This window comes from Xanthomonas sp. NCPPB 3005 (assembly GCF_041228095.2).
Lineage (GTDB): Bacteria > Pseudomonadota > Gammaproteobacteria > Xanthomonadales > Xanthomonadaceae > Xanthomonas_A > Xanthomonas_A bonasiae.
The window spans coordinates 1,410,934-1,868,487 of record NZ_CP166096.2; the positions used below are offsets into that span (position 1 = coordinate 1,410,934).

A 457,554-nucleotide genomic window follows, 5' to 3' on the forward strand; every position below is an offset into this window, starting at 1 on the left:
GTGCACATCCACGGCCTGCGCGCGGTGGTCGACAAGCCGTTCGAGGTGCCGATGATCCAGACCCGCCATGGCATCGGCTACCGCATCGCCGCGCCCGATGCCTGAAGCTGGAGAGTTGCCGCGGGCGGTGCGGCGGCGCGGACGCTACCGCCGCCGCCTGCGCAGCCGCATCATCCTGTCCTTCGTGCTGTTGGGCTTCGGCCTGACCGCACTGTTCGCGTTCGCCACCAACTGGGCGCGCGCGCGGGTGGAGAATCAGCTCGTCGAAGTGGTGTTGAACCGCAACATCGACGAGTACTCGCACCGGTATTTTTCCGAACCCTCCAAGAATCCCAATCCCGATCTGCCGTTGCAGCAGATGGTCGGCCGGGTAGTCAAGAGCGACCGTTTCGAGGCGCTCAAGCGTGAGCAGCCGGAGTGGTACAACTTCTCCGACGGCATCCACACCGTGTCCGGGCGCGACGAATCGGGCAAGCCGTTCTCCTACAAGATCGCCGTGCGCAAGACGCCGGAGGTGTGGTTCTTCCTCGCCTACGACATGACCCAGACCATCCAGGGCGAGGTGCAGCTCAATCGCACCCTGATCCTGTCGGTGCTGGTGTTCAGTGCGCTGTCGCTGGTGATCGGCTGGTGGTCGGCATCGCGAGTGATGCGCCCGGTGTCCGATCTGGCCGCGCGGCTGCGCGCCTACCGCGGCAGCAGCGATCCCAAGCCGCTGGCACCGCATTTCCCCGACGACGAAGTCGGCCAGCTGGCCGAAGCGCTGGACGACTATTCCGCCCGGCTCACCGAAGTGGTGCAGCGCGACCGCGAGTTCAACGCCGACGTCAGCCACGAGCTGCGCACGCCGCTGGCGGTGATCCGCGGCGCCACCGAACTGCTGCTGACCCGTCCCAATCTCGACGAGAAGGTGTTGCAGCGCCTGCAGCGCATCCAGCGCGCCGAACAGCAATGCAGCGACCTGATCGGTTCGCTGCTGCTGCTGTCGCGCAACGAGCGCGGGCAGGGCAACAGCAACGTGGCTAAGGTCGCCGAGCAACTGATCGAATCGCACCGCGCGCAGCTGGGCGGCAAGCCGCTGCAACTGTTGCTGGAGGGCGAGCGCAACCTGACCATCGACGCGCCGGAGTCGGCGCTGTCGGTGGCGCTGGGCAACCTGATCGGCAACGCGGTCAAGTACACCCAGGAAGGCCAGGTGGTGGTGCGAGTGCTGAGCGATGCGGTGCAGGTGATCGACTCCGGCCCCGGCCTCAGTGCGGAGGACGCCGCCAAGCTGTTCCAGCGCGGCTACCGCGGCACCCATGCCGGCCACTCGCAGGGCGGCGGCATCGGCCTGTCGATCGTCAGCCGCTTGTGCGATCTGTACGGCTGGCAGGTCAACGTGCGCCCGGGCACGTCCAAGGGCGTGGTGGCGACGCTGTGGTTCAGGCCGGCGGCGGGTTGAGATAGCGCCCGGCGAGATTGCCGAACGCCTTCGCATATCGCAGCTGTAGGAGCGGCTTCAGCCGCGACAGAGATTCCAGGGAGCGCGTGTCGCGGCTGAAGCCGCTCCTGCAAAAGCGCGCGGCACGCCTAGCCGATCTTCGCTGCCGCCGCCGCGCGATAGCGCCGATCCAGCGCATCCACCGCGTCCTGCAGCCGTTCGGCGTCGCCATCGTTCACCACCACATCGTCGGCGATCGCCAGCCGCGCCGCGCGCGTGGCCTGCGCCGAGATCATCCGCTGCGCCAGCTCGGCGGTGATGCCGTCGCGCTGCATCAGGCGCGCATGCTGCGTTGCCTCGGGTGCGTCGACGACCAGGATCCGGTCCAGCCAGGGATATGCGGTGCGCGCGCCGACTTCGGTCAACAACGGAATCGCCGCCACGGCGTAGGGGCTGGCGGCCTCGCGGCATGCCTGCTGCATCAGCGTACGAATCGCCGGGTGCGTGATCGCTTCCAGATCGCGGCGCGCCACTGGATCTTCGAAGATGCGCTGGCGCAGTGCAGCCCGATCCAGGCTGCCATCTTCGCGCAGGATCTGCGGACCGAAGCGGGCCACGATCTGCGCCAGCGCCGGATGCTCGGGCGCGACCACTGCGCGGGCGGCCACGTCGGCATCGGCCACGACGATGCCCTTGGCCTCGAAGCGGCGGCTCAGCTCGCTCTTGCCGGAGGCCACGCCGCCGGTGAGGCCGACGATGAAATCGCTCACCGCGCAGCTCCGCTCAGCGCAGCCCGGACCAGCGCATGTAGGTATCGATGATTTCCGTGCCCCAGAAGAACACGATCCAGCCGGCGATGGCCAGATAGGGGCCGAACGGAATGGGCGTGGCCCGGTCGCGGCCCTTGGCCGCCAGCCAGATCGAGCCGAGTACCGCGCCGACCAGCGAGGAGATCAGGATCGTCGGCAGGATGCCCTTCAGCCCGCACCAGGCGCCGATCGCCGCCAGCAGCTTGAAGTCGCCATGGCCCATGCCTTCCTTGCCGGTGATCTGCTTGAACAGCCACCACACCGACCACAGCGACACATAGCCGACCGCCGCGCCGAGCAGCGCCGGCTTGGCCGGCATGTACAGATTGTCCATGCTGCCGACCAGGCCCAGCCACATCAGCGGCAAGGTCAGCTGGTCCGGGAGCAAGCGGGTGCGCAGGTCGATCCCCGACATCGCGACCAGGAAGCAACTGAACACGATCGCGCCGAACCCCTGCCAACCGAAGCCGAAGCGCCAGACGCTGGCGACCACCAGCAGGCTGGTCAGCATCTCGACCAGCGGGTACTGGATCGAGATCGGCGCATGGCAATGCCGGCACTTGCCGCGCAGGGCCAGCCAGCTGAACAGGGGAATGTTCTCGTACCAGGACAGCTTGTGCTTGCAGTGCGGGCAGTGCGAGGGCTCGACCACGATCCCGGGCGGCGGCGGATCGTAGATGTCCGGCAGCTCCAGGATCTCGCGCGAATCGCGCTTCCACTGCCACTCCATGCGCTTGGGCAGGCGCAGGATCACCACGTTGAGGAAACTGCCTACCAGCAAACCCAGCCCGGCCGCGGCCGGAAAGCCGAGGCCGGGATGTTGATCGAGAAATGCCATTAATGCTTATCCAACGACGGAGGCCAGCTTGAAGATGGGCAGGTACATGCCGATCACCATGCCGCCGACGATGGTACCAATGAACACCATGATCAGCGGCTCGATCAGGCTGCTCAGCGCGTCGACCGCATTGTTCACTTCCTGCTCGAAGTATTCGGCCACCTTGAACAGCATCGCATCCAGCGCGCCGGCCTCTTCGCCGATCGCCGTCATCTGGATGACCATATGCGGGAACAGGTTGGCCTGCTTCATCGCCACGTTGACCGGGTAGCCCACCGAGACGTCGTCGCGCATGCGCAGCACGGCTTTCTCGTAGACGCTGTTGCCGGTGGCTCCGGCGACGATGTCCAGGGCTTCCACCAGTGGCACGCCGGCGCGGAAGGTCACGCCCAGCGTCCGCGAGAAGCGCGCCACCGAGCTGTTGTGCATGATCTGGCCGATGATCGGCACCTTCAGGATCAGCCGGTCCATGCCGTGCTGCATCGACGGCGAACGCTTGTAGGCGAAGACGAAGCCGACAATGGTGCCAACCAGGACGATCAGCAGCATCCACCAATAGGCAACCATGAAGCGCGATGCAGCCACGATCATCTGCGTAAACGCGGGTAACTCGGCGCCAAAGCCCTTGAACACGTCCTCGAACTGAGGCACCACCCACACCAGTAGGATCGAGCTCACCAGCAATGCGACCGCCATGACCATGGCCGGGTAGAACAGGGCCTTCTTGATCTTACCCTTTAGCGCTTCGATGTTTTCCTTGTAGGTCGCGACCGTCTCCAGCACGGTTTCGAGCACACCAGCGCCTTCGCCGGCCTTGACCAAGTTGCGGTAGAGCTCGTCGAACTGGACCGGATGCTTGCTTATTGCCTCATAGAGCGACGAGCCGCCCTCGATATCGGTGCGGACCTGGTCCACCATCTTCTTCATGCGCGGGTTCTTGTGCCCGCTGGCAATGATCTCAAGCGATCCCACGATGGGGACGCCTGACTTCATCATGGTCGCCATCTGGCGGCTGAAAAAGGCGATGTCCTTCGGGGTGATCTTGCTGCCGGTAGCGCCAAAGAGGGGCTTGGGTTTCGGCTTGACCACTGACGGCGTGATGCCCTGGCGGCGCAATTCCGCACGCAGCAGGTTGGCGTTCTTGGCGGTCTGCTCGCCCTTCATCTTGACGCCGCGCTTGTCGGTTCCCTCCCAGACAAACGGCACCTGCTGATTGGTAGTACGTGCGACGGGCTGTTTGGGTACTGCGCTACGAGTTGCGGACATCAGGTGTGCTCCCCGTCCAGCCATCCCCAGGCGGACATGTCCGGCATGGTATCGGTTTCCGCGGCGTCTGGCATCCGTGGTCGATGGGGGGCTTGGCCGGGGGCATGGGAAGCCAAAATTCCGTCATGGTGACGCTGAGCGTCACTTTGTGACATTGTCTGGCAGAGGGGGTGTCTCATCGCAAATCGCTTCTTTTCCTGTGTCTGGCCCAAATGCGATGAGGCATCATGCGTCTCGGGGAGCAAGGGGTACGCGTGAGGAAGTTGGCACGCAGCCTGCTTGTGTCACCCGCACGTGGCGCTCTGCCGCGCGGCGCTCGAGGGGTAGCAGGCTCCGCGGGCCGAGTGTCTGCCAACTTACACACCATCTCTAGGGGATTCACCAATGAAGAAGCAGCAGGGCTTTACCCTGATCGAACTGATGATCGTCGTCGCGATCATCGCCATCCTGGCCGCCATCGCGCTGCCGGCCTACCAGAACTACGTGCGCAAGTCGCAGGTCACCGCGGCGCTGTCCGACATCACCCCGGGCAAGACGCAGTTCGAAGTGCTGACCAACGAAGGCAAGAGCATCACCAGTGCGACCGATATCGGTCTTACTGCAGCGACCAGTCGTTGCAGCGCGATCGCGCCTACCGCAGGCGATACCGGCAATATCAACTGCGTCATGATCGGCGGCGAAGGCGTTAGTGGGAAGTCCATTCGTTGGACGCGCAATGCCTCCGGCAACTGGACTTGCTCGACCGACGCTACTGACAAGTACCGTCCGAGCACCTGCACCGCGAATCTGTAATAGTTTCTTGTCTTGCTTAAGGAAAGCCCCACTCGCTGGGGCTTTCTTTTTATGGGGGAGCAAAGGCATGCGCGATCAGAAGGGTTTCAGCCTGATTGAACTGATGATGGTGATCGCCATAGTGGCAATTCTTTCTGCGATCGCCCTTCAGGGCTATACCAATTATGTTTCGCGCTCTCAGGTTGTAGCGGCGTTGAGCGAAATTCGGGGTGGACAGACAGGCCTCGAGGCGGCATTCAACGACGGCAGGGGGAGTGATGTCAGTGCCTCCTACATAGGGCTGTCCTCATCCGCGCGATGCCCGGAAATAACTGCGTCTGTTGATGCTGCAACAGGGGTGGGCGGCATCAGCTGTGTTCTGGCCGGTAATGACGTGGTGGCTGGAACTACCCTGTCTCTACGCCGGAGCACGTCTGGTGTGTGGAGTTGCGATGGCGGCGATGTGCCTGAAAAGTATCGGCCCGAAGGGTGTGGATGATTGATTTTCTGAGTAGAGACTCCTTTCCGGGGATGCTGTGATGGCGAATCCGCCAACCTTGCGGGCGTTGGTTGCTTCCCCGTGGCTTGGAATTGCCGTATTGGCGATCGTTATTCTGGCCGCATATTGGCCTGGGCTGACGGGGCCATTCTTGTTCGACGATTACCCGAATATTGTCGACAACGCGAAGGTCCATCTTGCCGCGCTCGACTTCGAGAGCTTGAAAAATTCGGCCATGGGATATGAGCCTGGCTCAGTGGGGAGGCCATTGGCCACATTGAGTTTTGCCCTGAACTGGTACTTCTCGGGTGAAAACCCTTGGAGCTATAAGTTGACCGGATTGGTGATCCATATCGTCAACGCATGGTTGGTGTTTGCCCTGCTGTTGAAGATGACTCGAAGTGCTGAAATATCCTCTGTTCAGCGTGGAATCGGCTATTGCCTGGTGGTGGCTTTGCTGTGGGCGGTGCATCCCCTTCAGGTGTCTACGGTGCTCTACGTGGTTCAGCGAATGGAGTCGCTGTCGCTGACGTTCGTGTTGCTGGCGCTCATTGTCTATCTGCATGGAAGACAACGGCAGATGGAAGGCGGTGCAGGGTGGGCGTGGCTTTGCTTTTCCGGGGCCCTGGCTTTGGTTGGGCTTTTGTCCAAGGAGTCCGCTGTACTTTTCGGGGCTTATGCCTTCTCGCTGGAAATAAGCCTGTTTCACTTCGCCGCAAATAGTCGGCGGGATAGGCGCTTGCTGATTGCGTTGTATTTGGTGGCTGGCCTGGTCGCGAGCGTCATATTCTTTGGGTGGCTCTTGCCGCGGGCACTTCAGCCCTGGGCGTTTCAGGGAAGAGATTTCACGCTCTATGAGCGCTTGCTTACCCAGGGGAGGGTGCTGGTTTTATACCTTCAGCAGATCGTCCTGCCGGTGCCAAAAAGCTTGCTTTTCTATTACGATGCCTATCCGAAATCCGTGGGTCTGCTTTCGCCGCTGACGACGGTCTTTTCGTGGATTTTTATTGGCGCTCTACTTTGCGCGGGATGGCTCGCCCGGCGATCAATGCCGTTGCTTTCGCTCGGGATTTTCTGGTTTTTTGCCGGGCATTTGTTGACGAGCAACGCCATAGATCTTGAGCTTGTTTTTGAACATAGGAACTATTTCTCCGTGCTTGGAGTGCTCCTCGTGTTCGCCGAGTTGGTGCGCATCATCCCACTGAGGGATGGCCCCGCAATCAAATATGTCGGTGTTGCTGCTGTAGTCGTCTTCATGATCAGTCTTTGCGCTATTCGTTCGGCCACGTGGGGTAATGGTTTCCTTTTCTTCAATGAGTTGGTGGACGTAAACCCGCAGTCCGCACGGGCGAGAACCGGTCTTGCTATTGCGCTCGTTGAGCGCGCCAATGGCGACGGTGATTCGCCCCTGTACAGCTTGGCCGAGCAACAGTTCGAGGCTGCTGCAGCTCTGCCGAGCGCATCGACGCTGCCCGAGCAAGGACTCATTCTCATGGCGCTGGCGTATGGCAGGCCGGTGAAGGATGAGTGGTGGTCAGGGCTGATTTCGAAGTTGAAAACAAAGCCGCTTTCGGCGGATGTTGTGTCATCCGTCCACGATCTGATTCAACGGCGCAAGCGTGGCGTGGCGGTCGATGATGAAAGACTGAAAGAGGCATGCATCGCACTGGCCACTCGGGACGGTGTCCCTGCCTTCATGTATGCCCAGTTCGGCGACTATGGCCTGACTTACCTGCATGACGCCACATTTTCCAACCTGATGTTCACTAGAGCAGTGGAGGCCGGCAGGTCAGATCCTGCCTTTGTCGCCAAGATGCTTTCCACGCTTCTTCAGGAAAGGCACCAAGAGCAGGCGTCTGTCGTGCACGACAAGGCTAAAGAACTCGGCATATTGAAATAGGCACGGAGCGCCGGTTGTAGCGTCACATCTGTGTCGACGCGCCGACGGTTTTAGCCCGGAGTGCCGAATCGAGCGTGATTGCGCAATCGCGCCAAGTCGGTATGTGGATCGCAGGAACTGAGGGGTGTGCCAATTGCGTAGAAATGCGGTCCGCCAGCATCTCCACATCGCCTGGCTCGTAAAGACACGACGCGTGGTTGCGCAGTACCTGTGCAACGTCCCCTATCGCTGTGGCGACCAACGGAATTTGCATCGCCAACATTTCATGCAGTTTTAGCGGGAAACAGTAGCGTCCAAACATCGAACTCCGGTTGCACACAACCCCGACATCCAACGATGCCAGGACCTGGGGTACCTTGACATGCGTAAGTCTCCCCAGGTCGATGATACGGGGATGCCGATAGCGACGAACTGTCCAATCAGTTGGCCCGGCATGCACCAGCCAAAGGTCTTGCGCCCCTTGAGCCAGATGAGTGAAGCCATCAAAAAGATCGCTGATGCCCCGGCTCGAAGTCAGCGCCCCTGCTGTACCGATTATGCGCGCGTCGACGGGTAGTCCCAAAGCGGCTCTGGAGGAGTGCTTGTCGAGCGGCCGAAATATCTTCGTGTCCACGCCATTCACTACGACGTGGACGGGACAGGCTACGTGGTAGTGCTCGCGGACATGCTTCGAAAGGGTGTGGCTGACCGTCGTCAATGCGTGCGCGCGGCGGCAAGCCGACCGAAATGCACCAGCCAGGCCGGGTAGCCGCGAGAGGCCAAAGCTCTCATAGTTGTCATAGAGGTCGATGACGTAGGGAACGTCTCGCTTGATCGCCCATTGAGCGGCAAGCACCGCCTGGAGCATGTCGGAACTGGCCCACACGACATCTGGACGCCAGCGCGAGGTCGCTGTGTCGAGCCATTGGGAATGGCGAAGAAGGCCCTGTGGCAGCGCGTTGACCGAACGCCACTGTACGCCGAGATCGTCGGGTTTAGGGACGTCTTCTTCTCGGCGCCGGCGATAGCTGAGTGCGCAGACGCGCACCGAGTGGCCCTGCCGGGCCAGCTCGCGAGGCAGCTCGTACAGTCGCCCAAAGCGGTCTTCAAGGAGATCCTTGTCCGAGTACTGCCGCTTGCAGACCACCAATATCTTCACTCGGGCGTTTCCTGTCGATCGGCGCTGAAGCGCCGCGCGTGCGACGGTCTGGCAAGCTTATCCTTCAGGCGTTAGATTAACCGCAGCCAGACCCTGCACTCCAGAGCCGTCAATGTCCGCCAGCGAACATCATCTCAAGAGCTTGCAGGCGATTCGGGCATACGAGTTGCGTCAGGCCCTTGCGTTCTTCCCAGTTCCTGCGTCTGGCCGGGAGGTAACCGTCCTGGAGCTGGGGGCTGGGACTGGCCAGCAGGCCTTGATGCTGAGGGAGGCAGGCTATGAAGTGCGTGCGGTGGATTTGCCAAGCAGCCACTACCATGATGCACGGGTCTTCGAAGTCGAGGACTACGATGGACGGACGCTTCCATTTGCCGATGGTGCGTTCGATATCGTTTTTTCCTCGAACGTTCTTGAGCATGTTGCGGACATCGACCGCATCCTGGATGAGACGAGGCGTGTGCTAAAGCGCGATGGCCAGGCAGTGCACGTGCTGCCCAGTAGCTCTTGCCGTCTTTGGAGCATTCCTGGCCACTATCTCTGGCTGGCACGCCGGGTGCTGCAACGGGTTTCCACCTCCACGAAAGCGCCAGCTGAGGGCGAGAATTCCGTTGCAATTCCAAAGACCCCATCGGGACTTGAGGAGTGGCTGAAGACGCTGTTTCCTTCGAGGCATGTAGAAAGAGGCAACGTGTTGACTGAGACGTTCTATTTTTCCCGCTCGTGGTGGTTGCAAGCGTTCCAAAAAGGGGGCTTTGAGGCCGTCACGATACATTCGACCGGGATCTTCTACACGATGTGCAATTCATTTGCGCATAAGTTGTCCATCGCGAGGAGGAAGAATCTCTCGTCGTTGTTGGGTTCGTCGTGCCACATCTATGTCTTGCGCAAGCTGAATCACATGGCGGACAAGGAGGTGCTCGGGTGAAGGTCGGTACCTTGCTCGGCCTCCGTGCCTCTGCCAGAGCATTCTCATTTGGCGGGCGGTTCAATGCTCCTCAATCCATCATGAGGCGACTCTTCCGGCATCACAGGGCCATGGTCAGCATCGGAGATTTTGACGGTGACATGGCGATGGACTTGTCTTTGACGGAACACATGCAGCGGCGCATCTTCTGGATGGGGTACTACAGCCAGGGCATCGTGTCCTTGTTGGACCGCACCCTGGCGCCCGGCATGAGCGTCATCGATGTTGGCGCCAATATCGGGGAGATCACACTGGTGGCGGCGAAGCGCGTGGGTCAGGCAGGGAGGGTCGTTTCGTTCGAACCTGTCGATGGCCTCGCCGACACGTTGTGTAGCCATGTGCTGCGAAACGATCTCCGCAACGTCACGGTGGTACGTCAAGGACTGTCGAATCGACATGACCATGTGCCGATCTTCTCTTCCTGCGGGCAAGGAGAACCTGGAGACGAGCATCACGGGCTGGGCAGCCTGTTTGGAACACCTTCGCACGATCGCGCACTTCAGGACGTCGAAATAACGACGCTGGACGCTTATCTCGATGCAAATCCGCTCCCCAGGGTCGACGTCATCAAGGTCGATATCGAAGGTGCCGAGCTGCCCTGTCTGCAAGGCGCCAGGCTTACGTTGGGGAAGTACAAGCCCTCGTTGATCGTGGAGGTCCAGAAGGAGTCCTCGTTGAAAGCGGGGTACGATCAGCGCGATATACTGGACTATCTGCACGAATTCGGATATCGGTTCCATGCCATTCGGTCCGATGGAGCGCTATGGAACGTAGACCGTTCCTCTCTCGGGCCCTACCAGAACGTGCTTTGTACCGTCGCCGAGTAGAATGACGGATCCTGAGCCAGCCAACATTTGGATTCTCCTGAGCCGATTCGGTCATGGGGGTCTGGAGCGCGTGCAGGTTGCGCTCGCCAATGGGCTTTGCCTTCGAGGTCACCACGTCAAGCTTGTTGTGGGACAGGTGCTTGCGCATCCTGTTGATGGGCTCGTGGCGAATATTCCTGTTCTTGAAATCGCATCAAAGGGGCCTTTTCATTTTTTATCGGGTTTTTGGCGCGAGTGGCGGCGGCAGGCGCCAGATGTAATTTTCACGACGTCCAATGACGTGGCGTGCCTTGTCCTGTTCTTGAAGTGCGTTTCCCGAAAAAAAATACGCGTGGTGACTACCCAGCACCTGTCGATATCGGGTCCGAGGATGGCGAGTCATGGCGCCAAACGGTTGAAGCTTGAATTGCTGAAGCGCGTGATGCGGGCGCTTTTTCCTCGTGCCGATGCTTGCGTCGCTGTGTCCGAATCGGTGGCTGGCGATATGCGCTCTGAATTGGCGCTGCTGCCTGACAAAGTCAGCGTCATCCATAATCCCGTGGTGGCGTCGGACTTTGAACTGCGCTCCTTGCAACAGGTGAACTGGCCGTGGCCGGACCGGAGTGCTCCCACCGTCATCTTCGTTGGCCGACTTTCGCCGGAGAAGCGTGTCGATCTCCTGCTTCACGCATTTTCTCAGGTCGTCACTCAAGGGCCAGCGCGGCTGCTGATGATTGGAACTGGCCCGCTGGAGCGCCGGGTGTCGCAATGGGTGGAGGCGACTGGGTCAGATGCGAGATACAAGTGGCTTGGCTATGTCCCTAATCCCTTGCCCTATATTCGTCAGGCAGACGTCCTGGTCCTGTGCTCAGATTACGAGGGCTTCGGAAATGTTCTCGTGGAAGCAATGGCATGTGGTACACAGGTCGTTTCGACGGATTGTCCCGACGGACCGCGCGAAATTCTGCAGGATGGAAAGTTCGGGCAGCTTGTCCGTTGCGGCGATCGCGATGCGCTGGCCGCAGCGTTGATCCATGTCATCGACGGCAGGTGCCGGGTCGAGCCTGACGCGTTGAGGCGACGGGCGGCCGAGTTCGGCGAGCAAAAATCAATCGATGCTTATGAAAAGCTTATCGCGGGACTCCAGTCACGAGTTCATGTCAGGTCGCGCTCGCCCGATGCGTGATCAGACGGATGGAGAACAGAAGCACCAAGGCGCATTCGCCTGCGATGATGGCCCAGGCGGAGCCTATTGCTCCTTGCGTAGGAGTGAAGGCGAACATTGCCCACGCCAGGACGCAAAGACCTATCGTCTCAAGCAATACCCTGGCCCGGATATCACTTCTCGCCAAGAGCCAGTGCGCCAACAGGATCCGCATGCAACTGATGGGCGCACACCAGGCGAGCAGCTTTACGACGGGTGCGGCGGATGCGAAGTCGCTGCCCAATATCGCGACGATTGCGCCCGATGCAAAGTAAAGAAACAGGGCCGCGACCAGCCCGTAAGCAACGGTGCACGCGAGCAGCGCCCGCATCATGAATGGGTGCTCGTTCATGCCGGCCCCCTGCCGAAACATGCGAGGCAGCGCCGCACCGATGAGCCCTTCGATCGGGAGTGTCGCCAGTCCCGTGAACCGCTGAGCTGCGGTGAAGTTTCCTGCGATCGCTTCGCCTCCCCAGCGCAGCGCGAACGTCTTGTCCACGGAGGTCCATGCCATCGTGCTTGCCCAGATGCCTGAAAGTCCGATGCCGGCCCGCAAGTCGTTCCAGGCAAGTGAATGGTTTGGCGAGTTTGCGAGCAATCGCCTTGTGCATCCGTGCCGCAGCAAGATGGCGCAAGCGGCCAGCGCTGTCAGATGCAGCCAGACGTACAAGGAAAGTCCCTGGCCAGATTCGAGTTGCATGAAGGCGCCAACCGCGGCGACTCTAGCCAAGGACCCTGCAACGGGTACCGCTGCTGCTTGCAGCACCAGTGTATGGGCAGCGTATGCGGAGGCAACCTGGGCGATGATTGGTGCGAACAGAATTTCCGATAGCCCGATGCCGAGCAGTATCCAGCTGCCTGGCTGTTTGAAGATGGCGCTTCCAAGCACCAAGTACACGAGCAGAAGCAGCGGTGTACTCCATGCCAAGGCACGTCCCGCCTGTTGCCATCTCATGGGGAATAAGGTGTGGTCGCGCGCCGTATCCTGATACATACGCAAGCCAAGTCCGAAGCCGGCGAAACCTCCCAGCGCAACGGCCAGGCCTGCAATGCCTGAGTAGTTTCCGTAACCAGATGCCCCTAGTACGCGAGCCAAAAGCAGCACCCAAACGAGTTGGCTAGCTACTCGCAACGCGTGCCAGAGCGTTGTGCCGAGGGTGTTGCGTGCCAGCCAACCCAGTTTTGGCATGCGGAGCTTGGCATTCATCGTGAAGAGCCGGCGAAGCGTCGTCGCATCACGCTATCCAGCAATGCTGCGTATGCCCCCGCGCGCACATGCCAGTCAAAGCCGCGCACGTCGTTTGGATCGACCAGCTGCGGTGAGCGGATTAGGCGCGAAACGGTGTGGGCCAATGCTGCTGCGCTACCCGGCGGAACCGTATGCACCCCGTTGCATGTCTCAGCCAAGCGTCGGACTGCAGGGATGGCGGACACCACAACCGGGCAACCGCATCCTAGTGCTTCTATCGACACGAGTCCGAGCCCGTCCTGGTCGCCACCTTTTGCCTCTACAAAAGGGGCGACGAGCAAGGCGGCGCGGCGGTAGAGTGAGGGAAGCTCCGCCTGGGGAATCGCACCCAGGAAGCAGACAACGTCCTGCAGTCCCAGGTCGCGGACCTGCTTCCTGCGCGTCTCCAGTTCGGGACCAAACCCGGCAACTGTCAACGTAGCACCGGGGACGGCGGCCCGGATCGCGTGCATCGCAGCGATCAGGAACCGAAGGCCCTTTTTTTCCACAAGCCGACCAACGAATAATATTTCCGTACGCGATCGTGGTACTGCGGGGTCGGGAAAAAATCTGGCTGAAAGATCTGTCCCCATCGGCTCTACCACCACCTTGGACATATCTGTCCCCAGGTTGGTCACCTGCTCCAGCATGCCCTCGCTGACGACGGCGAGACACGCCGATCGGCGTATCACCATGCGTTTGATCATGCGGAACGGCCACGACTTCAGCGCGAACAGATCCGCACCATGAGAGGTGACCAGGAACGGTATGGAGGGTGTAGCAATCGTCAGCGCAGTGGCAACCAGCCCCTGCGGCAGCAGCCAGTGCGCATGGATGACGGAGGGTCGATATTTGCGGGCCACCCGATAGGCCGCGACCAGTTGGCCGAGGAAAAATCCGGGGAGCATGAGGGCCTTCCAAGGATGGCGTCTCACGTTCGATACCATTCCGCCATCGTTTACCAAGGTTTCCCATCGCTGCGGAGCATAGCGATAACGATGGATTTCGACGGAATCCATTAGCTCGCGGCCTAGGGCGCCCTTGGCGCCAGGACAGATCACCACGACGCGGAACCGGTCGGTCAAGCGTCGGCACAACTCATGGACGAAGCCAGGTTCCGTGTCGTCGCGCCAACGAGGATAGGTGGAGGCCAGCACCAAGAGCGTCGGCTTGGTCATGTCTCGGCTCTTCCCGCGTACGTTCAGGCGTCGCGCCGATAGGTCAGGTTGGTGATCTGCTCGGAAATCAGCCCAATCAGAAAAATGATCACCGCGGCGCTGAACAATAACGTGCTCATATTGGTGAAGCGGTGCATCGTCGCGAACGTGTAGCCATAGTAGGTGAGTCCGAGCGCAAAGAACGCCATCGAGACCGGAACGAACAGCTTCAGCGGAGAATACAGCGTGGCGATCTTGAAGATGATCAGTAGGAAGCGGATGCCGTCCTTCATCGGGCGGATGTGGCTGCCGTTGCCGACTCGTTTCGCGACCGGGATCGGCACGTAGGCGACCGGATAAGCGCTGCGAAAGAACGCCATCGTGCTGGTGGTGGGGTAGCTGAAGCCGTTCGGGAGCAGGTGCAGGAATTCGCGAAACCTGTCAGCGCGGACTGCACGGAAGCCGGAGGTGAGGTCCTTCACCTCGAAGCCAGTCATGCGGCTTGCTAGCCAGTTGTAGAAACGATTGGCGAGCCCGCGATGCATGCTGGCCTGGCCGCTGCTGTCGCGCGCGCCGACGACCATGTCGTAGCCTTGGCCCAGCGTGGCTAGCAGTTTCTGGATATCACCTGGATCGTGCTGGCCGTCCGCGTCCATGAAGACGAGGATGTCGCCGCTAGCGGCACGCGCGCCGCGTTTGATCGCCGCGCCGTTGCCCATCGAGTAAGGGCTGCCGATGACCCGGGCGCCCTGGTCGCGCGCGACCTGCGCGGTCGCATCGGTAGAGCCGTCGTCCACGACGATGATCTCGGCATCCGGCATTTCTTCACGCAGCCGGGGCAGCGTACGCGACAGGCCGGCCACCTCGTTCTTGGCCGGCAGGATGATGCTGATCTTGTCCAAAGGTCGACCCCTAGTTCCCCGTTCGCTATGTTAATCGCAGTCGCGGCCCGATTCATGGCGTGGGGCGGCAGCGCCGGCTGTATGTGGCTGTGCCAGAGGCGGTTGCGCTGGAATTGCAGTATCTTTGGTCCGCAAGAACGGGGGCTTTTCACATGAACGCAGCTGTCTCGGCCAACCTAGTCGGCATCACCGGCATCGCGCGCCGCCTGGTTCAGGACGGCGCGCTAGAGGAAGCTGCCGCGCGGACCGCCATGGCGCATGCCGCCGAGGCCAAGATTCCGCTGCCGCAGTGGTTCTCGGAGAAGAAGCTGGTCACCGCGGCGCAGCTGGCCGCCGCCAATGCGGTCGAGTTCGGCATGCCGCTGCTGGATGTGTCCGTGTTCGACGCCAGCCAGAGCGCGATCAAGCTGGTCAGCGAGGAGTTGTTGCAGAAGCACCAGGTGCTGCCGCTGTTCAAGCGCGGCAACCGGCTGTTCGTGGGGGTCAGCAATCCGACCCAGACCCGGGCGCTGGACGACATCAAGTTCCATACCAATCTGACCGTGGAACCGATCCTGGTCGACGAGGACCAGATCCGGCGCACGCTGGAGCAGTGGCAGGCGAGCAACGATACGATCGGCAACTCGCTGGGCGGCGACGACGAGGGGATGGACAACCTCGAGGTCGGCGCCGGCGACGAGGACATGGGCGGCGGCGGCGATAGTGGCGTCGATGCCAAGGGCGACGATACGCCCGTGGTCAAGTTCGTGAACAAGGTGCTGGTGGATGCGATTCGCCGCGGCGCTTCGGACATCCACTTCGAGCCGTACGAGGACGACTATCGGGTGCGGCTGCGCATCGATGGCCTGCTCAAGAGCGTGGCCAAGGCGCCGGTCAAGCTCAATCAGCGCATCGCGGCGCGGTTGAAGGTGATGTCGCAGCTGGACATCGCCGAGAAGCGCGTGCCGCAGGATGGGCGCATCAAGCTCAACCTGTCCAAGAGCAAGCAGATCGACTTCCGCGTCAGTACGCTGCCGACGCTGTTCGGCGAGAAGATCGTGCTGCGTATCCTCGATGGCAGCGCGGCCAAGCTGGGCATCGACAAGCTCGGCTACGAGCCGGAGCAGCAGAAGCTGTTCCTGGACGCGATCCACAAGCCCTACGGCATGGTGCTGGTGACCGGCCCGACCGGTTCGGGCAAGACGGTGTCGCTGTACACGGCGCTGGGCATCCTCAACGACGATACCCGCAACATCTCCACTGCCGAGGATCCGGTCGAAATCCGCCTGCCCGGGGTCAACCAGGTACAGCAGAACAACAAGCGCGGCATGACCTTCGCCGCGGCGCTGCGCTCGTTCCTGCGCCAGGATCCGGACATCATCATGGTCGGCGAAATCCGCGACCTGGAAACCGCCGAGATCGCGATCAAGGCGGCGCAGACCGGCCACATGGTGCTGTCCACGCTGCACACCAACGATGCGCCGCAGACCATCGCGCGGCTGATGAACATGGGCATCGCGCCTTACAACATCACCAGCTCGGTGACGCTGGTGATCGCACAGCGCCTGGCGCGGCGGCTGTGCAACAACTGCAAGCGGCTGGCCCCGGCCATGCCGGAGAACGCGCTGTTGAAGGAAGGCTTCACCGAGGCCGAAATCGCCGCCGGCATCCAGCTGTACGAGGCGGTTGGCTGCGACGAATGCACGGAGGGCTACAAGGGCCGCACCGGCATCTACCAGGTGATGCCGATGAATGACGAGATCGGGGCGATCGTGCTGCAGGGCGGCAATGCGATGGACATCGCCGAGGCGGCGCAGAAGATCGGCGTCAAGGACCTGCGCCAGTCGGCACTGCTCAAGGCGCGCAACGGCATCACCAGCCTGGCGGAGATCAATCGCGTGACCAAGGATTGATGGGGCCGGGATTCGGGAGTCGGGATTGGGGATTCGCAAGAGCGGAGCCGCGTCTCCTCCCGATCCCTGATCCGCCTTTTCTACCTAGGCCGAATTAGGAGAGGAATGGGACACCGTTGCTTTTACGAATCCCCAATCCCGACTCCCCAATCCCGGCTCTTCTACTCCATCCCCAACTTCTTGAGCTTGTAGCGCAGCGCGCGGAAGGTGATGCCGAGCTGGGCCGCGGTGCGGGTCTTGTTCCAGCGGTTCTCCTCCAGCGCCTTCTGGATCGCGGCGCGCTCGAGCTGCTCGATGTAGGAGGGCAGGGCGGAGGAGGTCGGGTCGATGTCGACCACGCCGGGCGGCAGCGCGGGGGCGGCTTCGGCCGCGGCGCGGGCGCTGTTGCCGGGCTGCGGCAGGCGCAGGTCGGCGGCGCTGATCTGGTCGTCTTCGGCCATCGCCAGGGCGCGCTCGAGGATGTTCTCCAGTTCGCGCACGTTGCCGGGGAAGGCGTAGCGGTTCAGCGCGTCCAGCGCCGACGGCGACAGCAGCGGGGTGACCCGGCCGTGGCTCTTGGCCAGCCGCGCCAGGATCGCCGCGGCCAGTTGCGGCAGGTCGCCGCCGCGGTCGCGCAGCGGCGGCACGCGCAGTTCGATCACGTTGATGCGGTAGTACAGGTCGTGGCGGAAGCGGCCGTCGGCGACCAGGTCGGCCAGGTCCTTGTGCGTGGCCGACAGGATGCGCACGTCGGTCGGCACTTCGGTCGAGGCGCCGACCGGGCGCACCGACTTCTCCTGGATCGCGCGCAGCAGCTTGACCTGCATCGGCAGCGGCAGCTCGGCGACTTCGTCCAGGAACAGGGTGCCGCCGTGCGCGGCCTGGAACAGGCCGGCCTGGTCGGCATGGGCGCCGGTGAAGCTGCCTTTCTTGTGGCCGAAGAACTCGCTTTCCATCAGTTCGGCCGGGATCGCGCCGCAGTTGACCGGCACGAACGGACCGGCCGCGCGCGCGCCCTGCTCGTGGATGGTGCGCGCGACCAGTTCCTTGCCGACGCCGGACTCGCCGAGGATGTAGACCGGCGCCTGGCTGCGCGCGACCTTGGCGATGGTGGCGCGCAGCACGTCCATCGCCGTCGAGGCGCCGAGCAGGCGGCTGGCCTGCTCCGGCGGCGGCGCCGACGGCGCGGCGCGTTCGCTGTTGTTGAGTTCCAGCGCGTGCTTGACCAGGCCGCGCAGCACGTGGATGTCCACCGGCTTGCTGACGAAGTCGAAGGCGCCGGCCTTCAGCGCTTCCACCGCCAGGTCCATGCTGCCGAAGGCAGTGATCATCGCCACCGGCGTGCGTGGGTAGTGGCGGGCGATCTCGCTGACCAGTTCGATGCCGTTGCCGTCGGGCAGGCGCATGTCGGTGATGCACAGGTCGTAGGGATTGCTCGCCAGCAGTTCGCGGGCTTCGGCGAGGTTGGCGGCGGTGCTGATGCGCAGCCCCATCCTGCCCAGGGTCAGCACCAGCAGTTCGCGGATGTCGCGTTCGTCGTCGACGACCAGGGCGCTTCGGGTTTCGTTCATGTGCGGAAAAGATAGCCCAGGTACGGGGGGAGCGCCAAATTATCGACGCGGCGGGGGATTCGGTGACGCGTGTCTCAACCCGAGAGCATGGTGTGCGGGCCAGGCAGGACCACGCGGAAGCAGGCGCCGCCGGCCGGTACCGGGACGTATTCCAGGCGTGCCTGGTTGGCCCGGCACAGTTCGCGGGCGATATACAGGCCCAGCCCGGTGCCGTGCTCGGAGGTGGTGAAGAACGGGCGGAACAGCTGCGCGGCGACCGCTTCGGGAATGCCGGGACCGCGGTCCATGACATCGACGATGGCATTGCGTTCCTGCATCGCCACGCGCAACCGCACCCGCGCCGGTTCCTCCATCACCCGGCCGTACTTGAGCGCGTTGTGCACCAGGGCGCTGAGGATCTGGTGCAGGTGCTTGGGATCGACCAGCGCGTGCACCGGCTGCGGCGCGAGGATGGCTTCCAGGCTGTCGGTCTCGATCGACAGGGTCTGCCGGTATTCCAGCACGAAGCGGCGCACGAACACGCCCAGGTCCAGGTTCTCCGGATTGGAGCGCTCGCGCCGGGCCAGGCCCAGCACGCTCTCGACGATGCCGTTGGTGCGCTGGCACTGCATGTGGATGATCTGCAGCAGGCGGCGGTCGGCATCGCCGATCGCCGGCGATTCCTCGAGCAGCTGCGAGGCGTAGCTGATCGCGGCCAGCGGGTTGCGGATCTCGTGCGCCAGGCTGGCCGAGAAGCGGCCCAGCGCCGACAGGGTCAGCGATTCGGCGCGCCGCGACACCACCGTCGCATCGTCCAGGAACACCAGGGTCAGGTCGCCTTCCATCAGCAGCCGGGCGAAGCGTGGCTGCACCTCCGGCTGGTCCGGCGACAGCTGCAGCGGGGTCTCTTCCTGGTTCCAGCCGTTGCGCCAGCGTTGCAGCCGCTTGCCCAGCTCCGGCGCGGCGCTGAGCAGGTCCAGGCGGCCGCTGGCGCTGTTGCCGTCGGCGTCGCCGAGCAGTGCCGAGGCGGCCTCGTTGGCCAGGGTGACGCGGTTCTGCGCGTCCACCACCAGCACCCCGGTGCGCATGCGGCGGATGATCAACTCGTTGATTTCGTAGAGATTGGCCACCTCGGCGCCGCGCCGATCGGCCAGCGTCTGGCTGCTGCGCGCGCGCTGCCCGATCTGGTAGCAGATGTAGGACACCGCCAGGTAGCTGGTCGCGAACATGGCCAGTTCGGCCAGGCTGCGGGTGCTTTCGCCGCCGTCCAGCGAGGTCCACACGTATTCCAGCAGGGTCGCCGCGGCGGCGGTCAGGGCGACGCCGAAGCCGTAGCGCAGCGGCAGCAGCATCGCCGCGGCGGCGACATTGAACAGCAGCATCATCGCGATGCCGGCGCTGGCCGCCGGCAGCGCGTGCGCGGCCAGGGTGGCCGCGGCGATGTCCGCGGTCGCGCTGCAGAACACGATCGGGATCAGGTGGCGTTCGTTGCGGCCCCACAGCAGGAGCAGCAGCGCCACCAGCAGGTAGGCGCCGGCCAGCCCGACCGCCAGTTGCGGAAAGCGCGGCGCGCCGACCAGCACGCTCAACGGGCTGAACACCAGCGCGGCGATCAGTCCGGCCACCAGGACCCGGTACAGCGCGAAGAAGTACAGCTCGCGGCGCGGGATGGACTCGATGCGGTCGATGAGCGAGGCGCTTGTGGGCAAGCCGGACTCCAGCCAGGCGACGGACGGCGCGAGTATAGGCGTCGCGCCGGGGAATGCGATGGCAGGGCCGCACCGGTGGCAGCCTCGGCATGGCCGAGGACGGGCTGCGCGGGACCGCCCGGGCCGGGCCTGCAGGGCCGCCCGCGGCGGTGCCGGAAGCCAGCGCTTTTGCGCCGCCGCCCAGGGTCGGCCACAATATGCGGCCCGTCCGTACCATTCCGGCCGCCATTCCAGGCCCGGATCGCTGCGGGACGGTCGTTCCTCTTCCCACGGTGACGCATGAATTTCCACGAATACCAGGCGAAACAACTGTTTGCCGACTACGGCATCCCGGTCCCGGCCGGACGCGTCGCGTCCACGCCCGAAGAAGCTGTCGAAGCGGCCAATGCCTTGGGCAATGGCCCCTGGATGGTCAAGGCCCAGATCCACGCGGGCGGCCGCGGCAAGGCCGGCGGCGTGAAGTTCTGCAAGACCACCGACGACGTCAAGGCCGCTGCGGCCAAGATGCTCGGCACCTCGATGGAAACCTACCAGTCCGCTGGCGTGGCCCTGCCGATCAGCCTGGTGCTGGTCACCGAGGCCGGCGAGATCGCCAAGGAACTGTACCTGTCGGTGCTGGTGGACCGCGGCACCCAGTCGATCACCTACATCGCCTCGTCGGAAGGCGGCGTGGACATCGAGCAGGTCGCAGCCGAGACCCCCGAGAAGATCCAGACCCTCAACGTGAACTTCGTCGAAGGCCTGCAGCCTTACCAGGCGCGCGAGATCGGCTTCAAGCTCGGCCTCACCGCCAAGCAGGCCAACCAGCTGGCCAAGATCATGGGCGGCCTGTACACCCTGTTCAACGAAAAGGACCTGGCGCTGGTCGAACTGAACCCGCTGGCGATCCTGGACAGCGGCGACCTGTACGCGCTCGACGGCAAGGTCAACTCCGACGACAACGCCACCTTCCGCCACAAGGATCTGGCCGCCATGCGCGACAAGACCCAGGAAGACGAGGCCGAAGTGCGCGCCAGCGAGTACGACCTGAACTACGTGACCATGGACGGCAACATCGGCTGCATGGTCAACGGCGCCGGTCTGGCCATGGCCACCATGGACGTGATCGCGCTCAACGGCGGTTCGCCGGCCAACTTCCTGGATGTCGGCGGCGGCGCCACCAAGGAGCGCGTGACCGAGGCGTTCAAGCTGATCCTGTCCTCGGACAAGGTCAAGGCCATCTTCGTCAACATCTTCGGTGGCATCGTCCGCTGCGACATGATCGCCGAGGGCATCATCGCCGCAGTCAAGGAAGTGGACGTCAAGGTGCCGGTGGTGGTGCGTCTGGAAGGCACCAACGTCGAGGCAGGCAAGAAGCTGCTGGCCGAATCCGGCTTGGCCATCACCCCGGCCGACGACATCAACGATGGCGCCAAGAAGGTCGTCGCAGCCGTCGCTGCCTGAACCCACGAGACTAGGAAGAATTCATGTCTGTTTTGATCAACAAGAATACGAAGGTCATCGTGCAGGGCTTTACCGGCCAGCAGGGGACTTTCCACGCGACCCAGATGGTCGAGTACGGCACCCAGGTGGTCGGCGGCGTGACCCCGGGCAAGGGCGGTACCACCCACATCAACCTGCCGGTGTTCAACACCGTGCGTGAAGCGGTCGACGCCACCGGCGCCGATGCGTCGGTGATCTACGTGCCGCCGCCGTTCGCGGCCGATGCGATCCTGGAAGCGGCCTCGGCCGGCATCAAGGTCATCGTCTGCATCACCGAAGGCATCCCGGTGCTGGACATGCTGCGGGTCAAGAACGTGCTGAAGTCGCACCCGGACGTGACCCTGATCGGGCCGAACTGCCCCGGCGTGATCACCCCGGGCGAGTGCAAGATCGGCATCATGCCGGGCCACATCCACATGCCGGGCAAGATCGGCATCGTGTCGCGCTCGGGCACGCTGACCTATGAAGCCGTGAAGCAGACCACCGCTGCCGGCCTGGGCCAGTCCACCGTCATCGGCATCGGCGGCGATCCGATCAACGGCCTGAACTTCGTCGACTGCCTCAAGCTGTTCAACGAAGACCCGCAGACCCAGGGCATCATCATGGTCGGCGAGATCGGCGGCGACGCCGAGGAAGCCGGTGCCGAGTACATCAAGGCCCACGTCAAGAAGCCGGTCGTCGGTTTCATCGCCGGCGCCTCGGCTCCTCCGGGCAAGCGCATGGGCCACGCCGGTGCGATCGCCTCGGGCGGTTCGGGCACCGCGGCCGGCAAGTTCGCGGCGATGGAAGCCGCTGGCGTCAAGACCGTCCGTTCGCCGGGCGACCTGGGCGCGGCGATCGCTTCGCTGGTGAAGTAAGCGACACGGCGGTTGCGGCATGCGGCGCTCAGGTGCCGCATGTCGCGATCGTGCGATGGCGGCAATGCCGGTCAGCGTCGAACGGGGCCTCGCGAAAGCGGGGCCCTTTTTTTGTGTCGGCGTTTTTTCGAAGGTGTAGCGCCGTGCTGTCTCAGGTGACGAGTGCTTCGCCTGTACCTTCACCCCAAACTCCTCTCTCCGACCGGGCTTGTCGCTCTGCCGTTGCGTGCCGCGCGCCGCTGCTGCACCCGGCAACGTCTGTCAGCTCGGCATGTTCGACGCGGGATTTGCGTTCAACAGTGCGTTCGGCGTGACCTTCGCCGCAACATGCGTTACCGGAAGGCCCGTCGCGCCCAACGGCCAGCGCTTCCAGAGCCGTTGCCACGGGATTTGCGCCGTGGCTGCGATTCGAAAATGTCCCGACGTGCGGTTGCCGGCCATCATTGGCCCGCTTGGCGCCCGCCCCATTCGTCCCTGCGCGGCCGCCATTGGTCACTGTCGTGGCCGCCGCCGTCCCTTGGCCGTGGCGGGCGGACGGGCGCTGCACATACTTGCCGCTACTTCACGTAACGACAGGAGCGCACCGGTGGGCAGCAGATGGCGGGCAGCGATATGTGGTGCGGGACTGGCGCTCGGCGCCGGCGGGATCTGCGCGGCGGCGCCGGGCGACTGGTCCAGCTATGCCGGCGCGCCCGGCGGCGGCCAGCATTCGCCGCTGACCCAGATCACTCCGGACAACGTGGGACGGCTGCGCATCGCCTGGTCGTTCCGGACCGGCGAACTCGGCGCGGGCCTGCCGGATCCGGAGCGGCGCCGCTTCGAGGCCAATCCGCTGGTGCTGGACGGGCGCATGTACCTGGTCACCGGCACCGGCATCGCCTTCGCGCTGGATGCGGCCAGCGGCCGCGAACTGTGGTCGTTCGACGCCCAGGTCGCGCGCGGCAAGCACTACAGCGATCCGGCCTCGCGCGGGGTGAGCTTCTGGCGCGACGCGCAGGCCGCGGCGGGCGCGTGCCGCGAGCGCATCGTGTTCGGCACCCTGGACGCACGGCTGATCGCGCTGGACGCCGCCGACGGTCGGCCCTGCGCCGGGTTCGGCACTGCCGGCAGCATCGACCTGCGGGCCGGGATCGACGTGCAGGACAGGCCCGGCGATGCCTGGGCCAACTATGCGGTGACCTCGCCGCCGGTGGTGGCCGGCGACGTGCTGGTGGTGGGCAGCTCGATCGGCGACAACCGCGGGCATGCGCTGGAGCAGGGCGTGGTGCGCGGCTACGATGCGCGCAGCGGGCGCGAATTGTGGCGCTGGGATCCGGTGCCGCGCGCTCCGGCCGCCGCGGCCGCGGCCGGCTGGCAGCCGGAGCAGGCCGCCACGGTCGGCGGCGGCAACGCCTGGGCGCCGCTGGCGGTGGATCCGGCTCTGGGGCTGGTGTACGTGCCGACCGGCTCGGCCAGTCCCGACTACTACGGCGGCGAGCGGCTCGGCGACAACCGCGATGCGAATTCGCTGGTGGCGCTGGACCTGCACAGCGGGCGCCGGGTGTGGGCGCAGCAACTGGTGCATCACGACCTGTGGGACTACGACCTGGCCTCGCAGCCGGTGCTGACGACGGTGCAGACCGCGCAGGGGCCGCGCGAGGCGGTGCTGCAGGCGACCAAGACCGGCTTTCTGTTCGCCTTCGACCGGCGCGACGGCAGCCCGGTGTTCCCGATCAGCGAAGTGCCGGTGCCGGCGACCGACGTACCCGGCGAGCGCATCTCGCCGACCCAGCCGATGCCCGAGCCGGCGCTGCGCCTGGCGCGGCATACGCCGCTGACCGCCGCCGACGCCTGGGGCGCGACGCCGGGCGCGCGCCGCGAGTGCGCCGCGCTGATCGCCGGGCTGCGTTCGGAAGGCCTGTTCACTCCGCCCAGCGTGCGCGGCACGATCGCGCTGCCGGGCTGGGCCGGCGGGGTGAACTGGGGCGGCATCGCGGTGGACCCGCAGCGCCAGCTGGCGATCCTGCCGGTGTCGGACCTGCCGATGCAGGTGGCGCTGATCCCGCGCGCGCAGTTCCTCGACAGCGACCACGCGCGCTATCCCGCCCAGCAGTTCAACGACATGGAGGGCACGCCGTACTACATGCGCCGCGGCATGCTGGCTTCGTCCCGCGGCGTTCCCTGCGTCAAGCCGCCATGGGGGCGGCTGGTGGCGGTCGATCTGCGCACGCGCAAGATCGCCTGGGAACGCCCGCTCGGCACGCTGGAAGAGCGGCTGCCGTGGCTGCCGCTGGACGTGGGCACGCCGCTGCTCGGCGGCGCGGTGACCACCGCCAGCGGGCTGACCTTCATCGCCGCGGCCGCCGATGCGCGCCTGCGCGCGCTCGACAGCGCCAGCGGCAAGACCCTGTGGGACGCCAAGCTGCCGGCGGGCGGCCAGGCCACGCCGTCGATCTATGCGGTGGACGGCAAGCAGTACGTGGTGATCGCCGCCGGCGGCCGCGAGGGCATGGGGGCGCTGGGCGATTACGTGGTCGCCTATACGCTCGATGGCCAGGGCCAGGAGGTGGTGTTCCAGCACGGCGTGGCCGCGCGCATGGCGACCCTGGGCCTCGTCGCGCTGGCGCTGCTCGCGGCCGTGGTGACGCTGTGGCGGCGCTGGCGCCGTCGGCGTCGTGCGCGGGCAGGGAGCCGCGGCAATGGGTGAGGCGATGCGCGGCGTGCCGCTCCCTGTGGGAGCGACTTCAGTCGCGAAGCGAGGTCTGTCAGCGACCGGCTTCGGAGCCAGTCGGGACTGAAGTCCCTCCCACAGTGCACCCAGTGCGCACTCGGAATGCCGCTCCTTGTAGGAGCGGCTTCAGCCGCGACACGGAGTCTGTCAGCGACCGGCTTCGGAGCCAGTCGCGGCTGAAGTCCCTCCTACAGTGCACCCAGCGAGCTGTCGGCATGCCGCTTCTTGTAGGAGCGACTTCAGTCGCGACGCGCGGTCTGTCAGCGACCGGCTTCGGAGCCAGTCGGGACTGAAGTCCCTCCCACAGTGCACCCAGCGGGCACTCGGCATGCCGCTCCTTGTAGGAGCGGCTTCAGCCGCGACACGGAGTCTGTCAGTGACTGACTTCGGAGCCAGTCGGGACTGAAGTCCCTCCTACAGTGCACCCAGCGGGCACTCGGCGTGCCGCTTCTTGTAGGAGCGGCTTCAGCCGCGACACGGAGTCTGTCAGTGACTGACTTCGGAGCCAGTCGGGACTGAAGTCCCTCCCACAGTGCACCCAGCGGGCACTCGGCGTGCCACTCCTTGTGGGAGCGACTTCAGTCGCGACGCGGGGTCTGTCAGCGACCGGCTTCGGCGCCAGTCGGGACTGAAGTCCCTCTCCCACAGTGCATCCATCCGGTGACGGGCGCAGCGTGGGGTAGGCGAGCCGGATCGCCTGCCGCGGTGCGGCGCTACACTGCGCATTGCCGGCGTGCGCATGTCGGCTCCGCCGCTGCTGGCGCTGCGCCGTCGGCGGCTGGCATCGGCGCGGCCGCCGCGCTTTTCCCCTCCCGCTTCTGCAAGGTTGTCCATGTCTTCTTCCCTTCGCATCGCCATGGCCCAGTTCGATTTTCCGGTCGGCGCCGTGGCCCAGAACACCGATCGCATCATCGCGATGATCGACGAGGCGCGCGACGAGTACGGCGCCGACATCGTGCTGTTCCCGGAGCTGGCGGTCAGCGGCTATCCGCCGGAGGACCTGCTGCTGCGGCCCGGCTTCCTCGCCGATTGCGAACTGGCGGTGCAGCGCATCGCGGTGCGCGTGCACGGCATCGTCGCGGTGGTCGGCTGGCCGCAGAGCGCCGGCAGCGTGGTCTACAACGCGGCCAGCGTGCTGCGCGGCGGGCAGATCGAAACCACCTACCGCAAGCGCGAACTGCCCAACTACGCGGTGTTCGACGAGCGCCGCTATTTCGATGTCGATCCGGACGGCGGCAGCTGCGTGTTCGAGGTCAAGGGGACCCAGGTCGGCCTGGTGATCTGCGAGGACCTGTGGTTCCCCGAGCCGCTGGCCGATACCGCGCGCCACGGCGCCGAACTGGTGCTGGTGCCCAACGCCTCGCCGTACGAGCGCGGCAAGCATGCGCAGCGCGATGCGTTGCTGGCCGAGCGCACCCGCGAGACCGGCGTGGCGCTGGCCTATCTCAACGTCGTCGGCGGCCAGGATGCGTTGGTGTTCGACGGCGCCTCGGTGGTCGCCGACGGCGACGGCAGCGTGCATCCGGCCGCGGCGGCGTTCACCGACCAATGGCTGGTGGTGGACTACGCGACGCAGGCGCGCGCGTTCACCCCGTTGCGCTGGATCGACGACGGCGACGAAAGCATGGACGCGCTGGCCTGGCGCGCGGTGGTGCGCGGGCTGCGCGACTACTGCGGCAAGAACCGGTTTTCCAAGGTGTGGCTGGGCCTGTCCGGCGGCATCGATTCGGCGCTGGTGCTGGCGATGGCGGTGGACGCGCTGGGCGCGGACAACGTCACCGCGGTGCGGCTGCCGTCGCGCTACACGGCCGACATGTCCAACGACCTGGCCGACGAGCAGTGCCGCGCGCTGGGGGTGAAGCTGGAGACGGTGGCGATCGAACCGGCGTTCGAGGGCCTGCTGCAGGCGCTCGGTCCGTTGTTCGCAGGCACCCAGCCCGACGTCACCGAAGAGAACCTGCAGTCGCGCAGCCGCGGCGTGATCCTGATGGCGCTGGCCAACAAGTTCGGCGGTCTATTGCTGACCACCGGCAACAAGAGCGAGTACGCGGTCGGCTACGCCACCATCTATGGCGACATGTGCGGCGGCTATGCGCCGCTGAAGGACCTGTACAAGACCGAGGTGTTCGGCCTGGCGAAATGGCGCAACACGGTCGGCGGCGCGCCGGTGATCCCGCCGGCGGTGATCGCGCGGCCGCCGTCGGCGGAACTGCGCGCCAACCAGACCGACCAGGATTCGCTGCCGCCTTACGACGTGCTCGACGGCATTTTGTATCGCTATGTCGACCAGGAGGAATCGCGCGACGAGATCGTCGCCGCCGGTTACGCCGCCGAGGTGGTCGATCACGTGGTGCGGCTGGTGCGGATCACCGAATGGAAGCGGCACCAGGCCGCGCCGGGGCCGAAGGTGTCGCGCCGCGCGTTCGGCCGCGAGCGGCGTTATCCGATCACCAATGGGTATCAGGGCTAGCCAGGGCGGCGCCGCGGCCACGCGGTGTCTCGTGGTGGGGGCGGATCGGCTGCGGTGGGGGTCGGTCGCGGCTGAAGCCGCTCCTACAAGGGGCGGCAGGGAGGCGGCCAGTCAACGTGTCTGCCTCGGTAGTGCGTGCCGGGCGGCGCGCTACCGGTTCGCGCGAATGCGCTTGCCAAGCCCGACTCCGATTCCTCAATCCCGGCTCTTCAAACCGCCTGCAGCAACCGCAACCCGAACGCATCGTCCTGCGCGTTCCAGCCGTGGCTGACGCGCAGGCCGGCGGCCGCGGCCATTTCGCCGAAGCTCTGGTCGCTGTACTTGTGGCTGTATTCGACCTGCATCGCTTCGCCGGCGGCGAAGTCGAAGCGGTGTCCGGCCACGTGCACCTGTTGCGCGCGCTGACTGACCAGGAAGGTTTCGATGCGCTGGCGCTCGCGCGCATACACCGCGCGGTGGCGGAACTGCGCCAAGTCGAAGTCGCTGCCGATCTCGCGGTTGAGGCGGCGCAGCAGGTTCAAGGTGAACTCCGCGGTGACCCCGGCGGCGTCGTTGTAGGCCGCTTCCAGCACCGCAGGATCCTTGTCCAGGTCGATGCCGATCAGCGCGCAGCCGTCGTGGCGCATGGTCTCGCGCATCGAGCGCAGCAGTTGGATGCCGTCTTCGCGGGTGAAGTTGCCCAGCGTGGAGCCGGGGAAGAACACCAGGGTGCGGCGCGCGCTGCGCTGCGGCGCCGGCAGGTCCACCGGCGCGGTGAAGTCGGCGCAGACCGGCAGCATCTGGATGCGCGGGAAGCGTTCGGCCAGGCGTGCGGTGCTGGACATCAGCATGTCGCGCGAGATCTCGATCGGGGTGTAGGCCACCGGCTCGCGCAGGCCTTCCAGCAGCAATTCGGTCTTGCGCCCGCTGCCGCTGCCCAGCTCCACCACGTGCGCACCGAGGCCCACCGCCTGCGCGATCGACGGCATCCGCGCTTCCAGCAGGGCCAGTTCGGTACGCGTCAGGTAGTACTCGGGCTGGCGGGTGATCGCTTCGAACAGGCGCGAGCCTTCGGCGTCGTAGAAATATTTGGACGGCAGTTGCTTGGGGCTGCGCGACAGCCCGGCGATCGCGTCGGCGGCGATGTCGTCCGGTTGCGGATGCAGGTCGGTGAGCGCGGCTTCGGTCAGGGCGCGGGCGGTCGCAGCGTTCATGCGGGATCCTTGGCCAGGCGCACGCCGGCGAATTGCCAGCGCGCATCGGAGGGGAAAAAGTTGCGGTAGCTGGCGCGGATGTGGTCGTGCGGCGTGGCGCAGCTGCCGCCGCGCAACACCCACTGCGCGTTCATGAATTTGCCGTTGTATTCGCCCAGCGCGCCCGACCACGGGCGGAAGCCGGGGTAGGCCAGGTAGGCGCTGCCGGTCCATTCCCAGACATCGCCGAACAACTGCTGCAGGCCGGCCTCGCCCTGCGCGGCGGACTGCGGGTGCAGCGCATCGGCATCGACGAAATTGCCTTCGATGGCCACGCCGGTGGCGGCCTGTTCCCATTCGGCTTCGGTCGGCAGCCGGGCGCCGGCCCAGCGCGCGTAGGCGTCGGCTTCGAAGAGGCTGATGTGGCAGACCGGCGCATGCGGATCGCGCTCGCGCCAGCCGCCCAGGGTGAATTCGCGCACGCCGTCGGCATGCCAGTACAGCGGCCGCTGCCAATCCTCGGCGTTGCGCCGTGCCCAGCCATCGCTGAGCCACAGGGCGACGTTGCGGTAGCCGCCGTCGGCGATGAATTGCGCGTACTCGGCGTTGCTCACCGGACGGCTGGCCAGCGCATGCGCCGGCACCAGCACGCGGTGCCGCGGCGACTCGTTGTCGTAGGCGAAGGCGGCGTGCGCCGGCCAGCCGGGCGCGCCGATCTCGCACAGCTGTTCGTCGCGCTGGATCCAGCGCAGGGTTCGGGCCGGGGCCTGCGCCACGGCCAGATCGTCGCGATAGGCCGGGGCCAGCGGATTGCTCCAGAACGCGTGCTTGATGTCGGTCAGCAGCAGTTCCTGGTGCTGCTGCTCGTGGTGCAGGCCCAGTTCCAGCACCTGCAGCGTCTGCGCCGACAGGTCGCCGGCCTGCAGCCGCGCCAGCACCCGCGCCTCGACCTCGGCGCGGTAGTCGCGCACCTGCGCCATGGACGGGCGCGACAGCACGCCGCGCCGCGGCCGCGCATGCATCGGGCCGACGCTCTGGTAGTAGCTGTTGAACAGGTAATCCCACTGCGGATCGATCGCGCGGTAGCCCGCGTCGGCGGCCAGCACGAAGCGTTCGAAGAACCAGGTGGTATGCGCGAGATGCCATTTCGCCGGACTGGCGTCGTCCATGCTCTGCACCATCGCGTCTTCCTCGCTCAGCGGCGCGGCGAGCAGGCCGGTGCGCTGGCGCACGCTGCGGAAACGCGTCGCCAGCGGGACGCTGGACGCTGCGGGCGAGGGGGATGCCGCCGGGGAGGTCGCTTGCATCGGGCAAGCTTAGGGGAAGACCGTGAATATGCCGTCATGCGTGGTGGAACGTCGCGTTACGCTAGAGCCTGTTCATGCGATGGGGGCCTCCCCTCTCCCGATCGCGCCAACAGGCCCGACCGCACATGTCTACGCCAGACCCTTCCCACGCATTCATGTCCTCATCCGCGGCCGGCGCCGCCGTGCCGCCCGGCTTGCTCGACCTCGCCGAGGCGGCGCACGCCTTCGTCCTCCCCGAGGGAGTGCGCTATCTGGATACCGCCAGCAAGGGCCCGCGGCTGGCCGGCGTGCTTGCCGCCGGGCAGGCGGCGCTGGCCGATTCGATCGCACCGTGGACGCTGTCCTTCGACGCGTGGCGCGCGCAGATCGAGACTCTGCGCGGCCTGGCCGCCGCCACGCTGTTCGAAGGCGACGTCGACGGCGTGGCGATGCTGCCCTCGGCCGCCTACGGCCTGGCTACCGCGGCGCGGCAATTGCCGCTGGCGGCCGGCGAGGCGGTGCTGCTGCTCGACGGCCAGTTCCCGTCCAATCTGTTGCTGTGGCAGCAGCGCTGCGCCGAGACCGGAGCGCACCTGGCGGTGGTGCGGCGCGGGCCGCAACAGGACTGGACCGAAGCGGTGCTGGCGGCCCTGGACGCGGAGCCGCGGGTGCGGATCGCGACCCTGCCCAATGCCTACTGGCGCGATGGCGCGCTGCTGGACCTGGACCGCATCGCCGCGCGCGTGCATGCGGCGGGCGCGGCGCTGGTGCTGGACCTGAGCCAGAGCCTGGGCGTGCTGCCGGCGCGGCTGGCGGCATGGCGGCCGGACTTCGTGGTCGCGGTCGGGCACAAGTGGCTGCTCGGGCCGATGGGATTGGCCTGGTTGTGGGCGGCGCCGCACTGGCGCGCGCACGGTGTGCCGATCGAACACCATTGGCAGGCCCGCGATCCTGGCGCCGACTGGAATTTCCCGGTCGAGGCGCCGCCGCCGTTCCGCGCCGGCGCGCGCCGCTTCGATGCCGGCGGCGTGACCGAACCGCTGCGGCTGGCGATGGCCACCGCGGCGTTGCAGCAGGTGCAGCATTGGCAGCCGGCGCGGATCGCGGCGCGGCTGGGCGCACTCGGCGCGGCGTTCGAGGATGAGCTGCAGGCGCAGGGGGCCGGCGATTGGACCGTGCCCGGGCATGCGCCGCACCTTGGCGCGCTGCGTCCGCCTGCGGCGGCGATGCAGGCTTTGCTGCCGTGGCTGCAGCGCGCGCAGGTGATCTGCACGCATCGGCATGGTGCGTTGCGCATCGCGCCGTACCTGCAGCTGACGCCGGAGGCGATGCGTGGGCTGGCGCGGGAGATGGTTGCTGCGGCGCGCGGGTGAGCGGTGGTTTGATCGTTTCTGGGAGAACTTGCTGCCACCCTGCCGGGTGCACTGTAGGAGGGGTTTCAGCCCAAGCAGCTAGCGGACTCTAGACGTCTTCCGCTTCGTTCGTCGCGACTGAAGTCGCTCCCACAGTGGGCTTGCAGTGAGCTTGCCGGGGTTCAAGTAGAGGAGTGTCAGCCCTGACTTTTACCGAGGCTGGAAAGGTTTCCGCTTCGTCTGTCGCGGCTGAAGCCGCTCCTACATGGGGTTTGCGGGCGAGCCTGCTGAGTGCACTGTCAGGGGGACTTCGGTCCCGAGTGTGGCCGGAGCCCTGAGGCTCGCCGCTTCGTTCGTCGCGGCTGAAGCCGCGGCTACAGGTACCTGCGGCTGCACTGTGGGAGGGGGACGTCAGTCCCGACGGGTACCGAAGCCGATCGCTGGCCGGTGCCACGCTGCGATCGATCGGCCGAGCGCACGATCGCGCGCCCTGTCGCGCCGATGAGCGGCGCCTGGACGCGCAGGCCTCAGCGCCGCGCCGCCAGGCGCAGGCCGCGCGGGGTCAGCCAGCGCTCCAGGCCCTCGAACACCCCCTGCACCAGCAGCGCCAGCACCGCCGCCGGCACCGCGCCTTCCAGGATCAGGCCGATATCGTCGAGCCGGATGCCGGTGAGGATCGGCTGGCCGTAGCCGCCGGCACCGATCAGCGCGCCCAGTGTGGCGGTGCCGACGTTGATCACCGCCGCGGTCTTGATTCCGGCCAGGATGGTGCGCAAGGCCAGCGGCAGTTCGATCCGCCACAGCCGCGTGCCCGGCGGCAGGCCGATCGCCGCAGCGGTCTCGCGCAATTCGCGGGCGATGCCGGTCAGGCCGGCATGGGTGTTGCGCACGATCGGCAGCAGGCTGTACAGGAACAGCGCGGCGATCGCCGGCTTGGCGCCGATGCCGAACAGCGGAATCATGAACACGAACACCGCCAGCGACGGCAGCGTCTGCAGCACCCCGGTCAGCGACAGCACGACCTGGCCGAGCCGCGGCCGATAAGCCGCCACGATGCCCAACGGCAGCGCCGCCAGCAGGGCCAGGCCCAGCGACAGGCCGACCAGCGCCAGGTGTTCGCGCGTGCGTTGCAGCAGGCGCGTCAGCCTGGTGTCCTGTGCCGGCGCGGCGATGCCCAGCCAGTGCGCGGCGATCGCGCTTTCGGCGCGCTTGTCCAGCTTCGCCTCGGCATTGAGCCGCTGCATCGTCGCCGCGTCGATGCGTCCGCCCAGGCCCTGCAGCGCCTGCACGAACCGCGGCGCGCGCTGCGCCAGGTCGCTGCGATACAGGAACACCGCGGCGTAGCGCGGAAAGTAGCGGCGGTCGTCCTGCAGCACCAGCAGGTCGTGCGCCGGGATCTCGGCGTCGGTGCTGTACAGGTCGGTGATGTCGATCGCGCCGCTGTCCAGCGCGCGGTAGGCCAGGTCGTGGTCCAGCCCGGTCGGGGTCTGCGGCAGCCGGTAGGCCGCGCGCACTCCGGGCCAGCCGTCGGCGCGCGACACGAACTCGTTGCTGAGCCCGAGTTTCAGCGACGGATGCGCGGCCAGGTCGGAGATACGGGCGATGCCCAACGCTTGCGCGCGCTGCCGGCGCATGCCGAATGCGTAGGTGTTGTCGAAGCCCAGCGGCGCGCTCATCGCCAGGCCGCGCTGGGCCAGGGCCCGGCGCAACGCGGCATCGTCGGCATCGGGCAACTGCAGCAGTTCCGTGGCCAGGGTACCGGTGTATTCGGCATAGGCGTCGATCGAGCCCTGCTCCAGCGCGCGCCACAGGATGCGGGTGCCGCCGAGCTGGCGCCGGTGTTCGACCTCCACCCCGGCCTGGCGTCCGGCGCCGGCGGCGATCTCGCCGAGCACCACCGCCTCGGTGAAGTTCTTCGAGCCGACCACCACTTTCTCCGGCGCTGCTGGAGCGCTGCCGGCGAGCAGGACGAGCGCCGCCGCGAGCAGGAGCAGCGGCAGCGCGCAGCGCCGCACCGACGCCCTCACCGCGCATCCTCCAGCGTGCGCTGCGCGTGCAGGAACTGGCCGACGAACGGCTCCGCGGGCGTATCCAGCAGGTCGCGCACGCTGCCTTCCTGCACGATGCGGCCATTGCGCATCAGCACCAGGGTGTCGCCCAGGTAGGCGGCCTCGGCGACGTCATGGGTCACCAGCACCACGGTCTTGCCGAGCAGCGCGAACAGCTCGCGCATCTGCGTCTGCAGTTCGTGGCGCACGATCGGGTCGAGCGCGCCCAGCGGTTCGTCCAGCAGCAGCACCGGCGGGTCCAGCAGCAGCGCGCGGATCAGGCCCACGCGCTGGCGCTGGCCGCCGGACAGTTCGGCCGGATAGCGCGCCAGCAAGGCCTCGGGCAGGCGGCACAGCGCGGCCAGCTCGTGCAGGCGCGCGTCGATCCGCGGCCGCGCCCAGCCCAGGGTCTGGGCCAGCAAGGCGGCGTTGTCGCGCGCGCTCAGGTGCGGGAACAGCCCGCCTTCCTGGATCACGTAGCCGATGCGGCGGCGCTGCGCCAACAGGGTGTCCCGGCGCAGCGGCTCGCCCTGGAAGCGCACCTCGCCGCTGTCGGGCCATTCCAGCCCGAGCAGCATGCGCAGCACGCTGGACTTGCCGGCGCCGCTGGGGCCGATCAGCGCGGTGGTGCCGCCGGGGGCGATGCGCAGATCGACCCGGTCCAGCGCGAGAGCGTCGCCGTAGCGGCGGGTGACCCGATGCAGTTCGAACATGCGCCCAAGCATAGCCGGGCCGCGGCGCTGCACCACAGATCGCGACACTGGTGCCGGCCTGCGCCATCGGCCAGGACCACATGTCCAGGGCGCTGCCGCTGGCGGCTGCCCGGACAGCCGCGGTCCTGCGTGGATGCAGGCGGCGCAGCCGGGCGGCGACCATCGCGCACGGCTGCGTCGGCAATGCCTCGGTCGCCAAACGCAAAAAGGGGCCTTGCGGCCCCTTTGCGTTGCATCCGGCAGCGTGGCTCAGCGGGCCATCTGCGAGTTGGACTGCCCGGTGGAAGCGGACTTCTCGCCGGCGAACGGGTTCAGCTTGCGGATCATCCACGGATACTTCGGCCAGTGGCCGGTCAGCCACGGATGCTGGGGATCGTTGAGTTCCAGCACCCGGCGCGCATCGTCGGCCAGCGGCTTGTTGCCCAGGTGGGTGTAGGCGTCGGCCAGCACCGCCACCGCGTCGTACTGGTAGGCGCTCTGCGGGTAGGTTTCCAGCAGGTAGGTGGCGCGGCCGGCGGCCGACACCCAGGCGTTGCGGCGCAGGTAGTACAGCGCGTTGTCCAGCTCGTGCTGGGCGAACACGTTGCGCAGCGCGATCATGCGCTGGCGCGCGTCGGCGGCGTAGCGGCTGTTCGGATAGCGCTCGGCGACGATGTTGAAGTCGGCGTAGGCCTGCTGCGGCGTGGACAGGTCGCGGCGGCTCGGGTCCAGCGACCACACCCGGCGCAGGAACACCGTGTCGCGGTTGGAGTTGGACAACCCGCGCAGGTAGTACATGTAGGAGATGTTGCGGTGGGTCGGGTAGGTACGGATGAAGCGGTCGATGCTGGACACCGCGTCGTCGTGCTTGCCGGCCTTGTACTGGGCGTAGGCGGACTCGATCATCGCCTGCTCGGTGTACTGGCCGTAGGGGTACTGCGCGACCAGGCGCTTGAAGCTGCCCTCGGCGCCGGCCCAGTTGCCGCTCTGCATCTGCGTGTGCGCCTTCTGGTACAGCTGTTCCACCGGCATCCCTTCTTCGGGATTCTTGTTCTTCTGGCGGTGGCAACCCGTTGCCACGACGACCATGACCAGCATCAGGGCGATGAAACGGACGTGCGCGGAGAGCGGGACGGAGCGTCGGATCATGGGTTCGGGCAGGACACGTCAGGAATACGAAGGGGCGATGATAGCCTAGTGGCCTGTCCGGCGACTGACTATGGCCGCCGCGACCCTCCCTTTCCGACGTAGCCGTGCCCTTTTCATGCCCAATACCCTCCCGGACACCCCTGAGGACGCCGTCTCCGACGGCCCGCGCCAGGCGCGCGTGCCCGATCACGCCGCCGGCCGCCGCTTCGACGCGGTCCTGGCCGAGCTGTTTCCCGAATTCTCGCGTTCGCGCCTGGCCGAATGGATCAAGTCCGGCGACGCGCTGCTGGACGGTGCCCCGGCGCGGCCGCGCGACGCCCTGCGCGGCGGCGAGATCGCCAGCCTGCATGCGGTGCTGGAGACCCAGACCCATGCGCTGCCGGAGGACATCCCGCTGGAGGTGCTGTACGAGGACGACCAGGTCATCGTGCTGAACAAGCCGGCCGGGCTGGTCGTGCATCCGGGCGCCGGCAACCCCAGCGGCACCCTGGTCAACGCCCTGCTGTACTTCGATCCGTCGCTGGCCTCGCTGCCGCGCGCGGGCATCGTGCACCGCCTGGACAAGGACACCAGCGGCGCCATGGTGGTGGCGCGGACCCTGCCGGCGCACACCTCGCTGGTGGCGCAGCTGTCGGCGCGCGACGTGCACCGCCAGTACCTGGCGGTGGTGGCCGGGCCGCTGGTCTCCGGCGGCACCGCCAATGCGCCGATCGACCGCCACCCGCGCGACCGCCTGCGCATGGCGGTGCGCGAGGACGGCCGCGACGCGGTCACCCATTACCGGCTGCGCGAGCGCTTCCGCGCGCATACCGCGCTGGAATGCCGCCTGGAAACCGGGCGCACCCACCAGATCCGCGTGCACATGGCGCACCTGAAGCACCCGATCATCGGCGATCCGCTGTACGGCGGCCCGCTGAAGCTGCCCAAGGGCGCCACCGAGGAGCTGATCGCCGAATTGCGCGGCTTCAAGCGCCAGGCGCTGCATGCCGAGACGCTGGAGTTCAAGCACCCCACCCATGGCGAGCCGGTGCGCGCCACCGCCGCGGTGCCGGCCGACCTGTTGCGCCTGCTGGCCGCGCTGCGCGTCGATTCGCGGCTGGCCGCCGAGCAGGCGCGGCGCTGAGCATGGCGCCGGCGGGCGAGGGCAGGCCTGGCGCCTTGCATCCATTCCCGGTCGGACCCGCTCGGGAATGGGCGACACGGCTTGGCGTGCCGGTGCAGGCGGCGCGGCCGCGCGGCCGGTGTGCTGGTTTCCGATACGCCCGCGCGGCGGTCGTCGCCGGGAGCGCGACGCTGTGCCCGGTCGCGCCGTTCGCCGGCGCTGGCCTGTCCAGGGCCGCACGCGCATGACCGACTTCGCCCTTGCCGCCGACTGGCCGGCGCCGCCGCGGGTGCGCGCGCTGACCACGCTGCGCACCGGCGCCGGGGCGTCGCCGCCGCCGTTCGACCGGTTCAACCTGGGCAACCGCAGCGCGGCCGACGGCGACGATCCGGCCACGGTGCAGCGCAACCGCGACGAACTCGCCGCGCGCCTGGCGCTGCCGTCGCCGCCGCACTGGCTGCGGCAGGTGCACGGGGTGCAGGTACTGCGCTTCGAGCGGCCGCCTGCCGCGGCCGGCATCGACGCCGAGCCGACCGCCGATGCCGCGGTCACCGCGGTGCCCGGCGTGGTGCTGGCGATCCTGACCGCCGATTGCCTGCCGGTGACCTTCGCCGCCCGCGACGGCAGCGAGGTCGGGGCCGCGCATGCCGGCTGGCAGGGCCTGGCCGGCGGCGTGCTGGAGGCCACCGTCGCCGCCCTGCGCACGCCGCCGGCGCACCTGCAGGCCTGGCTGGGCCCGGCCGCCGGCCCGCAGGTGTACGAGATCGGCGAGAACGTGCGCGATGCCTTCCTCGGCCACGATCCGGCCGCGGCCAGCGCCTTCGTCGCCACCCGCCCCGGACACTGGCGGGTGGACCTGTATGCGCTGGCGCGGCAGCGCCTGGCCGCCGCGGGGATCGACCCGGCGCAGGTGCACGGCGGCGGCCTGTGCACCATCTCTGACGCGCAGCGCTTCTTTTCCTATCGCCGCGACCGTCGCAGCGGGCGCATGGCGACGCTGGCATGGATCGCGGACTGAGCGCGCCGCTGTTCGCGCAAGTGCTGGGGCCCGCATTCGCGCAGCTGCCGCCGGCGCTGCGCACGCTGCATTCGGTGCCGCAGCGGCAGCGCTACGTCGGCCAGGCCGAGGTACGCCGCGGCCGGCATCCGTTGCTGCCGCTGTGCGCATGGCTGGCGCGCCTGCCGCCGGCCAACGCCACGCTGCCGATCGAGGTGACCTTCAGTGCCGACGCGCAGGGCGAGCGCTGGCAGCGCCGTTTCGGCACGCACGCGATGCCGTCGCGGCTGTGGCTGCAGGACGGTCGGCTGCGCGAGCGCCTGGGCGCGGTCGAATTCGAATTCGCGCTGCGCGTGGACGCCGCCGCGATCGTCTGGAGCGCCGCGCGCGCCTGGGCGTTCGGTGTGTTGCCGCTGCCGCGACGCTGGCTGGCCGGCGTGCATTGCCGCGAATCCGAGCGCGACGGCCGCTATGCGTTTCTGGTCGAGGTGGCGCTGCCGTGGATCGGCCCGTTCATCCGTTACGAGGGCTGGCTTGAGCCGGCCTGAACTCGCGCGCGACGCAGTGTCCGCGGCGGGCGCCGACAGCGCGATCGTGGTGTTCGACGGGGTATGCCTGCTGTGCAGCCGCTGGGTGCGCTTTCTGCTGCGCTTCGATCGCCGCGGCCGCTACCGGTTCGCGTCGATCCAATCGGCCAGCGGCCGCGCCTTGCTCATCCGCAATGGCCTGGATCCCGACGACCCGCTGTCGTTCCTGCTGCTGACGCCGCAACGCGCGTGGACCGATTCGGACGCGGCGATCGGCGTGATCGCCGGCCTCGGCGGCGCATGGCGCGTCGTGGCGGTGTTGCGGCTGTTGCCGCGGCGCTGGCGCGATGCCGGCTATCGGGTGCTGGCGCGCAACCGCTACCGCTGGTTCGGCACTTCCACGCAGTGTTTCCTGCCCGATCCGGAGCAGCGGTCGCGCTTTCTGGAGTGAGCCCGGCGCACGGTGGCCGCGCGCTGCAGTCGCCCGGCGCGCCGCGAACAAGTCGCCGAACGGCGCGCTGACCGCTTGCCTTCGCTTCCAGGGCACGTGGTGCCATGGCTGCGCCGATTCACAGGCCTGCGCTTGCCGCGTTCTTGTGGGAGCGGCGCGCATGCAGTGCGCGGAACCATCACCTCATGGATCTTCTTTTCCTGTCGTTGTTGCTCACGCAGCGGCGCAGGCCGCCTGCGGTGGCCAGCGCCATGGAGACGCCGCCCGGCCCACCACCACTGCAGAGGAGCGCTCCCATGCCCACCGCCACGCCCGTGCCGCTGATCAAGCCGGTCAACCGGCTGTTCGCCAGCATCGATATCGACACCACGAAGTACGTGTTTTCGACGACGCAATTGCCCAGCACCTACTATATGACCGGAAAAGGGCCATTCATCCGCCTGCGGCCGCTACACAGGTCGGGATTCGGCATTTTCGAATACCCCGAGCGGATCGTCGCCCTCTATACCGGCGACTGGGACCGGAACCTGACCTTCACCCAGAACTTGAACAGCAACCAGAGCATCCTGCATTGCAGGCTGGGTGACTCTGCGGACGACATCGCCAAAACTCTCGGGGTGTTGCAAAAAAAAGCCACACGCACCACCCAAGAGATCGAGATCCAGAACACCGCGCAGAATCCTCCCCCGATCACCGATCAGGTGGTCTTTGTCAATGACGGTGCGCTAGCCGGCACGATCTGGGGCGAAAGGGCTGGCAACCGCTACGAGCCGATGAAGATCGTCGATGCGCGGCAGGGCAACGCGAAGGCGCATACCGGCCACCCGTTCGCCACGCGCGCAGCGGCGGAACGGTTCTACGCGGACCAGTATCCGGGCGTGCTCGACCAGCTGATGCTGCTGGGGCAGGCGCAACAGTCGTTCGCCATCGATCTGGCGCCGAAGGGGCGGCAAAAGCAGATTCTGGTGCAGAGCGAGTTGCAGTATTTCGCCGAGGACATGTTCGAAAGCCGCGAGCAACAACTCGGCTTCCTGCGCGATCTGTACATGAGTTTCGTCTGAGCCGGACGGCGCGCTGGCGTGCGCCGCGGCATCGTCTGCGAACGGCGTTCGGCGCGGGCCGGTGACGCGCCGTGCGTCCGTGCAACCGGCGCCGACCGCGCAGCGTGCCGGTTCAGCCGGCGCTGCGCAGTTGCGTGACCTTGCCGCCGCCCGGCTGCGCGCGATTGGTTTCGATCCGGAACACCGCCACCGCGGTGGCCAGGCCGCCGGCCTGTTCTTCCATGCTGCGCGCCGCGGCGGTGGCTTCTTCCACCAGCGCGGCGTTGCGCTGGGTCACTTCGTCCAGCTGCATCACCGTGCGGTTGACCTGCTCGATGCCGCTGGATTGTTCGGCGCTGGCGGCGCTGATTTCGCCGATCAGCCCGGTCACGCGCTGCACCGAGCCGACGATCTCGTGCATGGTGGCGCCGGCGCGGTTCACCAGTCCCGAGCCCAGCGTCACCTTCTGCGTGGAGTCCTCGATCAGCTGCTTGATCTCCTTGGCCGCGTCCGCCGAGCGCTGCGCCAGCGAGCGCACTTCCGAGGCGACCACGGCGAAGCCGCGGCCCTGCTCGCCGGCACGCGCGGCCTCGACCGCGGCGTTGAGCGCGAGGATGTTGGTCTGGAACGCGATCCCGTCGATGACGCTGATGATCTCGCCGATGCGCCGCGACGAGGTGCTGATCGCGCTCATCGTGGCGACCACCTCGTCCATCACCTTGCCGCCGGACTGGGCGATCTCGCCGGTGCCGTGCACCAGGCCGTTGGCCTGCTGCGCGTTGTCGGCGTTCTGCTTCACCGCCGAGGTCAGTTCCTCCATCGAACTGGCGGCTTCCTCCAGGCTGGCCGCCTGCTGCTCGGTGCGGTCGGACAGGTCGGTGTTGCCGGCGGCGATTTCCATCGCCGCGCGGCGGATCGCCTCGACCGCGCCCTGGATGCCGACGATGATCTCGGTCAGCTTGGCCACGGTGCGGTTGGTGTCCTCGCGCAGCCGCGCGAACACGCCCTGCGCGTCGCCGTCGACGCGATGGGTGAGATCGCCTTCGGCCAGCGCGGCCAGCGCGCTGGCCAGCGCCGCCAGGTTGCTCTCCACCGAATCGGAAATGCGGTTGACGCCCTCGGCCAATGACTTGAGCACGCCGTCCATCGACGCCGTATCGAGGCGGCGGCTGAAATCGCCATGCGCGGCGGCGTCGATCACCGCGGTCAGCGCCTGCTCGGCGTTGACCTGCGCGGTCACCTCCTCCCACTGCGCGATGGTGCCCAGGCGCACGCCGTCGGCGCCGGTGATCGGGCTGTAGACGAAGTCGATCTGGCGGCCGAAGAACGGCGCGCGCACGCGCTTGGAACCGGTCAGCGCGCGCATGCGGTCGATCGCCGCCTGGCTGTCCGGATAGATGTCGCCGATGCTGCCGCCGACGAACTGCTCGGCGCTGAATTCGGGGCGGAAGCTCTGCACGTCGGGCTCGATCGCGCGCAGCATCTGCAGCAGCTTGCGGTTGGCGAAGTGCACGCGGCCGTCGTCGTCGGCGATGCGGATCATGGTATCCAGGTCGTCCAGCGCCTGGATCACGAAGCGGCCATGGCGCAGTTCGGCCTCGGTCTCGGCCTGGCGTGCGGCCAGCCGCGCCTGCGCCGTCTGTACCGCGCGCAGCAGCGCGGCGTCGGCGGCGTCGCCGGCGCCATCGAGGCGTTGCTCGAAGCGGCCTTCGCCCAGCGCCTGCACCGCCTGCAGCGCGCGTTGCGACGGCGCCGCGCGCCGCGTGCCGGCCCAGTACAGCGCCGCCACCAGCAGTGCCGCGGCGGCCAGTGCCGGCGCCAGGCGCGCCAGCGCCGGCCCGTTCGGCCCAAGCTGGCGGCCGAGGTGCAACGCGTACAGCGCCATCGCCAACAGGCCCAGCGCATAGGCCAGTGCGAACAGCAAGGGGCGCGGGGGCAGGCGGGAGCCGCCAATCGGGCGAGGGGATGCGGCGTCTGGCAAGGTCATGGCGGCTACCGGCTGGGAAGATCGGCGCAATCCGCTCGCGTCGACAAATCGTTGAATGTGCCTCTCAGTATCGGCCGGCAGGTTGGTGGGCTTGACCGCGGCACAGACCGCTCGTCGGAAATATCGCGCCTGAATAGGCGAGATAGGTCGCTGAAAACGCTGTATTTTTTGCTGCAGCGCAATAGGCCGCCGGCGATGGCTCGGCCCGCAACGGGGACATGCGCGAATGCGCCGCCGTTGGCCGGCAGCGTTCCGGGCACAAAAAAACCGGCCGTCTTGCGACGGCCGGTCGGGTCCGGCGGAAGCGGGCCGGCGTTACTTCGCCGGCGCGGCGTCCGGCAGGGTCCAGGCGATCACGCTGTCGCCGGGCTTGGTTTCCATGCGGTCGTGGCCGCCGATCGCGGCGACGATGTACTGCTTGCCGTTCACCGTGTAGCTCAGCGGCGCGGCCTGCGGGCCGGCCGGCACCCGTACTTCCCACAGCAGCTTGCCGGTCTGGGTGTCGTAGCCGCGCAGGAAGTTGTCCAGCGCCGCGCCGATGAAGGTGACGCCGCCGGCGGTGGCCAGCGAGCCGCTGTTGTTCGGCGTGCCCAGTTCGAACTTCATCTTCGACGGGATGCCCATCGGGCCCTGGTCGTAGCCGGTGCCCAGCGGACGCCGCCAGATCACCTGCTGGGTGCGCAGGTCCACGCCGGAGACGTAGCCCCACGGCGGGGCGATGCACGGCGTGTTCAGCGGCGACATCCACGGTTCCTTGCGCGCGCCGTAGGCCAGGCCTTCCTGCGCCATGTAGCCCGGCGTCTTGCTCTTGCCGTTGAATACCGACACCACGCCGAGCTCGTGCATCTTCTCCCGGGTGTAGACGTTCTCGGTGTACGGCAGGCGATTGCTGTTCATCACCATGATGCCGCGCTGCAGGTCCACCGATACGCCGCCCCAGTTGATGCCGCCGTGGTTGCCGGTGAACGACAGCGAGCCGCCCAGGCTGGGTGGAGTGAACATGCCCTGGTAGCGCAGCTGCTTGAACTGGATGCGGCAGGCCAACTGGTCGAACGGGGTGATGCCCCAGGCGTCGGATTCGACGATGGTCTCGTAACCCTTGCTCGGCGCGCCGACGGTGTTGGGCATGCCCGGCGACACCGGCTGGGTCTTGGCGGTCCAGTCGCCGTGGTCGGTGCCCTGCGGCACGGGGAGTTGCTGCACCGGCATGATCGGCTTGCCGGTCTCGCGATCGAGCACGAACACCTGGCCGGACTTGGTGGCCTGGATCACCGCCGGACGGGTGCCGCCGCCGGGGACCGGGAAATCGACCAGGTTCGGCTGCGGGCCGATGTCGTAATCCCACAGGTCGTGGTTGACGGTGCGGAAGTGCCAGCGCTCCTTGCCGGTGGCCGCATCCACGGCGACCAGCGAGGCGGTGTATTCCTCTTCCTGCGGGGTGCGGCCCTTGCCGAAGAAGTCGCCGGAGGCGTTGCCGGTGGGCAGGTAGACCAGGCCCAGTTCGTCGTCGGCGGCCATCAGCGACCACACGTTCGGGGTCGAACGGGTATAGGTCTGGCCGGCCGGCGGCGCGGCGTCGATCGCCGGGTTGCCCAGATCCCAGGCCCAGCGCAGCTGGCCGCTGATCGCGTCGAAGGCGCGCACCACGCCGGACGGCGCATCGCGTTCCTGGCCGTCGCGGACCTGGCCGGTGGGCTGGATCACCACGCCGCGCATCACCACCGGCGGCGAGGTCGGGCCGACGAAGCCGGGCTTGGTGTTGCCGGTGTCCTTGTTCAGGTCCACGTAGCCGTGGTCGCCGAAGCTCTCGCACAGCTTGCCGGTGGCGGCGTCGAGCGCGCCCAGGCGGCCATCGACCATCGGCCAGAAGATGCGCTTGGCGCATTCGGCGACCGGGGTGGTGGCCTCGAAATAGGACACGCCGCGGCAGGTGGTGGCGGCGACGCCGGCCATCGCCTTGGGGTTGGTCTTGGGATCGAAGCGCCAGCGCTCCTTGCCGGTGGTGGCCTCGACCGCGATCACCTTCTGCGTGGGCGTGCAGATGTAGACCAGGTCGCCGACCTTCAGCGGGGTGTTCTGGAACGCATAACCGAGCTTGGAGCCGGCGGGCTTGAGGTCGCCGGTATGGAATTCCCAGGCGATCTTCAGGTCCTTGACGTTGTCGGGCGTGATCTGCGCGCCGGGACTGTAGTGGTTGGACAGGTTGGAGCCGGCGTAGGCGGTCCAGTTGCTGGCGTCGTGGTTGGCGGCGACGTTGCCGTCGGGGCTGTTCACCGTGGCGCGGCTGAACGCGTCCTGCGGGCGCTGCGCGGCCAGCGCCGGATCGGCCAGCTCGACGGTGCGCGGGAAGAACAGCGGCACGAACACCAGCAGCGCGCCGAGGACCGGCAGCACGCCGGTGACCAGCGCGTAACCCAGCCCGGACACCGGCGCCAGGCGCCAGCGCGCCACCTTCCAGAACGGCAACAGCAGCAGGCCGAGCACCGAGATCATCGCCAGGCGCGGGATCAGCGCCCAGCCGTCCAGGCCGACTTCGGCCAGCGCCCAGGCGATGGTCGCGGCCAGGGTCAGGCCGAACAGCCACAGTCCGGCGCGGCGCCCGAGCGCCAGCAGCACGCCGGACACGGCCAGGGCCAGGCCGGCCAGCAGGTAGTACCAGGAGCCGCCGGCGGCGACGAGTTGGCCGCCCATCGCGGCCAGGGCGGCGCCGATCAGGGCGATGACCACGGCATAGGCGACGAACAGCCAGCTGCCGGGTCCGTGTTGCGGAGAGTGAGGGGTCATGGAGAGGGTCTGCAGAAGATCCGGCGGCGCCGTGCTGGCGCAGGAAGATCGTGGAGGGGATCGAGCGCTGGTTCGGCTGCATCGGCGGCGACCTGGCGCTCAACGAGCACGTCGCGCGCCCCTCCCAGGGTTTCGATACGCGGCGTATGGGCGGCGATTTTAAAGGAATCCGCGTGCGCGGTTCGTGACCGTGCAGAAACCTGCGTTCTGCGTGCGGTGGCGTGCCTGCCGCGCGCGGCGATGGCGCCGCCGCGGCAGGTGCGGATCAGCGCCGCTCCAGCGCCTGCAGGTAGCGCTGCCGCCACACGCCGATGTCGTTCTTGCGCAGGTGCTCCATCATGGTCTGCCAGCGTTCGATGCGCTTGGCCTTGGGCAGCGAGGCGGCGGTGGCGATCGCATCGGCGACGCCGTCCAGGTCGTGCGGATTGACCAGTAGCGCTTCCTTCAGTTCGTCGGCGGCGCCGGCCAGCAGCGACAGCACCAGCACGCCCGGATTCTCCGGATCCTGCGCGGCCACGTATTCCTTGGCCACCAGGTTCATGCCGTCGCGCAGCGGCGTCACCAGGCCGACCTGCGCGGCGCGGTAGAAGCCGGTCAACGTGGCGTGGGTGAAGTTGCGGTTGACGTAGCGCAGCGGCGTCCAGTCCGGCTCGGCGTGGCCGCCGTTGATGTGTCCGGCGATCTGTTCGAGCTGGTTGCGCAGTTGTTTGTACTCGGTGACATCGCCGCGCGAGACCGGCGCGATCTGCAGATAGGTGAGGCTGCCGCGCTGGTCCGGATGCCGCTCCAGGTAGCGCTCGAAACCGAGGAAGCGTTCGGGCAGGCCCTTGGAGTAGTCCAGCCGGTCCACGCCGATCGCCAGCTGGCGGTCGCGCAGGCTGCTGCGCAGGTCGCGCACCGCCGGCTTGGTCACCGCCGCGCGCGCCTGCTGCGCGATCAGTTCGGTGTCGATGCCGATCGGGAATTTCTCGGCGCGGAAGCGGCGCCCGCCGGGCGCTTCCAGCACGCCGTCCTTGATCACCTTGCCACCGCCGAACAGGCGCACGTAGGCCTGGAAGCGGTCCACGTCGCGCTGGGTCTGGAAGCCGACCAGGTCGTAGGCGTAGAAGCCGGAGAACAGCCGCGCATGATCGGGCAGGGCCTGGATCAGGTCGGCCGAGGGGAACGGCACGTGCAGGAAGAAGCCGATGCGGCAGCCGATGCCGCGCTCGCGCAGCAGCGAGGCCAGCGGGATCAGGTGGTAGTCGTGGATCCACACCGTGTCGTCTTCGCGCAGCAGCGGCGCCAGCTTCTCGGCGAACATCGCGTTGACCCGGCGGTAGCCTTCGCGGGTGGCGCGGTCGTAGTCGACCAGGTCCAGGCGGAAGTGCAGCAGCGGCCACAGCGTGCGGTTGGCAAAGCCGTTGTAGTACGCGTCCAGGTCGGCGCGGTTGAGGTCCATGGTGACGAAGCGGATGTCGCCCTGGGTCTGCTCGTGCATCGCGCCGCTGTCGCCGCGCACGGTCTTGCCGCTCCAGCCGAACCACACCCCGCCGCGTTCCTTCAACGCGGCGAGCAAGCCCACCGCCAGGCCGCCGGCGCGGTTCTCGCCGGGCAAGGCCACGCGGTTGGATACCACTACGAGTCTGCTCATGAAGCCTCCTGCCAGCTGCGCGACAAGCGCATCGCTGCGATGATCAACCCGACATGCGAATAGGTCTGCGGGAAATTGCCCCAGGCCTCGCCGTTGTCGAAGGCTAGATCCTCCGACAGCAAGCCCAGGTGATTGCGGCGCGCGAGGATGCGCTCGAACAGCTCGCGCGCTTCGTCATTGCGCCCGATCGCGGCGAGCGCGTCGATGTACCAGAACGTACAGATGGTGAAGCTGGTTTCCGGCGCGCCGAAATCGTCCGGCGCCACGTAGCGGTACAGCGCGTCGCCGTGCTTGAGGTCGCGGCCGATCGCCTCGACCGTGGCGACGAAGCGCGCATCGTCCGGGGCGATGAAGCCGATGTCGGCCAGCAACAGCAGCGAGGCGTCCAGGCGATGGCCGTTGAAGGTGTCGGTGAAGTGGCCGCGCTCGGCGCTCCAGGCGTCGGCCAGCACCCGCGCGTGGATGGTGTCGGCACGTTCGCGCCAGTACGCCACGCGTGCGTCCAGGCCCAGCCGCGCGGCGATCTTGGCCAGGCGGTCGCAGGCGGCCCAGCACATCGCGCTGGTGTAGGTGTGGACCTCGGCGCGGCCGCGGAATTCCCACAGCCCGGCGTCGGGCACGTCGTGCAGCGCGAACGCGTGCTCGCCCAGCGGTTCCAGGCGCAGGAAGGTGTCCTTGTCGCCGGGATCTTTCAGGCGCAGGTCGAAGAACAATTGCGTGGACGCCAGCACCACGCTGCCGTACACGTCGTGCTGTTTCTGGATCCAGGCCAGGTTGCCGCGCCGCACCGGCCCCATGCCGCGGTAGCCGGCCAGCGACGGCACTTCGTGTTCTTCCAGCGCCGCCTCGAAGCCGATGCCGTACAGCGGCTGCAGGCTGCCGTCGGTGGTGGCGATGTTGAAGATGTAGCCGAGGAACTGCTCCATGGTGCGGGTGGCGCCGAGCCGGTTCAGCGCGCGCACCACGAAGGCGGCGTCGCGCAGCCAGCAGTAGCGGTAGTCCCAGTTGCGCGGGGTGTCCGGCGCTTCGGGGATGGAGGTGGTCATCGCCGCGATGATCGCGCCGCTGTCCTCGTACTGGCACAGCTTCAGGGTGATCGCGCTGCGGATCACCGCGTCCTGCCAGTCCAGCGGCACCGACAGGTAGCGCACCCATTCGCGCCAGTATTCCTCGGTGCGCTCCTGCGCTTCCTGGATGTAGCCGGTCAGCGAGCGGGTCAGCGATTCGTCCACGCCGAGCATCAGGTTGACCGGATGGCTGAGCACGAACGGCAGCTCGTCGCGGATGAAGCGCACCGGCACGTCGGTGGTCAGGCGCAGGGTGAACTCCGGCAGCAGCCAGCGCACGTGGTTGCTGCCCCAGGTGCTTTCCGGCTTGCGCGCGCCCCAGTCGGCCAGCGGCCGCGCGAGGACGCGGATGCGCGGATTGCCGGACAGCGGCCGCACCTGGCGGATGATGCTGACCGGCCGGTAGAAGCGGCCGTGGTTGCGCCAGCGCGGCGCGAAGTCGATCACTTCCACCGCGCCGCCGTGCGCGTCGCGCAGCACGGTGCGCAGGATCGCGGTGTTGGCCAGGTAGTGCTGCTCGCTGTCGGCGAAATCCTCCAGTTCGATGCTGAAATCGCCGCCGTCGTGGTCGCGCGGCGACAGCAGCGCGCAGAACGCCGGGTCGCCGTCGAACGCCGGCAGGCAGCTCCACACCACGCGTGCCTGTTTGTCGACCAGCGCGCCGAAACTGCCGTTGCCGATCACGCCGAGGTCGAGAGTGGGGGAGCTCATGGAGGAAGCGGATCCTTGTGCGCGGTCGGGGAGGGGGCGAAGCGGGGCGCTGCCGCTGGGCACGGTACTCATGCGGCGTTGTCACGCAACCAGGCGTGTACGCCGCGCGGATCGGGCAAGGCGAACGTCGCCGCGCTGTGTTCGCGCGCGCCGACCAGCACGCTCCAGCCGCCGGCGGCATTGGCTGCGGCGAAGCCGAACTCGTCGGTGAGGTCGTCGCCGACGAACACCGGGCGGCGGCCCTGGAACGGCGGCTGCTGCAGCAGCGCGGTCAGCGCCAGGCCCTTGTCGCTGCCCTCGGGCACGAACTCGACCACGTGGTCGCCGGGCTGCAGGCGGTAGCCGGGCAGCGCATCGATCTGCGCCTGGGCGAAGGCCAGGACCTGCGGACCGGCCTCCGGCGCGGCGCGCCAGTGCAGCGCCAGGCTGGCGCCCTTGTCTTCGACCAGCACGCCGGGATGCGCCTGGCGCAGGTGCGCGGCGCGTTGGTGCAAGCCGTGCAGCCACTGCGAAGTATCGGCCGGCATCGCGGCGCGGGCATTGATGTCGCTGCGCAGTTCGTGGCCGTGCAGGCCGGCGGCCGGCAGGCGCAGCGGCGCGAACAGCGCGTCCAGCTGCGCCAGCGGGCGGCCGCTGACCAGCGCCAGCGCGCCGTGCAGGCGGTCGCTGATGCGGCCGATCGCCTCGCGCACCTCGGGCAGCAGGTGTACGCCGTCGGGGCGATCGGCGAATTCGATGAGGGTGCCGTCCACGTCCAGGAACAATGCGCAGGCATCGTCCAGGCGCGGCGGCGGCGGTCGGAGGGGGAGCGCGTCTGCCATGCGTTCATGATGAACGAGACAGCGTTAGGGCCAAGTGGAGTGGGGGCTGGGAATCGGGAATGGGGAGTCGGGAATGGGAAAGGCAGGAGCGTTGGCTCCTGATCCATCCCTATTCCCTTCCGTTGTCAGGAATCGGGATGGAGAAACGGGGAATGGGATAGCAAAAGCGGGAGCCGACGCGCGGCTCTTGCTTTTACCCATTCCCTATTCCCGTTTCCCCACTCCCCACCTTCGTCAGAAGGTAAACCGCACACGCCCGTAGTAATAAGCGCCATTGCTGCCGATCGGCGACAGTACGTCGTAGGGCAGGTTGCCGAAGTAGTAGATGTCGGTGTTGGAGCGGTCGGAGTAGTTGTCGGTGAGGTTCTGCCCGCCCAGCGCCACGCTCCACTGCGTGGTGATGCGGTACTCGACCTCGGCGTCGAGCTGCCACTCGGCGCCGTAGGTCTGCCGCGGCACGTAGCCGTCGCCGAAGTCGAACACGCGGGTGGCGCTGCCGTAGCGGCTGACCCGGGTCTGCAGCGCCCAGCGGTCGTTGCTCCAGTTCACCGCGAACTGGGCGCGGGTGCGCGGCGCGGCGTCGGTCAGGGTGTTGCTCTCCTCCACGCCGAACAGCACGTAGTCCGGATTCAGCGCCAGCAGCTGCGGCGGCGTGGCGACCAGGTTCTTCAGTTCGGTCTTGGCGTAGCTCCAGGTGCCGGTCAACTGCAGCTGGCCGTCGCCCAGCGCCTGCCGCCAGTTGCTGACAAGTTCCGCGCCGCGGGTGCGGGTGTCGGCGGCGTTGACGAAGAAGCTGGCGCTCTGCAGGCCGGTGACGCCGAAGTTCTGCGCCACGAACGCGGTCAATGCATCGCCGCTGATGTCTTCGGACAGCGCGATGCGGTCGTCGATGTCGATCTGGAACAGGTCCAGCGACAGGTCGAAGTGCGAACCGATGCGGCTGGTGAAACCGAGGCTGTAGTTGACCGATTTCTCCGGCTTCAGGTCCTTCGCGCCCAGCGCCTGCGCGATCGGGTTGTTGACCGACAGCAGTCGGCCCTGCAGCAGCTGCCCGGCCGCGTCGTAGCCGCTGGAGGTGGCTTCGTAGCCGATCTGGCTCAGCGACGGTGCGTGGAAGTTGTTGGAGATCGCGCCGCGCAGCGCGAACGCCGGCACGAACTCGTAGCGCGCGGCCAGCTTGCCGGTCAGTTCGCCGCCGAAATCCTGGTAGTGCTCGTAGCGCGCGGCCAGGTCGGTGGAGAACTTGTCGCCGAATTGGCTGGACACGCTGGCGTAGGCGCTGGCGACGTTGCGCGACAGGTCGGCCGCGTCCTGCGGAGTCAGCCCGCCGCCGGCCTGGGCGCCGGTGGGACGGTCGGTGTAGGCGCCAGCGGCATAGCTGGCCGGGTCGCCGGGACGGGTACGGTAATGCTCGCGGCGAAATTCCACGCCGCTGCCGACGGTGTGGGTGGCGCCGGCGGCGTCGAAGCTGCGGCTCAGGTCGAGGTTGGCCACGCTCTGCTCGAAGGCGTAGTCGCCGGTCTTGAAGCGGGTCGGGCTGCCCGGGCCGAGCGAGGCGTTGAGCGAGTTCTTCAGCCGGTAGGTGAAGTCGTTGCGGGCGTAGTCGACACTGGCGTCGTAGGCCCACTCGCCCCATTGCCCACGCGCGCCGGCCACGCTCTGGATGTCGCGGTTCTCGCCCAGCGATACCGGGCGGTAGCCGCTCGGGTAGACCTCGGTCCAGTTGGCGTCGCTGTCGGGATAGCGGAAATAGTTGGCGCCCTGCGTGTCGCGCTGGTTGTAGGTGCCGAAGAAATAGAACTCGCTGGTCTGGCCGAACGGCAGCTTGCCGTTGATCCAGGCGTTGAGGTCCTTGCTGGCGCCGTCGCCGAGCACGTAGTTGCGCTTGCCGGCCAGGGCCAGGTTGGCCGGGGTCTGCGCCTCGAACGGCGGGATCTGGTCGTAGCCGGCGCGGTTGGTGCCCTCGCGGTTCTTCAGTTCCAGGCCGACCTTGAAGAAGCCGCCGTCCTCGCCCAGGCGGGTGCCGACCTTGGCGCTGGCGTAGCTGGTCTGGCCGTCGGTGACGGTGCGGTCGATCGGCTTCACGTCGGTGTGGTTGGCGCCGAAGCTGGCTTCCAGCGCGCCGCTGTCCGGATCGTCGTCGAGGATCACGTTGATCACCCCGGCCACCGCGTCCGAGCCGTACTGCGCGCCGGCGCCGTCGCGCAGCACTTCGATGCGCTTGATCGCGCTGATCGGGATCGAGTTGAAGTCCACCGGGGTGGTGCCCTTGCCGATCTTGCTGTCGGTGTTGACCAGCGCCGAGGTGTGGCGGCGCTTGCCGTTGACCAGCACCAGCACCTGGTCGGGCGAGAGCCCGCGCAGCTGCGCGGCGCGGATGTGGTCGGCGCCGCCGGAGTTGGACTGGCGCGGGAAGTTGAACGAGGGCAGCAGCGCCTGCAGCGCGCTGCCGAGTTCGCCGTTGACCACGCCGGCCTTGCGGATGTCCTCGGCGCTGAGCACGTCCACCGGCGCGGTGGACTCGAGCACGGTGCGGCCGCTGGCGCGGGTACCGGTGACGATCACCGTGTCCAGGTTGGTCGCGGTGCCGGGATCGGCCTGCTGGGCCAGGGCGGGGGCTGACAGGGCCAGGGCGATGGCCAGGCTCAGCGGGCGGGCGAACGGATATGACATGGGGGGCTCTCTCCTGCGGTGACGCAAAGACCGCTGCGGCGGTGGTCCGTGCCGCGCAGGCGGAATACAATTCGGGTACATCCATCCGGATGAAGCGATATATTATCTTATCGTTAACGCGGCGGCGAGCCGTCCGTTCCACCGCGTTCGGCATGAGCTGATGCCCGGCGGTTATCGGGCGCGCGCCGCCACGGTCGCCTACCATCGCGTCCTTCCGTTCCGCTTCCGAGACCTGCCAATGCTGTTGCGTGCCCCCTTGCTTGCCGTGTTCCTGGCCCTGACCGCCTGCGCCAGCGTCGCGCCGTCCGCTTCCACCGCGCCGGCCAAGGTCGGCGCCGCCATGCAGGGCGATGCCGCGCGGCCGGCGCAGGCCAGCGGCTGGGTGCGCAGCGAGCTGTACTTCGGGGTCGGCGAGGAAAGCGGTCCGGCCGATCGCCCGCAGGCCGAGCCGATCAGCGAGGCGCAATGGCGCGCGTTCCTGGACAAGCAGGTCACGCCGCGCTTCCCCGACGGCCTGACCGTGTTCGATGCCTACGGGCAGTGGCTGTTCCGCGGCGCCAAGGAGCCGAACCGGCTCAACACCAAGGTGCTGGTGATCCTGCACGAGGACACCCCGCAGCGCCGCGCCGACATCGAGGCGATCCGGCTGGCGTGGAAGCAGGCGACCGGGCACCAGTCGGTGCTGTGGTCGCGGCAACCGGTGGAGGTGTCGTTTTGAAGCCGGGATTCGGGAGTGGGGAGTGGGGATTCGGAAGGGCGGGGCGGTGACGTTTTCGATCCGCCAGGACGATCTGTCCGGTGAGGCGGTGCGTGCGCTGCTCGCGTACCACCTGCAGCAGATGCATGCCCAGTCGCCGCCGGGCAGCGTGTATGCGCTGGACCTGTCAGGACTGCAGCGCGCCGACGTGACCGTGTGGAGTGTCTGGCGCGGCGACGCGCTGGCCGCGGTCGGTGCGCTGCGCGTGCTCGACGATGGTGGCGGCGAACTGAAGTCGATGCGTACCCATCCGGACTTCCTGCGCCAGGGCGCGGCCGCGGCGCTGCTCGAGCACATCGTCGCCGCCGCACGCGCCGCCGGCCTGCAGCGGCTGAGCCTGGAGACCGGTAGCGGCGCGGCCTTCGACGCGGCGCTGGGCCTGTACCGGCGACGCGGTTTCCGCAATGGACCGGCGTTCGCCGATTACGTGCCGAGCGCGTTCAACCAGTTCCTGCATCTGGATCTGTAGCCGCCGCGCAGAGGCGCAAGCCGGGATGCTGCATCCCTGTTCGCGCGCCAATCCGCAGGCGCCGCTTCCATTACCATCCATCGACCCCCAACGCAGCCACCGCCCGCATGCCCAGCACCGCTCCTGTTTCGTCGCGCCCGCGCTGGTTCGTCGCCGGCGATCTCAACGGTTTCTTCGGCCTGGTGGTCGACAACCTGTCGATCCTCGGCTTCATCACCCTGGCCCTGGTCGGGCTGTTCCAGTTCCCGGCCGAAGTGATCTATACGCGGATGATTCCCGGCACCGCGTTCGGCGTGCTGATCGGCAACCTGCTGTACACCTGGATGGCGCGCCGGCTGGCCGCGCGCAGCGGGCGCAGCGACGTCACCGCGATGCCGCTGGGCCTGGACGCGCCGACCAGCATCGGCATGGCGCTGCTGGTGCTCGGCCCCGCGTTCGTGCGCTACAAGCAGCAGGGCCTGGACCCGCAGGCCGCGGCGCTCGCCACCTGGCACCTGGGCATGGCCGCGCTGGTGGTGATGGGCCTGCTGAAGACCGTGCTGTCGTTCTTCGGCGATGCGGTCACCCGCGCGCTGCCGCGGGCCGCGCTGCTCGGCTCGATCGCCGGCATCGCGCTGGTGCTGATGGGCTTCCTGCCGCTGCTGGAAACGCTGCGCGCGCCGCTGGTCGGGCTGGTGGTGCTGGGCCTGCTGCTGTACGTGCTGATCGCCAAGGGCCGGCTGCCGTACGGCCTGCCGGGCGTGCCGCTGGCGCTGGTGCTGGGCACCGGCCTGTACTACTGGTCGAACGCGGCCGGTTTCGGCATTCCCGGCTACCAGGCGCCGCAGTGGGTGGCGCCGCACCTGGTGTTGCCGTGGCCGAGCCTGGGCTTCGTCGCCGGCCTGGCCGACACCGTGCCGCTGCTGCCGCTGCTGCTGCCGTTCGGCCTGCTGATGGTGGTCGGCGGCATCAACGTCAGCGAGAGCGCACGCGCCGCCGGCGACGACTACCGCACCCGCGACATCCTGCTGGTCGAGGCCTGCTCGACCCTGGTCGCCGGCGTCTGCGGCGGCGTCGCCCAGACCACGCCCTACATCGGCCAGCCGGCCTACAAGCACATGGGCGCGCGCAGCGGCTACACGCTGCTGACCGGGCTGTTCATCGGCCTGGGCGGCATGCTCGGGCTGGTCGCCGGGCTGGTGCAGTGGCTGCCGCTGGCGGTGCTGGCGCCGATCATCGTGTACGTGGCCATCGACATCACCACCCAGGCGTTCCAGGCCACGCCCAAGCGCCACGCCGGGGCGATGGTGCTGGGCTTCCTGCCGTCGGTGGCCTATCTGCTGGCGATCAAGGCGCCGGGCTGGATTCCGCCGGACAAGCTGGCCGCGCTGACCACCACGCTGGACGGCCACGGGCTGCCGGAACTGGCGGTGATCTTCACCCTGGGCAACGGCTTCATCATCACCGCGATGCTGTGGACCGCGGCGGTGGCGGCGATGGTCGATGGGCGCCTGCGCCGCGCCGCGGTGTTCCTGCTGGTGGCCGCTGCGCTGACCCTGTTCGGGCTGATCCATTCGGTGGATCCGCGCGGCGGCATCTACCTGCCGTGGACGCTGAGCGGCCTGCCCAGGCTGATCGCCTGGCAGTTCGTCGGCGGCTACGTGGTGCTGGCCGCGTTGCTCGGCCTGCTGTCGCTGCAGAAGCCGCGCGCGGTGCTGGTGGACTGACTGGGCGACAATCGGCGTCGGCATCGCGCCGGCGCGCGAGCGGAGGGTGGAATGGACAGGAAGAATGGCCTGCGCGCGGGCGTGCTGGCACTGGCGCTGGCGTGGATATCCCCGGCCGGGGCGGTGTCGTTCGACTGCGCCAAGGCGTCCAGCGCGGTCGAGCGGCTGTTGTGCACGGACAAGCGACTGGACGCCGCCGACGAATCGCTGGCCCGGCGCTATGCGGCGCTCGTGGCCGTGGTGCCGACCGCGCAGCGGCAAGGCGTGCGCAGCGCGCAGCAGGCCTGGTTGGCGCAGCGCGATGGCTGCCTGACGCAACCCGATCCGGGCGCCTGCCTGAAGCAGCGGATCGAGGCGCGGATACGCACGCTGGACAGCCAGTTCGCGCCGCAGGCGGCGCGCTTCGATCGCATCGTCGCAGGGATTCCCGCTGCGCCGGCCGCGGCAGCCGTGCAATTGCGCGCCTACGACGGCGGGCTGGCCTCGGCCTGGCTGGTGTATCTGCACCGCTTCGTGCCGGCCGCAGGGGTCGGCGCGTCCGAAGCGCGTGCGCGATTCGCCGCTGCCGGCGCCGCCTTGCGCCAGCAGGATCCGGTGGCGGCCGGGATGCTCGACGCTGCCGCGCCGGCCGACCGCCAGGCCGCGCAAGCGCGCGATCTGACCCTGCTGCGGCTGTGGATCGAACGCAGCGGCTACAGCGTGGACGCCACCACGGGTCCCGACCCGCGCCCCTACGTGCATTGTTTCGTGTTCGCGCAGCAGGGCAAGGCCGCCTATGAGGCGATGGGGCCGTTGTACGGGTCCAGTCGCGATCTCGACGCACCGATCTGCGCGCCGCAGCCGGGCCTGTTCGACCAGCCGGCGTGGAAACAACTGTACAAGGCGTTTGCCAGTCTGATCGACAAGGCCTCCGACGATGCCGGCACGATGCGCTACGCGGATTTCGCAGGATGGCGCGTGCTCTCGCTGCAGGCCACGCAGTCGCCACTGCTGCTTCTGCAGCGGCCGCAAGACGCAGCACCCAGGCGCGATCCGGCGGCGGCGATCGCCGGCTGGCGCGATGCGGCGCTGTGGTCTGAAGCGGATCGCAAGGCAGCGTTGAACGCCTTGCCGCTGGCGCGCGCGGCGACGGCGCGCTGGCTGATCGAACACAAGGCGATGCCGGCGGCGCAGGCCGAGCAGGTTGCCGCCGCCATCGTCGCCGACTGGGTCGGTGCGCGCATCGCCTTCGGCGAAGGGGCCACTGGCTAGCGTCGCGCGCCCCGCGTGCGCCGGCGCCGCGCGCCGAGGCTGAACGCTGGCCGTCCCGCGGTGGAACCGGCGGCGAGCGCAGTGGTCACACCTGCCACTGTTCAACGGAGAACCGGACACCATGCAGCCACGTCATTCGCCCTGGCCCTGGATCCTGGTCGCTGTGCTGGTGGCCGCTGCCGCGGCGTGGCTGTTCCGCGACAACCTGAGCGCGCTGTTGCGTGGCGCAACGCCTGCGCCTGCTGCGGTGGCGCCGCCCGCTGCGCCGAGCGCGGCGCCGTCCGCGCCCGTGGCCACACCGCCAGCGCCGCCGCCGATCCAGCATCCGATCGATCCCGCCGCCGCCGCCGATGCGGCGATCCCGGCGCTGGCCGACAGCGACGCGGCGGCGTGGGCCGAACTGGTGACGCTGGCCGGCAGCGACGCGCCGCTGGCGCTGTTGATCCGCGACCATCTGATCCAGCGCGCGGTGACGATGATCGACAACCTGCCGCAGCGCCGCGTCGCCGCGCGCACCCTGGTCTTGAAGCCGGTGCCTGGTCAACTGCAGGTCGCCACCGATGCGGCCGGCGCCAGCGTGATCGACGCGGCCAACGCGCAACGCTATGCCCCGTACGTGCAGGCCTTCACCCAGGCCGATGCCGGCGCGATGGTGGCCGCGTACCGGCGCTTCTATCCCTTGTTCCAGCAGGCGTATGTGGAGCTGGGCTATCCCAAGGGCTATTTCAACGACCGCCTGGTGCAGGTGATCGACCATCTGCTGCAGGCGCCGGTGCCGGCAGCGCCGCCGGCGGTGACCGCCGATGCGCGCACCGGCAAGTACCGCTTCGTCGATCCGGCGCTGGAGTCGCTGTCGGTCGGGCAGAAGGCGCTGCTGCGCCTGGGTCCGACGCAGGCCGAGGCCGTGCGCAAGCAACTGCAGGCGATCCGTGCGGCGTTGGTGCGGACCTGAGGGCTGTTGGCTTGATAGGAGTACGCCTTGCCGGTGGCAACATGGAACCGCAGCGACGACGCGGCTGACATGCGCGCACCAGCGGGCACCCCAGGCCCCATGTAGGAGCGGCTTCAGCCGCGACGAACGAAGACACGGACCGCATGCCTTCGACCAAGTGTCGGTGCCGAAGGCCTGCAGGCATCACGCATCAGCCATCCAGCTCCGGATAGCGCCGGAAAATCCCGTTGTCGTTGAACGGCAGGCGCCGCTCCGACGCCAGATACGCGGCGATGGCGGGACGATCGGACACCCGCTGCTGCAGGGCGCGCAGTTGCGGCAGCTTCGGCGAAAGCTTCTTCATCGCGCCGGGGAACGCGTAGTCCAGTCCGCTCATCAGCTGGAACAGCGACAGGTCCACGTAGGAGTGCTCGCGCAATGCGTGGCGACCGCCGCCCTGGCTCATGACCTGCTCGAAATAGCCGAGGAACTTGGGCAGCCGCTGCGTGCGCAGGTCCTCGGCGCGGCGCCGCGCCTCCGGCTTCTGGTCTTCGTAGTACAGCGCGCTGCCGATGGGGTGGTGGCTGTCGTGGATCTCGGTCACCAGGTCGGCGATGGTCAGCTGCATTTGCAGCGCCTGCATGCGCCGCGACTCGCTGTCCGGCACCAGTCCCAGCGAAGGGCCCAGGTAGTGCAGGATGTTGGCGACCTGCGCGATCACCAGCCGCCCGGCCTTCAGGAACGGCGGCGCGAACGGCCGCGCGCCCGGCTGCTCGCCGTCGAGAAAGGGCTGCAGGACCGCGTCGCCTTCCTCGCGGGCGACGTCGCGGTAGGCCGCGCCGGCATCCTCCAGCGCCAGTCGCACGAACTCGCCGCGGCCCTGGATGCCGGTCCAGTAGTAGAGGTCGTAGTGCATTGCGGCTCCTGTGCGGGAAGGTTCGGAAGCGCGAGGGTAGGGGCTGTAGCGGTAGCGGCGTGTGACCGTGCGGCGACCGGCGCAGGGAACCGTGCGCTGGCGAAGGCGCCCTGCCGGGCCGCGGCCCGGCAGGGCGCACGCGCGCATCGCGGCCGTCACGGCAGCCCCTCGCCAGGCGCTCCGCCAGGCGGCGCGGACGTATACAGACCGCGCCGCGGCCTTGAAACATGCCGCGCCAACCGCATTTGACTAGCATGCCGGCGCGGCCGGCCCCCCCTTTCAGAGGAACTTCCCAATGCGGATGGACAAGCTCACGTCGCGTTTCCAGCAGGCGCTGGCCGACGCCCAGTCGCTGGCCGTGGGCCGCGACCACACCATCGTCGAGCCGGTGCACGTGTTCACCGCGCTGCTCGACCAGTCCGGCGGCAGCACCCGGCCGCTGCTGGCGCAGGCCGGGGTCAACGTGCCGGTGCTGCGCGAGCGGCTGGGCGAGGCGCTGGACAAGCTGCCCAAGGTCAGCGGCCAGCCCGGCAACCTGTCGATCGGCAACGACCTGAGCCGGCTCCTCAACCAGACCGACAAGCTGGCGCAGCAGCACAACGACCAGTTCATCGCCAGCGAGTGGTTCGTGCTGGCCGCGGCCGACGATGCCGGCGCGCTGGGCCTGGCGCTGCGCGCCGCCGGCGCCGACAAGAAGAAGCTCGAAGCGGCCATCGACAAGCTGCGCGGCGGCGAGACGGTGCAGTCGGAAAGCGCCGAGGACCAGCGCCAGGCGCTGGAGAAGTACACCATCGACCTCACCGCGCGCGCCGAGAGCGGCAAGCTGGATCCGGTGATCGGCCGCGACGAGGAAATCCGCCGCACCATCCAGGTGTTGCAGCGGCGCACCAAGAACAACCCGGTACTGATCGGCGAACCCGGCGTCGGCAAGACCGCCATCGTCGAGGGCCTGGCCCAGCGCATCGTCAACGGCGAAGTGCCGGAAGGCCTGCGCGGCCGCCGCGTGCTGTCGCTGGACATGGGCGCGCTGATCGCCGGCGCCAAGTTCCGCGGCGAGTTCGAGGAACGGCTGAAGGGCGTGCTCAACGACCTGTCCAAGACCGAAGGCCAGGTCATCCTGTTCATCGACGAACTGCACACCATGGTCGGCGCCGGCAAGGCCGACGGCGCGATGGATGCGGGCAACATGCTCAAGCCGGCGCTGGCGCGCGGCGAGCTGCACTGCATCGGCGCCACCACGCTGGACGAGTACCGCAAGTACATCGAGAAGGACGCGGCGCTGGAGCGTCGCTTCCAGAAGGTGTTCGTCGGCGAGCCGACGGTGGAGGACACCATCGCGATCCTGCGCGGGCTGAAGGAGCGCTACGCGGTGCACCACGGCGTGGAGATCACCGACCCGGCGATCGTCGCCGCGGCCACGCTGTCCAACCGCTACATTGCCGACCGCCAGCTGCCGGACAAGGCGATCGACCTGATGGACGAGGCCGCCAGCCGCATCCGCATGGAGATCGACTCCAAGCCCGAGGAACTGGACCGCCTGGAGCGGCGGCTGATCCAGCTCAAGATCCAGCGCGAAATGCTGAAGAAGGAAAAGGACGAGGCCTCGCGGCAGCGCCTGGCCGACCTGGAAAGCGACATCGACAAGCTCGAGCGCGAGTTCTCCGACCTCGACGAGGTGTGGCGTTCGGAGAAGGCCACCTTGCAGGGCGCGACCCGGATCAAGGAGCAGATCGAGCAGGCGCGGGTCGAGCTGGAAGCGGCGCAGCGCCGGCAGGACTACGCCAAGATGAGCGAGATCCAGTACGGCCTGCTGCCGAACCTGGAGAAGCAGCTGGCCGCGGCCGGCGATGCCGAGCACCACGATTTCAAGCTGGTGCAGGACCGGGTCACCGCCGAGGAGATCGCCGAGGTGGTATCGCGCTGGACCGGCATTCCGGTCAACCGGATGCTCGAGGGCGAGCGCGACAAGCTGCTGCGCATGGAGGACGAACTGCACCGGCGCGTGGTCGGCCAGGAAGAGGCGATCAAGGTGGTATCCGACGCGGTGCGGCGTTCGCGCGCCGGCCTGTCCGACCCGAACCGGCCCAGCGGCTCGTTCCTGTTCCTGGGTCCGACCGGCGTCGGCAAGACCGAGCTGTGCAAGGCGCTGGCCGAGTTCCTGTTCGACAGCAGCGAGGCGATGATCCGCATCGACATGAGCGAGTTCATGGAGAAGCATTCGGTGGCGCGGCTGATCGGCGCGCCTCCGGGCTACGTCGGCTACGAGGAAGGCGGCTACCTGACCGAGGCGGTGCGGCGCCGGCCGTATTCGCTGATCCTGCTCGACGAGGTGGAGAAGGCGCACAGCGACGTGTTCAACATCCTGCTGCAGGTGCTCGACGACGGCCGCCTCACCGACGGCCAGGGCCGCACCGTGGACTTCCGCAACACCGTCATCGTGATGACCTCGAACCTGGGCTCGCACCAGATCCAGGAACTGAGCGGCGACGGCTCGGCCGAGGCCTACACGCAGATGAAGGCGGCGGTGATGGGCGTGGTGCAGACGCATTTCCGCCCGGAATTCATCAACCGCCTGGACGACATCGTGGTGTTCCATCCGCTGGACAAGGCGCAGATCAAGTCGATCGCGCGCATCCAGCTGAGCGGCCTGGAGAAGCGCCTGGCCGAGCGCGGGCTGAAGATCGAACTCAGCGACCGCGCGCTGGAACTGCTCGGCAACGTCGGCTTCGATCCGGTGTACGGCGCGCGACCGCTGAAGCGCGCGATCCAGTCGCAACTGGAAAACCCGCTGGCGCAGCAGATCCTGTCCGGGCAGTTCCTGAGCGGCGACACCATCAACGTCGGCGCCGAAGGCGGGCACCTCACGTTCCAGAAGGCCTGAGGCGCGGCGAAGCGCCGCTCGCGTTCATTGCCCGATCGGTGGACGGCGCCGTTGCAACGGCGCCGGTTTTTTTCCGCCATGCAGTGGCGCGTGGCGCCTATTTCGCCAGGGAAAGAGAGATTTCCGCCACGCATGCCGCCTCGGGGTGGGCGCGTTGTTCCACGAACAGGCCTTGCAACGTGGCCCCGACGGCAAGCTTGTCGCGCCGGAAGCTGGCGCTGACGCCATAGTCCGATTCCGCGAACGCCTGGCTGGGCGGCTCCAGAGAGTAGTACTGCTTGGAGAATCCGGCGGCGGCGAGCCTGTCCGCCAATTGGCCGAGCCGCAGCGGGCACACCCCGTCCATGTCGCGATAGCGGTAACCCTGCTCGCCATCCGCGGATGCCGCGGTATCCGCGTGCGAACTGATGGAGAGCGAGAGCGACGCCTCTTCCGGCGTGTACGTCGCTTCGATCCGTTGCTGGAATGCGGTGCCCGGTGCGTCGACGTAGGCGACGAAGACGCTGCCGACCGGTTGCGGTGGCGAGGGATTCCACGGCTCGGCGCGTGGGGGCGGCAGCATGCCGGGAAAGAAATCGACGTCGAAGCGGTCGCACAGATGGGCGAACTTCAAGGCCGCCTCGTCGCCGGCGATCACCGCGTCGAGCACGCCGAGATAGCGTTGCGTCAGGATCTTCGCGGAAACGCCGTCGCCGGACGCGCGATCGGCAGCATGCCGCTGCTGCGGCGTAGCGCAATTGCCTGGCTGGCTCCATTGCTCCATGACGTAGGACGGCGACGGCGCAGCTCGCGCGAACACGGGCAGGACCAGGAGCAACAGCGAGAATGGGCGGGCGGCGGCGTGGTTCATCGGGGAGCATCCTGCGTGCAGACCAACCCATGATACGAGGCGACTGCGCACCGCTGCATCGGCGCGGCCGCTCAGCCGCGCAAGCGCCCGCGTCCGCGTCCGCATGCGCTGACAACCCCGCGGCATGGCCTCATAACCGCAGGTTTGCATCCGCCGCCACGCATGGCGCTATCGTCTCGGCTCCTCTTGCCGAGACCCGCCCATGTCCGACCCGAACTGGAAGCTGGAAACCATCGCCGTGCATGGCGGCTACCGCCCCGATCCGACCACGCGCGCGGTGGCGGTGCCGATCTACCAGACCGTGGCCTATGCCTTCGACGACACCCAGCACGGCGCCGACCTGTTCGACCTGAAGGTGCAGGGCAACATCTACAGCCGCATCATGAATCCCACCACCGATGTGCTGGAGCAGCGCATCGCCGCGCTGGAAGGCGGCATCGGCGCGCTGGCGGTGGCCTCCGGGCAGGCCGCGGTGACCTACGCGATCCAGACCATCGCCGAGGCCGGCGACAACATCGTCTCCTCCAGCGCGCTGTACGGCGGCACCTACAACCTGTTCGCGCACACGCTGCCGCTGTCTGGCATCGAAACCCGCTTCGCCGACTACCGCGATCCGAACGCGTTCGCCGGGCTGATCGACGACCGCACCAAGGCGATCTTCGTCGAGTCGATCGGCAATCCCCGCGGCAACGTCACCGACCTGGAAGCGGTCGCCGCGATCGCGCATGCGCACGGCGTGCCGCTGATCGTCGACAACACGGTGCCCACGCCGTACCTGCTGCGGCCGATCGACTTCGGCGCCGACATCGTGGTGCATTCGCTGACCAAGTACCTGGGCGGGCACGGCACCAGCCTGGGCGGGGCGATCGTGGACTCGGGCAAGTTCCCGTGGGCGGCGCACGCGCAGCGTTTCCGCCGCCTCAACGAACCGGACGTGAGCTACCACGGCGTGGTCTACACCGAGGCGCTGGGCGAGGCCGCCTACATCGGCCGCGCGCGGGTGGTGCCGTTGCGCAACACCGGCGCGGCGCTGTCGCCGTTCAACGCCTTCCAACTCCTGCAGGGCATCGAGACGCTGCCGCTGCGCATGGACCGGATCAATCAGAACACGCTGGCGGTGGCCAAGCACTTGCAGACCGAGGCCAAGGTGGAATGGGTCAACTACGCCGGCCTGCCCGGGCATCCGGAGCATGCGCTGGCGCAGAAGTACCTGCGCGGGCACGGCTCGGGCGTGCTCACCTTCGGCCTGCGCGGCGGCCGCGCCGCCGGCGCGCGCTTCCTCGACGCGCTGCAGCTGTTCACCCGGCTGGTGAACATCGGCGACGCGAAATCGCTGGCCACCCATCCGGCCTCGACCACGCACCGGCAGCTGTCGGCGCAGGAACTGGAGCGCAGCGGGGTCAGCGAGGACACGGTGCGCCTGTCGGTCGGCATCGAACACATCGACGACCTGCTCGCCGACCTGCGGCAGGCGCTGGCGCAGGCCTGACTCGCGCCCCGGCCCGAGCCACGCGCGGCCGCGGCGACCTGGGCGCCGCAGCCAGGACGATCGCCCCCGGCGACAGGCACGCGCGAACGACAGCCAGGCGAAAGGATCGGCCGCCACGCTAAGGCGTGTCGTCCATCCTCGTGCAGGTCGCGCCGGGGTTGGCGTGCTGTCGGCGGGCGGTGCGTGGCGTAGCGCCAGACTGGGTGGTCGGGTCGCGCCGCGCGCCGCCCGCTGGCGGCCGGCCAGTTCCACTCCGCAGCTTCGCTGCCGGCGCGTTCCGCGCGGGGATGGACGACACGCCCATCTGCCCGGCGGCCGCGCCGGCGTCGTCGTGTCCGCAGGCCAGGAGCCGTCCTCATGTTGTCCATCGCGCATGCCTGGTCTGTCGTCGTCGCCGCGGTGGCCGAGCATGCGGTGGCGCCGCTGCTGGCCGCCTTGCACCTGACCGGACTCAGCGACGACCCGCGCGAGATCGCCGCTTCGTTGCTGATCGCGGCGCTGCAGCTGTGCATCATCGGCGTGCTGTTCCGCCCGCTGGAAAGCCTGTGGCCGGCCGAGCGCTGGGAGCACCGGCGCCTGGCCAGGATCGATTTCCACTACACCTGGCTGATGCTGGTCGGGGTGTTCCCGCTGTTCTCGTTCCTGATCCTGACCCCGCTGGCCAATGCGCTGGGCGGCGCCGACGCGAGCGCTGCGGCGGCGCCGGCATCCGGCCTGCGTCACGCCTGGCCATGGCTGGACCGGCATCCGCTGGCGCTGTTCGCGCTGTACTACCTGGCCTACGACTTCACCTACTACTGGATGCACCGGATCCAGCACTGGTTGCCGTGGTGGTGGGCGATGCACAGCATGCACCACAGCCAGCGCCAGCTCAGTTGCTGGGCCAACGATCGCAGCAACTACCTGGACGGTGCGCTGCAATCGTTCGTGCTGGCCGCGGTGGGCGTGGCGTTCGGCATCGCCGCCGACGAGTTCGCCTGGCTGATGCTGCTCGGCGAACTGGTGCAGAACCTGTCGCACGCCAACGTGCGCTTCGGCTTCGGGCCGGTGCTGGACAAACTCCTGGTCGATCCGCGCTTCCACCGCCTGCACCACATGCGCGTGGACCCGCAGCGGCCGAACCTGCACAACTGCAATTTCGGCCAGGTGTTCGCGTTCTGGGACGTGCTGTTCGGCACCGCGTTGTACGGCGAGCCAGTGCGTCCCACCGGGGTCGGCGATCCGATGGTGGATCGCGACAACGACCTGGGCCTGGTCGCGCTGCAACTGGAGGGGTTGAAGCGGTTCTGGGGCGCGGTGCGTCGGCGTGCCGGATGGCGGCCGGGCGAGGTCGCCTTCAGCGAAGACTACGTGCCGATCCCGGTCGAGCATGGCGCGGTCGATCCTGCCGCGGCGCAGAGCGGCCGCATGCCGTCAGCGAACCGCGCCGCCGATCCTGCGGCCTAGCCGTTCCCTGCGCTGGACGCGGCCTGCCTGCGGCACGCGTCCATGCCACGTTCGCGGCCCAGGCGGCCGGACCGGTCACTGCTTCTTCAGACAGCCGCTCATGAAGGTCTTGCGCGCATCGCCCTGCAGTTTCTGCGTGGCCGCCTTGGCGTTGCAGTCCTTCATCCGTTGCTGCGAGGCGTTGCCCGATGCCGGCGCAGCACTGCTGCCGCTGAGGCAGGCCTTCTGCGCGGCCTTGTAGTCGTCGCCTTTCTTGCCCTTGTTCTGGGCCGAACACTGGGCCATCAGCGACTGCTGCGCGGTCTGCGGCCTGGCTGCGGCGGCGGCCAGCGGCGGCATGGCGCTCAGGCCCAGCAGCAGGCACACGGCGAGGGAGAGGGAACGGGTCATGGCGGTGCTCCGGTCGGTGGTGCGCGCATCCTGCGCCTGCGGGTCTGACCGGACCGTGACACGGTTCACGGGATAGCGGGAGAGAATCGATTCGGCGGCTGGCCGAACTGGCGCTCGAACCGTCCTAGCCGAGTGCGACCGCCACGCCGATGAGGCGGTCACCCGTTCCGGCCTGCGGCAGATGCGCTGCGGTCATTGGCCGCAGCGCCTCGACAGCGCAGATCAATCAAACCTGCGCGAACCCGCCATCCACGAACATTTCGCTGCCGGTGATGAAGCTGCTCTCGTCCGACGCCAGGAACAACGCCGCCGCCGCGACTTCGTCCGCCCGGCCAATGCGCTCCAACGGGATCTGCGCGGTCATGCCGTCGATGATCGCCTCCTGCTGGCCCGTGCTGGACAGCGCCAGATCCAGGCCCGGCGTCGAGATCGGCCCGGGCGAAAGCACGTTGACGCGAATGCCGGTGCCTTTCAGGTCCAGCGCCCAGCTCCTGGCGAAATTGCGCAGCGCGGCCTTGGTGGCGCTGTACACGCTGAACGCCGGTGTGCCCATGGTGCCGGTGGTCGAGCCGGTCAGGATCACCGAACCGCCGGCGCGCATCAGCGGCAACGCCTTCTGCACGGTGAACAGCGTGCCTTTGACGTTGATGCCGAAGGTGCGGTCGAAGGAGTCTTCGGTGATCGATCCCAGCGGCTGGAAGTCGCCCAGCCCCGCATTGGCGAACAGCACGTCGATGCGGCCCTTGGCGGCTTGGACCTGGGCGAAGACGCGGTCCAGATCGTCCAGCCTCGAAATGTCGCCCTGAATGGCGATGGCGTCGGCACCGATCAGGCGCAGTGCCTTGTCCAGTTCTTCCTGCCGGCGTCCCACGATGACGACCTGGGCGCCTTCGGCCGCAAAGCGCACCGCGCTTGCCAGACCGATGCCGCTGTTGCCGCCGGTAACCACTGCAATCTTGCCGTTGAGCCTGCTCATGATGCGCTCCAGAGAATGTCGAGGCGCAACTGTAGATCCGTACTTTTATTTTGAATAGTATGCACCATCAGGTAAGTACCTTCGGAGCGATCGGATCATGGCCAACACCACTTTCAGTTGCGGTCTCGAGGCCGCCCTGTCCGTGCTCGGCGGCAAGTGGAAGCCGCTGATTCTCTATAACCTGGCGAAGAACGTTCATCGCTATGGCGAATTGCGGCGCGCCATCGGCGGCGTGACCGACAAGGTGCTGATCCAGCAACTCAAGGAGCTGGAGCGCGATCAGGTCGTCGCGCGCATCGACTTCCAGGAGATCCCGCCCAAGGTCGAGTATTCGCTGACCCCTTTCGGGCAATCCCTGGCGACCGCACTGGGAGGGCTGTGCGAGTGGGGCACGGAGCACATGCAGACGGTCGAACGCATCAGCGAACGCCGCGCGTCCGCCGCTTCCAGATCCGAATCCGCTGCCTGATCGTGCGCCCCCAGCCTGCAGGCGGCGGTGGCGGCCGCGCGGCAGCAGATGTGGCACCGCTGCGCTGCCGCCGCCGCGCGCTCGGCGCCGCTAACGGAAGAACTGGCTCGGCGGCTGGCCGAACTGGCGCTTGAACATCGCGGTGAACGCGCTGGGGCTGTCGTAGCCCAGTTCCAGCGCCACGTCGATGATGCGGTCGCCGGCGGCCAGCCGTTCCAGCCCGCGCAGCAGGCGCAGCTGCTGCCGCCATTGGCCGAAGCTCATCTGCAGTTCGCGCCGGCACAGGCGCTGGATGGTCTTGACGTCCACGCCCAGCCGCGCCGCCCAGTCGTGCAGGGTGGTGCCGTCGGCGGGATCGGCATCGAGCGCGGCACCGATGCGCAGCAGGCGCGGATCGTGCGCCTGCGGCAGGTGCAGCGGCAGCGCCGGCAGGGCGTGCAGCTCGTCCAGGATCAGCCGCATCAGGCGTCCGTCGCGCGAGTCGGCGGCGTGGTCCCAGGGCACGCTGGCGGCGCTGCGGATCAGCGCTTCCAGCAGCGGCTCCACCGCCATCACCGTGGGCTGCGCCGGCATGCCGGCGATCGCGCCGGGGCGGATGTACAGGCTGCGCATCCCCAGCGTGCCGACGCAGCGCACGCTGTGCACGGTGCCGGCCGGCATCCATAGCGCGCGGGTGCTCGGCACCACCCAGTGGCCCTGGCCGGAGCGCACCACCATCAGCCCGTGCAGCGCGTAGACCAACTGGTGGCGCGCATGCCGGTGCGGAGCGATGGCGGTTTCGCTGGGATAGTCGGCGGGCTTGCACACCACGTCGGCGGGCGCGTCGTCGATGCTCCACGCGGCCGGCGCGACGCTGGCGGTCTCCCTGTCCTTTTCTCGACGAGTGGTGGGCATGTTGCGCAGGAAGGTCGAAGCGGGTCAGCCTACCATGCGCGACGAGCCCCCACTGACCGGTCCGCCATGTCGAGCCTGCGCCCTGCCGCCGCCACCGTTCCTGCCGCCGCCACACCCCGCCCGGTAGTGGCCGGGGTCCTCGCCGCGATCACTTCCTCGCACCTGATCAACGACATGATGCAGTCGCTGATCCTGGCGCTGTACCCGGTGCTGAAGGGCCAGTTCCAGCTCAGCTTCGCCCAGGTCGGGATGATCACGCTGACCTACCAGCTGACCGCCTCGCTGTTCCAGCCGCTGATCGGCTTGCGCACCGATCGCCGCCCGGCGCCGTACTCGCTGCCGCTGGGCATGACCTCGACCCTGTGCGGCCTGCTGCTGCTCGCGTATGCGCCGAGCTTCGCGATGGTGCTGCTGGCCGCGGCGCTGGTCGGGATCGGCTCGGCGATCTTCCATCCCGAATCCTCGCGCATCGCGCGGCTCGCCTCGGGCGGGCGGCATGGGTTGGCGCAGTCGGTGTTCCAGGTCGGCGGCAACACCGGCACCGCGCTGGGGCCGCTGATCGCCGCGGCGGTGATCGTGCCCAACGGCCGCCACGCCGTGGCCTGGTTCGGCGCCGCGGCGCTGCTCGGCATCGCCCTGCTGTCCTACGTCGGCCGCTGGTACGCGCTGCACCTGCAGGCGGTACGCGCCGCGCCGCGGCCGCTCGCCACGGCGCCGGCATTGCCGCGCAAGACCGTGCTGCGGATCGTGGCGATCCTGCTGCTGCTGATCTTCTCCAAGTATTTCTACATCGCCGGGCTGAGCAGCTACTACACGTTCTATCTGATCCGGCGCTTCGGGGTGTCGGTGCAGAGCGCGCAGTTGCATCTGTTCGCGTTCCTGCTGGCCTCGGCGCTGGGCACGCTGATCGGCGGCCCGGTCGGCGACCGGATCGGGCGCAAGCCGGTGATCTGGGTGTCGATCCTGGGCGTGGCGCCGTTCGCGCTGGCGCTGCCGTACGTGGGGCTGCATGCGGCGACCGCACTGACCGTGCTGATCGGCTTCGTGCTGTCCTCGGCGTTCTCGGCGATCCTGGTGTACGCGCAGGAAATGATGCCCGGCCGCATCGGCACCATCTCCGGGCTGTTCTTCGGCTTCGCCTTCGGCATGGGCGGGTTGGGCGCGGCGGTACTCGGCCTGCTCGCCGACCGCGAGGGCATCGTGTTCGTGTACCAGGCGATGTCCTATCTGCCGCTGCTGGGCATCGTGGCGGCGCTGCTGCCGAGCCGGCGTCCGCTGCCGGCGCAGGCGCACTAGCGCAGCCAGGGGCGGGGCGAGCGGGCTGGGCGATCGGCGCAAGATCGGGAACGCGTGGCGCCGCGCGGCGCGGCACACTGGCTCGACCTTGCGGAGATCGGCTATGCGACAGACGCGGATGTCTTCCCAGCAGCGCGGCATCGAACGCGCGCTCGCACACCTGCAGCAGTGCGTGCAGGCGCGCGCGGCCTTGCCCGGCCTGGCCGAGCTGGCCGCGGTGGCACACCAGTCGCCGTTCCACTTCCATCGCGTCTACCGCGCCATGACCGGCGAAACCGTCGGCCGCACCGTGACTCGGCTGCGCCTGCTGCATGCGTTGCAATTGCTTGCCGGCACCGGCTCGATCACCGAGATCGCGCTGGCCGTGGGCTACGAGACGCCGCAGGCGCTGGCGCGCAGTTTCCGCAATGCGCTCGACGCCAGCCCCAGCCAGCTGCGTGCCGATCCGGCGGCGCTGGCCGCACGAACGCAGGCGCTGGCGCAGCCGCCGCGGCAGGCCGTGGATGCGGCACCGGCACCGTTGCGGATCGCGGTGCGGACCTTGGCGCCGTTCGAGGTGGTGGTGCTGCGCCGGCGCGGCGCCTTCGATGCGCTGGATGCCGGCTTCGGCCGCCTGTTCGCCTGGGCGCAGCGTGCCGGCGTGGCCGAGCGGCTGCAGGCGCTGGTCGGCATTCCGCTCAGCGACCATCGCGACCTGCCAGCGCGCGCGCACGTGTTCGAGTGCGCGATGGGTTTCGATGCCGCGGTGTCGCCGCCGGCGCCGTTCGCGCTGCGCACGCTGGGCGGTGGCGACTACGCGCTGCTGCGCCAGGTCGGCAGCTACGCGCAGCTGGAGGACGCGCTGGATCGGGTGTTGGCCGACTGGCTGCCGGGCAGCGGCCATGCGCTGCGCGATGCGCCGTTGCACTACCTGTATCTGGACGATCCGGAAACGGTGGCCGAAGCCGAACTGCGCGCCGACATCTGCGTGCCGGTACAGCGCGATGCCGGCTAGCCCGTCTCGTCCACGAACAGCATCTGCGGCGACGGGTGCATCAGGAACCGCTGGTGCGAGATGTTCCAGGCATAGGCGCCGGCGAGCGGGAATGCCAGGCAGTCGCCCGGCGCCAGCGCCGCGACCGGTTGCGCGCGCGCCAGCACGTCCTTGGGCGTGCACAGCTGGCCGACCAGGGTCACCCGCGTGTCGCGCAGCAGCGGTGGCTGCGTGCCGCGCAGCACCAGGAACGGATGGTCGTGGGCTTGCGCGGCCGGGGTGCGGAAATGATGGGTGCCGCCGCGGCCGATGGCGAAATACTCGCCATGGCTGCGCTTGATGTCGAGCACCTCCATCAGATACCAGCCGCAGCTCGCGCTGACGTAGCGGCCCGGCTCCAGGCGCAGGCGCAGGCCGTCGCCATGCGTGCGCAGCAGCGCCGGCAGGCCGGCGCAGAACCCGGACCAGTCGAACGAGGCCGTCGCATCGGCGTAGTTCACGCCGAAGCCGCCGCCGGCGTTGACCGTCAGCGGACCCAGCGCGTAGGCCTGGCGCCAGCCCTGCACGGTCTGCAGATAGCCGGCGACCAGGCGCAGCTGCGCCTGCGCGTCGCACTGGTGCGACATCAGGTGGAAGTGGAAGCCGGCCAGCTGCAGCGCCGGCGCGTCGCGCAGCAGCTGCATGGCCGCCTCCAGGTCGAGCGCGTCCAGCCCGAACGGCGAGGGCCGCCCGCCCATCACCAGGCGCGTGTCCTGCATGCCGGGCACGGCGATGTTCATGCGCAGGAACAGCGGCACGCGGCGCCCGGCGTGCGCGGCGATGCGCGCCAGCCGCTGCAGTTCGCCCAGGCTCTCCACGTGCAGCGTGCACTGCGGGAGCGACGTGGCCAGGTGCAGTTCGGCGTCGAGCTTGCCGGGACCGCCGAACAGCAACGGCCGCCCCGGCTGGTGGTCGCCCAGCCATTGCAGCTCGCCTCCGGAAGCCGCCTCGAAACCGTCCACCCACGGCGCCAGCGTGCGCAGCAGCGGCGGCTCGGCATTGGCCTTGGCCGCGTAGTACAGCTCGCACTCGGCGGGTAGCTGCGTGCGCATCGCTTCGGCATGCCGGCGCAGCGCCGCCAGGTCGTAGACGTAGGCGCACACTGGTCCGTCGCCGCGCTCGCGCAACTGCGCCAGCGCGGCCGCCAGCGGCGCCGGATCGATGTGCAGGCTCATGCCGCGGCCTGCCGTTGCACCGGCATGACGATCGGATTGGGCAGCAGGGTGTAGTCGGCATGGCGGTCGGCGCGTTGCAGCAAGCGCAGGCGCAGGTTGTTCTTGGCCGGCAGCGGCGCGCCGTCGAGCAGGGCCTGCAGCGCCGGTTGCGGGCCGTGGCGCTGCTGCCAGGCTTGCGCGATCTCGCCGACGATCCGCCACAGCCGCCGCTCGCGGTGGTCGTGGCCGTCGGCCAGATGGAAGATCGCCTCGGCCAGATTGTTGACCAGCGCGCAGTAGGCGATCCGGTTCCAGCCCTGTTCGGCGCTGTAGTACAGCGACTGCCGCGCGGTTTCGGACATGCCGTGCAGGCGCGCGGCCGGCCAGCGCGCCGGCAGCAGCTTGGTGCCTTCCAGATCGCGGATCCAGACCCGCGCCGGCAGGCCGTCCGCGCAGCCGATCACGGTGTTCTGCAGGTGCGGCTCGAGCACGATGCCGTAGTCGAACCAGGCGCTCCAGACCCCGTCCAGCAGCAGTCGCGCATAGGCCCGGAACCAGGCCGTGGTGGCCGCATCCAGGCTGCCGTGGCGCCGTGCCAGCGCCTGCAGCGGCGCGGCGCAGGCGGCATCGCCGCGCGCGTCGCGGGTGAACAGCGCGCCGGCGACCTGCGGTTGGAAGCGCAGCCGTTGCGGCGCGGGGATGGCCTGCCGGTAGAGCATGCCGAAACTTTCGCCGAGCGCGCGGCAGGCCTGCGCATCGCCGCCCAGCGCCGAGAAATCCAGGTCGGTGGCGGCCGGTTCCAGCAGCACCTGGAAGCCCGGCACGCGCTGCGCCAGTTCGCGCCAGGCCGGCGCCAGCAGGCGGGTCAGCGCGACCGCGCTTTCCAGTTCGTACCAGGCGTTCTTGCGCACGCAGTTGGTCAGGCGCACATGCACCGAAAGCTTGAGGAAGTAGTCCAGGTCGGCGTGGTAGAGCGTGCGCACCGACGAGGTCGGGCGCAGCGCGAGGCCGCGTTCGCCCAGCGGTTCGATCCAGCCGCGCGCCTGCGCCTGGCGCAGCAGCGGGTGCGCAAGCACGCGCTCGGCTTCCCATGGATGGCACGGATACAGATCCGCTGCGCCGCCGGCCTGCGCCAGCGTGGCGCGCATGTCCTGGCCCTGCGCGCGGTACAGGCGCGGGTCGATGCGGAACCAGAACAGCGGGAAGCGGCTGCGCGCCTCCGGCGCGCAGGCCAGCACCTGCGCCAGCGGCACGCCTTCGCGGCTCTTCGGCGTCGGATGCAGCGCGTGTCCCCACAGCATCGATTGCTCGGCATCGATCATCGCCTCGCCGCTGGGCGCGGCGGCGTCGGCGCAGCGCAGCAGCTGCGCGGTCACCGCGATGCTGTTGTCGCTCTGCGCGAGCAATTCGGCGTTGAACGCCTCGCCGTCGGCCAGTTCCTGCAGCAACAGGCGCACCAGCGCCGTCGCGTCCAGGCAATGCCACGGCTGTCCGTTGGCTTTCAGGTACGGCGCCGAGTCGAAACGGCAGCGGCCGAGCGTGTCGGCCTGGGCCAGGCGGAGGCACAACGCGGCGCCGGAAGGCAGCTGCAGGCGCAGCCAGCGCTCGCCGGCGCTGGCGATGCCGGGACGGTCCAGGCCGCGGTAGTCGAAGTCGGCCTGGCCGCGGCCGATCGCCACTTCGCGCAGGTAGCAGTTGAGCCAGCAGGTGATCGCCTGCGCTTGCGCCAGGCTGTCGTACCACGGGTCGTGCAGCGGGTCATGCGTCGCGAGCGGGGACATGCGCGGTTCTCCGTACGGAAGTGAGCGAGAGGGCCGGCGCCAGCGCCAGCAGGGCCGCGGCAGCCGCGGCGAGGAACGGCACGGCCAGGCCGTGGCCTTGCACCAGGGCGCCGGCGAGCGCGCCGCCGGCCACGCCGGCGTACTTGCCGAACGCATCGAAGCGGCCGAACAACTGCCCGGCGGCGTGCGCGCTGGCGATGCCGGCGAGGCTGCGGTTGAGTCCGCGCAGCGCCATCCACATGCCCACGCCGAACAGCAGGCGCGCGGCGATCAGCCACGCTGGCGCCTGCAGCACCGCCTGCAGCAGGCAGGCCAGCGCGAACAGCGCCAGCCCGGCCGGCAGCGGCGAGGCGCGGTGCTCGCTGCCGCGCCAGCACGGCAGCAGCACCAGGTAGACCAGGTGCGGCAGGCTGTACAGCAGGCCCGCGGCCGCGGCGTTGCCGATGCCCTGCGCCTGCGCGTAGGGCAGGAAGTATGGGAAGGTCACCACCATCGCGAAGCAGAACAGGAACTGCGTGCTCCACAGTGCCCAGCGCTGCCGGCGCCGGCTGGCGTCGTCGTGCGCGTCGGCATTCGCCGCAGCGGCGGCGTGGCGTGGCCGCGGCGGGTCGGCGGGCAGTCGCCAACTCAGCGCGAAGGCGAGCAGCGGCAGCAGCGCCAGATAGCGGTACAGCGATTGCGCCGGGCCCAGCGCGCTGGCCAGGCCGAGCAGCGCCGGCGCGGTGACCATCGCCAGCCGCGCCGAGAACTGGGTCCAGTCCAGTGCGCGCGCCAGCGGCCCGGTCCGTGCCTGCGTGGTCAGATAGGCATTGGTCGCGGCCAGCGAACCGCCGCAAGCGCCTTGCACCACCAGCCCGGCCACCAGCCAGCCCAGGTCGGGGGCGAAGCCGGCCATCGCGAACCCCAGCGCCAGGCCCAGTTGCGCGCGCAGCAGCGAGCGCTTGCGTCCGTAGCGGTCGGCCAGCCGGCCCCAGGCGCCGGCGGTGAGCGCGGTGCACAGCGTCGGCAGCACGTACAGCACGCCGCTCCAGCCGATCGCCGCGCCCGGCGCCAGCTGTTGCAGTACCTGCGGCAGGAACAGCGGCATGCCCAGTGCGGTGAACGCGGCCAGGTAGTGCGCGGCCAGCACCGGGCCGAGCACGCGCTTCATCGCGCCACTCCGTGCGCGAATGCCGCCTGTGCCGGCACCGCGACAGCAGGCGCTGCCGCGGCCTCGATCTCCTCGCGCAACAGATTGGGCGCGCTGTCGCCGTAGAACTTGTTGATGTCGGCAGCGCCGGTGATCTGCTTGCCGAGCAGGCTGCCGGCGCTGAGCAGGTACTTCACCGGCAGCCGCGGCGCCGCCAGCAGCGCCCGCGCCGGCGCGGTATCGATGCCTTCGCCATGCAGCTCCTGCAGCGTGCCGTGCAGGCGCGCGCGCAGTTGCGCGTGCAGCGGCGCGCGCAACGCGGGCTGTGCTTCGGCCAGGCCTTCCAGCACCGCCTGCAGGTCCAGTTGCAGGATGATGGTGCAGAACATGCGCGCCAGCGCGGCCTCGTCTTCCACCGCGATGCGCACGTCGCGCGGCGGTCCCCACTGCGCCAGTTGCGGCCGCTGCGCATACAGCCGCGACAGTTTCACCCGCGCCGCGTCGTTGTCCTTCAGCAGCAGACGCGGTGCGCGGCCGGGGGCGTAGATCAGCACGCTGTTCTGCTGGTTGGCCTCCAGCGCGATGCCGTAACGCAGCCACAGCCGCAGGTGCACGTGGCACATCAACCCGAGGTAGGCGTCCCACCATGCGTGCAGGTCGCCGCCGTGGAAGCGCTCGGCCAGGTGCAGCGCCAGCGGGCGGCCGTCCGCCATCGCGGCGCACAGGCCGGCCACCGGCACCAGCGTCGCCTCCGGCAACGGCGGATAGCGGCGCAGCAGATAGGCCAGGTGGCGCGCCTCGCCGACCTGACCGGCGTGGGATTCGTCCACGTGCAGGTAGCGCAAGCCCAAGGCCGGATCGTGCGCGGCGATGGCCCGCAGCACGCGTTCGAACCAGTGCCCGTCGTGCAGCGTGGACGGCTTGATCAGGCGCAGGTTGAGCGCGCCCAGGCTGCGCATCGGCAACGGCAGCTTGAGGTGGTGGTCCGGATGGTCCAGCGGGACGACGGTGCGTACCGACAGCGACGGGCGCACCTGCAGCCATGGCTGCGGCGCGGCGATGGCGCCGTCTGGCAGCGCGAAGTCCGCTTCGCCCAGGCGCGCGAAGGTCAGCGGGTGCAGCGGCCAGGCGATGTGGCTGGCGTCCAGCGCCGGCGCCAGGCCGAGCGTGCTCGGACGCGGCCAGAACGTCGGCGGCGGCGTGGTCTGCGCCACCGCGGCCGCCGGCAGCGCCAGCCAGCGCAGCGCGAAGCACGGCGCGAACTCGGGCGCATAGTGCGGCAGCTGCGCGTCGTCCAGTCCGACCTTGGCGCGCGCGGTCGGATAGAACGGATGGTCGCGATGGCTGGCCAGCTGTTCGCAGCGGTAGGCGCGTTCGTGCGCGTCGGCTGCGTCCAGGGCGGCGGCCAGCGACGGGCGCTGTTGCGCGTAGGCCTGCCGCGCCAGCGCGCGCTGGCGTACCGCGCACTCCGCTTCGTCGGCATAGGCGCGGTGCAGGCGCCGGGTGTCCGCATCCAGCCCGGCGCTGATCCGTGCCAGCCAGGTGGCGGCGCCGGATTCGAAGGCGACGCGGTCGCCGTCGCGCAGCAGCCAGCCGTCGCTGCAGGCGCTGAGGTCCTGCAGATAGCCGCGGCGTTGCAGTGGCAGCCACAGTTCGCCGTCGGGCAGGTGCGCGATACGCCACCACAGCGCGTTCGGCAGTGGTGCCGGCCAGGCCGCGAGCAGGGCCGGCGATGGCGTGGCGGCGGCGCCGCGGCTGACGATGCCGCGCAGGTCTTCGCGCAGGCAGGCGTCGATGATGCGCAGGTCGATGTAGCGGCGGTCGTCCAGGTTCATGGCTGCGCTCCCGTGCCGGCCTCGATCCGCCACTGCAGCGGCGCCTCGGCCGCGGCCAGGGCGAGCGGCAGGTCGGCCGCGGCGTCGGCGAGCACGTCCAGCGCGCCCAGGTAGTCCTTGTTGGAGTGGCTCAGGCGGATGCTGTCGCCGGGTTGCCGCAGGCGCCGGTAGCGCGCTTCCCAGCGCGTGTCGTTGCAGGCCTGGTCGTCGCTGGCCATGGCCAGGGTGCCTTCGGCGTCGGCGACGTAGTAGCGCACCAGCGCGTGTTCGCGCTGCGCGCGCAGGATCGGTAGCGGCTGTCCCAGGTGCAGGCCGAGCACGCTGTCGAACCAGCGTCCGCCGAACATGCGGTCGAGCAGGAATTCGCGGCCGTCGCCGATGCTGCGGTAGTTGATCTCGACCAGTACCGGCCCGTCGGCGGTCAGGATGAATTCGCTGTGGCAGGCGCCGAAGCCGATGCCGAACGCCTGCAGCTGCGCCACTGCCTGGCGCAGCGCCGGCGTGTCGGCATCGCCGCGCCAGCTGGCCTCGCATTCGACGAAGTGCGGCGGCGCCGACAGGCGCACCTCGAAGCCGCCCAGCACCTGCAGGCGCTGTCCGTCGCCGAGCGTTTCCACGGTGAACAACGGCCCTTGCAGCACGCTCTCCAGCAACACGCTGCGCTGCGGATGGCGCTGCCAGAAGTCGTCCAGATAGGCCTGCAGCGCGGCGGCGTCGGCGCAATGGCGCACGTCCAGGCTGGCCACGCCTTCGCGCGGCTTGGCGATCAGCGGCCATGGCGCCTGCGCCGGCAGCGGCGCGCCTGGCGCCAGGCTGCAGAACCACGGCACCGGCAGGCCGCGCGCGCGCAGCCGCTGGCGCATCGCGGCCTTGTTCTTGGCCGCATAGCAGATCTGCCAGTCCTTGCCCGGCAGTGCCAGCGCGGCGGCGACCAGCGCGGCGCTGGTCTGCAGATGATCGCTGTTGCTGAACACCGCGCGCGGCTGCAATTGCAGGGTGCTGAGCAGGTCGAGGACGCCGAGCGGATTGAACACGTCGCACTCCAGGATCTGCAACGGCACCGTGGGCGGATGCCGGCGGAAGTGCGCCAGGTGTTCGTGGCGGCGGTCGGTCAGCAGCAGCACCGGAACGCCCAGGCGTTGTGCCGCGGGAATGAAACCATCGGTCACTGCCGGATGGCAGACGTGGCTCAGGATCAGCAGGGGAGCGTCATGCGGGGTCATGATCGGTTCTCGTTCGGAAGACAGGGGCGGACGCGCGCGCCATCGCGCGCGGCCGCGATCTGCGGACACGGGGAGCACGAGGCCGCGGCTGCGGCGCTTGGGGACTGCCTGGCGCACGCATCGGGCGCGCGCTGGGTGCGTTGCGAACGCGGCCGCGTTCGCCGTAAAGGCTCGCGTCTCCCGCGAGCGGCGGCGCGCCGGGTGGCGCGCGGTACTGCAAAGGCTACCGTCGTCGTTCGACGGCAGCGTCGATCAGAAGCGGTATTCCAGGCCGAGGGTGACGCTGCGGCCCGGCGCCGGTTGCCGGCCCCACGGACTGGTGTCGATGCCGCGGTACCAGTACGTGCGGTCGAACAGGTTGTTCACTGCCAGCGAGGCGCTGAGCTTGCCGCTGTCGCGCTCGCTGAGCACCTGGCTCAGCTGCGCGTTCCACACCCAGTACGCCGGCAATTCGCCGACCGAACCGATCGCGTTTTCCTGCACGCTGTTGGCGGCATCGCTGAAGGCGCGGCTGAAGTAATAGCCGGACACTGCGACGGTGGTGTGACCGGGCTGGTAGGACGCGCCGAGGCTGAGCTGGTTGCGCGAGGTGTAGGGCACCAGCTTGCCGTCGTAGGCACCCGATTCCTGGCGTGCGTCCAGGTAGGCGTAGCCGGCGTTGAGGGTCAACGCGCGCAGCTGCGCCGGACTCCATTGCAGTTCCACCTCGCCGCCCTGGTGGCGGGTCTTGCCGAGGTTGCGATAGGTGCGGGTGGTGTTGTCGAGCTGGATCTGCTGATCGAAATCGATCAGATAGCCGCCGAACTGCACGCGGGTACGGTCGTTGGGCTGGTAACGCGCGCCGGCCTCGTAGTTCCAGGCCAGTTCGGCGTCGAGATTGTCGCCGTAGATGATCTGGGTGACCTGCGGCGCGCGCAGCGAGCGCTGCCCGTCGGCATACAGGTACCACTGCGCGCTGGCCTGGAAACCCAGGGTCAGGCCGGGCAACACGTCGCTGGTCTTGTTGCGCGTGCTGGCGCCGCTGGCGAGGTTGTAATAGCGCGAATCCACCCGCTCGTAGCGCAGCCCCGGGGTGATGGTGACGCGGTCGTCGGCCAGCCCGATCGCATCGCTGACGTAGGCAGCGGCGCCGCGGTCCTTGAAGCGCCAGTCGCGCACCAGGGTGTACAGCCCGTCGCTCAGCCGCGTATTGCCGACCAGGAAGTCGATGTCCTCGCTGATCGCGCGCGCGCCCACGGTCCACTGCTGGCTCACCGCACCGGAGTTCATCTTCCAGCTCAGCCGCGGCTCGCTGCCGTAGACCTTGAAATCGCGCGGCGCGCTCTGCCGCAATTGCGGCGGCAGATCCGCACGCCAGGTCTCGCTGGACGCCGAGCGCATGCCGACGATGAAGTTGCGGCTGCTGCGCGCGCTGAAGTTGCTCCAGTCCAGGCGCAGGTCGTGGAACGGACCCAGATCGCCGAACTCCTGCTGGTAGACCAGCGAGGCGCGCGTGGTGCGGCCGGTGAATGCGTCCAGCGGCCGTGTCGACTGGCGCGTATCGCGCAGATAGTCGGCGGTGGACAAGGCGCCGGCCATGTCCATGTCGGCCACGTAGCGCTGCACGCTGGCCTTGAGCAGCTTGTCCGGGGCCAGCCACCATTCGGCGCGCAGGCGCAGGTTCTTGATGTCGGTGTCGCTGTGCTCGCGCCAGTACTCGCCCTTGGTCCAGTTCGCGTCCAGCTGCAGGCCGAACGTATCGCTGGCGTAGCCGCCGGTGCTGATCGCGGTGTCGCTCAGATAGTGCCCGGCGCCGCCGGCGGTCACCTTCTGCCCGAGCGTGGTGGTCCAGGTCGTGGGGATGTCCGGACTGATCAGGTTGATCACGCCGCCGACGTTGTTGGGGCCGTACTGCACCGCCGCGCCGCCGCGCACGATGTCGATGCGGTCGACCTGGTTGAGGCCGACCGGGAACAGCGACAGGCTGGTCTGCCCGTACGGCGCCAGGGCCAGCGGAATGCCGTCCTCGAGCACCTGCACGCGGCCGCTGCGGCTCTCGTACAGGCCGCGCAGCATGATCTGCGGCAGCGCGCCGGTGCCGGTCTCGTCGAACACCTTGATCCCCGGCACGCGCTGCAGCGCGTCGTCCAGCGAGCGGTTGGCGCCGTTGCGCAGCTGCGCGTTGTCGATCACCTGGCGGCTGCCGGCGTAATGCTGCACGTCCTGCACGGTGGAGCGGCCGAGCAGGCTGCCCTGCACCTGCACGGTATCCAGCTGGCGGATCCGTGCCGCCGCGTCCTGCGGGTCCTGCGCCTGCTGGGCGCTGGCCAGGGGCGGGGCGAGCAGGGCGGCGCCGACGGCCAGGGCCAGCAACGAGGGGGAAAGCGAAACGATCAAGGCGACGACTCCGGAGAACGAAGGATCAATGCGCGCGCAGCTCGGCGGCGTGCTGGCGCAGCGCGGATTGCAGCAGCGCGCGGTCTTCGCCGGCGAACAGCCACTGCAGGTCCGCCTGCGCCAGCCAGTGCCGGCGTTGCGCCGCGTCGCGCGGATTGGGACAGAACGGGATACCGGCGTCGCCGCAGGCCGCGGCGATCGCCAGCAGCTGCGCCCACACCTGCGGATGGGTCGGCTGCGGGCCGACGCCCAGGTCCAGCGCCAGGTCGAGCGCGCCTTCCATCACCAGCGACACCCCCGGCACCTGCAGGATCTGCGGCAGGGCGCGCACGCCGGCGGCGCTTTCGATCATCGGCACCACGCGCAGGGTGTGCCGGGTGCGTTCGATGTAGTCGGCCAGCGCGACGCTGCCGAAGCCGGTGACGCGGCCGCCGCTGATGCCGCGCCGGCCGCGCGGCGGGAAGTGCGCGGCGGCGACCGCGCGCTCGGCCTGCTCGGCGCTGTCCAGCCCGGCCAGCACCACGCCGCGCGCGCCGGCGTCGAGCACCCGGCCGATCAGCTTGGCGTCGACCTCGGGCACCCGCACCCAGGCTTCGCAGCCGCCCAGTTCGCAGGCGCGGATCGCATGTTCCAGCTCGGCCGGCGAGCGCAGCACGTGCTCCAGGTCGAGCACTGCGAAGTCGTAGCCAAGGTGGCCGAACATCTCGCACAGCAACGGGCTGGGCACCGAATTGAGCAACCCGATCTTGCAAGCCATGGGGGAGGGCGAGCGGGGCTGGGGAAGGGGCTGCAATCCTGGCCTAAACGATAATGGTTATCAAGTAGGTTTCGGTGGCCGCCGCTGCATTCGTGTAGACGCTTTTTGTGCGCGCCGGCACCTATGCAGGGATGCAGCGCGCTTGCGCCGGTGACGGGGCTTCTACGAACGGACGCCGCGCAAGCCTCAGCCCGGCACGGCGCGCATGGCGCGGTACGGCGGCGTCGCCATCACCATCTCGGCCAGCGAATAGGCCAGCTCGCGCTCGGCCATTACCGTCCCGTCGGCGCCGTGCTCGAGCAGGTGCTTGACCTCGGCATCGCTGTGCGCGCGGGCCAGCAGGGTCAGTCCGGGATTCAGCGCGCGCAGCTTGGCCAGCGCCTCGCCGGCTTCCAGCGGCTGCGGGATCGCCAGGATCGCGATCTTGGCTTTTTCCGGATGCGCCTCGGCCAGCACCCGGTCGGCAGCGGCGCTGCCGCGGATGCCGGGGATGCCGTCGGCATGCGCGCGTTCCACGTGCTCGCGGTTGTCGTCGATCACCAGCACCGGCACCCCGCGCTCGCGCAGGACCGCCGCCAGCGTGCTGCCGACCCGGCCGTAGCCGATCACGATGGCGTGGTCGACCAGGTCCAGCGACGGCCCCGGCGGCAGTTCCGCTTCCACCGTCACCGGCGCATCCACCGCCTGCCTGGCCTGCCAGCGGTCCAGCCAGGTGAACAGCAGCGGGTTGGCGATGATCGACAGCAGCGCGCCGGCCAGGATCAGGTCGCGCCCGGTCTCAGGCAGGATCGCCAGGCTGACGCCGAGCCCGGCCAGGATGAAGGAGAACTCGCCGATCTGCGCCAGGCTGGTGGAGATGGTCAGGGCGATGCCGGTGGGGTGGCCGAACGCGCGCACGATCACGAACGCGGCCAGCGACTTGCCGACGGTGATGGTCAGGAACGTGGCCAGCACCTGCCACGGATGCTCGAGCAGGATGTGCGGGTCGAACAGCATGCCGACCGAGACGAAGAACAGCACCGCGAACGCATCGCGCAGCGGCAGCGAATCGTTGGCCGCCTTGTGGCTGAGCTCCGATTCCTTCAGCAGCATGCCGGCGAAGAACGCACCGAGCGCGAACGACACCCCGAACAGGGTCGCCGAGCCGAACGCCACGCCCAGCGCGATCGCCAGCACCGACAGCGTGAACAGCTCGCGCGAGCCGGTCGCGGCGACCTTCTCCAGCACCCACGGGATCGCGCGGCGGCCGACCACCAGCATCACCACCACGAACGCGGCCATCTTCAGCAGGGTGATGCCCAGCGCACCGAGGATCGCGCCGGTGCCGGCGCCCTTGCCGCCGAGTGCGTCGGCCAATGCCGGCAGCAGCACCAGCGCCAGCACCATCACCAGATCCTCGACGATCAGCCAGCCCACCGCGATGCGCCCGCGCAGGGTTTCCAGCAGGCGCCGTTCCTCCATCGCGCGCAGCAGCACCACGGTGCTGGCCACCGACAGCGCCAGGCCGAACACCAGCCCGTGCAGGGTCGGCCAGCCCATGCTCCAGGCCAGGCCCCAGCCGAGCAGGGTGGCGACCGCGATCTGCGCCAGCGCGCCGGGGATCGCGATCCATTTCACTTCCATCAGGTCTTCGAGCGAGAAATGCAGGCCGACGCCGAACATCAGCAGCATCACCCCCAGTTCCGACAGCTGGTTGGCCAGCGCCTGGTCGGCGACGAAGCCGGGAGTGAACGGACCGACGCAGATGCCGGCCACCAGATAGCCGACCAGCGGCGAGAGCTTGATGCGGTGGGCGAGGGCGCCGAGGACGAAGGCGAGGGCGAGCCCGACCGCGATGATGTCGATGAGACTGGTGTCGTGATGCATGCAGATTCGCGGAACAAGATTGCAAGGAGTGTGGCCGATGCGGCTTTTATCGGCAAATCAGGGTGCCGGCCTCATGCGCGGCGATGCTTGTCGGGCGCGTCGTGGCCGGGGGCCGGATCCGCGGCGTGCAACGCCTGCTTGCGCACCACCGGGCCGCTTCGGGTTGCCGAGCGACGCTGTCGCCGCCCGGCCGTGCCGGAGGCCGGTAGCCGACACGCTCCGCGCTGCACGAGAGCGATGCGGAGCGTGCCAGGGCAGGGGCGGGTCGGGCGCTTCGGCAAGACATGCGTCGCGTTCCCATTTCCCCGCGTTCCGCCGCCGCTGCCGAGTGCCGGCCGCTCCGTCCGATTCTAGTCAAGCCGCGCCGCTCCGACAAAATGCCGACAATCGCCGCCGCCGCGCCGATGCAGCGCTCGCCGCATACGTCGCAGCCCAATGGCGGCGGCACTCTCACGGACGCGTGATACGCGAAACCGGCAAAATTGCCCCGGTCTGGGACCATGCCGAATGAGATGCCGGTCCCAGCCTCTCCGAAATCCCCGCAAACCCCCGCCGCGCAAGGCGTTGCCGCCGTATTGCGCTGCGCAAACTGTCTACTGTGCGGGCTTGCGCCGTGCTGTATGTTTGCGCCAATTGGGCATCCTGCCAAGGATCAAGGTGGCATGGCTACACTGAAAAAATTCGCTGGCGGCATCCTCCTGAGCGCGGTCTATTGCGCGCTCTACATGTTCGTGTGGCGCTGGTCGGTGGACCAATGGTTCCTGCCGGCCGGCTTGCGCGCGGCGGCGTTGCTGTTCCTGCCTTACCGGCTGTGGCCCTACGTGTTCCTGGGCGATGCCGCCGCCTTGCTGACGATGCGCTTGCCGATGGCCAACCACGACGGGGTCAGTGAGCTGTGGGCGTATCTGAGTCCGTTCCTGGCGGCGCCGCTGTTCGCGTTGCTGCCGTGGGCTTTCCGCAGCCGCTTTCCCGGCGCGTCGGCAGTGCAGCGCTGGTTGCCTTTGCTCACGGTTGGCCTGGCGCTGTGGGGCCTGCTGGTCAACAAGGCGGTCAACGCGATGTTGGACGGGCCGGCCGCCTTCATCACCCTGGAAACCAGCGTCAGGTACTGGATCGGTAGCTACCTCGGCATTCTGATGTTCTTCCTGCCGGCCTTGCTCTGGCTGCGTCGCAAGACCGATAAATTCATGCCCAGCAAGCTGTTGCGCGACTCCGCGATCGCGGTCCTGGCGGTGGCGGGCATCTTCGTGCTGGCCATGCAGACCTCGGGCCTGATGCACCAGGTCGTGCTGCTGGCGCTGTTGGTGCCGGGCGCCTGGCTCACCCTGTCCTACGGCTGGCGCGGCTCGGCGGTCGGCGTGGTGCTGGCCAACCTGGCCGTTGCCATGTCGCTGCCGCGGGTGAATTACCCGGGCGCCTACGATCAGCAGGGCTTCGACGTGCAGATGCTGATCGCGGTCGCGGCGACCCTGCTGTTCGTGCTCGGCTCGAAGATTTCCAGCGCGTTCCGCCAGGCGCGGCACTTCGGCTATGCCGAGCAGCAGGCGCTGCAGGTGGCGCAGGCCAGCTACATGTCGGCCGAGCGCACGCTGCGCAACCGGGTGATCGAGTACACCGATATCCATACCCACCTCAACAAGCTGCGCCGCGACATCGCCTCTTCGCTGAAGGAGCGCGGCCACTACGCTGCGGCCATGGAGATGAACCGTACCGGGGTGATCCAGGCGCAGTTGATGGACGACTACGTCGCCGCGCTGTATCCGCTGGACATCGAGACCCATGGACTCTACGGCGCACTGAGTTCCATCGCCTTCGCCAATGCCTGCGACACCGAGGTGGAGACGCGGCTGCGCGGCGAATCGCGGCAGTTGTCGATCGGCCTGCAACTGGCGGCGTACCGCTGCGTGCTCAATGCGATGGAGGTGCTGCCCAGCGGCAGCCGCCATCGGATCACGGCGCGGGTGTGGAAAGCGCGTGGCCGGCGTGGCCTGGTGGTGACGATCGCCGCCGATCCGGAGCTGCTGGTCGCCAGGAAAACAGCGGACAAGCGCGTGGACGAGATCGAGTGGGAGCTGGCGAGCCGGCTGAAAGCCCATGACGGCACCTGCCGGCGCCGCCATGAGCTGAAGATGAGCTTCCTTGTCTCCGAACCGTCGGAGCGGCGCCCCGTCACTTCTTGATGGTGACGGTCCACGCGTCGCCGCTGGTGGTGCTGGCTCGCTGCACGGTGAAGTAGCGCGCATCGTAGACCACGGTGCCGCGGCTGTAGTCCAGCGCATCGACGATGCTGACCCGATCCACGTCCTTGCCCATCGGCGTCACCCAGGCGGTGTTTTCGATGCGTCCGATCGCGCCACGCACCTGCCCATTCGCGTCGTTGATCTGCAGGTAGGTCACCCCGTTGCGCTCGAACTGGTAGATGCTCACGGTGGCGTTGGCCGACAGATCGGTTGCGGCCGGTGCGCTTTCGCCAAAGCCCTGGCGGGCGATCTGGCTACCGCCGCCGGTGGGGCAGCAGGTCTGCGCATGAGCGGCCGTGGCAAACGCCGAGCACAGCAACACGCCCGACGCCAGCGCCGCGATTTTCGAAATATTCCATTCCATAGCTTTTCCTTCCCCTGCTAAGGGTCTATCGCCTGCCGTTCAGGCGATTCCACCTTACGCGAGTCGCAGAGGCCAGCTGTTGACAAATATGCGGTAGATACACGGCGTGCGGCGATATGCCGTTGATAGTTTGGGGATTGTCTGATTGTCTACAGAAGTAACTTCCTGCAGTTCTTGATTCGTGCTATCCGGTAACGTTAATCGGTAGACGTCGCGCCCCGATTAACCAGCGATCGCCGGCCTGCGCGTGGCCCACCCTAAAAAAGCCCCGGCGAACCGGGGCTTTTCCCGTCTGGCGGCGAGTGCCGCATCGGTCACCGCCGCGCGCGCATCACCATTTGTAGTTGACGTTGGCGTAGGCGAGTGCGCCGTTGAAACCGAACGGCGAGGACGTGCTGTAAGGCAGGTAAGTGCGGGTGCCGGCGCCGGCACGCGACTGGTCGGGATATTCGTTGAGCACGTTGTCGCCGCCGATGGTGAAGTCCCAGTTGCCCAGCTTGTAGCTGGCGGCCAGGTCCAGCGTCCACTTCGCCGCATAGGTCTGGTCGGCCGCGGCGGTGGTGCCGAAGTCGGTGAACTCGCCCCAGCGCGTGGCGGTAGCGGTGAACGCCCAGTTGCCCGGCGCCCAGACGCTGCTCAGGAAGAACTTGTCGCGCGGCGCGCCCTTGGTGATGCGGCCGATCTCGGCGCGGCCGATGCGCACCGCGGTCGGGTCGATCGCCTCCAGCACCGCCGGGTTTTCGGCGATCTTCTCGATCTCGGTCTTGTTGTAGTTGTAGCCGGCGGTCAGGTCCAGATTGCTGTTGCTCAATGCGATCTTGTAGGTGCCGACCGCGTCGATGCCCTGGGTCTTGGTGTCGATCGCGTTGGTGAAGTAGCGGCCACCGCCGATGCCGGCATAGCCGTTGGCCTGCAGGTAGTCGCGCACCGCGGTGGAGGTCAGGTTCTCCGACAGCACGATGCGGTCGTCGATATCGATGCGGTAGGCATCGACGGTGACGTACAGCGCATCGATCGGCTGCAGCACCAGGCCCAGGCCGTAGTTCTTCGACTTCTCCGCCTTCAGCGGTTCGGCGCCGAGCGCGACCGCAGCCGGATTGTCGGTGCGGAAGGTGCCGATCTCGAACGGCGTGGCGGTGATGCTGCCGTCGGGCTGGGTGACGTTGATGAAGTTGGTGGCGATGGACTGGAAATACTGCTGCTGCAGCGACGGCGCGCGAAACCCGGTGGAGGCGGTGGCGCGCAGCGCGATCTTGTCGGTGAACGCGTAGCGCAGCGACAGCTTGCCGGTGCTGGTGTCGCCGAAATCGCTGTAGTTCTCGTAGCGCCCGGCCAGGCCGGCGGAGAACTTGTCGGTGATGTCGCCTTCCAGGTCCACGTAGGCCGAGTAGCTGTTGCGGTCGTAGTGGCCGGAGTCGCTGGGCTTGAAGCCGGCGAACACCTGCGCGCCCGGCAGCAGGCTGCCGTTGGCCGAGGGCACGCCGCCGTTGACGTAGGAGGCGGCATCGCCCGGCGATTCGTTGAACTTCTCGCCGCGCCACTCGCCGCCGAAGGCCAGCGTGACCGGATAGGCCAGGCCGACCTCCAGCGACTTGGTGAAGTCGGCGTTGAGCAGGTTCTGGGTGACTTCCAGGGTGCCGGCATAGAAATCGGTCGGACTGCTCGTGCCCAGGCTGTTGTTGAGGCTGTTCTTGACCTCGAAGCTGAGGTTGTTGCGGCCGTAGTTGTAGCTGATGTCGATGCCCAGCCCGCCTTCGGTGCTGGCCTTGAAGCCGCCGACCCAGGACACGTCCTTGCTGACGTTGTAGATCTGCGGCAGGAAGCCGTCCGGATAGATCTCCGGGCGGTTGCGGTTGTCGCCGGACCAGCGGAAGTAGCCGTTGGACAGCACCTCGCGGCGGCTGAGCATGCCGTAGGAATAGAAGGTCAGGTACTCGGCCGGGCTGTACTGGCCGTTGTAGGAGAACGCGCCCTGGTCGACGTCCGGGTCGCCGTAGCGCTGCTGCACTTCGCCCTGGTACGGCTTGGCGCGGTCGGTCTGGTCCTGGTGGCCGGCCTGCGCGGCGAAATGCACGCTGCCGTTCTCGCCGAACTTGACCCCGGCGTCGCCGGACAGCTGGTATTGCTCGCCGTCGCCGGCGCTGTACTTGCCGTAGCGCGCGGCGATGCTGCCGCCTTCGCCGCTGCCCTTGAGCACGATGTTGATGACGCCGGCGATGGCGTCGGAGCCGTATTGCGCCGAGGCGCCGTCGCGCAGCACTTCGATGCGCTCGACCGCGGCGATCGGAATGGTGTTGAGGTCGGCCGGCGACGAACCGCGGCCCTGCGCGCCGTTGAGGTTGACCAGCGCGGTGGTGTGGTAGCGCTTGCCGTTGACCAGCACCAGCACCTGGTCCGGCGAGAGCCCGCGCAGCTGCGCCGGGCGCACCGCGTCGGAGCCGTCGGTGATCGCCGGGCGCGGGAAGTTCAGCGACGGCACCGCGCGCGACAGCGCGGTGGCCAGTTCGGTGGTGCCGGTGGACTGCAGCATTTCCGGCGAGATGATGTCGATCGGCGAGGCCGATTCGGCGACGGTGCGGTCGGCCACGCGAGTGCCGGTGACGATCACGGTATCCAGCGTCTGTGCGCTGGAAGAGGAGCTTTGCGCGAGCGCAGGCGCGGCGGATGTGGCCAGGGCGAGGGCGACGGCAGTGGCGAGAGGACTGAACGTGCGGGTCATTGGCGGGGCGGCTCCAGGATGGGGGAAGAGTCGGCGCCGCCGCATTCGCCATCACCCCCTCCCGGGTGTTGCGCCTATGGCGAATGTTGCGGCTGCGGCCATGGGTTACCGGCATATGTCGGGTGTGTCAATGTTCTGTTAAACCCGCGCGCGTGGTTGCATTTGCAACGACCGCTGCGGCACTTGCGGCAGAATCGATGCCGCCGTTTGCCGAGGTCGTAGACAAAAACGAAAGGCCCCGCATTGCGGGGCCTTTCGGGTGTGGTCCAGTTCACGGATCGCGCCGCACGCGGCGACGCGACCGTGGCGATCACCAGCGGTAGTTGATCCGCCCATACACGTAGGCGCCGTTGAATCCGTACGGCGAGTAGTTGCTGTAGGGCAGCATGCCGTAGGTGGAGTTGACCAGGTTGGTGGTCTTGTCCGGGTACTGGTCGAGCAGGTTGTCGGCGCCCAGGGTCAGCGTCCAGTTGTCGCTGGGCTTGAAGCTGGCCGAGGCGTCCACCACCCAGCTCGCGTCGTAGGTCTGGTCGCGCGCGGCGCTGGCGGAGTTGCGCACGGTGAAATCGCCGTAGCGGGTGGCGGCCAGGTTGAAGTCCCAGCGCTGCAGCTTCCAGGTGCCGCTGAGGATGATCTTGTCCTTCGGGAAGCTGTCCTCCAGGCGCCCGATCTCGTCGCGGCCCAGGATGGTCTGGGTCGAGCCGATGTCCACCAGCGCCTGCGGCTGTTCGACCGCATGGGTGATCTCGGTCTTGCTGTAGCCGTAGCTGGCGGTGAGGTCGAGCGAGCTGGCCGCGAACGGGATCGTGTAGGTGCCGACCAGGTCGACGCCGCGGGTGCGGGTGTCGGCCGCGTTGGCGAAGTAGCGCACGCTGGTGACGTTGGAATAGCCCAGGCTCTGCAACTGCGCGAGCACGGCGGCGTCGTTGAGGTTGGAGGACAGCAGGATGCGGTCGTCGATCTTGATCTGGTACGCGTCCAGGGTCACGTACAGGCGCTCGACCGGCTGCAGCACCAGGCCCAGGCTGTAGGACAGCGAGGTCTCCGCCTTCAGCGGCGCGGCGCCCAGCGCCTGGGCCACGGCGCTGTCCACCGGGAAGGTGCCCGATTCGAAGAAGCTGCCGTTGATGTAGCTGCTGGTCACCGCCTGGTATTGCTGCTGCGCCAGCGACGGGGCGCGGAAGCCGCTGGCCACGGTGCCGCGCAGCGCCACCTTGTCGGTGAACGCGTAGCGCGCCGACAGCTTGCCCGAGCTCTTGCTGCCGAAATCCGAGTAGTCCTCGTAGCGGCCGGTGAGGCCGGCGGAGAACTTGTCGGTGAAGTCGGCTTCCAGCCCGGCGTAGACGGCGTAGTTGTGGCGGTCCGAATGCACCGCGTTGGCCGGCGAGAAGCCGGCGAAGCCCTGCGCGCCGCCGGTGGTGCCGGTGTAGGAGGCCAGTTCGCCCGGCGACTGGTTCCACTTCTCCTGGCGGTACTCGGCGCCGAAGGACAGCGTCACCGGATAGGCCAGGCCCCATTCCAGCGGCTGGGTGAAGTCGGCATTGACGATGTTCTGGGTGTACTCCAGCGCGCCGTCGTAGAAGCTGCTCGGGCTGTCGGTGCCCAGGCTGTAGTTGATGCTGTTGCGGGTGTTGAAGTCGATCTTGTTGTAGCCGTAGTTGTAGCTCACGTCCCAGCCGAAGCCGCCTTCGGTGCTGCCCTTGAGTCCGGCCACCAGCGAGCGGTCCTTGGAGTACTGCTCGATCTCCGGCACGTAGCCGTCGGGATAGGTCTGCGCCAGCAGCGCGCTCTGCCCGTTATGATTGCGCGAGCGGTAGAACGCGAACGAGGTGATGTCGCGGTTGCTGGCGATGGCGGTGGCGTAGCCGGTGACGCGGTCGCTGAAACGGAACTCGCCGTTGGCCGAGACTGCGGTCGCATCGACCTGCGGGTCGCCGTAGACGAAGGTGGTCTCGCCGATGCCCGGATAGTTGCCGGTGTTCGGCGCAGTGCCCCGGTAGGGACCGGCGCGGTTGGTTTCGTCCTGCTGGCTGATCTGCCCGGCCACATGCAGGCTGCCGCGGCCGTCGCCGAAGCTGACCCCGGTATCGCCGGAGAGCTGCGACTTGGCGCCGTCGCCGGCCGAGTACTGGCCGTGGTCGATCGCCAGGCTGCCGCCGCTGCCCGAGCCCTTCAGCACGATGTTGATGACCCCGGCGATGGCGTCGGAGCCGTACTGCGCCGAGGCGCCGTCGCGCAGCACTTCCACGCGCTCGATCGCCGCGATCGGGATCGCGTTGATGTCCACCGCCGAGGCGCCGCGGCCGATGCTGCCGTTGACGTTGATCTGTGCGGAGGTGTGGCGGCGCTTGCCGTTGACCAGCACCAGCACCTGGTCCGGCGACAGCCCGCGCAGCTGCGCCGGGCGGATGCCGCTGGTGCCGTCGGTCAGCGCCGGGCGCGGGAAGTTCAGCGAGGGCAGCACGCGCGACAGCGCGGTGGCCAGCTCGGAGGTGCCGGTGGACTGCAGCGCTTCGGTGCTGATGATGTCGATCGGCGACTGCGACTCGGCCACGGTGCGGTCGCTGACCCGGGTGCCGGTGACGATGACGGTGTCGAGCGTGCTCGGGGTGTCGGTGGTGGCCTGGGCCAGGACCGGAGGGGCGGCGAGGGCGGCGAGCACGGCGCTCGCCAACAGGGACAACGGACGGTTCATGGAAACTCCAGCGGATGCCGAAACGGCAAAGGGGGCGGTCGCTGTGCGACGCCGGCCATGCGGGCCTGCCCCGGGGATCGTTATTATTATTTAACAATCGCGCGGCAGTGCAGCATGCCGCAGCATGTTCTTATGCCTTTCGGTTCTAAGTGAAATGGCGGCTCGCCCCAATGGCACAGGCCGCCCGCGCCCTGCGGCGGAGCGGCCTGTGCGGGGTGTGGCAGTAGGGCTGGCCTGGAGGTTGCCCTAGAAGCGGTAGCTCACCCGGCCGAACCAGTAGCGGCCGTTGAAGCCGAACGGAGACAGCGACGAGTACTGCAGGCCGCTGGGGCGGTCCTCGTAGATGTTGTTCGGTGCCGACCGGGTCGGGTACTGGTTGGTGAGGTTGTCCGCGCCCACGCTGAAGGTGAGGTCGCGCCAGGTGTAGCTGGCGGACACGTTCAACAGCCAGCGTGCGGCGAAGGTCTGATCCTGGCTGCCGTCGGCGTTGTCGCCGCGGCGGGTGACCGCGCCGTAGCGGGTGGCGTCGCCACGCACGCTCCAGCCGGCGCGGGTCCAGTCGGCGCTGAGCACGTACTTGGTGCGCGGGGTGGCGTCGGTCAGCAGGCCCTGGCTGGCGCGCCGGAAGTTGGGATCGGAGACCTCCAGGATCTCGGTCTTGTTGTAGTTGGCGCTGAGGCTCAGGTTGAGCCTGCCGGCTTGGTCCAGATCGAGCAGATAGTTGTTCACCCAGTCGACGCCGCGGGTGCGGGTGGTCGCGCCGTTGACGAAGAACTGCACCGCGGTGACCTGCCCGATCGGCACATCCAGCGACAGCTGGTCCGAATACAGGATCTGGTCCCAGATGCGGATCTGGTACAGGTCCAGGGTGGAGCTGAAGTCGGTGCCGGCCTGCCACACCGCGCCGACGCTGTAGTTGCTGGATTTTTCCGGGGTCAGCGGTTTGGCGCCGAGCGCGATGGCCACCGGGTCGGAGGTACGGTAGGTGCCGATCTGGGTCAGTTGCCCGTTCTGCAGCAGGGTCACCACCGAGGCGTAGTTCTGCTGCGCCAGCGAGGGCGCGCGGAAGCCATTGGAGACGGTGCCGCGCAGGGCGAAGGCGTCGCTGAGCTGGTAGCGCGCCGACAGCTTGCCGGAGCGGGTGGAGCCGGCATCGCTGTAGTCCTCGTAGCGCGCGGCCAGGCCGCCGGAGAGTTTCTCGGTCAGGTCGGCCTCCAGGTCGGCATAGACCGCCTTGCTGTGCCGCTCGAAGTCGCCGGCCACCGCCGGCGCCAGGCCCGGGAACACCTGCGAGCCGCCCGGATAGGCGCTGCCGGTGTCCGGGTTGATCGTGGTCGGATCGAAGAAATACGAATCCGGCGAGCCGGCGTTGACCGCGTACTTGTCCTGCCGGTATTCGGCACCGAAGGCCAGGTTGACCGGATAGGCCAGGCCCCAGTCGAAGGACTTGCTGAAGTCCGCATTGAGCACGCCCTGCCGGTTGCGGAAGCCGCCGGCATTGAAGCGGGTGGGCGAGGCGCCGGTGGTCCAGTACAGATTGGTGTTGATGGTGTTGAGCAGGTTGAAGGTCACGTCGTTCTCGCCGTAGTCGGCGGAGACGTCCCAGGTCCAGTCGCTGTCGGTGCTGCCCTTGAGGCCCAGCACCGCGGCGCGGTCGTTGGACGGGTTGTAGATCTGCGGCAGGAAGCCGTTGGGGTAGATCGCCTGCACGTTGCGGTCGCTGTTGTCCCAGGCGCGGTAGTAGCCGTTGGACACCACCTCGCGGCGGCTGAAGTTGGCGTAGCCGTACAGGTCGATGCGCGGGGTCAGCGCATAGCCGAAGCTGAGCAGGCCCTGGTAGGTCTTGACCGCGGGGTCGCCGTAGCGCTGGTACGGAATGCCGCTGGGATTGTCGGCGCCGGCCAGGGTGGTGGCCTTGTCGGCGTTCTCGGCGCGGTTGGTGTTCATCGCGTTCTGATAGTTCCAGGACAGCCGCACCCAGCCGGGCGCTTCGCCGTCGTTCGCGCCGCCGAAGGCCAATCCGTACGAGCCGTCCACGCCGTTCTGCGCGCCGTCGCCCTTGTCCATGATGCCGCCGTTGACCGAGACGCTGTTGCTGCCGGGTTTGGCGCCGTGCTTGAGCACGATGTTGATCACCCCGGCGATCGCATCGGAGCCGTACTGCGCGGAGGCGCCGTCGCGCAGCACCTCGATGCGCGCGATCGCCGACATCGGGATCGAATTGAGATCGGCCGGCGCCGAGCCGCGGCCGACCGACGGGTTGTAGTTGACCAGCGAGGTGGTGTGGTAGCGCTTGCCGTCCACCAGCACCAGCACCGCGTCCGGGGACAGGCCGCGCAGGGTCGCCGGGCGCAGCGCATCGTTGCCGTCGTTGATCGCCGGGCGCGGGAAGTTCAGCGACGGCAGCAGCTTGCCCAGGGCGCTGCCCAGGTCGCTGGCGCCGGTCGCCTGCAGCGATTCGGGGCCGATGATGTCGATCGGCGATTGCGACTCGGCCACCGTGCGGTCGGCGATGCGGGTGCCGGTGACGATGATGTTGTCCAGGGTCTTGGGAGCCTGGTCTTGCTGAGCGAAGCTGGTGCCGGAGGCGAGGGCGAGCAGGATGGCGCTGGCCAGGGGGAGCGGGCGGTGCTTCATCGTACGGAGACTCCAGTGGCTGGGGGAATGGCGTGGGTCTGAGTGCCCTGAGGGCAGGCGCGGCATGCTGCAGTGCAGCGATGAATCGCCCCGATTGAAATATTTTTTTCATCTGGCCGCGTATACAAAAACGGTATTGGATCCAGTTGCCGGGTGGCGGACGGGTCCGGTCCGAGGCCCGCGCGGCGGGGGCCGATGGCCGGCCGCGGCCCGGAGCCGGGGTGGGCCATCCGGGACGAAGCGGATACACTGCCGCCTCGAACGTCGAGTGCCCCCCTTCCCGTGATTTCCCTTAGAAACTTCGCCATGCGCCGCGGCGAGCGGCTGCTGTTGTCCAACGTCGATCTGACCCTGCATGCCGGCTACCGCGTCGGTGTGGTCGGGCGCAACGGCACCGGCAAGTCCAGCCTGTTCGCGGCGATCCGCGGCGAGTTGGAGGCGGACAAGGGCGATGTGGAACTGCCCGGCAAGCTGCGCACCGCCAGCGTCGCCCAGGAAACCCCGTCGCTGCCGGATCCGGCGCTGGACTTCGTGCTCGGCGGCGACACCGAGGTGGCCGCGGCGCTGCAGGCCGAGGCCGCCGCGCTGGCCGCGGAGGACTGGGAGGCGGTCGCCGCGGCGCACGTGCGCCTGGAAGAGGTCGGCGGCTACGACGGCACCGCGCGCGCCGGCAAGCTGCTGCACGGCCTGGGCTTCCCGGCGGCGACGCATTCGCGCCCGGTCAAGGATTTCTCCGGCGGCTGGCGGGTGCGGCTGAACCTGGCGCGGGCGCTGATGATGCCCTCGGACCTGCTGCTGCTCGACGAGCCGACCAACCATCTGGATATGGACGCGGTGCTGTGGCTGGAACAGTGGCTGCTGAAGTACCCGGGCACGCTGCTGCTGATCAGCCACGACCGCGAATTCCTCGACAACGTCGCCACCCACACCCTGCATCTGCACGGCGGCGGCGCCAAGCTGTATGTCGGCGGCTACACCGATTTCGAGCGCCAGCGTACCGAGCAGCTGCGCCAGCAGCAGATCGCGCACGAAAAGGAACAGGCCGAGCGCGCCCACCTGCAGAGCTTCATCGACCGCTTCAAGGCGCAGGCCAGCAAGGCCAGCCAGGCGCAGAGCCGGATGAAGCGGCTGGCGAAGATGGCCGGCACCGAGGCGGTGCGCGCCGAGCGCGAGTTCCGCATCGAGTTCGCGCAGCCCAACCGCCTGCCGCATTCGCTGATCCGGCTCAACCATGCCGACTGCGGCTACGGCAGCGAGGTGATCCTGCGCCAGGCCGGGTTCGGCCTGGAAGCGGGCGACCGCATCGGCCTGCTCGGCCCCAACGGCGCCGGCAAGTCGACCCTGGTCAAGAGCCTGGTCGGCGAGATCCCGCTGCTCAGCGGCGAACGCAGCGCGCATCCGGACCTGCGCATCGGCTACTTCGCCCAGCACACGGTGGAGTCGCTGCACGAAGGGCAGTCGCCGATCGACCATTTCCGCGAGATCTCGCCGGACGCGTCGATCCAGGCGTTCCGCGACTTCCTCGGCAAGTGGAATTTCCCGGGCGATCGCGCGTTCGAAGTGGTGGACGGCTTCTCCGGCGGCGAGCGCGCGCGCCTGGCGCTGGCGCTGATCGCCTGGCAGCAGCCGAACGTGCTGCTGCTCGACGAGCCGACCAACCACCTGGACCTGGAGATGCGCGAGGCGCTGGCCGAGGCCTTGAGCGATTTCGAGGGCGCGATCGTGATGGTCTCGCACGACCGCCACCTGATCGGCCTGGTCTGCGACACGTTCTGGCGCGTGGCCGACGGCGTGGTCGAGCCGTTCGACGGCGACCTGGACGAATACGCGGCGTGGCTGCGTAGCCGTCCGGCCGCGCAGGGCACCAAGCAGAAGATGGCCGAGGTCGCGCCGACCCCGCCGCCGCCGGTCAAGCCGCTGCCGGCGAAGAAGCCGCCGAACCCGCACAAGCTGGCCGCCGCCGAAAAGCGCGTCGGCGAGCTGGAAGCGGCGCTGGCCGAGCTCGACCGCCAGCTCGCCGATCCCAGGCACTACGCCGACGCGGAGAAGATGGCGGTGCTGGGCCGCGACCGTGAGGCCACCGCGCAACTGCTGGCGCAGGCCGAGCAGGCGTGGATGGAATTGATCGAAGGCGCATAGCCCGTTGCGCTTGCGGCGCGATCGCTGGCGCAGTCCATTGCGGTGCCGCGTGCGCATGCCCGTTCATGCGCGCGCCGATACGCTTGTGCAAACGACACAAGCGAACGAGGCCAGCCGAGCATGATCAGCGGCGTCATCAGCCTGGACGACTATCTTGCCGCGCAACGCCTGCACCAACGGCGCCCGCTGCGGCGTGCGCTGGTGCTGTCGGCGACGCTGCTGTTGGTTGGAGTGCCGCTCGTGATAGTCGGCACCAGCGATGCTGTCTGCATCGTAGGCGGCCTGCTGGGCGGCATCGGTGGCGGTGGCCTGATCGGCCTGGCCTTGCTGTACGGGTGGAAACTGCCGCGCAAGCTGCGGCGCCTGCATGCGCAACAGGCGGCGCTGCGGCATGCCATCACCTATGCCTGGGACGAGAACGGTCTTGAGGTTACCTGGTCGGGCGGGCACGCGCGCCGTCCCTGGGCCGATTTCATCCGCTATCGCGAGAATCCGCAGGTGCTGCTGCTGTATCACAACGACATGTTGTTCGACCTGGTGCCCACCTCCTGGTTCGTCGATGCCGCCCAGCGCGAGGCGTTCCGGCGGCTGGCATCGCGGGTGGGAACCGGCGCTGCGCGCGCGGGATAGCGACCGCGAGGCATGCGCCTGAGGCGGACGCGAACGGCGATGCCGCATGGCGGCAGATGCATGACGACCGCCGGCGGCATGGTCAGAGCGTCTGGCCCAAAAGCCAAGCGCCCGCTGCGCGCTTGCCGGCACCGTGCCGGCGTGCTGCGGACGCGCTCAGGCGGCGGCGCTGGCCACGACCAGCAGGCCGCCGGCGATGGCGGCCCAGTCCAGCGGCGTACGCGAGCGCAGGCCGCGCAGCGACGGGCGTGCCGTCGGCGTCGGCCGCAAGCCGGCCTTGATCCCCATCAAGGCCAGCCCGGCCGCACTCAGCGCCCAGTGCCATTCACTCGCGCCGCTGCGCAGGAAATAGGCCAGGTGCAATACGCACAGACAGGCCAGCGCGGCGGCCAGGACGATGTCGCGAGAAACCAGAGCCGGACGAGCGGCCATGACGAAACGGTTCATTGCGTGTTCCCCCCAGGAACGTGATCGCCTTCCCCTGGCGCACATTGCAACTGCGACCATGATCATAGTTCGGCGTTCGGGCAGCCGCCAAGCGGCAGTGCACAAATTCTTCACCTGGCCTGTGGTGCCCGGTCGCGCTGCTGTTGGAGTGCGATGGTGGGGCTGTGCCGTGTCCGGCTCGATCAATGCGGGCCGGCGTCGACAGCGACTAGCTGATGCGCCGCGCGCCGCCTGTCATCGCTCGGCCAGCAGCCATTCGCGCAGGCGGCGGCTGGCGTCGTTTTCCGCGCGCGAGCGCAGCCGGGTGAGCCAGTAGCGGCCGGCGTCGATGCGGGTCGGGAACGGCGCGAGCAGGCGCCCGGCGTCCAGGTCCTGGGCGAACAGGCGCAGCGGCAGCAAGGCCACGCCGGCGCCCGCCGCCGCGGCGCTGGCCAGGGTCAGCGACGAATCGCAGATCGGCCCGCTGGCGACCACTTCCGGCGCGCCGGCCGCCTGCAGCCAGCGCGCCCATTCGTCCAGCCGGTAGGAGCGCAGCAGCGGCACGCCGCCCAGGTCGGCCGGCACGCGCAGCGATCGCGCCAGCGCCGGCGCGCACACCGGCGCGAACGGCGCGTCCAGGATCGGCGTGGCGGACTGGCCTTGCCAGTCGCCGTCGCCGAAGCGGATCGCCAGGTCCAGGCCTTCGCCGGCCAGATCGACCCGGTTGTTGTGGGTGTGCACGCGCAGTTCGATGTCCGCATGCGTGGCGTGGAAGGCGTCCAGCCGCGGCAGCAGCCAGCCCACCGCGAAGGTGCCGACCACGCCGATGCTCAGCGTCTCGCGGTAGCGGCCGCCGGCGAAGCGCTGCAGGGTGGCGGCGATGCGATCGAAGGCCTCGGTCAGCACCGGATGCAGGCGCTGGCCTTCGTCGGTCAGGGCTACGCCGCGCGGCAATCGCTGGAATAGGACCACGCCCAGGCGCGCTTCCAGTTGCTTGATCTGGTGGCTGAGCGCGGCCTGGGTCACGCACAGCTCGGCGGCCGCGCGGGTCAGGTTCTGGTGCCGTGCGGCGGCTTCGAAGGCGCGCAGGGCGTTCAATGGCAGCTGCGGGCGGATCATCGTGCGCCATTAGTTATTTTCATGATTGCGATTGAATAACCTCGCTGGTGGGCCGCGGTCAAGCTGCGCATGATCGGGTCTTCCGACGGAGGTGGACGATGCTGGACAGACGACGATTCCTGCAGGGCATGGGGCTGGCGGCGGCCGCGCTGGCGGTGGCGACGGTGGATGCGAAAGTGCCGCCGGGAAAGGCGCAGACGCTGGCGCAGCGGCTCGCCGAGATCGAGCGCCGCACGGCCGGGCGGTTGGGCGTGGCGCTGCTCGACGGTAGCGGCAGGATGTTGGGCGGGCAGCGCCTGGACGAACGCTTCCCGATGTGCAGCACCTTCAAATTTGTATTGGCGGCCGCGGTGCTGCAGCGGGTCGATCGCGGCGAACTGAGCCTGGAGCAGCGGCTGGACATCCGCGCCGCGGACATGGTGTCGCATGCGCCGGTGACCGAGCGCCATGTCGGCGGCACGCTCAGCGTGGCCGAGCTGTGCCGGGCGACGATGATCTACAGCGACAACCCGGCGGCCAATCTGCTGTTCCCGCTGGTCGGCGACCCGCCGGGGCTGACCCGCTTCCTGCGCGGGCTCGGCGATCCGGTGACCCGCAGCGACCGCCACGAGCCGGAGATGAACCAGGTCGCCGTGGGCGATCCACGCGATACCACCACGCCGGCGGCGACGGCCACGACCATGCGCACGCTGTTGCTCGGCGATGCATTGCAACCGGCCTCGCGCAAGCGCCTGACCGATTGGATGCTCGACAACCGCACCGGCGACGATTGCCTGCGCGCCGGCCTGCCGCGCGGCTGGAAGATCGGCGACAAGACCGGCAGCAACGGCACCGACACCCGCAACGACATCGCCATCGTATGGCCGCCGGGCGGGCGGGCGCCGTTGCTGCTGACCGCCTACCTCAACGGTGCCAAGGTCGACAGCGATGCGCGCGACGCGGCGCTGAAGGCGGTGGCGGTCGCGGTCCGCGAGACGCTCGCGGGTTGAGCGCGAGCGCCACGCGCGGCCGCAGCGGTCATCGCCGTGGCGCGCTTGGCGGCAGCACCCATCCCAGGCGTGGCGCGGCCGCCGCACCTGCATTGCGAATCACCAGATCCGGGCGCCGGCGCATGCGCTGCCGCACCTGCGAGTGGACGCCTCGTGTTTCCGCATAGCGCATGCGTTCCTGCCTCTTGCTTGCTTCTTCCTCTTCGCCATCCACTGGAGCACCACGATGCGCAATCCGTTCCTTTCCAGCGTTGCGGCCGCCGCACTGCTGTTCGCCCATGCACAGGCGCAGGCGGAGGCCTGGCAACCAGCGCCTGGCCATGTGCAGGTGCCGATCTGGCCCGGCACGGCTCCCGATGCATTGCCCCATCCGAAACCAGAATCGGTCGGTCCCGGACCAGGCAGGGCCAACGACGTCAGCCGGCCGACGATGACGGTGTATGCGCCGACGGGTCGCAACACCGGTGTGGCGGTGGTGGTGTTTCCCGGCGGCGGCTACCAAATACTGGCGATGGATCTTGAGGGCACCGAGATCTGCGATTGGCTGACATCGCGCGGCATCACCTGCGTACTGCTGAAGTACCGTGTCCCGAATTCGGGGCCGACCTGGGTCAACGGCGCTCGCTACTACCCGAAGGTCCAGACCGCGCTGCAGGATGCGCAGCGCACGCTGGGGCTGGTGCGCCAGCATGCGGCGCAGTGGGGGATCGATCCGCACAAGGTCGGGGTGATGGGTTTTTCCGCCGGCGGGCATCTGGTGGCCGCGACCAGCACGCATTTCGCCAGGCGCACGTATCCGGCGGTGGATGCCGCCGACGCGCAGAGTTGCCGCCCGGACTTCGCCATCGCCGTCTATCCGGGCCACCTGTGGGCGCACGAGGACGAGGACGACGCCACGCGCGATCCGACCCGCCTGGATCTGCGCCCTGACATCACCGTCAGCGCGGATACGCCGCCGACCTTCCTGCTGCAGGCCGAGAACGATGAGGTGGATGGAGTGTCGCAGTCGCTGGCCTACTACGTCGCGCTGAAAGAGGCCGGCGTGCCGACGGAAATGCACCTGTACGCGCAGGGCGGCCATGCCTTCGGCCTGCGCGCGGACAAGCTGCCGGTCGCGCAGTGGCCGCACCTGGTGGAAACCTGGTTGGGGAGCATTGGGGTACTGGATGCGGCCGGCGCGCGCTGAGCGTTTCCGCGCTTGCCGGCGTGCGGCCGCTGCGCGGGTCCGCGTGCGGTCATCGCGCAAAAAAAGCGTGGCGCTCAGCCGATCGGGCCGAGCGCGCCGATCACGACCGGGTCCTCCTGATACAACCGCGCCGGCCCGCCCATCGCCGGATCGCTGACGCCGGGCTTGCCGGTTTCCACGCGCCCGGCCAGGCGCTGACGCGCACCGTCCTGGATCAACCACAGGTCGTACCAGCCGCCACTGGCCGCCGCGCTCCAACTGCGCCGCTGTTCGGTGCCGGGCGCCAGCAGCACGCTGTCGTGGGGTTGCGCCCGCGCATACGCGCCCGGCTGCAGTTCCACGCGCAACGCGTTGCTGCCGGGATTGCGCAGCAGCAGGCATAGCGCCTGCGGATCGCGCGCGTCCTGGGCGATCTCGGCGTGCAGCGGCGCCGCGTCGAGGTCGCCGCGGTAATGGCGGTGGAAGCCGTTGGGGCCGAGCAGCCACAGGTCGTAGCGGCCGTCGTAAGTGGTCCAGGTGGCGTCCAGCGTGGCGCCTGCGCCGAGCGTGTAGCGCCGCGGAATCGCGGCCAGGTCGTAGCGGTCGTAGACCTGCAGCACCGCGGCTGCGCCGGCATTGCCCATCCGCAGCAGCACTTCGCCGCGTGCGCTCACGTGTTGCAACTGCACCGTCGGGCGATACGGCAACGCGCGCGAGCGGCGCACGCCGAACGGCTGCTGCGGCGCCTGCACGGTGTCCGGCAGCGGCGGCAGCGCATGTTCGTGCAAGGCGGCCGCGCGCGCGGCGGCGGCGCTGACGTCGGGCAGCGTGGCGAAGAACGGGCGCGTATCGGCCTGGCGGAAGTCGAAGGCATCCACCAGATCGCCGCAGACCGCGCGGCGCCACGGCGTCAGCCCACTCGCGGCGACGCCAAAGCGGCGTTCCAGCAGGCGCAGCACCGAGGTGTGGTCGTAGACCTGCGAATCGATCCAGCCGCCGCGGCTCCACGGCGAGATCACGTACATCGGCACCCGCGGGCCCAGCCCGTAGGGCCGGCCGCGCAGTTCGGGCAGGTCGGCCTTGTCGTCGCCCGGCGCCGGGTGCAGGTGGTATTCGCCGTCGGTGCTCACCGTGGACGCCCCGGCCCAGCCACCGGCCGCTGCCGGATCGGGCGAGGGCGGCGCCGGCGGCGGCACGTGGTCGAAGAAGCCGTCGTTCTCGTCGAACATCAGCAGCAGCGCGGTGCGCGACCACACCTGCGGATCGGCGGTCAGCGCATCCAGCACGCGCGCGGTGTAGGCCGCGCCCTGCGCGGGGCTGGACGGATCGGGATGCTCGCTGCCGGCGGCGTCGGCGATGATGAAACTCACCGCCGGCAGCCGTGCGCCGAGCACGTCCTCGCGCAGCTGCGCCAGCGTGCGCGTGCCGACTCCGCGTTCGCGCAGCTGCGGATCGTGCCCGGGTGCGCCGCGCCAGGCGGCACGGAACGGGGCGAAGCCGGCCAGCGGGTTGTCGGTGAAGTTGTCGGCCATGTCCTGGTAGATCTGCCAGGACACGCCGGCCTGCTGCAACGCTTCCACGTAGCTGGGCCAGCGGTAGTCGTCGGCATGCCCGCCCAGTTCGGGGAAGTTGTCGTGCGAGTTGGCGATCACCGGCCCGCCGGCGCGCGCCTGCGGATCGTTCTGCCCGGTCCACAGGAACACGCGGTTGGGATTGGTGCCGGCCTGGATCGCGCAGTGGTAGGCGTCGCACAGGGTGAAGGCCTCGGCCAGCGCGAACTGGAACGGCAGGTCGTCGCGTTCGTAGTGGGCCAATGCGTGGTCGTGCTTGGCCGCGGCCCAGCGGCCCATGCGGCCGTGGTCCCAGGCCTGCTGCGCATTGGGCCAGGTGTGCGGTGTGCCCTGCACGCGCATGCCGCGGAAGTCGCGCGCGGTGTGCAGCGGGAACGGCGTCAGCAACCGGCTGCCGTCTTCGCTGGGTTGCAGCCAGACGGTGCGCGGGGCGATGCCGGGCAACGGCGGCGCCGGGATCGGGAAGCGGTCGCCGAAGCCGCGCGCGCCGGCGAAGCTGCCGAAGTAATGGTCGAAGGCGCGGTTCTCCTGCATCAGGATCACCACGTGCTGCAGGTCCTGCAGGGTGCCGCTGCGCACGTCCGGGGCGATCGCGGCGGCGCGGGCGATGCTGGGCGGCAACAGCGCGGCGGCGGCGCCGGCGACGCCGGCCTGGAGCAGGCGGCGGCGGGGAAGATCGGTCATGGCGCGGGCACCGGCAGGACAGGACGAAAAGGGCTCGCCGGCGGCGCCAGGCCGCCGGCGAGGACGCAGCATGCGGGCTGCGCGATTACAGATCCAGCGTCAGGGTCAGGCCGACCGTGCGCGGTGCGGCGATGAACGCGCTGTCGCTGCCGTCCACGCCTTCCAGGTAGCGCTTGTCGGTGAGGTTGCTGACGTTGAGGTCCAGCTTCACGCCCTGCAGCTGCGCCGACAGCTGCGACAGGCTCAGGCCCAGGTGTGCGCCGAAGGTGGTGACGCCGTCCAGGCTGTTGCTGTTGGACGCATCCAGGTAGCGCTTGCCGAGGTAGCGCCCGGAGATGCCGAACGACCACGCCTGGCCCTGCCAGTCGGCCGAGGCCACCAGGGTGTTGCGCGGCTGCCCGATCACCTGCGAGCCTGGGGTGATCTCCAGTGCGGTGTCGCGCGCGGCGTCGCCGCTGCCCAGGTAGGTCGCCTTGTTGAAGGTGTAGGCGCCGTTGACCCGCCAGCCGTTGTCCCAGCCGTAGCCCAGCGCCGCTTCCACGCCGCGCGCATGCACGCCGCCGAAGTTCTCGTAGACGCCGTCGGTCTCGCCGAGATAATCGATGCCGCTGACGAAGTTCGCCGGCACGTAGACGATGCGGTTGTCGAAGCGGATGTCGTACACGGTGACGCTGCCGGTCAGCGGCCAGCGGCTCATGCGCAGGCCCAGCTCGATGTTGTCGGCGGTCTCCGGCTTGACCCGGCTCAGCGCCACCGGGTCGGTTTCGCCGAGCACGCCGGACGGAATCGCGGCGAAGTTCTGCGAATAGCCGGCGAAGGCTTCCAGGCCCTTCACCGGCGTGGTCCAGGTCAGGCCGGCGGAGAACAGCGGATCGGAATGCGAGTCCGACTCGACGTGTTCGCTGTCGCCGATGCGGCGGTCGCGGGTCTGGTCGACGAAGAACTGCTTGACGCCCACGCGCCAGGCGAAGTTGCCGTAGCGCATCACGTCTTCCACGTAGTACATGCGCTCGTCGGTGTCGTAGTGGTCCTTGAACTGCACCCAGTACGGCACGTGGTCGAAGGCGATGTTGGTGCCGACGTCGAGCAAGCGGTGCCAGTCGCGGGTGACGCTGCGCTGGTATTTTTCCAGCCACACGCCGGCGCGCACGGTGTTGTCGATCGCGCCCAGGTCGGCGCGCCATTCGGCATCGGCGGTGAAGCCGGCGCGGTCGTTGTCGTAGTGGCTGTGGCGGTAGGACTGCACCGCCTGCGAGCCGGCCGGGTAGCAGGCCGGATAGGACTCGGCCGGCACCGTGGCGCTGCCGCTGCAGCCGGCCAGCATCGTCGCCGCCGCGCCGGTGGGGGTGACGAAGTAGATCTTGCCCAGGTCGCTGCCGCCGTACACGGTGTGTCCGCCGGTGTATTCGGATTCGGGCTTGCCGCTGCCGTCGTCGGTCACGTCCACCAGGTACGGCGGGATCCAGTCGCCGCGGCCTTCCATGCGATGCACGTAGCCGGCGAGCGTGGCCTTGAAGCCGTTGCCGCCGTCGAACGCGCCGCGCAGGTAGCCGAAGGTGTTCTTGCGCAGCGCGCGCGAGCCGGAACGGTAGTTCTGGTCCAGATAGGGAATGCCGGTGAGGGTGCCGGTCAGCAGGTCGTGCTCGGGATCGCGCGCGAACTGCTCGGGGGTGACGCTGCTGTACTCGGATTCGTCGGCATCGTCGTAAGACAGGTAGCCGCTTAGCTTCCACGCGCCCAGGTCGCTGTCGAACTTGCCGGCGAGATGATCGCGGGTGGTGTGGCCGCTGCCGTCGATCCAGTCGGTGTTGCTGCTGTGCGAGGCGCTGAGCCAGGCCTTGCTGGTGCCGATCAGGCCGGTGTCGTAGCGCGCGTAGTACTTGCGCGCCTCGTTGTCGCCGATGCCCACGGCCATGCGTACGCGCTGCGCGTCGAGCGGTTCGCTGGTCAGGTAGTTGAGCGTGCCGCCCAGCGCTTCGTTGGAGCGCGAGGCGATGTCGGCGGTGCCCTGGCTGACTTCGACCGTCTCCAGGTCGAGCGTGTCGATGAAGCGGTTGGCCTTGGAGCCGCCGCCATAGGCCGAGCCGCCGTTGGGCAGGCCGTCGATGGTGGTGCCGATCTGCTGCGTATCGCGGTTGCTGACGAAGCCGCGCATGCTGATCTGCGTGCCCCAGTCGGAGGAGCCGAACGCATCGGCCTCGGTCACGATCACCCCGGGCAGTTCGTTGAGCACGTCGTTGACGCTGCCCATCGCGAACTGGCGGTCCAGCATCTCCTTGCTGACGCTGGTCTTGGCGTAGGTGGTGGCCTGGCCGACGACCTGTACCTGGTCCAGGGTGGAGACCTGCGCGTCGGCATCGGCGGCAGGAGCGCCGGCGTCGCTGGCCGCCTGGGCGTGGGCGACCATCGCCGACAGCAGCAGGGCGAGTGTCGTGCGCCGCGGCGTACGGAAACTTTTCGGAAAATTCATCAAGGGTGAATGCTTGTGTGGGGGCTGCGATGGTGTCGACACATGGTTGCGTGTGTGTGACTGCCTGTTTGCGTTACATGCCGCCGTGCGCGCGCATCCGCGACACGGCATGCGCAGGGTGCGTGCCAGCGGCGAGGCAGGCCGACACGTCTCGCCACGGCTGCGCTGGAGCCGGTGCCTCGCGTGTCAGGCCGCCCGCCTGCATCCGGATAGGGAACAGGCAACCGCTGCAGGCGCCGGTGCGGCGTGACGACACCCGTGCACGCCACGCGGCATCATTGGCGCCGCCGCCGTCGCCGCCGGTGGCCCCCCACGATGGACACGCTGCCCGATGAGCCACGAACTGATCTACCTGCTGCTGATCTTCGCCCTGCTGGTGATCCCGCGCGCGCTGCAGCGCTTCAAGCTGCCGGCGCCGCTGACCTGCCTGCTGTTCGGCATCGTCGCGATGCTGGCGATGGGCGAGCGGGCGCACGATGCGGTGATCGCGCTGCTGGCCACGCTCGGCATCTCCTCGCTGTTCCTGTTCGCCGGCCTGGAGGTGGACCTGAAGGCGCTGCGCCGCGGGTTGTGGCCGCTGCTGTTGCACCTGCTGGTGCGCGGCGGCACCTTGTTCGGAGTCGGCTGGCTGGCCTGGCGCTACGCCGCACTGCCATGGCAGGCGGCCGGCTTGCTGGCGCTGGCGCTGCTGACCCCGTCCACCGGCTTCATTATCGATTCGCTGGGCCGGCTCGGGCTCAGCGAGGAAGAGCGCTTCTGGGTCACCAGCAAGGCCATCGCCGGCGAATTGCTCGCGCTGGCGGCGTTGTTCGTGATCCTGCAGGCCGGCGATCCCTGGCGGATGGGCCTGTCCAGCCTGGCGTTGCTGGCGATGCTGGTCGGCCTGCCGCTGCTGTTCGTGGCGCTGGGACGCTGGGTGGCGCCGCAGGCGCCCGGGTCGGAGTTCTCGCTGCTGGTGATGGTCGGGCTGATCGCCGCCTACATCACCTATTCGCTGGGCGTGTACTACCTGGTCGGCGCGTTCATCGCCGGGCTGGTCGCGCGCCTGCTGCGCCAGCGCATGCCGCTGCTGGCCTCCGACGAGAACCTGCACGCGGTGCGGCTGTTCGCTTCGTTCTTCGTGCCGTTCTACTTCTTCAACGCCGGCACCAAGGTGCCGAGCGGGGCGCTGAGCCTGCAGGCGCTGGGGCTGGGCCTGGCGCTGACCGCGTGCGTGCTGCCGCTGCGCATCGGCATCGTCTGGCTGCAGCGGCGGCTGCTGTTCGGCGAGGATGCGCGCAGCAGCCTGCGGGTGTCGCTGGCGCTGGCGCCGACCCTGATCTTCACCCTGGTGCTGGCCGCGATCCTGCGCGAGCGCTTCGCCATCGCCGATGCGCTGTTCGGTGCGCTGTTGCTGTACGCGGCGCTGAGCACGTTGCTGCCGTCGCTGCTGTTCCGCATGCCGTTCGACGTGGACCCGGTCGAGGCCGCGCCGTTGCCGGCGGCACCGGCCCAGGGCCTGCTCGAGGCGCCTGCTGCGCAAGATCCGACACCGCTGCCGGTCGACCCGCCGCGGCCGGCGCTGCCGCAGGCGGCCGTTTGAGCGGCCCGCGGTTCCCGGACCTGTGCAGCGACGCTGCGGCCCGCTGGGAAATCCAGGACAGGGCGCCACGCGCCGGTATCGCTTGAAAGCCGGCGCCCGGGCCCCATACTGGCTGCCTCTGTTCCTTTCGCGTTTTTGCCGCCATGCCGATCTATGCCTTCCAATGTGCCGAGTGCGGTCACAGCTTCGACCGCCTGCAGAAACTGTCCGATCCCGATCCGGACGCCTGTCCGTCGTGCGGCGCGCCCGCGGTCAAGCGCCAGCTGACCGCACCGTCGTTCCGCCTGTCCGGTAGCGGCTGGTACGAGACCGACTTCAAGAAGGATGGCGACAAGAAGCGCAACCTGGCCGAGTCCGGCAGCGGCAGCGGCAGTACCGGCGAGGCCAAGCCGGCCGCCGCGTCCACCGACAGCGCGGCCAAACCTGCCGCAACCCCCGCGGCCACGCCGGCGCCTGCCGCCAAGCCCGCCGCGACCTGAGCGCGGCGTCCCGGGGCGGGGCGGGGCGTCCCGAAAATGCGAACGGCCCGGAGTCGCCTCCGGGCCGTTCGCGTTCCTGCCTGGGAGGCTTCAGCGGGCGCCGAAGCGTGCCCGGCAGCCTTCCTTGACCCACACCGCATTGCCCTCGTAGCCCCAGTTGCGGCCTTCGACGCAGGTGGTGCCGGACAGCTGCTGGATCACCGCCGGGCGGCCCTGGCGGCGGTCCCAGGCGCAGCTGCGCAGGCGCTTGTCGTCGCTGCTGCAGGTCACCGAGTAATCGCCGCCGGACGGCGGGCGGCCTGGACCCCAGCCGCCACCGCCGCCACCCCGGCCTTCGGCGAACTCGCCGCGGCAGCCATCGTCCACCCACACCGCGCCGTCGCGTTGACCCCAACTGCGGCCCTCGATGCAGCGGGTGTCGGACAGCTGCCGGACCAGCACCGCATTGCGCCAGCCGGTGGTGCAGACGCGCTGGCGCTGGTCCTGGCTCTCGCAGCGGATGGTGCCGCCCGGGCCGGGACCTGGGCCAGGGCCCGGCCCGGGGCCGCCGCCGTCGCCCCAGCCACCGCGACCTTCGGCGAAGCGGCCGCGGCAGCCGCGGTCCACCCACACCACGCCAGGGCCCGACCCCCAGGTCTGGCCCTCGATGCACGGCGAATCCGACAGCGCGCCCACCAGCCGCGCGCGGCCGCGGAACGGCGTCGCGCACTGGCGGCGCTTGCGGTCGTTGCTGGAGCAGGCGATGGTCTGGGCATTGAAGCCAGGCTGCGGCCGCCACTGGCCGCTGCTGCCGCGCAGCGAGGTGGAGATGTCCTGCTGGATGCGGCCGAAGCCCCAGCCGCGGTCGATCTGGTCCAGGTAGAACTCCAACTGGTCGTCGGGGATCTGCCGGCCGCGGCTCTGGTCGGCGTATTCGCGCTCGATCACCCGCACCCGGCTCGGCACCGACAGCTGCCGCAGGTCCTCCGGCGCATAGGCGCGCGCGCTTTGCGCGGCCACCGGCCCGCTGGCCAGGGCCAGGCCGACCACCAACAACCAACCGCTCAGCTGCTTCAACATGGGTCCCCTCCGATGCCCGTGACTGTGGGCGGACTATAGCCTCACGGAAACTTAAGGCCAGGTGAGTTGCGGCGGGATTTGCCCGGGCCGGCGCCGCGCCGCAGAATATCCGGCTTGCCGGCGCGTTCTGCGCCGGCGGCCCCACCTTGGAGTTTGCGATGCGTACCCACTTCTGCGGCCTGGTCGACGAGACCCTGATCGGCCAAACCGTCACCCTGGCCGGCTGGACCGATGTCGCCCGCAATCTCGGCGGGGTCTGCTTCATCGATCTGCGCGACCACGAGGGCATCGTCCAGGTGACGGTGGAGCCGGAGAACGCGGAGGTGTTCGCGGTCGCCGCCTCGCTGGGCTACGAGGACGTGCTGCAGGTGGAAGGCGTGGTGCGCGCGCGGCATGCGGTCAACGACAAGCTGCGCAGCGGCAAGGTCGAGGTGATCGCCACCCGCATCACCCTCCTCAACAAGGCCGCGCCGCTGCCGTTCCATGCGCACGAGAACCCGGGCGAGGAAACCCGCCTGAAGTACCGCTACCTGGATCTGCGCCGCCCGGAGATGCAGCGCATGCAGCGCACCCGCATCAAGCTGGTGCAGGGGCTGCGCCGCTACCTGGACGAGCGCGGCTTCCAGGACATCGAAACCCCGATCCTGACCAAGGCCACCCCGGAAGGCGCGCGCGACTTCCTGGTGCCGGCGCGCATGCATCCGGGCGAGTTCTACGCGCTGCCGCAGTCGCCGCAGCTGTTCAAGCAGATCCTGATGGTGGCCGGCTTCGACCGCTACTACCAGATCGCGCGCTGCTTCCGCGACGAGGCGCTGCGCGCCGACCGCCAGCTCGAGTTCACCCAGCTGGACATGGAGTTCGCGTTCGTGCGCGAGCGCGACGTGCAGGATGCGGTGGAGCAGATGATCCGCCACATCTTCAAGGAAGTGGTGGACGTGGAACTGGCCGCCGAATTCCCGCGCATGACCTGGGCCGAGGCGATGCGCCGTTTCGGCTCGGACAAGCCGGACCTGCGCATCGGCCTGGAACTGGTCGACGTGGCCGAACTGGTCAAGTCCAGCGAATTCCCGGTGTTCACCGCGGCCGCCGCCGATGCCGACGGTCGCGTCGCCGCGCTGCGCATACCCGGCGGCGCCACGCTGTCGCGCAAGCAGATCGACGACTACGCCGCGCATGCCGCCAAGTACGGCGCCAAGGGCCTGGCCTACATCAAGTTGTCGGAGACCGGCGAAATCAGCTCGCCGATCGCCAAGTTCTTCTCCGAAGAGGCCTTCGCCGCATTGGTCAAGCACGTCGGCGCCGGCAGCGGCGACATCGTGTTCTTCGGCGCCGGCGGCTACAACAAGGTCTCCGACTTCATGGGTGCGCTGCGGCTGAAGGCCGGCAAGGACTTCGGCCTGGTCGCCGAGGGCTGGGCGCCGCTGTGGGTCACCGACTTCCCAATGTTCGAATGGGACGAGGAAGCGCAGCGCTACGTCGCCCTGCATCACCCCTTCACCGCGCCGGCGGTGGACGACATCGCCGAACTGCGCACGCATGCCAGGACCGCGGTGTCGCGCGGCTACGACATGGTGCTCAACGGCAACGAAATCGGCGGCGGCTCGATCCGCATCCATCGCCCGGAGATGCAGAGCGCGGTGTTCGAACTGCTCGGCATCGGCGCCGAGGAAGCGCGCGCCAAGTTCGGTTTCCTGCTCGACGCGTTGAACTACGGCGCGCCGCCGCACGGCGGCATCGCGTTCGGCATCGACCGCATCGCCGCGCTGATGGCCGGCACCGAGTCGATCCGCGACGTGATCCCGTTCCCCAAGACCACCGGCGCGCAGGACCTGATGACCGACGCGCCGTCGCCGATCGCCGACGCGCAGCTGGCCGAAGTGCACGTGCAGGTGCGCGCCAAGCCGGTGCAGGGCTGAGCGATGGCATTGGCGATCCGCCAGGCCACCGAGGACGACGCCGCCACGCTGGCGGCGCTGGCCGCGGCCACCTTCACGGAGACCTTCGGTCACCTGTACTCGCCGGAAGACCTGCACGGGTTTCTCGACGAGCACTACACCGCGGCGCGGCAGCGCACGATCCTGCAGCATCCGGAGTACGCGATCTGGCTGCTGGAGGACGACGGCGTGGCGGTGGGCCATGCCGCGGCCGGCCCTTGCGGCCTGCCGCACGCGGAGGTGCAGACTGGCGACGGCGAACTGAAGCGGCTGTACCTGCTGCGCTCGCACCAGAACAGCGGCTGGGGCAGCCGCCTGTTCGAAACCGCGCTGGCCTGGCTGGAACGCCAAGGCCCGCGCACGCTGTGGATCGGCGTGTGGTCGGAGAACTTCGGCGCGCAGCGCTTCTACGCGCGCTACGGCTTCGAGAAGGTCGGCACCTACGAATTCCCGGTCGGGCAGACCCGCGATTTGGAGTTCATTCTGCGCCGCGTGCCGCACCGATAGTCTGGCCGTCGGCCGCGCATTGCCTAGACGGTTTTGCGCCCTGTTGATCGCCGATCGCTGTTGGCGAAACGGCATCTGCTTTCGGCGCAGTCGTCGTTGTCACTCGAAGTGCTGTGCATGCCGAAGAGGCCTGCAGCGTGGCGCATTCTTCGACTGTGCATGCCGCCATGCCAGCGGAGCGTGTCGTTCATTTCCATCCGTTCGTCGCTGCTCGCGCAGGCGCGCAACAAGAACGATCCGATGGGGAATGAGCGACACGCTCTTCGGGGAAAACCCGCTCGCCTAGTTGGGTTGCACTTCCCAGGTTTGGTTGGGATTGCCTAGGCAGTCCCACATCTGCACGCGTGCGCCATTGGTCCTGCCGCCTTCGGAATCATCAAGGCATTTACTGTTCAGGTCGCTGCGGATCTGCCCGCGAATCCGCCATGTTTGCGCGGCGCTTCCATTGCAGGTGGCCATCAGGATGGGGTTGCCGTTCGCGCCGGACGGGCCATTGGCTTCGAGGCAGTTGCCGCCGTAGCCGATGAGCGAGCCATTCGTGCCCAGCGTCCATTTCTGGTTCTTGTTCCCCGAGCAGTCCCATAGTTGAACTGCGGTGCCACTGGTCACGCCGCCGCTCATCACGTCCAGGCAACGTCCGCTGGCCACCTGGATGGCGCCGGTTGCCGGATCGAACTTCCATGTCTGGTTGGTGCCGCCGAGGTTGTCCCAGGTCTGCAGACGCGCGCCGTTGGCGGATCCCCCGTTGACCACGTCCAGCACCTTGCCGCCGGTGGCGATGATGGCGGACGACCGGAAGCTCCAGCGTTGGTTGGATGAGTTGAATGCTTGGTAGAGCTGCACACCCGCGCCGTTGCTGCTGTTCACCCCTGCGATATCCAGGACCTTGTCGGTACCGTTGTTGCGCAGCGCCCGGCTTTTGCTCTGCCAATACCATTTCTGCTGGCGCAAGCCATTGCATCCCCAGACCTGAATCGGAGCCGTGTTGTCAGTGCTGCCGTCCACCACATCCAGGCACTTGCCGGAGGGGCCGACGATCTGGCCTGGCGAACTCGAATCGTCGAACGGAACGACGGTCGCTCTGAATTGAACAATGCGAGGGACGGTAAGCATGAACGCGGTCGCGTTGTCGGCTTGGGCAATCACCCCGCAGGCCTCTCCATAGCACCCCTGAATCAAGGGAGTCGAGTAGATGTTGACCTCGCGCTGGCCGTTGACGGCGTACGCCATCACCGTGTGGAAGCTGCCCACGTCGCTACGGTGCCCGTAGTTGTATCCGGTTTCTTGTCCGGTTTCGCGTTGGTGATACGAACCTAGCAGGTGCCCGAGTTCATGTCCAAGCGTCGTCGAGGGGCAGTAGTAGCTTCCGTCGATGCCATCGGAAACGATCGCGTACGCATAGCGGGAATCGGTTCCTCCGTTCACCCAGGCGACGCCGCAATTATTCTGGCTGGCGCTGTCGAAGCGGCGGACCAGTCCGACCAGATCGGCGCCGTAGTTTTCGCGCACCTGGCGAATCGGGCGGAATGCGTCGTTGTAGGCCTGGATCCAGGTCAGTTCGTCCAGCGCCTGATTATTGTCGTTGTTGTTGATATAGCCGACTTCTATGGTGCCGACCAAGCGATAGCGCGCCTGCACATTGGCATTGGCGAAGGCCTGGTTGGCGACCTCGACGAGATTGGTCAACACCGTCTCTATGGCCGACTCCCCGCCCCGATATGCCTTGTAGTCCGGCGTATAGCCAAGCACGACGTCGATCGTATTGGTCGAGGTGGTGCCGGCTGCGGCATTGACCTTGTCCAAGTTGCTGTAGTTTGGAATGAGACCGGTGGCCGCCGCGAGCGGCGAAGCGTTGGCGCTGGGCAGCATCTCCCGTGCGTCGCCGCGCCTGCTGGGCGCCGCCGAACGCAATTCCACCTCGGATGCCGCCATGACATAGGGTTGCCCGTCGACGGTGGAAATCCGGTAGACCTTGCCGCCGCTGGCGCCGAGCGAACCAAACACCGCGTTCTTGCCGAAGGTGATGACCGATTCCTCACCCACCAGCGCGCCGGGCAAACGTCCAACCCAGGTCCAGTTGCCGTTCTTGCCTTCTGTGTGGCGGACGTAATCCATCTGCAGCCGGCTGCCGTCCGGCGCGACGATCGTCATCTTGCCCTCCATCGTCGCCCTCAACGCATAGCGCTCGCTGATGCGCGCAGGAAAAAGCTCGAATGGACCTTCCTTGGTCGGCGCGGCGTGGCCGACATAGGTGACCAGCGTGCCGTTGTCCGGTGCGTCGAAATAGGGGGCGGCGCCTGGGGTGAGCCGCGGCGAGGCACCATTGGCGGTGCTGCGGGGAAGCGCAGTTTTGGCAGGGGCCTGGCCCTGTGCCGCGGCTTGACCGGCGTTCGATGCGGCATGAGAGGCCCCGCCCTTCGAGACGCAACCCCCAAGCCAGACGCCTGCCGCCACGGCGACGCAGGATGCCAAAATGATGCCTCTGTTATACATGCAGCGATTCTCCTTGATGACTGCGCATACCTGCTTTCCGATCCTGTTTCCATTGCCCGCTGCTAGCCGATAAGCAGGCTGGCCCTGAATAGCACCCGGGTTGAGAATGCCTTGCCGCGAAAGTTGGTGCGTGGGATTGAATGTTCGATGTGCCTGGTATCTAACTCCCACGGTTACCGCTTGACATGCAGCGATTGCTCCATGCATGTAGAGATAACGCGGGTTCTTTCGCCGTTGCTACGTCGAGTGGACGCACCAATGGATTACTTTGCGTTAACGACCGCCAACGAACTTTCTTGACGCGGATGGGGCGAGAATGTAGCCCTGGCCTTTCGAACTGTGACGCTTTGCCGTGTGGCGTGCGCGGCCGACTGCGCTGGTGCGTGGAGTGGGTGTGTGATGGCGCGACGCATCGTCTGTACCGGCCTGGGACGATGTTGCGTTTTGGGTGAACTTGCGCGCCGTCGCGCAGCAGGCCATGCGATTGACAGGAGAACGCCATGTCGCGACCCCTGAAATGCGCCGTCGCCTTGCTGCCGCTGCTGGCCGCGTGTACGCCCTCGGCCTCGCTGCAAACGGCCGGTAGCGGGCCGGCGGCCCAGGGCGATGGCCGCTGCCAGGCCGAGCCGGTGGCGTGGGCGATCGGCCAGGCCGCAACCGAGGCGACCATGGCGCGGGTCCGCCGGGAGAGCGGCGCTGGCCAGCTGCGGCCGATCGCCCCCGGCCAGGCGACGACCCGCGACCTGCGCCCGGACCGGGTCAACGTGTTCGTGGATGCGTCCAATGCCATCGTCCGCATCACCTGTGGCTGAGGTCGCGCGCACGGTTGCCGCGGGCGGCGTGGTCGACCCCTTGCCGCAGGTCCTGTTGCTGCACGGGATCTGGAACGGCCGTGTCTGGCTCGGGCCGCTGGCCTGGCGGCTGCGCCGCGAGGGCTTCCGCGTCGCCACCTTCGGCTATTCGACCGCGTTCGGCGGCGCCGAGGCGGCGCTGCCGCGGTTGCGGCAGCGGATCCAGCGCCTGGCGCAGCAGGGGCCGGTCGCGCTGGTCGGGCACAGCCTGGGCGGGCTGATCGCGCTGCAGGCCTTGCGCCAGGCGCCGCAGCTGCCGGTGACCCGGGTGGTGTGCCTGGGCGCCCCGCTGGCCGGCAGCGCGGTGGCGCAGACGCTGCTGCGACGCGGCCTCGGCGTCGCCCTCGGGCGCAGCGCAGCCCTGTTGCAGCAGGGTCTTGGGCAGTGGGACGGCTCCGCTGCGGTCGGCATGGTGGCCGGCAGCGTCGCGTTGGGAGTGGGCAATCGCATCGCCGCGTTGGGGCCGGGCTCGGATGGCACCGTGGCCCTGGCCGAGACCCGCGTGCCGGGCCTGCGCGACCATTGCTTGGTGCGTGCCAGCCACAGCGGCCTGCTGTTCTCGCCAGTGGCCGCGCGCCAGGCCGCGGCGTTCCTGCGGCATGGCCGCTTCGCCGCCTGAGCGGTTGTGCCGCGGATGCGGGTGCGGCGGCGCAATCGAGTAAAATCCGCCGCTTGTCCTTACTGATGTCCGGAACGCCCTATGGGTAGAGGCCCCTCGATCGAAGCCCGCAAGAACGCATCCGATGCGAAGCGCGGCAAGATTTTCACCAAGATCATCCGCGAGATCGGCGTCGCCGCGCGCGCCGGCGGCGGCGACCCGTCCAACAACCCGCGCCTGCGCGTGGCGATGGACAAGGGCCTGGCCTCGAACATGTCCAAGGACGTGATCGAGCGCGCGATCAAGAAAGCCACCGGCGAGCTGGAAGGGGTGGAGTACGAGGAGATCCGCTACGAGGGCTACGCGCCGGGCGGGGTCGCGGTGATCGTCGACTGCCTGACCGATAACCGCGTGCGCACCGTGGCCGACGTGCGCCACGCCTTCAGCAAGTGCGGCGGCAACCTGGGCACCGAAGGCTCGGTGGCGTTCATGTTCAAGCGCCTGGGCGTGCTCAGCTTCGCTGCCGGTGCCGACGAGGAAAAGATCACCGAGGCGGCGATCGAGGCCGGCGCCGACGACATCGTGGTCTATCCGGAGGACGGCGCGATCGACGTGCTGACCTCGGCGGACGCGTTCCACGCGGTCAAGGACGCGATGCAGGCGGCCGGCCTGGCCGCCGAGCATGCCGAGATCAGCTTCCGTGCCGACAACGACATCGCGGTGGAAGGCGATACTGCGCTGCAGGTGCGCAAGCTGCTGGACATGCTGGAAGACCTGGACGATGTGCAGGCGGTCTATTCCAATGCCGACCAGTCCGCGCTGAGTGGCGGCTGATATGGCGACGGCCGGGACTGGGGACGGTGCCGGGACTCGGGACTCGGGACTCGGGACTCGGAACAGCGCGTCGACGGGGCCCGATGCATCGCCGTCGCCCGGGGTCGTACCCGTTCGAACCAGTCGCGTAGCCAGCCCTTCGAGTCACGAGTCCCGCGTCCCGAGTCCCGCCAAGGTCCGCATCCTCGGCATCGACCCGGGCTCGCAGCGCACCGGCGTGGGCATCATCGACGTCGACGGCAGCGGCCGCACCATCCATGTCCACCATGCGCCGCTGCTGCTGCTCGGCGAGGGCGACTTCTCGCAGCGGCTGAAGCGCCTGCTGCACGGGCTGGGCGCGCTGATCGAGGAGTACCAGCCGCAGGAAGTGGCGATCGAGCGGGTGTTCATGGGCAAGAGCGCCGACGCGGCGCTGAAGCTCGGCCATGCGCGCGGCGCGGCGATCTGCGCGGTGGTCTTGCGCGACCTGCCGGTGCACGAATACGCGGCCAAGGAGATCAAGCTGGCCATCGTCGGCAAAGGTGCGGCCGAGAAGCAGCAGGTGCAACATATGGTCGGTCTGATGCTGAGTCTGACCGGAAAACTGCAGGCCGACGCCGCCGACGCGCTGGCGGTGGCCATCACCCATGCCCACGTGCGCGCCACCGCGCAGCGCCTGGGCGTCAGTACGCAACAGGCTTGGAGCAGAAAATGAGTGGAGCCGGGATTCGGGATTCGGGATTGGGGATTCGCAAGAGCGAGGTGCCTGCGCCTGCGCGCGGCTGTACCCAATCCCCAATCCCCAATCCCCAATCCCGGCGCCTCGCACGAGGCGCCCAATGATCGGCCGTCTGCGCGGCATCCTCGCTTACAAGCAGCCGCCGTGGCTGGTGATCGACGTGGGCGGGGTCGGCTACGAGCTGGAGGCGCCGATGAGCACCTTCTACGACCTGCCCGACGTCGGTCGCGACGTGATCCTGTTCACCCACTACGCGCAGAAGGAGGACAGCGTGTCGCTGTACGGCTTCCTGCGCGAAGGCGAGCGGCGGCTGTTCCGCGACGTGCAGCGGGTCACCGGGATCGGCGCCAAGATCGCGCTGGCGGTGCTGTCCGGGGTCAGCGTGGACGAGTTCGCGCGCATGGTCACCAGCGCCGACGTCACCGCGCTGACCCGCATCCCCGGCATCGGCAAGAAGACCGCCGAGCGCATGGTGGTGGAGCTGCGCGACCGTGCCGCGGATTTCAGCGGCGGCGCGCCGGTCACCGGTCAGCTCGGTACCGATGCGGTGTCCGAGGCCACGGTGGCGCTGCAGCAGCTCGGCTACAAGCCGGCCGAGGCGGCGAAGATGGCGCGCGACGCCGCCGCCGACGGCGACGAGGTCGCCAGCGTCATCCGCAAGGCCCTGCAGGCCGCGTTGCGCTGACCGCGCGTCGTACCTCCTTCTTCACGCCTCGCGGCGCTAACCTGATCCCTCAATGTCCACCACTCCCGCTCCGTCCCCCGGCTCCGGCCATTCGGCCGACGCCTCGCATGGCAAGGCCGGCTTCGCGCTGATCATCGGCGCCATCGGCGTGGTGTTCGGCGACATCGGCACCAGCCCGCTGTACACGCTCAAGGAAGCGTTCTCGCCGCACTACGGCCTGAGCAGCGACCACGACACCGTGCTCGGCGTGCTGTCGCTGGCGTTCTGGTCGCTGATGATCGTGGTCACGCTGAAGTACGTCACCATCATCATGCGCGCCGACAACGAGGGCGAGGGCGGCATCATGGCGCTGATGGCGCTGACCCAGCGCACCATGCGCAAGGGCTCGCGCTCGGCCTACGTGGTCGGCATCCTCGGCATCTTCGGCGCCTCGCTGTTCTTCGGCGACGGGGTGATCACCCCGGCGATCTCGGTGCTGGGCGCGGTCGAAGGCCTGGAGGTGGCCGCGCCGGGGCTGCACGCGTTCATCGTGCCGATCACCGTGGTGGTGCTGGTGATCCTGTTCCTGGGCCAGCGCTTCGGCACCGAGAAGGTCGGCAAGGTGTTCGGCCCGATCACCTGCCTGTGGTTCCTGTCGCTGGCGGCGATCGGCATCTGGAACATCGTCGACGCGCCGGAAGTGCTGAAGGCGTTCAACCCGTGGTGGGCGATCCGCTTCTTCCTCGACCATGGCTGGCACGGGGTCTGGATCCTCGGCGCGGTGGTGCTGGCGGTGACCGGCGGCGAGGCGCTGTACGCGGACATGGGCCATTTCGGCGCGCGCCCGATCCGTCACGCCTGGTACTTCTTCGTGCTGCCGTGCCTGGTGCTGAACTACCTGGGGCAGGGCGCGCTGGTGCTCAAGCATCCGTCGGCGCTGAAGAACCCGTTCTTCGAGGCGGTGCCCGGCTGGGCGCTGTACCCGATGATCGTGCTGGCCACGCTGGCGGCGGTGATCGCCTCGCAGGCGGTGATCACCGGCGCGTTCTCGATCGCGCGCCAGGCGATGCAGCTGGGCTACATCCCGCGCATGCTGATCAAGCACACCTCGCACGACACCATCGGCCAGATCTACATCCCCGGCATCAACTGGCTGCTGATGGTGATGGTGATCGCGCTGGTGCTGATCTTCCGCAGTTCCACCAATCTGGCGGTGGCCTACGGCATCTCGGTGTCGGCGACGATGCTGATCGACACCCTGCTGCTGGCGCTGGTGGCGCGCGCGCTGTGGCCGCGCTGGCGCAACTGGGTGCTGCCGCTGTGCGTGGTGTTCTTCGTCATCGACGCCGCGTTCCTGATCGCCAACGGCGCCAAGCTGCTGCAGGGCGCCTGGTTCCCGGTGGCGCTGGGCATCGTGATGTTCACCATGATGCGCACCTGGCGCCGCGGCCGCGAGCTGCTGCGCGAGGAAATTCGCAAGGACGGCATCCAGATCGACAGCTTCCTGCCCGGGCTGATGCTGGCGCCGCCGGTGCGCGTGCCCGGCACCGCGGTGTTCCTGACCGCCGACGCGACCGTGGTGCCGCATGCGCTGATGCACAACCTCAAGCACAACAAGGTGCTGCACGAGCGCAACGTGTTCTTGACCGTGGAGACCCTGCCGGTGCCGTATGCCTCGGCCAAGCAGCGGCTGAAGATGGACGCCATCGGCGACGAGTTCTACCGGGTGATCGTGCGCTTCGGCTTCATGGAGACCCCCGACGTGCCGCTGGCGCTGATGCGCTCCTGCGACCAGGGCGGCATCTACTTCGACCCGATGGACACCACCTATTTCGCCAGCCGCGAGACCATCGTCGCCAGCGCCAACCGCGGCATGCCGATCTGGCGCGACAAGCTGTTCGCGGTCATGCACCGCAACGCCGCCCCGGCCACCGGCTTCTTCCGCATCCCCGGCAATCGGCTGGTGGAGCTGGGGGCGCAGGTGGAGATCTGAGGCCGCGACGATGTCGCGGCCTTGGGAATGGAGAGACGGGAATGGGGAATAGGGAAAGGCGACGGCAACGGCGTTCGTCAGCTCCGAAATAGGCGCCAGCCGTGCCGCTAACCGCTACTATTGTCCGCTCCATTCCCCATTCTCGATTCCCCATTCCCGGCTTTCCAATGGACCGCATCATCGCCAGCAGCGCCACCCGCGAAGACGACGCGGTCGAGGCCAGCATCCGCCCCAAGCGCTTGGCCGACTATCTCGGCCAGCAGCCGGTGCGCGAGCAGCTGTCGATCTATATCGAAGCGGCCAAGGCGCGCGGCGAGGCGATGGACCATGTGCTGATCTTCGGGCCGCCGGGCCTGGGCAAGACCACGCTCAGCCATGTCATCGCCAACGAGCTGGGGGTCAACCTGCGTACGACCTCCGGCCCGGTGATTGAGAAGGCCGGCGACCTGGCGGCGCTGCTGACCAACCTGCAGCCGCACGACGTGCTGTTCGTGGACGAGATCCACCGCCTGTCGCCGGTAGTCGAGGAAGTGCTGTATCCGGCGATGGAAGACTTCCAGATCGACATCATGATCGGCGAGGGCCCGGCCGCGCGCTCGATCAAGATCGACCTGCCGCCGTTCACCCTGATCGGCGCCACCACCCGTGCCGGCCTGCTGACCGCGCCGCTGCGCGACCGCTTCGGCATCGTGCAGCGCCTGGCGTTCTATACCCCGGAAGAACTGGGCAAGATCGTGCGCCGTTCCGCCGCCATCCTCGGCATCGCCTGCGACGCCGACGGCTGCGCGGAGATCGCGCGGCGCGCGCGCGGCACCCCGCGCATCGCCAACCGGCTGCTGCGGCGGGTCCGCGATTTCGCCCAGGTCCGCGCCGGCGGGCTGATCGACCTGCAGGTCGCGCAGGCGGCGATGCAGATGCTCGGGGTCGATCCGGAAGGCTTCGACGACCTGGATCGGCGCCTGCTGCGCACCATCATCGACTACTTCGACGGCGGCCCGGTCGGGGTCGAGTCGCTGGCCGCCTCGCTGTCGGAAGAACGCGGCACCCTGGAAGACGTGATCGAGCCCTACCTGATCCAGCAGGGCTACCTGATCCGCACCGCGCGCGGGCGCATGGCGACCAACAAGGCCTATCTGCACTTGGGCCTGAAGCCCAAGATGCGGGAATCGGGAATCGGGAATGGAGAATCGGAGGGGCTGTTCTAGCATGCCGTGCCTACCCAGCTACGGACGGGAGCACCGCTCTTGACGTCCGATTCCCCATTCCCGATTCCCGATTCCCAGCCTCTATTCAGTTGGCCGACACGCATCTACTGGGAAGATACCGACGCCGGTGGCGTGGTCTACCATGCACGCTACGTCGCCTTTCTGGAGCGGGCGCGCACGGAGTGGCTGCGCGCGCTGGGCTACGGACAGGAACGCCTGCGCCTGCAGCACGATCTGGTGTTCGCGGTGCGCGCGATGCAGCTCGACTTCCTGCGCCCGGCCCACCTGGACGATGCGTTGCAGGTCGGCGTCGCGCTGACGCAGTGCAGGCGCGCCAGCCTGCTGTTCGCGCAGTCGATCCATCGCGACGGCGAACTGCTGTTGCGCGCGCAGGTGAAGGTCGCGGCGCTGGGTGCCGGCAGTTTCCGCCCGCGCGGCATGGACGACGCGTTGTACGACATTTTGAAAGCTCTCGAAATCACTGAAGCAGCATTACTGAGGAACGACGGATGATCGCATTGCTCCTGGCCCTGCAGGACACGGTGGCGGAGGCGCTACCGCAGGACGTGACCCAGACCGCCGCGCAGGCCGTCGCCAGCACCGCCGCCCATGGCGGCATCAACTACCTGGATCTGCTGATCAAGGCCAGCCTGCCGGTCAAGGTGATCGTGCTGCTGCTGCTGCTCGGCTCGCTGATCAGCTGGGTGATCATTTTCCGCAAGGCGCGGGTGTTCAAGCAGGCCAACCGCGACGCGGACGACTTCGAGAACCGCTTCTGGTCCGGCACCGACCTGACCAAGCTCTACGCCGGCGCGGCCGACCGCAACCGCGTGGTCGGCGGGCTGGAGGCGATCTTCGAGGCCGGCTTCCGTGAGTTCACCCGCCTGCGCGACAAGCGCAAGCTCGACGCGCGCATCCAACTGGAAGGCGCGCAGCGGGCGATGCGCGCGACCTATGCGCGCGAAGTGGACCGCCTGGAGCGCAACCTGGAGCTGCTAGCCAACATCGGTTCCACCGCGCCCTACGTCGGCCTGGTCGGCACCGTGTTCGGCATCATGGTGACCATGCACGACATGCTCAACAGCGGCCAGCAGGCGGGCATCGCCGCGGTCGCGCCGGGCATTTCCGAGGCCCTGTTCGCGACCGCCATCGGCCTGTTCGTGGCGATCCCGGCGGTGTGGGCGTACAACCGCTTCACCACCCGGGTCGAGCGGATGGCGGTGCGCTTCGAGACCTTCTCCGAAGAGTTCAGCTCCATCCTGCAGCGCCAGGCCAGCGGCGACTGAGCGCCGCCGCGCGCTCCGCCCAAGACCCCAGGATCCCCGCATGACTGCCGCCATTTCCCGCCGCAAGCGTCGCAAGCTCAAGTCCGAGATCAACGTCGTGCCGTACATCGACGTGATGCTGGTGCTGCTGATCATCTTCATGGTCACCGCGCCGCTGCTCAGCCTGAGCGTGGACGTGGACCTGCCCGATTCCACCGCGCGTTCGGTGGAAAGCAAGAAGGACCCGGTGATCGTCAGCGTCGACGCCGAGGGCCGCTACACGCTGACCCTGCAGGACGGCAAGCCGGAGAAGATCGGCGCGCCGGAACTGAAGGCGAAGATGCAGGCCTTCGTCAGCCAGAACAAGGACGTGCCGGTGTTCGTCGCCGCGCCCGGCAATTCCAACTACCAGCTGGTCATGGACACCATGGTCATGCTGCAGCAGGCCGGCGTTCCCAAGGTGGGCCTGATGAGCCAGCCCGGTACCAATGCACGCTGAAGCCGATTCCCGACCGCCCCGCGAACAGGACAGCAACCAGGGCCTGATCGTCGGCGTGCTCCTCGCGCTGGCCGTGCATGTGCTGCTCGGGCTGCTGTTCTTCCTCGCCTGGTGGTGGTCGCCGGTGCGCCAGGTGGAGCCGGCGGCCGGCTCGCCGATGGTCGAGGCCTCGCTGGTCGTGTCGGCCGCCGACGTGCGTTCGGCGCAGAAGGCGGTGCAGGACGCGCCCAAGCCCCTGCCCGAACCGCTGCCCGAACCGGTCAAGGAGGTCGCCGAGGACGACACCGTGCCGCCGCCGCAACCGGTGCCCGTGCCCAAGCCGCAGCAGGCGCCGACCGAGCAGCAGCAAAAGGCGCAGGACTTCATCCCGGTGCCGGACAAGGTCGACCAGGACCGCGCCAGCCGCACCGCGATCTCGCAGGAAAAGGAAAAGCAGGAGCAGGAAGCCAAGCGCCGCCAGGAGCAGATCGACCTGACCGAGCAGAAGCGCCAGCAGGAGGCCGAGCAGAAGCAGCGCCTGGCCGCGCAGCAGGAGGAGGAGCGGCAGAAGAAGATCGCCGAGATCCGCAAGCAGCGCGAGCAGGCCGACCGCGAGGCCAAGCTGGCCGAGCAGAAGCTGCGCCAGCTGGCCGACGTGCGCGCCAAGCAGGCGTCGGCCACCGCCGCGTCCACGCCGCAGGCCGCGCCCGGGCAGAACGGCACCAACACCGATCTGTCGGCCAAATATGCCGCGGCGATCCAGCAGGCGGTGCTGAGCCAGTGGGTGCGCCCGGATTCGGTGCCGCTGGGGCAGAAGTGCAAGATCGCGATCAAGCAGATCGTCGGCGGGCAGGTGATCGAGGCCAAGGTCAGCCCCGACTGTCCCTACGACGAAGCGGGCCGGCGCTCGATCGAGGCCGCGGTACTGCGCGCGCAGCCGCTGCCGTACCGGGGCTTCGAATCGGTGTTCGCGCGCGACCTGACCTTCAACTTCACTGCGCAGGATCGCTGAGAAGCCGGGATTGGGGATTCGGGATTGGGGATGCCACGCTCCACGCCCCAGCCCCAGGGTCCAAAAAGCCCGCTTCCGGGCCTGGCGGGGCCCCGGGAACTCCCCGGCGGCGGTGCGATAGGCGATAATCCGCGCTTCCTGCCATCGGCTTCACATGTCGGTGGTTCATGATTGCGAATACGTTCACCCGCGCATTGCTATCTCTTGCGCCTTCCCGAGTACCGCTGAGCGACCCATGAAGAAACTGCCGCGCTGGCTTGCCGTCCTGACTGCCCTGTTGCTCCCCCTGGCCGCGTCCGCGCAGGACAAGGGCCTGGAAATCGACATCGTCGGCGGCAACGCGTCGGCGACCCCGATCACCGTCGTGCCGATGCCCTACCAGGGTTCGGCGGCCGCACCGTCCACCGACGTGTCCGCGGTGGTCCGCGCCGACCTGGACCGTTCCGGCCAGTTCCGCAACCTGCCCGAGGCGCAGATCGTCGAGCGCCCGACCCGCGGCAGCGAAGTGCAGTACGCCACCTGGCGCGCGCTGAAGCAGGATTATCTGGTCGCCGGCCGGGTGATGGATGCCGGCGAGGGCACCTACCGGGTCGAGTACGAACTGTTCGACGTGGCCAAGGGCGAGCGCATGCTCGGCCTGGCGATGACCGCGCGTGCCAGCGCGATGCGCGACGTGGCGCACCAGATGGCCGATGCGATCTACGAGAAGATCACCGGCGTGCGCGGCGCCTTCTGGACCCGCATCGCCTACGTCACCGCCAGCGGCAAGGGCGGCGCCATGCGCTATGCGCTGATGGTCGCCGACTCCGACGGCTACAACCCGCAGACCATCGTGCGCTCGGCCGAACCGCTGCTGTCGCCGAACTGGAGCCCGGACGGCAAGAAGCTGGCCTATGTGAGCTTCGAGCGCGGCAACTCCTCGATCTACATCCAGGACATCGCCACCGGCGCCCGCCAGCTGGTGTCCAGCTTCCGCGGCATCAACGGCGCGCCCTCGTTCTCGCCGGACGGCAAGAAGCTGGCCCTGGCGCTGTCGCGCAGCGGCAACCCGGAGATCTACGTGATGGACCTGGGCAGCAAGCAGCTGACCCAGCTGACCAACCACTTCGGCATCGACACCGAGCCGACCTGGGCGCCGGACGGCAGCAGCATCTACTTCACCTCCGATCGCGGCGGCCGCCCGCAGATCTACCAGGTGGCGGCGACCGGCGGCAGCGCCAACCGGGTCACCTTCCAGGGCAACTACAACGCCACCGCCAGCGTGTCCTTCGACGGCAACAAGATCGCCGTCGCCCAGGGCAGCGGCAACACCTACAAGATCGCGATGATGGACCGCAGCCTGGGTTCGCCGCGCTGGAGCACATTGTCTACGGGGTCGCTGGACGAGTCGCCGAGCTTCGCTCCGAACGCCAGCATGGTCCTGTACGCCGCCCGCGAAGGCGGGCGAGGGGTGCTTTACGCGGTCTCGGCCGATGCCCGCGTGCGCCAGCGCCTGGTCCTGGCCGATGGCGACGTGCGCGAGCCGTCGTGGTCGCCGTATCGGACTGCGCGTTGACACGTAAGTTTGATGTTAATATTTCGCTGCGTTGAACCCCCTTTCGGCTCAGGAGCCATATAGGTATCCCCATGAACAAGACCACCCGCGTTCTGCTTGTTTCGCTGTTGTCCGTTGCAGCTCTGGCCGGCTGCTCCAAGAAGGTCAAGGAAGTTCCCCAGACCGACACCACCGGCACCACCGGTTCCACCACCCCGACCGGCCCGTCGACCTCCGGCCTGTACGGCCCGGGCGATCTGGATACCGATGCCTGCCTGCGCCAGCGCGTGGTCTACTTCGATCTGGACCAGGACTCGCTGAAGCCGGAGTTCCAGGCGATCATGGCCTGCCACGCCAAGTACCTGCGTGACCGTCCGTCCTCGCGCATCACCCTGCAGGGCAATGCCGACGAGCGCGGTTCGCGCGAGTACAACATGGGCCTGGGCGAGCGTCGTGGCAACGCCGTGTCTTCGGCGCTGCAGGCTGCCGGCGGTTCGGCTGCGCAGCTGACCGTGGTCAGCTACGGTGAAGAGCGTCCGGTCTGCACCGAGTCGAACGAGTCCTGCTGGTCGCAGAACCGTCGCGTCGAGATCGTCTACACGGCGCAGTAATAGATGCGTATCGGTGTCCTTACATCGATGATCGTCGCGGCGGCCCTGGTGGCCGCCGCGCCGGCTCATGCGCAGCGTGCAAGCCTCGCCGATCGCGTGTCCGCGCTCGAGCAGCAGGCAATGAACACCCAGGGCAACACCGACATGCTGAACCAGCTCAACCAGCTGCGGACGCAGGTACAGTCGCTGGAGTCCACGATCGAGCAATTGCAGCACGACAACGAACAACTCAAGCAGCGCGCCAAGGACCAGTACCTGGACCTGGACGGCCGCCTGAACCGGATCGAGGGGGGCGCGACGCCGCCGTTGCCGCCGGCCGGGGCTGCCGCACCCGCCGCTTCCGCACCCGCTGCCAAGCCGGCTGCCGCCGTTTCCGAACGGCCGCCGTCGGTGCATGGCGACGCCGGCACGCTCGCCGCCAGCGGCGATGAGCGCACCAGCTACAACGTCGCGTTCGATGCGCTGAAGGCCGGCAAGTACGCCGACTCGGCGAATCTGTTCCAGAGCTTCCTAGAGCTGTACCCGAACGGCGTTTACGCCCCCAATGCCTTGTATTGGCTGGGCGAGAGCTATTACGCCACCAAGAATTTCCCGCTGGCCGAGGCGCAGTTCCGCGACCTGATCGGCCGCTATCCCACCCACGACAAGGCCTCCGGCGCTCTGCTCAAGCTGGGCCTGTCCCAGTACGGCGAAGGCCGCACCCAGGACGCCGAGCAGACCCTGCAGCAGGTGATCAGCCAGTATCCGGGATCGGATGCCGCGCGCACCGCGCAGGACCGCCTGCAGTCGATCCGCATCGGCCAGCAGCTGCGCTGAGCCCCCGAACGCTGCCGCCATCGTCGCGGGAGCATATTTTCCCGCCATGGCCGCCGTTCCCAGCGATATCGTACAAAGCCCGCTGCCGCGCCTGAAGCTGACGGAGATCTTCCTGTCGCTGCAGGGCGAGGCCGAGAGCGCCGGCTGGCCGACCGTGTTCGTGCGCCTGACCGGCTGCCCGCTGCGCTGCAGCTACTGCGACACGGCCTACGCCTTTCATGGTGGGCAATGGTGGGACATCGACGCGATCCTGGCCGAAGTGGCGCGCCACGGCGTGCGCCATGTCTGCGTGACCGGCGGCGAGCCGCTGGCGCAGAAGCGCTGCCTGCGCCTGCTCGAGCAACTGTGCGACGCCGGCTACGACGTATCGCTGGAAACCTCCGGCGCGCTGGACATCGCCGACGTGGACCCGCGCGTGTCGCGGGTGCTCGACATCAAGACTCCCGCATCGCAGGAAGCGGCGCGCAACCGCTGGGAAAACCTGCCGCTGCTGAGTGCGCGCGACCAGATCAAGTTCGTGCTGTGCGGCCGCGCCGACTACGACTGGGCACGCGCGATCGTCGCCGAACACCGCCTGCACGAGCGCTGCACCGTCTGGTTCTCGCCGAGCAAGAGCGAACTGGCGCCGCGCGACCTGGCCGACTGGATCGTCGCCGACCGCCTGCCGGTGCGCTTCCAGATGCAGTTGCACAAGCTGCTGTGGAACGACGAGCCGGGGCGTTAGCTGCGCGGGAGCGCAGCTGGGAATCGGGAATGGAGAAACGGGAATCGGCGAAGCGCTGCACTGCAGGCGTCTCGTTGGTTGATTCGCTTCTGCTTCTCGAAAACCGGCGATCTTCCATGTCCAGTGCGGCTGTTACGCTCTACCCATTCCCGTTTCTCCATTCCCCATTCCCAGCACCCCAATGAAAAACGCCGTCGTCCTACTCTCAGGTGGCATGGATTCCGCCGTCGTCGTCGCCATCGCCCGCGAGCAGGGCTATGCCGTGCATGCGCTGAGCGTCAGCTACGGGCAGCGGCATACCTCCGAACTGGATGCGGCCACGCGCGTGGCGGCCGCGCTCGGTGCGGTGGCGCACAAGACGGTCAACGTCGACCTGCGCAGCATCGGCGGCTCCGCGCTGACCGACGACATCGAGGTGCCGGACGCGGGCGGCGAGGGCATCCCGGTGACCTACGTGCCGGCGCGCAACACCATCATGCTGTCGGTGGCGCTGGGCTGGGCCGAAGTGCTGGGCGCGGCGGACATCTTCTGCGGCGTCAACGCGGTGGACTATTCCGGCTACCCCGACTGCCGCCCCGAGTTCATCGACGCGTTCCAGACCCTGGCCAACCTGGCGACCAAGGCCGGCGTGGAAGGCGCCGGGCTGCGCGTGCACGCGCCGCTGCAGCGCATGAGCAAGGCCGACATCGTGCGCGAGGGCGAGCGCCTGGGCGTGGATTTCGGCCTCACCGTGTCCTGCTACCGCGCCGATGCCGACGGCCGCGCCTGCGGTCACTGCGACGCGTGCCGCCTGCGCGCCGCCGGCTTCGCCGATGCCGGCGTGGCCGACCCGACCCGCTACGCCTGATTTCGCGTTGACGCGGGGCTGGGGTAGACTACGCACCCCGGCGCAAGGCCGGGGCGTTGTTTTGGGCCGTTAGCTCAGTCGGTAGAGCAGAAGACTTTTAATCTTTTGGTCGATGGTTCGAATCCATCACGGCCCACCATTCAGTCCACTGATGTGCAGCCATCCAATACCATTGGCGCGGCCCTGTACGGTCTGCCGGTGCTGGTTGGTGCCCATGCTGCGTGCGTCGAAGTCGGCCCGACAGTGGGCTCGTGGGCCTGGGGCGGCCCGATCTCAACGCGGGTTCGCCGCTTGGCTGAGCGGAATGGAGATCCGCGCTGGCACACCGAGTTGAGCCTTGCATTTCAGGTTGCCCTGCAAAGGGATCCAGTTCTGCGCTGCGAGCGGGCAGGCCGCGCGCAACTCGGCGACGTCCAGGACATCGCCCTTGAATCCCGGTATCTCCCATGGGTCTCCATGGAACTCGATCACCAACAGCCTGTCGGCTGGCCCCTCTTCGGGGACGGAGAAACCGTGCCGCCATTTGGTGAGGCCCCTCTCCATCTGCGTCCCGATGATGATTGCCGGCATACGTTTCTCCATATGAAAAACAAGGACGGGGGTTCGCGGCCGCGCAAGCGGCGGGCCATGCATCCTTCCACTGGCAGGTCTCACCTGATGAGAATCGTCCGGGCCGGAAAGGGACGCTTGCCCCGCGACGGATCGGAAGGGAGCTGCCGACCTTCACTCCCTGCATGGGCGCCAGCCACCTGTCCCGCGCGCGGCACTTGCAGGCGCTATGAAGCTTGGTGACGTGGGCGGTCGACCAAGTGGGAGCGCATGGCGCCTGCCGCAGTGAACCGGCGCCTGCCGTGCCGCGTCGGGCGCATCTCGATCGGGCGCATGCGGCTCAAGCGCCTTTCCGTCCGCGCTGCATGCTCGACGCCGCGGTACGCAGTGCCTGGCCGATGTGCTGCAGGACGCTCGAACGCACCGCCGCGTGCTGCCAATAGAGCGGGACGTCGAGCCAGCGCTGCGGGTCGATGACGACGATCTGTTTCTCGCGCAATCCGGACGCGAGCATCTGCTCGGGGGCGAGGCACCATCCGAGACCGCGCGCGGCGGCTTCGACGAAGCCGGTCGAGGTCGGCAGGTAGTGGATGGGTGGGCTCAGGCGGGTGCGGGTGATGCGCCGCACGAAGCGCGCCTGCAGCGCGTCCTTGCGGTTGAACACCATCATCGGCGCCTGTGCCAGCGCGGCCGCTGTGAGTCCTGCGGCGAAGTGGCGCGCGACGAATGCCGGCGAGGCGATCGCGTGGTAGCGCATGCTGCCCAGGGCATGCACGTTGCAGCCCTGCAGCGGCTTGCTCGCGGACGTGACCGCGCCGAGCACGGTACCGTTGCGCAGCAGCTCCAGCGTGTGGTCCTGGTCGTCCACGTGCACGTCGAACAGGAAGCCGTGCGCATGGTGCAGCGACGCCAGCGCGGCGAGGAACCAGGTCTGCAGCGAGTCGTCGTTGACCGCGACCGCGATGCTGCGCGCGGGTCCGGCGTCGGCCGCGTTCGGCAGGAAATCGGCCATCGCCTCGGCCTCCAGCGCCTGCATCGGCCGCACCCGGCGCAGCAGCGCTTCGCCTGCAGGCGTCGGCCGGCAGGGGGCCTGGCGCACGACCAGCACCTGTCCGAGGCGGTCCTCGAGCGCCTTGATTCGTTGCGAGATCGCCGACGGCGTCAGCGACAGCCGCCGCGCCGCCGCTTCGAAGCTGCCTTCGTCGAGCACGGCGGCGAAGGCCGACAGTTGCGGATGAAGCAGGTCCATGCGGCCGCCTGATTAGCATTTCTTCATAGCGTACAGAATATTTAGCTTGGCTAATCACGACCTTCGGGCCAGCATGCGCCTCCCTCGGTTCTGGCGATCCTCTCCTCATGGTGCTCGAAGCATCGCTTGCCGGCTTCATCGCCGGCGCCGGCTTGATCGTCGCGATCGGCGCGCAGAACGCGTTCGTGCTGCGCCAGGGTTTGCAGCGGCAGCAGGTGGGCCTGGTGGTGGCGGTCTGCGCAGCCGGGGATATCGCCTTGATCGTGCTCGGGGTCGCCGGCATCGGCGCGCTGGTGCAGCAATGGCCCGCGCTGCTGCAGGTGCTGCGCTACGCCGGCGCGGCCTTCCTCGGCGCCTACGGCCTGATGGCGGCGCAACGCGCCTGGCGCGGTGCCGGCGCATTGAAGGCGCAGGGCGAGACGCCGGCGAGCCGGCGCCGCGTGCTGCTGGCCTGCCTGGGCTTCACGTTTCTCAACCCGCACGTGTATCTCGACACGATGGTCCTGCTCGGCAGCCTGTCCACCCGCTATCCGGGAGCGCTGCGCTGGGCGTTCGCGTGCGGCGCCTGCGTGGCGAGCGTGGCCTGGTTCTGCAGCCTGGGCTATGGCGCACGATTGCTGCAGCCGGTGTTCCGCAAGCCCGGCGCATGGCGGTTGCTGGACGCCTGCATCGCGGTGTTCATGCTGGCACTGTGTCTATTGCTGCTGCTGCGACCGCTCGGCTGATCGCAGCGGTCGGGCAGGTGCCCGCGCAAGGGAAACCCGCCATCGCACGCGCCGAATGGCGACAATGGGGCGATTGCGGCGCCTCGGCGTGCCCGCGGACGGCCTTTTTTCAGGGGTCGACACGATGTGCGGGCTGCGAATCAGCACCGACAAGGCCGAACTGCAGACGCGCGAGATCCATCGCTATCTGTCGCAGCGCACCGGCTGGGCCAAGGACGTCCCGCTGGCGCTGCTAAAAAGGCGATCGCGCATTCCCTATGCTTCGGCGGTTTCGTCGGCCGCCGCCAGGTCGCGTTCGCCAGAGTGGTCTCCGACTACGCGACCTTCGCTTGTCTGGGCGACGTCTTCGGGTTGCCCGAGGACCGCGGCAAGGGCTACGGCAAGGCATTGATGGAGACGATCCTGGCCCATCCCGAGCTGCAGGGCCTGCGCCGTTTCAGCCTCGCCAACAGCGATGCGCATGCGCTGTATGCGCGCTACGGATTCACCGCGCCGCGGTATCCGCACTCGCTGATGGAGCCTATTTCCCGGGCATGTACACCGCTGCCGGCTGACGCGGCTTTCCGCGGCGGGCTCGGCCAGCAGCCAGGCGACCTGCTGGCCTTGCACTGTGTTTCGCGGAGCGTCGGCCGCGCGCAGCGCGCAGCGGTACTTCGCTCGAACACGACGCCGATCTCGCTACGCGGGGGCGACGCGAAGCGAAGCCGGACGCGCACTGCGGCCAAGAAGCTGGCCGGGCGTGTACACGTGCGTATAATAATCATTCTCGTTATCGGGCGGCGCCGGCACATCTGCGATTGGTACCGTCCTTGTCACAAGGATCCGTTGATGCGTCTGCTGTGTTCCCTGTCCGTCGCCATGCTTCCGCTGGCGGCTGACATCACTGTTGCCCGGGCGCAGTCGCCCTCCACGCAAACGCTGGACGCCGTGGTCGTCAGCGCATCGCGTACCGACCAACCCGCGGACACGGCGCCCCAGACCGTGGTGGTGATCGACCAGCAGGAGATCGCCCAGCAGCTCAGCATCAGCAGCAATTCGTCGGACCTGCTGTCCAGCCTGCTGCCGTCGTATACGCCGAGCCGCGGCAAGATGAACGGCAGCGGCGAGACCTTGCGCGGACGCACGCCGCTGATCCTGGTCGACGGCATCCCGCAGTCCAATCCGCTGCGCCCGACCGGGCGCGAAGCGCACACGATCGACTACGCGATGGTCGAGCGCATCGAGGTGATCCAGGGCGCCAACGCGATGAACGGCCTGGGCGCCACCGGTGGCACCATCAACCTGGTCACGCGCCGCCCGCAGCCGGGCGCGCTCAACCAGCATGTCGAGGTGCAGGCGACCGTACCGACCACCGACGTCGATGCCGAGACCACGAGCTACAGGACCAGCTACCGCATCGACGGGCGCCACGACAAGCTCGACTACCTGTTCGCGGTCGGCTACGAGGACCAGGGCCTGTACCTGGACGGCGACGGGCGCGCGATCGGCACCGACGTGACCCAGGGCGATCTGATGGCCACGCGCGCCTACGACGTGCACGCCAAGCTGGGCTACTGGATCGACGACCGGCAGGAGCTGCAGTTCAGTTCCAACCGCTACCGGATCAAGTCCAAGGCCGAGTACCTCGGCGTGGCCGGCGATCGCGAACTCGGCATCCCGACCACCTCGGTGCGCGGCCGGCCCGAAGGCACGCCGCCATGGAACGACGTGTGGACCACCGGCCTGTCCTATGTTCATCACGACCTGGCGGGCATGGAACTGAAGGCGATGGTGTTCAACCAGGAGTTCGAAGGCCTGTTCGGCGCCGACAACTCGGCCACCTTCCAGGATCCGCGCATCGCGCCCAACGGCACGCTGTACGACCAGTCGCGCTCGGTCGCGTCCAAGTGGGGTTCCAAGACCAGCCTGGGCAAGGACGACCTGCTCGATGGCCGGCTCAAGCTCACCGGCGGCTTCGACACCCTGTGGGACAGCGGCAAGCAGGACCTGTACGGCACCGGCCGCACCTATGTGCCCGAGTCGGAATACCGCGACCTGGCCGCGTTCCTGCAGGGCGAATACCGGCTGCTGCCGCAGCTGACCGTGCATGGCGGCGTGCGCCACGAGGACGCGAAGCTGCGCATCGACAGCTACCAGACCCTGGCCCGCTACAACCGGGTGCAGGTACAGGGCGGCACCCTGTCCTTCGCCGAGACGCTGTACAACGTCGGCGCGGTGCTGGCGCCGAGCGAGCGCTTCAACGTCTTCGCCAGCTATTCCGAAGGCTTCGGCATGCCCGACGTGGGCCGCGTGCTGCGCTCGATCAACACGCCCGGCACCAGCGTCGCCAGCCTGAGCGCGCTGCAGCCGGTGCTGACCCGCAATGTCGAATTGGGCACGCGCCTGCGCGGCGCGGCGTGGGATGTCGATGTCGGCGTGTTCCAGTCGCGCTCGGACTACGGCACCCGGGTGATCGCGGTGGACGGTGCGTTCCAGATGGCGCGGGAGAAGACCCGCATCGAGGGCGTGGATGCCAGCGCCAAGTATCGGCTCAACGAGCGGCAGCGCCTCGGCCTGGCCTATGCGTATACACGCGGGCGCTACGACAGCGACGGCAACGGCACGCTGGATGCGCACCTGGACGGATTGAACATCGCGCCCAACCGCGTCGTCGGCAGCTGGTCTTCGCAATGGACGCCGCGGCTGTCCAGCTTCGTGCAGGCGCAGTACGCGTTCGGCCGCAGCTTCGACGATCCGCAAAAGCGGTTCAGCGGCTATGCGCTGGTCGATGCGGCGCTGAACTACCGGCTGCGCCAGGGCGAACTGCGCCTGGCGGTCGCCAACCTGCTCGATCGCCAGTACATCACCTACTACTCGCAGAGCGCGCTGGTCGAACCGGACCGCTATTTCGCCGGGCGCGGCCGCACGCTGACGGTGGGTTACAGCCTGGATTTCTGAGCCGCGGCCGCTGCGTGACGCAGGCCTGGGCGCCTTCGCAGGCGCGCGTTGCGGCGTGGCGTCCGCGTAGTGGCGGGCCGGGAGATGGGCGCGACGGATGACGCTGGTGTGTGCAGCCATCCGTGGCTGTCTGGTTTTGACCACTTGCCCGGGCCGGCGCGTTCGCCGGCGGCGGAGGCGTTGCCGAGCAGTGCCGCACCAGGCGTCGGATCGCGCTCCGGCCGCGCGCGGGAATCGATGCATGGCGGGCGCCTGCCCGATGCCGGCGCGGGCAGGCCGCCGCTGCGCCGGCCGTCTGGGGGCTACCTACCAGCCGCCGTAGGGATAGCCGTAGCCGCCGCGGCCGTAATAGCCGCCGTGGCCTTCGCTCTGGCCGACGCTGATGCTGATGCCGACTTCGCGCGGCTTGCCGTCGTCGTTGTAGTAGGTCTTGCACAGGTTGAGGTTGGCGGCCTGGTAGTTGCTGTTGCCGCCGCGTGAGGAATAGCCGAAACCGGTAGAGACGCTGCCGTGCACGTCGCCCTTGCAGCGGTCGGCGCGCGCCTGTTCGGCCTCGGCCAGGGCCTGGGTGGCCGCGGCCTTCTGTGCCGAGGCCGAGGTGCCGCTGGTGTCGCCGTAGTAGGCGCCGGGCGGGTCGGCCTTGTACACCGGGTCGGTGCCGTAGGTGATCGGCTGCTGCGGCACGCTCAGGTCCAGCGCGCGCTTGGCCGCTTCGCTGTCGCTGCTGCCGCCGTCGGCGGAGGTTTGCGCCATGGCCGGGCCGGCGAGCAGGGCGCAGGCTAGCAGGAAGGATCGTTTCATCGGACGTACGCCAAGGAAAGAAGGGCTGGGTGGCTGCAACCGCAGCTGCGCGCCACCATGAGGCGACGCTATCAATACCACGTTGAACCCGGCCTGTCGGCGGCCGGGGATTTTCTTGCCGGTGCCGGGCACGGGCCGCGACGTGGCGGCAAACGGCCGTCGCCGGGCCGGTTCCGCTAGCCCTGCTGCAGCACGATATCGATCAGCTGCTGGCCGTAGCGGGCCAGTTTGGTGCCGCCGATGCCGCCGACATGGGCCAGTTCGTCCAGGCTGGTCGGGCGCTGTTCGGCGATATTGCGCAGGGTGCTGTCGTGGAAGATCACGAACGCCGGCACGTTCTGCTCCTTGGCCAGGCCGGCGCGCAGGTCGCGCAGCGCGTTGAACAGGGTCAGGTCCTGCGGCTGCACCGGCACGCCGGTGCGCGGGCTGCCGCTGCGGTCGCCGCGTTCGCGGCCGCGGCTCGGCGCCTCGCGGCGCATCATGATCTGGCGTTCGCCCTTGAGCACCTGGCGGCTGGCGTCGGTCAGGCGCAGCCCGCCGTAGGCGTCGCTGTCCACTTCCAGCAGCCCGGTGGCGACCAGTTGCCGGAACACCCCGCGCCAGGCGCGCGCGTCCAGGTCCTTGCCGATGCCGTAGGTGCTGAGCTGGTCGTGGCCGAACTGCTTGATCTTCTCGCCGTCGCTGCCGCGCAGGATGTCGATCAGGTGGCCGACGCCGAAGCGCTGGCCGCTGCGGTAGACGCAGCTCAGCGCCTTCTGCACGGCCACGGTGGCGTCCCAGGCCGCGGCCGGGGTCAGGCAGTTGTCGCAGTTGCCGCAGGGCTGCGGATAGGTCTCGCCGAAGCCGGCCAGCAGCACCTGGCGCCGGCACTGCATCGATTCGCAATAGCCCAGCAGCTGGTCGAGCTTGCGCCGCTCCACCCGCTTGCGGTCTTCGCCGGCTTCGCCCTTTTCGATCATCTGCTTGAGCAGCACCACGTCGCCCAGGCCGTAGCACAGCCAGGCCTCGGCGGCTTCGCCGTCGCGCCCGGCGCGGCCGGTTTCCTGGTAGTAGCCTTCCAGCGACTTGGGCAGGTCGGTATGCGCGACGAAGCGCACGTCCGGCTTGTCGATGCCCATGCCGAAGGCGATGGTGGCGCACATCACGATGCCGTCCTCGCGCAGGAAGCGGCGCTGGTTGGCGGCACGCACTTCGGCCGGCAGGCCGGCGTGATAGGGCAGGGCGTTGAGCCCTTCCTTGGCCAGGAACTCGGCGGTCTCCTCGACCTTGCGCCGCGACAGGCAGTAGACGATGCCGGCGCTGCCGCGGTGCGCGCGCAGGAAATCCAGCAACTGGCGCTTGCTGTTGTCCTTCTGCACCACGGTGTAGCGGATGTTGGGGCGGTCGAAGGAGCTGACGAAGTGGCGCGCCTGGGTCAGGTCCAGGCGTTCGGCGATCTCGCGCTGGGTCGGCGGATCGGCGGTGGCGGTCAGGGCGATGCGCGGGATCTGCGGCCAGCGCTCGTGCAGCACGGTGAGCTGCCGGTACTCGGGGCGGAAATCGTGGCCCCATTGCGACACGCAGTGCGCCTCGTCGATCGCGAACAGGGCGATGCGGCTGCGTTCGAGCAGGGACAGGAAGCGCGGCGTCAGCAGGCGTTCGGGGGCGACGTACAGCAGGTCCAGTTCGCCGGCCAGCAGCTCGCGCTCGACCCGCTGCGCGGTTTCGCCATCCAGCGTGGAATTGAGGTATTCGGCGCGCACGCCGAGCTGGCGCAGCGCCTCGACCTGGTCCTGCATCAGCGCGATCAGCGGCGAGATGACGATGCCGGTGCCGTCGCGCAGCAGCGAGGGGATCTGGTAGCACAGCGACTTGCCGCCGCCGGTGGGCATCAGCACCAGCGCGTCCTGGCCGGCGGCGACGTGTTCGACGATGTCCTGCTGCGGACCGCGGAACTGGTCGTAGCCGAATACGCGGCTGAGCACGGAATGGGCGGAAGATTGCATGCGCCTAGGATACCGCGTAGGTCAAGCGCGGCAGTGCGCCGCCACCACGCACCGCGGTGTCAGGCGCCAGCGGCCGCGTGCGTAGGCATTGCCCGACGCGCGCGGCGCCTGCCGACGAAGTGGCCGATCACCAGCACCGGCAACGCGACCAGCAGCGCCGCCGAACAGGCCAGCGCCGGCGCGATCGTCGCCAGCACTTGCGCGGGATGGTCGGCGTCGTAGCCGCGCGCCCACACCGCCACTGCCACCAGGCCCAGGCCGCTCAGCAGCACCAGCAGCGCCAGTGCGGTCATCTTCGGCACGCTGCGCTGCTGCGGCTGGCAGCAGTCCACTGCCAGGGCCAGGGCGACGCACGCGGCCCATACCCCGGCGAACCAGTTCAGCGCGGGGACGAGAAAACTGATGCTGTAGCTGATCGCAGTCAGCACCGCGAGCAGCAACGCGACCAGTTCATTTCTACTCTCGGTGGGCACGCCTGAGTCGTCGAGTTGCGACCCCGCATAAAAGCCGGCGGCCAAGCCAGCCGCGATACCGACGACGCATCCCGGCACGATGGCCAGCAGCGGGCGACGCAGCGAGGGATACGGAGACGGGGCGGTCATCGAACGTCCATGTAGGCGGAGCCGCCGCCTCGCCCACCAGTATGCAGGACGCGTGCGACCCAGAAGCCGCTTGCGCGGAGCCACCAGCGTGCAAGCCCCCTTGGTAAGGCGGCGCGCCGAAGGCGCGGGGATTGGAAGCCACGCAGCTGGGGCCCAGAGTTTGCGGCGCAAACTCTGGGAGGCCATGCCTGCTGCGCAGGCGTGGTCGTCCCCTTACTGCAGCAGCGACCGCAGCATCCACGCGTACTTCTCGTGGGTCTGCAGGCGCTGGGTCAGCATGTCAACCGACGGGTCGTCGCCGGCATCGTCGGCGGTCTTGAGCGCCTTGCGCGCGGTGCGGCACAGGGCCTCGTTGCCGACCACCAACTGGCGCACCATCTCGCGCCAGTCGGCGCTGTCGCTCAGGCCCGGCTCTTCCGGGATCGAGGTCAGCGCGGCGAATTCCTTGTACGAGCCCGGCGCGTTGAAGCCCAGCGCGCGGATGCGCTCGGCGACGTCGTCCAATGCCGCCCACTGCTCGGTGTACTGGGTCTCGAACATCAGGTGCAGCGAATTGAACATCGACCCGGTCACGTTCCAGTGGAAGTTGTGGGTCTTCAGGTACAGGGTGAACGCGTCGGCCATGAAGTGCGACAGGCCATCGGCGATCTTCTTGCGGTCGCCGCCGCTGATCCCGATATCGATGTTGGGCGCGGACGGCGCCAGCGACGCCAGTGGCGTGGTGGACGCTGCCTGCTTGGCGGGGCTCTTGGTCTTGCCGGGGGTCTTGCTCTTGGCCATCAGGAAATCCTCTTGAGGGGTTGGGAACGATATGGCGTCACAATAGACAGACTAAAGCATGCGCTGTTATTTAAAGTTCAACGGCATCTGATTGATGAGCACTATCGAAAAACACTTGGCCGCCCGCCTGCGCGAGCGCCGCGACGCGATCGACGGGGCGCTGACCCGCGACCGCGGCCGCCTGTTCGGCCTATGGTCGCGCTGGCAGGCCGCGCCCGGCAATCCCGCATTGGAGGCAGCGTTCGAGCAGGCGCTGGGGCAGTCGCAGGCGCGCTGCCAGGCGCGCGCGGCGGCGCAGCCGGCGATCACCCTGGACGAGCAGCTGCCGATCGCGCGCGAGGCCGAGCGCATCGTGGCGCTGATCCGCGCGCACCAGGTGGTGGTCATCGCCGGCGAGACCGGCTCGGGCAAGACCACGCAGCTGCCGAAGCTGTGCCTGGCCGCCGGACGCGGCGCCGCCGGCATGATCGGCTGCACCCAGCCGCGGCGCATCGCCGCGCGCGCGGTGGCCGCGCGCGTGGCCGAGGAACTGCGCACGCCGGTGGGCGGGGCGGTGGGCTTCCAGGTGCGCTTCAACGACCGGGTCGGCGAGGAGACCCGGATCAAGTTCATGACCGACGGCATCCTGCTGGCCGAGATCGCCAGCGACCGCTGGCTGTCCAGCTACGACACGATCATCGTCGACGAGGCGCACGAGCGCAGCCTCAACATCGATTTCCTGCTCGGCTACCTCAAGCAGCTGCTGCGCAAGCGTCCGGAGCTGAAGGTGATCGTGACCTCGGCGACGATCGACACCGCGCGTTTCGCCGAGCATTTCGACGGCGCGCCGGTGATCAGCGTCGAGGGTCGCACGTTCCCGGTGGAAGTGCGCTACCGGCCGCTGGAAGAGCCGGGATTGGAGAGTGGGGATTCGGGATTGGCGGAAGCGCGAGAGGGCCAACGTTCGCCGCGAACGGCCGTTGCGACTCCCGACTCCCGACTCCCCAATCCCGGCCTCACCGTCAACGATGCGATCGTGGCCGCGGTGGACGAGATCACCCGGCTCGACCCGCGCGGCGACGTGCTGCTGTTCCTGCCCGGCGAGCGCGAGATCCGCGACGCGCACCAGGCGCTGGAGCGGCGCAAGTACCGCGAGACCGAGGTGCTGCCGCTGTACGCGCGGCTGTCCAACAGCGACCAGGACCGGGTGTTCAATCCCGGCCCGCGGCGGCGCCTGGTGCTGGCCACCAACGTCGCCGAGACCTCGCTGACGGTGCCGCGGATCCGCTACGTGGTCGATCCCGGCTACGCGCGGGTCAAGCGCTACAGCCCGCGGCAGAAGCTGGACCGGCTGCACATCGAACCGATCTCGCAGGCCAGCGCCAACCAGCGCAAGGGCCGTTGCGGACGCGTGGCCGAAGGCATGTGCTACCGGCTGTACGCCGAGGCCGATTTCCAGGCGCGGCCGGAGTTCACCGATCCGGAGATCCGCCGCTCCAGCCTGGCCGGGGTGATCCTGCGCATGCTGCAGCTGGGGCTGGGGCGGATCGAGGATTTCCCGTTCCTGGAGCCGCCGGACGAGCGCGCGGTCGCCGACGGCTGGCAGCAGCTGGTGGAACTGGGCGCGGTCGGCGAGCCCGACCGCCATGGCCTGCGCAAGCTGACCGAGATCGGCCGCAAGATGGCGCGGCTGCCGGTGGACGTGAAGCTGGCGCGGATGCTGGTGGCCGCGCAGCAGCACGGCTGCCTGCGGCCGATGCTGGTGATCGCCGCGTTCCTGGGCATCCAGGACCCGCGCGAGCGCCCGCCGGAAGCGCGCGAGGCGGCCGACAACGCGCACGCCAAATTCGCCGATGCGCGCTCGGAATTCGTCGGCATCCTGCGCCTGTGGGACGGCTACCGGCAGGCGCACGAGGAGCTGACCCAGTCCAGGCTGCGCGACTGGTGCGGGCGCCACTTCCTCGGTTTCCTGCGCATGCGCGAGTGGCGCGAACTGCACCGCCAGCTGCACCTGCTGTGCGAGGAACTGGGCTGGAGCGAAGAGCCGGCGGCGGCCTCGCTGCTGCCGTTGCTGGCCGGTGCGGCGTCGCCGCCGCCGGCCCGCGATGCCGAGACCAGCGCGCGCGCCACGCGCGGGCAGCTGCATCGCGCTGCGCGGCTGGCGCGCGAAGGGCGCAGCGAACCCACGTCGGCGCCAGCGCCCACCGAACCCAGGCCTGCAGCGCAGGCCAACCCGGCCGACGACGCACCACGTGCCAGCGAGCGCGAACGCGCCGCCGCCTACCAGGCGTTGCACCGCGCGCTGCTTGCCGGCCTGCCGACGCAGGTCGGCCATCGCACCGAGAAGGGCGATTTCCTGGCGCCGCGGCAGCGCCGCTTCCTGCTGTTCCCCGGCTCGGCGCTTGCGCGCAAGCCGCCGCCGTGGGTGCTGCCGGCCACGTTGCTGGACACGCAGAAGGTGTGGGGCATGACCAATGCCGCGGTCGAGCCGGACTGGGTCATCGCCGAGCTGCCGCACCTGCTGGCGCGCAAGCATTTCGACCCGCATTGGTCGCGCGCGCAGGGGCAGGTGCTGGCCTCCGAACAGATCAGCCTGTTCGGGCTGGTGCTGGCGCCGAAGAAGCCGGTGCACTACGGCCGCATCGACCCGCCCGGCGCGCACGAACTGTTCGTGCGCCAGGGCCTGGTGCCGGGCGAGATCAACACCCGCGCCAGCTTCGTCGCCGACAACCAGAAAGTGCTGGCGCAGGCGCACGAGGAAGAAGCCAAGCTGCGCCGCGCCGGCATCGTCGCCGACGAGGACTGGCAGGCGCGCTGGTACCTGGACCGGATTCCCGGCGAGATCCACTCGGCCGCCGGCCTGGACGCGTGGTGGAAGGCGCTGCCGCCGGAGCAGCGGCGCGCGCTGCACTGGTCGCTGACCGATCTGCTGCCGGGCGAAGGCAGCGAGGCCGACCGCTATCCGAAGTATTTCGCGCTGGGCGACGCGCGGCTGGCGCTGCATTACAAATTCGAACCCGGCGCGGCCGACGACGGCGTGACCCTGGAGGTGCCGCTGCACCTGCTCAATGCGCTGGATGCGGCGCGGCTGTCGTGGCTGGCGCCGGGTTTCGTCGCCGACAAGGCCGCGGCGCTGATCCGCAGCCTGCCCAAGGCGATGCGCCGCAACTACGTGCCGGCGCCGGACTTCGCCCGCGCGTTCTACGAGGCGTTCCCGCAGCCCGGCGCCGACGACATGCGCGGCGAGCTGGCGCGCTTCCTGCAGCGCGCCACCGGCGCGGCGCTGAGCGCGCTGGATTTCGACGAAAGCGCATTGGACCCGCACCTGCGCATGAATCTGCGGCTGCGCGACGACGCCGGCAAGGTGCTGGCCGAATCGCGCGACCTGGACGCGTTGCGCACCCGCTTCGGCGACCGCGCAGGGCAGGCGTTCGCCGCCCGTGCCGGGCGCGAGATGGCCGCCGACGGGCTGCGCGAGTTCCCGTCCGCGCCGATCCCGTTGCAGGTGCCGGGCGAAGCGGGGGTGCCGGCGTATCCGGCCCTGGTGGACGAAGGCGACGCGGCCGCGCTGCGCATCTTCGCCGACCGCGCGCAGGCCGAGGCGGCGCATCCGCGCGGCGTGCGCCGGCTGCTGGAGATCGCGCTGGCCGACAAGGTCAAGCAGGCGCGCAAGCAGCTGCCGGTGTCGCCGAAGACCGGGCTGCTGTATGCGGCGATCGAGTCGCAGGAGCGCTTGCGCGGCGATCTGGTCGATGCGGCGTTGAATGCACTGCTCGAAGATGGCCTGGACGCGATCCGCGACCCGGGCGGCTTCGCCCAGCGCCGCGATGCCGCCGGCAAGCAACTGTTCGGCGAGGCGATGGAGCGGCTGAAGCTGGCCGAGGCGATCATGGGCGCGGCGGCGGAATTGAAGCCGCAGCTGGAATCGCCGCTGATGGGCTGGGCCAGCGGCAACCTCGACGACCTGCGCGCGCAGCTGGCGGCGCTGGTGCATCCGGGCTTCCTGCGCGAGACCCCGGCGACGGCGCTGGCGCAGTTTCCGCGCTACCTGCGCGCGATGATCCTGCGCGCCGAACGCGCCAAGCGCGATCCGGCGCGCGATCAGGCGCGGATGCTGGAGTTGAAACCCTTCGTCGATGCGCTGGCCGATGCCGCCGCGGCCGGGCGCAGCGCCGATCCGCAGTGGCAGGCGCTGCGCTGGGACCTGGAGGAATTGCGGGTGTCGCTGTTCGCGCAGGAACTGGGCGCCAAGCCCGGGATCTCGGCGAAGAAGCTGGCGCAGCGGGTGGCTGGAGTGCGGTGATTCGGGATTCGGGATTGGAGATTCGTAAAAGCGACTACGGATGTCTGATCGCACGCTTTGCGCTTTTACGAATCCCGAATCCCGACTCCCAAATCCCGGCCCCTAACTCAATCGTCGACCCGCTCGCCCATCAGCTCGCGCTGGCGCTTGTCCAGCTCCTCGGCGTAGCGCTTGCGCACGAAGCTCTCGGTCAGCACGCCGAGCACCTTGCCGTGGTCGTCGACCACCGCCAGTTCGTCGCTCTGGGTCAGGTCGAACTGGCGCATCGCGGTGACCACGTCGGTCTCGGCGCGTAGCGCCACGTCGCGGTTGCCGGCGTAGTCGGCAATGGCCGCGTCGGCGTTCACGCCGTCGGCGTAGGCGGCGGCCAGCGTCACCAGTCCGGCGTAGTGGCCCTGTTCGTCTTCCAGCACCACGCGCACGCCCGAGCCGAGCGGGAAACGGCGGCGGAACTCGGCCACCGAGGTGCCGGCGGCGAGCGGGTGCACGTCCTGGCGCATCATCCGTCCGGCGCTCAGGTGCTTGACCCAGCCCACGTCGCGCGCGCTCTTGATGGTCTCGCCGCGCAGGTGCAGGCGCCAGGTCGAGAACGAATAGCCGAACACCTGGCGCACGATGGTGTTGGCCACCAGCACCGCCACCATCACCGCGCTGGCCAGCACGAAATCGTGGGTGCCCTCGAGCACCAGCATCGCCATCGTCATCGGCGCGCCGACCACCGCCGCGGCCAGCGCGGCCATGCCGGCCAGCGAGGCGGCGGTGCCGTCGACCAGGGCCATGCCGGTGCCCAGGTTCAACAGCCCGGCGAACAGGCCGCCGACCAGCGAGCCCATGAACAGCGAGGCGAAGAACAGGCCGCCGCGGAAGCCGAAGCCGAGCGAAATGCCCGAGGCCAGACACTTGAGCAGCAACAGCACGCCCAGCCATTGCAGCGAGGTCGGGCTGGTCAGGTCCAGGTGCAGCGCGCCGTGCCCGGAGGAGAGCACCTGCGGGGTGATCAGCGCCAGCGGGATCAGCATCAGGCCGCCGGCCACCGGCCGCGCCCAGCGCGGCAGCGGGCTGCGGTTGACCGCCTGCTCGATCGCGCCGACCAGGCGCATCACCGCCACCGCCAGCAGCGCGCAGATCGCGCCGAGCAGCGCGTACAGCAGGTAGTCGCGCGCTTCCAGCGCGGATGCCGCCGAGGCCGGCAGCAGGTACGGCTGCACGCCGGCGGCCTGGGCCACGAACACCGCGCCCAGCGAGGCCACCGCCACCGGCGCCAGCGCCGATGGCGAGTACGCGCCGATCACGATCTCGAACGCGTAGAACGCGCCGGCCAGCGGCGCGCCGAACGCAGCGGCGATGGCCGCGCCGGCACCGGCGCCGACCAGGGTGCGGATGTCCGCGCGGCGCAGGCGCAGGATCCGTCCCAGGTGCGAGCCGCTGCCCGCGCCCATCTGCGTGTACGCCGCCTCCAGCCCGACCGAGGCGCCGCAGCCGTTGGACAGCAGGGTCTGCGCGGACACGATCAGGTTGTCGCGCATCGACATGCGCCCGCCGTACAGCGCATTGGCTTCGACCGCATCGATCAGCTGGCGCTTGCGCGCGCGCGCGGCCATGCCGAGCAGGCCGACCAGCAGCCCGCCCAGCGGCAGCACCAGCAACTGGCCCAGGCTCAGTTCGGGCATCGCGCTGAGCCGGGCATCGACGTCCAGGCCGTACAGCCAGGCCTGCGTGCCGTGCGCCAGGCCGCTCTGCAGCAGGGTCAGCAGGCCGGCGACCAGGCCGACCAGCAACGCCAGCGCGATGAACCAGACGTCGCTGGCGCGGAAGCGCCGGCGCAGCGCGTCGGCTAGGCTGTGCGAGGCGTCGGCCAGGCCCAGCCGCGGATGCTGGCGCACGTTCACGGCCTGCGCCTTACTTGACGCGGCGCACCTTGGCCTGGGTGTTGTAGGTGTCCACCTGCATGTACCACACGCCGCCGATGCCCGGCTTGATCCGCACCTTGGGCGCGCTGCGGCGCACGCTGCTCAGGCTGGCGGATTCGGTCTGCTCCCATTCCTGGCCGTTGGCCAGCACGTAGCGGCGGCCCTTGGAGAAGCCGGTGAACTCGCCGACCAGGGTGCTTTCGATCGGCTCCTGGCTGCCGAAGTCGAAGAAGCCGCGGTTCTTCACGATCACTTCCTGGCGGCCTTCTTCCTTGGCCTTCTCCAGCGCCACCGCGGTCTCCTTGGCGACCTTGCCCTGCAGCCAGTCGTTCAGCGCGGTCAGTTCCTGCGGCGACAGCTTGTCCAGCCCGGCGGCCTTGAATTCCTGCGCCGACATCTGCGTCTGCAGGTCGCCGGCGACGGTGCGCTGGGCGGCGGCGGGAACGGCGCACACGGCGAGCGCCGCGCACAGGACCAGGGGAGTGAGGCGCGCAAGCAGCATGGCGGGATCCGGGCAGTGGAGTGCGACGTAGTGTAGTCGCAAGACGTGGCGCGGGTGCTGGGTGGCGATGCCCGCCGGTGCGCTGCTGCTGCGGTCATGCCCCGCTGTGCGCCATCCCACGGCGATGGCGCGGGTCACTCGCCGACGCCGCCGCGGCACGCGGTTGGCCGGCGCAGATGCCCGGCCGGCGATCAGCCCGCGCTGGACTCGGTTTCCGCTTGCGGCCGTGCCGGGCGCCGGTACACGAACGCCGGCGCCGCAGCGGCCGCCTCGCGCTGGGCCAGCGCCTGCACGTCGGCATGCTCGGGCGCGCGCTCGCAGACCGGGTCCAGCGTGGCCGCATCGCCGCTCAGCGCCAGCGCCTGGCAACGGCAGCCGCCCCAGTCGATCTCGCGCTTCGGACAGCCCTGGCACACCTCCGGCATCCATGCGGTGCCGCGGTAGCGGGCGAACGCCTCGCCGTCCTGCCAGATCGCCGCCAGCGGCCGCTCGCGCAGGTTCTCGAACACCATGTCCGGCAAGGTCTCGGCGGCGTGGCAGGGCAGCACGTCGCCGCGCGGCGAGATGTTGACGAAGCGCTGGCCCCAGCCGCCCATGCACGCCTTGGGCCGGTGCGCGTAGTAGTCGGGGGTGACGAAATCGATGGTCAGCCGGTCGCCCAGCCGTTCGCGCGCCGCGGTCACCGCGACCACGGTGGCATCGATCTGCGCGCGGCTGGGCATCAGCGCGGCGCGATTGCGCAGGCCCCAGCCGTAGTACTGGGTGTGCGCCACTTCCAGGCGCTCGGCGCCCAGTTCCAGCGCCAGCTCGATCATCGCCGGCACCCGTTCGGCGTTGTGGCGGTGGATCACCGCGTTGATCGTCAGCGGCAGGTCGAGCGCACGCACCGCGGCGGCGAACGCGCGCTTCTTGGCCAGACTGTCGCGGTAGCCGGCGATGAAGTCGGCGCCGGCGGCGTCGGCGTCCTGCACGCTCAGTTGCACGTGTTCCAGCCCGGCGGCGGCCAGTTGCGCCAGCATCGGCGCGCCGCCGGCCACGCCGGAGGTGATCAGGTTGCTGTACAGCCCCAGCGCGCGCGCATGCGCGACCAGCTCGGGCAGGTCCTTGCGCAGCATCGGTTCGCCGCCGGAAAAATGCGCCTGCAGCACGCCCATCGCCGCGGCCTGGTCCAGCGCGGAGCGCCAGCCGGCGGTGTCCATTTCCTCGCGCAGGCCGGCCAGGGCGATGGGGTTGGAGCAGTACGGGCAGGCCAGCGGGCAGCGGTGGGTCAGCTCGAGCAGCAGCGACAGCGGCGGCGGCACGGTCGCGTTCATGCGCGCAGCAGACGCTTGCCGTGCAGGTCCGCGGCCAGCTCGAGCACGTCGCGCTCGACCTCGGCCGGATCGGCGTCGAACTCCGCGGCCAGTTCCGCGGCGATCGCCGCCAGCGAGCGCGTGCCGTCGCAGCGCGCCACGATCGCATGCGCGATCTCGTCCAGTTCGACCACCCGTTCCGGCGCCAGCAGCACCCATTGCGCGCGGGTGCGGTCGTGCTGCAGGCGCACGCCGGCCGCCAGTCGCGGGCAGCTGTCGGGCGCCGCTGCGCTCATGCCGCCGCCTGCGCGGGCGCGGCGACGAACGCGTCCGGCCAGGCCACGCCGGGTTGCACGTAGGCGAAGTGCAACGCATCGAGCTGCGACCACAGCACGCCGCACTTGAAGCGCAGCGCGTCCTGCACGAGTTGCTGCTTTTCCACCGTGTCGGCGTGGCGCTTGACGTAGTCCAGGGCGAAGTCCGAATCGCGCGGCGCCTCGTGCAGGCGGTGCTCGAAATACGCCAGCGCCTCGCGCGAGACGAAATCGTAGTGCTGCAGCATGCCGGCGACGCGGCGGCCGATGATGCCCGGCGCGAACAGCTCGGTCAGCGACGAGGCGATCGCTTCCAGCAGGCTCTTCTCGCGCACGAAGTGCAGGTAGGCCTGCACCGCGAAGCGGGTGCCCGGCAGCAGGGCGCGGCCGGATTGCACGAGCGCACGGTCCAGGCCCAGCGCGTCGGTCAGGTGCAGCCAGCGCGCGATGCCGCCTTCGCCGTCGGCGCTGCCGTCGTGGTCGACGATGCGCTGGCGCCAGATCCGGCGCAGCGCCGGATCGTCCATCCGCGCCAGGATCGCCGCGTCCTTCAGCGGGATGCAGCGCTGGTATTCGTAGCGGTTCAGCGCCCAGGCCTGGACCTGGCCGCGCTCGAGCTGGCCGCTGTGCAGCAGCGCATGGAACGGATGCTGGTCGTGGTACAGGCGCGCGCCGATCGCGCGCAGTTCCGCTTCCAATTGCTCTGGGCTCAGCAATGCGCTCACAGGCGGGTTCTCACAGGGTGATGTCCATGCCGTCGTGGGCGACGTCCCAGCCGTGCGCGGCCACCGCTGCGCGCTCGGCCGAGCCGGCGTCGAGGATCGGGTTGGTGGTGTTGATGTGGATGAAGACCTTGCGCGCCACGTCCAGGTCGGCGAACGCGCGCAGGGTGCCGGTCTCGCCGTCGATGCTGAGGTGGCCCATGCGCTGGCCGGTCTTGGCGCTGACCCCGAGCTGCACCAGTTCGTCGTCGCGCCACAGGGTGCCGTCGAAGAACACCAGTTCGGCGCCGCGCAGGCGCGTGCGCAACGCGTCGGTCATGGTCGCGCAGCCGGGAATGTAGTGGAAGCGATGGCGGCCGTCGTCGATGGTCAGGCCCAGGGTCTCTTCGTCGGAGCCGGCCAGGTCGCCGCTGTGGCGGCTCTCCATGAACAGCGGCACCTTGCCCGGCACCGCGAATGGCGTCACCTGCAGGCCGAGCAGCGACAGCGGCGTGTCCAGGGCAAAGGCATGGCGCTGCACGTAGGCCGGGTGCAGCGCGTCGAAGATCGGATTCTGCGCCAGCAGGTCGAGCACGCGGCCGCTGGCATGCAGGTCGAAGCGCTGGCTTTCGCGCATCGACAGCAGTCCGGCGATATGGTCGATCTCGCCGCTGGTCAGCAGCACGGCCTCGATCGGCGAATGGCGCAGGTCGCGTTGCGGCCACAGCGCCGGGGTCGCCAGCAGCTGCTGGCGGAAATCGGGGGAAGCGTTGATGAGCAGCCAGCGCTGGTTGTCGGCGCTGACCGCGATGCTGGCCTGGGTGCGACGTTGGGCACCCGCAAGCTGTTGCCATGCCCGCAGGCTCGCGGGTGTATGGCAGTTCCATTGCGGGTGCCCTCCGCCGGCCGCCGATCCCAATACGATGAGGTGCATCCGGTCTCCGTCTACGGCGCCTGGCCGGTCACGCATCGTCTCGGGAACGGGGCTGACACGCGATCAAAGCTCGCCGGAGGCGTAACAGTTGATTTCCGCACCGACGCAGATTTCGCGGATCACGGGCTTGTTCCACTTCTTCATGGGCGTTCCTCTTCGGGTGGGATCACGGGGCGACGACGGCGACATCGGTTTCAGCGGAGCGCGGCGTCGGTTTCGAGAATAGGCCCGCACCCCACGGGGGATGTGAAATTTCCGGTAAGGGCGGGCCAAGTCGCAAGCCGGTCACAGTGAGCTTCTGGTAGGGATGCAGCCGCGGCGGTCCGCGCGGCGCGTTGCGCGCAATTGTGGGCGGGCGCGCAAGCGCGCTAGTGTAGGCGGCACCGCTTCGTCACGACCGTCCGTCCTTGAATCACTCTCCCCATCCCGGCCTGGAGGCGCTGCTGCAGCGTCCGGCCGCCGCCGCGCTGGCGCCCGCGCTGCGCGAAGCGCTGTTGCAGGCCTGGCACGCGCAGCCGGAACAGACCGCGCGCGCGCCGTGGCCGGTGCTGGCCGATACGCTGGACGCGCTGGCGCTGCTGTCCGCCGACGAAGCGGCGCTGCTGGCCGCGCTGCTGTTCGACCTGCCCGGCTTGCGCGCGCAGCTGGCGCAGTTGCCGGTCGCGCCGCCGGCGCGGGCGCAGGCGGTGGTCGGCCTGCTCGACGGCCAGGACGCGGCCGACCAGGTCTGGGCGCTGCACGCCGGGCGCGAGGCCGGGCGCAACAGCGAAGGCCTGCGCCGGTTGCTGCTGTCGATCGTGCAGGACCTGCGCGTGGTGCCGATCCTGCTGGCGCGGCAGCTGGCGAAGATGCGCGTGGCCGACAAGCTGCCCGAGGCGCAGCGCCGCGCGCTGGCGCAGCTGACCCGCGACATCCACGCGCCGCTGGCCAACCGGCTGGGCATCTGGCAGCTGAAATGGGAGCTGGAGGACCTGGCGTTCCGCCACCTGGAGCCGGACACCTACCGGCGCATCGCGCGCGAGGTGGACGAGAGCCGGGTGGCGCGCGAGCGCTATATCGAGGCGGTCAAGAAGATCCTGTCCAAGGCGCTGGGCGAGCAGGGCCTGCAGGCGGAGATCAGCGGCCGGCCCAAGCACATCTACAGCATCTGGCGGAAGATGCAGAAGAAGCGGCTGGCCTTCGACCAGCTGTACGACCTGCGCGCGGTGCGGGTGATGGTCGACGACGTCGCCGCCTGCTACGCCGCGCTGGGCGTGGTGCATGCGCTGTGGGCGCCGGTGCCCAGCGAGTTCGACGACTATATCGCCCGGCCCAAGGCCAACGATTACCGCTCGCTGCACACCGCCGTGGTCGGCCCGGAAGGGCGTACGATCGAGGTGCAGATCCGCACCCACGAGATGCACGCGCAGGCCGAGCTGGGCGTGGCCGCGCACTGGAAGTACAAGGAAGGCGGCAAGGGCGCGGAGAAGGCGTTCGACCGCAAGATCACCTGGATGCGGCAGCTGCTGGAGCAGTCGCAGGACGGCGAGCAGGGCGGGCTGGCCGGCGCGCTCGACGCCGAGCTGGTCGAGGACCGGGTGTATGCGCTGACCCCGATGGGCGAGGTGATCGACCTGCCGCAGGGCGCCACGCCGCTGGATTTCGCATACCACGTGCACACCATGGTCGGGCACCGCTGCCGCGGCGCCAAGGTCAACAACCGCATCGTGCCGCTGACCCACAAGCTGCGCAGCGGCGACCGCGTCGAGATCCTGACCGGCAAGGAGGCCGAGCCGCGCCGCGACTGGCTGCTGCCGGCCAACGGCTACCTGGCCAGCGGCCGCTCGCGCGACAAGGTGCGCGCCTGGTTCCACAAGCTCGACCGCGCGCGCAACGTGCAGGCCGGCAAGGACCTGCTCGAGCGCGAACTCAAGCGCCTGGGCCTGCAGCACGCCGACCTGTTGCCGGCGGCGAAGAAGTTCCATGCCGACGGCATCGAGGAGCTGTACATCCAGGTCGCGCTGGGCGACGTCGGCCCCAGCCAGGTCGGCCGCGCCCTGCACGAGGCCGAACGCGCCGCGGCGCAGCCGGCGGCGCCGGCACTGCCGCGGCCGACCGCACGCCGCAGCGGATTGGCCAAGTCCAAGTTCACCGTGCAGGGCGTGGGCAACCTGCTGGTGCAGCTGGCGCGCTGCTGCCAGCCGGTCGCCGGCGAGCCGATCGCCGGCTACCTGACCCGCACCCGCGGCGTCACCGTGCACCGGGTCGATTGCGCGTCCTTCGCCCGGCTCGCCGCCAGCAACCCGCAACGGGTGCTGCCGGTGGAGTGGGGCCAGGCCGGCGGCGGCTACGAGGTGGACGTGCTGGTGCGGGCGATGGACCGGCGCTGGCTGCTCAAGGACATCACCAACCTGATCGCGCAGGAGGACGCGCACGTGCTGGAGATCAACAGCGACAACGTGCGCGACAGCGGCCGCACCCAGTTGCGGCTGCGCCTGAAGGTCGGCGACTACGGGCAGCTGTCGACCTTGCTCGGCAAGCTCGACGCGCTGCCCGGGGTGGACGAGGCGCGGCGCCTGGGCTGACCCGGGCCGCGCGCTGCGCGCGCATGCATGGTCTTGCCATGCACGCACGCTAAGCTTGCGCGGTGAGCAAGCCGCCAGATCAGGTCAGGGACGAACGCCGGCGCCGGCAGCGGTCGGTGCCGCTGTGGCGCGACCGCCGTGTCTGGCGTTGGGCGCTGGCCGTCCTGCTGCTGGCGGCGCTGGCGCTGGTGATGTTCCGCCGCCCGCTGGCCGATCTGTTGTGGCCGGAAACGCGGATCCAGCAACTGCTCGACCAGGGCAATGCCGCATTGCGTGCCGGCCGCCTCAGCGCGGCCGACGGCAGCGGCGCGCGCGAGCGCTACGAGGCGGCGCTGGCGCTGGACGGCGACCGCCTGCAGGCACGGGCCGGGCTGGCCGCCACCGGCCGCGCCGCGCTCGGCCAGGCGCGTGCGGCGCTGGCCGCCGGGCGCTATGCGCAGGTGCGCTCGGCGCTGGCGCTGGCGCGCGCGCTGCAGGTGCCGCGCGCCGACGCCGATCTTATCGACGCCGCCTTGCGCCAGCGCGAAGCCGCGCATGCCGGGCTCGACCAACTGTTGCAGAAAGCGGCGCAGGCCCAGCGCGAGGGCCGCCTGGACGGCGCCCCCGACGCGGCGCTGCCGCTGTACCGGCAGGTGCTGGAGTTCGCCCCGGAACGGACCGCGGCGCTGGAAGGCCGCGAGGATGCCTTGTCGGAATTGCTGCAGCGCGCGCAGGCGGCGCTGGCGCGCGGCGACGTGGCGGCGGCCGCGGCGCTGGTGGACAGCGCGCGCGACTACGACCCCGGGCACGTCGACCTGCCGGCGGCGCAGGCGGCGCTCAATCGCGCGCTGGAAGCCTTGCAGCGCGAAATCGATGCAGCGCTGCGCCGGCAGCGGCCGGACGCGGCGGCGCGGGCGCTGGCCAAGCTGCGCGCGGCCGCACCCGATGCCGCTGGCGTGCGCGATGACGAGGAACGCGTGGCCGCGGCGTATGCGGCGCAGGTCACGCGCGCCGCCGCCGATTTCCGTTTCGCCGAGGCCGAGCGCGCGCTGCAGAAGGGGCAGGCGGTGGCGCCCGACAACCGTGCGCTGGCCGACGCGCGGCAGGCGCTGACGCGCGCGCGGCAGAGCCAGGCCACGCTGCATTCGCCGCTGTCGCCCGCCGCGCGCGCACGCCGCCTGCAGACATTGCTGGCGGAACTGCAGGCGGCCGAGGCGCGCGGCGACTGGCTGACCCCGCCCGGCAGCAGCGCCTACGATGCGCTGCAGGCGGCGCAGGTGCTGGCGCCGCGGGATGCCCGCGTGCGCAGCGCCGAGCAGCGCGTGCTGGCGGCGCTGCGGCGCTGTTTCGACGACGAATTGCGGGGCAACCGGGTGCTGGCGGCGAGCGCGTGCTACGACGCCTGGCGTGCGCTGGCGCCGGGCGGCAACGGCGTGGCCGCGGCGCGCCGGCGCCTGGCGCAGCGCTGGCTCGCGGTCGGCGACGAGCGCCTGAGCGCCGGCGACGCCGACTTCGCGCGTGAGGCGCTGCGCCGTGCCCGCGCGATCGATCCAGGCACGCCGGAGCTGGCCGCGTTCGAGCGCCGCTTGCGCAGCTTGTCGCCCGGGCGCTGAGTGCCGTTGGGCAGCGGGTTGCTACGTCGGCGAGAGGGGCAGCCGTGTGGCCGAGCCGTCCTGGCTCCGGATGTGGTTGGTCGCGGCTGAAGCCGCTCCTACAGAGGCGTCCCGCGCGCTTGCCGGATGCACTGTAGGAGCGGCTTCAGCCGCGACGCCTTACCGATAGCGCATCAGGGCGATGGAAGGCTGCTAGCCAGAGCCGCTGCTGTCGGGCGTCAACGGCTTCACAGCCACCCTAGTCGAGAAACACCTGCCGCACCGTGGCGCGCGCCGCGTCCAGCGAGAAGTGCGTGGCGATGTTGCGCAGGCCGTTGGCGGCCAGCGTGTTCCACAGCCCCTCGTCGGTGTACAGCTGCGCCAGCGCGGCGACGAACTGCGGCGCGCTGTCGGCGATCAGCACGTCCTCGCCGTGGCGCAGGTGCATGCCTTCCACCGCGCACGGCGTGGCCACCACCGGTTGCCCGTGCGCCATGCTCAGGTTGACCTTGCCCTTGACCCCGGCGCCGAAGCGCAGCGGTGCCACCGCGATGCGGATCTCGTCCATGTAGGCGACGATGTCCGGCACGTAGCCGAGCAATTCGACCCCGGGCGTGGCGGCGCCGAGGCGGCGGATGTCGTCGGGCATGTCGGCGCCGATGCAGTGGAAGCGCAGGTCCGGCAGCAGCGCGCGCAGCGGCGGGAACACCTCCTGCAGGAACCAGCGCACCGCATCCACGTTGGGCGCATGGCGGAAGCCGCCGACGAACACCAGATCGCGGCGCTGCGCCCACGGCAGGCCCGGTCCGGCCACTTCGTGCAGATTGGAGATCAACGCGGTGCGCACCTGCGGCGCCTCGCGCTGCAGCTGTTCGCGCTCGACGCCGCTGACCAGCACGGTGACATCGACCTGGGCCATCACCTCCAGCTCGCGCGCGCGGGTGCGTTCGGCCTCGCGCAGCAGCCGTGCGTCGCCGGCCAGCTCGGCGCCGCGGCGCTCGCGCAGGTAGTGCAGATCGACGGTATCGAACAGCCGCCGCGCCTGCGGTGCGAAGCGGCGCAGCAGCGGCAGGCAGGCATGGGCGACGTGGTGGCGCACCAGCAGCACCGCATGGAAGCGTGCGCCGTGCTGCTGCAGGAACCCGCTCACGCTCTTCAGGTAGGGCGCATACCACACCTCCACGCCGAGCCGCTGCAGCGCCTCGCTGTGGCGGCTGGCGTACTCGCGGCCGCTGGGTACGAACACCACGTGCGCGCCTTCCTGCAGCAGCAGGCGGATCAGGTTGAGCTGGCGCAGCGAGGCCGAGTCGCGGTCCGGTTGCGGCAGCGCCTCGTCGAGGATCAGCACCTGGCGCTGCCGCCGGTGCAGTTGCGCCGGGGTCGGCGTGGTGCCGGGCGGCAATTGCCGCGCCAGCACATCGGCCCATTTGGCCGCGAACACGCCGCGGTTACGCACCTGGTAGGCCTTGATGCCGCTGCCGGTATCGGTGCCGTTGCTGGTGCCCTCGTCGTGCACCACCTGGCTCGCCGGCTGCAGCAGGGTGCGCAGCCCGGCCTTGCGCACGGCGAACGCCAGGTCGGTGTCCTCGTAGTAGGCCGGCAGGTAGCGCGTGTCGAAGCCGCCCAGCACCAGGAAGCGTTCGCGCTCGATCGCCAGCGCCGCGCCGGCGCCGTAGTCGATGTCGCGCAGGTAGGCGTAGCGCGGATCGTCCGGCGATTCGAAGCGGCCGTAGCTCCAGGCGCTGCCGTCGGCGAAGACCACGCCGCCGGCTTCCTGCAGGCGCCCGTCCGGGTACAGCAACTGCGCGGTGACCAGCCCGGCCTGCGGCACCTGCGCGAAGGTGTCCAGCAGCACATCCAGCCAGCCCGGCTGCGGCACCGTGTCGTTGTTGAGGAACACCAGGTAGCGGCCGCGCGCGCGCGCCGCGCCGTCGTTGCAGGTGGCGATGAAGCCGCCGTTCTGGCGGCGCACGTGGTAATGCAGGCCCTGGATCTGCGGCAGCCACTGCACGGTCTCGTCGCTGCTGCCGTCGTCGATCACCAGGATCTCGCAGGCCGCGGCCGGCGGGTGCGCGGCGAGCGCGCGCAGGCAGGCGAGGGTATGCGCGACGTGGTTGTAGACCGGGATCACGATGCTGGCCAGCGGCGCTTCGCTGGCCGGCACCGCGAAGGCGGCGAACGGCTGCGGCGCGACCGCGAACAGCGTGCGCCGCGGCGGCGGCAGTGGCTGCGCATGCACGCGCAACCGCTGCCAGGTGCTGCGCCAGCCGCGCGAGCGCAGGCTGGCCAGGCCGCGCCGCAGCAGGCCGGCAAAACGGTTCAGGGCGTAGCGCAGGTTCGCCCAGGACATCGACATCCGTTGCAACTCCAGCTGAAACAAAGGGGACCCCGCGCCGCGCTGCCTGCTGGCCTGCGCTAGACTCGCCGGAATTTACATTCTCGCATCCCCGTGCCACGACGCTACGACGACAACGACACCGACGATCAGGACACCGACGATCTCGACAGCGGCGCCTCGCCCTGGCGCCGGCGCCTGCTCACCTGGGGCCTGGCCGCCACCGCGCTGGGCCTGGGCTTCCTGATCCCGTACACGGTCTATCTGAACAAGCAGGTGACGCAGCGCTTCGGCGAACTGCGCTGGCAGATTCCGACCCGGGTCTACGCCCGCCCGCTGGCGCTGGCGCCGGACACGGCGATGGACGCGCAGACGCTGAAGACCGAACTGGACGCGGCCAGCTACCGCGAGGACGCCGGCGCGCAGCGCCCCGGCACCTACCAGCAGGACGGTAGCCGCTTCGTCATCGCCAGCCGCGGCTACGTCGACGTGGACGGCCGGGTCGCGCCCAGGCGCGTGGAAGTGAGCCTGTCCGGCGGCCGCGTGGCGGCGCTGCGCGATGCGCAGACGCGCAAGTCGCTGACGGCCGCGCGGCTGGATCCGGCGCGCATCGCCACCTTGTACGGGCAGAAACAGGAAGAGCGCCGGCTGGTGCGGGTGGACGAAGTGCCCGAGCTGCTGGTCACCGGCCTGCAGGCGGTGGAAGACCGCGACTTCAACTACCACCACGGCATCGACCTCAGCGGCATGGTGCGCGCGGCCTGGGTGATGGTGCGCTCCGGCGGCAAGAGCCGGCAGGGCGCCAGCACCCTGACCCAGCAGCTGGCGCGCAGCGGCCTGCTCGGCATCGGCAAGGAACAGACGCTCACCCGCAAGTTCAACGAGATCCTGTACGCGCTGATCATGGAAGCGCGTTACGACAAGCGCACCATCCTCGAGGCCTATCTGAACCAGGTCTACCTGGGCCAGCGCGGCAGCCAGGCGATCCACGGCGTGGCCTCGGGCGCGGAGTTCTGGTTCGGGCGCGAACTGGATTCGCTGCCGCCGGAGCAGGTGGCGCTGCTGATCGGCCTGGTCAAGGGGCCGTCCTACTACGACCCGCGGCGCTTCCCCGAGCGCGCGCTGGACCGGCGCAACTTCGTGCTCGGCAAGCTGCGCGAAAGCGAGCTGATCGACGAGCCCACCTACCGCAAGGCGCTGGCCGCGCCGTTGGGGGTGCCGGCCAATCCGGGGCTGGTCGCGGCCAACCGCTTCCCGGCCTATGTGGACCTGGTGCGCCGCCAGCTGGCGCGCGACTACCCGGAAAGCGCGCTGCAGGGCGCCGGGCTGAGCGTGCTGACCGGCATGTCGCCCTCGGCGCAGGCCTATGCCGAAGGCGCGGTGACCCGCACCCTGACCGCGCTGGAGACCAACAAGAAGCGGCCGCCGCTGCAGGCCGGGCTGGTGCTGACCGACACCCACAACGGCGACGTGCTGGCGGTGGTCGGCAGCCGCGACGTGTCGCAGCCCGGCTTCAATCGCGCGATCGAGGCGCAGCGCCAGGTCGGTTCGCTGCTCAAGCCGTTCGTGTACCTGCTGGCGCTGGCGCAGCCGGACCATTACTCGCTGGCCAGTTGGGTCGACGATTCGCCGGTGACGGTACAGCTCAGCCGCGGCAAGCGCTGGACCCCGGGCAACTCCGACAACCGCAGCCACGGCACGGTGCGCGTGGTCGATGCGCTGGCGCATTCGTACAACCAGGCCACGGTGCGGATCGGCATGCAGGTCGGGCCGGAGCGGGTGGCGCAGCTGATCAAGGTGCTGGCCGGGCTCGAGGCCGAGAACAATCCGTCGCTGATCCTGGGCGCGACCGACCAGAGCCCGTACGCGATGACCCAGCTGTACCAGTTCCTCGCCTCCGGCGGCGAGATCCAGCCGCTGCATGCGGTGCGCGGCGTGCTCGATCCGCAGGGCAAGCTGCTCAAACGCTACGACAAGGCCCCGGCGCCGGCGCAGGAAGGCGATTCGGTCGCCGCCAACCTGGTCGGGCTGGCGCTGCAGCAGGTGGTCAGCAACGGCACCGCGCGGCAGCTGCTCGGCGACGGCCTGGGCAAGCTGACCCCGGCCGGCAAGACCGGCACCAGCAACGATGGCGTGGACAGCTGGTACGCCGGCTACACCGGCGATCATCTGGCGGTGATCTGGATCGGCAACGACCAGAACAAGCAGACCGGCCTGTACGGCGCCACCGGCGCGATGCGGGTGTGGTCGGGCATCTTCGCGCGGCTGCCGAGTTCGCCGTTGAAGGTGCAGGGCAAGGGCATCGACTGGCAATGGATGGATCCGGCCGGCAGCAACAGCACCGATCCCAGTTGCCCTGGCGCGCGCCAGTTCCCGTTCGTGGTCGGCTTCGCCCCGGCGTATGCGCCGTGCGCGCCGCCGCAGGCGCTGCCCGAAGAAGGGCAGCCCGCTGCCGAGGGCGAGGAGAGTCGTGGCGGCGGCTGGCGCAGTTGGTTCGGCCTGGACAAGAAGAAAGAAGCGCCGCCCGCCGACGCGGCGTCCACCCCTCCGGCGCAATGATCCACGGATGCCTGCCATGACCCGATACACCCCCACCGTCGCCATCGCCGCGCTCAGCCTGCTGCTGGCCTCCTGCGTCAGCGCACCGCCGCCGCCGCCGCCGCCGCCGGTGGACACCACCACCCCGGCGCAGCGGCTGGCCGCGATCGAGGCCAGCGGCGGCGCCGACGACACCGAACTGAGCGTGCAGCCGTTGCGCGATCCGCAGGTCGAGGACCTGCGCGACAGCGCCAAGCGCAAGCGCGCGGCCGGCGACCTGGTCGGCGCGGCGGCGGCGCTGGACCAGGCCCTGCAACTGGTGCCGGAAGACCCGGCGCTGCTGCAGGATCGCGCCGAACTGGCCTTGCTGCTGAAGGACGACGCGGGCGCCGAGGCCTTCGCCAAGCGCGCCATCGACCTGGGCTCGCAGACCGGCCCGCTGTGCCGGCGCCACTGGGCCACCATCGAGCAGTCGCGGCTGGCCCGCGGGCAGAAGGAGAACGCGGCGTCCGCGCACGCGCATATCGAAGGCTGCACGGTGGCGGGCATCAAGCGTTATTGATCGGGAGCCGGGAATCGGGACTCGGGAATGGAGAATCGGTAAAAGCCGCGGCGTTCCTGGCGGGTTGCAATCGCGGCGACGGCTGGCCTTACTGCCCCGTTGGCGCCCACGGCAACTAGCGCAGTAGCAGCGCCGCTTTTACCCATTCCCGAATCCCGATTCCCCATTCCCGGCTTCCACCCATGTCCCTCAGCCACGCCAGCACCGAAGCGCTCAGCGAAGGCGGCGCGCTCGCCCGCCAGCTGGATGCGTTCGTGCCGCGTGCGGCGCAGCTGCGGCTGACCGCGGCGATCGCCGAGGCGTTCGAGCAGCGCGACGTGCTGCTCGCCGAGGCCGGCACCGGCACCGGCAAGACCTATGCGTACCTGGTGCCGGCGCTGCTGTCGGGACTGAAGACCATCGTCTCCACCGGCACCCGCGCGCTGCAGGACCAGCTCTACCACCGCGACCTGCCGCGGGTGCGCGCGGCGCTGGGCGTGGGCCTAAACAGCGCGCTGCTGAAGGGCCGCGCCAACTATCTGTGCAAGTACCGGCTGGAGCAGGCCAAGGGCGAGCCGCGCTTCACCTCGCGCGAGCAGATCGCGCAGTTCCAGCGCATCGTCGCCTGGGGCGGGCGCACCCGCTTCGGCGACATCGCCGAGCTGGAGGCGCTGCCCGACGATTCGCCGCTGCTGCCGATGGTCACCTCGACCATGGACAACTGCCTGGGCACCGAATGCCCGTTCTGGGGCGAGTGCTTCGTGGTGCAGGCGCGGCAACGCGCACAGGCCGCCGACGTGGTGGTGGTCAACCATCACCTGCTGTTGGCCGACCTGGCGCTGAAGCAGGAAGGCTTCGGCGAGATCCTGCCCGGCGCGCAGGTCTTCGTCATCGACGAGGCGCACCAGCTGCCGGAACTGGCGGCGAACTTCTTCGGCGAAAGCTTCGGCATGCGTCCGCTGCAGGAGCTGGCGCGCGACTGCCTGGCCGAGAGCCGCCACGTCGCCGGCGCGCTGGCCAGCCTGCAGGCGCCGGTGCAGGCGCTGGAGCAGGCCTTGCGCGAACTGCGCGCGGCGATGGAAGGGTTGCCCACCCGCGGCACGCAATGGCGGCTGCTGGCCAAGCCGCAGGTACGCGATGGCTTCGATGTGCTGCTGGCGGAACTGGCGCGCTTGCAGGAGGGCCTGGCGGGGCTGCGCGAGGCCTCGCCCGGCTTCGACGCCTGCGCCGCGCGCGCGCAGGAGATGCGCGCGCGCCTGGGCCACTGGCTCGGCGACGACGCGCCGATCCCCGATTTCGACGCCGAGCCGGCGCCACCGTCCAACGATGTGCTGTGGTACGAACTGAGCGCGCGCGGCTTCCGCTGCCAGCGCACGCCGCTGGACGTGTCCGGCCCGCTGCGCCTGCACCGCGAAAAGTCGCACGCGGCGTGGGTGTTCACCTCGGCGACGCTGGCGGTCAAGGGCGATTTCGAGCACATCGCCACCCGCCTGGGGCTGAGCGATCCGATGACCTTGCTGCAGCCCAGTCCGTTCGACTGGGCGCGGCAGGCGCTGTGCTATCTGCCGGCGCTGCCGGACCCGAACGCGCGCGGCTTCGGCACCGCGCTGATCGCGGCGTTGCATCCGGTGCTGCAGGCCTCGCAGGGCCGCGCCTTTCTGCTGTTCGCCTCGCACCGTGCGCTGCGCGAGGCCGCCGAGGCGCTGCGCGACGGGCCGTGGCCGCTGTTCGTGCAGGGCGAGGCGCCGCGCGCGAGCCTGCTGCAGCGCTTCCGCGAATCCGGCAACGGCGTGCTGCTCGGCTCCGCCAGTTTCCGCGAGGGCGTGGACGTGGTCGGCGATGCGCTGAGCGTGGTGGTGATCGACAAGCTGCCGTTCGCCGCGCCGGACGACCCGGTGTTCGAGGCGCGGTTGGACGCGATCCGCCGCGACGGCGGCAATCCGTTCCGCGACGAACAGCTGCCGCAGGCGGTGATCGCGCTGAAGCAGGGCGTGGGCCGGCTGATCCGCAGCGAGACCGACCGCGGCGTGCTGGTGCTGTGCGATCCGCGGCTGCTGTCCAAATCCTACGGCCGCACCTTCCTGGAGTCGCTGCCGCCGTTCGCGCGCACCCGCGATGTGGAGGACGTGCGTCAGTTCTTCGGCGCCGACGCCGCGCTGCCGGTGGATAATCACGAACACGTCGCCTCGCCGCCGTTCGACTAGCCGGCGCACGGCATCCGCTTTTGCTCCTCGCTTCGCTTTTTCGAATCCCCAATCCCGAATCCCCAATCCCGGCCTCCAATGAAAATTCTCGCCTTCGAAACCGCCACAGAAGCCCTCTCCGTCGCCGTGCATGTCGATGGCGCGGTGCGCGAGCGGTTCGAGCTGGCGCCGCGCCGGCATGCCGAGCTGGCGCTGCCGTGGGCCGAGCAGTTGCTGGCCGAGGCCGGCATCGCGCGCAGCCAGCTCGATGCGATCGCCTTCGGCCGCGGCCCCGGCGCGTTCACCGGGGTACGCCTGGCGATCGCGCTGGCGCAGGGCATCGCGCTGGCGCTGGACCTGCCGGTGCTGCCGGTGTCCACCCTGCATGCGCTGGCCTTGCGCGCGCCGGACGATGCGCCGCAGGTGCTGGCCGCGATCGACGCGCGCATGGGCGAGATCTATGCGGCGGCCTTCGTGCGCGATGCCGACGGCCTGCACGCGCTGACGCCCGAGCAGGTGCTGGTCCCGGACGCGTTCGTGCTGCCGCAGACGGACGCCCCCTGGCATGGCGTCGGCACCGGGCTGGCGGCGATCGACAACGCGCTGCAGCGGCGCCTGCACGCGCAGTTGCGCAGCGTCGATGCGCAGGCCCTGCCACATGCCGCCGACGTGCTGACCCTGGCGCTGGCGGCCCACGCGCGCGGCGAAGCGATCGCGCCGGAGCGCGCCGAACCGGCCTATCTGCGCGACAACGTCGCGCTGACCCTGGCCGAGCAGCAGGCGCAGCGGGCCGCACGATGAGCGCGGACGAGCGCGAGCGCGCGCGTTTTCGCGGCTGCCTGCTGGGCCTGGCGGTCGGCGATGCGCTCGGCACCACGCTGGAATTCAAGGCGCCGGGCAGCTTCGCGCCGATCGACGACATGGTGGGCGGCGGTCCGTTCGATCTGCAGCCCGGGCAGTGGACCGACGACACCTCGATGGCGTTGTGCCTGGCGCACAGCCTGCTGTACCGCGAAGGCTTCGATGCAGCGGACCAGATGAACCGCTATTGCAACTGGTACCGCCATGGCTACCTGAGCAGTACCGGCACATGTTTCGACATCGGCAACACCGTGCGCCAGGCGCTGGAGCGCTACCTGGACGGCGGCCCGGCCTTCAGCGGCAGCGCCGACCCGCGCGCGGCCGGCAACGGCTCGCTGATGCGGCTGGCGCCGGTGGCGATGTACTACGCGCATCGCCCCGAAGGACTGGCCGACCGCGCGGCGGACAGTTCGCGCACCACCCATGCCGCCGCCGAAGCGCTGGATGCCTGCCGGCTGTTCGCGTTGCAGTTGCGCGCGGCCCTGCTCGGCGGCGATCGCGTGCAGGTGCTGCAGGCGCCGGAGGTGGCCCTGGACACGCCGGCGCTGCGCGCGCTGGCCGTGCGCGACCATGCCGCGGTGCCGGCAACGCAGATTCGCGGCACCGGCTACGTGGTCGATGCGTTGTCGGCGGCGCTGTGGTGTTTCGCGACGACCGAGTGCTTCGCCGATGCGGTACTGCGCGCGGCGAATCTCGGCGACGACGCCGATACCACCGCGGCGATCTGCGGGCAGCTGGCCGGCGCCTTCTACGGCATCGACGGCATCCCCGCGGCCTGGCGCGAGCGTGTGCAGGACGCGGCGGACATCGTCGCGCTGGCCGATCGCCTGCATCAGGCCAGCGTGGCGGGATGACCGCATGCGGGGAGGCCGGCGATGGCTCGTCGGTCTCCCCGCGCTGCGGCCGCGCGGTAGCGGTCAGTAGTCGTAACTGACGCTCAGCCGCAGCGAGCGTGGTGCCTGGCTCACGAACGCCGCGCCATAGACCGGATCGCTCACGCCCGGGTCGGTTTCCGAATACGGGTACTTCCACAGCGTGGCCTGGCCGTTGAAGACGTTGAACACGTCCAGGTTGAAGGCCAGCTTGTGGTCGGCGTACGCCGGCCGCCACGACACCCCCAGATCGAGCTGCTTCAGCCACGGCAGCCGGCCCTGGCTGCCCGGAGGCGCCGCCTTGCCCTGGTAGTAGTGGTAGGCGATGCCATAGCCGGACGGGTCGCTCTGGTCGGCGCCGTAGGAACCCAGCGCGCTGAACGGCGAGCCGGACACCAGCTTGAGGTTGGCCGACACCAGCCATTCGGGATTGAACTGGTAATAGCCGTAGAACTTGAACTGATGGGTATGGTCGTTGCTCTGCGGGCCGTTGGTGTGTTCCATCAGCTGCGCGTAGTCCCAGGCCTGGGTGGTGGACACCGCGGTCTGGCCGATGCCCGACAGCAACTGGCCTTCGGTGGTGCCGTAGCTGCGCGACCAGGTGTAGTCGAAGCGCCCGTACCAGCGCTGGTCGAACGGGTGCTCCAGCGACAGGTTGAGCCCGTAGTAGTTGCGCTTGAACTTGGGAAAGCCGAGCTCGGCATTGCTCAGCGGGACGCTGACGTAGTTGCCCGAGGTGTCCACCAGGGTGAAGGTGTTGGACTTGCCCGGATTGATCAGCCAGCAGCTGACCGGATTGCTGTCCAGGGTCACCGTATGTCCTTGCGCGGCCGCCGCCGCGAACACCGTGTCGCTGTCGCAGTAGTCGTCCACGCCGCTGCGCAGGACCCGGTAGGTGCCCTTGGCGCCGTAGACCCAGTTGTCGCCCCAGGCCTTGGTGAAGCCGAGGATGAACTCGTCCTGGAACGAGGGCTTGATGCCCTGCGTGGCCACGGTCTTGGCATCGGGCAGGATGCCGTAGTTGTTGTTGGAGGAGACCGCGCCGGAGATCTGGGTCAGGTCGGTGGGGTAGCCGTTGGCGTCGATGCCGCCGTAGGTGTAATAGGTGGAGGTCGCCAGGGTCGCGCCGGCGGCATTGAATGCCGGGTTCAGCGGTAGCGCCAGGTAGTAGCGGCCGGCGTTGCCGTAGACCTTGAAGCGCGCGTCGCCGTCGACGTCCCAGCTGAAGCCCAGGCGCGGTGCCCATTGCCCGCTGGTCTGCTTGATGTACGCGTCGCCGTCGCGGTTGTAGTTGGTGAACTGGTCCAGGCGCAGGCCGAGGCTGAGCAGGAAGCGGTCGCTGACCTGCCAGTTGTCTTCGATGTACTGCGCGCGCTGCACCGCGCGCACCGAGGCCAGGGCGCTGTAGACGTACCTGCGCACGTAGTAGCCGTCCTCGCCGTTGGCGTAGCCGCCGGTGGCCGGCACGCCGAGGCCGGTGTTGATCGGTATGTCCGGATTGGATTGGCCGTAGATCCATTGGTACCCATCGCCCGAGGCCACCGAGCCGCGGTTGAGCGCGCGCGCGTTCTGGTTGTCGATGCCGACGGTGATGCTGTGCGCGCCGATGACGTAGTTCAGGTCCAGCCGCAGGTTGTCGGTGCGGTTGCCGCGGTCGGGATCGACCAGCAGCGAAGTGGTCTGCGTATTGGTGATCGGGGTGCCGCCGGTGTAGGCCGGGTTCTGGAACGAGGTGCCGCTGAGGTAGGTCAGCGCGCCGTTGTAGGTGGGGTTGCCGGTGTAGTCGTCTGTGCGCTGCTTGCCGTACTGGGCGCTGAAGGTCAGGCGGTCGGTGAGGTAGCCGGTGTACTTGGCGGTCCACAGGTCGCCGCCGGTCTTGGTGGTGTTGGCGTCGCCACGCAGGTCGCCGATGTCGTAGCCGCTGTACTCGTAGTACTTGCCGCGGGTGATGTAGCGGCTGGAGGCGCCGGTGATCTCCAGCAACTGGTTGTCGCTGATGTTCCAGTCGAGCTTGGTGTACCAGCTCGGCCGGCGGTAGTGGTAGTCGTAGTAATACTCGCCCGGGGTGGTTTCGCGCGCGCCGTAGAACCTGTCGCCGTTCTGGCGCTGCAGTTCGTAGGAGCCGAAGAAGAACAGCTTGTCCTCGATCAGCGGGCCGCCCGCGTACAGGCTCTGGGTGCTGAGCGTGGAACCGCTCTTGCTGTCCGGCCGGTACAGCGCGCCGTTGCCGGGCGCGTAGACGTCCTTCTGCGAGGAGCGCAGGCCATCGGGTTCCCAGGTGGCCTGGCCGCCGAAATGCCATTCGTTGCTGCCGCGCTTGCCGACCGCGTTGATCACGCCGCCGTCGGAACGCCCGTACTTGGCGCTGTAACCGCCGGTGTAGACCTCCAACTGGTCGATGCTGCCGTAGGGCAGGGTCAGTCCGCCCAGTCCGCGCAGCGGGTCGGTAGTGTTGAAGCCGTTGATGTAATAGGCGTTCTCCGCAGCCGAGGAGCCGCCGAAGCTGAGCAGTTGCGCGCCGGTCGGGCCGGTATAGGTGCCGCTGCCGCTGTTGCCGGCCACGCCGGGCGCCAGCTGCGCGATCGCCTCGGCCGAGCGTCCCAGCGGCAATCGCTGCAGCTGTTCGGCGTTGATCACGGTGCGCGAGTCCACGCTGCTCACGTCGATCGCGGCGGCGGCGCGGTCGGCGCTGACGTTGACCCCGGTCAGACTGGTGACCGCGGCGAAGGAGACGTCGGTGACTGCGCCGACGGTGAGGCCGACGCCTTCGCGGCTGCCGAGCACGGCGTCGTCGGCGCCCTTGGCGACGACGGTGTAGGTGCCAAGCGGCAGCTGGCCGATGCTATAGCGGCCGCGCGCATCGACCGCGACTTCGCGGCTGAGGCCGCTGTCGCTGCGCACCTGCACGCGCTGCGCATTGGCCGGCGCCTGGCCAGCGACGGTACCGGTGGTGGACTGGGCCAGGGCGGCGGGCGCAGCGAGGGCGGCGCCCAGCGCCAGCGCGAGCAGGGCGGGCCTGCGAAGGAGGTGGGGCTTTTTCATGGAGGAGGCGGCTCGGGGTAGTGGGGGGCGGGGACGCGCCGCGCCGGCCTCCGAGTCACTCGTCCTTGGCGATGCGGTGTGCGCGGTAACGTTCCCCGCCACCATTAACCTTAATGTGACGCCTATTCAGAAATGCCGCGTCGTTATGTCGCTGGCATGAATCGTTATCTCGGGCGCTGCCATGGGCATGCATGCGGCGCCACGCGGTGCAAAGGGCAACTCCCTTCTCCCGTCGGGAGAAGGTGCCCCGAAGGGGCGGATGAGGGTACGGGGCGAAGCCTCAAAACGTTCAGTGCCACCGGACGATCCGTGCCGGCCGCACCCTCACCCCAACCCCTCTCCCGGTGGGAGAGGGGCTCGGTTTGTCCCTTCTCCCATCGGGAGAAGGTGCCCCGTAGGGGCGGATGAGGGTACGGGCGAAGCCTCGAAACGTTCAGTGCCGCCAGGCGGTCCGTGGCGGCCGCACCCTCACCCCAATCCCTCTCCCGGTGGGAGAGGGGCTCGGTTTGTCCCTTCTCCCATCGGGAGAAGGTGCCCCGCAGGGGCGGATGAGGGTACGGGCGCAGCCTCGAAACGTTGGGTGTCGCCACGCAGTCCGTGCCGGCCGCACCCTCACCCCAACCCCTCTCCCGGTGGGAGAGGGGCTCGGTTTGTCCCTTCTCCCATCGGGAGAAGGTGCCCCGCAGGGGCGGATGAGGGTACGGGCGAAGCCTCGAAACGTTCAGTGCCGCCAAGCGGTCCGTGGCGGCCGCACCCTCACCCCAACCCCTCTCCCGGTGGGAGAGGGGCTCGGTTTGTCCCTTCTCCCATCGGGAGAAGGTGCCCCGCAGGGGCGGATGAGGGTACGGGCGCAGCCTCGAAACGTTCAGTGCCGCCAGGCAGTCCGTGCCGGCCGTACCCTCACCCCAACCCCTCTCCCGGTGGGAGAGGGGCCAATTGCTTCAGCCGCCGCTCGCTCAGCGGTCGTCGCGCAGCGTGCCGCCGGGCAGGAACACCCAGGTGCGGGTGACCTGCAGGATGTCGATGTTGTCTTCGGTATGCGGCAGCGGCGGGAACGGTTGCGCCAGCTGCACCACCCGCATCGCCGCAGCGTCGAGCATCGGCACGCCGCTGGAGCGCAGGATGCGGCTGCTCTCGACGCTGCCGTCGCGGCGCACGCCGACGCTGATCACCACCTGGCCGCCCAGCCGCTGCCGTCGCGCCTCGTCGGGATAGTTGAGGTTGCCGACGCGCTCGGCACGGTCGACCCAGGCGCGCAGGTAATTGGCGTAGGCGTATTCGCGGGTGCTGGCGGAGACGAACTTGCGGTTCGGGCGCTTGGCGTACTGCTCCGACCGCAGGTGCACTTCGGCGGCCAGGCGCGCCATCTCCGCGTCGCGCTGCTCGCGCTGCGCATCCACCGGCTGGGTCGGGGCGTCGGTGCGCGGCTGGGTCTGCGCTGCCGGCTGCGGCTGCTCGCCGCGCGCGCTGCTGACCACGCGCGGGGTCGGCTCCGGTGCCGCCGCCGCGGTCTGCGCGCGCAGCGCCTGCGGCGCCAGGCCGTCGTGCTGCTGCGGCACGATCCCGGGCTGGCTGTCGCGCGGGCGCTGCGCCTTGTCGTGGTCGCCGCCGCCCTGCTGGTTGGCCTGGGCCAGGAAGTCGGCCTGCTTCGGCGTCAGCGGGGTGCTGGTCTGGCTGAAGATCACGTCCAGGGTCGGCACCAGCGGCGCGTCGTCGTCGATCGCGAAGCCGACCCCCAGGATCAGCAGGCCGTGCACGATCAGCGACAGCACCAGGGTGGCGCCGAGCCTGTCGCGCTCGCCGATGCGCGGCGCGGGCGTCGCGGCGGCCGCGCTCATCGCGCCGGGTAGGCCTCGATCGCGTCGAACAGTAGCCCGGCGATGTTCAGCCCGAACTGCGCGTCCAGTTCGCGCACGCAGGTCGGGCTGGTGACGTTGACCTCGGTGAGGAAATCGCCGATCACGTCCAGGCCGACGAAGCGCATGCCGCGCCGTTTCATCTCCGGGCCGACCTGGGCGGCGATCCAGCGGTCGCGCTCGCTCAGCGGGCGGCCTTCGCCGCGGCCGCCGGCGGCCAGGTTGCCGCGGAATTCGTCGCCCTGCGGGATCCGCGCCAGGCAGTAGTCCACCGGCACCCCATCGACCAGCAGGATGCGCTTGTCGCCGGCGCTGATGTCGGGAATGAACCGCTGCGCCAGGGCCAGGGTACGGCCGCCGTCGGTCAGCGTCTCCAGGATCACGTTGAGGTTGGGGTCGCCGGTGCCGCTGCGGAAGATCGAGCGCCCGCCCATGCCGTCCAGCGGCTTCAGCACCGCCTGGCCGTGCTCGAGCACGAACGCCTTCAGCGCGGCCGCGTCGCGGCTGACCAGGGTCGGCGGGCAGCATTGCGGGAACAGCTGCGCGGCCAGCTTCTCGTTGAAGTCGCGCAGGCCCTGCGGGTCGTTGACCACCTGCGCGCCGGCGCGCTGGGCCACGCTCAGCACGTGGGTGTCGTACAGGAATTCCGAATCGAATGGCGGGTCCTTGCGCATCAGCACCACCTGCCCGGTGCCGAACGCCAGCTCGGCGAACGCGCCAAGTTCGAACCAGCCGGTCTTGTCGTCGCGCACCTGCAGCGGCGCCGCCTGGGCCAGCGCGCGGCCCTCGCGCAGCGACAGCCCGCCGGGGCGCACGTAGTGCAACCGATGCCCGCGGCGCTGCGCTTCCAGCAACATCGCGAAGGTAGTGTCTTTGGCAATCTTGATGCTGGCGATGGGATCCATCACCACGATGACATCGAACGACATGGCGTTACCCGGGGGACTGAGCGGAGGATGGTAGCGGGTCGGCGGCAGGGGTGCGCAAGGGCCGCGGCACGGGGCCATGCGCTGCCCTGCGGCGGCAATCAAACTGTGACATAGTTAGCGCTGGAAAGTGATCCAAAGCAGAGCCGTGGCGGCGGCCTTGACAGTCCGAGCGGGTCTTGGGATACATGTCGTTTCGCAGCGACGTCGGAACCGATGAAGCGTCGCGCGCCTGGGGGGCAAGTGAATGAGTGAAAACACGACTGCGGGTGGGGAACTCGCAGGACTGAGGGTCATGGTGATCGATGACTCGAAGACGATCCGTCGTACTGCCGAAACGCTGTTGAAGCGCGAGGGGTGTGAGGTGGTCACTGCCACCGACGGCTTCGAGGCCTTGGCCAAGATCGCCGATCAGCAACCGCAGATCATCTTCGTGGACATCATGATGCCCCGGCTGGACGGCTATCAGACCTGCGCGCTGATCAAGGGCAACCAGCTGTTCAAGGCGACGCCGGTGATCATGCTGTCCTCCAAGGACGGCCTGTTCGACAAGGCGCGCGGGCGCATCGTCGGTTCCGAGCAGTACCTCACCAAACCCTTCACACGCGAAGAACTGCTGGGCGCGATCCGTACATACGTCAACGCCTGACCAGGGGGAAAGGCACCATGGCTCGAATCTTGTTGATCGAGGACTCACCGACCGACCGGGCGGTGTTTACGCAGTGGCTGGAAAAAGCCGGGCACGAGGTGCTCGCCACCGACAACGCCGAGGACGGGCTGAAGATCGTCCGCGAGCAGGCGCCCAGCCTGGTGCTGATGGACGTGGTGCTGCCGGGGATGAGCGGCTTCCAGGCCACCCGCGCGCTGTCGCGCGACGAGGCCACCCGGCACATCCCTGTGCTGATCATCAGCACCAAGAGCATGGAGACCGACAAGGTCTGGGGCATGCGCCAGGGCGCCACCGACTACATCGTCAAGCCGCCGCGCGAAGACGAGCTGATCGCCCGCATCAACCAGCTGGTCGGCTGACGTGCGTTCGCCCTTCGACATCCTCGAGGCCTACGAGCGGCGCAGCCTGGCGCACGCGGTGCAGATGCCCGAGCGCGAATTCGACGAGGACATCTGGCGCGGGGTCGGCTTCCGCGTCGGCAACCGCCATCTGGTGTCCGACTTCCGCGAGGTGGTGGAAATCGTGCGCATGCCGCCGATCACCCCGGTGCCGGGCGCGCAGCCGTGGCTGCTGGGCGTGGGCAACCTGCGCGGCAACCTGTTCCCGGTGGTCGATTTGAAGCAGTTCATGGAAGGCCAGCGCACCTCGCTGCTGGAGGGCCAGCGCGTGCTGATCATGCGCCAGAGCGGCGGCGACGTGGCGTTGACCATCGACGAACTGTTCGGCCAGCGCAGCTTCGCCGAATCGCAGGCGGTGGAACCCGGCGACCTGGCGCAGGGCCGCTACGCGCACTTCGTCGACCGCGCGTTCCGCGGCGACACCCACGACTGGGGCGTGTTCTCGCTGTCGCTGCTGTCGCGCACACCCGAATTCCGTCAAGCCGCCGCCTGAGCGCGCGGCCTGCCTTCGCATCGAAGATCGAGGTCGAATCATGAGTACTGCACCGGACGCCCCCAAGGCCAGCAAGCTTGGCAGCGTGGGGACGAGTTTCTGGCTGGGCCTGTTGGCGCTGTCGCTGATCGTGTTCGGCGCCAATACCGGCGTGGCCACCTGGCAGGGCAACCGCCTGGCCGGCGCCAGCACCGGCGCGGCCGATCTGCAGGTGCTGTCGCAGCAGCTGGCCAACCAGGCGCGCGACGCGGTGTCCGGCAACGCCGCCACCTACAAGGAATTCAAGCAGACCAAGACGCGAGTGGAGAGCACCGTCGCCGGGCTCAACGCGCGCTACGCCAACGAGACCGGCATCGCCGGCCCGCTGGCCGAACTCAACCGCACCTGGACCCCGCTGGGCAAGAACGCGCAGCAGGTGGTGGACAGCGAACCGGCGGTGCTGGCGCTGGCCGGCAATGCCGAGCGTTTCGTCGGCGGCGTGCCGCAGCTGCAGGCGCAGTTGAACGAGGTGGTGCGCGCGATGACCGTCGGCGGCGCCCCCGCCGCGCAGATCTACAACACCCTGCAGCAGGTGGTGGTGGCCGGCACCATGGCCCGCCGCGTCACCGAGATGCGGGCCGGCGGCAGCGGTGCGGCCAGCGCCGGCGATGCGCTGGCGCGCGACTCGGTGGTGTTCGGGCAGATGCTCGAAGGCCTGCGCAACGGCAACGAGGAACTGGGCATCGCGCCGGTGCGCAACGCCGCCGCGCTGGCCGCGCTGGAGCAGTCACAGGCGCAGTGGGCGGAAATGAAGAAGGACCTGGACGCGCTGCTGGCCAGCTCGCGCAGCCTGTTCGCCGCGCAGTCCTCGGCCGCGGCGCTGACCGCCGGCTCGGACAAGATGCTCGACGACAGCAAGAAGCTGTTCGACGCCTTCTCCGCGTTCGGCTCCACCCGCGACACCCGCCTGTTCCCGAACTTCTGGCTGGGCGTGGTGTCCGGCCTGCTGGCGCTGCTGTCGATCATCGGCTTCGTCTGGACCTCGGTGCGCAGCCGCACCCGCGACCAGGAAATCCGCTACCAGACCCAGGTCGAATACAACAGCCGCAACCAGCAGGCGATCATGCGCCTGCTCGACGAAATCAGTTCGCTCGGCGAAGGCGACCTGACCGTCAAGGCCTCGGTCACCGAGGACATGACCGGCGCCATCGCCGACGCGATCAACTACGCGGTCGACGAGCTGCGCCACCTGGTGACCACGATCAACGACACCTCGGCCAAGGTCGCCATCTCCACCGAGGAAACCCAGGCCACCGCGCTGCAGCTGGCCGAGGCCGCCGGCCACCAGGCCGAGCAGATCGGTTCGGCGTCCGAGCGCATCAACGAAATCGCGGCCAGCATCGAACAGGTCTCGCGCAACTCCAGCGAGTCGGCCGAAGTGGCGCAGCGCTCGGTGGTGATCGCCGCCGAGGGCGCCGGCGTGGTCCGCGAGACCATCCAGGGCATGGACCAGATCCGCGACCAGATCCAGGAAACCTCCAAGCGCATCAAGCGCCTGGGCGAATCGACCCAGGAGATCGGCTCGATCGTCGAACTGATCAACGACATTTCCGAGCAGACCAACATCCTGGCGCTCAACGCCGCGGTGCAGGCCGCCTCGGCGGGCGAGGCCGGCCGCGGTTTCGCGCTGGTCGCCGACGAAGTGCAGCGCCTGGCCGAACGCACCTCCGGCGCCACGCGTCGCATCGAAGGCCTGGTGCAGACCATTCAGGCCGATACCAACGAAGCGGTCAGCTCGATGGAGCAGACCACTTCCGAAGTGGTGTCCGGCGCGCGCCTGGCCGAAGACGCCGGCACCGCGCTGACCGAGATCGAGCGCGTCTCCAACGCGCTCAACAACCTGATCAAGAACATCTCCATCGCCGCGCACCAGCAGTCCGCCGCGGCGACCGACATCACCCAGACGATGGACGTGATCCGCCGCATCACCGGGCAGACCTCGCAGGGTGCCGGCCAGACCGCCGAATCGATCGGACGGCTGGCGCAGCTGGCGGCGGACCTGCGGCGCTCGGTCGCCGACTTCAAGCTGCCGGCGTGAGCGGATCGGAACAGGGTGGAAGGACAGTGCACATGACGTACCGCGAAAACTCCCTGCATCCCGCCGCCGCGCTGGCGCGGCACGGCGCGCGGCCGTCCGCGGAGACGCGGCGATGAGCGCGCTGCGCGATGCGATGAGCCACGCCGCCCTGGGCTGGGTCAAGCCGGAGCTGGACGAGACCCTGCGCCAGGTGCGCGGGGAGATCGAATACTTCGTCGAAGACCCGGCCGACACCAGCCGCATGCGCTTTTGCGCCGGCTACCTGCACCAGGTGCAGGGCACCTTGCGCATGGTCGAGCTGTACGCGCCGGCGATGGTCGCCGAGGAACTGGAACTGCTGGCCATCGCCGTGCAGAACGGCCAGGTGCCCGACCGCGACGAGGCCTGCGCCACGCTGATGCGCGGCACCGTGCTGCTGCCCGACTACCTGGAGCGCCTGCAGGACGGCCATCGCGACATCCCGATCGTGCTGCTGCCGCTGCTCAACGAGATCCGCGCCTCGCGCGGCGAGCCCGGCTTGAGCGAAGGCGCGCTGTTCGCGCTGTCGCCCGACGCCAGCGCCGCCACCGAGGCCGAACTGGACCATGCCCGCGGCAGCCTCAGCGGCCGCAACCGCGAACTGCTCGATACCGTCGGCACCGCGATCAAGGAAGAACTGCTGCGGGTCAAGGACGCGCTCGACCTGCACCTGCGCACCGGTGGCGACGTGGCCGCGCTGCAGACCCAGGTGGACGAACTGGGCAGCGTCGCCGATACCCTCGGGGTGATGGGCCTGGGCGTGGCCCGCGGCGTGGTGGTGCAGCAGCGCGATGCGCTGCGCAGCATCGTCGACGGCGAGCGCCAGGCCGATGAGGGCCTGTTGCTGGATATCGCCGGCGCGCTGCTGTACGTGGATGCCTCGCTCGACGACCAGGTCGCCTATCTCGGCGCCAGCGCCGGCATCCACGACGATGCCAGCGCCGCCGAGGCGCGGCGCACGGTGGAAGTGCTGGCGCACGAGGCGATCGCCAACTTCGCCGCCGCGCGCGAGCATTTCGTCGCCTTCATCGAGACCAACTGGGAACACGAGCGCCTGACCGAAGTGCCGCGCCTGCTCGGCGAGGTCGCCGGTGCGCTGCGCATGCTGGAACTGCCGCAGCCGGCCGATTACCTGGAAGGCGTGCGCCGCTACGTCGCCACCGAGCTGATCGGCAAGCGCCGCGTGCCCAGCGGGCGCCAGCTGGACACGCTGGCCGATGCGATGGCCAGCCTGGAGTACTACCTGGAAGCGCTGCGCGAGCGCCGCCCGGGCCGCGAGGAAATCCTCGACATCACCCGCACCAGCCTGGAAACGCTGCGCTACTGGCCGCTGCCCAGCGATGCGCCGGCGCCGCAGGGCGTGGTGCCGCAGGTGGCCGATGCGCCGTTGCTCGCGCCCGTGGCGGAGCCGGGCATCGCGTCGGCCGATGCCGTTGCCGACGTGCCGAGCGCGGTGTCCGCGCCGCCGCCGGTGCCGTCCTGGGAGTTGGCACCGGTCGCGGATGCGCCGATCGTCGCGAGTACGCCGCCGCCGCTGCCGGGCGAGTCGCCGCAGGCACCGCAGTGGACCTTGCACGACGCTGCCGAGGCCGCCGCGAAAGCCGCGGCTGCCGAGCGCGCCGACGTCGACGCCGACGCCGAGCCGTCCGCCGCGGCGGTCAGCGCTGCGGGCAACGACGATGCGTCCGTCGTCGTGTCGTCGCCGAGCAGTTTCGATCCGGTCGCCGCCGAGCAGGAAGAATGGTCGGCCACTGTCGAGCCGCTGCAGATCAGCACCGACACGCTGGCGTTGGAAGGCGATGCGTTGCGTTGGGAAAGCGCCGAAGCGGCGCCCGAGCAGGCCATCGCGCATGCCGATGCCGCACCCGCGAGCGACGAAGCGGCACCGGCCAGCTACGGGTTCGACCCGGTGGCCGCCGAATACGCCGAATTCGAATCGGCTGCCGGGCACGACGATCCGGCCCTGGTCATCGTCGACGCCCCGGTTGCCGCGCCCACCGACAACGTCCACGACGATGTGCTGGTGATCGAACTGGAGGATGCGCCGGCCTTCGCCGAGACCGCGTCCGACGAGGTCCACGGCATCGTCTGGAACGACACGCCGGCGACCCTGGCCGCCGACGACAGCGACGCTGTCGCCGAGCCCGGCACGCCCACCATCGACCTTTCGTCGAGCGAGACCGTGTTCGCGGCCGAGGCCGAGAGCGCCGAAGCGCCGCACGCGCAGGTCGACGAGGCGGAGCATGCCGACACCGCTGCAGGCGCCGAACAGAGTCCGTTCGTCGACCTGACCTGGCCGGAGCCGACCCCGGAGCCGGAAGCGCCGGCGCCCGGCGTGCACAAGGCCAGCATCCAGCCGATCGAGCTGGACGCCGCTTCGGCGGCGTTCCTCGCCGAACTCGACGCCGCTGCCGCACAGTTCGATGTCGCCGCGCCCGCCGCGGCCGCGTCCGCCGGCGCGACCGAGACCACTGCCGACCACGCGCAAGCGCCGACCGATGCGGTCGCGGCAGCCGAGGCGCCCGCGCCGGCCGCCATCGACGGCGGCTTCGTCGACGACGGCGGCGAGATCGACGCCGACATCCGCGAGGTGTTCCTCGAGGAATTCGACGAGGAGCTGGTCAACCTCGGCACCCTGCTGCCGGCATGGCGCGCGTCGCCGAATCACCTGGAAAGCCTGCGTCCGATCCGCCGCGTGTTCCACACCCTCAAGGGCAGTGGCCGGCTGGTCGGCGCGCGCGTGCTCGGCGAGTTCAGCTGGAAGATCGAGGGCATGCTCAATCGCGTGCTCGATGGCAGCCGCGCGGCCAGCCCGGCCGTGGTGACCATGGTCGAACTGGCCTACGAGGTGTTGCCGCAGCTCAACGCCGCACTGCGCGGACATGGCGTCATCCATGCCGATCTGGACGCGATCCAGGCGGTCGCCGACCGCATCGCGGCAGGCGAGGACGCCTACTATTTCGCCGCCGCGCCGGCACCGGCCGTTGCCGCGCCGCGCGCCGGCACGCCGGCTTCGGTGGACAGCGTATTGCGCGAGATCCTCGAAGCCGAGGTCGGCACGCATCTGGAGACGGTCCGCGACTGGCTGCAGCATGCGCCGCAGCCGGCCACCGAGGCGCTGCTGCGCGCGGTGCACACGATGAGCGGCGCGTTCGCGATGACCGACGTGCCGGAAATCACCGACGTCACCGGCCCGGCCGAGAGCTACGTCAAGCGCCTGCTGGCCGCCGCGATGGTGCCCGGCGCCGACGGCGTGCGTGCGCTCGACGATGCCGCGCAGGCCATCGCCGCCACCATCGAGGAACTGCAGGCGCCGTCGCCGGTGATCCCGCCGTTCACCGAGCTGGCGCAGCGGCTGCAGGCCTTGGTAGCCACGCTGCCGGAAGTGCAGTGGCCGTCGGTCGCGCACGACGAAGAGGACGAGGACGAACCGCAGCCGCACGCCGATGCCGGGCTGGATGCGCAGTTGCTGCAGGCGGTGGAACTCACTTCGGCCGACGACCTGTCGGCGTACCTGGGCGATGCCAGGCATCTCGACGCGGCCGGCACGGACGATCATGCCGCCGCCGATCATGTCGCCGAAAGTGCCGATACCGATGCCTTCGTTGCGCATGCAGTCGATGCGCCGTCGGCGTTCGATGCGGCGCAGTCGCACGCGACTGGCGAAGACTCCGCCGACGGCGTGGTATCGGCGGCGCCTGCGCTCGACGACCACGATGCGTCCGCCAACGAGGAAGACGGCATCGCCGCAGCCGGCGTTGCGCAGGAGGCGGAGGCCGCAGAGGAATGGGACGTGATCGCCGAGGCTCCGGCCGACAGCGAGCCTGCTGCGATCGGCGCCGACGAACAGGCACTGCTGGCGCAGGACGGCAAGCTCGACGAATTGACCGTCGACGCGCCGCTGGCCGAGGAGCGCGTGCCGGCGGACAGCGAATTGCCGCCGCCCGTGGAAGCGCCGGTCGAGACGCAGGAGCAGGGCGTAGCGGCCGACGATGGCGCGACGCACGACGACACCCATCACGGCGAGCATCGGGAAGACCCGCAAGGCGCGCACGACCAGGCCGGGCACGCCGAAGGTGAGCCGGTTGCGGACGCGCACGACCAGGGCGAACACGACCAGGAGCGCGATCCGCAGGGCTATGCGTTCAATGCAGAGCCGGTGCAGCCGTCCACGCAGTGGCACGGCAGCGAGCCGGTGTCGGCGAACGACGATGCCGAACCGCTGCTTGCGGCGGACGACGCTGCGGCGCATGCCGACACCGCCGCGCACGCGCACGACAACGTGGATGCTGCAGCGCAATCGCAGCACGAGACCGTCGATCAAGGCGCCGATGGCGACGCCGCGCAGACCGATATCGAAACGCATCCGGCTGACGCCGAAGCGAACGATGCGCACGACCGCGCGTCTTCGTCGCACGATGAAGACGCCGCACATGCCGCATCCGAACTCGCCGATACCGATGCCGAAGCAGCGCTTGGCACGACGACTGATGCTGAAGCAGCGCATTCGACCGAAACGTCCGGCGCGCCAGCGTCCGATGCCGGGTACGAAGGCGATGCCAACTTTGACGCGGTGCCGGTCGAAGCGTCGTATGCCCATGAAGCGCACGCCGAAGAGCAGCATTCGACCGACCACGAGCATGCGCTAGCGGCCGATGCCGGGCATGAGGGCGATGCTGGTGCCGACGCAACGCCGGTGGAAGCAGCGTACGCCCATGAGGCGCACGTCGACGCAACGCAAGCGACCGACTCTGCCGACGCCGCGCCGGACCATGCGGAGCATGCGGGCGATCCGGGAGACGTCGCGGATACGCAGGCCGAGCCTGCATACGCGGAAGCCGCCGAGCCGACCGAAACCGGCGACGAGCATCACCCGCCAGCCGCCGCATCCGACGAACCGTCGTTCGCCGAACCCTCCCAGCACGACACCGCCTCGGCCGAATCCAGCGACCTGGCCGCGGTCGATCTCGGCCCGCTGGACTTCGCCGATCTGGACCGCGAACTGGTCGATATCTTCGTCGAGGAAGGCAAGGACCTGCTCGACCATTGCGACCGCCTGATCGCCGAACTGCGCGCCGCGCCGCAGGACCGCGACGCGCTCGCCGGTCTGCAGCGCGACCTGCATACGCTCAAGGGCGGCGCGCGCATGGCCGGGGTCAACCCGATCGGCGACCTCGGCCACGGCATCGAATCGCTGCTGGAGGCGGTGGCCGCCAACCGCACCGAACTCGATCGCAGCGACGTGCAATTGCTCGAGCGCGGGTTCGACCGCCTGCATCAGTTGCTCACCCTCACCGGCAACCACCGCGCGGTGGCGATGCCGCTCGATCTGATCGGCCGCTTCGACGCGCGCACCCACGGCCGCAGCCTGCCGCTCGCCGCCGACGGCATCGATGCCGCCGCCGAAACCGCAGCCGATGCCGACGTGGCGGCGATGATCCAGGCCGCGGTCGATCCGGCCTCGGTGCCCGCACCGGCACCGGCGCCGCTGTCGGCACCGTTGCCGGTGGACGGCACGCTCGACGAGGAGTCGATGATCGCGCGGCCGATGCAGGAACAGGTGCGCGTGCGCGCCGACCTGCTGGACCGCCTGGTCAACCACGCCGGCGAAGTGGCGATCTACCGCTCGCGGCTGGAGCAGCAGCTGGGCGCGTTCCGCGGCGCGATGTCCGAACTGGACCGCACCAATGCGCGACTGCGCGACCAGCTGCGCCGCCTGGACCTGGAAACCGAAGCGCAGATCGTCGCCCGTTACCAGCGCGAACAGGACCAGAGCGAGCAGAGCTTCGATCCGCTGGAACTGGACCGGTTCTCCACGCTGCAGCAGCTCAGCCGCGCGCTGAACGAATCGGCGGCCGACCTGGGCGGCCTGCAAGGCGTGCTCGACGACCTGGCGCGGCAGTACGACGGTTTGCTGCAACAGCAGTCTCGCGTGAGTTCGGAATTGCAGGACGGGCTGATGCGCGCGCGCATGGTGCCGTTCGACGGCCTGGTGCCGCGGTTGCGCCGCGTGGTGCGGCAGGCCGCCAGCGAGACCGGCAAGCAGGTGCACCTGACCCTGGAAGGCACCCACGGCGAACTCGACCGCAACGTGCTCGACCGCATGATCGCGCCGCTGGAACACATGCTGCGCAACTCGGTCGCGCACGGCCTGGAAACGCCGGAGCAGCGCCGCGCCGCGGGCAAGGCGGAAGAGGGCAGCATCGCCATCCGCCTGCGCCGCGAAGGCTCGGAAATCGTGCTGGAAGTGGCCGACGACGGCGCCGGCCTCAACCGCGATGCGATCCGTCACCGCGCCGAACAGCGCGGCCTGATCGCGATCGGCGCCGCGCTGTCCGACGAAGAGCTGGATTCGCTGATCTTCGCCCCCGGCTTCAGCACCTACGACCAGGTCAGCCAGCTGGCCGGCCGCGGCGTGGGCATGGACGTGGTGCGCAACGAAGTACGCCAGCTCGGCGGCTCGGTGGACATCCATTCGGTATGGGGCCAGGGCGTCACCTTCACCCTGCGCCTGCCGCAGACCCTGGCGGTGACCCAGGCGGTGTTCGTGCAGATCGGCGAGACCACCTTCGCCGTGCCGGTGGCCTCGGTCAGCGGCATCGGCCGCATCAGCCGCGAGCGTTTCGAAGCGGCCGACGGCGGCTACCACTACAGCGGCGAGGAGTTCGCCCTGCACGACCTCGGCTCGCTGGTCGGCCAGGCGCCGGCACGCGCCGAAGGGCAGGCGCAGGTGCCGCTGCTGCTGGTGCGCGCCGGCGACCTGCGCGCCGCGGTGGCGATCGACCAGGTGCTCGGCAACCGCGAAATCGTGGTCAAGCCGGTCGGCCTGCAGATCGCCTCGGTGCCCGGCATCTATGGCGCCACCATTACCGGCGATGGCCGCGTGGTGGTGATCCTGGACGTCGCCCCGCTGGTGCGCCGCTACCTGGCGCAGCCGGCGCGGCCGGTGGTGGAAGCGGCGCCGGCCGAACAGCGGCGCGTGCCGCTGGTGATGGTGGTCGACGATTCGCTGACCATGCGCAAGGTCACCGGCCGCGTGCTGGAGCGCCACAACTTCGACGTGATCGTCGCCCGCGACGGCATCGAGGCGCTGGAGCGCCTGGAAGAACGCGTCCCCGACCTGATGCTGCTGGATATCGAGATGCCGCGCATGGATGGCTACGAACTGGCGACCGCGATGCGCGCCGACCCCCGCTACAAATCCGTGCCGATCGTGATGATCACCTCGCGCAGCGGCGAGAAGCACCGCCAGCGCGCCTTCGAGATCGGCGTGCAGCGCTACCTGGGCAAGCCTTACCAAGAGTTGGATCTGATGCGCAACGTGTACGACCTGCTGGGGATCGCCCGTGTTCGCGAGTGACGGCACCGCCAGCGGCACCCCGGTCGCGTTGCTGGCGCGTCCCGGCCAGGCACGCGAGCGCCTGCGCGAGGCGCTGCACCAGGTCGGCGCGGCGATCGTGCTCGAGGACGATCCCGGCGCGATCGATGCGCAGACCCTGGCCGACGCCGCGCCCGACGCGGTGCTGATCGCGCTGGAACCGGCGATCGAGGACGCATTGGAACGGCTGGATGCGGCATTGGACCTGCCCGGCCTCACCGTGATCTTCGACGAGGCCGAACTGGCCGCGCGCCGCGAGGGCTGGGAAGCGCAGCGCTGGGCGCGACACCTGGCGGCCAAGTTGCAAGGCCACCAGGACGTGCTGCCGCCGGGGCGCGAGACCGACACTGGCCTGCAGCCCGAACCGGGCTTGCCGGCGACCCCGGCGCAACTGCACGAAGGCGCACCGATCGGCTTCCACGTCGAGGAAGCGGCCAGTTTCGCCACCACCGTGCCCGGCGACAGCTTCTATGCCTGGCAGCCGCCGGCCGATGCCGCGCCCGGGTTCGAGGATCTGCAGTTCTCGCGCGAGCAGATCGCTGCCGGCGATGTGGTCACGCCTGCTGCGGTCTCCGCAACAGTGACGGCGACCGAGGCGGCATCCGCCGCTGCACCGGCCAGCGCACCGCCGCCGCTGCCGGCCAGCGCCTGGTCGCTGGTGGACGACGATGCGCCGCTGGTCGTGCAGGCGCGCGCGCCGCTGAGCCAGATGCAGATTTCCACCGAAGGCCTGTCGCTGGTCGCGCTGGATTCGGAGGAGGAGTCCACCATCGATAACGCCGCTGCCGCAGCAGTCACGGTCGCGCAGGGCGCGGTGCTGGTGATGGCCGGTATCGGTGGTCCCGATGCCATCCGTCGCCTGCTCGCCGCATTGCCGCCGGACTTCCCGCAGCCGCTGTTGGTGCAGTTGCGCCTGGACGGCGGCCGCTACGGCAACCTGGTCAAGCAGATCGCGCGCGTGTCCGCGTTGCCGGTGCTGCTGGCCGAAGCCGGGCAAGCGGTCGGCGTCGGCAACGTCTACATCCTGCCCGACGATGTCGGCGTGCGCAGCGGCGAAACCGCCGGCTTGCGTTTCGTTGCACAGCAGGCCGGCGCCTCGGTGGTCGGCGGTTTGCCGGCCGCGCACAGCGCCGTGCTGCTGCTCAGCGGTAGCGACCCGCACCAGGTTGAAGAAGTTCTCGCGCTCGCCGCACAAGGCGCCTGGGTCGCCGGCCAGACCGGCGACGGCTGCTACGACCCGGCCGCCGCCGCACAGCTGATCAGCCGCGGCCACCCCAGCGGCGACCCGGTGCAGCTGGCGCAGGCCCTGTCCGCGCGATGGGGCGGCTGAGCCGCCGCCCGCGCGTTTTTCCCGGTTTCAGGACGACGTAATCCATGAGCAGCTACGCCAGCAACGACGAAATCCGCGGAGTCCTGATCCAGGCCGGCAGCGAGCGGGCCCTACTGCCCAACGCCACCGTCGCCGAAGTGATGTCGCGCGTGCCGGTCGAACCGCTGCCCGACGCCCCGCACTGGCTGCTTGGCCAGATCGCCTGGTACGGCTGGAAAGTGCCGCTGCTGTCGTTCGCCCGCCTGACCGGCCTGGGCAGCGAGACCGTCGCCTCCAACAACAAGATCGTCGTGCTCAAGGCGCTGGGCGGCAACCCCGACCTGCCGTACTTCGCCCTGATCACCCAATCCTTCCCGCAACTGATCTCGGTCCCGCGCGACGGCCTGCTTGCCGACGCCTCCGAAGAAACGTTGCCCGCTGGCGTGCATATGCGCGTGTTGCTGGGCGAGCAGAGCGCGTTGTTGCCGGATATGGAGGCGATCGAGGGGATGATTGGGGAGCGGTTTTCGGCGGTGAGGTAAAGGCGATGGGCGTCTGACCAAATGATGCGCAAGGCATCAGTCTGTTAGGTTGACCTGTATTTTGGCGAAATAGTGGGCGCAGTAGAGATCGAGTAGATTCGTTGTGATTATTTCCTAATTTATACCTTGTGCGATGTCATCTATACGGCCGGGGATCACGCCGTCATCAGGTGGTGAAACAAAGCATTCTGCTCTATTGCTTGGTTGGCATTTGTGCGCTAGTTATTTTGATCGGTGGCGTGTTGGTGCGGATCCACAGCGACAAAGTTGCGATGCGAGGGGGCTATTGCAGCCCGTTTTGGTTCTAATTGTGTTGCACTAAATCATAAGGAAATTGGGGGATTTTAAGGATGAAAATAAATATTCTATTGCTTGTGTTTTTTATTGTTTTTATCCCCCAAAATGGCCGGGCTCAAACTGCAGCTAACTTTTGCTACGAGAACGGGCAAAGTTACTGCTATAAAACGCTTGCGGCGGCTGAGGCAAAGATGCGTGCGGATATTCCGCGTGGAGATCTATTGCGGCAGGCATCGTCAGATCAGTACAACAGTGACTCACAAGGTAAGTGGTCGCTAACGTACGAGATTCCAGACCAGCCGCCTGAGAAAATATTTCCAGACGGCTACGACGCAGGTGGCGGGTTCTCCGCTGGAAAATGTCTCGCTACTGGCAACTATATTTTCCCTACTTATTGTATTAGTGAGCAGGGCGCCATTGATGCAGCGATGGCGCGGTTTCGTGAGGGTAATCCGCAATGCGAGCATGTTGAAAAAGGGGTGGAGGGTGTTTATGGGGACCCCTTCGTGGAAATTAGAAGGTACGATGGTCGATATGGTGAGATAAAATATGAAACGCCAAGTTCTAGATATCTAACATATACGGCATGGTGTGCTGCGTGGAGTCCGCCAAAACCGCCGGTTAGTTATAAGTTGCAATTGTCTAAGAAAGGAAGCTTTCTATGTGCGGCAGGTTTTGCGCCGCGCGATGGGTTTAGTGCGAATTTTGCTTCAAGTAATGCCGCTGTTGTGGAATATCCGTTTTTTTGTCGAGCTGAAAAAAGGACAGCCTTTATTACTTTTGCTATGCGCCAAAGTTCAAGTTGCGCAGCTAATGCTAATCCTTGTTACCCTGCAACTGGTGACAAAGCGCGGGTGGAGACGGATTTTGTTTTTGCAGGCCTTTCATTTAATAGATATTACCACTCTTTGCGACAAGTTGTGGCAAAGCCATGGCTTTCAACAGGGTGGTCGGTCACTTTTTCCGATAGAATAAAAACCAATGGATATGGGTTGTATTATATAAGCGAAAATGGCTATGTGGAGGAATTCAAGAGCTACGGAAGCTCTTTGACTGAATATTTCTCTACGAAAAATCGCAATCGAAAGCTGGTAAAAAGTGCGGTTGGCTACGTGCTTTCCGATAGTTCGGGAATGGTTCTTGTTTTTGACGCTGGTGGGCGCTTAACTAGTCGTAAGCATTTGCAAGGTCCAACTATCACATTCTCCTACAATGGCGATTTTTTAGTCAAGGCGATGGATGAAGAAGGTAGGGCGCTGGATTTCAACTATATCGCTGGCCGGCTTGCGCGGATTGATTTGCCTGATGGTAGGGGGATTTCCTATCTTTACGATAGCCAGGAAAATTTGTCGGAAGCGGTTCTTGGTGATGGAGTATCGAAGCGTTATCACTACAATGAGAGCGGTCTTTCAGGGGCGAGCGATGTTGGTCTACTTACCGGAATAACTGACGAGAGTGGTAGTCGCTACGCATCTTTTGGATATGATGCTTTTGCTCGTGTAATATCTAGTGAGTTATATAGTGATGCTCACAGAGTGGTGGAGGCAACGCACCTTGGCTATGTAAATGATACTCGAGTGGATGTTGTCGATGCCTTAGGTCAAGTTAGGGCATACTCAATATCTTCAGAAGGAATTTATAGGAGAATTATCGGCATTTCCGATGGAATTAGCACTGATTCCAATGTCTTCAATAGTGGCGCCATCAGTCGGCACGTAAAGAATGGCGTTGTGACTGACTATGCTTACTCAAACGGGTACTTGGCTTCAATTACACGCGCTGCAGGCACAACTTCGGAAAAGGTGTCTGTTTTTACCAGGGACAATGAATTCCGTTTGCTGTCATTGACAACGCGCGTTGGGGGAGCGACGGAGATTGGTTCCACTAATTACACTTATTCCTCAAGCGGAAAAATCGCCAGCACGACAGTTGTCGATGCCGGTACAGGCGGTCAGAGGCGTTGGACGATGTCGTACTGTGGAGACAATACTGTTAGTGATAGCTTGTGCCCATTCAGCGGGAAATTGTTTCAAGTGGATGGGCCACGTCCTGATACGGCAGATGTCACCACATACACCTACTATCTGAGTGACGACGTCCTCTGCGTCACTTCGCCCACCACCTGCCCGCACCGCAAGGGCGACCTGTGGAAAGTCACCAACGCCCTGGGCCAGGTGACCGAGTACCTGGCCTACGACGGCGCCGGCCGCGTGCTGTCGGTGAAGGACGCCAACGGCACCATCACCGATTACACCTACCACGCGCGCGGTTGGCTGACCGCCAGCAAGGTGCGCGGCGCCGACGACAGCAGCGAGAGCGACGACCGCATCACCCGCATCGACTACTGGCCGACCGGCCTGGTCAAGCAGGTGACGCAGCCGGACGGCGCGTTCACCGCCTTCACCTACGATGCAGCGCACCGCCTGACCGATATCGCCGACAATGCCGGCAACACGCTGCACTACACGCTGGACAACGCCGGCAACCGGGTCAAGGAAGACACCAAGGACGCGTCGGGCACGCTCAAGCGCACGCTGTCGCGGGTCTACAACCAGCTCGGCCAGCTGGCCACGCAGGCCACCGCCAATGGCGACCCGACCGACTTCGGCTACGACGCCAACGGCAACACCGCCGCCGTCACCGATGCGATCGGGCACAAAACGCAAAACGACTACGACCCGCTCAACCGCCTGGCGCGCACGCTGCAGGACGTGGGCGGCATCGCGGCGGAGACCAAGTTCGGCTACGACGCGCTCGACAACCTGACCAAGGTCACCGACCCCAAGGGTTTGGACACCACCTACGCCTACAATGGCCTGGGCGACCTGACCAAGCTCACCAGCCCGGACACCGGCGTTACCACCTACACCTACGACAGCGCCGGCAATCGCGCCACCCAGACCGACGCGCGTGGCGTCACCACTGCTTACGGCTACGATGCATTGAACCGGCTGACAGGCGTGGCTTATCCAGATGCAGACTTGAACGTCACCTACACCTACGACGTCAGCCAGACCACGTGCGCCAGCGGTGAGACCTACGCCGTCGGTCGCCTGGCAAGCATGCAGGACGGCAGCGGCACCACCGACTACTGCTACGACCGCTTCGGCGACCTTGTGCGCAAGGTGCAGACCACGAACGGCAAGGTGTTCGTGCTGCGCTACGCCTATACCAAGGCCGGGCAGCTGAGCCGACTGACTTATCCCGACGGCGCGGCGGTGGACTACGTGCGCAACGCCCAGGGCCAGACCACGGAAGTCGGCGTGACCCCGGCGGGCGGAACCCGGCAAGTGCTGCTGGGCAACGCCACCTACTACCCGTTCGGCCCGGTGGCGGGTTGGTCCTACGGCAACGGCCGCCCGATGCAGCGCGTGCTGGACCAGGACTACCGCCCCCTGGCAGTCAGCGACACCCGCAGCGATGGCCTGAGCACCGGCTTCGCCTTCGACCCGGCCGGCAACCTCAGCGCCCTGACCGCGGCAGGCAACACCGCCCCGGTGGTCAGCCTGGACTACGACGCCCTGGGCCGGCTGACCGCGTTCAAGGACGGCCCGACCGGCACGGTGATCGATGGCTACAGCTACGACGCCACGGGCAACCGTCTCAGCGCCAAGATCAATACCAGCACGCAGAGCTACACGTACCCGACCACCAGCCACCGCCTGAGCGCGGTGGCCGGCACCGCCCGCACCTACGACGCGATCGGCAACACGCTCTCCATCGGCGGCACGGCGCAGGAGTTCGTCTATGACGCCACGGGCCGGATGAGCCAGGCCAAGCGCGCCGGCACGGTCGTGATGAAATACGGCTACAACGGCCGCGGCGAGCAGGTGCGGCGGGTGGACAAGACCAACACCTACACGCTGTACGACGAGAGCGGCCACTGGCTGGGCAACTACGATGCCAACGGCGCGTCGCTGCAGCAAGCGATCTGGCTGGACGACCTGCCGGTGGGCGTACTGGCCAAGAACAGCCTGCGCTACGTGCAGCCGGACCACCTGGGCAGCCCGCGCGCGGTGATCGACCCGGTCCGCGACGTGGCGATCTGGACCTGGGACATGAAGGGCGAAGCCTTCGGCAACACCTCGCCGGATCAAGACCCGGACAAGGACGGCACCGCCTTCGTGTTCGATATGCGCTTCCCGGGACAGCGCTATGATGCGGCGACGGGGTTCAACCAGAACTACTTCCGGGATTACGACCCAAGTACCGGGCGCTATGGGCAGAGTGATCCCATTGGGTTGGAGGGCGGCTTCAGCACTTACTCATATGTTGAGGCTGCACCATTTCGTTATAGCGATATCTTTGGTCTTGTAAAGCATACATCTGGTCGCTGGATAGATTGCGGAAAAGGCTGCAGGATAAGGATAGATTTTACGTACGACGAGAAGACAGGAAGAAGGGCAAGGCACTTGCATTGGGAGTGCAAAGGTGCAGAGGGAGAATGTGGTGAATATGGTGGAGAATCTCATGGCGGGACATGGGATGATGCTCCTAAATCCATTAAAGAATGTGCGCTAAGGAACGGTTTCTCGGGGCGCTCAGTCACTAATGAAAATTACTCTCCCATGGTTCAATCGCCGGAAATTAGCGCTGGTGCAAAAGCTGCAATTTATGTTGGTGGGGCTGTTATAATAATATTTAGTGCCTTAACGGGAGCGGGAAGCTGATGGAGATTGATTTCATAGAATTGGATTTGCATGATGCAATAATTGATCATGTGTCATTTGAATTTGGTGATTGTTCGATTGAGGTTGGATTGCGTTACTATAAAACTTCTTCCAGTAAAGAAAGGGAAGTCGGTAGGGTGGTGTTTCTTGGAGTTGCTTTCTCCTCCTGCTCCATGGATTTTTTAGGAATTATTAACAATTCAAAGTCTGGAAATATTAATTCTTGGGTCCCTGGAGTTGCAGGGGCCGATACGTATTTTTATCTTGTGGATGGGTGTCTTCAGATTAAATCAAATGAAATAAAATTTTTTATTGAAGAGTAGTTTATTTCGGGGGCGTGCGGTCTGTGTGACGGTTAGGGCTGTACGGGTGGAGAGGGGACTGCAATGGAAATTTCGCTGAAGGTTTCTGATAAATCTTTCGATGAATTAATGGCGTTGTTTTTTTGTGAAATGTCATGTGATGACGATTTCTACGATATTGTTGCGGCTCAGTTGGCGGCTGGATATCGGCAGCAATTGGAAATTATGCTAGACAGTCTTTCTGTCAAGCGGCTGCGTGCAGGAATATGTGGTCTGGGAATAGTTTCTTCTATCGAAAGTGAGTCGGCTATCAAGAGGTTCATCGGCCATGATGAACCTTTTGTTGTTGCCGCTGCTATTGACGGACTCAGCTTATTGGTACTGCGGATTGGTCTGCGGTTTCGTGGCAACTACAGCATCCCTCTCCATTTGTTCGTGGTGCCACGCTTCGCTTTGCAAAGGATAGGCTGGGTGAGGAAGCTTTGCCTTTGCTGTTGCGTGGGCTTCATGATAAAGACCCGATCGTGCGAGAAAATGCAATCGATGAGTTGGATGGGCTTGTTTCGCCTGATAGTGCCGATCTTATAAGGCCTCATCTTAATGACCCCTCGGCTCATGTGAGGCAAGCAGCCAAGTCTCTATTGGACTCTATTGATTGGCAAAGTGAAGGTCATTAGTCAGCTATTGGCCGTAATGTGATCGGATGCTGGTAGGTGGATCGTCCTGCGGTAGCCATGGATGTAGTTGATCTACGTCTGGCTCGCCACAGGCCATTCGATGCGGCATCACCCATTCAATCCCACCCCGCTCTGCCGCATGATGCAAGGCCAACCGCGCGCCACCTCGCGCGGCGCCCATCCCCGCGCCGGAGCCACACCATGCACGAACGCCGCCACTTCCTGAAGACCGCCGCCTTTGGCGCCCTCGCCACCGGCTTGGCCGCCACACTGCCGCGCGCACGGGCGGCCGGCAGCAACGGCGTCGCACCGCTGCCGCGCGGCGCGGCGCGGGTGATTTCGACCTGGGACTTCGGGATCGCGGCGAACCAGGCGGCGTGGCAGGTGCTGTCGCGCGGTGGGGCGGCGCTGGATGCGGTGGAGGCCGGGGTGAAGGTGCCGGAGGCCGACCCCAACAATCCCACCGTCGGACTCGGCGGCTATCCCGACCGCGATGGGCGAGTCACGCTCGATGCCTGCATCATGGATCACACCGGCGGCTGCGGGTCGGTGGCGGCGCTGGAAGACATCGTGCATGCGATCTCGGTGGCGCGGCGGGTGATGGAGAAGACGCCGCACGTGATGCTGGTCGGCGACGGGGCGCTGCAGTTCGCGCTGGCGCAGGGCTTCGAGCGCACCAACCTGCTGACGCCGTCGTCGGAGAAGGCGTGGAAGGAGTGGCTGAAGACATCCGAGTACAAGCCGGAAGCGAACATCGAGAACCGCGCCTACCAGAAGGGCACGCTGCCCGGCGGCAAGGACAACCACGACACCATCGGCATGCTGGCGCTGGACGCGCACGGCAATCTGTCCGGCGCCTGCACCACCAGCGGCATGGCGTGGAAGATGCACGGGCGGGTCGGCGACAGTCCGATCATCGGTGCCGGTCTTTACGTCGACAACGAAGTGGGCGGGGCGACCTCCACCGGCGTCGGCGAGGAGGTGATCCGCAATGTCGGCAGTTTCGCGGTGGTGGAGATGATGCGCCAGGGCAAGAGTCCGGCCGAGGCCTGCCGCGAGGTGGTGATGCGCATCGTGCGGCGCAAGCCGCAGCTGACCCGCGACCTGCAGGTCGGGTTCCTGGCGATGAACAAGCGTGGCGAGGTCGGTGCGTTCGCGATCCAGCCCGGTTTCAGCTACGCGGTCTGCGATGCGCAACGGCAGGATCTGTTGCTGCCGGGGCAGAGCCATTTCGCGAAGCCGGCTGCATGAGCCAGGTCGTGCCGATGGGACTCGAAGTGGCTGCCGATTCGATCGGTTCGGCGCTGGCGGCGCAGGCCGGTGGGGCGATGCGGGTGGAGCTGTGCGGCGGCCTGGACGGCGGCGGGCTGACGCCGTCGTTCGGCACGCTGGCGGTGCTGCGCGATCGCTTGACCATTCCGCTGTATGTGCTGATCCGCCCGCGGGCCGGCGATTTCGTATTCGACGACGCGGAAGTGGAGGCGATGCGCCGCGACGTGGAGCAGTGCGTGCGGTTGGGGTGCGACGGGGTGGTGCTGGGTGCGCTGGATCCGGCCGGCGAGGTCGATATGGCGACGATGCGGGTGTTGATCGCGGCGGCTGGATCGCTCGGGGTCACGTTCCACCGCGCCATCGATGTCAGCGCCGATCCGCGGCGTGCGTTGGAGGATGCGATCGCGCTGGGGTGCGAGCGGGTGCTGACGTCGGGTGCGCGCGAGACGGCGGAGGAGGGCGCTGCGCTGATCGCCGAGCTGGTCCGGCAGGCAGGCACGCGCTTGAGCGTGATGCCGGGATCGGGAGTGTCCGATACCAATCTGGCGCGGCTGCGTGCGCTGACCGGCGCGCGCGAGTTCCATGGTTCGGCGCGCGGGCCGCTGGCGTCGCGCGCGCTGACGCCGCATCCGCATGTGCGCAGCCTGGGTGGGGATCGCATGCAGACCGATGTGGAGCGGGTGCGGCGGATGGTGGCGTTGCTGGCGGAGTAGTGGGGCGCCGGCGGTGTGTGGGAGGCGACTCGTCTGCCGCGACTGGACGGGGCGGAGCGATCCTGATTTCCGCCGATGATGCGGATTGCGGTCAGCGTCTGCGATATGGCAGGAGGAGGAGCTTCGGTCCCGACAGATCAACAAATCGGTGGGGTGGCAGGCTCCGTTCGTCGCGACTGAAGTCGCTCCCACAGGGGCTTGCGGTCGGGCTGCCTGGTGCGCTTTGGCAGGAGCATCAGCCCTAACCGGCCGCCGAAGTTTGCTGCCTCATCGTGGTCTGTGTCGCGGTTGAAACCGCTCCTACAAGGAGGTTTGCGGTTAGCTGGCTGGGTGCACTGTGGGGGGGACTTCAGCCCCGACGGTTGCCGAAGTCAGCTGGTTCGTCGTGGTCTGTGTCGCGGTTGAAACCGCTCCTACAAGGAAGTGTGCGATTGATTGGCTGGGCGCACTGTAGGAGGGGCTTCAGTCCCGACGGACGGCTGCCGGAGCCTGCTATCTCGTCGCAGTCTGTGTCGCGGTTGAAACCGCTCCTACAAGGAGGCTTGCGGTTAGCTGGTTGGGTGCACTGCGGGAGGGACTTCAGTCCCGACGGCTGCCGAAGTCCGCGATCGCGTCGTGGCCTGTGTCGCGGCTGAAGCCGCTCCTACAGGAAGCCCGCGCCGCGTTCGCTGGTCGCTGGTCGCTGCGGCGTCAGATCGCCCATTCGCATGAAGTACGAATGACGCTTCGCGCAACCAGCGCCTCATGCCGAGACGCGAAACCTCATTCCTTGCCGCCCGGCTTCGCCGCGGCCACGTTCAATCGCTTCGGGTCCAGCACCACGTGCTTGATGCGGGTGCGTTTCCAGGTGTAGCTGATGTGCACCAGGCCGTCGCGGGTCTGGATGACCGCCGGATAGGAGAATTCGTCCTTGGCGCTGTCTTCCAGGGTCAGCACGCGGGTCCAGTGGCTGCCGTCGGCGGACAGGGCGACCGCCAGGGTGCCACGGCCGTCCCACCAGTCCTTGCCGGCTTCGGTGGGGTTGTAGACCAGCAGCGAGCGGCCGTCGGCCAGGACCACGGCGTCGGTGCCGGAGTTGGGGTTGGCCAGGTCGAGCAGGGTCATCGGTCCCCAGCTGCGGCCGTGGTCGTGCGACCAGGTGCTGAACACGTGGTTCTGCTGGCTGCGGCCGATCGCCTGCACGCGGCCGTCGGTGTGCACCAGCACGCTGGGCTGGATCGCGCCGATCCGCGCCGGGTCGTTCAGCGCCGGGCCGCGGGTCCAGTGCGCGCCGTTGTCGTCGGACCACTCCATGTGCGCGACCCAGCCGGCGTCTTCGCTGCTGCTGGGGCTGAGGATGCGGCCGTCGGCCAGTTGCACCGGCTTGTTCTTGATCGGGCCGAGGATGCCCTCGGGCAGGCGCTCGGGCGCAGACCAGTGCGCGCCGCCATCGCGGGAAGTGATCTGCATGCCCCACCAGCGCTTCGGGTCCGGGCCGACCTTGTAGAACAGCCGCAGCGGTCCCTTGGCCGGCTGGAACAGCACGGGGTTCCAGGCCGGCAACGGCGCGCCCTGCGGCTGCTTGCCGTCGGCCACGCGTTGCGCCGGCTGCCAGCCGTGCGCGTCGCGCCGTGCGACCCAGATGCCGACGTCGTCGGCGCCCTCGTGGCGCCCGCCGAACCACGCGGCGAGCAGGCCGTCGCGGGTTTCCAGCAGGGTCGAGGCATGGCATTGCGCGGTCGGCGCCGCGGTGTTGACGAACTCGCTGTAGACGATCGGCGAGGGCAGGCCGAGCGGCGGTGCGGTCGGCGCGGGCGCGGCGATCGCGCGCACGGCGAACAGCGAAAGGAGTGGGAGCAGCGTGGGGTACATCATGGTGGTCCGGTCCTGTGCCGGTTAAAGAGATACCTATTTATCATCAATTAAATACCACATGCTGACTGTGTCGGCAGCAATCGGGTGCTCCGACACCGTCGAGGACCTGCGAGCCGAACCGCCCGCTCTCGCCGATCCGCTGGCTGGCCACCCTGGCCTGACCGCGCTGGCCGCGCCGCGCGCGCTGGCGGATAGCTTCTCCCGAGGGAAGCCGTCGTCGCAGCAGTTCGGGGTCCAGGTCGCGCAGGCCGACGCGATCGGGCATACGAAGATCGATCACTTTCCGGCGGTCATGGCCTCGCGCATGCGCCTGAACCTCACTGTCCAGCGCCGACGCGTCGCACATCCGCGCGTTCCAGTTGTTCGACATGGGCGCTACCGCGCGCTGAATCCGCCCGTCTGCGCCACGCACAGGCCGCGCCTGGGTGTTCGCGGGACGCGGACTTTTTCACATCGCGGCGAAGGCTGCGTTTAGGACAGTGTCGCCGAGCGTCGCGCGATGCCTGCAGTGCGCTGCGCGGACGGGGCATGCGCGAGTCGATGGCGATACGTTTCCGAACGGAGCATCGCCATGGTCAGCAGGGCAGGTGGACGCCGATCCCGTTTCCGGTCGGCATGGACGCGTTGCAGGGTCCGGCGCCGCGCGCGCCTGCGCCAGGCATGGTGCGTGGCGCTGGCGTGCATCGCAGTCATGCTGGCGCCCTCCTGGGATACGCGTGCGCAGTCGCTGTCGGCCATGGCCGAGGCTTGCCGCGATCCATTGCGGACCGCCCGCGAGCAGCCGATCACCCCTCGGCCTCCCGGCACGCCGCTGGCGCCGGCCAGGCGCGACGATTCGATCGATGCACCGCAACGCGTCGCGCTCGCCGCCGGCCGTCCGCGCTCGCGCTGCGCTGCGGACTCGGAGCGATCCGGCTTTCACTCTCGTCCCTAGGCGGCGGATGCCGCCCGTCTCTTCCTAAAGGATCCGCCATGGCCTATTTCAAGCTCGCCGAACAAACCCAGCTGACCCGCTACGTCTGCGATTACCACAGCCATTTCACCGGCATCCTGCCGACGCAGCGCAAGCAGGACGACGCGGCCGGGCCGTCGCTGGCGCGGTTGCTGGCGCAGCGTTTCTATCCCAACGACGCGCATGGCTTGGCCAAGGGCGAACTGCTGCTGTTCGACTATGCGCTGGCGCTGATGACCGATCCGGCCAGCAATCCGTTCGCACGGCTGCTGCGCAAGGCCAATCGCGCCGAGTACGAGCGCGCCGAGTGCGTGGCGGAGAATCTGTACATCGCCTGCCAGGTGCTGGCGGCGAACGCGGGTTACCTGCAGGAAGAACTGGCGCTGCCGCCACAGTCGCCGGCGCTGTATGCGCTGGTCGGCCGCGAGATCGTCGCCCCGGCGCTGGCGTCCGCGGCAGGACCGGACGCGCGCCTGCGCGAGCTGGTGCGCTACTTCAACAACAAGATCTACAGCGCCAGCAAGTACACCCCGTTCGACGACGCCTACAAACTGCGCGGGAACTTCGTGAAGCAGCTGTGCCAGGGCGATCCGGCCCGCTACGGCAGCTGGAGCGAAGCGCAGCAGGCCGACTACCGGCTGTGGGTGACCGCGACCTTCGACTACCTGCGCGAGGACGGCGTGCTGCTGACCCAGAGCGCGGCCACCGAGGACGAGATCCCGCAGCTGGCCGCGCTCGCGCAGCAGTACAACGCGCAATACGGCACGGACTACCGCCTGCTGGTGCACACGCCGCACCAGTACATGCCCGATGGCGCGCTGACCAAGTATCTGACCGACAAGGTCAAGCCGTTGCTGGCCGGGCAGGGCGACGGCTACGCGACCATCGTCGGGCTGGACCTGCTGGGCGCGGAGAACAAGGTCGGCAACTACGGCGAGCTGTTCGCCTGGCTGCAGTCCAATGCCGATGCGTTACGCGGCAACTTCGGCAGCGGCGACGGCAAGCGGGCGTTGCGCGCGATCGTGCACATCCACTGCGGCGAGGGCAGCGGTTTCGGCACGGAGAACCGCTCGCTCACCGGTTACTACATCCATCAGGCCGGCGAGCCGGATCCGGCGTTCTACGCGGCGCTGTCCGCGCACGTGCTCGATGCCTGGAATGCGGCGCAGGCCAAGCGCCGCGACACGCCGCGCGGCACGCGGGGGACCGCCACGCCGCAGGGCCTGTTCGAGGAACTGTTCACCAATACCGCATTCGGGCATGCCGGGCACGTGCTGCGCCGGTTCGACATCAATGCGCCGCTGTCGCGCGAATTGGCCGGGTATCACGCCAAGCGCAACGTGATGGCGCTGAGCGAGGCGCTGGACCAGCCATCGGCGACGCCGGCGACCGACTGCTACCACGCGCTGGTGCAGGACAATCCGCTGTATGCGTTCCGTCTCGGGCACGACTATTACTATCGCAGTTACATGGTGTCGCGCTATCCGTGGCTGGCCTTCGACACCAACCTGGGCAGCAACGCGATCACAGGCGCCTCGGCGCTGTTCGACTCGGTGCAGGACTACCGGCTCAATCGCGGCTACCGGCATCTGGACGGCTACATCGATACCGACGTGCTCGCCGCGGTCGGCAACGCAGTGCTGAGCATGGAGGCGCAGGGACTGAGCCGCGCGCAGGTCGCCACCTTCATCGGCCTCAGTCGGCCGGACGATCTGGCCACGACGTTGCAGCAGAACCGGGCCGTGCTGCAGCCGCTGCTGACCGCCGCGCTGGCACCGATCCACGATCCGGCGCAGGACGATTTCATGTTCGACACCTACTGCAAGCTGACCCTGTACTGCGCCGGCGACGATCCCTCCGCCGCCTCGCGTTACCAGGCGATGGTGCGCAGCCTGCTGGTGTTCCAGAACTGGCGTTCCTACCTGCTCGGCGCCGACGGCCAGGGCGTGGAGCACACCGGCGTGCAGCACGAGTATCTGCGCATGCTGGTGCTGTTGATCTACACGCTGCTGCCGAACAACCAGAACGATCTGCAGGTGGACCTGCTGCAGACCGTGGCCGCGCTGCTGCGCAAACTCGCGCTCGGCTACTGGCGGGCGACCATCGGCCAGCCGGGCATGCTCGAGGTCAACGCCGATCCGCTGGGCCTGGAATCGCTGGATGGCTTCAAGGGTCCCGCCTCGGTGGTCGTGGTGCGGCGTACGCCGCCAGCCCAGTCGTGACTTCCGGGCAAGGGGACATCGCGATGGACGAGATCACCGAGTACCTGTGGCAAGAGCAACTCGCGCAACCGCCAGCCGTGGCGGCGGACACGCCGCCGGCGGACACCGCAGCGACTACGCCGCCGCAGTCGCCGGCGCAGTCGTCGGCGCCGGAGCGGGAGCAGCCCTATCAGCCCAACCTGGACCAGTTGCTGCGTGCATTGAGCAACCCCGAAGTGCGCGAGGCCCTGGTCAAGCTGCTGCAGCCTCGCTGATCCACGCCGACACATTCCGATCCGGGTCTGACTGCATGCGCAGCAGGCCCTTCTTTTTGCGTGCGCGCGCGACAGGAAACTTGGTCGCTGCGGCGCACGCGCGTATGCATTCGTAGACAAAGCAAGGTGGCGTGCCGCATGTGGCGCGGCCGGCCGCCAATGCGGCGTGGCGTTGTCACCCAGGGAACAGCTATTGCCTGCAAGCCCCGCAGAGACTCGTTGCACAAGGGACTTCGGGAGTGTGTGCGATGGATGTGGCAACGGGGAAAGAGGAAGGGGATGCCGGCCGTTTCGCCAGGGCCGACGAGATGTTCACGCGGGCATGGCGCAACGCTCTGCCGGATCTGCGCCGGCGTGCGTTGCGGTTGGCCAACGGTCGCCTGGATGCTGCGGAAGACCTGCTGTCGGATACCGCGGTGAAGGCGCTGCTGTTCATGCGCCGCTCGCCGGAGGCGATGACCGATCCGCAGGGATTCCTTTTCGTCGTGTTGCGCCACGTGTTTCTGGACACGGTCAGGCGTCGCCGCGGCGGCGAGCCGCTGGACCGTCAACACGAGGCGCACGACGTGGACACCGTGGCCGACCAGGGCATGACCGCGCTGCAGCGCGCCGAGCTGAGCGATCAGATGGAGCGCGTGGTCGCCGCGGTGGCGGCGCTGACCCGCGAACAGCGGCGCCTGTTCGGCTACCGCTTCGTCGAGGAATTGCCGTATCCGGTGATCGCCAATCTGCTCAGCATCAACCAGCCGCTGGTGCGCAAGCGCGTGGAGTTGTTGCGCAAGCGCCTGCGCCTCGCGCTGGTGGCGGAGTGAGCGCGCGCGGCCAGGGTTTCACAAACCGCCCACGGCGGCGTTTTCATTCAACGCCGGGCCGGCGCGGGCTGCGGCATCGCGGGCACTGCGGCTGACCCACGGCTCCGTCCGTGACAACCGCAGCGCCTCCCGGCAGGCGACTTACGAAGGAACAGGTTCATGGCAGACAACACGCTCGTCAATTCGCAGATCACCGATGCGGTCACCCAGACCAACGTCAAGGTGGTGGCCGAGGCGCCCGCCCAGGCGATCGCTTCGCTGTACCAGGTCTCCAGCCACTCCACCGGGCTGGCGTTGCAGAACGCGGTGTACAGCCAACAGGCGCTCAACCAGATCTCCACCGCGGTGGTGTCCAAGGCGGTGGCGCTGATCATGGCGATCGGCGAGAAGTGACGCGGCCCGCATAGCGCCGGGCGCTGCCGCGGCGTCGTTCCATCCTTCAGGAGAGTGGCATGTGGCCTTTCAACAGCAAGACCAACCCGCCGCCAGCGGCCGCCGCAGCGCCGGCGCCCGCGGTAGCGCTGCCGGCGCCGGGTGCTGCGGCGGTATCCGGCGCACCGACGGCGAGCGCTGCGGCGGCAGACGGGCCAGTGCCGACAGCGGACGGCGCGGCGCCATCGGCCCCCGCATCCGCGCCCGCGCCCACCGTTGCCGCTGCCGCTGCCGCTGAGGCGGTGCCTGCCAGTGTACCGACGGCTGCGCCGACGGGAAGCGCTGGCGGCACCGAGGCAGGCAGTCCCGATGCGGCATCCGCATCGACCGCCACCGACGACGCCGCGGCCAGTGCCGGCGGCGCTGCGGCGGCCCCGCCCAGCGATGGCGATGCTGCGTCGCCTTCGCCTTCGCCGGCAGCACCGACCTCGCCTCCGCCGCCACCTCCGCCTCCACCGCCACCCTCAATGCTGAGGACGCTCAACGCACGCATGATGGATCAGGCGGCTGCAGCGACGCCGGCCAGCGACGCGCTCAACAGCAAGATCGTGCAGGCGGTGCGGCTCAGCAATGCCGAAACGATGGCGTATGCGCCATCGCAGATCGTGATCGGTTCGGACATGCTGATCAGCCAGGCGGCCGGTCTGGTCGCGCAGTCGGCGGCGGTCTATTTCGACGGCGTCAGCAAGATGGCGCTGGCCAGCCAGGGCGTGCTGATCAAGCAGATGACCGAGAACCTGGCCGAGAACAAGCTCGAGCAGGCCGCCGAGGATGCGCTGGGTGTGCTGGCGACCGATGTGCTGGTCGGTGCGGCAGCGGCGGTGGCGGCCGCGGCCGGCGCGCTGGAAGCGGAGTCGGCCAGTTTCGCCATCGACAAGATCGACCAGAGCATCGCCAAGTACGCCGACCTGATGCGCGGGCGCAAGTCGGCCAGTAGCTGAGCGCGCGCACCGCGCGAGACACCCGCCATCGGGAGCCATCATGCAGGACACCCCAGAATCCGAACTCGATCCGTTGTACGGCTTCGCCCAGCGCTGGCTGGGGCGCGAACTGAGCCCGGTCGAACGCGTGCAGTTGCAGGCCTTCGCGCAATCGGCCAATGCCGCGCAGAGCAAGCCGTCGGCCAAGGCGCGGGAGATGTCGAAATCGCTGATCGACGCGGAGCGCCAGCGCGTGGACGGCTTGATCGCGCAGATGATGCACGGCATGCAGGACGCCGCGCGCGGCGTCGAGCTGGCCGACGGCGCCAGCGGCCACGCGGTGCTCGATGCGGTCGCCGCCGCGCCGTCGCTGGACGCGTTGCGTCCGGGCCGGCTGCGCCCGCTGCAGAGCGGCGAGACCAGCGGCAACCAGCTGCTGGTGGCGCAGATCGCCGATCGCCTGGGCAACCTGGTACGCAAGGAAGTGCAGGCCTGCTTCGATCGCGAGTTCGGCAACCTGGCGCAACAGATGCAGGCGGTGGTGGATGCGGCGCGCGCGGTCGGATTGGTCGATGCGCCGCCGTCGGCGGAGGCGGGCGAAAGTACGCCGGCAACGCCCGCTTCGGGCTGATCCATCCGAACGCGCATGGCCGTGCATGTCCGCTTCGTCGGCGGATGTGCGCGGCCGTGCGTGTTTGCGTACCTGCGGTGCGGTGGTGCGGCGGCGGCAATGCTGCGGTATGTGCTGCGCAATTCGTGCCGGATGCGCGTGCGCACATATCTGCCGCAGCGGTGGCGGTACGGCAATGGGATCGCGCTCGATGACGCACAGGTCGGCATTGCATGGGCTGCCGAATGCGATACCTCGGTAGCCGTCTGTGGGCCATCGCATGCGCCTGTAGTAGGTAGCCGCTGCCATGACGCCAAGCGCACGTGGCGATACCCGCAGTCGCGAGACAGGCGATGCAGCGGCAAGGGTGGCGGTACCGCAGGCCATGCAGTTCGCTCGCGCTAGCGCCGCCGTCGCCGTCGCCGATCCGGCGCGACGGCGCAGGTGTTTGCCGGCGACCCTGCCGGCCTGCGCCAAACCCGGTGGAACAGCGAGACAAGTGCGGCGCCTGGTTTCACAGTCCGTGCACTGCGCCGTTTTCAGTGATCGTACGGCGTGGGCCGTACGCCAACCCAGGAGCGAACACATGGCATTTCCAACCGCCGTCAACGACCAGATCACCGATGCGGTCACCCAGTCCAACGTCAAGGTCATCGGCGAAGCGCCGGCCTTTGCGATGGCGTCGATCTACCAGAGCATGGCGCACTCGACCGGCATCCTGTTCGAGAACGCCGTCTCGGCGCAGCAGCAGCAGAACACGCTGGCGCAGGCCGCGGCCAACCAGGGCGTGATGCAGATCTACAGCCTGGATACCACCGCCGCCGCCGGCGCCACCGAGAAGGTCGCGCAGACCGGTGTCTCCGACAACCTCACCAGCCTGCTGACCGTGCTCAACGCGTTCAAGTAAGCGTCGGCCCGCTTGCCGTCGCCATAGCGCGGCGACGGTAGCGCGGGGCGCGAGTCTGCTATTCCTTTCCTATCGAGGAGCGTTTCATGGCTTATCCCACCGCAGTCAACAACCAGATCACCGATGCCGTCACCCAGTCCAACGTCAAGGTCATCGGCGAGGCGCCGGCCTTCGCCATGGGCTCGATCTACCAGAGCCTGGCGCATTCCAGCGGCATCCTGTACGAGAACGCGGTCGCCTCTCAGCAGCAGCAGAACACGCTGGCGCAGGCGGCCAACAACCAGGGCGTGATGCAGATCTACAGCCTGGACACCACCGCCGCGGCGGGGGCGTCGGAGAAGATCGCGCAGACCGGCGTGTCCGACAACCTCACCAGCCTGATGACCGTGCTGCAGGCGTTCAAGGGCGGTGGCGTCGCGGGTTTGAACAACCCCTGACGCCGGCGCGTCCAGGACGGCGCCACGACGCGGTCGCGCCGTTCCTTTGCCGGTCTCGTCCACTTCGGTCCGCAGGCGTGCGGATCGGAGCGGCGATGCCGCCGCGGCGCGTACCGCGCCGCCTTCCACCACGCCCTGCCCTCGACCGGTGCGCGCCTTGGCTGCCCGCCGCGGCAGGATGCGTTCGACGCCAGGCGTTGCGCAATGCGGCGCCTGAGAAGGGGGAGTATGGACTTTCCTGCAGTGGCCACCCTGGAGGCCGCAGACATCGTCGCTGCGGCCCATGTCGGCAACGACCTGCAAACGCCCGCGGCCCATGCCGGCCATCGGACACTGCTGGAGCGTTCGGTGCTGTTCCACGACCTGCCTGCCGCATTGCTCGACCACCTGCTCGCACATGCCAGCGAATGCGACCTGGCGCCGGGCAGCGTGCTGTTCTTCAAGCACGACCCGAGCAGCTTCGTCGGCGTGGTGGTGCGCGGGCGCCTGTACAAGGTGCTGTATGGCGCGGACGGACAGGAACTGATCGTCGGCACCATCGAGCCGGGCGGCCTGGTGGACGAAGCCGCGCTGCTCGAGCCGCACGGGCGCAGCTTCACCGCGATCGCATTCGGCGCCAGCACCGTGCTCAAGCTGTCGCGCCGGCACTTCGCGCCCCTGATGGAATCGCCGTTGCTGCAGCAGCGCATCGAAGCGCTGCTGCGCGTGCGCCTGCGACAGGCCCTGGACAGCCTGGAAAGCATGTGCCTGCACCGGCTGGAAGTGCGCCTGGCGCGCTACGTGCTGCGCCAGCTGGAGGTGCAGGAGTGGCAGCGCGGCGGCAACTGCGCGATCGTGCTGCCGCCCAACCAGAGCATCCTGGCGGCGATGCTCAACGTCAGCCGCTCCAAGCTCAATGCCCAGCTGCAGCAATGGAAGCGCAATGGCCTGGTCAGCCGCCGCCGCAACCTGCTGCGCATCCACGACCTCGACGCGCTGTGCGCCAAGGCCTACCTGCACGCCAACGCACCGCTGCGCACGCTGGCCTGGCACCGCGAAGACGGACTGCGACCGGCGCCGTGCCTGCCGTTGCTGCCATCCAGCTCCGGCTAACGCACACCCGATTCCGCAATGCCCCTGTAGGAGCGGCTTCAGCCGCGACACGATGTCCCCGGAACACGGATGACAACCGCGATGCGCAAGCATGTTTACCTGTTCTTCGGCACCCTCGCACCGCCCAGGAGAACACCGGATAAGCAAAATCCCCGAGTAGGGTGCGTCATTTCGCAATATGACCCGAGCGCGCAGGCTTTTCCCTCATCCCGAAGGCAAGGCGCAATACGGCAAACCTCCGCAGGCACCCCTCATAAAGCACAAGGCACGCGCCGATGCTGAGAAGCAGGATGGCAAAGTATTTCGTCCACGGGCCCCACGCGCATTGGATGACGTAATAGCCGATCGCGACAATGATCGTCTGATGCATGATGTAGAACGGATAGCTGGCGTCCTTCGCCCAGGCAAGGACACGATTCGTGCGGGAGAGATAGCGGTAGCCGTAGCCGAGGAACACCATGAGCCATAGCCAGGTGAAGAGATTGGAGCCGATCCTGTCGATCAGGGAGTCGTGCAGGATGATCCCCGTGGTGAACAGCGAGATCAGCAAGAAGAACGCCGCCAGTCCCATGACGAGCGACCATCGGCGGAAATCGGATAGCCACTTCCAGACGCCGGGCATGGAGGCCATGACGTATCCGTACGCCGTCAGCAGCAAGTAATGGTTGAAGATGTACCAATCGCTGACGAGATTGTGCGTCTCCGGGAACCGCAGTTTCAGCAGGGCTTCGTTGATGCCCAGCGGGATCCCCAACAGGAAAAGCCATTTTCCCGGCGCAATGTGTTGTGCGGTTCGCTTCCACCACAGCATTGCGGGGAGCAGCAACACCACGTACACGTACAGGTAAAGAATGAACCACAGGTGGTGCCAGCTGAAATCGCCGGCTGGATAGAAATGGAATTGCAGAACGCGCGTCAGGTAGAAATCCAGATAGCCGCCAGTCCATTGTCCATGCAGCAGCCGCTCGTAGTAGATCTGCGGCGGAACGACCAGGAACATGCCCACGATCAGGGGCAGCAGCAGTTTTTGCGTCCGTTCTCGCAGGAACAGCCCGGTACTGCGCCGCTGCAGCGCGAACCACATGCCGGCCCCGGCAATGACGAACAGCAGCGGCATGCGTAAACGATGGGCGATATCCATCGGCCACTCGAGAGAGGGAATGGTCTGGTTGTTGACGACATGCCAACCCCAGCCGACGAAGATCATCCCCGTATGGAAGAAGAACAGCACGAAGATGGCGATGACGCGTAACCAGTCCAGGAAGTCGTAGCGTTCCTGCGGTTGTGTGGTGGCAAGCATCGGTTGGGTCTCCCGTATCCGCGATATCGGGGAGCCTGAGCGATCGGCAGCTGGCCAGCAGCGGATTTGGGGTGGGCGGAGGCCGGCCGTGGCAAAGCGGACGCTACCAGCCCATGCGCGCGAACAAGGCTTCGCGATACCGCCGGCTGAGCCGCAGGGTGCGGCCGTTGCGGAGATGGAGTTCGTAGTCGCCCTTGAACAGCGGCGTGAGCGATCCGATGCAGGCGACGTTCGCCGCGGCCGACCGATGGATACGGACGAAACGCTGTTCGCCCAGCTGCGCCAGCAGATCCTGCAGGGTCCTGCGCATCAGGTAGGTGCGCGCGGCGGTATGCACATGCACGTAGTTGTCGTCGGCTTCCAGCCACTCGATCGATACGGTTTCGATCAGGTGCAGCCGTTCGCCTTCGGGCACGAGCAGGCGCTCGCACTCCGGGGTGCGTGCCCGCCCGATCGCGACCGCCGCCGCACCGGACTCGTGCGCGTCCAGCCGCTCGCGCACGCGTTGCACGGTGCGCGCGAGCCGATCCCGGTCGTAGGGCTTGAGCAGGTAGTCGATCGCGTTGAGGTCGAACGCCTTTACGGCATGGGCATCGAAGGCGGTCACGAACACGATCAGCGGCGCGCTCGAGGGGTCGAGCTGCGCCGCGACCTGCAGTCCCGACAGCGTCGGCATACGCACATCCAGAAACGCCACGTGCGGCCGGAGTTGCCTGATGCAGTGCGCTGCCGACAATCCGTCCCCGGCCGACCCGACCACGGCGATGCCCGGTTGCTCCGCCAGCCAGCGTTCGAGCTTCTCGCGCGCGGGCGCCTCGTCGTCGGCGATCACGGCGCGGATCATCGCGTGGCCTCCGCCAGCGGGATCGAGACGCGCGCGGCGACACCGCCACCTTCGTTGCGGACGACCAGGGACGCAGCATCGCCATAGATGATGCCTAGCCGCTCCCGGCAGTTGCGCAATCCCAACCCGTCATGCATCTCCAGCGCCGGCAGCATGGAACCAGAATTGCGCACTTCGATTTCCAGCGAGCCGCCTTCATGCCGCGCACTGATCGTGATCTCCACGCACGACAACGTGGGCTCGACGGCGTGTTTGAACGCATTCTCCAGCAAGGGTTGCAGCAGGAGCGCGGGAACGCTGGCATCGAGCAGTGCGGCATCGACCCGCCACGTCAGGGTCACCCGATCCCGGAACCGTTCGCGCATGATGTCCGCGTATAGCTCGAGCGTGCGCAGCTCCGCAGCGAGCGGTGTCATCGCGTTCTCCACTGTCCCAAGGCTGGTGCGCAGCAGGTCGCCGAGTGCCGCCAGCAGACGGTCGGCCCGCGCCACGTCCATATGCATCACCGAAGAGACGGTATTGAGCGCGTTGAACAGGAAGTGCGGCCGCAGCTGACCCTGAAGGTGCGCCAGCTGCGCCTCGGCCAGCGCCTTCTGCGTTTGCAGCAGGCGATTGCGCTGCAGTTGCCACTGGTCATTGGACTCGAGTCCAAACAGGATCCCCAGCCATAGGCCTACGAACACGCTCAGCTTGGCGGTCTCGTACACGAACAGGTAGCGCCAGCTCGGGTGCGCGTAGGTGAGGCCCACTGCGGCATAGACACCATGCCGTATCGCATACACCGCCACGATGAAGGTGACGGCGACCACCGGCAACCAGCGCAGGTAGCGGCCGAACCAGGTCAGGGGCTTGTCCAGATCGGGAGCATAACGTCCGCGCACCCGGGCGGCGAGCCACATCCAGCCGGTTGCAACCAGTGCGGAACTTCCTTCCCATAGCACCGGTTCCCACCAGCGGGTGAGCGGATTGCGTAGGCCCTCCTGCACGGACACGCCGATCATGAGCAGACAAAACGCCGTCCACAACACGATCAACGCTTTCGGAGTGGACATCGCACCGCTGGCCGCGAGCGCGGCTGCCTGTGGTGGACGAAATGGCGGGTTCATGATGGGCAAGTGTACCCACGGCAATGCAGGTGGGCGTGGCTTGTGGGGCAAGCGGGACCTACGAGGGGCGAACGGGCCGATAGCAGGGACAAGCCCCGCCAACGCCGAGCAATCGGTATCCGGCTTCGCCGCTTGCGCGCTGTTCGGATGCGCGGTCTACGGCATCACGGTGTGCGCGAGTGCTTTGTCGCGGCCGGTCCTGTGCTGGCAGTTGACCGCATCGCCGTGCGGATCGGCATCGGCTTGGGTATGGCCGAGCCGGTTATGTCGGATCGCCCCTCAGGGGGCTAGTCCAACGCCTCGCCAGCCGGAACACGCAGCGCGCGGCCACGCAGCTTCAAACCGATCGCCACGCAGCAGCCCAGCGCCAGCCAGGCCAGGCCGCCGTACTTGGCGTAGCGGTCGGTGCTGTACAGCACGTAGGCCAGGATCACGAAGCCCGCCAGCGGGACCAGCCCATGCAGTACGAACCGACCCTGGCGGCGGAAATGCCAGGCCACCGCCACGTGCAACAGCAGGAAGGCGAACAGCGCGCCGAAGTTGCACACCGAGGTCAGCAACGCGATCTTGCCCAGGAACACCAATCCCAGCACCAGACTCAGCGCGGCCACCAGCACGATCGCGCGCTGCGGCACCCGGGTGACCGGATGGATGCTGCGCAGGAAACGCGGTAGCTGGCCATCGCGCGCCATCGCGAACAGCAGCCGCGACGTGGCCGCCTGCGCCACCAGCGAATTGGCCACCGCGGCGCTGATCGCCAGGGTCAGCGCGATGACGATCTGCAGCCAGGGGCCGGCCACCAGCCGCCCCACTTCGAAGAAGGCATTGTTGGAGGCCGCCTCGTCGGGAAAGCGCACCAGGTTCGGCAACAGCAGTGCCGCCAGCCACGTCTGCAGCACGAACAGCGCCGCCACCAGCGCCAGCGACAGCAGCGTGGCCTGGCCCACCGCCCGCGCGCCGCCGCGGCTTTCTTCGGCCAGGGTGGAGATGGCGTCGAACCCCAGGAAGGACATCACCGCCACCGACAGCGCACTGAAGATCATCGGCACCGAGAACGCCTCGGGGTTGTAGAACGGCCGCAGGTTCCAGCTGGCGCCGTTGTTGCCGTGCTGGATCGCCACCGCCGCCAGCACCACGAACAGCGCCAGCACCACCAGCTGTGCGTACAGGAACAGCCGGTTGGCATGGGCGTGACCTGGATACCGCGCAGATTGATGACGGTGTTGAGCACCACGAAGAACACGATCCATACCTGCTGTGGCAGCGCCGGGATCACCGCGGCCATCGCATTGGCGCCGACCACGTACAGCAGCGTGGGAATCAGCATGTAGTCCAGCAGGATCGCCCAGCCCGCCAGGAACCCCAGCGAGCCGTTCAAGCCGCGCCCCACGTAGGCATAGACCGAGCCCGCCACCGGAAACGCCTGCGACATCTGCTGGTAGCTGGAGGCGGTGAACAGCATCGCCACGAAGCCCAGTAGATAGGTCAGCGGCACCATGCCGCGGCTGATGTCGAAGACGCCGCCGAAGATCGAGAACGGCGCGGTCGGCACCATGAACACCAGTCCGTAGATCAGCAGGTCCTTCATGTCCAGGCGGCGCTGCAGTTCCTGGGTATAGCCCAGGCGTTCCAGGGTGTTGGCGTCCGTGGGGCGGGTATCGGTCATGGGAGCCACGCTGGCGGGAAAGGGGAGGGCGGCGCAACGGATTGTCCGCCAGCGCGGGGCTGGCAGCGGAGCGGCGACCTTCGACCTTAGGCGCCGCCGCCGGCTCCGGGCCAGTGGCAAAAATGCTAGGTTTCGATCTGCCGTCGCACCGACGATGGCGCCCCTTCTCCCGGATGATGGCCATGCGCGACGACCTGGCCCTGCTGGACGCCGACCTGCAAGGATTGCCGACCCTGGACGCCTGCCTGGACCGCGTCCTGGACGCTGCGCGCGCGCTCGGCGTGCGCGCGCTGGTCTACGACTACGCGCCGGTGCCGCTGAGCCTGGATGGCGAACTGATCACGCCGTCGGTCTTCGTCCAGCGCAACGCGCCGGCCGACATGCAGCAGGTGTGGTGCGAACACGGCTATTACCAGCACGACCCGGTACAACAGCGTGCCTGCCGCCGCAGCGCGCCATTCCTCTGGTCGTATCGGCCACTGCAGCCGGGTCCGCGCCGCGAGTACCTGGGCGATCTGCATCGACCGGTCACCCGTTACCTGTGCGAGCGCGGCATGGGCGCCGGCCTGACCGTGCCGCTGCACCTGCCCGGCGGCGCGCTGGCCACCTTCACCGGCGTGGTCGACGGCAACCTGCCTCCGGAGACCGCGCTGCATCAGGCCGAGCGCAGCCAGGGCGCGTTCCTGCTGCTGGCGCATGCCTTCCAGGTGCGCGCCCAGGACCTGCTCGACGCCCGCCAGCGCCGCTGTGCGCAGATCGTGCTGACCCGGCGCGAGCGCGAATGCCTGCAGCACTCCGCGCGTGGCCTCACCGCAAAGGCCATCGCCGCCGTGCTCAACCGCTCGGTGGCCACGGTCAACCTGCATCTGAACTCGGCGGCGCGCAAGCTGGGCGCGCGCAATCGGGTGGATGCGGTAGTCCGCGGCCTGCACTACCGGCTGCTTGAGCCATAGGCGTACGGCTTGCCGGTCTGGTTGCCTGCGCGCGCACCACTTGCACAAGGTCGGTTGCGATCCAGCAAAAAACCTCGCATTTCTGCCAGTGCCGCCCATGCCGGCGACCGGCTAGGCTGCGGCTCCGCACGCAACGAAGAGCAGGTCATGCAGGTTCGAGAGGGCTACGCCGACTTCCAGGGACACCGCACCTGGTACCGCGTCACCGGCGCGCTGGACAGCGGCCTGCTGCCGCTGGTGGTCGTCCACGGCGGCCCGGGCTGCACCCACGACTACGTGGACAGCTTCAAGGACCTGGCGACCGGCGGCCGCGCGGTGGTGCACTACGACCAGGTGGGCAATGGCCGCTCCACCCATCTGCCCGAAGCCGATCCCGGCTTCTGGACCGTGGACCTGTTCCTGGCCGAACTCGACAACCTGCTGCGGCACCTGGGCATCGCCGACTACGCGCTGCTCGGCCAGTCCTGGGGCGGGATGCTCGGCGCCGAGCATGCGGTGCGCCGCCCAGCCGGGCTGCGCGCACTGGTCATCGCCAACTCGCCGGCCTCGATGCCGTTGTGGCGCGCCGCCGCGCTGCGCCTGCGTGCCGAACTCCCCGAGCCGGTGCGCGCGGCCCTGGATCGCCATGAGGCCGACGGCAATCTGGACCATCCCGACTACCGCGCTGCCTCCGACGTGTTCTACGCGCACCACGTATGCCGGGTACAGCCGATGCCGGAAGAGGTGGCGCGCACCTTCGCCGCGATCGAGGCCGATCCGACCGTGTATCACGCCATGAACGGCCCCACCGAGTTCCATGTCATCGGCAGCCTGCGCGAATGGAGCATCGTCGAGCGCCTGCCGGCGATCGACGTGCCGACCCTGCTGCTGTCCGGTCGCCACGACGAGGCCACGCCGCAGACCGTGCAACCCTACGCGGACATGATTCCGGACGTGCGTTGGCACCTGTTCGAACATTCCAGCCACATGCCCCACGTGGAAGAGCGGGAGGCTTGCATGCAGGTAGTGGGAGCGTTTTTGGCCGAGCACGATCGGTAGTGCGTGACCCAGCGGGTTGTTCGGCGGAGGGGCGGAGGTGCTAGCCGATGCTTGCGTGAGGAAGGAAGGCTAGTCGCCGGCGACGAAACTAAAAAATGTCCATTTCCCGTCGATGAGCTTGAAGCCGGCACGGTAGCCACTGCCGGCGTGTGGAGGGCACTCCAGGTAGTCGGTCGAAAGACGCTGGCAGTGGCCGGTGGTGCTTTGCGCCAAATGGCGAAGGTACGAGCGTTGCCGAGTCCAGAGCGCGATCGCCTCGTCGGGTCCTCCATCTCCGCCGAAGCTCGAAACAAAGTCGGGCGACATGTATTTGCGCAGCGTTTCCGGTGCTCCGGAGGCGGCAGCGTCATGCACGGCAGCGACCAAGCCAGTCGCCGCTTGGGGAACCTTGGTCTTGCCGGCCTGGGCTGCAGCGTCACAACAGCCAAGCATCAGGAGCACTGCGATAGCACGATGTATTGTGGACACCTGAAGACTGCCTTGCCACCAATCGGCTTCGGCGTGGATGAATTGCTGGGAGCACCTAGAGCTGTTGCCATGACAACAACGCCGTGTCGGGTTTCACCTCGAGCGTGAAGCCAAATGGGAAGGCCTGGCTTGCCTCCTTGTCCACTTCGAACTCCACGCTCTCCGGAGCGGGGCGGCTGGTGGTGAACTGCCCGGCACTGAGAATGCGCGAAACCTCATTTGCCTGGATGGGCGACCAGTAGTTCGACGTGGCAAGAATCAGCGCTGCAACCGCTGTGCGAGTGTCGACCCGCTCAGGAAAGAGCACGCCGACGCTGCTGCCAAGATCCGCACATCCAGCATGCGAAATGCGGACAGTCTTGCCTGAGGCATCCTTCCAGGTGACGTGGTGGTTCTTGCGGCCCAGAACGCCGCCAGGATTGGCGTTCGCCATGGAAACCAGCTCCCGCACTACGGCTCCTTGGTCGAAATCACAGGTGTCGCCGGCCGATGCTTTCGCGGTAGGACTCAGTAGCGCAATGAGCAATGCTGACGTTGCGATAGCTTTCATGCGCACCGGATGGCTGGGTTGGGCCGCACCGCGAGGTGGGTGTGGCTCGAGCGGTTAGGTCGTTGGTCGAGGCCTGCGTCAGGCGAACAAGTCCACCGCGGCATCGCTCCACGCATGCCCGTGCAACCCCCAGGGGCTGTTTTCCGGCGCGGGCGGAAACCCGGTACGGCAATAACCGCGCTTCGCTTCGAAATCGAAGATCGCATGCGGATAGCCGTTGATCAGCAGTACCACCTTCTTGCTGTCCTGGGACCAGCCGATCTTCACTTCGGAAGGCGTCTCCCGGTCGGCGACGTCGGCAGCGTTGTAGATGTGCAGCGCATTCTGGATCGGGTTGTCATCCGCCGACGGGTCGACCGCATAGAAATAGCCGGTGTCGCCGTCGTCCTCGAAGACGGCGACGAACGGCTCCTCGGGCGCTTGCGCCTCGACGACCAGGGCGGTACCGACGAGCAATTCGCTTTCGGCAGTGAGGGTGATGGGCATGTACGTTCGCTCGGCTGCTGGATAGGTCAGCGCTGTCGCTCAGCGCCGGTAGGGTCATTACACCACCGGTCCTCCACGACCGGGGACGTCTTGATTGCGCTGCGTCGCTTCCTGCGCAAGCTGCTGTTCCTGGTGCTTGTTGAACGCCAGCGATTGCTGGGAAGTTTCCTGCAGCGAGGGGACGGGTTCGTTGGTGTTGACCGAAGCCCTGAACCCCGGCGTGGTCCCCGTCACCCATAACGTGTCCCCCGCCAGGCGCACGCCATCGATCTTGCTGGCGTCGGTCATGCCTTCCTTTTTGCTCAGCAGCATGGCGTGGGCGACATGGTCGTCCGCGATATGTGCCGGCGTGCCATCCCTGAGCTTCGCGAAGAGCGCCTGATCGTTCGGGGACAGTTGCCCGAGCGGCGATGCCTGCTTGTCGGTGTGCTCGATAGCGGTTGCCATCGGCGAGCCTTGCGCCGGCAAGGAGGCATGTGGCACGGGCTCCGCTGGTTTGGTCCCGCTTTGGATCGCCGGGCCTTTGCCTTCCAGTGCAGGCGTTTCTGCTTGCTTGATGTCTTCCGCGGTGGTGATCGCTTTGGGCACCATCTTGCTGTCGGACAGGAAGCCGTCGCGGCCATCGTCCATCATCGTCACGATCGCGCTGTCCGGCCCCGGGCGACCGGTCTTGGGATCGGGCTGCAGCATCAGGGAATACGGCTTGCCGGCATCCAGGCCGTCGTGGGCGTGAGTGCGGGAGACGGCGGCCATGGCGGCGTCGAGCTCCGCTTCGGTTCGCGCAATCCCGGCGCTGGCATAGGCGCTGGCCACCATGCCGCGCATCGTCGTGGCTTTCGGCAGCGTCGGATTGGCCTGCGCTTCGGCGGCCATGGCGGCGTATTCCTGTAACCCGGCCTGCTGGCTGCGATGCACTTCGTTCAATTCGTCGCGGACGTTGCCCTGGGCCTGGTTGGTGCCGTAGATCATGCCCGGCGTCGTCCATTCGCCATTGGCGCCACGGGTGTAGGTGTGGCCATCGGACGCCTGCAGGGCGTCCGTCTGCGCGCTGGCGTGCTTCACTGCGGCCGGCATGTCGCCGTGCTGGTGCCAGCCGAACTGGTTGTAGGCCACCTGGTAGCGGCCGGCGATCGCAGCCGGCGTGTTGGCCGCGTTCTGGGCGATGATCAATTTCGAGGCCTGCTCCAGTTCGGCCGCGCGTTGCGGGGTGGCGGTTTCGGCATGGGTGACCTTCATGCCGTGCTCGATGTATTGGTCGACGACCGTCCGCGACCAGGTGTGGGTCTGCGGGTCGCGGGTCCAGTGTCCTTCCCCGTCCAGGCTGGGAGCTTCGCCCTTGCCCGATGGGATGGAGTAGGGATTCTGCGGCTGCGACAGATTCGCCAGTCCCAATTCGTAGGACGCGTTGGCGGACTTGTAGTTCAGTTGGTTGGCCAGCACGTCGCCGGCCACATATCTGACCTTGCTGTAGGTGGCGCTTTCGTTTTCGGGCGATGCCGTGGTCGTGGCCTTGATCTGCTGCGTCTCCGCCACCCGTGACCAGGTACCTTTCGGATCGTTGGGATCGCGGCTCCATTCGTTGCCGTCCCGGTCCTTCTGGGTGAAGACGCTGTCGATATCCTTCTGCTGCGCCCATTTCTCGCCGAGGAAGGCACCGCCAACGCCACCGGCCACGCCGCCGATCGCCGAAGTGACGAGGGCGCCCGGGCCGCTCGGCGAGCCGCCCGCCAGGCCATATCCGGCGCCGGCCAGGAAGCCGACGGCGATGCCGCCACCGATGCCGCCGACGTTGCGGCCGATGAAATGGGTCTTGGCCGACTCGGCACCTGTCGTGTTGCCCTGCGCTTCCAGTTTCACCACTTGATGGCCGGTGGTGGAGAAGTCGTATGCCAGCGCGGCCACCGCGATCACGGTCCCACCTTTCGCCAGCATGCCGGGACGCAGGCCTTTGGACGCCGCCACCGCTTCACCGGTGATGGTCGCCTCTCCCAGCGACGCCGCAGGTGCGCCGAATCCGGTGGGCGCACGGGTCAGGCCCGCGTTTGCCAGTTCGGCGGCGGGCGGGAATTTGGCGGCATCTGCGCCGAGGGTGGCGGCGGCCTCCTGCGAGAGCGAGACCTTGGTGACCTTCGGTCCCACATTGTCAGGCGACACAAAAATGCCCTTGGGCACTGCCTCGATGAACTGTGCCTGCACCTTGGGCAACACGGCATCGGCGCCACCTTGGGCGTAGAGCGCTTTCAGTTCGCTTACCGGCTGCCCGCCCAGGGTTCTGACGTTGGGGTTCTCCAACACGACGGGCAGTTCCACCTTGCCGAAAACACGTTCGATGTTGGCATTGGTGGCGACTACTTTGATGTCGCCGCGCAGCGAACCCGCGAATTCTTTGGAGGCTTCGCCCCAAAGGGAGCCTTCCAACGAAGTGGCGCTTTGAGCGGCGGCCTTCGGGTTGCCGTACAGGAAGTCTGCCATGGACTTCTCGACTTGATCGAGATCTTGTCCTTGCGCCGTGAATATGCGCTCAGCTGCTTCAGAGATAGCCATTTCGACATCCTTGTTCCCAAGGAATCGCGCCCGCGCAGTATTGTTGATGATAGGCTCGCCGGTCTTGCTCGCGAGTTCCTTGGCGATCACCTCGGATGAAACGTCGCCGACTGGGCGACTGTAGAGAATGCCCCCTTCGCCTATCGCTTTGGCAGGATACTGCCGTGCGATCGCTTGAATTTCTTCAAGAGAAGTTGCCTTCTTTATCTGCTCGATATGTTTGGAGTAGTCGTCACTCATGGCGTACCCCGTCATCCATGGCTAAGGCCCAGCCGTCCCTGAAGAAAACTTCCCCCATGAAGTGGGCATTCGGATACTCGTTCAGCAGCGTGGGTCTATTCGAAAAATGTGTGCCGGCAGCGATCAGTCGAACGATTAGTGTCTGAACAGCGTGGATCTCCGCTGTCGTGAAGACTCGGCACGCGCCCAGCATCGGCATTCCGATGTCACCGTCACGGCCGTAGCCAAATGAGACGACTTCAATATTGTAGTCATTGTGGTTCGGCAGAAAGGCTCTTCTAATTTCGCCGAAGTACTCTTCGCCATCCACCTCGACGGCGAACGTCTCATGGCGCCGTTCATCCATGATGCCGCGCACACCGCCCGAAAATCTGGCGCGCCCCTCCGGAAATTGCAGCCAATCGAAGGTGGAGTGGTTGGATAAGTCCATGTCTAGTGTTCCATGTTGGATCATCGGAAATTACAACGTTGCGCGCGGGCTTCAAGTTGTCGGTCCGGTCAAACGATTCGCTTGATGCGATCAACGAAGTCCTGCGCTACGACTCGGCGACAGCTTCTGCCATCACGGTGAGGATTTCAAGAAAAGCACCGATGGTTCGGATCTGAGGTGGCTTCATCATCCGCGACCAGAGCCCAGCCGTTCTTGAAGCTGACCTGGCCCATGAAGCGGGCGCTTGGGTATTCCGTCTACACAGACGGTCTGTCCGCGAAGTGCGTGCCTGCGGCGATCAGTTGAACGATCAGTGTCTGGATGGTGCTGATTTCAGCTTTCGAGAAGATTTGACATCCGCCATGCATTGGCATTCCGAGACATTTTTCGCTGCCGTAGCCGAAGGACATTACTTCGATGTTGTAGTCATTGTCGTTAGGCAAGAAGGCTCTGTCGATTTCTCCAAAGAATTCGTTGCCACCTATCTCGACCGCGAAGGTCTCGTGCCCAAGCTCGTCAACGCCGCGGACCAAGCCAGAAAATCTGGCGCGCCCCTCCGGGAGTTGAACCCAATCGAAGGTAGGGTGGTCATGTAAGGCCATGCTTGTTGCTCCTGTCGGGCGAGCCGAAATTCCGACGTCCTGCATCAGATTGTCCAGCAGCGATGCCAGATCACGCAATCTTAGAGGCGAGAGAACGTAGTGCGTTAAGCCGGGTAGTGCCTTGTGAAAAGCCGGCATGTGCTGAGAGGCGTGCGGCTGCACACAGCGCGTGCCTAAGCGGGCGGCGGGCGATTCAACCTTTGCCTGCCGCCGAGATCGCCAACTCGCCGTCGCGCACGCGAGGGTGCTGGCGGTCTACGCGCCGTTTGGCGACAAGCGGCCGTTCTTCCGCGCCCGCGTGGATGGGCAGGAAGCGGCCCAGCAGCCGGCGGAGCAGGGCCTGGTGCAGGTCGAGCAGATCAAGGTGAAGCGGGTGAGAGGCGGCTGCCGGCGTGGCGCTGCGCGTGCTGTAAGGAAGCGGATCCCGTGCCACAAGGGGCCGCTTCTGTTGGCCGCGTGGTTCAGCGCCTGCCGGGCTTTCAGGTCATTGAGCGCTTGTGCGCTCACCTGGTCCAAGATCCCGCGCGCCGCGTGGCCGGCGTTCTAGATGGCTTCTCCCAGCGCCGGCGGCGTGCGTGGATCCAGATAGGGCGCCGTGCCGGCGGCGAGGATGTCGCCATGCGCGGCGATGGTGCGGATCAGACCGTCGAGCGCATCGGCCTGGTCGAGCGTGATGCCGAAGACAAAGCGGTTGGACGCCATCTCAGCGATCCTCCGGTACGTGGTGGACGATGGCTGCGTCAGTCCTTGCTGGCCGCGCTCACCACCAGTTCGCCGTGCGCGGGCAAGATCGGCGGCATCGGTGGCGGCGATTCGTGCACGTGGCCGGCCAAGGGGAGGGGGCCGGGGATCAATTGCCTCCGTCCCCTTTTGTTCTATAGCCGGTCACACCTCGCCTGGGTCGCCCGGCCTCGACTCACCGCAGCAGGCTGACCACGAAATCCAGCAGCGCCCGCGTCTTGGCCGGGACGTGGTGTCTGGTAGGGTAGTAAGCATGCAGTGGAAAGCGCTCGTCCTGCCAATCAGGGAACAAGGGCACGAGCTTGTTGCCGGCGAGGTAACTCTCGGCGCCCAGCTCGAACAACTGGGCGATGCCGTGGCCAGCCAGGCAGGTGCTGTAGAGGGTGCCGGCATCGTTGACAGTCAAGGCGCCACGGGCCGCGACGGTGAGCTTTCGTCGGCGCTGGTGGAATTCCCAGGGGAATGGCCGACCAGTGATCGAGTCACGAAACAGGATGCACCGGTGGCGACCTGTCTCGAGTTCGCGAGGATCGGTCGGCCGGCCGTAGCGTCGGAGATAGGACGGCGACGCGACGGTCAACACCCGTGTATCGAGCAACTTGCGGGACACCAACGACGAGGGTTGCGGAAAACCAAAACGGATCGCCAGGTCGAACCCGTCGGTCACCATGTCGCCAAGGTCGTCCCGGCTGCGCAGTTCCACCTCGAGACCCGGATGACTGTCCAGAAAGGTGCCCAGCATGGGGCCAAGGACCAGCCGGGAAAAGAATGGGTCGATGTTGACGCGCAGCCGACCGCGTACCGCGGCAGTGCCTCCCGCGGCGCTGCTGGTGGCCTCTTCGAGCGCACCGACCAGTGGCATGACCTGCTCGTAGAAACGGCGCCCCTCGTCCGTCAAGCGCACGGACCGGGTACTGCGCTCGAAGACACGGATGCCCAGCCTGCTTTCGAGCCGCGCCACGGCCCGGCTGACGCCGGATTGGGACATGTCGAGTGCTTCCCCGGCCCGGCTGAAGCTGGCCATGTCGACGACGGCTGCCATGACGTCGAGGCCTTCGAGCAGTTGCGGGTCGAACATTGCCATTGATGACTGCCACGCATGAACAAGATGCCTCCCATGCTATCGCCTTTCGCGCAGCGCGTACCCAGACTTCCGGTCAACGCTACGCACCCCGCGTGGCATCAGGAGAACCCCATGTTTGTCATCACCGGAGTGACCGGCCAGGTCGGTGGTCGGATCGCCAGAGCGTTGCTGGCCGAAGGCGCTTCCGTACGCGCCGTTCTGCGGGATGCGGCCAAGGCATCGACGTGGGCCGGTCTCGGTTGCGAGACGGCATTGGCCGCGATGGACGACGCCGCGGCGCTGGCGGACGCATTCGCCGGGGCCGACGCCGTGTTCGTGCTCTTGCCGCCCGTGTTCGATCCGACGCCGGGTTACGCCGAAACCCGGGCCAATGTCGCAGCGCTGGTCACGGCGCTGCAGCAGGTACGGCCGCAGCGTGTGGTGGCGCTTTCCACCATCGGCGCCCAGGCGACGCAAGACAGTTTGCTGACCCAGTTGCAGATCATGGAACGCGCCTTTGAAGCGCTGCCCATGCCGGTCGCCTTTCTGCGCGCCGCGTGGTTCATGGAGAACACCGCGTGGGACATCGACGGTGCTCGCTCGCTTGGTGTCGTGTCGAGCTTCCTGCAGCCGCTGGACAAGCCGGTGCCCATGGTGGCGACGGCAGACGTTGCCGCGACGGCGGTTCGGATGCTGCGTGAGGGCTGGGAGGGACACCGGGTGGTCGAGTTGGAAGGGCCGCGCCGCATCACGCCGTTGGCGCTGGCCGCCGCCTTGGGGCGGGTGCTCGGGCGCGATGTCGTGGCGCAGCCGGTACCGCGGGCGACCTGGGACGCGCTTTTCCGCTCACAAGGCATGGCCAACCCGCAGCCGCGCATCCGGATGCTGGACGGTTTCAACGATGGCTGGATCGAATTCGAAGCCGGCTGTGAGGCACCGCTGAAGGGCACGACAGAACTCGAGACGGTGTTGCGAGGCCTTGTCGCCCCGGCGAACGCCTGATGCGCCAGGAACAAAGGGGACGGAGGTAATCAAGCGACCAAATCCCATGGGGTGCCGTGGTAGTGCCTGACGGCATGCGCGGTAGGCGACGAGCAGGGTTGGATCTTTCCCATCGTCATGTGAGTTGCCATGCGGAGTCGGCGGCGCCTGGAGCTTCCAGGCATTCCGATGCATGTCGTCCAGCGTGGGGTCAATTCTCCTGGACGACGAAGATCGACATGGCTATCGCGGTCTGCTGTGCCACGTGTGTGAGCGCTTTGGCATGCAGGCACGCAAGGGTGGACAGAGACCCGTCAGTTCCCTTTGACATTTTTGACAAAATACATCGCTTTGTCGGCATGTTCGAGAAGCTGATGCTCGTCATCCCCGTGCTCGGGATAGTGCGCGATCCCGATGCTCGGCGCGATGTTCAAGCGGTGGCCGTCCAGCATAAAGGGATGATCGAACGCGTCGCGGATTTTTCCCGACACTCGCGTCACGCCCTCCGAAGAGGTCCCCCGGAGCAGGACCACAAACTCATCGCCACCGACGCGCGCGACGGTATCCGATTCGCGGATGCATTGCGTCAGGCGTACGGCTACCTCCTTCAGCAATAGATCGCCGATACGGTGGCCCAGTGCATCGTTCACTTGCTTGAATTTATCCAGATCGAGATAAAGCAAGGACAGCGGCCCCTGCTCTCGTCGTGCCGCGGACAGCGCCATCTTCAGGCGATCGTGAAAAAAGACACGGTTGGGAAGCGCGGTCAGTTGATCGTACTGCGCCATGTATTGCAGTCGAACCTGCATTTGCTGGCGGTGGATGGCGGTGGCAATTTGCGTCGAGACGAACTGCAGCAACTCCTGGTCCTGTTCGCTGTAGCAGACACCGCCCGGATAGCTTTTGACCATGAGCAGGCCAATGGTCCCTTCATGCGATTTGAGCGGAACACCCAGCCAAGAGAACGGATGCGTGCCAAACGAGGGCCGCAGCACTTTCAGGCGATGCACCATCGTCTCAGGTGTCAGCAGCAGTGCCTGGCCGGTCTGAATGATCTCTGCGTAGAGTGTCCCCGGGACCAGCGTGAAAGGCGCCGGCGTTTGCAGATGTTCATCCACATGATAGGGAAAGCTGAGTTGGTCGGTTTCATCGTCATAGAGCGCCACGGAGAAGTTATCTGCGGGCAGCAGCGTGCCGACGATCTGATGGATGCGTTGGAATAGCTTGAGAAGATCCTCGGCAGTGTGGGCCGCTTCGGAAATGGAATAGAGCGCAGCCTGCAAGGATTCGGATCGCTTGCGTTCGGTAATGTCGCGCGCAACCCCGATGCGCAGCTGATCGGCCGGCGACCAGCGCGCTGACCACATGATGTGGACAACGTGGCCATTCTTGTGCAGGTAGCGGTTTTCGAAATGCAGCTGGGGATGGCCTGCCATCACCGCCACCAGCGAGGTGCGGGTCAGCTCGCGATCTTCAGGCAGCATCATGTCGAACATGTTCTTGCCGATCATTTCTTTCGGCGTATACCCGAAAATACGCTCGCACGAAGCGCTCGCAAAGACCACGTGGGCGTCGACATCCACCGCAAAGACGGCATCCATCATGAGATCGATAAAGCTGGCCGACGGCGCGTGAGGATTCGGTTCCATAAAAAAGTGTAAGGCCTGAATGGCGAGGGGAACCGGGGTCAGTATGCACTTATCGGACCCCGGCACAGGAGGTTGCTGGATGGAGTGCGTCGGTTGGAGGTGCGGCACTCGTTCCAGCTCACGGCGGAGGACCGCACAGGCCATGCCAACCCCGGCTGGCTCTCCCCGGTGTCGCCTAGCATCTCAGGGGAAGACAAAGCGGTTGGACGCCATCTCAGCGATCCTCCGGTGCGGGGCGGGCGATGGCCGCGTCGGTCTTCGGTGACCACGCTCACCGCCAGTTCGCCGTCGCGTACTTGCACGGGCAGCGTACTGCCGATGGCGAAGCCAAGTTCCTCCATTCAGCGGCCAACCAGGCGCAGCGCGGGCGTGCGCTTGCCGCTGGCGGAGTGACCGCAGCCCACGGTGCAGGTCTGCGGCGGGCGAGGGCGGCGGGGCGCGCGTGGTGGGCGGGCCAGCTCGGCGGCGATGGCGGCCGCGGCGTCTTCAACCGACATCATCGGGGTGCACGGTGGCTCGACATAACGCAGGAATCCGGCCGGCTCGGGCGCGGGGCCGGGCTTCGGTTGGCGCGTTGCACGGTTGCGGGCGGGTGCGGGGCGGACAGGGGCGCTACGGGATGTGGGTTGACGCGTGGCACAGCCTCCTTGGCAGACAGGAACCCGCGCCGAGTGGCGAGATCGGGTGCCGGCTTTTTTGTCTGCGCAAGCCGGCGATCGGCGACCCCTATGCCCAACGCGCGAACGAGTGCTCTAATGCCGGAGCCGCCATCGGCTTACCGTCCTGGAGCAAACACGTTGAACGCCCATCGATTTTTTGCCGCCGCGTTGTCCGCTTGCCTGACCACGTTGCCCGCGCTTGCTGCCGCCGCGCCGCAGACGCCCGTCGCCCCGGCGAAAGTGATGATGCTTGGCTCGTTCCACTTCGAAAATCCGGGGCGGGACATGGTGAAGTTCAAGGTCTCCGACGTCATGTCGAAAGACAATCAGGCCTACCTCGTGGGCCTTGCCGCGCGGCTCGCCGCATTCCATCCCACCGATGTCCTGGTGGAATGCGAGCCGTCCGAGCAGGCGAACTACGACGCTGCGTTTGCCCGCTACCGCGACGGTCAGTCGACCCTGCCGAATAACGAAATCCACCAGATCGGCTTCCGCGTCGCCAAAGCCTCAGGGATTGCGGGAGTGACGTGTTTCGACGAAGGCCAAGTCGGCTGGGCCTCCGATCCGATGTTCGATTACATCAAGGCGCACGACCCGGCCATGCAGGCGACGATGGATGCCACGTTCAAGAATCTCTCCGCGCGCGCCGATCGCGAGCAATCGACGTTGCCGCTGCACGAGCTGCTGCGCCTGACCAACGATCCCGCGCGCGACCGCGAAAACAAGAATCTCTACATCAGCACCAATGTCGTGGATGCCGGTGGCAGCTTTGCCGGTGCCGACGCCGCGGCCAGTTGGTGGCACCGCAACTTCCGCATGTATGCCAACGTGCAGAAGGCCGCGCAACCCGGCCACCGCGTGCTGGTGATTGCGGGATCCGGCCACACGGCGATCCTCAAGGACCTGTTGGCGATCGACATGCAGCGCACTGCCGAGGACGTGAGCGGGTATCTCGCGCCGTAAGTCCACCTGAGGTTAAGGGCAGGAGCGGGGCGCAACAGTGGGGCCAGAAGAAAAATTGATATTTCCTTTGCCCCGTTGTTGGCGATCCTCATTGGCGTGGTAACGGTGAAGATGCGCCATGCACGCGCTTTTGCAAACCAAAGCCGCTGCACAATAATTGCTAAGAACTAAAGCTGGGGAGGCCTCAGAATCTGCGCCCTGTTTTCCCAGTTTCATCCCCGAGACCGATCACGCCGACTCCAGCCATGACCAAAGTTCTGATCCTCAGTGTAAGCGCCGGCAATGGCCACGTGCGCGCAGCACAGGCGCTTGCTGCCGCCGCACCCTCTCTCGCTCCCCCGTGCACGGCTGTACATATCGACACCATGGCCCATGTGTCAGGGGCGTTCCGCAGGATCTACACGGATTGGTACATCCAGCTCGTGAATCGCGCGCCCGAACTGTGGTCGTATCTGCATCAGCGCAGCGACGTCACGCCGCACCACGCGGCGTCGCAGCGCTTGCGCCGCGGCATCGAGCGACTGAGCACCGGCGCGCTGCTGCGCGAGATTCGAAACGCGAAGCCCGATGCTGTGATTTGCACCCACTTCCTGCCGGCCGAGTTGCTGATGCGCGAACGCAGAAACGCTCGCCTCGACTACCCCGTCTGGTTGCAGATCACCGACTACGACCTGCACAACATGTGGCTCGTTCCCGAGATGACCGGCTACCTGGCGGCGAACGAAGAGGTCGCGTTCCGGCTTCGCGCACGCGGCATTCCGGCCGACCGTGTGCACGTCACAGGAATTCCGGTGATGCCAGCATTCTCGAAGCCCGACGCGCCGACGCTGGACCGCGATGCGTGCGCGGCCGCCCTGGGTCTGGACCCATCGCGCTCCACGCTGCTGATGGCATCAGGCGGCGCTGGCGTTGGCGATCTTGCGAGCATGGTCGAACGTGCCCTGGGCATGGCGAGCGATTTCCAGGTGATCGCCGTGGCGGGCCGCAATGCCGAAACGCACGCCAGACTGTCGGCGCTGGCGCTTCGCCATCCGGGCCGGATGATTGCGGTGGGCTTCACCGATGAGATGCACAAGCTCATGGCAGCTGCCGATCTGGTCGTCACCAAGCCCGGCGGCCTCACCGTGTCCGAATGCCTGGCGCTGGGCAAGCCGATGCTGCTGATCTCGCCGATCCCTGGCCAAGAAGAACACAACGCCGGCTTCCTGATGGAAGAGGGCGCAGCATGGCTGGCCTACGATGCCATTGGCCTTGACTACAAGGTCGAACGGCTGATGGCCGATCGGCCGAAATTGCGAACCATGGCCACGTGCAGCCTTGCGCTCGGCAAGCCCCAGGCCGCAGCGACGGTGCTTCAACGTGTGCTGCAGAGCATGCCGCATGATGCGGGCCGCAGATAGAGCGCCCATCCGTCGCACACTGGTCCACCTGACCTGGGTACTTGTGATGGCGTTCTTTTTCGCCAAGGTCGAGGTTCAGATCAAGGGGCTGGAACGGGGACAGGTTCACTTAGGAAGTCTAGCTGACTCCGTTTTTGCACTCTGATCCGTGCTTTTAATGAATTGTTAGGAGCCAATGGCGACCCATGCAAGATCTGATCGCCTTAAGCCCAAGAGGGAAAGGACAGCAGATAGCGATGGCTCAATACTGGCGGCGCTATCAAGCCGGACGGTGTAACCCACAGGAGAGGGGCTGGCTTTGTAACGGATAAGCTCGACGTAGTGACCATCAGCGAGTCGGAACCCGACCGCTAGCCAGTCACCCAATCCCGGCTCGCTGCCCTCAAGCAGATTTCCGACTAGGTTAGTCACGGCGAGATCATCCAGAGGGATTACAGCTACTTCTCGATAGTCTCCACTTGGCCAAGATGTACCGTTAGCAACTTTCGCAAATGTGGACACGGTATTGGACTCTATCGCCTGACTTGAGCCAGCGTCGGATTGAATGAATTGTTATAAAGCATCCACTTACTCCGGGTGGTGGAACGCGAGGAGGCAGCCCGTACGTATTTCCTCATAGGTACAAAAGGTGCCGTCGTAGCAATAGTTTTCGTGGGCAAATTTCGTATGGATCTTAGCCACATCGGCTGGTGGCTCAGCGGTCATAGGCGGCAGTGCGAAAGCGAGCAGGACAATTTGGCGTGTTTCATTGAACAAGATATGGACTGGCGAGTTTCCGGCTTGAAACTCGGCGTGCGCGATCTGCTTAAGCGCCCCGGGGAGCTGCTCCCACAGTGAATCGGCCATCGCATCTCCGAGGGTGCGGCCATCCCAAGAGAGCTCGTCGACACTGGTTGTATCTCGGCCTAGCCGCTGAACCGCCATATGCCCCTCTAACGCCTGAGTTAAGCCGGCCCGCGAAGCGGGCTCGGCTTGAATGAATTGTTAGGTCCATCATCTGGCTGATCTGGTCCGTAGATGTCAAAGCCTAGCGAAATACCGAGCTCACTGCAGCGCCTTTGGAGCTCAGGCGAAATCTCGATGCCGATGTTGTCCTGCTCCAGGAACAATCCAATGAACAGGCGGGCGTGACCGCCACCGGCAATAAGCTCCTTGAAGAATGAGCAGCTCTCTTCCAGTCGCTCTAGCGTCGATGCCAAAAACGTCTCTAGCTCGTCGTCACGTGGCGCGGTGAATGAGTGCCGCCAAAATCCTTGGCTGTTGAAACCTGGAAGTGCGCCGCCCTTTGGGGTCCGGCGCTGGGCACCAGGTGAACCGCTATGAGTGGGAACTAGGCCCAAGGCTTCACTAATGCGATCGACAGTCAACGACGGATGCGTAAGCGCGAGCGAGACTTGGTAGTGGTAGCGAAGATCTCTCAAGCGGCCTCACTATTCGGCAAAAAATGGTTGTTTTAGTCTAGTTCACAAAAAAGCTTGGAAAACCGGAGTCGGAGTTCAGCTATCCGACCCAGGTACAGGAGGTTGCTCGATGTAGGAAGCTCGTTGGATGTGGAGCGCTGGCCCAACTTCAGAGCGGAGGGCTTGGAGGAAGTACACTCTGCCCCCCGGTTTTTTCTGTCGAGCGCATCGGCCTGGTCGAGGGTGATGCCGAAGACAAAGCGGTTGGACGCCATCTCAGCGATCCTCCGGTGCGTGGGGGGGGGGCGATGGCCGCGTCAGTCCTTGCTGGCCACGCTCACCACCAGTTCGCCGTCGCGCACCTGCACTCGCAGCGTGCTGCCGATGGTGAAGCCCAGTGCCTCCATCCAGCGGCCGCCCAGGCGCAGCGCGGGCGTGCGCTTGCCACTGGCGGAGTGGCCGCAGCCCACGGTGCAGGTCTGCGGCGGGCGAGGGCGGCGGGGCGCGCGTGGCGGGCGGGCCAGCTCGGCGGCGATGGCGGCCGCGGCGTCTTCAACCGACATCATCGGCGTGCACGGTGGCTCGATGTAACGCAGGAAGCCGACCGGCTCGGGCGCGGGACCGGGCTTCGGCTGGCGCGCTGCACGTTTGCGGGCAGGCGGGGTGCGCGGAGTGGTGGGGCGGGGTGACGGTTGACGCATGGCACAGCCTCCTTGGCAGACAGGAACCCGCGCCGAAGGGCGACGGGATGTCGGGAGGTTAGAAACCGCACAGAGCCGGCGGGCTTATTTCCCCGAAGGGTGTTGTATTCACCGCCCTCCCGACGCAGACAGCGCGTCGGAGTGTGCCTGCGAACAGGCACAAAAAACCCACCAGTTTGACGGAGGTGGGTGCCGCTCTGTGAGGAGTTTCTACGCTCCTTGGAGGGAATGGTGCTACTGATTTTTGGGGATGTCAATTGCTTTTGGCTGTAGTGCGAAGATGAGCTTTGTAAGTGAACATCATTCCGTTATACCTGGCACCTGAGTTAAGCCGCGCCCCGAAGCGGCGTCGGCTTGAGCGAATATTTAGAAATCACCACAGAATGAGCCCCCGCGCACCTTTTGAAAATTGCTGAGCGAACTCCCAGAAGGGGTTGAATCGGCTTTCGAAGGACCACCCGATTCCATCTGCGCCAGCAAACCCCTCCTCAAGTAGCTGGCGAAAGCTGCTGGCTTTGGCAGACACGGGATCCGAATGGAACTCGGCCGAACCAGCGGTGACGTAGACGTTGTGGCAGCCGTTCTTTCGTGGTGTCTTGTCCGCTTTGGTGGGCGTTCCCACCTTGTCCAGAGAGGCAGCATCTACAAGCCAAGTCTGAGAGACCAAATCAGGGTTGTTCTTCAGCTCAAGGGTGTTGCCCACCAGCGGGAAGGCATAGAAGACCGAGCGATGCGCCCCCTTTGCACGCGTGCGAAGCGCGTCAAGCTGGTCATGGGGTGCAAGGAAGACCCGCTTGCCCGACTTCAAAACGCGGTTGGATGCCTTGAACTGAAAAACTAACAGCCGCCCGCCGAGCTTTGTGCATGCGTCGAATCCGGCCCGCGCCTCCTGTTTCTGGGTTAGACCGAACCAGAACAGGCGCTGCTTCGCTCCTACGAACTGGGACGTCTGCGCACAGATGTTTAGTTCGAGAGTCTTTTCGGACAGCTTCATAGATGAGGTGCCTTTCCTATGAAATTCTAATGATTGAATTAAACCGACCCGCGAAGCGGGTCGGCTTGAATGAACTGTCACGCCCTAAACAGGAAGTCTATGATGGCCTTTTGCACTAGGGGATTGAACTCCTCGTACATGGTGTTGAGCCTAACATTGAGCCTCTCCTCAGGCTTCGGAATACGGAACTCCTGAGTAACAATCCATTTGATGTTTCGGCCGGCGGAAACAATCGGCTTGGTCGTCACAAGATGTTGGTCTGCGACAACGCCAATCGCTTTGACAAACATGTCTGGGCTGGAGGGCGAGAATGACTTTAGATAGACGATATCGCCCACCTTTAGTGATTGAACAAATTGATGTAGTTCGGGTGCTTCGGTCGCAGACCAGCCTGGTCCAGCAATTCCAGACGCGATAAAGTCCCCACTAACATCGCGATCGTGGTAGGCGCCGATTCCGTAAATTGCCATGAAGTCTCCTGTTTGGATCTAATGTCGGATTAATCTGCGTACCGGCTGGAGGCCGGTACGATGGGTTGAATTCCTAGTTGGATCTGGCGCTGGAAAACCGGGGGGCAGAGTGCACTTATCCTGACCGGGCATAGGGGACGCTTGATGGGGTGCCTCGTTTGGCCGTTCATTTTCGCGCCATCACGCGCTGGGCAACGACTGTTTTCGTGCGGCCATAGAGCGGCAGCTTGGCCGCCGCGTCAGAATGTAACGGGGTCAGGTTCACTTAGAAAGTCAACCTGACCCCGTTTCTGGAATTGTTAGGCTCCATGCCGCTCACCAATCCACGTTTCCGGCTAGCTCTTCAAGAAAGCAGTCAAGCGAGTCTGCCCAGCGATATACATTGAGTGCGATGCGCCAGTGGCGTTTGGATTGCTCCCCGGACAACTGGCATATGCCATTCCAGAAGCTGTAGGTGTAGCGTGGCACCGTGCTGCGTGCATTCTCGAAGACAAGTGCGAAAGTGGTGGCATGAATGATCTTGTTACATGATTCTCGAAGGGTTAGAGCGATATCGCCATTCAGCACCGAGCCTATGCCTTTTGGAGAGATGGCATTTTGGTCCATTTCGCGAAGCAACGCCGAGGGCAATTGACTAACGGCCGTGTCTTGAACGACCCGCACCTTAGCTGCAATTTCGATCAGTTCGTTGCTGATCACGTACCGAAGCCTGGACGCATAGTTCGCCCAATCTTCCGACGGCTCCGATTTGGTGCCTTGGTAGTGTTGCTCGCGCCTAGAGAACTCTTTGTTGCCCGCGACGAAGTGCCGTAGATGAAAGAGTCTTTCATTAAGGCCAACAAAGTCGAGACTATGGCTCATGGCGTCTAACACCTGAGTTAAGCTTCGCCGCGAAGCGGCGTCGGCTTGGACGAATTGTTAGAAAAAACCCCACGTTTCACTTTGCTTGCCCACCTGCGACGCTGATAGTTGCCTTTTTGAGTTCCACCCAGCCGCGCACTCGCCACTCGTAGTTTGGGCGCGCACTCATTTCCCCGTGCTTGCTCTTTGAGACCTCAACCTTCCCGACGCCGCCCCGGAACATAACTGGGACAAGTGCAGGCTCTGCATCGGCGCCAATTGTTAGGTCTCGGGCCTCAAGCAGCACGAACAAGTCGCGCTCCGGGGCGACGTTACGGGCAATAAGTGTGCCGGTGCCCTTGAAGGTGTTGTAAGCCTTCGAGTACTCGGTGGCGTCCGTTCGCTCCTCTGCGACGACGAAGTCTCGGATATCAAACTCTGGCGTTGGTGCTGGAACCAATGACGGCGCAACGTTATTGCAGCCGCCCAAGAGCAACGCTAATGCCAAAATTGCTGCTGCAAGTCTCACAGATATCCCCTTGGTGCCTAACTGCTATTCGACGGCAAACTTGCGTGTGTAAAGGGGGGTAGGTTCACTTAGGAAGTCAACCTGACCGCCTGATCCCCTTGCTGAATAATTCAAGGCGTATAGCTGACTTTGTCAAAAAAAATCTTAGAGGAAAGGTAAAATGAATTTTTCAGAAACTGAAATTCCTTTATGAATATTTCATTCTCCTCTCGACTTGGAATTTCTCTTTGGTAAGAGATTATTTTTCGGTAGCGCTCAAGGGTGTCGCTGTATTTTGCAAGAAAGTCAAGGGATTCTGTTGAGCCAAGCAAAGAGATGTGTGCCATAGCTTTGTTCCTAGCTAGCAAGGCATCCAGAAAGCCGTCGTGCGCTTCAATGATGAAATCCGATTCAAAATCAGATTGATCTCTTCTCGAAATGTTGTTATCTCTAGAAAATATACTTACTTTGTTATAAAGCAGAATTGTATACGAGAAAAATTTTTCTGCTTCCTCACATGCTACTTCAAGAAGTCTAATCTTTCTGGCCGTAAGATCTCTGGATATATTATGCTTGTGAGTAGTTGTTGCAAGTAAGTAGCTGCTAATTCCACCAATGATTGCTCCAAGGCCGATTTTGACGGCTGTGTCTGCAACTTCAATCCAAGTGATTGCCATTTGTCACCATTAAATCTAATGCTTGAATTAAGCCGTGCCGCGAAATGGCGTAGGCGCGAGTGAATTGTGCCGCTCACCAGCCTTCTTGCTCAAGCCGCTCTATGATTCACGTTTCCTGCTCTCCTACGAGGATGCCGCGAATAATAAATCCCCTGTCGAGCTGTCCCATAGTCCTTGCGTCTACCGCCACGGCCATCCCCAGTGCGTCCCCGCACCAAACTGAAGCTAACACTTGTTGACGTGCGTCACAAGTTAAAGGCCGCTCGGCGGAACCGCCGGCGGCCTTAATTTGTAGACAAGTTGTTTGATGCCGCGCCATCCCGAGTTACCGGATGGCGCGTTGTCCGGATAACTCAATTACCCGGCGTAATCCAAACCTGCGCCTTAACCCCACGCACCTTCGCATCCGCCGCGCTATCCAAATCGAACACGATCACGCTGTTCTCGCCTTTGCGCTGCATCGGCGCCGGGAAATACAACGCCCGCTGCGGCCCGATGTTCCAATGCCGCCCCAAGTTATGGCCGTTGGCCCAGGCGAAGCCTTTGCCGAAAGCCTGCATGTCCAGGAAGGTGTCGGTGGGGGTGCCGATCTTGACGGTGCCGCGGTGGAAGGCGGGGCCGTCGACCTTGGCGGTGGTCCAGCCGGTGAGCTTGCTCGGGTCGTCCATCGGCAGCGGGAAGGTCTGCCAGCCGGTCAGCGGCTTGCCGTCGAGCAGCACGGGGTCGACCAGGCCGGCGCGGCCGTCGGGCAGGTGGGCGCCGTAGTTGATGCTGCCGCCGTTCTCTACCAGCACGTCGATAGTGTGGGAGCCGGCGGGGATGTCCATGTCCATGTCCACGGCCACTTGCTGCAGGCGGCGCTCGGCGCTGCCTGCCAACAGAAGGAACTGTTAGGCAGCGGTGTTCTCCAACCACTCGCCGTCCCACGTGGCCGACTGCAGCCATTCTATTAATGTCTCAACATATTTCTGAAAGTCGGACGCCAGGCGTACCTTTGTGTCTTCGTCGCGACCGAAGGCAATGATTTGACCGGAATGGCCCTGTATATCAGGGTCGAAGTCCAAGCCGTGATGATTTCCACCCCAATCATGGGTGAGGGGTATCCATGCTCGATTGCAGTACATGGGCTTGATGGCACCTTCCGGGTCTGAGCGCATGAATTCGGCGCAATCGGCGTTCATTTCAGCTTCGTCGATGGAGCGCCAGGTGTCCCATTGCGCACGAATTCCAGCGACTGACAGAAGCTGCTGACCGAAGAAGAGGCCTAGTCCGTCTTGGCCGTCGTGTGTCAGCAAGAAAGTCTTGACCGAATCCGGCAATACCACGCCGAGGTGTTGCTCTAAGCCATGAAGCGCAGCGAGATCAGTGCCCGGCCGCAATGCAATCGCGTCGAGACACTCGAGTTCGGCGAGGCGACTTTCAATTCGGTTCCATTTTTCGTGCATCGTGATTCCTGAAATTTGCTTTGGTGTCCGGTACATCAGGTCCCATCAGGGTGAAGGGATGTCTCACCGCCCGGCAGGGCCGTTGTCGGGCTCAAGTGGCATGCATTGCTGGTCTTGTGGTCCGGCAGCCAGCCTTTCTTGGCCTGTTGCAGCGGCAACCCTCTTTCTCAGTACGTCCATGCGTCTCGTGAACTTTTCGTTCTCGAATGCAGCCATCCGGGCGTCGTAGCAAACCTCTATCTGGCCAGACTGCACTGTGACCGTGACGAGCACTGGCGTCCTGTTGCAGAAGAGTTCCGTCCCCTTTCGGTAGGAGCAGGAGAAGCCCTCATCCATCGCATACTTGCGAACGGCGTCTACCACCGACTTCCGGGTTTCCGGGGTGTCCGAAACGACGATCCTGCTCTTGAAGAATCCATCGCAGCCCGTGAGGGATATGGCTGCGGCGACGACAAGTAATAGCGTCAGCGGTCGCATGAATCTTCGAACTCCTGTAGCTATCGGTTGGAGAACAGTGAACAACCGCGACGCCGCGCCATCCGAATGCAGCGGATGGCCCGACGCGCTAGGCGCTCCAATGTAACGGGGTCAGGTTCACTTAGGATGTCAACCTGACCACGTTAATTGAAGGCAGGCTAACGTGGTGGTGAGCGGCTGCCTCGCTTATTGTTAGCCTAACCGACCATGATGTTAGATTTTAATATGGAAGCTACTCGACACTTTGAATTTTGAGAACTGAGTCAAATGTTCCCCTCTTAATTCCCACTGACTCTGGTTTTATGTTTTCAGCCATATTGCCAAGCAAATTTACTCCTGGCTCTGGTGAGGTGGTGCCACCGGATGACGAGGTTGATTCAAAGGTACCGGCATAGGACACCAATGAAACTCCAATTTTCACCCTGTTTTTTGTCATTTGTTTTGATGCGTAGAATGTCCCGCCCATCTTCCAGCCAAGTCCAGTGACTCCCGTATCTGCCTTGGCACCTTGTAGTAATGCATATGAGCTATGTAAGGTAGCTGCTGTAGAAATTATTCTCAGAGCTACAAGTTTTAGCTTTTGGGCCGATACATCCTGCCTAACCCGACGAGCCAAGTCATCATACTTTTTTTTGTCAATATCGCGCAAGCTTATGCGGCTAGTGGCTCCTCGGTAAAAGCGATACTCAACCTTGTAGTCTCCGGATAAAGATGCAGATGCAACTGCAAGGCCTAAGCTTGCTGCCGATTTGGTATCAATCAAGTACGTGTCATAGTTGAACTCAGATACCTTTAATTCTGGAATTATGGCATCGTCTTTTAGTATGAACTCAGCGTAAGGAACTATTATTTGTTCTTTTTTATCGTTTTCAACAATGGCAACCAAACGCCCAGGAATTTCAGTTAATTGATCATTTTCAAATAGTGTCTCGCTTAGTAATGTAAATTCAGCGAACGGGTCGGGTAACTGGGTCTCTATGACGTCGCCTCTGTCATTTTTCGATTGCTTTTCGGACGACCAGCCAAATAAGGCAGCAGCATTTGCTGAGCCACTGCTCGCACATGCGAAAGTAATCAGTAGGACATTTATAAAGGTATTATTGCTCATAACTTAGTCCTTTGATTGGAAAAGTCTAACTACTATTCGGCGACAAAATGGTGTGTAAAACAGGTGCGTAGCACGCCGATACCATTACCTTTCGAAGCGGCATGCATCGTAAATTAGATCTTTCGCCAGCCCCGTTGTCGCATAATCCCTGCGTGTAACCCACGGCCATTCCCCAGTGCATCCCCGCACAAGGCCGGCGCTATCGCTAGTTGACGCCCGTCACAGTTAAAGGCGACTAACGGACTCAGGTTCACTTATTGGTTGAGTTGGATTCTTTGCGCGGGCGGCATATGGGCCTATGCCTGCAAAGCACCGGGTCTTGGCTTGGACCGTTTAACGGGCAGTTTCACTGAGAAAGTCAACCTGACCCCCGTTTCTGATAGTGCAATTAGAGATGTCGGACTCAGTGGCCTGGCGATCTTTAAAGTAAGACATGACTCTCCTTAAACGCTAACGCCAGAATTAAGCCGTGCCGCGAAGCGGCGTCGGCTTGAATTGTTAGGCGCCGGCTTCGCTTGTGCCGCCACCCTTTTTCCAGACTGCGCGGCCCGGACCACCCGAGCCGGGGAACTGCCAGCCCATATGCGTGACTGTATTAATTACTGCACAGGATAGGCCCGCAACAACCCTTTGCAGCTGATCCAGAAAGGCGCAATCCACAGCAGTTTCGAATTTCTCACTTTGTTTGTTCACATAAAAAGGAACGCTCCGTCCGGCACTATCGGGAACGTGCCACGACCCGTGGCAAAGTGCATTTCGTATCTTGCATGCGGCTCGAAGATCAACCAGCAAGTCATCTAGGCTCTCAATGCGGGCGTTTGGATGCTCGCGTGCGGCTTTGCCATATGTATCGATGAGATTGCTCAGTGGGTCGGAAAGCGAGCGGGTTATCTTAGGCAGCCATGCGGCATACGCGGCGTCGAGCTCACTTTCTTCGTATGGTGTTGTCACAGTAAGGGTGAAAATGGCCCTGAGTAGCACCTCTTCAAGGAAGCCGAAGGTTGCCACCGCTCGACCGAGCGATTCCCAAAAGCTCGGATCGTGAGCATGAGTTGGGTAGCCGGCGGGCAATCCCGATTGGTTAATGACGTAGCGCTTGGTTTCTGTTTCTTTCATTCGCAGGGACATCCCACCCGGCACCTAACACCTGCGTTAAGCCGCGCCGCGAAGCGGCGTCGGCTCGGACGAATTTGCGTTCAGCCCTTGCGAGCCGGCGGCGGATTAGGCGGCGGGGCCGGCTTGCTTTGCGTGGGCGGAGGATTCTTGTTTGCGTTGTGGCCAGACGCTGGGGGATTTGATCCCTTCTGCACCGTGTGGATATACGTATCCTTTCGTTCATTGCTCATCTATCGTCTCCTCGTTTCGCATGAACTCAACCCACTGAACATCCTTCGAGTCAATCAAGATGCCATCCAGTTGAGGCAGATCAATTGCCGTGCCAGACTCGTCGATCCAACTAGGCGCCTGAATGTAGAGTTGTCCTTGGCCGGGTGTAATTGGCCATTCTTTCGGCCAGCCGTAAAGGCGACGGCCGTCTTTTAGTTGCACGATCACATAGACCGCGTGCTCTGCGAAGACGCAATACCACTCTGACGGATGCGAAGTACGCGACGTGAAGCCGTGTTTTCGGAGCTTTGAATGAAGCCAGTCCTTATTTGTGTAAAAGGACAATGCCAAGCCAACTGCGATCGCAAGCGCGAAGGACGCGACAAGACTTGAGGTCGAGCTCCAGGGGCCCAGCACGACTGCACGACCAGCAAACAGTGCTACCCACTTTGACAGGCCAAGCAGAGTCTGGATTGCGAAGGTAAGAATTAGTGCTTGTACAACGCGCTCAAACTGAGACGGCTTTGGGTGTGAGGTAAGCCCGAAAAAAATCCACGCGGCCGTGAACCCCGGCAGAAGGTAAGTGAGCAGCTTTACTACTTCGGCTGATAGTTCGTCCATGCCTGATCGCTAACTATTATTCAACGACAAAATGGTGTGTAAAACAGGTGTGTAGCTCACCTATTTCGCTACCTTTCGGCGTAGCACACATTTCAGCTCCGATTTCTCGCCAGTCGCGCTGTCGAATAATCCTTGCGTCTAACCCCGCCGCCATTCCCCCAGTGCATCCCCGCACAAGGCCGACGCTATCACTTGTTGACGGCCGTCACAAGTTAAAGGCCGCTCGGCTGAGCCGCCGGCGGCCTTAATTTGTAGACAAGTTGTTTGATGCCGCGCCATCCCGAGTTACCGGATGGCGCGTTGTCCGGATAACTCAATTACCCGGCGTAATCCAAACCTGCGCCTTAACCCCACGCACCTTCGCATCCGCCGCGCTATCCAAATCGAACACGATCACGCTGTTCTCGCCTTTGCGCTGCATCGGCGCCGGGAAATACAACGCCCGCTGCGGCCCGATGTTCCAATGCCGCCCCAAGTTATGGCCGTTGGCCCAGGCGAAGCCTTTGCCGAAAGCCTGCATGTCCAGGAAGGTGTCGGTGGGGGTGCCGATCTTGACGGTGCCGCGGTGGAAGGCGGGGCCGTCGACCTTGGCGGTGGTCCAGCCGGTGAGCTTGCTCGGGTCGTCCATCGGCAGCGGGAAGGTCTGCCAGCCGGTCAGCGGCTTGCCGTCGAGCAGCACGGGGTCGACCAGGCCGGCGCGGCCGTCGGGCAGGTGGGCGCCGTAGTTGATGCGGCCGCCGTTCTCCACCAGCACGTCCACGGTGTGGGTGCCGGCGGGGATGTCCACGTCCACGGCCACCTGCTGCAGGCGGCGCTCGGCGCTGCCGGCCAACTTACGATCCACGTAGACGCGGGCATAGTCGCGCACCTCGCCCAGGTACAGGCTGCCCTTGCGCGGGCCGGTGACGGTGGTGCGGTAGAGGATGTAGCCATAGGCCTGGCCGTAGCGCTCCATCGGCTGCGGGGTGTCGGTGGTGGCGGCCGGCGCGGGCAGGTTGTCCCACAGCGAGGCCGATTCGCGCAGCGGGGTGGCCGGCAGCTCCGCGAAACGGATCGGGGTGGGCAGGGCGGGCGGTTGCACGCCGGTGACGCGGGCGATGGCGTCGCGGAACAGGGCGAACTTGGGGGTGGGCCGGCCGGCTTCGTCCAGCACGGCGTCGTAGTCGTAGCTGGTGGTCTGCGGGGCGTAGTGGTCGCTGGCGTTCTTCTGGAAGTTGGCGCCGTTCATGAAACCGAAGCTGGTGCCGCCGACGAACATGTAGAGGTTGGCGGAATGGCCCTGGCGCAGGATCCATTCGAATTCGCTGGCCTGCTTGGCGGCGTCGGTGGCGGCATGCTTCTCGCCCCACTGGTCGAACCAGCCGGCCCAGTATTCGCCCACCATCTGAGGTTGGCCGGGGCGGAAGGTGGCCAGGCTCTGGAACGCTTTTTCGGCTTCGCCGGGGCCGAAGTTCACTACCGCCAGGGTGTCGGGCAGGGTGCCGTTGGCGAGCACGTCGGCGCCGTCGGCGGTGAACAGCAGGGCCTTGTCGAAGCCGGCCTTGACGAACATGGCGCGGTTGGCCTGCATGTAGACGTGGTCGTCGTCGTAGGAGCCGTATTCGTTCTCTACCTGCACGGCGATGATGGGGCCGCCGTTGTGGTTGAGCTTCGGCTTGACCTGCGCGGCGACGGCGTCGAGGTAGGCCTGGCTGGCGGCGAGGAAGCGCGGGTCCTGGCTGCGCACGCGCATGCCCGGTTCGGCGAACAGCCAGGCCGGGTAGCCGCCGGCTTCCCATTCGGCGCACACGTAGGGGCCGGGGCGCAGGATGACGTTGAGGCCTTGCGCGGCGGCTTCGTCGATGAATGCGGCCAGGTCGTTGTTGTCGCTGAAGTCGAACTGGCCCTGGCGCGGTTCGACCAGGTTCCAGAACACGTAGGTCTCCACGGTGTTCAGGCCCATGGCGCGCGCTTTCTGCAGGCGGTCCTTCCAGTAGGCGCGCGGGATGCGCTGGAAGTGGATGGCGCCGGAAATGATCTGGTACGGCTTGCCGTCGCGGGTGAAGTGCTCGCCCTGGGTGGCGAAGGCGGGCCAGGGCGCGGTGGCGTGCGTCGGCTGTGCGGATGCCGGGAGGGAAAGCAGGAGCGACAGGGCAAGGGCGGACAGGGAACGACGCAGCATGTGGGGGTCTCTGGCGGTGGTGAGGTTGCGCTTTTTGTAGGAGCGGCTTCAGCCGCGACCGAGTGCTACCGGAGAGTCTTGGTCGCGGCTGAAGCCGCTCCTACAGGGGCGGGGAGGATGCGTCTCAAACAAACGACGGTGGCAAGTCTTCCTTGGCTGCGCCGAACGCCGGATTCGGCTTCGGGCCCATCTCCAGTTCCAGGGTGCCGCCGGCAGCGAGGTCGGCGTGGCGCAGCCAGCTGCGCGTGTACGGCTTGCCGTTCCAGCGGGCGCGCTGGATGTAGACGTTGGCGGCGCTGTTGCCGTGGGCGACGACGCTGAGGGTGCGGCCGTTGCCGACATCGACGTCGGCGCGCTTGAACAGCGGGCTGCCGAGCACGTAGGTGGCGCTGACCGGGTCCACCGCGTAGAAACCCAGGGCGCTGAGCACGAACCAGGCGCTCATCTGCCCGCAGTCCTCGTTGCCGGACAGGCCGTTGCGCGCGTCGTGGTATTGCTCGCGCAGCAGCCGCCGCACCATCGCCTGGGTCTTGTACGGTTGCCCGGCGTAGGCGAACAGGTAGGCGACGTGGTGGCTGGGTTCGTTGCCGTGCGCGTACTGGCCGACCATGCCGTCGATGTCCGGCGGGGCGTCGGCCGGCAGTTCGGAGCTGGTGGAGAACAGTTCGTCGAGCTTGGCGACGAAGCCGTCGCGGCCGCCGAACAGTTCCATGTAGCCGTACAGGTCGTGCTGGTTGAGGAAGGTGGCCTGCCAGGCGTTGGACTCGGTGAAGTCGCGCCATTTCGTGATGTGGCCCATCGCGCGCGGATCGAACGGGGCGGCCCAGTCGCCGTTGCTCAGCCGCGGCTGCACGAAGCCGCTCTTGCGGTTGAACACGTTGCGGTAATTGCGCGAGCGTTCGCGCAGGGCGCGCGCCTCCTTGGTGGCGCCGGCGGCCTGCGCCAGGTGCGCCACCGCCCAGTCGTCGTAGGCGTATTCCAGGGTGCGGCTGACCGCTTCGTCGACGGTGTCGCTGGGGATGTAGCCGCGCTTGCGGTACTCGTCCAGGCCGTGCGTGGTGTCGTCCATGGCGCGCTTGCGGTAGGCCGGCCAGGCGGCGGCGTAGTCGATGCCGGTGAAGCCCTTGGCGTGCGCTTCGGCCAGCACCACGGCGGAGTGGTAGCCGATCATGCAGCCGGTCTCCACGCCTTGCAGCGGCCAGATGCCGACGCCGTCCGGGCATTCGTTGGCGCCGCGCACCAGGCACTGCACCAGGTCGGGCACGCGCTCGGGCTGCATCAGGGTCAGCAAGGGGTGCAGGGCGCGGTAGGTGTCCCACAGCGAGTAGGTGCTGTAGTTGTGATAGCCGGCGGGCGCCTGGTGCACCTTCAGATCCATGCCGCGGTAGCGGCCGTCGGTGTCGCTGAACAGGGTCGGCGCGAGCAGACTGTGGTACAGGCCGGTGTAGAAGATGCGCTGCTGCGCGTCGTCGTCGCTGTCGATGCGCACCCGCGCCAGTTCCTTCTCCCACGCGGCCACGGCGGCGGCGTGCACGCGCGGGAAATCGAAGTCGGGCAGTTCGGCGTCGAGGTTGGCCAGGGCGTTCTCGGCGCTGACCGCGGAGATGCCGACCTTGACCAGCAGCGGCGCGTCGGCCGCGTCGGGGTAGTGCAGCGCCACCTTCAGGTGGGTGCCATCGGCCTGGTGCGCGCCGGCGGCCAGCGGCTGGTCTTCGGAATAAAGTTGGGCCTTGGCGAACGGCCGCGACAGGCGCATGGCGAAGTAGATGTAGCGGCCGGTCGCCCACTGGTACACGCGGCGCCCGCCGGTCAGGGTGCGCGCATCGACGATGCGCAGCTGCGCGTCGCTGACCCGGGTCGCGATCTCGGGTTTGTCCTGCATGCCGTGGCACAGGTCCAGCAGCAGGTGCGCGGGCTTGTCCTTGGGGAAGTGGTAGCGGTGCAGGCCGGCGCGCGCGGTGGCGGTCAGCTCGGCGTGCACGCCGCTGTCCTTCAGGCGTACGCGGTAGTAGCCGGGCGAGGCGGCTTCGTCGGCGTGGTCGTAGCGCGAGCGGTAGCCGGCGTCCGGATCTTCCAATGTGCCGGGCACCAGCTTCACGTCGCCGGTGGCGGGGACGACCAGGAAATCGAGCAGGTCGCCGACGCCGGTGCCGGACAGGTGGGTGTGCGAGAAGCCCATGATCGAGCCGTCGGATTCGTGGTAGCCGGAGCACGAATCCCACACCGCGTTGTAGGTGTCCGGGCTCAGCTGCACCATGCCGAACGGCAGCGTGGCGCCGGGGAAGGTGTGGCCGTGGCCGCCGGTGCCGATGAACACGTCGACGTGGCGGGTGAGCTCGGCCTTGGCGCGCGCGTCGGCGGGCAGCGCGTAGCTGCCGGCGCGCGCTTGCGCCAGGCGGGCGATGCCGCTGCTGCCGAACAGGGCCAGGGCGATGGCGCCCTGCAGGAAACCGCGTCGTGTGGCCATGGTGCTGTCCTCGGGGTGTGCAGCTGAGAGGGGATGATGTTTTTGTAGGAGCGGCTTCAGCCGCGACTCTGGCGTTGGCGGTCAGATCCGGTCGCGGCTGAAGCCGCTCCTACAGGGGGCGGTGGGGTGGTCAGGCTTTCAGCAGGTGCGGTTTGCGCTGGTGCAGGTCGATGATCAGTTCGCCGAACAAGGTGTTGGCCCAGGCGAACCAGTCGCGGGTGAATTTGCTGGGGTCGTCCTTGTCGAAGGCTTCGTGCATGAAGCCGCTGCCGGCGTCGGTGCTCTTCAGCCAGGCCAGGCATTGGCGGATCTGCGCGTCGTCGTCGCTGGCCAGCGCGTACTGCATGATCGACATCGGCCAGATCGTGCCCATGCCGCTGTGCGGACTGCCCACGCCTTCGGCGGCGCGGCCGCGGTAGAAGTACGGGTTGCGCTCGCTCCACGCCAGCTGGCGGGTGCGCAGGAACAGCGGGTCGCGGCGGTCGCAGCAGCCCAGGTAGGCCAGGCTCAGCAGGCCCGGCGCGTTGGCGTCGTCGATGAACAGCTGGTTGCCGTAGCCGTCCACTTCGTAGGCCCAGAACGCTTGCCCGTCGGCATCGCGCATCTGCCCGAACTGGCGCGTGGCGGTCTCCACTTCGTCGGCCAGCGCGCGGCATTCGCCGGCGAAGGCGGCATCGTGGTGCAACGCTTCGCTCATCGTGGCCAGCTGGCGCAGCGACGTCACCGCGAACAGGTTGGCCGGCACGAACAGCGGGTACAGGCAGGCGTCGTCGGACGGGCGGAACATCGAGTGGATCATGCCATTGGGCTTGGTCGGCTGGCCGTAGCCCTCCAGCACCAGGGTCTCGGTGGCCAGCGGCGAGGGGCGCTGGAAACTGTAGGGGCCGCGGTCGTGCAGGCGCTGCTGCTCGCGGAAGGTCTTGACCACCACGTGCATCGCCGCGCGCCAGTCGTCGTCGAACGGGGCGGCGTCGCCGCTGGCTCGCCAGTATTCGTGCGCCAGGCGGATCGGGTAGCACAGCGAATCCACTTCCCACTTGCGCTCGCCGACGCCGGGCTTCATCTCGGTGATGTCGGCCACCGACCACTTCAGGCGCTGGCTCTTGCCGTCGGGCAGGAACGCGTTGGCGTAGGGGTCGAGCTGGATGCAGGCGGCCTGGCGCTGGATCAGGCCATGGAACATGCGCCGCAACGCCGGGTCGCGTTTGGCCAGCGGCACGTACGGATGCACCTGCGCCGAGGAATCGCGCAGCCACAGCGCTTCGATGTCGCCGGTGATGACGAAGGTGTCCGGCTTGCCGTTGCGGGTGCCGATTTCCACGGTGGTGTCGAGCGTGTTCGGATAGCAGTTCTCGAACAGCCAGGCCAGGCGCGGATCGCCGATGCCGGCCTTGACCGTGCGCAGGTGCTTTTCCACCGCGGCGCTGACGAAGCGCCGTTGCGCCGGGGCGGGGCGCTTGCTGGGCAGGTCTGCCGCCGCTGCGCCGGACGCGGCGAAGCCGGGCACGGCGCTGGCGAGCAGGCCGGCGCCGGCGGCGCTGCCGAGCAGCTGGAGGACATCGCGGCGGGAAGGCATGGGTGACTCCTGGTCTGGTTTATACATGTGGGCGCATTGCTTTGCTTTTCTGTAGGAGCGGCTTCAGCCGCGACCGGGGGTTACCGGTAAGGCCGGGTCGCGGCTGAAGCCGCTCCTACAGGAAGCAATGGTGCGGCGCATTCGCTGGTTACCGCGGGATGGGCGCGCTGCCCTGGATCGAAAACGCGGTCCCGTCGCCGGGCGCCCCGGTGCCGGGCTGGCCGCCGCCGACGAACACGCGGTAGTCGCCGGGCTGCACCGCGCGCTGGCCGGCGCGATCGACATCGCTCAGCTGGCGCGGCGTCAAGTCGAATTGCACCTCGCGCGTCTCGCCCGGCTGCAGCGTCACCCGCTGGAAGCCGACCAGGGTGCGCAGCGGCGACTGCGCGCGTTGCGGGTATTCCAGGTACACCTGCACCACTTCGTCGCCTGCGCGCGTGCCGCTGTTGCGCACCTGCGTGCGCACCTGCAGGTGCGCGCCGGCCTGCAGCGTCGTAGTCGACAATTGCGGCGCGGCGTAGGCGAAGCTGGTGTAGCTCAGCCCGCTGCCGAACGCGAACAGCGGCTCGCCCTTGAAGTAGCGGTAGGTGCGGCCCTTCATGTCGTAGCTGACGTAGGCCGGCAGGTCCTTGGTGGAGCGGTAGAAGGTCACCGGCAGGCGGCCGCCCGGGTTGACGTCGCCGGCCAGCATCTGCGCGATCGCGGTGCCGCCGGACTGCCCCGGATACCACGCCGCGACGATCGCATCGGCATGCTGCTTGGCCCAGTTCAGCGCCACCGCGCTGCCGCTCATCAGCACCACCACGAGCGGCTTGCCGCTGGCCTTGGCGCGCTCCAGCAGCGCCTGCTGCGCCGCGGGCAGGGCGAGGTCGTTGCGGTCGCCGCCGTCGAAGCCGGGCACGTCGATGCGCAGTTCCTCGCCTTCCACGTCCGGCGACAGGCCGACGAAGGCGACCACCGCATCGGCCTGCGCGACCGCGCGTTCGGCCTCGGCCAGTTGCGGCGCGGCCGGCGCCAGCCATTCCAGGCGCAGGCCCTGGTCCTGGCCGCGGTGCTCCAGTTCCAGGCGGATGCGGCGCGGGCGCGCGTCGTCGAAGTGCAGCACGGTCTCGACGTTGCGGCCGTCGGCGTTGTGCATGCCGGCCGGCAGGTGCTTGTCCTCGGCGTTGCCGGCGACGACCAGCTTGTCGTCGATGTACAGCCGCACCGGATCGTGGCCGGCGCAATCGAAGCAGCGCGCCACGCGCACCGCCAGGGTGTAGTCGCCCGGTCCGGGCGGCAGCAGCTCGCCGCTCCAGCGCACCGAGTAGCGATCCTTGTCCACGCCCTTGGCCGGCGCCACGTGGTCCCAGTTGAAGCTGACCACGCGGTCCTGGCGTTGCGTGCGCGGCGTGCCGGCCAGATCGACGTTGTCGAAATACTCGCCACGCAGGCCGGGCTTGCCGTCGCTGCGCAGGGCGGTCTCCGGGATCATGCCGGGCACGCCGGCGGCGAGCGGGGCGCCTTGCGCGTAACTGACGTTCGCGGCGCCGAAGCGCTCGCGCAGGCCCAGCAGCGGCGTCACCGGCGCGGCCGAGGTGCCCTGGTAGTTGGCTTCCAGCGCGGCCAGTGCGTCGGCATTGGGGCCGATCACCGCCAGGCGCAGGCTTGGCTTCAGCGGCAGGGTGGCGTTGCGGTTCTGCAGCAGCACCAGCGATTGCTGCGCGGCCTGCAGCGCCAGCGCGCGGTGCGCGGCGCTGTCCACGTCCTTGGCGCCCAGCCGTGCGTACGGGTCCTTGCGCTGCGGCTGCAGTTCGCCGAGCCGGTAGCGCGCGGCGAACAGCCGCACCAGCGAGCGGTCGAGCAGGGCTTCGTCGGCCTCGCCGCGCTCGATCGCCTGGCCCAGTTCGGCATAGGCGTGGCCGCAGTTGAGGTCGTGGCCGGCCTTGAGCGCGGCGGCGGAGGAACCGGCGTTGTCGGCGCGGAAATGATGGAACTGGGTCATGTCGTCGACCGCGTCGCAGTCGGAGACGACGAAGCCCTTGAAGCCCCAGTCGCCGCGCAGGCGGCCGTTGAGCAGCCAGTCGGCGGCGCAGGCCGGGGTGCCGTGCAAGGAGTTGTAGGCGCACATCACCGAGCCGGCACGGCCGTCGACGATGGCGGCGCGGAACGCCGGGGTATAGGTCGCTTCCAGGTCGCGCGGCGACACGTCCACGTCGAAGCCGTGGCGGCCGGGTTCCGGGCCGCTGTGCACGGCGATGTGCTTGGGCGTGGCGATGGTGCGCGGGTGGGTGAGGTCGTCGCCCTGCAGGCCGTGGATGAAGCCCACCGCCAGCTGCCCGGTGAGGTAGGGATCCTCGCCGTAGGTTTCCATGCCGCGGCCCCAGCGCGGGTCGCGGAAGATGTTGATGTTCGGCGACCAGATGGTCAGCCCGGCGTAGCGCGGGTGGTCCTTGCCGGGGCCGCCGGCGAGATTGAACTTGGCGCGCGCCTCGGTCGAGGTCACGGTGCCGACCTGCTCGAGCAGGGCGGTGTTCCAGGTCGCGGCCAGGCCGATCGCCTGCGGAAACACGGTGGCGTAGCCGTTGCGGGCGATGCCGTGCAGGCCCTCGCTCCACCACTCGTAGGCCGGCACGCCCAGGCGCGGGATCGCCGGTGCGTCGTTCATCGCCTGCGCGACCTTTTCCTCGCGGGTCATCTTCGCCACCAGCGCGGCGGCGCGGTCCTCGGCGTCGTCGGCATGGGCGAGCGGCGCAGCGGCCAACCCAAGCAGAGACAACCCCCGCAAAATCCCCTGTAGGAGCGGCTTCAGCCGCGACCGTGCGCTGTCCGCCTCGCGTCGCGCGCAACCGCTCATGGTTCCCCGGATTTCATGGTGCAGTGTCGTTGCCCTCCGCATCACTTCGCCTCCGCCGGCTCGGGCGGCGCACCGGCCAGCGTGGCGGCCAGATCGCGCACCTGCAAGGCGCCGCGCAGCTGTTCCAGCGTGGCGCTGCTGCGCACATGCACGGTCAGCGGCTCGCCCGGCAGCAGGTCGAAGGCGTTGTCGGACAGCGTGGCATCCAGATCGCCGAACGTCAGCCATACCTCGCGCGCCAGCGTGGCGCTGGTCAGGGTCAGTGTGTAGCCGTCGCCGTCGGCGCGCAGTTCGCTGCGGATGTCCGGGCTGGGCAGATGCAGGTGCTTGGCTGCATCGAAGAACACCAGGTTGCGCGACAGCACGCGCGCGCCGTCGAGCAGTTCGAACACCGCGACGCTGCGCTTGGGATCGGCGCGGCGCAGCAGCTGCGCATCGCTGAAGCTGCCCACGCGCACGCTGGACAGCGGCGCCAGGGTCACCGGCTTCTCGCTCTTGCTCAGCACCTTGCCGGAGACGTCCATCACCCGCATGCGCCAGCGCGCGGCCAGCGGCACGGTGCGGTCGGACACCAGCGTCACCTCGGTCTGGCCCTTGTCGTTGCGCAGCGCGGCGATCAGTTCCGGCGCATAGAAGCGCTTGGCGTGGTAGTGCAGCGCCTTCCAGCGGCCGAAGTAGTCCAGGCTCGACCAGGACGCGCCCGGCCACACGTCGTTGAGCTGCCAGTACAGCGAGCCCATCGACTGCGGCCGCGACGCGCGCAGGTGCTCGGCGGCCAGGGCGATGCCCTCGGCCTGCATCAGCTGGCTCAGGTAGACGAAGCTCTCGAACTCCTTGGGCTCGCCGAATTCGCGGCGGATGTAGAGCAGCAGGCGCTGGTTGCCGTTGCCCTTGTCGAACTTCTGGTGCGCGCGCATCACCGGCGATTCCGGCTGCAGGTCGCCGGGTTCGGCGAAGGCGCGGATCGTGCGCATCTCCGGGAACGACTGCAGGCCGTATTCGGACATGAAGCGCGGGGTCACGTTGAGGTATTCGGTGACCGGCAGCGCCGGGCCGCCCCAGACCTTCCAGTAGTGCATGTCGCCGTCGTCGGGCTGGTCGGCGGCGCCGTCGAAGTCGGTGCCGGGCGAAGTGGCCCAGTACGGGGTGTCGCTGTCGTACTTGCTCACCGCTTCGCGCAGCACGGTGCCGAACAGCGTGGTCATGCCGCGTTCGATGCGGCTGCGTTCTTCCGGATCGATCGACTGCTTGAACTTGACCCGGTCGCCCCAGTTTTCCCAGCCGGTCTGCACTTCGTTGTTGCCGCACCAGATCACGATGCTGGGGTGGTCGCCCAGGCGCTTGACCTGCGCTTCGGCCTCGGCGCGGGTGTTCTCGCGGAACGCCACGTCGTAGGGCGGGATCGCGCCGCCGAACATGAAGTCCTGCCAGATCATGATGCCGAGGCGGTCGGCATCCTCGTAGAAGCTGTCCGGCTGGTAGTGGCCGCCGCCCCACATGCGCAGCATGTTCATGTTGGCGTCGCGCGCCGATTGCAGGATGCCGCGCATGCGCGCGGCATCGACCCGGCTGGGGAAGCTGTCGAACGGGATCAGGTTGGCGCCCTTGGCGAACACCGGGATGCCGTTGACCACGATCGCGAAGCCCTTGCCCCACTTGTCTTTGTCGCGGCGCAGCTCGACGCTGCGCAGGCCGGTGACGCGCTGGGTGGCGTAGCTGTCGCCGGCGGCGTCGCGGATGCGCGCCTTGAACGTGTACAGGTCCTGCTTGCCGTAGCCGCTGGGGAACCAGCGCTGCGGCTTGGCGATGCGCACCGGCACGGTGAGCGTGTTGCTGCCCGGATCGAGCACCGCCTTCTGGCTCAGCTGCGCCACGCGCTGGCCGTCGGGGCCGAGCACGTCCAGCTCCAGTTGCACCTCGCCGCTGCGGCCGGCCTGTACCTCCAGTTGCGCGAGCAGTTGCGCGGCGTCGGCATCGACGCGTTGCTGGGCGATGTGCAGGCCTTCCACGCGCAGCGCGTCCCAGGCTTCCACGCGCACGTCCTGCCAGATGCCGGCGGTGACGATGCGCGGACCCCAGTCCCAGCCGAAGGTGTACGGCGCCTTGCGCACGTAGGTGGAGCTGTGCCGCGCTACGGGTTCGTCGCCGAAGGCCGAGTCGTAGGCGCCGGGCAGCGCGTACGGCTGCTTGGCCAGCCACGGCTGGATCTTCTTGATCGGCGAGAACAGCCGCACTTCCAGCACGTTGTCGCCGCGCTTGAGCAGCGGCTTGGCGTCGACCCGCCACTGCCGGAACATGTTGTCGGCGGCGAGCAGCTTCTTGCCGTTGAGGTAGACCTCGGCAAAGGTGTCCAGGCCGTCGAACACCAGCTCCACGTGCTCGCGCGCGAGCAGCGCGGCGTCGGCCTTGAAGCGGGTCTGGTACTGCCAGTCGCTCAACCCGGCCCACTGGATCTTGGCTTCGTTGTCGCGATAGAACGGATCGGGCACCAGCCCGGCCGCGATCAGGTCGGTCTGCACCGTGCCCGGCACCTGCGCCGGCAGCCACTGCGCGGCCTTCGGGAATTCCTTGGCATGCGCCTCGCCCGGCGCCAGCCGCACCTGCCAGCCCTGTTGCAGCGACAGCGTCGCCGGCACCGCCGCCTGGGCCAACATCGGCAGGCCCATGGCCAGCAGCAGCCCGAGCCGGGCGGGGAAGCGCGCGCGCGGCGCGGAACGGGGACGGCGATGCGGCTGGGTCATGCGTGGGTCTCCAGGGTCAACGCGCGGCGGCGGGGGGCGCCTGCGCGGTGGTTTCGATCAGGTGGACGGCGCCGATGGCGTAGTACGGGCCGTTGATGCGGGCAGTCGAACGCAGGCACAGGTCGTGCGTTCCGGTTTGCTTGGGCAACGGCGCTTCGAGCGAGAACTGCTCGCCAAGGGCCTTGCCGCCCGGCAGCGGGATCCGCGCCAGCAGCTTGCCCTTGCAGTCGCCCAGGCGCACTTCCAGTTCGCCGTGCGCGGTCTTGGCCGGGTACTGCTTGACCTTGACCTGCTCGTGCGCCAGTCCGTAATTGCGTGCCAGCCGCGCCGCATCGATGCGGATGCTGGCGATGCCGTCCAGGCGCGCGTCGGCGTAGCGCCAGCAGCTGCCGAACAGGTCGATGTTGAACACCGGCGTGTCCTTGCCCGGCATGTCCGGCAGCAGCGGCACGCGCAGGCCCAGGCTGCCGTCGGCGCAGGAACCCAGGCCCTGGGTGTCGCGGCTGAGCAGGCCGGGGCGGTCGAGGATGCGGGTACGCGGTGCGGCCAGCACGCTGCCGTCGTCGGCGAAGGTGGCCGCGCGCACGGTGACCGGCAGGGTCACCTCGAACGGCTTGGCGTAACGCGGCGAATCGGCCTTGGGCTCGCTGCCGTCGGTGGTGTAGCGGAAGCTGCCGAACTTGGCCTGGTTGCCGAGCACGATGCTGGCCTTGCCGCTGTCCAGCGCGGCGTTGTCGCCGCCCTGGATGGCGATGTCCGGCGCGAACGCGCCGTCGCCATAGTCGATGCCGAGCGCACGGTAGCGGTTGAGCTGCGCCGGCAGGCGCTGCAGGAAACCGTCCCAGCCACGCACCGCCATCGGCGACCACGCCGCCTCGGCCAGCGCGCCCAGGCGCGGGAACAGCGCGTGGTCGATATGCCAGGCCGAGGGAATGTATTCGGCCCACAGCGCGGCCTGCGCGCCGAGCACGTGCTTGGCTTCCTCGGCGCTGAGCGCGGCCGGGACCGGATCGAACTCGTAGACCTTCTGCAGCGGCAGCACCGCCAGCCGGCCGTTGGGCTCGTCGCTGCGTGCGCTCTGCAGGTTGTCCAGGTACAGCCAGCCGGCCGGCACCAGCACCACGTCGTGGCCCTGCTTGGCCGCGGTCACCGCGCCGTCGACGCCGCGCCAGGACATCACCGACGCGCTGGCCGGCAGGCCGCCTTCCAGGATCTCGTCCCAGCCGATCAGGCGCCGGTCGTGCTTGGTCAGGTAGTCGGACAACTGCTGGTTGAACCAGCCCTGCATCGCGTGCGCGTCCTTGACCCCGAGCTTGCGCATCTGCGCGCGTACCGCCGGCGACCGCTCCCACTGGTCCTTGACCGCTTCGTCGCCGCCGATGTGGATGTACTGCGAGGGGAACAGCTGCAGCACTTCGTCGAGCACGCCCTGGATGAAGGTCATGCTCTTTTCGTCGGTGTCGAACAGGTAGGGATTGACGCCCCAGTCCACCGACACCTTCGGCCGCTGCTTGGTCACGCCGACCAGTTCCGGATACGCCGCCACCGCCGCTTGCGCATGCCCGGGCATGTCCAGTTCCGGCACGATGGTGATGTGCCGCGCGGCGGCGTAGGCGACCAGGTCGCGGATCTGGTCCTGGGTGTAGAAGCCGCCGTAACGGTCGGGCACGCCCTGCGTGCCTGCGCCGGGCGGGGTACGCCAGGCGCCGATCTCGGTGAGCTTGGGATAGCGCTTGATCTCGATGCGCCAGCCCTGGTCGTCGGTCAGGTGCAGGTGCAGCACGTTGAGCTTGTGCTCGGCCATCGCGTCGATGACGTGCTTGACCGTGTCCGGGCCGTGGAAGTGGCGGGCCACGTCGAGCAGCAGGCCGCGCCAGCCGAAGCGCGGCCAGTCGCGGATCTTGACCTCGGGCACGTCCACTTCGCCCTTGCCGGCATCGGGGGTGAGCAGCTGCCAGGCGCTCATCGCGCCGTAGAACAGGCCGCGCTCGTCGCGCGCCTGGATCAGCATGGTGCTGCCGTCCACGTCCAGCCCGTAGCCTTCCGGCGCTTCCACCGGGGCGTTGGGGTTCATCTGCAGGCGGATGGCGCCGTTGGCCGGAATGGTCTCGGCGCGCACCTCCAGCGACAGGCCGCGGGTCTTTTCCAGCAGCGTGGCCAGTTGCCGGGCGACGCGCATGGCCGCCTCGTCGTCGGTCGGCACCGACAGCGTGCTGCCGGTGCCGATGGTCAGCGTGGCGCTGCCGCGCTTGACCTGCGCCGGCGCCGGAATCAGCGGCAACGGCGCGGTGCTGACCGGTTTCGGCGCAGCCGGTGCGGGCGCTGCGGCGGGCTTGGCCGTGTCCGCCGCGGCGGGGGCCTGGCGGTCGCAGCCGCTCAGCACGGCAGTGAGGGCGAACAGGGCAAGCCCCAGCCACGTGGTGCGGGACGCCGCCGCGACGCCCGCCGGGGCGGTCGTCGGGCGGTGTGGCGTGCGCTGGCGTGCACCTGCTGCAATCATTCGGTCTACCTCGTGCTGTGCGGACGCCTATCGTAGTGGATCGGCGCGTAACGGATCAGCGCGATGCGGTCGGCAGCTCGTCCCACACCTTCGGATCCTCGGCGCCCAGCACCCAGCAGCTGAAGCCTTCCAGGCCGTATTCCTTCACCAGGTCGTAGCGCGCGCGGAAGCTGCGCGCATCCGGGCGGAACACCCACTCGCGCATGTCGTCGCGGTAGAAATAGAACCACGACTCCTGCTCCTGCGCATCCCACTGCACGGTGGCGTTCTGCTCGATCGCCAGCGGGAAGGACTCGTCGGCGTCGATGTAGGTCGCCGAGATGTTCGACGCTTCGGTGCCGTCTTCCTTCACCGGGTTGCCGGTGTACCAGCGGTAGCCGTAGGTGGCGATGCCCAGCGACAGCTTCTCCTTCGGCACCTGGGTCAGCGCGTAGTCCAGGTGCTTCTTCATCCACACCATGCCGTCGACCGGGCCGGGCGTGGTCCAGCGGGTGTGCTGGTCGTAGGTCATCAGGCTAACCAGGTCCACCGCCTGGCCCAGCGCCTTCAGGTCGTAGGCGCCGCGCCAGTACTCCCACATCCACTTGGAGAACTGCCCGCCCTCGGCGTAGCCCGGCGCGTTCGGCACCACCGCCACCGACATCTTGAAGCCGGCCTTGTGCAGCGCGTCGGCGGTCTGCTTGACCATCAGCGTGTAGGCATCGCGGTCGGTCCAGGCGATGTTCTCGAAATCGAACTGGAAGCCGTAGTAGCCGTTCTTTTTGCCGTGGATCAGCAGCGAAGCGATCATGCGCTTCTTCGCCTCCTCGTCGTGCATCAGCTTGTGGAAGCCGTCGCGGCCGGTGGTCATCGACAGGATCGGCATCACCCGCAGCTGCTTGCGCTTGGCGATGTCGTAGATGTACGCGTTGGGGGTGCCGTTGACCAGGCCGTTCTGGTCCACGCCGTACCAGGTCGGCACCAGCACATCGATCTTGTCGACGTTGGCCAGGAACGAGTTGGTCGATTTCTGCGTGCTCATCAGATAGAACAGCGCGGTCGGGTTCTTGGCCATGGCCGGGGTACAGACCATGGCCAGGGCAAGCAGCAGCCCTGCGAATCGCTTCATCATCGGGGGAATATCCGTCAGCGGGTGGAGGTGGGGGAGGGCAGGTCGATGCGGAACACGTAGGCGTGTTCGCCGGCCGGCTTGGCCGGCAGGGTCAGGTGCAGGCCGTCGGCGCGCTGCTCGAACGGCACCTTCTTGCCGGTGGCGAGCAGGGTCACGCCGCGCACACCGTCGGCGGGCGTGAGCGAGCGGATCACCGCCTTGCCGCCGGCCGGCCAGCCCAGCTCGATCGCGTACAGCGCGCCGTGGCCGGTGGTGAAGCGGAAATCCTCGGCGGTGTAGGGCTTGGTCTTGGTGTCCTGGAAGGTGCCGCCGACCACTTCGGTCGGGCCCTCGCCGTAGGTGCGCCACGGCTGGCTGTCGTAGATCGCCTCGCCGTTGGTCTTCAGCCACTTGCCGATCGACAGCAGGATGTCGCGTTCGGTGTCCGGGATCGAGCCGTCGGCGCGCGGGCCGATGTTGAGCATCAGGTTGCCGTTCTTGCTGACCACGTCCACCAGCATGTGCACGATGAAGGTCGGGGTCTTGTAGGTGTCGTTCTCCACATAGCCCCACGAGGCGTTGCTGACCGAAGTGTCGGTCTGCCAGTGGGTCGGATGGATGCCGGTGAGCTGGCCGCGCTCGATGTCCAGCGTGCCGGCGCCTTCCGGGAACGCGCCGAGCTTGTAGTTCACCACCACCCCGTCGCCGCGCGCGGCGCCGTGGTTGTAGTAGTACGACAGCATGGTCGGCAGGGTGCTGCGGAAGGTCGGGTGCGCGATCCACCAGTCGAAGTAGATCAGCTCCGGGTCGTAGCGGTCGATCAGCTCGGTGGTGCGCGCCAGCCAGTCGTCCAGCCACGCCTGCGACACCGGCGTCCAGTCGTTGGCGACGTCGGCGTCGTCCTTGCCGCGCAGGCGGATCTGCGCCGGGCCGTACAGGCCGGCGTAGCGCGGATCGTTGACGTCCGAGTCGAACGTGCGGCCGCCGTCGAAGAACCAGTTGTGCTCGGCGCGGTGCGAGGACAGGCCGAAGTGCATGCCCTGCGCGCGGATCGCCTTGGACAGCTCGCCGATCACGTCGCGCCTGGGGCCCATCTTGGTCGCGGTCCAGTCCGACAGCTGCGAGTCGTACATCGCGAAGCCGTCGTGGTGCTCGGCCACCGGCACCACGTAGCGCGCGCCGGCCTCGCGGAACAGCTTGGCCCAGCCCTGCGGGTCGAACTTGGGTGCGGTGAACAGCGGGATCAGGTCCTTGTAGCCGAAGGTGGACTGCGGGCCGTACTTCTCGCGGTGGTGCGCGTAGTCCTGGCTGTCCTTGGCGTCGGGTTGGTACATGTTGCGCGAGTACCACTCGTTGCCGAAGGCCGGCACCGAGAACACGCCCCAGTGGATGAAGATGCCGAACTTGGCGTTGTCGTACCAGCCGGGCGAACGGTAGTGCTTCAGCGAGGTCCAGTCCGGGCGGAACGGCCCCTTGCGCGCGCCGGCGTCGGCCTCGCGTACCAGTCGCGCGCGTTCGGGCGCGTACTTGGCGGTGGCCTGCAGCCACTGCTGGTCGATCTGTTCGGGACTGAGGGTGGTGGCGGTGGGCGCGGTCGGCGACGGCGCATCCGCGGCGTCGGCGGACATGGCCGCCAACGCGAGAATGAGGGAGAAGCTGCTTGCCAGAGTCTTGCGTACAGCTCCGGCGTGGCGGGATCGGTCCGCGCGCAGGCGGGTCTCGGACGTCATGGAACTGCACTCCTCTGTAGAAAACGCGATGCCGGCGCAAACGAACCGCCGGGCAAAAAAAGGGCGCGCCACCGTGGAGGGTCGGTGGCGCGCCAGTCCTACATCAGAACTTGAAGTTCAGCTGCGCCTGGTAGCCGCGGCCGTTCTTGTACATGCCAATCGGCGCGTACTTGACCTCGTTGTACCAGTAGTACGTGGAGTCGAGCAGGTTGGTGGCGCTGACGCTGACGCTCATCCAGTCGTTGATCTCGTACGAGGCGGTCAGGTCGAGCTGCTTGTACTCGTCGGTGAACACGTTCGAGTCCAGGCGGCCGATCTGGGTGAAGTACTTGGAGCGGTAGCTGTAGTTCACCCGCACCATCCACGGACCGTTTTCCCAGTACGGGATCACGTTGTAGGTGTTGCGCGACAGGTACGGCAGGTTCAGGCCGTCCTCGGAGCTGGACTCGGCGTAGGTGTAGTTCGCCTGCAGGCCGAAGCCGTAGCCGAACGCCTGCTGGTAGTTCAGCGACGCGCCCTTGACCTTGGCGCCGGTGGCGTTGACCGGACGGGTCACGCTGTACGGCTGGTTGACGATGCCGTTGGTCGGGTCGCTGAGGATCTCGGTGGTCGTGGTGCTGACGATGTAGGAGCTGATGTCGCGGTAGAACACCTCGGCCGACAGCATGCTGGACGGGGCGAAGTACCATTCGGCGGCCAGATCGTAGTTGGTCGACTCGTACGGCTTCAGGTCCGGGTTGCCGCCGCTGGCGGTCAGGTCGCCGCTGGTGCTGTTGAGCGAGAACGAACCGGCCAGGTCGCTGTAGCGCGGGCGTGCCATCACCTTGGCCGCGGAGAAGCGCAGCACCTTGGTGTCGTCCAGGTCATAGGCGATGTTGAAGCTGGGCAGCGGCTTCTTGTACTCGTTGCTGACCTGCTCGAAGGTGTAGGTCGTGCCGCCATCGTTGGTCTGGTAGTACTGCGACTTGTCCTTGGTATCGGCATAGCGCAGGCCGACGTTGCCGCGGAACTTGCCGGCTTCGAAGTTCATCTGCGCGTACAGGTCGCTGGTGATTTCCTTGACGTCGTAGATCTGGCCGTACTTGGGCGTCAGCGCCGCCTGCGGCAGCGACTTCAGGTACTTGAGCACCGAGTTGAGGTTGGCGGTCGGCCAGTTGACCAGGTCGCCGCTGGCGCCCAGGCCGTCGTACAGACCGCTCGGCGTGGTGCCCGGGCTGAAATCGGTCAGCAGCACGTCCTGGTTGGCGAAGATCGCATTGCCACGCGAGTTCTGGCCGTTGTCGTGGTTGATGTACTTGTAGCCCACCAGCACCTTGTTGAACGGGCCCCACTGCAGATCGCGGGCCGCATCGAACTGGAAGTACTTTTCCTTGTCCTGGGTGGTGGTGTACTCGACGCCGCCGGCCTGCTGGCCGGACGCCAGGCCCCAGTTGGACGCGCTGTTGTTGTCGTAGGTCACGCCGGTGTGGCTGCCGTCGTAGTTGAAGTTGTAGCCGCCGTCCTGCAGCAGGAACTTCATCAGGTACTCGGGGTTCTTGCCGCCGGTGGCCTTGGTGGTGCCGGCCTGGGTGGTGAACACCCAGTTGTCGCCGTACCAGTCGTGGCGCAGGTTCACGCTCTGCGTGGTGACCGTGCTTTCGCGATAGTTGGTGTCGAGCTGGGCATAGGGCTGGCCGGCGGCGCCGTCGGTGACGGTGCCGGAGGTGATGTAGCCGTTCTCGACGTTGGCGCTGGTGACCTTCTGCAGGTCGTTATTGCACGCCGGACAGACGTAGCGCGACTCGCTGAAGTTGTTGTACTTGCCCTTGATGTAGATGCCGGTCAGGTTGAACTCGTTCTGCTCGTTCGGCTTCCACTGCAGCGCGCCCTGCAGGCCGTTGCGCTCGCGGGTCTGCTGGAAGTAGGCGCTGTTGATGCCGGCCGGCACCTTGGCAGTAGCAACGTTACCACCGTCGCCCGTGACATTGGCGGTGGCGGGGATGTTGGCGCCGGTGGTGTAGCCGAAGAACTCGATGCCGGCGCGCGAGATGTCCTGCTTGTCGTGGGTGGCGGAGATCAACGCGCCGAAGGTTTCGTCGTCGTTCTTCCAGCTCCACAGCGCCGAGCCGCGCGGGTTGCCTTCTTCCGAGCGGTCGTTGTAGTTGTAGCCGACCGAGCCGCGGATGGTGTTCTTCGGCAGGTCCAGCGGCTTGCGGGTGTGCACGATCACGGTGCCGCCGATCGAGCCTTCGTCGATGCGCGCTTCTGGGGTCTTGTAGACCTCCATCAGGCCGATGATTTCCGGCGACAGCAGGGTGTAGTTGAAGGTGCGGCCGCTGGTGTCGGACGGGTTGCCGCCCCAGTCGCCCGAGGCGATGGTCTGGCCGTTGAGCAGCACGCGGTTCAGCGCCGGGTCTGTGCCGTTGATGCTGACCTTCTCGCCTTCGCCGAACTGGCGGTCCACGCTGATGCCCGGCAGGTGCGCCAGCGACTCGGCGGCATTGGTGTCCGGGAACTTGCCGATGTCCTCGGCGCTGATCGCGTCGACGATGGAGTTGGCCGAGCGCTTGACCGCCTGGCTCTTCTCCAGCGAGGCGCGGTAGCCGGTGACGGTGATGGTGTCCAGTTCCTGGACGTTCTTCGATTCTGCGCTGGAAGCGGGTGCTTCCTGCGCCATAGCATTACCGGACAGGTACAGCGCGGCCATGATGCTGATGGCTAACGTGGTGGTGCGGCTATTCATTGGCTAAACCTCTGGGTTAGTACATGGGCATGAGGTGCCAACCGATGTTCCGGCGTGCTGGCCGCTGCCCGGCCTGTTGATTGCGCGACACCTTGCGGTGGCTGCGCGTATCGCGTCTCGGTGCGCGTCGTCCGGTCGTTGACGCGGAAGTAGCCGGCCGGCGGCACCGAGGGCGCCGGTCCTTCCTTGTTTCCTGTTGAGTGACAACCAAATCCAGCAAAGCCGTGCAAGTTGCAGTTGCCTGATGCGCGGACGGGACTGTCCCGTTCCGTGCACGGCGTTGGAGCCGTTCGCCTTCCGTTGCGGGCCGCGGCCAGGAAACCTCCTGAGCGCGGCCTGCCAGGCACTGGATCGCGAGGTGGCGCTACCCGGTGTCCCTGAACGTGGCGTGTCTTGAAGATGTAAAACTTGTATGCGACCGAGTCTGTAATAGCGTTGACAGCGTTGTCAACACTTACTTCACGGGATTTTGACAATTCTCGGCACGGATGCGACGACAGGTGCCGAAGATGAACCTGCTTAGTTTCCGGGTCGCTGCGTAGGTGCTTGTCCGGAAAAGGAAATCCACGCTGGGAAGGTGGTCCGGCGGCGCATTGGGGGCGGCATGTCCGCTGGGCTGCGACGCGCGGCAGCAAGACCTGCATCCCAGAATTTGTGCATTGCGGCGAATTTCCGCCCGCCGTTCGCACCGGCTTTCGGTCGCTCCATCGGCAATGTCGGTGTCCTGTCGGAATAAGGCGACGAATCGGCCGCGATGGCTTATCGTGGAAGCAGTGACGGTAGAGCGACATTTGGGTGAATTTCATCTTGACAACGTTGTCAAGGTGGTCTGAAACTCGATCGATCAACAGGCCCATCGGCTGCGCCCTGTGGGGCGCAACGGGAGAATACGTGTCCGCAAGCAGTTCACCAGTGGCAGCGGCCGGGCCGCGCGCCGAGCCTTTCATCGCCGCCGACGTCGGCGGTACCCATGTACGTATCGGCCTGGTGTCGCGCGGCGACGCCACCGACAGCGTGCAGACGGTCAAGGTGCTGGACTATCGCAAGTACCGCTGTGCCGACTATCCGGGCCTGACCGAGATCATCGGCGAGTTCCTGTCCGGGGTGCCGGGTCCGGCGCCGACCCGTGGCGTGATCGCCAGCGCCGGCTATGCGCTGGAAGACGGCAGGGTGATCACCACCAATCTGCCGTGGAGCCTGTCGCCGCCGGAGATCCGCGAGCGCCTGGGCATGCAGGCGCTGCACCTGGTCAACGATTTCGAAGCGGTGGCCTATGCCGCCTCGTCGATGGATGCCAGCGAAGTGCTGCATGTGACCGGCCCGCGCAAGGCGCAGCGCGGACCGGCGCTGGTGATCGGCCCGGGCACCGGGCTCGGCGCGGCGGTGTGGATTCCGACCAATGGCGGCGCAGTCGTGCTGGCCACCGAAGCCGGACACGCGGCCTTGCCGATCGGCAGCGAACTGGAAATGGCGATCGCACAACGACTGCTGCGCACGCGCAGCTATGTGCCGGTGGAACACCTGCTGTCCGGCCCCGGTCTGCTCAATCTCTATAAGGTGTTGTGCGAACTGCACGATGCCGCGCCGGTGCATGCCTCGCCCAGCGAGGTCACCGCCGCGGCGCTGGGCGGCAACGATGCGCTGGCGCACGAAGCGCTGTCGGCGTTCTGCGGCCTGCTCGGCAGCGTGGTTGGCGACATGGCGCTGCTGTACGGCATCCAGAGCGGCATCTACCTGGCCGGCGGCTTCCTGCCGCAGATCGGCGCGTTCCTGGCCGCCAGCGCCTTCGTCGAGCGCTATTTGAACAAGGGCGCGATGCGCCCGGCGCTGGAGCAGATCCCGGTGAAGCTGGTGGAGCACGGCCAGCTCGGGGTGATCGGCGCGGCGAACTGGTTCCTGCAGCAGCAGCGCTAGCGCCTCCTCGCCGCGATTGTCGACCGACTGCGGGAGTGTCGCTGGGTGGCATCAAACCACCCAGTGCTGCTCCCGCGTCGTTTTTGTGCCGTCGTCGCGCGGGTTGACCGACTTTGCGATCGCAGTGCGGCGACCGCCTGCGCGGCCGCCGCGCCGCCGCGGCTACAGCGTGAAGTGCACGCTGAGCATGTAGCCGCGCCCGTTCTTGTACAGATAGTAGGGCTGGCTCTCCTGGCCGACGTAGCTGTAGTAGGTCTCGTTCAGCAGGTTGGTCCCTTCCAGCTGCAGCTTGACCTTGTCGGTGATGGCGTAGGACACCGACGCATCGAGCTGGGTGAAGTCGTCGGTCATCTGGTTCGCGCCCAGGCGCCCGATCTGGGTGAAGTAGGCCGAGCGCCAGCCCAGGGTCAGTCGCGCCTCCCATGGCCCTTTCTCGAAGTAGGGGCTGAGGTTGTAGCTGTTCTTGGAGTTGTAGGGCAGGTTGTAGTCGCCCTGGGTGTCGGCCTTGGAGTAGGTGTAGTTCGCCGCCAGGCCGAAGCCGCCGCCCAGTTCCTGCTGGTAGCTCAGCGACACGCCCTTGACCTTGGCTGCGCCGGAATTCTGCGGCAGCGTCACCTCGTAGATGTCCTCGCGGTCGTAGGTGTTGTTGTGCAGCGGCTGCTGCACCAGGGTCTGCAGGATGTAGTTGGAGATGTCGCGGTAGAACAGTTCGCCGGCGAGCACGCTGTTGGGCGCGAAATACCATTCCAGCGACGCGCCGTAATTGGTGGAGCGGTACGGGTCCAGCGCCGGATTGCCGCTGCTGGCGGTGAGCTTGTTGTCGTCGGCGTTGACGTAGGGCGTGAGGTCGGCATAGCGCGGCCGCGCGATCACCTTGGCCGCGGCCACGCGCAGGATCAGCGCATCGGACAGGTCGTAGGCGAAGTTCAGCGACGGCAGCCATTCGCCGTAGGACTTGTTGTAGCGCACCGGCGCATAGGCGCTGCCGTCGTACTGGTAGCCGCCGATCGCGTCGCGGGTGTTGACGTAGCGCACGCCGATGTTGCCGCGGTAGTTGTAGCCGGAAAAATCCGCCTGCAGGTACGCCGCGCGGTTGCGCTCGACCACGTCGAAGCTGCTGCCGTAGCTGGGGGCGAGCGTGTCGCTGCCGGGCAGGCCGCCGACGTAGTCCACCAGCGCGCCAGGGCTTTGCCGCGGCCAGTGGCGCATGTCGTCGCTGACCGACAGGCCGTCCAGGTAGCCGCCGGGCGTGCCGCCGCCATAGACCGCGGCCAGCGTGGTGTCCGGATCGGCGGGGAAGCTGTCGTAGTACATGTCCTGCGCGGTGCTGTGGCGCGTGGCCTTGAGCCCGGCGCGCAGCTTGGTGATTGGCCCCCAGGCCACGTCGTGGTCGAAATCCAGCTGCGCGTAGCGCTCCTTGTCCAGGTTCGGATAGCGGTTGACGGTGGCGCCCAGTACCGACATCGATTCCAGCGCCGACGGCGGCACGGCGTAGTCCACGCCGACGGTGCGGTGGTCGATGGCGTAGTCGTAGGCGCCGTTGCTGCGGAAGGTGAGGCCGTAGATGCGATCGGCGCCGCCGGCCGAGCGGGTCGCGCCGACCTGGCCGGAAACGTTCCAGCCGTCGCCGTGCCAGTCGCTGCGCAGGGTGTTGCTGCTGGTCTTGACCGTGGTCTTGCGCACGTACGAATCGAGGATGGTTTCGGCGCTGTCGCCATAGGCTCCCGAGGTGGCGACGCCGTCGGTCACGTCCAGCGCGGTGGCGTTGGCCGGCACGAAATTGGCGTAGCGGCTCTGGTTGACGTTGTCGAAGGTCTCTTCGACATACAGGCCGGTGTAGGTCAGTTCGAAGGCATCGTTCGGCTTCCACTGCAGCGAGCCGGTGACGCCGTCGCGCTTGCGGGTCTGGGTGAACAGCGCGCTGTTGATCGCGGTGGGGTAGACCCCCTGCTTGCCGGCGGCGACGGCGTCGGGAAAGCCGGCGCCCTGGATGTCGCTGTAGCCGAAGATCTCCACGCCGTCGCGGCGCAGCGAGCGCTCCGAGTGCATCACCGAGCCGAGCACGCCGAGCGTGCCGGCGTCGTTCTTCCAGTTGTACAGCAGCGAGGCGTTGGGCTTGCCGTCCTCGGAGCGGTCGTTGTAGCCGTAGCTGACGCTGCCGGTCAGCAGGTGCCTGTCCAGTTCCAGCGGCTTGCGCGTGTGCAGGATCACGGTGCCGCCCAGGCTGCCTTCGTCGATGCTGGCCTGCGGGCTCTTGTAGACCTCGGCGCTGCCGATCACTTCCGGCGCCAGCAGCGAATAGTTGAACGAGCGGCTGTCCGGATTGTTCGGATCGCCGCCCCAACTGGTGGAGGCGATGCTCTGGCCGTTGAGCAGGACCCGGTTCAGGGCCGGATCGGTGCCCAGGATCGAGACCTTCTCGCCTTCGCCGAACTGGCGATCGACGCTGACCCCGGGCAGGTGCGACAGCGATTCGGCGACATTGGCCGCGGGAAACTTGCCGACGTCCTCGGCCGAGATCGCATCGACGATCGCATCGGCGTTGCGTTTGATGTTGAGCGATTTCTGCAGGCTGGCGCGATAGCCGGTGACCTTGACCGCATCCAGTTCCTGCACCGCCGCGGGCGTGGCCTGGCCGCTGGCGGATGCGCTGGCGTCGGCCGCAGGCGCTGCCGCGTCGTCGCGCTGTGGCGTGGAAACTTGCTGGGCGAAGGCGCTGGCCGGTGCGGCCAGTGCGGCGGCGATGGCGAAGGCCAGAGGAGCGAGGCGGGTGTGGTTCAAGCGGGCGGTCTCCGAAAGGTGCGCAGGACGCGAAAGGCCTGCCGGCGTGGCGGCAGGCAAGTGACGCCATCGGCCCGGATGCGGCGCGATGGGCGAATGGAAAATAAGGGCGGGGGGTGCATGCCGCCGCGCGGCGGAGACGGCACGTCGGCATCGGTGCTGCGCTGCGTGACGGCGCGCGCGCCGCACGTGGGCGCGGCAGCGGCCGATGGCGCACGCGTCTGCGCGTGCGTGGGTTGTGCGGACGTGCGGCCACGCGCTGGCGGGCCGTGTCGTTCGTTGCGCCGGTTCAAACCGGAAGCACCCCGCGCGATGGCTCAGGAGCGCCGACTGTGTCGCGCTTGTCCTTCGTTGTCAACGCGCATCGCGGTTAAAGAATCGCTAAGAAAAGCGCTGTTTTGCAGGGGAAATCCGCGATTCGTGCGACGTCGACGGCGCCGCCGCGGCGCGCCTGCGGTCAACGATGTCTACGCGATTGCGTGCGCCGGTTCACAGGTCGCCGCATCGCGCCTGCAATGCGGCGATCGCGGCCAGGCCGGCGGTTTCGGTGCGCAGGATGCGCGGTCCCAGGCGCAGGCCGGCGAAGCCGGCGGCGTGCAGCGCGGCGCGATCGCGCGGCGACCAGCCGCCTTCCGGGCCGATCGCGATCGTCGCCGCGTTGCCGACGATGTCCAGCGTGCGCAGCCGGTGTTCGCCTTGCGGATCGAGGGTGAGCTTCAGCTGCGTGCCGGCCACGGCAGCGGCGGCATCGGCCAGCGCCAGCGGCGCGGCCAGGCCGGGCACGCGCGCGCGGCCGGACTGTTCGCAGGCCGAGACGACGACGCTGCGCCAGTGCGCCACGCGCTTTTCCGTACGCGCCGCATCCAGCTTCACCTCGGTGCGTTCGGCCCACACCGGCACGATCGCAGCCACGCCCAGTTCGGTCGCCTTCTGCAGGATCAGGTCCATCTTTTCGCCGCGCGCCACGCCCTGCAGCAGGGTGATCGCCAGCGGCGATTCGTTGTCCGCCGGCTGCGCCGCGCCGATCCGCGCGCTGGCGCCGCGCTTGCCGACCTGCAGCAGTTCGGCGTCGTAGTCGCAGCCGTCGCCGTTGAACAGCACGCAGCGGTCGCCCTCGCGCAGCCGCAGCACGCGCAGCAGATGCCCGGCGACGTCCTCGGGCAACACCACGTCGTCGCCGGCGCGCAGCGGCAGCGCGACATGGCAGCGGGTCAGGCGCATGCCACGGCCTCGTCGATCGCGGCCAGGGTGGTCTCGGCGAGCAGCGCCAGCTGGTTGTCGTCCACGCAGTACGGCGGCATCCAGTACAGCACGTCGCCCAGCGGGCGCAGCACCACGCCACGCTGCAGGGCGGCGCGGTACGCGCACAGGCCGACCCGTGCGCCGGCGGCGAACGGGGTGCGCTTGTCGCCGTTGCGGGTCAGTTCGAACGCGACCACCATCCCGGCCTGGCGCACGTCGGCCACGTGCGGATGGTCGTTGAACGGCGCCGACAGCGCGCGCATGGTTTCGGCGGTGCTGCGGTTGCGCGCGATCACGTCGTCCTGCTGGAAGATCCGCAGACAGGCCAGCGCGGCGGCGCAGGCCAGCGGATTGCCGGTATAGCTGTGCGAGTGCAGGAAGGCGCGCTCGCGGCTGTCGTCGAGGAAGGCGTCATATAAGTGTTGCGTGGCCAGCACCGCCGATAGCGGCAGGAAGCCGCCGGTCAGGCCCTTGGACAGGCACAGCAGGTCCGGCATCACCCCGGCCTGCTCGGAGGCGAACAGGGTGCCGGTGCGGCCGAAGCCGGTGGCGATCTCATCGGCGATCAGGAACGCGCCGTTGGCATCGCACAGCTCGCGCGCGCGGCGCAGGTAGGCCGGGTCGTGCATGCGCATGCCGCCGGCGCATTGCAGGCGCGGCTCCAGGATCACCGCGCAGATCTCGCCCGGATGGCGGTCGAACAGGTCGGCCAGCGCATCGGCGGCGGCATCGGCGCGCTGCCGTGCGCTCTGTCCCGGCGCGGCCAGGTAGGCGTCGGGCGAGGGCGCGAACAGCGCTTCGCACAGCAGCGGCGCGTAGACCCGCCGGTACAGCGGGATGTCGCCGACCGCCAGCGCGCCGATGGTCTCGCCGTGGTAGCCGTTCTCCAGCGCGACGAAGCGGGTGCGGTGGGTCTCGCCGCGGTTGTGGAAATAGTGGAAGGCCATCTTCAGCGCCACCTCGACCCCGGCCGAGCCGTTGTCGGCGTAGAACACCTTGGCCAGCGGCGCGCGCCCGTCCTGGCGCGGCGCCAGCGCCAGCAGCTGCTCGGCCAGTTCCACCGCCGGCGCGTGGCTGAACCCGGCCAGCATCACCTGTTCCAGTTGGGTGGCCTGCGCGGCGATGGCCGCGGCGATGCGCGGCTCGCTGTGGCCGAACAGATTGGTCCACCAGCTGCTCACCGCGTCCAGGTAGCGGTTGCCCTCGTGATCGATCAGCCAGGCGCCTTCGCCTCGCGCGATCGGCAGCAGCGGCAGGGTGTCCGGATGCTCGCGCATCTGCGTGCAGGGGTGCCACAGCACCGCCAGGTCGCGTTGCCGCCAGGCGGCGGCAGTCTGTGATGCGGTCAGGTCTGTTAGCATTTCGCGCTCATGAACAGGTTCTTCGCTCCGTGCATTCTATCGATCGACGCCGCAAAGCGCCGCGGGGTGCCGGCGTGAGCCGTCCGTTGCCGATCATCCACGCGCTGCGCGAGCGCGGCGAGTCGGCCATGGAGCGCAAGGTCGAAGAGCTGGACCTGGAGTTCAGCAACGGCGAACGGCGCGTGTTCCACCGGCTCAAATCCCCCGGCCACGGCGCGGTGGTGGTGGTGCCGATGCTGGACGCGCAGACGGTGCTGCTGGTGCGCGAGTACGCCGCCGGCGTGCACCGCTACGAACTGGGCCTGGTCAAGGGCCGCATCGATGCCGGCGAGACGCCGCTGCAGGCGGCCGACCGCGAACTCAAGGAAGAAGCCGGTTACGGCGCCCGCCAGCTGCAGGTGCTGCGCGCGATGACCCTGGCGCCCACCTATATGAGCCACCAGTCCTGGCTGGTGCTCGCGCAAGATCTCTATCCCGAAAAACTTGCCGGCGACGAGCCGGAGGAACTAGAAGTGGTGCCCTGGAAACTGGCTGAATTGGACCAACTGATGTTGCGTGAGGATTTCTCCGAAGGGCGTTCGCTGGCGGCGCTGTTCATCGCCCGCGAGTGGCTGGGTCGTACCGGATGATCCGCATCACCGCAGACCTGCGCGAAACCGTCATCGCCATCGCCATCGACGCCGCCGCGGCGATCATGGCCGTCTACGCCACCGGCTTCGACGTCGAGCACAAGGCCGACGCCAGCCCGCTGACCCAGGCCGACCTGGCCGCGCACCGGATCATCGTCGAAGGCTTGGAACGGCTGACCCCCGACCTGCCGGTGCTGTCCGAGGAATCGGCGCACATTCCCTGGGACGTGCGCGAGCACTGGACCAGCTACTGGCTGGTGGACCCGCTCGACGGCACCCGCGAGTTCGTCAAGCGCAACGGCGAGTTCAGCGTCAACATCGCGCTGATCCACCAGGGCGCGCCGGTGTTCGGCGTGGTCCAGGCGCCGGTCGATGGCCGCGTCTGGCACGCGGTGCGCGGCGAGCAGGCGTACCGTCGCGACGGTTTCCGCGACACCGCGCTGAACACGCGGCGGCCGGCCAGCGCGCCGCTGCGGGTGGCGGCCAGCCGCTCGCACCGCGATCCGCGCACCGACGCGCTGCTGCTGCGCATGGGCGAGACCGAGGTGATCGCGCAGGGCTCGTCGCTGAAGTTCTGTCGCATCGCCGACGGCGAGCTGGACGTGTACCCGCGCTTCGGCCCGACCTCCGAATGGGACACCGCCGCCGGCCAGTGCGTGCTGCAGGCCGCCGGCGGCACGCTGCTCGCCGCCGATACCGGCAAGCCGTTCCGCTACAACCGCCGCGAATCGCTGCTCAACGGTGATTTCCTGGCGCTGGGCGATCCGATGCTGCCGTGGCGCAGCTGGCTGGGCTGAGCGCCCGCTGTCGCCGGCAGCGGCGATGGCCTGCAAGGCGGCGTCGCGGCTGACGCGGCCGCAATGCGCGCCCTCGGTCGCCGGGCGCGATGACGGTGTTGCGGCCATGCGCCGCCGGTCGTTCGCGTGCGCCGCCGCGCCGCTGGTCCCGTCGCCGACCGCTCATCGCGCGGGCCGCTCTGCCAAACTAGCCGGCAGGCGGCGCCGTTGCCGTCGCATCGGAACCCGCACGTGACCGCAGCCCGCTACGACCTTCCCGCCCTGCTCGAGATCATGGCGCGCCTGCGCGATCGCGCGCACGGCTGCCCCTGGGACCTGGAACAGGATTTCGCCAGCATCGCCGCGTACACGATCGAAGAGGCGTACGAAGTCGCCGATGCGATCGACCGCAACGACCTGGGCGAGCTGAAGGATGAACTCGGCGACCTGCTGCTGCAGGTGGTGTTCCATGCGCAGATGGCGCGCGAGCAGGGCGCCTTCGGCTTCGACGACGTGGTCGCCGCGATCTGCGACAAGATGGTGCGCCGGCACCCGCATGTGTTCGGCGACAGCCAGGTCGCCGACGCCGAGCAGCAGACGCTGAAGTGGGAAGAGATCAAGCGCAACGAGCGCGCCGCGGCCGGCAAGACCGACAGTTCGGCGTTGGCCGGGATCGCCCGCGGCCTGCCGGAATGGCAGCGCGCGGTGAAGCTGCAGGCGCGCGCGGCGCGGGTCGGCTTCGACTGGCCGGGGCCGGAGCCGGTGCTGGAAAAGGTGCAGGAAGAGCTGGAGGAAGTGCGTGCGGAATTCGCGCGCGGCCCCGTGCAGGACAACCAGGCGCGGCTGCAGGACGAGATCGGCGACCTGCTGTTCGTCTGCGCCAATCTTGCGCGCCACGCCCAGGTCGATGTCGGTGCTGCGCTGCGCCATGCCAACCAGAAATTCGAACGCCGTTTCCGCGCGATGGAGCAGCTGGCGCAGCACGACGGCGGCGCGCTGGATGGCGTGTCGCTGGACCGGCAGGAAGCCTACTGGCAGCGTGCCAAGCGCCAGGAACGCGACGCGGCGCGGTGAAGACACTGCTGCTGTTCGTGCTGACCGCCGTGGCCGAGATCGTCGGCTGCTACCTGCCGTACCTGTGGCTGCGCGAGCAGCGCAGCGCGTGGCTGTTGCTGCCGGCGGGCGCCAGCCTGGCCGCGTTCGTGTGGCTGCTGAGCCTGCATCCGGAGGCCAGCGGCCGCGTCTACGCCGCGTACGGCGGCGTCTACATCGCGGTGGCGCTGCTGTGGCTGTGGGCGGTGCAATCGATCCGGCCCACGCGCTGGGACCTGCTCGGCGCCGGCCTGTGCCTGCTGGGCATGGCGGTGATCATGTTCGCGCCGCGGCAGGCCTGAGCTGCGCAATGTGGGCGTGGTGCAGATGCGGGCGGTCCACCCTGCTCGCTACGTCCTGCGCAGCGGTTCCCCGCTGCCGCGTCCATCCTCTTTGATGTAGGCGCCCGCGCGGCGGCGTATGCTGTGCCTGCGCTGCCTGGGAGGGCCAACGCATGCGTCGCTTCGACAGTTTCCGCGCGTTCTATCCGTTCTACCTGAGCGAGCACCGGCATCCGCTGTCGCGCCGGCTGCACTTCGTCGGCAGCGCCGGGGTGCTGCTGATCGTGCTGCTGGCGATCTGCAGCGGCCAGCCACGCTGGCTGTGGGCGGCACCGCTGTGCGGCTACGGTTGCGCCTGGGCCGGACATGTCTTCTTCGAAAAGAACCGCCCGGCCACCTTCCGCCATCCGCTGTATTCGTTCGCCGGCGACTGGGTCATGTTCAAGGACATGCTGCTCGGGCGTATCCGCTGGTAGCGCTGGCGGCCTGCCGGCGCTCGCTATACTCGCGGCGTATTCATTTCTTTGGTCAATGGAGCGAGTCGATGCCGTCCACCTATTTCCTCGCGCTGGTGATTCTGGTCGCGGGCGTGATCGTGCTGTTCAAGACCGTGCGCATGGTGCCGCAAGGGTTCCAGTGGACGGTGGAGCGCTTCGGCCGCTACACCCACACCTTGTCGCCCGGCCTGCACTTCCTGATTCCGGTGGTCTACGGCGTGGGCCGCAAGGTCAACATGATGGAGCAGGTGCTGGACGTGCCCAGCCAGGACGTGATCACCAAGGACAACGCGGTGGTGCGGGTGGACGGGGTGGTGTTCTTCCAGGTGCTGGACGCGGCCAAGGCCGCCTATGAAGTGTCGAACCTGGAGATCGCCACGATCGCGCTGGTGCAGACCAACATCCGCACCGTGATCGGCTCGATGGACCTGGACGAATCGCTGAGCCAGCGCGAGACCATCAACGCGCAGCTGCTCAGCGTGGTCGACCATGCGACCAATCCGTGGGGCATCAAGGTCACCCGCATCGAGATCCGCGACATCCAGCCGCCGCGTGACCTGATCGATTCGATGGCGCGGCAGATGAAGGCCGAGCGCGAGAAGCGCGCGCAGATCCTGGAGGCGGAGGGCTCGCGGCAGTCGGAGATCCTGCGCGCCGAGGGCGAGAAGCAGGCGGCGGTGCTGGAGGCCGAAGGCCGCAAGGAAGCCGCGTTCCGCGACGCCGAGGCGCGCGAGCGCCTGGCCGAGGCCGAAGCGCGCGCCACCACGATGGTGTCCAAGGCGATCGCCGAGGGCGACGTGCAGGCGATCAACTACTTCATCGCGCAGAAGTACGTGGAGGCGTTCAAGGAACTGGCCACCGCGCCGAACCAGAAGTTCGTGCTGATGCCGATGGAATCCAGCGGCATCATCGGCTCGATCGCCGGCATCGGCGAACTGGCGCGCGAGGCGCTGGGCAAGCAGCAATCCGCGCCGCCGGCGGTGCCGCGCGGCATGCCGCCGCGCAGCGGAGTCTGAGCCATGCGCGCCGAGGTGGTCGCATGGGGCGCGCTGACCTTGCTGCTGTTCGCGGCCGAGGCGCTGGCGCCGGGCGCGTTCATGCTGTGGATGGGCTTCGCCGCCGCGGCGGTGTTCGTGGCCGTGCTGGTGCTGCCGGACATCGCGCTGCTGCTGCAGATCGGCGCGTTCGTGGTGCTCAGCTTCGTCTCGATCCAGATCTACCGCACCTGGTTCCGCGGCCGCGACCGGGTCAGCGACCGGCCGCTGCTCAACCGCCGCGCCGAACAGTTGATCGGCCGGGTGGTGACGCTGGACCAGCCGATCCAGGCCGGCCGCGGCCGCGCCAAGGTCGACGACGCGTTCTGGGTGGTCGGCGGCCCCGATCTGCCGGCCGGCAGCGCGGTGCGCATCGTCGGGGTGGATGGGATGACGCTGTTGGTGCAGGCGGAGTAGGGCCGGGATTGGGGATTGGGGATTGGGAGGCTGCCGTGCGTGCGCGGCATCTCCGCATGCTGCATGCATCCGTTGTAGGAGCGGCTTCAGCCGCGACACAATCTCTGATAATGCCTGTCGCGGCTGAAGCCGCTCCTACAACGGCGTGCCTTCGGGCGGGATCGTATGCGGCCGCCCCGAATCCCCCAATCCCGAATCTCCAATCCCGGCCGCTCGGCGGCGATAATGGGCGACTTTCCTCACGGACCCGCGCCATGACCCAGAAGACCATCCTCAACGACAGCCATCGCGCCCTCGGCGCCAAGATGGTCGACTTCGGCGGCTGGGACATGCCGATCCACTACGGCTCGCAGATCGACGAGCATCATCAGGTGCGCCGCGACGCCGGCATGTTCGACGTCAGCCACATGACCGTGGTCGACCTGCATGGCACGCAGGTGCGCGGGTTCCTGCGCCACCTGCTGGCCAACTCGGTAGACAAGCTGAAGCTGCCGGGCAAGGCGCTGTACACCTGCATGCTCAACCCGCAGGGCGGGGTGATCGACGACCTGATCGTCTACTACATGTCCGACACCTTCTTCCGCCTGGTGGTCAACGCCGCCACGCGCAGCAAGGACCTGGCCTGGATCGGCGCGCAGGCGCAGGCGTTCGGCGTGGAGGTGCGCGAGCGCGAGGACTTCGCGATGATCGCGGTGCAGGGCCCGAATGCGCGCGCCAAGGCGATCGGCCTGCTGCGCGAGGACGACCGTGCCGCGGTGCAGAAGCTGGGCCGCTTTGCCGCGTTCGAGGCGACCTCGACCGACGGCGTGGCGCTGTTCGTCGCGCGCACCGGCTACACCGGCGAGGACGGTTTCGAGATCGTGCTGCCGCAGGAGCAGGCGGTGGCGTTCTGGAACGCGCTGCTGCAAGCGGGGGTCAAGCCGGCCGGGTTGGGCGCGCGCGACACGCTGCGCCTGGAGGCCGGCATGAACCTGTACGGGCAGGACATGGACGACAGTGTGTCGCCGTACGAGGCGGCGCTGGCCTGGACCGTGGCGCTGGACGAGGGCCGCGTGTTCATCGGCCGCGATGTGCTCGAGGCGCAGAAGGCCAACGGCGCGCCGCGGCAGATGATCGGCCTGGTGATGGACGAGAAGGGCGTGCTGCGCCACGGCCAGAAGGTGCTCACCGCGCAGGGCGACGGCGAGATCCTGTCCGGCACGTTCTCGCCGACGCTGGGCAAGGCGATCGCGTTCGCGCGCGTGCCGGCCGGCGACCCCGGGCAGGTGCGGGTGGACATCCGCGGCAAGGAGGTGCCGGTGCGCGTGGTCAAGTTCCCGTTCGTGCGCGAAGGCCAGGTCCAGCCCGGCGTCCTCGATTGAACCGGCGGCCGCCGCAATGCGCCCGCGACGTCGTTGCGGAGCATCCGGTTCGCTACACTAGCCACCCATCCCCGATACCGTCTTTTTCCGGAGCAGCCCCATGAGCGAGATCCCTGGCGACCTCAAATTCCTCAAGTCCCATGAATGGGCGCGCGTCGAAGGCAACGGTCGCGTCACCGTCGGCATCTCCGAACATGCCCAGGGCCTGCTCGGCGACCTGGTCTATGTCGAGCTGCCCAACGTCGGCGACGAGGTCGTCGCCGGCAACGGCGTGGCCGTGGTCGAGTCGGTCAAGGCCGCGTCGGACGTGTACAGCCCGCTCACCGGCAAGGTGGTCGAGGTCAATGCCGCACTCAGCGACAAGCCGGAGACGATCAACGAGGATGCCTACGGCGAAGGCTGGATCTTCGTGCTGGAGATCGCCGATCCGGAGCAGTTGAACGACCTGCTGACGCCGGACGACTACGCCGAGCTGCTCGAGGAAGACGGCCACTGAGCCGAGCCCCACGTCGCGACAGCCGAACCGGCCGCCTTGTGCGGCCGGTTTTCGTTTGTGCGGCACAAACGAAAGCGGCGGCAGGAAGCGTAGCGCGCTGTCGACAGTCCGCGACGTTTGCTGATCGGGCGATCGGCATGTCCGCGTGGGCGGCGTAGCGGCGAGCGGACGCAACGCAGGCGCCGGATGCGCCGCGCCAGGCGGCGGATGCCGGCCGCGCCGCACGCATCGACGCGCACGACACGGTCGCCACGTGCTGGAAGGCGGCGCCGCTGCAGCGGTGCCTGGACGCGGCGAACGTCGCGCCGGTTTTTTGGCAGTGACGGTGATGTGCATCGCAGTCGGGCGTCGCGGGCGCGGCGTCTGCCGATCGCAGCAGCGCTTGCTGCGCTGCGGCCAGTGTCGGCCGGCGGCGTCGCGTTCGTCCGGTCGGGTGTGTTCGTCGTGGCGTGCGCGCGCGGTGCTGCGGGTCGCTCGAGGCGAGACACGCACTCGGCAGCGGACGCGGCGGCAACAGCACGCGCGACGCATCCGGTCGCGTGTGCGTGATGTGCCGGTGAGGAGCATGCGCAGACATGCGGACGCTACAACGGCATCGTCGTCGCGGCGGCGATGCACTGCGAGGCGCCGCGCACGCGCGCTCGCAAGCGCCGAACAACGCGAAAAAGTTTGCGCAGTTTTGCGCATTTGCTCTTGTGCGATGCCGGAACGGCGCATGCCGCGAAAAGTTTTTTTCAGCTTGCGGACAGGCTCGCGTGCGCGTGCCTGGATGCCGCCAGCGCCGCGCGCGGCAGCGCGCGAAACGGCCGGTCGCCTCGGCGTGTTGCAAAAAAGCACGGGAATTACCGCTGTTTTTGTTTGCGTCGAAGTTTCGCCGCGGGTTTCGCAACGGCTGTCGTCGAGGTCCCGGGGCCGCCGATCGCGACGATCGGTGCGCTCGCGGCACGCGACGCCTGAAAAAAAATTGCGTAGAACTGTTGACAGTAAAAAAAAGCGTGATTAGGTTTCGCCCAGCAGACGTTGCTGCGCAAGCGAGTGAATCGGATCGACATCAGAACGCGAAGCACAACTTGGACCTCCACCAGGAACCTGACGATGGTGGATCAGGTGTCGCTTCCCTCCGAGAAACGCAACGTCTCCCCTGGCACGACACCCGTATCGAGCTTCGATACGGGTGTTTCTGTATCCGACCCGGCCCGCACTACGCGCCGGCGGATCCTGCAGGCGGACCATCGCCGCGGGTTTGCTTTAACTGGGCGTTTTCAATCCATAGTTCACTGACGAGGAGCCATCCCATGGCCACGAAAAAAGCTGCGAAAAAGAAGCCGGCCGCTAAGAAAGCGGTCAAGAAGACTGCCGCCAAGAAGCCGGCAGCGAAGAAGGTCTCGGTAAAGAAGGCGGTCAAGAAGGTCGCCAAGAAAGTCGCCAAGAAGGTCGCCAAGGTGAAGAAGGCCATCAAGAAGGCCACCGCCAAGAAGACCACCGCGAAGAAGGCGGTAAAGAAGACGGCGAAGAAGGCGACCGCCAAGAAGGCCGCCACCAAGAAGACCGCGAAGAAGGCCACCGCTAAGAAGGCCGTAAAGAAGACCGCGAAGAAGGCCGTCTCCAAGAAGGCGGTGAAGAAGTCGGCTGCCAAGAAGCCGGCCGCGAAGAAGGCCGTCGCCAAGAAGGCCGTCGCGAAGAAGAAGCCGGTTGCCCGCAAGAAGAAGACCGCTCCGGTCGCGCTGCCGGCAACGCCCGCGCCGCTGATCTGATCTGATCCATCCCGATAGCCGTACCTAGAGCTCTCTCCCCGGTGCCCAGCGGGGAGGGAGCTTTTTTATGGGCGTCCGTCTGCCGTCGCCGCGACCAGCTGCTTGCCGGCGTCGACATGGCACCGACCTGCCGCCCATCTGCCGCCGACGTGTCGCCTGCACGGTGGCCAGTCCCCGCGCCGGCGCTGTTGCCGCCATCGTGTTCTCTCGCCGCCGGGCGCGTGCCCGGCCTGCACTGAAATTCCGACTGCGCTGCAGGCGGCGATGCTGCGCGAGTTCGCCAAGCGGCTGCCTCGCTGCCGCAGGCGACGTGGTCGACGCCGCCGCTCGGCTCCTCGCTTTCGTCTGCGCGAGGGCATCCCGGCGGCGCTGCGATGTCGTGCTGGCAGCCTCGGCGTTTTCAAACCATCCGCACCGTGCTCCATGCGCCGGTGCCGCGCGCGCTGGCGGCGCCGGCGTGGAGCGTGCGAGTGCGAGCGGGCAGGCGCTGAGGTGCTGGCAACCCCATCGCTGCAGTGCCGGCCTGCTGCTCGGGCTGGCTGACTGATCCTGCGCCTCCAACTGGACCACCGGGGGAGGGCGGTGGTGCGCAGCGCCGGATGAGGGTGCGTGCGTAGCGACGCGTGTGGGGCGAGGTGGACGTGCGTCGCCATGCGCACTCATTGCCATGAGGCTTGGCCCGGATCCTCACGGCAGCTTCTTGCCGCGAGGCTGCGCCCGACCCTCAGCAACCTCTTGCGGCGAGGCTTCGCCCGGACCCTCGGCAACCTCTTGCCGCGAGGCTTCGCCCGGACCCTCACCCCAACCCCTCTCCCGATGGGAGAGGGGCTCTATTCGCTTGATGGGACTTCTGCGCGGGTGTCCGCAGCTGATCCGGCGCCGGTTGTCGTAGTGACGGATGACGGTCGACGCAACCAAGGTTTTTCGGTCGATGGCTTCAAGCAGCGCTTCGATGTTGGCCGAGCCGCTACCGCGTGCCGCTCCCCTGTAGGAGCGGCTTCAGCCGCGACCGTATCGCCTGGATTCCATCGACGTCGGGGCCGTCGCAATTGCTGGCTTGCGCAGCCTCACCAGATCCTGTCGCGCCGGAGCGCAGGTCTCCCGAAACCAGCGCGCAGACAGCAGAAAGGCGGCTCGCGCCGCCTTCCGCCGAACCATCGGGAGACCGCCTGCGTCAGTGCGGCGACGCGGTCGACTTGGACGAGGAGGCGCCCTTCTTGTCCTTCGGATCCGGACGCTCGGCCATCATGTTGTCGCTGCCGAAGTCGGTGTCCACGTCCAGCCAGCGCTGCGTCGGCAGGCCGATCGCGCGGTCCAGGATGGTCGGCAACAGGCCGGAGGGCAGGCCGCTCTCGCCGTTCCACAGGATCGCCACGCCCAGGTCGCGTTCCGGCACCAGCGCGACCAGGCCGCGATAGCCCTGCACCGCGCCGGCATGGAACACCACTTGGTGGCCCGAGTAATCGAAGATGCGCCAGCCCAGCGCGTAGCTGGCCGAATTGACCCGCTCGCGGCGCCAGCCCGAGCGCATCTCGCCCGGGGTGGTGATCAGCGGCGCGTGCAGCGTGGCCAGCAGCGGCGCCGGCAGCACGTCCGGACGGTGCCCGGTCTGCGCGATCAGCCACTGCGCCATGTCGCTGATGCTGGCGTTGACGCCGGCGGCCGGGGCCAGCCGGTAGTAGGTGGGCTTGGGCATCAGCGACACCCAGCCGTTGCGGCTGCGCACGTGCGGGCGCGCCCAGCGCGGGCTGGCCTGGATCCCGGCCAGGCCCATGCTGGCGTCGTTCATGCCCAGCGGCTTGAAGATGCGGCGCTCCACCGACTGCTCGTAGAAGCTGCCGGAGGCGGCGAACACCACGTCGCCGATCAGGCTGAAGGCGACGTTCTGGTAGGCGTAGCAGTCGCCCGGCGCGCACTTGAGCGGCGCGTAGGCGAGCTTGTGGCTGAGCGTGTAGTAGTCGGTATTGGATTCGACGTCGCGGTCGTAGGCGTTATAGGTCAGGCCGACGCGATGGCTGAGCAGGTCGGCCACGTTCAACTGGCGGGTGGCGACCGGATCGCTGAGCTGGAAGCCGGGCACGTAGTCGACGACCTTGCTGTCCCAGCGCAGGGTGCCGTCGTTGACCAGCAGGCCGGCCATGGTGCCGGCGAAGGCCTTGGACAGCGAGGCCAGGCGGAACACGGTGTGCGCATCCACCGGCTCGGGGCGGTTGACGTCGGTGACGCCGTAGCCGCGCGCGCTGATCACCTGGCCGTTGTGCACGATCGCCACCGCCAGGCCGGGCACGCGCTCGCCGTAGGTGAGCTGCTCGGCCATCGCTTCCAGGCTGGCGACATCGAAGTCCCTGGCCAGCGGCAGCACCTTGCTCTCCGGCAGCGAGGCGCGGTACGGCAACGGCTGGGTCGGCGAGGTGTAGCGCGTGGCCTCGGTGTAGATCGGCGGCGGCAGCGGCTGCGAGGGCGCCGGCGTCTGCGCGGTGGAGGACATCGCAAAGGGCAGCAATGCCCCGAGCAACCCGGTTGCCACCGGTCGAAGGAGCCGGTGCCTGCTGTTCTGTTTCATCGCGCGTGTGGCCTGTGAGGTGCTGCCGAAACCGATTCTAGCGCCGCTTTTCGCCATTGCACAAACCGGGAGAAGATGAATGGGCATCGTCTTGATCCTGCTGGTGATTTTGCCGGGCCGACAAGGCCGGCAACGCGGCGTCCGCCGCGGTTGCCGCAACGGCGCGGCGGGTGCCTGAAACGCATGCAATCGATGTGCCGAAGCCGCTGCGGTCGCCGCCGGCCAGGCTGAACCGTTGCCAGCGCAGTGACGGCGCGGTACCGCTGCGGGATCATGGCGCATGCCCGATCCCGACCTTCCCCCGATCCCCGCCGCGCGTACGGCGCCGGCCGCCGCGACCTGGCTGGGACTGGCCTTCGTGCTGGTTTGGTGCACCGGCTACATCGCCGGCAAGCAGGTGGTGGCGCATGCGGCGCCGTTCACCGCGCTGCTGTGGCGCTTCGGCCTGACCGCGCTGTGCTTCGCGCTGGCTGCCGGTCCCGCACGCTTGCAGGCGCTGCCGCGGCAGGAACTGGCACGCAGCGCCGTGGCCGGGGTGTTGATGCTCGCCTTGCAGTTCGGCGGGGTCTACGCCGCCTTCGCGCTGGGCACCGGTTCCGGCGTGGCCGCGCTGGTGATCGGGGCGATGCCGCTGCTGGTGGCCTGGGCCAGCCCATGGTGGGGCGGCCAGCGCTTGCGCGCGGCGCAGTGGCTGGGCATGGCGCTGGGCTTCGCCGGCGTCGCCACGGTGGCCGCCGACCGCATCGACGGGGCGACGCCGTGGGGCGGCTGGCTGGCCTTGCTGGTGGGCCTGTTCGGCATCGCCGCCGGCACCCTGTACCAGAAGCGGCATGCCGCGCAGCTCGATCTGCGCGTTGGGCTGGCGGTGCAGAACGCCGCGGCGACGCTGGTGCTGCTGCCGCTGGCGGCGTGGGAAGGCTTCCGCTTCCAGGCCAGCGACGGCTTCGTCGCGGCGATGGCGTGGCTGGTGCTGGTCAATTCGATCGGCGGCTTCGCGTTGCTGTTCCTGCTGCTGCGACGCGGCGCCGCCACCCAGGTGGCGAGCCTGTTCTTCCTGATGCCGCCGGTGACCGCGGTGTTCGGCCACGTGCTGCTCGGCGAGCACCTGACCGCGCTGAAGCTGTGCGGCTTCGCGCTGGCGGCGCTGGGCGTGTGGCTGGCAGGGCGCGCGCGGTGAGGCGCGGGTAGACCCGCACGCTGCGCCTCAGCCGTCGCGCAGCACGCTGTGGCTGCGGATCAGGTCGGCGGCGCGCTCGGCGATCATCATCGTCGGGCCGTTGGTGTTGCCGCTGACCAGGCGCGGCATCACCGATGCATCGACCACGCGCAACCCTTCCAGTCCGCGCAGGCGCAGTTGCGGATCGACCACCGCCTGCGCATCGTTGCCCATGCGGCAGGTGCCGATCGGGTGGTAGATGGTCTCGGCCTTGGCGCGGATGTAGGCGACCAGGCCGGCGTCGTCCAGGTCGTCGCGTGCCGGCAGCAGCGGCGCGCCGCGCCAGGGATCGAACGCCGGCTGCTGCAGGATGCGCCGCGCCAGGCGCGCGCATTCCACCAGCATGCGCAGGTCGAAGCCGTCCGGATCGCTGAGGTAGTTCGCCTGGATCCGCGCCGGCGTGCGCGGGTCGGCGTCGTTGAGCGACAGGCGGCCGCGGCTGCGCGGCTGCAGGTGGCAGGCGTGCAGGGTGAAGCCGTCGCCGGGCAACCGGTTGCGGCCGTGGTCGTCGAGCATCGCCGGCACGAAATGCAGCTGGATGTCGGCGCGCGCGTCCGGCGCCAGCGGCGAGCGGATGAAGCCGCCGGCTTCGGCGATGTTGCTGCTGCCGGCGCCGCGGTGACCGCGCAGGAAATAGTCGAAGGCGATCTTCAGCTGGTTGCGGCGGTCGTAGCTGATGCCCGGGCGGGTGCGGTACAGCGTGCACACGTCCAGATGGTCCTGCAGGTTGGCGCCGATCTGCGGCTGGTCCAGGCGCACCGTGATGCCATGGCGCTGCAGTTCGTCGGCCGGGCCGATGCCCGAAAGCATCAGCAATTGCGGCGAGTTCACCGCGCCGGCGCTGAGCAGCACCTCGCGCGCGGCCCGCGCCTGCACTTCGGCGCCGCGTTGCGCGTAGGCCACGCCGACCACGCGCTCGCCCTCGAGCAGCAGGCGCAGCACCAGCGCGTCGGTGATCACCTGCAGGTTGGCGCGCGCCTGCACCGGCGCCAGATAGGCGACCGCCGCCGAGCAGCGCGCGCCGTCCTTCTGGGTGACCTGGTACAGGCCCACGCCCTGTTGCTGCGGGCCGTTGAAATCGCGGTTGTGGGCGAAACCGGCCTGCTCACCGGCAGCGATGAACACGTCCGACAGCGGGTTGTGGTAGCGCAGATCGGACACGTGTAGCGGCCCGTCGCCGCCGTGCAGCGCATCGCCGCCGCGGCTGTTGCGTTCGCTGCGGCGGAAATACGGCAGCACGCCCTGCCAGTCCCAACCCTCGGCGCCGTCGGCGGCCCAGTCGTCGTAGTCGGCGGGCACGCCGCGCACGTAGCACATCGCGTTGATCGAACTGGAGCCGCCCAGCACCTTGCCGCGCGGCCACCACAGGCGCCGATCGTTCAAGGCCGGCTCCGGCGCGGTGAGGTAGTTCCAGTTGATGCGGCGGTTGCCGGTCAGCCGCGCCAGGCCCGCCGGCATGTGGATGAAGGGATTGCGGTCGCGCGGCCCGGCCTCGATCAGCAGCACCTTGCAATCGCGATCCTCGCTGAGCCGGTTGGCCAGCACGCAGCCTGCCGAGCCTGCGCCGATGATGATGTAGTCGTACACCCGCGGTCCCCCTGTTTCGTGGCGCCGACGCTAGTCGCCGGGGATAGAGCATATGCTCGGCCGCGCCGCGGGATTGCGGACGCCGCGATGGGCGTGGGTCTGCGCGTGTCGGCGGCGCTGGCGATGTTGCAGTGCATCGGCTAACGTGCGCGCAACCACACGGCGAACGGCAGGCCGATGCAAGCGGAAAACAAGCGCGTCCAGACCGGCGAGCTGCGCGCGGTGCTGCTGTCCTTCGTCTATTTCTTCTGCGTGCTGTCGGCTTACTACGTGATCCGCCCGGTGCGCGAGCAGCTGGCCGCGGCGGTCGGCTCGACCCAACTGCCCTGGTTCTACATGGCGACCTTCGTCGCCACGCTGCTGCTGACCCCGCTGTTCGCCTGGATGGCGGCGCGTTGGCCGCGGCGGATCGTGGTGCCGGCGGTGTACGTGTTTTTCGCGCTGTGCCTGATCGGCTTCGTGCCGCTGTTCAGCGGCTACGGCGGGCTTGGTCCGCGTGCGCTGGGCGTCGTGTTCTTCGTCTGGGTCAGCGTGTTCAATTTGTTCGTGGTGTCGGTGTTCTGGAGCTTCATGGCCGATATCTGGAGCAACGAACAGGCGCGGCGGCTGTTCCCGCTGATCGGCCTGGGCGGCACCGCCGGCGCGGTGGCCGGGCCGCTGCTGACCCGCGGGCTGGTCGGGGTGATCGGTGTGGCGCCGCTGCTGCTGGTGTCGGCGGCGCTGCTCGGTATGGCGCTGGCATGCGTGATCCTGCTCGGGCGCTGGGCGCGGGTGCATGGCGCGCGCCGCCACGACGCCGGCCACGAAGCGGCGGTCGGTGGGGGCATGTTCGACGGCCTCAAACAGATCCTGGCCAATCCGTTCATGCGCGGCATGGCGCTGCTGATGTTGCTGGGCGATTGCATCGGCACGGCCGGCTATGCGCTGATGACCGATTACTCCGGCGCCACCTTCCACAACGCGGTCGAGCGTACCGAGTTCGCTGCCAATATCGATATGCTGGCCAACGTGTTGCAGGTCGCCGTGCAGATCACCGTGACCCGCTGGCTGCTGATGAAGAAGGGCGCCGGCGCGGTGATCGCGCTATGGGCGCTGATCAGCGTGGGCACGCTGGTGGCGACCGCGTTGTCGCCCGATCCCTATGCCCTGGCGGTGTGGATCGTGCCCTGGGTGGTGCTGCCGGTGGTGATCACCCGTTCGCTGACCTACGGCATGGTCGGCCCGGCGCGCGAATCGCTGTACACGCGGGTGCCGCGGCAGCTGCGCTACCAGGGCAAGAACGCAGTGGATACGGCGGTGTGGCGTGCCGGCGACGTGGCCGTCTCCTCTGCGATGATCGGCCTGCGCGGGCTGGGCATGGGCGTGCCCGGTTTCGCCGCGCTGGCGGCGCTGGCGGCGACGCTCTCCGGCGTCATCGGCTGGCGCCTGGCGCGTGCGGTCGAAAGCACCGCGCCCGTTGCAGCGGCAGAGACGTCCCCGGCGCGCTGATCCCGCGCGCCGTACGCCCCCGCTGCCGGCCGCCGCGCCAGCCGCTATGCTGTGCATCCTCTTTCGCCGATGGACGCGCGCATGACCCTGCTGGCCTCGATCCTGGTATGCCTGGTGGCCTTGCTGCACGTCTACATCCTGGTGCTGGAGATGTTCCTGTGGACGCGGCCGCTGGGCATGAAGGTGTTCCGCAACACGCCGGACAAGGCGCAGCTGACCAAGGTGCTGGCGGCCAACCAGGGCCTGTACAACGGCTTCCTCGCCGCCGGCCTGGGCTGGGGCGTGGCGGCGCAGCGCGTGGACGTGATGCTGTTCTTCCTGGGCTGCGTGGTCGTGGCCGGCCTGTACGGCGCGTGGAGCGTCAGCCGCCGCATCCTGTTCGTGCAGGCGCTGCCGGCGGCGCTGGCGAGCGCGGCGGTGCTGCTGGCGTATTGAGCCGGCTGCGCGCCGGCATCGCGGTGCCGCCTCAGCCGTTCGCTGCCTTCGCGCGCGGCGACACCCACATGGCGATGCTGGCGAAGAACACCACCTGTTCGCGCGCGTCGCGGATCTCCACGCTGACCGGCAGCTCGTAGCCGCTGTCGGCGGCCACGATCGCCACGTCCGGCGTCGCCACCGCGTGCATCGTGCCGTTGGCCTTGCTGCGGTATTCGACGCGCATGCCTTTGGGGATCCAGCGCATCGACGGCGGCAGGCTGGCATCGACCATGACCCCGCCGGCCAACTCGGCCAGGTTGCACAACGCGATCGCATGCACGGTGCCGAGGTGGTTGCTGACCCGCCGCCGATGCGCGATGCGCGCCTCGCAGCGGCCCGGCTGCAGCACGGTGATGCGCGGGGCGATGCTGGCGAAGTAGGGCGCCTTGAAGCACACGGCGCGGGAAAACAGCCATTGCCCGGCCGGCCAGCGCTGCATGCGTCGATAGAGCGACAGCAGTTTGCTCATGGTGCGTGCCTCAAATGAAGACGGCGGACCGAAGTCCGCCGTCGTGGTGAGCGCATTGCCGAATGGATCTCAGGCCGCTTCGCGCGAATGGTCGTCGCCGGCCGTGGCACGGTGGTAGTAGCTGGCCGAGCGCAGTTCGTCGGCGTCGAAATCGTCCACGCTGATCGTGTCCATGGTGATCTCGCGCAGTTCCTCCAACTGGCGGCGCTCGTCGGCCGACAGCACGCCTTCGCGCACCGCCTCGTCCAGCTGCGAGGCGAAGTCCAGCGCCTCGATGCCCTTGCTCTTGAGCGCCTTCAGGAACTTGCGCTCGACCGGCTCGGCCAGCACCGCCTTGGTCAGGTAGCTGGCGATGCGGCCGCCCGGATTGTTCTCGCACGGGGTCAGGAACACGCCCTGGCCCAGACGGTCGCGGGCTTCGTTCGGCGTCATCAGCAGCGCGGCGACGCGGTGGCCCAGGCGGTCGCCCGGGGCTTCGGCGCGGCGGCCCCACGGGAAGATCAGCGCCCACATCAGCCAGCCCACCGGACGGATCGGGAAGTTGCGCAACGCCGCCGACAGCGCCAGCTCGATCTTGTGCACGCTGTCGTGGAACGCCCAGGCCAGCAGCGGCTGGTCGGTCGCCGGCGCGCCGTCATCGTGGTAGCGCTTGAGCATCGCGCTGGTCATGTAGATATGGCTCAGCACGTCGCCCAGGCGGCCGGACAGCGATTCCTTGAACTTCAGCTTGCCGCCGAGCATCAGCATCGACACGTCGGCCATCAGCGCCAGGTTCGCCGAATAGCGGTCCAGCTTGCGGAAGAAGCGGCGGGTGTAGGCGTCGCCGGGCGCGGCACCGATGCGTGCGGCGGTCAGGCCGAACCACAGCGAGCGCACCGCGTTGGAGATCGCGAAGCCGATATGGCCGAACAGGTTGCGGTCGAACTCGTCGACGCCGGCCTTGTGGTCCGGATTGCCGGCGGCCTTCATTTCCTTCATCACCCACGGATGGCACAGGATCGCGCCCTGGCCGAAGATCAGCAGGCTGCGGGTCATGATGTTGGCGCCTTCCACCGTGATCGCGATCGGCGCCGCCTGCCAGCTGCGGCCGGCGAAGTTGCGCGGCCCGAGGATGATGCCCTTGCCGCCGACCACGTCCATCACGTCGCTGATGACCTCGCGGCTCATCGTGGTGCAGTGGTACTTGGCGATCGCCGACGGCACCGACGGCACGTCGCCGCGGTCCACTGCCGCGGCGGTCGCCTGCGATAGCGCGCTGATCGCATAGGCCTTGCCGCCGATCCGCGCCAGCGCCTCTTCCACGCCCTCGAAGCGGCCGACCGACAGGCCGAACTGCTTGCGGATGCGCGCATAGGCGCCGGTGACGATCGCGCCGTACTTGGCGCCGCCGCTGGCGGTGGAGGGCAGTGTGATCGAGCGGCCCACGGCCAGGCACTCGTTGAGCATGTTCCAGCCCTTGCCGACCATGTCCACGCCGCCGATCAGCTGGCTGAGCGGGATGAACACCTCGCGGCCGTGGATCGGGCCGTTCTGGAACGGCGAGTTCAGCGGGAAGTGGCGGCGGCCGATCTCGACGCCGGGGGTTTCGCGCGGCAGCAGCGCCAGGGTGATGCCGATGTCCTTGGTGTCGCCGATCAGGCCGTCCGGGTCGTACATGCGGAACGCCAGGCCGACCAGCGTGGCCACCGGCGCCAGGGTGATGTAGCGCTTGTCGAAGGTCAGCTTGACGCCGAGCACGTTGGCGCCATTCCACTCGCCCTTGCAGACGATGCCGTAGTCGGGAATCGAGGTCGCATCGGAGCCGGCGAACGGGCCGGTCAGGCCGAAGCACGGCACTTCCTGGCCGACCGCCAGACGCGGCAGGTAATAGTCCTTCTGTTCCTTGGAGCCGTAGTGCAGCAGCAGTTCGCCCGGGCCCAGCGAATTTGGCACGCCGACGGTGGAGCTGACCACACTCGAGACCGAAGCGATCTTCTGGATCACCTTGTGGTGGGCCAGCGCGGAGAAACCCAGGCCGCCGTATTCCTTGGGAATGATCATGCCGAAGAACTTGTGCTTCTTGACGAAGCTCCACAGCTCCGGCGGCAGGTCGGCATGGACGTGGGTGATTTCCCAGTCGTTGGTCATCCGGCACAGCTCTTCCACCGGGCCGTCGAGGAAGGCCTGCTCCTCGGCGGTCAGCTGCGGCTTCGGATAATCGAGCAGCTTCTGCCAGTCCGGGTCGCCGGTGAACAGTTCGCCCTCGAAGCCGACCGAACCGGTTTCCAGCGCGATCCGCTCGGTCTGCGACAGCGGCGGCAGTACCTTGCGGAACACCTTCAGCATCGGCGCGGTGAGCAGCGGCTTGCGCACGAACGGCAACAGCAGCGGCACCGCGACCAGCGCCAGCAGCACGGCGGCGACGATGGTGGCGGTGTGGCTGGCGCCGAGCAGCCAGCATGCGACCAGCAGCGTGGCGCTCAGCGCGGCCCAGACGGCGAGCCGCATGCGGTGATAGGCGGCGAAGGCGCCTGCCAACAACAACACGAGGAAGGGTGCGACGATGCTCATGGGCTTGCTCCGGGGACTTGCTCGGTGACGGCGGACGGTGCGCCGGCGCTAGCCGGTGGCAGTGCGTCCAGATAATGCAACACAGTGGCGGTAAACGCGGCGTTGTCGTCGCCGGCCAGCATATGCGTGGCTTCGGGCAGGTGCACATGCTGCGCATGCGGCACCAACGACAGGAATTCTTCGATGGTCTGCGGTGTGACCAGGTCGCTGCGCCCGCCGCTGACCAGCAGCACCGGGCAATGCACCTTGCTCGCGGCCTGCGCGATCGCGTCCTGGTGCTGCTCGCTGTCGCGCGCCAGCTCCTCGACCAGGCGCGGGTCCCAGTGCCAGTACCAGCGGCCGTCGGCGTGCCGGCGCAGGACGCTGCGCAGCGCATCGGGCGACTTGCGCGCGCGCTGCGGCAGATAGGCGGCGATGGCATCGCCGGCGGCGTCCAGCGTGGCGAAGCCGTGCGGATGCGCGGTCATGAAGGCGAGGATGCGTTCGACCCCGGCCGGCTGCCAGCGCGGGGTGATGTCGACCAGCACCATCGCGCGGAACAGCCCCGGCCAGCGCGCCTCGGCCATCAGCCCGAACAGCCCGCCCATCGAGGCGGCCACCAGCACCGGCGCCGGCGCCATTTCGCCGGCGACCACGATCAGGTCGTCGGTGAATTGCTCGCCGCGGTAAGGCAGGGCGGCGGGATTGCGCGTGGAGTCGCCATGGCCGCGCGCGTCGTAGGCGACGCTGCGATAGCCGTGCGCCTGCAACGCCGCGGCGCTGGCCATCCAGGCATGCCGGGTCTGCCCGAAGCCGTGCGCGAACAGCACGCTGCCCGCAGCGCCGGGTTCGGTGACGGTCGCGGCCAATTGCATGTCGTCCGCGCCGGCGAGCAGGGCGGAGGCCGCAATCGGCATGCTGGAAGGAGAGGAAACCATACGAGCTAGTATGGATGAGCCGGCAGCGATGTCAATACGATGCAGTATGGAAACGAAAAGCCAATGCTGCCGGGCATTTGCGTGCGATTCATGGAGGGCACATACTGCAACCGACTTCCCCGTATGGTTAAATCGACGGATGAACAATGCCTCCGTGTCTACCACCGACGATGCCGCCGCTCCCAGCGGTGGCCGCAACAACCGACTCAGCGCCGAAGATTGGGCGCAGGCGGCACTGGACCTGATCGCCGAACAGGGCGTCAACGCGGTGGCGGTGGAGCCCTTGGCACGGCGTCTGGGCGTGACCAAGGGCAGCTTCTACTGGCACTTCCCCTCGCGCGATGCGTTGCTGCAGGCGGCGCTGGAGCGCTGGGAACTGGTCGAGCAGCAGCAGGTGTTCGGCAGCCTGGAAGAGGTGCCGGATCCGCGCACCCGGCTGCGCGCGCTGTTCCAGCTGGTCGCGCACGAGGTCAAGCCGCACATCATCTACAGCGAGCTGCTGAAGGCGCTGGACCATCCGGCGGTGCGCCCGGTCATCGACCGGGTCTCGCAGCGGCGCATGGAGTACCTGATCGCTTCGTTCCGCCAGGCCGGCCTCAGCCGCACCGATGCCCAGCACCGCGCCCGCCTGGCCTACGCGGCCTACGTCGGCTTCCTGCAGTTGTCGCTGCAGTTGCACCAGCCCAAGCAGGCGCGCGAGGAGTTCGAGGCCTACGTCGAACACGTGATCGTGACCCTGATTCCCGGCTGATGTTCCAGGAACTGACCCGCGCCAGCGTGCACGAGCAAGTGCGCCGCCATCTCGCCCAGGGCGACCATCGGCGTGCCGATGCGCTGTGCGAACAGGTGCTGGCCACGGCGGCGGACGATGTGACGCTGCGGCGCATGCACGCGATGCTGCTGATGGAGAGCGGCGAGATCGCGCGCGCCGCCCAGGCCTGGGCCCTGGTGGCCGCCGCCGAACCGAGCCTGGAGGCGTGCAGCCGGCTGGGCATCTGCCTGGCCCGGCTGGGCGAGCATGCGCAGGCGTTGCCGGCGTTCGAACAGGCCTTGCAGCTGTCGGCGGACGCGTTCCTGGTGCGGCTGTGCTACGCCGAGAGCCTGGATGCGGTGGGGCGCGGCGACGACGCCTTGCCGATGTATTTCGCCGCGGTGCACGCCGCGCAGGCCAAGGGCCGCTGGCTCGATCAGCACAGCACCGCGCCGGAGTTGCGGCCGCGGGTGATCGCGGCGATGGCGCGGATCGACCAGGGGCGGCACGCCTTGTTCGCGGCGGCGGTGCAGCCGCTGATCGACCGCTTCGGCGAAGCGGCGCTGCGCCGTGTGACGGCGGCGCTGCGGATCTATCTGGGGCTGCAGCCGCGTCCTGCCGACGACGGCCAGCGCCCCACCTTCCTGTATGTGCCGGATCTGGATCCCTCGCCGTATCTGGGCGCGGCGCGTTTCCCCTGGTACGCGCGGCTGCAGGCCGCCACCGAGGGCATCTGCAACGAAGTGCGGCAGGTGCTGGCGTCGCGCCAGGCGGTGCAACCGTTCCTGGATTTCAGCAACGGCGCCACGCCGCAGGACTATCTCAGCGCCAAGCACGGCGATGGCGCCTGGGATGCCTATTTCTTCTATCGGCACGGCGTTGCGCATGCCGAGAACCTGCAGCGTTGCCCGGTCACCGCGGCGGCGCTGGCGCATGTGCCGTTGACCCGGATCGACCTGCACGCGCCGGAGGTGCTGTTCTCGATCCTGGCGCCCGGTACCACGATCAAGCCGCACTATGGCGTCAGCAACTCGCGCGTGGTCACCCATCTGCCGCTGATCGTGCCGCCGGAGTGCGCGCTGGAGGTGTCCGGCATCGCCCACCACTGGCAGGTCGGGCAACTGGTCACCTTCAACGACACCTGCCTGCACCAGGCCTGGAACCACAGCGATCAGCTGCGGGTGGTGATGATCCTGGACACCTGGCATCCGGACCTGGAAGAAGCCGAGACCCTGGCGCTGCGGCAGCTGATCGAGACGATCGGCGCGTTCAACCTGCGCGCTGGCCTGTAGCGGGCGCAGTCGGCGGGACGCCGCGCGCGGCCCGCTCCAAGCACCCGGCGTCGGGCCGGCACGCGCCGCTCAGCGCTTGAACATCAGGTAGGTGGAGAGGATGTACTTGTCGTTGGAGACCGGCGGGTTGCCGACGTGCTGGTACATCCAGTACGGCGGGAACATCAGCAGCCTGCCGGTGCGCGGCACGGTCTCCACGTCCAGGTCGCAGAAGCGCGTGGTGCCGCCCTCGGCCACATCGTTGAGGTACCACAGGAACACCAGGTAGCGTTCGGACACCTCGTCGATCGAATCGAAGTGCGGCTGGAAGCGGTCGCTGCCGCCGACCTGGTATTTCTTCAGGATCAGCCGGTCGATGGTGGGCCGGTACGGGATCGACAGGGTCAGCCCGAGGTCCTGGTTGTAGCGCGCCAGGTAGTGCTCGATCTTGTCCAGGAAGAATCCCAGGAACGCCGGATCGGCCAGCTTGCCGACATCCAGTTCGGTCCAGTTGCTGTCGCCGAGCGCCGCGCGGCTGTTGCTGCCGTTGCGCTGGTGATGCGCGCGCGAGGCCTCGAAGCCGTCGATCAGTTGGCGGCAGAACGCCTCGGGCAGCGCATCGTCGTAGCTGCGGATGTAGTCGCTCAGTGCTTTCATGGCGCAGCTGTCTCCAGGTCGTACCCCCAATGCGTGGCCACCGGTTGCAGGATCGGCAACGCGCCGGCCAGCCACGGCGCGTAGGCGTGCCAGCGGTCCACCGCACGCCGGTTCACCGGTTCCACCACCTGCGAGTAGCTGGGCGTGCTGATATAGCCCTTGCGTGCGGCATGCTGGCTGAAGCCTTCCAGGAACTCGGGCTGCGCGATGCCGAGGAAGCCGCCGATGCGCTGCACCTGCGCGGGGAAATCGGCAACCGTTTCCTCGTACTTGAGGATCAGCAGGTCCGGCTGCAGCAGCGCCTGGTGGTGGATCCAGAACCGCATCGCGTTGACGTAGCTCTTGGCCAGGCGCTCCAGGCTGGAGCACAGCACCATGAACGCCGGCGAGCGGAAGTTCTGCATGTAGCAGCTCAGCAGCACGTCGCAGGGATGGCGCAGGGCGAGGATGATCTTGGCGTTCGGGAACAGGCGCACGATCATCGGCAGGCGCAGCATGTTGAGCGGATTCTTGTCGACCAGCTGCTGGCCCGGGGCCAGCGCGATGACCTTGGCGATCTCCGACCAGTACAGCTGGCGCATCGCCTCGACCTGCGCATCGTCAAGTGCGCCCAGATCGTAGGGATAGCGCTTGCCCTGCGCCTCCATCCACTCGATGCAGCGCTGCAAGGTGGCGCGTTCGTCCATCGACGCGTAACCCGGGTGCGCGTCCAGCATCTGCTCGAGCATGGTGGTACCCGAGCGCGGGAAGCCGACGATGAACACCGGCGAGGCGTCGCTGCCGGGCGCGTCGCTGCGCGCGCCGGCGTAGCGCGCCTGTGCGTCGTCCAGCCACAGGCTGGAGACCTGCAGCGGCTCTTCGTTGGAGTAGGCGATCTCCGGCACGCTATCGGCTGCGAGCTTGAAGTGGATGGCATGCGCCTTCTCCAGCATGGCCATCGCGGCGGCGGGATGGCCTTGCTTGTCCTCGATGCCGGCAAGAGCGAAATAGGCGATGGCTTGGACCTGGATGTGCGGCTGCAGCTCCAGCAGGTTCTCGATTGCGTGGCGTGCCGCGGCATAGTCCTTGCGGCGCTGCGCCAGCGACGCTTCCAGTTGCAGGATCTCCACGCGGGTCTGACGGTCGTGCTGCTGCGGCGGCATGGATGCCGCCTGCGCCAACAGCGCGCTGGCCTGTTCGACACGGTTGGTGCGCTCGTGCAACTGGGCCAGGCGGAGGACGTTGGACAGCGACGGGGCCTGTCCGGGCCGGCTCTGCGTGAGCAGCGCTTCGGCTTCATCGGTGCGGCCGACCTGGATCAGGGCGGTGGCCAGTTCCTCGCGCAGGTTGTCCGGCAGTTGCGGCCAGATCGCCGGTGGCGGCAGCAACGCTGCCGCGCGCTGGGCGTCGCCGCACTCGAAGCAGGCGATCGCGGCATAGATGCGTGCCTCGGCCTGGCTGGGGTCCAGGTCCACGGCATCGAGGAATCGGTGGCGGGCATTGGCGATGTCGCCCTTGTCCAGCAATACCAGGCCGTAATCGACCAGGTAGTGATACGTCTGCGGCGCCAGCGACAGGGCTTGCCGATAGGCGTGCTCGGCCGGGGCGTGCTCGCCGAGCGTGCGCAGGGTCAGGCCGAGATTGGCCCAATGCGCGGATTCGTGCGGCTGCAGTTCGGTCAACCGCCGATAGATGGCGGCAGCGCCTGCGATATCGCCGGCATGTTGCAGCGACATCGCCAACAGCGTGTTCCAGGAAGGATCGCCAGCGGCGTTGGCCAGCGCCTTGCGACAAAGGTCGGCGGCCATCTCGGCCTGACCCTGGTCGATCAATTGGATGGCGTATTGCAGTTGCGGTGAGTTCATTCGGATCTGCCAATGAAAAGGGCCGCGCGAATGGTTCGCGCGGCCCCGTCTTCAAATCAAGAGCGTCGTTGCCGTGCTCAGAAGTTCATGCTGTAGCGAGCCCACAGGTAGCGGCCCACGGTGTCGAAGCTGTTGACGTCCGTGTTCGCGTTGAGCACGTTGTTCTGATACAGCATGGGCGGCTGCTTGTCGAACACGTTGTCCAGGCCGACTTCCACCTTCGAATTGAACCACGGCAGCGCGTAGTTCAGGCTGACGCTGTGCAGGAAGTAGGAGCCGTACGAGGTGACGATGTTCGGGTAGCCTGCGTCGGAGCTGAAGTTCTGCGACGGATCGGCGCTGCCCACGTCGAACGGACCGATGTAGCGGATACGCCAGCTGGCGCCCAGATCGCCCTTCTGCCAGTTGACGAACAAGCGGCCACGGACCCGCGAGTACAGACCGTAGGTCTTGTTGTAGGTGCCTGCCACGTGGGTCACGACGCCATCCGGATCGGCCGGGTTGGTGTTGTTGTCGTAACGCGCGATGTAGGTGCCGTCCAGGCCGAAGGTGTAGCTGCCCCACGCGGTATCCGGCAGGCGGTAGCGCAGCGCCAGATCCCAGCCCTTGGTATCCAGGCGGCCCAGGTTGACGATCGGCTCGCGGATGAAGTTGACCTGGCCATCCGAGTAACGGCTGATGAAGCCGCAGAACGGGCTGCTTTCGTCGTTGTAGCAGATGTTGGCCACGGTCTGCGCATCGGCGCGGTTGATCGTGTCGTTCAGGTACAGGCGCCAGTAGTCCAGGCTGGCCGAGAAGCCAGGCAGCCAATCCGGGTCGTACACCACGCCCCAGTCGAACGACTTGCCCTGTTCCGGCTTCAGGTCGAAACCGGCAGCGACCGAGCCCGACCACACGCCGGTGGTCTGCGACAGGCCGCTGGAGGTGATGCCGGTGGCGGGAATGGCGGTCGCGCCCGAGCCCGCGCCGCACGCGGCTTCGTGATTGCGCGAGGTGCCGGTGGCGCCGTAACCGATACACGGGTCGGTGAAGTTCGGCGCATCGCCGCTCGCACCCGCGTACAGGTTGTCGATGGTCGGAGCGCGGAACACTTCAGCCACCGTGCCGCGCAGCAGCAGGTTCTCGATCGGGCGCCATTCCAGCTGGATCTTGCTGTTGGTGGTGTTGCCGAAGGTGTTGTAGTCGGAGTAACGCGTACCCAGGGTCAGCGCCAGCAGGTGCGCGAACGGCACTTCCGACAGCAGCGGGACGTACAGCTCGCCGTAGACTTCCTTGACGTTGTACTTGCCGCTCAGCGGGGTACCGCAGGCTTCCTGCGAGATGAAGCAGTTGCCGTTCGCGTCGGCGATGGCGATGTAGTCCACCGCGCTCTTCTGGTACTCCTCGCGCCAGGACACGCCCACCGCCAGCTGCGCGGCGCCGGCCGGCAGCGTGAACAGCTCGCCGTTGGCATTGGCTTCGAAGCTGCGCATCTGGTACGTGGTCGAGTAGGTCGGACGCGCTTCGTAGTCCTTCAGCGTCGAGATCGTCTGCGGATCGTTGATGTTGAAGATGTTGAGCGGGGTGCAGCCGGCGATCACGTTGCCGGCGCTGCCGCACTTGACCACGCCGTCGGTGTCCTGGAACGACGGGCCCAGCGCGTCGCGCAGGCCGGCGTAGTACACGTAGCCGTAGCTGGTGTTCTCGCGGGTGTAGTGGCCGTAGTTCATCGCCGCGTCCCACTTCCAGGACGTGTCGCCGACGAAGCCTTCCAGGCCGGCGACGACCTGGTCGGTGACGGTGCTGTAGTACGAGCGGCGCTGGCCCAGCGAGGTGAAGCGGGTCAGGAACTGGTTGTACTGATTGCCGGCGGTGTCGGCACCGAAATCAACGCCGAACGGGTTGTAGAAGTTGTCGGCGGAGATCACCACCTTGTCGCCGCGTGCATCGAACGGCAGCGCCGCGATGGCGAAGTTCGAGCTGGTCTTGTTGTGGTAGACCTGGGCGAACGCGTTGATGCTGTCGGTGATCTGGTAGTTGGCCAGGAAGAACGCGTTGGTGCGCTCCTGCGGCGTCATGATCAGGTTGGTGGCCTGATAGTTGAACGAGTCGCGCGCGCCGGAGTAGCAGCGGTAGTCGCCCTGCGAAGCGCCGCTGGCGCCCGGGGTCAGGGTGACGGTGGCGCAGCCGTACTGCGTGGCCAGGTTCGCCGGCATGGTGATGCGGCCGCCCGGGGTGCGGCTGGAACCGAGGATGGTCACCGAGCCGCTGTACAGGTAGGTGGCGTCCTTGGAGTACTTGCGGTCGGCCGAGGAGATGCCGTCGAACTTGTTGTAGTTCAGGCCCGCCATGATGTTGCCGCGGTCGCCGACCTGACCGAAGGTCACCGAGCCGCCGTTACGCGCGCCGTCGCTCAGGTGGGTCGCCTGGCCGTAATCGACCGTGACCGCCAGACCTTCGAAGTCCTTGCGCAGGATGAAGTTGACCACGCCGGCGACGGCATCGGAGCCGTACACGGCCGAGGCGCCGCTGGTCAGCACTTCGATGCGCTCCACCGCGGTGGCGGGGATCGAGTTGACGTCGTTGTTGGCGACGCGGCGGCCGTTGACCAGCAGCAGCGTGCGCTCATCGCCCAGGCCGCGCAGGTCGACCGAGGACTTGCCGTCGCCGCCGCCGTTGTTGACCGCCGGGGTGGACGGTGCGCCGGACATCGCCGGCAGTTCCTGCACCAGGTCGCCGAGGGTCAGCTTGCCGGTCTGCTCGATCGCGGCGCGATCGATCACCACCACCGGGCTGGCGGTTTCGGTCTCGACGCGGGCAACGCGCGAGCCGGTCACCTGGATCGTGTCCAGGGTCTTGGAGGGGTCGCTGGAAGAGCTGTCCTGGGCAACGGCCGCACCCGTGCTGAGCAGGGCGGTGGTGCCAGCGGCGAGCGCGAACGTGATGGCGTCGCGCAGGCGATGGGTCTTGCAATTCATTGGCTCTCTCTCCGAATGAGATGTGGTGTCAACTGAAGGTTGTCCGGCGGTGGCGTCGAAAGGCGATGCCAAAATCCGCAGGGTGAACCGATAGTAACTGCGTCTTCAGAGAAATTAAAGAGTTGTTAATAAGATCGACATAACTGTGATGTAAGTATCACTAATTTGCGCCGATCGGACAAAAAAAAGCCCCTCAAGGGGGCGTTTTTCCGCGGCAACTCCTTTTCGAACAAGGGGTTGTGCTTACAAGTCCTGTTCGTAGCGCACGTAGGGGATGGTGCCTTCCTCGGTGCTGATGTTGTTCGGGGCGAACGGGTTCTTGCCGCGGGTGATCACGTTCTCGGCGCCGACGGTCAGCTGGCCGCTCCACGGCGTGCGCCAGGTCAGGCCCACGCCGAGGCCGGACCACTTGCCCGGCTGGCCCGGCGCGTCGACGACGCGGCCGATGACGTTGGCGCTGAACGAGCCGTAGCCGCCGCCGATGCTCAGGCTCTTGCTGTCCCATTGGTCGACCAGCGCCTGCGAGGCATCGGCGATCGGGACCAGGCGCGCACGCGCATAGGTGCCACCGATCGAGACGAAGCCTTCGCGGCCGATGTTCTGTTGCGCGAACACGGTCAGATCGTTCTGCTCCATGCGCAGCGCGGGCGTCTTGTTGGGACCCGCCAGCCACGCCGGCATGTTCTCGCGGCCGGTGCCGGCCGACAGCGACACGCGCCCGCCGGGGCGGTTGAAGGTGGTGGTCGCAGCAACGTGGTGGCCGACATCGTTGTCGTCGTCGCCGAGGCTGGCGAGCATGCAATGGCTGGCCAGCCCGCTGATGCTGCTGCCGCTGGCGCTGTTGCACAGCAGCCCGAGCGAATCGCCGGAGGACAGGCCGAAGGCGGCGTCGAGCGAGTTGCGGCCGAAGTGCCAGCGCGCGCCGACCGCCTGTTCGCCGGTCGGCTCCAGGTACAGCAGCGCCTCGACCTTGCCGCTGCCCTTGTTCCAGACCGGCAGCACGGTACGGTCCGCGGGCTTGCTCTGCGCATGCGCGCCCGTGCTCGCCGCAAGGGCGATCAGCAGGGCAAGTGGCAGGCGCAGTAAGGCTCGCATCGGCAGTCTGTGACTCTCGGGCGGGGACTAAAGTTCCCGCCGTGCAGGGTGAACGATACTAGGGGGTTTATGTTTCTTTAACAAGTCGGACTCCCCGGTCCTAGTCCTCGCCCCTGGCTATTGCAAGCGCTCCGAGGGCGCCGGTTCAGCCGGGGTTACAGCGAACAATACGCCGAATTCCGTCAAGGGGAAGTCATAGTGTCGGCCGCAGAACTCGCACCGTATCTCAACTTGGCCGGTTGCCTCGGCGGCGGCGCGCGCTTCTTCCTCGCCCAGCGAGCGCAGCATGGCGGCCACCCGCTCGCGCGAGCAGGAGCAGCCGAAGCGCAGCGGCTTGGTGCCCAGCAGCTCCGGCGCTTCCTCGTGGAACAGCCGGTGCAGCAGGGTGTCGGCCGGCAGCGCCAGCAGTTCGGCCTCGCTCACCGTCTCGAACAGGGCGCCGGCGCGGTTCCAGCCGTCCTCGTCGCCGCTGTCGCCGGGCAGCTTCTGCAGCAGCAGGCCGGCCGCCTGGCGGCCGTCGGCGGCCAGGATCAGGCGCGTCGGCAGCTGTTCGGACTGGCGGAAATAGTCTTCGAAGGCCTCGCCCAGTTCGGCCGCCGACAGCGCCACCAGGCTCTGGTAGCGCTGCGGCTCGCGCGGGTCCAGGCCGGGGTTCTCGATGGTGATCGCCAGCAGCGCGCCGCTGCCCAGCGCGCGCAGGTCGCGCGGGGCGTCGCTGCCCTCGCCGAGCTGGACGATGCCGCGCAGGGTGCCGGCCGCGGTGCACTCGGCGAACAGGGTGCGCAGCGCGCCCTGGCTGCGCAGTTGCACCGACAGGCGTCCGTCGACCTTGGTGTGGCCGGTGAACAGGGCCGCGGCCACGCAGGCCTCGCCCAGCAACTCGGTCGCCGCGGCGGGATAGCTGGCTGGCGCGAGGATGTCGCGCCAGGCGGACTCCAGGCGCACGTGCACGCCGCGCACGCCGGCGCTGGGCAGCAGGAAGCGGGTCAGGTGATCGTGATCGGAAGAACTCATCGCGGCCTCGCTGCGCATGGGAAGATGGCGACCGCAGGATAGTGGGTCATCTCGGTGGACAAAGTCGAAGAAGGCATAGCAATGGGGGCGACGCGGGGCGTTGCAAGTGGCGCGGCCGTGCCGCGGCGACGGCGCTGGCTGCGTTGGCTGCTGGCGGCGCCGCTGTTGTTCGCGCTGGCGAGCACGTCGCAGGTGATCATGCTGCGCTTCGTCGATCCGCCGTTCTCGGCGATGATGCTCGAGCGCCAGCTCGGCGCCTGGGGCGAGGGCGACTGGTCGTTCCGCGTCGCCTACGACTGGCGCGACAGCGCGCAGATCGCTCCAAGCCTGCCGATTTCGCTGGTGGCCGCGGAGGACCAGCGCTTCCCGAGCCACCACGGCTTCGATCTGGAGGCGATCGAGAAGGCGCGCGACCACAATGCGCGCGGCGGGCGCCTGCGCGGCGCCAGCACGATCAGCCAGCAGGTGGCCAAGAATGTGTTCCTGTGGCAGGGCCGCAGTTGGCTGCGCAAGGGATTGGAGGCCTGGTACACGGTGCTGATCGAGGCGCTGTGGTCCAAGCAGCGGATCCTGGAGGTGTATGCCAATGTCGCCGAGTTCGGCGACGGGGTGTACGGCGCGCAGGCGGCGGCGCGCAGTTTCTGGGGCAAGGATGCGGCGCAACTGAGTCCGGCGCAGAGCGCGCTGCTGGCGGCGGTGCTGCCGGCGCCGCAGCGCTACAACGCCGCGCGCCCGGGACCGTACGTGCAGCGCCGCGCCAACTGGATCCAGCGGCAGACGCGGCAGCTGGGCGGGCCGACCTATCTGCAGGCGCCCTAGGAACATTCGAGCTATGGCGCATGCGACGTTGGCCGTTTTTGCATATGCGCGTAGCGACGTGAGCGCTCGGGCGCCAGCCCATGGGCCTGCCTGAGCCGTCCCGGCGTAAGGCGGTCACTGCCTGCCAGGACGCGGTCGAGGGTTTCGGCATGGCGCTGCGCAGGCACCGCGTTTTAGCCCCTCTCCCATCGGGAGAGGGGTTGGGGTGAGGGTACGGCCTTCCATGAAGTTGGGGTCTTCGGCGGCAGGCGTGTCCTCATCCGCTTCTTCGAGGCCCCTTCTCCCGATAAGGGGGCCATGGTCCCTGTGGGAGAAGGGAGTGACTCCGGATCCTCGTCAGGTGATGCGCTGCCGCTGGTGAACGCGCAGGCCGCTCCGTACCATCGGCACATGGAACCCGAGCGCCTGACCGTCGTCGTCACTGCCTTCAACGAGGCGCAGACCCTGCCGCTGCTGCAACCGCGGATCCTCGCCGCGCTCGATGGCGTGGATGGCCTGGAGGGGCGGGTGCTGTATGTGGACGACGGCAGCCGCGATGCGACCTGGGAGGTGATCCTGGCGCTGGCCGCGGCCGATCCGCGGGTCGGGGCGCTGCGCCTGTCGCGCAATTTCGGCAAGGAGCTGGCGCTGACCGCGGGCCTGGATTTCGTCGAGCACGGCGCGGCGATGCTGCTGGACGCCGACGGCCAGGATCCGCCGGAACTGATCGCGCAGTTCGTCGCGCATTGGCGCGCCGGCTACGACGACATCTACGGCACCCGCATCGCGCGCGACGGCGAAGGCTGGCTCAAGCGCGGCACCGCGTCGCTGTTCTACCGGGTGATCGGACGCCTGTCGAAGACGCCGATTCCGGCCGACACCGGCGATTTCCGCCTGCTGTCGCCGCGCGCGCTGGCGGCGCTGGCGCAGTTGCGCGAGCGCCATCGCTTCATGAAGGGGCTGTTCGGCTGGGTCGGGTTCCGGCAGATGGCGTTGCCGTACCGGCGTGCGCCGCGGCTGGCCGGGCGCAGCAAGTTCGGCCTGTGGCGGTTGTGGAACTTCGCGCTGGAAGGCATCACCAGTTTTTCCACCGCGCCGCTGCGGGTGGCGACCTATCTGGGCCTGGCGACCGCGGTGGCCGCGTTCGTGTTCGGCACCTGGATCGTGATCAAGGCGGCGCTGTGGGGCGATCCGGTCGCCGGCTGGCCGACGATGATGGCGGTGATCCTGTTCCTGGGCGGCGCGCAGCTGATCGCGCTGGGCCTGATCGGCGAATACCTGGGCCGGCTGTACGAGGAATCCAAGCAGCGGCCGCTGTATCTGGTCGACAGCTGGCGCGCACCGGGCGGAGGAGTATCCTCGGCCGTACGATCCAGCGAACCGGGAGGCAGCGATGCGTACGGTACGACAGTTGTTGGGCGACAAGGGCGGTGAGATCCACGCGGTGTCGCCGGATGCGGCGGTGGTCGACGCGCTGCGGCTGATGGCCGACAAGGGCATCGGCGCAGTGCTGGTGATGCAGGACGGGCGTCTGGCCGGCATCCTCTCCGAGCGCGACTACGCGCGCAAGGTGGTGCTGCAGGACCGCTCTTCGGCGACCACGCCGGTGCGCGACATCATGAGCGCGAAGGTGTACACGGTGGAGCCGTCGCAGAGCGTGCAGCAATGCATGGAGCTGATGACCGGGCAGCGCATCCGCCATCTGCCGGTGGTGCAGGCCGGCGCGGTGGTCGGAGTGATCTCGATCGGCGACCTGGTCAAGGCGGTGATCGAGGAACAACAGCAGGAGCTCGATCAGCTGCAGCGCTATATCAGTAGCTGACGCGGGATTGGGGATTCGGGATTCGGAAAGTCAAAAGCACATCAGCCGCTCTTGCTTTTACGAATCCCCAATCCCGGCTTTCCACAGCCGAATGGCTGGTCATCCCCAATCCCGGCTACTTGGCGTAATGACCGCCGCAATCGGCGTCCTTGCCCGGGCCGGTTTCCAGCGTGGCGAGCAGGGCCGCCGGCGGGGCGATGCTGCCCAGCGCCAGGGCGATCGCGCCGCGCATGCCCAGGGCCTTGAAGTCGGGGCGGAAGGTCGGATCCTTGAAGGTGCCGCCGACGCGCAGCGGCGAGCGCAGCGACAGAATGCTGCGGTCCTTCGGGCGCGCCTTCAGCAGCAGGTCCAGCGTCTCGTCGCCCAGGTCGATGTCGCCGCTGCCGATCAGCAGCGTATCGGTACTGTCGAAGGCCAGTGCGCGCGACGCCATCACCCCGTCCCTGACCGCGAAATCGCCGAACGCACAGCGCACCGGAATCTCGCGGTCCTTGGTGACCAGGAATTTCAGCGATTCGGCGATGTCCAGTCCGGCCAGTTCCATGATCAGGTTGCTGATGTGGCCCTTGCCCATGCCGATGGCGACGCTGCCATCGGCGCTGCCGAGCATCTGCGCGATCGAGTTGCCGGTGCCGGCGAGCGCGATCTCGCCGCCGATCGCGCCGGAGGCTTCCTTGGCCAGCTGACCGTCCGGGAACAGCTTTTCCAGCCGCATGCCGCGCACCGAGATCTGCGCGCGGGTGGCGATGGTGGGCTTGCGCGCGTCCATACGGATGTCGGAGCGGATATTGCCGCCGGCCACGCCGAAGTCGAGCGGTTGCAGCAGCAGGACGCCATCGTTGAGTTTCAGGTGCGCGTCCATGTCGTCCAGCGGCAGCGTCTGCGCGTTGATCCGCTGGGCCTTCCAGCGTACGTCGGCGTCCATCGCGCGCAGCTTGCCGAGGTCGTACGGGGTGGAGGGCAGCACCTTGCTGTCGGCGGCGAGCTTGGCGGCCTGCGCCTTCTGTTCGGCGTTGGCGGTCTCGCCGGCGCCAGTGCGCGGCGGCGCGCCGACGAAGCCGGCCAGATCGTCGAAGTCCAGGCGACGCGAACGCAGGTCGGCGCGCAGGAACGGGCGCTGCCCGGCGGTGTCGATCTGCACGGTGCCGGCCAGGTCGCTGTCGCCAGCGCGGCCGCTGAATTCTTCGTAGCGCCAGATTTCGCCGTTGCGCTTGAGCCGGCCGTCGAGTTGGTAGGGCGGGGTGGAGGGAATGGCGATGCCGAGCAGCGGATACAGGTGTTGCATGTCGGTACCGGCCAGGCTCAGTTGCAGGTCGAACACGCGCAGCTGAAACGGATTGGTCAGCGTGCCGCGCATGTGCGCGCGGGTGCTGCCGGCGCTGCCGCGCAGGTCGATCTTGAACGGATGGTCGCTCTCGCTCAGTTCCAGCGGCGAGGCGGTGCTGCCCTTGAGCGTGAACGGGTTGCCGCGCCAGCGGCCATCGCCGGCGACCGCGATCGGCGGCGCTGCGTCGCCGCGGCGGCGCTGCGAGGTCAGGCTGTCCACGCTGACGTCGATGTCGGTGCGGCCGGGGATGTCCTGGAAGCGCAGCCGCCCCTGCTGCACCAGCATGCGGCCCAGGACCACCTGCGTCCCGCCGTCGTTGCTGCCGAAGCTCCAGTTGCCGGGTTGCCCGTTCGGTCCGGTTTCCAGCAGCAGCGTTGGCTGGGTCAGGCGGATCTCCGGAATGCGTACCTTGCCGCGCAGCAACGGCCACAGCGACAGGTCGATCTCGGCACGCTGCGCGCTGGCCATCTGCGCTTGTTTCGACCAGTCCGCGTTGGCGAAGCGCAGGCGATCGCCGCGGATGGTGATGGTGCTGCCGAGGTCGACGTCGAGATTGCCGTCGATATGGAATGCGCGGCCGGTCTTGGCCTGCACCGCGCGTTCTACCGGACCTTTGAACCAGTTCCAGTCGAAGATCAGAATGACCACCAACAGCACCAGCACCAGTGCACCGAGGACCAGCGGCCAACGCCGCAAGCGGCCGTCGGGACGGCGCCAGTGCCAGGAGCGGCGCCGGCCACGTGACGCAGAAGTGGGTTCGCGATCCATCCCGCCATACTAGGCAGCGTGCGTGCACGGGGTGCGAAAGCGCGCCCTCCGGCAAACCGGTCTACAGGACTTGCCCGGTCACCGCGACGAAGTGGCAGACGCTGCCGCCGAGCACGAACAGGTGCCAGATCGCATGGAAGTAGCGCACCGTGTCGCGCTGGTAGAAGTAGGTGCCAAGCGTGTAGAACAGGCCGCCGGCCAGCAGCCAGCACAGGGTGCGGACATCGACCGAGTGCAGCAGCGGTTCGATCGCCACCACGATCAGCCAGCCCATGGCGAGGTAGAGGATGGTCGACAGCAGCCGGAAACGGCCGGTGAAGAACAGCTTGAAGATCACCCCGGCCAGGGCGATGGTCCAGATCGCCGCGAACAGGCCCCAACCCCAGGGGCCGCGCAGGCCGATCAGGGTGAAGGGCGTGTAGGTGCCGGCGATCAGCACATAGATCGCGCAGTGGTCCAGCACCTGCAGCCGCGCCTTGGCGCCGGGATGCGGAATGGCGTGGTACAGCGTGGAGGCGGTGTACAGCAGCAGCAAGGCGACCCCGAACACGATCGCGCCGGCCAGTTGCCAGCCGTCGCCGTAGATCGCGGCCAGGGTGATGAGCACCGAACTGCCGGCCAGTGCTGCGACCGCGCCCAGGCCGTGGGTCAGCGCGCTGGCGAGTTCGTCGCGCCAATCCGTAGAAGGCGGCGCGTCGGCGTTCATGAGCGAGGACCGCGGGTCTGCTTCCATGACCCGAAACGGTACCGCAATTGCGAGCGGTTCGCATCCGTTGCGATGCGGCACTTGGCGCGCGGTTCATGCCCGCGCGCTGCCGCCTCGGTTCCTCGCGTCAGTCCAGCGCGACGCTGTGCGCGTGCTCGCGGGTCGCGGCGAAGCGCACGTCCGGCGCGCGTTCCTGCGCCAGCTGCAGGTTGACCCGGGTCGGCGCCAGATAGACCAGTTCGCCGGCGCCGTCGATGCCGAGGTTCATCGCGTTCTTCTCGCGGAATTCCTCCAGCTTCTTGGCGTTGTCGCAGTGCACCCAGCGTGCGGTGACCACGCCGACCGGCTCGAAGCTGGCGTCCACGCCGTATTCGTCCTTGAGCCGGTAGGCGACCACTTCGAACTGCAGCACGCCGACCGCGCCCAGGATCAGGTCGTTGCTCATCAGCGGGCGGAAGAACTGGGTGGCGCCTTCCTCGGACAGCTGCGCCAAGCCCTTCTGCAATTGCTTGAGCTTGAGCGGGTCGCGCAGCCGCGCGCGGCGGAACAGTTCCGGGGCGAAGTTGGGGATGCCGGTGAACGACAGCGCCTCGCCCTCGGTGAAGGTGTCGCCGATGGAGATGGTGCCGTGGTTGTGGATGCCGATGACGTCGCCGGGATAGGCCTCGGCGGCGATCTCGCGGTCGCTGGCCATGAAGGTCAGCGCGTTGGCCAGCTTGGTGTCCTTGCCGGTGCGCACGTGCAGGGTCTTCATGCCGGCGCTGAAGCGGCCGGAACAGATGCGCATGAACGCGACCCGGTCGCGGTGCTGCGGGTCCATGTTGGCCTGGATCTTGAACACGAAGCCGGTCAGCTTCTCCTCGGTCGGCTGCACCGGGCGGCCGGTGGTGGCATGCGCCTGCGGCGGCGGCGCGTGCTCGGCGAAGAAGTCCAGCAGCGGCTGCACGCCGAAGTTGTTGACGCCGGAGCCGAAGAACACCGGGGTCTGCTTGCCGGCGCGGTAGGCGTCCAGGTCGAACGGATGGCTGGCGCCCTGCACCAGCTCCAGTTCCTCGCGCAGTTCGGCCAGCATCTGCGCGCCGATCCGCTCGGCCAGGCCGGGCGCGTCCAGCGACGGGAAGATGGTCGAGTCCTGGCGGGTGAAGTTGCGGCCCTGTTCGTACAGGTGCACTTCGCCGCTGATCAGGTGCACCACGCCCTTCAGGCGCTGGCCCATGCCGATCGGCCAGGTCACCGGCGCGCACTGGATGCCGAGCACGGTCTCCACTTCGTCGAGCAGGTCGATCGGCTCCTTGCCTTCGCGGTCGAGCTTGTTGATGAAGGTCATGATCGGCGTGTCGCGCAGCCGGCACACTTCCATCAGCTTGATGGTGCGCTCTTCCACGCCCTTGGCCACGTCGATCACCATCAGCGCCGAGTCCACCGCGGTGAGCACGCGGTAGGTGTCCTCGCCGAAGTCGGCGTGGCCGGGGGTATCGAGCAGGTTGATGATCTTGCCTTCGTACGGGAACTGCATCACCGACGAAGTCACCGAGATGCCGCGCTCCTTTTCCAGCGCCATCCAGTCGGAGGTCGCATGGCGCGCGGCCTTGCGGCCCTTGACCGAACCGGCCATCTGGATCGCGCCGCCGAACAGCAGCAGCTTTTCGGTCAGCGTGGTCTTGCCGGCGTCGGGGTGGGAAATGATGGCGAAGGTGCGGCGGCGCGCAGCTTCCTGGGCAACATCGGACATGGCAACGGCGCCCACTGGGCGATCACGGCTACAGGGAAGAGCGCAATTATAGCGCCGCGGCGGCGGACACGGGTTGCGCGGCGGCCGCGGCGTCCTCGCTGCGCGGCAATTTGAGTTCGCCGAGCGCGCCGGCCATGCGGAACGGGATCGAGTCCAGGCGCATGCCGCGGTTGACCTGTACGGCGAAGTGCAGGTGCGGCGCGGTGCTCAGGCCGGTGTTGCCCGACAGCGCGAGACGTTGCCCGGCAACGACGCGCTGGCCCGGCTGCACCGCCACGCCGCTCGGCGCCAGGTGCGCGTACAGCGCCATGCTGCCGTCGGCGTGGAGGATGCGCACGAAGTTGGCGCGGCCGCCGAAGGTCTCGCGGTCCAGTCCGGCCTCGGCGAAGCCCGCTTCCACCTGCATCACCGTGCCGGCGCGCGCGGCCAGTATCGGGGTACCTTCGGCCAGGGCGAAATCCAGCGCGTAGTAGTTCTGCGCGTCGTGGTGGCTGAAGTGGCCGCCCACGCCCTGGTCCACGCGCACCGGCGCCGCAGCGAACGGCAACCGGTACAGGGCGTCCTGCGGCTTGGCGGCCGGGTCGCCGGGCACGGCCTCCAGTACCAGCTCGAACGGACTCGCGTAGCGCGGGTCGCTGGCGTACAGCCGCGACAGCAGCGCGCTGCCGCGGGCCGGCAGCACCGCGCGCAGCGGCAGTGCCGGGACCGCGGCGAGGTTGTCGGCGCGGCGGGAGCGCAGTTGCACCTGCAGCGGCCCATCCAGGCGGTTGTCGGCCCAGACCTGTTGCCGTGGAGGTTGGCCATCCAGGCGCAGCTGCGCCAGCGGCGGCTCGGCGCTCGCCGACGCCGACGGCGGTTCGGGCGCCGCAGCGCGCTGCGGATCGGCCACGTGGTCGCCGTAGTGGGCGATGCCGTTGGCGTCCTTCCACGCATACAGCGTCCCGGCTGCGCCTGGGGTGGACGCGACACCCAGCGCCCAGGCGACCAGCAGCGGCCAGCGTGGCGCGGCGCGGAACGGAGCGAGGGCGTTGTGGGCGGTGGCGGGGGCCGGGCACTGGCCGGGCATCGGGGCTCCTGGCGCCGGCGTGGGAGCGCCGTGGCGGTGCGGAGTATGCGGCAGCCGCGGCCCGGGCTCCCTTATATCGCTCCATCCGAATAAAGAGATTTGACAACGCCGAAAAACGCTGGCATCGTGGCGTCACCATCGAGACCGGCGGAGGGACAGGCCCTTTGATGCCGGGGCAGCCAGCGGACGCGCAAGCGACCGTGTAGGTGCCAAATCCTGCGGGGACCACCGCGTCCGCCGAAAGATGGTTCGATTCGTGCCTTCCGCACGTCGAACGCGAGCTCCGCGAAGCTCGATGGCCGTTCCTCCCCGGATACCGCCATGAGCCTCGTGAATACGCCAAACCGCCCCCTTGCTGTGAATGCCCCGCTCGACCGCTATGCCGCCGCCGTTGCGCCGGCCGCCGACGGCGTGCTCGCGCTGCGCGGCGAAGTGGCGGTGGCGCTGCCGCTGCGCCACGCCGGCGTGCAGTTGCTACGCCTGCGCTACGAGCTGACCGGTCCGGCGGATGCGCCGGTGGTGTTCGTCGCCGGCGGCATCTCCGCGCATCGCCATCTCGCCGCCAACGCGAGCTTTCCCGAGAAGGGTTGGGCCGAAGGCCTGGTCGCGCCGGGACGGGCGCTGGACCCCAGCCAGCGGCGGCTGCTGGCGTTCGATTTCGTCGGCGCCGACGGCAGCCTGGACGCGCCGATCGACAGCGCCGACCAGGCCGATGCGATCGCCGCGCTGCTGGATGCGCTGGGCATCGCCCAGCTGCACGGCTTCGTCGGCTATTCCTACGGCGCGCTGGTCGGCCTGCAGCTGGCGGTGCGGCATCCGCAGCGCTTGCTGAAACTGGTCGCGGTCAGCGGCGCGCACCGCGCGCATCCATATGCCGCGGCGTGGCGCGCGCTGCAGCGCCGCGCGGTGGCGCTGGGCCAGTTGCAGTGCGCAGAGAGCCACGGGCTGTCGCTGGCGCGGCAGTTCGCGATGCTCAGCTACCGCACCCCGGAAGAATTCGGCGAGCGCTTCGATGCGCCGCCGGAAGTGATCAACGGCCGCGTCCGCGTCGCTGCCGAGGACTACCTGGATGCCGCCGGCGCGCAGTACGTGGCGCGCACCCAGGTCAACGCCTACCTGCGCCTGTCCGAATCCATCGACCTGCACCGCATCGACCCGGCCGCCGTCGCCGCGCCGACCGTGGTGGTCGCGGTCGAAGGCGACCGCCTGGTGCCGCTGGCCGACCTGGTCACCCTGGTCGAAGGCCTGGGCCCGCGCGGCAGCCTGCGCGTGCTGCGTTCGCCGTACGGCCACGACGCCTTCCTGAAAGAAACCGACCGCATCGACGCGATCCTCGCCACCGCCCTTCGCCCCACCGGAGCTACCGCATGAGCACTGCCCACGACAACGATCTGCCCTGTAGCGCCGCCACCGCCGCGGTGCGCGCCGGCATCGATCGCGATACCGCCTACGGCGCGGTGACCCCGCCGATCGTGCTGTCGTCGAACTTCAGCTTCGACGGCTTCGGCAACAAGCGCCAGTACGACTACACCCGCAGCGGCAATCCGACCCGCGACCTGCTCGGCGAAGCGTTGGCGGAGCTGGAAGGCGGCGCCGGCGGCGTGATCACCGCCACCGGCATGGGCGCGATCAACCTGGTGCTGAACGCGCTGCTGCAGCCGGGCGACAAGCTGGTGGTGCCGCACGATGCGTACGGCGGCAGCTGGCGCCTGTTCAACGCGCTGGCCAAGAAGGGCCATTTCGAGCTGATCACCGCCGACCTGACCGATCCGCGCTCGCTGGCCGAGGCGCTGGCGCAGTCGCCGCAGCTGGTGCTGATCGAGACCCCGTCCAATCCGCTGCTGCGCATCACCGACCTGCGCTTCGTCATCGATGCCGCGCACAAGGCCGGCGCGCTGGCGGTGGTCGACAACACCTTCCTGTCGCCGGCGCTGCAGAAGCCCATCGCCTTCGGCGCCGACCTGGTCATCCATTCCACCACCAAGTACGTCAACGGCCACAGCGACGTGGTCGGCGGCGCGGTGGTCGCCGCTACCGCCGAACTGCACCAGCAGCTGGTGTGGTGGGCCAACGCGCTGGGCCTGACCGGTTCGCCGTTCGATGCGTTCCTGACCTTGCGCGGCCTGCGCACGCTGGATGCGCGCCTGCGCGTGCACCAGGAGAACGCACAGGCGGTGGTGGCGCTGCTCGACGGGCATGCCGCGGTCAACCAGGTCTATTACCCGGGCCTGGCCACGCATCCGGGGCATGCGGTGGCGGCGCGGCAGCAGAGCGGCTTCGGCGCGATGATCAGCTTCGAGCTGGCCGGTGGCGAAGCCGAGGTACGTGCCTTCGTCGATGGCCTGCGCTATTTCACCCTGGCCGAGTCGCTGGGCGGGGTCGAGAGCCTGGTCGCGCATCCGGCGTCGATGACGCACGCGGCGATGACCGCCGAGGCGCGCGCCAATGCCGGCATCAGCGATGGCCTGCTGCGGCTGTCGGTGGGCATCGAGTCCAGCGAGGACCTGATCGCCGACCTGCAGGCGGGTCTGCTGCGTGCGCAGCAGGCGGGCGAGGCGGTGGCGCGCAAACGGGTGGACGCGTGAGCGACAGCGTCGCCGATGCAATAGCGCCGGCGCCGGCGCAGGCCGCCGATGCCGCATTGCCGCGACTCAGTCTGCTCGGCACCGGCACGGTCGGCCGCGCCTTCGTCGCGCGCTACCAGGTGCTGCAGCAGCGCCGCCCGGGCTTGCCGGCGTTCGCCTGGCTGGCCAATTCGCGGATCCTGCAGGAGTGCCGGCAAGCGCCGGCGCAGGCGCTGGCCGTGGCCAATGCCGCCGCGCGTGGCGATGACGGCAGCGCGCCGCAGCCGGCCGACCTGCGTGCCGGCGACATCGTGGTCGACGCCACCGCCAGCGAGGCGGTGGCGCAGCGGCATGCCGAGTGGCTGGCGCGCGGGGTGCATGTGGTGACCGCGAACAAACTCGGCCAGGGCGCGGCGTTGGCGCGCGCCGAACAGATCCATGCCGCGCGGCATGCCGCCGGCGCGCACTACGGCGACAGCGCCACGGTCGGTGCGGGCCTGCCGTTGCTGAGCAGCCTGCGCGCGCTGGCGGCCGGCGGCGACCATATCCACGCGGTGGAAGGCGTGCTGTCCGGCTCGATGGCGTGGCTGCTGCATCGCTACGACGGCAGCCGTGCGTTCTCCGCGTGCGTGCGCGAGGCCGCGGCGGCCGGCTACACCGAGCCGGATCCGCGCGAGGACCTGTCCGGCGAGGACGTGCGCCGCAAGCTGCTGATCCTGGCGCGCGCGGCCGGGCTGTCGTTGCGCGCCGAGCAGGTGCAGGTCGAATCGCTGCTGCCGGCGGCGCTGGCCGCGGCGGCACCGCGGGACGTGGATGCCGCGTTGTCGGCGCTGGATGCGCCGCTGGCGACGCGCCTGGCGCAGGCGCGCGCGAACGGCGCCTGCCTGCGTTTCGTCGGCCGCTTCGATGCGCACGGCGCGTCGGTGGGATTGCGCGAGCTGCCGCTGGCGCATCCGCTGGCCAGCGGTGCCGGTACCGACAACCGCGTCGCCATCCACAGCGACCGCTACCTGCAGCAGCCGTTGCTGATCCAGGGCCCCGGCGCCGGTGCCGAGGTGACCGCGGCGGCCTTGCTCGACGACGTGCTGCGCATCGCGGTGCGCTGAGGCTGAGGCGCCGGCATCCGCTGCGCCGCTACGGCGCAGTGCTCGGTGCGGCGCTCGGCGCGGCCAGCGCCTGCAGCAGCGCGGCGTTGAAGCGCTGCGGCGCTTCGACCTGCGGCGAGTGGCCCAGGTCGGCGAATTCGACCAGCGTCGCGCCGGGAATCGCCGCCGCCGCGCGCTTGCCCAGCGCCGGATAGTCGCCCAGGGTCCTGGCCAGCGCCGGCGGCGCCAGGTCCTTGCCGATCGCGGTGCGGTCGCGCTGGCCGATGAACAGCGTGGTCGGTACGCGCAGTTGCGCGAACTGCTGCACCACCGGCTGGTTGAACACCATGTCCGAGGTCAGCGCCTGGTTCCAGGCCACGCGCGCGTGGCCGGGGCCGGCATACAGCCCGGCCTGCATCGTCACCCAGCGGTCGTATTCCGGTTTCCATTGCCCGCCGTAGTAGACGTTCTGCTGATACTGCTTGATCGAGGCGGCATCGGTCTTGAGTTCCTTCGCATACCAGTCGTCGACGCTGCGCCACGGCACGCCGGCCGCCTTCCAGTCCTCCAGCCCGATCGGATTGACCAGCAGCAGCCGGCTCACGTCCTGCGGATACTGCAGCGCGTAATGCGCGGCGAGCATGCCGCCCATCGAGTGGCCGACGAACACCGCCTGGGTCACCCCGGCGTGGCGCAGCAACGCATGGGTATTGGCCGCCAGTTGCGCGAAGGAGAACTGGTAGGCCTGCGGCTTGCTCGACTTGCAGAAACCGATCTGGTCCGGCGCGATCACCCGGTAGCCCGCGGCGACCAGCGCGGCGATCGCCGACTCCCAGGTCGCCGCGCAGAAGTTCTTGCCGTGCAGCAGCACGACCGTGCGGCCGTTCGGCGTGCCGCTCGGGGCCACGTCCAGATAGGCCATCTGCAACGGCTGGCGCTGCGAGGCGAAGTCGTAGCGCGCGACGGGATACGGATAGTCGAAGCCTTCCAGCTGCGCGCCGTAGCGCGGTGCGGGCGTGGCGGCGTGGCAGGGCGGCAGCAGGAGCGCGGCGGCGAGCGCGGCGAGGAGCGTGTGTCGGCGCATGCGGGCTGGAGCGAGTGCGGGGATGCCGCGACTCTAGCCCGGGCCATGCACGGGCCGCGTCAACGCGCTTCAGCAGCGCGAGTGCACCAGGCTCAGGCAGGCGTGGTGCTGCATGCGCTCGGGCGGCTCCTGCAGCGCCGCCAGCACCTGCTCGGCCTGCGTGCCCAGCACCGGCCGGTACGCGGCCCAGCCGTTGCGGCCCTTGGCCTTGGCCTGGTACAGCGCGCGGTCGGCGAGGATCAGCAACTGCTCCCAGCCCAGGCGGTTGTCGGGATCGTGCACGAACGGGAATTCGGCCAGGCCGATCGAGCAGGTGACCTGGCTGTGGCGGCCATGATCGAGCGCGAAGGAGTGCGCGGCGATCGACCGGCACAGGCGCTCGGCGGCCACGGTCAGGTTCTCGCGCGGCGCCGAGCGCAGCACCAGCAGGAATTCCTCGCCGCCCCAGCGCACCACATAGTCGCTTTCGCGGGTCAGCTTGACCAGCAGCTGCGCCATCTGCTGCAGCACCGCGTCGCCGGTGTGGTGGCCGCCGCTGTCGTTGATCGACTTGAAATGGTCGATGTCGATCAGCGCGAACAGCATGCCCGAGGACAGCATGTCCTGGTCGTTGGCGGCCATGCGCCGGTACAGCGCGATGTCGCTGGGGATGTGCAGCGACAGGTAGCGGCGATTGCGCAGCTGGGTCAGGTCGTCGGTGAAGCTGGCTTCCTGCAGGCGCTGGTTGGCCGCCTGCAGCGCCTCGGTGCGCTGGCGCACCTGCCGTTCCAGGGTTTCGCGCTGGCGCTGGTTGACCACGCGCGCGATGCCGATGCCGAGCAGCGCCAGGGCCAGCACGCCCAGCACCAGCAGCAGCTTGTAGTACAGCGTCTCCTGGAAGCGCAGCCGGATCCGCAGCGGCAACTGCGCCGGCGCCTGCGCCCAGACGCCGGCGTTGTTGCTGCCGCTGACCTCGAACACGTAGTCGCCGCCGGGCAGGTTGGTATAGCTGGCCACGCGCTGGCGGATGTCGTCCAGGCTGCGCCACTGGGTGTCGTAGCCGACCAGGCGGTAGCGCAGTTCCACGTTCTCCGGGGCCTGGAACGAGGCCGCGGTGAACTCGAAATCCAGGTCGCGCGCCTGCGCCGGCAGCGGCGTGTCGCGCAGCGCCTGCGGCGCCATCCAGCGGCCCTGCGCGCGGATCCGTTCCACCACCGGCTGCGGCGCGACCGGATTCTTGACGATGCCGGCGGTGTCCATGGTCACCACGCCGTCGCGGCTGGGCAGCCACAGCGTGCCGTTGTCGATGAAGCCCTTGCCGTTGCCGGCGCCGTTGCAGCACAGGCCCTGCACGCCGCCGTGGCGCTGGCCGCGCTCGTTGAGCAGCAGTTCGGCCTGCAGCGGCGTGCCCGGCACCGCGATGCGCTTGAGCAGGCTCGCCAGCGGCACCCGGTACACGCCGCGCAGGCCGGCCACCCACAGGCTGCCGTGGCCGTCGTCGGCGATGAAGAACGCGGCGTTGGCGGGCAGCCCGTCGTGTTCGTCGAACATGGTCCAGCGCTTGCCGTCGAACACCCACAGCTGGTCGGACAGGGTGCCGATCACCCACTGTCCGCCGGGCAGTTCGTGGATCGCGGTGACGTCGGCGTCGGCCAGCGCCGAGCCGGCCTCGGCGAGCGCCAGCAGGCGCTCGCCGCGCACTTCGTACAGGCCGGCCTGGGAACCGATCAGCAGGCGCCCGGCGCGGGTTTCGTGGATCAGGCGGACCCGCGGGTCGCGCAGGCCCTCGCTGTTGCCGTAGCGCTGCAGGCGCACGCCGTCGCTGCGGAACAGGCCGTCGCTGGTGGCGAACCACAGCCGCTGTGCGCGATCGCGGACGATGCCGTTGACCTGCAGTTCGTGCAGCGGCGCCAGCAGTGGCGGCTCGGCCGCGCGCCCGTCGCGGTACAGCAGTGCGCCGCGGCGGGTGCCGATCCACAGGTGGCCGGGTTCGGCGAGCAGGGTGTAGGGAACGTCGCTGGGCAGTTGGTCGCGGCTCAGCACTTGCTGATAGCGGCCGGCGCGCAGCCGCGCCAGGCCGCTGCCGGTGCCGACCCACAGCGAGCCGTCGGGGTCGCGCGCCAGCGTCCACACCAGCGGATCGGTCAGCCCTTCGTAGCTGCTGTAGCGGCGGGTCCAGCCGTTCCACAGCCTGCTCACGCCGCTCAGTTGGGTGCCCAGCCAAAGGTTGCGCTCGCGGTCCTCGAAGACCGCGCTGACGACGGTATTCTGACCGTGCTGGAGGGATTGCTCGACGATGCCGCCGTCGCGCACGCGCAGCAGATAGCCGGGCAGGCCCACCCACAGGTTGCCGTCGCTGTCCTGAAGCAGCGCTTCCACTGCGCGCCGGGTCACCGCCGGGTCGCCGGGCAGCCACTGCCAGCGGCCGTCGCGGCGGAACAGCAGGCCGTCGCGGCTGCCGGCCCACAGCCGTCCCTGCGCGTCCAGCAGCTGCCGCACCGGCGCTGCGTGCGCGTCCGCCGGCAGCGGCAGCGGCTCCTCGTCGCCCTCGGCGAAGCGCAGCACGGCGCCGCGCGTACCGACCCACAGCTCGCCGCCGCGCGGCAGCAGCGCATAGGCGCCATCGGCGATGCGATGACGCAGGCGCAGGCCGTCGCCGACCACGGCGTAGACGCCATCCTGCGCGGCGACCAGCACCGTGCCTTGCGCGTCGACCGCGATCGCTTCGATGTTCAGCAGCGGTGCTTGCGGGTCCTGCGGCAGCAGATTGCGGAAGCGGCCGTCGCGGTAGCGCGCCAGGCCGCGGTAGGTGCCGATCCACAGGTCGCCGCGCGGGTCGACCTTCAAGGCCTTGATCCACGGGCCGGGCAGGTTGGCGGGGGCTTTCTCGCCGAAGGTGGTCATGCGCACGCCGTCGAAGCGCGCCAGCCCGCCCATCGTGCCGATCCACAGGTAGCCCTGCCGGTCTTGCGCGAAGGCCTGCACGCTCAGCTGCGGCAGGCCTTGTTCCAGGCCCCAGCCTTGGCGTTCGTAGTGGTTGAACTGCTTGTCCGGCTGCAAGGCGGCCGCCGTCGGCACGAGCGAGATCCACACTCCCAGGAGCATGGCCAGCTTTAGCGCACAGGTGCACCAGGAAGCGGGGTGGGACTGCAAGGGCATTCCAGTGCCGGTTCGGCGGATCGTCAATGTCGCTATCGGCGCAGGCGCGCCGATCTTTATCCGTAGCGCAACAAAGGCCTGCGCGGCGTCGGCGATCGCGACGGCCGCAAGGCCTGTCATCCAGGCAGGTCCGACCCGTGGCACGCGGTGGCGCGCAGCCCATGCAGCGTCGCCGTGCGGGCGCTGCGCGCTGCGCGGGGCTGCGCTCCGTCCTGGTCCGCGCATGCGCCGCGGCGGCGCGATGCGCTCGGACAGGGAGGACGCGCCGGCGCCATCATCTCAGCACTCGATCACGTTCACCGCGAGCCCGCCGCGGCTGGTTTCCTTGTACTTGTCCTGCATGTCGCGGCCGGTGTCGCGCATGGTCCGGATCACCTTGTCCAGCGACACCTTGTGCTTGCCGTCGCCGCGCATGGCCATGCGGCTGGCGTTGATCGCCTTCACCGCGCCCATCGCATTGCGCTCGATGCACGGGATCTGCACCAGCCCGCCGATCGGGTCGCAGGTCAGGCCGAGGTTGTGTTCCATGCCGATCTCGGCGGCGTTCTCGATCTGCCCCGGCTTGCCGCCGAGCGCGGCGACCAGGCCGCCGGCGGCCATCGAGCAGGCCACGCCGACTTCGCCCTGGCAGCCGACTTCGGCGCCGGAGATGGACGCGTTTTCCTTGTACAGGATGCCGATCGCCGCGGCGGTCAGCAGGAAATCGAAGATGCGCTGCTCGTCGCTGCCCGGGCAGAACCGGTCGAAGTAGTGCAGCACCGCCGGAATGATCCCGGCCGCGCCGTTGGTCGGTGCGGTGACCACGCGCCCGCCGGCGGCGTTCTCTTCGTTGACCGCCAGTGCGTACAGGTTGACCCAGTCCAGCGTGGTCAGCGGATCGCGCATCGCCGCTTCCGGCTTGGACGACAGTTCGCGGTACAGCGCCGGCGCGCGCCGCGACACATGCAGGCCGCCGGGCAGCGTGCCTTCCTCGCGGATGCCGCGCGCCACGCAGGCCTGCATCGCGTTCCACAGCTCGCGCAGGCCGTCGCGGATCTCGTCCTCGCTGCGCCAGCACTTCTCGTTCTCGAACATCAGCGCGGCGATGCTCAGGCCGCTGCGCGCGGCCTGCGCCAGCAGTTCGTCGCCGCTCTTGAACGGGTAGGGCAGCGGCGTCTCGTCGGCGACGATGCGGTCGTCGGCGGCGTCGTCCTGGTTGACCACGAAGCCGCCGCCGACCGAGTAGTAGTCGCGCGTGGCGATCACCTCCTCGTCGGCGGCGTAGGCGGTGAAGCGCATGCCGTTGGTGTGGTAGGGCAGCTTCTGGCGCTTGTTCAGCGCCAGGTCGCGCTTCTCGTCGAAGGCGATGCTGTGCTGGCCCATCAGGTTGATGCGCTTGCTGCTGCGGATGCGCTCCAGCGTGCTCGGAATGATGTCCGGGTCGATCAGGTTCGGGCGCTGCCCTTCCAGGCCCAGCAGCACCGCCTTGTCGGTGCCGTGGCCGCGCCCGGTCAGCGCCAGCGAGCCGAACACCTCGGCGCGGATCCGCACCACCTCGCCGAGCCGGCCCGGATCCAGCAGCCAGCGGTGCACGAAGCGCTCGGCCGCACGCATCGGCCCCACGGTATGCGAGGAGCTCGGCCCGATGCCGATCTTGAACAGGTCGAAGGTGCTGACAGCCATACGTGCCGGAGAGGTGGAAGGCCAAAGACCGTCTATTCTATGCCCCTGGCGCATTGCGCACGCCCGCAACGCAGCATCGGAGCCGCGGCCATGTCCCTGACCCTGTACCAGCGCGACGACTGCCATCTGTGCGACCAGGCCCTGCTGGTCCTGGCGCAGGCGCGCGTGGGCGACCTGGACAGCATCTTCATCGATGACGACCCGGCATTGGAAGCGCGCTACGGCGAGCGGGTGCCGGTGCTGCGCGACGCGGCGGGGCGCGAGCTGCAATGGCCATTCGATCCGGCGCAGGTCACGGGCTGGCTGACCGCCGCGCAGTAGCCTGGCGGGTAGCGGCGCCTGGCGCGGCGGCATCACAATGCAAGTCATCCCCAGTCATGGCGACAAACGCAGAGGCGGCGACATGAGGGTTCCTTATCGTGCGGGCCTGGCAGTGCTTGCGCTGCTGTGGAGCGTCGCCGCAGCGCACGACCAGGCGCAGCGCCGTTTCGATCTGCAGACCGCGAGCATCGCCGAGATCAACCGCGCGATCGACAGCGGCGCCCTGGATTCGGAGCGGCTGGTCGCGCTGTCGCTGGCCCGGATCCGGGCCTACGATCCGCAGCTGCATGCGGTCATCAATCTCAATCCGCACGCGCTGGAGCAGGCCCGCGCGCTGGACGCCGAGCGCCGCGCCAGCGGACGCCGCTCGCCGCTGCACGGCATTCCGGTGCTGCTGAAGGACAACGTCGATACCCGCGATCTCCCCACCACGCTCGGCTTCTACGGCCTCCGCGGCGCGGTGCCGTATGCGGACGCCGCGGTGGTCGTGCGCTTGCGCGAGGCGGGCGCCATCATCCTGGCGAAGGTCAACCTGAGCGAGCTGGCGTCGGGGCCGGCGCTGAGTTCGCTGGGCGGGCAGACGCGCAATCCGCACAATCTCGCCTACAGCCCGGCCGGCTCGTCCAGCGGGACCGCCGTGGGCGTCGCAGCCGGCTACGCGCCGGTGGGCATCGCCACCGACACCACCGGCTCGGCGCGCTGGCCCGCGGCAACCAATGGCGTGGTCGGCCTGCGTCCGACCACCGGCGCGATCGGCTATGCCGGCATCCAGCCGAATACGCCCACGCTCGATGCGGTCGGCCCGATCGCGCGCTCCGTCGCCGATGCGGCGCTGGTGCTGAGCGTGCTGGAAGATGCGGACCGGCGACCAGCGGCGGCGCGCGACGCGGACGGCCGCGCTCCCGCCGATTCCATGCTCGGGCTGCGCGCCGATGCGCTGCGCGGGACGCGCATCGGGTTCCCGCGGCACGACTTTTCCGGGGACGATCCGCAGGTGGACGCGGCGATGGAGGCGGCCCTCGACGCGCTGCGGGCGAGCGGCGCGTCGGTGGTGGAGATCGAACTGCCACCGTGGCTGCTGCGCCTGAGCGGCGAGCTGCAGGCGATCCTCGTGCGCACCGAAGCCGCCCCCAGTCTCGATGCGTATCTGCCGGCGGCTTTTCCGCCGCGGTATCCGCAGCGCCACGCCGACATCCTGGCGCTGAGCGAAGCGCTCAACGCGGCCACGCCGGCCGGCGCCTTCCCCAATCCGGGGCGCCGCGACGGGTACCGCGAGGAGGCCGCGGCGCCGCCGCCGACCGATGCGGTCTATCTCGCGGCCCGCGAACAGGGCCGCCAGTTCCTCAAGGCGTCGATGCAGGCGGTGTTGGCCCGGAACCGTCTCGATGCGATCGTCTATCCGACCCAGACCATGCGCATCAACCGGATCGGAGAACCCGCGCAGCGCAATGCGCGTGGTCTGTTCGGCAACTTCGGTCCGGGTCTGGCGAGTGTGGCGGGCTGGCCCGAGCTGACGGTACCGGCGGGTTTCACCGCGGACGGCCTGCCGGTGGGGGTGTCGTTCCTGGGGCCGGAGTTCAGCGAGCGGCGGCTGTTGGGCTACGGCTTCGCCTTCGAGCAGCGCACGCACGCGCTGCGCCAGCCGGCGGCGACGCCGCCGCTCGCAGGCGACCGTTTCGTCTATTGAAGCGGCGCGCTGCAAGCGGCGATCGCGCTCGTGCGGCGAGGTCGATCCGGTGTGGCCACAGCAAGCGCCGTGCGCCTATTCCGCCGCCAGGCCGGCCGCGGGCGCAGTGCCGTGCGGTTGCTCGGTCGCCGGCGGCGCGTCCGCATGCCATGCAAAACAGCAGATCACCGTGCCGTCGGCGTCCGTGCGGGTCGGCGCCGGATGCATGCCGGCCTTGCGCAGCACGCGCAGCGAGGCCAGGTTCTGCGGATACGCGGTGGCGATCGCGTGCTGCAGGCCCAGTTCCTCCCGCGCATACGCCAGCATCGCCTGCGCCGCTTCGGTGGCCAGTCCGCGTCCCCAGTGTTCGCGCCGGAACGCGTACTTCAGTTCGGCCTCCGCCTGGCCGGCCGGGTGGACCAGCCCGCAGAAACCGATGGTCTGGCCATCGGCGCGGTTCACCAACGCAGACATGCCGTAGCCGCGCGTGCGGTAGTTGCGTTCGGAGACGGCGACCCATTCCACGCACTGCGCGCGATCCAGCGGCTCGCCGTCGCCGACCCAGCGCATGGCCTCGGCATCGCCATAGACAGCGAACAAGGCATCGACGTCGGATGGGCGCAGGTGGCGGCCGATCAGGCGCGCGGTCCTGAAGATGTCCTTTTCCATGCCGCAAGTGTGGCATGCGTGGCGAAGCGCGCCGTTGGCCGGCCTCGGCACGCGAGCGCTTAGCGCGTGGCCTGCCAGCGAGCCGGGCATCGCTGGCCAAGACGGCAGGCCATGCCCTTGCCGTGCCCGTCCAGACACAAAAAAAGCGGCGGACCCGACGAGGGAATCCGCCGCCCAGTGGCCGCATGCCGCTGCGGCCTGTGGCGAATCACTTCGCCTTGAACACCACCTTGGTGCTGATCGCGGTTTCGTTGGGGATGGTCTTGGTGTCGGCCCAATCGCCGCCACCGACGCCGAAGTCCAGGCGCTTGACGGTGGCCTTGCCGGCCAGCACCGGCTGCGCGCCGGGGGTCCAGGTGAAGGTCAGGGTCACCGGCTTGGACACGCCGCGCAGTTCCAGGGTGCCGTCGGCGGCGTACTGGTTGTTGCCCAGCGAACGGAACTTGTCGGCGCGGTAGTGGGCGGTGGCGAACTTGGCCACGTTGAAGAAGTCCGGACCCTGCAAGGTGGAGTCGCGGTCGCCATTGCCGCTCTTGGCGCCGGCCAGCGGGATCGCCACGTCGAGCTTGGCGCTGGCCAGGTTGGCCGGGTCGAAGCTGAGCTTGGTGTCGAAGCCGGGGAACTGGCCGGTGAACACTTCGCCGTCGTACTTGCTGGCGAACACCAGGCTCGAGCCCGGCGCCTGCACGTAATCGGCGGCGAACGCGGGGGCGGCGGCGAGCATCGCCACCAGGCTGGCGGCAACGGCGGCGGGGGAGGCGAAACGGGACGACATGATGGAACTCCTCAGGACTTGGGGGTCAGCCAGCCGCGCGGCAACATCCGCGCCAGGGTGGCATCGCGTTGGAACAGGTGGTGGTAGAAGGCGGCGCCGGCATGCGCCAGCACCACCGCGATCAGGATCCAGAAGCCCCATTCGTGCACCGCATGCGACAGGTCGCGCAGGTGCGCGTCGGGCGCGCTGAGCTTGGGCACGGCGACCAGGCCGAACCAGCGGAACGGGCGCAGGCCGCTGCTGGAGTCGTACAGCCAGCCGGACAGCGGCATGGCGAAGATCAGCACGTACAGCAGCGCGTGGGTGGCGCTGGCGATGCGTTCCTGCCAGCTCGGCGTGCCGGGCACCGGCTTGGGCGCGCCGGCGTACAGACGCCAGCCCAGGCGCGCGATCACCAGCGCCAGCACGGTCAGGCCGAGCGACTTGTGCGCGGTGTAGACCCAGAAGTACTTGGGCGTCTTCGGCAGCTCGCCCATGGTCAGGCCGACCACGCCCAGCAACAGGATCAAGGCGGCGATCAGCCAATGCAGGGTCTGGCTGACGCCACCCCAACGCTCGGCGGTGTTCTTGGCGGTCATGGCGTGGATTCCTGGCTGGCGCTGGGCGAGGGAGTGGGGGTGTCGGCGGGTGCGTCCGCCGGCGGCGGGTCGGGGTCGGCGCGGCCGTCGCGGGTGGCCTCGGCCTCGATGCGCAACTCGACCGTGGCGCCGATCACCGACGGCCAGGCGGCGATGCCGAAGTCGGCGCGCTGCAACGTGGTGGTGGCGGAAAAGCCCACGGTGCGGCGGAACGGCGGCAGCGGATGCCGCTTCAGCGCGTTGAGGGTCACGTCCAGCGCGATCTCGCGGCTGACCCCGTGCAGGGTCAGTGTGCCGAACACCTTGGCGTGGGTGGCGTCGACCGGCTCGATCCGGGTGGAGACGAAGCGCGCCTCGGGGAAATGTTCGCCATCGACCAGGTTGTGCGCCAGTGCGGCGCGGTTCCATTTGTCGTCGCCCAGGTCCAGGCGCTGCAGCGGCACCCGCGCGTCCAGCCGCGCGCTGCGCCAGTCGTCGGGGTCGAACGACAGCGTGCCGGTGCTGCCGGACACGGTGCCCAGCGCCTTGGAGAAGCCGGCGTGCTCGATCGCGAACAGCACGCGGGTGTGCACCGGATCCAGCGCGTACTGCGCCGGGGCGGCCAGCGCGGCGGTCGGCAAGGTCAGCAGCAGGGCGATCAGGCAGCGCTGGAGCATGGGTGGGCCAGGCAGGAGGGGTAGGCGGGATTCTAGGCGCAGTCCGCGGCGCTTGCGCCAGCGCGTGGCGCAATGGTTCGTTGCGTTGCGCGGCGGGTGGGATTTCGCGGCCCTCCGCGGTATAAGAACGCTGCCGCATCAAGGCGGCACGGAGCGGTCGCGCTGTCTGCGGCCGGCCCCGGCAGTGCGCCGGTGTTCATCCGCCGCCGATCGTTCACTGCCGCTGGAGCCGATGTCGATGCAAATCCCATGTCCTCGACGCCTGCGCCGCGGCTGGACGCTCGCCTGGCTGCTGCTGTTGCTGGCCGGTTGCTGCACCGGTGCGCTGGCGTCGGTGCCGGAGCTGCCGCGGTTCCGCGTGCTGGGCGCCGAGCACGGGCTGCCGTCCAGCGAGATCTCGCGGCTGGCGCTGGACCGCGACGGCTACCTGTGGATCGCCAGCGGCGACGGCCTGGCCCGCTACGACGGGCGCGAGTTCCGCATCTGGCGCCACGACCCGGACGATCCGCAGTCCCTGCGCTGCAACTACGTGCAGGAACTGCACATCGATGCGCGCAACCGGGTCTGGGTCGCCTGCGAAGGCGGCGGCCTGAGCATGCTCGATGCCGCGCGCCGCGGGTTCCGCCACTTCAACATGGCCACGCAACCGGCGATGCGCAGCGACGAGGTGTTCGCGATCGCCAGCCGCGGCGACGAGGTGGTGTTCGGCACCTATGCCGGCGGCCTGTACCGGGTTCCCGCGGACGGACGCGTGCAGCGCATCCAGGCCGGCGACGGCGAGGTCGACGCGATGCTCGACGGCGCGATCGTCGGCCTGGGCTTCGACGCGGCCGGGGTGCTGTGGATCGGCACCTTCAAGGGCATGGTGCGCTACGACGGCACGCGCGCCAGCGCCTACCGCCTGCCCGGTCCCACGGATGCGCCGCAGAAGGTCGCGGCGGTGATCGCCCTGTCCGACGGCCTGTGGGTCAGCACCAACGGCGAGCTGTACCGGCTCGGCCACGATGGCCGCTGGCAGCGCGCCGACTGGACCGGCGCGTTGCAGCGCGGGGTGCTGTGCATGGCCGAGGACGGCAACGGCGGCTACTGGCTCGGCAACGGCCAGGGGCTGTGGCACAAGCCGGTCGACGGCGCGTTGCGCCGCATCGCCGAGGGCGAGGCGGCGGTGGCCGGCGCCAACGTGGTGGTCAGCATGCTGCGCGACAAGGAGGGCGGACTCTGGGTGTCGTTGCCGACCCGCGGCCTGGGCTATCTGCGCCCGGGCTGGCGGCGGCTGGCGGTGCTGGGGCCGGCGCACGGCCTGGCGCCGGACCTGTATGCCAGCCTGGCGCCGGCCCGCGACGGCGGGGTGTGGCTGGCCGGGACCGGCGGCAATGTGTACCGGCTGCAACCGTCCAGCGGCGAGCTGAGCAAGCCGCGCTGGACGCCCAGCCTGCCCGGTGTGCGCGTGCTGTCGGTGCTGGAAGATACGGCCGGCGACCTGTGGCTGGGCAGCAGCGCCCAGCTGCTGCGCGGTCCTGCCCACGGCGGCGCGCTGAAGGGGTGGGGGCGTGCGTCGGCGGCCGACGCGACCCCCGACATCGGCGTCAACAGCTGGTTGCGCCAGCGCGCCGACGGCACCTTGTGGGTGGCCGCGCCCGGGTTCGGCGTGCAGGTGCGCGCGCTCGCCGACGGCCACGTGCTGGACAACATCCACGGCCCGCAACGCGGCCTGGCCGCCGCCGCCGATATCGCCGCGTTCGACCTGGCGCCGGACGGCACGCCGTGGCTGGCCGCCGAGCGCCTGCACTATTGGGACACCGCCGCCGGCCAGTTCCGCGCCCCGCCGGAATTCGCCGGCGAGCGGGTGCAGTCGTTCGCCTTCGCCGATGCGCAGACCCTGTGGCTGCATCGCCTGTCCGGGCTCGAGCTGTGGCGCCGCGAGGGCGGGCACTGGCAGCAGGCGCATCGCTATGCGGCGGCCGAGGGCGTGCCGGCCACCGAGTCGCAGGGCCTGGTCGTCGATCAGCAGGGACGCGCCTGGCTGGGCACGCGCCGCGGCCTGTTCCGGATCGATCCGCGGCATACGCCCGCGGTGCGCGCGTTCGGCACCCGCAACGGATTGAGCAGCCAGGAAGTGGTCAAGCGCGGGCTGTTGATGGCGGCCGACGGGGTGCTGGTGGCGGCCGCCGCCGATGGCAGCGTGGCGCTGCTGGATACGCGGCTGCCGGACCCGCCGCCGGTGCCGCTGACGCTGAGCGTGGAGAGCGTGCAGGTGCGCCGCGGCGAGCGGCTGCTGGCGCTGCCGGTGAGCGGCCGCTTCGCCCTGCAGCCGGACGATCGCGATCTGCGCGTGGTGGCGCGGCTGCTGTCGTTCGTCGATCCGGAGGGCATCGTCTACCGCTTCCGCCTGGCCGGCTACGACCGCGACTGGGTCGCGGTCGGCGCCACCGGCGAGCGCACGCTGCCGCAGTTGCCGGCCGGCGCGCACGTGCTCGAGGTGCAGGCGCGCACCCGCAACGGCGCCTGGTCGCCGACGCTGCGGCTGCCGTTCCGGGTGTACCCGCCGTGGTGGCGCAGCGTCTGGGGCATCGCCGGGCTGCTCGCCGCCGCCGCGCTGCTGGTGCTGGCCTCGCTGCGCGCCTACCGCCGCCGCCTGCGCCGCCAGCATGCCTGGCAGCTGGCGCTGCACAAGCAGGAAGTGGCCGAGCAGGCGTCGCTGGCCAAGACCCGTTTCCTGGCCACGCTCGGACACGAGGTGCGCACACCGATGACCGGCGTGCTCGGCATGAGCGAACTGCTGCTGGCCACGCCGCTGGATCCCAGGCAGCGCGGCTATACCGAATCGATCCGCCGCGCCGGTACGCACCTGCTGCACCTGGTCAACGATGCGCTGGACCTGGCGCGGATCGAGGCCGGGCGGCTGCAGCTCGACCTGCAACCGTTCGCGTTGCAGGCGCTGATCGCCGACGTGGTGAACCTGATGGCGCCGCTGGCGCAGGCGCGCGGCTTGCGCTTCGAATGCCACGACACCTTGCCGGGCGCGGTGACCGTCAACGGCGATGCGGTGCGGGTGCGGCAGATCCTGCTCAATCTGATCGGCAATGCGATCAAGTTCACCGCCAGCGGCTCGGTGACCTTGCACGTGTCGCCGCTGCACAGCGGGCACGGGCTGTGCGTGGAGGTCGCCGACACCGGCCCGGGCATCAGCGCCGAGCAGCAGGCGCGGCTGTTCCAGCGTTTCGAGCAGGGCGAAGGCCCGCGCACCGCCGCCCGCTACGGCGGCAGCGGGCTGGGCCTGGCGATCAGCCAGGAACTGGCGATGGCGATGGGCGGGCGCATCCAGGTCGACAGCCGGCTCGGGCACGGCGCGCGCTTCCGGGTGACGCTGCCGCTGCGCTGGCAGGCGCGGCCTGCCGAAACGGCGACGGTGGTGCCGCTGCCGGCGCGGGCACAGGCGCCGCTGCGGATCCTGCTGGTCGAGGACGAACCGACCGTGGCCCAGGTGATGGCCGAACTGCTGCGCAGCCGCGGCCATCATGTGGCCTGCGCCGCGCATGGCCTGGAAGCGTTGACCGAAGTGACCCAGGGCACGTTCGACCTGGGCCTGCTGGACCTGGACCTGCCGGCGCTCGACGGCCTGGCGCTGGCGCGGCAACTGCGCGCGCTCGGCTACGACTTCCCGCTGATCGCGGTGACCGCGCGTTCCGACGGCGAGGCCGAGGCCGCAGCCAAGGCGGCCGGTTTCGCCTCTTTCGTGCGTAAGCCAGTCACCGGCGACATGTTGGCCGAGGCGATCGGGGGAGTGATGGAGGTTGAAGCCGGGACTCGGGACGCGGGACCCGGGACCCGGAAAGCGTAAGGTCTCGCTCGATTGCGCAGCGGGGTCGCAAGCCGGGGCCTGTGACGCTTCGAGTCCCGGGTCCCGGGTCCCGGGTCGCGCGCCCAGCATCCGTCTGTTGCCAGCGGCGGCGCTTATCGCCGACGATGGCAGCGGGCATCGGGGGACACGGCGCCCATGCACAAGGGGACGAGGATGCGGTCGAGACGGATCTTGGGATGGCTACTGCTGCTGTGGTCGACGGCGGTCGCCGCGGCGGTGCCGCCGACGCCGCAGCCGCGCCAGCTGACCGTGGCCGACGGTTTGCCGTCCAACAGCATCAACGGCTTCGCCGAAGACCAGCTCGGCTATTTGTGGCTGGCCAGCAGTGACGGCCTGGCGCGGTTCGACGGGCGCGGCTACCGCATCTGGCGGGTCGAGGACGGGTTGCGCGACAACAAGATCTGGACCGTGCACGTCGATGCGCAGAACCGGGTCTGGTTCGGCACCCAGAACGCCGGCATGGGCATGCTCTCGGCGGATCGGCGCACGTTCCGCTACTACGACCGCAGCAACTATCCGCAGATCGGCGGCGGCACGGTCTGGGCGATCGCCTCCACGCCCGACGGCAGCATCTGGTTCGGCACCGCCAACGGCGGCCTGGACCGGCTGCGGCCGGACGGCACGCTGAATCGCTACATGCCGATGCCGGGCGACGAGCGCAGCCTGCCGTCGCCGGCGGTGATCTCCCTGGCGACCACGCCCGACGGCACGCTGTGGGTGGGGACGCGCGGCGGCGTGGCGCGCTGGACCGGGCACGACTTCGAACGGCTGCCGGCCTCGGCGCTGCCGCGGCCCGAGGTGCTGGGCCTGACCCCCGAGCGCGACGGCACGCTGTGGGTGGCCAGCCAGGGCGGTGCGCGCCTGCTGCGCGCCGACGGCAGCGTGGTGGCGCCGTACTGGAGCAACATGCCGAGCGAGAGCGTGCTGGGGATGCTGGTCCACGACCGCCACGGCAATCGCTGGTTCGACACCCTGGACGGCCTGGGCCGCGAGAGCGAAGCCGGGCAGATCCACAACGTGCCGCTGTACAGCAACTCCGCGCACGGCTTGGTCAAGCCCAATTGGTCGCTGGCGTTCGAAGACCGCGAGGGCGATCTGTGGTTCGCCAGCTTCAACGCCGGCTTGTGGTATCTGCCGGCCAATTGGCGGCAGTTCTCGGTGCTGTCGTACCGGGTGGACGATCCGGACTCGATGGGCAATCCCTACGTCATCGCGACCGCCGCCTCGCGCGATGGCGGGGTGTGGCTGGCAGGGACGCGCGGCGTGCTGGACAAGCTGGATCCGGCCACCGGTACGGTGCGCCACCACATCATGGCGCTGTTCGGGCGCGATTGGTCGCGCACGCTGGTCGAGGACGGCCAGGGTCGGGTATGGGCGTCGGCGTTGGCCGGAGTGCTGCGCTACGACCCGGTCAGCGGCGAGGTGCGGCGCTGGGGCAAGCAGGACGGCGCCGATGCGCCGATGCCCGGTGACGTCGATCGGGCGATGCTCAGCGGCGACGGCCGCCTGTGGCTGTTCGGCGAGGTCGGCGGTGCGCAGGTCCGCGATCTGGACGGACACGTGCTGCGCAACATCGCCCCAGGCGCCGACGGGTTGCCGGCGGAGCTGACCGTGGACGATGCCCGGCCCGGCCCGCTGGGCCAGCCCTGGGTGCTCGGCCAGCACGGCGTGCTGGCCTGGGATGCGACCAGCGAGCGCTTCGCGCCGGTGCCGGGTGCGCCAACGCGGCCGCTGAGCGCCTTCACCATCACCGACGGCAACGTGGTGTGGCTGGCCAGCCTCGGCCGCCTGGAACGCTATCTGTGGGACGGCGAGCGGCTGAGCCTGCTCGACCGCATCGACGCCGAGCAGGAGTTCCCGTCGCTGGCGCCGAACGGCATCGTGGTCGATGCCAGCGGCGTGGCCTGGCTGAGCAGCGTGCGCGGCCTGATCCGGGTCGACCCGGCGAGCAAGGCGATCCGCTCCTACAGCGTGCACGACGGCCTGCCCAACCAGGAATTCCGCGCCCAGACCCTGATCCAGGCGCGCAGCGGGCAGATCCTCGGCGGCACCCCGGACGGGGTGGTGCTGTTCGAGCCGGCGCAGGTGGTGCCGTCGCGGCGGCAGCCGCCGCTGGTGATCGAACGCATCGGCGTGCGCCGCGGCGAGCGCGCGCTGGATCTGCTGCATGCCGGCAGCATCGCGCTGCAGGAAGGCGACCGCGACCTGCATGTGGTGGCGCGCCTGCTGTCGTTCTCCGATACCGACGCCAACACCTACCGGTTCCGGCTCAGCGGCTACGACCCGGACTGGGTCGACGTCGGCGCCAGCGGCGAGCGCCTGTTCTCGCGCCTGCCGTCGGGCCACTACACCCTGGAAATGCAGGCGCGCACCGCCGACAAGGTGTGGTCGAAGGTCACCACGCTGCGCTTCCGCGTGCTGCCGCCGTGGTGGCGCAGCCCCTGGGGCATGGCCGGGCTGGCCTTGCTGGCGCTGCTGGCGCTGTGGCTGGCGTCCTACCTGTACCGGCGGCGCCTGCGCCGGCGCAACGCCTGGCAACTGGCCCTGCACAAGCAGGAGCTGGCCGAGCAGGCCTCGCTGGCCAAGACCCGTTTCCTAGCCACGCTCGGGCACGAGGTGCGCACGCCGATGACCGGCGTGCTCGGCATGAGCGAACTGTTGCTGGCCACGCCGCTGGATCCCAAACAGCGCGGCTATACCGACTCGATCCGCCGTGCCGGCGCGCACCTGTTGCGCCTGGTCAACGATGCGCTGGACCTGGCGCGGATCGAGGCCGGCCGCCTGGAGCTGGACCAGCAGCCGTTCGACCTGATCCAGCTGATCGCCGAACTGGAGGCGATGATGGCGCCGATGGCGTACAGCCGCGGCCTGGCCTTCGCCCTGGACAACGCGATGCCCGCGGCGGTGACCGCCAGCGGCGATGCGACCCGGGTGCGGCAGATCCTCCTGAACCTGCTCAACAACGCGATCAAGTTCACCGACCACGGCGGCGTGACCCTGCGCGTGGCGCCGCTGCACGAGCGTCACGGCGTGCGTTTCGAGGTCGCCGACACCGGTCCTGGCATCAACGCCGAGCAGCAGGCGCGGCTGTTCCAGCGCTTCGAACAGGCCGACGGCCCGCGCACCGCCGCCCGCTACGGCGGCAGCGGCCTGGGCCTGGCGATCTGCCAGGAACTGGCGGTGGCGATGGGCGGCCGCGTGGAGCTGCACAGCAAGCTCGGCGTCGGCACCCGTTTCATCGTCGACCTGCCGTTGCCGTGGACCCCGGACGCGCTGCATCCCGCGACGCGCGGCGAGCGCGAGGCCCTGGCGGCGACGCAGCCGCTGCGCATCCTGCTGGTCGAGGACGACCCTACCGTCGCCGAAGTCGTCAGCGGCCTGCTCAGCGCGCGCGGGCACCACATCACCCATGCCGCGCATGCCCTGGCAGCGCTGACCGAAGCGGCCGGCAACCGCTTCGACGTGGCCTTGCTGGACCTGGACCTGCCCGGCCTGGACGGCCTAGCGCTGGCGCGGCAACTGCGCGTGTTCGGTTACGAGATGCCGCTGATCGCGGTCACCGCCCGCGCCGACGCCGACGCCGAACCGCAGGCCCGCGCGGCCGGCTTCGACGGCTTCCTGCGCAAGCCGGTGACGGGAGACATGCTGGCCGAGGCGATCGAGGCAGTGCTTGGAGGCCGGGAATAGGGAATGGAGAAACGGGAATAGGGAAACGCAGGACGCCGCGAGCGTGTGGTGTCAGAGGCGAGGGAGGCAGCTTTTGCTTTTCGATTCCCCATTCCCCATTCCCCATTCCCGGTTACTCAGCCACTTCCTCCACCTTGTCCGGATGCGGCCGCGTATCGGGCAGCTGCCAGAAGATCAGGGTCGAGGTCAGGGTGATCGCGCCGACGCAGACGAAGGTCGCGTGCAGTGCGGCGGTGGCGCCGTGGCTGTCGCCGAGGTGGTCGTTGAAGGCGGCCAGCAGGCTGCCGGCGGCGGCGGCGCCGAAGCCGGTGGCCAGCATCATCACCATCGACAGCAGGCTGTTGCCGGCGCTGGCCTGGTCGCGGTCCAGGTCGCGCAGCGTGACCGTGTTCATGACCGTGAACTGCAACGAATTGACCGCGCCGAACAGCGCCAGCTGCAGCAGCCGCCAGCCCAGCGGCTGGCCGGCGTCGAACAGCATGAAGCTGGCCATCGCGACGCCGACCAGCACCGTGTTGCTCATCAGCACCCGGCGATAGCCGTAGTTCTCCACCAGTTTCACCGCCGCGCGCTTGGCGGCCATGCCGGCCAGCGCCACCGGGATCATCATCAGGCCCGCGCGCATCGGACTCATGCCCAGGCCGACCTGCAGCAGCAGCGGGATCAGGAACGGCATGCTGCCGCTGCCCACGCGCGCGAACAGATTGCCGAGGATGCCGATGCGGAAGCTGACCACCTTGAACAGGTGCAGCGGGAACAGCGCCGCCGGCGCGTTGGCCGCGTGCAGCCAGTAGCCGATCAGCGCGGCCAGGCCGGCGATGGCCAGCAACATCACGAACGCATGGCGCAGGCCCAGTTCGGAAATCCCGTCCAGCGCCAGCGACAGCGCGATCATGCCGAAGGCCAGCATCGCGTAGCCGATCAGGTCGAAGCGGGTGCGCTGCTCGCCGTGGAAATCGGGCATCACCTTCAGCGCCGCGGCGAAGCCGATCGCGCCGATCGGCAGGTTGATCAGGAACACCCAATGCCACGACGCCACCTGCACCAGCCAGCCGCCGAGGGTCGGCCCGACCAGCGGCCCGATCAGCGCCGGGATCGCGATGAAGCTCATCGCGCTCAGGAACTGCTCGCGCGACACCGAGCGCATCACCGCCAGGCGCCCGACCGGCAGCAGCATCGCCCCGCCGATGCCTTGCAGCACGCGCGCGGCGACCAGGTAGGGCAGGCGCGGCGCCGCCGCGCACAGCAGCGAGCCGAGGGTGAACAGCACGATCGCGGCCAGGAAGGTGCGGCGCGTGCCGTAGCGGTCGGCGATCCAGCCCGAGGCGGGGATGAACATCGCCACCGCCAGCGCATAGCTGAACACCACCGACTGCATCTGCAGCGGGCTCTCGCCCAGGCTGCGCGCCATCGCCGGCAGCGCGGTGTTGACGATGGTCGCGTCCAGCATCTGCATGAAGATGGCCAGCGACACCAGCCACAGCAGCGGCCGGAAACTGCGGTAGTTCGGAACGGAGATCGGATCGGGGGAGGGCGCGGACATCGGCACGCACGGCAACGCGAGGGATGCATAGGATCGCGCAGATCGCGTCGCGGCGTCGTGCAGCAGCGGGCGGTTGTGGCGCGTGGCGAGCACGGCGGCCTTGCTGCGACGGCGGAGCGGGGCGCGTCGTGCGGCGTGTTGTCTTCGGTTCTGTGCAGGGCTTCGGTGCCGAAGCTGTCCGCAGCTGTCGGGTCCGCCACTTCGTTCGTCGCGGCTGAAGCCGCTCCTACAGGGATTTGCGGCGAGTTGGCTGGTGCACTGTAGGAGGGGCTTCAGCTCCGACCGGTGTCCGCAGCTGTCGGGTCCGCCACTTCGTTCGTCGCGGCTGAAGCCGCTCCTACAGGGATTTGCGGCGAGTTGGCTAGCGCACTGTAGGCGGCTTCAGTCCCGACCTTTGTCCGCAGCTGTCGGGTCCGCCACTTCGCTTGTCGCGGCTGAAGCCGCTCCTACAGGGATTTGCGGCGAGTTGGCTGGTGCACTGTAGGAGGGGCTTCAGTCCCGACCGGTGTCCGCAGCTGTCGGGTCCGCTACTTCGTTCGTCGCGGCTGAAGCCGCTCCTACAGGGATTTGTGGCGAGTTGGCTGGTGCACTGTAGGAGGGGCTTCAGCCCCGACCGGTGTCCGCAGCTGTCGGGTCCACCACTTCGTTCGTCGCGGCTGAAGCCGCTCCTACAGGGGAGATGCGGCGCGTCGGCTGGGTGCACTGTGGGAGGGACTTCAGTCCCGACTGCAGGATCGCCGAAGCGCGTGTTGCGTCACTCTGCGCATCCGCTGGGCGCAAGGGACCCCGCGGATGCGACAGTTCGGTGCGGCGCTATGCCACTCCGCGGCGGCTGTGCCGCTGCACCGCGGCGACCAGCGCGCCGACGTGCTCGGGCTGCATGTCCGGCGACAGCCCGTGGCCGAGGTTGAACACATGGCCTTCCGCCGAGCCGTTGCCGTCGGCATAGCTGCGCAGCACGCGCTGCACCTCGCGTTCGATCGCCGCCGGCGAGCCGTACAGCGTCGCCGGATCCAGGTTGCCCTGCAACGCGACGCGGCCGCCGGTGCGGCGCGCGGCATCGGCCAGGTCGATGGTCCAGTCCACGCCCAACCCTTCGGCGCCGGAAGCGGCCAGCTCTTCCAGATACGGCGCGTTGCCCTTGCCGAACAGGATCAGCGGGGTGCGCTCGGCGCCGTCGCCGCGCGGCAGTTCGCGGGCGATGCGCTGCAGGTAGGGCAGCGAGAACTCGCGGTACATCGCCGGGCTGAGCACGCCGCCCCAGGTGTCGAATACCTGCAGCGCCTGCGCGCCGGCCGCGCGCTGCGCCGCCAGGTAGGCGATCACCGCGTCGGTATTGACCGACAGCAACTGGTGCAGCGCCGCCGGTTCGTTCAAGGCCAGCGCCTTGATCCGCGCGTAGTTGTCGCTGCCGCCGCCCTCGACCATGTAGCAGGCCAGCGTCCAAGGACTGCCGGAGAAGCCGATCAGCGGCACGCTGCCGTCCAGCTCGCGGCGGATCACCCGCACCGCGTCCATCACGTAGCGCAGTTCGGTCTCCATGTCCGGCACGCCGAGCCGGGCGATCGCCGCCGCGTCGCGCACCGGGTGCTTGAACTTCGGACCTTCGCCCTCGACGAAATACAGCTCCAGGCCCATCGCATCGGGGATGGTGAGGATGTCGGAGAACAGGATCGCCGCGTCCAGCGGGAACCGCGCCAGCGGCTGCAGGGTCACTTCGCAGGCCAGTTCCGGGGTCTTGGCCATCGCCAGGAAGCTGCCGGCGCGGGCACGGGTGGCGCGGTACTCGGGCAGGTAGCGCCCGGCCTGGCGCATCAGCCACACGGGGGTCTGGTCCACGGGCTCGCGGCGCAGGGCGCGCAGCAGACGGTCGTTCTTGAGCATGGGGTTTTTTCCTTAGCGCGGGGCGTCGGCGCCGCGAGTGAACATGACCTGGAAGCCGCGCTTGATTTGCGCATCGCGGGCTTTCTCGAAGGCGGCGTGGGCCTCGTCCTGCAGCAGGTATTGCTCGCGCTTGAGCTGCGCGCGGCCGCCGATCTGGCCGCTCTCGCGCAACAGCTCCCAGCTGCCGAACAGGTCCGGTTGCAGGGTCAGCTGGATGTAGCGGGGCGGCTCGTTGCCGCCGGGGCGTTGCTGTAGGAAGACGCGCATGGGCCGATTGTACCCATCGCGGGTCGCCGCGGCGTCGGCGCCGGCCGCGCGTTATGGGACGGGTGGGGAAGCCGGCAGGGCGTCCGGGCCGCGGTCGGCGGGCGGCCGCGGCGGCAGGCGGCCGGCGCGATATACGCATTTGCCGGCGCGCTGAATCATGGACGACGCGCGACGTCCGGGGCGCGCGCGTCTTGGCGCGGGCCTGCGCCCCGGGCGGCGTGCAGGGCACGCGCGCATGCTGGTTCCGGCTGGGGGCACTGTGGGAGGTCCGACGTGGTGAGACCCACCACGTCGCTCGTCGCGACTGACGTCGCTCCCACAGGGACTTGCGGCGCGCCGGCCGCCGAGGGCGGATGGATGCCGCGGCGCGACGGGGTGCGCTACGCCGCGGCGCGCACGGCGGCGTCCAGCACCGCCAGCACCGCCGCCTCGTCCACGTCAGGCACCACCTCGGCCCGGCCGATGCCGCGCCACAGCACCAGCCGCAGGCGCCCGGCGATGTTCTTCTTGTCCAGCCGCATCCGCGCCAGCAGCGCCTGCGGCGCCAGTCCGGCCGGCAGCGCGGTGGGCAGGCCGTAGTCGGCCAGCAGCGCGCGCAGCCGTTCGGTGTCCTGCGCCGTGGCCATGCCCAGCTGCGCCGACAGTTCGGCCGCCAGCACCATGCCCACCGCCACCGCTTCGCCGTGGTTGAGGTTGGCGTTGCCGGGCGCGCCGTAGCCCTGTTCGGTCTCGATCGCATGGCCGAAGGTGTGGCCGAGGTTGAGCAGGGCGCGCTCGCCCTTCTCCAGCGGGTCGCGGGCCACGATCTCGGCCTTGTGCTCGCAACTGCGCGCGATCGCCTGCGCCAGCGCGGCCGGCTCGGCGCCCAGCAGCGCGTGGCGTTCGGCATGCAGCCATTCGAAGAACAGCGGGTCGCGGATCGCGCCGTACTTGATCACCTCGGCCAGGCCGGCGCGCAGTTCGCGCGGCGGCAGGCTGCGCAGGGTGGCGGTGTCGGCCAGCACCGCGCGCGGCGGATGGAACGCGCCGACCAGGTTCTTGCCCTGGGCGATGTCCACCGCGGTCTTGCCGCCGACCGACGAATCGACCATCGCCAGCAGCGTGGTCGGCAGCTGCACGCAGTCGACCCCGCGCATCCAGCACGCGGCGGCGAAGCCGGCCAGATCGCCGACCACGCCGCCGCCCAGCGCCAGCACGCAGGCGTCGCGGGTGGCGCCGAGCTCGGCCAGCGCGGCGATCGCCGCGCCGAAATTGTCCAGGGTCTTGGAGGCCTCGCCGGCGGGGATCGTGAAGGCGCCGATCTGCAACTGCGGGCGCGCGGCCAGCAAGGCCTGGCGGACCTGCGCCGCGTACAGCGGGGCGACGTTGCTGTCGCTGAGCAGCAGCACATGGCGGCCGCGCACGTGCTCGGCCAGAAGCGCGCCGTCGTCGAGCAGGCCGGGGCCGATGCGGATGGTGTAGGCCGGGTCGCCTTCGACCGCGACGCTGCGTTGGGAGACAGTCATGCAATGGGGTCCGGAAGTTTCCACGACGCGGCCAGGCGCACGACCAGCTGCGCGGTGGCTTCGGCGGGATTGAGGTGGTCGGTGTCCAGGATCAGGTCGGCGACTTCGCGGTACAGCGGCTCGCGCACCGCGTGCAGGTCGTGCAGCACCCGTTCGCGGTCGCCGCGCTGCAGCAGCGGGCGGCTGCGATCGCGTTGCAGGCGCTGCAGCTGCGAGGCCACGCTGACCCGCAGGTAGACCACGAAGCCGTGCTCGCGCATCTCGCGGCGGCTGTCGGCGTCGAGCACGGCGCCGCCGCCGGTGGAGATGAGGTGGCCGGGGGTGCTGAGCACGCTTTCCAACACGGTGCGCTCGTGCTCGCGGAAACCGGCTTCGCCGGCATGCTCGAACAGCGAGGCGATGCTCGCGCCGGTGCGTTCGACGATGGCCTGGTCGCTATCGACGAAGGCAAGGCTGAAGCGCTCGGCCAGGCGGCGGCCGATGACGCTCTTGCCGGCTCCCATCGGGCCGACCAGCACGAGATTGGGGGCGGGATTCATCCGCCGATGCTAGCAGACGCGCCGCGTGCGCAGGCCGGTCGCGCTGCTCGCATGCATTGCGCCGAGCGCGTGCCGGTGCGCTTGCGGCACGAGCGCGTCGTGGCGCTGGCCGGCGCCTCTGCGCGTTGCGCGGCGTTGGCGGCCAGTCAGCTGGGATGGCCAGCGCGGCGGTCGCGGCGCCCGTGGCCGCGTGGCCCTGCGCACGGCATGTGTGGCGCGGTGCTGCGGGCCGCAGCGAAGGCTGGCGAGCGCGCAGCCGATCGTGGCACGCGGTCCGGGCCGGTAGGACCGGCGCCATGGCAGCCGCGCTGCCGCGTGCGTCGCGCCGTGCATGGCGCGACAATGGGGCATCGTCCGCCGAGTGCCTTGCCGCCATGCCCGATCTCTACGCCGAAGCCCTGTCCACGTTCGCCGACCTGTTCGCGGAGGCGCGGACCAGCGACGAGGCCGAATACAACGCCATGGTCGTCGCCTCGGCCACGCTGGAGGCGCGTCCGTCCTCGCGGGTGGTGCTGCTGAAGTCCTACGACGCGCGCGGTTTCGTGTTCTACACCCATCTGGACAGCCAGAAGGGCCGCGAGCTGCAGGCCAATCCGCAGGCCTCGCTGCTGTTCCTGTGGCGGCGCATGCGCGAGGACGGGGTGCAGGTGCGCATCGATGGCGAGGTGCAACTGGTCGCCGCGGCCGAGGCCGATGCGTATTTCGCCTCGCGTCCGCGCATGAGCCAGATCGGCGCGTGGGCGTCGGCGCAGTCGCGCACCTTGCAGTCGCGCGAGGAGTTCGAGCAGCGCGTGGCCAAGGCCGAGGCCAGCTTCGAAGGCCGCGAGGTGCCGCGCCCGGACGGGTGGGGCGGGTTCCGCGTGGTGCCGCGCAGCTTCGAGTTCTGGTACGGCGGCAAGTACCGCCTGCACGAGCGCTGGCACTACGCCGCCGACGCCGCCGGCCACTGGTCCAAGCGGATGCTGTTCCCGTGACCGAGCGGTTCTCGATCCGCGCCGCCGCTGCCGCCGACCTGCGCGCCTGGGCGGCGCTGCGGATGGCGCTGTGGCCGGACGAGCGCGATGCCTTCGGCGGCGTGGCCGAAGCGCTGCAGCGCGAGGACGCGGCCAATTTCCTGGCCTTCGCCGGCGATGGCCAGGCGATCGGCTTCGCCGACGTCACCCTGCGCCAGGACTACGTCAACGGCACCGACAGTTCGCCGGTGGGGTTTCTGGAAGGCTGGTACGTGGCGCCGGCGTGGCGCGGCCACGGCATCGGCCGCGCGCTGCTGCGCGAGGTGCGCGAGTGGACCCGCGCGCAGGGCTGCAGCGAGCTGGCCTCCGATGCGCTGATCGACGACGCCGCGGCGCAGGCCGCGCACCGTGCCTGCGGGTTCGAGGAAACCGAGCGCGTGGTGTATTTCCGCATGCCGGTCGAGGATTGACGTGGGTCCGCAGCGCATCGTCTGCCTGACCGAGGAACCCACCGAGACGCTGTACGCGCTCGGCGAGCAGGCGCGCATCGTCGGCATCAGCGGTTTCACCGTGCGTCCGCCGCAGGCGCGCCGCGACAAGCCCAAGGTCAGCGCCTTCACCAGCGCCAAGATCGGCGAGATCCTCAAGCTGCAGCCGGATCTGGCGATCGGCTTTTCCGACATCCAGGCCGAGATCGCCGCCGAGCTGGTGCGCAACGGGGTGGAGGTGTGGATCGCCAACCACCGCAGCGTCGACGGCATCCTCGACTACATCCGCCGGCTCGGCGCGCTGGTCGGCGTCGGCGCGCGTGCCGACGCCTACGCCGACGAGCTGCAGCGCGGGCTGGACACGGTCGCGGCACAGGCGGCGGCGCTGCCGCGGCGGCCGAAAGTGTATTTCGAGGAATGGGACGAGCCGATCATCACCGGCATCCGCTGGGTCGCCGAACTGGTGCGCATCGCCGGCGGCGACGACGTGTTTCCGGAGCTGTCGGTGGAACCGCTGGCCAAGGCGAGGATCCTGGCCAACGGCGACGAAGTGGTGCGGCGCGCGCCGGATATCATCCTCGGCTCGTGGTGCGGCAAGCGCTTCCGCCCCGAGCGCGTGGCCGCGCGGCCGGGCTGGGCGGCGATCCCGGCGGTGCGCGACGGCCAGCTGTTCGAGATCAAGTCGCCGCTGATCCTGCAGCCGGGACCGGCGGCCTTGACCGACGGCGTGCGCGCGATCGCGGCGATCGTGCAGGCCTGGGCGCAGCGCCAGTAGCCGCGCCCACGCGGGCTCAGCGCGCCGGCGCCGCCTGGGTGCGGCCGGCGATGCCCACGCCGAGCAGCGCCAGCAGCGCGGCCACCGCGAAGGTGGACAGGTACGCGGCGGCCACCGACCGGGTCAGCAGCGCCGCGAACAGCGAGCCGCCCACCGCCAGCGTGGTCGCCACCGCGATCGCCTCGCTCAACTGCAGCGCCGAACTGTTCGCGCCCTGCTGCGCCGGCGGCGACAGGGTCAGGGTCAGCACCGACAGGGTCGGATAGATCAGGCCCATGCCCAGGCCGGTGGCGGCCCAGCCGCCGATCGCGACCGCCGCGGGCAGCGCCGGCCATAGCGCCAGCGCGGTGATCGCCACGCCCAGCGTCATCAGTGCGCAGCCCACGCGCAGCCGGCGCAGGCGGGTGCCGTCGCGGCCATAGTGGCCCTGGTACCAGGAGCCGGCGAACCAGCCCAGCGCGCCCACGCTCAAGGCCACCCCGGCCCAGGTCGGCGACAGGCCGCGTTCGCGCGACAGCAACAGCGGCAGGAACGCCTCGCAGCCGAAGAACGCCGATCCGGCGATGCCGCGCAGCGCGATCACGCTGGGCAGCCCGCGTGCCGCGCGCAGGGTGCCGCGCGGCAGCAGCCGCCACGCGCAGGCCAGCAGCAGCGCCAGCGCCGGCAGCACCGTGGCCGCCGCCCAGGCGCCGCGCTGCTGGCCGCCCAGGTACAGCAGGCAGATCCCGGCCGCAGCGCCGATCGACCACAGCAACGGCGCCGCACTGGAACGCGCCGCTGCCGCCACGCGCGGCAGGCTACGCAATGCCGGCTGCAGCAGCGCCGCCGAGGGCAATGCCAGCAGCGGCACCGCCAGGAACACCCAGCGCCAGCCGACGTGTTCGACGATCAGCCCGCTGATGCTCGGCCCGATCAGCGACGGCACCACCCAGCCGGCGGAGAACGCGGCGAAGATGCGCGGCCGCAGCGCCTGCGGATACAGCCGCGCGACCAGGACATACAGCGCCACCGAGATCGCGCCGGCGCCCACGCCCTGCACCAGCCGCCCGGCCAGCAGCATCGGCATCGACAGCGCGAAGCCGGCCAGCAGCAGGCCGCACACGAAGCACAGCAGGCCGGCCCACAGCGGCGCCGCCGGACCGCGCAGATCGCTCCAGCGCCCGGCCACGGTCATGCCGATCGCGCTGGTGGCCAGGGTGCCGCCGAACGCCAGCGCATACAGCCGCAGGCCGTCCAGCTCGCGCGCCACGGTCGGCATCGCGGTGGCCACCGCCAGCGCTTCGAAGGCGATCAGCGAGACCAGCGCGACCATGCCCAGCGTGGTCGCGCGATAGCGCGGTGCCAGCACCGAATCGGCGGCGGACGCTGCGGGTGCGGTGGCGTCCGGCAGCGCCGGTGCGGCGCCTTGGGATTCGTTGCTGGAAGACGTGGCGTGGTTCATCGAAAAGCCTTGTGCGGGGCAAACGGGCCGGCAGCGGCCGCTTGCGCGGCGGGGAGCGGACGCGCAGCATGCAACCTCAACCGGACTCGAGGTCAAGCGATGCACGAGGAACTGAGCGTGGGGCAGGTGGCCGAACGCAGCGGCGTGGCGGTGTCCGCGCTGCATTTCTACGAGAAGAAGGGCCTGATCCATAGCCTGCGCACCGCCGGCAACCAGCGCCGCTATGCGCGCGACGTGCTGCGCCGGCTGGCGGTGATCCGCGTCGCGCAGCGCGTCGGCGTGCCGCTGGACAGCATCAAGGCCGCGTTCGCGCAGCTGCCCGATGCGCGCACGCCCACGCGCGCGGAGTGGGCGCGGATGTCCGCGGCCTGGCGCCAGGAACTGGACGCACGCATCCTGCAGCTGACCCAACTGCGCCACCAGCTCACCGATTGCATCGGCTGCGGCTGCCTGTCGCTGCGCCGCTGCCGCTTGAGCAACCCCGCCGATGCGCTGGGCGCGCAGGGCGAAGGGCCGCAGCGCTGGACATCGCCCTGAGCGAAGCCGATGCTGGGTGCCACGTCACGGCGGGAGCGATGCGATGAAGGTGGCGGTCTACAGCGCGCGACGCTACGACATGAAGCTGCTGGCGCAGGCCAATGCCGCGCATGGCCACGACCTGGTGTTCGTGCAGGACGCGCTGAGCGCGGCGACGGTGCCGTTGGCGGCCGGCTGCGGCGCGGTCTGCGTGTTCGTCAACGACCGGGTCGACGATGCCGTGCTCGCGCTGCTGGCCACGCTGGGCGTGGGCCTGGTCACCACCCGCTCCACCGGCTTCAACCATGTCGACGCGCTGGCCGCGCAGCGCCACGGCATCGCCACCGCGCGGGTCAGCGACTATTCGCCGTACTCGGTGGCCGAGTTCGCGGTGGGGCTGCTGATCGCGGTCAACCGGCGCATCGCCCGCGCCAGCCAGCGCACCCGCGACGGCAACTTCGAACTGGACGGGCTGATGGGCTTCGATCTGCACGGGCGCACCGTCGGCGTGGTCGGCACCGGCAAGATCGGCCGCATCTTCGGCCGCATCATGGCCGGCTTCGGCTGCCGCATCCTCGGCTTCGATCCGTTCCCGCATGCCGAGTTCCTGGCCCAGGGCGGCACCTATGCGGACCTGCCGACGCTGCTGGCGCAGAGCGACGTGGTCTCGCTGCACTGCCCGCTGACGCCGCAGACCCAGCACCTGATCGACGCGGCCGCGCTGCAGCGGATCAAGCCCGGCGCGCTGCTGGTCAACACCAGTCGCGGCGGCCTGGTCGATACCGAAGCGGTCATCGCCGCACTGAAATCGGCACGGTTGAGCGGCCTGGCGATCGATGTCTACGAGCAGGAAGCGGACCTGTTCTTCCACGACCTGTCGGCCACGGTCATCACCGACGACGTGATCCAGCGCCTGGTGTCGTTCCCGAACGTCATCGTCACCGGCCACCAGGCGTTCTTCACCGAAGAGGCGATCGGCCAGATCATGGCGGCGACGCTGGACAACATCAGCGCCTTCGAACGCGGCGCGCCGGTGCCGAACCCGATTCCGTTGCCGCTCCCGCCCGGCGCTGCGAGCGGCGGCGCCTGACCCGAAAACGCGCTAGAAGCTGCGGCTGAAGCGCACCGTGCCGGCGCCGTCGGCGCTGCGCACGTCCACCACGAAATTCAGCTGGTCGTGCTCGCTGGTGCGCACCGTGCCGACATAGTCGGTGTAGGCGTCGGTGACCGCTTCGCGCAAGGCGATGGGTTGCCGGCGGCCGCTCAGGTCGGCGGCCACGGCACGCACCTCGCCGGTGGCCGGCAGTTCTTCGCTGCCGTGCACGCGGCGCAGCGCGATCATCACCAGGGCGGTGTCGGCGGCGCGCACGATGCCGTAGCGGCGCGCCACGCTGTCGCTCATCGCCAGCGTCGGCAGCGCGTTGTAGTGCACCCGCAGCGCACCCAGGTCGGCCTGCGCGGGCGTGGCCGCGACCAGCGTGGCGGGGCGCGGCGCGTCCTGCGCCGAGCAGGCGGCCAGGGTCAGGCACAACAGCGCGGTGGCAGGCAGGCGGCGCATGGCGGCTCCGGGTCAGTCGTTGGCGGCGGACAAGGCGCGGCCGCGGGCGGCGGCGGCGGCGATGGCGGTGGCGGTCAGCGCCTCGAAGCCGCCGGCCTGGAAGGTCTCGATCGCGGCCTGGGTGGTGCCGTTGGGCGAGGTCACCCGGCGCCGCAGTTCGCTCGGCGCCTCGCCGGATTCGGTGAGCATGCGCGCCGCGCCGAGCACGGTCTGCAGCACCAGCGTGCGCGCCGCCGCGGCCGGCAGGCCTTGCGCGATGGCGGCCGCCTCCATCGCTTCGGCGAGCAGGAACACATAGGCCGGGCCGCTGCCGGAGACCGCGGTGACCGCATCGATCAGCGCCTCGTCCTCGACCCAGACGGTGACGCCGGCGGCGGCCAGCAACTGTTCGGCCTGGCGCTTGTGCGCGGCGCTGGCCTGCGCGTTGGCGAACAGCCCGGTGACGCCGGCGCCGAGCAGCGCCGGCGTGTTCGGCATCGCCCGCACCACCGCGTGCGCGCCGCCCAGCCAGCGGTCGATCTGCCGTGCGGTGATGCCGGCGGCGATGGACAGCAGCAGCGGCCGCTGCGCCTGGGCCAGCGTGGCCAGTTCGTTGCAGACGCTGCGCAGCACCTGCGGCTTCACCGCGAACACCCACAGCGGCGCGCCGTCGGCCGCTTCGGCCGCCTCGGCGACCGCGTGCACGGCGTAGTCGGCGGCCAGCGCCTCGCGCAGCGCCGGCACCGGCTCGGCGACGCGGATGGTGTCCGGCGCGATGCCCTGCCGGACCAGTCCGGCGATCAGGCTGCGGGCCATGTTGCCGCCGCCGATGAAGGCGATGTCGGCGCTGGAATGGGCAGGAGGCATGGCGAGGCACCGAGGACGCGAGTGCGCCTATGGTAGCGGCTGCACTGCCGGCGGACAGCCTGTCGGCCGCTGGCCGGCGCGGCGAGCGGCCGCTGCTGCCGTTCCGGTGGCCCGCGCTGGCGACAGGCCGCATCGCCAGCGCGGGGTGGCTCAGTTGGCCTCGGTGAAGGCGATCGAGGGCGTGCTGCCGCCCGACGCGGTGCAGCTGCCCAGGTTCAGATTGTTGGTCTCGCCGGTGGTGCCGGCATTGGCGGCGCAGGTCGGCGCGGCGGTGGAACCGTTGGTCGCCGCCACCTTGACCGTGATCGACGAACCGGAATTGAAGTTCGCGCGCGAACCGCCGGCATTGCCCACCACATTGAACTCGGACGACTTCCACACCGTCGCCAGTTTCACCACGCTGTCCTTGGCGCTGATGCTGTAGGCGGTGCTGCCGTTGGTGAAGGTGATGCTGTCGTTGCCGTTGGCGGTCGCCGAGCCGGTCAGCTTGACGTTGGCCAGCTGCGTGGCCGGCACGTCGGGGGCGCTGACCGCATTGCTGTTGCGGTAGCAGTCGGTGCCGCCGTCGCTGAGCCAGCCGCTGGGGCAACTGGAGCCGTAGCCGATCAGCCAGTACTGGATGAACACCGCCGCCTCGCCCTGGGTCTCGTAGTCGGTGGCGTAGACGAACTGCTGCCACACGGTGCAGCCGGAGTGTCCGTTGCACACGCTGGTGGTGCCGTCGTAGTTGGAGTTGATCTGCAGCGAGTATTCGTTGGGGCCGAGAATGCCGCCGCCGCCGAAGGCGGAGACGCCGACGCCGGTTTCGGAGGTGACCCCGCTGACCTGCGGAAAGCTGCCCACGGTCTTGCTGATCAGGGTGCTGGATTGCAACGCGTAGTCGTAGCCGTTGCCGGTGGTTTCGGTGGCGCCCCAGTGCACGCGGTGCGGGATGGGATGGACATGCCGGGTCAGGGTCTTGCAGGTGTCCGCTTGCCAGTCGGTGCTGGGGTAGGTGGCGTGGAAGCAGCCTTCGGCCGGCGCCGGCAGGTGCGCCATGGTGTCACGCCAGGCGCCGTGCGCGCGCACCTCGGCGGGCGTCATCAGCGATTCGTCGGTTGCCGACGCCGCAGTCGCCATTGGCGCGGCCATGGCGGCGGGGACCTGCAGCAAGCCGATGACACACGAAGCAAGCAGGAATCTGGTCGATGCATCCATTTGGTTGACCTCGTACGAGCCGATCTCATTCGGCGATGGGCCGCGGAAAGCCCGCGGCCGGCGCCATGGAAACGGAGGTTTTCGAGGCAGGACTTTGACCGACTTAACGGTTATTGACCCGATCTGCGGGCGGACGTTCGCGCACGAAGAAAAGCGATGTTTTTCAACTGTTTGACCTACGACATCTTTCCGACGTCGCTTAATCGCGTTTGAATATTTCGTAGACAAGCGCGCGCCCGCGCTTGCCATCGCAACAGCGTCGGCCGCGCTGCGCGGTTTCAGGGCGCCGCGCGTGGCGCGCGGCTGCCGAACAGCGCGGTGCCGATGCGCACCATGGTCGCGCCGTCGGCGATCGCCGCGGCGAAGTCGCCGCTCATGCCCATCGACAGCGTGTCGGCGCCGGGGTGCCGCGCTTGCAGGCCGTCGAGCAGGGCGCGCATGCGTTGGAACGCCGCGCGCCGCAGCGCCTCTTCGGGAAACGGTGCCGGGATCGCCATCAGCCCGCGCAGGCGCAGCCTCGGTTGCGCGGCGATCGCCGCGGCCAGCGCATCCACCTCGCCGGGGGCGCAGCCGTGCTTGCTGGTCTCGTCGTCGATGTTGACCTGGATCAACACGTTCAGCGGCGGCCGCTGCGCCGGGCGGCCGTTGGCCAGGGCGGCGACCAGCTTGATCCGGTCCACGCTCTGCACCCAGTCGAACAGCACGGCGGCCTGTTCGGCCTTGTTCGACTGCAGGTGGCCGATCAGATGCCATTCCAGCTCCAGCCCCGCCAGCTCGGCGATCTTGCCGGCCGCTTCCTGCACGTAGTTTTCGCCGAACGCACGTTGTCCCTGCGCGGCCAGGGCCGCGATCGCCGCGGCCGGCTGGGTCTTGGACACGGCCAGCAGGCACGCCGGCGGGCGCTGTGCGCAGGCCGCGGCGCGGTCCATGTCCAGGCGGATCTGCTGCAAGGGGGAGAGGGGCACGGGCGGCGCTTCTGGCAATGGGGAAGGGCGCTATACTGCCGCCCGGGGAATCATCCTTCCAGTCGCAGCCCAAGGGGAAAAGCAGCGTATGGATATCGCTGAACTATTGGCGTTCTCGGTCAAGAACAAGGCATCCGACCTGCACCTGTCCGCCGGCCTGCCGCCGATGATCCGGGTCGATGGCGACGTGCGCCGCATCAACATCCCGGCGCTGGACCACAAGCAGGTGCACGCGCTGGTGTACGACATCATGTCGGACAAGCAGCGCCGCGACTACGAAGAGTTCCTCGAAGTCGATTTCTCGTTCGAGATTCCCAGCCTGGCGCGCTTCCGCGTCAACGCGTTCAACCAGAACCGCGGCGCGGGCGCGGTGTTCCGCACCATTCCCTCGGAAGTGCTGACCCTGGAAGACCTCGGCTGCCCGCCGATCTTCCGCCAGCTGATCGACCAGCCGCAGGGCCTGATCCTGGTCACCGGCCCGACCGGCTCGGGCAAGTCGACCACGCTCGCCGGCATGATCGACTACATCAACAAGAACGAATACGGCCACATCCTCACCGTCGAGGATCCGATCGAATTCGTGCACACCTCGCAGAAGTGCCTGATCAACCAGCGCGAGGTGCACCGCGACACGCACGGCTTCAACGAGGCGCTGCGCTCGGCGCTGCGCGAAGACCCGGACATCATCCTGGTCGGCGAGTTGCGCGACCTGGAAACCATCCGCCTGGCGCTGACCGCCGCGGAAACCGGGCACCTGGTGTTCGGCACCCTGCACACCAGCTCGGCGGCCAAGACCATCGACCGCATCATCGACGTGTTCCCCGCCGGCGAGAAGCCGATGGTGCGCTCGATGCTGTCCGAATCGCTGCGCGCGGTGATCTCGCAGGCGCTGCTGAAGAAGGTCGGCGGCGGCCGCACCGCGGCGTGGGAGATCATGGTCGGCACCCCGGCGATCCGCAACCTGATCCGCGAGGACAAGGTGGCGCAGATGTACTCGGCGATCCAGACCGGCCAGCAGAACGGCATGCAGACCCTGGACCAGCACCTGCAGGACCTGGTCAAGCGCAGCCTGATCACCCGCAACCAGGCGCGCGAGTATGCCAAGGACAAGCGTGTGTTCGAGTAGCCGGGAATCGGGAGTGGGGAATAGGGAATGGGGAGCAGCAACCTCGTCCTTTCCGCTCCCGGACACCGGCTGTTGCGATTCCCGATTCTCCATTCCCGATTCCCGGCTCCGAAGGAGCACGCCATGAGCACCATCGACTTCACCTCGTTCCTGAAACTGATGGCGCACCAGAAGGCGTCGGACCTGTTCATCACCTCGGGCATGCCGCCGGCGATCAAGGTGCACGGCAAGATCACCCCGATCACGCAGACGCCGCTGACCTCGCAGCAGAGCCGCGACCTGGTGCTGAACGTGATGACCCCGGCGCAGCGCGAGGAGTTCGAGAAGACCCACGAGTGCAACTTCGCCATCGGCGTGGCCGGGGTGGGGCGCTTCCGCGTCAGCTGCTTCTACCAGCGCAACCAGGTCGGCATGGTGCTGCGCCGGATCGAGACGCGCATCCCCACGGTCGATGAGCTGAACCTGCCGCCGGTGATCAAGACCCTGGCGATGACCAAGCGCGGCATCATCATCTTCGTCGGCGCCACCGGCACCGGCAAATCGACTTCGCTGGCGGCGATGATCGGCTACCGCAACCAGAATTCCACCGGGCACATCATCACCATCGAAGACCCGATCGAGTTCGTGCACAAGCACGAAGGCTGCATCATCACCCAGCGCGAGGTCGGCATCGACACCGACAGTTGGGAGAACGCGCTGAAGAACACCCTGCGCCAGGCGCCGGACGTGATCATGATCGGCGAGGTGCGCACCCGCGAAGGCATGGACCACGCCATCTCCTTCGCCGAAACCGGCCACCTGGTGCTGTGCACCCTGCATGCCAACAACGCCAACCAGGCGATGGACCGCATCATCAACTTCTTCCCCGAGGACCGCCGCAGCCAGCTGCTGATGGACCTGTCGCTGAACCTGCGCGGCGTGGTCGCCCAGCAGTTGATCCCGACCCCCGACGGCAAGGGCCGGCGCGTGGCGATGGAGATCATGCTCGGCACCCCGCTGGTGCAGGACTACATCCGCGAGGGCGAGATCCACAAGCTCAAGGACGTGATGAAGGAATCCACCAACCTGGGCATGAAGACCTTCGACCAGAGCCTGTTCGAGCTGTACCAGGCCGGCGAGATCAGCTACGAGGACGCGCTGCGCCACGCCGACTCGCAGAACGAAGTGCGCCTGCGCATCAAGCTCGCCCAGGGTGGCGACGCCAAGACCCTGGCGCAGGGCATGGACGGGGTGGAGATCGCCGAGGTGCGCTGAGCCGGTCCGTCCGACAGGCGGTCGGGAGGGCAGGCGCAGGCAAGATGACAGGGAATCGACACGACACCGGTTATATGCAGGTCCTCCGCTGGTGTCGTGTTTTCAGCTAAATGCTCGCAGGAGTCCGTTGAGGACTCTTCAACCCAAGGGAGGGGATCCGCGTGAACGACGTGCCTGAGGTGCTCTGGTCGACACAGCCGCATGCCGGCTACTACATCAATTCGGTGGCGGTGTCCGGCGATGGCAATGTCATCGCCGCCGGTACCTTCTTCCACGAATACGGCAGCGCGTCGCAGAGCGCCGGGCTGGACGCGGTGCCCGTCGCCCAGCGCAAGATCTTCGAACGCATCGACCCTGCCGCCACGCGCAGCGATGTGCGCGGCAACCAGGACGGGACCTTCGGCACCTACGCCTGGGATCGCACCGGCAAGCCGCTGCTGGCGAAGGAATTCGACGGCTGGCAGGGCGTGTACTGGGTCGATGTCGCGGCGAACGGGAGCACCGTCGCCAGCTGCGGCTGGAGGAGCCAGAATCCGTACGCGGGCTTCATCGGGGCCTGGTCGGTGCCCGGCGGCGAGGAACTGCTGTCGTATCCGCTGACTGGGGGCCGCGGCAACATGGTGTCGCTGGACGGGCGCGGGCTGACCTTGCTGGCCGGTGCCGATCAGGGCTATCTGTTCTGCCGCGCCGCCGCCGCAGCCTTCCCCGCGCCTGTGTACATCGCGCTGAGCGCTGCCGGCGACACCGTCGTCGCCACGGGCCTCTCCATCGACGGCAGCACCGGGTTGGTGGCCAGCTATCACGGCGAGATCATCCTGTTCTCGATCGCCTCCGGACAACCGACGGCGCTGGCGCGCTGGCAGTTGCCCAATGGCGCCTACACCCATACCGCGGCGCTGTCCGGCGATGGGCGCAGGGCCTATGCCGGCGCCGGCGACGGCACGCTGTACGCCTTCGACGTGGCCGCGTTCCAGCGCACGCCCGCGCCGGCCTGGAGCGTGGCAGCACCGGGTGGCGCGAAGACCATCTACGGGCTGGCCTGCGATGCCGCCGGGGACAAGGTCGCGATCGCCGGCAACGTCCCGCAAGGCGGCATCGTCGCCGTGTTCGCCGATACCGGCAGCGCGGCCCAGCCGCAGTGGACGGCGTCCAGCCAGTACTCGCCCAACTGCCTGGCGTTCGATCCTGGCGGGCGCTGGTTGGGGCTGGCCGATGGCCACCCCGACGGTACGCCTGGCGGGTTCACCCTGTGGGATGCGAGCGATGGCGCGCTGCAATGGAACTGGGCCGCGGGCAACATGAGCTGGCCGATCCGGCTGAGCGGCGATGCGTCGGTGGTGGTGGGCGGCAGCGACGACAGTTCGGTCACCGCGTTCGTCGGCCCCGGTTCGGCCACCGTCCGGAACCGGCCGGAGGCGGATGGATGACAGGCTGGGACGCCGAGGCGCCGTTCCGCACGCGCGCCGCGGCGCCGCGCCGTCCCGGCGCGCTGCTGATGCTGTCGGTGGTGCTGGTGGTGGCGTGGTTGGCGGGCTTCGAGTTGGCGCGGGTGCTGGGCTATCAGACGCATGCGAGCCTGTGGTTCCCGCCGGTGGCGGTGACGCTGGCCGCCTTCATGGTGCTGGGCTGGCGCGGCGCGCCGGCGATCGCCATCGCCTGCGTGCTGGCCACGCTGCTCAGCTTCTATCGCACGACCGAGCATCCGGCCGTCCCCGGCCGGGCGGTCCTGTGGTACGCGCTGCTGTTCACCGCGCAACAGTTCTGCATCTGGGGCGGACTGGCCTGGCTGCTGCGGCGGGTCGGGCAGGGGATGTCCTCGACCAGCCTGCCGCGCGCGGTCACCTACTTCATCCTGGGCGGTGGGGTGGCCTCGCTGCTGTCCGCCTGCCTGGGCGGCGCGGGATTGGTCGTCACCGGCGCCATCGATCTGCCGGCCATGTTCGCCCAGTCGATCCCGTGGGCGATCGGCGACTACGCCGGTCTGCTGGCGCTCGGCCCGCTGGCGATCCTCGCGGTGCTGCGTCTGGCCGAGTCCCTGGGGATCGCACCGCGGCCCGGCATCCCGCGCTTGTCGGGGATGATCGCGCCGAGCGGAAGCGCCGCGGGCTATCTGGTCAAGCTCGCGCTGCTGCTCGGCATCACCCTGGTGGTGATGTGGCTCGCGGCCGCGTTGCCGCGACAGCCGGCGGTGGTCTTCGCGTTGTTCGTGGTGGTGGTGATCCAGCTGTGGATCGTGCATACCCACGGAATGCTGCAGGCGCTGGTGGCGATCGCCGCCTTCAGCCTGATGATCGCACTGGCCACGCCGCTGCTGCGGCTCGAGGCGCAGGCGCTCGCGCTGCAGTTCGCCATGATCAGCCTGGCGGCGAACAGCTACTTCGGTTTGGCCGTCCCCGGGCTCTACGCCGACAACACGCGGCTGCGCCACGCGCTGGTGCGCGATCCCGTGACCGGGGCGCTGTCGCGGACCGGATTCCTGGAACAGGTGCTCAACGATCTGCAACTGGCCGCGCAGGAGCCACGTCCGTTGGCGGTGATCGTCGCCGACATGGACAACCTCAAGGCGATCAACGACCAGTTCGGGCACGCCGCCGGCGATGCGGCCTTGCGCGCCTTCGTCAAGCGCTGCCGGAGCTGTCTGCGGCCGGGCCAGTTGCTCGGGCGCCGCGGGGGCGACGAGTTCGCGCTGTACCTGCCGCTGACCACGCCGGAGAAGGCGCGCGGGCTCACCGATGCGCTGCGCGGGGCGCTTGCCAAGCCCGGCGAGGACGACGGCTTCGCGACCGGGCTGTCGGCCAGCTTCGGCCTGGCCCTGTGCGACCGGCGGGATCTGGACGCGGAGGCGCTGGAGGAACTTCTCGAACGCGCCGATGCGGAGATGTACGCGGACAAGCGGCAGCGCCGCGCCTTCGCTCGCTGACCGCGGTCGACGCGGCGCGATTCGACAAACGCATCGGCCGAGTGCCACGCATGCAAATGGACAACCCCTACGCCGTCCCCGCCGCCGCGCTGGCGGACGCCGCGCCCGATGCCGCCCCGACCGATCCGCTGGCCGCGCTGTTCGCGCCGTCGGGCATCAAGCTGGCCCTGCTGTGCACGACCACCTTCGGCTGGTATGCGCTGTACTGGTTCTACCGCAACTGGCAGGCGATCCGCCTGATCTCCGGGCGCCGGCGCATCTCGCCGGTGTGGCGCTCGGTGTTCTCGCTGATCTGGATCTTCGCCTGCTTGCGCGCCCTGGATCGCTTGATCGGCGCGCACCGCCGCAGCGTACTGGGCTGGTGGGGACCGGCCCTGGCGTATGTCGGATTGAGCCTGCTGGCGGCGTGGCCGACCCGACTGTCGTTCCTGGCGCTGCTGTCCTGGACGCCGCTGTTCGCGATCAACCGGCGCCTGGTCCGCTTCAAGCGGGCGCGCGGCTTGCGCGAACGCCCGCAGGAGCGATTCAGCGCGTGGACGTGGGTGTGGCTGGCGATCGTCGCACCGTTCTTTTCGCTGGCGATCTTCATGCTGGTGGTGAACGTGCTGCTGCAGCAACCGATCCAGGTGAACTTGCCCGCACCCCGCTGAGCCGGCGTCGCGGGGGGTTCCGGCGCATCGCCGGTCCGCCATGCGGTCGCGATCCGCGGATGAAGTTTCATCTGCAACCACCGCCCCGCTTGGTGTCTAATACCGCACCCCCGCGTCTTGCCTATTCCCGTGAGCCTCCCCGATTCCGATCTGCGTCCGGACCTGGACCCTTTGCCCGACGACGGCACCGTCGTCACTTCCGGGCCGCTGACGCCGCCGGCGGATTCGGCCGGCACCGCGCGCGATGCGCAGGCGCTGCGGCACAGCGTGGCCGAAGACATCCAGGGCATGCTGCTGGCGACGCTGGTGGCCTCGCTGGGCCTGGCGGTGTTCGCCAAGGGCGGACTGATGATCGGCGGCATGGCCGGGGTGGCGTTCCTGCTGCACTACGCGCTGGGCTGGAACTTCGGCCTGATGTTCGTGCTGGTGAACCTGCCGTTCTACTGGCTGTCGGTGCGACGCATGGGCTGGGAGTTCACCCTGAAGACCTTCGTCGCGGTCGCCGCCTGTGGGGTGCTGACCGACCTGCTGCCACGCTGGGCGCAGTACTCGGCGATGACGCCGCTGTATTCGGCGCTGGTCGGCGGCGCGCTGGTCGGGCTGGCGATCCTGTTCTTCATCCGCCATCGCGCCAGCCTCGGCGGCGTCGGCATCCTGGCGGTCTACCTGCAGCGCAGCCGCGGCTGGAGCGCGGGCAAGGTGCAGATGAGTTTCGACGGGGCGCTGATGCTGGTCGCGTTCTTCGTGCTGGCGCCGCAGCAGGTGCTGTACTCGGCGATCGGCGCGGTGGTGCTGAGCCTGGTGCTGATGTTCAACCACCGCTCCGGGCGCTACATGGGCGTGTGAGCGGCACGCCGCTGCGCCTGCGTTGCGCGACGCGCGCAATGCGCGGCGCGTCGGTCTGCGTTGGACGCAGGCGGCGAATGCCGACACCATCGCCAGGCGGCGCTCGATGCCGTGCCGATCCATGCGCGTGCAACCGCTCTTGCCGTAATGGGCGTCCGATACACCTTTCGCACTTTCATGATGCGCATTCCATGCGCTGCGGGTGCGTGACCGCAGCAACAGTTGGAGCCAGGACGCCATGCCTCGGGTGAAGGCATGGGCCCGTTCGCAACTGTCTACGGGAGATCCCGCGTGTCTACGAAATGGCCTTGTCGGCGCGTTCGCCGGCGGCGCATGCTGATTGCGCAGGCGAGGGGCAATACGCGCGAATGACGTGACGCGATCCACGGGAGTCATCGTGCCTGCGATGGGGGAACCGAACTAGATTTTCCAGCGCTTGCCGGTCGGCATCGTGAGCTGCCGCATGGTCGCGCGTCGTCATGGAATGTGGCGTTTTCAGCTGTCTTTCGCGTACCGAAGGAGAATGCGATGAAGCGTGCGATAGGGTTCGCGGCGTTTGTCTGTGTCTTGATCGCGGCGTGTTCGGCCGTGAATCCCGGTCCCGGTCCGGGGCCGCAACAGGGCAGTGGCGGCGTGCTGCCCACCAAGCCGGGATCCGTCGCCGGCGCCTGCGTGCCGCCCGGGTCGCCGAATTCGAACTGGTTTCCGCACGCAAACACCCCGGCGCCGGATTCGACGGATTTCGGTTCCGACAGCACCAATTGCGACTTCCACATCTGGTCGTGGAATGCGTTCCTGTGGCTGACCCAGGACGTGGGCGGCCAGCCGCGCTTCCTGACCATGACCACCGACGGCATCGGCGGTGTCGCCGACGGCGTGCTGGACCCGTTGATCGGCCGCGCGCAGCAGGCGCGCACCGTGGAACTGATCGATCAGGCCGGGCCCGACGGGGTGTTGGTGGATCGCAACGGACGCGCGGTCTACTACTCGATCCACTCCAACGACGTCTTCGGCCAGTTCATCGCCAGCAACGGCCTGCAGGACCCCAAGCGACTGCGCGCATTCAATCCCGACACGGCCTTCCCGGTGGGCAGCATGACCCTGAAGGCGGCGTGGAAGGTGGTGCAGCCGGGCGAGGACGTCTCGACGTTCTATACCCGCCAGGCGCAGATCGCGAAGCTGGGCATGCGCAAAGGCAAGATCGTCGCCACCGCCGACACCGAAACCCAGACCGTGGCGCTGGTCGGCTTCCATATCGGCGGCACGGTCGACGGGCATCCGGAAATGATCTGGGCCACCTTCGAGCACCAGAACAATGCGCCGGACCTGCCGCAGCCGATGGAGAAGATGCAGCCGAACGACATCGTCTCCGCCAGGGATTGGACGTTCTATCAGGCCAATACCCCGCTGAAGCAGTGCAACGTCAACGCGGCCGGTTCCGGTGCGCTGACCCTGAACGCGCAGACGCAGACCCTGAGCCCGGTCACCCAGGTGTGCCGCATGGTGCCTTACGGCGGAGAAAAGCCGTGCCCGAGCGGACAGGACTGCAACATCGACAACATCAAGTCGATGAACGCCTCGGTGGATGGCCAGTTGAACGATGTGTGGAAGAACTACTTCGAGGTCGGCGCGATCTGGTTCAACCAGATGGACGCGCTGCAGCCCAACTGCACCTTCCAGCCCGGCTCGTCGCTGGAGTGCGTGCCGCCGGACAAATCGCCGCTGCTCACCGGCTCGATGCGCCTGTCCAATTCCACCATCGAGACCTTCACCCAGGTGCAGAGCACGCAGGACAACTGCTTCGCCTGCCACAACACCACCCAGGTGATTTCGCCCGATCCGCGCGCGCAGTCGTTGCCGGGGCTGAACGTCAATCTCAGCCATGTGGTGATCAACGATTACTTCCAGGCGCAGCTGCCGCAGAAGGCGCCGCCGGCGCCGCGGCCGGCCGCGCAGCGCTGATGCGCGCCCCTTCATCCGGATCAGGAGCAGATCATCATGTCCAGCAACGTGTTTCGAGTGCATCCGGCGATCGGCATCGGCCGCGTCGGCGATAGCCAGGCGTTCTATCTGGCGCCGGTGACCGCGGCCGGCGTGCGCGGCGCCGACGGTCTGATGGGCGGGTTGCCGGTGCAGCCCGGTACCGAGTCCACGCCGATCACCGCCGAGCAGTTCCGCGATGCCGACGGCAACGTCAAGCGCCAGGCCGCGCGTTTCCACATCTACGCCTATCCCAGCGGCAGTTCCGGCACGTATCCCAACGGCGGCGGCACGCGCGTGGACGTGGGCAGCACGATTGACGGCAAGACGGTGAAGGACATCGTCTGGACCGTGCATGTGGCCAACAAGAAGCTCAACAACTATTCGACGGTGAGCAAGGGCGAGCAGTTTCGTGGCATCGCCGCGTACGAGTCGCCGGGCCTGTTGCAACTGCGCAATCCGGACTACACCAGTTCGGGCGACCCCGACGATCCGGTGCGCCTGCAGCAGTTGGTCATCGACCCCGGTCCGCGCGCGATCAGCGTCGCTGCCGGCAGTGCGGCGGCGCTCGGTTTCGATATGCAGACCACTCCCAGCTACGCAGATGCCGCCGGCACCATACAGCCGGCGCCGGACTATCCGGTCAGCTTCCCGTCGATGTTCCACACGCTTCACGAGCCGCTGGGCACGCTCGACTCGTTGGGCGACATGCGCGTGGAAGCCAACGGCGCGTTGATCGTGGCCGGCGGCTTTGCGCGGACCTCGGCGGTCGTGCAGGCCGACGGAAGCTATCCGCCGTTGACGGATGCGACCGAGAACGGCCTGTGGTACGACGATGCCGCCGACGGCCCGGTCAATGCCGTGCTGATCTTCAGCGACGGCTCCAGCGCCAGCGTGCAGGGCGCCTGGTACGTCACCGGCGATCCGGGCTACGCGCCGCAGACCCGCAATGTGGTCTCCACCTGGGACGACGTCTACGACGTGTGGGTGCGCGAACTGGGGCTGATGCCGTCGCTGTACGCCAACAACGCGTTCGTCGGCACCTACCAGCCGTCCTTCAGCGACGACATCCAGCCGATCTTCCACGCGGCCATGCTGCAGCGCTGGAACACCAACCTGCCGTCGGGCGCGATCAGGGGTCACGACATGATCGGGCAGATCCAGCCGACCGACGACCCGACCGCCAAGATCCCCAACTTGAAGACCCTGATCCGCGATCCCGCCTCCGCGGCCGACACCCAGACCGGCTCGCCGATGATGCCGCTCTCGCTCGGCGATGCGCAGAAGAGCTTCCTCAGCGTCAGCGCGACCCAGTACTTCCTGCTGAACCAGTGGCATGGCAACAACTACGTGCAAGGCGGCGCACCGACGCTGGGGCCCGGCGAGCTGCTGGACCGGGTCACGCTGCAGAACTGCCTGGGCGGCCGCTACAGCCCGGGCATCGAGGTGTCGTTCCCGATCCGCGACACCAACCTCTATGTGACGCAATGGCAGCAACAGGATTGCGGGCCGTTCCGCATCAACCAGGCGTCGCTGGACTACGGCACCGCGCAGAAGGGCAAGCCGTTCCTGAGCTTCGGCTACGTGCCGCTGCAGTCGTACCCGGTGGAACCAGGCGATCTGTCCAAGTTCATGTCGGTGCCGTGGCATACCGACTACAACTCCTGCGCCACCCATCTGCCCGATCCCAACCCGGGAGCCGGCAGCAGCAACCCGAACATCACCCCGAACAACACCTTGTTCTGGTCGTGGCCGGCGGAGCGGCCCTTCGCGGTCTATCCGGTGGCGTTGTGCCAGCTCGATCCGGAAGACGAGACATGGTATCCGGGCCCGCAGGTGTATTCCGTGCGCGGCACCGGCACCGACAGCGACTATCCGGCGCAGGTCGGGCGCTTCCAGAACTACGCGGATTTCGTCGCCAACTGGGCCAAGGTCGGCTTCGTCGTCAGCGGTGCGCAGATCGCGCCGCCGACGGGGCAGCCGCCGTATCCGGCGGACATGTACCTGGAGGTCGCGAGCCAGTTCGACGTGGGCCAGGAATTCGTCGCGCCCTGGCCGATGGCCAACATTCCGGCCTATCCGCCGCCGTCGGCAGCGGTGACCGCCGACGCCGATGGTCTCGGCTGAGCCGATCGACGCGATGGCCGCGAATGCACGCCATGCCGTGGCGATCGTCGGCGGCGGCGCGGCCGGATGCGCCACCGCACTGGCGCTGGCCGCGCGCGGTGTCGAGGATGTCGTCGTGGTCGACATGGGCCGCGCGCCGGGCTGGCGGCTGGGCGAGGCGCTGGCACCGACGGCCAGCGCGGCGCTGCAGCGCCTGGGCGTGTGGGACGCGTTCCTGGCGCAGCGGCCGCTGGCGTCGGCCGGCAGTTGCGCCAGTTGGGGCGCGCCGGAACTGGGCTACAACGACTTCATCGTCGCCGGCCAGGGCAAGGGCTGGCACGTGGATCGCGCCGCCTTCGACGCGATGCTGGCGGCGGCGGTTCCGGCGCGGGGCGGCACGCTGTTGCGCGGACTGCGCCTGGGCGCGATCGGTCGCGATGCGGACGGCGGCCATGTCCTGGAACTGCATGGCCAGCACGGCGGTGCGCGTCGCGTGCGTGCCGGATTCCTGGTGGATGCCAGCGGCATCGCCGCCGCCGCGGTGCGACGGCTGGGCGTGGCGCGCAACGAAGTGGACTGCCTGGCGTTCGTCGCCGGCGTCTTCGCGCTGGAGCGCGCGGACGCGATTCCGTCGCAGGCCTTGCTGGAGGCCTGGCGCGATGGCTGGTGGTACGCGGCGAAGTTGCCGGGTGGGCGCATGATGCTGGCCCTGGCGCTGGAGCCGCGCCGGCAGCGGCAGTTCCTGGACACGGCGGCGTGGCTCGCGGCGGCGCAGCAGACCCAGCACGTCGCGCGCTGGCTGGCGCAGGGCGGTGCGACGTTGCCCGATGCCGACGCCCTGATCGCCGCACTCGGGCCGTCGGCGATCCTCAGCCGCGTGGTCGGCGAGGATTGGCTGGCGGTGGGCGACGCGGCCAGCGCCTACGACCCGCTGACCGCGCACGGCATCGTCAAGGCCCTGCAGGACGGCGAGGCGGCGGCGCACGCCCTGGCGGCGCGGCTGCAGGGCGGCGGCGCGGCACCGCTGGCGGCCTACCAGGACGGGGTGTTCGCACGCTTCCGTGCCTATCTGCGCGAGCGCGGGGCGTTGTACGCGCGCGAGCGGCGCTGGGCGCAAGCGCCGTTCTGGCAGGCGCGGCTGGCGGCTTGATCCGCCCGCACGGCGGAGCTGCGTGTGCGCTTCGGCGCAACGACCGTGTCGGGGTGTACCGTTGCGCGCTGGTGCCGGCGTCAGCCGTCGCGTTCGTCGCGATCCGGGCACGGCGTCGCGATGCCGAGCCGTTGCGCCAGGCGCCGCGCGTCGAACGGCGCATGCACCTTCATGTCGTTGTCGAAGTAGCAATACACGTCGCGGCGCGTGCGCCGCGCGGCGGCAGGACTCGCGCGTTGCGCCGCGGCCGGCTCGCCGCCGCGGTGCCAGGCGTCGATCCGTGCGGCCCAGGCGTCCAGCGCCTGGTCGCTGTAGCCGCTGGCATACAGCTGCGCGTCGCCGTGCAGGCGCAGGTACAGGAAATCGGCGGTCACGTCTTCCAGGTACGGCCATTTGCCGGCGGTGTCGGCCTGCACCAGGGCGACGCGGTGCCTGCGCAGCAGCGCGATCGCCGCGGGCGTGGCGAAGCTGGGATGGCGCACCTCCAGCGCGTGGCGCAGGCGCCGGTTGCGGTCGATATGCAGCAGGCTGCGCTCGCGCATGCGTGCGGCGTCGCGCTTGCTGGCCAGGGTCAGCGCCGCTGCGTGGCTGCGCGGCAACAGCGACAGGAACTCGTCCAGCAATGCAGGGTCGAAGGCCAGCGACGGCGGCAGTTGCCACAGCAACGGCCCCAGCTTCGGCCCCAGCCCGAGCAGGCCGGAAGCGAAGAAGTTGGCCAGCGGCTGCTCGCAATCGCGCAGCCGTTTCAAGTGGGTGACGAAACGCGGACCCTTGACCGCGAACACGAAGCCGCGCGGCGTCGCAGCGTGCCAGGCGGCGTAGCTCTTCGGTGTCTGCAGCGAATAGAACGAGCCGTTGAGCTCGACCGAGCGGAAGCAGCGCGAGGCGTATTCCAGCTCGCGCCGCTGCACCAGGTCGGGCGGATAGAACACGCCGCGCCACCGGGGGTAGCGCCAGCCGGAGATGCCGATAAGCAGGCTCATGCGCCGACCATGCCGGCGGCGGCGTTCAAGCGCCGTGCATGCCATGGCAAGACCGCGTCGGCCGTGGGCGTGGCCGGCGCGGCGCAGACGGTCAGCCGGCGGCGTTCATTGCCCAGCCGGCGTAGCCGCGATCACTGCGACGCCGGCGCGCGCGCGAATGGACCGCAACGGTAACGCCACCGCCTGCTGGCCGGGCGCGGCGTACAGCCACAGCGCGCAGCAGGCGACGTAGGAGGTCAGGTAGCTGCTGCGGAAGGCGACGATGCTGGCGCTGTAGCAGTCCGATCCGTGCCGCAGGCGCAGGTCGGCGACGTAGTCGAAGGTGTAGTGGCCGGCATCGCGCCACGGCCATTGCGCGCGTTCCTCGGGGTCGCCGATCCCGGGCGGAACCGGGCAGCGCGCGTTCGGGTCCGGGCTGCGCTGCCGGCCCTGCGCATCGAAGCCGAGGCGCTGCAGCTCCCGGTCCGCGACCGCGCGCCACTGCGGGTGCTGTGCCAGCCAGCGCGCTGCGTCCTGGTCCTCGGGCGTGGCCTGCGCCGGATCCTGCGGCGGCGCCAGCGTGTGCCGGTAGCGGTAGCGCACCTGCAGCACGCGCGGGCTGCTGCGCTCGCCGGGCAGCGGCGACAGCGGGCGCGACAGGGTCAGCGTGTCCTGGAAGTAATCGCCGTCGCGATACGCCGCATAGCTGCGGCCGTCGATGCGCAGCCAGTACAGGGCCTGGTCGCCGCCGCGGCCATTGATGCTGAATACCCCCGTCGCCGGTTCCGCTTCGGATGCGGCGTTGGGCGGGGCGAGGAAGCCGTGCGCGGCGTCGCGGCGCAGCACCGCGATCTCGGTGAACAGGCCGGTGCCGCCGACGTAGGCGGTGTCCAGCAGGTCGCGTTGCCCGTCTTCGTCCAGGTCGATCAGGGTGTAGTGGTGGTTGTCGTTTTCGGAGACGTCGTCCTGCACGGCGCTCGCGGGACCCAGGTATGTACGCAACGCCTGCCATTCGGCGGCGCTGGCGCCGGCCGGTTGCTTGGGCGGCGGCGCCGCGGCGCCGTCCGCGTCCGCCGTGGCGATGTCGAAACTCAGCGCGGTGGTGTCCGCATGGCGCTGCAGCACCGTGTCGATCGGGGTGGGGTCGGTGGCCGGTTCGGCCTCGATCTCGCGGCGCAGCTGTTCCAACACCTGCGGCAGCGTCGTCGTCCCGCCATCGGCCGCATGCGCCTGCGCCGCGCTGAAGGCGGCCAGCGCAAGCAGCGTTGCCGCAATCCACGATGTCGGCCGTGTCCGTGGCATCCGCTGCGAGGCGGCGCCGGCGACGCACGCAGGCGCGGCATGGTTCACGCGCTGCGCATCCACGCCGGATCCAGCCGCGCGATGCGCGCGAAGGCCGGGCAGTCTTCGCGGTGCGCGCCGCGCAGGTAGCCCAGGCTCATCAGGAACTCGCCGGTGATCTCGCCGCCGGTGAAGCGGAAGGTGCGCTTGAACAGCTTGATCCACTCGGCCTTGGCGCGCGGATGGTGCGCGTCCAGCCAGGCGGCGAAACCGCCGTGCGAGGCGCGCAGGCCCTGGATCACCTGCGCGTTGTGGATCGCCGCGTGCACCTTGAGCCGGTTGCGGACGATGCCGGGGTCGGCGAGCAGGCGCAGCACGTCGGCCTCGCCGTAGCCTGCGACCGTGTCCACATCGAACCCGGCATAGGCGGCGCGGAAACCGGCGCGCCTCTTCAGCATCAGCTCCCAGCTCAGTCCGGCCTGGTTGATCTCCAGCACCAGCCGTTCGAACAGGTCGGATTCGGCGCGCTGCGGAACCCCGTATTCGTCGTCGTGGTAGGGGCCGTGCAGCGCGTGGCCGGGGGCGATGTCGCAATAGCTGGTCATGTCGGGCGGACTCCGTCAGTCGTCCTGGTCGTTGTCTTCGGGGGAGATTTCGGCGCGCCGCGCATCCGGCAAGGTCAGGTCCGGCCAGCGCCGCGGCGCCAGTTGCAGCTTGCCGGCGCGCAGCGCGTCGAACGGCGCATCCGCGCGATCGGGCGAGCTGGGCAAGAAATGCACGCGCGCCACGTCCTGCCAGCGGTCCTGGCGGTGCGCATGGATCCGGCATTCCATGCCGAAGTTGTCGGTGTCGTTGCACAGCAGCGCTTCGCTGCTGCCGTCGCCGTCCAGGTCGCGCACCAGCAGCACGCAGTGGTCCTCGCGCTGGCGACAGCCGCCGTCGTGCAGGGTGCCGGCGAGCACCGCCTGCCACCAGCCATCGCCGGGATCGGCGCTGCCGGCGGCGAGCGGGATGTGCTGGCGCAGTTCGGCCGGAGCGGCGATGCGCTCCGGCGCGCGCTTCTCGTCGCTGGCGTCGCCGTCGTCGCCCCAGCGCTGCGTGCGCTGCAGGATGCGTTGCAGCCGTTCGCGCTGCGCCGGGTCCTCGGCGAAGCCGGGCGCATCGCGTAGCGACTGCGCCGCCTGGTAACCGCGGCGGCCGCTGTCGAAGCGCAGGTAATACAGATCCACGTCAGCGGCCGCGGTGCGGCCGTCGGCGAAGCGTTGCAGCTGGTTGCCGGCCACGATGCGGTACGGGTCCAGCAGCGGCGAAGCGGTGGCCAGCGCCAGCGCGATCACCCCCCAGGACATGACCCGGTTGACCGGCGCCAGCGGCCGCAGCCAGCGCCCGTCCGGGCGCAGCACCGCCCACGCGTAGCCGAACGCGTAGCCGCAGGCGACCACCGCCACCAGCACGCCGTTGAAGCGCTCCGCGCTCCAGCCGTACTGGTCGATGCGCAGCCACAGCGCGTACAACGCCAGCAGCGCGTACAGCGACAGGCTCAGCAGGCCGGCGTCGATCAGCCGCCGCAGCCATTGCGGATAGGGCACGGTGGCGGCGCCGTCCTGGTAGACGGCATTGACGAACACCACCAGCGCCGCCACCAGCGCGATCAGGATCTTGGCCGCGGCGCGGGTTTCCCACAGCGGCTGCAGGCCGGTGAACGGCAGGCTCAGCGCGAACAGCACCGCCACGAACGCCAGCAACGGCAGCAACCCGGTGCAGATCGCGAACAGGATCTGCCGCATCACCTGCACCGCGCGCTGCTGGGTGCGGCCGATCAGCAGGCCCAGGCCGAACATGATGCCGGTGGCGAGATAGACGAACGCGCTCTGGCGGAACAGCTCGCGGAAGAACTCCAGCTTCACCAGCGCGAACAGCGCGCCCCACAGCCACAGCACCAGCCAGCAGATGCCGACGAACAGCCAGGCCAGGGCCAGGGTCAGCGCGTTCTGCCAGGCATGTTCGAACAATTCGCGGTACGGCGCCTGCCAGTGGCCATGCTGCAGCCGGCACTGCAGCCACGGCAGCAGCACGAACATGCCCAGCGCAATGGCCATGCCGAACGGCACCAGCACCTTCTCGCTGCGCAGCCCGGGCGCGCCGGTGGCGCTCCACGCGGCCCAGGCCGACAGCGCCGCCACCAGCAAGGCCAGGGCGATCGCGTGCTGCCACAGGCGCAATTCGCCCAGGCGCCGCACCGACAGCAGGATCAGCGTCGGCACCGTCAGCACCAGGGTGTACCAGCACACCCGGCCGCCCAGCGCCGCGAACGGCCACCACCCGGCATCGGCGCCACGCTGGGCCAGGTACAGCAGCGCGCCCTGCAGCAGCGCCACCAGAACGATGAAGGCGCGGGTCTGGCGCGGCAGATCGGGGGCGGTTTCCATGCGAGACAGCATCCTTGGCGGCGCGGCGGTGCGCGATCGGGGCGATTATGGCAGCCCGCTCCGGCCCGGCGCAGCGCCGGCGCGGGAGGGACGATAGAATGGGGCCATGTCCGCTTTGCCTACCCCCCTGGCCAACCAACTGCTGATCGCGCTGCCGGCGCTGTCCGATCCCCATTTCGCGCGCGGCGTGGCCCTGATCTGCCAGCACGACGCCAACGGCGCGATGGGCGTGCTGGTCAACCGCGCCTCCGAATACACGCTGGGCGAAGTGCTGGCGCAGATGGGCATCGACACCATCGACGACGCGCTGCGCGAGCAGGTGGTGCTCAGCGGCGGGCCGGTGCATCCGGAACGCGGCTTCGTGATCCACGACGGCGAACGCGCCTGGGATTCGAGCCTGGCATTCGGCGACGGCCTGTTCCTGACCACCTCGCGCGACGTGCTCGAAGCGATGGCGCGCGGCGACGGTCCGCGCAACGCGGTGGTCGCGCTGGGTTGCGCCGGCTGGGGCGCCGGCCAGCTCGAATACGAACTGGGCGAGAACAGCTGGCTGACCGCGCCGGCCGATGCCGAACTGCTGTTCGAGCTGCCGCTGGAGCGGCGCTGGCAGACCGCCGCCGGCCGCATCGGCGTGGACCTGTTCCGCCTCACCGACTACAGCGGACATGCCTGAGCCCGGCGCGCCCGCTGCGGACAGCGCCGCCGCCGGCACGATTCGCCGCGACGGCACCGTGCTCGGTTTCGACGTCGGCAACCGCCGCATCGGCGTGGCCGTGGGCAGCAGTTTCGGCAGCGGCGCGCGCGCCCTGGCCGTGGTCGATGTGCACGCGCAGGGGCCGGACTGGCCGGCGCTGGACCGCCTGCACGCCGAATGGCGCCCGCACGGCCTGGTGGTCGGCGACCCGCTGACCCTGGAAGGTGCCGACCAGCCCAACCGCAAGCGCGCGCATGCCTTCGCCCGCGAACTCGGCGCCCGTTACAAGCTGCCGGTGGTGCTGGTCGACGAGCGCTCCAGTTCGGTCGAGGCGGCCAAGCGCTTCGCGGTGGACCGCGCCGCCGGCCGCAAGCGCCGCCGCGATGCCGCCGCGCTGGACGCGGTGGCCGCCGCGGTGATCATCGAGCGCTGGCTGGCCGCGCCCGACGACGCCACTCCCATTTCCTGATTCCCTGCCCGGACCCGCCATGACTGACCCGCAACTCGATTCGAACGGGCGCCTGCGCCACCTGCTGACCCTGGAAGGCCTGCCGCGCGCGACCTTGCTGCAACTGCTGGACCGCGCCGGGCAGATCCGCGACGCGGCGGTGGGCCGGGTCGGCAAGCGCAACGTGCTGGCCGGCACCGCGGTGTGCACGCTGTTCTTCGAACCGTCCACGCGCACCCGCAGCTCGTTCCAGCTGGCCGCGCAGCGGCTCGGCGCGGACGTGCTGAACTTCGACGCCTCGACCTCGTCCACGCGCAAGGGCGAGACCGCGCGCGACACGCTGAAGAACCTGGAAGCGATGGGCGTGCGCGGCTTCGTCGTGCGCCATCCCGAGGACGGCGCGGTCGAGCGCCTGGCCGAAGCGGCCGGCGAGGGCACCGCGCTGATCAACGCCGGCGACGGCCGCAGCGCGCATCCCACCCAGGGCCTGCTCGACATGCTGACCCTGCGCCACGCCAAGGGCGGCGATTTCTCCAAGCTCAAGCTGGTCATCGTCGGCGACGTCAAGCACTCGCGCGTGGCGCGTTCTGACCTGCACGCGCTGCGCACGCTCGGCGCCGGCGAAGTGCGCGTGTGCGGCCCGCAGGCATTGCTGCCCGACGACGGCACCCTGGACGGCTGCGTGGTCGGCGACGACTTCGACGCCATGCTCGACGGCGTGGACGCGGTGATGATGCTGCGCCTGCAGCGCGAGCGCATGGAGGAAGGCCTGGTGGCCTCGCTGGAGGGCTACCACGCCCAGTACGGCCTCACCGCCGAACGCCTGCGCCGCGCCGCGCCGGGCGCGGTGGTGCTGCATCCGGGCCCGATCAACCGCGGCGTGGAGATCACCGACGAGGTCGCCGACGGCGCGCAATCGTGCATCCTGCGCCAGGTCGCCAACGGCGTGGCGGTGCGCATGGCGGTGCTGGAGACGTTGTTGGGGTGAGCGCGAGCGTGTGATCGCGACAGAACGTGTGGGAGCGACTTCAGGCGCGACGGGCCTTGTCGATGGAGCCTGTTGCGACTGAAGTCGCTCCCACAGGCTGACTGGCACATCCGCGCCACGCCGTTTCGGCCTACCATCGGGGGCGATCCTCCCCACGGACGCCCCACATGATCCATGTCCTGCGCCGCGCCGGTTTCGCCGCGGCTTGCGCTTCCCTCGTCGCCTTCGCCCAGGCCAGCGCCGCCGCGCCGGCCGCCGCCGCTGCGCCCGCCAGCGGCTACGACCCGCTGGCCCTGTTCGCGCCGTTGCAGCTGCCGCAGCCGGCCACCGCCTATCGCAGCGGCGGCGGCGTGCCCGGGCCGCTGTACTGGCAGAACCGCGCCGACTACGACCTGCACGCCAGCATCGATCCGGCCACGCGCACGCTCAGCGGCCAGGAAACCATCACCTACAGCAACCGCAGTCCGGACACGCTGGACGTGCTGTGGCTGCAGCTGGACCAGAACATCTATCGCGCCGACGCGCGCGCCCGCGGCGTGCGCCCGGCGCGGGCGGAACGTCCGCCGGCCCCGGCCAGCGACGGCTATCGCATCGCCAAGGTGGAAGTGGAGCAGGGCGGCAAGCGCGTGCCGGCCAACTTCCTGGTCGACGACACGCGCATGCGCGTGGACCTGCCGCAGCCGCTGGCCGGTGCTGGCAAGGCGCTGAAACTGCATATCGACTACGCCTACACGGTGCCCGGCACCTGGGGCGGGCGCACCGCGGTCACCCCGACCGGCGACGGCGACATCTACGAGATCGCCCAGTGGTATCCGCGCATGGCGGTGTACGACGACCAGCGCGGCTGGGACACGCAGCCCTACCTGGGCGCGGAGTTCTACCTGGAATACGGCGACTTCGACTACGCGGTGACGGTGCCGTGGAACTACCTGGTCGCCGGGTCCGGCGAGCTGGTGAATCCGGCGCAGGTGCTCACCGCCACGCAGCGCCAGCGCCTGGCCCAGGCCGCGGCCAGCGACCGCACCGTGGCGATCCGCAGCGCCGCCGAAATCGGCGATGCGGCCAGCCGGCCCACCGCCAGCGGCACCCAGACCTGGCGCTTCCACATGGCGCATACCCGCGACGTGGCCTTCGCCGCCTCGCCGGCGTTCGTCTGGGACGCGGCGCGCATCAACCTGCCGGAAGGCAAGCATGCGCTGGCGATGTCGGTGTATCCGCGCGAAGGCGTCGGCGCCGACAAGTGGGACCGCTCCACCGAGTTCGTCAAGGCGTCGATCGAGCACTTCTCGCAGTGGTATCCGTATCCGTGGCCGGCCGCGGTGAACCTCGGCGGCCATGGCGCCGGCATGGAATATCCGGGCATCGTCTTCGACGACATGCACGACGGCGGCAAGGACCTGTTCTGGATCACCGCGCACGAGCTGGGCCACGGCTGGTTCCCGATGATCGTCGGCTCCAACGAACGCCGCTACGCGTTCATGGACGAAGGCTTCAACACCTTCATCGACGTCTACGCCTCCGATGCGGTCAACCACGGCGAATTCGCGCCCAAGCGCGACAGCGAGTACGCGCCGAAGGGCGGCAACCCGGTCGACGAGATCCTGCCGCTGCTGGCCGATGCGCGGGCGCCGAACCTGCTCGACCGCGCCGATGCCACCAGCGAGACCTACCGGCATCCGCTGACCTACTTCAAGGGCGCGCTGGGCCTGGTGCTGTTGCGCGAACAGATCCTCGGCCCGGCGCGCTTCGACCCGGCGTTCCGCAAGTACATCGCCACCTGGGCGTACAAGCATCCGACTCCCTCGGATTTCTTCCGGCTGATGGAAAGCGAGTCCGGCGAGGACCTGGCGTGGTGGTGGCGCGGCTGGTATCTCAACAACTGGCAGCTGGACATGGGCGTGCGCGCGGCCAGCTATGTCGAGCACGACCCGGCCAAGGGCCTGCTGGTGACCTTGCAGAGCAGGCAGAAGCTGGTGATGCCGGCGACGCTGCGCATCGACTTCGCCGACGGCAGCCATCTTGACCAGCGCGTGCCGGTGGAGACCTGGATCCAGCAGACGCAGCCGCAGATCCGCGTGCCGAGCACGCAAAAGGTGCTGCACGTGACCCTGGATCCGGACCATCGCCTGCCCGATGCCGATCGGGGCGACAACGCGATCGACGCGGTAGGCTGAGTCCGCGGGCACCACGGCGCCTGGCGGCTGCGCGCCGCTTGCGCCGTGCCGCCGGCGCGGCGATCGTGCCGCGCCGCACGCGTCCGCGTGCGTTCGCACGCAGGGAGAAGGATCTTGCGAACCCGTGTCGCCGCCGCCGTAGCGATCGCCGCATGCAGTGCCGTAACGCCGGGCAGGGCGTCGCGCGTTGCGCTGGCCATGCGCATGCGCCTGCTCCACGCGACGACGGCGCCGCCACGCGCGCGCCTGTTGCCGCGATGGCGCGGCGGCGTGTCGCGTCTGGCCGCGCTGCTGTGCCTGCTGGCGGCCGCACCGCTGGCCAGCGCATGGCATCCGCAATACCCGCCCTGGGTCGGCACGCCGCCGAGCGCGGCCTGCAAGCTGCAGGCGCTGGAGCCGGCCGATGGCGGCGAGATGCGCTGGGACGGAATCACGACCTATCGCCATGCCGGCATCCGCCTGCAACTCGACGTCACCGATAGGCCGACGCTGCAGCTGTTCGATGCGCACGACCGGGCCCTGGTCGCGCCAGTCGCCTTGAGCGGCTCGCCGATGGGGTTCCATGGCGTGGAAACGGTGGATCTCAACCACGACCGACGGCCGGATTTCATCGTCACCCTCGGCAGCGGCGGGGTCGGCCTGGCCGGCGGCAACGCGTGGCGCCGGGTGCTGCTGTCCGATGCCAATGGCTACCGGTCGATCGACGTGGAGACCCACGAGCCCAGCGCCGACGATTACCGGGCGCTGCCGCACCGCGCCGGCTGCGGACTGCTGCAGCTGGTGCCGGTCTGGGCCGATGCGTCGCTGACCCGCGACCGCAAGCCGCATCTGTTCTGGGTCTATCGCCTGTTGCGTTTCGACCACGGGCGCGCCGCATACGCCGACGCGCGTCTGCCCGGCTTGCCCAAGTGGATCCTCTACACCGCGCGACCGCACAACAGCCGTGCCACCGCGTTGCTCGGGTCCGCGCAGAAGCGCGTGGCGTGGGCGGCGCGCGAGCATGGCAGGATCACGCCGGCACCGGCCGGCCCGTAGCGTTCCCGATCGTCCGGGCGGCCGTTGGCGGCAGCGCTCGGCCGACATCGCCTGCGCCGGTCCATGCTGCACACGCAACATCGGCCGTATGTGCGGCGGATGCGCCAATGGCGCGCGAATGTCTCCGCGGCGAAGCGAGCGCGCTCGGCGGGTGGCGCCGAGCGTCGCGCCGATGACGCTGCGTCGCGGTTCTTCGTCGTAGTCGGCACGCCCGCAACGTCGCGCGCGAGCGCGTTGCGGGCGCCTGTCTTCGCCTGTCGTTGTCTGTCTCCATCTGTCCGTTCGTGTCTGTTTCGCATGTCTTGCGGCGCGATCGTAGGTGCGGATCTAGCTTCCCGTTTCGGCCGATTGCGCCGGCGCCGAGCCGGGCGAAGACTGCGCCCGGCCCCCACGCCCCGTGCCATCGCCCATCGCGTTCGCGAGGGCGCCAGGCATCTATCGCTGCAAGATGGGAGAGTCTGATGAACATCCAGTCGCTCAAGGGCGCGCTCGCGCTTGCCCTGGTTTTCTGCGTATCGCCGGCCGTCGCCGGCCCGGTCGGCTACGGCGCCGCCACCACCGGCGGCGGCAACGCGACCCCGATCAACGTCGCCACGATGCAGGCGATGCAGGCCGCCATCGACAATTACTCCGGCAGCGGCGGCCTGGTGCTGAATTACACCGGCCAGTTCAACTTCGCCAGCATCGGCAACGTCTGCGCGCAGTGGCAGTTGCCGGCCAACACCGTGCAGATCAAGAACAAGAGCAACATCACCATCAAGGGCGCCAACGGCTCGTCGGCGAATTTCGGCCTGTGGGTGGTGGGCAATGCGCACAACATCATCATCCGCAACATGACCATCGGCCTGCTGCCCGGCGGCGAGGACGCCGACTCGATCTCTCTGGAAGGCAACTCCAGCGGCGAGCCGTCCAATATCTGGGTCGACCACAACACCTTGTTCGCCTCGCTGACCAAGTGCTCCGGCGCCGGCGACGCGTCCTTCGACGGCGGCATCGACATGAAGAAGGGCGTCCACCACGTCACCGTGTCGTACAACTACGTGCACGACTACCAGAAGGTCGCGCTCAACGGCTACAGCGACAACGACACCAAGAACGCGGCGGCGCGTACCACCTACCACCACAACCGCTTCGAGAACGTGGAGTCGCGGCTGCCGCTGCAGCGCCGCGGGCTGAGCCACATCTACAACAACTACTTCAACAACGTGCTCACCTCCGGCATCAACGTGCGCATGGGCGGGATCGCGCTGGTCGAGGCCAACTACTTCGAGAACGCGAAGAATCCGGTGACCTCGCGCGACAGCAGCGAAATCGGCTACTGGGACCTTATCAACAACTACGTCGGCGGCGGCATCACCTGGAGCGTGCCGGACAGCACCAGCAAGCCCTACGCCAACGCCACCACCTGGATTTCGTCGAAGACGTTCCCGCAGCCGCTCGGCTACGTCTATACCGCGATTCCGGCGGCGCAGGTCAAGGCCAAGGTCATCGCCACGGCCGGCGCGGGTACCAACCTGGCCGAGTAGGCCGTCCGACGGCCGTGCGGCCGCCCGGCGCTGTCCGGAGCGGCCGCAGGCGGTCCATCCGCGTGCGCACCGCGCATGCGATGCGAGCGGCGTGTGCGCGGATCCGCGCCGCGTCGGCCGCTCGGTTTGGGCCAGGTTCGGAGCGGCGTGCGGGTCGCAACGCCTCGCCGCTGGGTATCACGATCCCCTCGCCGTCGCGCCTTGCAGGCGCATTTTCACGTGGAATTCATCGGTCCGGGCGTGTCGCAGCCACTTCGCCGGTCGATCTCCACGCGCCTTTCACGTATGTGAGGGCATTCAATAAAATGTGCGAAATTGCGCATCAAGAATTCGCGGCGCTCGCCGTTACATCGCCCAAGTGCCGATACTTGCGTTGCGTAAAAATGTCTCGAAATTGAAACATTCGGCTCGGCGCTCGCGTTGTGTCAGGGCTCCGCGGCCCCTCGATTTCGTGCCCATTTCCGCATTCGACCAGTGGAGGCGCCTTTCTATTCCATTTCCCCCACTAGGTACCTCCATGATCGGATTTCTTCAGCGCTACAACGTCGGTACGCGCCTTTCCTATGCCTTCGGCCTGCTCATCCTGCTCTCCTGCGGGCTCGTCGTTGCCGGGCTGATCACGCTGGCGCAGTCGCGCAACCAGATGGAAAACATCGTCAAGCGCAACACGATCCTGGCGTATACCGGCGAAATGCGCGAGGCCAGCGCGATCATCGCCATCAACCTGCGCAATATCGTCCTGCCGACCACGCACGGGCAGAACCTCCATTTCGCGAAGATCATCGAGCAGGAGCGCGCGCGTTACAGCGAAGCGCACGACAAGCTCTACGCGATACCGGTCACCGACAGCACTGGCGCGGAGATGCGCAGGCAGATCGATCTCGGCTACCAGAACTCGCGCGTGGCCAACCAGTCGGTGTTGGATCTGGGGATGGAAGACAAGGACGAGCAGGCCCTCCTCGTGCTGACGGAGCAGGCCGGTCCCGCGACGGACAAGTGGCAGGAGGCGATCACCACATATTCGGAGCGGCAGCGCCAGCGTGGCGCGAGCGCCTACGCCGCCGCCAACGCGGCGATGGACCGCGGCCGCGGCATGCTGATCGCCGGCGGCGTCATCGTGATCCTGATCAGCTGTGTGCTGGCCTGGCTGATCACCCGCAGCCTGACCGTGCCGCTGAGCCGGGCCACCCGCGCTGCCGAAGCGATCGCACGTGGCGACCTGGACAACGACGTGCAGACCCAGGCTACCGACGAAACCGGGCGCCTGCTCGGCGCGATGCACGGCATGCAACACCAGCTGCGCAGCCTGATCGGCGCGCAACTGGAGATGGCCAAGCGCCACGATGCCGGCGAAATCAGCCATCGCATCGATGCGCAGGCGTTCCCCGGCGACTACGGGCGCATGGCAGCGGAAACCAATGCCGTGGTCGGCTCGCATGTCGCGGTGCAGCTGAAGCTGGCGCAGATCATGGGCCGCTATGCGGTCGGCGACCTCGATCAGGACATGGACCGCCTGCCCGGCGAGAAGGCGACGTTCACCCGGACCATGGACGAAGTGAAGGCCAACCTGTCGGCGATGAACGGCCAGATCAAGCAGCTGGCGCAGTCCGCCGCCGACGGCGACTTCAGCGCGCGCGGCGATGCCGAGCGTTTCCAGTTCGATTTCCGGGTCATGGTCGAAAGCCTCAACCAGCTGATGACCACCGCCGATGGCAACCTGCAATCCTTGTCGGCGTTGCTGCAATCCATCGCCGCCGGCGACCTGACCGCGCGCATGCACGGCGAGTTCCGCGGCGTGTTCGCGCAGATGCGCGACGACGCCAATGCCACCGCCGAGCAGTTGTCGGAGATCGTCGGCCGGATCAAGCATTCGGCGGTGTCGATCAACGCCGCCGCCACCGAGATCGCCGCCGGCAACGACGACCTGTCGCGGCGCACCGAGCAACAGGCGGCCAGCCTGGAAGAGACCGCCGCCTCGATGGAGGAACTGACCTCCACCGTGAAGCAGAACGCCGAGCATGCACGCCAGGCCAATCAGCTCGCAGTGGGCGCCGGCGCGGTCGCGTCGCAGGGCGGCGAGGTGGTCGGCCAGGTGGTGACCACGATGAGCGGCATCGAGGCCTCCTCGAAGAGGATCGCCGACATCATCAGCGTCATCGACGGCATCGCCTTCCAGACCAACATCCTGGCCTTGAATGCCGCGGTGGAGGCGGCGCGCGCCGGTGAGCAAGGCCGCGGCTTCGCGGTGGTCGCCAGCGAAGTGCGCACCCTCGCCCAGCGTTCGGCGGGGGCGGCCAAGGAGATCAAGGACCTGATCGACGACTCGGTGAGCCGGGTCGCCGAAGGCTCGGCGCTGGTCGGCCAGGCCGGCAAGACCATGCACGAGATCGTGTCCTCGGTGCAGCGCGTCACCGACATCATGAGCGAGATCTCCGCGGCGTCGCAGGAGCAGTACGCCGGCATCGAGCAGGTCAATCAGACCGTGACCCAGATGGACGAGAGCACGCAGCAGAATGCGGCGCTGGTGGAAGAGGCCAGCGCCGCGGCGCGGTCGATGGAGCAGCAGGCGACCGAACTGACCCAGGCAGTGGCCTTGTTCAAGCTGGAAGAGAACGCCGCGCCGGTACGCCAGCCGACCCTCGCGAAGGCGCCGAAGCCGAGGAACTACGCCCGCCCGGCGCCGGCGCCGGCCGCTGCGCGTCGCCTGCAGTCCGTCGCCGCGGTGGCCACCGACAAGGACTGGCAGGAGTTCTGATCGGCGTATGCGCTGCTCGCCGCCCTCCAGCCGGAGGGCGGCGTGCTGTCCAGCACACGCATCGCATGTCGCGCTGGAAGTGCGGGCCAGTTGCCGCCGTATCCGGCAGCAAACGCCGCGCCACCGCCCGCAACGCTATCTCGATCGCCCGACGCGCCTCTCGCCGTCGGGCTTGCTGTGTTTTCGCGGCGGCGTGATGTTGAGCCGTCTGCCGGTCTAGCCCGGCATTCCGCATCGACGGGGAAGAAACCACGTCCCATGTTCGACGCCACCGCCGCGGCGCTGCCCGCGCCGTTCCGTCACCTGGATCTCGTCCAAGCCGCTCCTGCAGCCGCTGGGCTATAGGTACACCGCGTCACGGCGGCGCAGGCCAAGGCCAAGGTCATCGCCACGGCCGCTGTGAGCACCAATCCGGACTAGCGACTTGCGCTTCTCGCGTCACGCCATGCGTCCGCGCGATTCGTTCGCGTGCGCATGGCGCTGCGTCTTGCGCGCACGGTGCAGAACGCGAACTTGCGGTGCAAGACGCGTGAAGAGCGCGGCCGCCGACGCGGCGATCTACCTGGCAGAGCCGCAATGGCCGCCAGCCAAGGATGCACGGTGACATGGCGCGTCGCTGCCGGCCTCGCACTTTTTTTCACTTGGATTTCACCGTTTTTCCGCGTTCCGGATCGATCCGCAACTGCGGATTCACGTCCCGGTGATGTCCGTGACAGCGTTCAAAAAAACCTGCGTTTTTGCGCATCAAGAATCCGATGCGGTCGCCGTTACTTCGCCCAAGCATCGAGACGGCGGCAACGCGTAGCGGTTTGCAAACGGAAGTTTCCGCGCTGCTTTCGCACCGTCCTCATGTCTTCGCGTCCCGCTGGTTTCGCGTTTGTTCCGCGTGATGCCGGTCGCGCTGCGCGGTCTCTTCCATTCCCCCTGCAAGGTATTTCCCATGATCGGATTTCTTCAGCGCTACAACGTCGGCACGCGCCTCTCCTTTGCGTTCGGTCTGCTGATTCTGCTTTCCTGCGGTCTCGTCGTTGCGGGCTTGGTGACCTTGTCCCAGGCGCGTATCCGGTTGGACACCATCGTCAACCAGAACATCGCCACGATTCGCGCCTCCAACGAGATGCTCAACGCCAGCTCGCTGATCGCCATCAATATCCGCAATATCGTGTTGCCGACCTCGCAGGAAGAAAATCGCCGCTTCTACAGCGTCATCGAACAGCAGCGCGTGCGCTATGCCGAAGCGCGCAAGCTGCTTGGCACGATGCCCAGCGACGCGCGCAGCCAGGCGCTGCTCGACAGCGTCGACCAGGTGCGCGGCATGTCGCTGGAAGTCAACAAGCGCGTGATCGAGCTGGGCATGAACAACAAGCCCGATGAAGCGCTTCCCCTGTTGATGCGACAGTCGGCGCCGGCGATCCAGAAGTGGCAGGATGCCATCGCCGCCTATGCCGAGCAGCAGGTCAAGCGCAGCAACGACGCTTATGCCGCGGCCGGCGTGGCAATGAATCGCGGCCGCTCGCTGCTGATCTCCGGCGGCGCGGCCGTCGTCCTGCTCAGCGCGGTGCTGGCCTGGCTGATCACCCGCAGCCTCACCGTGCCGCTTAGCCGCGCCACCCGCGCCGCCGAAGCGATCGCGCGTGGCGACCTGGACAACGACGTGCAGACCCAGGCCACCGACGAAACCGGGCGCCTGCTCGGCGCGATGCACGGCATGCAGCACCAGTTGCGCAGCCTGATCGCCGCACAGCTGGACATGGCCAAGCGCCACGATGCCGGCCAGATCAGCTTCCGCATGGACGCGGCCGCGTTCCCCGGCGACTACGGGCGCATGGCGGCAGAAACCAACGCTGTAGTCGGCTCGCATATCGAGATCAAGATGAAGTTGATGCAGATCATGGGCCGCTACGCGATCGGCGACCTCAGCCAGGACATGGACCGCCTGCCTGGCGAGAAGGCCGTACTGACCCAGACCATGGATGAGGTCAAGGCCAACCTGTCGGCGATGAACGGCCAGATCAGGCAGCTGGCGCAGTCCGCCGCCGACGGCGACTTCAGCGCGCGCGGCGATGCGCAGCGCTTCCAGTTCGACTTCCGCATCATGGTCGAGAGCCTCAACCAGCTGATGACCACCGCCGACGGCAACCTGCAGTCCTTGTCGGCCTTGCTGCAATCCATCGCCGCCGGCGACCTGACCGCGCGCATGCACGGCGAGTTCCGCGGCGTGTTCGCGCAGATGCGCGACGATGCCAACGCCACGGCCGAGCAGCTGTCCGAGATCGTCAGCAGGATCAAGCACTCGGCGGTGTCGATCAACGCCGCGGCCAGCGAGATCGCGACCGGCAACGACGACCTGTCGCGGCGCACCGAACAGCAGGCCGCCAGCCTGGAGGAAACCGCCGCGTCGATGGAGGAACTGACCTCCACCGTGAAGCAGAACGCCGAGCACGCGCGCCAGGCCAACCAGCTCGCGGTCGGCGCCGCGACGGTGGCGTCGGAAGGCGGCGAGGTGGTCGGCCAGGTGGTGACCACGATGAGCGGCATCGAAGCCTCCTCGAAGAGAATCGCCGACATCATCAGCGTCATCGACGGCATCGCCTTCCAGACCAACATTCTCGCGCTCAATGCGGCGGTGGAAGCGGCGCGCGCCGGCGAACAGGGCCGCGGCTTCGCCGTGGTCGCCTCGGAGGTGCGCACGCTGGCGCAGCGTTCGGCCAGCGCGGCCAAGGAGATCAAGGAGCTGATCGACGACTCGGTGAGCCGGGTCGCCGAAGGCTCGGCGCTGGTCGGCCAGGCCGGCAAGACCATGCACGAGATCGTGTCCTCGGTGCAGCGCGTGACCGACATCATGAGCGAGATCTCCGCGGCCTCGCAGGAGCAGTACGCCGGCATCGAGCAGGTCAACCAGACCGTGACCCAGATGGACGAGAGCACGCAGCAGAATGCGGCGCTGGTGGAAGAGGCCAGCGCCGCGGCGCGGTCGATGGAGCAGCAGGCCACCGAACTGGCGCAGGCCGTGGCCTTGTTCAAGCTGGAAGACAACGCCGCGCCGATGCGCCAGCCGACTCCGGCGATAGCGCCGAAGCCGAGGAGCTACGCGCGTCCGGTGCCGTCGCCGGCGCCGACCGCCGCGCGTCGCCTGCAGGCGGTCGCCGCGGTGACCAACGACAAGGATTGGCAGGAGTTCTGATCGGCACTGCGGTGTTGGCCGCCCTCCGAGCGGAGGGCGGCTTGCCGTCGCGGCACGCAAGCATCGCGTGTCGCACAGGTTTCACGGGCCGATTGTCCCAGGCAAACGCCGTGTCAGGCAGCGGCGCAGCGCCACGATTTTGGCTATATTTGCCGCATGGGCGCCGGCAGGGGGCGGGCGTCGCAGATCAAGGAAAGATCGTGGAAATCCAGCAACGCCGCTTTTCGAACCGTATCGGCTACGTTTTCGGCGACGACGAAGTGCACTATTCGGTGCAGGACAGTTCCGGCAGCCGCAGCTTCTCGGTGGCTTACGGCGATATCGGCCGCGACCGCCAGGCGCTGACCGAACGCAACCAGTGGCTGCGCAATGCCGGCCTGCTGTGGGGCGTGTTGGGGCTGGTGCTGACCGTGATGTCCTCGCTGAAATACCACGCGTTCGCGCCCTCGTTCTGGCTGTGGGTCGGCATGATCTGCTATTGCGCCTATCACCTCGTGGTGACCCAATACCTGATCATTCCGACCGAAAAAGGCAATCTGCTGGTGATCAAGAATGCCGACGGCGAGCGCATCGTCGCGCAGATCGAGCAGCGCCGCGCCAGCTACCTGCGGCGCGAGTACGACGTCATGCTCGCCGAAGAGCATCCCGAGCAGCGCCGCAACCGCTTCAAATGGCTGCATCGCGAGGGTGTGCTGAGCAGCGAGGAACTGGAGCAACGCCTGCAGCAGGTGGATGCCCGCGATCCGGCACTGCTGGTGGTGCAACAGGTCTTGTCGGGCAACCAACTGCCCTGAGCCGGCGGCGCGTCGCCGACGCGGGTGCCCGTGCCGCGCGTGGATGCATGAGGTGATGCAGCGTCCGCTGTCCCGGTAATGCCGGCGTGTCTGATTCGCCCAGAGCTGCACGCGGTTATGGATCGCGATCCTGCTTGGTCGAATGTGGACTTGCGCATGCAACAAAAAACGCCGCGGCCGTCGCCGGCCGCGGCGCTGTGATGCAGGCAGGTGAGGCCTGTTACTGCGGCGCGCTCGGCCCCTTGGTGCGCGGGAGCACGTACGAGGTGATGTACTCGCCGTTGGAGCCGTAGACCACGACGATCATCTGGTTGGCGTCCTGGTAGACCACGGTGGCGCTGCACGGGCAGCTCGCGGCGGCGGTGACCATGCCGAGCGGGCGGTCTTTCTCGTCGTTGACGACGATCAGCTGCTCTTCGGCGGCCAGGCCGATCGGCAGGCGCGATTGGGCACCCGGGGTGATCCCGAGTACCGTGATCACTTCGTCCTTCGACGAGTTGATCTGGGCAAAGGTCAGCCCGGATTTCTCGAACGTGTAGACCTTGAACAGCGGCGACAGGCTGACGTTCTTCTTGCCGGCCGGGACGCGTTCGCCCAGGCCTTGGATCGTGTCATTGGCGTCCAGCTTCTGCCCGGTGGCGTGGGTCTGCGCCGCGGTGAATGCGACCGCCAGAACGGCCAGGGTCAACAGGGGTTTGATCATGGTGTCTCTCCTTGTCTTGATGCAGCGGACCGTTGCGCTCGGGCCGGGCGGCAGCCGTGGTCCTTTCCGGCCGAGCCGCTCGGTGCAGGCCATCTCCCGGCCTGCCATCACGCGTGCGGGCGGAGCCGTACCGGATGATCGGCGTAGCGCCTTTGGGTGGCGCTACGCCGGTCGTCGGGCAACGCTTCCGACTCGACGCTTTGTTCAGTATTTCTGACGTTAGTATCGCTGTCAATATATAAAATCAACGAGATACGTCACGCGCGGCAAAATTTCATGGTTTTGTATCTCCGAACTCGGGGTGTCGCCTATCGGCCGTGCAGGTCGTGCCCTGTCCGCACTCGTGCGGGCAGGTTGAGACGGGCAGGGAGTGCGAAGGGCGGAGCGACGGGCATGCGTCCGGTGGCGGCACCGCCGCTGCTCTCGGCTGCGCGCGAACGCGCAGCGCAGTGGATGGGGCGGTCGCCGCTCGACAGCCCGGACGCTGCGCCGCACGCTCGGCGCCACCGAGCGCAGGCCGCGCCCATCCAGACCGGCTGCGGGTCTGAAGATCCGGCGCGACCCGCTCAGGATCGGCTGCTGCGCGGCGGCGAGCACGGCACCATCGCGACGCGGTATCGTGTTGGGATTCCTGCCAATCGACGAACCCGATGCCGCATCCGTCCATGCCTCCCGGTCCCGCCGCCCCGTCCGCCGCGCCTGCGTTGCGCCATGCGCTGAAGCCGCGGCAACTGATCATGATGGGGCTGGGCAGCGCGATCGGCGCCGGCCTGTTCCTGGGTTCGGGCGTGGGCGTGCACGCGGCCGGGCCGGCGGTGCTGATTTCCTACCTGGTCGCCGGCGCGCTGGTGATCATCGTGATGAACGCGCTGGGCGAGATGGCCGCGGCCAAGCCGGCCAGCGGCGCATTCTCGGTGTATGCCGCCGATGCGATGGGCGCCACCGCGGGCGCGACGGTGGGGTGGTTGTGGTGGCTGCAGCTGGTGATCGTGATCGCCGCCGAGGCGGTGGGTGCGGCCGGGCTGCTGGCCACGGTCTGGCCGGCGTTGCCGGTGCCGCTGGTCGCGGTGGTGTTCATGGCCGCCTTCACCGCGATCAACCTGCTTGGCGTGCGCAATTTCGGCGAGTTCGAATTCTGGTTCGCGATCCTCAAGGTCGTGGCGATCGTCGCCTTCATCCTGGTCGGCGTGGCGCTGCTGGCCGGCTGGCTGCCGAACGTGGCCTCGCCGGGCTGGTCCAACGTCACCGGCAACGGCGGTTTCGCGCCGAAGGGCGCCGCCGGCATCGGCGCGGCGCTGCTGGTGGTGGTGTTCGCCTTCGGCGGCACCGAGATCGTGGCGGTGGCGGCGGCCGAGACCGCCGACCCGGAGCGCAGCATCGCGCGCGCGATCCGCACCGTGGCCTGGCGCATCCTGGTGTTCTACATCGGCTCGCTGAGCGTGATCATCGCGGTGGTGCCGTGGCAGAGCGAGGCGCTGAGTTCGCCGTTCGCCGCGGTGCTGCAGGCGGCCAAGATTCCCGGCGCGGCCACGGGCATCACCCTGATCGCGGTGATCGCGCTGCTGTCGGCGCTCAACGCCAATCTGTACGGCGCCTCGCGGATGATCTTCTCGCTGGCGCAGCGCGGCGAGGCGCCGCGCGTGCTGGCCTTCACCAACCGCCAGCAGGTGCCGCTGCTGGCGGTGCTGGCGAGCGTGCTGTTCGGCTTCGTCGCCGCGGTGCTGGAATTGCTGTATCCGAATCGGGTGCTGCCGACGCTGCTGAACATCGTCGGCGCGACCTGCCTGCTGGTGTGGACGATCTCGCTGCTGTCGCAGCTGATCCTGCGCGCGCGCGCCGATCGCGCCGGGACGCGCCTGCCGTTCCGCATGCGCGGCTATCCGGTGCTGACCCTGCTGGCGCTGGCGATCCTGGCGGTGATCTTCGGCCTGCTGGTGGCCTCGCCCGACACCCGCGCGCAGTTCCTGTCGATGGCCGCGCTGACCGCCGCGATCGCGTTGATCAGCGGCGTGGCGCGGCGGCTGCGCGGCAGGCGGGCAGGGTAGGGCGCCGCGCTACCTTGTAGGAGCGGCTTCAGCTGCGACCGGAAGGTGGGTAACGCGATCAGGCCCGCACAGCACGGGGTTCTTGCGAGAACGCAAAGCCCTCTGGCTCACGTTCGTCGCGGCTGAAGCCGCTCTTACACAAAAGCGGTAACGGCCTGGTGGCCTCGCCCGACACCCGTGCGCAGTTCCTGTCGATGGCCGCGCTGACCGCCGCGATCGCGTTGATCGGCGGCGTGGCGCGGCGGCTGCGCGCGCAGCGGGCAGGGCAGGGCGCCCAGCTTCCTGTAGGAGCGGCTTCAGCCGCGACCTGATGCCGGGCATTGCGTTTTTTGCGAGGAACGGAAAGCGCCCCGTGCTTCGTTCGTCGCGGCTGAAGCCGCTCGTACACAAGAGCGGCGACGGCTCAGCCCAGCAACAGACGCGCGCCCAGCGCGCACAGCAGGGCCGGCGGCATCACCAGCGCGCCGACTTTCAGGAAGCGCCAGAAGCCCACGTCCTCGCCTTCGCGGCGGATCGCGGTCAGCCACAGGATGGTGGCCAGCGAGCCGGTGATCGACAGGTTCGGCCCCAGGTCCACGCCGATCAGCAGCGCGTCGACGACCAGTTGCGGCGGATGCGCCTGGGCGATGGTGGTGCTGGCGATCAATCCGGCCGGCAGGTTGTTCATCAGGTTGGAGGCGAACGCCAGCAGCGTGCCGGACGCGCCGGCGGTGGCCAGCGGCGACTGCGCCGCGGAGGCGGACAGCGTCTGCGCGAGCCAGGCGATGACCCCGGTGCGCGACAACGCCTCGACCAGCACGAACAACCCGGCCACCAGCGGCAGCACCGCCCACGACACCGCCTTGGCCAGCGGCAGCGGCGATTGCCGGCCGCCCAGGCACACCGCCGCCAGCGTGGCCACGCCGGCCAGGCAGGTGGGCAGGCCCAGCTCCAGGCCCAGCGCCGAGACGCCGACCAGCAGCGCCGCGGTGGCGAGGATGCCGGCCAGCGCGAAGGCGCCGCCGCGGCTCAGCGGCACCGTGTCCACGCGTTCGGCGCAGCGTCCGCGCAGGTCCTTGCGCTCGGCCCAGTACAGCATGCCGAAGGTGACCCCGATCGCCAGCAGCGACGGCAGCGCGAACGCGGCCATCCACGCGCCCAGGGTCGGCATGGTGCCGCCGTACAGCACCAGGTTGGCGGGATTGGAGATCGGCAGCACGAAGCTGGCGGCGTTGGCGATCAGCGCGCAGGCGAACAGCAGCGGCAGCGGCTTGGCCCCGGCCTTGCGTGCGGCCGCGTATACCGCCGGGGTCAGCACCACCGCGGTGGCGTCGTTGGACAGGAACGCGGTGACCACGATGCCGACCCCGAACACCAGCGCGAACAGGCGCCGCGGCGAGCCCTTGGCCAGGTTCACCGCATGCATCGCCACCCAGTCGAACAGGCCCTCGGCGCGCGCGGTTTCCGACAGCAGCATCATCCCGATCAGGAACAGGTAGACGTCGTAGCCCTTCAGCACCGCATGCCAGGCTTCGACGCCGGGCATCAGGCCGAGGACCATCAACAGCACCGCGCCGCCCACCGCCCACAGCGCCTCGGGCAGCTTGAACGGCCGCGTGATCACGCCCGCCGTGGCCAGCGCGCAGATGCTCCAGGTGGCGAGGTTCGCCGTGTGTCCGCTGAGCATGGTCATGCCGCCGTCGCGGCGGGTGCGGCCGGGCAGGGCGCATGCACGCGGCAGTCGGCGAGGGTGATGGCGCGGTCTGCGGCGGATGCGGAGGGAAGGACGGACATGGCGGCAATCGGCGCGCGTATCGGCGAGGAAGAACGGGCCGGCAAGGATAGCAAGCCGGTCGCCTGCGGCCTGGCGTTCAACCCGCTTCGCGGAGCGGGCGCGCGTCGGCGTTCAGCGGCGAGGCGGTAGCGAAACGCGAACTCCGACAAGCAGGGACAAGGGCCATGGCGGCGTCGCCACGATGCGTTGCACCCGGCGACCGCCACGCACATTTCTGCCGGCCTCGGAAAAGCCCGCACCAGCGCTGCGAATGCACTGCGCGCGCGTGGTGCAGGCAGCGATCGACCAACCCCGCTTCTGCCGATTCCCCATTCGCCATTCCCCTACCGCACATACCTATCGATCCAGCGCTGCAGGAACTCGCTCAGGCTCAGCCTGGTCGGCGGCGATAGACCGGCGCTGCGCGCGAAACCGGCCGCGGCCTGGGCGAAGTCCTGTTTCGCACGCCGCGTCGCCTGCTGCGCAGCCGCCTGCTGCTGGCGCAACTGCACGATGTGCAGCGACGGCCGCCCAGGCGGCGCGAACTTCTGGTCGCGGCGCAGCGCATCGGCGGACAGGGTGGTGGCGTGCGCGGCGTGCGACAGCGCCTGCCTGGCCTTCAGTACCTGCAGCAGCCATTGCCCGGTCTCGCTGAGCCGCCAGGGCGCGGCGGGATCGGAGGTGGCGATCAGCAACGGCGGGATCGCGGCATCGGCGAGGCCGGCGGCGCTCGCGTCCAGGCGCTGCAGCCGTTCGAGAAAATCGGCCTGTGCGGAGGCGGTGTCGGTTGCCATGGGCGGCCCGGGAAGAAACGAGCGCGGACTGTACGCGGTTTTGCGCGTGGGTGGATGCTGCGCCGCCGAGGAAGGGCGCGGTGTGCATGCCGCGTGGGCGCGCAGCATCTGCACGCACGTTCGGCGGGTGAGCGCGCCGCTGCGGCGTTCCGGCGCCTTCGTCTGGTCGCCGTTGCTGTCCTGCCTTCGCCTGGCTTGGCGCCGGCCGTGTCGGGCGCATTTCCGGTCCGGGCGCTGCCGCTTGTGGCAAGGGTTCGGTCGCGGCTGAAGCCGCTCCTACAGGGGCAGGGCCGGAAGACGCGCCGGTGCGCACCGCCGGCTCAGCTGCCGCCGGTCGCGGTCTCCGGCGCCGCGTCGGCGGTGTCGCCGCCGCGCTTCTGCGCGAACAGCCATTGCCACATCTTCGGGTCGCGGTAGGTGGCATCCCAGGCGTTGTGGTTGCCTTCCGGATATTCGGTGTAGCGCACGTCGGCATCCAGGTTCTTGAACGCGCGGTAGATCTTGCGGTCGTCGTGCGGCAGCACCACGTCGTCCTCGGCGCCATGGAACATCCATACCGGGATCCGTTGCAGGCGTTCGGCCAGCGCGGTGTAGGGGTCGGGCAGTTCCGCCACCGGGGTCACCACCAGGTATTCGCGATCCTCGTGCGGGGACAGGATCGCGCCGCACACTGGCACCAGCGCGGCGAAACGCTGCGGCTGCTGCAGCGCGATTTCCCAGGTGCCGTAGCCGCCCATCGACATGCCGGTCAGGTAGGTGCGCTGCGGATCGCCGTTGAATTCCGCGCTGGCCGCGTCCAGCGCCTGCAGCGCCATGGTCGCGTTGACCCCGTTCCACTCCTGCTCGTCCGGCACCTGCGGCATCACCACCAGCGCCGGGAAGTCGCCCAGGTGGCGGCGCAGATACGGGCCCACGCCGGCATCGGCCTGCTGCTTGCCGTCGCTGCCGCGCTCGCCGGAGCCGTGCAGGAACAGCACCACCGGCACCGGTCCCTGGCGGTGCGGCGGCGCCGGCACGAACACCTGGTAGCGGTACAGGCGACCGTCCACGGTCAGCTGGCGGGACACGAAATGGCCGGTGGCCGGGTCGCTGGGCAGGCTGCTGCAACCGACCATCGACAGGCACAGCAGCATCAGCAACGAACGCATGGACATGGGCGGCCCTCGGCGGTGGAGGTCCCCAGTATCGGCGTCCCGGCGCTTCGGCGACAGAGCGGCGTGCGGCCTGGGCCGGGCCCGGACATGCGCCAGTCAGGCGCCGCCCGCGCGGCGTTCAGCCTGTCGCGGCCGCCCGGCACGCGACGGCGAGAAAGCCGACACATGTGCGCGCGCGGGCGATGCGACGGCGTTCGCGGCAATGCGCATGCCGCGCAGGCTCGCCTACAGCAGCACCAGCGTGGCCAGGCCGAGGAAGCTGAGGAAGCCCATCACGTCGGTCAGGGTGGTCAGGATCACGCCGCCGGCCAGCGCCGGATCGAAGCCCAGGCGCTTGAGCGTCAGCGGCACCAGCACGCCGCCGAGCGCGGCGGTGAGCAGGTTGATGGTCAGCGCCGAGCCGATCACCAGCGACAGCAGCGGCTGCTTGAACCAGGCCAGCACGATCAGGCCCAGGCCGATGCCCAGCGCCAGGCCGTTGATCAGCGCCACCGCCAGTTCCTTGCGCAACAGCACGGTGACGTTGGAGGCGCCGATCTGGCCCAGCGCCAGGCCGCGCACCATCAGCGCCAGCACCTGGGTGCCGGCGTTGCCGCCCATGCCCGCGACGATCGGCATCAGCGCGGCCAGCGCCACCAGCTTGGAGATGGTGCCCTCGAACTGGCTGACCACGCTGGAGGCGATGAACGCGGTGCCCAGGTTGATGGTCAGCCACAGCAGGCGGCGCCGGAACGCGCGCCGCACCGGGCTGAACATGTCCTCGTCCTCGTCCAGGCCGGCGGCGCTCATCGCCTGGTGCTCGGCCTGGTCGCGGATGATGTCGACCACGTCGTCGATGGTGATGCGGCCGAGCAGGATGTTGTTGTCGTCCACCACCGGCGCGGAGATCCAGTCGTGGTCGGAGAACTGCCGCGCGACCTCGTCGGCGCCTTCGCCCACGTCGATGGCCGGCTGCTCGTCGTCGATCAGCCGGTTGATCGGAGTGGAATCCTCGTGGGTGACCAGCGCGGCCAGCGACACCCGGCCCAGGTACTGGTGGCGGCGGCTGACCACGAACAGGTGGTCGGTGTGGTCCGGCAGTTCGCCGCGCAGGCGCAGGTAGCGCAGCACCACGTCGACGTTGACGTCGGCGCGCACGGTGACCACATCCGGGTTCATCAGGCGCCCGGCGCTGTCCTCGGGATAGGACAGCACCTGTTCCAGGCGCTCGCGGTTCTCGCGGTCCATCGACTTGAGTACTTCGTCGATGACCGTGTCGGGCAGATCCTCGACCAGGTTGGCCAGGTCGTCGATGTCGAGGTCTTCGACCGCGGCGATGATCTCGTCCGGGTCCATGTCCGCGAGCAGGCTTTCGCGCACTTCCTCGCCGACGTGCAGCAGCACTTCGCCGTCGTCTTCCGGATCGACCAGGCCCCACACCACCACGCGCTTGCCGGGCGGCAGCGACTCGAGCAGGTTGCCGATCTCGGCCGGCGCCAGCGTATTGACCAGCCGCCGCACCGGGCCCAGGCGCCCGCTGTCCAGCGCATCGGACAGCAAACGCAGCTGCCGCGCGGTCTTGTCGTGGCGGACGGCATCGGCCATGCGCTGCTCCTGAAAGTGGAAGGCCGCGCGCCGAGGGCTCGCGGTCGGTCAGATGTTCATCGCAACATTATCGCCTGCATGTTGCGGGAAGCACAGCGGGCCGGGATTTGGGAGTCGGGAGTGGGGAGTCGCAACGGCGCGGCGCCGTCCGGCGAAATCGCGGCCGGCGGGCTGGCGAAAAAAGTGCCATGCCCGGAAATCGGCGTCTGCTCCCTGTAGGAGGGGCTTCAGCCCCGACGCCTCACCGGTAGAGCATCGGAGCTGAAGCTCCTGCTGCACAGGACGCAGTTGCAGATCCGGAATCCCGGCGTTCCAAAGACGATGGGCCTGAAAGCGCGGGAGCTGCTGGGGCAGGGGCCACGTGGCCACGCACGCTCTTGATTGTTGCGAATCCCCAATCCCGACTCCCCAATCCCGGCTCTCAAGCCAACCAGCGCTCGATGCCCTTGCGGTCGCGCGCCTGCAGCAGCTTGGCGCCGCGCAGGCGCAGCGCCTGCAGGTCGGTGTCGCGGATCACCCGGCGTACTTCCAGCATCGTCGCCGGGTGCAGGCTGAACTCGCGCAGCCCCAGCGCCAGCAGGATCGGGGTCAGCGCCGGATCGCCGGCGATCTCGCCGCACACCGCCACCGGCTTGGCGTGGGCGTGGCCGGTGGCGATGACCTGCGCGATCAGGCGCAGCACCGCCGGGTGCAGCGGCGAATACAGCTCGCCCAGCGCTTCGTTGTTGCGGTCGGCGGCGAGCAGGTATTGCACCAGGTCGTTGGTGCCGATCGACAGGAAGTCGATGGCGTCGATGAAGGTGTCCAGCGCGATCGCCGCGGCCGGGACCTCGATCATCGCGCCGATCTGCACCTGCTCGGCGATGGCGTGGCCCTCGCGGCGCAGTTGTGCGGCGATGCGCTTGAGATGCCGGCGCATCGCCATGATCTCCTCGCGCGCGCTGATCATCGGCACCAGCACGCGCACCGGGCCGTAGCCGGAGGCGCGCAGGATCGCGCGCAGCTGCGTGTCCGAGACCTTCGGCCGGGCCAGCGACAGGCGCACGCCGCGCAGGCCCAGTGCCGGGTTCTGCTCGTTGCTCATGGTCAGGCCGGTGCGGTCGGCCTTGTCCGCGCCCAGGTCCAGGGTGCGGATGGTCACCGGCCGCCCGCTCATGCCGAGCACCGCGTCGCGGTAGGTGCGGAACTGTTCTTCCTCGTCGGGCAGCGCGTCGCGCTGCAGGAATAGGAATTCGGTGCGGTACAGGCCCAGGCCGTCGGCACCGAGCGCATGCGCGCGGGCCACGTCGTCGCGCGACTCGGCATTGGCCAGCAGCACGATATCGACCCCGTCCAGGGTGCGGCTGGGCTTGGAGCGCAGCTTGCCGAGGCCGCGTTGCAGCTTGGCCTGGTCGCGCACGCGGGTCCGGTAGTCGCGCAGGTCGTCTGGCGTGGGCTCGACGATCACCGCGCCCTGCACGCCGTCGACGATCAGCACGTCGCCGTCGTTGATCTTCTGCAGCGCATCGGCGACGCCGACCACCAGCGGCAGGTGCAGGCTGCGCGCCAGGATCGCGCTGTGCGACAGCGCGCTGCCGGCGCTGGTGACGATGCCGACCACGCCCTGCGCCTGCAATTGCGCCAGTTCCGACGGCGCCACGTTCTCGCACACCAGGATCTCGCCGGCCAGGCCGGCGCTGTCGGGCTGGCGCTTCTGCAGGAACGCGTGGATGCGCCCGATCACATGGTCCAGATCGTCCATGCGGCTTTTCAGGTAGGCGTCTTCCATGGCGTCGAACACGGTCGCCAGGCGGTCGCGCTGCAGGCGCAACGCATAGTCGGCGCTGTAGCGGCCGGTGCGGATCAGTTCGTCCAGGCCGTGCAGCAGTTCCGGGTCGTCGAGCAGCAGCGCGTGCAGGTCGAGGAACTCGCCGACCTCCTTGGCCAGGGCGCCATGCAGGCGCTGGCGCAGGCCGTGCATTTCCTCGCGCGCGGCGTTCACCGCCAGGTGCAGGCGTTCCAGTTCCTCGGGCACCTGCGCTGCGCCGATGCGTTGTTCGGCCACGTCCAGCGCATGCGGCAGGCGCACGCGCGCGCGGCCCAGCGCGTTGCCGCGCGAGGCGCCATGGCCTGCGATGCGCAGGCTCACCGCGCGCACCCGCGTCGGCGCGGCGGCGTGGTCGCGGCCGGCGGCCGGCGCCGCATGCTCAGCTGTCCTCGTCGAAGCGCCGCTCGAACAGGCCGACCACGGCCTCCAGCGCGTCGGCTTCGTCGGCGCCGTCCACCCGCACCGTCACCGGCGTGCCCTGCGCGGCGGCCAGCAGCATCACGCCCATGATGCTCTTGGCGTTGACCTCGCGGCCCTTGGCCGCGAGCGTGGCGTTGCAGCGGAACGAGGACAGCGTCTGCACCAGCTTGGCGGTCGCGCGCGCATGCAGGCCCAGTCGGTTGGATACGATGAGTTCGCGTTCAAGCATCGTCGATCACCACTCCATTGCGCGAGCCAGCGGCCGCGGTCGCGGGCAACTGGTCCAGCCCCTGTTCGGGGTAGTTCATGATCCGCAGCAGCATCGGCAGGCTCAGCGCCGAGACGCGCCGCACCGGCGTGCCGAGGCGGGCGAGCTTCGTCGCCAGGTTGCTCGGGCTGGCGCCGTACAGGTCGGTCACGACCAGCACGCCGTCGCCGTCATCGACCCGCCGCAACGCCGCCGACGCCTGCGGCAGCAGCGCATCCAGATCGGCATCGAGCGGGACTTCGAACGCTTCGGTCTTCAGCGGCAACTGCCGCAACAATCCGGTGGCCACGCTCAACAGCGACGCGCCCACACCGGGATGAGTAATCAGGAGAATGCCACAGGCCATGGGAGAACGTTAACAGGTCGGGCAGGGCGCAGGGAATGGCCGGAAGGCCGGGAGTGGGGATTCGGGATTGGGGATTCGCAAACGCCAGAGCAACGGCCGCAGCCGCTCCCGCTTTTGCCAATCCCGAATCCCCAATCCCGGCCCTTCAGTCCTGCTCGCGATGGAACGTCGCCACTTCCGGCCAGCCCTGCTCGCGCGCGTGGCGGGCCAGGCGTTCGGCCAGGTACACCGAGCGGTGCTTGCCGCCGGTGCAGCCGAAGGCGATGGTGACGTAGCTGCGCGTGTCGTTGCGCAGCCGCGGCAGCCAGGTGTCGAGCAGGTCGACGATCTGCGCGGTGTACCGCTGCACGTCCGGCTGTGCGTCCAGGTAGTCGCGCACGCCGCTGTCGCGGCCGGTCAGCGGCCGCAGTTCCGGATCCCAGTGCGGATTGGGCAGCACCCGTGCGTCGAACACGAAGTCGGCTTCGGCCGGCACCCCGCGCCTGTAGGCGAAGGATTCGAACAGCAGCGACAGGCTGTTCTCGTTGGTCAGCGCGAACTCGGTGGTCACCCGCCGGCGCAGCTGGTGCACGTTGAGCGTGCTGGTGTCGATCACCGCGTCGGCCTCGCGGCGCAGCGGTTCGGTGAGCGCGCGCTCGCGCTCGATCGCCTCGGGCAGCGACAGGCCCAGGTGCGACAGCGGGTGCCGGCGGCGGGTGTCGGCGTAGCGCTTGATCAGCGCCTCGTCGGTGGCGTCGAAGAACAACAGCCGCGCGTCCAGGCCGAACTGCGCCACCGCCTCGCGCCACCGCGACAGCTGCGCCAGGTCGCTGTGGCGGCTGCGCACGTCGATGCCCACCGCCAGCTTGCCGGGGCCGACGTCGTCGCGCACCAGGCTCTTGACGAAGGCGGGCAGCAGTTCCACCGGCAGGTTGTCGACGCAGTAGTAGTCCAGGTCCTCGAAGGTCTTCAGCGCCACCGATTTGCCGGAGCCGGACAGGCCGCTGACGATCACCAGGGTGGAGGTGTTCGCCACCGCGTTCATGGCGTGCGCCGTTCGAGCAGGTTGCTGTGGCGGGCGATGAACATCGCCGCCGGGTCGATGCCCTTGGTGCGCAGGATGTGCAGGCGGGTGGCGGCCTCGGTCAGCACCGCCAGGTTGCGCCCGGGCATCACCGGCAGGGTGATCAGCGGCACGTCCAGGTCCAGCACGTGGCGGGTGCCGGAATCGCCGGTCAGGCGCTCGTAGCCATGCGGGGTCGGTTCGGTCATGGGCCGGGTCAGGTGCACGATCAGGCGAAGATACTTGTTCTTCTTTACAGCGGTGTCGCCGAACATGTCGCGCACGTTGAGCACGCCCAGGCCGCGCACTTCCAGCAGGTCCTGCAGCAGTTCCGGGCAGGTGCCGTCGAGCACGTCGGGCGCGATCTGGGTGAACTCGGGGGCGTCGTCGGCGACCAGCCGATGGCCGCGGCTGAGCAGTTCCAGCGCCAGCTCGCTCTTGCCGGAGCCGGCCTCGCCGGTGATCAGCACGCCGATCGAGTAGATCTCCATGAACACCCCGTGCAGGATCACCCGCGGCGCCAGCGTGCGCGCCAGATGATAGGAGAGGTGGTTGAGCAGTTCGTGGCCGCGCTTGGGCGAGCCCCACAGCGGCGTATCGGATTCGTCGGCGGCCGCGCGCAGGTCTTCCGGGCACGACTGGTTCTTGGTGATCACCAGCGCCAGCGGCCGCACCTGCACGATCTTCTCGATGGTCTCCCAGCGCTGGCGCGAATCCAGCGAATCCAGCCAGGCCAGTTCCTCGGTGCCGAGGATCTGCACCTTGTTCGGGTAGATCGTATTGAGGTAGCCGGCCAGCGACGGGCGCCGCGACACCGCGTTGCCGGCTTCCAGCTCGCGGTGTTCGCCCTTCTGCCCGCCCAGCCAGCGCAGGCCGAGCCGGTCGCGCTGCTGGTCGAACAGTTCGCGGGCGGTGATGCTGGTATTCATGCTCATGCGGCGCTGGCCTGGGGGGCGCCGCCGAGCAGGTCGTGCAATGCGGCAGCGTCGGGGGCGCGGCGCAGCGCGGCGCGGAAGCCCTCGTCGGAGAACTGTTCGGCCAGTTCCGACAACAGCATCAGGTGTTGGTGGGTGTAGTGCGCCGGCACGGCCATCGCGAAGATCAGGTCGACCTGCGCGCCGTGGCCGTCGAAGTCGATCGGCTGGTCCAGCCGCAACAACGCGCCACGCGGGGCGTCGAGATGCGGGGCGCGGCCGTGCGGGATGGCGATGCCATGGCCGATGGCGGTGCTGCCGAGCTGTTCGCGCTCGCGCAGGCTGGCGAAGAGTTCGTCGAAGCCGGCTTGCGGACAGGCCAGCAGGCCGGCGGCGGTACGCAGCAGGGTGTCGCGATCGGCGGCCGGCAGCACCTGGGTGCGGACGGCCGCCATCAGATCGGTCAAGGGCATGGCAGGAGCAACGTGTGCAGGATCACACGATATTGTCGCGCACCTCGGCGGCGTGGTGGTCCTGTTTCTTTTCCTTGTGCTTGATGATCAGCCGGTCGAGCTTGTCGGCGAGCAGGTCGATCGCCGCGTACATGGTCTGCGCGCTGGCATCGGCGTGCAGGGTGCGGCCGGGAACGTTGACCGTGGCTTCGACGTGGTGGTCGGGCTTGCGCAGCGCCAGCTGGGCGCGGACCTCGATGGTTTCCTCGTAATGCCGCTTCAGCCGCTGCAGCTTGGTCTCCACGTACTCGCGCAAGGCGGGGGTGACTTCGATCTGCTGGCCGTAGGTCTCGATACGCATCGGATACTCCTTGGTTCGGGATTCACCTTATGAACCATTGCCGCCTGCCGCCGATGCGTCAACCGATGCGGACGCGTTCGTGGGAAGCGGAAATGTTCATGGCCTCACGATACTTCGCAACCGTGCGCCGCGCTACAGGCACGCCGGCGCCTTTCAGCAGGTCGGCCAGCTTGGCGTCAGAAAGCGGCTTGCGCGGGTTCTCGGCCTCGATCAGGCGCCGGATCATCGCCTGAATGGCGGTGCTGGAGGCTTCGCCGCCGCTGTCGGTGTCGATGCCGGAGGCGAAGAAGGCGCGCAGCGGGATGGTGCCGCGCGGGGTGCGCACGTACTTGCGGGCGATGGCGCGGGAGATGGTGCTCTCGTGCAGGCCCAGTTCGCCGGCGATCTCGCGCAGGGTCAGCGGGCGCAGCGCCTGTTCGCCGAATTCGAGGAAGCCGGCCTGCTGGCGCAGCAGGCAGCGGGTCACCTTGAGCAGGGTCTCGCCGCGCGCCTCCAGGCTCTTCAGCAGCCAGCGCGCTTCCTGCAACTGGCCGCGCAGGTAGCCGGCGTCGCTTTCGCCGCACTGGCGGATCAGCTGTTCGTAGCCGCGGTGGATGGTGACCTTGGGCCGCGCGTGCCCGGCCAGCGCCGCGTGCCAGACGCCGCGCTGGCGCCAGATCACGCAGTCGGGCACCACGTAGGTGTCGGCGCTGAGTTCGCCGACCTGCTTGCCCGGGCGCGGGTCCAGCGAGCGCAGCAGCGTGACCGCGGTCTCCACCGCCGAGGCCGGGCGCTTGAGTTCGTGGGCGATGCCGGCGATGCCGCTGCGCGGCAGTTTCTCCAGCGGGCCGTTGGCGATGGCGCGCGCCAGTTCCAGCCCGGGCGTGTCCGCGGGCAGCACGTCCAACTGCAGGTTCAGGCATTCGCCCAGCGTGCGCGCGGCGATGCCGACCGGGTCGAAGCGCTGGATCTGGTGCAGCACGGTGAGGATTTCCTCCTCCTCGGCGACGATGTCCGGCTGCAAGGTTTCGGCGATCGTGGCCAGCGGTTCGCGCAGGTAGCCGTCGTCGTCGAGCGCGTCGATCAGCGCCGCGCCGATGCTGCGGTCGCGCGGCGACAGGTGCGACAGGTGCAACTGCCACAGCAGGTGATCGATCAGCGTGTCGGGTTCGGCGACGCGCTCGGCGGCGCTGCCCATGTCGTCGTCGTCGTCGAAGGAGCCGCCGCCGCCGCTGCTCCAGGCCGGCTCGGCATCGGACCAGTCGTCGCCGTCGTGTTGCAGCACGTTGTCCAGCGTATCGCCGGCCGGCGGCGCGACCTCGGCTTCGCCTTCGGCGCTGCCGGCGCCGGCCACATCGAGCGTGGGTGCGGCGTCTTCGGCCCATTCCAGCAGCGGATTGCTCTCCACCGCCTCGGCGATCTCCACTTCCAGTTCGGCGCTGGACATCTGCAACAGCTTGATCGCCTGCCGCAACTGTGGCGTCATGACCAGATGCTGTCCCAGCGATGTCTGCAGCCGTGCTTTCATGCCTGTGCCGAACGGGAAAGGGCGTGGCGCAACGCCCGCGCGGTCAGAGCCTGAAGGTTTCCCCGAGGTAGACGCGGCGGACGTCGCTATTGGCCAGCAGCGCTTCCGGCGCCCCCTGCGCCAACACGCTGCCTTCGTTGAGGATATACGCCCGGTCGCAGATTCCCAAGGTTTCGCGCACGTTGTGGTCGGTGATGAGCACGCCGATGCCGCGTTGCTTGAGGTGGGTGACGATGCGCTGGATTTCGCCGACCGAGATCGGGTCGACGCCGGCGAAGGGTTCGTCGAGCAGCATCATCCGCGGCTTGGCGGCCAGCGCGCGGGCGATCTCGCAGCGGCGGCGCTCGCCGCCGGACAGGCTGGCGCCGAGCTGGTCGGCGACGTGGCCGATCTGCAGCTCGTCCAGCAGCGAGGACAGTTCGCGCTCGCGGCCGGCGTCGTCCAGGTCCTCGCGCAGTTCCAGCACCAGGCGGATGTTGTCGGCCACGCTGAGCTTGCGGAACACCGACGGCTCCTGCGGCAGGTAGCCGACGCCGAGCTTGGCGCGCTTGTACATCGGCAGCGCGGTGATGTCGTTGCCGTCGAGCACGATGCGCCCGGCATCGGCCTCGACCAGGCCGACGATCATGTAGAAGCAGGTGGTCTTGCCGGCGCCGTTGGGGCCGAGCAGACCGACCACTTCGCCCGCCTCCAGGGTCAGGGCGAACTCGCGCACGACCTCGCGCTGCTTGTAGCGCTTGCGCAGGCCTTCGGCGAGCAGCATCACTGGCCTCCTTGCTTGGCCGGGGTGGTGGGCTTGGCCGGCGTCGCGGCGGGCTTTGCGGCCGGCTTGGCGCCAGCGGCAGGGGCGTCGGCCGGCGCCGCGTTCTTCGGCTGGATCACCGTGTGCACGCGGGTGCCGTCGCCGCCGCCCTGCATGTCGCCGGTCTTGGTGTTGTAGACCATGCGCTGGCCGGCATTGGTGCCCTTGGGCGAGGTCATGCGGTAGTTGCCGGTGAGGATCACCGTATCGTTCGACATGGTGTAGTCGATGTTGTCGGCGACGCCGTCCATCGGCGAGCCGTCATCCATTTCCTGCTTCAGCGTCGCTTGCTTGCCCTTGAGCAGCACGCGGTCGATGTCGCCGTTCTTGCGGAAGATGTCGGCCGTGTCGGCGTGCACTTCCAGCGTGCCCTGGATGATGACGACGTTGCCCGAAAGGTGGCATTTGCCGTTGTCGTCGATCAGGTTGCAGTCGCTGGCATTGGACTTGATGTCCATCGGCTGATTGCGATCGGACGACTTGGCCATCGCCAGTGCGGGCAGCAGCAGGGCGAGCAGCGCGAGCTTAGCGGGCAGCGTTCGGTTCATAGCGGGTCTTGACCTGTGAAAGGAGCTTGTACTGCCGGGACTTCAAGTCGACCTCGAAGCCGACGCCGGACTGCATCATACCGGGCCGGGTCATGGTGACCGGTTCGGCGGTGCGCGCGGTGCTGGTCTGCGGGAAGACGTCCAGGCTCTGGGTACGGAAGGTGGTGGGCGGGATGCTGGGCACCTTGGGGCTGTCGCCGGCGACGTCGCCGCGCAGGCGCAGTTCGGTGCCGTCGGCGCTGACCCAGCCGGTCTTGCTGCGCATTTCCCAGTGCTGGCCGTTGGCGTCCGGCATCAGGAACAGCGGGGTTTCGATCGCCATGGTCTGGTCGGCGCGGCTGCGTTCCATCTGCGGCGCGCGCAGGGTCATCGACTCCTTGCCCTGCTTGTCCAGCGCGACGATCTGGAAATCGTGCGCGATGTAGTCCGAGCGGGCCTCGGCGTCGCTCGTCGGCACCCGCTTGCTGCGCTGGTGCCAGGCCGACCAGCCGCTGACCACGGCGGCGACCAGCAACAGGCCGCCGAGAACGGTGCGCCAGCTCATGCGCCATGCTCCTGCAGCAGGGAGGGGACGTGGCCTTGCGCGGCCAGCAGCACGTCGCACAGCTCGCGCGCGGCGCCTTCGCCGCCGCGGGCGCGGGTCAGCCAGTGCACGTGCTCGGCGGTCCACGGATGCGCATTGGCGGGGGCCACCGCCAGCCCGACCACGCGCAGCGGCGCCAGATCCGGCAGGTCGTCGCCCATGAAGCACACCTGCTCCAGGCTCAGCCCGCGCTCGTCGCACAGCGCCTGCACCCCGGCGCGCTTGTCCTTGACCCCGATCTGCACCAGCAGGCCCAGTTCCTGGCCGCGCTTCTCCGCGGCCAGGCTGGGCCGCGCGGTGATCAGCGCCACCTCGATGCCGTGCCGGCGCAACTGCACCAGGCCCTGGCCATCGAGCACGTTGAACGCCTTGCTCTCGTTGCCGTCGCGGTCGTAGTACAGGCGGCCGTCGGTCAGCGTGCCGTCCACGTCGAAGCACGCCAGGCGGATCCGGGCGGCGCGGTCGATCAGGTCGGCGGGAAGGTCGGCCAGCGGGGAATAGGGCATGGTTCGCTATATCGGGGCGGGAAGGCCGGCTTTCCAGCAGGCCAGGGCCAGCGGCGCAGGGCGCCGGCGGGCGGTGAACAAGTTCAGGCTGTTAAACCACTCTGGCGCGCAACAGGTCGTGAATGTTGAGCGCGCCGACCGCGCGGCCGTCGCCGTCGACCACGATCAAGCCGTTGATCTTATGGGTTTCCATCAGCCGTGCGGCCTCGGCGGCGAGCTGGTCGGCGCCGATCGTGCGCGGCTGCCGTGTCATCACGTCGGCGATGCGGGTCTGGCGCACGTCCAGCGCGCTGTCCAGGGTGCGGCGCAGGTCGCCGTCGGTGAACAGGCCGAGCAGGCGCCCGTCGCCATCGACCACCGCGGTCATGCCCAGGCGCTTGCGGCTCATCTCCACCAGCGCTTCGCTGAGGCTGGCGTCCTCGCGCACCCGCGGCAGGTCGTCGCCGCCGTGCATCACGTCGGTGATGTGCAGCAGCAGGCGCCGGCCCAGGCTGCCGGCCGGGTGCGAGCGGGCGAAATCGTCGGCGGTGAAGCCGCGCGCGTCCAGCAGCGCCACCGCCAGCGCATCGCCCAGCGCCAGCGAGGCGGTGGTGCTGGAGGTCGGCGCCAGGTCCAGCGGGCAGGCCTCGGCCGGCACGCTGACGTCCAGGTGCAGGTCGGCCTCGCGGGCCAGCGTGGACTGGGCGCGGCCGGTCATCGCGATCACCGCGTTGCCCTGGCGCTTGAGCACCGGCAGCAGCATCAGGATCTCGTCGGATTCGCCGGAGTAGGACAGCGCCAGGACCACGTCGGCATCGGTGATCATGCCCAGGTCGCCGTGCCCGGCCTCGCCCGGATGCACGTAGAACGCCGGGGTGCCGGTGGAGGCGAGGGTAGCGGCGATCTTGCGCGCCACATGCCCGGACTTGCCCATGCCGGTGGCGACCACGCGCCCGCGCGAGGCCAGGATCAGCCGGCAGGCGGCGGCGAACTCGGCGCCGATGCGCGCGCCGACCGCGCCCAGCGCAGCCTGCTCGATCTCGACCACGCGGCGGCCGCTGGCGACCAGGCTGGCGTCGTCGATCGCGGCGGGGGACAGGGGCGATACAGCCATGCGGATGCCGGTCGGAGGGTAGAATGGCCAATCATTTTATTAGGAAAGCCCGTTGGACGCCGAAACCATCCGTAAACTGATCGAGGCCGGCCTGCCCGGCGCGCGCGTGCAGGTGCAGGGCGACGACGGCGTGCACTTCGAGGCCACCGTGGTCAGCGCCGCGTTCGCCGGCAAGCTGCCGCTGGCCCGCCACCGCATGGTCTACGCGACGCTGGGCGAGCTGATGGGCGGGGCGATCCATGCGCTGGCGCTGACCACGCTGACCCCCGAGCAGGCCGGCTGAGCCGCGTTCCGTTCCGTTTCTTCTTTTCGAATCCCCCGAGACCCATGGCCAAAATCGTAGTGACCGGCGGCAACCCGCTGCACGGTGAAGTGAACATTTCCGGCGCCAAGAACGCGGTGCTGCCGATCCTGTGCGCGACCCTGCTGGCCGATGCGCCGGTGGAGATCACCAACGTGCCGCAACTGCACGACGTGATCACCACGGTGAAGCTGCTCGGCGAACTGGGCGCCGAAGTCACCATCGACGAAGGCACCCTGGCGCGCGGCAGCGCGATCACCGTCGATCCGCGCAAGGTCGACCAGCACGTCGCGCCGTACGAGCTGGTGCGCACCATGCGCGCCTCGATCCTGGTGCTGGGCCCGCTGCTGGCCAAGTTCGGCGCGGCCGAAGTGTCGCTGCCCGGCGGCTGCGCGATCGGCTCGCGGCCGGTGGACCAGCACATCAAGGGCCTGCAGGCGCTGGGCGCGGAGATCAGCGTCGAGAACGGCTACATCAAGGCGACCAGCAACGGCCGCTTGAAGGGCGGCCGCTACGTGTTCGACATGGTCAGCGTCACCGGCACCGAGAACGTGCTGATGGCCGCGACCCTGGCCGACGGCACCACGGTGCTGGAGAACGCGGCGATGGAACCGGAAGTCACCGACCTGGCCGACTGCCTGATCGCACTCGGCGCCAGGATCGAAGGCGCCGGCACCTCGCGCATCGTGGTGCAGGGCGTGGAGCGCCTGTCCGGCGGCCGCCACGCGGTGCTGCCCGACCGCATCGAGACCGGCACTTTCCTGGTCGCCGCGGCGATGACCGGCGGCAGCGTCACCGTGCGCCGCGCGCGCGCCGACACGCTCGACGCTGTGCTCGACAAGCTGAGCGAGGCCGGCGCCACCATCGAGAGCGGGCCGGACTGGATCCGCCTGGACATGCACGGCAAGCGCCCGCGCGCGGTCAGCCTGACCACCGCGCCGTACCCGGCGTTCCCGACCGACATGCAGGCGCAATTCATGGCGCTCAACTGCGTGGCCGACGGCGTCGGCGTGATCAACGAGACGATCTTCGAGAACCGTTTCATGCACGTCAACGAACTGCTGCGCCTGGGCGCGGACATCCAGGTCGAAGGCCATACCGCGATCGTGCGCGGCAACGAGCGGCTCAGCGGCGCGCCGGTGATGGCCACCGATCTGCGCGCCTCGGCCTCGCTGATCCTGGCCGGGCTGGTCGCCGACGGCGACACCACCATCGACCGCATCTACCACCTGGACCGTGGCTACGAGAACATCGAGGAGAAGCTGGGGGCGCTGGGCGCGTCCATCCGGCGCATCGCATGATCCTCAAGGGCCGCTTCACCCGCCGGCGCAAGGTGCTGCTGGCGGTGGTGATCCTGGTGCTGGCCTGGGTCGGTTACGCCTGGTATGCGGGCATCGCCATCACCCAGGGCATCGAACAGCGCGACATGGACTGGAACGGCGACGGCCAGGTCAGCCGCAGCGAGATCGCGCAGGCGTTCTACGCGGTCGGCGTGACCCGCACCCAGGACGGCCCGCGCCAGTGCAGCACCTTCTACTGGCGCGACAGCGGCGCGCAGATCCGCGTGGACTGCCGCACCACGTTCGCGCCGGCCAACCACGCCAAGTAGTCGGCGGCCACGGCCCCGCCGTCGATCGCGGCCGCGACAAGGCCGGGCGTTGCCACGACGCAACGCCCGGCGCTTCGCATGCGGCGCGTCTTGCGCCTGGATGGCGGCATCGGGACGGCCGCGCCGGATGGCGTGGAAGCTGCGCACGCAGCCGCTCCGGGTGCGCCACATCGCGCATATGAATGTTTTATGAAGAACGGTGCGCTGATTTGCAGCCCGTCGTTCATGCGTGGCGCCGTTTGTATCGGTGACCGCAACGACTGAAATTCTGGTGGACAGGCGTTTTCGGCGCAGCGCGCGGGCAAAGCGTGTCCGCAATGTCGTGGTTCTTGCCTGAACGTCGTGATCGCGTGAAGCGGCGGCGATGCCCGGTAAACGTCCGGCGCAACCCCGATGCGTAAATGCGGGTCAAGCCTTCGTAGGAATTTCGTTAAGAGCCTGCGCAACGGCGACTCCGTCTTCCGCCCACGTGCGCGTCTCTCGCCGCGCGTGCCGCGGAAGGCCCCAACGCCTCGTCCTGCAAGAACCCGCCCTCATGAGCCAGACACGTTCACGCCACTCGTTCAAACCTACCGTAATAGCCACGATGCTCGGCCTGTGCCTGGTGCAGGGCACTGCGCTGGCGCAGAGTACCGCCGGCGACATCGCCGGCAGCGCGGCCTATGTGCAAGGCGTGCAGATCCAGATCAAGAGCCTGGATAGCGGGACAGCCCGCGTCGTCGCGTTGGGCGCGGAAGGCAAGTTCCGCATCCCCGCGCTGCCGAGCGGCAGCTACGATGTCAGTCTCATCGAAAACGGCAATGTTGTCGCCACGCGCAACGTGATGGTCGTGGCCGGCAAGACGGTGACGGTCGATTTCGGCGAGCCGGCGACCAAGTCGTTGCGCGCCGTCACGGTCAAGGCGCCGATCGTGGTCAACGGCATCGACACCAGCAGCGTCGAATCGCGCAGCACCTTCAATGCCGCACAGTTGAACGAACTGCCGTTGCCGCGGGACGTGAGCAGCGTCGCCCGCATGACCCCAGGCACCTCGCAGGGCAGCGGCTATTTCGGCAACCTGAATTCGTTCGGTGGCGCGTCGGTGGCCGAGAACGCGTACTACGTCAACGGCATGAACATCACCGACTCCTACGACAGCCTGTCCTTCAGCGAGGTGCCGTGGCAGGCGATCGACCAGCTCGACGTGCAGACCGGCGGCTATGGCGCCGAGTACGGCTTTTCCACTGGCGGCGTCACCAGCGTCAACATCAAGCGCGGCACCAACGAGTGGCACGGCGGGGTGAGCATCGATTCGGCGCCGGACGCGTTGCGCGCGCACCTGGACGACGAGTATTTCCGCAGCGGCAGCCTGTACCGCCCGCAAAGCAACAACACCACCAACTCCAATACCTACTCGCTCTGGGAAGGCGGTCCGCTGATCCAGGACAAGCTGTTCGTGTTCGTGATCGGACAGTTTCAGCGCAACACCGGCAGCGTCTGGAACGGACGCACCGCGTCCACCAGCACCAGCAGCACCAGCTACGACTACAACACCAGCAAGCCGTACAAGCTGGTCAAGCTGGACTGGTTCCCGAACGATCGCAACCATCTGGAATTCACCGGCTTCGACGACAGCAGCCGGACCAGCTACGACTATTTCAAGACCTCGTTCAGCGGCGACGAGGTGACCCGGACCACTTACAACGGCCGGCTCGTGTCCAAGAGCGGTGGTCCCACCACGGTCTTCAAGTGGACCAGCAACCTGACCGACAATCTGACCGCGTCGCTGCAATACGGCAAGATGAAGACCGTCAGCGAGCAATACACAAGAAGCCCAGACGGCACGACGACGACCTACGACGGCGATGTGAATTCCACCGGCAGCTCCGGCTGCCCGGTCACCTTCTATGCGTCGCGCTATACCGGTGCCGAAAACAGCTGCTACGCCAGTTCGACGCTGGGCATCAGCAATGGCTACAGCCAGCGCGAGGACACCCGGCTCGATTTCCAGTGGACGCTGGGCAACCACGATCTGTCCTTCGGCTACGACTACAACGACTTCACCGCTCGCCAGGGCACTTCGTATTCCGGCGGCCACTACTACTACTATTACAACGACAACTACGTCTACGACTACGTCTACAAGACCGGCGGCACCGTCGAGGTGAAGCAGAATTCGTGGTACGTGCAGGACAAGTGGCATGTCACCAGCAATTTCCTGCTGTCCTTGGGCATCCGCAACGACGGCTTCAAGAACTACAACACCGCCGGCGACGTGTTCGTCAAGCAGGACAACATCTGGCAGCCGCGCCTGGGCTTTTCCTGGGACGTGAACGGCGACGGCGCGTCGCGTCTGTTCGGCAACCTGGGACGCTACGCCCTGCCGATCGCCGCGAACGTCGCGTTGCGCGCGGCCAGCGCCTCGGTCTACTCGGAGACGCTGTACAGCTACAGCGGCGTCAGTTCGACCGGCGTGCCGCTCAATGCCTCGCAGATCGGCGACACCTACTACTACAACGGCGAGAACGGCACCTCGCCCAATGCGACAAGCGTGACCAGCAAGAACCTCAAGCCGTATACCCAGGACGAGGCGATCCTCGGTTACCAGTACACCTTGAACACCCAGAACGATTTCCTCAACAGCTGGGTGCTGGGAATCAAGGGAACCTACCGCAAGATCCACAACGCCATTGACGATACCTGTTCGACCCAGTCGCTCTACAACGCGGCCACTTCCGCCGGCTACGACACCTCGGCATGGGACGAGTGGACTGCGCCGGAAGGCGCTTCGGGTTGCTGGCTCTACAATCCCGGAAGCTCTTCCACCGTCAGTGTCGACGTCGATGGCGACGGCAAGCTCGACACCATCACCATGTCCGCCGATTCGCTCGGTTCCAAGGCCCGGCGCACCTACAAGGCGTTGACCCTGAGCGCGGAGAAGTCCACCGACACCTGGTATGCCAACGTCAATTACACGTGGTCGCAGAGCAAGGGCAACTACGAGGGCCTGGTCAAATCCAACAACGGCCAGTCGGATACCGGAACCACGGCGGATTTCGATTTCGCGCAGATCATGCAAGGCGCGTATGGCTTCCTTCCCAACGACCACATGCACACGCTGAAGCTCTATGGCGCCTACAAGTTCTCACCGGAATGGCAGGTCGGCCTGTCCCTGCAGGTGCAGTCGGGCGCTCCGATCAGCTGCTACGGCGGTGGCTACGGCACCTTGGATACCTACTACGGCTATGGAGCGCAGTGGCACGTGTGCAACGGCGAGATCAGCACCCAGGGAACGCAGGGGCGCACGCCGTGGACCTTCAACGCCAGTCCGAATCTGGTCTACAAGCCTGCCGCGATCAAGGGCCTGACGGCACAGCTCTCGCTGTTGAACGTCTTCAACAACGTCAAGCCGCTGCAGGTGTATCAGGCCTACGAGACCGTGAGCTCGTCCGGTACCAGCTACTACGAGTACTACAAGCTCGGTCAGTACTACCAGACGCCGCGCTATGCGCGTCTGCAGCTGATGTATGAATGGTGATGCGCCGGCGCCGTGCCCGAACGCACGGTCGGCGGACCCTGGCGTCCGCCATCGGCTAAAAAAGAACCCCGGTCTCGGCCGGGGTTTCTTTTATGCGGAAGGGCGTTGCCGGCGTGCACGGCGCGGAAGATCTGGCGGTCCGCGCCGTGGACGAGCCGCGCCGCCCTTGCGCGGATCAGTGCAGCGTCTTGATGGTCAGGTCCAGTGCGTCCTGGCCGTTCTCGCGCTGCAGGATGCGTACCGGCACCGGCATGTCCGGCACGATCCAGGCGATGATTTCCTTGGAGCCGTCGCTGCGGCTGACCTTGGTCGCCTGCTCGCTCTTGCCGTTGACGGTGATCGCTTCCTTGCCGGCCACCTTGTAGGTCATCGGCTTGGCGCGGCCCTCGTCGACCATGCGGTAGCTGGGGGTCTTGCCGGCGTTGACGTCGCGCGCGATCGCCAGGTTGATCAGCAGCGCGTCCATGTCGCCGGGCTGCAGCTTCACCGGGCCGCGGCGGTCGGGCTTGATGTCGCCGGCCCAGGTCGCCTGCGCGGTGTTCCAGTCGTAGTTGGCGGTCACCGCCTTCTTCTTGATCAGGAACAGCGAGCGGTCGTCGCTGCTGAGCGGGCGCAGTTGCCCGCCCTTTTCCTCGAACACGGTGCTCTGGCTCAGGTCGGCGACCTGGTTCTTGATCGACAGGCTGTAGCGCCAGCGGTTGTTGCCTTCGCTGGCCAGGGTCATCAAGCCGTTGGCCTGCATGCCCATGTAGCTGGCCTGGTAGTCCGCCTTGAACGGCTCCAGCGCCAGGGCGGGCAGGCTGGCCAGCGCCAGCAGGGCGGCGGCGACGGCGGACAGCGGGCGGGCGATGCGTGTCATGGTCAGACTCCTTGGTATTCGGTCAGGCGCAGGTCGATGCGGTCTTCGCCGTCTTCGCGCTGCAGGATGCGCACCGGCGTCGGCACGCCGTTGGCGATCCACAGAATGGTCTCATTCTTGCCGCCGTTGGTGCGCGACACGCGCAGCGCGTCGTAGCTGATGTCGCCGACCTGCACCGTCTCGGTCTGCTCGGCGGCGTGGTAGATGTGTTCGCGCACCCGGCCGACATCGACGAAGCGGTAGGTCATGGTCTTGCCCGGCTGCGCGTCGCGCATGATCGACAGGTTGATCAGCAGCGCGCTCTGGTCGCCGGGCTGCAGCGGGATCGGCTGCTGCCGGTCCTTCTTCAGGTCGCCGTCCCAGCGCGCCACGCCCTTGCTCCAGTCGTAGACGCCGGTGACCTTCTTGCCGAAGAACATCGCCTTCTTCACCGTGCTCTGGCTCTGCGGCACGTAGCGCCCGTCCTGGGTGCGGAACACCGTGCTCTGCTCGATGTTCAGGCCGAGGATGCTGGCGAAGCCGCTGCGGCCCTGCACGCCCAGGTCCACGCGCCATTCGTCGCCATTGCCGTGGCTGACTTCCATGCGCGCGTCGCCGGCCTGCTTGCCCTTGTACAGCGCCTGGTAGGTGGCCACGAACGGCTGCAGCGGCGGCGGCGTCCAGGCTTCGGCCGGCAGGCCCGGCGCCGCCGCGGCAGGCGCGCCGGGTGCGGCGGCCGTGGCCGGTGCGGCCTGGGCCGATGCCGGTGCAGATGGCGCAGGCGGCGGCGCCTGCGCGAGCACGCCGACGGCTGGCGCCAGCAGGCCGAGGCTGGCCACGGCGAGAACAGCGAACTGACGCGGAAGGAGCTTCATGGGATGGCTGCGAGGGAGGGGAGTTGGGCGCGAACACGACCAGTGCGCTTCGCGCTGCGACGTATTCAGGGAATCAGCATGCCCTGGCAATCTAGGCGCAGCGGACTAAACCGGCACTGACCGTCGAGCCAGACCCTGCCATCCCGTTCAGCCAGGCGCCCGGACGCGGCCAGCTGCAGCGCCGCGCACAGCAGCTGGTGCTCGCGCGGCAACAGGCGTTGCGCCAGGTCCTCCGGGCGGTCGCCGGGCTGCACCGGCACCCGCACCTGCGCGACCACCGCGCCGGCATCCAGTTCCGGAACCACGAAGTGCACGCTGGCGCCATGCTCGGCATCGCCGGCCGCCAGCGCCTGCGCATGCGTGTGCAGGCCGCGGTACTTGGGCAGCAGCGACGGGTGGATGTTGAGCAGGCGGCCGGCGAAGCGCTGCACGAAGCCGGCGCCGAGGATGCGCATGTAGCCGGCGCAGACGATCCAGTCCGGCTGCACGGCGGCGACCGCGTCGCCCAGCGCCTGGTCGAACGCGGCGCGGTCGGGGAAGCCGTTCGGCGCCGCCGACCAGCGCTGCGCCGGCGCCACCTTGGCCAACGCCGGCGCCTGCGCGCGGTCGCTGAACACGCCCGCCACCTGCGCGTCCAGCGCGCCGGCGGCGATCGCGTCGAGCAGCGCCTGCAGGTTGGAGCCACGGCCGGAGACCAGCACCGCAAGACGGATCGTCATCGGCTACGCCTTCCGGAACAGGGCGATGGCGGCCGGGCGCTGCAGCACCAGCAGGGTCCACACGCCCAGTGCCGTGCCCAGCGGGAAACCCAGGCAGGTCACCACGGCGGTGGCGTTGCACAGCAGCAGGCGGCGGCGCTGGCGCAGCGCGCGCGCGGTCAGCACCTTCAGGATCAGCGAGACCAGCCCGAACGCCAGCAGCATCGACAGCAGCACGATCGCGACCACCCCGGCCTGGGCCTGGTCGGGGCTCTGGCCGACGGCGTTGAGCTCGGCCTCCCGATGCACGCCGTAGGCCAGGAGGCCGCCAACCAGCAGCAGCATCAGGCACTGCAGCCCCGCCATCACGGCATACAGCATCGCCAGGGTGCTCAGCTCGGACTCGGCACGCAGGGTCTCGGCGTGGGCGATGTCCGCAACGGGAAGGGGTGGGGGCAGTGCCATCGTCCGTCTTCTAGTGCGGGGAAGGGGGCAGACGCCCGGCGCGCTGCCACGGCCAGGCGCTCGCGCAGCCCAGCGTGGCCAGCAGCATGTCCATGTGCGCGTCCCACGGATCGCCCTGCTGGCCGTTGTAGGACTCGGCCTGCTCCGGCGACAGCAGCAGCGCGATCAGCCACTCCAGCCATTCGTAGAGCAGGCTGGCGCACATGATCGCCATCGTCGCCAGCGCGAATGCCTGGCGCGGCGACAGCGCCGGCCAGCGTTGCCGCGCGTAGTCGCGCAGCGCCGGCGCGAAGCACAGCCCGAACAGCAGGTGGATCAGCCGGTCGGTGTGGTTGCGCTGCCAGCCGAACGCGGCGTTCGGCGACCAGCCGCCGCTCAGCGTGCGCAGCCACTGGTCGTAGGGCACGTTGGAATACAGCCAGTGCGCGGCGATGTTGTGCACGCTGATGAACGCGCAGATCGCGGCGAAGTGCGCGCTGCGCAGCGGCCAGCGGCGGTCGTGCCAGACCAGCCAGGCGATGCCCAGCACCGCCAGCGAACTGTGCATCGCCTGTTCCGCCGGCCACAGCGGATGCACCCAGCTGGCGGCGAACACCGCCAGGGTCAGCGCCAGCCAGGCGCGTTTGCCCGCCGCCATGCGGCTCAGCCGATGTGCACGCGTTCGCCGGCGCCGGCCGCCACCACCGCGCCGATCTGCCAATGCGCCAGGCCCAGCGTGTCCAGGCTGCGCTCCAGCGCGGCGACCTGGTCGGGGGCGGCCACCAGCACGAAGCCGATGCCGCAGTTGAAGGTGCGCCACATCTCGCTGTCGGCGACCGCGCCTTCGCGCTGCAGCCATTCGAACACCGGCGGCAGGGTCCAGGCGCTGGCGCGGATGTCCAGGCCCAGGCCGTCGGGGATGACGCGGATGATGTTCTCGGTCAGGCCGCCGCCGGTGATGTGCGCCATCGCGTGGATGCCGTCGGCGTGCTCGCCGCGCAGCAGCGACAGGATCGGCTTGACGTACAGCGCGGTCGGCGCCATCAGCGCGTCGGCCAGGGTGGTGCCGCCGAGCTGCAGCTCGGCCGGGCGCCCGGCGCGGTCGTAGATGCGGCGGACCAGCGAATAGCCGTTGGAGTGCGGGCCGGAAGAGGCGATGCCGATCAGCACGTCGCCCTGGCGCACCTTGGCGCCGTCGAGCAGCTGCGACTTCTCCACCGCGCCGACGGTGAAGCCGGCCAGGTCGTACTCGCCCGGCGGGTACATGTCGGGCATTTCCGCGGTTTCGCCGCCGATCAGCGCGCAGCCGGCCAGTTCGCAGCCGCGGGCGATGCCGCCGACCACCGCCACGGTGGTCTCCACGTCGAGCTTGCCGGTGGCGAAGTAGTCCAGGAAGAACAGCGGCTCGGCGCCCTGCACCAGCACGTCGTTGACGCACATGCCGACCAGATCGATGCCGATGCTGTCGTGCCGGCCCAGCTGTTGCGCCAGCTTCAGCTTGGTGCCGACGCCGTCGGTGCCGGACACCAGCACCGGCTCGCGGTACTTGCCGGACAGGTCGAACAGCGCGCCGAAACCGCCCAGCCCGCCCATCACTTCGGGGCGGAAACTGCGCTTGACCAAGGGTTTGATGCGTTCGACGACGGCATTGCCTGCATCGATGTCGACGCCGGCGTCGCGGTAGGTCAACGGGGCGGCGGCGGGGGTCTTGGGAGTGGTCACGGGCGGTGGCGTCGGCGGAAAGACGGCGATTTTAACAGGCCGCATTGGCGCTACGACCGCATTCGGGCAACAATTCGCCCCGGATACGCCGAGCAATGGAACCTTCGATGCGCCGCAGCCTTGCCTTACTCCTGTCTTTCGCGCTGTGCCTGCCCGCCGCGGCCGCCCTGGCCCAGGCCGGTCTGCGCACCGAAGGCGACGTCGCCGGCGCGCAGAGCCCCTACGACGCCGAGGTGCCGGTCAACAGCCAGAGCGAGGCCGACCGCAACGGCGCGGTGGCGCGCGCGCTGGGCGTGGTGCTCGGCAAGATCTCCGGCGACCGCGCGGTGATGTCGCGCCCGGGGGTGACCCAGGCGCTGCGCAACGCCAAGAACTTCGTCGACAGCTACGACTACCGCCAGGACCAGGGCACCTCGCCGAGCGGCGCGCCGACCTTCCGTACCACCTTGATCGCGCGCTTCCGGCAGAGCGACGTCGACGGCCTGGCCGCGGCGCTGGGCCTGCCGCTGTGGCCGCAGCCGCGGCCCAAGCCGGTGCTGTGGCTGGCGATCGACGACGGCAGCGGCCCGCGCCTGGTCGGCGTGCAGCAGTCCAATGCCGCGCGTAGCGTGCTGGACCGGGCAATCGAGCGCGGCTACCGGCTCGGCCTGCCCACCGGCAGCGCCGCCGAGCAGGCGCTGGTCGGCGCGATCTGGCGCCAGGACACCGCCGCGGTGGCCAGCGCCTCGTCGCGCTACAGCCCGCCGATGCAACTGATCGGCAAGCTGTACCGCAGCAAGTCCGGCGGCTGGACCGCCGACTGGGTGTTCGTCGACAGCGGCAAGACGCTGTCCAGCTGGTCGGTCAGCGACGCCGACGCGCGCCGGGCCATGGCCGCCGGCGCCGACGGTGCCGCCGACGCGCTGGTCAAGCGCTACGCCAAGGCGGCCAGCACCGGGCCGGCCGGCGTGTACCGGGTGGTGATCAGCGGCATCCGTAGCGCCGACGACTACCTGCGCGTGTCCGCGGCGCTGCAGAATACCTCGGTGGTGCGGCGCATCGTGCCGATCCAGGCCAGCGGCGACCGCCTGGAACTGGATCTGGACCTGCTCAGCGGCGTGTCCGGGCTGAACCGCATGCTCGGCGCCGACAGTCCGCTGCAGCCGGTGACAGTGCCGGTCGAGGGCGGTCCGATCATCCTCAATACCGAGCGCACGGAGTACCGGCTCAAATGACGCTGTCCCCCGAAGCGGAAATCGCCCAGTTCCTGCGCCGCCTGAAATGGGCCGCGGTGATCCTGGGCGTGCTGTGGGTGATCGCATTGCTGGCGCCGATTCTGACCCCGTTCGTGCTGGCGCTGCTGCTGGGCTGGCTCGGCGATCCGCTGGTCGATCGCCTGGAGCGCGCCGGCCGTTCGCGCAACATGGCGGTGACCCTGGTGTTCGTGCTGATGCTGCTGTTGCTGGTGCTGGCGCTGCTGATCCTGGTGCCGATGCTGGAGCGGCAGATCGTCACCTTCATCGATGTGCTGCCGCAGGCGCGCGACTGGTTCACCGGCACCGCGATCCCGTGGGCCGAGCAGAAGACCGGGCTGCAGCTGATGGCCTGGCTGGATCCGGAGCGGCTGATCGAATGGATCCGCGGCCACTGGCAGCAGGCCGGCGGCGTCGCCGCGACCTTCTTCGGCTATCTGTCGCGCTCGGGCTTCGCGATGGTCACCTGGGTGGTGAACCTGGTGCTGCTGCCGATCCTGACCTTCTACTTCCTGCGCGACTGGGACATCCTGGTCGAGCGCGTGGCCGCGACCATCCCGCGCAACCACGTCGCCACGGTCGGCCGCCTGGCGCGGCAGTCCAACGACGTGCTGGGCGCGTTCATCCGCGGCCAGTTCCTGGTGATGCTGGCGCTGGGGGTGATCTACGCCGGCGGGCTGAGCCTGATCGGGCTCAATCTGGGCCTGCTGATCGGCATCGTCGCCGGCCTGATCAGCTTCATCCCGTACCTGGGCGCGACCACCGGCATCCTGCTGGCGATCCTGGCGGCGCTGGTCCAGTCCAAGGGTTTCGACCTGCAGCTGATGATCCTGGTCGGCGTGGTGTTCACCGTCGGCCAGTTGCTGGAAAGCTACGTGCTGACCCCGCGCATCGTCGGCGACAAGATCGGCCTGCACCCGGTGGCGGTGATCTTCGCGGTGATGGCCGGCGGCCAGTTGTTCGGCTTCCTCGGCATGCTGCTGGCGCTGCCGGTGGCGGCGGTGGCCAACGTGCTGCTGCACTACCTGCACGAGCAGTACCGGCAGAGCGAGCTGTATGCCGGCGACAAGTCGGCGATCCTGCTCGATGGCAGCGCCGAGCGCGCGCCGCTGATCGAACTGCCGCCGCGTAGCCCCGACCAGCCGTGAGCGTGCCGCAGCTGCCGTTGGCGTTGCGCTATCCGCCGGAGCAGCGCTTCGACCGCTATGTCGGCGCCCCGGCCGGGTTGCTGGCGCAATTGCAGGCCGTCGCCGACGGCCGCGACGTGGACTGGATCTACCTGTCCGGTCCCGCCGGCACCGGCAAGACCCATCTGGTGCTGGCGCTGTGCGCGGCGGCCGAGCAGGCCGGGCGCAGCGCCGCCTACCTGCCGCTGCAGGCCGCGTCCGGGCGCCTGCGCGACGCGCTGGAAGCGCTGGAAGGCCGCGACGTGGTCGCGCTGGACGGGCTGGAGGCGATCGCTGGGCAGCGCGAGGACGAAGTGGCGCTGTTCGATTTCCACAACCGCGCGCGCAGCGCGGGGGGCACCCTGTTGTACACCGCGCAGGCGATGCCCGACGGGCTGGCGCTGAATCTGCCCGACCTGCGCTCGCGGCTGGCGCAATGCACGCGCATCGCGCTGTCGCCGCTGGACGACGCCGGCCGCGCCGCGGTGCTGCGCGAGCGCGCGCAACGCCGCGGGCTGGTGCTGGAGGATGCGGCGATCGACTGGCTGCTGACCCATGCCGGCCGCGACCTGGCCGGCCTGGTCGCGTTGCTGGAGCGGCTGGACCGCGAATCGCTGGCGGCGCAGCGGCGGGTCACGGTGCCGTTCCTGCGCAGGCTGGGAATGGGGAGTGGGGAAACGGGAATGGGGAAGAGCTGACACTCCGCAACCGGAAGCCGTGCTGCGAACTCGGTGAGCGATTTTTCCTGCTTGGGCGATGCACGGGTATCCCCGATCTCCCAAGAATTCGACGCACGCGTTCGCATTTCATCAGCCGTGCCCTGGCGTGCCGTTCTCGGAATCGATGTTCTTGGAGGTGGCTGCGCGCCAGCGTGACGCGGGCAACCCCGCGGGAACCTCAGCTTTTCCCCATTCCCGATTCCCCATTCCCGATTCCCAGCTCTCCATCCAACGCTGCCAACCGCTGCGGCGTGCCGACGTCGGTCCAGCGGCCGCGATGGTGCAGGCCATGGATGGCGCCGTCGCGCATATGCGTACGCAGGATCGGCGCCAAGGCGAATCGAGGCGGCGTGCCATGGTCGGCAATCGGCGTAGCGAATGCCGCCTGCCAATCGCGCAGCAGCTCCGGCCGATAGACGCCCACGCCGGCATAGGTCAGCAGCGGCGCGCCGTCGCTGCGCAGCGTGGCGTCGGCATGCAGCGCGAAATCGCCGTGCGCCGCGTAGGCCGGCGGATCGACCAGCACCAGCTGCGCCAGCCCGGCCGGCTCCGGCGCCAGCTGCGCGAAATCGAAATCGGTCCAGATGTCGCCGTTGACCAGCAGGAACGGCGCCGGCCCGAGGAGCGGGAGTGCGTGCAGCATGCCGCCGCCGGTCTCCAGCGGCGTGGCGCCTTCGTAGGAATAGGCGATGCGCAGGCCGAACGCGCTGCCGTCGCCGAGCGCCTGCGGGAACTGCTCGGCCAGCCACGAGGTGTTGATCACCACCTCGCGCACGCCGAGTGCGGCGAGTTTGCGCAGGTGCCAGACGATCAACGGCGTGCCGCCCACGCTCAGCAGCGGTTTGGGCGTGCGTTCGGTCAGCGGCCGCATGCGTTCGCCGAAGCCGGCGGCGAAGACCAGCGCCTTCATGCGCCGGCCGCCGCGCGCTGCGCCAGCGCCGGCTTGATCCGCGTCTCCAGCAACTGCGCGAGCGGCTGCAGGGCGGGGTGGCGTGGCAACACCTCGTCGAGGTAGCCGATGAAGCGCGGCACGTTGTCCAGGTACCAGGCCTTGCCGTCGCGGTAGTTCAGCCGCGCGAAGATGCCCAGGTTCTTCAGGTGCCGCTGCACGCCCATCCAGTCCGCATCGCGCAGGAACTGGGCCAGCGGCGGCAGCGCGATCCCGGCCTGCAGCGCGCGCGCGTGGTAGCGCGCCAGCCAGCCATCGACCCGCGCCAGCGGCCAGCTCACCGTGGTGTCCTTGAACAGGCTGACCGGATCGTAGGCGACCGGGCCGAGCACGCAGTCCTGGAAATCCAGCACCGCCGGGCCGTCGGCCACCGGCATCAGGTTGCGCGGCATGAAGTCGCGGTGCACCAGCACCCGCGGCTGCGCCAGCGCGTTGTCCATCAAGCGGCGCTGCACCAGTTCGAGCGCGTCGATTTCGGCGCAGTCCAGGTCCAGGTCCAGGTGCCGACGCAGGAACCACTCGTCGAACAAGCCGGCGTCGCGCTGCAGCAGCGCCTCGCCGAACACGCCCAGTTCCGGCGGCGGCGCGATCGCCTGCAGCCGCAGCAGTTGCCCGAGCGCCGCATCGAAGTGGGCATCGGCCGAGGCAGCGTCCAGCGTCTGCGCCAGGGTCGGCCCGCCCAGATCTTCCAGCAGCAGGAAGCCGGCCTCCGCGTCCTGCGCCAGGATCGCCGGCACGCGCACGCCGCCTTGCTGCAGCAGCGCATGCATGCGCAACCACGGACGCACGTCCTCCAGGCCGGGCGGCGAATCCATCAGCACGCGGCTGGCGCCTGCGCCGTGGCTGCGCCAGTAGCTGCGCCAACCGGCGTCGATCGACGCGCGCTGCAGCGTCGCCTGCGTATCGCCCAATGCGGTGCGCGCCCAGTGTTGGCGTTGTGCTGCGCGCAGGTCCGGCGCGTCGGGAAGATCGGTGCTGGAACTCATCGGTGCGCTGCGGCGGACATTGGCCGCACAGCGTAAACGTGCGGCGTCGGCATGGCGAGCCGTGCCGGCGCCGCGGTGCGGCCTCAGCGCTTGCCGAGGAACAGCCGCAACAGCGCGAGCAGGGCGATGGCGCCGAGCAGCGCACCGAGGAAGCCGGCCGGCTCGCCGCGGCTGTACCAGCCCATGTAGTGGCCGAACCAGCCGGCCACCAGTGCGCCGGCGATGCCGAGCAAGACGGTGAACAGGCAGCCGGAGCGGCCGCCGCTCGGACCCAGGAGGCGCGCCAGCAGGCCGACCACGAAGCCGACCAGGATGACGTACAGCCAACTGTCGCTGCCGAACAGGTTGTGCATGGGAGCGTACCGAAACGTGGAAGTGAAGCGGATCGTGCCAGATTCGGCCGCTACGCGGCGTACATGGCGCAGTGGCGGGCGACGCCCTTTAAGCGGCCGTGCAGGCGCGGCTCGTGCAGGCGCTGCAGCGATGCACCGGGTCTGGCCGCGCCTGCAGCATGGCGGCCGTCGTCGCCGACGGCCGCCGCACGCTCAGCAGCAGCCGTGCCCGCCGTGCTGCTCGCCGCCGGCCACCGCGGCGCTGCCGGTGGTCTCGCCGCGCACGCTGGCCGCATGGTGCTCGGCGATCACCCTCGACACGCAGGCGGTGACCCGCTTGCCCATCGGAATGTGCAGGAACTCGTTGGGCCCGTGCGCGTTGGAGTGCGGGCCGAGCACGCCGGTGATCATGAACTGCGCACCGGGGAACTTCTCGCCGAGCATGCCCATGAACGGGATCGAGCCGCCTTCGCCCATGTACATCGCCGGCTTGCCGAACGCCGCCTGCGAGGCGGCCTCGATCGCGTCGGTCAGCCATGGCGACTGCGCCGGCGCGTTCCAGCCCGAGGACGACTTCTCCAGCGCCAGCGACACCTCGGCACCGTACGGCGGGTCGCGCAGCAACACGTCCTTCAGCAACTCGCCGGCGCGCTTGCCGTCCAGCGTCGGCGGCAGGCGCAGCGACAGCTTCACCGCGGTCTGCGGGCGCAGCACGTTGCCGGCCGAGGCCAGCGGCGGCAGGCCGTCGGCACCGGTCACCGACAAGGCGGGGCGCCAGGTGCGGTTGAGCACCAGTTCGGTCAGGTCCTCGTCCATCGGAGTCATCCCCGGCAGGAACGGGAACTTGCTGTAGACCTCGTCGCCGAGCACCTCGGCCACCTTGCGCGCCTGCGTCAGGCGTTCTTCCGGAATCTGCGAATACAGGCCCTCGATCTTGATCTTGCCGGTGGCTTCGTCCTCCAGCCGCGACAGCAGGTCGCGCAGCACGCGGAAACTGGACGGCACCACGCCGGACGCATCGCCCGAATGCACGCCTTCGCTGAGCACCTTGACGCTGAAGTTGCCGCCGGCCAGGCCGCGCAGCGAGGTCGTGCACCACAGCTGCTCGTAGTTGCCGCAGCCCGAATCCAGGCACACCACCAGCGACGGCTTGCCGATGCGTTCGGCCAGGTGGTCGACGTAGGCGGGCAGGTCGTAGCTGCCCGATTCCTCGCAGGCCTCGATCAGGATCACGCAGCGCGCATGCGGGATGCCCTGGTCCTGCAGCGCCAGAATCGCGGCCAGCGAACCGAACAGCGCATAGCCGTCGTCGGCGCCGCCGCGGCCGTACAGGCGGTCGCCCTTGAGCACCGGCGTCCACGGACCCAGGTCGTCGTCCCAGCCGGTCATCTCCGGCTGCTTGTCCAGGTGCCCGTACAGCAGCACCGTGTCCGCGCCGGTCTCCGCGCCGGTGGCCGGCACTTCCAGATAGATCAGCGGCGTGCGCCCTTCCAACTGCACCACCTCCACCGCCAGGCCAGGGATGGCCTGCGCGCGCGCCCAGCGCTCCATCAGCCGCACCGCATCGTCCATGTAGCCATTGGCGACCCAATCGGCGTCGAACATCGGCGATTTGTTGGGGATGCGGATGTAATCGACCAGTTGCGGGACGATGTCGTCGTCCCACTTCTCGCTCAGGAAACGGTCGATCTTGGCACTGTCCATGGAGCACTCCAGCTTTGTTGCAAAAGAAAGTGACGCACATTCTACGCCGCGACCGCCGTGTAGGGTTTTTCCTACACGTTGACGCGCCGTTTACCTGCTGTTTGGAAAGGGCGTTGGCGATAGGCTGTACCCATGTGGCGAGGGATGCTTTCGACACCGGCAGGAGAGGCCGGTGAAGTCCCCATCCAAGTCACAAGGAGTGTTGCCATGCAGTCTTTTATCGTGGTCCTGAAGTCTCTGGTCCTGGCGTTGCTGCTGACCGGTTCCGCGCTCGCCGCGGACAAGGTCAACATCAACTCCGCTAGTGCAGCGGAAATCGACCGGGTGTTGTTGAACGTGGGTGCCTCCAAGGCACAGGCGATCGTCGACTACAGACAGGCACACGGCCCCTTCAAAAGCGTCGAGGACCTGACGCAGGTGAAGGGAATCGGACTCAAGACGGTCGAACGGAACCACGACCGGATCGAAGTGGGAGCCACGAAGGCGACCACGCCGACGGTAGCCAAGACGGCAGCCGCCAAGCCGGTGGAAAGGCGTTAAACGGATTTAAGGATTAAACGGATTTAAAGGCATTCAAGGGATTTGAAAGGACAGAGGATACGGCTGGCGCAGGACGCGCGGTCGCGACCTCGCTGAGCAGGACGCTCAGCGGGGGAGGCAGGAAGCCGACAAGGACGTACATCGTCGCCCGGTGTTGCACAATGACGTGCAGCCGGGCGACGTTTTTTATGGGCGAAGGTTTTTTGTCGGGCGCTTCGCGCCGGTCTGCTCGCCGCGATCCGGTACTCCTGCTGTCGGTGGCTGCCAGAGCGGCGCGCCGATGCGCCTGCGCTGGCGAGACCCGCCGACGTCGCCGAACGGGCGATGGCCCGTCGCGATTCTCGCAAGACCGCTGGCTGGTGCTCGCCGACGCCGTTCGTACTTGCCGACGGCTGGGGGGTAGGCGCGGGAAACCGCAGATGCCTGCCGATGTCGCTGCCTCCGGCAGCGCCGCCGGATCGTGCAGAATGCGCCGATGGACTGGTGCAACATGCCTTCGCGGGTGATCCCCGCCAACGACTACCGCCGCGAGCGCTGGCGTAACGGACTGGGTTGGACGCGGGAGATCCTGCGCCTGCCGCAAGCGGACAGCGACGACTGGCTGCTGCGCCTGTCGATCGCCGAGATCGAGCAGGACGCGGCCTTTTCCAGTTTTCCCGGCATCGATCGGGAACTGGTGCTGCTGCGCGGCGCCGGCCTGCGCCTGCGCTTCGACGACGGCGCGGTGCACCTGCTCGAGCCGCCGTATGCGCGGCTGCGCTTCGCCGGCGAGCGGCCGCTGCGCGGCGAACTGCTCGACGGCCCCACCCACGACTTCAACCTGATGTGGCGTCGCGACCGCCTGCGCACGCAACTGCTGCATCGGCCGCTGGTCGGGCCGATGCTGTTCTTCGCCGAACCTGGAATCCGTTGGGTCGTTCATCTTCTGGCAGGGCAGGCGCAGTTCGATGAGGGCTGCGGATTGCCGCCGCTGGCCGCCGGCGACAGCGCCTGGTTGGCCGCCAACACCAGGCAGCGCTTCGCTTTGAGCGGTGGCGGCGAGCTGCTGGCGATCCGCATCGAGCCGCTGGCGACGCCCGCCGACTGAGCTTCCTGCGCCACGCGCGTGGCTCTTGCGGGGTTGCCGCCGACCGCGTCCAATGCGCGAACGCGGCTATCCCGGAGCCGTGGACCGGAACGAACAGGTGGCCTCGGATAACAGCAGGTGGTTGGCGAAAGTATTGGTAGTGGACGACGACGCGGCCTTGCGCGACCGGATTCGCGATTATCTGGCCCGTTTCAACTTGCAGACCCACGATGCCGAAAACGGCGTGCAGCTGTATGCGCAGCTGGCGGCCGATCGCTACGACGCGGTGCTGCTCAATGCCGGCCTCGGCGGCGGCGAAGGGCTGAACCTGTGTCGGCAGCTGCGCGACCGTGGCGGCATCGCGATCGTGATGATGGCCGACCAGGCGGAGCCGGTGGATCGGGTGATCGGCCTGGATCTGGGCGCGGACGACTATTTGAGCCGGCCGCTGGACCTGCGCGAACTGGTGGCGCGGCTCAACGCGGTGTTGCGGCGTACCCGTGCGGCGCCGCCGCCAGCGCCGGCGCAGGACGGCGCGTGGCAGGTCGATGCCTACCGGCACCAGGCGGTGGCGCCGGATGGGCGCGCGATCCCGTTGTCGCCCAGCGAATTGCGCTTGATGGCGGTGTTCCTCGAGCAGCCTGGCAACGTGCTCAGTCGCGAGGACCTGCGGGCGGCGATCGGCGACAGCGACGGCAGCGTTCCCCAGGGCGGTCGCGGCATCGATCTGCAGGTCTCGCGGCTGCGGCAGAAGCTGGGCGACGACCCGCTGGTGCCGCAATGGATCCGCACCGTGCGCGGCAAGGGCTATCTGTTCGAGCCGCATCGGTTGGGGATGCCTGCCGCACGCTGATCCCGTGCCGCGTTGCAGGCGGCATGGAGATCGGTTCAGTCGTGCCTGCACGCCGGGCATCGCCGATCCGCGTGTCAGCTGCCGGTACCGCTCGCGGTGCCCGGCATGGCCGCGCCCATGCGGCCGGCGCGATGAGACTGCCGGCGCGCGCGTGGCACGTGTTCGACCAGCGGATGCCGCGCGCCGCTTCGCATCGTCGGTCGCGGCTGCAATGTGATGTTTATCGCGTGTTTCAATATCGATACAAAGCCGATATCTGGCTGACAAACCCTGCATCGACACTGCCTGCGTCGGGTTGCCGCGTCGGCGCAGCCATGACCGCAGCGATGGCTGCATTCCACGACTGCACTTCATGACCACAGGGGGTCAACATGATCAGCAGCATCAGCAGTGGCAGTTCGGCCTATGCCGTCAGCCGCACCAGCACGGCCAGCAGTGCGCTAGCGCAGACGACGCAGGCCGAAAAGCAGAATCCGCTCCAGCAATTGTTCAAGAGCATCGACAGCGACGGCGACGGCAGCCTCAGCAGTTCGGAGCTGAGCACGGCGTTGAAGTCCAGCGACAGCGACACCGATTCCAGCATCGATATCGATGGCTTGCTTAGCATGCTCGACCAGGATGGCGGCGGCACCGTCAGCGAAAGCGAGTTCGCCCAGGCCTTGCAGCCGCCGCCGCCGCGTGGCGATGGCGGTGGCGACAAGGTGGACGCCGAATCGCTGCTCAACAGCCTGGACACCGATGGCGACGGTACCATCAGCAGCGAGGAGTTGAGCGCAGCGAGCCAGGGCAGCGACAGCAGCGATCTGTTCGCCACGCTCGACAGCGACCAGGATGGGGGGATCAGCCTGCAGGAGCTGAAGGAAGGCACGCGTCCGATGGGGCCGCCGCCGCCGCGAGGGGGGGAGGGCAGCGATGCCGCCAGCGCCGGTACCGGCAGTTCCAGCGCCTCCAGTTCAAGCAGCGACAGCAGCGCGCAGGATGCCTATGCCTTGCTGGCCCAGCTGGCATCGAACCAATACCGCAGCTTCGGCGGCGCCGCCAGCGCATCGAGTTCGTTCTCCGTCGCCGCCTGACCGCGGCGGTCCGCCCTCGTGGCGGACCGTCCGCCCCGTCGTGCGCCGCTGGCGCACGGCACGTCCGGTGCCGACGCAGCGTAGGGATCATCCACGCGATTCGCACGGCATCGGCGCGCGCATTGCGCATCCCGCATGTCTCGGGCACGCCTGCGGACGGCGGTAAGCGCGCACTCGACGGCATTGCCGACCTGGCTCGCATGATCGTGCTTCATGCGCATCGGCGCGCAGTGGAGCGATGGCGTACGGCTGCTTCCGCGTTTCTCGCGACGGGTCACGTTCGCCCTGTGCCTCGGCCGGCGCCGTGTCCAGCAACGTGCATCGCAGGTGATCGGCCGACGACGCGCTCGCGCAGTTCAGCGCCGGTCCCGGCTCACAACGGGAACAGCTGCAAGGCGATCTGTTCCCAGGTGTCGCGCGGTCCGCTGATCGGAACCTGCTGCATGCAAAAGCCGATGTCGGAATCGGGCCTGATCAAGGCGGTGGCCATGAGCCGGCGGCGCAGGGTTGGCGCATCGTAGCCGTCGAGCAGGCCATAGGCATCGAGCAGCGCCTTCACCAGAGTCGGGTCGCCTTGCGCCATGAAGATCAGTGGCGTCAGCAACTCGAACAGATCGCACTGGCCGATGATCGCGTCGCCGAAATCGAGCAGCCCACTGAGGGTCCATTTCCCCTGGATGTGGTGCGCCATCAAATTCCAGGGATGGATGTCCATGTGAATGAAGCGCGGCTGCGCGGGTGACGAAAAATCGCCCGCCGCCTCGATGTAGGGCAGGACCTGTGCCGCCAGATGTGCGGGCATCGCATTGCGCCGATGCCGCGCGAGGCAATCGGAGATCAGCGTGGCGATGTAGTGGCGCCACTCCACCCGGATCGCGATGTCGGCCTCGAACGCGACGCTGCGCAGCTCGCGCAGCAGCGTTCCCACCTGCAGCATGATCGAACGCTTCTGACCCACATCCAGCGCCGGCCAGACATCGGCCAGCGGGGAGCCCGGCAGTCGGCTGCAGATCACGAACACCCAATTGTCGACCACGCCGCCGCCAAGGAGACGCGGCGTCTGCAGCGACAATGTGCCGTCCAGCAACGGTGCGACGAGGCGCTCCTTTTCGCCTTGCTGGCGCCAGTTGGGCGGCACCAATTTGACAATCACCTCGTCGCCAAGCTGGAACAAGGCATTGGCGCCCTCGGGGATCCGCGTCCAGCGATCGCCCGGCAATCGAAACGCCTGTCGAAGCCGGTCCAGTACCGGCATCCAGTCACTCAATGGCGCGCGCGCGATGAGCTCGCAGGACTGGGCAATGCTGGGTTGTTCGGGCAAACAGGCGACGGAGATTTTCATTGCGGAAGGTGCTGGCGTTGCGCACGCGATCATACGCCGGCACGCCTTGCCGCCGCCGCCGCGCGGGCTTTCGCGCCTTTCGCATGTGTCATGTATCGGGCAGGAAAGCAGTCTGCGAGATCGCGTCATCCCATTGTCGGTAGTGGGATGACGCGCGCGTGGCGAACCATCGCGCTTACTTGGTGAAGCGCGGACGCCAACCATTGAAGCGTAGGTGCAGGTGACGGTGTTCTACCAAGTAGGTGAGCGCGACCATTGCCGCGGCGAAGCTCGCGGCTGCACCGATGCCCAGTGCCCGGCGTGGACCGAATGCGTCGACGACCCAGCCGACGATGGGGCGCACCGAGCGGCGTCGTACCCACCGCGATGGCCAGACGCAACGGCGTGATCGGCCCGCGCACCGCAGGTCCTGTGGAGCGTTGCGTCAGGCTGCTGATCGAATCGGTCAGGGGCAGTGTCGACATGGCAAGCGGCACCGGCAGGTTGCGCGAGCCGCTATCGCGCATGGCCACGCCTGGATCGCATTGCCCCGACGCCGGCGCAAGCGCTGGCCTCAGTACACGTCGCGCCGATAGCGCCCTTCCAGCAGCAGGGTTTCCTTGCCCAGCCGCCCCAGCACCTCCTCCAGCACCGCGTCCACGCCCGGGGCCATGCCGCGCAGGCTGCCGCAGACGTAGATCGCCGCGCCTTGCGCGACCCAGTCGCGCAGGTCCGCTGCGGCCGCGCGCAGCGCATCCTGCACGTAGCGGTGCGCGCCGGCGTCGCGCGAGAACACCGCATCCAGCCGCTGCAGCGCGCCGTGCGCCAGCCACGTGCGCAGTTCTTCGCCGTAATGGTCGTCGTGCGCGGCATGGCGTTCGCCGTACAGCAGCCAGGTGCGGGTCGCGCCGGCGTCGATGCGCGCGCGCAGGTGCGCGCGCAGCCCGGCGAGGCCGGTGCCGTTGCCGATCAGGATCAGCGGCCGCGCCGGATCGGCCGGCGGATGGAAGTGCGGATTCGGGCGCAGCCGCAGCGCGATCTCGGCACCGATCGGCGCGGTGTCGCATAGCCAGCCGCTGCCCAGGCCGGGCGTGCCGTCCGCGTGCAGCGCGCGGCGCAGCAACAGGCGCAGCGCGCCGTCGCTGGGCATCGAGGCGATCGAGTATTCGCGGTGCGGCAGCGGTTGCAGGCGCGCGGCCACGGCGGCGGGCGCGGTGCCGGCGAGCTGCTCCGGCTCCGGCAGGTGGCTGCGCGCCAGCAGCGCGGCCAGCGTCGTCGGCGCCTGGCCGGGGCGCTGCAGCGTCGCCGTGCCGTCCACACCGCTGGCCTGCAGCCAGGCCTGCACCACGCTGTCGCCATGACACGGACCGATCTCGGCCAGGTCGCCGGCCTGCCACGCAGGCAGGGCGCCGTCGGCAGGCAGCAGCGCCAGTTCGAACACCGCGCCGCCGACGCTGCCGGGATTGCACAGGCGCCGCTGCTGCAACTGCCAGCGCTGATAGGCCGGCGGACTCCAGTCGGGTTGCTCGCTGCCGCCGGCGAGCTGGCCGAGCAATTGCTGCCAGTGGCGCAGTGCGGCGTCGTCGGCGTTGTCCACGTCGATGCGGTCGAACAGCGGATGCGCGCCGTGCTGGCGCAGCCAGGCATCGAGCTGGCGGCCGAATGCGCAGAAATGGTCGTAGCGGCGATCGCCCAGCGCCAGCAGCGCGTAGCCCAGCTGCGGCAAGGTCTGCGTCTGCGCCATCGTCTTGCGCAGGAACGGCAGCGCGTGGTCGGGCGGATCGCCTTCGCCGCTGGTACTGACCACGAACAGCGCCTGCGTTGCGCCGGCCAGGTCGGCCGCGGTGACGTTCTGCAAGGGCAGCACGCGTACCGCCTGGCCCGCCGCACGCAAGGCCGCGGCACTGCGCAGCGCCAGTTGCTGGGCGAAGCCGGTCTGGCTGGCCCAGGCCAGCAGCAGCGGCGCGTCGCCCTGCTTGCCGGTGCGCTTCGCGCCGCGGCGACCGCGCCACCACAGCCAAAGGCAGGCTGCCGCGTAGCTGCCCGTTGCCAGCGCCGCGTAGAGAATGCGCTGCTGCGATGGCGCACCGTTCCACCATGGCTGCGGGTGTAGCCGCAGCAGCGCATAGCCGATCGCGCCCAGCAACGCGAACGTCGCCACGTGCCCGACGGCATTCCAGTTGCGTTGCGGCCGCGGCCGGGTCATGCGTCGAGCAGCGCGGCGAAGGCGCTGCTGAGCCGTTCCTGCACGCGTTCGCCATCGCGCAGCAGGAAGCGTGCCGCCAGCCGTTCGCGTTCGGCGCACGCCAGGCCGGCGTCGGCGCCGAGCACGCTCAGCGCGGTGGCCCAGGCGTCGGCCCGCATCGCATCCGTGGCGACCACGCTGACCGCCGCCAGCGTCGCCGCGATCGGCCTGCCGCTGCGCGGATCCAGGGTATGGCTGTAGCGCTGGCCGTCCTGTTCGAAGCGGTGCCAGCGATCGCCCGAGGTGGCGACCGCGCGGCCGTCCAGCGCCAGCACCCGCGGCGGCGTCGGCGCCTGCGCGTCTTCGTCCGGCGCCGATTCCACCAGCACCCGCCATGGCTGACCATCCGGCTTGCGGCCGTAGCCGTAGAGTTCGCCGCCGACCTCGACCAGCGCGCTGGCCACGTCCTGCGCCCGCAGTGCGCGCACCGCCAGATCCACCCCGTAGCCCTTGGCGATCGCCGAAAGATCCAGGCGCAGGCCGCCCGGCTGGCGCAACCTGGCGCCGCTCTCGTCCAGCACGAGTTGCCGCCAGTCGCCAGCGGCGCGCGCCTGGCGCAACGCATCCGCATCGGGCACGCGCTGGCGGCTGGCATCGGCGCCGAACCCCCACAGGCCCAGCACCGCGCCGATGGTGGGATCGAACGCGCCGTCGCTGCGCCGCGCGATGTCCAACGCGCAGCGCATCACCTCGGCGAACGCCGCGGGCAGCACGTGCACGCTGCCGGCGGGGGCGCGGTTGTAGCGGCCGATGTCCGAGTCCGCCTCCCAGGTGCTCATCTGCGCGACCACCTGGTCGAGCTGCGCCTGGATCGCCGCGTGCAGCGGATGCAGGTCGCGACGGCGGCGCAGTACCAGCTTCGCGCTCCAGGTCGTGCCCATGCTCTGGCCGCCGAGCGTGGCGATCTCGGTCTCGGCGTCGGCCTGGGGCGCGAGCGGCGTGTTCATGCCGCGCCGTGCCGCCTCGCGCAGGGCAGGTGCGCTGTCGCGGTCACTGCGGCAGCACTTCCAGCGTCGCCACGTAGCTGAGCCGGCGCTGCTTGGCCTGCGGCAACGAGGTCTTGCTGTCCTCGCTGGTGGTTTCCAGCCAGTACATGCCCGCTTCCGGCCAGGTCACGCTGAAGCTGCCCTGCGCGTCGGTGGTCAGCTTCAGTTCGTCCTGCGCGTTGCGGTAGCGGGTGCCGCCGCGCACGATCTCCACCTCCAGCCCCGGCGCCGGCTTGCCGTCGATCTGCAGCTTGAAGGTGGCCTTCTCGCCGGCGAACAGGTCGTTGGGATGGGTCACCGGCACCAGTTCCAGGCCGCGGCCGCTGGGCTTGAGCGCGGTCTGGTTGGGCGCGCCGTTGGTGACGAAGGTTTCCACCCGGCCCAGCGATTGCGACACCTGCAGGTCCTTCGCGTCCTTCGGCACTTCGCTGGCGAAGCTGGCGGCGTTGCCGCGCCAGCGCTTGCGCTGGCCGTTCTCGTTCCAGTTGGCGAACAGGCCGTCGTTGACCAGGGCCAGCCGGTAGGTGCCGGTCTGCAGCAGTTCCACGTCGAACATGCTGCGGTACTTGCCGGTGGCCGGATTCTGCGGCTGCACCGCGCTGCCGTCGGGCGCGGTGATGGCCAGGGTGTCCAGGCGCAGCGGCACGTGGTTGAAGTAGAACAGGTCGTTGGACACCGCCGCATCGACGGTGATCCACGGCCGCTCGCCGGCGAGCACGGTCTGCGAGGGTTGCAGCCAGGCCTTGTGGGCGAGGGCGGAGAACGGCAGCACTGCGGCGATGGCCAATGCCAGCACGAAAGAACGCTTCATGGACTTGCTCCTTGCGACGAAAGAGGGAATCACGGCTTGACGCTCAGGCGCACCGCGCCCAGTTCGCTGTTGCCTTGCGCGCTGCCGGTTGCGCCGGCCTTGGCCGGCCACGCGAACGGGATCTTCAGCAGCTCGCGGCCGCCGACTTCGCGGACCGCCTCGACCACCAGCGTGTACTGGCCCGGCGCCAGGCCCTTGAGCTGCTGCGCGTCGGTGAACGCCAGCGCGTGCTTGCCGGCCGGGCGGGTCGGGCCGCTGACGCCGTCCACCGGCATCTGCAGCGTGCGCCCGCTGCGCCGCCACCACTGGCGCAGGTCCGGCAGCCACTTGGTGCCGTGGCCTTCGGCGGTGTCCTTGGACTGGTACCAGACCGCCAGGTTGCGCGCGACCTGCTGGTCGGCGCCTTCCACCCAGATCGCGACATAGGGGCGGTGGTATTCGGCGACGTTGAGCTTGGGAATCTCCACGTCCAGTTCCAGCGTGGCCGCATACGCGGGCATCGACAGCAGGCCGCTCAGGGCGATGGTCAGGGTGACGCGCATGCGAGGCTCCATGGGGTGAAAGAGGTGGATCGGATCAGTGGATCAGCAGCAGTGCGATCAGCAGCGGAATCAGCAGGCCCAGCCCGACCAGCGGCCAGGTCAAGCGCCGCTGCCGCGCATGCAGCTGCAGCAGGAACAGGCCGGTGATGCAGAACACCAGGCAGGCCACCGCGAACAGGTCGATGAACCAGCCCCACGCCGGGCCGGCATTGCGGCCCTTGTGCAGGTCGTTGAAATAGGAGATCCAGCCGCGGTCGGTGCGCTCGTACTCGACCGCGCCGCTGGCGCGGTCGATGCTCAGCCAGGCATCGCGGCCGGGACCGGGCAGCGCCAGGTACACCTCGTCGGCCGACCACTCGGCCGGTTGCCGGCCCAGGCTCAGCGCCAGTTCGCGTTCCAGCCAGGCCGACACCGGCCGCGGCAGCGGCGCGTCGCCATCGGCATGGGCGCCGAGCCGTTGCAGCAACGTGGCCGGCAGCTGCGTCGTGCGATTGAGCACCTGCGGCTTGGCCTCGATGCGCGCGGCGTGGTTGAGGGTCAGCCCGGTAGCGGCGAACACCAGCATGCCGATCAGGCACAGCGCCGAGCTGATCCAGTGCCACTGGTGCAGCGTGCGCAGCCAGAAACCGCGGCGCTGCTGCGCCGTGGCCAGATCGGGAGAGGAGGAGTCGGACAACGCGGCGGTCGAATCGAAGTAGGGCGGGATGCATTCTACATAAATGAGAATTAGTCGCAATTGCGGCGGTGCTGCCGCCGCAGATGCGGCCCGGCAATGGTCGGGCTACACCTCAAACGCAGCGGCGCCGTCCCGGTTGACCGCCCGGGTCAGGTCTCGGACCAGTCGCGCAGCAGGTTGTGGTAGACGTTGCTCAGCCGCAGCAGCGCCGCGGCGTCGGCCTTGGTTGCGGTCAGCGCCTGGATCGAGGTGTCCAGCTCGAACAGCAACTGCCGCCGGCTGGCGTCGCGCACCAGGCTCTGCACCCAGAAGAACGAGGCCAGGCGCGCGCCGCGGGTCACCGGCAGCACGCGGTGCAGGCTGCTCGACGGATACAGGATCAGGTCGCCCGCCGGCAGCTTCACCTCGTGCTCGCCGTAGGTGTCGCTGATGACCAGTTCGCCGCCGTCGTACTCCTCCGGTTCGCACAGGAACAGGGTGCAGGACAGATCGGTGCGCAGGGTCAGCGCCGGCTGCGTGGCGCTGGCGGCCAGGGTCATCACCGAACCATCGACGTGGAAACCGTACTCGCCGCCGCCCTCGTAACGGTTGAAGCGCGGCGGGATCGTGCGCAGCGGCAGCGCGGCGGCGAAATACAGCGGGCTGCGCGCCAGCGCGTTGAGCACCGCCTGGCCGAGTTCGTGCTTGAGCGGCGAGGCGTCGGGCAGTTGCAGGTTGCGCTTGACCTGCGCGCCCTGCGCGCCGACCGTCTCGCGGCCGTCGGTCCAGTCTGCGCCGTCGAGCGCCTGGCGGAAGCGCGCCACTTCGTCGGCGCTGAGGATATCGGGGATGTGCAGCAGCATGGGGCGCTCCGGCAGCGGCCGCCTTCGAGCGAAGGCGGCCGCCGCGCATGGATGGACGAAGCGGCGGTCAGAACTTGATTTCGGCGCTCAGCATCGCCGAGCGCGGCGCGCCGGGCGTGTAGCGGAAGCCGCTCTTGTTGATGGCCGCGACGTAGTCCTTGTCGAACACGTTGTACACGTTCAGGCGCAGGTTGAAGTGGTCGTTGATCGGGTAGGTCACGACCGCGTCCCATACCGTATACGACTTCACCAGGGTCGGCGTGCCCACCGCGCCGTCGGTGCCGCGCTTCATCTCGCCGGAGTAGCGGGCGCCGCCGCCGACGGTCAGGCCGAACGGCAGGGTGTACGTGGTCCACGCGGTGAACGCGCTGTCCGGGGTGTAGGCCAGGTCCATGCTGCCGTCCTGCGACACCTTGGCGCCTTGCTTCACCTGCGCGTCGAGCTTGGTGTAGCCGGTGGAGATCGACCAATTGTCGCTGAGCTTGCCGACCGCCGACAGTTCCACGCCCTGCACCTGCTTCTCGCCGGTCTGGTAGTACAGCCCGTCGCTGCCCTGCGCGATCTCGTTGCTGACGTCGGTGCGGAACAGCGCCATGGTCACGAACAGGTTGTCGTCCAGGAAGTTCCACTTGGTGCCGACTTCGGCGGTCTTGGCCTTCTGCGGGTCGAAGCTCGGATTGTTGGCGTTGTTGGCCGACGCGCTCAGTTCCAGCGAGCTGCCGCCGGGAGGCTGCTGCGAGATCGCGTAGTTGGCGTACAGGCTGACGTTGTCGGCCGCCTTGTAGACCGCGCCGAGCTTCCAGCTGAACAGCGTATCAGACACGTCCGCGTCCACGCCGACCGCGGTGGTGCAGGGCACGGCGGTGGAGGTGGCGGTGGTGCAGGTCAGGCTGTTGAAGTCGGTCTTGTAGCGGTCGGCGCGCACGCCGGCGGTGACCAGGAAGCTGTCGCCGAACTTCAGCGTGTCGAAGGCGTAGGCCGAGAACGTGGTGGTGGTGCCCTTGCTGTGCGCGCCGTTGCGCGCGGTGAACAGCGGCGTGGTGTTCCAGTCCGGGGCGTAGACGTTGGCCGGGTTGGCCGCCAGCCAGGCGGCGCGGTTGACGATGTTGTGGCCCCAGCTCTGCAGCTCCTCGCGCGCGGCTTCCACGCCGGTGCTGAGGTTGTGCTGCACCGCGCCGGTGGCGAAGTCCACGCGCAGGTTCAGCTGGTCGGTGAGGATGGTGTACTGCTGGTCCTTGAACGTGGGCAGGCTGCGCGCCACCGTCCAGGTCGAGGTGTCGGCGGGGTTCGGCGTGCGCAGGTTGGCGGTGTTGGGCATGAACGCGAACAGCAGGTAGTCCTGTTCGTTGCGGCCCCAGCGCGCGGTGTTGGTCAGCTTGACCGTGTCGGAGAAGTCGTGCTCGAAGCGGAAGGTCGCCATCTTCGCGGTCACGTCGTCGTGGTCGTAGCGGGTGCCGTAGAAGTTCTCGCTGTCCACGCGCGGGGCGTTGGTCAGCCAGGGACGCGCAGGATCGGGCGAGGTGTAGCCGGGCAGGCCGAAGGTCGGCACGCCGCCGTCGGGCACGTTGTCCTGCTTCACGTACAGCAGGTCGAAGTAATAACGGGTGTCGCTGCCGAGACCGAACACCAGCGACGAGGCCAGGCCCCAGCGCTTGTTGTTGACGTGGTCGCGGCCGATCGCATCGCTGTCCTGGCCCATGACGTTGACCCGCAGCGCGCTGCTGGCGCCCAGCGCCTGGTTCCAGTCCGCGGTGACGCGGCGCTGGTTGTCGCTGCCGCCGGACAGCGTGCCGCTGACCGCATCGGTCAGGTTCGCCTGCTTGGTCACCAGGTTGATCGCGCCGGTCGGCGCGCTGCGGCCGTTGTCGGTGCCGGCCGGGCCCTTCTCGACCTCGATCTGCTCGATGTTGAACACATCGCGCGAGATCGAGCCCAGGTCGCGCACGCCGTCGACGAAGATGCTGCTGGAGCTGTCGAAGCCGCGCATGTAGATCGCATCGCCGGTGGTGGTGTTGCCGTTCTCGCCGACGTAGAAGGTGCCCACGCCCGGGCTGTTGCGCAGCGCCTCGGTCAGCGTGGTGGCGCCCTGTTCGTTGAACAGGTCCTTGCTGATCACGTTGATCGTCTGCGGGGTGTCGATCAGCGGCTGGGTGAACTTGGGCGAGTCCGGGGTTTCCACCAGGTAGCGCTTGGCGCGCTGCGCTTCCACGTCGACCTTGTCCAGGGTGGTGGGCTGGTCGGCAGCCGCGGCATCGGCGGCCAGCGCCGGAGCGGACAGCAGGCTCAGGCCGCTCAGCAGCGCGGCGGCGGTGAGGGTCTGCGCGGAGACCTGGCGGGAAACGGCGTGCTTGCGGCTCTTGATCGGGGAGGTCATGGAAGGTTCGGCTATGCAGGATGGAAGGGCGGTCCGCCGCGCACGCTGCCGCCGTGTCCGCAAGGACAGGGAAGCGCGTGCGAAAGGTCGGAGGGTGGCCGGATGGACCGGCTGCCGCTGGCCGCTTAACGCGGACATCACATCTATTTCCTCGCAAATGCGAATTATTTGCAATAGCTTTCGTTACATTGCGTTACATGGCGGCCGGTGGCGCTGCTCCCGGGATCGCCGCGCAAGCAGCTTGTTCCGCTGTAGATATTTGAAAGATAAAGATTTTCGGGGGCGAGCGCAGCGGCGCGCTCAGTCGCGGTCGTCGCGGGTCCACAGTCCGCCGTGTTCGGACTTCACCGGGAACTTGGGCACCGGACTGTAGGCCGGTGCGCACAACGGACGGCCGTCGCGGATGTCGAAACGGGCACCGTGCAGCAGGCATTCGATGCTGCCGGCGGCGGCATCGAAGGTGCCGGGGGACAGCTCGTAGTCCTCGTGGCTGCAGCGGTCCTCCAACGCGTAGAAGGTGCCGTCGAGGTTGAACACCACGATCGGGGTGGCGGTCACTTCGTCCCACACCGTCGCGGTCTCGCCCGGCGCCAGCGCGCCGTCGGCGCAGACGAAGGTCCAGGTCTCGCTCATGCGGCGCCGCCCAGCGGTTTTTCCAGCACTTCGAAGCGCAGGTCGTCGCGTTTGGGCGCGCCGAAGCGTGCGTCGCCGTAGGGGAAGGGTTTCTTGATCCCGGTGCGGCGGTAGCCGCGGCGCTCGTAGAAGGCGATCAGTTCGTCGCGCACGTCGATCACCGCCATCCGCATCACCGGCAGCTGCCATTCCTGCCAGGCGATGCGTTCGGCCTCGGCCAGCACGGTCTTGCCCAGGCCGCCGCCCTGCGCCTGCGGCTGCACCGAGAACATGCCGAAATAGCCGGCGCCGTCGTCGTCGGCGATGTGTGCGCAGGCGATCAGGTCGCCGTCGCGCTCGGCCAGCAGCACCAGGCTGCGCGGACGCAGGATGTCGGCGCGCAGCACCTCGCGATCGATGCGGTTGCCGTCGAGCAGGTCGGCTTCGGTGGTCCAGCCGATGCGGCTGCTGTCGCCGCGATAGGCCGAGGTGACCAGGGCGGCGATGGCGTCGAGATCGGCGACGGTGGCGGTGCGGAAGGTGAGGGTGTGCATGGGCCGATTTTAGGCTTTGGAGCTGGGAATGGGGAATGGAGAATCGGGAATCGAGAGGCGTGCGCTCACTGCGTTGGCCGGGCGTAGCCCGCGCGCTGAGCGCTTTGCCGATTCTCGATTCCCCACTCCCGATTCCCTGCCTACCTCAACAGCTTGCGCACCTTCAGCAACGCCGCCACGAAGCGCTCGATCTCGGCGTGGGTGTTGTAGAACGCCAGCGAGGCGCGGCAGGTGGCGGCGACGCCGTAGAACTGCAGCAGCGGGTGCGCGCAGTGCTGGCCGGAGCGCACCGCCACGCCTTCCAGGTCCAGCAGCGTGGCCAGGTCGTGGGCGTGCGCGCCCTCGACCAGGAACGACACCACCGCGGCCTTGCCCGGCGCGGTGCCGAAGATGCGCAGGCCGTCGATCTTCTGCAGTTCCTCGGTGAAATGCGCCAGCAGTTCGGTCTCGCGCGCTTCCACGTGTTCCAGGCCCAGCCCGGTCAGGTAGTCCACCGCCGCGCCCAGGCCGACGAAGCCGGCGATGTTGGGGGTGCCGGCTTCGAACTTGTGCGGCGGATCGTTGAACACGGTGCCGTCGAAGCTGACTTCCTTGATCATCTCGCCGCCGCCGATGAACGGCGGCATCGCCTGTAGATGCTCGCGCCGCGCCCACAGCGCGCCGGTGCCGGTCGGGCCGCACATCTTGTGCCCGGTGATGGCGTAGAAGTCGCAGCCGATCGCGGCCACGTCCAGGGCGCGGTGCGGCGCGGCCTGCGAGCCGTCGATGACGCTGACGATGCCGCGCTTGCGCGCCTCGCGGCAGATCTCGCGCACCGGATTGACCGTGCCCAGCACGTTGGACACGTGGGTCAGCGCCAGCAGCTTCACGTCCGGGGTCATCGCCTTGCGCAGCGCGTCCAGGTCCAGCGCGCCGTCGGCGGTGATCTCGGCGACCTTGATGGTGGCGCCGGTGCGCTGCGCGACCAGTTGCCACGGCACGATGTTGGCGTGGTGCTCCATCCGCGACACCAGGATGCTGTCGCCGGCCTTGAGCCGCGGCAGCGCCCACGAATAGGCCACCAGGTTGATCGCGAAGGTGGTGCCGCTGCACAGCACCAGCTCGTCGGCGCGCACGTTGAGGAAGCGCGCCAGCTTGTTGCGCGCGCCCTCGTAGGCGTCGGTAGCCTCGGTGCCCAGCGCGTGCACCGCGCGGCTGACGTTGGCGTTGTAGCGGCGGTAGAACTCGTCCAGCGCCGCGATCACCTGCAGCGGCTTCTGCCCGGTGTTGGCGTTGTCGAAATAAATCAGCGGCTTGCCGTGCACCTGCCGCATCAGCAGCGGGAAATCGCTGCGGACCTTGTCCCAGTCCGGCGCCTGGTCCGGCGCGGTCTTGTGCGGGGCGACGCTGCTCATGCCACGCCCGCGGCGGCCAGCGCCTGGTCCAGGCGCGCGACCAGGAATTCGCTCAGCCCCGCATCCAGCACGCGCAGCGGTTCGCGGCAGAACGCGGCGGTCAGCAACTGCTGCGCGCGCTCGCGCGGCAGCCCGCGCGAGCGCAGGTAGAACAGCGCATTGGCGTCGAGCTGGCCGACGGTGGCGCCGTGTGCGGCCTTGACCTCGTCGGCGTCGATCACCAGCACCGGCTGGGTATCGATCTCGGCATCGGCGGACAGCAGCAGGTTCTTGTTCGACAGGTTGGCATCGCTGCCGTCGGCGCCCTGGCGGATGTGGATGCCGCCATGGAACACCACCCGGCTGCGCGCAGCGGCCACGCCGCGCCACAGCAGTTCGCAGGCGGTGTCGCGGGCGATGTGCTCGATGCCCAGGCGGGTGTCGATCTGGCGGCGGCCGTTGCCGAGCAGCACGCCGTTGGCGACCAGCCGCGCGTTGTCGCCTTCCAGGCGCACGTTGAGCTCGTGCCGCGACAGCGCGCCGCCCAGCTCCAGGTCGATGCGCCGGTACTGCGCGTCGCGCGCCAGCACCGCATCGGTGCGCAGCAGCGCGGTGACGCCGGACGCGTCCGCCTGCACCCGCGCGTGGGTCAGCTGCGCGCCCGCGGCCAGGTGCACGTGCGCCAGGGTGTTGCTCAGGTGCGCGGCCTCTCCCAGGTGCAGGTGATGCTCGACCAGCGACAGCGCCGCGTCCTGGCGCAGTTCGATCAGGTGGCGATGGTGCCAGGCATGGTCGCCGGCGCCGGCGGTGGACACGAACACCAGGTGCAGCGGCACCGCGGCCTGCACGCCGGCATCCACGCGCAGCACGCTGCCTTCGTCGGCCAGCGCGGCATTGAGCTGGGCGAACACTTCGTCGCTGCGCTCGAAGCGGCGGCCGAGGAAGCGCATCGCATCGTCGCCGCTGCGCAGGATCGTGGACAGGCGCTGCAGTTCGACCCCGGCCGGCAGGCCGGCCAGGTCGGACAGCGCATCGCTGGCGCGGCCGTTGACGAACACCAGCCGCGGCGCAGGAATGCCGTCGACGATGGCCGCATCCACGGCGGGCGCCGCGCTCGGCGCCGGGCTGAAGCTGCGCCGCTCCAGCGCACGCAGCGAGGTGTACTTCCACGCTTCGCTGCGCGGGCCGGGCAGGCCGTCGCGCAGCGCCTGTTCCAGCGGTGCGCGGCGTGCGCCGTCGCCGTGGAAGGCGGCCGCCAGGGAGTCGAGCAGGGCGCTCATCAGGCCGTCGCCTCCGGCGCCACACGGTCCTTCAACCATGCGTAGCCATGCGCTTCCAGTTCCAGCGCCAGTTCCGGACCGCCACTTTGCACGATGCGGCCGTCGGCCAGCACGTGCACCACGTCCGGCTTGATGTAGTCGAGCAGGCGCTGGTAGTGGGTGATGACCAGGAACGCGCGGTCGGGCGAACGCAGCGCGTTGACGCCTTCGGCGACGGTCTTCAGCGCGTCGATGTCCAGGCCGCTGTCGGTCTCGTCGAGGATCGCCAGCTTCGGCTCCAGCACCGCCAGCTGGAAGATCTCGTTGCGCTTCTTCTCGCCGCCGGAGAAACCCTCGTTGACGCCGCGGTGCAGCAGCTCGTCCTTCAGGTGCAGCACGGCGAGCTTCTGCCGCACCAGCTTCAGGAACTGCATCGAATCCAGTTCGGCCTCGCCGCGCGCCTTGCGCTGCGCGTTGAGCGCGGCGCGCAGGAAGTAGGTGTTGTTGACCCCGGGGATTTCCACCGGGTACTGGAAGGCCAGGAACACGCCGGCGGCGGCGCGTTCTTCCGGTTCCAGCTCGAGCAGGTCGCGGTCTTCGAAGCGCACGCTGCCCTGGGTCACCTCGTAGCCGTCGCGGCCGGCGAGGATATTGCCCAGCGTGGATTTGCCGGCGCCGTTGGGACCCATGATGGCGTGCACCTGGCCGGGCTGCACCTGCAGCGACAGGCCCTTGAGGATGTCCTTGCCGGCGACGGAAGCGTGGAGGTTTTCGATGTTGAGCATGGGAATTGGGAATCGAGAATGGGGAATAGGGAAAAGCAGGTGTTGCCGCAGCTCGGAAGAATCGGGAAGAGAACCGATTCCCGATTCTCCATTCCCGATTCCCTGCCCGGTGGGCGTCAGCCGACCGAGCCTTCCAGCGACACTTCGAGCAGCTTCTTGGCTTCCACCGCGAACTCCATCGGCAGTTCGCGGAACACCTGCTTGCAGAAGCCGTCGACGATCATCGACACCGCGTTTTCCTGGTCGATGCCGCGGGCGCGGCAGTAGAACAGCTGGTCGTCGCTGATCTTGGAGGTGGTGGCCTCGTGCTCGACCGTGGCGGTGGGATGCTTGACCTCGATGTACGGGAAGGTGTGTGCGCCGCACTGCTTGCCGATCAGCAGCGAATCGCACTGGGTGTAGTTGCGCGCGCCCTCGGCGCTGCGCTCCACCTTGACCAGGCCGCGGTAGGTGTTCTGGCCGCGGCCGGCGCTGATGCCCTTGCTGACGATCTTGCTCTTGGTGCGCTTGCCGATGTGGATCATCTTGGTGCCGGTATCGGCCTGCTGGCGATGATGGGTCAGCGCCACCGAGTGGAACTCGCCGACCGAGTCGTCGCCGAGCAGCACGCAGGAGGGATACTTCCAGGTGATCGCCGAACCGGTCTCGACCTGGGTCCAGGTGATCTTGCTGCGCGCGCCGCGGCATTCGCCGCGCTTGGTCACGAAGTTGTAGATGCCGCCGACGCCGTTCTCGTCGCCCGGGTACCAGTTCTGCACGGTCGAATACTTGATCTCGGCGTCTTCCAGCACCACCAGCTCGACCACCGCCGCATGCAGCTGGTTCTCGTCGCGCATCGGCGCGGTGCAGCCTTCCAGGTAGGACACGTAGGCCTTGTCCTCGCACACGATCAAGGTGCGTTCGAACTGGCCGGTGTGGCCGGCGTTGATGCGGAAGTAGGTGCTCAGTTCCATCGGGCAGCGCACGCCCTTGGGAATGAACACGAAGCTGCCGTCGGAGAACACCGCCGAATTGAGCGCGGCGAAGTAGTTGTCGCCGACCGGTACCACGCTGCCCAGGTACTGCCTGACGATTTCCGGATGTTCCTTGATCGCCTCGGACATCGAGCAGAAGATCACGCCCTTCTCGGCCAGTTCCTTGCGGAAGGTGGTGCCGACCGAGACCGAGTCGAACACCGCGTCCACCGCCACGCCGGCCAGCTTGGCGCGCTCGTGCAGCGGCACACCGAGCTTGTCGTAGGTGTCCAGCAGTTCCTTGGGCACGTCGTCCAGCGAGGCGTACTTGGGACCCTTGGGCGCGGAGTAGTAGCTCAGCGCCTGGAAATCGATCGGCGCGATGTTGAGCTTGGCCCAGTGCGGCATCGGCATCTTCAGCCAGTGCCGGTAGGCGGCCAGGCGCCACTCGGTCATCCACTCCGGCTCGTCTTTCTTGACGGACAGGGCGCGCACGACGTCTTCGTTCAAGCCGGGCAGGAACGAGTCGGATTCGATGTCGGTAATGAAGCCGGCGTCGTAGCGACGTCCCAGCCGTTCCAGGATTTCAGCGTTTTCGGTGGCCATGGGGGCTGCCTACAGTCAGGTGGTCGCGAAACGCACGGCGATCGGACGCCGTCTGGTTTCGCCGGAAGAGGGAAGCGGGTGCAGCATCTGCGCCAGGGTCACGCCGCGCAGCGCATCGGCGACCACGTCGTTGATCAACCGCCAGTTGGAACGCACGCCGCATTTCTGCGCGATGCTGCACTGGCTTTCCTGGTGGCTGCATTCGGTGATCGCCAGCGGGCCTTCCATCGCCTCGACGATCTGGATCAGGGTGATGGCGTCGGCCGGGCGCGCCAGCCGGTAGCCGCCGTGCACGCCGCGCAGGCCTTCGACCAGCCCGGCCTGGGCCAGCGGCTTGAGCAGCTTGCTGACGGTGGGCGGCTCCAGCCCTGACTGCTCGGCCAGTTCGGTCGCGCTCAGCACCTCGCCGGGACGCGCGGCAAGCACGGTCAGCACGACGGTGGCGTAATCGGTCAACTTGGTGACGCGGAGCATGGGGCAACGGCCGGAATTCAATGCGGACCGAAATTGTACGCTTTCGCGGCGCCGGCGTCCAAGCCGCGCGTTCATGTTTTTCCCTATCGCGGCGATCGGCGCCGCCAGCGGCCCCGGCACGGCAGCCTGGCGCGATCCGCGGGGCTTGGGATCGCCGCCGATGTGCGCCAGAATCAGCGCTTTCCCGTTCCGGACCGCCGCATGCCCCGCAAGATCGCCGCCCGCAAGTCCCGCATCCATGGCAATGGCGTGTTCGCCGTGCTGCCGCTCAAGAAAGGCGAGCGGGTCATCGAGTACAAGGGCCGCCGCCGCACCCATGCCGAAGTGGATCGCGACGAGGCCGGCGATGTCGAGACCGGGCACACCTTCCTGTTCACCCTCAGCGACGACTACGTGATCGACGCCAATTACGAAGGCAACGACGCGCGCTGGATCAACCACAGCTGCGCGCCCAACTGCGAGGCGGTGATCATCGAGGCCGAAGGCGACGACCGGCGCCAGGACAAGGTGGTGATCGAGACGTTGCGCGCCATCAAGCCGGGCGAGGAATTGACCTACAACTACGGCATCACCCTGGGCGAACGGCATACGCCGCGGCTGAAGAAGATCTGGGAGTGCCGCTGCGGATCCAAGAACTGCACCGGGACCATGCTGCAGCCCAAGCGCTGAGTGCGCACCTGCACGTGGCCTAGACGCGCGGCTCACGACGCTGCAACCGCGGCGCTCCTACGGTGACGCTCCCCCTGTAGAGGAGTTTCCCATGAGCACAGCATCTTCCCTGTCCGGCAAGCGCGTCGCGGTCCTGGCCACCGACGGCTTCGAACAGTCCGAGTTGCAGGAGCCCAAGCGGCTGCTGGAATCGTGGGGCGCGCAGGTCGATGTGATCGCGCCCGGCGACGCCTCCAGCATCCGCGGCTGGAACAAGAAGGACTGGGGCGACAGCGTGCCGGTCGACAAGCGCCTGGCCCAGGCCGATGCCGGCGACTACGACGCGCTGGTGCTGCCGGGCGGAGTGATCAATCCGGACAACCTGCGCACAGAAGCCACCGCGATCCGTTTCATCCAGTCCTTCGCCGGCGCCGGCAAGCCGGTCGCGGCGATCTGCCACGGCCCCTGGCTGCTGGCCGAAAGCGGCCTGGTGCGCGACAAGCAGGTGACCTCGTGGCCGTCGGTGAAGACCGACCTGAGCAATGCCGGCGGGCGCTGGCAGGATGCGGACGTGGTGGTGGACGGCAACCTGATCACCAGCCGCAAGCCGGACGACATTCCCGCGTTCGCCGCGGCGGTGGCCAAGGCGCTGGGCTGAGTTCGGCGCCCGGCCTGCGCAACGAGAAACGGCGGCCTGTGGGCCGCCGCTTTTTTGTAGGAAGGGGTTTCAGCCCCGACCGGGGAATGCAGCAGTCGGATCGCGTTCGGGCCGAGAGCAGTGTCGCGGCTGAAGCCGCTCCTACAGAAAAGCAGTGGCCCACCAGCTGCACTGTAGGAGCGGCTTCAGCCGCGACAGACGGCATCAGACGCCCGACGTTGTCCAACCGGTTAGGTTCCTGCAGAGCTCCCCGTCAATTGTCGCGTCCAAAACGTCGCGCGCGACTCGCACCGAAGCCAATACGCGGTTTCTCCCTCGCCCTGATCCGCGGCGCGCAGCGTCACCGCCTCACCTGCCGCAGCGCAGCCTCACTGCCCCGACAGCGCGCCGGCCGGTACCAGCTTTCCGATGTCCTGGTTGAAGTGCACCACCAGCTTGCCGTTCTCCACCGCCGCCGATTCGATCTGCACGTTGCCCATGACCGCGCCCAGCGCCGGATCCAGCTTGTAGATGGGTTCCTTGCGCGCGTAGTCGCCCAGCCAGACGTTGAGCAACTCGCGGGTGTTGGCGTCGAGCTTGCCGCCGTTGGCGGCTGGGCGGAAATCGTCGATGGTCGGCGATTGCAGGTGGAAGCCCTGAGTCTGCTGTTCGTAGCGCAGCCCGCTGGTCAGCAGCACCGTGCCCAGCGGGGTCGGCGCGCCGCCGCCTGTGGCCATGCTCAGGTCGAACTGCATCTTCAGCCGGTCGCCCGGCGGCAGCGACAGCTTGGGATCGCGGATGGTCATCTTCACCAACCCGCCGAGCGCCTTGTGCGTCTGCGGGAAGCTGCCGTCCAGATACTGCTGCACATCGGCAGCGCCGACGCTGACCTGTTTGCCCTGGATCATCGGCTCGGCCTGCAGCTGGGTCGCGGCAACGAGGGTCAGCAGCGCGGCGGCGCGCAAGGTCAGCAGGCGGAGCTTCATGGGATGTGGTGCCTTGGCGGAATCAGGGGTTCAACATAACCGCAGCCGGTGAATGCGCGATTAGCGGAAGAGTGGGGTGAAGCGGTCAGGCCTGCGGAAACGCGTGCGCCGGCTGGTCACGCGGCGGTCGGCGCCAGCCGCGCCAGGATCGCATCCAGCGCCGGACGCAGCGGTGCCAGCAAGGCCTGCGCCTCGCTGCCGCTGCGCTCGCTGAGTCCGCGCAGCAGTTGCGTGCCGACGGTCAGCGCGGCGCGCTCGTCGCCGTGCAGGCCGGGATGACGCTGCGCGGCTTCGAGCAGGCGCATCCAGTCCTGCCGGCAGCGGGCCTCGAATTCGATGGTGCAGCGGCCTTGGCATTGCAGCCCGTCGGCCTCGATCGGCGTGACGGTGATGCGGTAGCGTTGGGAGGCGGTCATGGGCGTGCGCACGGCGGGTCGGTCGACTCAAGATAGGCGCCGTCCGCCGCTATCACGAGAGGGATGGCCGCGACGCTCTGTTCCAGGGCACGTCATCAAGCATCGGACGCCGGTCGTGCCGCAGGCGGCGGCCGTGCGGGTTGGGCCATGGCCGTCGATCGGCGCTACGCGGCGTGGATCCGGCCGTCAGAGGCGCGTTGCCATTTCCCTCGCAGAACAGCCAGCCAGACTCGGTTTAGATGCCTTGGGCGCGATGGCACGCCTCTTTGCGACCGTTCAGCGCGCCGCACGCAGCAGCGGCAGCGGATCGTAGGCACCGCCCTCGGCATAGACGCCGTAGTGCAGATGCGGCGGCGTGCCGCGCGCGTTGCCGCTGTCGCCGACCGTGCCGAGCGGATTGCCAGCCTCGACCAGGTCGCCGACCTGCAGGTCCGGCGCCCAGTCCTGCAGATGTGCGTAGTAATGGCGTTGCCGGGCCGGACCCATCACCCACACCTGGCGGCCGCCGAGGCCGCGCTCGGCGACCGCGACCACGATGCCACGCGTGGCCGACAGCACCGGCGTGCCGCGCTTGGCGAAGATGTCCACGCCGGCGTGCTGGCGATCGCGACCGCGCGGCGCGCCGAAGGTGGCGGCCACGCGGCGCGGGTCCACGCCTTGCACCGGCATGCGCAGCGCGGTGGGCGGCGGCTGCCGCGCCAGTTCCCAACCGGCCCGCGCACGCAGCGCCCACGGCTGCTGCCAGGCCCAGGCCAGCGCGAGCGCCGTGCAGGCCAGTGCGGTCGAGCGCAGCAGCCAACGGCGCAGCGTCCGCGCAGGCGAGGGCGCCGCTGCCGGCATCGCCTCAGCCAGCCTGCGTGCCGGCCTGCTTCTGCAACTGCTGCTTCAGCGCGTCGTCGATGCCGAGCTGGCGCGCCAGTTCGTCCAGGTAGCTGCGTTCCATGAAGCTCTGTTCGTCGGCGGCGAGCAGGCTGGCCAGATACATCTCCGAGGCGATTTCCGGCGTCGTCGCGGCTTTCGCCACTTCGGCCGGGTCCAGCGGCTTCTCCAGTTCCGCGTGCAGCCAGCGCTGCACGTCCTCGTCGCCGTCGAGGCGGGTGAACTCGCCTTCGATCAGTTCGCGTTCGCGGGTGTCGATATGGCCGTCGGCCTTGGCCGCGGCGACCAGCGCGCGCAGGATCGCCTGGCTGTGCTGTTCCACTTCCAGCGGCGGCAACCGGTCCAGGGTCTGCGGTTCTTCCGGCGCGGCGGCACCGAGTTGCTGGCGCTTGTAGTCGCCGTAGGCGCGGTAGGCCATCACCCCGATCGCGGCCAGGCCGCCATAGGTCGCCAGCTTGCGCGTGGTGCGGTTCTTGCCCAGCAGCAGGCCGAGCGCGCCGCCGCTCAGGGCGCCCTTGCCGAAGTCGGCGTTGAGCATGCCGCCGAGGCCGCCGCTCCTGGCGGGCGATCCCGCCGAGGCGGACGTGCCGGTCTTGGCCATGGCCTGGCCGGCGGCGCCCTGCGCCGATTGCAGCAGTTGGTCGAGAAAGCCCTGTAGCTTCATGCACGCGTTCCTTTCGAATTGAAGCACCGGTATAGCCGGCGTCGCCTTAGCGGGCTGTCAATCCCGCTAAGGGCGGCGGCGAGCGCGCAAAAAAAACGAGACGGCGCAGGCCGTCTCGTCCGGTGTGCTTGCCTGGATCAGGCGACGCTGCTCAGAGCGCGGCGTCCTTGAGCTTCTTCAGCGGGCGCACCTTCAGCTTGGTGGTGGCCGGCTTGGCGGCGAACCACTGCTCTTCCTTGGTGAACGGGTTGATGCCCTTGCGCTTCGGCTTGGCCGGCACGCTGACGGCGGTGATCTTGAGCAGGCCCGGCAGGGTGAACGAACCGGCGCCCTTCTTGCTGACCGAGCCGGCCACGGCGTGCTCGAGCGAGGCCATCACCGCGCGCACGTCCTTGGCGACGACGCCGCTGGCTTCGACGATGTGGGCGACCAGCGCGGACTTGCTCAGCGCTTCCTTGATCGGCTTGGGAGCGGCCGGCTTGGCGGCGGTCTTGGTGGCTACTTTCTTCGCTGCCTTTTTCGGGGCAGCCTTTTTCGCGGTCTTTGCCATGATGTCCTGATTCCGTAAACGATAGGTGGTTGGGTCGCGCCGACCCCGTCGGCATGGCGAAATGTAGGGCATGTGCTACGCCGCGCCAATAGGCAAACCGCAAAAAGACGCGGAAAAAGCCCCATGCCGCGTTTTTTTTCGCCGCAAGGGCGGATTTGGACCGGGAAAACGGCGGCGCGCTGCCGCTAGGCGCAGCGTTCATGCCGAGCCGCGACTGGCATCGCCGCCGCCTCGCCGCGGCCATTGGCAATGCTGGAATCCAGTGCGCAGGCGGCTGCCCGGACCGGTCCGGCGGACAGCGATCCCACTCGCCGCGTCGCCGTCTGCTTCCGATGCGCACGGCTGGGCGCGCACGCTCCGGGGGCGGCGCGGTCGCTGCCGTGCGTGGAGGCGCCGGGTTGCGCCGCGCGCTGGCCGTTGCTGCGCAGAGGGCGTGCCACCTGGCGAGTTGGTCGCGGTGTCGGCTATCGACGAGTTCGCCGAGCTGGGCGACCGGCGGCGCCTGCGGGCGAACGATCGCCATCGCTTGCGGAGCATCGCTGCGCTCCGCCAACAACGCCGCCAGCGGTGCCCGGATGCGCACCGTCCACGGCGGGTACTGCGCCGCACAAGGCCGTAACGCCCGCTGCTCTATCGTGCCTGCCTCATTCACCACGGGAGTACCGCATGGGCATTTCGCGTCACGCCACCGCGCATTGGGAAGGCGACCTGAAGAGCGGCAAGGGCCAGCTGAGCACGCCGCAGAGCGGTCTGCTGGAAAACACCCGCTATGCCTTCAGCAGCCGCTTCGGCGACGAGAAGGGCACCAATCCGGAAGAGTTGATCGCCGCCGCGCACGCAGGCTGCTTCACCATGGCGCTGTCGGCCAAGCTCAGCGAGGCGGGCTTCCCGCCGACCTCGCTGGACACGCGCGCCGAGGTCGATCTGTCGATGGAAGGCGGTCCGCAGTTGTCGCAGATCCGGCTCAAGGTCAAGGCCGTGGTCCCGAACATCGAGGCGGCGCAGTTCCGTGCGTTGGCCGACGACGCCAAGCAGAACTGCCCGGTGTCCAAGGCGCTGAGCGCGGTGCCGATCAGCCTGGAAGCCGAACTGGGCTGAGTGTTGGGCCTGGCGCGTGCCGCCAGGCCTTTTCCCGAAACGACGGTCAGGCCACGCCGGCTACGGCTCGCGCGGTCCGGCCGTTTGCCATTGCATGGGAGCGGTTCCAGTCGCGATACGCGCAAGCCCCCGTTGCGGCAACAGCTGTCGCGGCGCTAAACAGTCGCCGTCCACCGGGCCCAATTCAGTCTCGTTTCACCGGCGCGGACCGAGCATGCAGGTGCGCGATCCACGCGCCTGGAATCTTCGACATGAACAAGCTCTCGACCCGTCTTCTGACCGCCGCGCTCGCCGTGGGCGTGGTCGGCTCCGCCACTGCGCAGGACTACGGCCGCTACGATGGCTATCGCGATCGCGGCTATCCGAGCAGCGGCAGCTACGAATACGCCCGTGTGGTCCGTGCCGACCCGATCATCGTGCCGGTGCGCGGCCCGCGCGAAACCACCGAGCGCTGCTACGAGCGCCCGGCCTCGGGCGAATATGTCGAAAACGGCTACCGCGGCAATGGCTACTACAGCGACGGCTACCGCGGCACCGACGGCGGGCGCAGCGCGGCCACGGTGGTCGGCGGCATCGCCGGTGCGCTGCTGGGCAGCCGCGTCGGCGGCGGCAGCGGGCGCTTCGTCGGCACCGCGGTCGGCACCATGGTTGGCGGCCTGGCCGGGCGCTCGATCTACGACAGCAATACCCGCACCACCGTGCAGACCGGCTCGGTCAGCGTGTGCGAACCGGTGGCCTATCGCAGCGAGAGCTACGACCGGGTGGACGGCTACGACGTGACCTACGAATACGGCGGCCGCTACTACCACACGCGCAGCGCGGAGCGTCCGGGCGACCGCATCCGGGTGCGCGTGGACGTGTTGCCCGACTGAACGATGCGGACGCCTCGCTGAGGCGTCCATGGGGCATCGGCGGCCAGCGCCACGGCGCTGGCCGCCGACGACGATTCGTCAGGCGGCCCTGCCGCCCACTCCTGCCGTTGCAGGCAAGCGTTATCGATCTGCCGCTCAGCGCCAGTCGATGCGCCCGTCGATCACCGTCTGTACCTGGCCGCCCGACCAGACCTCGCCGGCGCTGTCCACGCTTAGGGTCAGCAAGGCATCGTGGCCGACCTCGCGGCCCTGGCTGACCACGTAACGGCCGTCGCGGCCGGGCAGGGCGTCGCGGTGGTCCAGCCACGCGGCGAGTACGGCGTTGGCGGCGCCGGATGCGGCATCCTCGAACCGGCGGCCATTGCCGACGAACGCACGCACTGCCAGCTGATACGCCTGGTCGTTGGCCCGCGCATAGGCGAACACACCCATGCTGGCGGTGCTTTCGGCCAGCGCGGCGATCGCTTCCCAGTCCGGCGCCAGGCCGCGCAACGCGGCTTCGTCGGCGATTTCGACCAGCCACCAGCAGCGGCCGCCGTCCATGCGCACCGGCGGTTGCGCGCCCAGCGTCCAGCCGGCCAGCGCCGCCGCCAGGCGCGGATCGGCGGCGTCGGCGATCTCCGCGACCTGCGCGCGCGGGGTGCGGATGGCGATGCTGCGCACGCCACCGTCCGCATCCACGCGCAACGGCAGCAGCCCGGCGATGCCTTCCTGGACCAGCACGCCGTCCTTGGGCACGGCGATGCCCGCCTCCAGCACCGCATGCGCGGTGCCGACGCTGGGGTGGCCGGCGAACGGCACTTCCTTCTGCGGACTGAACATGCGGATGCCGTAGCTGGCGCCCGGCTGCGTGGCCGGGAACACGAAGGTGGTCTCCGGCAGCCGCGTCCAGCGCGCGATCGCCTGCATCGCCGCCGCGTCCAGGCCTTGCGCATCCAGCACCACCGCCAGCGGATTGCCGGCGCCGGGGCGCGGGGAGAACACATCCAGTTGCAGGAAACGGCGCGTGGTCATGGCAGGCACTCGAAGGCGGGGGCGCGCAGCTTAGCAACCGCGGCGCGCGCCCGATGCAGGGCCGGCGCATCGCGGGCTTGGCCGGCAAGCGCCAGGAGCGCTGCGCTTGGCATAGAATCGCAGGTTCCGCCCGGCGTTCCGGGCCTCTTTCCCTCCACCAGACCCCACAACGAAATGTCCTCTTCCCCCCACGTCGATCGTTGGATCGTCCTCAAGTTCGGCGGCACCTCGGTGTCGCGTCGTCATCGCTGGGACACGATCGGGAAGCTGGCGAAAAAACGCGCCGACGAGACCGGGGCGCGGGTGCTGGTGGTGGTGTCGGCGCTGTCGGGGGTGACCAACGAGTTGACCGCGATCGCCGACGGCAGCGCCGACAGCGCGCAGCGCGTGGCCGCGCTGGAGCAGCGCCACCGCGAGTTCCTGGGCGAACTGGAACTGGATGCGGACAGCGTGCTCGGCGCGCGCCTGGCGGCGCTGCGCGGATTGCTCGACGACCCGCGCGCGGCGAGCCGCACGCTGGACTGGCAGGCCGAGGTGCTGGGCCAGGGCGAGTTGCTGTCCTCGACGCTGGGCGCGGCCTACCTGCGCGCCAGTGGTCTGGATTTCGGCTGGATGGACGCGCGCCAGTGGCTGGACGCGCTGCCGCCGCAGCCGAACCAGAGCGAGTGGTCCAAGCGGCTGTCGGTGTCGTGCCAGTGGCAGTCCGACACGGACTGGCGCGAACGTTTCGTCGCCCAGCCGGCGCGGATGCTGATCACCCAGGGCTTCATTTCGCGGCACCAGGACGGCGGTACCGCGATCCTCGGCCGCGGCGGCTCGGACACCTCGGCGGCCTACTTCGGCGCGCTGCTCGGCGCCAGCCGGGTGGAGATCTGGACCGATGTGCCGGGCATGTTCAGCGCCAATCCGCGCGAAGTGCCCGATGCGCGCCTGCTGACCCGGCTGGACTATTACGAAGCGCAGGAAATCGCCACCACCGGCGCCAAGGTGCTGCATCCGCGCTCGATCAAGCCGTGCCGCGACGGCGGCGTGCCGATGGCGATCCTGGACACCGAGCGCCCCGAGCTGCCCGGCACCAGCATCGACGGCAACGCGCGCACCGTGCCCGGGGTCAAGGCGATCAGCCGCCGCAACGGCATCGTGCTGGTGTCGATGGAAGGCATCGGCATGTGGCAGCAGGTCGGCTTCCTGGCCGACGTGTTCGCGCGCTTCGCCAAGCATGGGCTGTCGGTGGATCTGATCGGTTCGGCCGAGACCAACGTCACCGTGTCGCTGGACCCGAGCGAGAACCTGGTCAACACCGACGTGCTGGCGGCGCTGTCGGCCGACCTGGCGGAGATCTGCCGGGTCAAGATCATCGTGCCGTGCGCGGCGATCACCCTGGTCGGACGCGGCATGCGCTCGCTGCTGCACAAGCTCTCGGACGTGTGGGCCACGTTCGGCAAGGAGCGTGTACACATGATCTCGCAGTCGTCCAACGACCTGAACCTGACCTTCGTCATCGACGAGGCCGATGCCGACGGCCTGTTGCCGATCCTGCACGCCGAGCTGATCGACAGCGGCGCGATGCCGGTGGAGGAGACCGAGGTGTTCGGCCCGCGCTGGCGCGAGATCACCGGCAGCGTGCGCGCGCGGCCGACGCCGTGGTGGCATGCCGAGCGCGAGCACCTGCTGCGCCTGGCCGACGCCGGCACGCCGCGCTATGTCTACCATCTGCCGACGCTGCGCGAGCGCGCCCGCGCGCTCAAGGCGATCGCGCCGATCGACCAGCGCTACTACGCGATCAAGGCCAATTCGCATCCGGCGATTCTCGAGGCGCTGGTCGCCGAGGATTTCGGCCTGGAATGCGTGTCGCACGGCGAACTGCGCCGGGTGTTCGACACCTTGCCGGAGCTGTCGCCGCGGCGGGTGCTGTTCACCCCCAGCTTCGCGCCCAAGGCCGAATACGAAGCTGCGTTCGCGCTGGGCGTGACCGTCACCGTGGACAACGTCGAGCTGCTGCAGCGCTGGCCGGAACTGTTCCGCGGCCGCAGCCTGTGGCTGCGCATCGACCTGGGCCATGGCGACGGCCACCACGAGAAGGTCAACACCGGCGGCAAGGCGTCCAAGTTCGGCCTGTCGGCGACGCGGGTGGACGAATTCGTCGAGGTCGCACGCACGCTGGACATCCGCATCGTCGGCGTGCACGCGCACCTGGGCAGCGGTGTGGAGACGGCGCAGCACTGGCGGCGCATGTGCGACGAACTGGCCGGCTTCGCGCGCCGCATCGGCAGCGTGGAGGTCATCGACATCGGCGGCGGCCTGCCGATCGCGTACAGCGCCGACGACGAGCCGTTCGATCTCGATGCCTGGGCGCAGGGCCTGGCCGAGGTCAAGGCGGTGCACCCGGCGTTCCGCCTGGCGGTCGAGCCGGGCCGCTACCTGGTCGCCGAATGCGGCGTGCTGCTGACCCGCGCCACCCAGGTGATCGAGAAGGACGGCATCCGCCGCGTCGGCCTGGATGCGGGCATGAACGCGCTGGTGCGTCCGGCGTTGTACGACGCCTGGCACGACGTGGCCAACCTGAGCCGGCTCGAGCGCGAGGCCGATGCGGTGTTCGACGTGGTCGGCCCGATCTGCGAATCCAGCGACGTGTTCGGCAAGCGCCGCCGCCTGCCTGCCGCCACCGCGGCCGACGACGTGATGCTGATCGCCGATGCCGGCGCCTACGGCTACGCGATGGCCAGCACCTACAACCAACGCGAGCTGCCGCGGGAGGACGTGATCGATGCGCCTGCCGTCTGAGACCCGCTTTCTTGCGCCGCCGCGCGCAGCGCGAGCGGCATGCCGTGCTTCGGCGCGAATGCCGCTCAGCCCGATTCCGGATACGCCATGACCGCTTTCGACAAACAGCAGATCACCACCTTCCGCTTCGTGCGCTGCGCGTTCGACGCCGACAGCGGCGTCGCGCGCCTGGTCTATGCCTTCGACCAGGGCCCGGAGCTGGTGGAGACGATCACCGTGCCGGGCGCGCCGTTCGTGCTGGACGCGGCGCGCGCGCAGGCCGTGCAGCACGCGTTGCGCCTGCTGCACCTGATCGCCGGAGTCAGCTACTACAAGGCCGCGGTGCCGCCGCGGATCGAAATCGACGACTACGCGATCGACGCCGAGACTGCGGCGCTGCTGGACAGCGTGTATCTGCACGGCCTGGGCGAGTTCGCCTATCGCAACGGGCTGGATCTGCGCGAGCGGATCCGCTTTCCGGCGACCGCGGCAGACGAACAGGGTGCTCCGGCACTGGGCCTGCGCGCGCATGCGCTGGTCGCGATCGGCGGCGGCAAGGATTCGCTGGTCAGCATCGAGGCGTTGCGCGCGGCCGGCGTGGAGCAGACCGTGGCCTGGATCGGCGGCTCGCAGCTGATCCGCGCCTGCGCCGAGCGCACCGCGCTGCCGACCTTGAACATCGGCCGCGCGCTGGCGCCGGAGCTGTTCGAACTGAACCGGCAGGGCGCGTGGAACGGGCATATCCCGGTGACCGCGGTGAACTCGGCGATCCTGGTGTTCGCCGCGCTGCTGCAGGACGCGGGCCAGGTGGTGTTTTCCAACGAGCACTCGGCCAGCTACGGCAGCCAGATCGCCGGCACCGGCGAGGTCAACCACCAGTGGTCCAAGGGCTGGGCGTTCGAGCAGGCGTTCGGCGCGCACGTGCAGCGCTACGTGGCCGCGGACCTGCGCTACTACTCGCTGCTGCGCCCGCTGTCGGAACTGGCGGTGGCGCGGCAGTTCGCCAAGACCGACCATTACGACGCGCATTTCTCCAGTTGCAACCGCAATTTCCACATCCTCGGCGAGCGCCCGGCGCACCGCTGGTGCGGGGTGTGCCCGAAGTGCCATTTCGTGTTCCTGGCGTTGGCCCCGTTCATGCCGAAGACGCGGCTGGTGCGGATCTTCGGCCGCAACCTGCTCGACGATGCGGCGCAGGCGCCGGGTTTCGATGCGCTGCTGGAATTCCAGGACCACAAGCCGTTCGAATGCGTCGGCGAGGGCCGCGAATCGCGCGCGGCGATGGCCACCCTGGCGGCGCGCGCGGAATGGAAGGAGGACGCGCTGGTGGCGCGGTTCATTCGCGAGATCCAGCCGCAGCTGGACGCCGGCGACCTGCGCGTGGAGCCGCTGCTGGCGCTGGACACGCAGCACCGCATTCCGGCCGAGCTGTGGGAACGCGTGCGTGCGAATTTCGCAGCTTGACGGTCTGCGCGTCGCGCTGTGGGGCTGGGGCCGCGAGGGCCGGGCGGCGTATGCCGCGGTGCGCGGCAGGGAATGGGGAATGGGGAATGGGGAATCGGCGGCGGCGCTGCCGCTGACGGTATTCTGTTCGGTTGACGAAGCGGCTTCGCTGTCGGCGCTCGGGGATCCCGCGCTGCAGGTGGAAACCGAGGTCAGTGCCGAGCGGCTGGCTGCGTTCGACGTGGTCATCAAGTCGCCCGGGATCAGCCCGTATCGGCCCGAGGCGCAGGCCGCCGCCGCGCACGGCACGCGCTTCATCGGCGGTACCGCGCTGTGGTTCGCCGAACGTGCGGACGCCGACGGCGTGGTGCCGGGCAGCGTCTGCATCACCGGCACCAAGGGCAAGAGCACCAGCACCGCATTGCTGGCGCACCTGCTGCGCGCCGGCGGCCATCGCACCGGCCTGGTCGGCAACATCGGCCTGCCGCTGCTGGAAGTGCTGGCGCCGCCGCAGCCGCCCGCCTACTGGGCGATCGAACTGTCCAGCTACCAGACCGGCGACGTGGCGCGCAGCGGTGCGCGGCCGCAGTTGGCGCTGGTGCTGAACCTGTTCCCGGAACATCTGGACTGGCATGGCAGCCAGGCGCGTTACGTCGAGGACAAGCTGGCGCTGGTGACCCAGGCGCGGCCGCGCATCGCGCTGCTCAACGCCGCCGATCCGCAACTGGCGGCGCTGGCGCTGCCCGACAGCGAGGTGCGCTGGTTCAATCGCGAAGACGGCTGGCACATGCGCGGCGATGTCGTGCATCGCGGCGAAGTGGCGGTGTTCGACAGCGCGCGGGCCCCGCTGCCGGGCCGGCACAACCGCGGCAACCTGTGCGCGGTGCTGGCGGCGATCGAGGCGCTGGGCCTGGACGCGGCGGCGCTGGCGCCGGCCGCGGCGGAGTTCCGGCCGTTGCCGAACCGGCTGCAGACCTTGGGCGAGCGCGACGGCGTCGCCTACGTCAACGATTCGATCAGCACCACGCCGCACGCCACGCTGGCGGCGCTGGAGTGCTTTCGCGGGCGTCGCATCGCGCTGTTGGTCGGCGGCCACGATCGCGGCCTGGACTGGCAGGCGTTCGCGGAGGCGATGCGCCACGGCGCGCCGCTGGAGATCGTCACCATGGGCGGCAACGGTCCGCGCATCCACGCGCTGCTGGCGCCGTTGGCCGCGGCCGGCGGCTTCGGCCTGCACGCGGCCGCGGACCTGCCGGCCGCCGTGGCGTTGGCGCGCGAAGCGCTGGGCGAGGGCGGCGGCGTGGTGCTGCTGTCGCCGGGCGCGCCCAGCTTCGGCGCCTACCGCGATTACGTCGCGCGCGGCCGCCATTTCGCCGAACTGGCCGGGTTCGATCCGGAGGCGATCAGCGCGATCCCGGGGCTGGGCATCGCCTGATCTGGGGGCTTCGCGCATTGAGCTGGCGCGCACGCCGCATGACCGCCGCTGCGCTTAGACTGCCGGCTGGTTCCGATGGGAGAGAGGCGATGCGCACTCGTTCGATGCGGTGGATCGGCCTGCTGGGCCTGGCCTTGGCGCTGCCGTTGCCGGCGCTGGCCGCGATGCAGGCCAAGCCGGTGGAATGGAAGGTCGGCAAGGACAGCTTCAGCGGCGTGCTGGTCTACGACGATGAAGACAACGACAAGCGCCCGGGCCTGGTGATGGTGCCGAACTGGCGCGGGGTCAACGCGTCGGCGATCGAAAAGGCCAAGCAGCTCGCCGGTGACGATTACGTGGTGCTGCTGGCCGACGTCTACGGCAAGGGCAAGCGTCCGGCCAACGATGCCGAGGCCGGACAGTTCGCCGGGGCGCTGAAGAAGGATCCGGCGACGTTGCGCGCGCGTGCATTGAAGGCGGTCGAGGTGCTGAAGGCGCAAGCCGGCAAAGCGCCGCTGGACGCTGCACGGATCGGCGCGGTCGGCTTCTGCTTCGGCGGCACCACGGTGCTGGAACTGGTCCGCGCTGGTGCGCCGCTGGCGGGCGTGGTCAGCCTGCACGGCGGCCTGGCCACGCCGTCGCCTGCCGCCGCAGGCAGCGCCAGGACGCCGCTGCTGGTGCTCAACGGCGCCGACGACAAGAGCGTGAGCCGCGACGACATCGCCGCCTTCGAGCAGGAAATGAACGGCGCCGGCGCCGACTGGCAGTTCGTCAACTTCAGCGGCGCGGTGCATTGCTTCGCCGAGGCCGACGCCAACAGCCCGCCGGGCTGCCAATACAATCCGCGCGCGGCGAAGCGTGCCTATCGCATGCTGCACGATTTCTTTGATGAGCGATGGGATTAGGGATTAGGGATTCGCAAAAGCGGCAGGTCTGCGCTTTACGAATTCCAACCCTGTCAGGGCACGCGCGCGCGTCGGATCAGCGCTTAAGTTCGACTGCGGAGCACGCGTTTCGGAACCATGGGGATTCGCAGAAGCCGCATCGCCGCTTCTGCGAATCCCCAATCCCCAATCCCCAATCCCGTCCGGCGCGCAACGCGCGCCGGATCAATGCCTGCGTTCGACCGCGTAACGCGCCAATCCGCGCAGCGCGGCCACCGCCTCGCTTTCCGGCAGGCCGTCCAGCGCGCGTTCGGCGGCCGCGGCGTATTCGGCGGCGCGGCGCCGGCTGTAGTCGAGCCCGCCGCTGGCCTGGATCGCCGCCAGCACTTCCGGCATCGCGTCGGCATCGCCTTGTTCGACGATATGGCGCAGGCGCTGGCGGGTGGCGTCGTCGGCGTGCGCCATCGCGTGGATCAGCGGCAGGGTGGCCTTGCCTTCGGCCAGGTCGTCGCCCAGGTTCTTGCCCAGGTCGGCGGCATCGGCGGTGTAGTCGAGCACGTCGTCGGCGATCTGGAACGCATAGCCCAGGTGCATGCCGTAGTCGTACAGGCGCTGCTGCACCTCTTCGGACGCGCCCGAGGCCATCGCCCCGAGCCGGGTGCCGGCGGCGAACAGCACCGCGGTCTTGCGCTCGATCACGCGCAGATAGGCGGCCTCGTCGGTATCCGGGTTGTGCACGTGCAACAGCTGCAGCACCTCGCCCTCGGCGATGCGGTTGGTGGTGTCGGCGAGCAGCCGCATCACCGCCATGCTGTCCAGTTCGACCATCAGCTGGAAGCTGCGCGAGTACAGGAAATCGCCGACCAGCACGCTGGGCGCATTGCCCCACAGCGCATTGGCGGTGCTGCGGCCGCGGCGCAGGTCCGATTCGTCGACCACGTCGTCGTGCAGCAGGGTCGAGGTGTGGATGAACTCGACGATCACCGCCAACTGGTGGTGCATCGGCCCGCCGTCGCCGCAGGCGCGCCCGGCCAGCATCACCAGCATCGGCCGCAGGCGCTTGCCGCCGGCGGAGACGATGTGCTCGGCGATCTGGTTGATCAGCACCACGTCCGAGGCCAGACGGCGGCGGATCAGGGCATCGGCGGCGCTCATGTCGGGCGCGGCCAGCGCCTGGATCTGAGGCAGCCCCAGGGCGGGGCGGAGGTCTTCGGCGAGGCTCATGCGGTCGGACTAGGGGGAATGCAGGGATTATAGGCCCCCCGGTGCGGGCAAGTCTTACGCCTGAACCGGGGTCGGGCTGATATCCGCCGCCAGCCCGGTATAATTCACTGTCCTCGCCCGTTCCCGAACGGGCAACCCTATCCGACATGCCCGCGCCCGAGCGGGTTCACCACCCCGAACGGAAGAATTCCATGGCCCGCGGCATCAATAAAGTCATCCTCGTCGGCAACCTCGGCAACGACCCCGACACCAAGTACACCCAGGCCGGCATGGCGATCACCCGGATCAGCCTGGCCACCACCAGCGTGCGCAAGGACAAGGACGGCAACCAGCAGGAGCGCACCGAATGGCACCGCGTGGTGTTCTTCGGCAAGCTCGGCGAGATCGCCGGCGAGTACCTGCGCAAGGGCAGCTCGGTCTACGTCGAAGGCTCGATCCGCTACGACAAGTACACCGGCCAGGACGGCGTGGAGAAGTACTCCACCGACATCGTCGCCGACGAGATGCAGATGCTGGGCGGTCGCGAAGGCGGCGGCGGTGGTGGTGCCGGCATGGGCGGCGATCGCCCGCAGCGTTCGGCACCGCCGCGCCAGGAGCGCCCGAGCCAGGGCGGCGGCGGGCAGGACTACGCGCCGCGCCGCCAGCAGCCGGCACCGCAGCAGTCCGCGCCGATGGACGATTTCGCGGACGACGATATCCCGTTCTAAGACACATAGTCCTTAGAAATAGGTCCAGGAAGAGCCCCGTTTTGCGGGGCTTTTCTTTTTCTCGATACTGCTGGCCCGCAGACGCGAAGCAGTTCTTGTCGAAGTGCGGCTCGGATTCGAATACGGCGTACACCGTTGTGGCGGGGACGGAGCGATGCCGCTGTCGGTCGAGCGATATCGGCGTGAAATGTCGATCGAAGATGACGATATCGATCTGTTCGCTGCGGCCGCCGGCACCGTCAGTCACAAAGCCCGTCTCGACCTTGTCGCGATCGGGCAAGCAAGCGCGGAAGACCTCGATCCGGTGGTCTCGTTGACACTGGCTTGCGTGCCAGGATGATTGGCCGACTGAGAGGCGCGGCGCATTTTCAGCGCTGGTTCGTCCCGTACCCCAAACGAAGGCGTCGAAGCCAGACGGTATCGGCCGATTGGGTCGCCGTAGGCATGGTTCTTCTCAAGATTTGAGGAATTGGGGCCGAAGCGTGCGCGCAAGCGGCGCGTGCCTCGCTGTTCTTGCCTTCGCGGAACCGGATTGATCGCCGGCGTGGCTTCGTGAGCGGCCACCTTGAGCAACGATCTGGCGCGGTCTCTCGTGCCGAATCCATGCTGTCGCTCACGGGCGGGCACAGCCCGGCCGGAACCGGTCAAGTGGCGTGAATGCAGGTAGCCGGTGTGGCGAACAGGCCCTGGAACGCATCGTCGAACCGGCCCCCAGCCGCCATCCAGGCAGTCCACTGCCACAACCTCAAACGGGAATCACGGTTTCACCGGTTTCTCGCCGTGCTTCGCCTGCGTAGCGGGCCATGGTGCGCGGGATGCCAGCCCCTTTCCGCTGCACCTTCGGTAGTGCCCTCCGTGCGCCGCACGAAATTCCATCGCCGTCCTGCAGCGACTGGCGCGACGGGCGTTGTGCTTTGCAGCATGAGTTTTCGTGCACTGCGTCTTGCAAAAAAACGATTGCCTACTTTATGGTGCAATCGATTGCATTGCGGCGAATCCTCAATGTTTGATACCGGTTGGGAGGCCGGAAGTGGATGTCCATCCATTCGATCGGACCGGCGCCAGCCCCGGGGTTCACGAGGCGAGATGCGCTGCGCGTCGCTGTCGCCGGTAGCCTTGGCCTGGGCGCTGCGGGCATGCTGCCTGCGTTTGCCGCTGCCGCTGCCGCGCCGCTCAAGGGCAACCTGAAGCATTCCGTCGCCCGCTGGACGTTTCCGCAGCAGTCGGTCGCCCAGCTTTGCCAGACGGTGAAGAGCATCGGTTTTGCCGCCATCGATCTGGTCGGCCCGGCGGATTGGCCCACGCTGAAGGCCAATGGCGTGTACAGCGCGATGTGCAACGGCGCGGAGATGGGCCTGGACAAGGGCTTCGCCGGCCGCCAGTTCCACGACCAGCTGGTCGAGCGCTATACGCGGCACATCGACCTGGTGGCCGATGCCGGCTATCGCAACCTCATCTGTTTTTCCGGCAATCGCAACGGCATGGATCCCCAGGAAGGCATGGCCCACGCCGAAGCGGGACTCAAGCGCATCCTCGGGCATGCCGAGAAGCGCGGCGTCGTGCTGGTGATGGAGCTGCTGAACTCCAGGGTCGATCATCCCGACTACCTGTGCGACCACTCCGCCTGGGGCGTCGAGCTGTGCCGGCGGATCGGCTCGGATCATTTCGGCCTGCTGTACGACATCTACCACATGCAGATCATGGAGGGCGACATCATCGCCACCATCGGCAAGCATCACGCGTGCTTCAAGCATTACCACACCGCGGGCGTGCCTGGCCGGCACGAGATCGGAGACCAGCAGGAACTCCACTATCCCGCCATCTGTCGCGCGATCCGCGACACCGGTTTCGACGGCTATCTGGCGCAGGAATTCATGCCTGCGGCGCCGGATCCTGTCGGCTCGCTGCGCGAGGCGATCCGCCTCTGCGACGTATGAAACGCTATCCACCAAGGTGAAGTAGAACCCATGGCAGACAATCACTACGACGCCATCGTCGTCGGCTCGGGAATCAGTGGCGGTTGGGCGGCGAAGGAGCTGACCGAGAAAGGCCTCAAGGTGCTGATGCTGGAACGCGGACGCAACATCGAGCACGTCAAGGACTACGTCAACGCGATGAAGGAGGCGTGGGACTTCCCGCACCGCAACCGGCCGACCCAGGCGATGAAGGCCGACTATCCGGTGCTGATGCGCGACTACGGCCTGGTCGAGAACCTGCAGGGCATGTGGGCCAACGAAAAGGAATCGCCCTACACCGAGATCAAGCGATTCGACTGGTACCGCGGCTATCACGTGGGCGGTCGCTCGCTGCTGTGGGGACGGCAGAGCTATCGTCTGTCGGACCTGGATTTCCAGGCGAACCTCAAGGACGGCATCGCCACCGATTGGCCGATCCGTTACGCCGACATCGCGCCCTGGTACGACTACGTGGAGAAGTTCGCCGGCATCGCCGGCACGCGCGAGGGCCTGGACGTGTTGCCCGACGGCGAGTTCCTGCCGCCGGTCCCGTTGAACATCGTCGAGAAGGACGTGGCCGCGCGGATCAAGAAGGCCTTTGGCGGGACCAGGCACCTGATCCACTCGCGCACCGCGAACATCACCCAGCCCAAGGTCGAGCAGGGCCGCGTCAACTGCCAGTATCGCAACAAGTGCATCCTGGGCTGTCCCTACGGCGCCTATTTCTCGACCCAGTCGGCGACGCTGCCGGCGGCGATGAAGACGGGCAACCTGACCTTGCGGCCGTTCTCGATCGTCAAGGAAGTGCTCTACGACAAGGACCGCAAGCGTGCGCGGGGCGTGGAGATCATCGATGCCGAGAGCGGACAGACCTACCAGTACACGGCCAACGTGATCTTCCTCAACGCCTCCTCCTTCAACTCGACCTGGCTGCTGATGAACTCGGCCACCGATGTCTGGGAAGGCGGGCTGGGCTCGTCGTCCGGCGAGCTTGGGCACAACGTGATGGACCATCATTTCGGCGCCGGTGCCGCCGGCCGGGTCGAGGGCTACGACGACAAGTACTACTTCGGCCGGCGTCCCTGCGGCTTCTACATTCCGCGTTTCCGCAACGTCGCCACGGACAGGCGCGGCTACCTGCGCGGGTTCGGCTACCAGGGCGGCGCCAGCCGCACCGGGTGGTCGCGCGAGATCGCCGAGCTGAACATCGGCGCCGACCTGAAGGACGCGCTGACCCTGCCGGGCGACTGGCGCATCGGCATGACCGGATTCGGCGAAATGCTGCCGCACCACGACAATACGATCCGCCTGGACCCGCAGCGCAAGGACAAATGGGGGTTGCCGGTGCTGGCGATGGACGTGTCCCTGCGCGCGAACGAAAAGGCCATGCGCAAGGACATGGCCGCCGATGCCGCGGAGATGCTGGAGGCGGCCGGCGTCAAGGACGTGCAGATGCACGACGACAACTACGCCCCGGGCAAGGGCATCCACGAAATGGGGACCGCGCGCATGGGCCGCGACCGCAGCAACTCCGTGCTGAACCAGCACAACCAGGTCTGGGACGCGCCGAACGTCTACGTGACCGACGGCGCCTGCATGACCTCCAGCGCCTGCGTGAATCCCTCGCTGACCTACATGGCGCTGACGGCACGGGCAGCGGACCATGCCGTGCGCGAGCTGAAAGCGGGGAACCTGTGATGGAACGCCGCGAACTGCTGAAGATGATCGTCGCCGCCACGGGCGCGGCCATGATCGGCCTGCCCGCGCTCGTCCATGCACAGGCGCCGGCCGAGGGGGCGAACAACGCCTTCTCCGCGGCCGATGTCGGCACGCTGGACGAGATCGCCGAGACCATCCTGCCGCGGACCAAAACGCCGGGGGCGAAGGACGCGGGCGTGGGCCTGTTCATGGCGCAATTCGTCACCGATTGCTACACCGCCCAGCAGCAGGCGGCGTTCCGCGCCGGCCTGATCGAGATCGACAAACGCGCCGGCGGCCGATTCGTAGCGCTCACGCCGCAGGCCCGCACCGAGCTGCTGCGCACCCTCGATGCAGAAGCCAGGAAACACGTCGTCGCCATGACCGACACCGGCACCGCCAAAGTGGCGGACGCGATGCCGCATTACTTCACGATGCTCAAGCAGCTGGCCATTTTCAGCTTCTTCACCTCGAAGGTCGCCGCGACCGACGTGCTGCGCTACGTCGCCGTGCCGGGTCGCTACGACGGCGATCTGGCCTATGCCCCCGGTACGCCCGCCTGGGCGACCAACTGATGGACCGCAACGATTCGCCCATGCACCACTTTCCAGGGGACAAGATGACCAGACCCTTCCTGACGGCGGCCTGCCTGCTGGCCGCGGCGCCTGCGTTCGCGCAGGCCGGCGGCGACCTGTCGCGCGATCCGGCGAAGACCGAGGTGTGGAAGCCCGTGCCGGCGATCGTGGCCACGCCCCCGGGCCGCGCGCCCTCCGACGCGATCGTGCTGTTCGATGGCAAGGATCTCTCCGCCTGGGAGTCGGAGCAGGGTGGACGCGTGCCCTGGAGCGTCGCCGACGGCGCGCTGACCGTGGTTCCGGGCAGCAAGGGCATCCGGACCAAGCAGCGCTTCTGCGACATCCAACTGCATGTCGAGTGGCGCACGCCCACCGCGACCCGGGGCTTCGACGGCCAGCAGCGGGGGAACAGCGGCATCTTCCTGCAGGAACTGTATGAGCTGCAGGTGCTCGACAGCTACAACAACCCGACCTATGCCAACGGCCAGGCCGGCGCGATCTACAAGCAGGCCATTCCGCTGGTGAACGCTTCGCGTGCGCCGGGCCAGTGGCAGGCCTACGACATCATCTGGAAGGCGCCCCGCTTCTCGCAGGGGGGCGGGCTCACGTCACCTGCCCGCATCACCGTCCTGCATAACGGCGTGCTGGTGCAGGACGACACCGTCCTGTCGGGCAAGACCGAATACATCGGCGCGCCGTCGTACTCGCCACACGCGTGCGCGCCGATCTCCCTGCAGGAGCACGATTCCAAGGTCAGCTACCGCAACATCTGGGTGCGCGAGCTGTAGCGCCGGCGCGGTAGCCGGCGCCGGTCTCCTATTGCGCCAGGAAGCTGGCGATGTTGTCCACGTCCTGCTGGGACAGCTGCGGAAACGGCGGCATCAACCCGCCGCCCTTGCTGATCTTCTCCTTGATCTGCGCCGAGTCCAGCCGCTTGCCCACGTCGGTGAGCGCGGGGAACGCGCCCGGGACGCCCGCGCGATCGGCGCCGTGGCAGGCCGTGCAGTTGGTTGCGTAGAGCTGCGCGCCGGCCGCAGGGTCATCCTTGGACCACGCCGTGCTCGCAAGCGTCGCTCCGAGTAGAGCCGCGGCCACTGTCAGGATCGTTTTCAAGCAAGGCTCCTTTGCGTGCTAGCGATGCGTGCTGGCGGGCAGGTGTTCGCGCAGATAGTCGGCACCGGTCTGGATGACCGTGGCCGGATCGCGCGGATGGTCGTGCTCGATGATGTACCAGCGCACGCCGGCACCCGCCGCGGCAGGCAGGATCGCGTTCCAGTCCAGCACGCCCCGGCCCACGGCGGCGAAGCCGCCCTCGTCCTCGGCCTGGCCTTTCGGTGCGTTGTCCTTGGCGTGTACCGCGAACATGCGGCCCTTGAACTTGCCCAGCATCGCCGCCGGGTCGTAGCCCGCGCGCGCGACCCAGGCCAGGTCCAGCTCGGTCTGCAGATCGGGGCCGGCCGCGGCGAACAGTAGTTCCAGGCCCGTCTTGCCATCGAAGTCGACCAGCTCGAAGTCGTGGTTGTGGTAGGCCAGGCGCATGCCCTTGGCCCGCGCCCGCTTCGCGATCTGGCCCAGTTCCCGGCCCAATGCGGTCCAGCCCGCGGCATCGGTTGGCCGATCCTTCTCGGCCAGGTAAGGCACCACCAGCGTCGTGTTGCCGATCGACCGGTTGAAGGCCACCACGCCGTCCAGGTCCTTGCGCAGATCGGCCAGTTGCACGTGGGACGAGATCGCCTTGATCGCATACCTGTCCAGCAGCTGCTTGAGTTCCACTGCGCTGACGTTCTGTGTGCCGACCGTTTCCACCGCGCCCACGCCCGCGTCGTGGACGATCTTCAACTGTTGGTCGAGCGAGCCGGCGTCGCGCAGCGTGTACATCTGCACCGCGATGGGTGCTTGCGGGCCGGCGGCGTCGCGTGCGAAGGCGGGCAGGGCGACGAGGAGCAGCAGTGCGAGGGTCGCGGTCCTGCGTATAGGTGTGTTCATCAAGAAGTCCTCCCGGGATTCAACCGATGGATGTCCAGGCGCGCGTCCTGGCCGATGTGATGACGCGATCGACGATCAGCGCCGAGCGCACGCCGTCTTCGAAGGTGGGCAGGCCTTCCGGCCGCTCGCCTTCGATGGCGCGATAGGTGTCGGCGACGAACGCCTCGAAACAATCGCCGTAGCCCTGCGCGTGACCGGCCGGCAACGTCGACAGCCGGCGCTGTTCGGCGCTGCCGGCGCCCGGTCCGCGCACGAAGATTTCCTCGCGCTGGTCGGGCCGGCCGATCCACAGCCGTTCGGCGTCCTCCTGGTCGAACGCCACGCTGGCCCTGGCGCCATCGATCTCGAACCAGAGGCGATTGCGGCGTCCCGCCGAGACCTGGCTGACCGTCAACGACGCCAGCGTGCCCGCGCCGGTCCTGAACATCGCCGCGGCCACGTCCTCGCTCGAGACCGCCTGCATCGCGCCGCCCGCCGCCGGCGTGGTGAAGCTCTGCCCGGTGAGGGCGCCGCGCTCGGCGATCACGGTGGCGAACGCCGCGCTGACCTCGACGAAACGCTCGCCGCCGACCCATTCCACCAGGTCGCACCAGTGCGAGCCGATGTCGGCGAACACGCGCGACGCGCCGCCCAGCGCCGGGTCCACGCGCCAGTTGTTGCTGGCGGGGTCCAGCAGCCAGTCCTGCAGGTAGCTGCCGTGGATCAGGCGCAGCGGCCCCAGTTCGCCCTGCGCGATGCGTGCGCGCGCCTCGCGGACCACCGGGTGGTAGCGGTAGACGAAGGGCACCGTGGCGACGAGTCCGGTCGCGGCGGCCAATGCCGCCAAGGCCTGGGCGTCCTGCAACGTCGTGGCCAGCGGCTTCTCGCAGATCACGTGCTTGCCGGCGTCCAGCGCCGCCTGCGCCATGGCGCGATGCAGGTGGTTGGGCGTGCACACGTGCACGACCTGCACCTGCGGATCGGCGACCACGTCCTCGATGTCGCGGTAGGCGCGCGGCACATCCCACGACTGCGCCACGTCGCGTGCGCGTTGCGGGGAAGAGGCGGCGACGCCGCGGACGTCGGCACCGGCCAGCAGCGCCGCGCGACGGTGCACGGCGCCGATCATGCCCGTGCCGACAATGGCGATTCCAAGCTTGCTCATCGGATGGGGTCTCAGCGCGTGGACGGCGCAGCGGCGGCGACCGGGCGGTCGCGGAACAGCAACAGGAAGGCGACCAGCACGACCAGCGCCACGCCTGCCGGGAACAGCCAGATCTGCTGCCAGTCCGGACCCGCTGCCGTGGTGTAGTGCTCCACCACCGCGCCGGACAGGAACGTGCCGATCAACATGCCCACGCCGTACGTGGCCAGGGTGATGAACCCCTGCGCGCTGCTGCGCGCGGCGGGACCGGCGTGCGCATCGGTGTAGATCTGGCCGGTGACGAAGAAGAAGTCGTAGCAGATGCCGTGCAGCACGATGCCGATCACCAGCAGGGAGAAGCCGCCGCCCGCATCGCCGAAGGCGAACAGGGCGTAGCGCACCACCCAGGCTGCCATGCCCACCGCCAGCATGGTTTTGACGCCAAGCCGCACGAACAGGAACGGCATCGCCAGCATCAGCAGGACTTCGGACACCTGGCCCAGCGATTGCAGGCCGGCCGCGCCGCGCACGCCCAGATCGTTGAGATACGGGTTGGTGAAGTTGTAGTAGAACGCCAGCGGGATGCAGATGGCGATGGACGCCAGGAAGAACACCAGGTAGGAGCGCGACTTCAGCAGCCGCAGCGAGTCCAGTCCGAGGATCTGCCCCAGCCCGGCGTCGCGCTGTTGCGCCAGCGGCGGCGTGTGCGGCAGGGTGAAGGCATACAGGCCCAGGGCCAGCGACGCCATCGCCGCCATCCGGAACGTCAGCTCGAGCCGGTGCGCCTGTTCCCAGCCCAGCCAGCCGATCAGCACGCCCGCCACGATCCAGCCGACGCTGCCGGCCACCCGCACCAGCGGAAACTGCTTTTCGGGCGATTGCATGTGCCGCATCGCCACGCTGTTGGCCAGCGCCAGCGTCGGCATGAACAGCAGCATGTAGCCCATGACGCAGGCGGAGAACATGCCGAAGCTCGTCGCCGTGGACGCCAGCCACATGAGCACCGCGCCGGCCAGGTGCAGCACCGCGAGGATGCGCTGCGCCGCGAAGTAGCGATCGGCGATCAGGCCGACCAGGAACGGCGCCACGATGGCGCCGATGGACTGGCTGAGGAAGGCCGTCGCCACCTGGCTCGCGCTGGCCTGCAGGGGGCCCTGCACCAGGTACGTGCCCAGGGTCACGAACCATGCCCCCCAGATGAAGAACTGCAGAAACATCATCGCGCCCAAGCGCGACATGGTGTGCGTCATGGCTTCCCCTCCCAGGGCGGTAATGGCTCAGGTCCCCAGCATGCGGCGCAGCGATTCCGGATCGGCGCCGCTGTCGGCAAAGTCGTCGAAGGCGCGTTCGGTCACGCGGATGATGTGCTCGCGGATGAACGCGGCACCCTCCCGTGCGCCGTCTTCCGGATGCTTCAGGCAGCACTCCCACTCCAGCACCGCCCAGCCCGGGAAATCGTATTGCGCGAACTTCGAGAAGATCGCCTTGAAGTCGATCTGGCCGTCGCCGAGCGAACGGAACCGTCCCGGACGATCGATCCAGTCCTGGTAGCCGCCATAGACGCCGCTGCGCGCACTGGCGCGATACTCCGCGTCCTTGACGTGGAAGATGCCGATGCGCGCGTGATACCGGTCGATGAAGCCCAGGTAGTCCATCTGCTGCAGCAGCAGGTGGCTGGGGTCGTACAGAATCCGGGCGCGCGGGTGGTGGTCGACCACCTCGAGGAAGCGCTCGAAGGTCGCGCCGTCGTGCAGGTCCTCGCCCGGGTGGATCTCGAAGCACAGGTCCACGCCGCAGGCGTCGAAGGCATCCAGGATGGGACGCCAGCGGCGGCCGAGTTCGGCGAAGGCCTCTTCCACCAGGCCGGGCGGGCGTTGCGGCCAGGGATAGAAGTAAGGCCAGGCCAGTGCACCGGAGAACGTGGCATGCGCCGCCAGCCCCAGGCGCTGGCTGGCCTTGGCGGCCAACAGCAGCTGCTCCACCGCCCAGGCCTGGCGGGCGGCAGGATCGCCGCGCTTGTCCGGCGGTGCGAATCCGTCGAACAGGTGGTCGTAGGCGGGGTGGACGGCGACCAGCTGCCCCTGCAGGTGGGTGGACAGCTCGGTGATCTGCAGGCCGTGTCCGGCCAGCATGCCGGCGACGTCGTCGCAGTACGCCTGGCTCTGCGCGGCCTGGGCCAGATCGAACAGGTGGGGCGCGCTGGTCGGTACTTGTACGCCAGAATATCCCAGGCCCGCGGCCCACCCGGCCAGCGTGTCCAGGCGATCGAAGGGAGGAGTGTCGCCGATGAACTGCGCCAGGAACAGCGCCGGACCCTTGAGCGTTTTCACCGTGATTCGCCCTGATGCAATCGATTGCATTTATCCTAGCATGGGCCTTCCGCAAGACCCGTTGTGCACTGCACAGAAGAAAGAAGAACTGACGTCATGGCAACCATTTACGACATCGCAAGGCAGGTCGGCGTCTCCGCCGGCACGGTGTCGCGAGCGCTTTCCCGGCCGGAAAAAGTCCTGCCGGCCACGCGCACGCGCATCGAGCAGGCCGCCGCCGCGCTGGGCTATGTCCCCAACACGGTCGCCAGGACGCTCAAGACCCAGCGCAGCGGCAAGCTCCTGGTCACCGTTCCGGACATCGCCAATCCCTTCTTCGCCCAGATCCTGCAGGGCGCGGAGGACGCGGCGCAGGCCGTCGGCTACGCCGTCCTGCTGGGCGATACCCAGCACCAGCCCGATCGCGAGGAGCGCTACGCGCAGATGCTCCGGCGCAACGAGGCGGACGGCCTGATCGTGCTGGGGCACCGCCTCCCGCCGACGGCGCGCGCGATCGTCAAGCAGCTGGGTGCCGCCGCGCCGGTGGTCAACGGATGCGAGTTCGACCCGGCGCTGGGCATTCCCAGCGTCCACATCGACAACGCGGCCGCCGCGCGCACCGTGATGGAACACCTGTATGGACTGGGGCACGAGCGGATCGCCGTGGTGGGCGGCCCGCCCGACAATCCCCTGCACCAGCAACGACTGGAAGGGGTCCGGGCCTGCGGCAAGGCGCGCGGCCGCCTGCGCAACCTGACCGTCGTGCCGGGCGACTTCTCCGTGGAATCCGGCCATGCGGCCGCGATGGCGCTATTGGCTCGCGCGCCCATGCCGACCGCGATCTTCTGCTTCAGCGACCAGATGGCGCTGGGCGCCCTGGCGGCCTGCCGCGACCTGGGCATCGGCGTGCCGGACGACCTGTCCATCGTCGGCTTCGACGACCTGGCGTCGTCCAGTTATCTCACGCCGCCATTGACGACCATCCGGCAACCCATGCGCGAGATCGGTGTCCGCGCGGTCAACCTGCTGCTGGCCATCATCGAAAACGTGGACGTGCCGCTTCAGCAGACGCTGGATTTCAGCTTGATGTTGCGTGGGTCGACTGGTGCGCCGCGGGGGTAGGTGACGGCAGGGGGGGGCCGGGACTGCTGGCGCAGCAGTTCCCGAAAGCGGCTCGGCTTCCATCGGCCCCTTTTGACCGATTTCCCGGATTCGGTTGATAGCCCGGCCATCGGCGATTCGCGCAACCCTTGGCGTCCAAGCCAGTTACGCGTTCTAGATCACGCACTCGGGGTCTGGTAGATGTGCACAACCGTTCTCAGCCGATGCGAAAGCGCCAGGGAAGGCGCTTTGCCGCCCGCCTTGCGGGCGATGGCGTGTCGATCGTCCCAGTCGATGCGTCGACGTGGCTTTGGCCATGTTGCTGGCCAACAGCGCGTTCCGGCCCTCGGCCGGGCGCCCGACGTGGCCGAGCGCCAAGCGCCCTTGCGGCATCCGGCTAGTGCGTCACCACGACCTCGTCCATCGGGCGACGCCAGCGTTCCTCGATCCTGGCATGGTCTGCGCGATATCCCAGCGCGATGATGAGCGGAATGACGGTTCCGCGCGGAAGATGCAGGGCCTTGGCGACGTTGCTCGCGGAAAACCCTTCCATCGGACAGGAGTCGATTCCCCTCGCGGCGGCTGCAAGCATGAGCGTATGTGCGGCGAAGGCCGCATTGCGTGCGGTCCAATGGCGACTGCCGATATGGCCGACCGGCAGCAGCGACAATGCCGGCCGAATCAATGCGGCGACGGCCAGAATGGGCGACCACACTGGCAGCCCGCCAATGCCAAGGATCTTCAGGAATTTCCCCACCTGCTTGCGGTGGTACGCCTTGGATTTGAGCTCGAGCGTTGCGGAGCGTTCGACGTGGGAAAGCTGGGCATGCGCCGTGCGCCTCGCGATGTCGGGGCTGGCGACGACAACGATGAGATCCGCAGCGGAACTGGCCGCTTTCTGGCCATTGCATGCCGCTGCAACGTCGGACCTAGCCTGCGCGCTCCGGATCCAGTGGAACTGGTACGGCTGTAGATTCCCGCTCGACGGCGCAAATACCGCTTCGCCCAGCAACGCGCGGACGTCTTCCTCCGGGATGGTCTTGGAGTCGAAGTCGCGGATTGCGCGGCGGAAACGGTTCGTGGCCTGGAATTCGACCCAGCGCTGTGGTGCTGCTTGATTGTTCACATTGATGTCCATGGGGATGCCTCGGAAAAGCGAGCGGTCGGTGGTTGTCGGCGCCGGTGGCTGGGGGCCGTGGCGAGTCCAGTTCTGGGAAGCGGGTGACGGAGGGCGCTGCAGCCTTGGCGATGGACGGGGCCAAACATTCACGCACCTTGGAGAGGTGGCTGGCATGCCTTTTCCGAGCGGCCCGCAAGGCGTGCGTCGATCCGCAATTTGCCATCAACCTTGAGGGCAGCCGGCCCACTGACACGCTTGCCGAGTCGATGGACCGCAGGATGTGTAAGGTGGCGTATGCCATCCGGCTCGGTGTCTAGTGCGCAATGTGTGTATATTGCACCCAATGTATGAAGGCCGACTTAAGATCGATGAAGAAGGTAGAAAACACCCAGAAGGCGGATCGACTGCGCACCCTGCATGGGGCGCTGCTGGAGATCGTCGGCGTCATGAACCGGCCTCAGCGCGACGAGGCGATGATCCGCGAGGCGGGGATCGCCCTGGAAAGGGCGCTGTTTCCCCTGCTGGTGCTGGTCGAGCGGCTTGGCCCGATCGGCGTCGTCGAACTGGCAGATCGCGTTGGGCGCGACTACACCACCGTCAGCCGGCAGGTCGCGAAGCTGGAAGAGCATGGCCTGGTGGATCGTCGGGAAAACGAGCTCGACCGGCGCGTTCGCGAGGCTGTCGTCACCAAGAAAGGCAAGGCGATGACCGATCGCGTGGACGAGGCGCGTCAGCGGCTCGGGCTTGCAGTGTTTGCCGATTGGGAAGAACGCGACGTCGAGGAACTTGTACGTCTGATCTGCAAGTTCGCGGACGACATCAAGGACGCCATCCCGGCAGATCGTCTGAAGTGACGTGTGCGCCGCATCCGTCGGCGTTGCATGGTGCCGGTTTCGGCGATCGGAGCACGCAGTGCCTGATGACTGCACGCGCCCCTTCCGGCGTGCCGCATGGAGGCGTGCCGGCGCCTGCGGGGATGGCCTCCCGAATCGATCGAAGCCCGTGGCATCGGTCTTGCCCAGTGTCGGGGCGGCCGCAGCGTGCGCGTCTGATCGTGCCCTGATCCCGGCGTCCTGATGCCGCCGGAACGGGCTGGCCCGAAGCGCCATGCAATGGCTTGCGCGTTTCGGAGTTCAGTGCGCTGCGGCGCGACTGGCCACTGGCGAAGCGCCGGGCGGCGGTCCGCAGACGTCACTGGCGATCGAACAGGATCTGATCCATGAATCCGCTCAGCGTGGCCTGTGCGAGCGGGGTGCTGAGAAAGTCCGGCGTCGATGTGGTGAAGGCCTGGACCCCTTGCAGCATGGCGGCGAAACCGATCGCGAGGACGTTGGAGGGCATCCGGGTGCGGATGCCGGGATGCGCTCGAAAGGCATCCATCAGCTGGACGATCTGACCATGCTCGTTCTCAAGCACCTCGTTGAAGCGTTGGCGGAAATCGGCGTCGCGCATCGACAGCAGCCTGGCCTCGGCGCAAAGCAGAAAGTACTCGCGTTGATCGAGCAGCTTGCCGTAATAGGCGAGCAGCGCCGAACGCATTTGGTCAACGTCGCTCCCGCTCGCGGCGATCTCATGGGCCTCGCTCATCATCGACGCGTAGCTGCGCAACAGCAGTTCAAGCAAAATCTGCGGCTTGCCATCGAAGTTCGAATAGAAGGCGCCGCGTGTGAAGCCCGCGGCGGCCGTGATGTCCTCGATCGTCGCGCCGGCGTAGCCCTGTTCCAGGAACAGGGTGTGTGCGGCTTCCAGCAACCGCTCGCGGGTGAGGTCCTTGCTCTCTTGTCGCGTCAACCGCTTGGGTTTGATGGCGTGCTGCTTTTGCATGTGTGGTCTGGGTGTCCTCGTGGCAATGGCGGCCTGGAAGGGCCCGCACCGGATACGCGCGCAACGTCTTGGCAGGGGCGTTTAGCTTAACGGCCCCCCCTCGGCCCGGCGACCTTTCGGTGCCATGGTTGGCCGGAAGCTCGCTGGCGACACATGTCAGCCGCCCCAACCGACAGCGTCGGTTGTCGGATGCATGCCCTTTAAGATACACGTTGTATTTGAATTTGTTGTGCATTAGGATCCGCAGCGGATCAATCGGCGCATCCAGGCATCCGTCACATGAAAAGCCTCCCAGAGTTCCTCCGTTGGACCATGTTTTGCCTGTGCGCGGCCTTATCGGCCGGGTGTCACAGCGCCGATCCGCCTGCGGCCGCGCCCAAAGCGGTGGTCATGGGGGTAGTCGAGGTCGGGCACGGTGCCGCCATCGGTCCATTGCCTGCGGAGATCCAGCCGCGCTACAGCACCCCGACCTCGTTCCGGGTGGCCGGGAAGATCCTCGAGCGAAAGGTTCGTCTGGGCGACTGCGTGCGCGGCGGGCAAGTCCTGGCGCTGCTGGATGCCACCGATTTCGACCGCAACGTCGAGATCGCGCAGGCGCAGGCGGCCGCTGCCCAGCACCGACTCGCCTTCGCCACCACGCAGGTCCAGCGCGATCGGGCGCAGGCGGCCGAAGCGCTGATCGCGCCGGCGCAGCTGGACCAGTCCGAAGACGCCTACGCGTCCGCGCTGGCGCAGCAGCGGCAGTCCGGGCAGCAGTTGGAACTGGCACACAATCAAGCGCGCTATGCCTCGTTGAAGGCCGAGCACGACGGGTGCATCACCTCCGAAGATGCGGCCACAGGGCAGAACGTCACCGCCGGGCAAGCGGTGTATCAGCTGGCCTGGTCGGGCGCGATGGATGCGGTGACGGAGGTGGCCGACCGCGATGTCGCCCAGATCCGAACCGGGGCGATCGCCCGCGTGACGCTGCCCTCGCTTCCGGGACAGCAGTTGAACGGCGTGGTCCGCGAGATCGCGGTGGCTGCCGATCCGCAAAGCCGCACCTACCGCATCAAACTCGGCTTGCCGGAGCATACGGACGTTCGGCTCGGCATGTCGGCAGAGGTGGCGTTCGCTCCCGCGGCGCCGGCGCCGGCGGCGGCCGGCACCGGCATCAAGATCCCGGCCACGGCGCTGTTCCACAAGGGGCCGCGCCCGGCGGTGTGGGTGATCGACAAAGGCGATGTGCTCGGACTGCGCGAGGTCACCGTCGCGCGCTACGAGGAGCGCAGCGTCATCCTGTCGGCCGGCCTGGCGCCCGGCGAACGCATCGTCCAGCAAGGCGTGCATGCGGTCAGCGCCGGGGAAAAGGTCCGCCCAGTGAAGGCGATCGATGCACCGGAATCCGGCGCATGAGCACGGCCTCCCCGGACCGCGACGGGTTCAACCTCTCCAGTTGGGCGCTCCGTCATCGTGCGCTGGTGATCTATTTCATTGCGATGGCGACCATCGCCGGCATCTTCAGCTACAGCAAGCTTGCGCAGTCGGAGGATCCTCCGTTCACGTTTCGGGTGATGGTGATCCGCAGCTTCTGGCCGGGCGCCACCGCCAAGCAGGTGCAGGACCAGGTAAGCGATCGCATCGCGCGCAAGCTGCAGGAAACGCCAGGCGTGGATTTCCTGCGCAGCTATTCGCGGCCGGGCGAGTCGCTGATGTTCTTCAACATGAAGGAATCGGCACCGGCCAAAGCGGTGGAGCCGACCTGGTATCAGGTCCGCAAGAAGGTGGGCGATATCGCCACGACCTTGCCGCACGGGGTGCAGGGGCCCTTTTTCGACGACGAGTTCGGCGATGTCTACACCAACATCTACACCTTGACCGGGGACGGATTCACCCCGGCGCAGCTGCATCGTTACGCCGATCAAATGCGCACGGTCCTGCTGCGCGTGCCTGGCGTCGCCAAGGTCGATTACTTCGGCGATCCTTCCGAGCGCATCTACATCGAGATCGACAACGCGCGCCTCGCCACGCTGGGAATCACCCCGAACCAGGTCGCGCAAAGCGTCGGTGCGCAAAACGACCTGGCCGCGTCCGGCATGCTCAATACCGCCGACGACCGTGTCTTCGTCAGGCCGAGCGGCCAGTACCGTACGGTGGACGACATCGCCGCGACCTTGCTGCAGGTGAACGGGCGCAGCTTCCGCCTGGGCGACATCGCGCGGGTGTGGCGCGACTACGACGATCCAGTGCAGAGCCAGATGCGCCTGAACGGCAAGCCGGCGCTGGGTATCGGCATCACCATGCAGCCGGGTGGCGACGTGGTGCAGTTGGGCAAGGCGCTGGCCTCCGCAACGCATGGACTCGCCGAAAAGCTTCCGGCCGGCCTGGCGCTGGCGGAGGTGTCGAGCATGCCCAGCACCGTGTCCGCGTCCGTGGACGAGTTTTTGCGCTCGGTCGCCGAGGCGGTGGTCATCGTCCTGCTGGTCAGCCTGGTGACGCTCGGGTTTCGCACCGGCATGGTCGTGGTGATCTCGATTCCGATCGTGCTGGCGATCACCGCATTCTTCATGCATGTCTTCGACATCGGGCTCGACAAGGTATCGCTGGGCACCCTGGTGCTCGCGTTGGGGTTGCTGGTCGACGACGCCATCATCGCCATCGAGATGATGGTGGTGAAGCTCGAGCAGGGCTTCGATCGCATGCGCGCGGCGGCCTTCGCCTACACCAGCACGGCCTTCCCGATGCTCACCGGCACCTTGGTGACGGTGATGGGGTTTCTTCCGATCGCATTGGCGAAGTCCAGCACCGGCGAGTACACCCGCTCGATCTTCGAGGTCTCGGCGATCGCACTGGTGGTGTCGTGGGTGGCCGCGGTCATCCTCATTCCGGTGCTGGGTTATCACATGTTGCCGCAGCGCAAGCCCGCGGACACGCCCCACCAGGAGACGGATCACGCGCACGCGCTTTACGACACCGCGTTCTATCGGCGCCTGCGCGGATGGGTCGGCTGGTGCATCGAGCGCCGTTTCGTGGTGCTGGGCGTCACCGTGCTGCTGTTCGCTGCGTCGATGGCGGCGTTTTCGCTGGTGCCGAAGCAATTCTTCCCCACATCGGAGCGGCCCGAACTGCTGGTCGACCTGCGCTTGCCGGAAGGCGCATCCATCGACGCGACGACACGGCAGGTGCAGCGCCTGGAAGCCGCGCTCGCCACGCGCCCGGAAATCGCTCACTCGGTGAGTTACGTCGGCGCAGGCGCGCCACGCTTCTATCTGTCGCTGGACCAGCAGCTCGCACAGCCGAACTTCGCCCAGTTCGTCATCACCGCCAAGTCGACCGAGCAGCGCGACGCGCTCGCGTCCTGGCTCGACGGCCTGCTGGAACGGGACTTTTCGGCGGTGCGCTCGCGCGTGGCACGCCTGGAAAGCGGCCCGCCTGTCGGGTTTCCGGTGCAATTCCGCGTGAGCGGCGACGACATCGGCAAGGTGCGCCAGATCGCCGATCGGGTGGTGGCGGTCATCCGCGCCGAACCGCGAACGCAGACGGTACAACTGGACTGGGACGAACCTTCCGAGCGATCGCTGCGGTTCGAAATCGACCAGAAGCGCGCCCGCGAACTCGGGATCACGTCGCAGGACGTCTCCAGCTTCCTGGCACTGTCCTCGACCGGCGCCACGGTGACCCAGTTCCGGGAGAACGACCGTCTGATCGCGGTGGACATGCGTGCGCCGCGGCATCAGCGGCTGGATCCCTCGCGGTTGGCGTCGTTGGCCATCGCAACGCCGCATGGCGCGGTTTCGTTGTCCAGCATCGGCCGATTCCATGCCGATCTCGAATATGGCGTGATCTGGGAGCGCGATCGGCTGCCCACGGTCACCGTCCAGGCCGACGTGGTCGCCGGTGCGCAGGGCATCGATGTGACCAACGCGATAGATGCGTCGCTGGCGAGCCTCCGCTCCGGGCTTCCGGTCGGCTATACGGTGGAAATAGGCGGGGCCGTGGAGGCGAGCGCGAAAGCCCAGGATTCGATCGCTGCGCAGGTCCCGCTGATGGTCGTGGCCGTTTTCACCCTGCTGATGATCCAGCTGCAAAGCGTTTCGCGCGTACTGATGGTCGTGCTCACCGCGCCGTTGGGTCTGATCGGCGTGGTGGCGTCGCTGCTGCTGTTCCATCAGCCGTTCGGCTTCGTGGCGCTGCTGGGGGTGATCGCGATGTTCGGCATCATCATGCGCAACTCGGTGATCCTGGTCGATCAGATCGAGCAGAACGTGCGCGCCGGGCAGAGCCGGGCTGACGCGATCATGGCGGCGACGATGCACCGCTTCCGTCCGATCCTGCTGACGGCCGCGGCCGCCGTACTGGCGCTGATTCCCTTGCTGCGTTCCAACTTCTTCGGGCCGATGGCGACGTCGCTGATGGGAGGCATCACCATCGCCACCGTGCTGACGCTCTTCTTCCTGCCGGCCTTGTACGCGGCCTGGTTCAGGGTTGAGGTGGCGACGCCATCCGTCGCCCCGGCATCCACGCTGTCGGGAGCCTGACCATGCCCTTCGTACGCAAGTCCGCTGCCATCGCCAGGACGATCTGCGGTTCCAGCTTCCTGTTGATGGTCGGCTGCGCTTCGTTCGCGCCCAGCGCGTCCCCGCCCGCTGTCGCGATACCCGCGCGTTATGCGGTCCCCGATGCCGCTGCTGCGACCTCGGCGGCCGCTCCGCCGTCCGCCGCCGCGCAGGGCGAGCAGGTGCCGACCTGGTGGATGCGCTACGGGTCTCCCGCACTCGACGCCCTGGTGCAGGAGGGACTGCAGCGTAGCCCCGATCTGGCGACGCTGCAGCACAACCTGGACGCGGCCAGGCAGCAACTGCGCGCACAGGTGGGCGGTTCCACGCTGCCGTCGGTCGATGCCGGCGCGTCGGGGGCGCGCCAGCGCCAGCTCGGCTTGCCCGGAATCAGTCCCCCGACCTCGCTTTACGACAGCTTCGTCGGGCAGCTGCAGGTCGGCTACACGCTCGACCTTTTCCATGCCAATCGCGATGCCAACCGCGCGTCCGCGTATCGCGTGGACGCCCAGGCGTATCAGTTGGCGCAGAGCCGGCGAGCGCTGGCGGCCAACATCGTGACCGCGGCCATCACCATCGCCTCGCTGCACGAACAGATCATGGCGACGCAGCGCCTGGTGGCGTTGTCCGAGAACCAGGCCGGCGACGCCCGCCGCCGCTATGCGCTCGGCGCCGTCGGTCACGACGAAGCGCTGGAGGCCGAACGCAGCGCCGCGGCAACGGCGATCAATCTGCCGATGTTGCGCCAGCAGGAAGCATCGGCCCGGCATGCGCTCGCGGTGCTGCTGGGACGCACGCCGGATCAGGCGCCTGCCCCGATTGCGCTGGCCGCGCTGGCCGTGCCGCAGCAAATTCCGGTGCTGGTTCCGTCCGATCTGCTGCACGCGCGTCCCGACATCCAGGCCGCGGAAGCCTTGTTCGGCGCTGCGTCAGCCGACGTTGGTGCGGCCACGGCGCGCATGTTTCCGCAGCTGAGCCTGTCGGCGCAGTTCGGTCGCGGCGCCTACGACTGGGACGCGCTGGGGGCGACGCCGAACATCTGGCGCCTCGGCGCCTCGCTGACCGCGCCGATCTTCCATGGCGGTGCGCTGCGTGCGCAACGCCGCGGGGCGCAGGACGCATTTGCGGCGGCGGCCGAACAGTATCGCAAGACCGTGTTGGCGGCATTCCAGGATGTCGCCGACGCGTTGGTCGCGCTCGAGGCCGACGCCGGCGTGCTGGACGCCGCGACGCGCGCCACCGCGGCCGCGCGCAGTGGCTACGAGGACATGGCCAGGCGGGCGCAATTGGGCGCGGTCAGCGAGTACGCCATGCGCGCCAGCGAGCTGCAGTACCGCAGCATGCAGTTGGACCAGATCCGGGCGCAGGCCTCCAGGTTGAGCGACAGCGCGCGCTTGTTCCGCGCGCTGGGCACGCCGCCGTCCGATGCGGCCGCGGATGGGGGTGGCGGTGCGTCGCCGAGCGCGCGCGCATCCATCGCGTCGGGTGCGGCTGACCCGTCCAGTCGCTAGATCCAGGTCGTCGCTACAGGCAGAGGAGTAGGTGGTGAAAATTCATTGCATTCAAACCGGCGATGTCCAGATCAAGGCGGCGCACCAGCGCGCGCATGGCAATGTCCGGCCGCGGCGGGTCGCCAGCGTGCTACTGGACCGGCAGTGGTCGCCGCGTCTGCCGATCGGCTGCACCCTGATCGAGCACCCCGAGGGCCTGATCATGGTCGATACCGGCGAAAGCTCGCATGCCAACGATCCGGGATATCAGCCTTGGTGGCATCCGTTCATGCGCTTCTGCGAGCGTCGCTGGGTGGAGCCGGAAGAGGAAGTGGGTCCGCGCCTGCAGGCGCTCGGATTCGCGCCGAGCGATGTCCGCTGGGTGGTGATGACGCATATGCATGGCGACCATGCCGGTGGCTTGCACCATTTCCCGCACAGCGACATCGTGATGTCCGCAGTGGAAGCCGACGCCAGTCTGGCGGCGACCGGGCCCTTGAGCGGCTATCTCAACATGCACTATCCGGCTTGGCTGCTTCCGCGCACGGTGGAGTTCGACGATGGCCCCTGGGAGAACTTCGAGCGCAGCAGCTGTCTTACCCGGGATGGCCGCGTGCGGCTGCTGCCGACACCTGGCCATACCAGGGGGCACCTGTGCGTCGCGGTCGATCTGAAGACGCATGTCGTGCTCGTTGCCGGCGACGCCGCCTACAGCGAGCAGGCGTTGCTGGACGGGGTCGTGGATGGCGTGGCGCAGGATGCGGCGCAGCATCGGCAAAGCACCGCCCGATTGCGCGAACTCTGTCGTCGCCGTCCGGTGGTGACGCTGTTCGCGCATGATGCAGACAGCCAGTCCCGATTGAGGAACGGCGTGGTCACGATCGTCCCGTAGGCGCGGTGGCCTGGTGCGGACGATTGGCGTTTTGCCAACGGCGTGCCGACGGGCGTGGCTAGCGGAAGCCGGCCGCTGCCAGATAGCGGGTGAGCGCAGCGGGTTCGTCCAGCTGCGCGGTCATCCCGATATAGCCATCGGGCCGCACCAGTACCACGTCGCCCGGCGCCATCGCTGGCGGATTGGTGCAATGGCGGTGCGCCCGCGCCGCCAGGGGGCGCGATTGGCTGGGCACATGCGGCCAAGCGCTGGGCCAGGGCCGGTCCTGGCGGTGTTTGCGCGGCGCGCCGGACCATTGCCCTGGGTCCGATGCAGAACCAAGCAGGCCATGCCGGTGCGCAGGACGTTGCCCAGGTGTGCCAGCATCGCCTGGAATCTTGTCCTCGCCCCGGATCGCGCCCATGCCCAGTCTCACCCGTCGAACCCTGTTCAAGGCCTGCGTCGCCGGCGCGGCCACGGCGCCGTTGCCGTCGTTCGCGCGGCAGGCGCCATGCGCGGACGGCGCGCCGGCCGCGACCTGGGCCCGCGGCGTCGAAGGGCAGCGCAAGGCCGACCTAGGCGACGGCACCTATCTCAATCCCATCGTGGCCGGCGACCATCCCGATCCGACCGTGCTCAAGGACGGCGCCGATTACTACATGACGTTTTCGTCGTTCCAGTCCTATCCGGGTCTGGTCATCTGGCACTCCACCGACCTGGTCAACTGGGCACCGATCGGGGCGGCCCTGCACGAGACGCTGGGCACGGTCTGGGCGGTGGACCTATGCAAGCACGCCGGACGCTACTTCATCTATCTGCCGGCCGACCGCGATGGTGCCGGCTGGTCGATCCACGTGATCTGGGCCGACCGCATCGAGGGGCCGTGGAGCGCGCCGATCGATCTGCAGATCGCCGGTTGCATCGATCCGGGCCACGTGGTCGGCGAGGACGGCAAGCGCTATCTGTTCGTCAACGGCATCCGCAAGATCCGCTTGCGCGACGACGGGCTGGCCACCGACGGCCCGCTCGAAGAGGCCTACAAGCCTTGGCGCTATCCGGACGATTGGGTGACCGAGAACTTCGCGCCGGAAGGGCCGAAGCTGCTGCGCCGCGGGCCGTGGTTCTACTTGGTCACGGCTGTCGGCGGCACCGCGGGGCCGGCGACCGGACACATGGTGATCGCCGCGCGCTCCGGATCCATTCACGGCCCGTGGCAGCACTGCCCGCACAACCCGCTGGTGCGCACGCGATCGGACGCCGAGCCCTGGTGGTCGCGCGGTCATGCCTCGCTGGTCGAAGGTCCGGCAGGCGACTGGTGGATGATCTATCACGGGTACGAGAACGGCTTCCGCACGCTAGGCCGGCAGACCCTGCTGGAACCGATCGAGTGGACCGACGATGGCTGGTTCCGTGCCCGCGGCGGCGATCTGTCCGTGCCGCTGGCCAAGCCGACCGGTGGCCGCGCCGGACCGGCCGGGATGCCGCTGTCGGACGATTTCTCGACCGACAGGATCGGCATGCAATGGGCGTTTCATGCGCCGCGGGCGGAGGAAACGGCACGCCTGCGCTATGCCGACCGCGCTTTGCTGCTGGCGGCTGCCGGCCACTCGCCGCTCGACAGCGCGCCGTTGACCTGCACGGTCGGCGACCGCGCCTATTGCGCGGACATCGCCCTGGATTTGCTGGGCGACGCCGAGGGCGGGCTGCTGCTGTTCTACAGCCACAAGGCCTTCGTCGGCGTGGGATTCACGCCGCAGGAACTGCGGACCTATCAGTACGCCGAGGAGCTGCGCTGGGCGCGCCTGCCCAATGCCGCGCGCACGCTGCGGCTGCGGGTGAGCAACGATCGCAACGTGATCACCTTCCACACCTCGCGCGACGACGGCCGCAGCTGGGCGCTGCATCCCACGCGCATGGAGGTGTCCGGCCTGCATCACAACGTGTTCGGCGGCTTCCTCAGCCTGAAGCTGGGCATCTACAGCGCCGGCCGCGGCCAGGTCCGGCTGTGCGATTTCCGTTATCGCGCGCTGTAGCCGTGCAGGCCATCGCCGTGTGGGGTGCGCCGTCGTTGCCGCGCGCCACAGCGGTCGCGCCGTCATCCACGCCGCGCGCCAGACCCGCTCAATCGCGTTCGCCGCGGCGCACCGAGCGCAGGAAAGCGACGACCTGGGGGCCGCGCTGCATCCGTACCAGTTCGGCCGCGGTCCATCCGCCCAGTTCGCGGATCGGATCGTGGTGGAACCAGTGCGTCGCCTCGGCGCAGGCGACCAGCGTGCCGGCCAGTTCAAGGATGGCCGCCTGCCACCGGGCCTGGCGTGCGCGTCGGCATCGTTCGCTGCCCGGGAGCATGCGGCCGCCGCCGCACGCCGTCGCGGAATGCGAGGCGGGAGGCCGCGCATGCCTGGCGCGCGCCGCCGACCAGCGCTCGCCGCGCCCGGCAGACTGCCGGCGCATGCCGGGGCTGCGCCTCATTGCCGCGCCACGCTCGGCGGCAGCAGCAGGTACATCACCGGCGTGACGATGCGGGCCAGCAGCGTGGACGCGAGCAGCCCGCCGATCATCACGATCGCCATCGGCGCGTACAGTCCCGAAGCGGACAGCGCCAGCGGCAGCAGCCCGCCGATCGCGGTCACCGAGGTCAGCAGCACCGGCAGAAAACGCTCCTCGCCGGCGTGTTCGATGGCCTGCAGCAGCGGCATGCCGGCGCGCCGCGCCGCGTTGGTGAAATCCACCAGCAGGATGGAGTTCTTGATCTCCACGCCGACCAGCGCCACGAAGCCGAGAATGGCGGTGTAGGACAGCGGATAACCCGCGATCCACAGCGCTACGATCGCACCGCCGATGCCGAACGGGATCACGCCGAGCACGATCAGGGTGGAGCGGAAATTGCCGAATTCCAGCACCAGGATGGCGACGATGCCGAACAGGGCGACCAGCGAGGCGGTGCCCAGGCCGCCGATGCTGGACGCGGTCGCCTCGGCCTCGCCACCGGCGTCCAGGCGGTATCCGGCGGGCAATGGCATCCGCGCCAGTTCGGCGTAGACCGCGGCGGAAACGCCATCGAGAGGCAGCCCCGAGTCGACTTCCGCGGTCACCACCACCAGACGTTCGCGCAGGTAGCGCTCGATGCGAGTGGGGCCCGCTTCCAGGCGCGGCGCGGCGATCTGCGCGAACGGTACCTTGCTGCCGTCGCGTTCGTTGTGGAACCAGATGTTGTGCAGATCCTGCAACTGCGGCCGCTCGGCGCCGGGCATGCGCAGCACGACCGGGTAGGGATCGCCGCGGTCGTCGCGGTAGGTGGCGGCCTGCACGCCGGCCACCGCCATCTGTACCGTGACATCGAACTGTTCCGGCCCGACTCCGAGCAGGCCGGCCTTTGCGACGTCGTAGTTCAAGGCCAGATCCAGGCGCGGCACGCGCAGCGGATTGAACACGTCGCGGGTGCCATCGACGGTGGCGATGCGGCGCGCGACTTCGGCGGCCAGGGCGTTCAGCGTGGCCAGCTCGGGGCCCAGGATGCGCACCTCGATCGGGGCGTCGATCGGCGGTCCGTTCTTGAACTGCTTCACCTGAATGTGCGCGTCCGGATAGCCGCTCAGACGTCGCTGCAGATCGTCCAGCAGAGCTTGGCTGGCGTCGCCGTGCCAGCCATCCATGCCGACGAAGACCTCGGCGACGCCGGGATTGTCCGGCAGCGGATCCATGTTGTAGTAGATCCATGGATTGCCGGAACCGAGGGTGCTCATGCGTTTCGTCATCTGCGGCATGTCCTGCAGGGTACGTTCCACGAAACGCAGTGCGCGGTCGGTGCTGGCCAGCGAGGCGTCCTCGGGCGCCCGGATCGAAACCGTGAACTGCGGTTTGTCGGCGATCGGAAACAGGGTGAAGCCCAGCGCCGGCAACAGCGCCAGGCTGGCCAGCGCCGCCAGGCCGGCGACCATCAGGGTTCGCTTGGGAGCCTGCAGCGCACGCTGCATCAGCGGCCGATACAGGCGATGGATGCCGCGGCGCAGCCATTGCAGCAGGCGGTTGCCCTGTTCCGGTTCGGTCGGCGACAACACGCGGCTTGCCAGGAACGGCACCACGGTCAACGCCACCAGCAGCGAGGCGACGATGGTCAGCGCCACCGCCAGCGGCAAGCCGCGGGTGAACTCCCCGGCCGCTTCGGGCAGGTTGAGCAGCGGCAGGAACGCGAACAGCAGCGCGAAGGTGCAACCCAGCACCGCCAGCGCGATCTGGCCGGTGCCCCGGATCGCCGCGTCGGCGCGGCTGGCGCCACCGCGCAAATGGCGCGCGATGTTCTCGATGACCACGATCGCGTCGTCCACCAGCAACCCCAGCGACAGGATGAAGCCGGCCACCGAGATCTGGTTGATGGAATAGCCCAGCAGCCACATCGCCGCCACGCCCAGCGACAGCGACAGCGGGATCGCCACCACCACCACCGCCGAGGCACGCAGCCCCAGCGGCGCCAGCGTGAGCAGCACCAACCCCAGTGCGATGGCGAAGTCCAGCAGCAGGCGGCTCAGGCGCGCGTCGACGTTGCTGGCCTGATCGAAGCCCTGCACCACCGCCACGCCGGGCGGCAGGCGCGCGCGCAAGGCTTCGACCTTGGCGGCGATCGCCTCTTGCACGTCGAAGATGTTCATCCCGTCCTGCATGCTCGCCGACACGAACGCGGCGCGCACCCCGTTGTAGCGCGCCTGCACCAGCGGCGTTTCCGTGCCCCAGGCGATCAGCGCCACGTCGCGCAGGCGCAGCACGCCGCCGTCGTCGGCGCGCAGCACGCTGGCGCCGATGCTCTCCAGGCTGGCGAAGTCGCCCGAAGTCGCGAGGTTGAAGCGGCGCCCACCCGACTCGACGGCGCCGCCGGGCACCGCGACGCCGTCGCTGCGCAGTTTCGCCAGCACGTTGGCCGGGGCGAGGCCGAGCTCGGCCAGCCGCGCCAGGTCCAGGGTCACGCGCACCTCCGGCATCGGGATGCCGCTGATGTCGGCGCGGCGGATGCCCGGGACGCTCTCGATCAGTTCTTCCAGCTCCTCGGCCAGGTTCTTCAGTTCCAGTGGGCTGGCCGCCGGTGCGGTGATCGCGAACTGGACGATGTTGACCAGGTTCGGATTGAAACGCCGATAGCGGATCTCGGTGATGTCCGCCGGCAGCTGCGGGCGCAACGCGTTGACCTCGCGCACCACCTCGTCGTAGCGGCGCAGCGGATCCTCGCCCCACGCGAATTCGATCATCAATTCGGCCACGCCGTTGGAACTGGTCGAGTTCAGCTCCTTGACGTTGTCCAGCTCGATCAACGCGTCCTCGATCGGGTCCACCGCCAGGCGTTCGATATCGGCCGGATCGGCGCCCGGGTAGACCACGGTGATGTCCACCGACGGGTTGTAGAAGCTCGGATCCTCCTGGCGCGGAATCATCATCGCCGCATACGCGCCCAGCGCGCAGGCCAGCGCCAGCAGCACCAGCATGAACTGCGGCGTGCGGATGGCCAGCGCCCAGATCGCCAGCGACGGGCGCCTCACAGCACGCTCTCGCGCACGCGCGCCCGGTCGACGACATAGGAGGCGCCGCCGATCACCACGCGGTCGTCGGCGCGCAGGCCGGAGCTGATTTCCACTCGGCCGTCGGCCAGTTCGCCGATCGCCACGGCGCTGCGTTGCGCGCGCCCCTCACGCACGACGAACAGCGCGGCCTGGGTGCCTTCGACGTCGATCAGCGCGCTCATCGGCACCGATAGCCGCGGCGTGGCGGGCACGGTGGCCGGCAGCGCGACCCGCGCGATCATGCCGCTGCGCAGCGCCGCATGCGGCGTCAGGATCCGGATCTCCAGCGCCACGGTGCCGCTGCTGGCGCTGGCCGCGCCGGCGATGCGCGAGACCCGGCCGTCGAGCGCGGCCCCGGGCGCGGCGTCGAGCGCGATCTGCACCGGGGCGTCGATCGCCAGCGCCGCGACGTCGCGGTCCGGCACTTCTGCGCGCACCAGCCAGCCCTTGTCCAGGCCGGCGACGGTCAGCACCGTCTGGCCCTGGCTGACGATCTCGCCAGGACGCACCTGGCGCGCCAGCACGATGCCGTCGGCCGGCGCCACGATGCGCGCATAGCGCTGCAGGTGCGCGGCGCGGCGCAGTTCCTGTTCGGCTACCGCGGCAGTGCTGCGGGCGCTGTCCAGCTCATGCAAGGACACGTAGCGTTGCTGATAGAGCTGCTGGAAACGGGCCAGTTGCTGTTCGGCGAGCCGCGACTGGGTGCGCGCCGAGACCGCGGCCGCATCGAGGTCGGTCGCCTGCAACGAGGCCAGCACCTGGCCCTTGCGCACACGGTCGCCGATATCCACGCGGACCGCGTCGACCACTCCGGCGGCGAGGAACGCGAGCGGCAGTTCCTCGCCGGCCTCGACCCTGCCGATCAGCGGCTTGCGGCGGCCGGGCTGCAGCGGCGCGGGCAAGGCGGTGCGCACGTCGATGACGTCGCCATCGCGCCCGTCGGCGGGCGCGCCTGCGGTCGTCAGTGGCGCGGCAGGCTCGGGCGGGGGCGTACAGCCGACGACGGTGGCGACGAGCGCCAGGAGCATCAGGGGCAGGCGAGGGGAGCGGGAGGCGGTCATCGAGGGGGCGGTCCGTGGCAGGCGATCGCGGCGCGGGGCAGCGGGAGGGCAGCGGCGGACGGTGCCACGGGGATGTCGGCGCGACGTCGCGGGCGGCGGCGTCGCGGCGGCGACGACATTGTCCCGACATGGCTGTCGCACGCTGCCGCCGCACCGACGCTCCGTGGACGACCGCAGTCCACTCGGACGACACGTGAACTCCCTCCACAGCAGGCACTCAAGGCAACGTCCATGACCCATTCCCGTTTCGTTCTCGCAACGCTCCTGGCGCTGCCGTCCATCGCCGCGGCGCAGACCACGCCGCAGTCGGATCCTTCGCTGTCCGAGGAGCCGCCTTACCGCTGGGGACTCGGCCTGGGCGTGGTGGCGTCCGATAGCCCGTATGCCGGCGAGGGCACGCGCACCAATCCGTTTCCGCTGATCCTGTTCGAGGGCGAGCGCTTCTTCTTTCGCGGCATCGCCGGCGGATTCCATCTCGTCCAGGGCGACAGCTTCAGCCTCGATGCCATCGCCGCGGTGCGCATGGACGGCGTTGCGGCGGACGACCTGGGCGTCGAGGAGCTGGCGCGCAACGGGATCGACAGGCGCTTGCTGGAGGACCGCGACGACGGCCTGGACCTGGGCCTGGCCACCGCCTGGAAAGGCGTTGCCGGCGAGCTGGAATTCACCGCCAAGGCCGATGTCACCGGTGCCAGCGAAGGCTTCGAACTCACCGCCGAATACGCCTATCCGATCGCTGTCGGGCGCGGCCGGCTGACTCCCACCGTCAGCGTCAGCCATCTGTCCAAGGACCTGGCCAACTACTACTACGGCACGCTGGACAAGGAAGTGGCGCGCGGGGTGGTGGACTACAAACCGGGTTCGGCCACCGTGCCGGCGGTCGGCCTCACCTATGTGCGTCCGATCGGCGAACGCTGGCAGTTCCTGGCCCGTCTGCAGTACAGCATGCTGCCCGACGAACTCAGCGACAGTCCGTTGCTCGAGCCGGATACCGATGGCGTCGGTTCGGTGCTGATCGGCTTCTCGCGGGGTTTCTGATGGAGCGCGTAGCGGAGGCGGCGGCACGGTGCGGCCGCACGCGCGGCCAGCGGGCGGCCACGCTGTGATCGCCTCGAGCGTGCTCGCGGTGGTCGTCAGCGCGCTGGCGGCGATGATCTACGTCTACCGGTTCCGCGGCCGCGCTCGCTACGCCAGCCTGCGCCAGTACCTGCGCAAGAGCTGGCCGCTGTTCGCGCTGCCCAACGTGATCCTCTACGCCTTCACCCGGCGTGCCGCACGCGGGCCGTTCGTCGCGCTGGACCGCTACGCAAGGCTGCCGTCGCTGGCGCAGCACTGGCAGGTCATGCGCGACGAAGCGCTGGCGATGCAGGCCGGCGGCGGCTTCGAGGAGGCGCGCCGCGAAGGCGCGCCTGCCGCGTTCGACGTGGGTTTTCGTACGTTCTACAAATACGGCTGGAGCCGCTACTACCTGCATTGGTATGGCTACACCCATGCGTCCGCGCGCGCCAGCTGTCCCAGGACGCTGCAGATCCTGGCCGGCTATCCGGAGATCCGCGCGGCCATGTTCGCGGTGCTGCCGCCACGTTCGGGACTCACCCCGCACGCCGACCCGCTGGCGTGCTCCTTGCGGTATCACCTGGGGTTGGCCACGCCCAATGCCGCGCAGTGCTTCATCGATGTGGATGGCCAAGAGCGGTGCTGGCGCGATGGCGAGGCGTTCGTGTTCGACGAGACCTACCTGCACTTCGTCAGGAACGACACCGATGCGCCGCGGCTGATCCTGATGTGCGACGTGCGCAGGCCGATGGCCTGGCCGGGGCGGCTGTTCAACCTGGCCTACGCGCAACTCGCCCGTGCGGCGCTGACGCCCAACGATGCCCGCGACCGGCGCGGCCCGGCGAGCGCGCTGTTCGCCCGCGTGACGCCGTTGATGGCGCGTATGCGGCGGTTGCGCGCGCGCCAGCGGTCGCTCTACAACGCGCTCAAATGGGGGCTCAATGCGGCGCTGCTGGGCAGCG

At 68.3% G+C, this 457,554-nt stretch carries 372 protein-coding genes, 1 tRNA gene, 6 pseudogenes and 1 riboswitch (2 of these 380 cut by a window edge); of the genes and pseudogenes, 180 read left to right on the plus strand and 199 right to left on the minus strand.

Annotated elements, in window-relative coordinates:
• A protein-coding gene (locus AB8810_RS06080) for a response regulator transcription factor (protein ID WP_046978044.1) crosses the window boundary here: on the plus strand, window positions 1–105 show its 3' end. Its footprint begins 573 nt before the window's first position; only the last 105 of its 678 coding nucleotides appear in the window; its start codon lies beyond the left edge, outside the window; it ends in the stop codon at window positions 103–105.
• Complete coding sequence (locus tag AB8810_RS06085) at window positions 98–1,444, plus strand: sensor histidine kinase (RefSeq protein ID WP_369915835.1); 1,347 nt, start codon at window positions 98–100, stop codon at window positions 1,442–1,444. Before AB8810_RS06080 ends, AB8810_RS06085 begins: the two co-directional genes overlap by 8 nt.
• Window positions 1,445–1,572: 128 nt before the next feature.
• Here AB8810_RS06085 and coaE read toward each other — a convergent pair whose 3' ends face one another.
• The 3 genes from coaE to AB8810_RS06100 are packed head-to-tail and all read right to left on the minus strand — an operon-like array spanning window position 1,573 to window position 4,336.
• Window positions 1,573–2,193 carry a dephospho-CoA kinase gene (gene coaE, locus AB8810_RS06090; RefSeq protein WP_369915836.1) on the minus strand — a complete coding sequence of 207 codons (621 nt, stop codon included), beginning with the start codon at window positions 2,191–2,193 and terminating at the stop codon, window positions 1,573–1,575.
• Between the two features lie 13 nt (window positions 2,194–2,206).
• Complete coding sequence (locus AB8810_RS06095) at window positions 2,207–3,070, minus strand: A24 family peptidase (protein ID WP_046978035.1); 864 nt, start codon at window positions 3,068–3,070, stop codon at window positions 2,207–2,209.
• Between the two features lie 6 nt (window positions 3,071–3,076).
• Window positions 3,077–4,336, minus strand: a complete 1,260-nt coding sequence (locus tag AB8810_RS06100) for a type II secretion system F family protein (protein ID WP_369915837.1) — start codon at window positions 4,334–4,336, stop codon at window positions 3,077–3,079.
• 384 nt (window positions 4,337–4,720) lie between these two features.
• Between AB8810_RS06100 and AB8810_RS06105 the strand changes: the two genes are divergently transcribed.
• From AB8810_RS06105 to AB8810_RS06115, 3 genes are all read left to right on the plus strand, one after another.
• The gene (locus AB8810_RS06105) at window positions 4,721–5,128 is read left to right on the plus strand and encodes a pilin (RefSeq protein WP_369915838.1); all 408 of its coding nucleotides are present in this window, start codon (window positions 4,721–4,723) and stop codon (window positions 5,126–5,128) included.
• A 67-nt stretch (window positions 5,129–5,195) separates the two neighbouring features.
• Window positions 5,196–5,606: a pilin gene (locus AB8810_RS06110; protein WP_369915839.1), complete on the plus strand. Its 411-nt coding sequence runs from the start codon at window positions 5,196–5,198 to the stop codon at window positions 5,604–5,606.
• A gap of 40 nt (window positions 5,607–5,646) precedes the next feature.
• Window positions 5,647–7,506, plus strand: coding sequence for a hypothetical protein (locus AB8810_RS06115; protein WP_369915840.1), 1,860 nt, complete (start codon window positions 5,647–5,649; stop codon window positions 7,504–7,506).
• A gap of 22 nt (window positions 7,507–7,528) precedes the next feature.
• Here the strand turns inward: AB8810_RS06115 and AB8810_RS06120 are convergent, their stop codons facing one another.
• Window positions 7,529–8,644 (minus strand): glycosyltransferase family 4 protein, encoded by a 1,116-nt coding sequence (locus tag AB8810_RS06120; protein ID WP_369915841.1) that lies wholly within the window; start codon window positions 8,642–8,644, stop codon window positions 7,529–7,531.
• 112 nt (window positions 8,645–8,756) lie between these two features.
• Here AB8810_RS06120 and AB8810_RS06125 point away from each other — a divergent pair, with 112 nt between their 5' ends.
• From AB8810_RS06125 to AB8810_RS06135, 3 genes are read left to right on the plus strand one after another with little or no spacing between them, the layout of a single operon-like run.
• Window positions 8,757–9,569, plus strand: coding sequence for a class I SAM-dependent methyltransferase (locus AB8810_RS06125; protein WP_369915842.1), 813 nt, complete (start codon window positions 8,757–8,759; stop codon window positions 9,567–9,569).
• Entirely contained in the window at window positions 9,566–10,435 is an 870-nt protein-coding gene (locus tag AB8810_RS06130) for an FkbM family methyltransferase (protein ID WP_369915843.1), read from the plus strand. The genes AB8810_RS06125 and AB8810_RS06130 overlap by 4 nt, the downstream gene beginning before the upstream one ends.
• Window position 10,436: 1 nt before the next feature.
• Window positions 10,437–11,600, plus strand: coding sequence for a glycosyltransferase (locus tag AB8810_RS06135; protein WP_369915844.1), 1,164 nt, complete (start codon window positions 10,437–10,439; stop codon window positions 11,598–11,600).
• Here AB8810_RS06135 and AB8810_RS06140 read toward each other — a convergent pair.
• From AB8810_RS06140 to AB8810_RS06150, 3 genes are read right to left on the minus strand one after another with little or no spacing between them, the layout of a single operon-like run.
• On the minus strand, window positions 11,575–12,825 hold the full coding sequence (locus tag AB8810_RS06140; protein ID WP_369915845.1) for a lipopolysaccharide biosynthesis protein: 1,251 nt from the start codon (window positions 12,823–12,825) through the stop codon (window positions 11,575–11,577). The genes AB8810_RS06135 and AB8810_RS06140 overlap by 26 nt on opposite strands.
• Window positions 12,822–14,024: a glycosyltransferase gene (locus AB8810_RS06145; protein WP_369915846.1), complete on the minus strand. Its 1,203-nt coding sequence runs from the start codon at window positions 14,022–14,024 to the stop codon at window positions 12,822–12,824. The genes AB8810_RS06140 and AB8810_RS06145 overlap by 4 nt, the downstream gene beginning before the upstream one ends.
• Window positions 14,025–14,047: 23 nt before the next feature.
• Window positions 14,048–14,905, minus strand: a complete 858-nt coding sequence (locus AB8810_RS06150; protein WP_369915847.1) for a glycosyltransferase family 2 protein — start codon at window positions 14,903–14,905, stop codon at window positions 14,048–14,050.
• A gap of 152 nt (window positions 14,906–15,057) precedes the next feature.
• Between AB8810_RS06150 and pilB the strand changes: the two genes are divergently transcribed.
• Window positions 15,058–16,797: a type IV-A pilus assembly ATPase PilB gene (gene pilB, locus AB8810_RS06155; protein ID WP_369915848.1), complete on the plus strand. Its 1,740-nt coding sequence runs from the start codon at window positions 15,058–15,060 to the stop codon at window positions 16,795–16,797.
• A 161-nt stretch (window positions 16,798–16,958) separates the two neighbouring features.
• On the opposite strand, the gene AB8810_RS06160 is transcribed toward pilB, so the two are convergent.
• On the minus strand, window positions 16,959–18,347 hold the full coding sequence (locus tag AB8810_RS06160) for a sigma-54-dependent transcriptional regulator (RefSeq protein ID WP_369915849.1): 1,389 nt from the start codon (window positions 18,345–18,347) through the stop codon (window positions 16,959–16,961).
• Between the two features lie 74 nt (window positions 18,348–18,421).
• Entirely contained in the window at window positions 18,422–20,035 is a 1,614-nt protein-coding gene (locus AB8810_RS06165; protein WP_191824385.1) for a PAS domain-containing sensor histidine kinase, read from the minus strand.
• 279 nt (window positions 20,036–20,314) lie between these two features.
• On the opposite strand from AB8810_RS06165, the gene sucC reads away from it, so the two are divergent.
• From sucC to AB8810_RS06185, 4 genes are all read left to right on the plus strand, one after another.
• Window positions 20,315–21,478: an ADP-forming succinate--CoA ligase subunit beta gene (gene sucC, locus AB8810_RS06170; RefSeq protein WP_191824384.1), complete on the plus strand. Its 1,164-nt coding sequence runs from the start codon at window positions 20,315–20,317 to the stop codon at window positions 21,476–21,478.
• Window positions 21,479–21,501: 23 nt separating this feature from the next.
• On the plus strand, window positions 21,502–22,374 hold the full coding sequence (sucD, locus tag AB8810_RS06175; protein ID WP_179566644.1) for a succinate--CoA ligase subunit alpha: 873 nt from the start codon (window positions 21,502–21,504) through the stop codon (window positions 22,372–22,374).
• Window positions 22,375–22,960: 586 nt separating this feature from the next.
• Window positions 22,961–25,060: a pyrroloquinoline quinone-dependent dehydrogenase gene (locus tag AB8810_RS06180; protein WP_369915850.1), complete on the plus strand. Its 2,100-nt coding sequence runs from the start codon at window positions 22,961–22,963 to the stop codon at window positions 25,058–25,060.
• A gap of 856 nt (window positions 25,061–25,916) precedes the next feature.
• Complete coding sequence (locus tag AB8810_RS06185; RefSeq protein ID WP_179566640.1) at window positions 25,917–27,554, plus strand: NAD+ synthase; 1,638 nt, start codon at window positions 25,917–25,919, stop codon at window positions 27,552–27,554.
• A 209-nt stretch (window positions 27,555–27,763) separates the two neighbouring features.
• Here AB8810_RS06185 and egtD read toward each other — a convergent pair whose 3' ends face one another.
• Together egtD and egtB are read right to left on the minus strand one after the other, a co-directional pair.
• Window positions 27,764–28,747 (minus strand): L-histidine N(alpha)-methyltransferase, encoded by a 984-nt coding sequence (gene egtD / locus AB8810_RS06190; protein WP_179566639.1) that lies wholly within the window; start codon window positions 28,745–28,747, stop codon window positions 27,764–27,766.
• Window positions 28,744–30,033 carry an ergothioneine biosynthesis protein EgtB gene (gene egtB, locus AB8810_RS06195; RefSeq protein WP_369915851.1) on the minus strand — a complete coding sequence of 430 codons (1,290 nt, stop codon included), beginning with the start codon at window positions 30,031–30,033 and terminating at the stop codon, window positions 28,744–28,746. The genes egtD and egtB overlap by 4 nt, the downstream gene beginning before the upstream one ends.
• A gap of 155 nt (window positions 30,034–30,188) precedes the next feature.
• Between egtB and AB8810_RS06200 the strand changes: the two genes are divergently transcribed.
• The gene (locus tag AB8810_RS06200; protein WP_369915852.1) at window positions 30,189–31,385 is read left to right on the plus strand and encodes an aminotransferase class V-fold PLP-dependent enzyme; all 1,197 of its coding nucleotides are present in this window, start codon (window positions 30,189–30,191) and stop codon (window positions 31,383–31,385) included.
• Window positions 31,386–31,891: 506 nt separating this feature from the next.
• Here the strand turns inward: AB8810_RS06200 and AB8810_RS06205 are convergent.
• From AB8810_RS06205 to AB8810_RS06215, 3 genes are all read right to left on the minus strand, one after another.
• Entirely contained in the window at window positions 31,892–33,364 is a 1,473-nt protein-coding gene (locus tag AB8810_RS06205) for a glycine betaine ABC transporter substrate-binding protein (protein WP_369916632.1), read from the minus strand.
• 23 nt (window positions 33,365–33,387) lie between these two features.
• Window positions 33,388–34,125: an ATP-binding cassette domain-containing protein gene (locus AB8810_RS06210; RefSeq protein WP_206257722.1), complete on the minus strand. Its 738-nt coding sequence runs from the start codon at window positions 34,123–34,125 to the stop codon at window positions 33,388–33,390.
• Between the two features lie 249 nt (window positions 34,126–34,374).
• Window positions 34,375–35,253 carry an outer membrane protein assembly factor BamD gene (locus AB8810_RS06215; RefSeq protein ID WP_179566635.1) on the minus strand — a complete coding sequence of 293 codons (879 nt, stop codon included), beginning with the start codon at window positions 35,251–35,253 and terminating at the stop codon, window positions 34,375–34,377.
• Between the two features lie 115 nt (window positions 35,254–35,368).
• Here AB8810_RS06215 and rluD point away from each other — a divergent pair, with 115 nt between their 5' ends.
• The 5 genes from rluD (at window position 35,369) to AB8810_RS06240 (ending at window position 39,391) form a co-directional block, all read left to right on the plus strand.
• Window positions 35,369–36,376, plus strand: coding sequence for a 23S rRNA pseudouridine(1911/1915/1917) synthase RluD (rluD, locus tag AB8810_RS06220; protein WP_191824378.1), 1,008 nt, complete (start codon window positions 35,369–35,371; stop codon window positions 36,374–36,376).
• 223 nt (window positions 36,377–36,599) lie between these two features.
• Window positions 36,600–37,373, plus strand: coding sequence for a peptidoglycan editing factor PgeF (gene pgeF / locus AB8810_RS06225; protein ID WP_369915853.1), 774 nt, complete (start codon window positions 36,600–36,602; stop codon window positions 37,371–37,373).
• Window positions 37,358–37,900, plus strand: coding sequence for a DUF4166 domain-containing protein (locus AB8810_RS06230; RefSeq protein ID WP_369915854.1), 543 nt, complete (start codon window positions 37,358–37,360; stop codon window positions 37,898–37,900). The genes pgeF and AB8810_RS06230 overlap by 16 nt, the downstream gene beginning before the upstream one ends.
• Window positions 37,824–38,330: a thiol-disulfide oxidoreductase DCC family protein gene (locus AB8810_RS06235; protein WP_369916633.1), complete on the plus strand. Its 507-nt coding sequence runs from the start codon at window positions 37,824–37,826 to the stop codon at window positions 38,328–38,330. Before AB8810_RS06230 ends, AB8810_RS06235 begins: the two co-directional genes overlap by 77 nt.
• A 185-nt stretch (window positions 38,331–38,515) precedes the next feature.
• Window positions 38,516–39,391 carry a hypothetical protein gene (locus tag AB8810_RS06240; protein ID WP_369915855.1) on the plus strand — a complete coding sequence of 292 codons (876 nt, stop codon included), beginning with the start codon at window positions 38,516–38,518 and terminating at the stop codon, window positions 39,389–39,391.
• A 112-nt stretch (window positions 39,392–39,503) separates the two neighbouring features.
• On the opposite strand, the gene AB8810_RS06245 is transcribed toward AB8810_RS06240, so the two are convergent.
• Together AB8810_RS06245 and AB8810_RS06250 are read right to left on the minus strand one after the other, a co-directional pair.
• Window positions 39,504–41,357, minus strand: coding sequence for a methyl-accepting chemotaxis protein (locus AB8810_RS06245; RefSeq protein ID WP_191824374.1), 1,854 nt, complete (start codon window positions 41,355–41,357; stop codon window positions 39,504–39,506).
• A gap of 315 nt (window positions 41,358–41,672) precedes the next feature.
• Window positions 41,673–44,102 (minus strand): membrane-bound PQQ-dependent dehydrogenase, glucose/quinate/shikimate family, encoded by a 2,430-nt coding sequence (locus tag AB8810_RS06250; protein ID WP_206230529.1) that lies wholly within the window; start codon window positions 44,100–44,102, stop codon window positions 41,673–41,675.
• An 89-nt stretch (window positions 44,103–44,191) separates the two neighbouring features.
• On the opposite strand from AB8810_RS06250, the gene AB8810_RS06255 reads away from it, so the two are divergent.
• On the plus strand, window positions 44,192–44,329 hold the full coding sequence (locus AB8810_RS06255) for a hypothetical protein (RefSeq protein WP_369915856.1): 138 nt from the start codon (window positions 44,192–44,194) through the stop codon (window positions 44,327–44,329).
• A gap of 77 nt (window positions 44,330–44,406) precedes the next feature.
• Here AB8810_RS06255 and otsA read toward each other — a convergent pair whose 3' ends face one another.
• The 4 genes from otsA to AB8810_RS06275 all read right to left on the minus strand — a co-directional run bounded on the left by otsA (window position 44,407) and on the right by AB8810_RS06275 (window position 51,046).
• The gene (gene otsA / locus AB8810_RS06260) at window positions 44,407–45,774 is read right to left on the minus strand and encodes an alpha,alpha-trehalose-phosphate synthase (UDP-forming) (RefSeq protein WP_179566625.1); all 1,368 of its coding nucleotides are present in this window, start codon (window positions 45,772–45,774) and stop codon (window positions 44,407–44,409) included.
• Window positions 45,771–47,552, minus strand: coding sequence for a glycoside hydrolase family 15 protein (locus AB8810_RS06265; protein WP_369915857.1), 1,782 nt, complete (start codon window positions 47,550–47,552; stop codon window positions 45,771–45,773). The genes otsA and AB8810_RS06265 overlap by 4 nt, the downstream gene beginning before the upstream one ends.
• Before the next feature lie 68 nt (window positions 47,553–47,620).
• Window positions 47,621–48,373 (minus strand): trehalose-phosphatase, encoded by a 753-nt coding sequence (otsB, locus tag AB8810_RS06270; protein WP_191824372.1) that lies wholly within the window; start codon window positions 48,371–48,373, stop codon window positions 47,621–47,623.
• Window positions 48,374–48,607: 234 nt separating this feature from the next.
• Window positions 48,608–51,046: a TonB-dependent receptor plug domain-containing protein gene (locus tag AB8810_RS06275; RefSeq protein WP_369915858.1), complete on the minus strand. Its 2,439-nt coding sequence runs from the start codon at window positions 51,044–51,046 to the stop codon at window positions 48,608–48,610.
• Window positions 51,047–51,284: 238 nt separating this feature from the next.
• Here AB8810_RS06275 and AB8810_RS06280 point away from each other — a divergent pair, with 238 nt between their 5' ends.
• From AB8810_RS06280 to AB8810_RS06300, 5 genes are all read left to right on the plus strand, one after another.
• A complete protein-coding gene (locus AB8810_RS06280; RefSeq protein ID WP_179566617.1) occupies window positions 51,285–51,764 on the plus strand; it encodes a DUF3574 domain-containing protein in 480 nt (159 codons plus the stop codon).
• A 46-nt stretch (window positions 51,765–51,810) separates the two neighbouring features.
• Complete coding sequence (locus tag AB8810_RS06285) at window positions 51,811–52,272, plus strand: GNAT family N-acetyltransferase (RefSeq protein WP_318241168.1); 462 nt, start codon at window positions 51,811–51,813, stop codon at window positions 52,270–52,272.
• Window positions 52,273–52,379: 107 nt separating this feature from the next.
• On the plus strand, window positions 52,380–53,978 hold the full coding sequence (locus AB8810_RS06290; RefSeq protein WP_369915859.1) for a hypothetical protein: 1,599 nt from the start codon (window positions 52,380–52,382) through the stop codon (window positions 53,976–53,978).
• A gap of 51 nt (window positions 53,979–54,029) precedes the next feature.
• The gene (locus AB8810_RS06295) at window positions 54,030–55,229 is read left to right on the plus strand and encodes a lysozyme inhibitor LprI family protein (protein ID WP_369915860.1); all 1,200 of its coding nucleotides are present in this window, start codon (window positions 54,030–54,032) and stop codon (window positions 55,227–55,229) included.
• A 121-nt stretch (window positions 55,230–55,350) separates the two neighbouring features.
• Window positions 55,351–56,181 carry a DUF3014 domain-containing protein gene (locus tag AB8810_RS06300; RefSeq protein ID WP_369915861.1) on the plus strand — a complete coding sequence of 277 codons (831 nt, stop codon included), beginning with the start codon at window positions 55,351–55,353 and terminating at the stop codon, window positions 56,179–56,181.
• A 190-nt stretch (window positions 56,182–56,371) separates the two neighbouring features.
• Here AB8810_RS06300 and AB8810_RS06305 read toward each other — a convergent pair whose 3' ends face one another.
• Window positions 56,372–57,076, minus strand: coding sequence for a glutathione S-transferase (locus AB8810_RS06305; RefSeq protein WP_191824368.1), 705 nt, complete (start codon window positions 57,074–57,076; stop codon window positions 56,372–56,374).
• A 295-nt stretch (window positions 57,077–57,371) separates the two neighbouring features.
• Between AB8810_RS06305 and clpB the strand changes: the two genes are divergently transcribed.
• Complete coding sequence (gene clpB, locus AB8810_RS06310) at window positions 57,372–59,957, plus strand: ATP-dependent chaperone ClpB (protein WP_369915862.1); 2,586 nt, start codon at window positions 57,372–57,374, stop codon at window positions 59,955–59,957.
• A gap of 97 nt (window positions 59,958–60,054) precedes the next feature.
• Here the strand turns inward: clpB and AB8810_RS06315 are convergent, their stop codons facing one another.
• The gene (locus tag AB8810_RS06315) at window positions 60,055–60,807 is read right to left on the minus strand and encodes a hypothetical protein (protein WP_369915863.1); all 753 of its coding nucleotides are present in this window, start codon (window positions 60,805–60,807) and stop codon (window positions 60,055–60,057) included.
• Between the two features lie 202 nt (window positions 60,808–61,009).
• Between AB8810_RS06315 and AB8810_RS06320 the strand changes: the two genes are divergently transcribed.
• A complete protein-coding gene (locus AB8810_RS06320) occupies window positions 61,010–62,296 on the plus strand; it encodes an O-acetylhomoserine aminocarboxypropyltransferase/cysteine synthase family protein (protein ID WP_206230508.1) in 1,287 nt (428 codons plus the stop codon).
• 357 nt (window positions 62,297–62,653) lie between these two features.
• Entirely contained in the window at window positions 62,654–63,742 is a 1,089-nt protein-coding gene (locus AB8810_RS06325) for a sterol desaturase family protein (protein WP_369915864.1), read from the plus strand.
• 75 nt (window positions 63,743–63,817) lie between these two features.
• Here AB8810_RS06325 and AB8810_RS06330 read toward each other — a convergent pair whose 3' ends face one another.
• Both AB8810_RS06330 and AB8810_RS06335 read right to left on the minus strand, forming a co-directional pair.
• A complete protein-coding gene (locus AB8810_RS06330; RefSeq protein WP_179566602.1) occupies window positions 63,818–64,132 on the minus strand; it encodes a PsiF family protein in 315 nt (104 codons plus the stop codon).
• Between the two features lie 226 nt (window positions 64,133–64,358).
• Window positions 64,359–65,108 carry an SDR family NAD(P)-dependent oxidoreductase gene (locus tag AB8810_RS06335; RefSeq protein WP_369915865.1) on the minus strand — a complete coding sequence of 250 codons (750 nt, stop codon included), beginning with the start codon at window positions 65,106–65,108 and terminating at the stop codon, window positions 64,359–64,361.
• A gap of 97 nt (window positions 65,109–65,205) precedes the next feature.
• Between AB8810_RS06335 and AB8810_RS06340 the strand changes: the two genes are divergently transcribed.
• The gene (locus AB8810_RS06340; RefSeq protein WP_191824362.1) at window positions 65,206–65,577 is read left to right on the plus strand and encodes a helix-turn-helix domain-containing protein; all 372 of its coding nucleotides are present in this window, start codon (window positions 65,206–65,208) and stop codon (window positions 65,575–65,577) included.
• Window positions 65,578–65,667: 90 nt separating this feature from the next.
• Here the strand turns inward: AB8810_RS06340 and AB8810_RS06345 are convergent, their stop codons facing one another.
• The gene (locus AB8810_RS06345; RefSeq protein ID WP_369915866.1) at window positions 65,668–66,471 is read right to left on the minus strand and encodes a helix-turn-helix domain-containing protein; all 804 of its coding nucleotides are present in this window, start codon (window positions 66,469–66,471) and stop codon (window positions 65,668–65,670) included.
• A gap of 66 nt (window positions 66,472–66,537) precedes the next feature.
• On the opposite strand from AB8810_RS06345, the gene AB8810_RS06350 reads away from it, so the two are divergent.
• Both AB8810_RS06350 and AB8810_RS06355 read left to right on the plus strand, forming a co-directional pair.
• On the plus strand, window positions 66,538–67,767 hold the full coding sequence (locus AB8810_RS06350) for an MFS transporter (protein ID WP_369915867.1): 1,230 nt from the start codon (window positions 66,538–66,540) through the stop codon (window positions 67,765–67,767).
• 103 nt (window positions 67,768–67,870) lie between these two features.
• Window positions 67,871–68,761 carry a GyrI-like domain-containing protein gene (locus AB8810_RS06355; protein ID WP_179566594.1) on the plus strand — a complete coding sequence of 297 codons (891 nt, stop codon included), beginning with the start codon at window positions 67,871–67,873 and terminating at the stop codon, window positions 68,759–68,761.
• Here the strand turns inward: AB8810_RS06355 and AB8810_RS06360 are convergent.
• The 8 genes from AB8810_RS06360 to ybaL all read right to left on the minus strand — a co-directional run bounded on the left by AB8810_RS06360 (window position 68,758) and on the right by ybaL (window position 80,900).
• On the minus strand, window positions 68,758–69,954 hold the full coding sequence (locus AB8810_RS06360; protein ID WP_369915868.1) for a type III PLP-dependent enzyme: 1,197 nt from the start codon (window positions 69,952–69,954) through the stop codon (window positions 68,758–68,760). The genes AB8810_RS06355 and AB8810_RS06360 overlap by 4 nt on opposite strands.
• Window positions 69,951–71,714, minus strand: a complete 1,764-nt coding sequence (locus tag AB8810_RS06365; RefSeq protein ID WP_369915869.1) for an IucA/IucC family siderophore biosynthesis protein — start codon at window positions 71,712–71,714, stop codon at window positions 69,951–69,953. The genes AB8810_RS06360 and AB8810_RS06365 overlap by 4 nt, the downstream gene beginning before the upstream one ends.
• Window positions 71,692–72,864 (minus strand): MFS transporter, encoded by a 1,173-nt coding sequence (locus AB8810_RS06370; protein WP_369915870.1) that lies wholly within the window; start codon window positions 72,862–72,864, stop codon window positions 71,692–71,694. The genes AB8810_RS06365 and AB8810_RS06370 overlap by 23 nt, the downstream gene beginning before the upstream one ends.
• A complete protein-coding gene (locus tag AB8810_RS06375) occupies window positions 72,861–74,678 on the minus strand; it encodes an IucA/IucC family protein (protein ID WP_369915871.1) in 1,818 nt (605 codons plus the stop codon). The genes AB8810_RS06370 and AB8810_RS06375 overlap by 4 nt, the downstream gene beginning before the upstream one ends.
• Window positions 74,675–75,901, minus strand: a complete 1,227-nt coding sequence (locus tag AB8810_RS06380) for an acetyl-CoA carboxylase biotin carboxylase subunit family protein (RefSeq protein ID WP_369915872.1) — start codon at window positions 75,899–75,901, stop codon at window positions 74,675–74,677. The genes AB8810_RS06375 and AB8810_RS06380 overlap by 4 nt, the downstream gene beginning before the upstream one ends.
• 252 nt (window positions 75,902–76,153) lie before the next feature.
• A complete protein-coding gene (locus tag AB8810_RS06385; protein ID WP_369915873.1) occupies window positions 76,154–78,277 on the minus strand; it encodes a TonB-dependent receptor family protein in 2,124 nt (707 codons plus the stop codon).
• A gap of 25 nt (window positions 78,278–78,302) precedes the next feature.
• Window positions 78,303–79,034 (minus strand): HpcH/HpaI aldolase/citrate lyase family protein, encoded by a 732-nt coding sequence (locus AB8810_RS06390; protein ID WP_191824352.1) that lies wholly within the window; start codon window positions 79,032–79,034, stop codon window positions 78,303–78,305.
• A gap of 186 nt (window positions 79,035–79,220) precedes the next feature.
• Entirely contained in the window at window positions 79,221–80,900 is a 1,680-nt protein-coding gene (ybaL, locus tag AB8810_RS06395) for a YbaL family putative K(+) efflux transporter (RefSeq protein WP_179566578.1), read from the minus strand.
• A 662-nt stretch (window positions 80,901–81,562) separates the two neighbouring features.
• Between ybaL and AB8810_RS06400 the strand changes: the two genes are divergently transcribed.
• Window positions 81,563–83,080, plus strand: coding sequence for an MASE1 domain-containing protein (locus AB8810_RS06400; protein ID WP_179566576.1), 1,518 nt, complete (start codon window positions 81,563–81,565; stop codon window positions 83,078–83,080).
• On the opposite strand, the gene AB8810_RS06405 is transcribed toward AB8810_RS06400, so the two are convergent.
• From AB8810_RS06405 to AB8810_RS06420, 4 genes are all read right to left on the minus strand, one after another.
• Window positions 83,070–83,504, minus strand: coding sequence for a hypothetical protein (locus AB8810_RS06405; protein WP_179566574.1), 435 nt, complete (start codon window positions 83,502–83,504; stop codon window positions 83,070–83,072). The genes AB8810_RS06400 and AB8810_RS06405 overlap by 11 nt on opposite strands.
• A 331-nt stretch (window positions 83,505–83,835) precedes the next feature.
• Entirely contained in the window at window positions 83,836–86,223 is a 2,388-nt protein-coding gene (locus AB8810_RS06410; protein ID WP_179566572.1) for a TonB-dependent siderophore receptor, read from the minus strand.
• A gap of 310 nt (window positions 86,224–86,533) precedes the next feature.
• Window positions 86,534–88,918 carry a TonB-dependent receptor plug domain-containing protein gene (locus AB8810_RS06415; RefSeq protein ID WP_369915874.1) on the minus strand — a complete coding sequence of 795 codons (2,385 nt, stop codon included), beginning with the start codon at window positions 88,916–88,918 and terminating at the stop codon, window positions 86,534–86,536.
• Window positions 88,919–89,164: 246 nt separating this feature from the next.
• Window positions 89,165–91,555 carry a TonB-dependent receptor plug domain-containing protein gene (locus tag AB8810_RS06420; RefSeq protein WP_369915875.1) on the minus strand — a complete coding sequence of 797 codons (2,391 nt, stop codon included), beginning with the start codon at window positions 91,553–91,555 and terminating at the stop codon, window positions 89,165–89,167.
• A 282-nt stretch (window positions 91,556–91,837) separates the two neighbouring features.
• Between AB8810_RS06420 and AB8810_RS06425 the strand changes: the two genes are divergently transcribed.
• Entirely contained in the window at window positions 91,838–93,694 is a 1,857-nt protein-coding gene (locus AB8810_RS06425) for an ABC-F family ATP-binding cassette domain-containing protein (protein ID WP_369915876.1), read from the plus strand.
• A gap of 120 nt (window positions 93,695–93,814) precedes the next feature.
• On the plus strand, window positions 93,815–94,324 hold the full coding sequence (locus tag AB8810_RS06430; protein WP_369915877.1) for a YcxB family protein: 510 nt from the start codon (window positions 93,815–93,817) through the stop codon (window positions 94,322–94,324).
• Window positions 94,325–94,480: 156 nt separating this feature from the next.
• On the opposite strand, the gene AB8810_RS06435 is transcribed toward AB8810_RS06430, so the two are convergent.
• Both AB8810_RS06435 and ampR read right to left on the minus strand, forming a co-directional pair.
• Entirely contained in the window at window positions 94,481–94,771 is a 291-nt protein-coding gene (locus AB8810_RS06435) for a hypothetical protein (RefSeq protein WP_179566562.1), read from the minus strand.
• 234 nt (window positions 94,772–95,005) lie between these two features.
• Window positions 95,006–95,869, minus strand: coding sequence for a LysR family transcriptional regulator AmpR (ampR, locus tag AB8810_RS06440; protein WP_369915878.1), 864 nt, complete (start codon window positions 95,867–95,869; stop codon window positions 95,006–95,008).
• Window positions 95,870–95,967: 98 nt separating this feature from the next.
• Between ampR and AB8810_RS06445 the strand changes: the two are divergent.
• From AB8810_RS06445 to AB8810_RS06455, 3 genes and pseudogenes are all read left to right on the plus strand, one after another.
• A pseudogene (locus AB8810_RS06445) lies at window positions 95,968–96,036 on the plus strand (twin-arginine translocation signal domain-containing protein); the annotation flags it as partial.
• Between the two features lie 45 nt (window positions 96,037–96,081).
• A pseudogene (gene bla / locus AB8810_RS06450) lies at window positions 96,082–96,858 on the plus strand (class A beta-lactamase); the annotation flags it as partial.
• A gap of 226 nt (window positions 96,859–97,084) precedes the next feature.
• On the plus strand, window positions 97,085–98,044 hold the full coding sequence (locus AB8810_RS06455) for an alpha/beta hydrolase (RefSeq protein ID WP_369915879.1): 960 nt from the start codon (window positions 97,085–97,087) through the stop codon (window positions 98,042–98,044).
• Window positions 98,045–98,118: 74 nt separating this feature from the next.
• Here AB8810_RS06455 and AB8810_RS06460 read toward each other — a convergent pair whose 3' ends face one another.
• Together AB8810_RS06460 and AB8810_RS06465 are read right to left on the minus strand one after the other, a co-directional pair.
• Window positions 98,119–100,278: a phosphocholine-specific phospholipase C gene (locus tag AB8810_RS06460; RefSeq protein ID WP_369915880.1), complete on the minus strand. Its 2,160-nt coding sequence runs from the start codon at window positions 100,276–100,278 to the stop codon at window positions 98,119–98,121.
• A gap of 85 nt (window positions 100,279–100,363) precedes the next feature.
• Window positions 100,364–102,748, minus strand: coding sequence for a TonB-dependent receptor (locus AB8810_RS06465; protein ID WP_369915881.1), 2,385 nt, complete (start codon window positions 102,746–102,748; stop codon window positions 100,364–100,366).
• 331 nt (window positions 102,749–103,079) lie between these two features.
• On the opposite strand from AB8810_RS06465, the gene AB8810_RS06470 reads away from it, so the two are divergent.
• Both AB8810_RS06470 and AB8810_RS06475 read left to right on the plus strand, forming a co-directional pair.
• Complete coding sequence (locus tag AB8810_RS06470; protein WP_206257772.1) at window positions 103,080–104,330, plus strand: cation:proton antiporter; 1,251 nt, start codon at window positions 103,080–103,082, stop codon at window positions 104,328–104,330.
• Window positions 104,331–104,473: 143 nt separating this feature from the next.
• Window positions 104,474–104,809: an FmdB family zinc ribbon protein gene (locus AB8810_RS06475; protein WP_206230490.1), complete on the plus strand. Its 336-nt coding sequence runs from the start codon at window positions 104,474–104,476 to the stop codon at window positions 104,807–104,809.
• 90 nt (window positions 104,810–104,899) lie between these two features.
• Here the strand turns inward: AB8810_RS06475 and AB8810_RS06480 are convergent, their stop codons facing one another.
• On the minus strand, window positions 104,900–105,868 hold the full coding sequence (locus AB8810_RS06480) for a DUF3011 domain-containing protein (RefSeq protein WP_206230489.1): 969 nt from the start codon (window positions 105,866–105,868) through the stop codon (window positions 104,900–104,902).
• A 158-nt stretch (window positions 105,869–106,026) separates the two neighbouring features.
• Here AB8810_RS06480 and aspS point away from each other — a divergent pair, with 158 nt between their 5' ends.
• Window positions 106,027–107,784, plus strand: coding sequence for an aspartate--tRNA ligase (aspS, locus tag AB8810_RS06485; protein ID WP_369915882.1), 1,758 nt, complete (start codon window positions 106,027–106,029; stop codon window positions 107,782–107,784).
• A gap of 3 nt (window positions 107,785–107,787) precedes the next feature.
• Window positions 107,788–108,309 (plus strand): GNAT family N-acetyltransferase, encoded by a 522-nt coding sequence (locus tag AB8810_RS06490; RefSeq protein ID WP_369915883.1) that lies wholly within the window; start codon window positions 107,788–107,790, stop codon window positions 108,307–108,309.
• Between the two features lie 282 nt (window positions 108,310–108,591).
• On the opposite strand, the gene AB8810_RS06495 is transcribed toward AB8810_RS06490, so the two are convergent.
• Window positions 108,592–110,802: a ricin-type beta-trefoil lectin domain protein gene (locus AB8810_RS06495; protein WP_369915884.1), complete on the minus strand. Its 2,211-nt coding sequence runs from the start codon at window positions 110,800–110,802 to the stop codon at window positions 108,592–108,594.
• A 500-nt stretch (window positions 110,803–111,302) separates the two neighbouring features.
• On the opposite strand from AB8810_RS06495, the gene AB8810_RS06500 reads away from it, so the two are divergent.
• From AB8810_RS06500 to AB8810_RS06580, 17 genes are all read left to right on the plus strand, one after another.
• Complete coding sequence (locus AB8810_RS06500; protein ID WP_369915885.1) at window positions 111,303–111,614, plus strand: I78 family peptidase inhibitor; 312 nt, start codon at window positions 111,303–111,305, stop codon at window positions 111,612–111,614.
• Window positions 111,586–112,272: an esterase/lipase family protein gene (locus tag AB8810_RS06505; protein ID WP_369915886.1), complete on the plus strand. Its 687-nt coding sequence runs from the start codon at window positions 111,586–111,588 to the stop codon at window positions 112,270–112,272. The genes AB8810_RS06500 and AB8810_RS06505 overlap by 29 nt, the downstream gene beginning before the upstream one ends.
• Before the next feature lie 81 nt (window positions 112,273–112,353).
• Window positions 112,354–113,085 (plus strand): YebC/PmpR family DNA-binding transcriptional regulator, encoded by a 732-nt coding sequence (locus tag AB8810_RS06510; RefSeq protein ID WP_179566540.1) that lies wholly within the window; start codon window positions 112,354–112,356, stop codon window positions 113,083–113,085.
• A 181-nt stretch (window positions 113,086–113,266) separates the two neighbouring features.
• A complete protein-coding gene (gene ruvC, locus AB8810_RS06515; protein WP_179567957.1) occupies window positions 113,267–113,779 on the plus strand; it encodes a crossover junction endodeoxyribonuclease RuvC in 513 nt (170 codons plus the stop codon).
• A 124-nt stretch (window positions 113,780–113,903) separates the two neighbouring features.
• On the plus strand, window positions 113,904–114,488 hold the full coding sequence (gene ruvA / locus AB8810_RS06520) for a Holliday junction branch migration protein RuvA (RefSeq protein WP_179566538.1): 585 nt from the start codon (window positions 113,904–113,906) through the stop codon (window positions 114,486–114,488).
• A 52-nt stretch (window positions 114,489–114,540) separates the two neighbouring features.
• Complete coding sequence (locus AB8810_RS06525) at window positions 114,541–116,460, plus strand: potassium transporter Kup (RefSeq protein ID WP_179566537.1); 1,920 nt, start codon at window positions 114,541–114,543, stop codon at window positions 116,458–116,460.
• 167 nt (window positions 116,461–116,627) lie between these two features.
• Entirely contained in the window at window positions 116,628–117,665 is a 1,038-nt protein-coding gene (ruvB, locus tag AB8810_RS06530) for a Holliday junction branch migration DNA helicase RuvB (RefSeq protein ID WP_206230483.1), read from the plus strand.
• A gap of 39 nt (window positions 117,666–117,704) precedes the next feature.
• On the plus strand, window positions 117,705–118,178 hold the full coding sequence (gene ybgC, locus AB8810_RS06535; RefSeq protein WP_369915887.1) for a tol-pal system-associated acyl-CoA thioesterase: 474 nt from the start codon (window positions 117,705–117,707) through the stop codon (window positions 118,176–118,178).
• Window positions 118,175–118,951 carry a protein TolQ gene (tolQ, locus tag AB8810_RS06540; RefSeq protein WP_003478956.1) on the plus strand — a complete coding sequence of 259 codons (777 nt, stop codon included), beginning with the start codon at window positions 118,175–118,177 and terminating at the stop codon, window positions 118,949–118,951. The genes ybgC and tolQ overlap by 4 nt, the downstream gene beginning before the upstream one ends.
• A 40-nt stretch (window positions 118,952–118,991) precedes the next feature.
• Complete coding sequence (gene tolR / locus AB8810_RS06545) at window positions 118,992–119,429, plus strand: protein TolR (protein WP_179566534.1); 438 nt, start codon at window positions 118,992–118,994, stop codon at window positions 119,427–119,429.
• Window positions 119,419–120,420: a cell envelope integrity protein TolA gene (gene tolA, locus AB8810_RS06550; protein ID WP_225209713.1), complete on the plus strand. Its 1,002-nt coding sequence runs from the start codon at window positions 119,419–119,421 to the stop codon at window positions 120,418–120,420. The genes tolR and tolA overlap by 11 nt, the downstream gene beginning before the upstream one ends.
• Before the next feature lie 235 nt (window positions 120,421–120,655).
• Window positions 120,656–121,975: a Tol-Pal system beta propeller repeat protein TolB gene (gene tolB, locus AB8810_RS06555; protein WP_179566533.1), complete on the plus strand. Its 1,320-nt coding sequence runs from the start codon at window positions 120,656–120,658 to the stop codon at window positions 121,973–121,975.
• A gap of 71 nt (window positions 121,976–122,046) precedes the next feature.
• Window positions 122,047–122,565, plus strand: coding sequence for a peptidoglycan-associated lipoprotein Pal (gene pal, locus AB8810_RS06560; protein WP_191824334.1), 519 nt, complete (start codon window positions 122,047–122,049; stop codon window positions 122,563–122,565).
• A 3-nt stretch (window positions 122,566–122,568) separates the two neighbouring features.
• Window positions 122,569–123,381 (plus strand): tol-pal system protein YbgF, encoded by an 813-nt coding sequence (gene ybgF / locus AB8810_RS06565; RefSeq protein WP_206257785.1) that lies wholly within the window; start codon window positions 122,569–122,571, stop codon window positions 123,379–123,381.
• Between the two features lie 46 nt (window positions 123,382–123,427).
• On the plus strand, window positions 123,428–124,105 hold the full coding sequence (queE, locus tag AB8810_RS06570) for a 7-carboxy-7-deazaguanine synthase QueE (protein ID WP_369915888.1): 678 nt from the start codon (window positions 123,428–123,430) through the stop codon (window positions 124,103–124,105).
• Window positions 124,106–124,286: 181 nt separating this feature from the next.
• Window positions 124,287–124,952 carry a 7-cyano-7-deazaguanine synthase QueC gene (gene queC, locus AB8810_RS06575; RefSeq protein ID WP_191824332.1) on the plus strand — a complete coding sequence of 222 codons (666 nt, stop codon included), beginning with the start codon at window positions 124,287–124,289 and terminating at the stop codon, window positions 124,950–124,952.
• A gap of 63 nt (window positions 124,953–125,015) precedes the next feature.
• A tRNA-Lys gene (locus AB8810_RS06580) sits at window positions 125,016–125,091 on the plus strand.
• 134 nt (window positions 125,092–125,225) lie between these two features.
• On the opposite strand, the gene AB8810_RS06585 is transcribed toward AB8810_RS06580, so the two are convergent.
• Together AB8810_RS06585 and AB8810_RS06590 are read right to left on the minus strand one after the other, a co-directional pair.
• The gene (locus tag AB8810_RS06585; protein ID WP_369915889.1) at window positions 125,226–125,522 is read right to left on the minus strand and encodes a hypothetical protein; all 297 of its coding nucleotides are present in this window, start codon (window positions 125,520–125,522) and stop codon (window positions 125,226–125,228) included.
• A gap of 319 nt (window positions 125,523–125,841) precedes the next feature.
• A complete protein-coding gene (locus AB8810_RS06590; RefSeq protein WP_369915890.1) occupies window positions 125,842–126,750 on the minus strand; it encodes a LysR family transcriptional regulator ArgP in 909 nt (302 codons plus the stop codon).
• Between the two features lie 107 nt (window positions 126,751–126,857).
• On the opposite strand from AB8810_RS06590, the gene AB8810_RS06595 reads away from it, so the two are divergent.
• The 3 genes and pseudogenes from AB8810_RS06595 (at window position 126,858) to AB8810_RS06605 (ending at window position 130,412) form a co-directional block, all read left to right on the plus strand.
• Window positions 126,858–127,475 (plus strand): LysE/ArgO family amino acid transporter, encoded by a 618-nt coding sequence (locus AB8810_RS06595; RefSeq protein WP_369915891.1) that lies wholly within the window; start codon window positions 126,858–126,860, stop codon window positions 127,473–127,475.
• 124 nt (window positions 127,476–127,599) lie between these two features.
• Window positions 127,600–128,029: pseudogene (locus AB8810_RS06600) on the plus strand (GNAT family N-acetyltransferase).
• Window positions 128,030–128,303: 274 nt separating this feature from the next.
• Window positions 128,304–130,412 (plus strand): TonB-dependent receptor, encoded by a 2,109-nt coding sequence (locus AB8810_RS06605; protein ID WP_369915892.1) that lies wholly within the window; start codon window positions 128,304–128,306, stop codon window positions 130,410–130,412.
• A gap of 306 nt (window positions 130,413–130,718) precedes the next feature.
• On the opposite strand, the gene AB8810_RS06610 is transcribed toward AB8810_RS06605, so the two are convergent.
• From AB8810_RS06610 to AB8810_RS06625, 4 genes are all read right to left on the minus strand, one after another.
• Complete coding sequence (locus tag AB8810_RS06610; RefSeq protein ID WP_179566516.1) at window positions 130,719–131,213, minus strand: hypothetical protein; 495 nt, start codon at window positions 131,211–131,213, stop codon at window positions 130,719–130,721.
• Window positions 131,214–131,389: 176 nt separating this feature from the next.
• Window positions 131,390–133,198 carry a DNA helicase RecQ gene (gene recQ, locus AB8810_RS06615; protein WP_206231216.1) on the minus strand — a complete coding sequence of 603 codons (1,809 nt, stop codon included), beginning with the start codon at window positions 133,196–133,198 and terminating at the stop codon, window positions 131,390–131,392.
• 59 nt (window positions 133,199–133,257) lie between these two features.
• Window positions 133,258–133,800 carry a hypothetical protein gene (locus AB8810_RS06620; protein WP_369915893.1) on the minus strand — a complete coding sequence of 181 codons (543 nt, stop codon included), beginning with the start codon at window positions 133,798–133,800 and terminating at the stop codon, window positions 133,258–133,260.
• Window positions 133,801–134,013: 213 nt separating this feature from the next.
• On the minus strand, window positions 134,014–134,580 hold the full coding sequence (locus AB8810_RS06625; protein ID WP_225209712.1) for a Dps family protein: 567 nt from the start codon (window positions 134,578–134,580) through the stop codon (window positions 134,014–134,016).
• A gap of 94 nt (window positions 134,581–134,674) precedes the next feature.
• Between AB8810_RS06625 and hrpA the strand changes: the two genes are divergently transcribed.
• The gene (gene hrpA / locus AB8810_RS06630) at window positions 134,675–138,862 is read left to right on the plus strand and encodes an ATP-dependent RNA helicase HrpA (protein ID WP_369915894.1); all 4,188 of its coding nucleotides are present in this window, start codon (window positions 134,675–134,677) and stop codon (window positions 138,860–138,862) included.
• Window positions 138,863–138,969: 107 nt separating this feature from the next.
• Here hrpA and AB8810_RS06635 read toward each other — a convergent pair whose 3' ends face one another.
• The 7 genes from AB8810_RS06635 to pqqA form a co-directional block, all read right to left on the minus strand.
• Window positions 138,970–140,745, minus strand: a complete 1,776-nt coding sequence (locus AB8810_RS06635; protein WP_369916634.1) for a chloride channel protein — start codon at window positions 140,743–140,745, stop codon at window positions 138,970–138,972.
• Between the two features lie 16 nt (window positions 140,746–140,761).
• Window positions 140,762–141,274, minus strand: a complete 513-nt coding sequence (locus tag AB8810_RS06640) for a hypothetical protein (RefSeq protein WP_179566509.1) — start codon at window positions 141,272–141,274, stop codon at window positions 140,762–140,764.
• A gap of 191 nt (window positions 141,275–141,465) precedes the next feature.
• The gene (gene pqqE / locus AB8810_RS06645) at window positions 141,466–142,587 is read right to left on the minus strand and encodes a pyrroloquinoline quinone biosynthesis protein PqqE (protein WP_369915895.1); all 1,122 of its coding nucleotides are present in this window, start codon (window positions 142,585–142,587) and stop codon (window positions 141,466–141,468) included.
• On the minus strand, window positions 142,584–142,862 hold the full coding sequence (pqqD, locus tag AB8810_RS06650) for a pyrroloquinoline quinone biosynthesis peptide chaperone PqqD (RefSeq protein ID WP_206259897.1): 279 nt from the start codon (window positions 142,860–142,862) through the stop codon (window positions 142,584–142,586). The genes pqqE and pqqD overlap by 4 nt, the downstream gene beginning before the upstream one ends.
• Window positions 142,859–143,605, minus strand: a complete 747-nt coding sequence (gene pqqC / locus AB8810_RS06655; protein WP_369915896.1) for a pyrroloquinoline-quinone synthase PqqC — start codon at window positions 143,603–143,605, stop codon at window positions 142,859–142,861. Before pqqC ends, pqqD begins: the two co-directional genes overlap by 4 nt.
• Before the next feature lie 10 nt (window positions 143,606–143,615).
• Complete coding sequence (pqqB, locus tag AB8810_RS06660; RefSeq protein ID WP_369915897.1) at window positions 143,616–144,515, minus strand: pyrroloquinoline quinone biosynthesis protein PqqB; 900 nt, start codon at window positions 144,513–144,515, stop codon at window positions 143,616–143,618.
• A 63-nt stretch (window positions 144,516–144,578) separates the two neighbouring features.
• Entirely contained in the window at window positions 144,579–144,704 is a 126-nt protein-coding gene (gene pqqA / locus AB8810_RS06665) for a pyrroloquinoline quinone precursor peptide PqqA (protein WP_369915898.1), read from the minus strand.
• Window positions 144,705–144,922: 218 nt separating this feature from the next.
• Between pqqA and AB8810_RS06670 the strand changes: the two genes are divergently transcribed.
• Window positions 144,923–147,079, plus strand: coding sequence for a bifunctional (p)ppGpp synthetase/guanosine-3',5'-bis(diphosphate) 3'-pyrophosphohydrolase (locus AB8810_RS06670; RefSeq protein WP_191824319.1), 2,157 nt, complete (start codon window positions 144,923–144,925; stop codon window positions 147,077–147,079).
• Window positions 147,080–147,270: 191 nt separating this feature from the next.
• Window positions 147,271–148,671: a hypothetical protein gene (locus AB8810_RS06675; protein WP_369916635.1), complete on the plus strand. Its 1,401-nt coding sequence runs from the start codon at window positions 147,271–147,273 to the stop codon at window positions 148,669–148,671.
• Between the two features lie 238 nt (window positions 148,672–148,909).
• On the opposite strand, the gene AB8810_RS06680 is transcribed toward AB8810_RS06675, so the two are convergent.
• Window positions 148,910–151,006, minus strand: coding sequence for a glycosyltransferase (locus tag AB8810_RS06680; RefSeq protein ID WP_369915899.1), 2,097 nt, complete (start codon window positions 151,004–151,006; stop codon window positions 148,910–148,912).
• Between the two features lie 93 nt (window positions 151,007–151,099).
• On the opposite strand from AB8810_RS06680, the gene mrcB reads away from it, so the two are divergent.
• The 5 genes from mrcB (at window position 151,100) to AB8810_RS06705 (ending at window position 157,962) form a co-directional block, all read left to right on the plus strand.
• Entirely contained in the window at window positions 151,100–153,544 is a 2,445-nt protein-coding gene (gene mrcB, locus AB8810_RS06685; RefSeq protein ID WP_179566502.1) for a penicillin-binding protein 1B, read from the plus strand.
• A gap of 16 nt (window positions 153,545–153,560) precedes the next feature.
• Window positions 153,561–154,085: a hypothetical protein gene (locus AB8810_RS06690; RefSeq protein ID WP_369915900.1), complete on the plus strand. Its 525-nt coding sequence runs from the start codon at window positions 153,561–153,563 to the stop codon at window positions 154,083–154,085.
• Between the two features lie 182 nt (window positions 154,086–154,267).
• Window positions 154,268–156,268: an ATP-dependent DNA helicase gene (locus AB8810_RS06695; RefSeq protein WP_369915901.1), complete on the plus strand. Its 2,001-nt coding sequence runs from the start codon at window positions 154,268–154,270 to the stop codon at window positions 156,266–156,268.
• A 78-nt stretch (window positions 156,269–156,346) separates the two neighbouring features.
• Window positions 156,347–157,048 carry a tRNA (adenosine(37)-N6)-threonylcarbamoyltransferase complex dimerization subunit type 1 TsaB gene (gene tsaB, locus AB8810_RS06700; RefSeq protein WP_179566498.1) on the plus strand — a complete coding sequence of 234 codons (702 nt, stop codon included), beginning with the start codon at window positions 156,347–156,349 and terminating at the stop codon, window positions 157,046–157,048.
• Window positions 157,045–157,962, plus strand: a complete 918-nt coding sequence (locus tag AB8810_RS06705) for an ADP-ribosylglycohydrolase family protein (RefSeq protein WP_369915902.1) — start codon at window positions 157,045–157,047, stop codon at window positions 157,960–157,962. Before tsaB ends, AB8810_RS06705 begins: the two co-directional genes overlap by 4 nt.
• A gap of 63 nt (window positions 157,963–158,025) precedes the next feature.
• Here the strand turns inward: AB8810_RS06705 and AB8810_RS06710 are convergent, their stop codons facing one another.
• From AB8810_RS06710 to gshB, 3 genes are all read right to left on the minus strand, one after another.
• Window positions 158,026–161,022: a TonB-dependent receptor plug domain-containing protein gene (locus AB8810_RS06710; RefSeq protein WP_369915903.1), complete on the minus strand. Its 2,997-nt coding sequence runs from the start codon at window positions 161,020–161,022 to the stop codon at window positions 158,026–158,028.
• Window positions 161,023–161,978: 956 nt separating this feature from the next.
• The gene (locus tag AB8810_RS06715; RefSeq protein ID WP_179566492.1) at window positions 161,979–162,860 is read right to left on the minus strand and encodes an energy transducer TonB; all 882 of its coding nucleotides are present in this window, start codon (window positions 162,858–162,860) and stop codon (window positions 161,979–161,981) included.
• On the minus strand, window positions 162,857–163,807 hold the full coding sequence (gene gshB / locus AB8810_RS06720) for a glutathione synthase (RefSeq protein WP_191824312.1): 951 nt from the start codon (window positions 163,805–163,807) through the stop codon (window positions 162,857–162,859). Before gshB ends, AB8810_RS06715 begins: the two co-directional genes overlap by 4 nt.
• A gap of 244 nt (window positions 163,808–164,051) precedes the next feature.
• Here gshB and pilG point away from each other — a divergent pair, with 244 nt between their 5' ends.
• The 12 genes from pilG to AB8810_RS06780 all read left to right on the plus strand — a co-directional run bounded on the left by pilG (window position 164,052) and on the right by AB8810_RS06780 (window position 184,620).
• Window positions 164,052–164,453, plus strand: a complete 402-nt coding sequence (pilG, locus tag AB8810_RS06725; protein ID WP_003472648.1) for a twitching motility response regulator PilG — start codon at window positions 164,052–164,054, stop codon at window positions 164,451–164,453.
• Window positions 164,454–164,470: 17 nt separating this feature from the next.
• Window positions 164,471–164,833, plus strand: a complete 363-nt coding sequence (locus AB8810_RS06730; RefSeq protein WP_179566488.1) for a PleD family two-component system response regulator — start codon at window positions 164,471–164,473, stop codon at window positions 164,831–164,833.
• Between the two features lies 1 nt (window position 164,834).
• Window positions 164,835–165,365: a chemotaxis protein CheW gene (locus tag AB8810_RS06735; RefSeq protein ID WP_179566486.1), complete on the plus strand. Its 531-nt coding sequence runs from the start codon at window positions 164,835–164,837 to the stop codon at window positions 165,363–165,365.
• A 40-nt stretch (window positions 165,366–165,405) separates the two neighbouring features.
• Complete coding sequence (locus AB8810_RS06740) at window positions 165,406–167,442, plus strand: methyl-accepting chemotaxis protein (protein ID WP_179566484.1); 2,037 nt, start codon at window positions 165,406–165,408, stop codon at window positions 167,440–167,442.
• 112 nt (window positions 167,443–167,554) lie between these two features.
• Complete coding sequence (locus AB8810_RS06745) at window positions 167,555–174,820, plus strand: Hpt domain-containing protein (RefSeq protein ID WP_369915904.1); 7,266 nt, start codon at window positions 167,555–167,557, stop codon at window positions 174,818–174,820.
• The gene (locus tag AB8810_RS06750) at window positions 174,807–176,168 is read left to right on the plus strand and encodes a chemotaxis protein CheB (protein WP_369915905.1); all 1,362 of its coding nucleotides are present in this window, start codon (window positions 174,807–174,809) and stop codon (window positions 176,166–176,168) included. The genes AB8810_RS06745 and AB8810_RS06750 overlap by 14 nt, the downstream gene beginning before the upstream one ends.
• Window positions 176,169–176,212: 44 nt before the next feature.
• Entirely contained in the window at window positions 176,213–176,689 is a 477-nt protein-coding gene (locus AB8810_RS06755; protein ID WP_369915906.1) for a chemotaxis protein CheW, read from the plus strand.
• A gap of 350 nt (window positions 176,690–177,039) precedes the next feature.
• The gene (locus AB8810_RS06760; RefSeq protein WP_369915907.1) at window positions 177,040–181,656 is read left to right on the plus strand and encodes an RHS repeat-associated core domain-containing protein; all 4,617 of its coding nucleotides are present in this window, start codon (window positions 177,040–177,042) and stop codon (window positions 181,654–181,656) included.
• On the plus strand, window positions 181,656–181,979 hold the full coding sequence (locus AB8810_RS06765; protein ID WP_369915908.1) for a hypothetical protein: 324 nt from the start codon (window positions 181,656–181,658) through the stop codon (window positions 181,977–181,979). The genes AB8810_RS06760 and AB8810_RS06765 overlap by 1 nt, the downstream gene beginning before the upstream one ends.
• A 353-nt stretch (window positions 181,980–182,332) precedes the next feature.
• Entirely contained in the window at window positions 182,333–182,635 is a 303-nt protein-coding gene (locus tag AB8810_RS06770) for a HEAT repeat domain-containing protein (RefSeq protein ID WP_369916636.1), read from the plus strand.
• Window positions 182,636–182,836: 201 nt separating this feature from the next.
• Entirely contained in the window at window positions 182,837–183,886 is a 1,050-nt protein-coding gene (locus tag AB8810_RS06775) for a N(4)-(beta-N-acetylglucosaminyl)-L-asparaginase (RefSeq protein WP_369915909.1), read from the plus strand.
• 14 nt (window positions 183,887–183,900) lie between these two features.
• Window positions 183,901–184,620, plus strand: coding sequence for a copper homeostasis protein CutC (locus tag AB8810_RS06780; protein ID WP_369916637.1), 720 nt, complete (start codon window positions 183,901–183,903; stop codon window positions 184,618–184,620).
• A 762-nt stretch (window positions 184,621–185,382) separates the two neighbouring features.
• On the opposite strand, the gene AB8810_RS06785 is transcribed toward AB8810_RS06780, so the two are convergent.
• Complete coding sequence (locus AB8810_RS06785) at window positions 185,383–186,474, minus strand: exo-alpha-sialidase (RefSeq protein ID WP_369915910.1); 1,092 nt, start codon at window positions 186,472–186,474, stop codon at window positions 185,383–185,385.
• A gap of 43 nt (window positions 186,475–186,517) precedes the next feature.
• A complete protein-coding gene (locus tag AB8810_RS06790; RefSeq protein ID WP_369915911.1) occupies window positions 186,518–186,844 on the minus strand; it encodes a hypothetical protein in 327 nt (108 codons plus the stop codon).
• A 602-nt stretch (window positions 186,845–187,446) separates the two neighbouring features.
• Between AB8810_RS06790 and AB8810_RS06795 the strand changes: the two genes are divergently transcribed.
• The 4 genes from AB8810_RS06795 (at window position 187,447) to AB8810_RS06810 (ending at window position 191,107) form a co-directional block, all read left to right on the plus strand.
• Window positions 187,447–189,648 (plus strand): hypothetical protein, encoded by a 2,202-nt coding sequence (locus tag AB8810_RS06795; protein ID WP_369915912.1) that lies wholly within the window; start codon window positions 187,447–187,449, stop codon window positions 189,646–189,648.
• 23 nt (window positions 189,649–189,671) lie between these two features.
• Window positions 189,672–189,902, plus strand: a complete 231-nt coding sequence (locus tag AB8810_RS06800; RefSeq protein WP_369915913.1) for a hypothetical protein — start codon at window positions 189,672–189,674, stop codon at window positions 189,900–189,902.
• A gap of 248 nt (window positions 189,903–190,150) precedes the next feature.
• A complete protein-coding gene (locus AB8810_RS06805; protein ID WP_179566464.1) occupies window positions 190,151–190,714 on the plus strand; it encodes an RNA polymerase sigma factor in 564 nt (187 codons plus the stop codon).
• A 159-nt stretch (window positions 190,715–190,873) separates the two neighbouring features.
• The gene (locus AB8810_RS06810; RefSeq protein ID WP_145702145.1) at window positions 190,874–191,107 is read left to right on the plus strand and encodes a RebB family R body protein; all 234 of its coding nucleotides are present in this window, start codon (window positions 190,874–190,876) and stop codon (window positions 191,105–191,107) included.
• Window positions 191,108–191,153: 46 nt separating this feature from the next.
• Here AB8810_RS06810 and AB8810_RS06815 read toward each other — a convergent pair whose 3' ends face one another.
• The gene (locus AB8810_RS06815) at window positions 191,154–191,639 is read right to left on the minus strand and encodes a hypothetical protein (RefSeq protein WP_369915914.1); all 486 of its coding nucleotides are present in this window, start codon (window positions 191,637–191,639) and stop codon (window positions 191,154–191,156) included.
• Window position 191,640: 1 nt separating this feature from the next.
• Here AB8810_RS06815 and AB8810_RS06820 point away from each other — a divergent pair, with 1 nt between their 5' ends.
• The 5 genes from AB8810_RS06820 (at window position 191,641) to AB8810_RS06840 (ending at window position 195,112) form a co-directional block, all read left to right on the plus strand.
• On the plus strand, window positions 191,641–192,087 hold the full coding sequence (locus tag AB8810_RS06820) for a hypothetical protein (RefSeq protein WP_369915915.1): 447 nt from the start codon (window positions 191,641–191,643) through the stop codon (window positions 192,085–192,087).
• A gap of 40 nt (window positions 192,088–192,127) precedes the next feature.
• Entirely contained in the window at window positions 192,128–192,697 is a 570-nt protein-coding gene (locus AB8810_RS06825) for a hypothetical protein (RefSeq protein WP_369915916.1), read from the plus strand.
• A gap of 565 nt (window positions 192,698–193,262) precedes the next feature.
• Complete coding sequence (locus AB8810_RS06830; RefSeq protein WP_145702141.1) at window positions 193,263–193,583, plus strand: RebB family R body protein; 321 nt, start codon at window positions 193,263–193,265, stop codon at window positions 193,581–193,583.
• An 86-nt stretch (window positions 193,584–193,669) separates the two neighbouring features.
• Window positions 193,670–194,020: a RebB family R body protein gene (locus AB8810_RS06835; RefSeq protein ID WP_179566460.1), complete on the plus strand. Its 351-nt coding sequence runs from the start codon at window positions 193,670–193,672 to the stop codon at window positions 194,018–194,020.
• Window positions 194,021–194,248: 228 nt separating this feature from the next.
• Window positions 194,249–195,112: a Crp/Fnr family transcriptional regulator gene (locus tag AB8810_RS06840; protein ID WP_369915917.1), complete on the plus strand. Its 864-nt coding sequence runs from the start codon at window positions 194,249–194,251 to the stop codon at window positions 195,110–195,112.
• A gap of 166 nt (window positions 195,113–195,278) precedes the next feature.
• Here the strand turns inward: AB8810_RS06840 and AB8810_RS06845 are convergent, their stop codons facing one another.
• The 4 genes and pseudogenes from AB8810_RS06845 to AB8810_RS06860 form a co-directional block, all read right to left on the minus strand.
• The gene (locus tag AB8810_RS06845; RefSeq protein WP_369915918.1) at window positions 195,279–196,412 is read right to left on the minus strand and encodes an acyltransferase family protein; all 1,134 of its coding nucleotides are present in this window, start codon (window positions 196,410–196,412) and stop codon (window positions 195,279–195,281) included.
• Between the two features lie 103 nt (window positions 196,413–196,515).
• A complete protein-coding gene (locus tag AB8810_RS06850) occupies window positions 196,516–197,256 on the minus strand; it encodes a LytR/AlgR family response regulator transcription factor (RefSeq protein WP_369915919.1) in 741 nt (246 codons plus the stop codon).
• Window positions 197,253–198,362 carry a sensor histidine kinase gene (locus AB8810_RS06855; protein WP_369915920.1) on the minus strand — a complete coding sequence of 370 codons (1,110 nt, stop codon included), beginning with the start codon at window positions 198,360–198,362 and terminating at the stop codon, window positions 197,253–197,255. The genes AB8810_RS06850 and AB8810_RS06855 overlap by 4 nt, the downstream gene beginning before the upstream one ends.
• Window positions 198,363–198,649: 287 nt before the next feature.
• Window positions 198,650–200,028 (minus strand): annotated as a pseudogene (locus tag AB8810_RS06860) (APC family permease).
• Between the two features lie 182 nt (window positions 200,029–200,210).
• Here AB8810_RS06860 and AB8810_RS06865 point away from each other — a divergent pair.
• Together AB8810_RS06865 and AB8810_RS06870 are read left to right on the plus strand one after the other, a co-directional pair.
• Window positions 200,211–200,981 (plus strand): LuxR family transcriptional regulator, encoded by a 771-nt coding sequence (locus AB8810_RS06865; protein ID WP_369915921.1) that lies wholly within the window; start codon window positions 200,211–200,213, stop codon window positions 200,979–200,981.
• A 147-nt stretch (window positions 200,982–201,128) separates the two neighbouring features.
• Window positions 201,129–202,019 (plus strand): proline iminopeptidase-family hydrolase, encoded by an 891-nt coding sequence (locus AB8810_RS06870; protein WP_369915922.1) that lies wholly within the window; start codon window positions 201,129–201,131, stop codon window positions 202,017–202,019.
• Between the two features lie 69 nt (window positions 202,020–202,088).
• Here the strand turns inward: AB8810_RS06870 and AB8810_RS06875 are convergent, their stop codons facing one another.
• The 6 genes from AB8810_RS06875 to AB8810_RS06900 form a co-directional block, all read right to left on the minus strand.
• Complete coding sequence (locus AB8810_RS06875; RefSeq protein WP_369915923.1) at window positions 202,089–202,460, minus strand: hypothetical protein; 372 nt, start codon at window positions 202,458–202,460, stop codon at window positions 202,089–202,091.
• 82 nt (window positions 202,461–202,542) lie between these two features.
• Window positions 202,543–203,037 carry a hypothetical protein gene (locus tag AB8810_RS06880; protein ID WP_369915924.1) on the minus strand — a complete coding sequence of 165 codons (495 nt, stop codon included), beginning with the start codon at window positions 203,035–203,037 and terminating at the stop codon, window positions 202,543–202,545.
• Between the two features lie 78 nt (window positions 203,038–203,115).
• Window positions 203,116–203,523 (minus strand): DUF2251 domain-containing protein, encoded by a 408-nt coding sequence (locus AB8810_RS06885; protein WP_369915925.1) that lies wholly within the window; start codon window positions 203,521–203,523, stop codon window positions 203,116–203,118.
• 57 nt (window positions 203,524–203,580) lie between these two features.
• The gene (locus AB8810_RS06890) at window positions 203,581–206,307 is read right to left on the minus strand and encodes a hypothetical protein (RefSeq protein ID WP_369915926.1); all 2,727 of its coding nucleotides are present in this window, start codon (window positions 206,305–206,307) and stop codon (window positions 203,581–203,583) included.
• Complete coding sequence (locus tag AB8810_RS06895) at window positions 206,300–206,737, minus strand: hypothetical protein (protein ID WP_369915927.1); 438 nt, start codon at window positions 206,735–206,737, stop codon at window positions 206,300–206,302. Before AB8810_RS06895 ends, AB8810_RS06890 begins: the two co-directional genes overlap by 8 nt.
• 257 nt (window positions 206,738–206,994) lie before the next feature.
• Entirely contained in the window at window positions 206,995–207,501 is a 507-nt protein-coding gene (locus AB8810_RS06900; protein WP_372530417.1) for a hypothetical protein, read from the minus strand.
• Between the two features lie 82 nt (window positions 207,502–207,583).
• Here AB8810_RS06900 and AB8810_RS06905 point away from each other — a divergent pair, with 82 nt between their 5' ends.
• Entirely contained in the window at window positions 207,584–207,886 is a 303-nt protein-coding gene (locus AB8810_RS06905) for a hypothetical protein (protein WP_369915929.1), read from the plus strand.
• Here the strand turns inward: AB8810_RS06905 and AB8810_RS06910 are convergent.
• Entirely contained in the window at window positions 207,883–208,041 is a 159-nt protein-coding gene (locus AB8810_RS06910) for a hypothetical protein (RefSeq protein WP_369915930.1), read from the minus strand. The two genes, AB8810_RS06905 and AB8810_RS06910, sit on opposite strands and share 4 nt — an antisense overlap.
• 214 nt (window positions 208,042–208,255) lie before the next feature.
• A complete protein-coding gene (locus AB8810_RS06915) occupies window positions 208,256–209,164 on the minus strand; it encodes a LysR family transcriptional regulator (RefSeq protein ID WP_369915931.1) in 909 nt (302 codons plus the stop codon).
• 111 nt (window positions 209,165–209,275) lie between these two features.
• Here AB8810_RS06915 and AB8810_RS06920 point away from each other — a divergent pair, with 111 nt between their 5' ends.
• Window positions 209,276–210,145 (plus strand): NAD(P)H-binding protein, encoded by an 870-nt coding sequence (locus AB8810_RS06920; protein ID WP_369915932.1) that lies wholly within the window; start codon window positions 209,276–209,278, stop codon window positions 210,143–210,145.
• 293 nt (window positions 210,146–210,438) lie between these two features.
• Here the strand turns inward: AB8810_RS06920 and AB8810_RS06925 are convergent, their stop codons facing one another.
• Window positions 210,439–211,725 (minus strand): diguanylate cyclase domain-containing protein, encoded by a 1,287-nt coding sequence (locus tag AB8810_RS06925; protein ID WP_369915933.1) that lies wholly within the window; start codon window positions 211,723–211,725, stop codon window positions 210,439–210,441.
• An 845-nt stretch (window positions 211,726–212,570) separates the two neighbouring features.
• Here AB8810_RS06925 and AB8810_RS06930 point away from each other — a divergent pair.
• Window positions 212,571–213,395, plus strand: coding sequence for a DUF5694 domain-containing protein (locus AB8810_RS06930; protein ID WP_369915934.1), 825 nt, complete (start codon window positions 212,571–212,573; stop codon window positions 213,393–213,395).
• A gap of 245 nt (window positions 213,396–213,640) precedes the next feature.
• Window positions 213,641–214,795: a glycosyltransferase gene (locus AB8810_RS06935; protein WP_369915935.1), complete on the plus strand. Its 1,155-nt coding sequence runs from the start codon at window positions 213,641–213,643 to the stop codon at window positions 214,793–214,795.
• Window positions 214,796–215,362: 567 nt separating this feature from the next.
• On the opposite strand, the gene AB8810_RS06940 is transcribed toward AB8810_RS06935, so the two are convergent.
• From AB8810_RS06940 to AB8810_RS07050, 23 genes and pseudogenes are all read right to left on the minus strand, one after another.
• Window positions 215,363–215,641 carry a hypothetical protein gene (locus tag AB8810_RS06940; RefSeq protein ID WP_369915936.1) on the minus strand — a complete coding sequence of 93 codons (279 nt, stop codon included), beginning with the start codon at window positions 215,639–215,641 and terminating at the stop codon, window positions 215,363–215,365.
• A 98-nt stretch (window positions 215,642–215,739) separates the two neighbouring features.
• Complete coding sequence (locus tag AB8810_RS06945) at window positions 215,740–216,216, minus strand: DUF4279 domain-containing protein (protein ID WP_369915937.1); 477 nt, start codon at window positions 216,214–216,216, stop codon at window positions 215,740–215,742.
• 296 nt (window positions 216,217–216,512) lie between these two features.
• On the minus strand, window positions 216,513–216,896 hold the full coding sequence (locus AB8810_RS06950) for a SymE family type I addiction module toxin (RefSeq protein WP_369915938.1): 384 nt from the start codon (window positions 216,894–216,896) through the stop codon (window positions 216,513–216,515).
• 373 nt (window positions 216,897–217,269) lie between these two features.
• Window positions 217,270–217,890 carry a hypothetical protein gene (locus tag AB8810_RS06955; RefSeq protein ID WP_369915939.1) on the minus strand — a complete coding sequence of 207 codons (621 nt, stop codon included), beginning with the start codon at window positions 217,888–217,890 and terminating at the stop codon, window positions 217,270–217,272.
• Window positions 217,891–217,967: 77 nt separating this feature from the next.
• A complete protein-coding gene (locus AB8810_RS06960; protein ID WP_369915940.1) occupies window positions 217,968–218,360 on the minus strand; it encodes a hypothetical protein in 393 nt (130 codons plus the stop codon).
• Window positions 218,361–218,675: 315 nt separating this feature from the next.
• Complete coding sequence (locus tag AB8810_RS06965) at window positions 218,676–219,221, minus strand: hypothetical protein (RefSeq protein WP_369915941.1); 546 nt, start codon at window positions 219,219–219,221, stop codon at window positions 218,676–218,678.
• Between the two features lie 76 nt (window positions 219,222–219,297).
• Window positions 219,298–219,708 carry a hypothetical protein gene (locus tag AB8810_RS06970; RefSeq protein ID WP_372530418.1) on the minus strand — a complete coding sequence of 137 codons (411 nt, stop codon included), beginning with the start codon at window positions 219,706–219,708 and terminating at the stop codon, window positions 219,298–219,300.
• A gap of 131 nt (window positions 219,709–219,839) precedes the next feature.
• A complete protein-coding gene (locus AB8810_RS06975; RefSeq protein ID WP_369915943.1) occupies window positions 219,840–220,385 on the minus strand; it encodes a hypothetical protein in 546 nt (181 codons plus the stop codon).
• 353 nt (window positions 220,386–220,738) lie between these two features.
• Window positions 220,739–221,257 (minus strand): annotated as a pseudogene (locus AB8810_RS06980) (beta-galactosidase); the annotation flags it as partial.
• Window positions 221,258–221,275: 18 nt separating this feature from the next.
• Window positions 221,276–221,830, minus strand: a complete 555-nt coding sequence (locus AB8810_RS06985) for an SMI1/KNR4 family protein (protein ID WP_369915944.1) — start codon at window positions 221,828–221,830, stop codon at window positions 221,276–221,278.
• A 63-nt stretch (window positions 221,831–221,893) separates the two neighbouring features.
• Window positions 221,894–222,307, minus strand: coding sequence for a hypothetical protein (locus AB8810_RS06990; protein WP_369915945.1), 414 nt, complete (start codon window positions 222,305–222,307; stop codon window positions 221,894–221,896).
• Between the two features lie 232 nt (window positions 222,308–222,539).
• Window positions 222,540–223,415 (minus strand): hypothetical protein, encoded by an 876-nt coding sequence (locus tag AB8810_RS06995; RefSeq protein ID WP_369915946.1) that lies wholly within the window; start codon window positions 223,413–223,415, stop codon window positions 222,540–222,542.
• A 498-nt stretch (window positions 223,416–223,913) separates the two neighbouring features.
• Complete coding sequence (locus tag AB8810_RS07000) at window positions 223,914–224,531, minus strand: hypothetical protein (RefSeq protein ID WP_369915947.1); 618 nt, start codon at window positions 224,529–224,531, stop codon at window positions 223,914–223,916.
• 219 nt (window positions 224,532–224,750) lie between these two features.
• Window positions 224,751–225,362 (minus strand): DUF6338 family protein, encoded by a 612-nt coding sequence (locus AB8810_RS07005; protein WP_369915948.1) that lies wholly within the window; start codon window positions 225,360–225,362, stop codon window positions 224,751–224,753.
• A gap of 313 nt (window positions 225,363–225,675) precedes the next feature.
• On the minus strand, window positions 225,676–227,523 hold the full coding sequence (locus AB8810_RS07010) for a beta-galactosidase family protein (RefSeq protein ID WP_369915949.1): 1,848 nt from the start codon (window positions 227,521–227,523) through the stop codon (window positions 225,676–225,678).
• A gap of 124 nt (window positions 227,524–227,647) precedes the next feature.
• Window positions 227,648–229,990 carry a GH92 family glycosyl hydrolase gene (locus AB8810_RS07015; protein ID WP_369915950.1) on the minus strand — a complete coding sequence of 781 codons (2,343 nt, stop codon included), beginning with the start codon at window positions 229,988–229,990 and terminating at the stop codon, window positions 227,648–227,650.
• Window positions 229,991–230,120: 130 nt separating this feature from the next.
• On the minus strand, window positions 230,121–231,566 hold the full coding sequence (locus AB8810_RS07020) for a glycoside hydrolase family 125 protein (RefSeq protein WP_369915951.1): 1,446 nt from the start codon (window positions 231,564–231,566) through the stop codon (window positions 230,121–230,123).
• Window positions 231,567–231,714: 148 nt separating this feature from the next.
• Window positions 231,715–234,402, minus strand: coding sequence for a glycoside hydrolase family 3 C-terminal domain-containing protein (locus AB8810_RS07025; protein WP_369915952.1), 2,688 nt, complete (start codon window positions 234,400–234,402; stop codon window positions 231,715–231,717).
• Window positions 234,403–234,443: 41 nt separating this feature from the next.
• Complete coding sequence (locus AB8810_RS07030) at window positions 234,444–237,143, minus strand: glycoside hydrolase family 2 protein (RefSeq protein WP_369915953.1); 2,700 nt, start codon at window positions 237,141–237,143, stop codon at window positions 234,444–234,446.
• A 16-nt stretch (window positions 237,144–237,159) separates the two neighbouring features.
• On the minus strand, window positions 237,160–239,643 hold the full coding sequence (locus AB8810_RS07035; protein WP_369915954.1) for a family 20 glycosylhydrolase: 2,484 nt from the start codon (window positions 239,641–239,643) through the stop codon (window positions 237,160–237,162).
• A gap of 55 nt (window positions 239,644–239,698) precedes the next feature.
• Window positions 239,699–240,754: a glycosyl hydrolase family 18 protein gene (locus AB8810_RS07040; protein ID WP_369915955.1), complete on the minus strand. Its 1,056-nt coding sequence runs from the start codon at window positions 240,752–240,754 to the stop codon at window positions 239,699–239,701.
• A gap of 14 nt (window positions 240,755–240,768) precedes the next feature.
• Window positions 240,769–242,463 carry an alpha-L-fucosidase gene (locus AB8810_RS07045; RefSeq protein WP_369915956.1) on the minus strand — a complete coding sequence of 565 codons (1,695 nt, stop codon included), beginning with the start codon at window positions 242,461–242,463 and terminating at the stop codon, window positions 240,769–240,771.
• 103 nt (window positions 242,464–242,566) lie between these two features.
• Complete coding sequence (locus AB8810_RS07050; protein WP_179566393.1) at window positions 242,567–245,185, minus strand: TonB-dependent receptor; 2,619 nt, start codon at window positions 245,183–245,185, stop codon at window positions 242,567–242,569.
• Window positions 245,186–246,076: 891 nt separating this feature from the next.
• Here AB8810_RS07050 and AB8810_RS07055 point away from each other — a divergent pair.
• Entirely contained in the window at window positions 246,077–247,099 is a 1,023-nt protein-coding gene (locus AB8810_RS07055) for a glucokinase family protein (RefSeq protein WP_179566391.1), read from the plus strand.
• Between the two features lie 162 nt (window positions 247,100–247,261).
• Here AB8810_RS07055 and AB8810_RS07060 read toward each other — a convergent pair whose 3' ends face one another.
• From AB8810_RS07060 to bioA, 3 genes are all read right to left on the minus strand, one after another.
• Window positions 247,262–249,880 (minus strand): TonB-dependent receptor, encoded by a 2,619-nt coding sequence (locus tag AB8810_RS07060; RefSeq protein ID WP_369915957.1) that lies wholly within the window; start codon window positions 249,878–249,880, stop codon window positions 247,262–247,264.
• 489 nt (window positions 249,881–250,369) lie between these two features.
• The gene (locus AB8810_RS07065; RefSeq protein ID WP_369915958.1) at window positions 250,370–251,101 is read right to left on the minus strand and encodes a 16S rRNA (uracil(1498)-N(3))-methyltransferase; all 732 of its coding nucleotides are present in this window, start codon (window positions 251,099–251,101) and stop codon (window positions 250,370–250,372) included.
• A complete protein-coding gene (bioA, locus tag AB8810_RS07070; protein WP_369915959.1) occupies window positions 251,092–252,483 on the minus strand; it encodes an adenosylmethionine--8-amino-7-oxononanoate transaminase in 1,392 nt (463 codons plus the stop codon). The genes AB8810_RS07065 and bioA overlap by 10 nt, the downstream gene beginning before the upstream one ends.
• A 74-nt stretch (window positions 252,484–252,557) precedes the next feature.
• Here bioA and nudE point away from each other — a divergent pair, with 74 nt between their 5' ends.
• The 10 genes from nudE to AB8810_RS07120 all read left to right on the plus strand — a co-directional run bounded on the left by nudE (window position 252,558) and on the right by AB8810_RS07120 (window position 260,820).
• Complete coding sequence (gene nudE / locus AB8810_RS07075) at window positions 252,558–253,112, plus strand: ADP compounds hydrolase NudE (protein WP_179566383.1); 555 nt, start codon at window positions 252,558–252,560, stop codon at window positions 253,110–253,112.
• Complete coding sequence (gene cysQ / locus AB8810_RS07080) at window positions 253,109–253,909, plus strand: 3'(2'),5'-bisphosphate nucleotidase CysQ (RefSeq protein WP_179566381.1); 801 nt, start codon at window positions 253,109–253,111, stop codon at window positions 253,907–253,909. Before nudE ends, cysQ begins: the two co-directional genes overlap by 4 nt.
• A gap of 207 nt (window positions 253,910–254,116) precedes the next feature.
• Window positions 254,117–254,962, plus strand: coding sequence for a nucleoside triphosphate pyrophosphohydrolase (gene mazG / locus AB8810_RS07085; RefSeq protein WP_369916638.1), 846 nt, complete (start codon window positions 254,117–254,119; stop codon window positions 254,960–254,962).
• Window positions 254,959–255,282 (plus strand): YnfA family protein, encoded by a 324-nt coding sequence (locus AB8810_RS07090; protein ID WP_179566377.1) that lies wholly within the window; start codon window positions 254,959–254,961, stop codon window positions 255,280–255,282. The genes mazG and AB8810_RS07090 overlap by 4 nt, the downstream gene beginning before the upstream one ends.
• Before the next feature lie 152 nt (window positions 255,283–255,434).
• Window positions 255,435–255,737: a DUF962 domain-containing protein gene (locus AB8810_RS07095; protein WP_179566375.1), complete on the plus strand. Its 303-nt coding sequence runs from the start codon at window positions 255,435–255,437 to the stop codon at window positions 255,735–255,737.
• A gap of 68 nt (window positions 255,738–255,805) precedes the next feature.
• Window positions 255,806–256,774, plus strand: coding sequence for an SPFH domain-containing protein (locus AB8810_RS07100; RefSeq protein WP_179566373.1), 969 nt, complete (start codon window positions 255,806–255,808; stop codon window positions 256,772–256,774).
• Between the two features lie 3 nt (window positions 256,775–256,777).
• Window positions 256,778–257,209: an NfeD family protein gene (locus tag AB8810_RS07105; protein ID WP_179566371.1), complete on the plus strand. Its 432-nt coding sequence runs from the start codon at window positions 256,778–256,780 to the stop codon at window positions 257,207–257,209.
• A 254-nt stretch (window positions 257,210–257,463) separates the two neighbouring features.
• Window positions 257,464–258,570, plus strand: a complete 1,107-nt coding sequence (gene gcvT, locus AB8810_RS07110) for a glycine cleavage system aminomethyltransferase GcvT (RefSeq protein WP_206229121.1) — start codon at window positions 257,464–257,466, stop codon at window positions 258,568–258,570.
• 100 nt (window positions 258,571–258,670) lie between these two features.
• The gene (gene gcvH / locus AB8810_RS07115; RefSeq protein ID WP_179566367.1) at window positions 258,671–259,066 is read left to right on the plus strand and encodes a glycine cleavage system protein GcvH; all 396 of its coding nucleotides are present in this window, start codon (window positions 258,671–258,673) and stop codon (window positions 259,064–259,066) included.
• A 1,295-nt stretch (window positions 259,067–260,361) separates the two neighbouring features.
• Complete coding sequence (locus AB8810_RS07120) at window positions 260,362–260,820, plus strand: histone H1-like repetitive region-containing protein (RefSeq protein ID WP_369915960.1); 459 nt, start codon at window positions 260,362–260,364, stop codon at window positions 260,818–260,820.
• A 1,174-nt stretch (window positions 260,821–261,994) separates the two neighbouring features.
• On the opposite strand, the gene AB8810_RS07125 is transcribed toward AB8810_RS07120, so the two are convergent.
• Window positions 261,995–263,347, minus strand: coding sequence for a serine hydrolase (locus AB8810_RS07125; RefSeq protein WP_179566363.1), 1,353 nt, complete (start codon window positions 263,345–263,347; stop codon window positions 261,995–261,997).
• Between the two features lie 316 nt (window positions 263,348–263,663).
• Here AB8810_RS07125 and AB8810_RS07130 point away from each other — a divergent pair, with 316 nt between their 5' ends.
• Window positions 263,664–264,560, plus strand: a complete 897-nt coding sequence (locus AB8810_RS07130) for a DMT family transporter (protein WP_179566361.1) — start codon at window positions 263,664–263,666, stop codon at window positions 264,558–264,560.
• 27 nt (window positions 264,561–264,587) lie between these two features.
• Here AB8810_RS07130 and AB8810_RS07135 read toward each other — a convergent pair whose 3' ends face one another.
• A complete protein-coding gene (locus AB8810_RS07135) occupies window positions 264,588–266,186 on the minus strand; it encodes a GMC family oxidoreductase (RefSeq protein WP_369915961.1) in 1,599 nt (532 codons plus the stop codon).
• A gap of 177 nt (window positions 266,187–266,363) precedes the next feature.
• Between AB8810_RS07135 and AB8810_RS07140 the strand changes: the two genes are divergently transcribed.
• Complete coding sequence (locus AB8810_RS07140) at window positions 266,364–267,674, plus strand: NTP/NDP exchange transporter (protein ID WP_369915962.1); 1,311 nt, start codon at window positions 266,364–266,366, stop codon at window positions 267,672–267,674.
• 81 nt (window positions 267,675–267,755) lie between these two features.
• Window positions 267,756–268,109 (plus strand): DUF1304 domain-containing protein, encoded by a 354-nt coding sequence (locus AB8810_RS07145; RefSeq protein ID WP_179566357.1) that lies wholly within the window; start codon window positions 267,756–267,758, stop codon window positions 268,107–268,109.
• A gap of 31 nt (window positions 268,110–268,140) precedes the next feature.
• Here the strand turns inward: AB8810_RS07145 and AB8810_RS07150 are convergent, their stop codons facing one another.
• From AB8810_RS07150 to AB8810_RS07160, 3 genes are all read right to left on the minus strand, one after another.
• Window positions 268,141–268,620: a hotdog fold domain-containing protein gene (locus AB8810_RS07150; RefSeq protein WP_179566355.1), complete on the minus strand. Its 480-nt coding sequence runs from the start codon at window positions 268,618–268,620 to the stop codon at window positions 268,141–268,143.
• Window positions 268,621–268,689: 69 nt separating this feature from the next.
• Window positions 268,690–271,170: an acyl-CoA dehydrogenase gene (locus tag AB8810_RS07155; RefSeq protein ID WP_191826542.1), complete on the minus strand. Its 2,481-nt coding sequence runs from the start codon at window positions 271,168–271,170 to the stop codon at window positions 268,690–268,692.
• Window positions 271,167–272,087 (minus strand): alpha/beta fold hydrolase, encoded by a 921-nt coding sequence (locus AB8810_RS07160; protein WP_369915963.1) that lies wholly within the window; start codon window positions 272,085–272,087, stop codon window positions 271,167–271,169. Before AB8810_RS07160 ends, AB8810_RS07155 begins: the two co-directional genes overlap by 4 nt.
• A 139-nt stretch (window positions 272,088–272,226) precedes the next feature.
• On the opposite strand from AB8810_RS07160, the gene AB8810_RS07165 reads away from it, so the two are divergent.
• Together AB8810_RS07165 and AB8810_RS07170 are read left to right on the plus strand one after the other, a co-directional pair.
• Window positions 272,227–272,838, plus strand: coding sequence for a TetR/AcrR family transcriptional regulator (locus AB8810_RS07165; protein WP_184410732.1), 612 nt, complete (start codon window positions 272,227–272,229; stop codon window positions 272,836–272,838).
• A complete protein-coding gene (locus AB8810_RS07170; RefSeq protein ID WP_369915964.1) occupies window positions 272,838–274,130 on the plus strand; it encodes an aspartyl/asparaginyl beta-hydroxylase domain-containing protein in 1,293 nt (430 codons plus the stop codon). Before AB8810_RS07165 ends, AB8810_RS07170 begins: the two co-directional genes overlap by 1 nt.
• 69 nt (window positions 274,131–274,199) lie before the next feature.
• Here AB8810_RS07170 and AB8810_RS07175 read toward each other — a convergent pair whose 3' ends face one another.
• From AB8810_RS07175 to AB8810_RS07195, 5 genes are all read right to left on the minus strand, one after another.
• Window positions 274,200–274,766, minus strand: a complete 567-nt coding sequence (locus AB8810_RS07175; RefSeq protein WP_179566345.1) for a 2OG-Fe(II) oxygenase — start codon at window positions 274,764–274,766, stop codon at window positions 274,200–274,202.
• Window positions 274,763–276,610, minus strand: a complete 1,848-nt coding sequence (locus AB8810_RS07180; RefSeq protein WP_369915965.1) for a sulfotransferase — start codon at window positions 276,608–276,610, stop codon at window positions 274,763–274,765. Before AB8810_RS07180 ends, AB8810_RS07175 begins: the two co-directional genes overlap by 4 nt.
• A gap of 77 nt (window positions 276,611–276,687) precedes the next feature.
• Window positions 276,688–279,567, minus strand: coding sequence for a TonB-dependent siderophore receptor (locus tag AB8810_RS07185; RefSeq protein ID WP_191826546.1), 2,880 nt, complete (start codon window positions 279,565–279,567; stop codon window positions 276,688–276,690).
• 243 nt (window positions 279,568–279,810) lie between these two features.
• On the minus strand, window positions 279,811–280,662 hold the full coding sequence (locus tag AB8810_RS07190; RefSeq protein ID WP_179566339.1) for a hypothetical protein: 852 nt from the start codon (window positions 280,660–280,662) through the stop codon (window positions 279,811–279,813).
• Window positions 280,663–280,779: 117 nt separating this feature from the next.
• Window positions 280,780–281,694 carry an Hsp33 family molecular chaperone HslO gene (locus AB8810_RS07195; RefSeq protein WP_179566337.1) on the minus strand — a complete coding sequence of 305 codons (915 nt, stop codon included), beginning with the start codon at window positions 281,692–281,694 and terminating at the stop codon, window positions 280,780–280,782.
• A 63-nt stretch (window positions 281,695–281,757) separates the two neighbouring features.
• On the opposite strand from AB8810_RS07195, the gene mtgA reads away from it, so the two are divergent.
• The 3 genes from mtgA to AB8810_RS07210 all read left to right on the plus strand — a co-directional run bounded on the left by mtgA (window position 281,758) and on the right by AB8810_RS07210 (window position 284,296).
• Window positions 281,758–282,495 carry a monofunctional biosynthetic peptidoglycan transglycosylase gene (mtgA, locus tag AB8810_RS07200; protein ID WP_369915966.1) on the plus strand — a complete coding sequence of 246 codons (738 nt, stop codon included), beginning with the start codon at window positions 281,758–281,760 and terminating at the stop codon, window positions 282,493–282,495.
• Window positions 282,496–282,885: 390 nt separating this feature from the next.
• Window positions 282,886–283,908 carry a glycosyltransferase family 2 protein gene (locus AB8810_RS07205; RefSeq protein WP_369915967.1) on the plus strand — a complete coding sequence of 341 codons (1,023 nt, stop codon included), beginning with the start codon at window positions 282,886–282,888 and terminating at the stop codon, window positions 283,906–283,908.
• Window positions 283,868–284,296, plus strand: coding sequence for a CBS domain-containing protein (locus AB8810_RS07210; protein WP_179566331.1), 429 nt, complete (start codon window positions 283,868–283,870; stop codon window positions 284,294–284,296). The genes AB8810_RS07205 and AB8810_RS07210 overlap by 41 nt, the downstream gene beginning before the upstream one ends.
• Window positions 284,297–284,411: 115 nt before the next feature.
• On the opposite strand, the gene AB8810_RS07215 is transcribed toward AB8810_RS07210, so the two are convergent.
• From AB8810_RS07215 to AB8810_RS07230, 4 genes are all read right to left on the minus strand, one after another.
• Window positions 284,412–286,391 carry an AsmA family protein gene (locus AB8810_RS07215; protein ID WP_369915968.1) on the minus strand — a complete coding sequence of 660 codons (1,980 nt, stop codon included), beginning with the start codon at window positions 286,389–286,391 and terminating at the stop codon, window positions 284,412–284,414.
• A gap of 61 nt (window positions 286,392–286,452) precedes the next feature.
• Complete coding sequence (locus tag AB8810_RS07220; protein ID WP_179566327.1) at window positions 286,453–287,097, minus strand: hemolysin III family protein; 645 nt, start codon at window positions 287,095–287,097, stop codon at window positions 286,453–286,455.
• Between the two features lie 127 nt (window positions 287,098–287,224).
• Window positions 287,225–288,829 (minus strand): peptide chain release factor 3, encoded by a 1,605-nt coding sequence (locus AB8810_RS07225; protein ID WP_179566326.1) that lies wholly within the window; start codon window positions 288,827–288,829, stop codon window positions 287,225–287,227.
• A 46-nt stretch (window positions 288,830–288,875) separates the two neighbouring features.
• A complete protein-coding gene (locus tag AB8810_RS07230) occupies window positions 288,876–289,895 on the minus strand; it encodes a peptidoglycan DD-metalloendopeptidase family protein (protein WP_369915969.1) in 1,020 nt (339 codons plus the stop codon).
• Between the two features lie 132 nt (window positions 289,896–290,027).
• A riboswitch (SAM riboswitch) is annotated at window positions 290,028–290,146 on the plus strand.
• A 70-nt stretch (window positions 290,147–290,216) separates the two neighbouring features.
• On the opposite strand from AB8810_RS07230, the gene AB8810_RS07235 reads away from it, so the two are divergent.
• Genes AB8810_RS07235 through AB8810_RS07245 form a run of 3 tightly spaced genes read left to right on the plus strand, consistent with a single transcriptional unit; the run spans window position 290,217 to window position 293,565 of the window.
• A complete protein-coding gene (locus AB8810_RS07235; RefSeq protein WP_369915970.1) occupies window positions 290,217–291,266 on the plus strand; it encodes a homoserine O-succinyltransferase in 1,050 nt (349 codons plus the stop codon).
• Window positions 291,263–292,480: an O-succinylhomoserine (thiol)-lyase gene (locus AB8810_RS07240; RefSeq protein WP_228321662.1), complete on the plus strand. Its 1,218-nt coding sequence runs from the start codon at window positions 291,263–291,265 to the stop codon at window positions 292,478–292,480. Before AB8810_RS07235 ends, AB8810_RS07240 begins: the two co-directional genes overlap by 4 nt.
• Window positions 292,481–292,500: 20 nt before the next feature.
• A complete protein-coding gene (locus tag AB8810_RS07245; RefSeq protein WP_369916639.1) occupies window positions 292,501–293,565 on the plus strand; it encodes a homoserine dehydrogenase in 1,065 nt (354 codons plus the stop codon).
• 28 nt (window positions 293,566–293,593) lie between these two features.
• Here AB8810_RS07245 and AB8810_RS07250 read toward each other — a convergent pair whose 3' ends face one another.
• The 3 genes from AB8810_RS07250 to AB8810_RS07260 form a co-directional block, all read right to left on the minus strand.
• Window positions 293,594–294,628, minus strand: coding sequence for an alpha/beta fold hydrolase (locus AB8810_RS07250; protein WP_369915971.1), 1,035 nt, complete (start codon window positions 294,626–294,628; stop codon window positions 293,594–293,596).
• A gap of 69 nt (window positions 294,629–294,697) precedes the next feature.
• The gene (locus tag AB8810_RS07255) at window positions 294,698–297,685 is read right to left on the minus strand and encodes a two-component regulator propeller domain-containing protein (protein ID WP_369915972.1); all 2,988 of its coding nucleotides are present in this window, start codon (window positions 297,683–297,685) and stop codon (window positions 294,698–294,700) included.
• 360 nt (window positions 297,686–298,045) lie between these two features.
• The gene (locus tag AB8810_RS07260; RefSeq protein WP_179566321.1) at window positions 298,046–299,428 is read right to left on the minus strand and encodes an L-serine ammonia-lyase; all 1,383 of its coding nucleotides are present in this window, start codon (window positions 299,426–299,428) and stop codon (window positions 298,046–298,048) included.
• Between the two features lie 90 nt (window positions 299,429–299,518).
• Here AB8810_RS07260 and AB8810_RS07265 point away from each other — a divergent pair, with 90 nt between their 5' ends.
• Complete coding sequence (locus AB8810_RS07265) at window positions 299,519–299,749, plus strand: glutaredoxin family protein (RefSeq protein WP_369915974.1); 231 nt, start codon at window positions 299,519–299,521, stop codon at window positions 299,747–299,749.
• An 82-nt stretch (window positions 299,750–299,831) separates the two neighbouring features.
• Complete coding sequence (locus tag AB8810_RS07270; RefSeq protein WP_369915976.1) at window positions 299,832–301,436, plus strand: amidase family protein; 1,605 nt, start codon at window positions 299,832–299,834, stop codon at window positions 301,434–301,436.
• A 75-nt stretch (window positions 301,437–301,511) separates the two neighbouring features.
• Here AB8810_RS07270 and AB8810_RS07275 read toward each other — a convergent pair whose 3' ends face one another.
• The 4 genes from AB8810_RS07275 to AB8810_RS07290 form a co-directional block, all read right to left on the minus strand.
• A complete protein-coding gene (locus tag AB8810_RS07275) occupies window positions 301,512–302,084 on the minus strand; it encodes a GNAT family N-acetyltransferase (RefSeq protein WP_369915978.1) in 573 nt (190 codons plus the stop codon).
• A gap of 208 nt (window positions 302,085–302,292) precedes the next feature.
• Window positions 302,293–302,859, minus strand: a complete 567-nt coding sequence (locus tag AB8810_RS07280; RefSeq protein WP_179566316.1) for a YceI family protein — start codon at window positions 302,857–302,859, stop codon at window positions 302,293–302,295.
• Window positions 302,860–302,870: 11 nt separating this feature from the next.
• The gene (locus AB8810_RS07285; protein WP_179566315.1) at window positions 302,871–303,437 is read right to left on the minus strand and encodes a cytochrome b; all 567 of its coding nucleotides are present in this window, start codon (window positions 303,435–303,437) and stop codon (window positions 302,871–302,873) included.
• Window positions 303,434–304,093 (minus strand): YceI family protein, encoded by a 660-nt coding sequence (locus tag AB8810_RS07290; protein WP_191826561.1) that lies wholly within the window; start codon window positions 304,091–304,093, stop codon window positions 303,434–303,436. The genes AB8810_RS07285 and AB8810_RS07290 overlap by 4 nt, the downstream gene beginning before the upstream one ends.
• Before the next feature lie 238 nt (window positions 304,094–304,331).
• Between AB8810_RS07290 and AB8810_RS07295 the strand changes: the two genes are divergently transcribed.
• Window positions 304,332–307,934 (plus strand): ATP-binding protein, encoded by a 3,603-nt coding sequence (locus tag AB8810_RS07295; RefSeq protein ID WP_369915981.1) that lies wholly within the window; start codon window positions 304,332–304,334, stop codon window positions 307,932–307,934.
• Between the two features lie 192 nt (window positions 307,935–308,126).
• A complete protein-coding gene (locus AB8810_RS07300; RefSeq protein ID WP_369915983.1) occupies window positions 308,127–311,642 on the plus strand; it encodes an ATP-binding protein in 3,516 nt (1,171 codons plus the stop codon).
• A gap of 112 nt (window positions 311,643–311,754) precedes the next feature.
• On the opposite strand, the gene mdtD is transcribed toward AB8810_RS07300, so the two are convergent.
• The 5 genes from mdtD to AB8810_RS07325 all read right to left on the minus strand — a co-directional run bounded on the left by mdtD (window position 311,755) and on the right by AB8810_RS07325 (window position 317,380).
• Complete coding sequence (mdtD, locus tag AB8810_RS07305) at window positions 311,755–313,185, minus strand: multidrug transporter subunit MdtD (RefSeq protein ID WP_206229141.1); 1,431 nt, start codon at window positions 313,183–313,185, stop codon at window positions 311,755–311,757.
• Window positions 313,186–313,998: 813 nt separating this feature from the next.
• Window positions 313,999–315,069, minus strand: a complete 1,071-nt coding sequence (gene hemE, locus AB8810_RS07310) for a uroporphyrinogen decarboxylase (RefSeq protein WP_369915985.1) — start codon at window positions 315,067–315,069, stop codon at window positions 313,999–314,001.
• 12 nt (window positions 315,070–315,081) lie between these two features.
• A complete protein-coding gene (locus tag AB8810_RS07315) occupies window positions 315,082–315,336 on the minus strand; it encodes a WGR domain-containing protein (protein WP_179566308.1) in 255 nt (84 codons plus the stop codon).
• A gap of 380 nt (window positions 315,337–315,716) precedes the next feature.
• Window positions 315,717–316,841, minus strand: coding sequence for a 3-dehydroquinate synthase (gene aroB, locus AB8810_RS07320; protein ID WP_206229143.1), 1,125 nt, complete (start codon window positions 316,839–316,841; stop codon window positions 315,717–315,719).
• The gene (locus AB8810_RS07325) at window positions 316,838–317,380 is read right to left on the minus strand and encodes a shikimate kinase (protein WP_206229144.1); all 543 of its coding nucleotides are present in this window, start codon (window positions 317,378–317,380) and stop codon (window positions 316,838–316,840) included. The genes aroB and AB8810_RS07325 overlap by 4 nt, the downstream gene beginning before the upstream one ends.
• Before the next feature lie 374 nt (window positions 317,381–317,754).
• Here AB8810_RS07325 and pdxH point away from each other — a divergent pair, with 374 nt between their 5' ends.
• Genes pdxH through AB8810_RS07340 form a run of 3 tightly spaced genes read left to right on the plus strand, consistent with a single transcriptional unit; the run spans window position 317,755 to window position 319,596 of the window.
• Entirely contained in the window at window positions 317,755–318,354 is a 600-nt protein-coding gene (gene pdxH, locus AB8810_RS07330) for a pyridoxamine 5'-phosphate oxidase (RefSeq protein WP_179566305.1), read from the plus strand.
• On the plus strand, window positions 318,351–318,803 hold the full coding sequence (gene aac(6'), locus AB8810_RS07335) for an aminoglycoside 6'-N-acetyltransferase (RefSeq protein WP_179566304.1): 453 nt from the start codon (window positions 318,351–318,353) through the stop codon (window positions 318,801–318,803). The genes pdxH and aac(6') overlap by 4 nt, the downstream gene beginning before the upstream one ends.
• A 1-nt stretch (window position 318,804) precedes the next feature.
• Window positions 318,805–319,596 (plus strand): cobalamin-binding protein, encoded by a 792-nt coding sequence (locus tag AB8810_RS07340; protein ID WP_369915988.1) that lies wholly within the window; start codon window positions 318,805–318,807, stop codon window positions 319,594–319,596.
• 16 nt (window positions 319,597–319,612) lie between these two features.
• Here the strand turns inward: AB8810_RS07340 and AB8810_RS07345 are convergent, their stop codons facing one another.
• On the minus strand, window positions 319,613–321,037 hold the full coding sequence (locus tag AB8810_RS07345; RefSeq protein WP_369915990.1) for an MFS transporter: 1,425 nt from the start codon (window positions 321,035–321,037) through the stop codon (window positions 319,613–319,615).
• 99 nt (window positions 321,038–321,136) lie between these two features.
• Between AB8810_RS07345 and soxR the strand changes: the two genes are divergently transcribed.
• A complete protein-coding gene (gene soxR, locus AB8810_RS07350) occupies window positions 321,137–321,574 on the plus strand; it encodes a redox-sensitive transcriptional activator SoxR (protein WP_185815702.1) in 438 nt (145 codons plus the stop codon).
• Between the two features lie 43 nt (window positions 321,575–321,617).
• A complete protein-coding gene (locus AB8810_RS07355; RefSeq protein WP_369915992.1) occupies window positions 321,618–322,643 on the plus strand; it encodes a 2-hydroxyacid dehydrogenase in 1,026 nt (341 codons plus the stop codon).
• Window positions 322,644–322,655: 12 nt separating this feature from the next.
• Here AB8810_RS07355 and AB8810_RS07360 read toward each other — a convergent pair whose 3' ends face one another.
• The 4 genes from AB8810_RS07360 to AB8810_RS07375 form a co-directional block, all read right to left on the minus strand.
• Window positions 322,656–323,111 carry a DUF4426 domain-containing protein gene (locus AB8810_RS07360; RefSeq protein ID WP_191826570.1) on the minus strand — a complete coding sequence of 152 codons (456 nt, stop codon included), beginning with the start codon at window positions 323,109–323,111 and terminating at the stop codon, window positions 322,656–322,658.
• Window positions 323,112–323,123: 12 nt separating this feature from the next.
• Entirely contained in the window at window positions 323,124–323,957 is an 834-nt protein-coding gene (gene proC, locus AB8810_RS07365; protein ID WP_179566292.1) for a pyrroline-5-carboxylate reductase, read from the minus strand.
• Between the two features lie 150 nt (window positions 323,958–324,107).
• Entirely contained in the window at window positions 324,108–325,154 is a 1,047-nt protein-coding gene (locus tag AB8810_RS07370) for a hypothetical protein (protein ID WP_206229148.1), read from the minus strand.
• A 278-nt stretch (window positions 325,155–325,432) separates the two neighbouring features.
• A complete protein-coding gene (locus AB8810_RS07375) occupies window positions 325,433–326,119 on the minus strand; it encodes a YggS family pyridoxal phosphate-dependent enzyme (protein ID WP_206229149.1) in 687 nt (228 codons plus the stop codon).
• 88 nt (window positions 326,120–326,207) lie between these two features.
• Between AB8810_RS07375 and AB8810_RS07380 the strand changes: the two genes are divergently transcribed.
• The 9 genes from AB8810_RS07380 (at window position 326,208) to AB8810_RS07420 (ending at window position 338,151) form a co-directional block, all read left to right on the plus strand.
• Window positions 326,208–327,245 carry a type IV pilus twitching motility protein PilT gene (locus tag AB8810_RS07380; protein WP_104557606.1) on the plus strand — a complete coding sequence of 346 codons (1,038 nt, stop codon included), beginning with the start codon at window positions 326,208–326,210 and terminating at the stop codon, window positions 327,243–327,245.
• Between the two features lie 123 nt (window positions 327,246–327,368).
• A complete protein-coding gene (locus AB8810_RS07385; protein ID WP_179566286.1) occupies window positions 327,369–328,499 on the plus strand; it encodes a PilT/PilU family type 4a pilus ATPase in 1,131 nt (376 codons plus the stop codon).
• Between the two features lie 161 nt (window positions 328,500–328,660).
• Window positions 328,661–329,926 carry a WD40 repeat domain-containing protein gene (locus tag AB8810_RS07390; RefSeq protein WP_369915996.1) on the plus strand — a complete coding sequence of 422 codons (1,266 nt, stop codon included), beginning with the start codon at window positions 328,661–328,663 and terminating at the stop codon, window positions 329,924–329,926.
• A complete protein-coding gene (locus AB8810_RS07395; RefSeq protein WP_369915998.1) occupies window positions 329,923–331,419 on the plus strand; it encodes a diguanylate cyclase domain-containing protein in 1,497 nt (498 codons plus the stop codon). The genes AB8810_RS07390 and AB8810_RS07395 overlap by 4 nt, the downstream gene beginning before the upstream one ends.
• Before the next feature lie 50 nt (window positions 331,420–331,469).
• A complete protein-coding gene (locus tag AB8810_RS07400) occupies window positions 331,470–332,069 on the plus strand; it encodes an MFS transporter permease (RefSeq protein ID WP_372530419.1) in 600 nt (199 codons plus the stop codon).
• Between the two features lie 171 nt (window positions 332,070–332,240).
• Window positions 332,241–332,915 (plus strand): YitT family protein, encoded by a 675-nt coding sequence (locus AB8810_RS07405; protein ID WP_369916640.1) that lies wholly within the window; start codon window positions 332,241–332,243, stop codon window positions 332,913–332,915.
• Window positions 332,916–333,503: 588 nt separating this feature from the next.
• A complete protein-coding gene (locus AB8810_RS07410) occupies window positions 333,504–334,877 on the plus strand; it encodes a hypothetical protein (RefSeq protein WP_369916001.1) in 1,374 nt (457 codons plus the stop codon).
• A 36-nt stretch (window positions 334,878–334,913) separates the two neighbouring features.
• Window positions 334,914–337,022, plus strand: coding sequence for a LodA/GoxA family CTQ-dependent oxidase (locus tag AB8810_RS07415; RefSeq protein ID WP_369916003.1), 2,109 nt, complete (start codon window positions 334,914–334,916; stop codon window positions 337,020–337,022).
• Between the two features lie 13 nt (window positions 337,023–337,035).
• On the plus strand, window positions 337,036–338,151 hold the full coding sequence (locus tag AB8810_RS07420; RefSeq protein WP_369916005.1) for an FAD-dependent oxidoreductase: 1,116 nt from the start codon (window positions 337,036–337,038) through the stop codon (window positions 338,149–338,151).
• A gap of 80 nt (window positions 338,152–338,231) precedes the next feature.
• On the opposite strand, the gene AB8810_RS07425 is transcribed toward AB8810_RS07420, so the two are convergent.
• The 4 genes from AB8810_RS07425 to AB8810_RS07440 all read right to left on the minus strand — a co-directional run bounded on the left by AB8810_RS07425 (window position 338,232) and on the right by AB8810_RS07440 (window position 342,823).
• On the minus strand, window positions 338,232–339,134 hold the full coding sequence (locus tag AB8810_RS07425) for a DUF72 domain-containing protein (protein ID WP_369916007.1): 903 nt from the start codon (window positions 339,132–339,134) through the stop codon (window positions 338,232–338,234).
• 105 nt (window positions 339,135–339,239) lie between these two features.
• Window positions 339,240–340,478 carry a hypothetical protein gene (locus AB8810_RS07430; protein ID WP_369916009.1) on the minus strand — a complete coding sequence of 413 codons (1,239 nt, stop codon included), beginning with the start codon at window positions 340,476–340,478 and terminating at the stop codon, window positions 339,240–339,242.
• Window positions 340,460–340,999 (minus strand): DNA-3-methyladenine glycosylase I, encoded by a 540-nt coding sequence (locus AB8810_RS07435; RefSeq protein WP_369916011.1) that lies wholly within the window; start codon window positions 340,997–340,999, stop codon window positions 340,460–340,462. Before AB8810_RS07435 ends, AB8810_RS07430 begins: the two co-directional genes overlap by 19 nt.
• A gap of 15 nt (window positions 341,000–341,014) precedes the next feature.
• The gene (locus AB8810_RS07440; protein WP_369916013.1) at window positions 341,015–342,823 is read right to left on the minus strand and encodes a DUF4153 domain-containing protein; all 1,809 of its coding nucleotides are present in this window, start codon (window positions 342,821–342,823) and stop codon (window positions 341,015–341,017) included.
• Window positions 342,824–342,929: 106 nt separating this feature from the next.
• Between AB8810_RS07440 and AB8810_RS07445 the strand changes: the two genes are divergently transcribed.
• From AB8810_RS07445 to AB8810_RS07485, 9 genes are all read left to right on the plus strand, one after another.
• A complete protein-coding gene (locus tag AB8810_RS07445) occupies window positions 342,930–343,496 on the plus strand; it encodes a YqgE/AlgH family protein (protein WP_369916015.1) in 567 nt (188 codons plus the stop codon).
• Complete coding sequence (gene ruvX, locus AB8810_RS07450) at window positions 343,489–343,986, plus strand: Holliday junction resolvase RuvX (RefSeq protein ID WP_179566265.1); 498 nt, start codon at window positions 343,489–343,491, stop codon at window positions 343,984–343,986. Before AB8810_RS07445 ends, ruvX begins: the two co-directional genes overlap by 8 nt.
• Window positions 343,987–344,005: 19 nt before the next feature.
• Complete coding sequence (locus tag AB8810_RS07455) at window positions 344,006–344,953, plus strand: aspartate carbamoyltransferase catalytic subunit (RefSeq protein ID WP_369916017.1); 948 nt, start codon at window positions 344,006–344,008, stop codon at window positions 344,951–344,953.
• A 167-nt stretch (window positions 344,954–345,120) separates the two neighbouring features.
• A complete protein-coding gene (locus AB8810_RS07460; RefSeq protein WP_369916019.1) occupies window positions 345,121–347,127 on the plus strand; it encodes a M1 family metallopeptidase in 2,007 nt (668 codons plus the stop codon).
• Between the two features lie 204 nt (window positions 347,128–347,331).
• Window positions 347,332–348,162 carry a hypothetical protein gene (locus tag AB8810_RS07465; RefSeq protein WP_369916021.1) on the plus strand — a complete coding sequence of 277 codons (831 nt, stop codon included), beginning with the start codon at window positions 347,332–347,334 and terminating at the stop codon, window positions 348,160–348,162.
• Window positions 348,163–348,623: 461 nt separating this feature from the next.
• A complete protein-coding gene (locus AB8810_RS07470; protein ID WP_369916023.1) occupies window positions 348,624–349,688 on the plus strand; it encodes a polysaccharide lyase family 1 protein in 1,065 nt (354 codons plus the stop codon).
• Between the two features lie 517 nt (window positions 349,689–350,205).
• The gene (locus AB8810_RS07475; protein WP_369916025.1) at window positions 350,206–352,443 is read left to right on the plus strand and encodes a methyl-accepting chemotaxis protein; all 2,238 of its coding nucleotides are present in this window, start codon (window positions 350,206–350,208) and stop codon (window positions 352,441–352,443) included.
• A gap of 940 nt (window positions 352,444–353,383) precedes the next feature.
• Window positions 353,384–355,627 (plus strand): methyl-accepting chemotaxis protein, encoded by a 2,244-nt coding sequence (locus AB8810_RS07480; protein WP_369916027.1) that lies wholly within the window; start codon window positions 353,384–353,386, stop codon window positions 355,625–355,627.
• Between the two features lie 200 nt (window positions 355,628–355,827).
• The gene (locus AB8810_RS07485) at window positions 355,828–356,421 is read left to right on the plus strand and encodes a hypothetical protein (RefSeq protein WP_369916029.1); all 594 of its coding nucleotides are present in this window, start codon (window positions 355,828–355,830) and stop codon (window positions 356,419–356,421) included.
• A 220-nt stretch (window positions 356,422–356,641) separates the two neighbouring features.
• On the opposite strand, the gene AB8810_RS07490 is transcribed toward AB8810_RS07485, so the two are convergent.
• Window positions 356,642–357,124 (minus strand): hypothetical protein, encoded by a 483-nt coding sequence (locus AB8810_RS07490; RefSeq protein WP_369916030.1) that lies wholly within the window; start codon window positions 357,122–357,124, stop codon window positions 356,642–356,644.
• 650 nt (window positions 357,125–357,774) lie between these two features.
• On the opposite strand from AB8810_RS07490, the gene AB8810_RS07495 reads away from it, so the two are divergent.
• Window positions 357,775–359,169, plus strand: a complete 1,395-nt coding sequence (locus AB8810_RS07495; protein WP_369916032.1) for an amino acid permease — start codon at window positions 357,775–357,777, stop codon at window positions 359,167–359,169.
• Between the two features lie 158 nt (window positions 359,170–359,327).
• On the plus strand, window positions 359,328–359,480 hold the full coding sequence (locus tag AB8810_RS07500; RefSeq protein ID WP_369916034.1) for a hypothetical protein: 153 nt from the start codon (window positions 359,328–359,330) through the stop codon (window positions 359,478–359,480).
• Between the two features lie 92 nt (window positions 359,481–359,572).
• On the opposite strand, the gene AB8810_RS07505 is transcribed toward AB8810_RS07500, so the two are convergent.
• The 17 genes from AB8810_RS07505 to AB8810_RS07585 form a co-directional block, all read right to left on the minus strand.
• Window positions 359,573–360,841: an arsenic transporter gene (locus tag AB8810_RS07505; protein ID WP_206257924.1), complete on the minus strand. Its 1,269-nt coding sequence runs from the start codon at window positions 360,839–360,841 to the stop codon at window positions 359,573–359,575.
• A gap of 425 nt (window positions 360,842–361,266) precedes the next feature.
• Complete coding sequence (locus AB8810_RS07510) at window positions 361,267–361,716, minus strand: hypothetical protein (protein ID WP_179566250.1); 450 nt, start codon at window positions 361,714–361,716, stop codon at window positions 361,267–361,269.
• Between the two features lie 320 nt (window positions 361,717–362,036).
• Window positions 362,037–362,870 carry a prolyl oligopeptidase family serine peptidase gene (locus AB8810_RS07515; protein ID WP_369916036.1) on the minus strand — a complete coding sequence of 278 codons (834 nt, stop codon included), beginning with the start codon at window positions 362,868–362,870 and terminating at the stop codon, window positions 362,037–362,039.
• Between the two features lie 225 nt (window positions 362,871–363,095).
• On the minus strand, window positions 363,096–364,454 hold the full coding sequence (mgtE, locus tag AB8810_RS07520; protein WP_179566246.1) for a magnesium transporter: 1,359 nt from the start codon (window positions 364,452–364,454) through the stop codon (window positions 363,096–363,098).
• A gap of 421 nt (window positions 364,455–364,875) precedes the next feature.
• A complete protein-coding gene (gene ptsP, locus AB8810_RS07525; protein WP_179566244.1) occupies window positions 364,876–366,582 on the minus strand; it encodes a phosphoenolpyruvate--protein phosphotransferase in 1,707 nt (568 codons plus the stop codon).
• Window positions 366,583–366,640: 58 nt separating this feature from the next.
• Window positions 366,641–366,910 (minus strand): HPr family phosphocarrier protein, encoded by a 270-nt coding sequence (locus AB8810_RS07530; RefSeq protein ID WP_009591660.1) that lies wholly within the window; start codon window positions 366,908–366,910, stop codon window positions 366,641–366,643.
• Window positions 366,903–367,295: a PTS sugar transporter subunit IIA gene (locus AB8810_RS07535; RefSeq protein WP_179566242.1), complete on the minus strand. Its 393-nt coding sequence runs from the start codon at window positions 367,293–367,295 to the stop codon at window positions 366,903–366,905. Before AB8810_RS07535 ends, AB8810_RS07530 begins: the two co-directional genes overlap by 8 nt.
• A 145-nt stretch (window positions 367,296–367,440) precedes the next feature.
• Window positions 367,441–368,319 carry an RNase adapter RapZ gene (gene rapZ / locus AB8810_RS07540; protein ID WP_179566240.1) on the minus strand — a complete coding sequence of 293 codons (879 nt, stop codon included), beginning with the start codon at window positions 368,317–368,319 and terminating at the stop codon, window positions 367,441–367,443.
• Window positions 368,316–369,266 carry an HPr(Ser) kinase/phosphatase gene (hprK, locus tag AB8810_RS07545; RefSeq protein ID WP_179567931.1) on the minus strand — a complete coding sequence of 317 codons (951 nt, stop codon included), beginning with the start codon at window positions 369,264–369,266 and terminating at the stop codon, window positions 368,316–368,318. The genes rapZ and hprK overlap by 4 nt, the downstream gene beginning before the upstream one ends.
• Before the next feature lie 2 nt (window positions 369,267–369,268).
• Window positions 369,269–369,724 carry a PTS sugar transporter subunit IIA gene (locus tag AB8810_RS07550; protein ID WP_179566238.1) on the minus strand — a complete coding sequence of 152 codons (456 nt, stop codon included), beginning with the start codon at window positions 369,722–369,724 and terminating at the stop codon, window positions 369,269–369,271.
• 22 nt (window positions 369,725–369,746) lie between these two features.
• On the minus strand, window positions 369,747–370,064 hold the full coding sequence (gene hpf, locus AB8810_RS07555; protein WP_003478125.1) for a ribosome hibernation-promoting factor, HPF/YfiA family: 318 nt from the start codon (window positions 370,062–370,064) through the stop codon (window positions 369,747–369,749).
• Between the two features lie 58 nt (window positions 370,065–370,122).
• Entirely contained in the window at window positions 370,123–371,571 is a 1,449-nt protein-coding gene (locus AB8810_RS07560) for an RNA polymerase factor sigma-54 (RefSeq protein WP_369916042.1), read from the minus strand.
• Between the two features lie 43 nt (window positions 371,572–371,614).
• Window positions 371,615–372,334, minus strand: a complete 720-nt coding sequence (gene lptB, locus AB8810_RS07565; protein ID WP_191825749.1) for an LPS export ABC transporter ATP-binding protein — start codon at window positions 372,332–372,334, stop codon at window positions 371,615–371,617.
• On the minus strand, window positions 372,334–372,921 hold the full coding sequence (gene lptA / locus AB8810_RS07570) for a lipopolysaccharide transport periplasmic protein LptA (protein ID WP_369916045.1): 588 nt from the start codon (window positions 372,919–372,921) through the stop codon (window positions 372,334–372,336). The genes lptB and lptA overlap by 1 nt, the downstream gene beginning before the upstream one ends.
• Window positions 372,899–373,465 carry an LPS export ABC transporter periplasmic protein LptC gene (gene lptC, locus AB8810_RS07575; protein WP_191825747.1) on the minus strand — a complete coding sequence of 189 codons (567 nt, stop codon included), beginning with the start codon at window positions 373,463–373,465 and terminating at the stop codon, window positions 372,899–372,901. Before lptC ends, lptA begins: the two co-directional genes overlap by 23 nt.
• Window positions 373,462–374,010, minus strand: coding sequence for an HAD family hydrolase (locus tag AB8810_RS07580; RefSeq protein ID WP_179566232.1), 549 nt, complete (start codon window positions 374,008–374,010; stop codon window positions 373,462–373,464). Before AB8810_RS07580 ends, lptC begins: the two co-directional genes overlap by 4 nt.
• A gap of 91 nt (window positions 374,011–374,101) precedes the next feature.
• Window positions 374,102–375,103 (minus strand): KpsF/GutQ family sugar-phosphate isomerase, encoded by a 1,002-nt coding sequence (locus AB8810_RS07585; RefSeq protein ID WP_179566231.1) that lies wholly within the window; start codon window positions 375,101–375,103, stop codon window positions 374,102–374,104.
• 52 nt (window positions 375,104–375,155) lie between these two features.
• Between AB8810_RS07585 and AB8810_RS07590 the strand changes: the two genes are divergently transcribed.
• From AB8810_RS07590 to AB8810_RS07605, 4 genes are all read left to right on the plus strand, one after another.
• Window positions 375,156–375,386, plus strand: coding sequence for a BolA family protein (locus AB8810_RS07590; RefSeq protein ID WP_003478139.1), 231 nt, complete (start codon window positions 375,156–375,158; stop codon window positions 375,384–375,386).
• Between the two features lie 44 nt (window positions 375,387–375,430).
• Window positions 375,431–376,705 carry a UDP-N-acetylglucosamine 1-carboxyvinyltransferase gene (gene murA, locus AB8810_RS07595; protein WP_206257933.1) on the plus strand — a complete coding sequence of 425 codons (1,275 nt, stop codon included), beginning with the start codon at window positions 375,431–375,433 and terminating at the stop codon, window positions 376,703–376,705.
• Window positions 376,702–377,013: an EF-hand domain-containing protein gene (locus AB8810_RS07600; RefSeq protein WP_179566229.1), complete on the plus strand. Its 312-nt coding sequence runs from the start codon at window positions 376,702–376,704 to the stop codon at window positions 377,011–377,013. The genes murA and AB8810_RS07600 overlap by 4 nt, the downstream gene beginning before the upstream one ends.
• A gap of 586 nt (window positions 377,014–377,599) precedes the next feature.
• Complete coding sequence (locus tag AB8810_RS07605) at window positions 377,600–380,530, plus strand: TonB-dependent receptor plug domain-containing protein (RefSeq protein WP_369916049.1); 2,931 nt, start codon at window positions 377,600–377,602, stop codon at window positions 380,528–380,530.
• Between the two features lie 175 nt (window positions 380,531–380,705).
• Here the strand turns inward: AB8810_RS07605 and AB8810_RS07610 are convergent, their stop codons facing one another.
• The 6 genes from AB8810_RS07610 to purM form a co-directional block, all read right to left on the minus strand.
• Window positions 380,706–381,389, minus strand: a complete 684-nt coding sequence (locus AB8810_RS07610; RefSeq protein WP_369916051.1) for a DUF3108 domain-containing protein — start codon at window positions 381,387–381,389, stop codon at window positions 380,706–380,708.
• Between the two features lie 2 nt (window positions 381,390–381,391).
• Window positions 381,392–382,243, minus strand: a complete 852-nt coding sequence (locus AB8810_RS07615) for a DUF3108 domain-containing protein (protein ID WP_179566223.1) — start codon at window positions 382,241–382,243, stop codon at window positions 381,392–381,394.
• 65 nt (window positions 382,244–382,308) lie between these two features.
• Window positions 382,309–382,962 (minus strand): phosphoribosylglycinamide formyltransferase, encoded by a 654-nt coding sequence (gene purN / locus AB8810_RS07620; RefSeq protein ID WP_369916054.1) that lies wholly within the window; start codon window positions 382,960–382,962, stop codon window positions 382,309–382,311.
• A 3-nt stretch (window positions 382,963–382,965) separates the two neighbouring features.
• Window positions 382,966–383,406, minus strand: coding sequence for a hypothetical protein (locus AB8810_RS07625; RefSeq protein ID WP_206257938.1), 441 nt, complete (start codon window positions 383,404–383,406; stop codon window positions 382,966–382,968).
• 10 nt (window positions 383,407–383,416) lie between these two features.
• Window positions 383,417–384,043, minus strand: a complete 627-nt coding sequence (locus AB8810_RS07630; RefSeq protein ID WP_369916056.1) for a DUF2238 domain-containing protein — start codon at window positions 384,041–384,043, stop codon at window positions 383,417–383,419.
• Between the two features lie 5 nt (window positions 384,044–384,048).
• On the minus strand, window positions 384,049–385,074 hold the full coding sequence (gene purM / locus AB8810_RS07635; RefSeq protein WP_179567929.1) for a phosphoribosylformylglycinamidine cyclo-ligase: 1,026 nt from the start codon (window positions 385,072–385,074) through the stop codon (window positions 384,049–384,051).
• 128 nt (window positions 385,075–385,202) lie between these two features.
• Here purM and AB8810_RS07640 point away from each other — a divergent pair, with 128 nt between their 5' ends.
• The 3 genes from AB8810_RS07640 to hda are packed head-to-tail and all read left to right on the plus strand — an operon-like array spanning window position 385,203 to window position 388,203.
• Window positions 385,203–386,321 (plus strand): DUF2066 domain-containing protein, encoded by a 1,119-nt coding sequence (locus tag AB8810_RS07640; RefSeq protein ID WP_191825740.1) that lies wholly within the window; start codon window positions 385,203–385,205, stop codon window positions 386,319–386,321.
• On the plus strand, window positions 386,318–387,487 hold the full coding sequence (locus AB8810_RS07645) for an AI-2E family transporter (protein ID WP_185822641.1): 1,170 nt from the start codon (window positions 386,318–386,320) through the stop codon (window positions 387,485–387,487). The genes AB8810_RS07640 and AB8810_RS07645 overlap by 4 nt, the downstream gene beginning before the upstream one ends.
• Entirely contained in the window at window positions 387,484–388,203 is a 720-nt protein-coding gene (hda, locus tag AB8810_RS07650; RefSeq protein ID WP_369916059.1) for a DnaA regulatory inactivator Hda, read from the plus strand. The genes AB8810_RS07645 and hda overlap by 4 nt, the downstream gene beginning before the upstream one ends.
• 199 nt (window positions 388,204–388,402) lie before the next feature.
• Here the strand turns inward: hda and murU are convergent, their stop codons facing one another.
• From murU to AB8810_RS07670, 4 genes are all read right to left on the minus strand, one after another.
• On the minus strand, window positions 388,403–389,134 hold the full coding sequence (gene murU, locus AB8810_RS07655; RefSeq protein WP_369916060.1) for an N-acetylmuramate alpha-1-phosphate uridylyltransferase MurU: 732 nt from the start codon (window positions 389,132–389,134) through the stop codon (window positions 388,403–388,405).
• The gene (locus AB8810_RS07660) at window positions 389,131–390,159 is read right to left on the minus strand and encodes an aminoglycoside phosphotransferase family protein (RefSeq protein ID WP_369916062.1); all 1,029 of its coding nucleotides are present in this window, start codon (window positions 390,157–390,159) and stop codon (window positions 389,131–389,133) included. Before AB8810_RS07660 ends, murU begins: the two co-directional genes overlap by 4 nt.
• Window positions 390,160–390,242: 83 nt before the next feature.
• A complete protein-coding gene (locus tag AB8810_RS07665) occupies window positions 390,243–390,512 on the minus strand; it encodes a GlsB/YeaQ/YmgE family stress response membrane protein (protein ID WP_263112862.1) in 270 nt (89 codons plus the stop codon).
• A 192-nt stretch (window positions 390,513–390,704) separates the two neighbouring features.
• Entirely contained in the window at window positions 390,705–392,195 is a 1,491-nt protein-coding gene (locus tag AB8810_RS07670; RefSeq protein WP_206257943.1) for a M20 family metallopeptidase, read from the minus strand.
• 132 nt (window positions 392,196–392,327) lie between these two features.
• Between AB8810_RS07670 and AB8810_RS07675 the strand changes: the two genes are divergently transcribed.
• From AB8810_RS07675 to xopAW, 4 genes are all read left to right on the plus strand, one after another.
• Window positions 392,328–392,735 carry a ComEA family DNA-binding protein gene (locus AB8810_RS07675; RefSeq protein ID WP_179566202.1) on the plus strand — a complete coding sequence of 136 codons (408 nt, stop codon included), beginning with the start codon at window positions 392,328–392,330 and terminating at the stop codon, window positions 392,733–392,735.
• Between the two features lie 490 nt (window positions 392,736–393,225).
• Window positions 393,226–393,822, plus strand: coding sequence for a HutD family protein (locus tag AB8810_RS07680; protein ID WP_369916641.1), 597 nt, complete (start codon window positions 393,226–393,228; stop codon window positions 393,820–393,822).
• 139 nt (window positions 393,823–393,961) lie between these two features.
• Entirely contained in the window at window positions 393,962–394,654 is a 693-nt protein-coding gene (locus AB8810_RS07685) for a response regulator transcription factor (RefSeq protein WP_338123871.1), read from the plus strand.
• 371 nt (window positions 394,655–395,025) lie between these two features.
• Window positions 395,026–395,727 carry a XopAW family type III secretion system calcium-binding effector gene (gene xopAW / locus AB8810_RS07690; protein ID WP_369916065.1) on the plus strand — a complete coding sequence of 234 codons (702 nt, stop codon included), beginning with the start codon at window positions 395,026–395,028 and terminating at the stop codon, window positions 395,725–395,727.
• A 373-nt stretch (window positions 395,728–396,100) separates the two neighbouring features.
• On the opposite strand, the gene AB8810_RS07695 is transcribed toward xopAW, so the two are convergent.
• The 15 genes from AB8810_RS07695 to AB8810_RS07765 form a co-directional block, all read right to left on the minus strand.
• Entirely contained in the window at window positions 396,101–397,069 is a 969-nt protein-coding gene (locus AB8810_RS07695; RefSeq protein WP_369916067.1) for a phosphotransferase family protein, read from the minus strand.
• 553 nt (window positions 397,070–397,622) lie between these two features.
• Entirely contained in the window at window positions 397,623–399,254 is a 1,632-nt protein-coding gene (locus AB8810_RS07700) for a sulfite reductase subunit alpha (RefSeq protein ID WP_369916069.1), read from the minus strand.
• Complete coding sequence (locus AB8810_RS07705) at window positions 399,251–400,240, minus strand: FAD:protein FMN transferase (RefSeq protein ID WP_369916071.1); 990 nt, start codon at window positions 400,238–400,240, stop codon at window positions 399,251–399,253. Before AB8810_RS07705 ends, AB8810_RS07700 begins: the two co-directional genes overlap by 4 nt.
• Window positions 400,241–400,283: 43 nt before the next feature.
• Entirely contained in the window at window positions 400,284–401,090 is an 807-nt protein-coding gene (locus AB8810_RS07710) for a DUF4198 domain-containing protein (RefSeq protein ID WP_369916073.1), read from the minus strand.
• Between the two features lie 29 nt (window positions 401,091–401,119).
• A complete protein-coding gene (locus AB8810_RS07715) occupies window positions 401,120–401,632 on the minus strand; it encodes a DUF2271 domain-containing protein (protein ID WP_369916075.1) in 513 nt (170 codons plus the stop codon).
• Window positions 401,633–401,666: 34 nt separating this feature from the next.
• Window positions 401,667–402,308: a PepSY-associated TM helix domain-containing protein gene (locus AB8810_RS07720; protein ID WP_179566186.1), complete on the minus strand. Its 642-nt coding sequence runs from the start codon at window positions 402,306–402,308 to the stop codon at window positions 401,667–401,669.
• Window positions 402,309–402,457: 149 nt separating this feature from the next.
• Window positions 402,458–403,150: a Fe2+-dependent dioxygenase gene (locus AB8810_RS07725; protein WP_179566184.1), complete on the minus strand. Its 693-nt coding sequence runs from the start codon at window positions 403,148–403,150 to the stop codon at window positions 402,458–402,460.
• A 67-nt stretch (window positions 403,151–403,217) separates the two neighbouring features.
• Complete coding sequence (locus AB8810_RS07730) at window positions 403,218–405,524, minus strand: catecholate siderophore receptor Fiu (protein WP_369916078.1); 2,307 nt, start codon at window positions 405,522–405,524, stop codon at window positions 403,218–403,220.
• Between the two features lie 300 nt (window positions 405,525–405,824).
• Entirely contained in the window at window positions 405,825–406,157 is a 333-nt protein-coding gene (locus tag AB8810_RS07735) for a non-heme iron oxygenase ferredoxin subunit (RefSeq protein ID WP_053841580.1), read from the minus strand.
• Window positions 406,154–406,690 carry a GNAT family N-acetyltransferase gene (locus tag AB8810_RS07740; RefSeq protein WP_053841579.1) on the minus strand — a complete coding sequence of 179 codons (537 nt, stop codon included), beginning with the start codon at window positions 406,688–406,690 and terminating at the stop codon, window positions 406,154–406,156. Before AB8810_RS07740 ends, AB8810_RS07735 begins: the two co-directional genes overlap by 4 nt.
• Before the next feature lie 140 nt (window positions 406,691–406,830).
• On the minus strand, window positions 406,831–408,084 hold the full coding sequence (locus tag AB8810_RS07745) for a cysteine desulfurase (protein WP_369916081.1): 1,254 nt from the start codon (window positions 408,082–408,084) through the stop codon (window positions 406,831–406,833).
• Complete coding sequence (gene sufD / locus AB8810_RS07750; RefSeq protein WP_369916083.1) at window positions 408,081–409,343, minus strand: Fe-S cluster assembly protein SufD; 1,263 nt, start codon at window positions 409,341–409,343, stop codon at window positions 408,081–408,083. Before sufD ends, AB8810_RS07745 begins: the two co-directional genes overlap by 4 nt.
• Window positions 409,343–410,107: a Fe-S cluster assembly ATPase SufC gene (sufC, locus tag AB8810_RS07755; protein WP_179566176.1), complete on the minus strand. Its 765-nt coding sequence runs from the start codon at window positions 410,105–410,107 to the stop codon at window positions 409,343–409,345. Before sufC ends, sufD begins: the two co-directional genes overlap by 1 nt.
• Window positions 410,108–410,223: 116 nt before the next feature.
• Window positions 410,224–411,666, minus strand: coding sequence for a Fe-S cluster assembly protein SufB (sufB, locus tag AB8810_RS07760; protein WP_179566173.1), 1,443 nt, complete (start codon window positions 411,664–411,666; stop codon window positions 410,224–410,226).
• A gap of 15 nt (window positions 411,667–411,681) precedes the next feature.
• Window positions 411,682–412,140 carry an SUF system Fe-S cluster assembly regulator gene (locus AB8810_RS07765; RefSeq protein ID WP_179566171.1) on the minus strand — a complete coding sequence of 153 codons (459 nt, stop codon included), beginning with the start codon at window positions 412,138–412,140 and terminating at the stop codon, window positions 411,682–411,684.
• 201 nt (window positions 412,141–412,341) lie between these two features.
• Between AB8810_RS07765 and AB8810_RS07770 the strand changes: the two genes are divergently transcribed.
• The gene (locus tag AB8810_RS07770; RefSeq protein WP_179566169.1) at window positions 412,342–412,809 is read left to right on the plus strand and encodes an SET domain-containing protein; all 468 of its coding nucleotides are present in this window, start codon (window positions 412,342–412,344) and stop codon (window positions 412,807–412,809) included.
• Window positions 412,810–412,900: 91 nt separating this feature from the next.
• Window positions 412,901–413,446 (plus strand): type 1 glutamine amidotransferase domain-containing protein, encoded by a 546-nt coding sequence (locus AB8810_RS07775; protein WP_191825724.1) that lies wholly within the window; start codon window positions 412,901–412,903, stop codon window positions 413,444–413,446.
• 368 nt (window positions 413,447–413,814) lie between these two features.
• Here the strand turns inward: AB8810_RS07775 and AB8810_RS07780 are convergent, their stop codons facing one another.
• The 5 genes from AB8810_RS07780 to AB8810_RS07800 form a co-directional block, all read right to left on the minus strand.
• A complete protein-coding gene (locus AB8810_RS07780) occupies window positions 413,815–414,411 on the minus strand; it encodes a DUF1439 domain-containing protein (protein WP_179566165.1) in 597 nt (198 codons plus the stop codon).
• Between the two features lie 116 nt (window positions 414,412–414,527).
• The gene (locus AB8810_RS07785; RefSeq protein ID WP_369916086.1) at window positions 414,528–414,827 is read right to left on the minus strand and encodes a DUF3861 family protein; all 300 of its coding nucleotides are present in this window, start codon (window positions 414,825–414,827) and stop codon (window positions 414,528–414,530) included.
• A gap of 276 nt (window positions 414,828–415,103) precedes the next feature.
• On the minus strand, window positions 415,104–415,667 hold the full coding sequence (locus AB8810_RS07790; RefSeq protein ID WP_369916088.1) for a M23 family metallopeptidase: 564 nt from the start codon (window positions 415,665–415,667) through the stop codon (window positions 415,104–415,106).
• A 4-nt stretch (window positions 415,668–415,671) separates the two neighbouring features.
• Entirely contained in the window at window positions 415,672–416,370 is a 699-nt protein-coding gene (locus AB8810_RS07795) for a tellurite resistance TerB family protein (protein ID WP_179566155.1), read from the minus strand.
• Between the two features lie 151 nt (window positions 416,371–416,521).
• Entirely contained in the window at window positions 416,522–416,920 is a 399-nt protein-coding gene (locus AB8810_RS07800; protein WP_145708001.1) for an HU family DNA-binding protein, read from the minus strand.
• 666 nt (window positions 416,921–417,586) lie between these two features.
• Between AB8810_RS07800 and AB8810_RS07805 the strand changes: the two genes are divergently transcribed.
• Both AB8810_RS07805 and AB8810_RS07810 read left to right on the plus strand, forming a co-directional pair.
• On the plus strand, window positions 417,587–418,018 hold the full coding sequence (locus tag AB8810_RS07805) for an OsmC family protein (protein WP_185815768.1): 432 nt from the start codon (window positions 417,587–417,589) through the stop codon (window positions 418,016–418,018).
• Window positions 418,019–418,269: 251 nt separating this feature from the next.
• Window positions 418,270–418,890, plus strand: a complete 621-nt coding sequence (locus tag AB8810_RS07810; RefSeq protein ID WP_179566151.1) for a glycine zipper 2TM domain-containing protein — start codon at window positions 418,270–418,272, stop codon at window positions 418,888–418,890.
• A gap of 135 nt (window positions 418,891–419,025) precedes the next feature.
• Here AB8810_RS07810 and AB8810_RS07815 read toward each other — a convergent pair whose 3' ends face one another.
• Entirely contained in the window at window positions 419,026–419,904 is an 879-nt protein-coding gene (locus AB8810_RS07815; RefSeq protein ID WP_369916092.1) for a PhzF family phenazine biosynthesis protein, read from the minus strand.
• 174 nt (window positions 419,905–420,078) lie between these two features.
• Between AB8810_RS07815 and AB8810_RS07820 the strand changes: the two genes are divergently transcribed.
• The 4 genes from AB8810_RS07820 (at window position 420,079) to AB8810_RS07835 (ending at window position 426,429) form a co-directional block, all read left to right on the plus strand.
• Complete coding sequence (locus tag AB8810_RS07820) at window positions 420,079–422,688, plus strand: bifunctional aspartate kinase/diaminopimelate decarboxylase (protein WP_369916094.1); 2,610 nt, start codon at window positions 420,079–420,081, stop codon at window positions 422,686–422,688.
• A gap of 87 nt (window positions 422,689–422,775) precedes the next feature.
• Window positions 422,776–424,131 carry a UDP-N-acetyl-alpha-D-muramoyl-L-alanyl-L-glutamate epimerase gene (gene murL, locus AB8810_RS07825; RefSeq protein ID WP_206257971.1) on the plus strand — a complete coding sequence of 452 codons (1,356 nt, stop codon included), beginning with the start codon at window positions 422,776–422,778 and terminating at the stop codon, window positions 424,129–424,131.
• Entirely contained in the window at window positions 424,112–425,545 is a 1,434-nt protein-coding gene (gene murD, locus AB8810_RS07830) for a UDP-N-acetylmuramoyl-L-alanine--D-glutamate ligase (RefSeq protein ID WP_369916096.1), read from the plus strand. The genes murL and murD overlap by 20 nt, the downstream gene beginning before the upstream one ends.
• Window positions 425,546–425,634: 89 nt before the next feature.
• Window positions 425,635–426,429 (plus strand): dienelactone hydrolase family protein, encoded by a 795-nt coding sequence (locus tag AB8810_RS07835; RefSeq protein ID WP_369916098.1) that lies wholly within the window; start codon window positions 425,635–425,637, stop codon window positions 426,427–426,429.
• Window positions 426,430–426,633: 204 nt separating this feature from the next.
• Here AB8810_RS07835 and AB8810_RS07840 read toward each other — a convergent pair whose 3' ends face one another.
• Complete coding sequence (locus AB8810_RS07840) at window positions 426,634–427,632, minus strand: polyprenyl synthetase family protein (RefSeq protein ID WP_191825715.1); 999 nt, start codon at window positions 427,630–427,632, stop codon at window positions 426,634–426,636.
• Window positions 427,633–427,823: 191 nt separating this feature from the next.
• Between AB8810_RS07840 and AB8810_RS07845 the strand changes: the two genes are divergently transcribed.
• On the plus strand, window positions 427,824–428,339 hold the full coding sequence (locus AB8810_RS07845; protein WP_179566137.1) for a single-stranded DNA-binding protein: 516 nt from the start codon (window positions 427,824–427,826) through the stop codon (window positions 428,337–428,339).
• A gap of 127 nt (window positions 428,340–428,466) precedes the next feature.
• Here AB8810_RS07845 and AB8810_RS07850 read toward each other — a convergent pair.
• A pseudogene (locus AB8810_RS07850) lies at window positions 428,467–428,586 on the minus strand (hypothetical protein); the annotation flags it as partial.
• A 787-nt stretch (window positions 428,587–429,373) separates the two neighbouring features.
• Here AB8810_RS07850 and AB8810_RS07855 point away from each other — a divergent pair.
• From AB8810_RS07855 to AB8810_RS07870, 4 genes are read left to right on the plus strand one after another with little or no spacing between them, the layout of a single operon-like run.
• A complete protein-coding gene (locus AB8810_RS07855; protein ID WP_369916100.1) occupies window positions 429,374–430,276 on the plus strand; it encodes a hydroxypyruvate isomerase family protein in 903 nt (300 codons plus the stop codon).
• Between the two features lie 30 nt (window positions 430,277–430,306).
• The gene (locus tag AB8810_RS07860) at window positions 430,307–431,992 is read left to right on the plus strand and encodes a GMC oxidoreductase (RefSeq protein ID WP_369916102.1); all 1,686 of its coding nucleotides are present in this window, start codon (window positions 430,307–430,309) and stop codon (window positions 431,990–431,992) included.
• Window positions 431,992–432,567, plus strand: coding sequence for a gluconate 2-dehydrogenase subunit 3 family protein (locus tag AB8810_RS07865; RefSeq protein WP_369916104.1), 576 nt, complete (start codon window positions 431,992–431,994; stop codon window positions 432,565–432,567). Before AB8810_RS07860 ends, AB8810_RS07865 begins: the two co-directional genes overlap by 1 nt.
• Window positions 432,568–432,611: 44 nt before the next feature.
• Entirely contained in the window at window positions 432,612–433,355 is a 744-nt protein-coding gene (locus AB8810_RS07870; protein ID WP_179567925.1) for a DUF1080 domain-containing protein, read from the plus strand.
• Window positions 433,356–433,383: 28 nt separating this feature from the next.
• On the opposite strand, the gene AB8810_RS07875 is transcribed toward AB8810_RS07870, so the two are convergent.
• The 5 genes from AB8810_RS07875 to AB8810_RS07895 are packed head-to-tail and all read right to left on the minus strand — an operon-like array spanning window position 433,384 to window position 438,006.
• Complete coding sequence (locus AB8810_RS07875) at window positions 433,384–433,680, minus strand: cytochrome c (protein WP_179566128.1); 297 nt, start codon at window positions 433,678–433,680, stop codon at window positions 433,384–433,386.
• 18 nt (window positions 433,681–433,698) lie between these two features.
• Window positions 433,699–434,553, minus strand: a complete 855-nt coding sequence (locus AB8810_RS07880; RefSeq protein WP_191825710.1) for a sugar phosphate isomerase/epimerase — start codon at window positions 434,551–434,553, stop codon at window positions 433,699–433,701.
• 19 nt (window positions 434,554–434,572) lie between these two features.
• The gene (locus AB8810_RS07885; protein WP_369916107.1) at window positions 434,573–435,697 is read right to left on the minus strand and encodes a Gfo/Idh/MocA family protein; all 1,125 of its coding nucleotides are present in this window, start codon (window positions 435,695–435,697) and stop codon (window positions 434,573–434,575) included.
• Window positions 435,698–435,708: 11 nt separating this feature from the next.
• Window positions 435,709–436,926: a nucleoside permease gene (locus AB8810_RS07890; protein ID WP_369916109.1), complete on the minus strand. Its 1,218-nt coding sequence runs from the start codon at window positions 436,924–436,926 to the stop codon at window positions 435,709–435,711.
• 27 nt (window positions 436,927–436,953) lie between these two features.
• Window positions 436,954–438,006 (minus strand): sugar phosphate isomerase/epimerase, encoded by a 1,053-nt coding sequence (locus AB8810_RS07895; RefSeq protein ID WP_191825707.1) that lies wholly within the window; start codon window positions 438,004–438,006, stop codon window positions 436,954–436,956.
• 96 nt (window positions 438,007–438,102) lie between these two features.
• Here AB8810_RS07895 and AB8810_RS07900 point away from each other — a divergent pair, with 96 nt between their 5' ends.
• Window positions 438,103–439,107: a LacI family DNA-binding transcriptional regulator gene (locus AB8810_RS07900; protein WP_179566119.1), complete on the plus strand. Its 1,005-nt coding sequence runs from the start codon at window positions 438,103–438,105 to the stop codon at window positions 439,105–439,107.
• Window positions 439,108–439,483: 376 nt separating this feature from the next.
• Here AB8810_RS07900 and AB8810_RS07905 read toward each other — a convergent pair whose 3' ends face one another.
• Window positions 439,484–440,224 carry a nitroreductase family protein gene (locus AB8810_RS07905; RefSeq protein ID WP_369916111.1) on the minus strand — a complete coding sequence of 247 codons (741 nt, stop codon included), beginning with the start codon at window positions 440,222–440,224 and terminating at the stop codon, window positions 439,484–439,486.
• A 350-nt stretch (window positions 440,225–440,574) separates the two neighbouring features.
• Here AB8810_RS07905 and AB8810_RS07910 point away from each other — a divergent pair, with 350 nt between their 5' ends.
• Entirely contained in the window at window positions 440,575–441,060 is a 486-nt protein-coding gene (locus AB8810_RS07910; RefSeq protein ID WP_369916113.1) for a MarR family winged helix-turn-helix transcriptional regulator, read from the plus strand.
• Window positions 441,061–441,397: 337 nt separating this feature from the next.
• On the opposite strand, the gene AB8810_RS07915 is transcribed toward AB8810_RS07910, so the two are convergent.
• Window positions 441,398–442,030, minus strand: coding sequence for a TetR/AcrR family transcriptional regulator (locus AB8810_RS07915; protein WP_369916115.1), 633 nt, complete (start codon window positions 442,028–442,030; stop codon window positions 441,398–441,400).
• 390 nt (window positions 442,031–442,420) lie between these two features.
• On the opposite strand from AB8810_RS07915, the gene AB8810_RS07920 reads away from it, so the two are divergent.
• From AB8810_RS07920 to AB8810_RS07935, 4 genes are read left to right on the plus strand one after another with little or no spacing between them, the layout of a single operon-like run.
• Entirely contained in the window at window positions 442,421–443,425 is a 1,005-nt protein-coding gene (locus AB8810_RS07920) for an efflux RND transporter periplasmic adaptor subunit (RefSeq protein ID WP_372530420.1), read from the plus strand.
• Complete coding sequence (locus tag AB8810_RS07925; protein ID WP_369916119.1) at window positions 443,422–446,547, plus strand: efflux RND transporter permease subunit; 3,126 nt, start codon at window positions 443,422–443,424, stop codon at window positions 446,545–446,547. Before AB8810_RS07920 ends, AB8810_RS07925 begins: the two co-directional genes overlap by 4 nt.
• 2 nt (window positions 446,548–446,549) lie before the next feature.
• A complete protein-coding gene (locus AB8810_RS07930; RefSeq protein WP_369916121.1) occupies window positions 446,550–448,076 on the plus strand; it encodes an efflux transporter outer membrane subunit in 1,527 nt (508 codons plus the stop codon).
• 34 nt (window positions 448,077–448,110) lie between these two features.
• Window positions 448,111–448,947 (plus strand): N-acyl homoserine lactonase family protein, encoded by an 837-nt coding sequence (locus AB8810_RS07935; protein WP_369916123.1) that lies wholly within the window; start codon window positions 448,111–448,113, stop codon window positions 448,945–448,947.
• Between the two features lie 58 nt (window positions 448,948–449,005).
• Here the strand turns inward: AB8810_RS07935 and AB8810_RS07940 are convergent, their stop codons facing one another.
• Complete coding sequence (locus AB8810_RS07940) at window positions 449,006–449,182, minus strand: hypothetical protein (RefSeq protein WP_369916125.1); 177 nt, start codon at window positions 449,180–449,182, stop codon at window positions 449,006–449,008.
• 166 nt (window positions 449,183–449,348) lie between these two features.
• Between AB8810_RS07940 and AB8810_RS07945 the strand changes: the two genes are divergently transcribed.
• A complete protein-coding gene (locus tag AB8810_RS07945; protein ID WP_369916127.1) occupies window positions 449,349–450,959 on the plus strand; it encodes a family 43 glycosylhydrolase in 1,611 nt (536 codons plus the stop codon).
• An 88-nt stretch (window positions 450,960–451,047) separates the two neighbouring features.
• Here AB8810_RS07945 and AB8810_RS07950 read toward each other — a convergent pair whose 3' ends face one another.
• From AB8810_RS07950 to AB8810_RS07960, 3 genes are read right to left on the minus strand one after another with little or no spacing between them, the layout of a single operon-like run.
• Window positions 451,048–451,380 (minus strand): hypothetical protein, encoded by a 333-nt coding sequence (locus AB8810_RS07950; RefSeq protein WP_369916129.1) that lies wholly within the window; start codon window positions 451,378–451,380, stop codon window positions 451,048–451,050.
• Window positions 451,381–451,394: 14 nt separating this feature from the next.
• Window positions 451,395–454,454 carry an efflux RND transporter permease subunit gene (locus AB8810_RS07955; protein WP_369916131.1) on the minus strand — a complete coding sequence of 1,020 codons (3,060 nt, stop codon included), beginning with the start codon at window positions 454,452–454,454 and terminating at the stop codon, window positions 451,395–451,397.
• Complete coding sequence (locus tag AB8810_RS07960) at window positions 454,451–455,503, minus strand: efflux RND transporter periplasmic adaptor subunit (protein WP_369916133.1); 1,053 nt, start codon at window positions 455,501–455,503, stop codon at window positions 454,451–454,453. The genes AB8810_RS07955 and AB8810_RS07960 overlap by 4 nt, the downstream gene beginning before the upstream one ends.
• 264 nt (window positions 455,504–455,767) lie before the next feature.
• Between AB8810_RS07960 and AB8810_RS07965 the strand changes: the two genes are divergently transcribed.
• Both AB8810_RS07965 and AB8810_RS07970 read left to right on the plus strand, forming a co-directional pair.
• Window positions 455,768–456,574, plus strand: coding sequence for a MipA/OmpV family protein (locus AB8810_RS07965; protein WP_369916135.1), 807 nt, complete (start codon window positions 455,768–455,770; stop codon window positions 456,572–456,574).
• 64 nt (window positions 456,575–456,638) lie between these two features.
• Window positions 456,639–457,554: the 5' portion of an aspartyl/asparaginyl beta-hydroxylase domain-containing protein gene (locus tag AB8810_RS07970; protein ID WP_369916137.1), read on the plus strand. 56 nt of this gene lie beyond the right edge of the window; 916 of the gene's 972 nt are visible here — the first part of the coding sequence; its start codon is at window positions 456,639–456,641; its stop codon lies off the right edge, out of view.

What these genes read in the sequence shown, in the direction of transcription:
- AB8810_RS06085 (WP_369915835.1), top strand. Translation starts at nt 98, where the DNA reads ATGCCTGAAGCTGGAGAGTTGCCGCGGGCGGTGCGGCGGCGCGGACGC.
- AB8810_RS06095 (WP_046978035.1), bottom strand. Translation starts at nt 3,070, where the DNA reads ATGGCATTTCTCGATCAACATCCCGGCCTCGGCTTTCCGGCCGCGGCC.
- AB8810_RS06100 (WP_369915837.1), bottom strand. Translation starts at nt 4,336, where the DNA reads ATGTCCGCAACTCGTAGCGCAGTACCCAAACAGCCCGTCGCACGTACT.
- AB8810_RS06105 (WP_369915838.1), top strand. Translation starts at nt 4,721, where the DNA reads ATGAAGAAGCAGCAGGGCTTTACCCTGATCGAACTGATGATCGTCGTC.
- AB8810_RS06110 (WP_369915839.1), top strand. Translation starts at nt 5,196, where the DNA reads ATGCGCGATCAGAAGGGTTTCAGCCTGATTGAACTGATGATGGTGATC.
- AB8810_RS06115 (WP_369915840.1), top strand. Translation starts at nt 5,647, where the DNA reads ATGGCGAATCCGCCAACCTTGCGGGCGTTGGTTGCTTCCCCGTGGCTT.
- AB8810_RS06125 (WP_369915842.1), top strand. Translation starts at nt 8,757, where the DNA reads ATGTCCGCCAGCGAACATCATCTCAAGAGCTTGCAGGCGATTCGGGCA.
- AB8810_RS06135 (WP_369915844.1), top strand. Translation starts at nt 10,437, where the DNA reads ATGACGGATCCTGAGCCAGCCAACATTTGGATTCTCCTGAGCCGATTC.
- AB8810_RS06140 (WP_369915845.1), bottom strand. Translation starts at nt 12,825, where the DNA reads ATGAATGCCAAGCTCCGCATGCCAAAACTGGGTTGGCTGGCACGCAAC.
- AB8810_RS06145 (WP_369915846.1), bottom strand. Translation starts at nt 14,024, where the DNA reads ATGACCAAGCCGACGCTCTTGGTGCTGGCCTCCACCTATCCTCGTTGG.
- pilB (WP_369915848.1), top strand. Translation starts at nt 15,058, where the DNA reads ATGAACGCAGCTGTCTCGGCCAACCTAGTCGGCATCACCGGCATCGCG.
- AB8810_RS06160 (WP_369915849.1), bottom strand. Translation starts at nt 18,347, where the DNA reads ATGAACGAAACCCGAAGCGCCCTGGTCGTCGACGACGAACGCGACATC.
- sucC (WP_191824384.1), top strand. Translation starts at nt 20,315, where the DNA reads ATGAATTTCCACGAATACCAGGCGAAACAACTGTTTGCCGACTACGGC.
- sucD (WP_179566644.1), top strand. Translation starts at nt 21,502, where the DNA reads ATGTCTGTTTTGATCAACAAGAATACGAAGGTCATCGTGCAGGGCTTT.
- AB8810_RS06185 (WP_179566640.1), top strand. Translation starts at nt 25,917, where the DNA reads ATGTCTTCTTCCCTTCGCATCGCCATGGCCCAGTTCGATTTTCCGGTC.
- egtD (WP_179566639.1), bottom strand. Translation starts at nt 28,747, where the DNA reads ATGAACGCTGCGACCGCCCGCGCCCTGACCGAAGCCGCGCTCACCGAC.
- egtB (WP_369915851.1), bottom strand. Translation starts at nt 30,033, where the DNA reads ATGCAAGCGACCTCCCCGGCGGCATCCCCCTCGCCCGCAGCGTCCAGC.
- AB8810_RS06200 (WP_369915852.1), top strand. Translation starts at nt 30,189, where the DNA reads ATGTCCTCATCCGCGGCCGGCGCCGCCGTGCCGCCCGGCTTGCTCGAC.
- AB8810_RS06210 (WP_206257722.1), bottom strand. Translation starts at nt 34,125, where the DNA reads ATGTTCGAACTGCATCGGGTCACCCGCCGCTACGGCGACGCTCTCGCG.
- AB8810_RS06215 (WP_179566635.1), bottom strand. Translation starts at nt 35,253, where the DNA reads ATGATCCGACGCTCCGTCCCGCTCTCCGCGCACGTCCGTTTCATCGCC.
- rluD (WP_191824378.1), top strand. Translation starts at nt 35,369, where the DNA reads ATGCCCAATACCCTCCCGGACACCCCTGAGGACGCCGTCTCCGACGGC.
- pgeF (WP_369915853.1), top strand. Translation starts at nt 36,600, where the DNA reads ATGACCGACTTCGCCCTTGCCGCCGACTGGCCGGCGCCGCCGCGGGTG.
- AB8810_RS06230 (WP_369915854.1), top strand. Translation starts at nt 37,358, where the DNA reads ATGGATCGCGGACTGAGCGCGCCGCTGTTCGCGCAAGTGCTGGGGCCC.
- AB8810_RS06235 (WP_369916633.1), top strand. Translation starts at nt 37,824, where the DNA reads ATGCGTTTCTGGTCGAGGTGGCGCTGCCGTGGATCGGCCCGTTCATCC.
- AB8810_RS06240 (WP_369915855.1), top strand. Translation starts at nt 38,516, where the DNA reads ATGGATCTTCTTTTCCTGTCGTTGTTGCTCACGCAGCGGCGCAGGCCG.
- AB8810_RS06245 (WP_191824374.1), bottom strand. Translation starts at nt 41,357, where the DNA reads ATGACCTTGCCAGACGCCGCATCCCCTCGCCCGATTGGCGGCTCCCGC.
- otsA (WP_179566625.1), bottom strand. Translation starts at nt 45,774, where the DNA reads ATGAGCAGACTCGTAGTGGTATCCAACCGCGTGGCCTTGCCCGGCGAG.
- AB8810_RS06265 (WP_369915857.1), bottom strand. Translation starts at nt 47,552, where the DNA reads ATGAGCTCCCCCACTCTCGACCTCGGCGTGATCGGCAACGGCAGTTTC.
- otsB (WP_191824372.1), bottom strand. Translation starts at nt 48,373, where the DNA reads ATGGCAGACGCGCTCCCCCTCCGACCGCCGCCGCCGCGCCTGGACGAT.
- AB8810_RS06275 (WP_369915858.1), bottom strand. Translation starts at nt 51,046, where the DNA reads ATGTCATATCCGTTCGCCCGCCCGCTGAGCCTGGCCATCGCCCTGGCC.
- AB8810_RS06280 (WP_179566617.1), top strand. Translation starts at nt 51,285, where the DNA reads ATGCTGTTGCGTGCCCCCTTGCTTGCCGTGTTCCTGGCCCTGACCGCC.
- AB8810_RS06290 (WP_369915859.1), top strand. Translation starts at nt 52,380, where the DNA reads ATGCCCAGCACCGCTCCTGTTTCGTCGCGCCCGCGCTGGTTCGTCGCC.
- AB8810_RS06295 (WP_369915860.1), top strand. Translation starts at nt 54,030, where the DNA reads ATGGACAGGAAGAATGGCCTGCGCGCGGGCGTGCTGGCACTGGCGCTG.
- AB8810_RS06300 (WP_369915861.1), top strand. Translation starts at nt 55,351, where the DNA reads ATGCAGCCACGTCATTCGCCCTGGCCCTGGATCCTGGTCGCTGTGCTG.
- AB8810_RS06305 (WP_191824368.1), bottom strand. Translation starts at nt 57,076, where the DNA reads ATGCACTACGACCTCTACTACTGGACCGGCATCCAGGGCCGCGGCGAG.
- clpB (WP_369915862.1), top strand. Translation starts at nt 57,372, where the DNA reads ATGCGGATGGACAAGCTCACGTCGCGTTTCCAGCAGGCGCTGGCCGAC.
- AB8810_RS06315 (WP_369915863.1), bottom strand. Translation starts at nt 60,807, where the DNA reads ATGAACCACGCCGCCGCCCGCCCATTCTCGCTGTTGCTCCTGGTCCTG.
- AB8810_RS06320 (WP_206230508.1), top strand. Translation starts at nt 61,010, where the DNA reads ATGTCCGACCCGAACTGGAAGCTGGAAACCATCGCCGTGCATGGCGGC.
- AB8810_RS06325 (WP_369915864.1), top strand. Translation starts at nt 62,654, where the DNA reads ATGTTGTCCATCGCGCATGCCTGGTCTGTCGTCGTCGCCGCGGTGGCC.
- AB8810_RS06330 (WP_179566602.1), bottom strand. Translation starts at nt 64,132, where the DNA reads ATGACCCGTTCCCTCTCCCTCGCCGTGTGCCTGCTGCTGGGCCTGAGC.
- AB8810_RS06335 (WP_369915865.1), bottom strand. Translation starts at nt 65,108, where the DNA reads ATGAGCAGGCTCAACGGCAAGATTGCAGTGGTTACCGGCGGCAACAGC.
- AB8810_RS06340 (WP_191824362.1), top strand. Translation starts at nt 65,206, where the DNA reads ATGGCCAACACCACTTTCAGTTGCGGTCTCGAGGCCGCCCTGTCCGTG.
- AB8810_RS06345 (WP_369915866.1), bottom strand. Translation starts at nt 66,471, where the DNA reads ATGCCCACCACTCGTCGAGAAAAGGACAGGGAGACCGCCAGCGTCGCG.
- AB8810_RS06350 (WP_369915867.1), top strand. Translation starts at nt 66,538, where the DNA reads ATGTCGAGCCTGCGCCCTGCCGCCGCCACCGTTCCTGCCGCCGCCACA.
- AB8810_RS06355 (WP_179566594.1), top strand. Translation starts at nt 67,871, where the DNA reads ATGCGACAGACGCGGATGTCTTCCCAGCAGCGCGGCATCGAACGCGCG.
- AB8810_RS06360 (WP_369915868.1), bottom strand. Translation starts at nt 69,954, where the DNA reads ATGAGCCTGCACATCGATCCGGCGCCGCTGGCGGCCGCGCTGGCGCAG.
- AB8810_RS06365 (WP_369915869.1), bottom strand. Translation starts at nt 71,714, where the DNA reads ATGTCCCCGCTCGCGACGCATGACCCGCTGCACGACCCGTGGTACGAC.
- AB8810_RS06370 (WP_369915870.1), bottom strand. Translation starts at nt 72,864, where the DNA reads ATGAAGCGCGTGCTCGGCCCGGTGCTGGCCGCGCACTACCTGGCCGCG.
- AB8810_RS06375 (WP_369915871.1), bottom strand. Translation starts at nt 74,678, where the DNA reads ATGAACCTGGACGACCGCCGCTACATCGACCTGCGCATCATCGACGCC.
- AB8810_RS06380 (WP_369915872.1), bottom strand. Translation starts at nt 75,901, where the DNA reads ATGACCCCGCATGACGCTCCCCTGCTGATCCTGAGCCACGTCTGCCAT.
- AB8810_RS06390 (WP_191824352.1), bottom strand. Translation starts at nt 79,034, where the DNA reads ATGGCTTGCAAGATCGGGTTGCTCAATTCGGTGCCCAGCCCGTTGCTG.
- ybaL (WP_179566578.1), bottom strand. Translation starts at nt 80,900, where the DNA reads ATGCATCACGACACCAGTCTCATCGACATCATCGCGGTCGGGCTCGCC.
- AB8810_RS06400 (WP_179566576.1), top strand. Translation starts at nt 81,563, where the DNA reads ATGGCTACACTGAAAAAATTCGCTGGCGGCATCCTCCTGAGCGCGGTC.
- AB8810_RS06405 (WP_179566574.1), bottom strand. Translation starts at nt 83,504, where the DNA reads ATGGAATGGAATATTTCGAAAATCGCGGCGCTGGCGTCGGGCGTGTTG.
- AB8810_RS06410 (WP_179566572.1), bottom strand. Translation starts at nt 86,223, where the DNA reads ATGACCCGCACGTTCAGTCCTCTCGCCACTGCCGTCGCCCTCGCCCTG.
- AB8810_RS06415 (WP_369915874.1), bottom strand. Translation starts at nt 88,918, where the DNA reads ATGAACCGTCCGTTGTCCCTGTTGGCGAGCGCCGTGCTCGCCGCCCTC.
- AB8810_RS06420 (WP_369915875.1), bottom strand. Translation starts at nt 91,555, where the DNA reads ATGAAGCACCGCCCGCTCCCCCTGGCCAGCGCCATCCTGCTCGCCCTC.
- AB8810_RS06430 (WP_369915877.1), top strand. Translation starts at nt 93,815, where the DNA reads ATGATCAGCGGCGTCATCAGCCTGGACGACTATCTTGCCGCGCAACGC.
- AB8810_RS06435 (WP_179566562.1), bottom strand. Translation starts at nt 94,771, where the DNA reads ATGAACCGTTTCGTCATGGCCGCTCGTCCGGCTCTGGTTTCTCGCGAC.
- ampR (WP_369915878.1), bottom strand. Translation starts at nt 95,869, where the DNA reads ATGATCCGCCCGCAGCTGCCATTGAACGCCCTGCGCGCCTTCGAAGCC.
- AB8810_RS06455 (WP_369915879.1), top strand. Translation starts at nt 97,085, where the DNA reads ATGCGCAATCCGTTCCTTTCCAGCGTTGCGGCCGCCGCACTGCTGTTC.
- AB8810_RS06460 (WP_369915880.1), bottom strand. Translation starts at nt 100,278, where the DNA reads ATGACCGATCTTCCCCGCCGCCGCCTGCTCCAGGCCGGCGTCGCCGGC.
- AB8810_RS06465 (WP_369915881.1), bottom strand. Translation starts at nt 102,748, where the DNA reads ATGAATTTTCCGAAAAGTTTCCGTACGCCGCGGCGCACGACACTCGCC.
- AB8810_RS06470 (WP_206257772.1), top strand. Translation starts at nt 103,080, where the DNA reads ATGAGCCACGAACTGATCTACCTGCTGCTGATCTTCGCCCTGCTGGTG.
- AB8810_RS06475 (WP_206230490.1), top strand. Translation starts at nt 104,474, where the DNA reads ATGCCGATCTATGCCTTCCAATGTGCCGAGTGCGGTCACAGCTTCGAC.
- AB8810_RS06480 (WP_206230489.1), bottom strand. Translation starts at nt 105,868, where the DNA reads ATGTTGAAGCAGCTGAGCGGTTGGTTGTTGGTGGTCGGCCTGGCCCTG.
- aspS (WP_369915882.1), top strand. Translation starts at nt 106,027, where the DNA reads ATGCGTACCCACTTCTGCGGCCTGGTCGACGAGACCCTGATCGGCCAA.
- AB8810_RS06490 (WP_369915883.1), top strand. Translation starts at nt 107,788, where the DNA reads ATGGCATTGGCGATCCGCCAGGCCACCGAGGACGACGCCGCCACGCTG.
- AB8810_RS06495 (WP_369915884.1), bottom strand. Translation starts at nt 110,802, where the DNA reads ATGTATAACAGAGGCATCATTTTGGCATCCTGCGTCGCCGTGGCGGCA.
- AB8810_RS06500 (WP_369915885.1), top strand. Translation starts at nt 111,303, where the DNA reads ATGTCGCGACCCCTGAAATGCGCCGTCGCCTTGCTGCCGCTGCTGGCC.
- AB8810_RS06505 (WP_369915886.1), top strand. Translation starts at nt 111,586, where the DNA reads ATGCCATCGTCCGCATCACCTGTGGCTGAGGTCGCGCGCACGGTTGCC.
- AB8810_RS06510 (WP_179566540.1), top strand. Translation starts at nt 112,354, where the DNA reads ATGGGTAGAGGCCCCTCGATCGAAGCCCGCAAGAACGCATCCGATGCG.
- ruvA (WP_179566538.1), top strand. Translation starts at nt 113,904, where the DNA reads ATGATCGGCCGTCTGCGCGGCATCCTCGCTTACAAGCAGCCGCCGTGG.
- AB8810_RS06525 (WP_179566537.1), top strand. Translation starts at nt 114,541, where the DNA reads ATGTCCACCACTCCCGCTCCGTCCCCCGGCTCCGGCCATTCGGCCGAC.
- ruvB (WP_206230483.1), top strand. Translation starts at nt 116,628, where the DNA reads ATGGACCGCATCATCGCCAGCAGCGCCACCCGCGAAGACGACGCGGTC.
- tolQ (WP_003478956.1), top strand. Translation starts at nt 118,175, where the DNA reads ATGATCGCATTGCTCCTGGCCCTGCAGGACACGGTGGCGGAGGCGCTA.
- tolR (WP_179566534.1), top strand. Translation starts at nt 118,992, where the DNA reads ATGACTGCCGCCATTTCCCGCCGCAAGCGTCGCAAGCTCAAGTCCGAG.
- tolA (WP_225209713.1), top strand. Translation starts at nt 119,419, where the DNA reads ATGCACGCTGAAGCCGATTCCCGACCGCCCCGCGAACAGGACAGCAAC.
- tolB (WP_179566533.1), top strand. Translation starts at nt 120,656, where the DNA reads ATGAAGAAACTGCCGCGCTGGCTTGCCGTCCTGACTGCCCTGTTGCTC.
- pal (WP_191824334.1), top strand. Translation starts at nt 122,047, where the DNA reads ATGAACAAGACCACCCGCGTTCTGCTTGTTTCGCTGTTGTCCGTTGCA.
- ybgF (WP_206257785.1), top strand. Translation starts at nt 122,569, where the DNA reads ATGCGTATCGGTGTCCTTACATCGATGATCGTCGCGGCGGCCCTGGTG.
- queE (WP_369915888.1), top strand. Translation starts at nt 123,428, where the DNA reads ATGGCCGCCGTTCCCAGCGATATCGTACAAAGCCCGCTGCCGCGCCTG.
- queC (WP_191824332.1), top strand. Translation starts at nt 124,287, where the DNA reads ATGAAAAACGCCGTCGTCCTACTCTCAGGTGGCATGGATTCCGCCGTC.
- AB8810_RS06585 (WP_369915889.1), bottom strand. Translation starts at nt 125,522, where the DNA reads ATGCCGGCAATCATCATCGGGACGCAGATGGAGAGGGGCCTCACCAAA.
- AB8810_RS06590 (WP_369915890.1), bottom strand. Translation starts at nt 126,750, where the DNA reads ATGGACCTGCTTCATCCGCAACTGTCGGCCTTCGCCGCCGTGCTCGAC.
- AB8810_RS06595 (WP_369915891.1), top strand. Translation starts at nt 126,858, where the DNA reads ATGGTGCTCGAAGCATCGCTTGCCGGCTTCATCGCCGGCGCCGGCTTG.
- AB8810_RS06605 (WP_369915892.1), top strand. Translation starts at nt 128,304, where the DNA reads ATGCGTCTGCTGTGTTCCCTGTCCGTCGCCATGCTTCCGCTGGCGGCT.
- AB8810_RS06610 (WP_179566516.1), bottom strand. Translation starts at nt 131,213, where the DNA reads ATGAAACGATCCTTCCTGCTAGCCTGCGCCCTGCTCGCCGGCCCGGCC.
- recQ (WP_206231216.1), bottom strand. Translation starts at nt 133,198, where the DNA reads ATGCAATCTTCCGCCCATTCCGTGCTCAGCCGCGTATTCGGCTACGAC.
- AB8810_RS06620 (WP_369915893.1), bottom strand. Translation starts at nt 133,800, where the DNA reads ATGACCGCCCCGTCTCCGTATCCCTCGCTGCGTCGCCCGCTGCTGGCC.
- AB8810_RS06625 (WP_225209712.1), bottom strand. Translation starts at nt 134,580, where the DNA reads ATGGCCAAGAGCAAGACCCCCGGCAAGACCAAGAGCCCCGCCAAGCAG.
- hrpA (WP_369915894.1), top strand. Translation starts at nt 134,675, where the DNA reads ATGAGCACTATCGAAAAACACTTGGCCGCCCGCCTGCGCGAGCGCCGC.
- AB8810_RS06640 (WP_179566509.1), bottom strand. Translation starts at nt 141,274, where the DNA reads ATGCTGCTTGCGCGCCTCACTCCCCTGGTCCTGTGCGCGGCGCTCGCC.
- pqqE (WP_369915895.1), bottom strand. Translation starts at nt 142,587, where the DNA reads ATGAACGCGACCGTGCCGCCGCCGCTGTCGCTGCTGCTCGAGCTGACC.
- pqqD (WP_206259897.1), bottom strand. Translation starts at nt 142,862, where the DNA reads ATGAGCGCAGCGGCGCCCGACAGCTGCCCGCGACTGGCGGCCGGCGTG.
- pqqB (WP_369915897.1), bottom strand. Translation starts at nt 144,515, where the DNA reads ATGCACCTCATCGTATTGGGATCGGCGGCCGGCGGAGGGCACCCGCAA.
- pqqA (WP_369915898.1), bottom strand. Translation starts at nt 144,704, where the DNA reads ATGTCGCCGTCGTCGCCCCGTGATCCCACCCGAAGAGGAACGCCCATG.
- AB8810_RS06675 (WP_369916635.1), top strand. Translation starts at nt 147,271, where the DNA reads ATGTTCCGCCGCCCGCTGGCCGATCTGTTGTGGCCGGAAACGCGGATC.
- AB8810_RS06680 (WP_369915899.1), bottom strand. Translation starts at nt 151,006, where the DNA reads ATGTCGATGTCCTGGGCGAACCTGCGCTACGCCCTGAACCGTTTTGCC.
- AB8810_RS06690 (WP_369915900.1), top strand. Translation starts at nt 153,561, where the DNA reads ATGACCCGATACACCCCCACCGTCGCCATCGCCGCGCTCAGCCTGCTG.
- AB8810_RS06695 (WP_369915901.1), top strand. Translation starts at nt 154,268, where the DNA reads ATGTCCCTCAGCCACGCCAGCACCGAAGCGCTCAGCGAAGGCGGCGCG.
- tsaB (WP_179566498.1), top strand. Translation starts at nt 156,347, where the DNA reads ATGAAAATTCTCGCCTTCGAAACCGCCACAGAAGCCCTCTCCGTCGCC.
- AB8810_RS06705 (WP_369915902.1), top strand. Translation starts at nt 157,045, where the DNA reads ATGAGCGCGGACGAGCGCGAGCGCGCGCGTTTTCGCGGCTGCCTGCTG.
- AB8810_RS06710 (WP_369915903.1), bottom strand. Translation starts at nt 161,022, where the DNA reads ATGAAAAAGCCCCACCTCCTTCGCAGGCCCGCCCTGCTCGCGCTGGCG.
- AB8810_RS06715 (WP_179566492.1), bottom strand. Translation starts at nt 162,860, where the DNA reads ATGAGCGCGGCCGCCGCGACGCCCGCGCCGCGCATCGGCGAGCGCGAC.
- gshB (WP_191824312.1), bottom strand. Translation starts at nt 163,807, where the DNA reads ATGTCGTTCGATGTCATCGTGGTGATGGATCCCATCGCCAGCATCAAG.
- pilG (WP_003472648.1), top strand. Translation starts at nt 164,052, where the DNA reads ATGAGTGAAAACACGACTGCGGGTGGGGAACTCGCAGGACTGAGGGTC.
- AB8810_RS06730 (WP_179566488.1), top strand. Translation starts at nt 164,471, where the DNA reads ATGGCTCGAATCTTGTTGATCGAGGACTCACCGACCGACCGGGCGGTG.
- AB8810_RS06740 (WP_179566484.1), top strand. Translation starts at nt 165,406, where the DNA reads ATGAGTACTGCACCGGACGCCCCCAAGGCCAGCAAGCTTGGCAGCGTG.
- AB8810_RS06745 (WP_369915904.1), top strand. Translation starts at nt 167,555, where the DNA reads ATGAGCGCGCTGCGCGATGCGATGAGCCACGCCGCCCTGGGCTGGGTC.
- AB8810_RS06755 (WP_369915906.1), top strand. Translation starts at nt 176,213, where the DNA reads ATGAGCAGCTACGCCAGCAACGACGAAATCCGCGGAGTCCTGATCCAG.
- AB8810_RS06760 (WP_369915907.1), top strand. Translation starts at nt 177,040, where the DNA reads ATGAAAATAAATATTCTATTGCTTGTGTTTTTTATTGTTTTTATCCCC.
- AB8810_RS06765 (WP_369915908.1), top strand. Translation starts at nt 181,656, where the DNA reads ATGGAGATTGATTTCATAGAATTGGATTTGCATGATGCAATAATTGAT.
- AB8810_RS06775 (WP_369915909.1), top strand. Translation starts at nt 182,837, where the DNA reads ATGCACGAACGCCGCCACTTCCTGAAGACCGCCGCCTTTGGCGCCCTC.
- AB8810_RS06780 (WP_369916637.1), top strand. Translation starts at nt 183,901, where the DNA reads ATGGGACTCGAAGTGGCTGCCGATTCGATCGGTTCGGCGCTGGCGGCG.
- AB8810_RS06785 (WP_369915910.1), bottom strand. Translation starts at nt 186,474, where the DNA reads ATGATGTACCCCACGCTGCTCCCACTCCTTTCGCTGTTCGCCGTGCGC.
- AB8810_RS06790 (WP_369915911.1), bottom strand. Translation starts at nt 186,844, where the DNA reads ATGTCGAACAACTGGAACGCGCGGATGTGCGACGCGTCGGCGCTGGAC.
- AB8810_RS06795 (WP_369915912.1), top strand. Translation starts at nt 187,447, where the DNA reads ATGGCCTATTTCAAGCTCGCCGAACAAACCCAGCTGACCCGCTACGTC.
- AB8810_RS06800 (WP_369915913.1), top strand. Translation starts at nt 189,672, where the DNA reads ATGGACGAGATCACCGAGTACCTGTGGCAAGAGCAACTCGCGCAACCG.
- AB8810_RS06805 (WP_179566464.1), top strand. Translation starts at nt 190,151, where the DNA reads ATGGATGTGGCAACGGGGAAAGAGGAAGGGGATGCCGGCCGTTTCGCC.
- AB8810_RS06810 (WP_145702145.1), top strand. Translation starts at nt 190,874, where the DNA reads ATGGCAGACAACACGCTCGTCAATTCGCAGATCACCGATGCGGTCACC.
- AB8810_RS06815 (WP_369915914.1), bottom strand. Translation starts at nt 191,639, where the DNA reads ATGCGTGCGTTGAGCGTCCTCAGCATTGAGGGTGGCGGTGGAGGCGGA.
- AB8810_RS06820 (WP_369915915.1), top strand. Translation starts at nt 191,641, where the DNA reads ATGGATCAGGCGGCTGCAGCGACGCCGGCCAGCGACGCGCTCAACAGC.
- AB8810_RS06825 (WP_369915916.1), top strand. Translation starts at nt 192,128, where the DNA reads ATGCAGGACACCCCAGAATCCGAACTCGATCCGTTGTACGGCTTCGCC.
- AB8810_RS06830 (WP_145702141.1), top strand. Translation starts at nt 193,263, where the DNA reads ATGGCATTTCCAACCGCCGTCAACGACCAGATCACCGATGCGGTCACC.
- AB8810_RS06835 (WP_179566460.1), top strand. Translation starts at nt 193,670, where the DNA reads ATGGCTTATCCCACCGCAGTCAACAACCAGATCACCGATGCCGTCACC.
- AB8810_RS06840 (WP_369915917.1), top strand. Translation starts at nt 194,249, where the DNA reads ATGGACTTTCCTGCAGTGGCCACCCTGGAGGCCGCAGACATCGTCGCT.
- AB8810_RS06845 (WP_369915918.1), bottom strand. Translation starts at nt 196,412, where the DNA reads ATGCTTGCCACCACACAACCGCAGGAACGCTACGACTTCCTGGACTGG.
- AB8810_RS06850 (WP_369915919.1), bottom strand. Translation starts at nt 197,256, where the DNA reads ATGATCCGCGCCGTGATCGCCGACGACGAGGCGCCCGCGCGCGAGAAG.
- AB8810_RS06855 (WP_369915920.1), bottom strand. Translation starts at nt 198,362, where the DNA reads ATGAACCCGCCATTTCGTCCACCACAGGCAGCCGCGCTCGCGGCCAGC.
- AB8810_RS06865 (WP_369915921.1), top strand. Translation starts at nt 200,211, where the DNA reads ATGCGCGACGACCTGGCCCTGCTGGACGCCGACCTGCAAGGATTGCCG.
- AB8810_RS06870 (WP_369915922.1), top strand. Translation starts at nt 201,129, where the DNA reads ATGCAGGTTCGAGAGGGCTACGCCGACTTCCAGGGACACCGCACCTGG.
- AB8810_RS06880 (WP_369915924.1), bottom strand. Translation starts at nt 203,037, where the DNA reads ATGAAAGCTATCGCAACGTCAGCATTGCTCATTGCGCTACTGAGTCCT.
- AB8810_RS06885 (WP_369915925.1), bottom strand. Translation starts at nt 203,523, where the DNA reads ATGCCCATCACCCTCACTGCCGAAAGCGAATTGCTCGTCGGTACCGCC.
- AB8810_RS06890 (WP_369915926.1), bottom strand. Translation starts at nt 206,307, where the DNA reads ATGAGTGACGACTACTCCAAACATATCGAGCAGATAAAGAAGGCAACT.
- AB8810_RS06895 (WP_369915927.1), bottom strand. Translation starts at nt 206,737, where the DNA reads ATGGACTTATCCAACCACTCCACCTTCGATTGGCTGCAATTTCCGGAG.
- AB8810_RS06910 (WP_369915930.1), bottom strand. Translation starts at nt 208,041, where the DNA reads ATGGCGTCCAACCGCTTTGTCTTCGGCATCACGCTCGACCAGGCCGAT.
- AB8810_RS06915 (WP_369915931.1), bottom strand. Translation starts at nt 209,164, where the DNA reads ATGGCAATGTTCGACCCGCAACTGCTCGAAGGCCTCGACGTCATGGCA.
- AB8810_RS06920 (WP_369915932.1), top strand. Translation starts at nt 209,276, where the DNA reads ATGTTTGTCATCACCGGAGTGACCGGCCAGGTCGGTGGTCGGATCGCC.
- AB8810_RS06925 (WP_369915933.1), bottom strand. Translation starts at nt 211,725, where the DNA reads ATGGATGCCGTCTTTGCGGTGGATGTCGACGCCCACGTGGTCTTTGCG.
- AB8810_RS06935 (WP_369915935.1), top strand. Translation starts at nt 213,641, where the DNA reads ATGACCAAAGTTCTGATCCTCAGTGTAAGCGCCGGCAATGGCCACGTG.
- AB8810_RS06940 (WP_369915936.1), bottom strand. Translation starts at nt 215,641, where the DNA reads ATGGCCGATTCACTGTGGGAGCAGCTCCCCGGGGCGCTTAAGCAGATC.
- AB8810_RS06950 (WP_369915938.1), bottom strand. Translation starts at nt 216,896, where the DNA reads ATGCGTCAACCGTCACCCCGCCCCACCACTCCGCGCACCCCGCCTGCC.
- AB8810_RS06955 (WP_369915939.1), bottom strand. Translation starts at nt 217,890, where the DNA reads ATGAAGCTGTCCGAAAAGACTCTCGAACTAAACATCTGTGCGCAGACG.
- AB8810_RS06960 (WP_369915940.1), bottom strand. Translation starts at nt 218,360, where the DNA reads ATGGCAATTTACGGAATCGGCGCCTACCACGATCGCGATGTTAGTGGG.
- AB8810_RS06965 (WP_369915941.1), bottom strand. Translation starts at nt 219,221, where the DNA reads ATGAGCCATAGTCTCGACTTTGTTGGCCTTAATGAAAGACTCTTTCAT.
- AB8810_RS06975 (WP_369915943.1), bottom strand. Translation starts at nt 220,385, where the DNA reads ATGGCAATCACTTGGATTGAAGTTGCAGACACAGCCGTCAAAATCGGC.
- AB8810_RS06985 (WP_369915944.1), bottom strand. Translation starts at nt 221,830, where the DNA reads ATGCACGAAAAATGGAACCGAATTGAAAGTCGCCTCGCCGAACTCGAG.
- AB8810_RS06990 (WP_369915945.1), bottom strand. Translation starts at nt 222,307, where the DNA reads ATGCGACCGCTGACGCTATTACTTGTCGTCGCCGCAGCCATATCCCTC.
- AB8810_RS06995 (WP_369915946.1), bottom strand. Translation starts at nt 223,415, where the DNA reads ATGAGCAATAATACCTTTATAAATGTCCTACTGATTACTTTCGCATGT.
- AB8810_RS07000 (WP_369915947.1), bottom strand. Translation starts at nt 224,531, where the DNA reads ATGAAAGAAACAGAAACCAAGCGCTACGTCATTAACCAATCGGGATTG.
- AB8810_RS07005 (WP_369915948.1), bottom strand. Translation starts at nt 225,362, where the DNA reads ATGGACGAACTATCAGCCGAAGTAGTAAAGCTGCTCACTTACCTTCTG.
- AB8810_RS07010 (WP_369915949.1), bottom strand. Translation starts at nt 227,523, where the DNA reads ATGCTGCGTCGTTCCCTGTCCGCCCTTGCCCTGTCGCTCCTGCTTTCC.
- AB8810_RS07015 (WP_369915950.1), bottom strand. Translation starts at nt 229,990, where the DNA reads ATGGCCACACGACGCGGTTTCCTGCAGGGCGCCATCGCCCTGGCCCTG.
- AB8810_RS07020 (WP_369915951.1), bottom strand. Translation starts at nt 231,566, where the DNA reads ATGCCTTCCCGCCGCGATGTCCTCCAGCTGCTCGGCAGCGCCGCCGGC.
- AB8810_RS07025 (WP_369915952.1), bottom strand. Translation starts at nt 234,402, where the DNA reads ATGAGCGGTTGCGCGCGACGCGAGGCGGACAGCGCACGGTCGCGGCTG.
- AB8810_RS07030 (WP_369915953.1), bottom strand. Translation starts at nt 237,143, where the DNA reads ATGACCCAGCCGCATCGCCGTCCCCGTTCCGCGCCGCGCGCGCGCTTC.
- AB8810_RS07035 (WP_369915954.1), bottom strand. Translation starts at nt 239,643, where the DNA reads ATGATTGCAGCAGGTGCACGCCAGCGCACGCCACACCGCCCGACGACC.
- AB8810_RS07040 (WP_369915955.1), bottom strand. Translation starts at nt 240,754, where the DNA reads ATGATGAAGCGATTCGCAGGGCTGCTGCTTGCCCTGGCCATGGTCTGT.
- AB8810_RS07045 (WP_369915956.1), bottom strand. Translation starts at nt 242,463, where the DNA reads ATGACGTCCGAGACCCGCCTGCGCGCGGACCGATCCCGCCACGCCGGA.
- AB8810_RS07050 (WP_179566393.1), bottom strand. Translation starts at nt 245,185, where the DNA reads ATGAATAGCCGCACCACCACGTTAGCCATCAGCATCATGGCCGCGCTG.
- AB8810_RS07065 (WP_369915958.1), bottom strand. Translation starts at nt 251,101, where the DNA reads ATGCGCCTGACCCGCTGCCATGTCGCGCTGCCGCTGCGCGCCGGCGAC.
- bioA (WP_369915959.1), bottom strand. Translation starts at nt 252,483, where the DNA reads ATGCTAACAGACCTGACCGCATCACAGACTGCCGCCGCCTGGCGGCAA.
- cysQ (WP_179566381.1), top strand. Translation starts at nt 253,109, where the DNA reads ATGATCCGCATCACCGCAGACCTGCGCGAAACCGTCATCGCCATCGCC.
- AB8810_RS07095 (WP_179566375.1), top strand. Translation starts at nt 255,435, where the DNA reads ATGCGTCGCTTCGACAGTTTCCGCGCGTTCTATCCGTTCTACCTGAGC.
- AB8810_RS07100 (WP_179566373.1), top strand. Translation starts at nt 255,806, where the DNA reads ATGCCGTCCACCTATTTCCTCGCGCTGGTGATTCTGGTCGCGGGCGTG.
- AB8810_RS07105 (WP_179566371.1), top strand. Translation starts at nt 256,778, where the DNA reads ATGCGCGCCGAGGTGGTCGCATGGGGCGCGCTGACCTTGCTGCTGTTC.
- gcvT (WP_206229121.1), top strand. Translation starts at nt 257,464, where the DNA reads ATGACCCAGAAGACCATCCTCAACGACAGCCATCGCGCCCTCGGCGCC.
- gcvH (WP_179566367.1), top strand. Translation starts at nt 258,671, where the DNA reads ATGAGCGAGATCCCTGGCGACCTCAAATTCCTCAAGTCCCATGAATGG.
- AB8810_RS07120 (WP_369915960.1), top strand. Translation starts at nt 260,362, where the DNA reads ATGGCCACGAAAAAAGCTGCGAAAAAGAAGCCGGCCGCTAAGAAAGCG.
- AB8810_RS07130 (WP_179566361.1), top strand. Translation starts at nt 263,664, where the DNA reads ATGCCCGATCCCGACCTTCCCCCGATCCCCGCCGCGCGTACGGCGCCG.
- AB8810_RS07140 (WP_369915962.1), top strand. Translation starts at nt 266,364, where the DNA reads ATGCAAGCGGAAAACAAGCGCGTCCAGACCGGCGAGCTGCGCGCGGTG.
- AB8810_RS07145 (WP_179566357.1), top strand. Translation starts at nt 267,756, where the DNA reads ATGACCCTGCTGGCCTCGATCCTGGTATGCCTGGTGGCCTTGCTGCAC.
- AB8810_RS07150 (WP_179566355.1), bottom strand. Translation starts at nt 268,620, where the DNA reads ATGAGCAAACTGCTGTCGCTCTATCGACGCATGCAGCGCTGGCCGGCC.
- AB8810_RS07155 (WP_191826542.1), bottom strand. Translation starts at nt 271,170, where the DNA reads ATGAGCATCGTCGCACCCTTCCTCGTGTTGTTGTTGGCAGGCGCCTTC.
- AB8810_RS07160 (WP_369915963.1), bottom strand. Translation starts at nt 272,087, where the DNA reads ATGGTTTCCTCTCCTTCCAGCATGCCGATTGCGGCCTCCGCCCTGCTC.
- AB8810_RS07165 (WP_184410732.1), top strand. Translation starts at nt 272,227, where the DNA reads ATGAACAATGCCTCCGTGTCTACCACCGACGATGCCGCCGCTCCCAGC.
- AB8810_RS07170 (WP_369915964.1), top strand. Translation starts at nt 272,838, where the DNA reads ATGTTCCAGGAACTGACCCGCGCCAGCGTGCACGAGCAAGTGCGCCGC.
- AB8810_RS07175 (WP_179566345.1), bottom strand. Translation starts at nt 274,766, where the DNA reads ATGAAAGCACTGAGCGACTACATCCGCAGCTACGACGATGCGCTGCCC.
- AB8810_RS07180 (WP_369915965.1), bottom strand. Translation starts at nt 276,610, where the DNA reads ATGAACTCACCGCAACTGCAATACGCCATCCAATTGATCGACCAGGGT.
- AB8810_RS07185 (WP_191826546.1), bottom strand. Translation starts at nt 279,567, where the DNA reads ATGAATTGCAAGACCCATCGCCTGCGCGACGCCATCACGTTCGCGCTC.
- AB8810_RS07190 (WP_179566339.1), bottom strand. Translation starts at nt 280,662, where the DNA reads ATGCGAGCCTTACTGCGCCTGCCACTTGCCCTGCTGATCGCCCTTGCG.
- AB8810_RS07195 (WP_179566337.1), bottom strand. Translation starts at nt 281,694, where the DNA reads ATGCGCAGCGAGGCCGCGATGAGTTCTTCCGATCACGATCACCTGACC.
- mtgA (WP_369915966.1), top strand. Translation starts at nt 281,758, where the DNA reads ATGGGGGCGACGCGGGGCGTTGCAAGTGGCGCGGCCGTGCCGCGGCGA.
- AB8810_RS07205 (WP_369915967.1), top strand. Translation starts at nt 282,886, where the DNA reads ATGGAACCCGAGCGCCTGACCGTCGTCGTCACTGCCTTCAACGAGGCG.
- AB8810_RS07210 (WP_179566331.1), top strand. Translation starts at nt 283,868, where the DNA reads ATGCGTACGGTACGACAGTTGTTGGGCGACAAGGGCGGTGAGATCCAC.
- AB8810_RS07215 (WP_369915968.1), bottom strand. Translation starts at nt 286,391, where the DNA reads ATGGATCGCGAACCCACTTCTGCGTCACGTGGCCGGCGCCGCTCCTGG.
- AB8810_RS07220 (WP_179566327.1), bottom strand. Translation starts at nt 287,097, where the DNA reads ATGAACGCCGACGCGCCGCCTTCTACGGATTGGCGCGACGAACTCGCC.
- AB8810_RS07225 (WP_179566326.1), bottom strand. Translation starts at nt 288,829, where the DNA reads ATGTCCGATGTTGCCCAGGAAGCTGCGCGCCGCCGCACCTTCGCCATC.
- AB8810_RS07230 (WP_369915969.1), bottom strand. Translation starts at nt 289,895, where the DNA reads ATGCCCGGCCAGTGCCCGGCCCCCGCCACCGCCCACAACGCCCTCGCT.
- AB8810_RS07235 (WP_369915970.1), top strand. Translation starts at nt 290,217, where the DNA reads ATGAGCCTCGTGAATACGCCAAACCGCCCCCTTGCTGTGAATGCCCCG.
- AB8810_RS07240 (WP_228321662.1), top strand. Translation starts at nt 291,263, where the DNA reads ATGAGCACTGCCCACGACAACGATCTGCCCTGTAGCGCCGCCACCGCC.
- AB8810_RS07250 (WP_369915971.1), bottom strand. Translation starts at nt 294,628, where the DNA reads ATGCGCCGACACACGCTCCTCGCCGCGCTCGCCGCCGCGCTCCTGCTG.
- AB8810_RS07260 (WP_179566321.1), bottom strand. Translation starts at nt 299,428, where the DNA reads ATGGCTGTCAGCACCTTCGACCTGTTCAAGATCGGCATCGGGCCGAGC.
- AB8810_RS07265 (WP_369915974.1), top strand. Translation starts at nt 299,519, where the DNA reads ATGTCCCTGACCCTGTACCAGCGCGACGACTGCCATCTGTGCGACCAG.
- AB8810_RS07270 (WP_369915976.1), top strand. Translation starts at nt 299,832, where the DNA reads ATGAGGGTTCCTTATCGTGCGGGCCTGGCAGTGCTTGCGCTGCTGTGG.
- AB8810_RS07275 (WP_369915978.1), bottom strand. Translation starts at nt 302,084, where the DNA reads ATGGAAAAGGACATCTTCAGGACCGCGCGCCTGATCGGCCGCCACCTG.
- AB8810_RS07280 (WP_179566316.1), bottom strand. Translation starts at nt 302,859, where the DNA reads ATGTCGTCCCGTTTCGCCTCCCCCGCCGCCGTTGCCGCCAGCCTGGTG.
- AB8810_RS07285 (WP_179566315.1), bottom strand. Translation starts at nt 303,437, where the DNA reads ATGACCGCCAAGAACACCGCCGAGCGTTGGGGTGGCGTCAGCCAGACC.
- AB8810_RS07290 (WP_191826561.1), bottom strand. Translation starts at nt 304,093, where the DNA reads ATGCTCCAGCGCTGCCTGATCGCCCTGCTGCTGACCTTGCCGACCGCC.
- AB8810_RS07295 (WP_369915981.1), top strand. Translation starts at nt 304,332, where the DNA reads ATGCAAATCCCATGTCCTCGACGCCTGCGCCGCGGCTGGACGCTCGCC.
- mdtD (WP_206229141.1), bottom strand. Translation starts at nt 313,185, where the DNA reads ATGTCCGCGCCCTCCCCCGATCCGATCTCCGTTCCGAACTACCGCAGT.
- hemE (WP_369915985.1), bottom strand. Translation starts at nt 315,069, where the DNA reads ATGCTCAAGAACGACCGTCTGCTGCGCGCCCTGCGCCGCGAGCCCGTG.
- AB8810_RS07315 (WP_179566308.1), bottom strand. Translation starts at nt 315,336, where the DNA reads ATGCGCGTCTTCCTACAGCAACGCCCCGGCGGCAACGAGCCGCCCCGC.
- aroB (WP_206229143.1), bottom strand. Translation starts at nt 316,841, where the DNA reads ATGACTGTCTCCCAACGCAGCGTCGCGGTCGAAGGCGACCCGGCCTAC.
- AB8810_RS07325 (WP_206229144.1), bottom strand. Translation starts at nt 317,380, where the DNA reads ATGAATCCCGCCCCCAATCTCGTGCTGGTCGGCCCGATGGGAGCCGGC.
- pdxH (WP_179566305.1), top strand. Translation starts at nt 317,755, where the DNA reads ATGCCCGATCTCTACGCCGAAGCCCTGTCCACGTTCGCCGACCTGTTC.
- AB8810_RS07345 (WP_369915990.1), bottom strand. Translation starts at nt 321,037, where the DNA reads ATGAACCACGCCACGTCTTCCAGCAACGAATCCCAAGGCGCCGCACCG.
- soxR (WP_185815702.1), top strand. Translation starts at nt 321,137, where the DNA reads ATGCACGAGGAACTGAGCGTGGGGCAGGTGGCCGAACGCAGCGGCGTG.
- AB8810_RS07355 (WP_369915992.1), top strand. Translation starts at nt 321,618, where the DNA reads ATGAAGGTGGCGGTCTACAGCGCGCGACGCTACGACATGAAGCTGCTG.
- AB8810_RS07360 (WP_191826570.1), bottom strand. Translation starts at nt 323,111, where the DNA reads ATGCGCCGCCTGCCTGCCACCGCGCTGTTGTGCCTGACCCTGGCCGCC.
- proC (WP_179566292.1), bottom strand. Translation starts at nt 323,957, where the DNA reads ATGCCTCCTGCCCATTCCAGCGCCGACATCGCCTTCATCGGCGGCGGC.
- AB8810_RS07370 (WP_206229148.1), bottom strand. Translation starts at nt 325,154, where the DNA reads ATGGATGCATCGACCAGATTCCTGCTTGCTTCGTGTGTCATCGGCTTG.
- AB8810_RS07380 (WP_104557606.1), top strand. Translation starts at nt 326,208, where the DNA reads ATGGATATCGCTGAACTATTGGCGTTCTCGGTCAAGAACAAGGCATCC.
- AB8810_RS07385 (WP_179566286.1), top strand. Translation starts at nt 327,369, where the DNA reads ATGAGCACCATCGACTTCACCTCGTTCCTGAAACTGATGGCGCACCAG.
- AB8810_RS07395 (WP_369915998.1), top strand. Translation starts at nt 329,923, where the DNA reads ATGACAGGCTGGGACGCCGAGGCGCCGTTCCGCACGCGCGCCGCGGCG.
- AB8810_RS07400 (WP_372530419.1), top strand. Translation starts at nt 331,470, where the DNA reads ATGCAAATGGACAACCCCTACGCCGTCCCCGCCGCCGCGCTGGCGGAC.
- AB8810_RS07415 (WP_369916003.1), top strand. Translation starts at nt 334,914, where the DNA reads ATGTCCAGCAACGTGTTTCGAGTGCATCCGGCGATCGGCATCGGCCGC.
- AB8810_RS07420 (WP_369916005.1), top strand. Translation starts at nt 337,036, where the DNA reads ATGGCCGCGAATGCACGCCATGCCGTGGCGATCGTCGGCGGCGGCGCG.
- AB8810_RS07425 (WP_369916007.1), bottom strand. Translation starts at nt 339,134, where the DNA reads ATGAGCCTGCTTATCGGCATCTCCGGCTGGCGCTACCCCCGGTGGCGC.
- AB8810_RS07435 (WP_369916011.1), bottom strand. Translation starts at nt 340,999, where the DNA reads ATGACCAGCTATTGCGACATCGCCCCCGGCCACGCGCTGCACGGCCCC.
- AB8810_RS07440 (WP_369916013.1), bottom strand. Translation starts at nt 342,823, where the DNA reads ATGGAAACCGCCCCCGATCTGCCGCGCCAGACCCGCGCCTTCATCGTT.
- AB8810_RS07445 (WP_369916015.1), top strand. Translation starts at nt 342,930, where the DNA reads ATGTCCGCTTTGCCTACCCCCCTGGCCAACCAACTGCTGATCGCGCTG.
- ruvX (WP_179566265.1), top strand. Translation starts at nt 343,489, where the DNA reads ATGCCTGAGCCCGGCGCGCCCGCTGCGGACAGCGCCGCCGCCGGCACG.
- AB8810_RS07455 (WP_369916017.1), top strand. Translation starts at nt 344,006, where the DNA reads ATGACTGACCCGCAACTCGATTCGAACGGGCGCCTGCGCCACCTGCTG.
- AB8810_RS07460 (WP_369916019.1), top strand. Translation starts at nt 345,121, where the DNA reads ATGATCCATGTCCTGCGCCGCGCCGGTTTCGCCGCGGCTTGCGCTTCC.
- AB8810_RS07465 (WP_369916021.1), top strand. Translation starts at nt 347,332, where the DNA reads ATGCGCCTGCTCCACGCGACGACGGCGCCGCCACGCGCGCGCCTGTTG.
- AB8810_RS07470 (WP_369916023.1), top strand. Translation starts at nt 348,624, where the DNA reads ATGAACATCCAGTCGCTCAAGGGCGCGCTCGCGCTTGCCCTGGTTTTC.
- AB8810_RS07475 (WP_369916025.1), top strand. Translation starts at nt 350,206, where the DNA reads ATGATCGGATTTCTTCAGCGCTACAACGTCGGTACGCGCCTTTCCTAT.
- AB8810_RS07480 (WP_369916027.1), top strand. Translation starts at nt 353,384, where the DNA reads ATGATCGGATTTCTTCAGCGCTACAACGTCGGCACGCGCCTCTCCTTT.
- AB8810_RS07490 (WP_369916030.1), bottom strand. Translation starts at nt 357,124, where the DNA reads ATGATCAAACCCCTGTTGACCCTGGCCGTTCTGGCGGTCGCATTCACC.
- AB8810_RS07495 (WP_369916032.1), top strand. Translation starts at nt 357,775, where the DNA reads ATGCCGCATCCGTCCATGCCTCCCGGTCCCGCCGCCCCGTCCGCCGCG.
- AB8810_RS07505 (WP_206257924.1), bottom strand. Translation starts at nt 360,841, where the DNA reads ATGACCATGCTCAGCGGACACACGGCGAACCTCGCCACCTGGAGCATC.
- AB8810_RS07510 (WP_179566250.1), bottom strand. Translation starts at nt 361,716, where the DNA reads ATGGCAACCGACACCGCCTCCGCACAGGCCGATTTTCTCGAACGGCTG.
- AB8810_RS07515 (WP_369916036.1), bottom strand. Translation starts at nt 362,870, where the DNA reads ATGTCCATGCGTTCGTTGCTGATGCTGCTGTGCCTGTCGATGGTCGGT.
- mgtE (WP_179566246.1), bottom strand. Translation starts at nt 364,454, where the DNA reads ATGGCCGATGCCGTCCGCCACGACAAGACCGCGCGGCAGCTGCGTTTG.
- AB8810_RS07530 (WP_009591660.1), bottom strand. Translation starts at nt 366,910, where the DNA reads ATGCTTGAACGCGAACTCATCGTATCCAACCGACTGGGCCTGCATGCG.
- AB8810_RS07535 (WP_179566242.1), bottom strand. Translation starts at nt 367,295, where the DNA reads ATGGCCTGTGGCATTCTCCTGATTACTCATCCCGGTGTGGGCGCGTCG.
- rapZ (WP_179566240.1), bottom strand. Translation starts at nt 368,319, where the DNA reads ATGAACGCGGTGGCGAACACCTCCACCCTGGTGATCGTCAGCGGCCTG.
- hprK (WP_179567931.1), bottom strand. Translation starts at nt 369,266, where the DNA reads ATGAATACCAGCATCACCGCCCGCGAACTGTTCGACCAGCAGCGCGAC.
- AB8810_RS07550 (WP_179566238.1), bottom strand. Translation starts at nt 369,724, where the DNA reads ATGCCCTTGACCGATCTGATGGCGGCCGTCCGCACCCAGGTGCTGCCG.
- hpf (WP_003478125.1), bottom strand. Translation starts at nt 370,064, where the DNA reads ATGCGTATCGAGACCTACGGCCAGCAGATCGAAGTCACCCCCGCCTTG.
- AB8810_RS07560 (WP_369916042.1), bottom strand. Translation starts at nt 371,571, where the DNA reads ATGAAAGCACGGCTGCAGACATCGCTGGGACAGCATCTGGTCATGACG.
- lptB (WP_191825749.1), bottom strand. Translation starts at nt 372,334, where the DNA reads ATGCTGCTCGCCGAAGGCCTGCGCAAGCGCTACAAGCAGCGCGAGGTC.
- lptA (WP_369916045.1), bottom strand. Translation starts at nt 372,921, where the DNA reads ATGAACCGAACGCTGCCCGCTAAGCTCGCGCTGCTCGCCCTGCTGCTG.
- lptC (WP_191825747.1), bottom strand. Translation starts at nt 373,465, where the DNA reads ATGAGCTGGCGCACCGTTCTCGGCGGCCTGTTGCTGGTCGCCGCCGTG.
- AB8810_RS07580 (WP_179566232.1), bottom strand. Translation starts at nt 374,010, where the DNA reads ATGCCCTATTCCCCGCTGGCCGACCTTCCCGCCGACCTGATCGACCGC.
- AB8810_RS07585 (WP_179566231.1), bottom strand. Translation starts at nt 375,103, where the DNA reads ATGGCTGTATCGCCCCTGTCCCCCGCCGCGATCGACGACGCCAGCCTG.
- murA (WP_206257933.1), top strand. Translation starts at nt 375,431, where the DNA reads ATGGCCAAAATCGTAGTGACCGGCGGCAACCCGCTGCACGGTGAAGTG.
- AB8810_RS07600 (WP_179566229.1), top strand. Translation starts at nt 376,702, where the DNA reads ATGATCCTCAAGGGCCGCTTCACCCGCCGGCGCAAGGTGCTGCTGGCG.
- AB8810_RS07605 (WP_369916049.1), top strand. Translation starts at nt 377,600, where the DNA reads ATGCTCGGCCTGTGCCTGGTGCAGGGCACTGCGCTGGCGCAGAGTACC.
- AB8810_RS07610 (WP_369916051.1), bottom strand. Translation starts at nt 381,389, where the DNA reads ATGACACGCATCGCCCGCCCGCTGTCCGCCGTCGCCGCCGCCCTGCTG.
- AB8810_RS07615 (WP_179566223.1), bottom strand. Translation starts at nt 382,243, where the DNA reads ATGAAGCTCCTTCCGCGTCAGTTCGCTGTTCTCGCCGTGGCCAGCCTC.
- purN (WP_369916054.1), bottom strand. Translation starts at nt 382,962, where the DNA reads ATGACGATCCGTCTTGCGGTGCTGGTCTCCGGCCGTGGCTCCAACCTG.
- AB8810_RS07625 (WP_206257938.1), bottom strand. Translation starts at nt 383,406, where the DNA reads ATGGCACTGCCCCCACCCCTTCCCGTTGCGGACATCGCCCACGCCGAG.
- AB8810_RS07630 (WP_369916056.1), bottom strand. Translation starts at nt 384,043, where the DNA reads ATGGCGGCGGGCAAACGCGCCTGGCTGGCGCTGACCCTGGCGGTGTTC.
- AB8810_RS07640 (WP_191825740.1), top strand. Translation starts at nt 385,203, where the DNA reads ATGGAACCTTCGATGCGCCGCAGCCTTGCCTTACTCCTGTCTTTCGCG.
- AB8810_RS07645 (WP_185822641.1), top strand. Translation starts at nt 386,318, where the DNA reads ATGACGCTGTCCCCCGAAGCGGAAATCGCCCAGTTCCTGCGCCGCCTG.
- murU (WP_369916060.1), bottom strand. Translation starts at nt 389,134, where the DNA reads ATGAAGGCGCTGGTCTTCGCCGCCGGCTTCGGCGAACGCATGCGGCCG.
- AB8810_RS07660 (WP_369916062.1), bottom strand. Translation starts at nt 390,159, where the DNA reads ATGAGTTCCAGCACCGATCTTCCCGACGCGCCGGACCTGCGCGCAGCA.
- AB8810_RS07665 (WP_263112862.1), bottom strand. Translation starts at nt 390,512, where the DNA reads ATGCACAACCTGTTCGGCAGCGACAGTTGGCTGTACGTCATCCTGGTC.
- AB8810_RS07670 (WP_206257943.1), bottom strand. Translation starts at nt 392,195, where the DNA reads ATGGACAGTGCCAAGATCGACCGTTTCCTGAGCGAGAAGTGGGACGAC.
- AB8810_RS07675 (WP_179566202.1), top strand. Translation starts at nt 392,328, where the DNA reads ATGTGGCGAGGGATGCTTTCGACACCGGCAGGAGAGGCCGGTGAAGTC.
- AB8810_RS07680 (WP_369916641.1), top strand. Translation starts at nt 393,226, where the DNA reads ATGCCTTCGCGGGTGATCCCCGCCAACGACTACCGCCGCGAGCGCTGG.
- xopAW (WP_369916065.1), top strand. Translation starts at nt 395,026, where the DNA reads ATGATCAGCAGCATCAGCAGTGGCAGTTCGGCCTATGCCGTCAGCCGC.
- AB8810_RS07695 (WP_369916067.1), bottom strand. Translation starts at nt 397,069, where the DNA reads ATGAAAATCTCCGTCGCCTGTTTGCCCGAACAACCCAGCATTGCCCAG.
- AB8810_RS07700 (WP_369916069.1), bottom strand. Translation starts at nt 399,254, where the DNA reads ATGACCCGGCCGCGGCCGCAACGCAACTGGAATGCCGTCGGGCACGTG.
- AB8810_RS07705 (WP_369916071.1), bottom strand. Translation starts at nt 400,240, where the DNA reads ATGAACACGCCGCTCGCGCCCCAGGCCGACGCCGAGACCGAGATCGCC.
- AB8810_RS07710 (WP_369916073.1), bottom strand. Translation starts at nt 401,090, where the DNA reads ATGAAGCGTTCTTTCGTGCTGGCATTGGCCATCGCCGCAGTGCTGCCG.
- AB8810_RS07715 (WP_369916075.1), bottom strand. Translation starts at nt 401,632, where the DNA reads ATGCGCGTCACCCTGACCATCGCCCTGAGCGGCCTGCTGTCGATGCCC.
- AB8810_RS07725 (WP_179566184.1), bottom strand. Translation starts at nt 403,150, where the DNA reads ATGCTGCTGCACATCCCCGATATCCTCAGCGCCGACGAAGTGGCGCGC.
- AB8810_RS07730 (WP_369916078.1), bottom strand. Translation starts at nt 405,524, where the DNA reads ATGACCTCCCCGATCAAGAGCCGCAAGCACGCCGTTTCCCGCCAGGTC.
- AB8810_RS07735 (WP_053841580.1), bottom strand. Translation starts at nt 406,157, where the DNA reads ATGAGCGAGACCTGGACCTTCGTCTGCGCCGACGGCGCGCTGGCGCCG.
- AB8810_RS07740 (WP_053841579.1), bottom strand. Translation starts at nt 406,690, where the DNA reads ATGCACACCCTCACCTTCCGCACCGCCACCGTCGCCGATCTCGACGCC.
- AB8810_RS07745 (WP_369916081.1), bottom strand. Translation starts at nt 408,084, where the DNA reads ATGAGCAGCGTCGCCCCGCACAAGACCGCGCCGGACCAGGCGCCGGAC.
- sufD (WP_369916083.1), bottom strand. Translation starts at nt 409,343, where the DNA reads ATGAGCGCCCTGCTCGACTCCCTGGCGGCCGCCTTCCACGGCGACGGC.
- sufC (WP_179566176.1), bottom strand. Translation starts at nt 410,107, where the DNA reads ATGCTCAACATCGAAAACCTCCACGCTTCCGTCGCCGGCAAGGACATC.
- sufB (WP_179566173.1), bottom strand. Translation starts at nt 411,666, where the DNA reads ATGGCCACCGAAAACGCTGAAATCCTGGAACGGCTGGGACGTCGCTAC.
- AB8810_RS07765 (WP_179566171.1), bottom strand. Translation starts at nt 412,140, where the DNA reads ATGCTCCGCGTCACCAAGTTGACCGATTACGCCACCGTCGTGCTGACC.
- AB8810_RS07770 (WP_179566169.1), top strand. Translation starts at nt 412,342, where the DNA reads ATGCCCCGCAAGATCGCCGCCCGCAAGTCCCGCATCCATGGCAATGGC.
- AB8810_RS07775 (WP_191825724.1), top strand. Translation starts at nt 412,901, where the DNA reads ATGAGCACAGCATCTTCCCTGTCCGGCAAGCGCGTCGCGGTCCTGGCC.
- AB8810_RS07780 (WP_179566165.1), bottom strand. Translation starts at nt 414,411, where the DNA reads ATGAAGCTCCGCCTGCTGACCTTGCGCGCCGCCGCGCTGCTGACCCTC.
- AB8810_RS07785 (WP_369916086.1), bottom strand. Translation starts at nt 414,827, where the DNA reads ATGACCGCCTCCCAACGCTACCGCATCACCGTCACGCCGATCGAGGCC.
- AB8810_RS07790 (WP_369916088.1), bottom strand. Translation starts at nt 415,667, where the DNA reads ATGCCGGCAGCGGCGCCCTCGCCTGCGCGGACGCTGCGCCGTTGGCTG.
- AB8810_RS07795 (WP_179566155.1), bottom strand. Translation starts at nt 416,370, where the DNA reads ATGAAGCTACAGGGCTTTCTCGACCAACTGCTGCAATCGGCGCAGGGC.
- AB8810_RS07800 (WP_145708001.1), bottom strand. Translation starts at nt 416,920, where the DNA reads ATGGCAAAGACCGCGAAAAAGGCTGCCCCGAAAAAGGCAGCGAAGAAA.
- AB8810_RS07805 (WP_185815768.1), top strand. Translation starts at nt 417,587, where the DNA reads ATGGGCATTTCGCGTCACGCCACCGCGCATTGGGAAGGCGACCTGAAG.
- AB8810_RS07810 (WP_179566151.1), top strand. Translation starts at nt 418,270, where the DNA reads ATGAACAAGCTCTCGACCCGTCTTCTGACCGCCGCGCTCGCCGTGGGC.
- AB8810_RS07815 (WP_369916092.1), bottom strand. Translation starts at nt 419,904, where the DNA reads ATGACCACGCGCCGTTTCCTGCAACTGGATGTGTTCTCCCCGCGCCCC.
- AB8810_RS07820 (WP_369916094.1), top strand. Translation starts at nt 420,079, where the DNA reads ATGTCCTCTTCCCCCCACGTCGATCGTTGGATCGTCCTCAAGTTCGGC.
- murL (WP_206257971.1), top strand. Translation starts at nt 422,776, where the DNA reads ATGACCGCTTTCGACAAACAGCAGATCACCACCTTCCGCTTCGTGCGC.
- AB8810_RS07835 (WP_369916098.1), top strand. Translation starts at nt 425,635, where the DNA reads ATGCGCACTCGTTCGATGCGGTGGATCGGCCTGCTGGGCCTGGCCTTG.
- AB8810_RS07840 (WP_191825715.1), bottom strand. Translation starts at nt 427,632, where the DNA reads ATGAGCCTCGCCGAAGACCTCCGCCCCGCCCTGGGGCTGCCTCAGATC.
- AB8810_RS07845 (WP_179566137.1), top strand. Translation starts at nt 427,824, where the DNA reads ATGGCCCGCGGCATCAATAAAGTCATCCTCGTCGGCAACCTCGGCAAC.
- AB8810_RS07855 (WP_369916100.1), top strand. Translation starts at nt 429,374, where the DNA reads ATGTCCATCCATTCGATCGGACCGGCGCCAGCCCCGGGGTTCACGAGG.
- AB8810_RS07860 (WP_369916102.1), top strand. Translation starts at nt 430,307, where the DNA reads ATGGCAGACAATCACTACGACGCCATCGTCGTCGGCTCGGGAATCAGT.
- AB8810_RS07865 (WP_369916104.1), top strand. Translation starts at nt 431,992, where the DNA reads ATGGAACGCCGCGAACTGCTGAAGATGATCGTCGCCGCCACGGGCGCG.
- AB8810_RS07870 (WP_179567925.1), top strand. Translation starts at nt 432,612, where the DNA reads ATGACCAGACCCTTCCTGACGGCGGCCTGCCTGCTGGCCGCGGCGCCT.
- AB8810_RS07880 (WP_191825710.1), bottom strand. Translation starts at nt 434,553, where the DNA reads ATGAACACACCTATACGCAGGACCGCGACCCTCGCACTGCTGCTCCTC.
- AB8810_RS07885 (WP_369916107.1), bottom strand. Translation starts at nt 435,697, where the DNA reads ATGAGCAAGCTTGGAATCGCCATTGTCGGCACGGGCATGATCGGCGCC.
- AB8810_RS07890 (WP_369916109.1), bottom strand. Translation starts at nt 436,926, where the DNA reads ATGACGCACACCATGTCGCGCTTGGGCGCGATGATGTTTCTGCAGTTC.
- AB8810_RS07900 (WP_179566119.1), top strand. Translation starts at nt 438,103, where the DNA reads ATGGCAACCATTTACGACATCGCAAGGCAGGTCGGCGTCTCCGCCGGC.
- AB8810_RS07905 (WP_369916111.1), bottom strand. Translation starts at nt 440,224, where the DNA reads ATGGACATCAATGTGAACAATCAAGCAGCACCACAGCGCTGGGTCGAA.
- AB8810_RS07910 (WP_369916113.1), top strand. Translation starts at nt 440,575, where the DNA reads ATGAAGAAGGTAGAAAACACCCAGAAGGCGGATCGACTGCGCACCCTG.
- AB8810_RS07915 (WP_369916115.1), bottom strand. Translation starts at nt 442,030, where the DNA reads ATGCAAAAGCAGCACGCCATCAAACCCAAGCGGTTGACGCGACAAGAG.
- AB8810_RS07920 (WP_372530420.1), top strand. Translation starts at nt 442,421, where the DNA reads ATGGGGGTAGTCGAGGTCGGGCACGGTGCCGCCATCGGTCCATTGCCT.
- AB8810_RS07925 (WP_369916119.1), top strand. Translation starts at nt 443,422, where the DNA reads ATGAGCACGGCCTCCCCGGACCGCGACGGGTTCAACCTCTCCAGTTGG.
- AB8810_RS07930 (WP_369916121.1), top strand. Translation starts at nt 446,550, where the DNA reads ATGCCCTTCGTACGCAAGTCCGCTGCCATCGCCAGGACGATCTGCGGT.
- AB8810_RS07945 (WP_369916127.1), top strand. Translation starts at nt 449,349, where the DNA reads ATGCCCAGTCTCACCCGTCGAACCCTGTTCAAGGCCTGCGTCGCCGGC.
- AB8810_RS07950 (WP_369916129.1), bottom strand. Translation starts at nt 451,380, where the DNA reads ATGCGCCGGCAGTCTGCCGGGCGCGGCGAGCGCTGGTCGGCGGCGCGC.
- AB8810_RS07960 (WP_369916133.1), bottom strand. Translation starts at nt 455,503, where the DNA reads ATGCTCCTGGCGCTCGTCGCCACCGTCGTCGGCTGTACGCCCCCGCCC.
- AB8810_RS07965 (WP_369916135.1), top strand. Translation starts at nt 455,768, where the DNA reads ATGACCCATTCCCGTTTCGTTCTCGCAACGCTCCTGGCGCTGCCGTCC.